The following is a 461,373-nucleotide window of genomic DNA, read 5'->3' on the forward strand; positions in this document are numbered from 1 at the left end:
TGTTAGTGATTTGATCGCATTAGGTGGTGGTTTATTGCCATCGGCGATGTTGCAGGAGGTTGAGGTTGTACGTTACCAGGTGATTGATGGTGAGAAGCGTCAAATCAAAACTTTAACTTTAAACCTAGAGAAAGCTATAGCAGGTGATGAGAAAAACAATATTGCTTTACAGTCTTATGATGCTTTGAGTATTAAGCGTGTTACGGATTGGGAGGACGCATCAAGTGTTGTGGTTGTTAAAGGCGAGGTGGCTTATCCGGGTACCTATGTTATTAAGCCGGGTGATACGTTGGAAAATTTATTGACTCGTGCCGGTGGTTTTACCGAATGGGCGGCCCCGCAAAATGTGGTGTTTACCCGAGAAAGCCTGAAAGATAAAGAACGTCAAGAAATGGATGCAATGGCTGACGAGTTGGAAAAAAATCTATTGTTTTCTATCAAGCAAAATAGTGGCACGGAAGGTACTAACGCCAACAGCGCTCAAGCACTTGTTGCTTTGGGGCAAAGCCTTGTACAAAAGGTAAAAGAAACGCCTGCTGTGGGACGTCTGGTTGTCGGTTTAAATCCTGAAGAGTTGGAACGTTATCATGCAACCTTGCAGTTAGAGTTGCGTAATGGTGATGAGTTATATATCCCTAAGCGCGCCAATGAAATTGTAGTCATGGGAGAGGTTTCTCGTCCTGCATCCTTGTTGTATCAAAAAAATCTTTCACTTCAAGATTATCTTAAGCAATCAGGGGGTATTACAAAGCGCGCCGATGACGAATCGATTTACGTTGTTCGCGGTGATGGTTCGATTGTACCCTATGAAGCTGGTGCCTTTAGTCTGATGTCGAACGATTTTGTCTTAAAGCCAGGGGACACCATTGTTGTGCCAATGGATGTTGAACGCATGAGTCCATTAGTGACCTGGACAGCGGTGACCAAAATTTTGTCTAACCTAGCAGTTACAGCGGCAACCTTGCAGACTTTGGGGGTGATTAATTGATGGCGGATAATCAACAGCTGCGAGCGAGTCCTTCAAACAATAAGATTGAACTGACTGCAGAAGAATTAAGAAAAATTTTGGATAAATCAACGTCTAATTATGTCGATGACGAAATTGACCTTGCTGAATTGTGGTCAGCAATTTGGTCCCGAAAATGGCTTGTTTTATTGATTACTTTTATAACCACTGTATCGGCGATTTTTATCAGTGTTCAGATGACACCAAAATATGAAGCCAGTGTTAAGTTAATGCCGGTGTCTTCTGATGGTGGTGCTTCTGGTTTAATGGCTAAATATGGTGGGCTTGCTAGTTTGGCTGGGATTTCATTGCCATCCGGCGGTGATGTTCCTGTAGCTGCTGAAGCTGTAGAAGTATTAAAATCGAAGCGCTTTATTGCTGAATTTATTGCAGAGAAAAACCTAAAGCCGGTTTTGTTTAATCAAAATTGGGATGCCGATAAGCAGCAATGGATTGATAAACCGTCAATAGTGTCATCTATCAAGGCTTCTATCTTTGGTGATATCGATAAGCAAACAGGCGTCTATTCCTACCAAGGTAAAGAAAAGTTATTGCCTGGTGAGCCTTCGATTTATGAGGCGGTAGATTTGTTTCTAACCAATATTTTAACCGTAAGTGAAGATTCAAAATCTGGTGTGTACAGCTTAACTGTCAAATGGTCCAATCCTGTTGAAGCTCGCGATTGGGCAAATGAATTGGTTCAGCGTGTGGATGAAGAGTTGCGTCAAAAAGCCTTGCAGGAAGCGCAGGCCAATATAGATTTTATGAACTCAAAACTTACTGATATTCAATTGCAGGATATTCGCAATATTGCCTTAAAAAGTATTGAAGAGAATCTAAAGAAGATCACTTTTGCACAAGTGCAAAAAAATTATGTATTTAAAGTGATTGATCCTGCAATAGTAGCTGAACAACCGGTAAGTCCAAAAAAGACTTTAATGGTGGCAGTGGCTATGGTGTTAGGATTGATGCTAGGGGTTTTCTTGGCGTTGATTTTGAATTGGCGCGCAGGCTCAAAAGCTTAATCCTTCTTAAGGATTGGGTTCAATGATATTTAGCGGTTGTTCCATCGATTTATATGGAACTATCAATTAATGGCTTTGATTGTGAGCAAGTAAACATCTTCTTTATAGGCTTTCCGAATCTAAATAGCCTTCATGGCAGAGTGAAATAATGAAAATACTGCATTAAATTTTGATTAAATTGTTTACATTGTTGAATTTTTTATAAATAATGGCAGCAGTGATGTTTTTTTTTGGTTTAAGTCGAGGGGAATGGCGATGAAATCACTTTCTAAATTATTTGCGGTAGCTTTGGTTGCTATGATGTTTTCTGGTGTAGTTAATGCAGGTCCGGCTGCAGGTGTTGTTTCGGGAAGTGCCGGAGGCACTGGTGGAGCTGGTGCGGCTGGAGCTGGTGCGGCTGGAGCTGGAGCTGGTGCGGCTGGTTCGGTAGCTGCGGCAACTGGTGCAGCTGTTGGTGGTATTTCTGCTACGGTTGCTGCGGCAACGGCAGCGATTGTTGCGGCAACAGCGGTTGCAGTTTCTGCAAGCAATGACACAACAACGACAGTAACATCAGCACCATAACTTAGGGTTATTGTTGGGTTTAATGATAAGCCGCCTTGATTGGCGGCTTTTTTATGGCGGCTATGAAACATACTCTATTATTTCTTTTGCTATTATTGGCAGCTGGTTGTTCTACCAATCAATCTGAAAAAAGCTATTTTGATAATTTTTATGAGACTTATTTGGCGATTAAAGAGCAGCAGAATCCACTGACTTGGCAACAAGGGCAGTCTTTGCCCTATGCTAGTATTCGAACCATGGTTAATGATGGTACGCCTGTATTGATGGTGTTGGGGTATCTCGTTGATAATCAACAGAAGTGGTATAGCAAGAATCGTTTTAGTTTCACCTCTGAAAATGGCCGCGTTGTGCAAGTATATAATGTGAGTTCGGAGATATCTTCTATTCGTCCATCACCGATCTGGCAAAATTTACAGCTTGCTTCAGTGAAGTTGAATCAAGTCATTACTATTCCTATGTTTATAGATTTCTTGTCATCTAAGCGCATTGATGTGAAAGCCAGTGTTCGCATTCAGGGTGATGGCTACGAAGAGCGTCAACTGTTTGGCAAATCTGTTAGATTGTTTAGGGTTTCGGAACAATTGACGATCCCGTCAATGAATTTCAGTTATACCAATTATTATTGGAAGGATGTTTCTACAGGTTTTATCTGGGAGTCCATTCAAAAATGGGGGCCCGATGTGCCAAAAATTCATTATCAAGTGATTAAACCATGGATCAATACCATACCAGAATTTATCGCGCCTTGAAGCTGTTATTCTTCGTTTCTATTTGTGCTGGTATTCCCTCGATCAGTAGTGCTTTTACTGTTCAAGTCGATGGGTGCGTTGCCGAGCCAAAAATATTTCAAGTGGATGCCAAAATTTCATTATTAGATGTTCTCAAAAATACAGAGCTGACATCTTGTGCCTATGTGCTTGGTACTAGTTGGAGTATGGCTTCCTTAGAGCAGCAGCAAGCACAGCAGAAACGGGCGTTATTGTCACAAATAGAGCATGAGATGTCAGAGGCAGATTCGGCCGCAACTATTGAATATTTACAAGCATTATTCGAGTTAATCGTCAAACAACCCGTTACAGGTAGGGTTCTTCCTTCTGATTTTGACTCATTTCATGTTGAGGCGATGCCGCAAAAAAACCGTGTCCTGACTCAAGAATCTACCATTTATTTTCCAAGCCAGCCTAAAAAAATCAACTTAGTTGGTTTTTCGCAGTCGCAAAGGACTTATGACTCTGATTTGAGTACTACCGATATTTATAATGAAATGGATATTTGTTCTGATTGTACGCATGGTTGGTTATGGTCGGTACAACCCGATGGGGAGGTAAAAAAACATAAAGTTGGCGTCTGGACGACAGGAAAAAATTATGTTGCACCGGGTGGCTGGTTGATATCCCCTTTATCAGGGGTTGATGATTCTTTTTATCAGCAGTTGACTTTATGGTTGGCTACTCAGGAAGTTTTACAATGAATTGGTTTCCCCTAAAAGGTAGCGTTAGCAATTTTTCACTTTCTGTAATGCTTTTGGGTGGAATACTGCTAAGCGATTTTTCAAACGCAAAATCTTTGAGAGTTACGCAAAATGCTAATGGGCCAACGGGCTTGGTTATGATGCCAACTGCTCGAATGTTTGATGAAGGTGAGTGGAGTATTCAATTTTCTGGTGACCATCCCTATACGCGTTATGTAGTTACCGCTCAGCCATTGCCATGGCTACAGGCGTTGTTTAAATATACCGATATCGCCACCAAACCTTATGGCCCAGCAAGTTTTTCCGGAAGTCAGACGTATAAAGATAAATCGACGGATATTAAAGTCCGTCTGGTAAAAGAAACCTATTTTTTGCCAGAGGTATCCTTAGGAATTAATGATATTGGTGGAACAGGTCTGTTTTCCGGTGAATACTTAACTGCCAGTAAACAAATTAAAAATATGGATTTCACCCTGGGAATGGGGTGGGGTTATCTGGGTAAGCGTGAGCACTTAAAAAATCCATTCACCTATCTATCAAGTTTTTTTGATTCCCGAGCATCGCTAACAGGAAATGCCGGTAACTTGACTAAGTTTAAACCGTTTTCAGGAAAAGGTGTTTCACTATTTGGTGGCGCGGAATACCATTTCGACAGTTTGCCGTTGGTCGCCAAGGTTGAGTACGATGCCAATAATTACCGAAATGAACCTGCAGGTGGAGACCTGAAACAGGACATTCCAATCAATTTTGATGTTGTTTATTCCCCAAGCAAACATGTTGATTTACATGCCGGAGTTGTTCGCGGCAATACTTTGATGCTGGGTCTTAGTTTACGCACTAATTTAACTTCAAAAGGCCCTGAAAAGTATTTTGATCCAAAGCCGGTTGAGGTTAATGATTCTACTGTCTATAAATCCACAAGAGATTGGAAGGATGTCGCTAATGAGATTTCACTATCATCCGGTTATGCTGTTGAGTCGATTGAGAAGGGAGACGGTTCAGTAATTGTGTCTGGGCAGCCTAAAGCATTTCAGGATAGTGCTATGGGAATTGGGCGTGTAGCCCGAGTGTTGGTCAATCAAGAAGAGCTTGAAGATGTTAATAGTATAGTTGTTAGTGATACAGCATTTGGGCAAGAAGTTGTGGCAGTCAAGCTCGATAAGGCAACTTTTGAAAAAGCTGCCAATCTTGAGATTGATCAGAGCGAAATCCTTGAAAAAACGGAGTTTTTACCGGGTAGTGAAAAGCAAAATTCAGACAGTGTGAAATCTATGTTGTTTGATTCTAAACAACATCGCTTTAACTACCAAATACTCCCTTTTTTCGCAGCAAGTTATGGTGGTCCAGATTCTTTTGTTTTGTATCAGTTGGGTCTCAGTCTCGATACGAATTATTTTTTGAACAAGAATCGCTGGGCCAGTGGCTCTGTTCAGCTTGGGTTAGCTGACAATTATAATCTCTACAAAGTTGATGGCTATTCAAAATTGCCGCCTGTTAGAACATATATTAAAGACTATCTAAAAACTTCCAAGTTGCGGATTCAGAATCTTCAATTTAATGATTTTGAGAAGTTGGGTGATAACTGGTTTGCAATTGGTTATGCCGGTTATTTGGAATCGATGTATGCAGGGGTTGGTGCCGAGGTGATGTATCGTCCGTTAGGTAATTGGGCGGTTGGGTTAGATTTAAACCATGTCAAACAGCGAGATTTCGATCAGCGATTCGGTTTGCGGGATTATTCAGTGACTACAGGGCACCTTACAGGTTATTACGAGAACAAGGACGATATCTTGTTTAAAGTCTCTGCAGGGCGCTATTTGGCTAAAGATGTCGGTGTTACGATTGATTTTAGTAGAAAGTTTAGAAGCGGCGCTCGCTTAGGTTTCTGGGCAACAAAAACAAATGTATCGGCTGAAGATTTTGGTGAAGGTAGTTTTGATAAAGGTTTTTATATGACCTTTCCAATGAATTTATTTACTTTCAAATCAACGCGAGATACCGCTAATTTTAGATGGCAGTTCTTAACTCGTGATGGTGGTCAGAAGTTAGTCAAAAAATATGAGTTATATGATATGACTGATACAAGAAGTCTTAAGTTTATGAAAAACTCATTTGATCATGTTCTTCGTTAATGGCTTAGAATACAAGCTTATGTTTAAACTAAATATAGTTGTTTCCTCGTTATAGTTTGGTTTTTTAAATCAATTAAAGAGTACATGAGGGGTGAAAAAATATGAAGAAAGTGTTGATAGCTGGTGTAATAGAGCAAGTGGCGACAAGCAGTAACGAATTGAACACAAATGAAGTAGAAAAAAATACTAGTGACTAATCTTAATATCCTTATTGTTGGCGGAGCAGGCTATGTTGGCTCACACATGGTGAAAATGCTTTGTAAAGCCGGGCATACAGTTACTGTGTTGGATAACCTTTCTACGGGGTTTCGTCAAACCGTTAAATATGGCAAGTTAATTGTTGGCGATCTTGCAGATATTCATTTGTTAGAAAATTTATTCGCTGAAAACAAGTTTGATGGCGTAATGCACTTTGCGGCGAATAGCTTAGTTGGCGAGTCTATGGTTAATCCTTCCAAATATTACCGCAACAATGTCAGTAATACGCTAAATCTACTGGATGTGATGGTTCGTCACAGTGTAAAACACTTTATCTTTTCATCAACAGCGGCTATTTTTGGTGAGCCTGATTATGTGCCAATAGATGAAACTCATCCAAAAAAACCAATTAATCCTTATGGTTTCAGTAAATTAATGATTGAGCGTATTTTAGAGGATTATGCTGATGCTTATGGTTTGAATTCGGTCAGTTTGCGTTACTTTAATGCATGTGGAGCGGATCCAGAAGGAGAGATTGGCGAGTGTCATGATCCTGAAACTCATTTGATTCCATTAACCTTGCAGGTAGCTTCAGGAAAAAGAGATTCGATTACAGTTTTTGGGCTTGATTACTCTACAGATGACGGAACATGTGTTCGTGATTATATTCACGTTAATGATTTGTGCTCAGCCCACGCTTTGGCGTTAGATTATATTTTATCGTGCAAAGCACAAGGTGCTTTAGCATTTAATTTGGGAAATGGGGCAGGATTTTCCGTGCAACAAGTTATAGAAGTTGTTAAAGCAGTTGTAGCACAGGATGGTTGCACCTTAACCATAAAAAATGGAGAGCGTAGGCTCGGTGATCCAGCAGTACTAGTCGCAGATTCAACTCAAGCTATGACGCAAATGGGATGGAAGCCTGAATATGTCGATTTAGAAACTATTGTTCGTCATGCATGGGCATGGGAAAAGAAACAAATCTAAAAGGGTAAAATGCTTTTGCAAATGTAGAGGGGGTGGCTTTTCTGTTGCAGTCGTTGTGCTATCACACCGCCTTGATTAAATGCACCGATGGAGATTAGTCGAGAAAGTTTGCTAAATTGATTACGCCAGAATGATGGCTTGTGGATTTCAAAAGGAAGATGTTGTGTTATTGTTTTCAATTCTTGTTCCTTAATCTATAAAAATGATTTTTCGTAATCTCAAAACAAAAAAATATCCGTTGGTTAGAGTTGTCGGTTTGTAACTGCTGGGCCGGATTGAACCTATGTGTTTCAATGGGGTGCTCTTTTAACATTTAAGCAGTTTCTAATTTGCAATTGGAATGCAGTGATCGATTGGCTCTGCATGATGGGATGATGTCGCTTTGATACGGTATCGACAGATTATGAATACAATTCTGTTATAACTTAGGGCTTTAAGGGCTGCATAAAGCGCTTTGTGTTGATAAAGAAAAAATGGTATCAAAGGAAGTCGAAAGTTGGTTTGCCACTGATAACGGGACTAGATTGGCGTTAAAAGGTGTGTTAAAAAAATCTGGCAACTAAGAAGATGCCTAAGAGAAGTCTGGGTATTATTTTTTATATTGTTATTTGGTGTGTTTTGAAAAAAGGGTTTCAAATTGAAAGGAATTATTCAAACTGGTGTTTCCAGAACTCGATTCTATCCGTTCACTCGCGGCCTATCGAAACAATTTGTTCCAAGTTGCGATAAACCGATGATCTATTATCCGCAAGCTGTTTTGATGTTGTCAGGTATTAAGGAAGTTTCGATTATCACCACTTCAGAAGAGAAGGCGCGCGCATTATGAATTTCATTCCTCAATCTATTCCTGACGTGATCTTAGTGCAACCCAAAGTTTGGGGCGATGATCGAGGCTATTTTGTTGAAACGTTTCGTCAGGATAAGTTTGAAGAAGCGATTGGCTATAAAGTGGACTTTTGTCAAGACAACGAATCCAAATCAATTAAAGGGGTGCTACGCGGATTGCATTATCAATTACCACCTTTTGCACAAAGCAAACTTGTACGGGTTATTGACGGCAGAGTGCTAGATGTGGCTGTTGATATCAGAATGGGTAGTCCGACATTCGGGCAACATGTCGCCGTAGAGCTTAGTGCGGAAAATAAACAACAGTTGTTTATTCCTCAAGGTTTTGCCCATGGTTTTGTGGTGCTGAGTGATTCCGCTATTTTTGCCTATAAAGTTGATAGCTACTACTCACCTGAGTGCGATCGAGGTTTAGCGTTCAATGACCCCACATTACAAATTGATTGGCAATTATCAGCAGACGAATTGAAGCTTTCTGAAAAAGACAAAAAACAACCGAATCTGTCCAATTTAGATGGCGGCTTTGAATATGGCAAATAAGGTTAAACTGGTTCTAGTCACGGGAAAAAATGGACAGTTAGGCAAATCCCTTCATGCTATTGCTACAAACAATCAAAAAGACTATTCCGAATACGCTTTTACTTATGTTGGGCGTGATGAGATGGATTTAAGTGATTCACAATCCATTGACGCTTTTTTCCAAAATCAAAGGTTTGATATAATCATCAATTGTGCTGCCTATACAGCGGTGGACAAAGCGGAGTCAGAGGTTGAGCTTGCCGATAAAATTAACCATCTTGCAGTGAAGCAACTTGCTGAAATAGCCAAGCAAAAAAACAGTTTTCTTATGCATATTAGTACCGACTATGTATTTGATGGAAAAAGTTGCCATCCATATGGCGAATCCGACCCAGTCGCCCCACAAGGTATTTATGGGGTCACCAAGTTAAATGGTGAACAGGCTATTCAAACGGTCAACCCCAAAGGGGCTATTCTTCGCACCAGTTGGGTTTACTCTGAGTTCGGAAGTAACTTTGTTAAAACCATGCTTCGCTTGGGAGCTGAACGTGACAGCCTTAATGTTATCTTTGATCAAGTTGGAAGTCCGACTTATGCGAGGGATTTAGCGAAGACGATTTTGCAAATGGTCAAGAAAGCGGAAATACTCGAACATAACTCGATCTATCATTATTCTAATGAAGGTGTCTGTAGCTGGTATGATTTCGCGAAAGCCATTTTTGAAATAAGTAAAGCCGATTGTCTAGTGACACCCATTGAAACTAAAGATTATCATACGCCTGCAAAACGCCCACATTATAGTCTAATGAATAAAGCCAAAATCAAAGCAGACTTTGGGATGGCAATCCCGTATTGGCGCGATTCGCTGATGCACTGCTTAACAGAATTAAAAAAGTAAGAAAAAAATGTCATCAACTACTTCTAAAACCATTCTTGTCACTGGTGGAGCCGGTTTTATTGGCTCTGCTGTGGTACGTCACCTGATCAATGACACATCACATTCCGTGGTAAATGTCGATAAACTTACCTATGCCGGTAATCTCGAATCGCTTAAATCAGTCAACGACAGTGTTCGCTATACTTTTGAACAAGTGGATATCTGTGATGCTTCCGAACTAAAACGTGTATTCAATGAACATCAACCGGATATTGTGATGCACCTGGCCGCCGAATCTCATGTTGACCGTTCGATTGACGGGCCGGGGGAATTCATTCAAACCAATATTGTTGGTACCTATACTTTGCTTGAACAGGCACGTGCCTATTGGTGTCAGCTTGCCGATGATAAAAAAACTGACTTTCGTTTCCATCATATCTCAACGGATGAAGTCTATGGTGATCTGCAGCATCCGGATGAAATCGAAGATGAATCATCAGAATTGCCTCTGTTTACTGAAACTACGGCATACGCTCCTAGCTCACCTTATTCCGCTTCAAAAGCATCATCAGATCACTTGGTAAGAGCTTGGTATAAGACATATGCATTGCCTGTGATAGTAACTAATTGTTCAAATAATTACGGGCCTTACCACTTTCCGGAAAAGTTAATCCCTTTAATTATCCTAAATGCACTTGATGGAAAAGAATTGCCCGTCTATGGTGTGGGTAATCAAATTCGTGATTGGTTATATGTTGAGGATCATGCAAGAGCGTTAGTATTGGTGGCTACAGAGGGAAAAATCGGCGAAACATACAATATTGGCGGTCATAACGAGAAAAGGAATATTGATGTGGTAAAAGCAATTTGCCATATTTTGGATGAATTGAGACCGAAGTCTAGTTCTTATGAAGCTCAGATTAAATTTGTTTCTGATCGTCCCGGGCATGATATGCGATATGCAATTGATGCCACGAAGATAAAACAAGAATTAGGCTGGACTCCTGAAGAGACTTTTGAGTCTGGTATCCGAAAAACCGTCAATTGGTATTTAGATAACATCGATTGGTGTCAGCGCGTACAGGATGGTTCATATCATCGTCAGCGTCTAGGCACAGTCCAATAAGAAAAAAGAAAAATTATGAAAGGTATTATTTTAGCTGGAGGCTCTGGCACACGACTTTATCCTATTACAAAAGGTGTGTCCAAACAGCTTTTGCCAATTTACGACAAACCGATGATTTATTATCCACTTTCGGTGCTGATGTTGGCTGGAATTCAAGATGTTTTGGTTATAACAACTCCCGACGACCAGGCTAGTTTTAAGAGAATGTTGGGCGATGGGGCTGAGTTTGGTATTAATTTGTCATACGCAGTTCAGCCTTCGCCAGATGGTTTAGCTCAAGCATTTATTATTGGTGAAGAGTTTATTGGAAAAGATAGTGTCTGTCTTGTGTTAGGGGATAATATTTTTTGGGGTCAGGGCTTTACTCCTATTGTGAAACGTGCAGCAGAAAGGCAATCTGGCGCTACCGTATTTGGTTATCAGGTGAAAGATCCTGAACGATTCGGTGTTGTTGAATTTGATTCAAATTATAAAGCTGTTTCGATTGAAGAAAAGCCTGTCAAACCAAAATCAAATTATGCTGTAACGGGGTTATATTTCTACGACAATGATGTCGTAGAAATGGCTAAGCAAGTCAAACCATCAGATCGCGGAGAGCTTGAAATTACCACTATCAACCAAATGTATTTGGATAGTGGGAAACTGAATGTAGAGCTTTTAGGCAGAGGCTTTGCGTGGTTAGATACTGGAACTCATGAAAGTTTGCTTGAGGCCGCCCTGTTTGTTGAAACTATAGAAAAGCGTCAAGGCTATAAAATTGCATGTTTAGAAGAGATTGCGTTGCGTAATGGGTGGCTCACAAAGGATGAGGTTGCAAGAACTGCTTCAGAGCTGTCTAAAAATAGCTATGGACAGTATTTATCAGACTTGTTGGTAAGCAAAGAATGAGTTTGATTAAGCTAATTGATTTACCTGCTTTCTGTGATGAGAGGGGAGGGCTAGTTGTTCTCGAAGAAGAAAATACTGTTCCGTTTGAAATTAAGCGAATTTATTATTTGTTTGATACAAAAAAGAATGTCTCTCGTGGTTTTCATGCACATAAAAACTTAAAACAATTAGTTGTATGTGTAAAAGGAAGCTGCCAATTTATTCTGGATGACGGTTTTTGTAGAGATTCAATTGTACTTAATAGCCCTAAGAACGGCTTGGTTGTAGAAGGATTGGTTTGGCGTGAAATGCATGATTTTAGTGATGATTGTGTGTTGTTAGTCTTGGCCAGTGAGAAGTATGACGAATCTGACTATATAAGAAATTATCAAGAGTTTCTGGAGTTGGTATATGAACAAGAGTAAAGAGTTGATTATTATTGGTGCAGGTGAAACGGCGATGCTTGCCTATGAGTATTTTACTCATGATAGTGATTACAATGTGATTGGCTTTGCTGTTGAAAGTGCATTTATCCAAGAAGATACACTTTATCAACTCCCTGTCTTCTCACTTGAAAAGTTGGAGGAAAATTTCAAACCAGAGTCTTGTGAATTGTTTGTTGCGATCAGCTCAGGCAAGTTAAATCGTATTCGAGCGGATATGTACCTAAGATATAAAGCCATGGGTTACAAGTTTGCAAGCTATATAAGTAGTAAAGCGTTTGTTTGGCATAATGTTGAAATTGGCGAAAATTGTTTTATTTTAGAAGATAACACTCTGCAGCCGTTTGTGCGTATTGGTCATAATGTAACTTTGTGGAGTGGTAACCACATTGGACATAGAACAGTCATTCACGATCATTGTTTTATCTCATCTCATTGTGTTATTTCAGGATTTTGTGAGATTGGTGAAAATAGCTTTTTAGGTGTGAACTGCACACTTGAAGACAATGTATCAATAGAATCGGATAACTTTATTGGAGCTGCGGCATTGATACAAAAAAATACAATTGCCAAAAGCTTCTATCAGGAACAACAAACCGAGTTGTCTAAAGTTAATACACATAGATTATTCAGGATTAAAGAGTCATGAAGTGGGAAAAAAAAGGGCTTATCTATAGCCCCAGAAAAAACCATGACTGGAATCAGAAGTATGCGATATTGCCCACGCCAGTTTATATAGAGAGTTCTAATGTCATAAGAATTTTCTTTGGCACAACGGATAATCAGAACTATGGGCGTATCTCCTATTTAGATGTTTGTGCAGATAATCCGTCTGAAGTTTTATATGAACACGACAGTTATATACTAGACTTGGGTGAACCTGGAACTTTTGACGATTGCGGTGTGGTTCCGTCCTGCATTATCAAAGAGGGTCAAGACAACTGTTTTAATTTATATACTGTAGGTTTTCAGCGAACAGTAAAAACTCCATATATGTTGTTTGCCGGATTGGCTCAGTCACAGGATTTGAGCAATTTTCAACGATACTGCCAAGCTCCAATATTGCCAAGGAGCTGCTCCCGTCATATTTCACAAGGTGCTCCATGCGTAATCTATGAAGATGGAATATACAAAATGTGGCATTGGTTTGCTACCAAGTGGATTGAGGTTGATGGTAAGCCTTTTATGGATTATCACATAGGGTATGCTGAATCATTAGATGCAAAATCATGGGAAATGAGAGACACGGCTTGTTTGAGCCCTATGGCTGAAAGGGGAGAGTTTGCGGTGGCTAGACCCTGGGTTTTCAAAATGAACAATAAATATCACATGTACTATTCGACACGATATAAAGAAAAACTCTACCGGATTGATTATGCAGTATCTGAAGATGGTATTGAATGGGAGAGAGTCGATACCCCTCCGTTTGATGTCTCTGAACATGGGTGGGATTCCGAAATGATTTGTTACCCAAGTATTATTGAAGCAAATGGTAAAACGTTTATGTTTTACAACGGCAATAATAATGGAGAAACGGGGTTTGGCTATGCTGAATTATTTGAAGAAGTTTCCAAATGAAGATAACGGTTGAGCAATATTGTTCTGAAAAGAAAAGTCTTTGGGATGATTTAATTCAATCTTCCAAGAATGGACATTTCATGTTTTATCGTGACTATATGGAGTATCATGCAGATCGCTTTGACGATTACTCTTTAATGTTTTTCGATGAAAAGAAAAGATTAATTGCCGTTATGCCTGCTAATATTAAAGGCGAAATTGTATATTCGCATCAGGGGCTAAGTTTTGGTGGTTTGATCTTATCTTTCAAAGCAACCGCTGAAATAGTCCATGACATATTTTTAGCGTTGATTGAGTTTTTGAAGTCTTCTAGTACAGCTGTTTCCTTAATCTATAAAAGAACTCCAGATTTTTATCACTTATATTCTGCCCAAGAGGATTTGTATTCATTATTTTTGTTTAATGCTGAGCTCATTAGACGAGATTTAAGTGTGTGTATTGATCTGCTTAACCCTATACCTTTTCAAGACATGAGAAAGAGAAAAGTTAAAAAGGCGAAGAAAAACAATATAGAAGTGCAATTAGATACAGATTTTGCCAGTTTCTGGAATGTTCTAAATGAGGTTTTAAAAAAACAGCATGGTGTTCAGCCAGTTCATAGTCTTGAAGAGATCAATCATCTTAAGTCTATATTCCCAGATAATATTAAGTGTTTTTCGGCGAGGCTAAATGGTGAGATTTTAGCTGGAACTGTTATTTATGAAACTCAGACAGTCGCGCACGCACAATACTTGGCCAGCAACGACAAAGGTAGGGAACTTGGCGCTTTGGATTTGGTAATTGATTTCTTAATCAAAGATGTCTACAAAGATAAGAAATATTTTGATTTTGGTATTTCAACAGAAAGTGATGGGCGATTCTTGAATAAAGGTCTCATTTCACAGAAAGAAGGGTTTGGGGCTCGAGGTCAAGTTCATGACTTTTATGAGATTAAGTTAGTATGATTCCATTTTTAGATTTACAAGGCGTTAATGCGCAATATAGAGAAGAACTCATTCAAGTCGCTACAAATGTAATTGACTCTGGTTGGTATGTGCAAGGTTCACAGGTAACCGCTTTTGAAAGCGAGTTTGCTGATTATTGTGGCACTAAACATTGTATTGGTGTTGCGAATGGTTTAGATGCATTGGTTTTGATTTTGAGAGCCTATAAAGAGCTTGGAAAGCTCAGAGATGGCGACGAGATCATTGTTCCTGCAAATACATATATTGCGAGCATTTTAGCCATCACCGAAAATAATCTGAAGCCAATTCTTGTTGAGCCCAATGTAGACACATTCAATCTTGATCCTGACTTGATTGAACAAGCGATTACCAAAGATACCAAGGTTATTTTAGCAGTTCATCTTTATGGGCAGCTTGCTGACATGGCTGCAATTAATGCAATTGCGGAAAAGTACAATTTATTGGTAATAGAGGATTCTGCGCAGGCACACGGCGCTGAACTTAATGGCCAAAAATCTGGAAATCTTGGCGATGCCTCTGGTTTTAGTTTTTATCCGGGAAAAAATTTAGGAGCCTTGGGGGACGCGGGGGCTGTAACAACAAATGATGATGAGTTAGCTGATGTTATTCGTACGTTAGGTAACTATGGCAGTCATAAAAAGTATGAAAATCTATATCAAGGGGTAAACAGCAGGTTAGATGAAATTCAGGCTGGATTCTTAAGAGTTAAGTTGAGACACCTAGATAATGAGATTGAGCAAAGACGTAAAGTTGCTGTTCAATATACCTCTAGTATTAAGAATCCATTAATTAAGCTGCCTATAAAAGCATTAGATGTGAAGGATTTGTCTAACCATGTTTTTCATTTATTTGTGATTCAAACCGATCGACGAGATGAGTTACAGCAGTTTTTGAGCGAGAATGGGGTTCAAACGTTGATTCATTATCCTATTCCGGCGCATCAGCAAAAAGCATATTTTGATCTATTTGACGTTGATCTTATTTCGACAGAAGAGTTAAGTCAGAAAATTCTGAGTTTACCAATTAGCCCGGTTATGACGAATGAACAAATAAACTCGGTTATTCGGGTAATAAATGACTTCAAATGACTCTTATTAAAACATCTGTACTAAGCTTTGCGGTAACACTATCAAAATTAGTTACGGCTTTGGTTATTAATAAGTTAGTAGCTGTTTATGCAGGGCCTTCAGGGTTAGCCGTTTTGGCACAGTTCCAAAATATTATTCAGGTTCTTAGTGTTCTTTCTCAATCGGCTTTAAATAATGGCGTAACAAAATTTACTGCTGAATATAAGGAGTCTCCTAAGTATTTAGGAAGATTTTTTGGTGTTTCCGCAACACTTAGCTTGATTAGCACCGTGCTTGTTAGTTTTTGCTGTTTTATATTTTCTGACTGGTTAGCTTCGTATTTACTGAAAGCAGTTGAGTTGTCCTATCTTTTCAAGATTTTATCTTTTAGCCTTATATTGATTGTTTCAAATAATTTAATTTTGTCTATTCTTAATGGATTAAATCAAATTAAACAGTGGGCTTTAATTCAAGTTAGTCAAAGTATTTTTTCATTATTGTTTGTTAGTGTTTTATCATTTGCTTTAGGGTTGGAAGGGATTTTAATCGCTCTGGTGACTTTTCAAGCGCTTGTTTTTATTGTGCTTGTGTTTTTTATGGTACGTAGCAAAGCTTTATTTCCCCAAACGGAAATGGTGTTTTGGGATATAAATATCTCAAAAAAGCTACTTGCATTTGCTTTGATTGCCGGTGTAAGCGCTGTAACAGCCCCCCTCATTCAGGTTTTAATTCGAGAGTATGTTTCATCTCATTCTGGTCTTGACGTTGCAGGGTATTGGCAAGCAGTTTGGTATCTTTCGAGTACATTTCTACTGGTTGTTACAACAACATTGAGTACTTATTTTTTGCCAAAGTTTTCTGCTTGTAAGGAAACTAATGCTCTACAAAAAGAATTGTATTCTGGTTTAGCATTATTTTTGCCTCTTTCAATTTTGGCAGCCGTGTCTGTTTACTTTTTAAGGGACTGGATTATTTGGATTTTATTTAGTGATGATTTTTTAGTCATTGGCGATTTTTTATTTTGGCAGCTAACGGGAGATGTTATTAGGGTTTCAGCCTGGTTTTTTGCATTTTTGATGTTGGCAAAGGCAAAAACTAAAGCATTGATTACAAGTGAAATAGTATTTAGTTGTTCACTGGTGTTACTTAGTATTCTGGGTTTTGATCTGGCTGGAATATACGGTTTAACTGTCGCTTTTGCTATCAATTATTTCTTGTATCTTGTATATGTTAGTTTTTATGTTCACAAGTATATTTTGAATGGAAGATCTCATGCCTAGTTCACCTTTAGTAAGCGTATTAATTCCGTCATATAATCATGGGGGCTTCATAAAAGAGGCTATCGTGAGTGTAATTAATCAAAGTTATAAAAACATAGAACTCATTATTATTGATGATGGTTCTTTAGATAACTCTGTAGATGTTATTAATGAAATGCTTGAGCAATGTGAGTCTAGGTTTGTAAATTTTCAACTAATCGCAAGAGCAAATAAGGGCCTTAGTGCGACTCTTAACGAAGGGCTAAATAGATCTAAAGGTAAGTATTTTACAAGCTTGGCATCTGATGATGTTTTTTTACCGAATAAAGTAGAGCAACAAGTAAATGTCATGGAGGCTAATCCCTATATTGATATGCTTTTTGGTGGAATGCAGGTTATAGATGATTCATCGTTAGTATTAAAAACCTATAATGTTCCTGAAAGGGTGTATGAGTTTAACGATTTTATATTGCAGGACTATTTTCTTCCTTCAGTCACTTTGATGTATAGACTGGATAGGGTTTTGTCCATAGGTGGCTATGAAGATAATATTGCTGTTGATGATTGGTATATGTGGTTAAAAGCTTCTAGTGCCGGACTCAAATTAAAGTCAGTTCCTCAAGTTTTTAGCCAGTACCGTAGACATGAAAATAACTTTTCTAAACAAGCTGAAGCGATGTGGCGCTCAAAGTTGTTAATATTAGCAAGTTATAAACAGCATCCTCTTTATGAGTTAGCAGTCTCTATTAGTAAGATAATTTACGCTGGAGAATTAATTAAGTTAAGTCGTCGCAAAGCACTTAAGGTTTTTTGGAATGCATTAAAAAAACATCCATCCCTTATCCGTCATCGACGTTTTTATGTTTTTTGGATTAAGTTCTTTCTACCTAAATCAAAATTAAGAGCATTGTAATTTTATGACGGTTGATAACTCTTTAAAGCACAATCATTCAAAAGTCTTGGTTTTGGGGGGCAACGGGTTCCTAGGAAAAAGTGTTGTTCATGCACTAAATCTGTCAGACACTGACTACCAAATTACTGTTGTCACTAGAAACAAGCAAAAGAATCTATCTGTCAACTACTTAGAATGTGATTTACTTGATGCAACAGTGGATTTTGTTGATTTGTTGTCAGGTTATGATGTTGTCATTAATTGCGTTGGTGAGTTGAAAGATGAAAGCTTAATGGAGGCTAAAAATTTTGGGTTGGTCGAAAAAGTTGTTGTTGCCCTTATTAAGCTTGATCGTCCTGCTCACTTAATTCACATAAGCAGCGTTGGGTGTTATGGCGCGGTAGAAAACTCAAATGGAAAAGTTTTGACTATCAAAGAAGATGCCATTGAAGAGCCTTCTAATCTTTATGAAAAAACCAAAAAGAAAGCAGATGATTATATTCGCGCGTTAGATATAGAAAATGGCTCTGTGAGTTACACTATACTGCGTCCAACTATCATTTATGGCCCGGGAATGCCCAATGAATCCTTGAGGAATTTAGGTAACTTTGTTCGTAGCAAAAAATTCTTTTTTATTGGAGACAAAAAAGCTATAGCTAATTACATTCATGTAGATGATGTTGCATTAGCGGTTAGTTTAGCAATAGAACATCCAATCGCTAAAGGTAGAGTCTACATTGTGTCTGATGATACAACGCAGTTAGAGTTGATTTGCTCTTTTGCAAATTATTTTGGTGTAAAGGTCCCGAGATTGGTTATTCCTAAATCAGTAGTAATATTTTGCTTAAGTGTGATTAATACATTGGGTGTACCGTTCCCTTTAAATAACTCACGAGTGGATTATTTGACATCTAAGGTATTTTTTTCTCACGAAAAAATATCAAAAGAACTAGGCTTTAAAGCTCAAAAAACAATTAAGAATGATTTAGGAAAAATATATAGTTAGCTTATTAAGCTTAAAGTTTTGCTTTCTTAGGAATTAGATTTTATGGCCTCTATTTGCATTGTTGTAGCAGTACCTTCAACTATCAATGCTTTCTTGATAAATCATATCCTTTATTTATCGAAAAATTTTGATGTAACGATAGTTGGAAATTCGATAGAAGAACAATTAGTCGGTATTCCAGATAATGTTAAGCTTCAATCAATTGCGATACAAAGAGATATAGCGATATTATCTGATTTAAAAGCATTATTTGCGTTATTTAAATTTTTGAGGAAGAAAAGGTTTGATTTAGTTTTGTCTGTGACTCCAAAGGCTGGACTGTTGGGTTCCTTGGCATCTTGTTTTTGCCGAGTTCCGATTCGTCTGCATTGGTTTACTGGGCAGGTATGGGTTACTCAAAAAGGTTTTAAGAGAACATTGTTAAAAACTCTTGATAAGTTGATTGCCGCTTGTACGACTCATCAATTAGTTGATAGCCAATCCCAGTTGAATTTTCTCGAAAGCGAATGTGTGGTTAAGCCAGGAAAAGCGATTACTCTTGGAGACGGATCTATCAGTGGGGTGAATATTTCTAGATTTGTATTCAATACTGAGCAACGTAAAGCTCTAAGAGAAAAGTTAAGTATTGGGCCGAAAGATAAAGTAATTCTTTTCTTGGGACGTTTGAATAGAGATAAAGGTGTTTATGATTTGATTTCCGCATTCAAGTCTCTTGATAAGCTTGTGAATATCCATTTGGTTTTAGTTGGGCCAGACGAGGGGAATATCGAATCTTCTGTGGATTTTTCGAGAAATAAAAACTTAAAAGTTCATTTTGTAGGTCATACTTCAACGCCGGAAAGTTGGTTGAGTGTCGCAGATGTTTTCTGTTTACCGAGTTATAGAGAAGGATTTGGTAGCAGTGTGATTGAAGCGGCCAGCGTTGGTTTGCCTAGTGTAGTTTCCAGGATTTACGGATTAACGGACGCTGTGGAGGAAAATGTGACAGGTTTGATGCATGAGGCTGGAGATGTTGACGATTTGCGGACTAAGCTTGAAGTATTGCTGCTAAATGATGATTTAAGAATTGAACTTGGAAGAAATGCATTACTCAGAGTTCAAAATAACTTTTCTCAAGACAGAATTTCGGGGCTTTTTTTGGATTATGTAAACTCATTATTTTTGGCTTATAAATGAATACTAAAAGAATTTTTGATTTGTGTCTGGTGTTGATAAGTTTGCCTGTAGTTTTGCCAGTGTTTGTTGGAATTGCTTTATTAATTAGAGTTAAGATCGGCTCACCTGTGTTTTTTATTCAAACCCGACCTGGTTTGAATGCTAAGCCATTTAAAATGATTAAGTTTAGAAGTATGAGTGATACCCGCGATGAGGCAGGGCAATTACTTCCTGATGATCAGCGATTGGGTAAATTTGGCCGTTTCTTGCGTTCTACTAGCCTCGATGAACTTCCAGAATTAATAAATGTATTGAAAGGCGAAATGAGCTTGGTAGGCCCTAGGCCTCTACTTATGGAATACATTGATTTATATACCGAAGAGCAGGCAAGGCGGCATGATGCATTGCCAGGAATAACTGGTTGGGCTCAAGTAAATGGTAGAAATACTATTTCCTGGGAGGATAAATTTAAATTGGATGTTTGGTATGTAGATAATAGAAACTTCTGGCTGGATTTGAAGATTCTTTTGATTACGATTAAGAAGGTTTTTGTTAGAGAAGGTGTATCTGCGCAGGGTGACGCGACTATGCCAAAATTCAAGGGTAGTAAGAAGTGAAAAGCTTAGCTGTTTTGGGTGCGGGTGGTCATGGCGGCGTTGTAGCAGAAATTGCGGAACTTAATGGTTGGCAAGTCGTTTTTTTTGATGATTGCTATCCCTCACAAAGATCAGTGCATGAACAATGGCCTGTATTAGGAGATTATAAAGCGCTCTGTGCTGACATAGATAAATATTCAGGTTGCTTTGTTGCGATTGGTAATAACAAAGTTCGTCTTGAAAAACTCAATGGGTTAAGTGTGCTTGGAGCAAGGATCCCTGTACTTGTTCACCCGAATTCGGTGATTAGCAAATATTCTTCTATTGAAGACGGTTCAGTTGTTATGGCAAACGCAGTAGTTAACCCTTTTGTACAAATAGGTAAGGGTTGCATTGTTAATACTGCCGCTACGATTGACCATGATTGTGTTATTTCTGATGGTGTTCATCTGAGTCCAGGGGTTCATCTTGCTGGTGCTGCACAAGTTGGCATGCATTCTTGGATTGGTATTGGAGCATCGGTTAGACATGATGTGCGGCTAGGTGATAGTGTAATTGTTGGGGCTGGTGCTGCAGTTGTTAAAGATATTCAGGATGAACAAACCGTTGTAGGCGTTCCTGCAAAGAATATTGAAAATTAATTTTTGGTTTAAATGATGTTAAATACGCAATTCTCTCCTTGGCCCTCTTATACTCAGGAAGAGGCTGATGCTGTCCAGAAGGTTTTATTATCAAATAAAGTTAACTATTGGACTGGAAATGAGTGCCGTGAGTTTGAAAAAGAATTTGCCGGTTGGTGTGGTACAGAATATGCCGTAGCTGTTGCTAATGGAACCGTTGCTTTAGACTTGGCGTTGATTGCTTTGAAGGTAGGTGTAGGTGATGAGGTCATCGTGACTTCACGTACTTTTTTGGCATCGGTATCATCGATAGTTAATTCTGGAGCGACCCCCATTTTTGCTGATGTGTCTGCCGATTCTCAAAATATTACTCCTGATTCAGTTCGAAAAGTTATTTCATCTAAAACCAAGGCTATTATTTGTGTTCATTTAGCAGGTTGGCCATGTGACATGGATGGTATGCTTGAGATTGCTAATGAGTTTGGTTTATATGTCATTGAAGATTGTGCTCAAGCTCATGGTGCAAAATATAAGGGAAGGTCTGTTGGTTCGATAGGGCATATTGGTGCTTGGAGTTTTTGCCAGGATAAAATCATGACCACTGGTGGAGAAGGTGGAATGGTCACGACAAATGATGAATCTTTATGGAAAAAAATGTGGGCTTACAAAGACCATGGGAAATCTTGGGAAGCGATTTATGAGCGTAAGCATCCTCCAGGTTTTCGATGGATACACGAGTCATTCGGAACAAATTGGCGAATGACTGAAATGCAGGCCGTATTGGGGCGTATCCAGCTTAAGAGAATGCCTGATTGGAATCAAAGGCGTCTTAGTTATGCAAACCAGATATGGCACACATCAAGTAAATTAAAAGGTCTACGCGTTCCTATTGTTCCACATGAGATCGAACATGCCGCTTATAAATGTTATGTTTTCGTTGACCCAGTGAATCTCAATGAAGGCTGGAATCGCGATAGAATAATGAACGAGATTGCACAACACGGTGTTCCTTGTTATTCAGGTTCGTGTTCTGAGGTTTACCTAGAAGCAGCATTTGATGAAACCGGTCTTAGACCTGAAAAACCGTTACCAAACGCAAAAGAGCTTGGCGAAACTTCTTTAATGTTTCTAGTACACCCAACTTTAACAAATCAAGAAATTGATAAAACCTGTGAGACTCTGACTATGGTTATGCAGAAAGCGCAAAAATCGTGATTTAATGGAGGTAAACTTTTTATGTTTTATTTATATACTGGTAATTTAATTTGATCTCTTGGTTACTCTCAGCCGCGCGCTGGCAAAAAAGACTGATTTCAGTAACAGTTGATGTTTTGGCATTATCGTTAATAAGCTTGATTGCGATTTGGCTTCGTTTGGGAAGTTTTGAGGTTGACTATGCTTACTATGCGTCAGCTGTTGTTTTATTGCCAGTAATCTTTATTCCAGTTTTTATTAAATTTGAACTCTATCGAGCCGTAGTAAGATATATAAGCTACCGTTTTATTATGACGGTCTTCCTTGCGGTATCTGTTGCATTTGTTCTTTGGTCAACACTGATTTTTTTATTGGATATGCCTTATCCGCGGTCGGCATTAATTATTGCTTGGTTTGTAGTTCTTGTATATACCAGCGGTTCGCGTTTAATTGCACGTTGGTTATTGCTCAATATTGCCGGAGTGAATGTTGAATCAGAGCCTGTTATTATTTTTGGTGCTGGCCAGTCTGGTCGCCAGTTAATGCAAGCATTATCAGGTGTAACCAATAAACGAGTCGTTGCTTTTATAGATGATAATTCACATCTGCATAATCAGAAAATTGGTTCACTAAAAGTATATAGCCGTGATGATTTAGTTCAATTAATTGAAAAATTTCAAGTCAAAGAGCTTTTACTGGCGATACCGAGTTTGAAAACAAGGCAGCGTAAAGAGTTATTGAATTGGTTGACGAGCTTTTCAGTTAAGATCTCCACCGTCCCGAGTTTTGATGAAATTATGAGTGGGAAGTTGTCATCCTCCGATGTGAGAGATGTCAATATAGATGATTTATTAGGACGAGAACCCGTATTGCCAAATGATACTCTTCTTCATCAATGCATTGAGAGTAAAAATATTTTGATTACTGGAGGTGGTGGATCCATCGGCTCAGAGTTGTGTCGTCAAATTATTGGTTTAAATCCCCGAAAAGTAGTAGTGTTCGAATTGAATGAGTTTTCTCTATATGCCATAGAACAAGAACTTAACGCATTGAAATTCGAGTTAAACCTAAGTGTGGAGCTTTTTTTTGTATTGGGGGATATTAAGCAGTCGGCCAAAATTAAAAAGGTTATAGAGTTTTATTCTATAGACACAATTTATCATGCCGCCGCCTACAAACATGTGCCTATTGTTGAGCATAATATTGCAGAAGGTATTGAAAATAATGCATTCGGGACATTTATTGTTGCAAAGGCTGCGGCTGAGCTGGGCGTTAAAAATTTTGTACTGATTTCTACCGATAAGGCTGTTAGGCCCACCAATTTTATGGGGGCTAGTAAAAGAATGGCCGAATTGGCATTACAAGCACTCCAGCAAGAGTATAGTGATGTTCGCTTTGTAATGGTTCGCTTTGGAAACGTTCTGGGTTCATCGGGTTCTGTTATCCCGCTTTTTAAGAAACAGATAGCTGAAGGTGGGCCAGTTACTGTTACCCATCCTGAGATTACACGTTTTTTTATGACAATTCCTGAAGCTGCTTCTTTAGTCATACAGGCTGGTTCCATGGGCAGTGGTGGAGATGTATTTGTTTTAGATATGGGGGAGCCTGTAAAAATTGCAGATTTAGCTAAAAAACTTATCAAACTTTCTGGATTCCAATCTTATGAAGACGATGGGATCGGTGAAATAGAGATTGTTTATACTGGATTGCGTCCAGGTGAGAAACTTTATGAGGAATTGCTAATTGGGGATAATGTGAGCGGAACTCAACATCCTAGAATTATGAGAGCCAATGAATATTCAATGAGTTTAAATGAGTTTGAATCAAAGTTAAATAATATTAGGCAGCTTCTACAGGAAGGTGGGTATGAAGGTTTGAGGGAAGCCGTTCAATCCATGGTAGAAGGTTTTAATCATTATTCTGAAATTGTAGATTATTTAAAGAAGGCTTAGCTACTTCAATATTGTCTTTTTCAATTTCGAATATATAAGTAATTAATAAAATTAAAATTATTGTTGATCAATGTTAAATAATTTTGATTATTAATTATACGTACTTGAGTGTTATCCTTTTGAAAGCCTTATGATTTTTCATAAGGCTTTTTGTTTTTTTACTTATGGAGAGATAACAATGAAAAGTATCAGATCGTTATTAACTGCTTTAGCGTTGAGTATATTAAGTTTTCAAGCCGCTGCTTCACCGGTGAATGTCAATACTGCCAGTGTGGAGGAGATTTCTTCGGCATTAAAAGGTATTGGTCCGGCCAAAGCTCAGGCGATTAGTGATTTTTGCCAGCAGAAAAAATGCACTACAGCCGAAGACTTGTTGCAAGTTAAAGGAATTGGTGAGAAAACCCTTGCCAAAATTTCTGCCGATTTACAGTTTGAATAAATATGTGATATTGATATGAAACGCATAATGATAAGCCTAGTCTTCGTACTAGGCTTTTTTGTTTCTGGCATAGCGAATTCCGCGCCTCAGCTGTTGTTATTGCAACAGTGGGAGGGTTTCAATCGCAGCCAGGATATCAAAGGTTGGCTGGTCAGTGAAAAGCTTGATGGTGTCAGAGCTTATTGGGATGGCAAAAACTTGCTTTCCAGGCAAGGTCATAAAATCAATGCTCCAGAATGGTTTATAGAAGGGCTGCCCGCTTTTGAATTGGATGGTGAGCTTTGGATTGGGCGTAACATGTTTGCAGAAACCTTTTCGATTGTCAGTCAATATGTGCCTGATAAGCGATGGCAGAAGGTTGGTTATTATATTTTTGAAGTACCAAATCAAGCAGGCTGCTTATTAGAGCGACTTCAAGTGCTTAGGGATTATTTACATGAACGCCCGCTTCATCATGTTCATCTTATCGAGCAAAAACCTGTTGCAAATAGAGAAGAACTGGAAGGTTTATTGGCCAGCATGAGTTCTCAAGGTGCGGAAGGCTTGGTGATCAGAAAAGCCGACGAACCTTATCAAACAGGACGCTCAAACACGGCGTTGAAATTAAAGCTTAAACAGGACGCAGAGTGTGAAGTGGTTGGTTATACCTCGGGCAAAGGTAAGTATATCAATCAGGTTGGGGCTTTAAAGTGTCGCTTACTGGCAGAACAAATCCAACGGTTATTTCCAGATTTAACGATCGATACCGTGATTAAAATCGGCAGTGGGCTAACGGATTGTTTGCGGGCGCAGCCGCCCGTAATTGGCAGTAGAATTCAATTTGAATATTCGGGCCTGACTAAAAACGGTTTGCCGCGCTTTCCGGTATTTAAGGGTGTGGATAAACGTTTATAGGCGAAAGCTAGATATAAAAAAGCCTGCAATTGCAGGCTTGGCATAAAGGCTCTTTACAGAGGATTAAGCTTTCATAAAGGCTTCAAAACGATCCAGTGCCTTAACCAGGTTTTCCATGCTGGTGGCAAAAGAAATACGCATATAACCATCGGCACCAAACGCCGAACCCGGTACCGCTGCGACCAGTTGCTCTTCTAATAACGCAGCAACAAAATCGGTATCGGTGTTGTAACCTTTGATTGTCATCGCTTCACGGATATCCATAAATGAATAGAAAGCACCGCTTGCCTTGATGCATTTGAAGCCCGGCAGATTGTTGATTCTTTCCACCACATATTCGTGGCGTTTTTTGAATTCAACCAGCATTACTTGAATGCAGTCTTGAGAACCGTTTAAGGCTTCGACCGATGCCGCCTGTGAAACTGAGCAAGGGTTTGAAGTACTTTGTGACTGAACCTTACGCATACCGGCGATTAGCTCGGCAGGGCCACCAGCATAACCGATACGCCAGCCTGTCATCGAATAGGCTTTAGATACGCCGTTCATCACCACTGTACGGTCATAGAGTTCTGGGGATACTTCTAAAATATTGGTGAAGCCGGTGTCATCCAGCATGATGTGTTCATACATATCATCAGAGGCGATCACAATATTTGGATACTTCGCTAACATGTCACCAATCGCTTTGAGCTCATCGGCGGTATAAACCGCACCGGTAGGATTGGACGGGCTGTTTAGCACCAGTAAACGGGTCTTGTCGCTAATGGCTGCTTCAATCTGTTCTGCCGTGACTTTAAAGCCTTGTTCGATACCGGCCTCGATAACTATCGGTTCGCCACCTGCCAATAACACCATATCCGGATAAGAGACCCAGTAGGGTGCTGGAATAATGACCTCGTCACCATCGTTTAGAAACGCCTGGCAAAGGTTGTAAAAACTCTGTTTACCTCCGGATGAAACCAGAATCTGGTTCATTTCATAATCGATGCCGTTATCACGTTTGAATTTGGCCTGAATTGCTTCTTTTAAATCTGCGGTACCGTCAACGGCCGTATAACGTGTTTCGCCGTTTTTAATGGCTTCAATGGCCGCGTTTTTAATATGGTCCGGAGTGTCAAAGTCTGGTTCACCGGCACCGAGGCTGATAATGTCTTTGCCTGCGCGCTTCAGTTCTTGAGCTTTTGCGGTGATTACGAGAGTAAGAGAAGGTTTAACACGATTGACACGGTCAGATAGGTTGGCCATTGAATGATTTTCTCCACGATGCTTGAACAGGTATAATAATAGGCTGCCTAATCAGTTTTTTATAGGTTTGCCGATAAAGGATGGCATTGGCATATCCCTAGTCCATCAATTAAAGCAAGTTTCGCTTCATTCTACTGGATTTTAAGGTTTTTTAGAATCAAAAAGTACAACAAAACGCTAAGGAAAAATCGTGTCGAAAGCATTTGAACTCGTTTCGCAATATCAGCCTAATGGAGACCAGCCGACCGCAATTGCCAAATTGGTGGAAGGAATTGAAAACGGGGAAGCTTATCAAACGCTTTTAGGGGTCACCGGTTCTGGTAAAACCTTCACGGTGGCGAATGTGGTCAAAACGATTCAGCGGCCTACCATTATCCTCGCCCACAATAAAACCTTGGCGGCTCAGCTTTATGGCGAGATGAAAGGCTTTTTTCCTAATAATGCAGTGGAATATTTTGTCTCCTATTACGATTACTATCAACCAGAAGCCTATGTACCGGCTTCGGATACCTATATCGCCAAGGATTCATCGGTCAATGAACAGATCGAGCAGCTGCGATTGTCCGCCACCAAAGCATTGCTGGAGCGTGAGGATGTGATTCTGATCGCCACGGTATCGGCGATTTACGGTTTGGGTGATCCGGAAATGTATTTGAAGATGATCCTTCAGGTGCGCTTGGGCGATACCATCAGTCAGCGAGATATTTTGGCTCGTTTGACTTCGATGCAATACACCCGCAATGATGTCGAACTGTGGCGCGGTACTTTTCGAGTGCGCGGTGATGTGATTGATATTTTCCCGGCGGAAGCCGAAGAGTATGCGGTACGTATCGAATTATTCGATGACGAGGTCGAAAATATCGGCTGGTTTGATCCTTTAACCGGCGAGATCATTGCCAAGGTGACTCGTGTCACGGTCTATCCTAAATCGCATTATGTAACACCTAGGGAACGCACCTTGCAGGTGGTCGAACAGGTTAAGGTGGATTTGAAAGAGCGTTTGGAACAGTTACGTTCGATGAATAAGCTGGTTGAGGCGCAGCGCCTTGAAGAGCGCACCAAGCTTGATATCGAAATGATGGTTGAGCTCGGATACTGCACCGGCATCGAGAACTATTCACGCTATCTCTCCGGGCGCAATGCCGGGGAAGCGCCACCGACCTTAATGGACTATTTGCCAAAAAATGCGTTGATGGTGATTGATGAAAGCCATGTCACCATTCCGCAAATCGGCGGCATGTACAAAGGCGACCGCTCGCGTAAAGAGAATCTGGTGACTTACGGTTTCCGCCTGCCATCGGCGTTGGATAACCGTCCGATGAAGTTCGAAGAGTTCGAGCGCGCTATGCCGCAGACGATTTTTGTGTCGGCAACCCCCGGTAATTATGAAGCCGAGCATTGCCCGGAGATGATCGAGCAGGTGGTGCGTCCGACCGGCTTGTTGGATCCCGAATTGGAAGTCCGTCCGGCAACCACCCAGGTCGATGACCTGCTTGGTGAAATTCGTTTACGCGCCGAAAAGAATGAGCGCATTCTGGTTACTACCTTGACCAAACGTATGGCGGAGAATTTGACCGAGTATCTGGAGGATCATCAAGTGCGTGTGCGCTATATGCACTCGGATATCGATACAGTGGAGCGCATTGAGATTATCCGTGATTTGCGTTTAGGCGAGTTCGATGTGCTGGTGGGGATTAACCTGTTGCGAGAAGGGTTGGATATTCCAGAAGTGTCCCTGGTGGCGATTTTGGATGCGGATAAGGAAGGTTTTTTACGTTCCGAGCGTTCATTGATTCAGACCATTGGCCGTGCGGCGCGAAATGTTGAAGGTAAAGCGATTCTTTATGCCGACAAAATCACCAAGTCGATGAAAAAGGCCATTGATGAAACCGAGCGCCGTCGTGCCAAACAGATGCAGTACAATTTGGATCACGGCATTACCCCGCAAGGTTTGAACAAAAAGGTCAGCGATATTCTTGAAGGTTCTCCTTATAGCAGCAAATCATCACGTAAACAGTCTGCGACAAAAGCCGCTGAGAAAACACAGCAATATACGTCAACACCGGAGATGACCCCGGCTCAGTTGGCAAGTCATATCAAGAAGTTGGAAAAACAGATGTATAAAGCGGCCAAGGATCTCGATTTTGAAGCCGCCGCGCAGCTTCGCGACGAGGTGAAAACCTTGAAAACTAATATGGTTGGCATTGGTGATTTAAGGTAGAATAGCTGCCTGCGTGTTTTACGGATTAAACAAAATAAAATACGTATTTTTTATAGGTTGCTATGACAGGGTCATATTTTGTTAAGTCATTGAACTTAAATAAAATTGTTAGCAGTTGACAATTAACTCTAAATTCAGAGATCGTACACTAAAAAAATCATTTAACTTTATGCTTTCATCCCCATCCCGTGTTTCCAGTATGCTTCGAGTTTCTCAAAAACCATTACATCTAAAGTTGATTATCGCGTTATTTGCGTTGTTGTTCAGTGCGCCGAATTACGCCCAGCAAAATTTAGCTAACGATAAGTCACCGGTGCAGGAATTGAAGCGACAGGCCGATATTTTTCAACTCGGCTTGCAGGCAATGGAACGGAATAACCGAGATGAAGCGCTAGCGTTATGGAGCCAATTGGCAGAGTCCGGTGAATTGATTCCCGAGTTAGCTCGCGCGGTGGAAAATAATATTGCCGTTGTGTTGATTCAGCAAAAGCGTTATGACGAAGCTAAGAAACGTTTGGATCGAGCATTAGAGTCGAATCCTCAAGTTGCGACAACCTTGGCTAACCTTAATCAAATCTACGCTTATGAAGCACAAAAGGCTTATAAACAAGTCTTTAAAGACAGCAAGGTAATCGAGCCAACAGCACAGCTGCTTTATTTTGATATTAAGAGCGCACAGTTACCTAATCAGCAAGTGGTGATCAAAGCGGAAAATGCAGATGGTATGCGTGTGGTGAAAAAGCAGGTGGAGCTGTGGCGTCAGGCTTGGGCCAGTCAGAATGTCGAGCGTTATTTGAGTTTCTATGATGATAAAGCCTTTATCCCCAAAAACGGTTGGTCGCTGGATTATTGGATCAAAAACCGTCATATTAGTCTAAAGCGTCCTGATTATATTAAGGTCTATGTCGATGAATTGACCTTGACTCCGATCAGTGATGATTTTATCCGCGCGCGTTTTTATCAGCGTTATGACTCGGATCGTTTTAAAGACGATGTCTACAAGGTCTTGTTATGGCAAAAACATAATAACCAGTGGAAAATCGTCCAAGAGGTAGTGATGTATGACGGCAAATAGTCGTTGTCATAATTGGTTATTAAAAGCCGCTTTAGCTGCATGCTTGGCGGTCAATGCGGTGCATGCAGACGAAGTGCTGCAAACCGAGCAGAAACTGATTAACGGTTTGCAATCGGTACAGCAACTGCAGCTGCAACAGGCCTTGACGACTTTTGAAGAGCTGGGCGAGCGCTTTCCCAAATATAAATTGGCACACCTGTTAAAAGCCGATTTACTGGCTGCAAAAGCCGGCAATTTGCAACTGATTGAACAGGTACGTCAGCAGAACCCGAAAAGTGTTGCCAGGCTCATCGACGAAGCCGAGGTGCGTTGGCAGTTTTCCAACAATAATCTCAAGCATACCGATGAGTTTAACGATTTTGTCTTAAAAAGCGCCGAGCAAAAACATATTATCCTGGTCAGTCTGCAAGAAAGTCGTTTGTATGTATACAAACGCGATGCCGGAAAAGGCATGCAGCGTATTGCCGATTATTACGTCACTATGGGGCGAAAAGGCAGCGGTAAAGAGCGCGAAGGCGATTTACGTACACCGATTGGTGTCTATCATATTGTCGATTTATTGCCAGGGTCTGACTTACCGGATTTATACGGAGTAGGTGCCTTGCCGCTGAATTACCCGAATATCTGGGATAAATCTAACGGTAAAACCGGTTCGGGGATCTGGTTGCATGGCGTGCCGAGTGATACCTATATTCGAGCACCTAGGGCGAGTCGCGGTTGTGTGGTATTGAATAACAAAGCGATGGAACGTCTATTGTCGGAATACGACATCCCTTTTGCCACACCGGTTGTTATTGTTGACCAGCCGGTCGATAAAACCTTGATGGCCTCGTCGCAATATCTGCTTACGCAAATCCAAGCTTGGTTGGCGGATAACCAACCGCAAGTGAATTGGCAGCAGGTCAGCGTGTTCCGCTACCCGAACGAAAAAGATCTGTTTTATGTGACGTTCCCCGATCCTGACAGTCAGCGTTTACATCATCAATTTTGGAAGCGCGATGGCGATGGGGACTGGATAGTTAAGGTGGAATCGGCTGATGAAATTAATAAGTTAGCGCAAAAATAGCCTAATTAACAGCCTCAATTTATGTACAAAAAAGCCGTCTAAAAACGGCTTTTTTAGTTTTAAGAACAATGTAAAAGAAGAGAGCTTAGTTCAGCTTCATACTCTCCACTGGCGCTGTAGCGGCCTGATTTGGCTTCTCATGATGTTGATGTGGGTGTTGCTCGGAGTGCTTGAGCGACTGTTCGATAATTCGCATTTTGCTTTTGTAGCTGTCGGCAATCTTTTTTCCCTGGATTTTCTGTTCTGTCCACAGCTCGACATCGCGCCACATTTTAAAAATCTCTTGTTGGCTCGGCATGGAACCCGCGGAACGCAGTTCCAAGGTGAGCACCGGGATATTCAGGTATTCTCCGGCATAACGCCCTAGTGAACCGGGGTAGGTACCCAGTTCACGATGGTGTAAAGCACCGATTTTATTGGGTATGGCATGATCAGGGCCGTCATAGTCAAGTAAGCCATAGGGAGCGTGAATGGAAATAATCGCATCCGGTTTAAACTCTTTGATGGTATTGACCAATAGCTGAGTTTCGGGCTCTGAGTTAGCGCTTTCACCTGGATAACGGCGCTTGTTTTTATAACGCTGCCAGCTCTTCAGTGCCAATTCATCCCAGTCGGGAGAGGGGAAGTTGCGGTTAATGTCGACGCCATTGGCGTTAACACGAGTCGCAGGCCCCTGAAAAAGTCCATCGGGATTGGCCAATGGAAAAAACATCCAGTTCTGGCGTGTTTCGTTCTGGTTTGCCTGCATATTCATCATCCATAAATAGGTCAGGCTAATCGCGGTATATTCATCGCCATGGATACCGCTGATAAACAGAATATTTCCGGTCGGCTTGTTGCTGTGTTGCTCTGCGGGAGTAAAGCGCTTGATTGGAATAGCGCGCTTTTCAATGCTTGCGATAGGACCGGCTTGCATATTCAACTCAAGGCAACCATCGTATTTAACGGTTCTTAAGGTGTGTGACCACTCTTTGCAAAATGATTCGATATTCTGTGAATTGGTGTCTGATGGAGTGCTGGCGAAACTGCTGGCGCTGAAAATCAAGCCAGCAACAAGAATCCACGATTTTTGGTTTAGCATTCTGTACGTTAATTTCTGTTAAATGGTTATTCGTATTTATTCAAAGGAATTATTCCTCTGCATCGCCTCTCAGGCTTAAAGCAGAGGCTTCATCCATCCCAATGCCCTCTGGCGGTGGTAGTTTACTATTAAGCTTGATATTAAGGCGTAAATCATTCGCAGAATCTGCATAGCGTAACGCATCCTGATAGGTGATCTGCTGACTTTCATAGAGGTCAAATAGAGCCTGGTCAAAGGTTTGCATGCCGATGGCGGAGGATTTCTGCATAATCTCTTTCAGTGCTCCGACATTTCCTTGCATAATCAGTTCAGAGACGCGTGGAGTGTTGATCAACACTTCGACCGCAGCAATACGTCCACCGCCGATCTTCGGAATCAAGCGTTGCGAAACAATGGCTTTCAGGTTCAATGACAAATCCATCAGGATATGGTTTTTCTGGATAGCCGGGAAAAAATTGACGATACGATCCAGTGTCTGGTTGGTATTGTTGGCGTGCAGTGTCGATACGCAAAGGTGGCCAGTCTCGGCGAAGGCAATCGCGTGTTCCATGGTTTCGTGTGAGCGAATCTCACCAATCAAAATAACATTAGGCGCCTGTCGTAAGGTGTTTTTCAAGGCGGCTTCATAGCTTTCGGTGTCCACACCGACTTCTCGCTGGGTGATAATGCTTTTCTTATGGCTATGGACGAATTCGATCGGGTCTTCAATCGTGATGATATGACCGTCCATGGTCTGGTTACGTACACCAATCAAACTGGCCAAGGTCGTCGACTTACCGGAGCCGGTTCCACCTACCATTAGCAGCAAGCCGTTTTTTTCTTTAATGAACTCTTTCATTACCGGCGGCAGGTTCAGCGTTTCGAACTCTGGAATATCGGTATGAACTGAGCGGATAACCATACCCGGTGTGCCGCGTTGCATAAAGATATTGACACGGTAACGCGCCGTGCCGGGGATATGATAGGCAAAGTTACATTCCTGAGTCTCGTGGAAAATGGCTCTTTGATCATCGTTCATCATCAGCTCAGTAAGCAACGTTGCCATTTCGGGATCGATGACGTCCTCAGTAATTGTCTCAAGGTGACCATCTTTCTTCATGGTAATCGGGCGACCGGCAGTGACGAATAAATCCGAGCCGCCACTTTGTGTGAAATGGAGAAGAATCTTATCGAATTCACTTAGGTTTTCAGGTTCTGCCATATCGAGCTCCTTTGACAATATCGCTACTGGTTAGGTGAATAGGTAAATCGATGAGTTGCTAGTTAAACTAAGCGAACAAACTCTTATTGACCGCCTTACTTCTGGCATCGTCTTTATAAATCACATTTTTGTCGACCAAGGCTTTGAGGTTCTGATCCATGGTCTGCATGCCCAATTGGTTGGAAGTTTGGATTACCGAATACATCTGAGGAATCTTCGCTTCACGAATCAGGTTTCGAATCGCCGAATTGACCAGCATGATTTCATGGGCGGCGACACGTCCACCGGTCGTTTTTTTCAATAAGGTTTGTGAAATAACGGCTTGCAGAGATTCCGACAACATAGAACGCACCATCTCTTTTTCCTCTGCAGGGAATACGTCAATGATTCGGTCGATGGTCTTTGCCGCCGAACTGGTATGCAAGGTTCCAAATACCAAGTGACCGGTTTCCGCGGCGGTCATCGCCAAACGTATGGTTTCCAAGTCTCGCATCTCACCAACGAGGATGACATCGGGGTCTTCACGAAGAGCGGAGCGTAAAGCGTTGTTGAAGCTTTTGGTGTCTCGGTGAACTTCACGCTGGTTAATCAGCGCGCGGTGGGATTTATGCACGAATTCGATAGGGTCTTCAACGGTAAGAATATGAGCCGGATCGCGTTTGTTGATATAGTCGACCATGGCGGCAAGCGTTGTCGATTTACCAGAACCGGTCGGGCCGGTTACCAATACCAGTCCACGAGGGAATTCGGCAATGTTCTTGAATACCGGGGGGGTATTGAGGTCTTCCAATGTGAGAATCTTGCTTGGAATGGTACGAAATACGGCGGCAATGCCTCGGTTTTGAAAAAAGACATTGGCACGAAAACGAGCGATTTTAGGCAGTTCAAAAGAAAAATCGGCTTCCAGGGTTTCTTCAAAGCCGCGACGTTGTTCGTCGCTCATAATGTCGTATACCATCTTTTGCAGCTGTTCGGCTTCAAAATCTGGCGCTTCGATACGTTGTACATCACCGTCGATTCGGATAATCGGAGGCTGACCGGTAGAGAGGTGCAAGTCAGAAGCACCTTGTTCAACACCAAATTCAAGTAGTTGGGTAATATCCATAATTCAGACCTTCAACAGCAAGATTAACGGGTAAGTGTTGAAATTCATTATAGAGAAGCTAGAGGCTAATGAGAATAAAAAACTCCTATGAGTTTGATAAAGCTTTTTGGTGAGAGGCTGAATACAGCTAAAAACGCTTGTGGTTAAGATGTGATTTAACGCTATGGTTAGGCACGGTTCAAAAACCGATTTTATGCACCAACGGTTCCAAGTTGGCTTTTTTGTAGGCTTTCCAGCGTTCGCGCCCCATTTCAATAAGGTATTCGGACTGATCGAGGATCTCGATGGTGCGTTGGTATTGTGGATAAAAATCCGCAAAATTTGGATGCATATTGATAAGCACATCTTCGCATTTTTTATCAATCTGTTCGCCGAACAGTTGAATAGGCGCTTTCATCTCTTGCGCAAAAGCATGGTGAATAAAGCTTTGCGGCGATTGGTTCCACAGGGTTAGGTCAAAGCGTTGCGCTTCTTGAATATCGGCAAAACGCACATCGGCACGACGTTGCTGTTTCCAGATGGTTTTTAACAGCTTAGCCAGAAACTGTTCGCGCTCTTTCGGCTCGCTACTATTAAGCACATAAAACACCACGTCTTGTGATGCTGTTGCGCTGGAGTGGGGCTGCGTCGTTTCGATGCTCATGGTTTTGCCTATTTTCAATCTATTTAAGCGTTAGCGCTATTGACCAAGAACTGAACCAGGGTCGGTACCGGGCGCCCGCTAGCGCCTTTATTGGCACCACTTGTCCAAGCCGTACCGGCGATATCCAAATGAGCCCAATCGACTTCTTTAGTGTAGCGTGCTAAAAATTGTGCTGCGGTAATGGTGCCGCCTTCGCGTCCACCGATATTGGCCATATCGGCAAAGTTGGATTTTAACTGTTCATCCCACTCTTCACCTAAAGGTAGCTGCCATAAACGATCATAGGTATATTGACCTGATGCAATCAACTCATCAACCAGCTCTTGATTATTACCCAATACTGCCGAAACATGGTTGCCCAGTGCGATAATACAAGCGCCGGTCAACGTCGCCATATCAATGACTTTTGCCGGTTTATAGGCTTGTTGCACATAAGTTAAGGCGTCACACAGAATCAAACGGCCTTCCGCATCGGTATTAAGGATCTCAATGGTCTGACCGGAAAGGGAGGTTACCACATCCCCCGGTTTGATCGCATTGCCGGCCGGCATGTTTTCTGTGGAGGGTATCACAGCAACGACATTGATTGCAGGTTTGAGCTCACCCAGTGCTTTAAAGACCCCCAGCACTGTTGCCGCACCGCCCATGTCATATTTCATCTCGTCCATTGAGGCGCCAGGTTTCAGGGAAATACCTCCGGTATCGAAAGTGACCCCTTTACCAACTAGAGCAATCGGTGCTTGCTCGGCATCCGCCCCCTGATATGACAAGCAGATCATTTTCGGTGGCGTTGGGGTGCCTTGCGCTACAGCCATAAATGACCCCATCCCCATCTCGATCATTTGTTCACGTTCGAGGATATTGACATCAAAACCGTAGTCTTTAGCCAATTGTTCGGCGGTTTCGGCCAGGTAAGCCGGGGTACAAAAGTTGCTTGGCATATTGGCAAGATCTTTCGTCAATGTCATGCCTTTTGCGGTAGCCTGCGCTTGTAGTGCCGCGTTGGCTTCATCACAACCGACAAAATTGACTTGCTGAAGTCTGCTTTCCAGCGGTTCAAATTTGCCACGGCTGGCGTGGCTATATTGATAAAGGCTTTGTTGAATAATCAAAGTGTTTTGTAAGGTACTCCAGCTCTTGTCGAAACCCTCTGGATGGATTTGTGCCATAAAATTGTCGATCTGCTCGGAGCCGTTTTGTTTAACGGCTTCGGCAGCGGCCTTGATTGCGGTTAGATAGCCTTTTACCGTCAGTTTATCGAGTTCACCTAAACCTACCAGAATCAGGCGAGACACCTTAATGCCCTGTGGTTTGATTAGAGTAAGTGTTTTTCCTAGGGCTCCTTTCAAATCGCCGCTATCCGTAAGTTCTTGCATTAGATTGGCTAGATCCGCTTGGTTTGATAGGCCTGTTGTATCGGCGGCAATATTGCCCTGTTTATCTACCGGTACGATCCAAGTATCGTCAGTTTGGCTTGCAGAAGAGAAAGAGAAACTTAGGTTTTTCATTGGGATGGAGTCCTTGCATTGATTGTTTTTTTTACCAAAGGTATGCGGCCAAAAGCACAGTTTTTATCAGCCAGGCCGTCTTTATATCCGGCTTGTGTTTCGCCTGAGAGATTCGCTGGGTATAATGGCAGCGGTCAACTTACAATTTGGCTTAATTTAATTCATCCTATTCTAATTGAGAGAGCCGGTTTTTGCGAATTCTCGATAAATATATTTACAAAGAACTTGGGCAGACATTTGCAGCGGTGTTGATTGTGCTATTGCTGATTACATTCGGCAGTGAAGCCACTCAATTGCTGACCCATGCCATTGAAGGCAAAATACCTTCTTCAGTGGTTTTTCAGGTGTTGCTGCTGAAAATCCCTCCGGCTTTGGAAATTATTCTGCCTTTGGTCGCTTTGCTTGCGGTCATGCTCGCTATCGGCCGATTGTATCAAGATCAGGAAATGGTGGTTTTGCAAAGCTGCGCCATTACCCCAAAGTATTTTCAACAACGCATCAGTCATTTTCTTATTCCGGTGGCGCTGTTCACGGCGTTGATTAGTCTTTATGTCACGCCTTGGGCTTATCAGCAGGAACGTGTGATCATCGCCGAGGCACAGACGGTTTCTCCGATGGCCGGTTTGGTGGCCGGTAAGTTCAACCCTTTACCCAATAATCAAGGCGTGCTCTATGCTAAAACCATTGAGGATGGACAAATGCGCAATGTTTGGCTGCAGCTGAGAAGTCCGCAGGTGGATATGGTGTTAAGTGCGCCTGTAGGGCGTTTTGAATGGCGTGATAACCGGGTTGTCCTGGTTTTAGAGAATGGCCAAAGTTACCGTGGTCTGCATGGTATTAATCTGACGGGCGCTTTTAATTCAGAGATGAATGTGCCGTCGGCCGAGGTGAGTATTCAGAAGTTTGCTCGTTACGAAGGCGTATTGCCGGCGTTGACGCCGATTGCATCAAGACCTGAATTATTGGAATCCTCTACAATCGCCTTATGGCATGCGTCAACCAATGAAGCGCAGGCATTGCTGCAATGGCGTTTGGTAACGCCGATAGGTGTTTTGATTTTAGGTTTAATCGGCTTGAAGCTGAGTAAAACCGGGCCACGAGAAGGGCGTTTTGCCAAGATATTTATCGCTTTGCTGGTTTACATTCTTTATAACCAGTTTTTGGTGATGGGGCGTGATGCCATTGGCAATGGTGGTTGGCCTGCCTGGCTGGGTTTGTGGCCGGTTGTGCTGGTTTTTGCCATGTTGGCATTAACCGATCACAGTGGTGAACATGCGTGGTGGCGTTTACGCCGTTTAAGACCGGGAAGCAGGCTCTGATGGTTTGCCTAGCGAAACTCAACGCACTAGCGGGTGGTTGTATATGAACCGAATTGAGCGTTATTTAGGAACGGCTGTCATCAGTTATACCTTATTGGTCATGCTGGTGATTCTGCTGATTTTCTCGTTCTTTGAATTTATGAATCAGCTCGGTAAGTTAACCGAAACCTACACCTTGGCAATGGGAGGGCTTTACACTTTGCTCAAGGTTCCGGTCTATGCTTATCAGATTTTTCCTATCGCGATTTTGATTGGCGCTTTAATGGGATTGGGGGCGCTGGCGAATCAGTCTGAGCTGACGATTTTACGCGTTACCGGCTGGTCGATTAAACGGATTTTATGGGCGGTGTTAAAAACAGCGCTGCTGTTATGGCTGGTAATTGCCTTGATTGGTGAGTTGGTTGCGCCATCGAGTGAAGCCTTGGCAAAAAAACTCCGTGCCGAGGCTTTAAACCAAAGTTTTTCGATTGGCTCGGCAAGCGGTCTCTGGATTAAGGACGAACAGCAATACATCCATGTCGGCCGTATTGTTTCCAGTGAGCAATTGAGCAATATCAGCATTTATCAATTAAGCGCCAACGCCGTTAGCGACAAGCCGTTGCCTGGCGAGATTGAGCAGGTGATGCGTGCTAAAAAGGCTGATTATATCGATGATGGCCAATGGCGTTTTACTCAGGTGCAGTTAATGCATTTTGATCAGCAAAGCAGTGATTTGCTGGATGCTAGTACACCGCTTTACAGTTTCCAGCAAGAGCTGTTGCCGCAATTGGCTAAGTCGTTTCCGTTGCAGCCCGAAGACTTGACCAACCTTGATATGGAAACCCGTTATCTAAGTAGTTTTGATCTGTTTTACTATATCCGTTTTCTGGAAGAAAATGGTTTGGAAGCAAGCGCCTATCGTTTGTCGTTCTGGCAGAAGCTGGCAATGCCTTTGGTGGTGCTGGCGATGATTGCGATAGTATTGCCGTTGATTTTCGGCTCTATGCGTCAGGTGAGTGTCGGTAAGCGCATTTTCCTTGGTGTATTAATCGGAATGGGCTTCCACCTGCTTAATCAGATGGTGGGCAATATCGCCGTGGTCTACCAGATGCCGATTGCCTTGGCGGCTTTTTTACCGGCGCTTTTGCTTTTGCTTGCGGCGCTTTGGTGGATGCGCCGTATTGATTAGTTCTTTGTCGTTGGTTAGAGCTGGCGGTTATTGCATCAGTCGCCACTCAGCTTATTGAGCTTTATGGATAATCGTTTCAATTTCAGCCACTTTTTCAGCCACCAGCTGAGGATTGCCTTTAGCCTCGATATTTAAACGCAAAAGGGGCTCTGTATTTGAGAGGCGGATATTCATGCGCCAATCGCTAAATTCCAAACTTAACCCGTCGGTCATATCCATTTGTGGATTTTGTGCGGCATAAAGCGCTTTCACTTCTTCTAAAATAGCCGGCGCATCCTTGACCTTGTAGTTCAGCTCGCCACTGCAAGGGTAAGCTTTCATACGTTCTTTGACCAGTTCATCAAGCGATTTATTGCTAAGGCTCATCAGTTCACTGACCAATAACCAAGGAATCATGCCGCTATCGCAATAGAAGAAATCTTTAAAATAGTGGTGTGCAGACATCTCGCCACCGTAGATCGCATCTTCTTTACGCATGCGCTCTTTAATAAAGGCGTGACCGGTTTTCGATTGAACCGCAATACCGCCGGAACGTTTGACTTGATCGATGGTGTTCCAGGTCAAGCGAGGATCGTGCACGATTTTGCTGCCAGGGTGTTTTTTTAGCAGCATCTCGGCAAGTAGGCCGACCAGATAATAGCCTTCGATAAACTCGCCCTGACTGTCGAATAGAAAACAGCGGTCAAAATCACCATCCCAGGCGACGCCGAAATCGGCGTGATTTTCCAGAATGGCTTGTTTGGTCGCCCCACGGTTTTCGATAATCATTGGATTGGGAACGCCGTTAGGGAAATCGCCGTCCGCCTGGTGGTGCAAGCGAATCACATCAAACGGAAGGTGCTTGGCCAGTTCGTCAAAAGTCGGTCCAGCAGAGCCGTTACCGGCGTTGACGACGATTTTAAACGGCTTGAGTTTACTGGTATCGATATAACCGAGTAGGTGTTCAACATAGGCGCTTTTGTCGGGTTTAGCGATTAAATTCCCTGGATTTGTCGCTTTGGTATCGAAATCCTGATTGATGACGCGCTGCTCAATTGCTTTTAAACCGGAATCGCCGCTTATCGGTTTAGAGCCTTTTGCCACCAGTTTCATGCCGTTATAACCTTTTGGGTTATGGCTGGCTGTGATCATAATGCCGCCGTCGGCTTGGTAGTGGCTGGTGGCAAAATAGACTTCTTCGGTGCCGCAAAGGCCTAGGTGCAGAATATCGACACCACTATCAATCAATCCTTGGCATAAAGCATCACTCAATTCAGGGCTTTCAAGTCGAATATCATGGCCGATGACAACGTTCGCCGGTTTAAATTCGGCAGCAAATGCACGTCCAATATCATAGGCCCGTTGGGCGTTTAGGTCTTGCGGCACTATGCCGCGAATATCGTAGGCTTTAAAGGCATTTAGGGTTGTCATGGTGTTTTGTATCTACTTTTGGCTTGATGAGCTGGTAACCAATCTTAACGACCGACACCGTAATAGCAGAAATGATTGTCTTCTATCCAGTAGCGGTTGTAGAGGTTGCGACCATCTAAAATAATCTTGCTGCGCATTGTATCATTTAACAGTGATAAATCCGGTGACCAGAAAGCTTTATATTCGGTTAGAACACATAGTGCATCACTGTTTTGAGTGGCCTGATACATTTCGTCACACAATTCTATGCGGGAGGTTTGTTCCTTATCAAGGTTTTCCTCAAGCCAGTGTTGCATTGAGTTTTTGGCAAAGGGGTCATAGAGCTTTAGGCGGCAGCCTTGGTTGATAAAAGCGCTAATCAGTTTGATGCTGGCAGCACTGGTGACTGAGGTGGTGTTGGGTTTATAGCCAAGTCCCCATAGGGTGATGGTTTTATCGGCCAGTTGACAGTCAAAATGGTGCCAAAGTTTGCGGAAAAGCAGCTCTTTTTGGTTTTCGTTGATATCGATCACCGATTGCAACAAGCTGTGCCCGCCATTCTGGTGTTCTTCTGGCAGCAAGCTTTTAATGCGTTGCAGGTCGCGCGTGAAGTTGTCGCCGCCAAAACCGATGCCGGGGTAAAGGTAAGAACGACCGATTCGTGTATCAGCCCCCAAGCCTAAACGCACCTCCTCAATATCCGCGCCAATTTTTTCCGCAATGGAAGAAAGTTCATTCATTAAAGAAATTCGCGTTGCCAATAAGGCGTTGGTGGCATATTTGGTTAATTCAGCAGATGCCGGAGACATGCTGATAATCACGTCTTTATTGCGATTGAAGGGGGCGAACAGTAAGGCGATTTGTTGTTTAACGTGATTGCTGTGTGAGCCGATAATGATTCTGTCAGGGCGAACAAAGGCCTGAATGGCGTGACCGTCCGCGGCGAAATCCGGGTTGATGGCATACTCCAAACAACAGATTTCGGCCAACTCTTTGGCTAGGCCGATAGTGAAGTTACTGCGGATGATCAAAGAGCTGTTTGCCAAGCAATTATCCTGTAATAGGCTGGCAATGCGGCGTGCATTTTGACAGTCATCCGGATGTAACGCCAAAATATGACATTCCGCTTGGGTGTCATGGCTGTCGCCAAAAACCAGGCGCTTGGCTTCGGTTTGCTGTTCCAGAAGTTTATTCAGGCCGGGTTCGGCATAGTCTTTTTTGCGTGCGCCAATCAAGGTGACTTTATTACCGGTCTCTGCTAGACAGCCTGCGGCGACCATTGCGCTAATGGTGTCTCCAAATACATTAATTCTCATTTTGCGTCTTCCATAGATTGGTGAGAATGCCTTGGGTAGAGGCATCCAAATCGGTTAAATCACGGTTTTCAATCTGTTGCAGAATTTGCAGTGCAATTTTTTTACCGAGTTCCACGCCCCATTGGTCGAACGGATTGATGTTCCAAATCACCGATTGGACAAAGACCTTGTGTTCATAAAGTGCTATCAGCATGCCTAGGTGTCTGGCATCCAAAGTATCCAATAAAATGGTGCTGGAGACTTGACCGCCCGGATAGTCTTTATGAGGGTTTTCGCCTTTTTGACCGATCATCAGCGCTCGGCTTTGAGCCAGACAGTTGGCGATATTGAGGTTGTGGTGGTAAACGGTACGTGGTTTTTGATCGGTAGGTTTGGCAAAGAGAATAAAATCCGCCATGACGCGCTCGGTTCCCTGGTGCATCAACTGATAAAAGGCATGTTGCGCATTGGGCCCGACTTCACCCCATAGAATCGGGCAGGTGCGGTAATTGACCTTTTCGCCGTCACGGGTGACATGTTTACCGTTACTTTCCATTTCCAGCTGCTCAAGATAGCTGGCCAAATACTTCATTCGTGAATCATAAGGCAGAATTGCTTGTCCCATCAGGCCTAATAAATTGATGTTCCAAATGCCGATCAAGCCCATTAAAACCGCAACGTTTTTTTCAAAAGGGGTGGTGCGAAAATGCTCATCCATTTCATGAGCGCCCTGCAAAAATGCGTAAAAACCGGACATGCCTTGCTGTAAGGCAATGGTAAGGCCGATAGTCGACCACATGGAAAAGCGACCACCGACCCAATCCCAGAACAATAGCTGGTGATCGGGCAAGAGCCCCCATTCATCCATTTTGGCTTGATTGGTAGAGAGGCCGATAAAGTGTTGTTTAATGCCTTGTTCGGATTGACTGAAGCTGGAAATCCATTCATGGGCTGTTCTGGCCAGGGATAATGTATCAATAGTGGTGAAGGATTTTGAGGCGATGACAAATAAAGTGGTTTCCGCATTCAGCGTTTTAAGCAAGCTTTGCAGTTGTTTACCATCCAAAGTGGAGACAAAATGAATATCAGGTGCATCAGCTAGCTTACTGTCATCAAGTGCATGGGTAATCATCAAGGGCCCTAAATCACTGCCACCGACACCAATATTGACCACATCGGTAAAGGGTTTGCCTGAGAAGCCGCGTAGCTGGTGAGAGTGGATACGTTTCACCAGGGTTTCCATTTTTTGCCATTCGGCTTTGACTTCGGCTTTTGGGTTGGTTAAATCACGCAAGAATACATGTCCGGCGGCACGGTCTTCGGTGATATTGATTTTCTCACCGGCAAATAACTTATCAATCCACTGTTTGAGATTTGCCTGTTCGGCAAGTTCAAGTAACGAATTGCGTTCCTCGGCGCTGATATTCTGTTTCGAGTAATCAAACAGCATCCCTGGTAATTTGGCATGAAATTGTTCAAAGCGCTGTGGGTTTTCAGTAAATAAACTCGCCAGATGGCGTTGTTTAGCTTCATTGCCGTATTCTGCAAGCGCTTGGTAAGCCGGCCACTGTTTCATTGAATTACCTCTTCTGTCTTTATCCGCTAGTCTCTTAGTCGCAATGCGTGCTTAGGGCGTGGTCTTGAATTCATCCAGCCAGGTTTTGAATTCAGCACCCAGCTCAGGATGCTGAAGAGCAAATTCTACGGTCGCTTTAAGGTAGCCGAGTTTGTCGCCGCAGTCATAGCTTTTGCTTTCTAGGCAGTAGGCATCGACATTGGAGATTTCCATTAATTGGGCAATGGCATCAGTCAGCTGAATCTCATTGCCGGCCCCTTTCGGCGTGACTTTAAGTAGGTTAAGGATTTGATTGTCGAGTACATAGCGACCGGTGACCGAAAGGTTGGAGGGCGCTTCTTCAATTGATGGTTTTTCGACAATAGCCGACATTTCACAGGAGTTTCCAGGTTCTAGATCGGTCCCCATGCAATCGGCGATACCATATTTGTAAACTTCCGATTTTGGCACAGGCTCCACCATAATTTGGCTGTGACCGGTTTTTTGATAGGCCTTGACCATGTTTTTCAGGTCATTGGTGCGATCACTCAAAATGACATCGGGTAATAACACAGCAAAAGGATCGTTACCGATAATGGGTGCCGCGCAAAGCACGGCATGGCCAAGCCCTAAAGCCTGTGGTTGACGAACCGAGATGATATTGGCTTCGGCAGGGAGGATATTGGCCACTTTCGCCAACAGGTCCTTTTTGTTTTTGAAGGCGAGTGTTTTTTCCAATTCAAAATTATGGTCAAAGTGATTTTCAATCGCACCTTTGGAGGAGTGGGTGACAAGAATGATGTCGGTAAAGCCCGCATTGACCGCTTCACGAACCACATATTGGATTAAAGGTTCATCGACCAGAGTGATCATCTCTTTGGGAATCGCTTTGGTGGCGGGTAAAAAACGCGTTCCCAGTCCGGCAACGGGAATCACCACTTTCTTTACGTTGGCTGACATCTTTGTGCTCCTTAAAATTTGTATTTATGGCAGATAATGACTGCGGCATTAGTATTGGTCAAGCTTTTCCTTGAAAAGTTCAGTTAAGTCTTTGTTGTCACTGTTTATGGCTTCGTTTTATTCTGCTTTTTAGGTTAATCTGTATCCAAAAGAGGCTCTTATGCATACGGGGTTTATGTCTTTGAATACAGAATGCTTTAAACCGGTTTATATTAAACGGGTGCAATTAAGCTTTAGTTATTAGCTAACAGCAATGCTTAGACCAATTAAGGGTTTTTTGTATTTAAGTGATTGAAAAACAATAGGTTAATAAGGTTGTTGATTGTTATTTTTGTCTGTGGGTTTTTAAAGTCCCAGCCTAAAAAAATATCTTATTGAACCAATATATTTGTGATTGTTTGAGTTTGGTGCAGTTGGGTGTGATTATTCGGCTTGTTATGGAAAAGCGCAATAAAGATAAAGCCTGCTAATTTTAAATATAAAAATCTGTTCAGTTTCAGAGTGTTATTTGTTGGAAAGGGATGGTTAAGGTCTTTAAAGTGTGTTAATTTCCAAAGAGTAGCGATATAAAGAGGACTTGTAATGATAGGTTGGTCTTTCTTAAAAAACTCTAAATTCTGGGTGTCTTTTTCGATTAACCTCTTTATTAGCTTGCTGATTGTCAGTGTCCTTCTTTTTATTTTGCAAATCTACAATAGTAATCAAGCCAATCAATCCGCACAGTTTAAAAATCATTTAATCGCTGAAAAAACCGTTCAAGAAATTGCTAGCAGCATGGATGCATTTTCCTATGATGTGCTTTTTTTGGCATCTTTGGCCGAAAATCATTTTATGCCGATTGAACAAAAGTTCGACCTTCCTTTTATTACCGATATTATGGCCAATTATCTGGTTTCCAGTCCTTTGGTCGACCAGGTGCGATTATTGTCATCTAATGGCATGGAATTAATACGAATCAATGAAAGCAAAGGTCAGGCTGAAATCGTGGCTCAGACAAGGCTGCAAGATAAAGCCAATCGTTATTATTTTACCGACGTCAAAGGTTTAACCAGTGGCAGTATTTCGGTTTCATATTTGGACTTAAATGTTGAAAACGGTCAGGTTGAGGTTCCTGTCAAGCCGATGATTCGATTGGCATCACCATTGCATGACTCTAGTGGTAACTTCATTGGTGCGGTGATTATTAATTTTAAGGCGAAAACGATGATCAGCCGTTTGGCTGCTTTTGGTGATGAGACTCATGATGTTTGGTTGGTTGATGATAAAGGGGATTGGTTGCTCGCACCTAAGGATCAGATGCCATGGGCCGGTCAGCTTGAACTGGGCGGTAATAATTTAAAAACCTATTTGCCCAAGCTTTATGCATTGTTATCTGACACCAGGATGGGTTCAAAACAGGCCAAGCAGCCAACTGGTTTTTACCGTTTGCAGAAGATTGCCATCAAACCCAATGCAATGATTGATCAACCGGTTATTTCTCGAGCGGACAATATCTTTTTAATTGTTCATACCCGTTTAAAATACGCTGGGTTGGCTGCGGTAGCGCATCGCGTCTTTTCTAACCCTTACAGTTTTGTGGTCTATTTTATTGGTCTATGGGCTGCCTTTATCTATAGCTACCAGAGCTTTCGTCGGCAAAGACTGAAAAGACGTAACCGTTTTCAAAAAAATATCATCACCGCGTTTTTTGACTCGGCGCCTGAGGCGATGTTGGTATTCAATGCTCAGGGGCAGGTTGTTTACGAAAATTTTAAGTTGACTGAATTGCTCTCAGAGCTTTCCGGTTCGTCAGAAAGTGGCTTGCAGCTTGAATCCGCCCAGTTACGGAAGGCGCTTTGGCATGATTATAGAAGTAATGCTTTGCCCAAAGAGTTTATTGAGGTTGTTTGTAAGGATAAGCGGCGCTATTTCAGACGCAAGGCGTCTTGGATTGGTGAAGATGATGAGGAGTTGTTAATTGGTGTTGTGGTTTCCGAGTTAACCGATATGAAGCAGGGTGGCATAGATATTCATCCATAACATGGATCTCGGCTTGGGTAAGCCTTTATATTGGAACAGGCTAAACGCCAGTTATGGGAGGCTCTCTATTTCCATCGAACTAGATTCGCGATTTCAATGATTATGGATCAGGTCTTTATTATCATCTCTGGCGTATTCGGCCTGTAAGGTGCAATGGCTGATGCCGCAATGTGTTTTTAAGTGCTTTTCCAGCGTTTCGAGCTGTCGAGTTACTTCACTTAACGGCAGGTCTTCACTGAAGTCGATATGAGCTTGCAGATAAATACTCGAGTCATCAAGCTGCCATAGGTGCAAATGATGCATATTCTCTATATTGTCGAACTGCTCAATTTGAGCCGCAATGCTTTCGCTTGACAGATGTGTCGGGCTAAAGAGCATCAATTTTTCAATCGTCGACTTAAGTAATGACCAAGAAGCTTTGATCAAATAAATCGATATCAGCATGGAGATTAAGGCATCCAGCCAATAAACCTGCCACCATAGCATGGCAAGTCCGCCGACCAACACGGCAAATGAGGTCATGATATCTGTCGCCAAGTGCAAATAGGCGGCTTTGATATTGCTGTTATGTTCGGAATCTTTAAATAACAGGCGGACGCTGATCCAGTTCAAGACGATACTTAAAGCGGCCAGACCTATTACCCAGTCACTGGCGATAGGTTCGGGATTGATTAATTTGTCGATGCCTTCAATAAATATCATCACTGCAATGGCCACTAATAAGGCGCCATTAAATAAAGCCGCCATCAGTTCAGCGCGTTTAAAGCCGAAGGTTCTTTTGCTGGTAGCGGGGCGTTTGGCAAGGCGGTTGGCCACATAGGCCAGTGCCAGAACAGCGACGTCACTGAGATTGTGCAAGGCGTCAGACAGAAGGGCTAAGCTGCCGGAAATAATGCCGCCGATAATCTGTGAAATAGCAATGAATAGGTTGATAAGAATTGTCAGAGCCAGACGGCTACCGGTCAATTGATGCTCATGATGGCTATGATGATGGTGCGTTTGCTGATGATGACTCATTAACGATTCCCAATAAACAGAGTAGCGTGCTTAAGGTTAAGCCAGTAACACGCCTTTTAAATCTATTGTGGGCTAAAAATGTACATCTTTACAAGTAACTTGTTGATGTAGTGAATAAACTATTTTCAATGACAAAAAAGTCGCAATTTTTTTGTAAAAAACGCTTGCACCGTTAAAATTATTCCCTATAATACGCACCCATAGAGAGCAACACGCCCTTTATGACTATTCCCCAATAGTTCAGTTGGTAGAACACCGGACTGTTAATCCGTATGTCCCTGGTTCGAGTCCAGGTTGGGGAGCCACATTCTAAAGCCTGATTTTTCAACCACTTACGTGAGTTTGAAGTCAGGCTTTTTTATTTTCTAAAGTCGCTTAAAGTAGTGACTGTAGATAATTTTGTAGTTAGGGCGCTCTGGGAGCGGTCTACATACTGTTTTAGGTGGTCATGCGAGAAGTGAGCGTAACGCTTCACCATCTTGTAGTCTGACCATCCGCCAAGTTCCTGAAGTATCTCTATCGGTGTTCCGCGTTGCACGTGCCAAGTTGCCCAAGTGTGCCGTAAATCGTGGAAGCGAAAATTATCCAATCCTGCGGCTTTTACAGCATTTTTAAAGGCATAGGTGTTTGCTCTACGGATACCTTTACCTTGATAGGTAAAAACGCGTTCTCGATGCTTTCCTATTTGACGTCGGATAATGCTGACGGCCATTTCAGAAAGTGGGACAACAAACGCCTTTTCACTTTTCAGAATGTCATCGCCTTCAATGAAAATAACTTTTTGAGATAAATCCACCTGATCCCAACGGAGCAGGGTGATATTGGATTCTCTCAATCCTGTTTCCAATGCAAAGGCGACCATGTCTGCCAAGTGAGAGGGTAGCAAGCGTAGTAGCTTGTTGGCTTCGGTTTCTGTTATCCAGCGAACACGCTTTTTAGGTTCCTTCAAGAGTTTGATATAAGGGGGCGAGCATTTCACCTCCCATTCTTTGTGTGCTTTGTTGAGTACGGCTCTCAGTTTTTGCAGATAGCGATTGACGGTTGCATTGGCGACACCATCCTTGAGTTTGTCTTGGATGATTTCATCAACGTGCATGCGTCTAATCTCGTCCACATACTTATCCCGAAAATACTTGTCAAAATATCGAAACATTCTGACTTCACTATCTCGGTCTTTGTTCTGTGTTTCCCGCATAAAGCGCACAACGGCTTCCTGCCATAGCATACGTGGCTTTTCACCTAAGAATTGAACGCGCCATAAGTCGGCTTTTAACAAGTCCATATATTCCTGTGCCTGTCTGCGGTTATCTGTTTTAGTTGAGCGCTGTACGACTGTGCCATCGGGTGAGATGAATCGAGTCCACCACACATTATTGCGAAGGTATAGTGACATAAATGAATCCTCATTAGTGTCAACAACTTACACACACTTCACTCAGGTATTAAGGATAGGTTTTTATGAGGGTATTGGCAAGAAATAGTGTAGAGAAGCATTAACAGTCTTTTGCCCTTTTTATGGGGTTATTTCAGGTTGTTTTATATCTCGAATGTATTTTGCAGGTGCTGTGTTACTAAGTGACGCACCCAAAAGATTGCACTTTCGCGAGGTGCGTTTGAGCTTGCCGCTCCCGCGGCAATGCTTCAAACCCACACGCTCATGCGCTTATTTTATTGGCAATGTTGTTAATTTAGTATCATAGTGATAATGACGTATATTTTTTGATTTAAGGGTAGATGAATGAGAAATGTAGGTGAGTTAGGCGAGAACTTGTTTAGAGCGTGGTGTTCTCAGTCAGGTTTAAGTCCTACGCGGCCGGATGTGGATAAGTATGGTTGGGATTTTATTGTTGAGTTTCCATTTCTATCTCCCTCATTTGAGATTGATGAGTCTGCCCCAGAATGTCGTGTGCAGATAAAATCAACAGATAGCCAAAAAAGGAGCTTGCCAGTCAAATTGTCGGTCTTGAAAAGAATGGCTACTCAGCTTATGCCATCCTTTTTTGTGTTTATTGAATTTGATAAAAGAAATGATGCTCAGCGAGTCTTTGTTGTGCATCTTGGTAAAGAGCAAATTTATGATACGTTGAAAAGAATTCATCTGCTTCAAGCAGAAGATCCTGATGTTAATCTGTCAAAAAAAACAAAAGTCATACATTATGACGAATCCCATCTGCTTGAGTATATAGATGGACAATGTTTAAAGGATGCGTTTCTTAGGGAAATTGGTGGTGATTATGGCAAATATGTTTCTGAGAAAAGTGCGTATCTTAAGGAGGTAGGTTTTGAAGAGGGTGGGGAGCAATTTAGTTTTTCGTTGCCCGCGGCACAGAGCTATTCTCTTTTTGAAATGTCGCTAGGCGTTACTAATAAAATTGAAGTGAAAAATGTAAAGCATTTTAAAACAAGGTTTGGAATAAAAACTGCCGTGCCAGAATTATGTTCAGATTTTGCTCACATCGAAATATTGGAAGTTAAACCTACTGGTGTAGGAGTGGTTAAATTTCGTGAAAAGAATTCGCTGACTCCGTTGGTGTTTAAAGCTGAGCTTTATACATCGGCGTTAATTGATACAGTATCGGATGATAAAAAAAAGGCTCGTATTGTGTGTGCTCTTTTTGAACTGGAGATATTTATATTCACTGGTTCGATGCAGTTTCATCCTAAGTTTCATGATTCACAAAGATTTCCCTTGGTAGAGTTCATAAAACTTTTTAAGTTGATGAAAATATTCAATGGCAATCAGGATTTTACAACGGAGTTGAGCTTTAAAAATGTTTTGGATATTAAGGGGGAGTCTTTTCTCGATAAGGTTTTTGATGAGCGGCTTGATGGGCTTGAAGCTTCTTTTTATTTAAAACGGATTCAGGATAAAGTTGAATCTGCTGACGAAGTGCAAATATCTTTTGCTGAATTGATTGCTATTGCAGGTCTAATTAAACAGATTCATGCACTAGTGTATAAAAAAGGTGCTGATTTACAGGTAAAGTTTCATATTGTGGGAGAGCTGGATAAAGATAAGAAGCATGTGATTTTCAAGTTGTTCAAATTTTCCATTGGAGATTGTTACTACGGAATGATGTTGGCTTTATTTGGTGAGATTAAAGAGATTTCTGATGAAAATAATGTGTCCAAAGTTGGAAATAAGCTATTGATGGATGTGAGTCGTTACAATGTAATTAATCAAGTCTTTTTAAGACAGGATGATTTTTCTAATGATGAAGAGTGGGCTTTGATTTTAAAAAAACAGGTTGAACATTACGATGATAAGTTTAATGTAATTCATCCACCATATGATGATTTATGGTCTTAATGCCGAGTAGGGATGAGTTGATTAAGTTTGAGTGGAGTGTTGTAATTTGCTGATAAGTAAGTAAAATTGCGACTGTTAATCCGTATGTCCCTGGTTCGAGTCCAGGTTGGGGAGCCAAATTCTTAAAAAGCCCTAGTCGAAAGACTGGGGCTTTTTTTTGCTTGAATTTTTAAGCTGATAGGGGAAGTTCGAACCAGAATGTTGATCCTTCTCCTTGGCGGCTTTGAAAGCCTACCTTTCCCCCCATTAATTCAACTAATTCTTTTGTCGTCGATAGTCCCAGCCCTGTTCCCTCAATGGAGCTTGTTTCGAAGTGCAGGCGATTAAAAGGAGTGAATACTTGGCTTTGCAGTTCTTTAGGAATGCCAAATCCAGTGTCGGTGATTGAAAACTGTATGGTCTTTTTATTAACCAGTTTGTAGTTCAGGGTCACTGTGCCGTTAGGTCTGTTGTATTTAATGGCGTTGGAGATGAAGTTAATAATTATCTGTTTAAAACGGGTTTTATCCGTGGTCATGTTTGCAACAGGGAGTTTTTTAAGATTGTCGATAATTGTGATATTTTTTTGAGAAGCGGCATTTTTTTGTATTGATAGACAAGTCTTTAATGCTGCTTCAATATTAATTTTTTCGGGCATTATGCAGATTTGTGGGTTTTCAGTTCGACAAAAATCAAGGGTTTTATCGATTAGGTTTTTCAAATGTCTTCCGCTTGTATCGATATCATCTAAATATTGTATTTGTTCTTTTGCGGAGCTGTTTTCCAGTTCGATCTTCAGTAGTTGGTTAAAACCGAGTATGGAGTTCAGCGGTGACTTTAAGTCATGAGCCATTGAGGAGATGAATTTGGATTTACTTGAATCTGAAAGCTTATAGCATTTTTTATCGAGATTGATTTTTTTGATTTGGTCGTTTTGTATTTGATTAAGTTTGATTGAACCCTTCGTTACTGATGCGATAAGGCCTAAAAGTGCTAATAATGTCAGGTTGTTGATAATCAGGGCTGAGTATATTTCAGAGCTGCTAGCGGAACGCATGTTGTTTGCCAGTTCGGCGATGGTGGTTGTTTGACAAAAAAAGATGACAACAGCGATGGTCAATATGAAAAGGCTGCTTACCGAATGTTTTAGAATCGAATTGACAATGCATCTATCTCTGAGGCAAAGAGGTTGGTCAATATAAGGCAGTTTTCGCCCCTGTTTATTAAGAGTAAGAATTACGCTAGCGGTTATGGAGATGAACGCTAAACCATAGTTAATGATTAGCTCATTGTTGTTCATTGCACTGGAGTAGTAAGTATATCCTGTGCAGAGTAAAGCAATGGTTGTAAGGTATAAAAAAACGGTTTTATGTGTGTTTAAAAACCAATATCCGATAAGAAAGGCTCCGGTGTTTACGATTGCTAGAGAGCCATTTAATTGGAATGAAATGTCCAGAATAAAGATTGTCGATACCAAAGCCAAGGTTACCAAAAAAAGGTAGTCTGATGCCTGTGTATTGAATGCGCTCTTAAGTGTCATTATTCATTACCGAAAATATGTGTATAAGATATCCTACTAATTTCCTTATTAATTACAAGGTTTATTTCGCAGGGCTGTGATTAAGTTAAATCATTTCAAAGCGAGTCTAAAATAACCTAAGGGTGTCCAAAATATGGTGGTTGCCATAATCAAAAATACAGGGTAAGAGCAGCTGTTTTTTAGCCTGTATTCCGCTTCATCTTATCCTGTGACTTGGTAAATCTTTGATTTTCTTCGCGGAGACTTAAGCTTTATCGGTGTTCTTTTTATGCAAAACAGGAATTGTTTCGACTTTCTTGTTGTCTCTAATCGGAGTAATATCTATTTAAATCAACCTTTTAATTAAATCTATTCTAGTTTTGGAGGTGGTTATGTCGATGGATCGGAAGTTTGTCATGACTGCATTGCTTTATGCGGTAGTGGGCTTGGCGTTGGGTATTTATATGGCGGCGTCTAAAGATAAAGGTCAGCTGGTTACTCATGCTCATATCATGTTGATCGGTTTTGTGGTGACTCTGAGTTATGCGTTGTTACATAAGTTATGGCTGACAAACTGTTATACCACTTTGGCTAAAGCACAGTTTTATGTGCATCAAATAGGCACAATTGTATTGTTAATTGGTTTGTTTCTATTTTTTGGTCAGATAGTACCATTGGAACAGGTTGATCCGATATTAGCGATAGCATCGATAACGGTATTTATCGGTATGGTCTTGATGTTGATTTTATTTATCAAGTCGAGCTAATCGGCACTAAATGGCGGTTTAAGTTGGTTGCTGACTATTGCAAATTATTAGGCTTTGCAAATAAAGTTCTTTTTTATGACTCGTTATCGGGTCTAGATGGTTTTTTAACGCAATAGGTTTGCAGGGGAGTACTGGTCTGTTAATGGGCGAACAGAGGTATCCCAGTCTTGTTTGGTAGACATTAGCTTGGGGAAGTTGTCTACCTGAATATCATAGCGAGTAAGTGACGCCATCAATTGTTTCGCTGTTTCTTCCAGCTCTTGTTTAGAGGGTAGGGAGTTTTTGCTGGCAATGATGATTCGGTTTCCTTCGCCGCCTTCTTCAGGTGGGATTTTGAAGTTATAGAATTTACCGAATTCTTTGTGATATGTTACCGATTCGTAATCATAAAGCTTGCTTGTTTCCCATGTGTTGGCGATTAGGATGCCATCATTACTCATTAGCTGTTTCACTTCTTGTAAGAACTCACGTGTCATCAAGTGTTCAGGAATATACTCGCCGGTAAAGGCGTCTAAAATGATTACGTCGTATTGTTTCTTTTGAAGGATAGAGCGTTTAACAAAAACACGACCGTCTCCTGCAACAGCATTCATGTTTGGCGTTTCTTGAAATTGAAAGTAATCTTTAGCTATCTCGATTACTGCTGGGTCAAGTTCAACTATATCAATTTTGGTATCGGGATAAAGTTCACTCAGTACATTTGGAATTGTCGCTCCTCCTAAACCCAAGATCAGTATTTTTTGAGGAGTTGGGTTGAGAAGAAATCCCCCGATGACCATTTTGCTATATGAGTAGACTAAGCGAGGGTCGTTTGGGTTTAGGGGTTGGCAAGATTGAATACTATCCCCTTTTATAAGGGCGAAAATCAAACAGCGTAGACCGTTACTTTCGGTGACGCTAATGTCTCCATAAAGGGATTTCTTTGTGTAAATAACGTCACTTTGTTGTGAACCATGTGCGAAAGAGCTCAAAAGCAATGAAATTATGCTTGTTATTAAAAGAAATTTAGACATGGAATTAATGCTCCGTCTCGACCTTTGGAATATGTAGATAAAATGCAACTAGTCCGCTGACACACAATATCGTAATAAGGCTAAAGATAATGGTGTCAATTTCAAACCATAAAACAAGATAAAAAGAAGTTAGTAGGGTTCCTAGAGCACTACCAAGTGTTGAAACAAAGTAAAGTTTTCCTGCAACCTGCCCGCTGCTATGAGTATGCGTTACCAGTAAACGAATGGAGTAAGGCGATATCATTCCTAAAATTACAGTTGGGATAAAAAATAGAAATAATGCTGTAGCAAGAGAGCCATAACGTGGATCGGTGATTTGTATAAAAACAAGCTCCATAATGATGTCACCGGCAAAAACTATCGGTAGCAGTGTCAGGGCGCCAAATAAGTAAAGTAGACTGAATTTTCGTAATGATGGCGAGTGAGTTGACCATTGTCCACCAAGTAAGTAGCCTGCTGAAAGAGCGACCATGAAGATAGTAATGATGCTACCCCAGACATAAATACTGCTTCCAAAATATGGAGCTAGAATTCTTCCGCCTAAAAGTTCGACAGACATAATGCAAAAGCCGCTAAGGAAGGTAAGGAAAAAAATAAATCTATTAATGAGGGTTTCTGATTTAAGAGTCATAAAATCTCAGTTAATGTCGCAGCGAAAGTACTTTTGAAGTGAGTCTATCATATTTTAATTGAATTTAATTTGGTTTAGAACCATCGCATTAAATCAATAATTTACGTTAATGTTATTAACGTTTTATGCCTGCTAGGCAAGGGTCTTTTAACAAGAGAGATTAAATCTTGAGTGAGTAGCTATCACCTTGATGCTGTGATGGCTTTGATTAGGAGTGTTTTATAGTTATTTACTTAAAGTAAATGGTACGACCGAGTGGACTCGAACCACCGACCCCCACCATGTCAAGGTGGTGCTCTAACCAACTGAGCTACGGTCGTATAATGGTACCAGAGGCCGGACTCGAACCGGCACGCTATTACTAGCAAGGGATTTTGAATCCCTCATGTCTACCAATTTCATCACTCTGGCACGATTTTAGAATAGCAAGCATCTCTGCTTGATGGCGCGAATTATAGAGTCTAAGCCACATCATGTCAAATAGAAAACCGCGCTTAATCCAGGAAAAGTTTCGACTTTGTCGATGGCCGCTTTCCGTGCGCGAATCATGCTGATAAATATTATTGATTGCAGAGCAAGTGAAAGTTGTTAACCATTTGATTTGTTAAGAAATATTAGCTTGTAATTATATTAGAAATAACTTATAGTTCGCGCTTTGAAGTATTTAGGCAAAGACGCCAATAGCTATGGGTAACTCTTTTAAAGCAACCAAGCGTGAAAAATCTTATGTAGTTAACGTGTTGTTAATTATGTCGGTGGCGGCTGCTTTGTTGGCTGTGGAAATTTTGTATGTGCGCCCTAGCATTAATCAAGCAAGTGGTGTGCTTGAGTGGTTGCTTCCGGTTGTATTGTCTTTGTCATTAATTATTTTCGCTCGCGTTTATCATCATCACGTTTCTTCTCAGCGAGAGCTAACCAAATTATTTAAAGCGGTAATTGATTCTTCCCTTGAGTTTACCTATGTCCGAGATGAGTCAGGCCGCTATAGCTATGTGTCACCGGCTGTAGAGCGTATTACCGGTTATTCACCGGATGAATTCTGTGAAAAGATTGATTTCATGTCGGATATCGTCCATTGGGAAGATGTGCTCAAATGGCAAAATTACCTTAAACAACAAGATGGCAAGTTTGATACCCGTGGTATTGAATTTCGCATTATCAGTAAATCCGGCCAGATTCGTTGGCTGGAACATTTCCGTGGCCCGATCAATAGCGATGATGGCAAGTACCTCGGTATGCGCGCCATTAATATCGATATTACCGAGCGTAAAACGGCAGAAATCGAAACCAGAAAAAAAGGCTTTTATGACGCCTTAACCGGACTGCCGAACCGTAAATATTTGACTCAGTATATTAATCGCAGTATCGAGCGCACCGAATTGAAGAATGCGGAATCCGAATTTGCGGTTATTTTTATCGATCTTAACCGTTTTCAGTTTGTGAATGATGCGCACGGCCATTCAATCGGAGATGCCTTGTTGGAAGCGGTGGCTAAGCGCTTTAAGACAAACTGTTTAGATAAAAACAAAGCGATGATCACCCGTTTTGGCGGTGATGAATTTGTGGTCGTCAGTCGTCGTAATACTTCGGATGAATCGATTAAAACCTGTGTGTCTTATATGAATGAGTTATTAGAGACGCCTTTTGAAATTGAAGGGCTGCATTTGAGCATTGCCGCCAGCGCCGGTGTGGCGGTTTACCCACGTGATGGAGTAAGTGCTGAAACCTTGATTAAAAATGCCGATGCAGCCATGTACAAGGCGAAAAAACAGGGCATCAATATGGCGCTGTTCTCCCACGAGATGACGCAGCATGCCACCGAAATGGTGGACTTGCATAATAAATTGAAGTCGGCCATTAGCCAAGGCATGATTCAACCGCATTATCAGCCATTGATTGATTTAAGCAGTAATGAAATTGTTGGTGTTGAGGTATTGGCTCGTTGGATCACCGAAGACGGTTCCATCGGGCCATCACCGGCAGTGTTTATTCCCTTATCTGAAGATAGTGGTTTGATTTGGGCGTTAAGCGAAACCATGATTGCGCAAGCGGCCAAGGCAATTCAGGGGTGGTTGGAGCAGGGGGTGAAAATCCGTTTTTCGGTTAATGTCTCGGCCAAACAGTTTGCTGAGGATGAATTCTGTGCTCAGATGATGGAGCAGTTTAGACGTTTGTCGGTAACCCCGCAGAGTGTCCAGATTGAGCTGACCGAAAGTGTGCTGATTCAAAATACCGAAAAGAGTCTGGAGAAAATCCAGATGTTGAAATCGGCCGGTTTCAAGATCGCATTGGATGATTTTGGTACCGGATATTCATCATTGCAGTATCTGACACAGTTTCCATTTGATACCTTGAAAGTTGACCGCGCTTTTGTCACCGATATTTTTCATGATGAGCGTAAATTCTCGGTGGCCAAGTCGATTATCAATCTGGCGCATGATTTAAAGCTAACGGTCGTTGCCGAGGGGATTGAAACCGAGGAGCAGCGTCGTGTGCTGGTTGAACTCGGCTGTGATATCGGTCAGGGCTTCTTGTTCAGTGAGCCGATGGCACAAGATCAACTTAGCGAGCAGTTGAAAGTCGTTAACAGCAAAAAAGCTTAATTTCCTGCAAGTTAGTCTCTATAGGTTGAATCAGCTTTATAGGTGCTTTTTATGAAGTTGTTTGTTTAGCTTTTTAGAAGATAACAGCTTGAAAATAAAGGCACAATCAGCGAGAATAGCGCCCCTTTAAAACTGCATGGAAATTGAAGCCCCAATCTCTTTTGAGAGGTTTGGAGGTTTTTAATGAGTTAAAACGCTGTGAAACGCCAAGATTTCTATTTTGACCTGCCCGAGCATCTGATTGCTCAACAACCCGCTGCCCAGCGCCGTGATAGCCGTTTATTGGTCATGGCTCAACAAGGCATTATTGATGCGAATTTTCCCGATTTATTGGATTTTCTAGAGCCGAATGATTTATTGGTATTCAATAACACCCGCGTCATTCCGGCGCGCTTATTCGGCCACAAAGCCAGTGGCGGCAAGGTTGAACTGCTGATCGAACGAGTGATTGACAGCAAAACCATCCTTACCCATATTCGCTCCAGTCGTTCGCCAAAGCCCGGCACGATTTTAAGCATCGAAAACGCCTTTGATGTCGAAGTCATTGGTCGTCAGGATGCGCTGTTTATTGTTAAGGTTGTCGACAATAATTGCTCGGCATTAGAACTAATCGAATCTCATGGTCATATGCCGTTGCCACCATATATCGAACGCCAGCAAGATCAAGAAACCGACAAAGAGCGTTACCAGACGGTCTATGGCGAAAAGCCGGGAGCGGTCGCTGCGCCGACCGCAGGTCTGCATTTTGATGAGCAGATTATGCAGGATATTAAAGCCAAGGGTGTCGATATCGGTTTTGTTACCTTGCATGTCGGTGCCGGAACTTTCAAGCCGGTACAGGTCGATGATATCAGTGAGCATGTCATGCACTCGGAGTACCTCGAAGTCAGTCCAGAGCTGGTTGCCCAAGTCAAGGCTGCGCGCGCTAAAGGCGGAAGGGTGATTGCGGTTGGCACTACCTCGGTACGCTGTCTGGAAAGTGCGGCAAGCTTCAGTGACGATGGTCATGTGGCGCCCTATCAAGGGGAAACGGATATTTTCATTACCCCGGGATACCAGTTTAAAGAAGTGGATGTATTATTGACCAACTTCCATTTGCCGGAATCGACATTGATTATGCTGGTGTCTGCTTTGGCCGGTTATGAGCGCACCATGAGCGCCTACAAGCATGCGGTCGAACAAGAGTATCGTTTCTTTAGTTATGGAGATGCGATGCTGGTCTTCCCTCCAAAATAGCTTTCACGAATTGACTGGTGGGCTGCAAATGCATTTTTCTGCGCTTCCGTCACTCATGTACTTGAATGTGCGTTGCGTGACGGTTCCCGAAAAAATACATTTTCGCCTGACTATTCAATCCGTGCTAGAACTATTTGTTTTTAACGAGTTTAAATTAAGAAAGAATTTATGGAATTTGAATTAGATAATACCGATGGTCGCGCGCGTCGTGGGCGCCTGAAGTTTGCCCGCGGTGTGGTGGAAACTCCCGCGTTTATGCCGGTGGGTACCTATGGCTCGGTAAAAGGCATGACACCGGAAGAGATTAAAGACACCGGTGCGCAGATTATTTTGGGCAATACCTTTCATTTGGCATTACGTCCCGGCACCGATATTATCGAGTTGCATGGCGATTTGCATGACTTCACGCATTGGGATGGCCCGATTCTGACCGATTCCGGCGGTTTTCAGGTATTCAGTCTTGGCAAAATGCGTAAGATCAAAGAAGAAGGCGTTACCTTCCGCAGCCCGGTAAACGGTGAAAAAATCTTTATGGGACCTGAAGAGTCAATGGAAATTCAGCGTAAGCTAGGCTCTGATATTGTCATGATTTTCGATGAGTGCACGCCTTATCCGGCAACGCATAAAGAGGCGCGTGAATCAATGGAGTTGTCGATGCGCTGGGCGAAACGTTCGAAAGATGCGCATGGCGATAATCCATCGGCCTTGTTTGGTATTGTGCAAGGCGGTATGTATGAAGACTTGCGCGTTCAATCTATTGAAGGTTTAAAAGAGATCGAATTTGATGGTTACGCAATCGGTGGTCTGTCTGTCGGTGAACCAAAAGATGAGATGATGGCGACCTTGGATTTCACCGAGCCGCATATGCCAAAAGACAAACCACGTTATTTAATGGGCGTCGGTAAACCGGAAGACTTGGTTGAGGCGGTGCGTCGCGGTATTGATATGTTTGACTGTGTCATGCCTACGCGAAATGCGCGAAACGGCTTCCTATTCAGTCGTCAGGGGGTGGTCAAGCTGCGTAACGCCAAACATAAAACATCGCTTGAGCCGATCGATAAAGAGTGTGGCTGCTATACCTGTCAGAACTATACTTTGAGTTATCTGCATCACCTTGATAAGTGCCGTGAGATTCAGGGCGCGCGTTTGAATACCATTCATAACCTGCATTATTATCAGGATTTGATGCAAGGTTTACGTGATGCGATTAGCGAGAATCGCTTGGAAGCTTTTGTTGAGGAGTTTTACGCAGGAATCGGTCAGCCTGTTCCGCCTTTAGCGGACTAAATTTTCAGCTTGATTAATGACTTGGCTAAGTTTTAAGTCAATTTTCGCATTTAGACGCATTTAGCTTAGATTTTTTGTTTTAGCTGTGCCAAAATACAGCGACACGTTTTTTATCTATTTTCAGGAGTAAATATATGAGCTTTTTTATTAGTGATGCCATGGCAGAAGGTAGTGCAGCGGCACAAGGTAGCGGTTGGGAAGGTTTAATCCCGCTAGTTCTGTTATTTGTGGTGTTCTACTTTTTGTTGATTCGTCCTCAGCAGAAAAAAGTAAAAGAGCATAAGGCACTGGTTGAAGCGCTGAAGAAAGGTGATGAAGTCGTCACTTACGGTGGTCTTGCCGGTGTGATTCGTGAAATCAACGATAACTTCTGTCATGTAGAAATTGCTGACAATGTTGTGGTTAAGGTTGAGCGTCAGAATATTGCGCGTTTGCTACCTAAGGGTACTCTAAAAGGCGAATAATCCGCGCTTTTACTTGAGGGGTAATAGGGCTACCTGTACGGGTGAGTGCCTATTGCCCCTTTTGTGATTTAAGAGATGGGCTTTTCGGCGTTTTATAGTGACGTTTTACACGGATCTAAATCACTGTTTTCAAGCCTGCTCCTCATTCCCAAAACCGGAATAAACTCATGTTTCAAACTCAACAAAAACTCATTGCAAATAATTACCCTGCATGGAAGTACCTGCTATTGGTAGTGATTACCATTGTCGGTCTAACCTATGCCATGCCAAACCTGTTTGGTGACGATCCGGCGGTGCAGATCTCCCCAGCCAAATCGGTAGAATTCAATCAAGGTACCCAGACCGAGGTCGCCTCGCTATTGGATCAAGCAGGCCTTAGTGTCAAATCATCCGTATTTGAAAACGGCCGCTTTCTGATTCGTTTTCACAACACCGAAGACCAGCTAAAAGCCAAGTCAATCCTGAAAGACAGCTTGGGGCGCAAAGCGGTTGTGGCCTTGAACCTGGCACCGGCGACTCCGGCTTGGCTGCAAGGTTTAAGTGCGCAGCCGATGTATTTGGGTCTGGATTTGCGCGGTGGGGTGCATTTCTTGATGGATGTCGATATGGAAGCGGCGATTGATAAAGCCTATCTTCGTTATATCGATGAAGTCAAGGGTACCCTGCGTGATGCGCGTATCCGTTATGTTTCGGTTGATGTCGCCGAGCAAAAACTTGAGGTGCAGTTCAAAGATGTCGCCACCTTAAGCGAAGCCATGCCGGTTCTAAGACAAGCCTATGAAAATCGTTTTATCATGACTATTGATGAGACCACCGCGGCACCGAAAGTCATGTTGTCTCTCTCGCAGGCAACCATCGATGAAACCAAAAAATATGCCTTGCAGCAAAACATCACCACCTTGCGTAACCGCATTAACGAGCTTGGTGTCGCCGAGCCGGTTATTCAACAACAGGGTGATCGACGCATTGTTGTCCAGTTACCGGGCGTTCAAGATACCGCGCGTGCCAAAGAGATCTTGGGTGCGACCGCAACCTTGGAATTCCGTTTGGTGGAAGAGCAAGGTGATCCTTACCGTGCCGAGAAAACCGGTTATGCGCCAAATGGTTCTTTGATTTATAAGTTCCGTGACGGGCGTCCGATTCTGCTTCAGCGCCGCATTATCGTCAGCGGTGAAAATGTTATCAATGCGCAGTCCGGTATAGATCCGCAGCAAGGTTCATCAATGGTGAGCGTGACTTTGGATGGTGCCGGTGGTCGTAAGATGCTGGCAACCACCAAGCAGAATGTCGGTAACCGTATGGCAGTGGTCTATATCGAAAATCGTGTCGATACGATTGAAGAAAACGGCCAGGAAGTGAAAAAACGTGTCACCACCAAGGATGTCATTAATGCGGCGGTTATCCGCGGTCAGTTTGCTAACCGCTTCCAGATTACCGGTCTAGATTCTCCGCAAGAAGCGCAGGATTTGGCATTGCTACTGCGTGCCGGTGCTTTGGCCGCGCCTATGGAGATTGTCGAAGAGCGTACAGTCGGTCCGAGCTTGGGGCAAGACAATATCAACCAAGGGTTTATCTCGGTGGTTGTCGGCTTCATTCTGGTACTGGTTGTCATGGCTTGGCGTTACAAGGTTTTCGGTATGGTTGCCAATGTGGCGCTATTGCTTAATTTGGTGATTATTGTCGCGGTCTTGTCTATGTTACAGGCCACCCTGACATTACCGGGTATTGCCGGGATTGTGCTTACCGTGGGGATGGCGGTCGATGCCAATGTGCTCATCTTCGAGCGTATACGTGAAGAGATGCGCAACAGCTCGATTCAGACTGCGATTTACGCCGGTTATGAAAAGGCCTTTGTGACCATTGCCGATGCCAATATCACCACTTTATTAGCGGCGATTGTTTTGTTCAGCTTCGGAACCGGGCCTATCAAAGGTTTCGCCATCACTTTATCGATTGGTATTATCACCTCGATGTTTACTGCAATTCTGGGTACTCGCGCCGTAATCAATCTGATTTACGGTAATAAGCGTGTCGAGAAACTATCGATTTAAGGGCTGAATAATGAGTAATACAGAACAAGTAACAAATATTAATTTTATGGGGCAGCGTCACATCGCGGTGGCGTTTTCAATTTTTATGATTGTCGCCTCGTTTGCGGGCCTGTGGATGAAGGGGCTTAACTTCGGTATCGATTTTACCGGCGGTACCATTATCGAGCTGTCTTATCCAAAGCCGGTCGATCTTAGAGAGTTGCGTGCCGATCTGACCGATGCGGGGTATGACGAAGCGGTCGCACAGCATTTCGGTTCAGCTGAAGATGTGTTGATCCGTATTGCTCCACGTGAAGGCATGAACTCCGCACAGCTGAGTAATCAGGTCATGGATGCGCTGGATAAAGCCAGTGATGAAGAAATTACCTTGCGTCGTGTCGAGTTCGTCGGACCTCAGGTCGGTGATGAATTGACCGAAGACGGTGCCTTGGCGGTGCTTTATGCGCTGTTCGGTATATTGATCTATGTGGCTTTGCGATTCGAGTGGCGTTTTTCATTGGGGTCGGTAGTCGCTTTGGTGCACGATGTCATTATTACTGTCGGGGTTTTCGCCTGGACGCAGATGCAGTTTGATTTGACGGTGTTGGCGGCCATTCTGGCGGTGATCGGTTATTCATTGAACGATACCATCGTTGTGTTTGACCGTGTCCGTGAGAACTTTAGAACCATGCGTGAAGGGTCGCCAATTGAGGTGACCAATGTCGCGGTTAACCAGATGTTGTCGCGTACCTTGATGACCTCTTTAACCACGCTTTTGGTGTTGTTGGCCTTGTTCTTCCTAGGCGGTGAAATCATCCATGGTTTCGCTACGGCATTGATTGTCGGGGTTGTCGTCGGGACTTTCTCTTCGACCTATGTCGCCAGCGCGACCGCGCTAATGTTGGGTGTTTCAAAAGAAGACTTGATGAAGGCGCCGAAAGAAGAGTCGGATAAAGAAGCGGAAGAGGCCGAGTTGCAGCGTATTTTCCTTGAACAGGAAGCCAAACGTGAGGCGAAGTTGGCAAAATCCGGTAAACCATTGGATGAAGACGAGCTTTAATTAAGGGTCAACGGTTTACGCCCAAGTGGCGGTTTTGATTTCGGGGCGTGTAATTAACGTTAATTAGCGCCCTTTGTTTTTTAAGTTAGAAGAAATTTATGTCGTTAGCATTAGAAACTGCAAAGCGTAGAACCTTTGCGATTATTTCCCACCCGGATGCGGGTAAAACGACAGTAACGGAAAAGTTGCTGTTATATGGTGGTGCCATTCAGATGGCCGGTGCGGTTAAAAGCCGTAAGACCGATCGTGGCGCCACCTCCGATTGGATGAAAATGGAGCAGGAACGTGGTATCTCGGTCGCATCCTCGGTCATGCAGTTCCCTTATAAGGGGGCGGTAATGAACCTGTTGGATACTCCCGGGCATGAAGACTTCTCCGAAGATACCTATCGTGTTTTGACCGCGGTGGACTCGGCACTAATGGTTATCGACGTCGCCAAAGGGGTCGAGGACCGAACCATTAAATTGATGGAAGTCTGTCGTTTGCGTACCACGCCGATTCTGACCTTTATCAACAAGCTTGACCGTGAAGGTAAAGAGCCGATTGATCTATTGGATGAAGTCGAAGACGTACTTAAGATCGGTTGTGCGCCGATGACATGGCCGATCGGTATGGGTAAACGCTTTAAAGGGATATATCACCTTTATAACGATACCGTGCGTATCTTTGCCACAGCGGAAGGTCAGCGTGCCAGTGAAGGTGAGCTGATTGAAGGTTTGGATAATCCACGATTGGATGAGATTCTGGGCGATCAGGCCGAGGAGCTGCGTGAAGAAGTCGAGCTGGTGCGTGGTGCCAGTAATGAATTCGATTTGGAGCTGTTTTTGGCGGGTGAATTAACCCCGGTGTTTTTCGGTTCGGCGGTCAATAACTTCGGTTTGCAGGAGTTGCTCGACGGTTTCGAGAAGTATGCTCCGGCACCAAAAGGTCGTGAAACGGAAACCCGTGAAGTGAAAGCCGATGAAGACAAGATGACCGGTTTTGTTTTCAAGATTCAAGCGAATATGGACCCGGCTCACCGTGACCGTGTGGCCTTTATGCGTATCGTTTCCGGTAAATATGAAGCCGGCATGAAACTTAAACATGTGCGTATCGGTAAGGACGTCAAAATCGCCAAGGCGATTACTTTTCTTGCCAATAAGCGTGATCAGGCGGAAGTGGCTTATCCGGGTGATAATATCGGTTTGCATAACCACGGTACCATTAAAATCGGTGATACCTTTACCCAGGGGGAAGAGCTCAAGTTCACCGGGATTCCTAACTTCGCGCCGGAATTGTTCCGTCGTGCGCAGTTAAAAGACCCGATGAAGATGAAAGCACTGCAAAAAGGGCTGACCCAGTTATCCGAAGAGGGGGCGACTCAGTTGTTCCGTCCGGTCAATAATAACGACCTGATTCTCGGCGCGGTAGGTGTGTTGCAGTTTGAAGTGGTAGCGCAACGTTTGAAAGATGAGTACAACGTGACCTGCTTGTTCGAGCCGGTCAATGTCAGTACCGCGCGTTGGGTGATAGGACCACAGGCGGAAATCGACAAATTCACCAAGAAAGTCACTGAAAACGTGGCTTATGACGCGGCCGATCAGTTGGTCTATATTGCGCCGACCCGTGTCAATCTGACCTTGACTGAAGAGCGCTGGCCTGAATTGCAGTTTGTTGCGACCCGTGAGCACTAACTGAGATTTGTAAGCCTTAAGCCTGCTAATAAAAAAGCCGGAACGATTTTTAGTCGCTCCGGCTTTTTTATAGCTTGCAGTAAGCTATAAGTGTCAGCAATGGGGGTTATTTGCCCGAATAGTTTGCCGCAATATAGTGTCCATCAAGTGTATAGAAGAGATAGAGTTTTTGTTTGCTTTTATCGGCAAGCTTGGTGTTGCTAAACATCACAACCCATTCCTTATTGTGGCCAAACATTTTCTGTCCAGCTTCACTGGCTTTAATTCCCTGCCATGAGGCATCAATTTTTCCTGCTTTGGCCAGTTGGTTGACCTTGGTTGCCGCCTTGTCGGTCACGGTTGATTCAGCGACCGCTTTAGCCGGATATTGATGGCTGCCATCCGGACCGTGAGAGTGGCCGCCACCGGCCAGTGCAGAGGTGGCGAGCATTAAACTCAATAGGCTTGTTAAGATTTTTGTTTTCATATTGGTTGTCCTTTATTAATCAATTGAATCATGTTTCGCAGGTGTGTCATGAGTGTGCGAGCCGTCATCGTGCGAATGCTCGGAACAGGCCTGCAGGCTTAATGTCAGCGCAAAGCCCAGCAATAGCAAAAATTTATACATATTGGTTATCCTTAATTAATCAATGCTATCGCGGTGAGAGTTATTGATGAGCTCGGCAGCGCGCTGTTGCTCCATTTCGATATGGTGATGAATATGGTTGTCATTACTAAAGCCGAATTCATCCGGTGTAGTGGTGTGCCAGTATCCATGGCTTTGCATCATAAACAAAAACAGGCCGGCAAAAATCAAACCGTAGTTGGCGATTTTATTAAAGGTGCCAAACACCAGTTTTTTGCGCAAAATGTTCATCACCACAAGCATCGCCGATAGCGCCAGGATTTGACCGATTTCAATACCAACGTTAAACGCGATGATATTGAGCAGTAGGTCCGATTCGCTTAAAGGCAACTGTTGCAGACGCGTGGATAATCCCAAGCCGTGAATCAAGCCCAGAGAAGTAATCATCAGTAACAGGTTAGGTGCTTTAACGCCTAGGTGTTTGTTAAAGCCGTCCAGATTGGCAAAAGCAATATAGACAATGCTTAAGGCGATAATGGCATCGATAAAGAAATAATTGATTTGAATGCCATTGAAGGTAGCGTAGATCAACGTCACGCTGTGTCCGAGTGTGAAGGCGGTAATGTATTTGACGATTTCCTTGAAACTGGTCAAAAGAAAGATAATGCCAAACACAAATAACAGGTGGTCATAGCCCGATAGCATGTGGGTAATACCGATAGACAGATAACTCCAGTTACCGCCATCGATAATGGCCTGTTTTTCAGCAGCCGACATACCATGAGCATAGGCTTGAGTGAAAAATTGGCTCAATAAAAGAGCCGTTATGGCGATTAGTAGCCATGTGGATTTTCTAATAGTAAATAACATGTTTTCCTCATTACATTTTCCCTTTAAAGGGTGTTTTAAAATTAAACGTTAAGTAATGAGAAAACCGGCGGCGCTCTGGGTTGCAGGGTGAAATGAGACCGTGTATTTATCGGGGTGACGAAGTCACTCACAACCTCTGGTTGAGAGGTTTTTTGAAGTCGTATTACTGGTGTCGTTGTCAGCAACAGATCAAGGTCGGCAACTTTTTTATAGACCGTTTTATGCTGATTTAATTTGCCAACCGGTTCAATGTCTATTGCTTGGTTTTGGTTATCGCTCAGATTGAGCTGATCTATGCCTGAATGGCCAAACCAGCCGTGATGGTGGCTTTCGACATCATGAATATGGACACCATGGTGGTGTTGTTCATCAATAAGGTGAGTGTGAACCGATATGGCTTGAGCCGCCAATAAGCAGGCGATTAAGCCAATAGCCAATAGTCTACTAAGATGGATTTTAAACTGATGGGACATTAATCGGTTCTATCGGAGTTTTTAGGTTGTTCTGTTGGTGTCAACGACAGGCTCAATAACGCCTGCCAAAGCTTATACTATAGCTTTAGCAGGTGTTATTGGCAATGGCAAATCGGTTATTTAGATTTCGCTGATTAGGAAGGTAACTCGGCGGTTCAAACGCTTGCCGTCTGCTGTACTGTTATCGGCAATTGGGCGCTCTTCACCATAACCGTAGGTGACGATGCGATCGCGATAAATACCGTTGTCCATCAGATAGAAAGCGACATTTTTGGCACGGTTTTCGGAAAGTTGCTGGTTAAAGCTATTGCTACCGTCCGAATCGGTATGACCTTCAATGTGTACGCGTGTATTCGGATAACGTCTCAAAGCATCGAGAACCGGCTGTAAACGCTGCAGTTCAGACGGGTCTAAGGTTGCTGAACCGGAACGGAAATTGACGTTTTTAACATTAACCTGTACATATTCTTGATTGCCGATTTTCACTGCGGATACATCGGTATTCGGATCGGATGCGGTATCACGGCTAACATCGCCGTAAACCTTGCGGGCGGTATAGCCGGCCAAGGCACCAACAGCGACCTTGGCGACATTATTGTCAACACCCGCGGCATTGGCCGCCATCACACCACCGATTGCGGCAAGAGCGGTAATCACATCGCGTTCTTGTTCACGCTCTTCAGCAGTTTTGTTCGGATTGTTTGTGCAAGCGCCAAGGCTTAAGGCTGAGACAGTAGCCGCAACAACTAGTAGTTTACTTTTCATAATTCGACTCCATTAATCGGTTGCGTAAACGCTTACGCTTAGGTTTTATTAAAGTGCAAAAATACGGTCCATGCAAGCAAGATTATTTATGACCCATGAGTTATTCAACAGTTATTCAACAGTTATTCAATTTGTTTCAAGCTTTCGAGGGGGATGGTTTAGTCGCGATAGGGCGATAAAGTTGTTATCAGAGCAGGACAATGGTCGCCAAACCTAAAAAGACAAAAAAGCCTAATGAGTCTGTCACGGTCGTCAACATCAGCCCGGAGGCTAAAGCGGGGTCAATTTTCATGCGTTGCAGAAATAGTGGAATCAAGGCTCCTGCCAGCGCGGCAGCAATCAGGTTGATCATTAAAGCAAAGGCGAAAATCAGGCTGAGGCTCCAGTCGCTAAACCAGAAAAATACCGCTGTACCGGTTAGTAACGCCCAAATTAAGCCGTTTAATAGACCCACAGTGGTTTCTTTGATCAATAGCGAGCGACTGTTGCTTCGTCCGAGTTTTCCGGTTGCCATGGCGCGAATCACAATGGTTGCGGTTTGTGTACCGGCAATACCTCCCATGCTGGCGATAATCGGCATAAGAATCGCCAAAGCGACAATCTTTTCAATGGAGGCGTCAAATAGGCCGATCACAATGGAGGCAAAAATGGCAGTTAACAGATTGATTCCGAGCCAGAAGGTACGGCGTTTGGCGGCACGAGCGGCTGGCGCAAAGATGTCTTCGTCCTCATCCAAACCGGCGCTGGCCATTTGCGCGTGCTCACCTTCCTCACGGATAATGTCCACCACGTCATCGATGGTGATTCGACCGAGGATAATATGGTTTTCATTGATGACTGCAGCGGAAATCAAATCGTTTTTTTCAAATAAATGGGCAACGTCTTTCTCGGGAGTGAAGGCGCGAATTGCCGGCAGGCTTTGATCGAGAATGTCGGCAACCAGCGTATCCTCATCATGAGTCAGTAAGTGCGTCAGTTTTAGGCTACCAATATATTTGCCGTCACGGTCGGCTACAAACAGTTCACTGGTGGATTCAGGAATGGCACCAAGCGTTCTCAAATAACGCAAAACAACATCCAGTGAAACATCGGCACGAATTGAAATAAAGTCGGTACTCATCAAACCACCGGCGGTATCTTCCGGATAGGTCAGGGCGGTTTCTACCGCATTTCGGTCATCTTCGTTTAAGGATGCCAGAAAGGTCTTTTGGTCGTGAATCGGTAAGGATTGGGCAATATCGGCGATATCATCGGTTTGCAGGTCTTCGGCAATCTCGACAATCTCATGCGGTTGCATGGTTTCCAGAAGATTGCTTTTTACCTCATCATTGGTATGGGTAAGGATTTCCCCTTGCTTATCCGAATCAATCTGTTGCCAGAGAACCTGACGGACTTTAATCGGCGATGATTCGAGGATTTCAGCAATTTCTTCGGCAACCAGGTGGCTGAGAAGATCTTGAATATGGTCAATATTATTGTTTTCTACAGCAATCAGCAGTTGATCGGCGAGTTTTGCTTTGTCGATGCTGTTATTGCCTGACATAACCGTCTCCTGAACTGATTAGAAATGATATTGCTGTTTTACAGTATTGATATTGATTAACTGGCTTTTATTGTAGCAGGAGAAAGGCTTTATGTAAGGTGAATTCAGGCGATATGCATCAGCTGTCATAAAATTTTCATGCAAATTGGGGACAAATAAAAACGCCCGATTGATCGGGCGTTCGGTTTCTCGTTCGAGTGGAACGATTGTTTTGCTTACAAAATTGTTGCTATTTTTGTATAGATTTTAAATTAGGCTTCAGCACTCATGCTTTTGACGCCACCCGATTTTTGACGGTGGCTGCCGATTTTTTCTTTGTGTTTGATAATTTGACGATCTAGCTTATCTACCAAGCCGTCAATCGAGGCATACATGTCTTCAGAATCATGTTGAGCAAATAGGTCTGAACCTGAAACATGGACTGTGGCTTCGGCTTTTTGACTTTGTTTCTCCACTGTCAAAATAACATGCACATTGGTTACGTGATCAAAATGTCGGGATAATTTACTTAATTTTTCTGTCACGTATGAACGAAGCGCTTCAGTAACATCGATATGGTGGCCAGTAATATTAATTTGCATAGTATCGCTCCTTTATTTATGTATCTGCGATCAATCTACCCAGAAATGACTGTTGTGATTTCAGTCGGAAAGTTGAATCCGGTTCTGGGCTCAATTTCAGTATACCACCATGAATTCAGTTGCCGTCAAGGTTTTTATTAGAATAAATAATGACCGAAGTTAAAAAAAATCAATAGTATTTTAATCGATTGAAAATAAAGGAAATGTCAGTTTTATGCTGAGGGCCTATATGCAGTTGTGCGACTGTAATCAGGTCTTCAAGGCTGACTTAGCTGAAGTCTTCACCAAGATAGACCCGACGCACGTCTTGATGGCCAAGAACTTCTTCTGGAGTGCCCGATGCAAGAATGGTTCCGGCATGCAAAATATAGGCTCGGTCACAAACGCCCAGTGTTTCACGGACATTATGATCGGTAATCAAAACGCCGATATCCTTGTCTTTAAGGTGGAGAATAATATGCTGAATATCTTTGACCGAAATCGGATCAACCCCGGCAAAGGGTTCATCTAATAAAATGAATTTCGGTTCCATCGCCAGGGCGCGGGCAATTTCCACACGACGACGTTCACCACCAGATAAAGCCTGTCCGGGCTGTTCGAGAATATGGCCAATTTGCAGGTCATCGACCAGGTTCTCAAAAATAGCGTTACGTTGATCGTCGTCCAGTTCCGGACGCATCTCCAAAATAGCCATAATGTTTTCGGTCACAGTCAATTTACGAAATACCGAAGCCTCTTGTGGCAGGTAGCCAATGCCAAGTTTGGCGCGCTCATGAATCGGCGTGTAAGAGATCTCTTTATCGTCGATGTAGATATGCCCTTGATCGATATTGACCAAGCCGGTCATCATATAGAAAGTGGTGGTTTTACCGGCACCATTCGGCCCTAATAAACCGATGACTTCACCGCTATGAACATCAATGTCCACCGAGGTGACCACTTGTCTTTTTTTATAGCTTTTGGCCAAGGAGCGTGCAAAAAAATGAGCCATGCTTACTCCTTGCTGGCCGGGTTTAAGGTAACGGAAATACGCTGTTTTTCTTCGGCGGTACTGTTGGCTTGCAGGGTTTGCTGTTGCATGTCGTAAACCAGTTTAGGTCCGGTAATCAAATGCTTTCCTGGTTGTTCAGCTTTGGCTTGGCCGGTCATGATGAGTGTTTGTTTGACGGCATCATAGTCGATTTGTTGTGCTTCACCAGTCATCCAGCTTTGTGCTTTTTCATCATAACGCTTAAAACGCGCCGGGTTGCCGGATGCCTTTACAGTGGTCAGCTCACCATCAGGGTGGTGAACGGTCACAGTATCTCCGTTAAGGGTTATTTTGCCTTGCTTGACAACGACATTGCCGCGATAGGTGCTGAGGCCGCTTTTCTCATTGCTTATCAAGCTATCCGCACTGATTTCAATCGGTTGTTTGCTTTCATCGGTTTGGGCTAAAGCATAAGGGGTTGCTAGCCAGGAGCAAACTAATAGCAGTAAATGTATCCCTTTGAATGCAAGGGTTGGAGAATGTTTGGCGGTGGCTGGTCTTGTCATATAAAGCCTAATCTATCAATTCATATTGAACCCGGTGGATTGCAAGCATCTTGTGAACGGTGCTTATTGTGTCCGCGGTTATTTGCTATCGGTTTTGTCAGTCTGGAGCGTCTGATGTACGTCATAAAGACCTTTGACATTGCTTAGTAAACGGTATTCTTTCGCTTCTATATCAATCTCTAAACCGGTCGCTGTGGTCACCCCGTTGCTTTGAATCAAGGTGACATCGGCATCGGTATAGAGTTGTTGTGTTTGTTGATTATAACTTAAACGCTCGGTTTGTAGTTGTTGTGCTTGATCGGTTTTATTATTGGTGCGATTCTGGGTGATAATGACCTGTTCTTCAAAGGTGATGAGCTGGTTATTTAAGCTAAAGCCTTTTTCAGATTGCAGCTGTGTGAGACTGTTGTCATCAAGCAACCAGAGTTTCGGTTTGGTAAAGTCCGCGCGTTTGTCGTCATTTTGATAAGTAAAGCGTTCGCTGTGAATGATGTTTTGTGCTTTTAGCGTGTTGCTTTGCAATTGCCAAATGGTGGTGTCTTGGGTTTGCCAGCTGTATGGTAATTGAGCAAGAGGGGCTTGAGTGTCGGTTGTCAGGCTACGCTCGGGTTTACTCAGCCACAGCGCCACTGCAGCTAGTAGAAGGGTGATAATAACTAGGCGTAAACGCGACAATGGCATATTGAACTCCTAGAAAGCAGAACTCAAATTAGGGTAGATCACGCAGGAAAAAGTCCATGTGTTGCTGCCATGAGCCTTGTGAGCGCATCAGGATTTCGCACACTTCACGAACACAGCCTTGACCACCTTCGAATTTTGAGATGTAGTCAACACGCGAGACTACTTCGGCATCGGCATTTTTCGGCGCCACGCCGAGGCCTACACGCAAAAGAATCGGTAAGTCTAAAATATCGTCACCGACATAGGCGATCTCATCCAGGGATAATCCCAACTCTTCAACCAATTTGCTGAAGGTTGGTAACTTGTCCGGTACGCCCTGATAGACATGTTTCACCTTTAGGTCTTGCATACGTTTGGCAACCAGTTGTGATTTTCGCCCGGTGATAATGCCAATATCGATATTCGATTTTTGCAATAACACCATGCCATGACCATCCCGGGTATGGAATGTTTTGGTTTCAACGCCTTCATCGTTGTAATAGAGGCGGTTATCGGTCAGAACACCGTCGACATCTAAAATCAATAATTTAATTTTTTTCGCTTTTTCGGCGATTTCAGGCGAGATTTGCATAGCAATTCCAATTTGGCTCAAACGTTTTCATGTTTTAACCTGCTTGCGTTTTGCTTGAGTTCATCAAGACCAAGCAGGTCAGGGCAGCTGAGTGCTACTTTAAGTCGCAATATTGCGGAAGTAAAGTAGAACTAAGAATGAGATAAAGGTACCGACCAACAGGGCGCCTTCTAGGCGGTTGATGTCAGCTCGTCCTTTACGCGGTAGAGCCATCATTAACATGGCTGCGGTAAGCAACAGCATAATCGGCATATCAATATAAAGAATATCGCTATTTAGCACTGACGGGGCGATTAACGCCGGCACGGCCAGAACCGCCATGATATTAAACAGGTTGGAACCGACGATGTTACCAATCATTAAATCGGCTTCATTTTTGCGCGCCGCTGCAATGGCCGCAGCAAGTTCCGGCAAGCTGGTACCTATAGCAATAATGGTCAGACCGATAACCACATCCGGCACCTCGAAGAATTGGGCGATATCCACCGCGCCGGAGACCATCATCTTGGCGCTGATCATTAAAATGATTAAACCGCCAAGTAGGAGGGAAATTGCTTTTTTCAGGCTCATTTCGGCAATGTCTTCGATTTCACTTTGGGTTTCGCTGGCCAGCGGATCGGTGATGCTCATTGTTTTGTTGGCGCGGATCATCCAAAACATGGTTGCCACTAGGGTGATAACTAGAATGATGCCGTCATGAAAGTCCAGGCTGCCGTCAAGTACCAGTGCGTAAGCGCCTAAAGAGATGATAAGTAATACCGGAAGTTCACGTTTGAGGATGGAAGATTTGACGACGATGGGGGCGATAATGGCGGTGACCCCAAGGACTAGGGCGATATTGGCGATATTGGAACCGACCGCATTACCTATCGCCAAACCAGGGCTGCCGTCTAGGGAAGCTAGGGTGGAAACGACTACTTCAGGCATTGATGTTCCGAATCCGAGGACCACCACCCCGATGACCAGCGGTGATATATCTAGGTGTTTTGCTGTGCTGGCCGCTCCATCAATAAAAACATCAGAGCTCCATACCAGTAGTGCTAGACCGATTAGTAACAGGGCGCTGGGAAGTAGCAGTGATGTAGCCATAAAATCTATCTTCCTTAATACGAAAATTTCTTAAAATATGTGTAAGTTGACATAAGGGATGCAAAAACGGCTTTGTCAATCTGCATCGAATCACCAAACACAATCAGCCATTATAACCAAAACACAGATTCAAATAAACTTTGTTTATAAGCTCGCTTTTCCTTGCCCTATTTTGTCCTGATATTTTAAATGGCCACCTGTTATGTCGCGCTTAAACCGGATTCTCGAACGGGGTTTTATGCCTTGTTTGAGTGTTTCGGCTGATTTTTTACATAGCCAGTTTGCTGAATAGGCGTTAAGATTTGCGTTTTACCCGGAGAGCATAGGTAAGAGATGGAATTTGAAAATATACAGATCGGTACGCTTGGTTGGCAGCATGAGAGTTGGCAGGGCGGTTTTTATCCCGAAGATATGCCGGAAGACTGGCAGTTGGATTTTTATGCTAATCAATTCCACTGTCTGTTGGTGCCAGAGCCGACTTGGTTGGCTTGGACGGATGATGACTTAGCCGACGTTTTGCAATCTCTGCCGGAAAAGTTTGCTTTATACCTTCAGGTAGTTAGCGAGGTCGATGATAGCAAGCTCAGGCAGATCAAGATGATTAAGGCGAAATTGGCGTCATTGCTCGCGGGTTTGGTGGTTTTTTCCGAGTTTGGCGATATCGCCAATCATTATGCCGCTATTCCGGTAACACTGGTTTCAAAAAAGCATGAATTATGCGGTTGGAATTGGAGTGCTGAAAACGATTATGTCTGTTCCGGTGCTGTGTGTGGCGTTTTGCCGGCGCTTAGCGAAGATGCCAAACAGCAGGCCGAATTAATCAAATCTTTTATGAGTTCGATTCCCAAGGATGCATTGGGTGCGCCGTTTATTGTCTGCGCAGGTGCCTCTGCAAAAGAGGATGTTAATATTGAACAGGTTGCCAATCTGAAGACGATTGCCGAATTACTCGGATACTAGTCCTATTTTTTGCGATTCGATTTGCCCGCGAAAATTGTCTTTAAAGGATATTTAGTTATAGTGGAATACCGTTTTTCCGCAAATGGATGCTTTAAGAAGTTGGTCTAGGTAAGATACACTAGGCGCCTATGGATTAAATGAACCGATTGATAGCGGTCTTAATGTAAGAAAATTACACTCTATGTCTGATACTTTAATTGAAATTAAAAACCTGAGTTTTTCACGAGGCAGTCGCAAGATATTCGATAATGTCAGTTTGAAAATTCCTCGTGGGCAGGTTACCGCGATTATGGGACCGAGTGGAACGGGAAAAACCACCTTGCTGAAATTGATTGCCGGTCAATTGCAGCCCGATAGCGGTCACATATTGGTTGAAGGTCAGGATGTCCACCAACTGTCACGCAAAAAACTGTATGCCTTGCGCCGTAAAATGGGCATGCTATTTCAAAGTGGTGCCTTATTAACCGATTTGTCAGTGTTCGATAATGTCGCTTTCCCGTTGCGTGAACACACAAAATTGCCGGAATCGGTCATCTATCCATTAGTTTTGATGAAATTGCAGGCGGTCGGGTTGCGTGGTGCCAAGGATTTGATGCCTGCCGAACTGTCCGGAGGAATGTCTCGTCGTGTCGCCTTGGCACGCGGTATTGCCTTGGATCCGGAAATGATTTTCTATGATGAGCCTTTTGTCGGTCAAGACCCGATTACGATGGGGGTTTTGGTTGAGTTAATCCGTAAGCTTAATGACAGCCTAGGTCTGACCAGTGTTGTGGTCTCTCACGATGTTGATGAAGTCTTGTCGATTGCCGATCATGTTTGTGTTTTATCCGAAGGGCGAATTGTCGCCGAAGGCAATAAACAGCAGCTGCTGGAAGAAACGACCGGATATGTGAATCAATTCATTCATGGCCTGCCGGATGGCCCGGTGCCGTTTCATTATTCTAAAGACGGTTATGCTGAGGATATGGCTGAGTCCGCCGCTAAATAAATTGTTGCTACTGAGCCGAAAAGGATTTTATTTTCTATGAGAGACATCCGTACAAATCCGCTATTGTTTGTCCAGAATATTGGTCAAAGAGCTATCTCGATAGTTAAATCATCGGGGCGCGCAGGCTTGTTTATTTGGGGGCTTTTGCCGGCACTGCCTTATTCTTTATGGCGTATCGACCTGTTGGTAAAACAGGTTTATGTCACAGGCGTTTTATCACTGCCGATTATTTTGACGGCCGGCTTGTTTGTAGGCATGGTTTTAAGCCTGCAGGGCTATAATATCTTGGTGGATTTTAATTCAGAGGAAGCGGTCGGTAGTATGACGGCTTTGTCACTGTTGCGAGAGTTGGGGCCGGTGGTTGCGGCACTGTTGTTTGCCGGTCGCGCCGGTTCAGCTTTAACTGCGGAGATCGGTTTGATGCGCTCGACCGAGCAGATTTCCGCATTGGAAATGATGGCGGTTGATCCGATTCGTTATATTTATGCACCGCGTTTTATGGCGGCTTTAATCGTACTGCCGCTATTGGCTATCTTATTTATTGCCATGGGTATTATCGGTGGTTATATGGTCGGTGTCGGTTGGCTGGGTATTGATGAAGGGGCTTTTTGGTCGCAGATGAATGCTCAAGTCGATTGGCGTGAAGATGTGATTAACGGCATTATCAAGGCGATTGCTTTTGGTTTGTTGATCGCAATGGTGTCGTTATTTCAGGGGCATGATGCGATGCCGACATCGGAAGGCGTCAGCAGTGCAACTACCCGAACCGTGGTGCACAGTTCTTTGGGCGTGTTAGGTTTAGACTTCTTGTTAACCGCTCTGATGTTTGATTAAGCGCTTGATTGAGCGCGAGTAACCGTAAATTTTGTAAACAATTATTTGAGGAATGCCGATGAGATCTCAGGCAAAAGTTGAAATTTGGGTGGGCTTGTTTGTATTGATGAGCATTGCCGCTTTGACAATGATCGCTTTTCAGGTGAGTAATTTCAGTAGCTGGAAAGAGCGACCAAGTTATCAAGTGAGCGCATTATTTGATAATATCGGCGGCCTTAAAGTACGTGCGCCGGTCAAAATCAGTGGCGTGGTTATCGGTCGTGTCACCGATATTGGGGTCGATCCGGTTTCCTTTAAGGCGCGTGTCACCATGAAAATTTTTAATGAATACAACGAGCTATCGTTGGATAGTTCGGCCTCCATTTTAACGTCAGGGTTATTGGGCGACCAATATGTTGGAATAGATATTGGAGGGGATGAAGAATATTTGGCTGAGGGCAGTCAGATTGAATTCACCCAATCGGCCTTGGTGCTGGAAAGCTTGATCAGCCAATTTCTGGTCAAGTTTAGTGAGGGCGGAAATTAAGCACCGGATGTAAGGAGAGTGTTATGTATCAGTTAATGTCAAAAATATCCTCATTATTGCTGCTGAGTTTTTTCGCGTTAATGAGCTTCCAGGTCAGCGCCAATGATGAGGTGAGCCAAAATGATCCGCAAAAGATGATTGAAGGTTTATCGAACCGAATCATTAGCGAGCTCAATACGAATCGTGAGCGTTATGAAAACAGTGCGGCGGAAATTAAGGTGTTTGCCACAGAATATGTTTTGCCGTTTATTGATACGCCTAAAATGGCGCGCTACGTTTTAGGTAAGCATTGGCGCAGTGCATCGCAAACGCAGCAAGAAGCGTTTGTGGAAGCTTTTACCAACACCTTGATCCGTTCTTATTCGCAAAGCCTGCTGAAGCTGAATGTGGAATCGGTTGCGGTTGATCCGGCTCGTGAAGAAAAGCCGGGGCGCGTTACCGTGGAATCAACCGTGGCGCAATCAGATGGCAATAAGTCACAGGTCATTTATCGTTTGTACCTCAACAAGAAAACCCAGAAGTGGATGCTTTATGATGTCACCGTTGAAGGTATCAGTATGCTGTTAAGCTATCGCAAGGCTTATGATTCGGATATCGCCAAAAAAGGTCTGGATGCGGTGATTAGCGAAATGAACGAAAAAAATGCCGACTTTAACGGTCAAGCATAACGATTAGAGTCGATTTATGGCTAAACAGAATACAGAAGGTTGGCATGAGCACAAAGCGTGCTTACGGTTGCCTGCAATTATCACTATTGATGCGATGGCGGAGCTGTTAAAAACTCAGTCATGGCAGAAGATAAAAGTTAAGCAGCTTGATTTCAGTCAGGTTGAAAAAGTCGACAGCGCTATCCTAGCGCTGGTTTTATTTTGGTATCAGCAGCTGGGTGAAGTCATCGAGTTGCTTGCTGTACCGGATGATTTGCAAGTGTTGATCGATCTATACGATTTGCATGATATCTGCACTATTTCATCTAAATCATAATTGCTGTTAAGCAATATTAAAGAACAAAAAAGAGTTAGGTTTTTCATGTCTACAGCGGTCAAGTTTGATCAAGTCGTCAAACACTACGGTGATTTGCAGGCGCTTAAGGGGATTTCTTTTGATGTCGAAGAGGGGGCGTTTTTTGGCTTGCTAGGCCCAAATGGCGCCGGTAAATCGACCTTAATCAATGCCATGTCCGGCTTGGTCGTGCCAACCTCCGGTTCGATTCAGGTGATGGGTCAAGATGTCATCAAGGATTACCGTCAGACCCGACGTGCTTTGGGATTGGTACCGCAGGAATTGATTGCCGATCCGTTTTTCAATATCAGGGAACTGCTTGAATTGCAGTCCGGCTATTTTGGTAAAAAAGGCCCGCAGCAACAAAAGTGGATCGATGAGTTGTTGGAGCGTTTGGCATTGGCCGATAAGGCAAAATCCAATACCAGTCAGTTATCCGGTGGCATGAAACGTCGCGTATTAATCGCTATGGCATTGGTGCATCAGCCTCAGGTGTTGGTGCTGGATGAGCCGACAGCCGGGGTTGATGTCGACTTGCGCCGTACTTTGTGGGACTTTACCAAAGAACTGCATCAAAAAGGCCATACCATTATTTTGACCACTCACTATCTGGAAGAAGCCGAGGCTTTGTGCGACAAGGTAGCGATTATGCGCCAAGGTGAAGTGCGTGCTCTGGACAATACCCGTAATCTATTATCGAAACACCCTTATCGTTATCTGCGTGTCAATGTGAGTAATCCGCATATCGATTTAATCGAGCCTTTAGCCGAACGTTTGGTGGAAAAAGAATCGAATGGTCTGGTTTTCCAGATCGCCAAAGACGCCTCCATGAGTGAAGCCTTGGCTTGGATGCAGCAGGCGGGGCTGGAAGTGACCGATGTCAGCAGTCGTGATGCCACCTTGGAAGAGGTGTTTATTGATTTAACCAGTTCTGCAGATGGAGGTGCCGACAATGCTTGATAATGCAAACGATAAGACAGGAACCTCAATGGAGCAGGCAGCGACGGTTAATTTCAGTGGTTTTAGTGCCTTGGTTGTCAAAGAAGTGCGCCGTTTCTATTCGGTTGCCGTACAGACGATTTTTGCACCGGTGGTATCTACGTTGCTGTATTTATTGGTTTTCGGTCAGGTGATCGATTCGGAAATCGAGATCTATTCGGGTTTGACCTATAGTCAGTTTTTGATTCCGGGGCTGGTGATGATGGCGATTTTGCAAAATGCGTTTTCCAATAGTTCATCGAGTCTGATCCAGTCGAAAATGCACGGCAATTTGACCTTTGTCTTATTAAGTCCGATATCGCCAATGGAGTTGTATTCGGCGTTTGTCGTCGCATCGATTATTCGTGGTCTCGCGGTTGGTATAGGTATCTTGCTGGTTGGTGGGATTTGGTTTGACCTAGTGTGGTTGCAGCCTCTATGGGTGCTGGTATTTGCCATCCTTAGTGCGGCAATGATGGGTGGGCTTGGTATGTTGGCCGGTATCGTTTCCGATAAGTACGATCATCTTGCCGCATTCCAGAACTTTATTATTATGCCTTTAACGTTTTTGAGTGGTGTTTTTTACTCAATCCATGCATTGCCTGAGTTCTGGCAGAGCGCATCGCATTTCAATCCGTTCTTTTATATGGTAGACGGATTCCGTTACGGTTTCTTTGCGCAATCCGATGTTTCGGTTTACCTGAGTTTGCTGGTGACTTCGCTGTTTGTCGTTTTGATAACTGCGATAAATCTGATTTTATTGAATAAAGGCGTTAAAATACGTCAATAATTTTGGGAGAGCACTATGTCGCCAGAGCAGATTAAGCAGATCATTGAAGCTAATTTGGCTGATTGCCAAGTAGAGATTAATGGTGCGGATTGCAACTTTTCAATTATTGTTACCAGTAGCGATTTTGAAGGCAAAAGCCTGTTGCAGCGTGAAAGAATGGTAACCTCCTTGTTCAAGGAACAGATTGAAAGCGGTGCTTTGCACGCTATGTCAGTAAAGACCAAAACACCTTAATCGTAACGACCTGAATTGAATCAGGAAAATTTTCAGCACAGCTGAACAGAAAAAGAATAAAGCCCACAGTCTATGGATAAACTTGTAATTGCTAACCAGGGCCAGCTTGCTGGAACGGTAGAGATTTCCGGTGCGAAAAATGCCGCACTGCCAATTTTAATGGGAAGCCTTTTGGCGGAATCACCGGTAAAGCTATCTAATGTTCCGCATTTAATGGATGTCACGACCACATTGCAGCTATTGGCGACAATGGGCGTTGATATTATGTTTGATGAAGAACTTAATATCGAAATTGATGCCTCCGAGGTCAGCAGTAAAGAAGCCCCGTATGACTTGGTAAAAACCATGCGCGCCTCTATTTTGGTATTAGGGCCTTTGCTGGGCCGTTTTGGTGAAGCTAAGGTTTCTTTGCCAGGCGGTTGTGCCATCGGTTCGCGTCCGGTCAATATCCATATTGAGGGTATGCAGAAAATGGGTGCGCAGATTGATGTCGAAAACGGTTATATCATCGCTAAAAGCGATGGCCGTTTAAAGGGTGCCGATATTACTATGAACCCGGTAACGGTAACCGGTACCGAAAATCTGTTGATGGCAGCGGTACTGGCTGAGGGTGAGACCATTTTGCGTAATTCGGCACGTGAGCCGGAAGTCACTGATTTGGCGGCTTTCTTAGTAAAGATGGGAGCTAAAATCAGTGGTATTGGAACCGACACTTTGATTATCGAAGGGGTTGATTCGCTTAAGGGTGTGGCCTATGAAGTGATTCCGGATCGAATCGAGGCCGGTACCTATTTGGCCGCCGCTGCGGTGACTAAAAGTAAATTGACCGTCAATAAGGTCAACCCGAGCCACTTAACGGCGGTTTTGGAAAAGTTTAGGGAAGCCGGTGCGGATATCGAGACATCGGCCACCAGTATTACCCTTGATATGCGTGATCGTGAATTACAGCCTGTGGATATCGTAACCGACCCTTATCCACAGTTTCCGACCGATATGCAGGCACAGTTTTTGGTGATGAATGCCTTGGCGGACGGTGAATCGAAAATTGAAGAGACGATTTTTGAAAACCGTTTTATGCACGTTTCCGAGCTGATGCGTATGGGAGCGGATATCCGCGTTGAAGGCAATACCGCTTATATTAAAGGGGTCAAGCAATTGCATGGCGCCCCTGTGATGGCGACCGATTTACGTGCCTCGGCCAGTTTGATTTTGGCAGGCTTGGTCGCCGATGGTGAAACCGTTGTTAACCGTGTTTACCATATCGATCGTGGCTATGAGTTGATTGAGGAAAAATTCCACAAGGTGGGTGCTCATATTCAGCGTTTGTCGAACTGATTTATCTGTTTGGCAAGCGCGTACCAATCCTCAAGTACAGAATAGAATTCCATTTTAAGAAAAGATTTTAATAAAGTTTTGATGTTATGAATGACCAGTTAACGATTGCGCTATCGAAAGGGCGTATTTATAAAGACACCTTACCTTTGCTGGAAGCGGCCGGTATCGAGCCGTTGGAAGATCCAAGCAAAAGCCGTAAATTGATTATTCCAACCAAGCAGGATAATGTGCGACTATTGATTGTTCGTGCTACCGATGCGCCGACTTATGTCGCGCATGGTGCTGCTGATATTGGGGTGGCCGGTAAAGATGTATTGATGGAAGCGCCAAGCGATAATCTGTTTGAGCTATTGGATTTGCATATTGCTAAGTGTAAATTGATGGTAGCCGGGCCGGAAAATGAAAAGCCGCATGGTCACCGCCTGAAGATCGCCACCAAGTACATTAAGTCCGCTCAGGCTTACTATGCTGAAAAAGGTGAGCAGGTCGATTTAATTAAGCTTTATGGTTCAATGGAAATTGCGCCATTGATCGATTTGGCCGATCGTATCGTTGACTTGGTCGACACCGGTAATACTTTGCGCGCTAATGGTTTGGTGCCGATGGAGCATATCGCCGATATCAGCTCGCGTTTGATTGTTAACCAACATGCGTATAAAACCAAATTTGATCAAATCAATAATATTATTCAACAGTTTAAAACAGTGATAGAGAAAGAAAATGCTTAATATTCGTCGTTTATCTGCCAATGCAGAAGGGTTTAGAGAAGAGTTAGATCGTTTGCTTGCTTGGGAAACGGTTTCGAATGATTCGGTTAATGATATTGTTAAAGAAGTAGTTAATAACGTTCGCCAAAATGGTGATGCAGCGTTGCTGGAATATACAGAACGTTTTGATCGTTTAAAGCTTAATACTGGTTCTGAGCTAGAAATTCCTAACGCACGTTTGCATGAGGCGTTGGAAATCATTCCTGCGGACCAGCGTACGGCGCTTGAGCTGTCTGCCAAGCGTGTACGTGACTATCACGAAAGACAGGTTCAGAACTCATGGACCTATGAAGAAGCGGACGGCACTATGCTGGGTCAGCAGGTTACTCCGTTAGACAGCGTGGGCCTTTATGTACCGGGCGGTAAAGCGGCATATCCTTCATCGGTAATTATGAATGCGATTCCTGCCAAGGTTGCCGGTGTTGAAAAACTGATTATGGTTGTTCCTACCCCGGACGGTGAGGTCAATAACATGGTATTGGCTGCTGCAGCCATTTGCGAAGTCGATGCGGTTTACACTCTGGGTGGTGCGCAAGCGGTTGCGGCCTTGGCTTATGGTACCGAAACGGTTCCAGCCGTCGATAAAATCGTCGGTCCGGGTAATATCTTTGTTGCTACAGCGAAACGTATGGTATTTGGTACTGTAGGCATCGATATGATTGCCGGCCCATCGGAGATTTTGGTTTACTGTGACGGTAAGACCGATCCGGATTGGATTGCTGTAGATCTGTTCTCACAGGCAGAGCACGATGAGGATGCACAATCTATTCTTGTTACTCAGGATGCGCAGTTTGCCGATAAGGTGCACCAGAGCATGACCAAGTTGATCGAGTCTATGCCGCGTAAGCCGATTATCGAAACCGCGTTAAAAGACCGTGGTGCGATTATTGTGGTAGATAACGAAGATCAGGCGATTGAGATGATTAATATCATTGCGCCTGAGCACTTGGAGTTATCCGTTGATGATCCAAAAGCGTTATTGCCGAAGATCCGTCATGCCGGTGCGATCTTTATGGGACGTTTCACAGCGGAAGCCTTAGGTGATTATTGTGCTGGTCCTAACCATGTATTGCCTACATCGCGTACCGCGCGTTTCTCATCTCCATTGGGTGTATACGATTTCCAGAAGCGTTCTAGTTTGATTATGTGTTCTGCTGAAGGCGCTAACGAACTTGGTAAGGTTGCCGGAGTTTTGGCGGATGGTGAAGGCCTTCAGGCTCACGCGGCATCAGCGCGTTATCGCGTTAAAGACTAATTAACTGTCTTGCTAAAGAAAACCACCGTAGCGCGAGCTTGGTGGTTTTTTTATGACTAAAATTTATAGAATGGCTGTTTTCATCACTGTCTTGAAGATTAACTAAGCCGGAGAAAATTATGCATATTGATGAGCTACAGAGTTATATCGCTGATTTATTATCGGTTGACCAGTATAAAGACTATGCACCCAATGGCTTGCAGGTCGAAGGGCGATCAGAGATTAAAAAAATTGTCACCGGTGTTACCGCGTGTCAGGCGTTGATTGATCGGGCGGTTGAGTTGCAGGCGGATGCTATTTTGGTCCATCACGGTTATTTTTGGAAAAATGAACCCGATGTGATTACCGGTTTTAAGCAGCAACGCATTAAAAAGCTACTGCTTAATGATATTAATTTACTCGGTTATCATTTGCCTTTAGACGGTCATGAAACCTTTGGCAATAATGCTCAGTTGGGTAAGCTTTGGGGGCTTGAAGATATTACCCCGACGCCGGGTTTGGTTCGTTTAGGTAAGTTGAGTGAGCCTATGTCCATTAATGCATTTAATGAGATGGTGGCAAAAACCCTGAATCGTCCCCCTTTGCATTTGCCTGGTGGTCCGAAAAAAGTGCAAAACATTGCATGGTGTAGTGGCGGCGCACAGGGGTATATTGAACAGGCTATCGCTTGGCAGGCAGATGTCTATATCAGTGGTGAAGTCTCTGAGCAGACTACGCATTTAGCCTTAGAATGCGGGATTCATTATCTGGCAGCCGGGCATCATGCCACCGAAAGAGTTGGTGTCAAAGCGCTTGGTGAGCACTTGGCGGAGCAATTTTTACTTGACGTCACCTTTGTAGATATTAATAATCCTGTATAAAATAAATTTATAGTTTAGTGGTTAACTTACTGAAAAATAAAAAAATACTCTCTATGCATAAATTTAACTTATGACCGTATGAGAATATACTGATTTAAGTTAGCTCTAAGCTTGGGTAAAATAACCAGAATTTGCTTACTACTTTATAGGAAGACAATCTTATGTCGACAGAAGAACAAAAAGCATCAAGTGTGAACCTACAGCGCCGTAAAATCCTTACGGGTGCGACGGGTGTCGTAGGTGCCGCCGGCGCGACATTTTTGGCCGTGCCTTTTGTTAGCTCATGGCAGCCGAGTGAAAAAGCTCGTGCCGCTGGTGCGCCAGTAGATGCCGATATTAGTCAGCTTCAGCCTGGACAAATGCTAACCGTAGAGTGGCGTGGTAAACCTGTATGGATTGTACGCCGCACACCAGCTATGTTGGAAGCCTTGCCTACATTTGATGACAATTTACGTGATCCGGCTTCAGATCAGTCTGAACAGCCTGAATATTGTAAAAACGAAGCGCGTGCTATCAATCAAGAATACTTGGTTGTAGTCGGGATTTGTACTCATTTGGGTTGCGCTCCGCTATATCGTCCGGCAATTGGTTCTCCAGATGTCGGAGCTGACTGGCAGGGTGGTTTCTTCTGTCCGTGTCACGGTTCACGTTTTGATTTAGCCGGACGTGTATTCCAATCGGTGCCAGCACCGACAAACTTGGAAATCCCGCCACATCATTATGTTTCAGACAGCGTAATTCGCGTTGGTGAAGATCCTAAAGAAGAGGGCGTTGCCTAATGTCATTAGATAATAATCAGACACAGCAAAAGCGTGGCACTCTACTTGAGTGGTTTGATGAACGCTATCCAATTACTGCAACTTGGAATGCGCATGTTGGTCAATATTATGCGCCAAAAAATTTCAATTTCTGGTATTTCTTCGGTTCTTTAGCGCTATTGGTTTTAGTTAACCAGTTTGTCACCGGTATTTGGCTGACAATGAGCTATAAGCCAAGTGCTGCGGAAGCGTTTAACTCCGTTGAATATATTATGCGTGATGTTGAATGGGGTTGGTTGATTCGCTATATGCATTCCACCGGCGCTTCGGCATTCTTTATCGTTATCTATTTGCACATGACCCGTGCGTTGCTCTACGGTTCTTATAAGGAGCCGCGCGAGTTGGTGTGGATCATCGGTATGTTGTTATTCCTGGTGTTGATGGCTGAAGCCTTTATGGGGTATTTATTGCCTTGGGGGCAGATGTCATATTGGGGTGCTCAGGTAATCATTTCGTTATTCGGTGCAATTCCGGTCATAGGACCTGATTTGGCATTGTGGATCCGTGGTGACTTCATTATTTCCGATGCGACATTGAACCGCTTCTTTGCTCTGCACGTTATCGCGCTACCATTAGTATTGTTGATTTTAGTCTTCATGCATATCGTTGCGTTACATCAGGTCGGTTCTAACAACCCTGACGGTATCGAGATCAAAAAGGTCAAGAACGAGCAAGGGCTGCCTAAGGACGGTATTCCGTTCCACCCTTACTATTCGGTGAAAGATACTTTTGGCGCGGTGTTCTTCATTCTGCTGTTTGCCATTGTTATGTTCTACGCTCCAGAAGGTGGCGGTTACTTTATCGAGGCGCCAAACTTTGAACCGGCTAACCCATTAAAAACTCCTGACCATATTGCACCTGTTTGGTACTTCACTCCTTACTATGCAATCTTGCGTGCGGTTCCGGATAAATTCCTTGGGGTTGTTGCAATGGGTGCGGCTATTGTGATTATGTTCGCTTTGCCGTGGCTGGATCGCTGTAAGGTTAAGTCAATCCGCTATCGTGGTATGTCTTACAAGATATTGCTAACAGTGTTTATTGTCAGCTTTATCGTTTTGGGTTGGTTGGGTACTCAGCCGGCAACTCCAGAGTTGACTAAACTGGCACAGATCTTTACAAGTTTGTATTTCTTGTTCTTCCTAGTGTTGCCGTTTACATCGAAGCATGAAAAAACCAAGCCAGTTCCAGAGAGGGTGCAATAGATGAAAAAGTTATTAGTTTTATTTAGCTTGTTTATATTGCAGTGGACAGGAACTGCACAAGCCGCCGGTGGTTATGCAATTGAGCTAACGCCTGCGGAGAACAATCTGCGTGATCAGCAGTCGTTGCAGCGCGGTGCAATTTTGTTCTCGAACTATTGTATGGCTTGTCACTCGGCAAAATACATGCGTTACAACCGAATTGCTCGTAACCTGGGTTGGAGTGACGAAGAGGTTGTCGACAAGATGGCTCACGGCCTGAACAAGGTTGTCGATAATGTTGAAAAACGTATGCCCGATGGTATCGCTTTAAAAGTATTGGGTGCGGATGCTCCGGACCTTTCATTGATGGGTCGACTAAGAGGTAGTGATTATGTTTACACCTTCTTGACCGGCTATTACGAAGATGAAAAGGGTAACTGGAATAACCATGTGTTAACGGGTACTGCTATGCCTAACGTTTTGGAAGGCATTAAGCGTCACAGCAGTGAAGAAGATTTTCAGCAGGTTGCTCGTGATTTGACTAACTTTATCGAGTATATCGGTGAACCCTCAAAAGTGGATCGCTGGGATCTTGCACCGAAAGTGATTGCATTCCTGTTGGTGTTGCTGTTGCTGACATACTTGTTGAAAAAAGAGTATTGGCGTGACATTAAAAAACACTAAACCGTGTTTTTAGCAGAGACGTCAAACTAGAAGCCCGCTTTTCAGCGGGTTTTTTTATGGCTGTAAATTAGGTTAGGTCATGGATTAATCGCTGATACGTAACAATTAATTGTCATAGCAGGGTTGTCTGTGTTAGAAATGCTAATAAATGCGCACAATCTTTTAACAATATTTACTTGCGAAGAGGTAAGTATGGCTGCAGAAATGGGATGGACTTCGGTGATTTTAAACTGGATGGCAATCGCCTTTATATTGGTGGTCGGTCTGGTTATCTTCTTATTGGTGGCTTTTTACTTTATCGACCGCTTTCAAAACGAGCATGCCATTCGCCATAATTACCCGGTTATCGGTCGTTTTCGCTATCTGCTTGAGTACCTTGGTAAGTTTTTGCGCCAATACCTTTTCGCTCCCGACCAAGACGAATGGCCTTTTAACAGAGCGCAGCGCAGTTGGGTCTACCGCGCTGCAAAAAACCTCTCAACCGTCGAAAGTTTTGGTTCTACCCGTAATATCAACCACTCCGGTAAGTTACTGTTTACCAATTGCGCCTTTCCTTTATTGGATAAGGATATGGTGAGTTCGCCACCAATGGTGATAGGGGAAAATTGTAAGAATCCTTATCGCGCCGAATCCTTTTTTAATATTTCCGGTATGAGTTATGGCGCCCTGTCAAAACCAGCGGTGACGGCTTTGAGTCATGGCGCTAAATTGGCCTGCTGTTGGTTGAATACCGGTGAAGGGGGGATTTCTCAGTATCATTTATCCGGCGGTTGCGATTTGGTTGCCCAGATAGGTACAGCCAAATACGGTTATCGTGACAAAAATGGCAATCTCAGTAATGAGAAACTGCGTGAGGCGGCCGCGCATGAACAGGTGAGAATGTTTGAGATAAAACTGAGTCAGGGAGCCAAGCCGGGTAAAGGTGGTATTTTACCGGCAGCCAAGGTCACTGAAGAGATTGCTATTATTCGTGGTATCGACCAAGGTGAGGATTCTATCAGCCCTAACCGTCACCCTGAAATTAAAGATAATGCCAGCTTGTTATTGATGGTTCATCAGATTAGAGAGGTGACCTGCAAGCCGGTCGGCATTAAATTTGTGATGGGAGACCATGAATGGATCGCCGAGCTATGCGAAACCATGATTGAAATGGGCAATGATTACATTCCGGATTTTATTACTCTGGACGGTGGTGAAGGCGGTACCGGTTCGGCTCCGGTTTCATTAATGGATGATGTGGGTTTGCCCTTAGCGGAATCACTGCCGATAGTGGTTGATGCTTTAAAGTACTATGGCTTGCGAGACCGAGTTAGGGTGATTGCTTCCGGCAAGTTGATCAATCCGACGATGGTCGCTTGGGCATTGGCAATGGGAGCTGACTTTATCAACTCGGCACGCGGTTTCATGTTCTCCTTGGGTTGTATTCAGGCGATGCAGTGTCATAAAGATACTTGTCCAACCGGAGTCACGACTCATAACCCGCGCCTGCAAAGCGGTTTGAATCCGCAGTTAAAAAGTCATCGTGTCGCCAACTATCATAACAATCTGGTTAAGGAAGTGGCCTCAATCGCTCACTCATGCGGAGTTTCTGAGCCGCGTCAGTTCAGCCGTCATCATGTGCGTAAAGTGCAAACTGTCGGGCGTTCAAAATCGATGGCGGAATTATTTCCCGATATTGAAGAAACCCATCCCCATAAATTTTTCAAAGGCATTAAAATTAACCACCAATAATCAAAAGTTAATTAAGCTGATGTAAAACGGCGTTCGGACAATTTATGGCAAAACAGAAAACCGCTTATGTATGCACCGATTGTGGTGCTGAATATTCTCAATGGCAGGGGCAGTGCCAGTCTTGTAAAGCTTGGAATACCTTAAAAGAGATTAAGTTAGGTGCGGCAAAGAAATCAGCCAAGGCTACTGTCGGTTACGCCGGAGCGGCAGATAACGAGGTCCAATCTTTAAATCAGGTTGACCTCGCGGAAGTACCGCGAATCAATACAGGTATGAGCGAATTGGACAGAGTCTTGGGCGGCGGTATCGTACCTGGTTCCGTTGTGCTGATTGGTGGTGATCCGGGAGTCGGTAAATCCTCTATTCTGTTACAAGTCATGTGTCAGCTCAGTACACAGATGAACGCCCTATATGTCACCGGTGAAGAATCGCTGCAGCAGGTTGCCAGTCGTGCCAATCGCATGCAGTTGCCTGATGATAAACTGCGCCTGTTTACCGAGACCGATGTTGAAGCCATTATTGATGCAGCGCACAAAGAATTACCCAAAGTCATGGTGGTGGATTCCATTCAGACCATGCAGTTAGCCGATGTTTCTAGTGCCGCGGGGGGCGTCTCGCAGGTAAGAGAGAGTGCTGCGTTTTTGACCCGCTTTGCCAAGCAGAACAATATCGCGGTGTTTTTGGTCGGTCATGTCACTAAATCCGGTGAGGTTGCCGGGCCAAGGGTGTTGGAGCATATTGTCGATACCGTTGTGTTTCTTGAGGGGCAGTCAGATAGCCGTTTTCGAACCCTGCGTGCGATTAAAAACCGTTTCGGTGCCGTCAATGAGCTGGGTGTTTTTGCCATGACCGAAAAGGGGATGAAGCAGATTAAAAACCCATCGGCTATTTTCCTTTCGCGCGCTGAGGACAGCGCGCCCGGTTCAGTGGTGATGGTCATTTGGGAAGGTTCGCGCCCATTGCTGGTGGAGATCCAGGCGCTGGTTGATGAATCGCCTTATGGGGCGCCGCGACGGGTCACGGTCGGTTTGGATCAGAATCGTTTGGCGATGCTGTTGGCGGTGATGCATCGTCATGCCGGGATCCAAGCGGCCGACCAAGATGTTTATGTCAATGTGGTCGGTGGCGTCAAGGTGGCCGAAACCAGCGCCGACTTGGCGTTATTGTCAGCCATTCTTTCCAGTATGAGAGGCACTGCCTTGCCGCAAGACTTGATTGTGTTTGGCGAAGTCGGTTTGTCCGGTGAGATTCGTCCTGTACCGAGTGGTCAGGAGCGTATTATTGAGGCGGCCAAACACGGTTTTAAAAAAGCAATTGTTCCTATCTCAAATGTGCCTAAAGGCGGGGTTGCCGGTATGCAAATAATCGGTGTAAAGAACCTGCAGCAAGCACTGGATGAGCTCTAGTGGTCATTCGGCTTGATTTGATAATATAAAATACTTATCCAGTCTTGAGCATTTTCAATTATCTTCTTGATAATCCGGCTGTTAAAATCTGCGCGTGAAGTTTTGGAGAACAAGATGAAATTAAAGGTTTTAACAGCGGCTTTGGTAATGGGGCTGGCAACTCAAGCGGTTCAGGCATCCGGATTTGCATTAATTGAACAGAGTGCGAGCGCTCAAGGTCTTTCATATGCGGGTGCGGCAGCCAATGCGGAAGATACCTCGGTAATGTGGTTTAATCCGGCAGGATTGACCGAAATCGAAAGTCAGCAAGCTATTTTGGGCGGCCACGTCATCGCCCCTAAAATGGCTTTTGAAAATAAAAACAGTAGCAATGGCGCTGCAGCCATTGGTGCAAATGATAATGGTGCCACGATTGGCTTTATTCCGAACCTTTATTGGAAAACAAGTTTTGACGATATCGATTTTGGCCTGGGTATCAATGTTCCGTTTGGCCAGCACATCTCTTATGATGAAGACTGGGTTGGTCGCTATCATGCGACAGAAACCGATCTGAAAACATTGAATATCAACCCTGCGATAGCTAAAAGAGTTAACGATAAACTCTCGGTTGGTTTTGGCCTGAATGCCCAATATGTGGACATAACTATGGAGCAAAAAATCAATCAATCCGCTATTAGCGTTTTATTACCAGATGGCAATGCAAAGGTAACGGGTTCAAATTGGGCTTTTGGTTATAACCTTGGTTTGAGTTATCAGGCTTCTGTACAAACAAGCCTTGCATTGGCATATCGTTCACAAATTACCCATGATGTAAATGGGAAAGTACGTTATCGTGACTTGCATGCAGCAGTTGCAGCAACTAATTATGACGCGGCGGCAACGGCGTCGGTGACTTTACCGGCAACCTTGACGGCCGCTTTAGATCACCAGCTGGATAATAAAACGCAAATTCTGGCCAGTGCGACTTGGACAGGCTGGAAGGCTTATGATGAGTTGGTGGTCGACTTTGCCAATGGCGCGGATGATTCCGAGTCGAATCAAAACTTCAAAGATTCAATGCGTTATGCATTGGGTATGGGGTATCAGATGAACGGTACAACCAAGTTGCGTGCCGGTATCGCCTATGATGAAAGCCCTGTGCCAAATGCTGCAAGCCGTTCTCCACGAACACCTGATATAGACCGTATTTGGTTATCAGTTGGTGTCGGTTACAAGTTGGCTGATGATATGAATTTGGATCTGGGCTATACCCATATTTTTGCCGATAAAGCGGCTGTTAACTATGCGCAAACGACAGCATTAGGTACCAATACTTTAAATGGCGAATATGATTTGGCGGTGGATATTTTCAGTGCACAATTGGTATGGAATTATTAAGCCGTTTTTTGATTAATGTCTCTTGTAGAAAGCCCCTTAATGGGGCTTTTTTATTATTCGGGCATAAAGTGTTTTCTAATCCAGTAATCCATGCTGACGTATTTACCGCCTCCCAGAAAGAATAATGACAGCAGCATAATAAAATAGGTTGCTGCCCATTCTATGCCGTTATTGCTGATAATAAAGTGGCCATATTCTGTGAGCCATTGATAGTTGCCATATTCCTGTAAAAGACTTTTTGCCATTTCCAAACGTTGCATGGCTTCGCCTGTGGCAGCAGTCGACCAGGGCGACATGGTGTCGTGAACCGCCTGCCAACCATGTTGCCAGTGCACGGTGACGGCGGCGACAATCATCGTAATCATTAGCGGGATCGTTGCCCAGCGGGTGGCGAGCCCTAAAAGTAGCAGAACCGAACCGGCTAATTCCGCTGTGGTTGCAAGACTAGCCATCAATAATGGCAACGGGTAATCCAATCCATTTGGGCCAAACCAGGCGACAATTTCATTAAAGTGGTTGAGTTTATTCGTGCCCGCTAACCAGAAGATGGGAAACAGATAAAGCCTTAAAGCGAGAGATGCCAATCCGCTTAACTGGCACGATTGATCCAGCAGTTGTTGCGGTAAAAGTAATGTGGATTTCCAGTCAATGGATTTCATGATTACGCGCTCCGTATTTAATGATCTAGACCTTAAGGCAGAGTGATTTATTTCATGACTGCAACTATCGGATAATAAAAATTGATGTGTATCGTGATTTTACTGACTACAATACAAGGTAGTTAGAGTTATAGAATATTGCTTATGTCATCGCAAAATGCCTTTTTACAAAACGCTATAGATTTTTATCAGCATCTGCCTATCGCTACCATCTTGTTTGCTCCAAGTGATGAGGGGGAGTGCCAGGTTGCGTGGCAGAATACTGCTGCAACTCAGATATTCACTTCACTAGAATTGGCCGATTACCCGTTACTAAAGCTGGAATTGCTCGACTGTCTGGCAAAAAATAAAGTCTGCAGTTTTCATTTTGAGTTTGATGAAACCGATGGTTTCGGCAGTTTTCAGTGTACCGCCATTCCGGATGGTGATCAGGTTCTGGTGCAGTGGATTAAACAGACAAAAACGCTGAATTCTTTTAATCAATCTACGAGTTCAACCGATGCGGAAAGATTGCTGAAATCACTTGATATCGGTTTGTTTGAATGGCATATCGATAATGACTTTATCGAATTGAATGCTAAAGCGGAACGTTTTTTAGGGCGCTGGAATTATGCCAAAGGAGCTAATTTCGCAGCACTGCTGGAGAGTATCGATAGTAATGATCAGCAAGCTGTTAAAGATGCGGTGGAAGAGCATTTAAGTAGTCGGTGGCCGTTAAATGTGACCTTTAGCACCACGAGTGAAGATGGGCATAGATTATGGCTTAATATGACCGGTTTTGCCGAATGGGAAGGTGATGAGCCGGTTCGCTTGTATGGCAGTCTGGTGGATGTGACCGATAATTTCAGTATGCGCCAGCAACTCAAGCATCGCGAGATGTTTATCGAGCAGTTGATCGATGCTCTACCTATCAGTATTTTTGTCAAGGATTCTTTGGGTTGTTACAAGTTCTTTAATAAATATGCCGAAACCCTGAGCGGGAAAATGAAAAGCCAAGTGATCGGTCGAACCGATTTTGAAATTTTTCCGCCGGAAGAGGCATTCAAACGCCATCAACACGACCAAAATATTCTCCAGCAAGGTTCTCTACAATTGCTTGAACGCTCTTATAACCTGGAGAATAAAGATATTTGGGTATTGGTTGGCTCAGCTCCTATGGAGGTTCGTCAGAACAGCGGCCAGCTGGAAAATTGGCTGCTTAATTTTGCGCTTGATATTACCGAGCGTAAGCACATGGAAGAAGATCTCAAAAAGGAGCGTAATAAAGCCGAGCAGGCCGCTAAGGCAAAGACCGATTTCCTTTCGGTGATGTCGCATGAAATTCGTACCCCGTTAAATTCGGTTATCGGTAATGCCGGTTTATTGCTCAGTGAAGATCTTGCCGAGGATATCGCCAAACCGATAGAGATGATTAAGCGTTCGGGGGAACATCTGCTTTATCTGATTAACGATATTCTCGATTTCAACCGTTTGGAAGCCGGTAAGGTCGAATTGGAAAAATCGCCTTTCCGTTTAAGGCAGCAGGTCGATACCATTATGGAAATGTCGATGACCAATGCCAAGCTGAAGAAACTGCAGCTCGTTTCAGATATTGCCGAGCCCTTGGCTGAATTCTATATTGGCGATGAAGGGAGGCTAAGACAGATTTTGCTGAACCTAGTGAGTAATGCGATCAAGTTCACCGAACAAGGGAGTGTGACAATCACTGTTGAAAATATCGAGCGTGGCGTGCGTTTCGAAATTACCGATACCGGAATCGGTATTGCCGAAAGTGCCATTCCCAAGTTGTTTTCCGAGTTTTCTCAAGCGGATAGTTCTACATCGCGTAAATTTGGCGGCAGTGGTCTTGGTTTATCGATTTGCAAAAAACTGGTCGAGGCTATGGGAGGCAACATTGGCGTGCAGAGTCAACTCAATAGTGGGACGACATTTTGGTTTGAACTACCGCTCTTGCCGGCGTCGGATAAAGATGTTGCCAGTAAGCAGGAGTCGACCGAAGATGTGGCGCCAAAGCGTGCCTTAAAGGTTTTGGTCGCAGAAGATAACGCAGCCAATCAATTCTTGATTAGAGCGGTTTTAGAAAAGTTCGGTCATCAGGTCAAGGTGGTGGAAAACGGCCTGTTAGCATATGAATCGGTGCAGCAGGATGATTACGATTTGGTTTTGATGGATATGCAGATGCCGGAAATGGATGGTCTGCAGTCCACCCAGAATATCCGTATGCTTGAAGGTTCGTTTGCCAATATTCCGATTATCGCCTTAACGGCGAATACTCATGAATCTGACTATGAAGCGGTAATGGCGGCAGGGATGAATGACTTTATTACTAAGCCGATTCATCTGCCTACTTTACAGAAAATTCTGGCTAAATGGAGCACGTAAAGAAGTGCCTGACAGGTTTAGGTACTATTGAGTTTTAAGCGATGCCTAAATAGCTTTGCCATTGATCAAATAGTTTTTTGTCGGTGGCGGCAACCGCTGAACGCTTGCCTACCTTGGCCACCAGTACCTGTTCATTATCCAGTGTGCAGCTGTGCCCACCGGCTTCATTAAGAATCAAAAAGCCGGAAGCGTAATCCCAGATGTTCTGGGCACCATGCAGATAAATTTGGCCGCGCCCGGTAGCAATCCAACACCAATCCAGTGCTACCGAACCGAAACTACGTTGTGAAGAATATGGGCATTCCACGGCGATTTTTGTCGCCATTTCAGCCGACAGACGCTTAAAGTCGATAATGCCACTGCATTGTTTTAGTGTTTGTTTCGCCGTTTGTGCCTTGAGACGCTTATCATTCAGAAAAGCGCCTTGAGAGAGGCGTGCGCTGAACATTTCATCACGGCTTGGATCATAGACTAGGCCGGCCACCACTTCGCCCTTAACCATCAAGGCAAGAGCCACCGCGTAAAAAGGCACGCCGATGGCGAAATTGCTGGTGCCATCAACCGGATCGAGAATCCAGCAGCCGTTTTCGCTGTTAATTGCCGCGTTTTGGCTGGCATCGTCCATTTCTTCGCCTAAAAAAGCGTATTGTGGCCAGTTCTGTTGCAGGAAATCTTCGGTTTTACGTTGCATTTCGGTATCGGCTTCGGTCAAAAGCGAACCGTCTGATTTGGTTTCAACACTGACTTTTTCAAAACGAGATAACACCTCCTGTTTGGCAAGCGTGGCAATACCGCTAAGCAGTTTTTTCCATTCGGAGTCTTCGGTAAAAGGGTGTTGAAAATCAGTCATTAGAGGCCTTTTTGCGTTTATTGTAATAAATGGAAAGTTTGACTTCTTCAATCGCACTGCTTGAGGTTTGTACCACTTCCAATACATATTCTTCAATTTTGATACAGGTTCCTGGAGACGGAAGCGATTCCAGCTCTTCCTGAATTAAACCGTTCAGGGTCTTAGGGCCATCGGTAGGCAGGGATAGATCGTATTCTTTATTGAGATCACGAATAAACTCGGAAGCATCAATGGTCATGCTGCCATCTTCATTTAAGGCCACGGTTTCTTCCATCGGTTTGGCCTTGGCATCGGTCGATAGTTTACCGACGATCTCTTCGAGTAAATCCTCCATCGTCAGCATGCCTTGCAGGTCTCCGTACTCATCTACAATCAAAGCCATTCGACGTTTCTGCTCATTAAATTTTCGCAACTGCACACTAAGCGCGGTCATTTCGGGAATGAAATAGGCCGGGCGTGTCAGTTTGACGATGTCTTTTAAGGTGACCTCGTCACGCATTAATACCGGCAAGGCTCGACGTAAATTGACAATGCCAATCAGGTCCTCGTCCAAGGAGCCGCGATACAGTGGTACACGTGTATAAGGCGAGCGTTGGATATCGCGAAGGATGTCCTCAATCGGCTGTTCGATATTGACAGCATACATGTCCTGTTTAGGGATCATAACGTCTTCTACCGTGACCTTTTCCAGTTGCAGGACACTGCTAAGCATGGAGCGATATTGGTCAGGTAGTTGGCTGGTCGCTTCGTTGATCAGGGTTTCCAGTTCGGCATGTGACAGGCCGCTGTCGTCAGTGTTGCGGATGTCGACACGGAACAGGCGCAAGAAACCGTTGGCAAAGAAGTTAACCAGCCAGACCAAAGGTGAAAGCAGTTTCAGCAGTGGTGTCAAGATAAAGGCTGCCGGATAAGCGATTTTTTCAGGATAGATCGCCGCCAGTGTTTTTGGCGCAACCTCGGCAAAGACCAAAATAACAAATGTCAGTAAACCGGCGGCTAGGGCAATACCACTCTCACCGATCAGCTTCATCGCGATAATGGTGGCGATGGAGGAGGCAAAAATATTGACGAAGTTATTGCCGAGCAGAATGACGCCTAATAGTCGATCTGGAGATTGCAGAAGGTTTTGCGCCAGTTGAGCGCCTTTGTGGCCTTGCTTAGCCTGATGTTTTAGGCGGTAGCGGTTTAATGCCATCATGCTGGTTTCTGAACTGGAAAATAGCGCAGAAAGAATAATCAATAAGATTAAGATGCCGAATAATATCGAAATGTCTAATGAATTCAATGTCTTTAAGGTTCTTTATGAGTGAACGCAAATTATACTTTTACGTCGTAATGAAATAAAGGCTGAATATCACTAATCGTCGATTTAGACAGCTTGGCTAGAGGTTTATTGGGGTGATAGTGCTTAGAGAATAAAGGATAGCACCAAGGTTGTACCGAGATAGCTCAAGATCAATAAGAAATAAGCCCAGATGGTAAAGCGTGCCGCTTTTTGCCCGCGCCAGCCGTATTTACTTTGGCCGAATAGGAAGACGCCATAGATTAACCAGGCAAGAATGGCGAAAAAGGTTTTGTGGATAAGGTGTTGTTCAAATAGGTTTTCAACAAAAAACACGCCGCTGATCAAGGCGAAGGTCAAGAATACAAAACCGATTTTAACCAGTTGTAATAGCGTGCTTTCCATTACCTGTAAAGGCGGCAGGGCTCGCATCAGTTTTCCGAGACGTTTGGCCTTGAAGTTGCGCTCTTGAATGCCGTAAAGAATTGCTTGTGCGGTGGCCAGCCCCATAATGCTATAGGCGGCAATGGAAATCAGTACATGGCTGCCCAGTTCAATCGGCAGTTGCAGCGGCTGCTGCATTGATAACGGCAATAGAGTCGTTAAAGCCGAGATAGGGTAGATAAAAATTCCCAAGGTCTCGGTAGGCTTATTGAGGTGGGTCATCAATAAAATGGCGCTGGCGAGAAATGCGACCAGCGATAAGCCGTTACCTAAATGAAAAAAGATATTGGATTCAACAACCAAGGTTGAATGCAGGGTAATGGCATGCAGAATCAGGGTTAAGGCAATAATTCTAATAACGCTTGGACGGATGTCCGCTGAATCAGGATTTTGCACTTTGCGCCAGACCAAAGCGCTGGCAAAAAAGTAGCCGATGCTGGCAGCGATTGCTGTTGTGCCGGTAAGTACCATTAAATATAAATCCTTTGAGCCGCTAAGCTGTTAAATCATGCTTCTGTCTGTATCGTAGCGATTAAAAAAATTTAGTCAATATGCGTTCGCTTAAGATGCTGCATAAGGCTCAAGCATTTTATCCGTTATTTTCGTTATAATAGGCAGATATTTGCAAGCGATGACTTAGCGATTTTATTCAAGGTTTGTTTGGACAAGGGTTTCAGGCAGCAGCTAAGTCGGTTTAGGAGTTTTCATGTTTGATAATTTATCGGATCGTTTAAATAAGACCTTTAAAGCGATACGAGGCCAAGGTCGATTAACGGAGTCCAATATTAAGGATGCATTGCGCGATGTGCGTCGTGCTCTGTTAGAGGCCGACGTGGCCTTGCCTGTGGTGAAGTCGTTTATTACCAAAGTGCAAGAGCGCGCCGTTGGTCAGGAAGTCTCCAGCAGCCTGAATCCTGGACAGGCCTTTATTAAGATTGTCCGCGAACAGTTGGCCGAGGTCATGGGGGCGGAAGCCGAACCGTTGAACTTCAATGTCGAGCCGCCGGCGGTGGTTATGGTTGCCGGTTTGCAGGGTGCAGGTAAGACCACCTCTATCGGTAAGCTGGCTAAATGGCTTAAGGAACGCGAAAAGAAAAAAGTCATGGTGGTTTCCGCCGATGTTTATCGTCCTGCGGCGATTAAGCAGTTGGAGACTTTGGCCGAACAGGTTGATGTGCTGTTCTATCCATCAACGGCCGAGCAAGACCCTGTAGATATCGCACGCAATGCACATGCCGAAGCGAAAAAACAATTTGTTGATGTATTGCTTTTGGATACCGCAGGGCGTTTGCATATCGATAATGAAATGATGCAGGAAGTACAACGCCTGCATAGTAGTATCAATCCTTGCGAAACGTTGTTTGTTGTGGATTCGATGACCGGTCAGGATGCGGCCAATACCGCTAAGGCATTTAATGATGCGTTGCCATTGACCGGTGTGATTCTTACCAAAACCGACGGTGATGCTCGCGGTGGTGCCGCTTTATCGATTCGTGAGATTACCGGTAAGCCGATCAAGTTTATCGGTGCGGGTGAAAAAACCGATGCCTTAGAACCGTTCCACCCGGATCGTATGGCCGGACGAATTCTGGGTATGGGCGATGTGTTGAGTTTGATCGAAGAGGCCGAAGCCAAAATCGATCAGAAAAAAGCGCAGAAATTTGCCCAGAAAGTGCAGAAGTCAGGACAGTTCGATTTGGAAGACTTTTTAGAGCAGCTCCAACAAATTAATAATATGGGCGGCGTTGGCGGCCTGATGGGCAAGTTGCCGGGGATGGACCAGTTAAAAGGTCAGGTCGACGGCGATAAGGCGGAAAAGGAATTTAAACGTCTGGAAGCGATTATCTATTCTATGACCAAGCAGGAGCGTCGCTTCCCTGCCGTCATCAAAGGTTCACGTAAACGTCGTATTGCCGCTGGTTCGGGAACTTCGGTGCCGGATGTGAATCGCTTATTGAAGCAGTTTACACAAATGCAGAAGATGATGAAAAAAATGAAAGGTGGCGGTATGAAAAACCTGATGCGCGGCTTGGCTGGTAAATTACCACCAGGTATGGGCGGCATGGGTGGATTACCGCCGGGTATGCGTTAAGCGAGCCTTTGTTTAACCCTCAAAAAAAGCCCCGAAAATCGGGGCTTTTTTGCTTTCCGCACAGGCTTTGGTTTAGTAGTGAATTAAAAGTGAGCTAAGTGTTTGCCTGTAAAGCATATTTTCTGGTTTACCATTGTTGTAAATAAGGTTTGTAAAAAGCCAATCTATCTTGTATAATTCCGTGCTTTCCTGCCAGTGGTGGGAATCATTAGAAGAAATTGTTGAGCGGAATTCCGTTCATCGCCTGATTAGCATATATAAGGAATATCAAAATGGTTGTTATCCGTCTAGCCCGTGGTGGTTCTAAAAAGCGTCCTTTCTACAAAATGGTTGTTGCAGACCAGCGTTTTAAGGCAACTGGTCGTTTCATTGAGCAGGTAGGTTTCTATAACCCAATTGCTCGTGGTCAAGAAGAGAAGCTTCGTGTTGATCAGGCGAGAGTAGATCACTGGGTTGCTCAAGGCGCTCAGATGAGTGACCGCGTAAAAAGCGTTCTAAAAAACGCTTAATAGCACACATTACTGACGATTAAAGGTCGTAAGATGTCTGAACAGCGTTTAATCGTCGGTCATATTAATGGTGTGTTTGGCGTTCACGGTTGGTTGAAGATTTTTTCCCATACCGACCCGCGCGAAAATATCCTAAGTTATTCGCCTTGGTGGATTAATTTCAAAGGCGAATGGCGCGAAGTCAAAATAGTTGACTCTAAGGTGCAGCAGGGTGGTAAGACCCTGGTGGCCAAAATTGAAAATGTCGATGATCGAGATGTCGCCCGTGAGTACATGGGGTGTGACATCGCTATTGAAGACTCTCAGTTGCAACGTGGTAACGGCGAGTTTTTCTGGGTCGATCTGATTGGCTGTCAAGTCGAGACGCAGCAAGGCGAGCTGCTCGGTGAGGTCAAGGATTTGATCGAAACCGGCGCGCATGATGTGTTGCGAGTGTCTGGCGAGCATAGTGTATTGATTCCATTTGTGATGGATGAGTTCATTATCAGTGTCGATACCGATAATAAAAAGATTGTTGTCGATTGGCAGTTGGATGAAGAGTCGTGAGATTTGATGTCATAACCCTGTTTCCGGACATGTTTTCAGCACTGACGGAATCAGGTGTTAGCCGTCGGGCTTTGCAGTCTGGACTGTATCAAATCAAAACTTGGAATCCTCGCACATTTACAACAGACAGGCATAAAACCGTGGATGACCGTCCTTATGGTGGTGGTCCGGGAATGGTGATGATGTATCAGCCTTTAAAGGATACATTGGATGCCATTGCAGCCGATGGTGGAGTCAAACCTCATGTGGTTTATCTTTCGCCGCAAGGTCAGCCTCTTACTCAAGCTAAGGTTGAGCAGTTAATGGGGCATGAACGGGTCACACTTTTGTGTGGACGTTACGAAGGAGTTGATGAGCGCCTGATTGAATCATCGGTGGATGAAGAGATCAGTATCGGAGATTTTGTTGTCAGTGGCGGCGAGCTACCGGCAATGATGTTGATGGATGCCATGGTGCGTTTGATTCCGGGGGCTTTGGGACATAACCAGTCGGCAGAGCAAGATTCCTTTTCAGACGGTCTGCTCGACTGTCCTCATTACACCCGACCTGAAGAGGTTGACGGTATGAAAGTACCGGCGGTGTTATTGGAAGGAAATCACGCCAAAATCGATGCTTGGCGACAAGCACAGAAGCAGGCGCGAACCGAGCAGCGTCGACCAGATATACTCTCTGGTAAAACAGAGTAATTAAAATTCGGATTCAACCTCTGGCTCGTTTGATTTAAACGGAGCGAATTGTTGGATAAAGACTCAAAGGCTCAAAAAGCCTTAGCCCATTTTCGGGCACATAATGGAGAAGCTTAAAATGAGCGATATCATTAAGCGTATTGAAGCTGAGCAGATGACTAAGGAAATCCCTACATTTGCTCCAGGTGACACTGTAATCGTACAGGTTAAGGTTGTTGAAGGTAAAAACGAACGTCTTCAGGCATATGAAGGTGTTGTAATTGCCAAGAAAAACCGTGGTATTAATTCTAACTTCATCGTGCGTAAGATCTCTCACGGCGTTGGTGTAGAGCGTACTTTCCAGACATACAGCCCACTAGTTGACAGCATTACTGTTAAGCGTCGTGGTGATGTGCGTCGAGCTAAGTTGTACTACCTACGTAACCTATCTGGTAAAGCAGCACGTATCAAAGAAAAGGTATAATTCATACCGTTTCTTTTTTGCTAAAACGCCCCGTTTATCGGGGCGTTTTTGTATCTAGGAAAAACTTCCCAAGTTGATTGATTGGCGTTTGCTAAGCGAATCGCTATACTGTTTATAATATTCACATTTCTAGTCACTTTTATTCTCATTCCTATTTATGGCTACTCAAAAAACATCAACTGACAAAAAAAACAAAGCACAGCTAGAGTTGCATCCGTCTATCAAACAGTTTTTAAGTCATTTGGCCTTGGCAGAAGGGTTGAGTCAAAATACTTTGGCGGCCTATAAAAGGGATTTGAGCCTGTTTCAGAGTTGGCTAAGTCAACAAAATACGCCGATTAATTCGGTAACCGCGGAAACCTTAGAAGGCTTTATGCTTGACCTGTTGCAACAGGGGCGCAAGGAAAACAGCAATGCGCGGCTGCTATCGGCATTGAAGCGTTTTTACCAGTGGGCGGTATTGATGGGTGTATTTGAGCTTGATCCGACACTGTTACTTAAAGCACCGAAAGTGGCGAAGAGTATCCCTAAGGTCATGAGTGAATCACAGGTGGAGGCATTGTTATATTCGCCCGATCAGCATACGCCCTTAGGCATAAGAGATCGTGCTATTTTGGAATTGATGTATGCCAGTGGTCTACGTGTTTCCGAAGTGGTGGAGCTGCCCTTTGAACAGCTGAACCTTTCTGCCGGGTTGGTGCAGGTGACAGGAAAAGGTAATAAAGAACGGATTGTTCCGATTGGTGAGGTCGCCATTGAGTGGTTGGAGCGCTATTTGCAGGAATCACGCCCTTCATTGGTACGTAATCGTTGGGTACCAACTCTCTTTGTTTCGCGGATAGGTCGCTCTATGACGCGTCAGACTCTATGGCATAGGGTGAAGAATTTGGCTTTTGATGCCGGTATTCAAACCCAGTTGTCACCGCACACTTTACGCCATGCCTTTGCCACCCACCTGTTAAATCACGGTGCCGATTTGAGGACCGTGCAGTTACTGCTCGGGCACAGTGACCTATCGACAACACAGATTTATACCCATGTCGCTAAAGAGCGTTTGAGTCAGTTGCATAAACAACACCATCCACGGGGTTAATATTAGCCTCTAGTGCGGTAAAATAATCGTACAGGTAACCGAATAAGAAAGAAGGGTATGACATTGAAAATGAAATCATCTTTAAGGCGCGTGCTTTGTGTGATGAGCTTTGCATCCATTGGGCTGTTGGCAGCACAAAATTCATGGGCAACACAAGGCGGTGCTGATTCCAAAGCAGTACCGCAAGAGATTGAACAGCGTTTGCAGGCGATGATCGGTGCTGATGCGCGTTTTGCCGAGGTCAAGCCAACGGCGATCGCAGGTTTGTTTCAGGTTCAACTTGGGATGACGGTCGTTTACCTTTCCGCAGACGGTAAATTGTTAATCAATGGCAATATGATTGATCTGGATAAAAACGTCAATTTGACCCAAGAGGTGGTGTTTCAATCTCGCCGTGAGGTAATGGAGAAAATGGATGAGTCGACCATGATTGTCTATCCGGGCGCTAAAACGCAGTCTCCTAAGACAATAACGGTGTTCACGGATATAGATTGTCCTTATTGTGCCAAATTGCATAAGGAGATCCCTGTATTGAATGCTGCCGGGATCACGGTCAGATTCTTGGCGTATCCGCGTTCAGGGCCTAATACCGAATCTTATTTTAAAGCGCAATCGGTTTGGTGTGCCAGCAATCAAACGGAAGTCCTAAATGATGCCATGATGGGAGTGGAGCCGGATAAAAAACAGTGTGCCGACCCTGTAGATGAGCATATGCAATTTGCCGCACAGTTAGAGGTTAATGGAACCCCAAATATTTTGCTTGAGAACGGTGATTTATTACCAGGCTATGTGCCGGCAAGAAAGTTGATCGGTATTGTTAGACAATAAGTCTACAGTTTTTTATTCCGACCAATAAAAAATCCCACCTTGGTGGGATTTTTTTTATCGCTGAGGTTTTAGAGTTCGCCCCATTTTTTGCGTTTTCCAGGGGCTCTGAAAAAGCGCCCGAGCAATAGGCCGAGCAATAGAACCCCTCCACCGGTCAAGAACCATTGGCGTTTCAGTGCATCGTCCGATTGGTCGATTTGCTCTTTCATAATGGCGTTGTCGGTTTCCAGCTGACTCAGACGAACTTTCATTTGCTGGTTTTGCTGATCGATCTCAACGGCATTACTGGAGATGCTGGTCAGGCGTTCTAGTTGTTTGCTTAGCTCAAATTTGTCCTGTTTAGTGGTCGACAATTCAGAATCGGTTTTCTCAAAACGCTCTTTAAGCGTTTTGAGTTCCTGTCGAAGAGAGGTGTATTTCTCTTCCAGATCAGTGGTTTTCCTGATTTGTTCTGCTAAGCGAGTTTTGGCAATCGGCTGGTTTTGTAAAACAATTGAAGGTAGCCAGCCGTTGTAGGTTGAACCACCACTTTTGTATTGTACGTTAGCCCAGCCTTCCTTATTCACTTCGAGAATTTTAACGGCTTCACCCGCTTGAAGCATACGGGTGATTTTAAACTTATAACCGGCCCCTCGGCGCAAAGGCACTTCAAGCGAGTCGGTGATATAGTTGGTATAGCCTTTTTCAGCAGCGTGAGCTAGATTGACTGAAGCCAGAGAGGTGAAACCTAGAAAACAGGTAAAACCTAAAATTGCCAGTTTGTTTGAATTAAGCTTACAGCTGCTGGATCTTCTCATATTGTGCCTCTAAGTTAGTTAGCGCAGTTTGATAATCACTAAGTTTCTTACGTTCAGTTTCCACTACTTGAGCCGGGGCCTTGGCAACAAAACCTTCGTTGCTCAGCTTGCCGCTCAGACGTTTGATTTCGCCTTGTAGCTTAGTAATCTCCTTATTCAAACGAGCCAATTCCGCTTCTTTGTCGATCAGGCCGGCCATTGGGATTAAAACTTTCATTTCTCCTACAAGGGCAACCGCAGACTCAGGCGCGTCAGCTTCGTTTTCAAGTACTGTAATGCTCTCTAACTTTGCCAGTGATTGCAAGTAAAGTTGGTTATTGCTTAGCCAGGTCTGATCTTGTTCGTTTAAACCGGCAAGTAACACAGGTAGTGCTTTGCTTGGCGCAATATCCATTTCCGAACGAATTTTACGCACTCCGACTATGAACTGCTTAACCCATTCCAGTTCGGCAACAGCAGCAGTGTCGATTTTGCGGCTATCAGCTTGAGGATAGGCCTGTAGCATAATGGTATCGGCATTTTTACCGGCTAGAGGTGCCACGGCCTGCCAGGCTTCTTCAGTGATAAATGGTACTATCGGATGCAGTAGGCGCAACATCGCTTCCAACACACGTACCAGTGTGCGGCGAGTGCCGCGTTTTGCCGCATCCGAACTGTTATCACTGTTTAATACCGGCTTGGCCAGTTCCAGATACCAGTCACAATATTCGTTCCATGTGAATTCATAAAGTGTATTGGCAGCCAAATCGAAGCGGTAACTATCAAAGTGCTTTGCCACTTCGGTTTCGACCTCTTGCAAGCGAGAGATTATCCAGCGATCCGCTAATGATAGTTCAATCGCCAGAGATTCATCAACACCGGTATCGTAACCTTCAGTATTCATCAATACATAGCGTGTCGCGTTCCATAGTTTGTTACAAAAGTTACGATAGCCTTCGGCTCGATTCAGGTCAAAGCGGATGTCTCGTCCGGTAGAGGCCAGTGATGCAAAAGTAAAGCGAATTGCATCGGTACCATAAGCCGGAATGCCGTCGGCAAACTGTTTGCGAGTGGCTTTCTCGATTTTGGCTGCTTTTTCCGGCTGCATCATGCCGTAGGTACGTTTAGATACCAAGTCTTCAAGCTCAATACCGTCAATCAGGTCAATCGGGTCCAGAACATTACCTTTTGACTTGGACATTTTCTGGCCTTCTCCATCGCGCACCAAGCCGTGTACATAAACGGTTTTAAATGGTACTTCGCCGGTAAACTTCAATGTCATCATAATCATTCGGGCAACCCAGAAGAAAATAATGTCAAAACCGGTAACCAGTGTCGAGGTAGGGTGGAATTTTGCCAGTTCAGGAGTCTGTTCCGGCCAGCCCAATGTCGAGAATGTCCATAAAGCCGAGCTGAACCAAGTATCCAGTACATCGTCATCCTGGCGTAGGCTTACCGATGCATCGATATTGTGTTTTTGGCGCACTTCATTTTCATCGCGACCTACATAGACATTGCCGTTGTCGTCATACCATGCTGGAATACGGTGACCCCACCAGATTTGACGTGAAATACACCAGTCTTGGATATTGTTCATCCATTCAAAATAAGTGTTTTCCCAGTTTTTCGGAACGAATTGGATATCGCCGTTTTTTACCGCATCAATCGCCGGTTTTGCGAGTTCTTCAACGGCTACATACCATTGATCGGTCAAAAATGGTTCTATAACAGAATGCGAACGGTCGCCACGAGGCACCATTAAAGTATGAGGCTTGATTGAATCCAATAAGCCCAGCTCTTCAAAGTCGGCAATAATCTGCTTGCGTGCTTCAAAGCGGTCTAGCCCTTGATATTTTTCCGGTGCGTTTTCATTGATTGCCGCATCGATGGTCAAAATATTCAATAATTCGAGGTTATGACGTTTACCCATCTCGTAATCGTTGAAGTCGTGAGCAGGAGTGATTTTTACACAGCCTGTTCCAAACTCTTTGTCTACATAGTCATCGGCGATAATCGGGATTTCGCGATTAACTAAAGGTAGGGTAATGGTCTGGCCAACCAAATGCTGATAGCGTTCGTCATCCGGGTGTACCGCAACCGCCTGATCACCCAGCATGGTTTCAGGGCGGGTGGTGGCGACAACGAGGTAACCTGAACCGTCAGTGAGAGGGTAACGCAGATGCCAAAGGTTGCCTTGCTCTTCCTCGGAAATAACTTCCAGATCAGAGACGGCTGTGTGCAGAACAGGATCCCAGTTCACCAAGCGTTTGCCACGATAAATCAGGTCCTCCTCATAAAGGCGAACAAAAACTTCTTTAACGGCATTCGATAGGCCTTCATCCATCGTGAAGCGTTCACGACTCCAGTCAGGTGATGCGCCCATACGGCGTAACTGTTTGGTGATAGTGCCGCCGGACTCTTCTTTCCATTCCCAGATCTTGTCTATGAATTTGTCTCGACCTAGATCGTGGCGACTTAAACCTTTCGCCGCCAATTGGCGTTCTACTACCATTTGTGTGGCAATACCTGCGTGGTCGGTACCCGGTTGCCACAGGGTATCTTTGCCTTGCATTCGGTTATAGCGAATCAAGGTATCCATAATGGTATCCTGGAAGGCATGACCCATATGCAAACTACCGGTGACGTTAGGTGGCGGGATCATAATGCTGTAAGGTTCAGCATCGTTGTTTTGAGGTTTGAAATAACCTTGGTTTTCCCAAGTTTGGTACCATTTAGTCTCAATATTATTAGGGTCGAAATGCTTTTCCATAAAACGCTTAATCTATTATTTTGAAGTGAATATTAATCGGGAGATTATAGCAATCCGAGGGGGGAATGTCTTAACTAACTGGAAGGCAGTCGAAAAAAACTGACAATATGGATTGTTGTTGATTGCTCAATTCAGATTTTTTTATCCTAGAGCGTGATAAATGAGGTTTTTCAGGCAAAAAAAACGGCAGGTTAACTGCCGTTAAATTGCTAGGAGGAATTTATTTGGGATAATGTCTCGGGTGTTTGTAAACATAGTTACTTGTGTCTCTCGCTAATTAAGTTTAACTGTTCAATAGTTGCAATACCGATGATCTGGATTGATTTTGCTGCGATTGCATCGCGATCGATGCGTCTTGCAGAATATTCAATCGAGTCTGGTCTGTCAGCGCTCTGGCATAGTTGGTGTCGTTAATCTGGCTTCGGGCGTTATTGGCGTTAATATTCTGGTTTTGGATGTCATTAACAGAGTTTGTCAGACCGTTTTGTTGGGCGCCAAATTGCGCTTGCGCCGTGCTGAGTTGTTCAATGGCTGTATCAAGCCCGTTTAGCGCATTTGTTGCGGTATCGGTAGTGCTGATGTTGCTGCCATCCAAGCCTAGGTTCTGCAGGGTCAGATTAGGTAATTCAATGTTACTGTTGCCGTTATCACCAAGCGCGATATTAATGTCGCTGTTGGAACCGTCGAGCAGGTTGATATCATTAAACTGGGTGTTTTCACTGATTTGTTGAATGTTTTCCAAGCCTTGCTGAAACTCAGTATTGAGCAGGTCTCTTTGTTGTGTGCTTAGGGTGCCGTTTAAGGCTTGAACACCAAGCTCACGCAAGCGTTGCAGTGATTCTGAAATCTGTTGGCTGGCGCCATCGGCGGTTTGCACTAGGTTTATACCGCTGTTGGCGTTTTGTACCGCAATATCCTGAGCGTTAACTTGGCTTGTTAGCCCAGTTACAACGGCTTGATCGGCAGCGCCATCAGCTGCTTGATTGAGGCGTTGTCCGCTGGTCAGTTGCTCATTGATTTTGTTCAGGTTGCTGACATAAAAGTTTTGGTTAATACCGGAGGTCGAGTCGATGGCCATGATAGAATCTCCTTGTTTTCCTTCTTGTGAGAGCAAAGCTTAAGAAGGAGTCGCATTTTAATAGCGCATGCTTTAGTGTGAAAGCTAATAGTGCGACAAGTATCTTATAGATTCATTCTACGCCTAATTATTTGATAAGGAAAGTGAAAATGTCTTGTTGTTCAGGAGGTTACTGTCAGTTTACGTTTCCGGAAGGCCCGCCTTTACTGGATAATCCGGTGACCAATTTGAATGCACGTTACCTGTTTTTACCCTATGGGACTCTGTTGCAAAAGGGCGAAACGGTAAGGATATGGCTGGAGTCCGGGCAGGCGAAAACAGTGTTGCTGGAAGATAAAATTGAGCTGCAGTTTACTGAAAATGGCCCCAATGCTGTAGAAGAAGTTGATTTTCAATTGCCATGGCAGTTGATCGCCTTCGATAGCGGTATGGATTATGATGATTTAATGCATTGGTCAAAGCATGATCTATTCAACCCCGAAGAAACTTCTGTTGTGGTGGTTTTCAATCATCCTATAGAAGTAAAGCCGACTTTAAAACAGCGATGGCTGCAATTTCTTTATAAAATGCGTAATCTATAATTTAGCGATATAAGAGGTGTCATGCTTTATTGCATGACAAAGCGTCCCAGATAGACATCTTCAAGAAGGTCTGGATAGATGCGGTGCTGTTCGAGCACTTTTTTTACTTCTGCAAGCACCTCTGCACGTAATTGATCGGGTCCGTCCGGTTTGCGCAATTTGCTGTAACGCTGCTGACGTAGAACTCGATCGATATCGTTTTTCAAAATAGGGCGTAAGTGCTCCATTTCTACCTCAACCACCTGGGGAATGTACGACATAAACTTAAAATCGACAGCGAGAAACTTGGCTTGCCCTTCTCCTTGGAAGTTGACAACCACCTTATCCATGGAAAAGTATTGCGGTACTCGTGTTTCCGGCTCTTCAAACTGCTTGTATTTAGGAGAATAGGATAAGCTGTTTTCTGAGGCTATTACAGGTTGTGCCGTTACACTGAATGCGCCCAATGTCAGCAGGGCGGTGAAAGATGCATGGGTAAAAAGGTTTTTAATTCGCATTGAAATCATAAAGTGATTGTTTCCTGTGTGATTCTGGCTAAGCACAAAATAAGCTTATGTTTCTACAAGCGAACCGTATTATAGCTATGGCTTGTTGCTTTGCTGTGCTTTGTGGGAAAAATTAGGAAAAATTGGCTTTCTCCAATAAAAAAGCCCCGCAGGAGCGGGGCTTTTTATTAAGTCGTTTGTGTAGACTTTAGCTTACTTTGTAAATTCTGGGTAAGCTTCCATTCCACATTCAGACTGGTCAATACCTTCGTATTCTTCTTCTTCAGTAACGCGGATACCCATTACTGCTTTGATGATACCCCATACAATCAAGCTTGTACCGAATACCCATGCGAAGATTACACCGATACCTGTTAGCTGAGCCATGATTGTTGCATCACCGTTAGTGAATGTCACAGCAATCAGACCGAAGATACCAACAACACCGTGAACAGAGATCGCACCTACAGGATCATCAATCTTGAACTTAGCGTCGATGATTAGGATTGCGATAACTACGATGATACCACCAGCTAGACCGATTAGAGCCGCTTCTAGAGCTGTTGGAGTTAGAGGTTCAGCAGTGATCGCTACTAGACCCGCTAGAGCACCGTTTAGCATCATTGTTAGATCCGCTTTACCGAACTTCATCTTAGAAGCGATAAGCGCACCGATTACACCAGCCGCGGCTGCCATTAGTGTGTTTACAAAGATCATTGCAACAGCGTTTGCTTCGTCAACGTTAGAGATCTTAAGCTCAGAACCACCGTTGAAACCGAACCAACCTAGCCATAGGATGAATGTACCTAAAGTCGCTAGAGGTAGGTTTGCACCAGGAATCGCTTTAGATTCACCGTTTGGACCATATTTACCTTTACGAGCACCTAGTAGAAGTACACCAGCAAGAGCTGCAGCAGCACCAGCCATGTGAACGATACCAGAACCAGCGAAGTCTAGGAAACCTAGTTCGTCTAGGAAACCACCACCCCATTTCCAGAAACCTTGCATTGGGTAGATGAAAGCTGTGAACACGATAGCGAAAGCGAAGAAAGACATAAGTTTCATGCGCTCAGCAACCGCACCCGATACAACCGACATGGCAGTAGCAACGAATACAACCTGGAAGAAGAAGTCAGACATACCTGAATAATAAGGCGCGTCATCACCACCAGCAACAACGTCTGCAACAGCGTTATCACCACCAAGTAGGAAGCTGATACCTGGGAAGAAGCTGTTTACGGCTTCACCTGGGTACATAATGTTATAACCAACCAGCATGTACATAATACATGCGATAGCGAAAAGACCGATGTTTTTAGCAAGAATTTCGGTAGTGTTTTTTGCGCGTACCAGACCCGCTTCTAGCATTGCGAAACCAGCTGCCATCCACATAACTAATGCACCTGACATTAGGAAGTAGAAGGTATCAAGCGCGTAACTAATTTGTAGTACTTGTTCCATTGTTAATTCCTTTTGTTAAAGAGCGATATCGCCAGTTTCTTCGGTGCGAATTCGAACAGTTTGCTCTAAAGGCATAACGAAGATTTTGCCATCTCCGATTTTGCCAGTTTTTGCAGAGCTGCTGATCGCTTCTACTACGCTATCAAGCTTGTCATCGCTAACAGCAATTTCTAAGCGGATTTTTGGTAGAAATTCAATCGCGTATTCTGCGCCGCGATAAATTTCTGTATGGCCCTTTTGACGGCCAAAACCTTTTGACTCTGTGACGGTCATACCTTGCACATCAATATCGTGAAGTGCTTCTCTGACATCGTCGAGCTTAAAAGGTTTGATAATTGCAACTACCAGTTTCATACTAACCTCTCGGATATTATTTAAAGAAATAAGTTCGACATAGTTAAAACATGGCATATGCCATAAAAATAAAAAATCATGAAAAACAATTAGATAAGTTAAAAAAGGCCGTCGATAATAGCTTTTTTTAACATCTTGCCAAGCAGTGAATATTATTTTTTGGTGCTTTATTGTTTTAATTTGGTGCACAACTGAAAGGATTGAGAAGGGTGGTGGCAAAGTTACCTAAGATTTTTATTGCATTGGCAATTCAATTATTGGTTCTGTTATTTATGGCTGTTTCTGTCTATGTCGCACCAATAGTGGTTGAGCCGCCTTACCCATATTGGCTTTTGGTCATCCTGCAAGGCTTGTTCTCCGCATTGTTGGTTACGCCGTTTGGTTTGCCCAAGTGGTGGCGGTTGATACAGTTTTTATTGCCTTTGGGTCTTTATGGTGCCATTTTGGTTCAATTTAATCCAATATGGGTATTAGTGATTTTTATTGCTGTCTGGCTGGTGTTTTCCAATGTATTTGGCGATAGAGTACCTTTATATTTAACCAATTCTTCGACACGCCAGGCTTTACTTAAATTTATTAAACCGCGGCAATCAATACATTTTCTCGATCTCGGCAGTGGTTTGGGGTCGAATGTGGCTTTTATGGCACAGCAAAAAGGTGTGCTGAATTCTCATGGGGTGGAAACCGCTCCTCTGCCTTATCTTTTCTCAAAACTCTATTGTTTTTTTCGTGGCGGTGAAATATTTGCCATGGATATCTGGAAGACGCAGTTATCCTATTATGATGTGGTCTATGCATTTTTATCGCCACAGCCCATGCCAGAGTTATGGTTGAAGGTGAAAGATGAAATGCGCCCGGGAACGGTGTTTATTAGTAATAGTTTCGCTGTACCGGATATTGAACCGAGTGAGGTCTGGCAGTTGAATGATGCTCGGCAAACCACGCTTTATATATACAATATCGATTAAATTGATTACCGTTTAGCTAAGCTAAATGGTTTACAAAGTTGAAACAAAGAAAATGCGGAGAATTTATGACCTATAGTTTGCAGCAAGCTTTGCAGTGGAGCCCTTTTGTTGAGCGTTTAACAAACCGTTATCCGGATATCGCAAACAAAGAGAGTTATGAAAGTGCGTGGCAGCAAGGTGAATTGTTCACTAGGGTTTATGACGCTGTTATCGGTTGTACTGATGAACAAGCTTTATTCAAGGCTTTACGCGTTCAGCGCAATACGATGATGGGGCGAATTGGCTTGCGTGACTTGCAAGGCATGGCAAGTCTTGATGAAACAATCAAAGCCACCTCTGAGTTGGCCGATGCTTTGGTTTCGGCAAGTCTGGATTGGTATTACCCTCGATATTGTCAGCGTTACGGTACACCTGTTGGCCGAGAATCAGGTGACGCGCAGCAGTTGATTGTTATCGGTATGGGGAAGCTCGGTGGACAAGAGCTGAACTTCTCCTCCGATATCGATTTGATTTTTGCCTTTCCCGAAGCGGGGGAGACCGAAGGTGCAGCGCGCTCCATTTCCAATGACCAGTTTTTTATTCGCTTGGGTCAGGCGGTGAATAAATCCCTGGTGGATATGACGGTTGATGGTTTTGTCTATCGTGTCGATATGCGTTTGCGTCCATTTGGTGATACCGGTCCCTTGGCGGTGAGCTTTTCCGGCTTGGAGAACTATTATGAAATTCATGGTCGTGCTTGGGAACGTTATGCCTTGGTCAAGGCGCGAGTCATTGCCGGAGATAAGGCCAAGGGCGCTGAATTGTTTAAAATTCTCAAGCCGTTTATCTATCGTCGTTATGTGGACTTCAGTGCGATGGATTCATTACGTGAATTGAAGTCGATGATTGCCGATCAGGTTGCAAAAAAAGGTATGCAACATAATCTCAAGCTTGGAGCAGGTGGTATTCGTGAAATTGAGTTTATCGTGCAATCGTTTCAGTTGGTGCACGGCGGACGTGAGATAACATTGCAAGGCAGTTCATTGTTGCCAATTTTGCATCAGTTGGTCGATAAGCAGTTTCTTGAGGCAGATGTCGCTAGCAGGCTTGAAGACGCTTACCGCTTTTTGCGTGCGGCGGAAAACCGTGTGCAGATGTGGAATGATCAGCAGGTTCATGATCTGCCAAAAGACCAAGGTCAGCAGCTGTTGTTGGCACAATCGTTGGGCTATCCAGAATTGGGTGAGTTCAATCGGGTGTTGGCTGAGTATCGTGATTATGTCCAGCAGCAGTTCAGTCAGGTTTTTGGTCAGGATGAATCGGAGCTGGCTGCAGGCGAAGATGGCGATTATAAAAAGATCTGGCAAAGCGATGATCAAAAAATCACCTTGTCGGCAGACACCGAAGTCGAGTGTTCACAGTCTTTGGCGGAATCAATGCAGAAGGTTTTGCATGACTTCAAGTTATCACGAGCCGTGCAAGCAATGAGTCGGGATGCGTTGGATCGTCTTGATGCGGTCATGCCATTGGTGCTAAAAGAGTTGCTGGCTAAGCGCGCTAACGAGCAGACCTTAAAGCGGGTTGTCGCCATTCTTGAGTCCATTGCCAAGCGTAGTGTCTATCTAATTCTGCTAAAGGAAAATCCGCAAGCGTTAAAGCATCTGGTGCAACTTTGTGAGTCGAGTGCCTGGATGGCCGATATGCTGGTTAAGTATCCTGCATTATTGGATCAATTGATTGATGAGAGGGATTTGTATTCTCCTTTGGCTTATGAGGACTTAAAGCTAGAGGCGTGTCAGTTGTTAACCGAAACCGGTTTGGATGAAGAACTCTTTATGGAGCGTTTGCGACAATGGAAGCATGCGCAAGTCTTCAAGGTGGCTGCCGCCGATGTCACCGGCAATGTGCCTGTCATGAAGGTGAGTGACTATCTTACCTGGATTGCTCAAGCGGTATTGGATGTTAGTGTCGAGTTTTGCTGGCAGTTTATGCAACAGCGTTCCGGTATTCCAGGGGGTGTTAGTGCCGATCACCCTCGCAACCCTTTTATGGTTTTGGGCTACGGTAAGCTTGGCGGTATCGAGTTGGGTTACGGCTCCGATTTGGATATGGTGTTTTTATATCAAGGCGTTGAGTCCGGAGCCATGACGACCGCTACGAATGGCAAGCAGCTGGATAATGCGATCTATTTTATTCGTATGGGGCAGAAGTTGATTTCGATATTAAGTACGGTGATGCCCTCGGGTCGTCTGTATGAGGTGGATTGTCGATTGCGTCCCAATGGTAATTCCGGCATGTTGGTCACTGATTTGCCTAGCTTTCAGGCATATATTGAAAATAAGGCGTGGAATTGGGAACATCAGGCCTTGGTTCGCGCTAGAGCGGTGGCAGGTGATGATCAGGCTGTTGAGGCGTTTGAACAGTTTCGTTTGGCGTTTTTGTGCCAGTCGCGTGACCCGGAAAAGGTCAGGAGTGAAGTGGTTGAGATGCGTCAGAAGATGCAGCAGTCGTTAGATAAAAGTGATGAGCAGTGGTTTGATTTGAAGCAGGGTGTCGGTGGTATTGTGGATATTGAGTTTATGATGCAGTATCTGGTCTTGGCTTATGCAAAAGAATATCCGAATTTAGCCCAGTATAGTGATAATGTGCGAATTTTAGAGCAGGTGTCGGCATCATCGTTGTTATCAAATGAGGATGTGCAGTCCTTGACCGATGCATATAAAGTCTATCGTTCGAAATATCACCGTTTGTCTTTGGCAAATGACAAAGCGATGGTCGAGCAGAGCTGTTATCGACAAGAGCGTGCCGCTGTTCACAGAGTCTGGCAGTCGCTAATGTTGGCTTGAAGGTATTGTTTGTGTTTAGCGGTTATGGTTTTAATTGATTGGTGGTTGAAAATTGCAGAGATAAAAAAACCCGCATTATGCGGGTTTTTTTAACGTCTTGGCTAACTGATTAGCAAGAGTAGTACATGTCAAACTCGATTGGGTGTGTTGTTGCACGTAGACGAGTAACTTCTTCCATCTTAAGGTCGATGTAAGAGTCGATTGTTTCGTCTGTGAATACGCCACCGGCTTTCAAGAATTCACGGTCTGCATCTAGTGCTGCCAGCGCTTCTTCTAGAGAGGCACAAAGTGTATCGTATTCTGCTTCTTCTTCTGGAGATAGGTCATATAGATCTTTCTCTGAAGGCTCGCCTGGATCGATCTTGTTCATGATCCCGTCAAGACCGGCCATCAAGCAAGCAGAGAATGCTAGGTATGGGTTGGCTGTTGGGTCAGGGAAACGTAGTTCTACACGACGCGAACGCTCTGAAGGAGCATAAGGGATACGGATAGAGGCTGAACGGTTCTTACCAGAGTAGGCAACCAGGATTGGTGCTTCAAAGCCAGGAACCAAACGCTTATAAGAGTTTGTGCCAGGGTTACAGAAAGCGTTAAGTGCACGTGCGTGCTTCATTAGACCGCCTAGGTACCAAAGTGCTTCTTGTGAAAGACCTGAGTAAACGTCACCGGCAAAGATGTTTTTACCGTCTTTAGATAGAGACTGATTGATGTGCATACCAGTACCGTTATCACCAACGATTGGCTTAGGCATAAATGTCGCAGTCTTGCCAAGTGCCTGGCAAGTGTTATGAACGGCATACTTAAGTACCTGAACTTCATCAGCTTTAGCTGTTAGTGTGTTACCAGCAACCGCTAGCTCACATTGACCCGCAGCAGCTACTTCGTGGTGGTGGGCTTCTAGTGTTAGGCCCATCGCTTCAGCCATCGCACAGATGTCAGCACGAACTTCGTGTAGCTGGTCAACAGGAGGAACTGGGAAGTAACCACCTTTAACCTTAGGGCGGTGACCCATGTTACCGCCTTCTACAACACGACCTGATTCCCATGCGGATTCACCAGAGTTCATTTTTACGAATGAACCTGACATGTCCTGGCCCCAAGTAACATCGTCGAAGATAAAGAATTCTGGTTCAGGACCAAAGAATGCTGTATCGGCAATACCTGTAGAGGCTAGGTAAGCTTCAGCGCGTTTTGCAATGCCACGAGGATCTTTTTCATAAGATTCCATTGTTGATGGCTCAACAATCTGCATACGGATGATGATTGTAGGATCGTTCGTGAATGGGTCTAGGTAGAAGCCTTCAGTTTGTGGCATAAGCAACATATCTGATTCGTTGATACCTTTCCATCCAGCGATAGATGAACCGTCAAAAGTTTCACCGTCAGTGAAGAAATCTTCGTCTATTCTTGATGCTGGGATAGTTACGTGTTGTTCTTTACCAAGTGTATCGGTAAAACGTAAGTCTGCCCACTTAACATCGTTGTCTTTGATCATGTCAAAAATAGCTTGTGGCATTGTGATAGTCCTTTATCAGCTAAAAGTAATTAAAATAAACACGGTGATAATAGCGTGAACCATGCCAAGATTTCAATTTTTTTAAAAAGAAATTAAACAGCTTTTGTATCAATGATTTGCATGGGGCGGGTAAGTGATTGAGATATAGATAAAAAGTGGAAATGTTTGCTTTTGGTGCAAAATTTAAAAATTACTGGTGCAAATGGAGTTTTTTTGAGCTTTTTGCGATAAGTAGAATCTATTATCAAATATTACAAAAATGTTACAGAAATGTGTCATAAACAATTTAAAATGCAATTTCCTTGTCATATTCGCCTGTTAATATTCATAACAATTTTAAATTGGCGACTATGGTTTCTGGAATAGAGCTTGCAAAAGCTAAAAATTGATTCAAGATACATGGTTGTGGAACCATTACAAGTTAGGTTGAAAATATGACGACTTCTGTACAGGGTAAGCTGGATGAAGCCTTAAGTGGTGAAGCTTTTGAAAAGCGCATTCGCCGCCGTAACCTAAAAGATGCTTTGGCACGCTATGGAATATCCTTTGGTGGTGTCGGTGTTATCTTTGCCGTGTTACTTATCATGTTCTTTCTGTTCTATGTGGTATTGCCGCTATTTACACCGGCAAGTATAGAAAAATCCCACAGTTTTGCTCTGCCTGGCGGCGAGCAGGAAAAAACTTTGTACTATGGTGTCGATGAATACAAAAGCTCGGCTATCCGTTTTACCGAATCGGGTAAGCTGGTTGGTTTTGACCTAGTCAACGGAGCCGAGAATTTCAATGAAAGCTTGCCGTTAAACGGTAATGACATCACCAGCTTCACTGTCGTCAACGAACTAACCCATCTGGTCGCCTTTGGTCTTTCTGACGGTAGTCTATTGTTTGCCAAATACGGCTATAACGTCACTTATCCTGATAACGTCAAAACCATTACGCCTAAGGTTGAGTATCCGTTTGGTGAAGAGTCGATCGAGTTGGCTGACGATGCCATCAGTAAGCTGTCCATCAAAGCCGGTGAATCGGAAATGCGTATCGCCTACCAGGTAGCCGGGCAACAGCGTGTTTACATTAAAGAATTCAGCAAAGTCGAATCGATGTTATCGGACTCGGTAACATTGGAAGAGAACAACTCTGGTGAATTTACACCGACATCAAAAGTTAAGTGGTTGAAGATGGATGTTAGTGGGCGCAATCTATATTTGATCGATGCAGATGGTGCCACCGATTTCTATGATATCCGTTATATTGACGAGCCGGCTTTGGTTCAACACGTCAATCTGTTAAAAAATGATGAAAAGCCGACTTTGATCCGTTTCTTGTTGGGTGACTACTCTTTGATGATCGGTACCAATAAAGGTAACGTCTATCAGTGGTTCCCGGTTCGTGATGACAACAATAACTTTGCTCTCCAGCAAATCCGTTCGTTTAAGGTCAGTGATGCCGCAGTGACTTCGATCGGTATTGAATTGGCACGTAAAGGTTTTGCCGTCACTGATAACCAAGGTGGCTTCCACCTTTATCACTCAACGGCAGAACGTCATCTCGGCTCTGAAACCTTTGCCGATAAGGGTGGCGATGCTAACGTAACCATGGCTCCGCGTGCAAATGGCGCTGTGGTAGAAAGCGGTAATCAGATTGTCTTTTTTGATATTGAAAACGAACATCCGGATGTGTCTTTCTCAAGTCTTTGGGGGAAGGTCTGGTATGAAGGCTATGAAGAGCCAAGTTATACTTGGCAGTCATCGTCAGCCAGCTCCGATTTTGAGCCTAAATTCTCTTTAACCCCATTAACGTTCGGTACCATTAAGGCGGCGCTGTATTCGATGTTGTTTGCCGTGCCTATCGCCATTCTTGCAGCGATCTATACCGCTTTCTTTATGGATAAAGCGACCCGTCAATGGGTTAAGCCATCGGTCGAATTGATCGAAGCGCTGCCTACGGTAATCCTCGGTTTCCTAGCCGGTCTTTGGTTGGCGCCTTATATGGAGGCGAATTTACCCGGTTTCTTCGCCATATTGATATTGGTGCCAATCGGTATTGTTCTGTTCGGTTACGCTTGGTCACGCCTGCCCGAGTCGATTCGTCTGACGGTGCCGGTTGGTAGACGAGCAGTATTGATGATTCCGGTAATCATTGTCTTGGGTTGGTTGGCATTGCAGTTAAGCAGCCCAATCGAAAATGCCTTCTTTGATGGCAATATGCGTCACTGGCTGACCGCCGAAGCCGGTATCGATTTTGATCAGCGTAATGCGATGGTTATCGGTTTTGCGATGGGCTTTGCGCTGATCCCGACGATCTTCTCGGTGACGGAGGATGCGATCTATAACGTACCGAGTTATCTGGTTAACGGTTCTTTGGCTCTTGGTGCGAGCGGTTGGCAGACCCTTGTCGGTGTTGTTTTGCCGACAGCAAGCCCGGGTATCTTCTCAGCGATTATGCTGGGCTTCGGTCGCGGTGTCGGTGAGACCATGATCGTCTTGATGGCTTCGGGTAATACACCGTTGATGGAAGTAAATATCTTTGAAGGTATGCGTACGCTGTCGGCTAACCTTGCTGTGGAAATGGCAGAGGCTGAAGTTGCCAGTTCACACTATAGAGTGTTGTTCCTTGCCGGTTTGGTACTGTTTATTTTCACCTTTATCTTCAACACCTTGGCCGAAGTTGTCCGACAGCGCATGCGCCGTAAATATGGTTCACTATAGGAGTCTGATTAATGAAAGCATGGATGAATAAAGGTGAACACTGGATCTGGTTGAGTTCGGCCATGGTCAGTATCAGCGTGGTATTGGTTTTCGGTTTGATCGCCATGATTACCTATAAGGGGGCGGTTCATTTCTGGCCGCATTCGGTATATGAATTTCAGGTTAATGAAAACGGTAAGGTAAACAAGGTCATCGGTGAGATTCGCGATTCCAAAACGCGAGAATTGATGAACCCTGAGACCGGTGCTGAAGAAGAGGTCAAGCAGTACTTGATCAAGGTCGGTAACCGTGATGTTTACGGTATCGATTTCCGCTGGATTAACGCCGATCAATTCGTTTCGCCGATGGATAAGTTGGCTGATGATGTCATCGTTATCGAGCGTTATGAGTACGGTAATGTGTTTGGTCATCTGGTAGAAGGTCAATTTGACGGACAGACGATTACCGAAGAAACGGAAGTCTTAGCGGAGCTTAGTAAGCGTGTAGAAGAAAGTGCCAGAACGCATGATGAGATTCGTTATATCGAAAAAATCCTGATTGGTGAAATCAACTATGAGATTCAGGAACTGCGCTACGAAGAGAAAAAATTACGCGCTGAAAACCTGTTTACCGATGCGGAAGCCGCGCGTTTGGATGCAGAGCGTGCCGAGTTGCAAAAAGCGTTTGAAGCCCACCAAAAAGATACTGCGGTGCTTTATAAGAAGTTGGCGAACTTCGGTCAGGTGACCGTGGAAATCAGCAACGGTCAGCGTATGACGGTACCTTTAAAGAAGATTGTCCATATCTGGCGACCTAACAATATGTCGACAATGGATAAGTTAGGCTTCTTTATGAACAGTTTGGGCAACTTCCTCGTCGATGACCCACGTGAGGCAAATACCGAAGGTGGGATTTTCCCGGCGATGATCGGTACCATCACCATGGTATTGTTAATGACGATTCTGGTTACGCCGATGGGAGTGATTGCCGCGATCTATATGCGTGAGTACGCCAAAGACGGTCCGATTTTGCGTTTGGTGCGAATCTCGATCAATAACCTGGCGGGGGTGCCATCGATTGTATTTGGTATTTTCGGTTTAGGTTTCTTTGTCTATATTCTTGGGGGCAGTATTGATGAACTGTTTTATGGTTATGCCTTGCCAAGCCCAACCTTCGGAACGCCGGGGCTATTGTGGGCATCATTGACTATGGCGCTATTGACGCTGCCGGTGGTGATTGTTTCTACCGAAGAAGGTCTGGCACGTATTCCACGTTCTTTGCGTGAGGGTGGTTTGGCCCTAGGGGCAACCAAAGCCGAAACCATTATGAAGATAGTTTTACCGATGGCGACACCGGCGATTATGACCGGTTTGATTTTGGCGATTGCGCGTGCTGCCGGTGAGGTGGCGCCGCTGATGTTGGTTGGTGTTGTTAAGCTGGCTCCTGAATTGCCGGTTGATGCGATCGCACCGTTTGTCCATCTTGATCGTAAGTTCATGCACCTAGGTTTCCATATCTACGATGTCGGTTTCCAGAGCCCGAACGTCGAAGCGTCTCAGCCTTTAGTTTATGCAACATCTTTACTATTGGTCATTATCATTGTTAGTTTGAACTTGGGAGCGATTTCGATTCGTAACCGACTTCGTGAAAAATATAAGTCGCTTGATAACTAATTTAAAATTTGCAAACACTTGCCTGACTTGTAAGCGGGCAGCAAAACTTTTTAGGTAACGGCATCGGCGGTTACCGACCTGAGGAAAATTTTATGAGTGAGCACAACCTGTCAATTTCTATGGATCGTGAAGATAGAGCTTTATCTTTGGATAATGAAAAGATTGCCATTGAGGTGAAGGACTGGAACCTGTTTTATGGTGAAAAACAGGCGCTAAACAGCATCAATATGGTCGTGCCGGAAAACCGTGTCACCGCGTTTATCGGTCCATCAGGTTGCGGTAAATCAACCTTGTTACGCTGTTTCAATCGTATGAACGATTTGATTGATATTGTCCGCGTTGAAGGTGATATGACTCTGCACGGTGATGACATGTATGCGAAAAACATGGATGTCGCCGCTTTACGTCGCCGCGTCGGTATGGTGTTCCAGAAGCCAAACCCGTTTCCAAAGTCAATTTATGAAAATGTCTGTTATGGTTTGAGATTACAAGGTATCACGGATAAAACCATATTGGACGAAACGGTTGAGTGGGCGTTGAAAGGTGCCGGACTCTGGGATGAGGTAAAAGACCGTTTGGATGAGAATGCGTTAGGTATGTCGGGCGGTCAGCAGCAGCGTTTATGTATTGCCCGTGCGATTGCCATCAAGCCGGAAGTGTTACTGCTTGATGAGCCGACTTCCGCACTTGACCCGATTTCGACTCTGGCGATTGAAGAGTTGATTTTCGAATTGAAAAAAGAATTCACGATTTTGATTGTTACCCACAATATGCAACAGGCGGCTCGTGTATCCGATTACACCGCCTTTATGTATATGGGTGACTTGATCGAATATACGGATACAGACAGCTTGTTCACCAATCCACAGGTCAAGCGAACTGAAGATTATATTACTGGGCGTTACGGTTAATTTATTAAGTTGGTCAAGCACCAAAAAGAGATAAACAGATGGAAAGAACAGAGTTTAAAACTCATATTTCAGCGCAATACAATCGCAACCTAGAGGACTTGTTCAACCATGTCCTGGCAATGGGTGGTCTGGTTGAGGGACAGCTTAATAATGCCATTGAAGCGATTAAGGGATCAAACTCAACCCTAGCTTCGGAGATTAAGCATTCGGACAAGTTCGTTAATAAGCACGAAGTTGAAATCGATAGTCTTTGTGCCCGTGTATTGGCTCGTCAGCAGCCTACCGCTTCGGATCTGCGTTTAATCGTTAGCGCTATCCGCATTGCCGTCGATTTGGAACGTATCGGTGATGAGAGTGTCAATGCCTCGCGTTTGGCGGCGAAAATGGCCGATGTGGAAGAGATCGCCATCGAAACTCTTCCTGGCTATAAAGCATTGCTGGAGATGATCACCATTGATCTGAATATTCTGAAAATGGTACTAACCTGTTTCTCTCAGCTGGACTTGGATCGTCTCGAAGAAGTGATTGCCGATGATGTTCGTATCACCGAAATCAAACAGGACTCTTTGCAAGAGATTCAGGACTCTCTGAATAGTCATCATGGTTTGGCGGAATACACCATGCAGATGATTTCTTCAATCCGTGCTGCAGAACGTATTTCCGCGCATATCGTTAATATTGCTGAGAGTGTTGTTTACCTGATTAACGGCAAAGACGTGCGCAGTATGAACAGTGATAAATTAACCGAGTTTTTATCTCGAATCGATAAGTAACTGTAACCAGACGGGTCTGACATGAGTAAGCAGAAGGTATTGGTAGTAGAAGACGAAGCGGCTATCCGTGATATGCTCAAATTCACCTTAAGCGCTTCGGATTATGAGGTGATTGAAGCATCCAATGCCGAAGACGGCTGGAAATTGGCTCTAGAGAGTGCTCCTGATCTGATTTTATTGGATTGGATGATGCCCGGCACCTCTGGGGTTCAATTGGCGAAACGATTGCGTCAGAACGATAAAACCCGTTCCATTGCAATGATTATGCTTACCGCTCGTGACGGGGAAGAGGATCAGGTTCAGGGGTTCGATGCCGGTGCCGATGATTATGTGATCAAGCCATTCTCACCCCGCGCTTTGGTTGCACGTATTCAAGCCTTGCTTAGACGTCAGTCCAATGACATTGTCGACAGTGATGTTCTCCATTCCGGTGCCATGGCGTTGGATATGGAATCTCATCGTTTTTTTGTCAATAATGAAGAGATTAAACTGGGGCCAACCGAGTTTAAGTTGATTCATTTCTTTATGACCCATCCTAATCGTGTTTATTCGCGTGCTCAACTGCTTGACCATGTCTGGGGTGTCAATGTGGTGGTTGAAGAGCGTACCGTTGATGTGCATATCCGCCGTCTGCGTAAATTGCTTGAACCGGTCGAGGTCGCCGACTACATTCAAACCATCCGTGGTTCCGGTTACCGCTTTTCGGTGAACTGATGCTGAGCAATGCTATCAAAAGTGAGTTAAGCTGGTTATTCAGCAGCTTTCTGGTAGTGTTCTTTTTTGCCTGGATTACCGGCCTTTGGCTTGCCAGTTTTAGCGCCTATTTCATCTATTACGTTTTCCGTCATCTGCTCAATATGTCGCGTTTCGAGCGTTGGATGGATCGCCGTTCGTCTACTTATAGTCCTCCTGACTCCGGTTTTTGGGAGGAATTGAGTTATCTGGTCAATAAAAAACAGCGCGCGCTGGAAAAACACGCCGATATAAACCTTTATAAATCCGAGCAGTTCAAAGCGGCGTCGATGTTGATTCCCGATGCGATTGTTTCGTTGGATAAACGCGACAATATCGAATGGTTCAATCCGATTTCCAAAACCATGTTAGGGATGCGCCACCAGGATATCGGCTGTAAAATTGAGTCGGTTATCCGTCAGCCTGAATTCATCCAGTATCTACGTCGAGGGCAATTCGATAAAGCCTTGACTTTGACGGCCATTCAGCATCAATCACGTACCTTTGAGGTACGGATTTTCAGTTATTTTGAAGACCATAAACTTGTTGTTGTCAGGGATATCACTGAGCTGTATCAATTAGCGCAAATCCGTCGTGATTTTATCGCCAACGCTTCTCATGAATTACGCACGCCTCTGACCGTATTGCGCGGTTATCTGGAAGTTATGCTCGATACCCCGGGCAGCCATCAAAATGCCTGGCAGGTGCCGTTGCAGCATATGGAAACCCAGGCACATCGAATGCAGGCTATTATTGAAGACCTGTTGGCTTTATCGACGATCGAGTCCGGTTCCATCAACCGCTCAAAATCAGTCGTATCGGTTGCAAGCTTATTACATCAGATTGAAAAGGATGCGCAGCGCCTCGGCGGTGTAAATCATAAGTTCAGCTTTGAGATTGACGATCATCTGACGTTGGAAGGTTATGAAGAATCGCTGAAAAGCCTGTTTATGAACCTTGTGTCGAACGCGGTACGTTATTCACCGGAAGGGGGGGATATCAAGGTACGTTGGTTCAAACATAACCAACAGGCGGTTTTTGAGGTGATTGATGAAGGTATCGGCATCGCCCAGGAGCATATTCCGCGTTTAACAGAACGTTTTTATCGGGTTGATGCCGACCGTTCGCGTGGCACGGGCGGAACCGGTCTCGGATTGGCAATCGTCAAGCATGTGCTGGAAAGGCATAACGGTCAATTGCAGATTGACAGTGTCGTGGGCAAGGGCAGTTGTTTTCGTTGTGTCTTTCCTTTGTCATCGAAATAACACGGTAAATTGTCCCGATTTCGATTAAAAACCTTTAATAAATCAATAGTCTTTTTCAGTTTTATCCATTCTTATAAAAACATTTAATTTCGTTAAATGTCATCAATTTGTCATATTAGTGTCAATTTAGTTTTATGAACCGTCTCTACAATAGGATCCCGTATTCAAGCTATTTACCTTTTTTAAAAATATTTGGAGTATAACCATGAAAAAAGCCAACCTTCTTATGGCAATGGGTCTAAGCGCAGTAATGGCAACATCAACTGCTTACGCGGTAGATGATCTACCTAACTACGAAAAAGTTTCGGGTGTTTCTGGAAGCGTTTCTTCTGTTGGTTCTGATACGCTAGCGAACCTAATGACGCTTTGGGCTGAAGAATTCAAGCGTGCCTACCCTAACGTAAACATCCAGATCCAGGCTGCGGGTTCATCTACTGCTCCTCCAGCGCTAACAGAAGGTACTTCTAACATCGGTCCTATGAGCCGTAAGATGAAGTCTAAAGAGATCGCGATGTTCGAATCAAAGCATGGTTATAAGCCAACAGCTATCGGTGTTGCTATCGATGCGCTAGCGGTTTATGTCAACAAAGACAACCCAATCAACGAATTGACGATCTCTCAGGTCGATGCAATCTTCTCTTCAACACGTAAGTGTGGTGCTAAAGAAGACGTTTCAACTTGGGGTCAGGTTGGTGCCGAAGGTACTCTTGCAAACAAGACTATCCAGATTTATGGTCGTAACTCGGTTTCTGGTACTTACGGTTACTTCAAGAAAAAAGCACTTTGTAAAGGTGACTACAAGTCTTCTGTAAATGAGCAGCCAGGTTCAGCGTCTGTTGTTCAGTCTGTGACAGCATCGCTTAACGGTATCGGTTACTCAGGTATCGGTTATAAGACAGCGGGTGTTAAGGCAATCGCTATTTCAAAGAAAGACAATGGTAAATATGTGGCACCAAGCAACGCGACAGCACTTGACGGTACTTACCCTCTAGCACGTGTACTTTATGTATATGTCAACAAGGCCCCTAACAAGCCGGTTGAGCCAGTAATGGGTGAATTCTTGAAGCTTGTTCTTTCTAAGCAAGGTCAGGAAGCGGTTGTTAAGGACGGTTATATCCCGGTTCCAGCTAATTTTGCAGCCAAGCAGCTGGCTAAACTTAAGTAATTTAAGTCAAGCTGAGAACAAAAAACCCGCCATTGGCGGGTTTTTTTATGTCTGCGATTTGTGAATTAAATCAAATCAATTTCGACATCGGTCACAGGGATCACGCTACAGGTCAGGATTTCGCCTTTACGTGGTTCATATACCGGTGATTGGATTTCTTCCACTTCGCCCGAAATCAATCTTACCGAGCAAGCGCCACAGTTACCGCCACGGCAACTATAGGGCATATCAAAGCCGTTTTCATCCAGTGCATCAAGCATTGAAAACTGACCGTCAAACTCGCATTCACCTTGTCCGATTACAGTGATTTTTGCCATGATAAATTTATTTCCTGTTCTCATTGAAAAATTCTATTGTAACAACTATAGCATAGGTACAATAAGCTGATTTTTCGATCAAGGTTCCATTCGGGAATCCTGTGAATAAATTTCCACTTAATTAATTAACTATTTGCTAAGAGGGCAGAATAGATGAACGGTGCTGCAATGAATATGAGCGCATGGCAGAAATTTCAAAATCGTTTTAAGGCGATTCGTGACAATAAGGTCTTTGAACTGTTTGTTATCGGTGTGATTATTTTTTCATCGTTGATGATTGGTGTTCGTACCTATCCTTTACCGAGTATGGCGGAAACCATTTTGTGGGGGCTGGATTATGCCGTTACTTTGTTTTTCGTGATTGAAATCAGTATTCGTATGGCCGCTGAGGAGCGGTTGCGTGACTTCTTTAAAAAGGGTTGGAATATCTTTGACTTTGTCATAGTCGTGGTCAGCTTGATTCCGTTGGATGATTCCGAATATGCATTGATTGCGCGTATGCTGCGTCTATTCAGGGTAATGCGTTTGATTTCATTTATTCCAGAACTGCGCGTTTTGGTGAGTGCTTTAATCACTTCCTTACCGCGTATGGGATATGTGGCCTTGTTGATGTTTATTATTTTCTATCTGTATGCGGTGATCGGCAATCTGATGTTCTCCACGATCAATCCAGTTCTATGGGGCGATTTGGGCATTTCTTTATTGACCCTGTTCCGTGTAGCGACGTTTGAGGACTGGACCGATGTGATGTATGAAACCATGACGGTCTATAAGTTAAGTTGGATGTATTTCATCTCGTTTATCTTTTTCTCGGCATTCGTTTTCTTGAATATGATGATCGGTATTGTGGTCGATGTGCTGGATGAAGAGCATAAAAAAATGGAGCTGGAAAAAACCGGCGAACAACAGCAGGAACAGCAAGCATTTGAAGCCGATTTAAAAGCTCAGGTCGATGAGCTTAACCGTAAACTCGATCTGCTTTTGGTGAATCAAAAACCGTAGTGTGAAAGCCTGTCAATCGACAAATAAAAAGCCCGTTATGAAAGTTTCATAACGGGCTTTTTTATTAATCAATGGTTAAGATTCAACCGGCAACGCCAAATATCATACCGACCCAAGTCGTGACTGCCATGGCAATACTTCCCCAGATCACCATGCGTATACCGCCTTTGAGTTTATTGGCGCCACCAATCCAGGCGGCAATCGCACCGAGTATTCCCAATAAAATCAGTGATGAAATAGCGGTTGTCCAACCGAGATTCTCATAAGGGAAAAACACCACCACCAATACAGGGACGATACCGCCGCCGATAAACGAGCACGCCGATGCGAATGCGGCTTGTAGCGGATTGGCGCTGTGAATTTCGGAAAGCCCCAATTCATCACGCATATGGGCATCCAAGGCATCATGTTCCATCAGTTCATGGGCTACTTGAAAGGCGGTTTGTTCACTAACGCCGCGCGCCATGTAGATTCCGGCCAGTTCGGCTTTTTCCTCTTCCCAGTTGTCTGCCAAAGCTTGGCGTTCAATCGCCAAGTCGGCTTTTTCGGTATCGGACTGGGAACTTACCGATACATATTCTCCGGCGGCCATTGATAAGGCGCCGGCGGCTAGGGCGGCGATGGCCACTAAGAGAATATAGTCACGTTCGGCACCGGCGGCATAGACACCGACAATCAAACTGACAACAGAAATAATCCCGTCATTCGCACCCAGTACCGCGGCTCTTAGCCAGCCCATACGGTGACTGAAATGCTGTTCTTCAATATGCTGATCAATTAAATCAATATCCCAACTTTCAGTTTGACTATCGTTCATCTACAGCTCCTTCATTTGGCGTTATCGGTTTGCTACAGGATTACCACACCAGTAACTTATAACCTTCTTCCTGCAACTCCATCAATGCTGCCGCGCCGACCTCGGCGTACTCGGCAAAAGGTCTCATATCTGCATGGTTCCAATGGATGGTATTCATAGTATTACCACAGGCGATCCAACGAACCTTATAGTCTTTGGCAAAGCTGGCAACACGCTCATAAGTCAGCGGTTCGACTTCGCGTTTGGGTTCATTGGCAAGTACATGCAGTCCTGGGCCAATCGCTACTACGGCGATATCGACATTGTCGCCATAACGTTTAATCATGGCTTGAATCGAATTGAGGATGGCTGTTTGATATCCCGGATCGGACTTGTTGAACATATAAACCGCCTTGTGTTCGGCCGGGTCGCCAGGAAAGCGATCCGATGGCGGGTCTTGCAACTCTGGTACCGGTTTTAATTGAAATCCGCTAGTGCTGTTTTCGGCGCTACAGGCGGTTTGCGAAAAGCCGATTAAGCTAAAACTCAATAGTATCGATAAAATTGCACGCATGTGAGAGGTTCCTTTGTCTTAGTGTTTTTTGCGGAAAATTTAGAGTTAAGCGCTGTGAATCACACCGCGGTGACTATGTTTTCATTGTATGACGAGTCTATAATAATAGCGATGCTAATTCTTACAAATTGGCTTATAGCAGTGGATTAGCCGATTTTATTAGAGTTTTAAGGGAAAGCAAATGTTGCAAACACAGATAGAACAGATAATAACAGACCGGTTCCAAATTGCGTTTATGCAGCTTGATAATGAAAGTCATATGCATTCCGGCCCGGCGAGCGAATCGCATTTTAAATTGACATTGGTCAGTGAGGATTTTATCGGTCAGAATAAGGTAAAGCGTCATCAGGCGGTTTATAAGGCTTTAGTGGAGTTGATGCCTCAGTTTCATGCCTTGGCTTTGCATACCTATACGCCGCAAGAGTGGCAGGAAAAGGGGGGGCATATTCCACTGTCACCAAAGTGCGCAGGTGGTTCCAAGCGCTGATCAGGACTGCGCTTGTTCCAAATCCCCATCCTCTTCGTAGTCCGGATTCAGGTGAGGGTAGGTCAAGTGCCAGATATGAGTGAACTTCTCTTCATTAAGACGTTTTTGCAGCAATAGAATCGCTTGAATGTACTGTTCGATATAGAGATATTTGCGTTTACGCACCGACTGACATAAATGGCGGTATTTTTGCGGTAGAAAGTGGCGAAAATGGTAGAGAAGGCCAAATTCCCCTTCAATTTCACCGATACGCCGCATGACTTCTTCTCTGGCGGCGAGTCGATAATTATTTTCCTGACCGTCATACATGCGGCCAATCCAATAAAGGATAGCGGCGGTCGATAAAAAAGCGATAATCGGACTATCAAACACAAAGCCGCCAATCAATGTCGCCGAAACCAATACAATCGCGCTGACCGGAACCGTCAACACCGAAATCCAAATATGATCCCCTTTAAGGTCATGAGCGATTTCGCGCATATTGAACTGATGCACATCGATCGAATGGAGGCGTCTCAGCATCTCTTCCGCAGTCGGTATATTCGGATCAATTTGTTCTTCGTAAAGCTGATTATCCATAGTCTTTATCAATTAGCTGTTGGTTTAAGCATTGGCTTTGGGTTTGCATTGCTGATTACAATCAACAGTATATCGCCGTTTCTCTTCCAATGCATAGGCTGTCAATTTTCCGCCCCATAAGCAACCTGTATCGGTGGCATGAACCTGATAAGCATCAACTGCACCAAGAGTCGACCAGTGGCCAAAAAATATCTCATAATCTTTATTGCGTCGATTATCGAAGACAAACCAAGGCTGATATTTCTCGTTACTGTCATTGGAGGCTTCAGGAGCCATTTTACGCTTGAATTCGAGTTTGCCGGAGGCATCACAATAACGCATACGAGCAAATGCATTAACGATATAGCGTAATCGATCCCAGCCTTGTAGACCATCGTGCCATTTTTTCGGTTCCGAGCCAAACATATGCTGACAAAGAAATTCCTGCCAATCATTGGCAGCAAGGTGCTGTTCGACTTCGGCGGCGTAGTTGAGCGCTTCTTCAATGCTCCATTGTGGCGGGATGCCGGCATGAACCATTACCGCGTGATAAAGCGGATGCTTTACCATTAGCGGTTGCAGGCGGAGCCAATCCATCAGCTCGTCGACATCATCGGCTTGCAGAATTTCGCTCAGGGTATCGGATTTGGAGACGAATTTATCCAAGCCGGCGTAGGCGGCAAGCAGATGGAAATCATGATTACCGAGCACCATGCTTGCCTGTTGGTTTTCACAGGCCTGTTTGACAAATCTCAAGCATTGCAAGGATTCCGGACCACGGTTGACAATGTCGCCGACAAACCATAGATAGTCTTGTCCGGGCTGATAGTCGACTTGTTTGAGCAGCTTTTTCAACGGTTGGTAACAGCCTTGCAAATCGCCAATCACATAAGTCGTCATATTCGAGCTGCTCCTTAGACTTGTGAGTTCAGTTGGTAATAAAGGTTGGCCAGTTTGACAAACTGCTCAACGCTAAGCGCTTCCGCTCGTGCACCGGGATCAACCTCACAGCGGACAATCTGCTCACTATCAAGCCATCCCTTGAGGTTATTGCGCAAAGTCTTACGTTTTTGGCTAAAGGCCTGCTTCACCAGCTCGGCAAATGCCTGTTCATTGTCGGCAATAAAAGGTTTTTGCTGATATGGCAGGAGACGGACAATCGCCGAATCCACTTTGGGTGGGGGAGTAAAGTTTTCCGGCCCAACGGTAAACAGGTACTCGCACTGGCAAGCGTATTGCATCATCACGCTTAAACGGCCATAGGTCTTGTTGCCAGGCGCGGCACAAATACGGTCAACCACTTCTTTTTGTAGCATAAAGTGCATATCGGTAATGTGCTCACTGTAGTTCAATAGGTGAAACATCAGTGGGCTGGAAATATTGTAGGGCAGGTTGCCGACTACACGTAGCGGCTGTTGCGGCAAAAACTCCAACAGTTGACCGTAATCAAAGGTCAACGCATCGGTATGATGCAGATTGAAAGCCGGCTTGCTGGCAAAACGAATTTTCAATGGCGCAATCAGGTCATTATCGATCTCGATAATATCCATTCGTTTGACCACATTGATCAGCGGTTCGGTCAAAGCCGCTTCACCCGGACCGATTTCAACCATGTGGTCATCGGCTTTGGGGCGAATCGATGCGACTATCTGGTCGATAATACGACCGTTATTTAAGAAGTTTTGGCCGAACTGTTTCTTATGCTTGTGGCCGGATTTTTTGGGTTTGTTTTGAGCCATGAGTTCGCCTGTTAGTCTGTGGTTGGGAGGTTTAGGCTGGGAATCATTTCCAGTGCGACATCAATCGCATATAAAAAACTGCCGGTATCGGCTTGTCCGCTACCGGCCAGATCCAAGGCAGTACCATGATCCACCGAGGTGCGCACAAAAGGCAGGCCTAGAGTGATATTGACCGCTTTACCAAAGCCCATGTGTTTTAAGACCGGTAAGCCCTGATCATGGTACATCGCCAAGACCGCATCGGCTTGCTGCATATATTTCGGGGTAAATAGCGTGTCTGCCGGTAAAGGGCCTTGTAAAGACATCTTACCGTTAAGTTTAGCCAATGTCGGTTCGATCACTTCGATTTCTTCACGCCCCATATGACCGTTTTCTCCAGCATGTGGGTTTAATCCGGTGACCAGAATGTTCGGGTTTTCAATGCCGAATTGCTGTTTCAACGATTGATGGGTGATATTCAACACATCGGTTAACAGTTTTTCGGTAATCGTTTTAGGGACATCTACCAGAGGAAGATGGGTGGTCGCCAAAGCCACGCGCAAGCCTGGAGTGGCAAGCATCATTACCACTTGATCGGTATTACTGTCTTCCGCCAATAGTTCGGTATGTCCGGTGAACGGCAGTCCGGCCTGATTGATGACACCCTTGTGTACCGGGCCTGTGACCATGGCGGCGAATTCGTTGTGCATACAGCCTTGAATCGCACGTTTCAGCATTTTGATGACATAATCCGCATTGGCGGGGTTCAGCTGTCCGGCCACAACCGGCTCGGCGGTGGCGATATCAAGCAGGAGCATTTCGCCGGCAACGCTGGCTTTTGCCGTTTTATCGGCTTGATAAGCATTGATGGTTAAGGGTAAACCAAGCATTTTGGCGCGCTGCTCAATCAGCTTTTTATCACCAATTACCACCAATTCCACCGGCCAATTCTGCTGCGCCAGTTGAATCACCAAGTCCGGGCCTATGCCGGCCGGCTCACCTGAGGTGATCACTAAGCGGGTGGTTGGATTGCTGTTTTGTTCTGTTGTGTTCATTTTGCGGTCTAAATAATTGTTTGCGATAGCTCGCGATTGATAAATGCTGTCTATTTTAAAACAAAAAGCGGCACTCAAGGTGCCGCTTAGTGGTTAAGACTAAATTAGCTGGTTATTTGATTTGTACATAAGCTTCGTCACGCAAACGTCTTAGCCATAGATCAAACATCTCATTCGCTTTACGGCTACGAATCGCTTGGATCGCTTCTTTACGTTCCTGATCGGAAGCATCGGTGGTTTTACGCACATCATCCAGATAAAGAATCATCCAGCCTTGATCGGTCGCCAAAGGCGGCAGGGCGTTTTTCGCACCCATCTTGGCAACATCGTTTTGGATGACCGGTGGAATTCTGTCCAAAGTACGCCAGCCCAAATCGCTTTCGGCATTCACTTCTTTGGGAATATCTGGGTAACGTTCAAACAGTTTTTGAAAATCTTGAATGCTGTCCATCGACTGAGTGATATCCAAAAGTTGCTGAGGTGTGTTCATGCGATCCACCTTGTCACTCAAGACAATAAAGCGATACAGATGATATTGGACCTGTTCGTTACCGGCACCAGAGCTTTGCTTATCCATCAGCTTGATTAGGTGAAAGCCACTCGGGCTTTCAATAATGGCACTGCTTTGACCTACCGATAGATCGACAATCGCATCGGCAAAGAAGGTCGGCACCTCTTGCTCGTTCATCCAGCCTAGATCACCACCTTGAAGCGCCCGGGCACCATCAGAATGGCGCACCGCCAATTGATTGAAGTCCTCGCCGTTTTCAATACGCTGTTTCAATTGCTTAGCTGTGTTTAGCGCTTGTTCGCGTTGCTGTGCCGTTGCCGACTCGGGCAGCGCGATTAGGATGTGACCCAAACGGATTTGCGTGTTGTTATTGGCCAATTTTTGGCGTTTAAGGTAGTTTTGAATCTCGTTTTCGGTGACTTGAGCTTGGCTTAAAATCTCACGTTCACGTAGCTTTTGAATCAGAATTTGTTTTTCGATACGCTCTCTGGCTTTTTCAAAACCGTTTGCCATCTCGATATTCAAGCGGTTTCTTAGCTCATACAGGCTTAACTTGTTCTCTTGCGCGATGGCTTGCAGCTGATTATTGATTTCATCGTCACTGACGTGAATACCGATCATTTTCGCGCGCTGTTCCTGCAAGATTTCGAAAATCAGGCTGTCCAGTACCTGACTTCGCAAAGCGGCGGTGTCTGAGATGGGAATATTCTGCGCTTTTAAGCTTTGCGCCTGTTCAAACATTTTGCTGTCGAGCTGACTTTTTAAAATGATTTGGTCATTGACCACGGCCACCACCTTATCGAGAAGCTGTTCGGCAGATGCTGTCGGGCTGGCGACAATGGTGGCAAAGGAGGCGCTCAGCGCCAACATTTGTAAAGTCTTTTTCAGTGAGTTTTGAATCAGTTTTGTCATGCGCAAGGCCATTAAAAGTTAAGTTTATTGGTTAAGTCTTGTTTGAATTTAGATTGACTTGAGCTCAATCCTTTCAATTCAAATTGGAACTGGATGCCGTCATTATACAAACCATTTTCCAATTGTGTGCGTTCTGCAATCATTTCTAGCGCCCAGCAACAGGAATCGTAGCGAATTCCGAGTTGGCTCGCGCTGTGACGATTGTCTTTCATATCGTAGCTGGTGTAAATGCCCAAATCCCAGCGATTATTTATACGGGTATAACCGCCAAAGGATAAAAACTCGCTTTCGTCTGCCTGGGTCTTGTTATACAGGCTGTGGTTGATCAGTACAGTGTGTTTGTCATTTTGCCATTTAAGACGGCTGTTGCTGCTCAGCAACGATTGAGAATCCTTATCCAGCTGCATGGTTGATGAGGCGGATAGGTTCTGTTTCTGCACACCGATATGAGCAAAGTAATCCGATACCTTATCGGTTTGCAGGCTGTTGCCGTTTAATCCGACTTTACGGTCTTGCAGATAATAAATCTGACCGATACCGATTTGTGCGATCTGTTCTCCGCTGACCTCATACAGTTTGCTGTTGATGGCCAGGCTTAGCTGGTTGCTATCGGCAATCCGGTCATAACCGCTGAAACGATTCAGGGCAAACAGGTTATTGAAGTCCAAGCTGCGTTCGGCGCTGTCAAACAAAGAGATATCGCTCTGATCGACGTAAGGGGTGTACAGGTACTGCAGTTCCGGTTCCAGCGTTTGGCTGTAGTTTTTGCCGAAAAGCTCTAGATCGCGATCGAAAATCAAATTACCGCGCAGGGCAAACTGCGGCACAAACCGGTTCAAGGTTTCTTTGCCAGTCGGGTTATTGCCGTTATCCTCCATCTGATATTGAGTCTGGTTGGCCACCAGTGTGGTGGTCAGCTTGCCGTAAGGCTTGCGAAGCTGATGCGTCAAACGGGGTGCCAAATGGATACGCAAAGCCTCGGGTTTAGTATGGTTACTGCTGCTGACAGCAAACTGGGTCGCGGTGGCATTGAAATCAAGACGGGTTTGTTGCCAGCTTTTGGAGTAGAGCAGACCGAATTCAGGCAGCTTCTCGTAGTTGTCCGAGCTGTTTTGCAGTTCAAGGTAGTTGAGTACCTGTAAATAGGTAGAGAGATTGCCTTGGCGGTAATTGATTTGAGCATGACGCTGTTTCAAGGTTGCGGTATTCAGAGTTTTATCGACCGGAATATCAGCATAGAAATTTTTATCGGAAACACTGTCCCAGGCAATGCTGCTGCTAAAGCCGTGACCCCATAATTGCTGCGAATCGAATCGCGCACGCCAGCGGTCTTCGTTGTCATAGCTGTCCTGAATCGCACTGAGTTGCAGGCTACCGGCAAATTGTTGGTTTTGTCGGCTATTTTGCGGATTACTCGATTGCTGTAAGAAACGGAATTCATTATCGACAACTAGGCCACGTTTACTCATCGGCATCACGCTAAGCGTATCGTCCATATTAGCGGCGATATTAAAGTAATAGGGTTGCTTGAAGTATTGTTCCGATTGCGTGCTGTTAATCGATTTATAACTACCGGTTTCGGGAAACAATAGACCGCTGGCGCGATCATCCAACGGGTAGTCGAAATAAGGTGTATAGAAAATCGGCACGCCTTTGAAATAGAGCACGGTATTGCGCCCGACTACGCGGCGGCTTTGATTATTGATCTCTAAACTGTCGAATTTGAAGTCCCAGTCTTTCGATTGATCTGTATTCAGCGGGCAGCTTGTCAAACTGGCTTGATCCAGAGAGGTGACTTCGTTTTTCTGATCGCTCTGGATGGATTTGGCCTCGCCATAGGCGCGGCTCGGTAATATTTGATATTCGGTGTTATCCAGTTGGGCCTGTTGTTTTTGGTTGTCGAGCAGGGCTTTTTCGGCTTTGATAATCAAATCATTCTGGTGTATTTCCACATGTCCCGACAACTTGGCCTGCTCGGTCGATTTATTGTAGAGAGCCTGATCGGTTTTAATCACCATGCCGGGCTGTTTGATGACCGCTTGGCCTTGCATCAGGTATTGGTCTTGGCTCGGTTGCGATAGCTGATCCGCCTCAAGCTGCTGTTGGCCTTGAGCGTCAGCGTTGCTCGGAATAGCCGGTTGCGGGCTGATTAATTGCGGTTGGCAGTCAAGTGTGGATTGCGCCCAGGAACTGTTGGTAAAAGTCAAAGAACCGAGTGACGCAACCAATAACGCATGGATAAAAAAGGGCGGTTTTTTGAATAAGCTTTCGCTCAAAGCGAAACAGGGTTTATGGGCGTTATGGCTGGGCGTGACGTGCATTTTCAGCGCAGAGTATGAAGATACTCTAGTTGAGAAGGTATTTTTCGGTTCTGTGTTTGACATCTACTAGATAATCATTAATTATTCGTAAAGTTCTTATTCTAACCGAGTATCACACGAATGGATGAAAGATTTGAGTTGATGTTGCAGTGGTTGCAACAGTTAAGCTTTTTTGACGGATGTGAATTGTCCAAACCGGTGCCGGCTTCAAGTGATGCCAGCTTCAGACGTTATTTTAGGGTCGAGTCACAGGGCGCGGATAAATCCGCTTGCGGCAGCTTTATTATTATGGATGCGCCGCCTGAGCATGAAAATTGTGAACCTTTTATCAAGGTCTCCGAACAGCTCAATAAAATGGGCTTAAATGTCCCTAAGGTTTTGGCAAAAGATCTGCATAAGGGGTTTCTGTTATTAGGTGACTTGGGTTCCATAACCTATTTAAACGCGCTGCATAATAGTGATGAAAGCCGTGCGGATGAGCTTTATCGTCAGGCTCTGCAGGCATTGGTGAAGTTACAGTCGCAGGCAAAAAATGTGGCTGCGCAGTTACCACCTTATGATGCGGTTTTATTGGATAATGAGATGAACCTGTTTAGCGATTGGCTATTGGCAGAGCATCTCCAAGCGCCTCTGGCTAAGAATCAGCAAGCCGACTGGCAGCAAACCAAAGCGCTATTGGCACAATCGGCATTACAGCAACCGAAAACCTATGTCCATCGTGATTATCACAGCCGTAACCTGATGGTTTGTCAGCAGGATAACCCGGGAATCCTCGATTTCCAGGATGCGGTCTATGGCCCTTTAACCTATGATGCGGTGTCTTTATTGCGTGACTGCTATATCGCCTGGCCTAAAGAACAGGTGACAGAATGGCAACGCTATTATTTTCTTGAGTTGGTTCAGGCCGGAATGTTGCAGCAACATGATTGGCAGGATTTTGTTAAGTCGATGGATTTGATGGGCATTCAGCGTCATTTGAAGGCCGCCGGTATTTTCGCGCGCCTATATCACAGAGACGGCAAAGACGGTTATTTGAACGATATTCCGCAGACCTTGCAGTATATCGTTGAGGTCGGTTCGCAATATAAAGAGTTGAGCTGGTTGGTGAAACTGGTGGAAAACACCATGTTACCGCACCCATTACTGCAGCAGGCATAGCGATTTATGAATTCAGCAACACCGATTAAAGCGATGATCCTTGCCGCAGGCCGCGGTAACCGTTTACGACCGATTACCGATACGCTGCCCAAACCGTTGGTACCTTTGTGTGGTAAACCCTTGATTGAATACCATATTGAAAAGCTGGCTCGAAGTGGCGTTGAGGAAATTATTATTAATCATGCCTGGTTGGGTGAACAGATCGAGCAAACCTTGGGCGATGGCTCGCGCTGGGGGGTGAAAATCCTTTATTCGGCCGAACCAGAAGGCGGTTTGGAAACGGCCGGTGGTATTATCAACGCCTTGCCTTTGTTAGGCGAAAATCCTTTTGTATTGATTAACGGTGATGTCTATTGTGATTTTGACTTCAGCGATTTAATTGCCAAGGCACAAACCTTGGCTGTTAAAGAGCAAGGCCAAAACACTGATTTACAGCTGGGTCACCTTTATCTGGTGCCTAGCCCTGAACATAATGCCAAGGGGGATTTCGGGCTGCCAGAAGGGCGGGCTCAAGGACCGGTTTCTGAGCAGGGTGATTATACTTTTTCCGGTTTAAGTGTCCTGCATCCGCAATTGTTTGCTGATATGCCTGTTAGTTTTATTGCGCTGGCACCGATTTTACGTCAGGCGATGCAACAGCAGTCCCTGACCGCTAGCTTGCAAACCGGTCTTTGGTCGGATATCGGTACTCTCGAACGTTTACAGGCGACTGAAGCCCTGCTTTGTCCAAATCGTTAAAAGTCTTTGATTACCTCTACCTGGATGACAACTTCTGACGGCACACGAATCAATAAATGGCTCAGTGAAATGGGCGTATGCTCGCGCCGACAGGCCGATCGTCTCATTGTTCAACAGCAGGTTCAAGTTAATGGCCAATCGGCTACTCTGGGGATGTTGATTGCGCAAAATGATGAGGTGAAAGTGGGGGGTGAATTGATTTCACAGCGCCCGGCAGCGCAATATATCCTTTATTACAAACCGGTCGGCGTGGTGTGTACTCATCAGCTTAGCGTCAAGGATAACTTAGAACAGGCGTTGAATTTCCCAGAGCGGGTTTTTGCCGTCGGTCGACTTGATAGAGCCTCCGAAGGTTTGTTGTTATTAAGCAATCAAGGTGAGATTGTTAATAAAATCATGCGTGCCGAGCATAAACAGCCCAAGAAGTATTATGTTTGGGTGGATAAGCCGGTGACAGCAGGCTTTATCGAGCAGATGTCGCAGGGGGTGGAGATTCTTGGTCAGACGACATTGGCCTGCGAAGTCGAATATATTGGCGAACGGCAGTTTGCCATTACTCTGGTGCAGGGGTTAAACCGCCAGATCAGACGTATGTGTCAAACTCTCGGTTATAAAGTTGAACGACTCCAACGGGTACAAATTATGCATCTGACAAGCGATGCCTTGCCACCGGGTAGTTATCGTCAGCTAACCGATATTGAAATTGCACAGTTATACGCAGCCATAGATTATTAGCTTGGCTGAACTGACGCTATTTCAAAAGAAGTTTTTCTGAAAAAGGCCTGAATGACAGGCCTTTAAGAATTTGTGCGTTATCGGGATTAACCTTCAATAACGACGATATTCTCCGCTTGTGGCCCTTTCTGGCTTTCAGCAATCGAAAACTGAACTTTCTGACCTTCTGCAAGAGTTTTGAAGCCTGTTCCTTCAATTTGACTAAAGTGTGCAAACACATCTGGGCCAGACTCTTGAGAGATAAATCCAAAGCCTTTTGTTTCGTTGAACCATTTAACAGTGCCGGTAGTGGTAGACATAACTAATCCTAAATTTCATAAGTAAAACATGTCTGAATAATCAGACGATAAATCAAGAAGACTGGCACAAAATACTTATGAAAACAGGCGCGTTGCGATCAAACCACGAGTCGGAAAACAGAAATATTTGTACTAACCTTGAAATTCATTATATACAGATTTGTTCGTAAGAAAAGCGAATTTCATAATCCCTTTTAAAATCGTTGTTTTTTTGCATATATTTGCACTTTAGACAGGTTTTTCTTAGCTAACTCATTGATACCGGAGCAGAAAAAGAATCGGTTTATGGATGGCTGTTCAGGCGATAAAAAAGCCCTGCTGGATAAAATATCCGGCAGGGCTTGGTTTGAGATGTTGTGGTAAGGATTTTAGGCTTGCTTTGTCAGCATCGAATTAACACGTTTATTGATCCAGTAGCCAAATAAAAGGCCCGTGACAAACATAATCAACGAATAGGTCACTGCAGGAATCATCATCACTTCACTGCCAATCAAGGTGCCGGCAACAAACAAAGCCAGTGTACCGTTTTGTAGGCCGACTTCAAAACCTATCGCAATTGATTGCTCACCATTCAGGCGGCTTAATTTGGCCAGTTGATACCCCAGCATCAGTACCGAGATATTCAATACCAAGGTTGCCAGCCCTGCCTGAGCGAAGAAGTCGAGCATATTGTCGCGATTCTTGGCGACAATCAGCAATACGATTAACGCCAAGAAAAATACCGAGAACCATTTGATTACGGTTTCAATTTTTTTCGCAACGGATTCCCAGCGGGATAAGACAAACATTCCCAAGGCGACCGGAATAATGGTAATGACCATTAATTGAACCATGGTCTTCAACACTGGCAAACTGAATTCCGTGGCATTGCCCATAAAGTAGTCCATGCTCAAGGCGGCAATCAACGGAATGGTAAACGGCGTGATAACACTGACAACCGCAGTTAAACTGATGGACAGAGAGACATCGCCTTTACTCAGGTAGGTAAACATATTTGAGGTCGCGCCACCCGGTGCCAAAGCGATAATCATCAGACCCACGGCGATTTCCGGCGGCAATTGGAATGCCAGAGCAATAATAAATGCCACAATCGGCAATAAAATCATCTGCCCGGTCAAACCTATGGCCATGGCTTTAGGGGCCTTGAATACATCCTTAAAATTTTGCAGACGCAGTGACAAACCCAAACCGAACATAATCAAAAACAGCGCGGCGGGTAGAATTACTTTAGTTAGCAGGTCTGGAGACATCAAAAATCCTCGATTAGCATCAGTTAAAAAACTTTCTCGGATTTTACGGATAAACTCTGTAAATACCAATTAAAGATTTGTATTGGCTCATTGCTTGTCTGTTGTTAGGTGGATGCCAATCATTGGAAAATTAATCAAACTGATCAATGGCACTCCTCAATGCGTTTATTGATTAGCTCTTGGTTATTGTCAAGATACTCAATGAGTTTTGTGGCTGGCATCGGTTTGGCAAAATAGTAGCCTTGTGCGATATCGCATCCCATTTCAATCAGTTTTTTGGCAGTCTTTGCATCTTCAATGCCTTCGGCAACAACCTTCATGTTCAAATGTTGGGCCATATGAATGGTGTCGGCGGTCAACGAAGCACTGCGTTTATCGGAGGTGATCTTTTCGATAAAAGTCTTATCGATTTTCAACTCGGTGAACGGCATGCGCTTGATATTCTCCAAAACTGCTGTGCCGGTACCGAAGTCATCAATCGATAACTTAAATTGTTTCAAACGCAGGCGAGCCAAGATATCCAAGCCGGTATGCAGGTGTTTGATCGCGCTGCTTTCGGTGATCTCGATAACGATGTTGTCAGGGGAGATGTCCGCTTGCTGAAAGCGGTTGGCAAGGGTATCGGGCAGGTCGAGATTGTCCAGGTCTAGTGCCGAGACATTGATTGACCAGTATAGAAAGGGATCGGCTGTATTGAAGTGTGTGTGGATATCGTTGATCAGCTGCGTTATGACGCAATCGAGTAAGAGTTCATTCAAGCCGTTGGCTTCAATGACATCGATAAAACCGTTGGGGTAAACCGGCTTTCGATCGCCATCAAGCAAACGACAAAGGACTTCCACGCCGGTGACTTTGTTGTTTGACAGGCATATTTGGGGTTGATAATGTAGCTCGATATGACCATTGCTTAAGGCGAAAACTACTTCGTCCAGCGGCATTTCGGTCTGAATGCTATCGTCAAGAAAGGACTGTGTCAGGTCGTGGCTTTGCTGGCGGACATGGTTTTGCAAGATGTGCTTGATGTCGCGTAGTAAAAACGGTTTTTGCAGACTGGGTAAGAGGTTAAGGCCATGGCTGGCGGCCAAATCGTAAGCGGTACTTAGCACGCCTTCATCGAAACCGCTCATAATGACAATTTTACCTTGAAAGCTTTGTGCCGCTAGAGTGCGGAGCAATTGAATGCCATCCCGATTAGGCATATTCAAATCGAGAAACAGTAAATCGATATCCGGGTTTTGCTGCAATGCCTCTTCAAAATATTCGGCATTATCAATATAGGCGCAGCCGATATTGAGCAATTCGGCGATATCGCTAATCAGTTCACCATATTTCGGTTCATCGTCAATAACAAGTACACGTATTTGCATCATCTAGTCCTCGTTAATGTCGTTAAGCGCTTGATGGACAGCTTCATAAAAGCTCTGAATCTGGTAAGGTTTGCGTAAAAACACCGCGTGATTAAAGAGTTGGTCACGTTCCTTGACCATTTGTTCGGAGAAGCCGCTGGTCAAAACGTATTTGATTTCCGGCATTTCGGCTTTCACCTTATGGTACAAATCTAGACCATCGAATTCGCCCGGCATAATAATGTCGGAAATGATGAGATCATAATGGTTGTCGAGAATCATCTCCCAAGCAGTTACCGCACTTTTGGTTGTATCACAGCTAAACCCTAAATTACTCAGCAGGGTTTCGGCAATTTCTCGTAGATCTTCCTCGTCATCAATAATCAAGACTTTCAAACCTTTACCATCAGGCAGATCAAATCTAGTCTGCTGGCGTTTTTGTGAAGTGGCTCGGGTATCACTTACCGGTAGATAGAGGTGAATGCTGGTGCCTTTATTGACTTCACTATAGATGCGCATATGGCCTTTGGACTGTTTGATAAAGCCATAGATCATCGCTAACCCCAAACCGGTTCCCTTGCCCTTTTCTTTGGTGGTGAAAAACGGTTCGAGAACCTTTTCAATATATTGCTTTTCGATGCCGGTACCATTATCGGTGATATCGATCAGCACATAATCACCAGCCGCCAACTTTTCAGTTTGGCTTTTGACATAGGTTTCATCGAGGTATACAGGGGTCGACGTAATCAATATATGACCGCCATCAGGCATTGCATCTCGGGCATTGACCACCAAATTAATCAAGGCATTAGTCAATTCATTGGGGTCTATATTGACCTGCGGCAATGACTCTGCAATTTGCAGTTCAATGCGAATTTTCTGCTTAATGCTGTGTTTGAGCATATCGATCGTGTCGGTCAATAAAGGAGCTAATTCAACGTTTTCACTGGCGAGTGCCTTTTTCCGGGAGATGGAAAGAAGCTTTTGGGTCAAGTCGGCGGCTGATAGAGAGGCTTTTTTGGCTTTGCCCAATTGCTTATAAGCTTTGCTTTCCGGGTCTACACTCAATTCAATCAGTTCAAGGTTGACCAGAATGATGCCTAACAGGTTATTAAAGTCATGCGCGATACCGCCACTGAGTTGGCCAATGGCTTCCAGTTTTTGTGATTGTCTGAGTTGCGATTCAAATGCCGTGCGTTGGGTGACATCATGAACCAGTGTAATGGCTTTGATCTGATTATCGAAATTAGCTGGATCGACAATGACTTCAAATAGTCGAGTGCTGCCATCAGGGTGCTGATAACTGAAAGGGGCATTTCGGGTGACATGAATGCGTTTTGGGTTTTGGTTGAATGTATGTCGATGATGGACGTGTTTTTCCTTGAAATCTTCCGGCATCAGTATTTCGACCGGGTGACCGAGCAACTGTTCACTGGTGAGACCAAAAATCTGTTCGGTCATTTTGTTGACGGTTTCAATTATGCCTTGATTATCGACAACCAGTAAGCCTTCGGGAATGGCGTCAATCAGTTTTTCAAAACGCGTATTGGAACTTTGCAGTTGTTTGCGTTGTTGTGAAAGATGGGTCAATGATTGTTGTAAACGTCGACCCGTGGCAAAGATATACAGGCCGATTATGCCAAGTAGGCTGGCTATCAGATGCGGCCAGTAGTTTTGCCACCAATTATTGGCGGAAAGTTCATTGATGTCGCGGTAACCGACAATGTACCAAGGTAAATCATTTGCATTGCTGGCCAAAAATGCGGCGTGAGGGTCATTGCTGCATTGAGCGGCACCACAGATTTTGCTGGATACATAGAAAAGTTCATTTTTGAAAAAACTGTGGTCTGTTTTCAGATTGATCAGTTTATTCCAGATATCGGGTTTTGTGACTTGCAGACTGGCTTCTGTTTGATTGAACATAAAGCCCCATAAATTCACAGGATGATTGGCATAAAGATAGTAACCGGCGTTGTTAACGATGAAAAACTTGGTTTGGGTTTGTTTGACCAAATCATCAATGCGATTGAGCAGATATTGCGCATTGATATTTACAATCAGGTAAGCGTTGATTTGATTATGATCGCTTATCGGCGTGATTAAACGTAAAGTGGGTTGCCAAGGTTGTTGAATCTCACCGTTTTCAATATTTAAATCCAACGATGATTGGTAGATTTGGCCAGGTCTGAGTAAGCGTGCTTGTTTGAAATAATAGCGTTCAGATTTGTCTTGCAGGTCTTTGCTATCAATGATTTCAAGCCGATTGCTTTTGCGGTCAACCCGAACGATTTCCTTACCCTGCAAATCCAACACCCTAATCTGCATATATTCGGGGTGATAAGTCGAAAATACTTTGTACTCATTATTCAGGTTGTCGAAGTTTTTTTCAGATCGATCTGCAATAAAGGTTTTCAGTATCTGCTGTTGACTGAGGGAAAAAATATCGGAAAAGGATTGCGCGATATCATTGATGATTGTCTGTTGAATATTGTCTATCAGGGTATGAACTTGTTGCATTTTTCGTTCGGCGCGCTGGTTCTTGTCGATATAAAATATCGACAGCATTAAGCCGATGAGTAGCAGCAACACGGCAAATAGCACCAAATTGGAATGCTTACTTTCTGAGGACATGGGCGTTCCCTAGTTTGTTCTGTATCAATCATCATATTCCTGTAAGGGAATAAGAAGAAATAAGTATTATTTAATGCCTTCTAACAGGTGTGTTTATAACCAATACATTTAGTAGGGTATTTATGCTGCGCTACTGAGTTTATAATGGGTCTCATGTTTATTTCAGTAGAAGGGTAATTGTCATGTTAATGGTGGTATCGCCAGCCAAGGCGTTGGATGAAACATCCAAGGTTCAAACCGATTTACATACGCAGTGTGCATTTTTAGATCAGGCTCAACAGCTGATTGATGAATTGCAGGCGCTTGGTCCGGTTGAGATCGGCCAGTTAATGCACATTAGCGATAAATTGGCGGAATTGAACTATCAACGTTTTCAGGATTGGCAGCAGCCGTTTACCGATGACAAGGCCAAGCAAGCTGCTTGGTTATTCAAGGGCGACGTTTATCAAGGGCTTGATGCATACAGTTTAGATGAAGCCGCTGTTGTCTATCTGCAAAACCATCTGCGCATTCTTTCGGGTTTGTATGGTCTGTTGAAACCTTGCGATGATATGTTGCCTTACCGTTTGGAAATGGGAACCAAGTTTGCCAACGCCAAAGGCAAAGACCTCTATGCGTTCTGGGGTAATCAAATCACCGACTTACTCAATCAACAACTGGCCGAATCCGGTTCGAATACTTTGGTAAATCTGGCTTCTAACGAGTATTTTAAAGCGGTTAAAGCCAAGCAAATCAACGGTCGTGTGATCACTCCGATCTTCAAAGACTGGAAAGGCGGTAAATATAAAATCATCAGTTTTTATGCTAAAAAAGCGCGCGGCCTAATGGCGCGTTATGCGGCCGACCATAAGTTGGAAAATGCCGAAGATCTGAAATATTTCGATTATGAAGGTTATGCCTTTGCTGCCGACTTATCATCGGAAACCGATTGGGTGTTTACCCGCAAGCAGGAAGATTAAGGTAGCCAAGGGACATTATGAAAGAGTTTTGGGATCAACGTTACAGTCATGAAGAATTCGCCTATGGTATGGAGCCGAATAGTTTCCTGGCGCAAAACTACTCACGCCTTCCAATGGGCAAGGTGCTTTGTTTGGCTGAAGGTGAGGGGCGTAACGGGGCATTTCTTGCCAGTAAAGGTTATCAGGTCACTGCAGTGGATCAATCTGAGGTGGGTTTGGCAAAAGCACAACGTTTATGTCAGCGTTTGTCGACCCAGATGAACACGATTGCAGCTGATCTAAACGAATATGATCTTGGCGAAAACAAGTGGGACGGGGTCGTCGCGATTTCGGCAATGGTGCCGCCCGCTATTCGTGAGAAGATGCATAAAGCTGTGGTCAAGGCGTTAAAAGCGGGCGGTGTATTGATTTTGGAAGCCTACACCTTGCGCCATACCCAGCTACCCGGAATCGGCGGACCGCCGGCAGAGCAGAAGCAGATGTTCATGTCGCTTGAGCAGTTGAAGCAAGAGTTTGCCGGTTTGCGAATACTGCATGGCTTGGAAACCGAACGAGAAATGAGTGAGGGCCAATACCATCAAGGATTAAGCGGTGTGGTACAGGTGATTGCTCAAAAACCGCACTAACGCCAATCAATTCTCTAACGGTTTTCTAGCTTGGTGAATCTCTTCCAAACGCCAAACAGGTTGCCTGATTTTTTGCAAATCCTGAAGCGCCAGTTGGTGGTCTGTGTTTATCATTTTCGATCGGTAACGGTAAATAAAAGCCGAAGCGCGCATCTTGGCAGCACAATGCAGCCAAATTTTTGTTCGGAATTCTGCTCGAAAGCGCTGACAAATAAAGCAAAATACTCTGCCGTGGAATGATCGAATTCCACCGGAATATGAATGTAAGCTAGGCCAGGCGTCGCCCATAAAACGGCTTTATTCTTAATGGCATTGACCGAATCCTCGAAGACGAGCTTGATGACGGTGACAACCGGCTTGTCGAGTCAGTGCGAACGGGTTGGTGGCCGGTTGCCCTGAAGAGTCGATGCGCACATTCAATTTGTGGTAATGGAGAATATCTGCCAAGCTGCGGTTTGCCGCGGTAATCCTCAATTGGGTTCGCGACACACTGAAAAGACAGCGAACCCCGGATTTAAAGGTATTGAGCCTGTGACAAGGCGCCACGGTTTGATCTGCTTAGAATGCGGTTAATTGCCAAGAGGCAAGATCACCAACTTGTTTTCCTTGAAGAGCGGAATCAACAGACGATTGCGTTTACTGTCCATCCCCATGTCCGCCGGAGAGGTTAGGCCCTCGATAATCATGCTGTAACGACCTTTGCGGTAACGGTATACCGAAGAGGTTTGCCAACTGGAGATGGCAAAGCCGCCATCGTTTAATTCAACAAAGCCATCCAGTCTTGCCGCTGGGGGCGCTGGCAGGGTTTGCGTGGAACCGTCTGCATTGATGCGCGACATTTTCGCTTCGGAAAAATAAACCGCGTGCAATACATTATGGGCGTAGAGCACGCCGTTTGGACGTCCCATTTTCGGGTCTTTGACTAAGGTTTCGATACTGCCATCAGCGTCAATTTTATAGATTGCATCCGTCAATGAACCGGTAAATCCGGGAGCTAAACCGGTATCGGAGACATAAACCGCATCCCCTTGCGCGGCTGTTACCCCATTTAAAAAGCTCGCGCCTTCGACTTCAATCGATTTGAGCGCTTTGCCGGTGGTGACATCGAATATTCTGATTTGATCTATATCCGCAACATAAAGCTTATTGCCGATAATGCTCATGCCTTTAGGCGCATCGAGTGCAATGTCTGGCTGGGCGCCATCAATCCATTTCAGCTCAATGATTTTGCCCTCTGGACTGACCTTGGAGATAAAGCCGTTATCGTCCTTAGCGAACGGGCTGCCGTTAATGTTATTGATTAGATAAACATCTTCGGCGGCAAAGTATTCGGCCGACTCGGGCGTGGCAAAACCGACATTTTCCATTGTGATTTTATCGGCTTTTGCTATTGAAGCGGCCAAAGGTAAGGTCGCCAACAGGGAGTAGCTGGCGAACTGTTTGGTTTTTTGCAATAGGTTGTCAAAGAAAATATTCATGGCAAATCTCCTTGATTGACACGGTGGATCGAATCTTAAAACACTTTTTATCGATCGGCCTTGATGGTTTTACAGGTCAAAAACCAATACCTTGTTTTCGTTAAATAGTGGAACCAGCAGGCGGTTACGTTTTGTATCGACACCCATATCGGCGGGTGCATTTAGAAACTCGGCAAAGGTTTCATAATCATTGTCGCGGTAGATATCAATTGAGGAACCTTCCCAGCTCGACATGGCGATGCCGCCGTCCGGCAACTTGACCAAACCATCAAGACGCGCCGCCAAGGGTTCGGGTAGTAAGCTTTGTGTGCCGTCGGCGCTGATTTTCATCATTTTGGCACTGCTGAAAAACACCACGTAGAGATTGCCGTTGTCATACAAAATGCCATTAGGACGCCCCATTTTCGGGTCTTTTAGAATCGTTTCGACCTTGCCGTCGGCTGAGACCTTATAGATGGCATCTGTGCCGGAGGACTTAAAACCGGGAGCCATGCCGGTATCGGTTACATAGAGCTCATTGCCAGCGCCTTCGGAGACGCCATTCAAAAAACTGCTGCCGCTCACCTTAATCGAGGGTAGCTGCTTGCCTTGCGGTAGCTGAAATACCCGGATCGTATCAATGTCGGCGACATAAAGCTTATTGTCGATAATACTCATGCCTTTGGGTGCATCCAGGTCGATATCGGCATCGGCGCCATCAATCCATTTCAGGTCAATGATCTTGCCATCAGGAGCCATTTTGGAGATAAAACCGTTATCGTCCTTAGCAAAAGGGCTGCCATTGATATTATTCACTAGATAGACATCTTCGGCGGCATAGTATTCAACCGATTCCGGCGTGGCAAAGCCGACGTTTTCAACGCTGATACGCGGGGCTGCCGAGGCATTATTTGCCAGACTGGTGACAAACAATAGAGCCAGTAAATATTTAAACGGTTTGATTGGATAACGAAATTGCATGACAAGGCTCCTGAGTTCAACCCGAAAATCAATGGGGTTTGAGTGTGGATAAGGCGATCACCGATGTTCGTAACAAGGTTTGTAAGAGACGATATTAAAATTAAATGTGTTATCCGACAAGTATTTTTTAGTATGAATTACAGCGCTGTTTTGAGTTCAGCTAATTTTTTGCCTTAGCCACAAAAAAGCCCGATTATCAGCTGATATCGGGCTTGAATCAGTATCGGGACTAATTACGGGGGTTATTGCAGGGTTTCTCTCTGCTCTGCGAACAAGGCATCAATATCTTCTTTTTTGAAGCGCATATGGAAATTACACATCTCATTGTGGATAACGATTTCACCTTGTTCTTCCAATACCTTGCGTACCTCGGCTTCGCCTAAACCGCGCAGCATGGTTTTAACGCGTTCTTCATCCTTCGGGCAGTCATAGCAGACTTCTTGTGCTTCAAACAGCTCCAGAGTCTCCTCGTGGAATAGACGGTGCAAGAGCTCATCAACCTGTAAACCGGTCAACTCCTCGGTGTTGACGGTCGTGGTCAAATGCACCACTCTGTCCCAGCCGTCGGCATCATGGCCGTCGGTTTCCGGCATTTTCTGAATCATCACGCCGCCAATGCCATTGCCATCGGCACCTAACCAGATCTTTGACGGCAGTTGCTCAGACTGGCTCAAGAAGGTTTCAAACGCTTCGGCAACGCTGTCGCCCTCACGCGGAACATAAGACTGGAAATGATGATCGGTTTGCGTGTTTTCCAGGGTCATCAGAATTTGACCATCGCCAAGCAGTTCATCCATCGTGCTTTGATCGGTGATTTCCTGATTGGTTTTGGCAACCCCGCGGATTTTCAGATCATGAGTGACATCGACCACCAGTAGCGAAATAGGGCCTTTACCTTGTACTTGCAGGGTAATACGACCTTTGTGTTTCATGCCGCTGGCCATCAATACAGATACTGCCGTCAATTCACCCAGCAGCTTGATAATGGCTGGTGGGTAATGGCGATCGGCAATCATCTCTTGCCAGGCATCTTTCAACAGGATGTGCTGACCACGGATATTGAGTTCTTTAAATAAAAAACGATGTACGAGGTTATTTGACATAAGAATTACTCATTAAAAGCCTGTGGTATCAGGCATCTATGGCAATGGCATTGGCAATCTCGTCGGAGACTTCCTTAGCCTGTAAATCGGCGTGATAGGATGAGCGCACCATCGGGCCTGCGGCGACATTGGTAAAGCCCATTTCATAACCGGCGGTTTCGACCTGCTTGAACTCATCCGGTGTCCAATATTTTTTCACGCCAAGGTGATAGCTGCTCGGTTGCAGGTATTGGCCGACGGTAAGCATCTCGACATTGTGGGCACGCAGGTCACGCATTACCTGAAGCAGTTCTTCCATGGTCTCGCCAAGGCCGACCATCAGGCCGGATTTAGTGACCACTTGTGGATTCATTTCCTTAAAGCGTTTCAGTAAGTCCAATGAGGCTTGATAATCCGCACCCGGGCGTGCTTCTTCATAGAGACGAGGTACCGTTTCCAGGTTGTGGTTCAGCACATCCGGGGCTTGTTGGCTCATGGTTTCCAAGGCAACACTTAAACGGCCACGAAAATCCGGTACCAGCGTTTCCACTTTCAGTTCCGGCATGGCTTTGCGCAGCTCACTGACCACATTGGTAAAGTGCTGAGCACCACCGTCACGGAGGTCGTCGCGGTCAACCGAAGTGATGACGACATATTTCAAACGCATCGCCTTGACGGTATCGGCCAGATGTTGCGGCTCGTTTTGATCGAGCGGTTTAGGGCGGCCATGAGTCACATCGCAAAACGGGCATTTACGGGTACAGATGTCACCCATAATCATAAAGGTCGCGGTACCGTGACCGAAGCATTCACCCAGGTTCGGGCAAGAGGCTTCCTCACAAACCGAGTGCAGGCCTTTTTCGCGCATAATGTTTTTCAATTCTTTAACGCGATGGATATCTTTGGCTTTTGGCAATTTGGCTTTGATCCAACGCGGCTTTTTCAGCTTTTCGGCATTGGGATCGGGACGATGCTTAAGGGATTTGGTTTTATATTGACCCTTTGGCATCGATTGGTTTTTTTCCTTCAAAGAAAGGTTACCAATCGAATCTAAGCCAATCTCTTGAATTTGTGGGGGATTAGACATAACTCACACACTCGGGTCGTTAAAAATGAATGGCCATATTATAAAGGATTTAGCCTGCGATTAGGGAGTAGGCTGAATAATTCTCTTGGCAAGCAGGTTTGCCAGGGTCTCACCGGCCTGGTTGAGTGTCGGCATTTTTTCGGCAGCGGTGAAATCGCTCAGCTGGGTCATTTTCATGCCTTGCAGGCCGCATGGGTTGACCCATTCAAACGGGGTTAAATCCATATCCAAATTCAATGCCAAGCCGTGATAACTTTTGTGTTTGCGGATCTTCAGCCCTAAAGAGGCGATTTTATCACCATTGACATAAACACCAGGAGCATCGGTTCGTGCTTGGGCTTCAATGGCAAAGCCGGATAGATAATCGATGATGCTCTGTTCCATTGCGCTGACTAAAGCACGCACGCCCAATTTATGGCGTTTTAAATCAACCAAAACATAAAGCACCAATTGTCCAGGAGCGTGATAGGTCACTTGACCACCGCGATCGGTCTGTACCACGGCGATATTATGTTGTTGGAACCGTTGCGCCTGTAGCAGGTGTTCGGCTTTGCCATTCAGGCCTTGGGTCAAAACCGGCGGATGCTCGACTATCCAAATCTGGTCATCGCTCGAATCATCGCGCTGATCGGTGTAATCGCGCATCGCTTGCCAAGTGGTTTGATAGTCTTGACGCCCGAGTTGTTTGATTTGCAGACTCATGGTGTATCTCGATGATGGATAGCTGGCTGACGCCGGGCAAGTAGGACTGTCCGGCGAGGTAAATCAGAGTGACCTTTAAAGTGACATGAGTACTTCGGGGTGTTTTTTCAAATCGCCGTAGATGCCGTGAATCTGTTCGATACAGGTGGCATAGATGGTGATGTTGACGGAAATAAAACGTTCCCCTTTAGACGGCACTATCTCAATGTTTTCTTTTGGCGTATTGGGTGCGTATTTACAGGCGATATCAAATACCAGCTCGATAAAGTCATCGCTTTTGCGACCCATAGCCTTCAGTTTGAAATCACAAGGAAACTCGATCAGAGTTTCATTATCGGGAGTATGTAAATCTTTAGTCATAGCGCTGTCTTATACATTACTTCGGTGAATCGGCTCAATTACGCCTGCTCGCCGAGTTGTTCAATTATATCCTGTTTATGCTGTTGATAGTGCTGACGCAATGTTTGCCATAAAGCTCCCGGTTTGCCGTCGCCAACAGGTTTGCCGTTGATAGAGGTAACCGGCAGAGCTTCTTTGGTCGAAGAGGTCAGCCAGATTTCATCGGCTTGTTCCAATTCATCTCGGGTCAACTCTTTTTCGATAAGCTCTATATGGTGTTGCTTGGCAATAGATTCAATGACCAGACGGGTAATTCCGGGCAAAATCTTTGCACTGGTCGGTGGCGTCAGCAGCTTGCCGTCCTTGACAATAAAAGCGTTGCTGGCGGTACCTTCGGCCACATAGCCGTCACGTGAAATCAAGATAGCATCATCCGCACCTTGCTGTTTAGCGGCGAGCTTAAGCATCACATTCGGCAATAGGGTTATCGCTTTAATATCACAACGTAACCAGCGGATATCCTCCAGAGTAACGACCTTGACGCCTTTTGCCAGCACGTCATCCGTTAAGCTTTTCAGCGGATTGGTGTAGGCATAGATTGTCGGTGATAAGCAGTCGGCAGGCATATGGTCGCGCTGCATCTGTACACCACGGGTCACCTGCAGGTAGATAAACTGATCTTGCCAGCTGTGTTTTTCAATTAAGGTGTTGAGAATGTCTGTCCATTGCGCATCGCTTAGAGGATTGGCAATGCCGGTGGCAGCCAGACTGTTTTTCAGACGTTGCAGGTGCTCGTCGAAATAAAACAGTGTTTTGTTGTAAACGGGTATGACTTCGTAAACCCCGTCACCAAATAAAAAACCACGATCTTGCGGTGAGATTTGCGCCTCGGCAAGCGGAATATAAAGCCCATTCAAATAGGCGATTTGCTGACTGATAATGTCCGACATAAATATCCTAAACGGCCCTAAGGCAACCGCGAATGCCGCATCAATTAAACTGCAAGGCTAATCGCGGTTCATTTATTTTGGTTAAATAAATGAGTTAATAAATAGTTTGAACTGGTCGACCAGTTTCTTGAAGAATGAACCTTCTTCAATGGAATCCAACGCCACCAGTGTCTGCTGGCTGATAACCTTGTCACCAAGAGTCACTTCCAAGCTACCTAGTTCTTGTCCGGCGGCAAGCGGCGCTTTGATTTCTGGGTTGATAGTGCTTTCAATGGTAATGTTCTTGTATTGACCTCGAGGAATGGTGATGAACAGGTCTTGTGCCAGACCAACACCCACTAAATCACGGTTTCCTTCCCAAACCTTAACGTCATTCAAGCGCGCTTGAGCTTTGTACAGGTTGTGTGTTTCAAAGAAACGGAAACCGTAGTTCAAAAGCTTCTGACTCTCGCGGATGCGCATTTTAGCACTGTCGGTACCCAATACCACACTGATTAAACGCATATCTTCACGTTTAGCCGAAGACACCAGACAATATCCGGCACTTTCGGTGTGGCCGGTTTTCAAACCGTCAACGGTCGGGTCTTGCCATAATAGCTTGTTACGGTTGTATTGGGTGATATTGTTAAAGGTGAATTTCTTTTCCGAGTACCACTTGTATTCATCAGGAAATTTGGTGATCAGCGCTTTGGTCAAAATCGCCAAATCCTGTGCCGTAGTGTAATGGTCAGGGTGCGGCAAACCGGTCGCATTGACATAGTTGGTACCTGTCATGCCAAGGTTTTGCGCGTATTTGTTCATTAACTGGGCAAACACTTCTTCGCTACCGGCGATATGTTCTGCGAGAGCGACACTGGCATCATTACCCGATTGGATCACCATGCCTTTCATCAAGTCGCGTACTGAAACCTGTTTGCCGACTTCGATAAACATTTTCGACCCCGGTGTTTTCCAGGCCTTTTTGCTGATGGTCACCATGTCATCCAAACTCATATTGCCGTTGGTTAACTCGTTGATCACCACATAGCCGGTCATGATTTTAGTCAGGCTTGCCGGTTCAACGCGCTCATCGGAACGCTTTTCCGCAATGATATGTCCGCTATTGAAATCAATCACAAGGTAGGCGTTGGCCGCCACATTTGGAGCAGATGGAATAACGTGAGGAATGGCGGGTTTCGGTGTTGGCAAGTTTGCTGCCTGAACACCGGCAACGAAGCTGACTAAAGAGAAAGCGAGTACGGCAAAGGTATTTTTTAGAGTAAGCATGACAGAGTCTGGAGTTCCTACTAATTTTTTGTGTGTGAATCATCTAAGCTGATGGTTATGATGCGAAAAACGGCATCGCCCTTAGCACTATTGATTTTAGCGCTTAATTTACCATATTCCAGCTTAAATCGGAATGTTTAAAGCCTAGCAGGGATTGTCAAAAAATCCCAGCTTAGAGGCTTAAGAAAGGCTTGCATTGCGTTGCCGGAAAATCAGTCGGTGAGCAGGCGTTTATGGGTGTGGATCGACATTAAAATGCCGAAACTGATCATCAGTGTGACCAAGGAACTACCGCCATAGCTGACCAGTGGCAGTGGCAGGCCGACCACTGGCAATAAGCCGCTGACCATCCCGATATTGACAAAAATATAGACAAACAGCGTCATGGTCAGGCTGGCGGCAATCAGACGGGTGAAATTATCCTGCGCTTGCGCCGCGATATACAAGCCGCGGGCAATGACAAAAGCATAAAGCGCAAGCAGCAAGACCACGCCTAAAAGCCCGAACTCTTCGGACAATACCGAGAAGATAAAATCAGTGGTACTTTCTGGCAAGAATTCCAAATGCGCCTGGGTACTGCCGAGAAAGCCTTTACCTTCAATGCCGCCGGAGCCGATGGCGATTTTCGATTGGATAATATGGTAACCGCTGCCCAGCGGGTCGGATTCCGGGTTTAAAAAAGTCAAAACGCGCTGTTTTTGATAGGCATGCATAAAGTGCCAGGCAATCGGTGCACTGGCGACAGCGCCGACAATCGCCGCGACAATGATTTTCCACGGCAGGCCGGCAAAAAACAATACAAACAGGCCGCTCATGGCAATCAGCAAAGAGGTCCCCAGATCCGGCTGAACCACAATCAAACTGGCGGTAAAACCGATCACCAAGGCGCCCATGCCCAAGCGCTGGTAACTTGGCGGGTATTGGCTGTGGGCGAAAAGCCAGGCAACGGTGATCGGTAACACCAATTTCATCAGCTCGGAAGGTTGAAACTTAACCGGTCCGAAATCGAGCCAGCGTTGTGCGCCTTTACCGATATCACCCACTAGTATTACCGCAACCAACATCAAAATGCCGATAAAAAACAGCCAGGGAGTGAATAGGTAAATCAGGTTAGGAGGAATCTGCGCGAAGATCAGCATCAGTGTCAAGGCGATACCGATACGTATCATATGACGACTAGTGACCGCCTCATCGCCGCCTGAAGCGCTGTATACCACGGCAATACTGGTGGCTAATAGCAGCAGCAAACCGAGCAGCAGCCAGCCATCGATATGCAAGGACTCAAGTAGACCTTTATTGCGGCGATATACCTGTTCTGGACCTGTATCTTCTAACTTCATTTGTCATCCGTTTGCGGTTGTTCGCGGGTTAAATACTTTTTAATCAAATTGACCGCCATCGGTGCTGCGGTGGCGCTACCGCTACCTGCATTTTCGGCAATCACGGCGACCGCTATTCTTGGGTTGTCCACCGGCGCGAAGCCGATAAACAATGAGTGGTCATGCAGACGTTTATCGATGGCATCGGCATCGTAATCGGCCTCGTTCAAACTGAATACCTGCGCGGTACCGGTTTTACCGGCCATTTTAAAGGGCAGGCCTTTACCGTGACGACGAGCCGTGCCCCGGGCGCCATGCATGACGTCTTCCATCGCTTGAATGACCTTATCCCAGTTGGCGATATTCTTGATTTCAACCTGTTCGGTCGGTTGGTTTTTCAGCTGGTCACGCAGCAAGTGCGGTTGGATGACCTTGCCGCGGTTGGCTAGCACGGCGGTCGCCTTCGCCAATTGCAGCGGTGTGGTCAAGTTAAAACCTTGTCCGATTGAAGAAATAATGGTTTCACCGCGGTACCAAGGTTTACCTTTGGTGGCCATTTTCCATTGCTGAGACGGCAGGATCCCCGTCGATTCACCGAAAATATCGATATCGGTTTTCTTGCCGAAACCGAATGGCGACATGGTGTCATGGATGGCATCGACCCCCATATCCAAACTGAGCTGATAGAAGTAGGTGTCACAAGATTGGACAATCGCGGTATTCATATCGACATGGCCGTGGCCGGTGCGTTTCCAGTCACGGTAGCGGTGCTCGGCAAAATCGAAATAGCCCGGATCCCAGATTTTCTTTTGCGGTGAAATATAGTTGTTTTCGATCGCACCCAACGCCACAAACGGCTTGATGGTCGAGCCGGGAGGGTATTGGCCATTGATGACACGGTTGATAAACGGTTTGTTCGGGTCATACAGCAAACGGCTGTAGTTTTCCTGATCGATACCATCGACAAACAGGTTCGGATCAAAGGTCGGCATACTGACAAATGCCAGTATCTCGCCGTTTTGCGGGTCGATCGCCACCAGGCCGCCACGTTTTTTGCCAAACAACTCTTCACCGAACTTTTGCAGTTCGATATCGATGGTCAGATGAATGTCTTCACCGGGCTGGGCAGGCAAGGTCTCTAATTTTCTGAGAATGCGGCCGCGAGCATTGGTTTCGATCTGTTGAATTCCCGGCGAACCGTGCAGACGGTCTTCATAGAAACGTTCAATGCCGGATTTACCGATAATTTGCGTGCCGCGATAGCGTTGTTCATCAAGGTTTTTCAGCTCTTTGCTATTGATGCGTCCGACATAGCCCAATGCATGCACGGCAGTGCTCTTGTTCGGATAGATGCGTTTCAAGCGGGCATCAAGGGTGACGCCGGGGTGTTTGTAATTGATGACGGCAAGACGTGCGGCCTGTTCTTCAGTAATGGAAAACGGCAATGTATAGCTGCGTGAACGGCTCCAGCGCTTGAATTTATTAAAATAGTCTTCGATTTTCTGTGCCGGGATATTATCGAGCAACACCATCAATTCGCGTTTGAAGGCGTCGATGTCCTCCATTTTCTCGCGCACCATTTTAATCGCATAAACCGGTTGGTTGTCGGCGAGCAGAATATGATTGCGGTCATAGATCTTGCCACGGGTCGGCGGCAAGGTCTCGACCGAGACACGGTTACCTTCGGCAAGTCCATGATAGCGGTCATAGTTGAGCCATTGCAGCTGCACCATGCGCCCGGCGAGAAAGGCGAACAGCAATAACACAAAACCGTAGGCAAAGTAGAGCCTGAAACGAAAGCGGCGCTTCGTTACATAGGTCTCTTCATCGCTGTTGAAATTGAGTCTTTCTGCCATGCGCCTGTACCGGTCAATGCAACTGTGAATTAAGAGTTAACGTGATTGTCTGCTGGTCAGCAGATTGAGCGTCATGGTCAAAAACGGCCAGATCAAAATACCGGCTGCGGGCATGGTCCAGTAAGCGATATAGCTACCACCGGATAATACCGGGCTGAAAAACAGGTAGTTGAGAATTTGGTAGACCATTAAATAGACACCGATAATGAATGCTTGCTGCCATTCCGGATAGGTGCGGAATTGAAGGCGGTGGCGGAGCATGGCGAACAGCATAATAATATAAAGCAAGGCGTGCGCGCCCAAAGTGGTTTGATGCAAGGCATCTGCCAACAGTCCAAGAATAAACGCGGATACCATATAGGTGGTGTCACTGGCTCTGCAGCTCCAGTAAAAAACCGCCAATAGCGCCATCGGAGGAATGAATCCAAGGTCGCTATTGAGCAGTACCATACTGTCGAAAATCAATCCGATAATAAAGGTCAGGATAATCAACCAGCGAACATGTGCCGATTTTAAACTTAAAAATCCTTCGGTCACGGTTTGGCTCCGGTGTCTGTTGCTGGGTTATTGATATTCAAGTCGAAATCCAAATCGAAATCTAGCGTGTCGCGCCAGTCCTGCATCTCTTCCTGAGAAACAATCAGCACCTTGTCGGATTGGTTGATTTTCGCTACCGGTACCGCGCTGACTTGAAAATAAGGGTTGTCACCCAAGGTTTCGATACTGGTGATTTTAGCGACCGGATAGCCGGCAGGAAAGATGCCGCCCAGTCCGGAGCTTTCGAGCATATCGCCGACTTTGATTTCCGAATTGACCGGAATGAAGTTCAGTTGCGCCGTGTCATGGCCGGTTCCGGCTAGAATGCCGCGCTGCCCGGTACGCTGGATCCTTACCGGAATCTGATGGTCCGGATCGGTCAAAAGCAACACTCTGGCGGTTACCGGTGTAATCTGTACGATTTGACCGATAATACCGTCGGCATCGATCACCGTCTGCTGCTGTTTGACGCCGTCCAAACGGCCTTTGTTCAAAGTGATAAATTGAGACAGCGGGTTTTTACTGTAGAAAATAGCGCTGGCGATCTGCACGTTTTGATTGGTGATTTTGCCGGTGGTACCCAATAGGGCTTCGAGACGCTGGACCTGCAGTTCCAGATTGATCATTTGCAACTGTTTGGCCTTGATCAATAGCAGTTCAGTTTTCAGTTGTTGGTTTTCACGCTTAAGTGCGTCGATCGATGAGAAATCGGTGGTGACAAGCTTATAGATGTCTTGTGGCACTGTGGCCATTTTTTCGATAGGACTAAGAGTGGTCAAGAGTACATTTCGTACATTGCCCATAATCTGACCATAGTGGTCAGCAGCCATCAGCGCAATAGCGAGAATGAATGCAAGGGTGAATTGCAGACCTTCCTGTTGTGCGGATGGGGTATTGAGGTTAATGACCAATCTCCTTTGATGAATCATGCCGACCTATGCGGCCGGCTGCTAAAAGAGTTAATTACTCAAATGAAAACAGGTCAACGCCTTTTTCGTCCATCAATTCCAGCGCACGTCCGCCGCCACGAGCCACACAAGTCAGTGGGTCGTCGGCGATAATTACCGGAATACCGGTCTCTTCGGAAAGTAGAGTGCTCAAGTTGCGCAATAGGGCACCACCACCTGTCAAAACAATACCGTGCTCGGCAATATCGGCACCCAACTCAGGTGGCGTGTTTTCCAAAGCGGTACGAACCGCACTGACAATTGCCGATAAAGGCTCTTGCAGGGCTTCCAATACTTCATTGCTGTTTAGTGTGAAACGACGAGGAACGGCTTCGGCAATATTCGAACCGTGGACTTCTAGGGTATCGGGGTTAACTTCGTGGTAAGCGGTACCGATAGTCTTTTTGATTTTCTCAGCAGTGGTTTCACCGATAATCATGCCGTAATTGCGGCGTACATATTTGATAATCGCATCATCAAAACGGTCACCACCGACCTTGACTGAATCCGACCAGACAATCCCGTTAAGAGATAGGGTCGCCACTTCGGTGGTACCACCACCGATATCAACCACCATTGAACCGGTCGGTTCGCTTACCGGCATGCCGGCACCGATCGCTGCGGCCATCGGTTCTTCGATTAGATAAACTTCACGAGCACCGGCGCCGGCCGCCGATTCACGAATCGCACGACGCTCAACCTGCGTTGAACCACAAGGTACGCACACCAAAACACGAGGGCTTGGCTGAAAGAATTTCGCTTCATGGACTTTTTTGATAAAGGCTTGAAGCATTTTTTCGGTGACTTCAAAGTCTGCGATAACGCCGTCTTTTAGTGGGCGTACGGTTTGAATATCCTGGTTCTCTTTACCTAACATTAATTTAGCGTTTTCACCCACGGCGACAATTGAACGGCTGTTGCTGCCACGTTTGTTGTTACGAATAGAAACAACCGAAGGTTCATTTAGAACCATGCCTTTGCCTCGAACATAAATTAGAGTGTTTGCTGTGCCTAAATCGATAGATAAATCGTTAGAAAAGAGTCCCATGAATTTGCGAAACATTAGTTGCAGTCCTTGATGTTAGACATTAAATATTCCAAGCATTTTAACTTATTATCCGGCCGAGTATAAGACTAATTTTCCCTGTTTTTACACAGTTTTTTTAATCGGTACATACGTTAAATTTCGAAGGCTTGGCGCTGCGATTTCAGAGCCTGAATGATTAACTTTGAAAGCGCTGCGAATTATCGATCATATAACTTGTTGTCAGTGTTAAAAAACAGTTGAGGCAACATTGAATTTGTCTTTAGCCAAAGCCCTAAATATGGTATTTTATACGGCTATAATTTCGCCAGGGTCGGATGGCTATCAACCTTTACCATCTGGCAATGGCATAAACTGCCGATTTTAGGAGTAACGAGTGTCTTTAGGAAAAACTGAAGTCGAATACATTTCTCGTTTAGCAGCCATCGAAGTCAAAGCTGATGAAGTCGATGAAGTCGCCGCTAAGTTATCAAATATCCTCGACCTGTTTGCACAGATGCAAGCAGCCGATACCGATCAGGTTGCGCCGATGGCTCATCCTTTGGATCAGGTGCAGCGTCTGCGTGTAGATGAAATCACCGAGCAGAACCAGCGTGACAAATTACAGTCAGTCGCCCCGGCGGTCGAAGATCACCTCTATTTGGTCCCTCAGGTTATCGAGTGATCGGTAAGCCGTTCACCGTTTCACCGTCCAGATAACTAAAAAGAATTTAAAGCTATGCATAATTTAACGATTAAACAAATGAGCGAAAAGCTGCATGCCGGAGAAATCACCAGCGTGCAACTGACTCAGCATTACTTGGACAGAATCGCCAAGTTTGATGCGGAACTGAATGCCTATGTCACGGTCACCCCGGAACTCGCCATGCAGATGGCACAAGAAGCCGATGAGCGTTTCAAAGCCGGTACGGCAGAGCTGCTGACCGGTATTCCGGTGGCACATAAAGATATTTTCTGTACCGACGGGATCAAAACATCCTGTTCTTCAAAGATGCTCGATAACTTTATCGCGCCTTACGATGCTCACGTGGTCAGCCAATTGAAAAAAGTCGGTATGCCGATTTTAGGCAAAACCAATATGGACGAGTTCGCGATGGGCTCGACATCGGAAAGCAGTTACTATGGCCCAACCAAAAACCCTTGGGATCACAAAGCGGTGCCGGGTGGCTCATCCGGTGGTGCAGCTGCGGTTATCGCGGCAGGTTTGGCGCCTATGGCGACCGGTACCGATACCGGTGGTTCGATTCGTCAACCGGCAGCTTTCTGCGGGATTACCGGTATCAAGCCGACTTACGGCATGGTGTCGCGTTTCGGGATTGTCGCCTATGCGTCCAGTTTCGATCAGGCCGGGCCTATGACCCGTTCTGCCGAAGATGCGGCATGGATGCTTAATGCGATGGCGGGCTTCGATGAGCGTGATTCGACCAGCCTGCAACAGGAAAAACCGGATTTTGCCGCCAGCCTAGGTGAATCATTGGTTGGCCTGAAAGTTGGTATTCCAGCAGAGTATTTCGGTGAAGGGCTTGATCCTGAAGTGGAAACCATCGTTAAAAACGCGATTGCCGAAATCGAAAAACTGGGTGCGAGCACCGTGCCGGTAAGCTTGCCTAACAAAGATTTAGCGGTACCGTCTTATTATGTATTGGCTCCGGCGGAGGCGTCGTCTAACCTGTCCCGTTTTGACGGGGTGCGTTTCGGTTACCGTTGTGAAAATCCAACAGATTTGCAAGACATGTATCAGCGTTCGCGTGGTGAAGGTTTCGGTGCCGAAGTCAAGCGCCGTATCATGGTCGGTGCCTATGCGTTGTCGGCCGGTTTCTATGATGCCTATTACCTGAAAGCGCAAAAGCTGCGTCGTATGGTGCGTGATGACTTCACCAAGGCGTTTGAGTCTTGTGATGTGATCATGGGGCCGGTTGCGCCAAGCACCGCTTTCAATATCGGTGAGAAATCCGATGATCAGGTCAGCATGTATCTATCCGATCTTTATACCATTCCGGTCAACCTTGCGGGTTTACCGGGTATTTCTGTTCCTGCCGGGTTTGCCGATAACGGTCGTCCGGTAGGGCTTCATATTGTGGGTCCTTACTTTAGTGAGGCAAAATTGCTGAATATCGGTCACCAGTATCAGCAGGTCACTGATTGGCACAAGCAGATGCCAGAACAGTATCAAGGGTAAGGAGAACACAATATGTCAGAGAATACATGGGAAGTGGTGATCGGTCTTGAGATTCACGCTCAGCTAACCACTAATACGAAAATCTTTTCCGGTTCTTCAATTGCTTATGGTGCCGAACCGAATACTCAGGCTTGCGCCATCGATCTGGCCATGCCGGGCATGTTGCCGGTATTGAACCAAGGGGTCATCGGTCGTTCAATCCAATTAGGCTTGGCGTTGGATGCGGAAATCGGCAAGCGTTCTGTTTTTGAACGTAAAAACTATTTCTATCCGGATTTGCCGAAAGGTTACCAAACCTCACAGTTGGAATACCCGATTGTTGGTAAAGGAACGCTGGTGATTGACGTTGATGGTGAGAAAAAAGCCATCGGTGTGACACGTGCTCACCTGGAAGAAGATGCCGGTAAATCCAACCACGGTGTGGTACCGGGTATGTCCGGTATCGATTTGAACCGTGCCGGTACGCCGCTATTGGAAATCGTTTCCGAGCCGGAGCTGTCTTCTGCCAAAGAAGCGGTCGCTTATGCCAAAAAAATGCACGAGTTGGTGCAGTATCTGGGAATCTGTGACGGTAATATGCAGGAAGGTTCTTTCCGCGTCGACTCCAACGTTTCGATCCGTCGTCCGGGTGCGCCTTTAGGTACACGTACCGAACTGAAGAACATCAACTCATTCCGTTTTATCGAGCGTGCGATTGAATTTGAAATCAACCGTCAGATCGAGTTGATTGAAAGCGGCGGAAAGGTGGTTCAGGAAACCCGTCTGTATGATGCGGAGAATGATACCACGCGTTCAATGCGTTCCAAGGAAGAAGCCAACGATTACCGTTATTTCCCTTGCCCGGATCTTTTGCCGGTAGTGATTACCGATGAAGATATCGAAGCGGTGCGCGCCGAAATGCCGGAACTTCCAGATGCTAAGCGTGAGCGTTTTGTTTCTCAGTTCGGCTTGACCGAATATGATGCCGAAGTACTGACTTCATCTCGTGCCATGGCGGAATTCTTTGAAGCAGTGGTGGCTAAGATCGGTGATAAGGAAGCTAAGCTTGCCGCCAACTGGATGACCGGTGGTATGGCCGGTGCGCTAAATAAGGACGGTTTGGCGGTTGAAGAATCACCAATCACTGCCGATATGTTGGCTGGGTTATTAACTCGACTAATGGATGACACCATTTCCGGTAAGATCGCCAAACAAGTCTTCGAGGCGATGTGGAAAGGTGAAGGTTGTGCCGATGAAATCATTGAAGCCAAAGGCCTGAAACAGATCACCGATGTCGCGGCGATCGAAGCCTTGGTTGATGAGGTGCTGGCCAGTAACCCATCTCAGGTTGAAGCCTATAAGGGCGGTCAGGAGAAGATGATGGGTTATTTTGTCGGTCAGGTGATGAAAGCTTCAGGTGGTCAGGCGAACCCAGGTCAGGTGAATAAACTGTTGAAACAAAAGCTGAGTTAATTCGGTATTTAGATAAGGTTCAAATAGGTTCGATTGAGGATTCAATAAAGCCGACTGAAAAGCCTTGAGATTTTGTGAAGAATCACAAAATAAAGCTTGAAAGGTTATAAAAAATCCTTATATTGAAATCATAATTGAAAGGGTTTGCCGGCAAATGACGGCTAAACCAGCTGCAATACTGATAAATCTTCTAAGGAGATCATATAAATGAAGCGTATCGGGTTATTTTTATTAACTAACATCGCGGTTATCGCGGTGGCGATGATTACCATGAACATCTTGGGTGTGGGTAGTTATATGCAAGGCACAAGCCTGAACCTAAACAACTTGTTTATGTTTGCGCTGATTTTCGGTTTTGCCGGTTCTTTCGTTTCTTTGGCGATGTCGAAGTGGATGGCGAAGATGTCTACCGGTGCTCAGGTGATTACCGTTGCACGTAATGCCGATGAGCAGTGGTTATTGGAAACAGTTCAGCGTCAAGCGGCTAAAGCCGGTATCAAAACACCGGAAGTGGCGGTTTACAACTCGCCTGAGCCAAACGCGTTCGCAACCGGTATGACAAAAAACAGCTCATTGGTAGCGGTTTCAACCGGTTTGATGCGCAGCATGACTCAGAATGAAGTCGAAGCGGTTCTTGGTCATGAAGTGGCTCACGTTGCCAACGGTGATATGGTCACCATGGCGTTGCTACAGGGTGTATTGAATACCTTTGTTATCTTCTTCGCGAAAATCGTCGCTTACGTGGTTGACCGCGTTATCCTTAAAAACGAGGAAGAAGGTCACAGCCTGGCGTTTATCGTGGTTGATATCGTGGCGCAGATTCTATTCGGTATCTTGGCAAGTATTGTTGCGATGTGGTTCTCACGTAAGCGTGAATTCCATGCCGACAACGGTGGTGCTTACCTAGCCGGTAAAGAAAACATGATTGCCGCATTGCGTCGTCTACAGACAATGCAGCCGGGTGAACTACCTGACCAAATGGCGGCATTCGGTATCTCGGCTAAGAAGTCGTCTTTCGGTGATCTATTCAAGTCTCACCCAGACCTACAAGATCGTATCGACGCGCTACAAGCGACACCTAATGAGCAGTTGAAAGTCGCTTAATTTAGCATTTAAAAATTTGCTTAAAAGAAAAGCCCTGTCAGTTTTTAACTGGCGGGGCTTTTTTATTACTCAAATAAATATAATTGAATAAGGTATTATTTAATTAAGTATTTTTAACCGATAATTTAATTGGAGTGATGCTTTATGCCAAGACGACTGACACAAACAAAGACTCAGACCCATCAGGCCATGAAAAACTCATCTTATGAAAGTGAGGTTATTAGTTGGTTAATGCAAGATGGCTGGCAGGTTTTTATTCCAATGTTAGATCATGGACACCGCACGGATATATTGATTTCAGATGGTCCTAACTATTATCGGATTCAAGTAAAAACCATTGAAGCAAGTGGAGAAGATCAAGTTTTGTTGAATCGCTGGAAAGAAAGTCACGTTGATGTAGTGGTTTGTTTTGCAAGAAATTCCAATTGGGGCTATGTAATGCCAGCATTCGCGGAGAATAAACGCCAGCTCAATCATGACGGGCATGAGCGTTTTCAAGAGAACAAAAATGATTTTCTGAAAGCTTTTCATAAACTGGCCTGAGAAGCCTTTTTGAATGACGGTAAATCCTAAATTTTAGCTATCAGGCTTCCCGTTACTTTATTTGCTTGCCCAAATAAAGTAACCAAACAAAAGTCACCCTGCTGACACAATCTATTTCCCTAAACTTGTTCGCTGAAAATCCTGAACTCGGCGAACAAGTTCGCCTCAAGCAGCAGGATTTTTTCACCGCGCCCTGCGTTAAGTGAAATGACGATTGCTTACAAAAGGGGATCCGTTGTTCACACGCTGTTTTGGTTTAACCTCTTTCTTTTTATCGTAGGTTTTGAGCTGGGGGGTGATTTTTTCCGTTTAAGAAATATTACTTTGACACCCTTAGTCCCTTTGGAATAAATAGTGCAGAGTTCTTAACGAAGTGAACGATTAAAAAATCCTGCTGTCCGAGCGTAGCGAGTTCAGGATTTTCAGTGAATGAGTTTTAGAACCTGCCTATTTATGGAGCAGGGTGTCTTTTTTTGCTTACTTTGTTGGACAAGCAACAAAGTAAGGTGAAGCCCATTAGAAAAGCTAAAAGGCTGTTAATAAGTTTTAAGGGGCTTCGCAATTACGTAGCTGTTTTTATGACTCAAAATTAAAAAGCCCTCGCAACTAGAGTAGTTGAAGGGCCATCTAATCAATGTTTAGTAAACGGATTTACTACTTAAAATTAGGTTTATATTCAAAAGCAGATGCCGCAGTTGAGTCTTCAAAAATATTCAGCGCTTGTTCTTTATTCAAGAACCCATTCACCAGGTTCATCGGAAACATGCCAATAAACGCATTGAATTCTTCGACATTCGAGTTAAAGATACGAATCGCGGCTCCGACATTCTCTTCCTGCTTGGTGACTTCATGCATCGCCTTTTTAAAGGTATCGTTGGCTTTTAGATCGGGGTAGGCTTCGGCGACAAAATTTAGACCGCCAAGAAAGGCTTTTACATTGTCATCGAACTGTTTGGCGCTATTGACATCAATGCTGTCGCCTCTTAGCTGTTGTGAATCGTTTTGCAGTTTGGAGGCTTGTCCTCGAAGTTCGGTCACAGCGGTTAGCACTTCTCCTTCATAGCCGGTGTATTGGTCAACCAACTTCAGCAGTTCAGGCAGAATCTTACCTTTCTGGCGTTCTTGGGTAATGACATTCGCCCAGCCGCGTTTTACCGATTCTTTCAATGAAACAATCTGGTTATAGATGGTGATAACCGAAATAATCAGCAGAACGATGATAAAGACGGTAATCATTGTTGGGCTAATATCCATGATGGACTCCTTATGGTTGATGCTCACGGCGCAGAGTGTTAGCCAGCGCCAGTATTTGGTTAAGATTGTCGAACTGTTCGTGTATCAAAATGTCTTTGGCAAACTCATCGGGCGTGGTGTAGTCATAGGGCGTGCTATTGTGTTGCATCAATTCCAGTTCACCATAAATACAGAGCTGGTTACCGGAAATCTGTACCAGCATATCGCTTAATATATCCTCATATTCAGCGAGTTTTTCCACCACCACCGGGGTTAATAATCGAGCCAATTGCATCTGGTTTTTGCCATAGGCTTTGAGTTTGCGGTTGAATTTATTATAAGCGGGTTTGAAGCGTTCTTGAAAGCGGGCGTCTTCAGGTTTGCTGTGGCAGATAACCACGCCATTATAATCGTAACTGGTTTCATCCAGACTCATGACAATGCCATAGCGGTGAAAATGTTCATCATGATAGTGTTTGTCATCATGGTCCTTTTCTCGTTCGACATAGTGGTAATGAAAAACAATAAAACCGTTATCCGATTGGTAGGCCTGCTTGATCTCATTTTTATGATTGCCCTGTTTAAACCCGCAGAATAGGCGTTTGAAATCGCCAATCGGCAGATTGATCAGGCTGAGTTGATTGTCAATCAGAATGCTTTTAAAAAAGGCGTCTTTGGCTAAGTTTTTTAAACGTCGATTGCGTTTGATGGCATAAAAAATCGCCAGTAGGGCAGCAGCGGCAGGGATGGCGGTTTTAATCCAGTTTGCACTTTGCAACCAGACAAGAACACTCGCTGTAGCAAAAATCGCGGCGACAATATAGAGCCAGAGATTATTGAATTTAAGTGGGCCGGGGTAGTCTTTGACCATTTGGATCGTATCCAACAGGTCTTGATTATGCCTTGCCAGAGAGATATCAGTTTTCAGCTGTTTGAGAAGATCGGCGAATTGTCGATTTTGACTGAATTGACCCATAAACTGCCTGCAGTGAATGCCTATTTGAAGTAAAGCTTAGTGATTATCCTAGCAGACAGTGTTGGGTTTGGAACGATTAATTATGCGACGCGTTGCTGTCCTTCGGCCTGAATGCGTTTAATCATATGATAAAGGCCTGTTGAACGGTTGGGTGATAGCTGTTGCAGCAGACCTATCTGGCCGAGGAAGTCTAATGGTGCGGTGGCGACTTCTTCTGGTGTGCGGCCATTATAGAATTTCAATAGCAATGCAATCAGTCCGGAGACGATCGCGGCATCGCTTTTCGCTTCCATAAACAGGCGACCGTCGTTTTCTTCGATATGAATCCACACTTGGGACTGGCAACCGTGAATTCGGTTTTCTTCGGTTTCAAAGCTGGCATCCATATTCTGCAAAGTCTTACCCATATCGATCAGATATTTATAGCGATCTTTCGGATTGGTGAAATGAGTGAAACGCTTGACCAGGTCTTCTTGAACCTGGGCGATGGTTTTTTGCGGTACTGTATAGTCCACGACAAAATCCTTTATAAATTCAATGCCCAATAGTTTACCAAATTCCTTGGTTATTTGAGATGGATTGCAGCAAAGTTGGCTAATAAAGGCGGTAATTGACAGGGACCTTAATGGTCCAATTTGAACGTTGGATTTCTTCTGGAAACGGTTTGAACTGGTTTTGCATGCGTAGCGTGAAAATCTCCAGCGCGGCTTGGTCAAGCAGGTGGTGTTTGGAGTCTTTGAGTATCTTCACAGAATCGATTGCGCCATTTGGCTGAATGACGATCTCAAGCAACACTTGTCCTTGCCAATGACGGCGTCGAGCCAGACGAGGGTAGGTGTCTTCGGCAAAACGCACAATCTGTTGACGAAGTTCTAATAGATAGCGTTGTTCGGCCTGCTCGATTTGATTGGTGGTCAGGCGTTTTACCGGTGTGGTATCGACCACGGTCGGTTTGATCTCTGTCAGGGGCGTGTCATCGGGCTGAAAGTGCTTTTCGGTAATGGTCGGCGGCTTTTCTTCTGGCTTTTGTTCGACGATTTTTTCTTCTTTTGGTTGAGTTTTATTTGCCTTTACCGCTTCGACAAGCGGTTTGCTCTCTTCTTTAATGGCTTGTGCTTTTTTTAGCGGTGTTTTTTCAGGTTTTTGTGCCGTCGGTTGTGGCTTGTTGGTTGTTTTTTCTTTTGTTTTCTCTATCCTTTTTTCAATGGGTTGCTTTTCAACCACAGGTTCAACCGGCTCCGGCTCAGAAACCGGCGGTTTGATTTCTGCTTGTTGCGGTTCTTGTTGCTCCGGTGTCTGTGGTGCGCTGATTTGAAACATTTTCAGGCTGATAGGCAAAGCCTTTCTGCTCTCTTGTGCGGCGGATTGTTGTGGGTCTTGCCAGCCGAAAAATAGCGCTCCCAGTAGGGCGCTATAAACAAGAGCGGCGATGACAAAAGATAGGCTGGTATGTTTCATTAAACGGTTTTATTGGATTTGATTGGCGGTTTCCGCCTTGGTGAGAATGCTTAGATTGTTCAACTGCTCGCCTTTAAGTAGGTCAATCACCGCTACAAAACTGCCGAATTGCGCTTGTTTATCGACTTCGAGGCTGACCGGCTGGGTTTTATCGAGGGTTTGGATAAATTCTTGCAGTTGGGTTTCGTTATAGGCGGTTTTGCCGATATAGACCTGGTTGTCCTTATCAACGACGATTTTCACCAATGGTGTATCGTTTGGTTGTTGATAGGGTTGGCTGTTGCTGGTTTCAGGTAAATCCACTTCCAAGCTGTCTTTGACAATAAAGCTTGCTGTCATCAGCACCACTGCCAGTAATACCAGCATCACATCAATAAGCGGAATCACATTGATGCCATCGAAACGTTTCATTTTATTGCGAATCATCACGGCCTCCGGGCTTATTTGGCTCGGTTTTGGGCATCGATATAGAGGGTGTTCAATACATCGACTTTGCGCATTAGTCCGTTGTAGGCCATAACGGTTGGAATGGCGATGGCAATGCCAGCGGCGGTCGCTTTTAAAGCTAATGCCAAGCCCATCATAATGGCGCCGGTTTCGATGCTTTGGTTTTGTCCCATATCGTAAAAGGTAATCAAAATGCCGACGACAGTACCCAGTAACCCGACAAAAGGAGCGTTTGAGCCGATAATCGAAAGCGTGGTCAGGTGTTTGGTGGTGGCGATATTGAGCACCGCATCGCTATGATATTGCTTCAAATCGATCTGCCGATAAAACATCAAGCGTTCAATGGTGATCCATAAGGCCAAGAACCCCATCAAGCCAAGCAGTCCGAAAATGGCGAGATCGAGATAGGTTTTTACAAATTCCATAGAGCGGGGTTCCTTCGTTTTATTGGTATAAGCCGTTTGCTGATGCTGAATATTTTGTTAGTTTTTAAGAAAAATACTGTTCAATAATAAAAAGCCAAATAATTATAAGCAATTTAAGCTAATTAATCGCCAGTACCCTTTTTATAAACTACTGATCTAACTGTGGGTAACAGTCAGCTAAATACCGCCACTTATTATAAGGGGAGGCATTTAGCTTGAGTGTTAATCTATTCTTAAGGTGTTGTATGTTTAACCACAAACCTTAAAACTTATGATTAAGCCCGACCGTTAAGGTCAGCGGTTTGTTTGGACGTGCCCCGTCTGGAGTGCGCGCAACAATTCGCTGCTCGTTAAAAATATTCTCAGCCTTGGCAAAAATCTCTGTTGATCTGGCAACAGGGTAGTGAGAAATCCAGTCAACTGTCAAGAGTGCATCGGTTTCATCAAATGCATTGCTGTTGCTGTTACAGCCCGTAACCGAACACATCTTATCGGTGTATTTGACCACCGCGTAGTTATCCCAGCCACTATTATGCTCGATACCTGCGCGTAAGCTAAGCGTATTTGCCGGAATGCTTTTCAGTTTGTCGCCGGCGTTCAAACCGCTGACCGCATTATTATCTTTAATGGTCGCTTCAGTAAAGGTGTAAGCCAGTTGCACAGGAACCTGATAGTTTTCTTGGTTATAGGTTTTGCCAGCTTGTACTTCCAGTCCGGCTACTTCGGCGTTGCCAGTAACAAAAGTGCCTGAAGTTGCTCCGTTGCTGCATGGAGAAGCGAGCGAACAGTTCTCTGTTTTATTAGAGAAATCACTGTAGAAGGCGATGGCCTCAACAAATAAATCATCACCTTTATAGCGAATTCCGGCTTCCCAGTTATGGCTGGTTTCTGGTTTTTCATTGGCTGATGCGCCACCGCCTAGTGGTGAAAAGCCATGGTGATAGCCAGCCAGAACCTGTAGGCTCTGTGTCATCTCATAGGTTAGGGATGCGCCCGGTAAAAAGATGCTGGTGTTATTGCTTTTGCGGGAGTCTACCGTGGTGCGGTTGGCATCGGCATATTGCACGCGTTGACTGTTAATGTCTTCGTAACGTAATGCCAAGTTCAGGTTCAATCGGTCATTCATTTGCCAATCATCGGCAATCCATAGGCTGGCCGCTTTTGCGGTTTCGATTCTGTTATTGCTACCTGTTGGCTGAGTGGTCGATTGATAGACTAGAGAGCCGTTTACCTGGTTATAGATGTCCGTGGGTTGGAATCGATCCATTTCATCTTCATGCAGTCTCGCGCCGATATTTAACAGATGGTCTTCAGCGATGATGTCCAGCGCTACTTGCATACCTTGGGACAGGTATGAGCGATTGTTGTGTTTGTAGTTCAAGTTGGTGGTATCGATGCTGCCGTCTAGAATTCCTTGGGCATTGGCATCGCCGCCATTGGCTGAGTCTATCAAGCTTGCTCCACCGCTGAGCTTGAACCAGTCGCGGTTGAAGGTGTTTTTGTAGATTGTGGCTGTAGAAAAAACATTAGGGCTCCAGGTCTTGCTATGTGTCAGCGATAAGCCCTGATGATCATTTTTCATTTGATCAATGCTGGAAAGTCCATAACGGCGATTGGCATCTTTGGCAAAATCCGCATCGGTTAAGCCCAGATAAGTTTCATTGGATGTTTCTGTCGAAGCTTGTGCTTTGAATAGCAGCTTTTGATTGTCGTCCTGCCAGCCAAGTTTGGCAACATAATCCGAGATGCTGAAGCCCGTATCATTATTGCTTCGGTCGATATCCTTAAAGCCGTTGTTGTTTCTTTGTACAGTTTCTAATTGCCATAACCAAGATTGATTGGTGCCACCATAATGGATATGAGTGTCGGTCGAGCCGTTCTGGTCAACGGTGGTGGTTAGCTCCCCACTTGTCTTTTCCGGAATGGGAGTGGAGATCAAGTTTACGATGCCTCCTGTTGTTTGCGGCCCATAGCGAAGCAGTGGGGCGCCCTTTAAAACTTCGATGGCAGACATTCTCATAGCGGTAGGAAAATAATAAGCAGCCGGGTTTGAGTATGGTGCTGGCGCGATAAGAATGCCATCTTCCATTAGGGTGATTTTTTCGCTGCGCTCGGAGCTAGCGCTGCGAATACCGATATTAGGTCTTAAGCCGGAACCGTCTTCTTCTTGAATATATACCCCCGGTACCGTTTTTAATGCTTGGTTAATATCTGTGACCACTTCTTCTTCAAGCTGATGTTGACTTACCACCGAGCCGGATCCCGGTAGCTGTTGTGCTTTTTCCTGGTCACCGATAATTTCGATAGCGCCGATGGTTTGTTTTTCCTCGCTTGAGGCATAGCAGGGGAGTGCCGCACTCAAGATTGCACTAGCAATTAATGAACGTCTGAACATGTTGATTCCTTATTTTCTGGGTTGCTAATAGTAATGAGGTTGCAAATGTTAATAGTAATGATAATGATTGTCAATAAGATTAAAAGCGAGAATGTGGGGAGGGTAGGGTCGGAGTTCAGTTTATGGAATCTGATAAATTAGTTTTGTGGATAACTCTGGTTTATCAAGGTGATTTGATGCTAGAATTGTCGCCCTAAATATTTAAAGCACATACGATATTAACAGCAATGAGGTATTAATATGAATCGTCGTGATCTTTTGAAATCTGCATTTGGTTTATCTGCAGGTTTGGTAGGAATGTCTGCATTAAAGCCTTTGTATGCATCAGACGGTCTAGCGTTTAAAGCGGACCCAATGTATGACGTGCCGGCGACAAAGGTCACAGACCGTTGTTATTACATTTTGGCTCAGGACCCTGAACCAAGCCCGGAAAATCATGCGTTCTTCAATAACCCAGGTTTTATCGTGACTAGCGAAGGTGTCGTGGTTGTCGATACCGGTAGCTCGGTACAAATCGGTGAAATGGTTCTGCGTCAGATCAAGAAAGTGACTGACAAGCCTGTTGTTGCTGTTATCAATACTCACTACCACGGTGACCATTTCTTGGGTAACCATGCGTTCATCGAAGCCAACCCGAAAGTTGAGATTCTTTCTCACCAGGCGACAATCGATAATATCAAAAACGGTGGCGGTGAATTCTGGCACGGTTTTATGCAGCGTAATTCAAACAACGGTATTTCCGGTACGGTTGTAACGCTACCTAATAAAGTCCTAAATGGCGGCGAAACACTGAAGTTCGGTGATACTACCGTGAAGATTCACCAGTTTGGCAAAGCGCATACAGAGTGTGACTTGATTGTAGAAGTGGTTGAGGACAAAACGATTTTCTTGGGAGATACAGCGATGCGTCGTGTTGCCAATATGGCAGACGGGTCTTTTGTCGGTACCATCGATACGATGAAAAAAGCGCGTGATCTTGGTGGTAAGAACTATATCCTTGGTCATGGTCCGCATGACGGCGTCTCGATTTGTGATGATATGCAGGCTTTCTGTGAAAATATCTATAACAGTGCAGCTAAGTACTATGATGAAGGGCTTTCTGATTTTGAAATGAAGCCTAAAATTATGGCGCAGCCATTTATGAAAGATGTGGCAAGCAGCTGGCCTGGTTATGAATCTACAGTCGGTAAGTTTATCGCGGTTGCGGTTCAGGAAGTAGAGCAGAACATGTTCTAATCAGATTTGTTCTGGACATAAAAAAGCCGAACTCAGAAATTTCTGGTTCGGCTTTTTTTATGGCTGCGATTTTTTAGCTAAGCAATCATCGCCAATGGCATTAAACGATAAAGTCCAGAATCGCATCCAGACCGCTAAAGTTAAGTGCTGTGGCAGCTTTTTCCTGTACCGCAGGCTTGGCTTTATAGGCAATCGATAGACCGGCTTCATTCATCATCAATAAATCGTTGGCGCCGTCTCCCACCGCAATGACTTGGTTGGGCTGGATATTCAATTGCTGACAAAGTTCGTTTAAGAAATCCGCTTTGGCTTGAGCGCCGACAATATCGCCAACCACGCTGCCGCTTAGTTGATGATTTTCTTTGGCCAATACATTGGCACGGGTAAAATCGATACCAAGTTGTTCTTTCAAACGGTCGGTAAAGAATGTAAAGCCACCGGAAACCAAGGCGAATTTAATTGATTGCTCTTTGAGTCCGCTAATCCAGGTTTCCGCACCAGGGTTTAAAAACAGGCGGTCATCAAATACTTTTTGTAAAGCGCTGGTATCCAGGCCTTTCAATAAAGCGACGCGCTGGGTTAGGGATTCTTCAAAATTCAGTTCGCCGCGCATGGCCGCTTCGGTAATGGCCGCTACTTGCGGTTTGACATTGATATAGTCAGCGATTTCATCAATACACTCAATGCCGATCAGGGTCGAGTCCATGTCACTAATCACCAACTTAACGTTACTTGTATCAAAGCCGTCAGGCAGTAAATTGATGTCTACCTTTATCTCGTTAGCCAGTTGGTTAAGCTCTTCACGCGTTGGCGCTTCATTGAGTTGAATGCGAAAGTGATTATTCACTTTGACAGGCTTGCCGGCATAGCCGTATACACGTTCAATGATTTTGGCCTGTTCAAAATTTAAGGTATTGCTATGAATAATGATTGTCGCCATGTCGGCTCCTATTAACTGTTTCGCCCGATGTTATTCGGCAGATTTTTTTAAATCGATAATTTGGGTTTTGGCCAAACGATCCTGCAATAGCTGTTGGCGAGGCATTAATAAGCCTATCCAGCCAATCAGACAGAACATCACCGCAAACAAAAAACGCAGGTTAGCTTGGTTGCGGCCGATAATACGGCCATCGGCACTGATTAATTGCAGTTTCCAGGTGCGCAAGCCGGGTGTTTGACCATTGTTTACCCAAAAATAGGTTAGGTAGACATAGGTGATGGCGATCAGGTAGATTTGATAGGCCAGTACCAGAAACGGTTTGTCATTGAAGTTTCCGCCTTGCCAAAGGACAAAAGGCACGCTTGCGGCGATCCAGATCGCGACCAGTAATAAAAGATCGTAAAGATTGGCAAAAAATATTTTCAATCCACTCATAAAGATTAACTTTTATAATTGAAACTGCTAAAAGCGCATATTGTACACGTTAAGTGTTTGATTGGGTTAGGCGCTTTTAAAAAATCCTAATTTCCGCAAACTTCCGAATTAAGGCCTTAGCAAGGAGACTGTTTTGAATTTAATGGCACAAACTTTAGGTTTGCCGACACTGATTGCCGGTTGGATCGGCCTGGCTTTTATGCTCGCCTGGTCGATTAAAACGGCACCTTGGTATAAGTTGCAGAATAAAACGGCTCAGCATGTATGGCTGGCGATGAGTGTAGTGATTTTCTCTTTGTGGCAACTCGAAGCCAGTATTCACCAAGGCGTTTCCCTGCATTTATTGTTAGTGACCTTGCTGACTATGATGTTTGGTGTTCAGTTTGCGTTTTTTGCCGTGTTGTTGGCGTTGCTTGGTGTGGTTTGGCAACAGCAGTTAGGTTGGCAGGCTTATGCGATCAATGCGCTATTGATGGGGATTATACCGATACTGGTTAGCTGGGGGTTGTATCGGTTGGGGGCGAAATTCTTGGCGGCGAACTTTTTTGTTTATTTACTCTATAACGGCTTTTTTACCGCGACTCTGTCGATGGTGGCGGTGATGGCGTTATCGGCACTGGTGTTATCGGTCAATGATATATTGAACGGAGCGCAATTGATCAAGGATTTCGTCATTTATATTCCGCTAATGGCGACACCGGAAGGAGTGTTGAGCACCTTTTTATTAATGATGTTGATATTTTTGAAGCCGGAATGGGTGATGACGTTTTATGAAGATAAGTATTTCAACAATAAGTCTTAGCAGGCTGTTTGAACCCTTGACTGGGATTGTTGAGAGTGAAATGAGTAAATGGTGGATATAAAAAACCGGCGCAGTCGAAACTGAACCGGTTTTTATTTAAAGCGTTATGAGATTATTTTTCCCAAGCTGCTTTTTGTACTGTTTCCGCTTGAGCTACTTCAGCGTTAGCTGTTTTGTAAGCTTCTTTAGCTAGCTTAAGTGCTTTTGCATCATCACCAGCTTTTTTCGCTTTGTCAGCTTCAGCAAGGTAGTGCTCAACATAAGGAAGTTTCATTTTCTTTTGCTTCCAAACGTCACCCATTGCTTTTGCTTTAGCGTGTGTTGCTACAGCAGCTTCAACGTAGTCGTCATAAGTAGTAGGGTTAGCAGTGTTTGATGTACATGCTCCCATGCTTAGGGCGGCTACTAGTGCTGTACCGATAAATAACTTTTTCATTCTATATCCTCCAGTTAAACGAGCTTTAGCTTTTAATAAGCTTTATTATAATTTTAGCGTCGCAAGTGATTGTATACGCTTTTAGTTCGATGTGTAAAGCCTAAACGCATCACTTTTTTTGCAGTTTTCGCATAGATGCATACGTTATTAAGTTTACCCCGCCCGTGTCAATCTTTATAATAGCGCCTAATAGAGAAAAAAATCGTTATTTCTCGACAGTTTTCGCTAGTTTGTTTTTTGTAACCTGTTGATAAGTAAGGGATTTAAATTTTTAGTGCGGTTTTAGTATTCAGTTTAGAAAAATAACTGATTAGCCTATAAGTTTTATATAAGGTAGAAATTTATGAGAATTTTGCAAGATGCATTAACTTTTGACGACGTTTTATTGGTGCCTGCGCATTCGACTGTGTTGCCAAAAGATGTATCGTTACAAACTAAATTGACAAAAGATATCACCTTGAATATTCCTTTTGTTTCTGCCGCGATGGATACCGTTACTGAAGCACGTCTTGCCATTTCAATGGCGCAAGAAGGTGGTATCGGGATTATCCATAAAAACATGACAATCACTGAGCAGGCTCATACGGTAAGTAAAGTTAAAAAGTATGAACATGGTGTGATTCTTGAGCCAGTAACCGTTCAGTTAAATGATTCTGTGGCAGATGTTGTAGAAAAGACGCGTGCTAACCGTGTATCCAGTGCTCCCGTTATGGATGGCGATGACCTGGTTGGTATTGTCACCAGTCGAGATATCCGTTTTGTTACCGATATGTCTCAGCCGATTTCTAAGATCATGACACCAAAAGACAAGTTGGTTACGGTTAAAGAGAAAGAAGATCCTGAAGTGGTTTTGGATCTATTGCACCATAACCGTATCGAGCGTGTCTTGGTGGTTAATGATGATTTTAAACTGCGCGGTATGATTACCGTTTCTGACATGATGAAATCATCTGATCACCCGAATGCGTGTAAAGATACTGAAGGTCGTCTGCGTGTTGGTGCCGCAGTAGGTACGGGTGCGGAAACTGAAGAGCGTGTCGAAGCGCTGGTTAAAGCTGGTGTAGATGTCATTATCGTTGATACGGCGCACGGTCATTCACAGGGTGTATTGGATCGTGTTGCTTGGGTTAAGCAGAACTATCCACAGCTTCAGGTTATCGGTGGTAATATCGCAACCGGTGAAGCGGCATTGGATTTGGTTAAAGCTGGCGCGGATGGCGTTAAGGTCGGTATCGGTCCTGGCTCTATTTGTACAACACGTATCGTTGCCGGTGTCGGTGTACCTCAGATTACCGCAATTTCTAACGTGGCTAAGGCTCTGGAAGGTACTGGTGTACCATTGATTGCTGACGGTGGTCTGCGCTTCTCAGGTGATGTGGCTAAGGCGCTGGTTGCCGGTGCTTCTGCTTGTATGATTGGGGGAATGTTTGCCGGTACTGAAGAATCTCCAGGTGAGATCGAGTACTACCAAGGACGTGCTTATAAATCTTACCGTGGTATGGGGTCTTTGGGTGCGATGGCGCAGCCAAGTGGTTCTTCTGACCGTTATTTCCAATCTTCAAATGCTGAAGACAAGTTGGTTCCGGAAGGGATTGAAGGACGCGTTGCCTATAAAGGCCCGTTAGCTCCGATCATTCACCAGCTATGTGGTGGTATCCGTTCAAGTATGGGTTACACAGGTTGTAAAGATATTCCTACAATGAATTCTAAGCCTTCATTTGTGCGTGTAACGGCTGCCGGTATGTCAGAAAGTCATGTTCACGATGTGACCATTACTAAAGAAGCGCCTAATTACCGCGTTTAATCATTTTTTATGCTCTTGATCAAAACCCGTGTTTTGATCAGTAAGGCTTTTGCGGTTCGAACCGCAAAAGCTTTTTGCATTTATAAGCACTCTTACATTTTTATATAACCGTTTTTATTTTTGGACTAGCTATGACACAAGCAAATATTCATGAACACCGCATACTGATTCTCGATTTCGGTTCTCAATACACACAGCTAATCGCGCGTCGTATCCGTGAAATTGGCGTTTATTGTGAAGTTGAGCCTTGGGATGTTGATGAACAGTTTGTTAAAGACTTCGGCGCGCGCGGCATTATCCTTTCCGGTGGGCCGGAAACGGTAACCGGTGACGAGGCGCCGAAAGCACCTCAAGCGGTATTTGAATTAGGTGTGCCGGTATTGGGTATTTGCTACGGCATGCAGACCATGGCTCAGCAGCTGGGCGGACAGGTAATCAATGCGCTGGAACACGAATACGGCTATGCACAGGTTCGTGCTCATGGTCATACCAAGTTCCTGATCGATATCGAAGATGAAGTAACGCCTGAAGGTTACGGTATGCTTGATGTTTGGATGTCTCATGGTGACCGTGTTGATGCGATGCCGGAAGGCTTTAAGCTGATGGCCAGTACTCCGAGTTGTCCAATCGCCGGTATGGCGAATGAAGAGAAAAATTTCTACGGTATTCAGTTCCACCCTGAAGTGACACACACTAAGCAAGGAAAGCGCATGCTTGAGCGTTTTGCCATTGATATGTGTGGTTGTGAAAAGCTGTGGACAACTGAAAATATTATCGAAGACAGCATTAAACGCGTGCGTGAGCAGGTGGGTACCGATCAGGTCATGCTTGGTTTGTCCGGTGGTGTCGATTCATCTGTGGTGGCGGCCTTGTTGCATAAGGCGATTGGTGATCAGCTGACTTGTGTGTTTGTTGACCATGGTCTGTTACGTTATAAGGAAGGCGATCAGGTTATGGCGATGTTTGCCGAAAACATGGGTATCCGTGTGATTCGTGCTGATGTTGAAGATCGTTTTATGAACGCTCTAGCCGGTCAAACCGATCCTGAAGCGAAGCGTAAAATCATCGGTCGTGAGTTCATCGAGGTGTTTGATGCCGAGTCTGCCAAGCTTCAGGGTGTTAAATGGTTAGCGCAGGGAACGATTTACCCAGATGTGATCGAATCGGCCGGTTCGAAAACAGGTAAGGCTAAAGTCATCAAGTCGCACCATAATGTGGGTGGTTTGCCGGAAGATATGGAGATGTCTTTGATCGAGCCGTTACGTGAACTGTTCAAGGATGAGGTTCGTAAGCTGGGTGTCGCTTTAGGATTGCCTTATAATATGGTGTATCGTCACCCGTTCCCGGGACCTGGTCTAGGTGTGCGTATCTTGGGTGAAGTGAAAAAAGAGTACGCCGATATTCTGCGTCTGGCGGATAATATCTTCATTGAAGAGCTGCATAAGTGGGACCTGTATGACAAAACTTCTCAGGCATTTGCGGTATTCTTGCCGGTGAAATCGGTCGGTGTGGTCGGTGATGCGCGTCGTTATGATTATGTTGTGGCGCTGCGTGCCGTTGAAACTATCGACTTTATGACGGCTCGCTGGGCGCATTTGCCTTATGAGTTCCTTGAGCATGTTTCTGGACGTATTATCAATGAGATTCCGCGTATTTCTCGTGTGACATACGATATCTCCTCGAAACCACCAGCAACCATCGAGTGGGAATAATTACTTCCTGAAATTTTCAATCTCGTTGTTGCTCTTTGCTCGTTTATTAGTCATAAACTTCACCAAGAGCGCCTAGACCTTGAAGAATTTCAGTTTGTAATTGGGATTTCGTCCTAAAATTGTTTATTTCTTTGTTGTGTACTCGTTTATAAATAAAAAATTTCGTGCACTACGCTGTGAATTAGAGCAATTTTAGTTAGAAATCACTGGTTATTTCTTGAAACCGGCATTAATGGCTTATTATTAATAAGGCTCTCCTTTGAGAGCCTTTTTTGTATCTGGAATTTATATGCAAGTACCTGAAGGTTTGACTGCGCAACAAATTGATGAGTTTTGGATGAATCATGCTCGTAAGCTGGCCGAAAAGGCTGAGCAGAGCGGTGAGGTGCCGGTAGGCGCGGTGGTGGTTTTAAATGGCGAGTTGATTAGCGAGGCCTATAATCAACCTATCCAAAACAACGATCCGACAGCCCATGCCGAAGTCTTGGCTTTACGTGCCGCAGGTAAGAAGTTGGGTAATTATCGTTTAATCGATACCACGCTTTATGTGACCTTAGAGCCTTGTCCGATGTGTGCTGGGGCAATGGTTCATGCAAGGGTCAAGCGAGTGGTGTTTGGAGCCTATGATGCAAAGACCGGTGCCGCCGGTTCGGTTTTTGATCTGTTGCAAGCGCCGCAGCTCAATCATGTTTTACAGGTCGATGGAGGCATTATGCAATTCGAATGTGCCGATCAATTGAGCGCCTTTTTCAAGAGACGGCGCAAAGAGATCAAGGCGCAAAAACGGCTTGGTCAAACTACCGGCTAGTTAAGTGCTTAAAAAGGATAGAAAACTCACTTGCCGAAGCGTTAAAACAATGCGAATATAGAAACAACCTTATTTCTAATAGCGGGAAAGAGCTTGTGTTTTCCGCTTTTGTACAGTTTTTTATATAGACTTTAATTAAAAAGACGTAGATAGCCTGGGCTACGAGGTATTTGCCTGATATGCAGAAAAATATTGACCCGGCCGAAGGGATTGTTACTTATAAAATCCTGCCTGGCGAATATTATGTGACCAAAGAGAATGAACGCATCGAAACGGTGCTGGGGTCATGTATCTCTGCATGTGTAAGAGATCCGATTGCCGGAGTCGGTGGCATGAATCACTTTATGTTACCGGTAGATAAAAACGCCAAAGGCTCAGCCGAGCTATCCGATGCGAACCGTTATGGTAACTACGCCATGGAAAACCTGGTCAATGCGCTGTTAAGAATGGGGGCTCGTCGCGAGCGTCTCGAATTTAAGCTATTTGGTGGCGGGCGTATCATGAGTTCAATGACAAATATCGGTTGGTACAATATTGGCTTTGCTTTCGATTACGTATACACTGAAGGTTTTAAGGTGGTCTCACAAGACATTGGTGATGTCTATCCCCGTAAGGTGATTTACTATCCACTGACTGGCCGCGTCAGGGTCAGAAGACTTAATGCTATGCATAATCAGACTCTGGCTGATCAAGAAAATCGCTATATTGATAATATTGGATCTAAACCTGTTGAAGGTGATGTAGAACTGTTCTGAGGATACTACTATGGATATGATGGAAACATTTCGCCAAACTTATTTGGAAGAGAGCTTTGAAGGCCTCGACGTTATGGAACAAGGTCTGCTAGATCTGCCTCCAGGTACGCCAGATAATGAAAAAATTAATGAAATTTTCCGTGCTGCACACTCTATTAAGGGTGGTAGTGGTACCTTCGGTTTTACCGAAATCGCCGGGTTTACTCATGTTTTAGAAACCCTGTTGGATGAAATGCGTGACGGTCGCCGTGATGTGACTCAGGAATCGATTGATGCGATGTTATCGGCGGTCGATGTTTTGCGCGATATGTTGACCAAGTTACAAGACCATGAACCGATTGATGAAGAGCGTGCCAGTGAAGTGCAACAGGTCATGGAAGCGATTTTGGGTGGTGGCGAAGCCCCTGTAGACACCCAAGTTGAAGATTCAGCAGAAGCCTCTGAAGTCGAGACCGATGGTGTTTGGCATATCTCTCTGTTACCTGAAGCGGAATTGCTTAAAACAGGAAATGAGCCGATTCGCATTTTCCGTGAGTTGGAGACTCTTGGTAACCTTGAAGTAACTGCCAATTTCGATAAATTGCCGAATCCCGCCACCTTTGATCCGGAATCACTATATATAAGCTGGGAATTGAAGCTAAGCGGAGAAGGCGTTAAAGAAGACGATATCCGCGAAGTCTTCGAATGGATTGATGGTGACGGTGCCGAAGTTATTATCAAAGCTCCTGAAGCGGTTGTAGCCGCCCAAGCCAGTGCCGTTGCAACAGCTGTTACTGAAGCCAAAGCCGAGGTGGCTCCTGTCGCAAAACCGGCTGCAGCCAAGCCAGCTGCGAAGCCGGCAGCGAAAGATACGAAAGCCGCACCTAAGCAAGAAGGTTCGATTCGTGTCGATTTAAGCAAAATCGATCAGATGGTTAACTTGGTGGGTGAATTGGTTATCACGCAGTCAATGCTCAGTCAGTTTGGCGAACAGGCCGAACAGAGCCTTGAGCATAACAAGGACGGCAGCGCCAATATGGACTGGGTGGATAAGCTTAAAGAAGGTTTGACCCATCTTGAGCGCCATACCCGTGAACTGCAAGAGTCGGTAATGAATATCCGTATGCTGCCGGTGAGTTTTGCCTTTAACCGTATGCCGCGTATTGTCCATGATGTCAGTCAGAAGTTGGGCAAGCAAATTGATCTGGTTATGGAAGGTGAAGGTACCGAGCTGGATAAAACCATGCTCGAGCAATTGACTGATCCGCTGGTGCATATCGTACGTAACTCGATTGACCATGGTATTGAAAGCCCGGATGTGCGTATTGCTGCCGGTAAGCCTGAAAAAGGTACGGTTAAAATGGCCGCCTTCCATCAGGGGGGGAATATCCTTATTCAAATTACCGATGACGGTGCTGGTATCGATTACCGTAAAATCGAAGCCAAAGCGATCGAAAAAGGTGTTATCACCGAAGATCACGCCCTGAATAAAGATGAAATCGTCGATCTGATTTTCCATGCCGGTTTCTCAACTGCGGAAGTGGTCAGTGATATTTCCGGTCGCGGTGTGGGTATGGATGTGGTACGTCGAAATATCCGCGGTCTGGGCGGTTCGGTTGATGTAAAAACCACTCCCGGAGAAGGATCGGTATTCACTATCCGTCTACCATTGACACTAGCGATTCTTGATGGTCAGCTATGTTCGGTAGGCAGCCAGACTTATGTCTTCCCGCTGGTGTCGATTATCGAATCCATTCAGGTTGATAAGTCATTGGTCAAAGGCATTGCCGGAGAAACCGAGCTGTATAAACTGCGTGATAGCTATATCCCGGTCATTCGTCTGCATAAGAAACTTGGTGTTGACGACGCTCAGCAAGATCTATCCGAAGGCTTGTTGGTTGTGGTTGAAGATGCGGGACAGCGTGCCGGTATTTTTGTCGATGATCTATTGGGTCAGCAACAGGTCGTTATCAAGAGTTTGGAAAGCAATTTTATGAAAATTGACGGCATTGCCGGTGCGACCATCTTAGGTGATGGTACCGTCTCTTTGATTTTGGATATTACCGAAACGGTGAATAGCCATAAAGGCGGTGTTGGGCAGATGAATGTTGCCTAACTCATAGCAGTTCAATCGACAAAGAATAATAACAAGGATATCGAGGTAAATTAATGTCACAACTGAGTACTGACTACACACTGGGCGCAAAAGAAGTTCAAGAGACCATTATGGTGTTGAATCTATCTGTAGCCCAGATTGAATTATCGATCACCGATGGTGATAACTCGGTCAATGCTCTGATTGATTCCTTTACCTTTATGTCTCAGCATATCGAAAAGATTCAGGCCACCGGGAACAAGATTGCCGAAATCAGTGCCGATAGTGAATCGGTGCAGGATCATCGCAGTTTGCTGTTAAGCCAAACGGGAGAGTTGTCTGAGAAAATGCAGCAAGCGATTATAGCGTTTCAGTTTTACGATAAATTAAGCCAACGTTTGGATCATGTTTCCAAAGGGTTGTCGGGTTTAGCTGAAATTGTCGCCCATGAAATGCATGTTAAGGATCAGGAGCAGTGGGAAAGCTTTAAAAACAGCGTGCGCAAGGGAACCACCATGCGTGAAGAAGAAGAGCTGTTTGAATTGATTTTTGATAAGAAAGTGCCTGCTGATGAGGCGATTGAAGTCATGAAATCGCGTATGAGAGATCGTATGCATGAAGAGAGCCAGGAAGAAGAGATCGAATTCTTTTAATGACTTTGCGACAAATATGAAGACCCGCCTTGGCGGGTTTTTTTATGTCTAGAGAAAAAAACTATTTTTTTAGCATTTTTTTCTTGAAAACCGATAATTGACCCTTATAAATCGGGCATCTGTTTAAAATTATTCACACTAACCAAATCATCGACATTAGGAGATTAATGTAATGAGTGCAAGAGAAACCCATGCGTTTCAAACGGAAGTCAATCAGCTATTAAAGCTAATGATTCATGCCCTATATTCCAATAAAGAGATTTTTTTGCGTGAGTTGGTGTCCAACGCATCCGATGCATTGGACAAATTGCGTTTCCAGTCGGTATCGAATGACAGTCTGAGCGAAGGTGAAGACGAGCTTGCGATCTCTTTGAGTTTTGACAAGGATAAGCGTACCGTCACCATCAGTGATAACGGTATCGGTATGACTCGCGATGAAGTGATTGCCAATATCGGGACTATCGCCAATTCGGGGACTAAAAAATTCCTTGAAAGCCTAAGCGGTGACCAAGCTAAAGATTCGCATCTGATCGGTCAATTCGGTGTCGGTTTCTATTCATCGTTTATTGTTGCCGACGAAGTTGAGTTGGTAACCCGTAAAGCCGGTGAAGATAAGGCGAATGGTTGCAAGTGGATTTCTAAAGGTGAGGGCGAGTTTACTCTTGAACAGGTTGAAAAAGAGACTAAGGGAACAAGCATCACTCTGCACCTGAAAGAAGATATGGATGAGTTCTTAGACCAGTACCGTCTCAAGAATATCATTACCACCTATTCGGATCACATCAATTTCCCGATCAAAATGCAGAAAACCGAATGGGATGAAGAAGCCAAAGAGAACAAAACCTTGGATGAGATGGAACAGGTCAATAAGGCGACAGCTATCTGGACTCAGGCCAAATCTGAACTGAGCGATGAAGATTACAAAAACTTCTATCAGACCATTTCTCATGACTTTGGTGAGCCGCTTGCTCATATGCACAATAAGGTGGAAGGGACGCTGGAATATACCTCTTTACTTTATCTGCCAAAGCAGCCGCCGTTTGATCTTTATGATCGCGATCGTCGTTACGGTTTGAAGCTTTATGTTAAGCGTGTCTTTATTATGGACGACGCCGAACACCTAATGCCGACTTACTTGCGTTTTGTGCGCGGGGTGATCGATTCGGCCGATCTGCCTTTGAACGTTTCGCGTGAAATTTTACAGAGCAATAAGGTAGTCGATAAGATTCGCTCAGCATCGGTCAAGCGTGTCTTGGATCATTTGGCGAAAATGGCGAAGGCGGATGATCAGGAAGATTTCAATACTTTCTGGGATAACTTTGGTCAAGTCTTGAAAGAAGGTGTAGTGGAAGATTTTGCCAATAAAGACAAGATTGCCAAACTACTACGCTTTACCTCGACACATGAAGAGTCGACCAAAGAGCAGCGCCAATCATTGGACAGCTATGTTTCTCGCATGCAGGAAGATCAGGAAGCTATCTACTATATCGTTGCCGATACTCTGGCTGCGGCAAAAGGTAGTCCGCATCTGGAAATGTTCCGTAAAAAAGGCATTGAGGTATTGCTACTGTCTGATCGTATCGATGAGTGGTTGGTGTCGCACCTTAACGAGTTTGACGGCAAACCGCTTAAATCAATTACCTCTGCGGATTTAAAAGAGTTTGACGATGAAGCGGAACAAGACGTTTCCGAAGAAGAGAAAAAAGCTCGTGAAGCTTTGACCGAAAAAGTCAAAAAAGTGCTTGAAGAGCAGGTTTCCGATGTGCGTATTACCCATCGTCTAACCGACTCTCCGGCTTGTGTGGTCAGTGCCGAAGGCGATATGTCTGCCCATATGGCACGCATGATGGAACAGATGGGGCAAGCCGTACCGAAACAAAAACCGGTCTTGGAGCTTAACCCGGAACACGCTTTGGTGAGCAAGTTGGAGTCGTTGGACAATGACGATAAAATCAAAGAGTGGTCGCTGTTCTTATTGGAGCAAGCTCAGTTGGCAGAAGGTGCTCAGCTGGAAGAGCCTGCCGCGTTCATTAAACGTATGAACAGCCTGTTAAGTGAAATGATGTAATCTCGCTACTGAATTAAATCATCATTTGGTAGTGCTGGAGGCATCTAGCGAAAAACAGCCCAAATCGACTTTTGCTCGGTTTGGGTTTTTTTATGTCCGCTAGAATGCAAATAGCTGAAAAATAAGTTAAATCAGCTTAAATTGAGGGGCGCTTTTATGGCACAATAACGCCTTTGTTTTATGCCCGTAAATTAAGGACAGCAGTTTGATTTCTACAGCCAATATCACCATGCAGTTTGGTGAAAAACCCCTTTTTGAAAATATCTCTATCAAATTTTCCGAAGGCAAGCGTTACGGTCTTATCGGTGCCAATGGGTGCGGTAAGTCGACCTTTATGAAAATTCTGGGGGGCGACTTGGAGCCGACTGCCGGTACGGTAAGCATCGGGGAAAATGAGCGTCTGGGTAAATTGAAACAGGATCAGTTTGCTTATGAACAGTTCAGCGTTGTTGATACCGTCATTATGGGACAGCCGGAGCTGTGGGAAGTCAAAAAAGAGCGCGACCGTATCTATGGTTTGGCGGAAATGTCAGAAGAAGAAGGGATGTTGGTTGCCGACCTGGAAGTTAAGTTCGGCGAGATGGACGGTTATACCGCTGAGTCTCGTGCCGGTGAATTGTTGTTAGGTCTGGATATTCCGGTAGAGCAGCATTATGGCCCGATGAGTGAAGTGGCTCCGGGTTGGAAGCTGCGTGTGTTATTGGCCCAAGCGTTGTTCTCAGACCCGGATGTATTATTGCTGGACGAGCCGACCAACAACTTGGATATCAATACTATCCGCTGGTTGGAAAACGTCCTTAATGAGCGTAAGAGTACGATGATTATCATCTCCCACGACCGTCACTTCTTAAACAGTGTTTGTACTCATATGGCCGATTTGGATTACGGTGAATTGCGTCTTTATCCAGGTAACTATGATGAATACATGACAGCATCGACCATGGCGCGTGAACGTCTATTGGCCGATAACGCCAAAAAGCAGGCGCAGATCAATGAATTGAAAACTTTTGTGAGCCGTTTCTCTGCAAACGCTTCCAAGGCGAAACAAGCGACTTCACGCGCCAAATTAATCGATAAGATTCAATTGGACGAAGTCAAACCGTCAAGCCGAGTCAATCCGTTTATCCGTTTTGAGCAGGATAAAAAACTGTTCCGTTTAGCACTGGAAATTGAAAACCTAGGTAAAACCTATCAAAACGAAGATGAGACCAATGAAGTCTTTAAAGACTTGAACCTGATGCTTGAAGTGGAAGACCGTCTAGCGGTGTTAGGGCCTAACGGTATCGGTAAAACGACTTTCTTGAAATGTTTGACCGGTGATACCGAATTGACTTCGGGCGAAGTGAAGTGGTCGGAAAACGTTAAGATCGGCTATTACGCACAGGATCATGCGCATGATTTTGCCGAAGACATTAGTCTGCTGGAATGGATGACACAATGGAAAAAGCCGGAAGAAGACGAGCAGGCCGTACGTGCGGTACTGGGACGTATGCTGTTCTCACAAAAAGATATTGATAAATCTGTCAAAGTGCTTTCCGGTGGTGAACAGGGGCGTATGTTGTTCGGTAAGCTGATGATGGAAAAACCGAATGTGCTGATTATGGATGAGCCGACCAACCACTTGGACATGGAATCGATTGAATCCTTGAACCAGGCGTTGGAGGATTATCCGGGAACGCTGATTTTTGTTTCTCACGACCGTGAATTCGTGTCATCGATTGCCACCCGTTTATTGGTAATGAAAGAAGACGGTATTGAGGATTTCCGAGGTGGTTATGAAGAGTATCTTGAAAAGCAGGATGCTTAATCACTGAACACATCGCTATAACCGCTAAGAGCCTGTATTGTTCATCAACGATACAGGCTTTTTTATTGGGTTCAGTGAGCTGTCGTCTTACAATGGATTAAAAGTATTTCTTTGCTGGTATTTGATAAAGGATAAAGCATGAATATAGTCGGTCTGCAATGGAATTCGGTTTGGCAAAACACTCAGGCCAATATCGATGAATTGGATAAATCCCTGCAAACGCTGCTTGAACAAGCGGACACTGCGCCCGATATTGTTCTGTTACCGGAAGTGTTTTTATCCGGATTTTCGATGCGGCCGGTCGAATTCGCCGAATCAATCGATGGCGATTCGATGCAACAATTGAAAGCTTTGGCGAGTAAATATCGGCTGGCGTTAATATTTGGTATGGCCACTAAACAGGTCAGCAACACCGGTTATGAGCACTTCAATTCGGCACTGATGATCGATAAACATGGTGAGCTGATTGAACATTATCGAAAACAAAAGCTGTTTGCCTATGCTAATGAACACCATGCCTATCAAGCCGGGAAACCGTCGCAGCCTTTTGTTTGGCAAGGAGCCCGTTGCGCCATGTTTATCTGTTATGATTTACGCTTTCCGGAGATTTTTAGAAATCTCGCGAAACAGGTCGATATTGTGTTTATTGTCGCCAGCTGGCCAGAATCGCGACAGTTGCACTGGGAAACTCTGTTGAAAGCCCGTGCGATTGAAAACCAATGCTTTATTATCGGGGTCAACAGAACCGGAATAGACGGTAACGGTTTGCATTATGCCGGTGGATCCATGGTGATTGATCCATTGGGTGAGATATTGGCATACGGAAGAAAACAGGACGAGATGATTCAAGCAGAGATCGATATTGCTCAAGTTTGTGAAGTGCGCAAGCAATTCCCGTTTTTAGATGATATGTAAAGCGGCTAGCCGTCTTTTTTGCGGCATGTTTTTATGCTAAATGGGAATGCGTTTGTTATTGCCTAAAGCCTTTAGGGCATCGTTTATCGATAGCTTCAGGTAGTGATAGTAAAAATCATAGGCGCCTGATAAAAGAGGCTGGATGATTTGATCACCATTGCCGTCAACAAAAATCATCACCGGCAGGCTGGTTAGGTTATAGAGATCTTTAAATTCTGCGACAGGCATGGCTTCGCCATAAAAATCGGTAATCGTTCTGTCAGTATTGACATGGATTTCGGCCATCAATACATAATTGTTGAGCTGTCCCGACATGAGAGCCGGGATAATCGCTTGGTCTTTTAGGTTTTCGGTTGATTTCAACCCTTCCGCGGCAAACAGGATGGCAATCGGCAGATTATCTTGCAGCGCCTGCTTTCCCAAGGTTTGCAGGTTTTCAACCAACGGCATCGCCGTTGGCGCGGGTGCTTGAGTCGCGGCTTGATTTGCATAGGCCATATCGCTGTAAATAATCAGGCTAAATGCCATAATCAGTTTCGATATTTGGCAGAGTAAACCCCTAATGCCGGAAGCAGTTTTGCTTTTAGCTCGATTAAATTCGCTGTGGCGTAAGGTGTCTAATGCGTGCAATTGAATGCTAGCCATCAACTTTGCCCTTGTTCAGTTTCATCCGTTTCTTTTTTGCAGGTCGATAACCCGAAAATAGTATAGGCTGGGCAGAAATTGGCAATGGCCGTAACTATTGGTACCAAGCCAATCAATCCCCACCAGGATTGCATATATACTCCAACAGCAATAATTACTGCCCCGACAAAAATACGCAGATTACGATCTACCGAACCGACATTGCATTGCATTTTTACTCTCCTCTGAGCCATAAAATCATGACATTTTTTCACTTAGCAGGGGTTTTATTTCTATTTGCTAAGAAGCTTAAGCAAGCTATAGATTTTATTGTATTTTTTATTCTGTCTATAGTAGATATGCTTAATGCTTCCATACTATGTTATCCATAATGGCGCTGTCAATGCTTTAAATGCATGGAATAACAAAAAAAGCCTATAAAATCAGGGGGTTCATGACTTTTTTGTGCCGGTTTAAGGATAAAACGTCGATTAATGATGATTTTTAATCAAACTGTCAAACAGTACCAGCTGGATTCGCTGTATGATTTTCAGCAAGTATTTTTAGGTTGAGAAGGGCTCAGCAGCAGTTTTAGGAGTAGATATGGTACGTATTGCAATTAACGGTTTTGGTCGTATGGGACGTTTAAGTTTTCGTCAGGCGTTTGATTGGCCAGATATAGAGTTTGTCCATATCAATGAAATCGCTACCGATGCAAACGGTTCGGCTCATCTGTTAAATTTTGATTCGGCGCATGGTCGCTGGCAGCATCAGGCGGAAACCGATGGCAATAACATTATCATTAATGGGCAGAAAATTGGTTATAGCACCTGTGAAAACATCGAAGATTTTGACTGGGGGGCTTTGGATGTGGATATTGTATTGGAGTGCACCGGCGAGTTTCGCAATAGAGAGCAAGTGCAAGCCTATTTTAATCAAGGGGTGAAACAGGTGATTGTCGCCGCGCCTTTTAAAGAGGGAGTCAAAAATATCGTTATGGGCATTAACGACGATATTTTTATCGCCGGTGAAGATAAGCTGATCACCGCGGCATCCTGTACCACTAACTGCATTGCTCCGGTAATCAAAGTATTGCATGAAAAAATCGGTATAGAACACGGTTCGATCACCACCATGCATGATCGAACCAATACCCAGAAAGTGGTAGATCACGGCCATAAGGATTTACGCCGTGCGCGTTCCAGTTTTGAATCGCTTATTCCAACGTCCACCGGTTCTGCGACCGCGATTGCCACCATTTTCCCTGAACTGAAAGGACGTTTGGACGGAATTGCAGTGCGTGTTCCGTTTATGAACGCCTCCTTGACGGACTTGGTGATGGAAATGAAACGTCCAACCAGTGTGGAAGAGGTTAACACTTTGTTTAAAGACGCATCAGAAAGCTATTTAAAAGACATTCTAGGCTATGAAGAGCGCCCTTTGGTATCGGTGGATTATGAGGGGGAGACTTGTTCTTCGGTAATCGATGCGTTATCGACCAGAGTGGTGAATAACACTCATGTCAAGGTGTTGGCTTGGTACGACAATGAAATCGGCTATGTTCAACGCATGATGGAATTGGCTTTGAAAGTCGGTTTGGCAAATCAAGCGATTGCTTAATTATTGTTAATAACATGAGCTGATTTTAAAAATAAAAAAACCCGCACTAGCGGGTTTTTTATATTGGGATCGAGCTGACTAAGCCACAATTTCCAATAATTCAACATCAAAAACCAATGCTGAATAAGGTGGAATACGACCACCAGAGCCTTGTGCACCGTAGGCTAGGTCTTGTGGAATGTATAAACGCCACTTAGAACCTGTAGGCATTAGCTGAAGCGCTTCTGTCCAACCGGCGATAACACGGTTGACCGGGAACTGAGCTGGCTGACCGCGTTCAACAGAACTGTCGAATACCGTGCCGTCAACCAAAGTGCCGTGGTAGTGAGTAGAAACGGTCGATTCAGCGCTTGGTTTTGCGCCATCACCTTCAACAAGGATTTCATACTGAAGCCCAGACTCTAAAACTACAACACCGTCTTTTTTCGCGTTTTCAGCTAGGAAACTCTCACCTTCAGCCGCAGCAACTTTTGCACGCTCGGCTTCTTTAGCCTGCATGATTTCCTGAATCTCAGTAAACGCTTTTTGGAACTGTTCCTGACTGATAGGGCTGGCTGTGCCGCCTAAAGAATCCAAAAGACCGGCAGATACCGCTTCAGGGTTCAATCCTTCAAACGGATCGCTGGCAAGTTGGTCACCCATTTGACGACCAATACCGTAGCTGACGATATCCGGAGTAGTGGTGTAGTTGTTAGACATGGTTGTATCCTAAACTTTGGTTAAATAGAAAGTCAGGAATTTTAACATAAAGCGGTATCGAGCTTAAATCAATCGGGATGGTTTATTGATTGGATAGATAATCGAACAGTTGCTTTTTTTGTTCTAAAGAAAGGTTCTCTACCGTATGGATATTGTTTTCCGGAATCTGTTCAGGATTCGGGTAGTGTGCTAAAGCTTTTTCCAGACTGGCTTCACGTATCAAATGCAAAATCGGGTAGGGCGAACGGTTGGTAAGGTTTTCAGCGTCATCGGGTTGTGTGCCGGCGAACTGATAGTGGGGATGAAAGCTGGCAATCTGGAATTCACCAATCGCATCATATTGTTCTAAAAGTCGGTCGGCCAAATCCAGAAAGTCGTTGTAGTCGTAGAAATCATCAAGCATATTAGCTACCACCAAAACAGTGGTCTCCAGCTCTGTTACCGGAGTGTTGCGGAGTGTTTCGATCTCTTCAGCGAGGTTTTCCAATAAGCAGTTGGGCGTTTCACAATCGCTAATTGAGATACGTACCTGATGGTTTTGAAACGGGTGTTTGGCGAACGGGCAAAGATTCAGGCCAATCACCACCTGTTGCAACCAGCTGCTGATCTGTTTTTCGATGTGTTGATGCTGCTCTGTTGTTAAATTGTTCATTAGAGTCCTAATAAAGGATAAAACTAGACGATTTTCTGATGCAGAGCCGAGCTGTGGATTAAGTTATCCAACTCGCCGTGCAGGTGTTTTTGTACATCTTCACTGCTGTTTTGTGTCGCATCGTAAACATAGATAAAGACTTCATCACCCGGTTGTAAAAACACGGTTTCACCAAATTCGGTATAGGTTGTCGCGCCAAGGCTAATCAGTACTTGTTTTGGGTAGTCAGCGTCTTTTAAAATGGCATTCAAGTCTTCCAGTGGACCGAAATCGGCTTGCTTGTTGAGTCGGTCAATCATCCAGTCGCTTAATTGCTGGTGAAAGTAGGAGTAGGTCAGCACCGAGCTGTCTTTGCCATAGGCGTGGTATTCGCCATCGCGTTTCAAAAACGAGGCGATGCGGAAATTATCCAACTCGCAGCCTGCGGCAAAACTATCCAAAGCGATAAACTCATTTGCCATGCCTTTGGTGTCTGCGCCCCAGTTTTTCTTTTCGCTGATTTTTTTAGCCCCGGGTTTGCGAATCGAGCAGTCATTGAAAGCGGCAAAGGCCTTAGGGGAAAGCGCTTGAACTTGATTGTTCTGGTAGGTGACATCAAACAAAACACAAACTTCCGGTTCGGCTTGAAGGTGAGCGTTTTCCGCTAGGTTTTGCGGATAACGAATCTGGCTTGCCGACCAAGGAAAAACGCCAATCTGCTCGTCATTGTTGGGAATGTAGTAGGGGAATAAACCTTTAGGAGCGTTACTGTGGGTCGTTTTGACATTAACAAAGTCCGGTGTTTCGCCTGCCTGTTCCAGATGCCCGGCAAAGTTGCCGGCAACGCCTAGACCGACCAGATTTTCCAGCGTCTGTTTAGATAAAGTAAATTGGGTCATGGAAGCTTTACCTTAATACATTAAGCTTTGGAATTTGCGACGGTATTGGGTGACCAGCTCCGGTGCTTTCGCTCCCAACATGTCAAACGCTTGCAGTAGTGCTTTACGCGCGGCACCTTCATTGAATTCACGATCAACCATAAACGCCTTGAGTAGTGCCTGCAGTGATTTTTCCGCATGACCGTGCAGCATCAGGTAACCTGCCAGGTGCATTAAGGCTTGAATGTCGTTTTGGTCTTCGGCCAGTTTCTGTTGAATCTGTTCAATATCCGGCGCGCCTGCTAAAATTTCTGAGAAGTGCATCAGACCGCTGAGCTCTTTGCCTTGCGGTGACTTTTTCGCTTCATCAGGCAGCTTTTCAAATAAATCCTGTCCCTTATCCAGGTGACCGGTTTGCAGATACATTTGCACCAAATCCAGATGGATACGGAAATTGTTAACATTGATTTTTGCCGCTTCGCCCAATAATTCAACCGCCTCATCAAAGGCGCCATTATGAAAGGCCGCTTTTGCTTGCATGCGCAGCTCTTCAGAAGGGTCGTTCTCTAAAAATCCTTCCACCCAAGTACGATAGGTTTCTTCACTTTGCAGCAAGGCTTTTTCATCGGCGATATCGCCCATTTTGATCATTTTCACAAACGGTGCCTGTGGATTGCCGAGCTTTTCACAAATCTCTTTTTCAATATCGGTATTGACCTTACCGACAATCAATTTTCCGGCAAATTCTTCAGCCAGTTTCTCAAAGATGGTGACAATTAAACGGCTTTGTTCATTTTGTGCCGACCAGAAAACCAGGGCAACCGGGTGAGTATTTGAGTTTTGAACCAGCATCTCTTGCACATTGGCAAGGCTGATATCGACAATCATCGCTTCTGACATGGGAAATCCTATTCAACTTGGCGTTGGGCTCTTTTTACGAAAGCGTTAAAAAACAAAAAACCGCTCTATGAGCGGTAATTGAAGTGAGCCCGGGCGTTTATTTCAATTATTGGCGCTATTCTAACGGTTTTTAAGCAGGCTTTTAAGTTCATAAATCATATCAAGCGCTTTTCTTGGCGTTAGCTCATCCGGTTCAAGCTGATTGATATGCTTCTCAATTTTTTCCAATACCGGATCGGGTTGACTGACAAACATGTCAAACTGTTGTATCGGCTCGTTAATCGCAGGCGCTTGCTCTGTCACAGTTGCTGCGCTATTGGCCGGTTGATCGTTATCGGTCTGGGCAAGCTGTGTTTGTGCGATGGTTTGGTTTTCCAGCTGGTTGAGATGCTGTTTTGCCAAGGCAATCACATCATGCGGTACGCCGGCCAGCGCAGCTACCTGTAAACCGTAGCTTTGCGATGCCGGACCGTCTTGTACCTGATGTAAAAAGACAATGCTGTCATGGTGTTCAATCGCATCCAAATGCACATTGATGGTATTGGCAAAGCGCTCCGTCAAGGTGGTCAGCTCAAAGTAGTGGGTGGCGAACAGACAGTAGCCTTTTACCGATTGCGCCATATGTTCGGCAATCGCCCAAGCCAGCGCCAAACCATCGAAGGTCGAAGTTCCGCGGCCGACCTCATCCATCAATATCAAAGATTGCTCGGTGGCGTGATGCAGAATGTTCGCGGTCTCGGTCATTTCCACCATAAAGGTCGAACGCCCGGAAGTTAGATCATCGGAGGCACCGATACGGGTAAAGATTCGATCGATTGGTCCGAGAACCGCTTTGTCGGCTGGCACATAACTGCCCATAAAGGCCATTAACGCAATCAATGCGGTTTGGCGCATATAGGTCGATTTCCCGCCCATATTAGGACCGGTAATAATATGCAGACGGCGCTCATTATCAAATAAAGCATCATTCGGAATAAACGGTTCCTTCGACAGTGCCTCGACGGTTAAATGGCGACCTTGTTCGATATGAATTCCTGGTTCATCGCTTAACACCGGACGGGTTAAATTGAGTTTTTCCGACTGAATCGCCAAATTGGTCAAGATGTCAATTTGTGCCAGAGCTGATGCTGATTGCTGTAATGCCGCCAGTTGCGTATTCAGGGTTTCCAGCAGCTCCTGATAGAGCCATTTTTCTCGTGCCAGTGCTTTTTCACCGGCACTGAGGATTTTGTCTTCAAAAGTCTTCAGTTCCGGGATGATATAGCGTTCCTGACCTTTTAAGGTCTGGCGGCGCACATATTCGGCCGGTACCTGATCGCTATGCAGTTTACTGATTTCGATATAGTAGCCGTGGACGCGGTTATAGCCGACCTTTAGACCTTGGATTCCGGTGCGTTCACGCTCGCGCTCTTCAAGCTGAAGCAGATAATCCCCAGCTTCATTTTTCAGGTTGCGTAGTTCATCGAGTTCGTCATCAAACCCTTCGGCAATCACACCGCCGTCACGAATCAGCATCGGCGGATTATCGATGATCGCGCGATCGAGAAGTTGCGCCAGGTCGGGAAAACGGCCCATCTGTTGTGCAAGCTCGCCGAGTTTCACCGAGTCTTGCAATTGCGCCAACAGTTGCTGCAAGTCGGGCAATACATTCAAGGTGCGCCCCAGGTGCAAACAGTCCCGTGGTCGAGCCGAACGCAAAGCGACACGGCTTAGAATGCGTTCCAGATCGCCAACATTTTTAAGAATGTCGCGCAAAGCATCGGCTTGATGGTGGTTGAGGATGGTTTCGATCGCATCCAGGCGCAGGTTGATCTGTTCAGCCTTGCGCAAAGGCTGGTTTAACCAGCGTTTAAGCAGGCGGCTTCCCATGGCCGTGGCGGTATCATCGAGAATGGCCGCCAGGGTGCTGTGTGGGTTGCCTGATAGGCTGCTGTCGATTTCCAGGTTACGCCGACTGATGGCATCCAAAATCAAGGTATCTTCAGTTTGGTAACTTTGCAGGCCGGCAATGTAGTTCAAATCACTTTGCAGCATGGTTTGTGCGTAATGCAAAATCGCTCCGCATGCGCTAATCGATGCCGGTTTGTCATTGCAACCATAGGCAAGCAGGTCTTGGGTTTGAAAGTGTGTGGTCAGACGCTTGCGGCAGCTTTCGATATCGAAGTGCCAAGGCGGGTAACGCACCACACCGGCTTGATTGAGAATGGTCTCGGGCAGCTGCTCCCGAAACTGATCGTCATCGGCAATCAATAGCTCTTTCGGTTTTAGACGTTCCAGCTCGGAGAGCAATTGATTCAGAGTGTCTAGCTGAGTGGTTTCAAAACGTCCACTGGAAACTTCCAGATAGGCGATAGCGAATTTTTGTACACCCTGAAAGCTGTGCTCACTGATACAGGCCAGCAGATTTTCCTGTTTGTCTTCAAGTAAGGCTTCTTCAACCAGTGTTCCCGGGGTGATAACGCGTACCACCTTGCGCTCTACCGGGCCTTTGGAGTTGGCCGGGTCACCAATCTGTTCGCAAATCGCTACAGATTCACCGAGCTTGACCAGCTTGGCCAGATAACCTTCGGCAGAGTGGTGTGGAATGCCGGCCATTGGAATCGGAGCGCCGCCGGATTTTCCTCGAGCAGTTAAGGTAATATCAAGTAACTCCGACGCCTTTTGCGCATCGGCATAAAATAGCTCGTAGAAATCCCCCATACGGTAGAACAATAAGTGATGCGGATGTTCTTCCTTGATGGCTAGGTACTGCTGCATCATAGGAGTGTGTTTGCTGGTTCTGGAAATGTCTGAAGGCGCTTTTGAGGTTGTCATGCTGGTTTGAAAATACCGTGTATTTAAGTTAAATCGTACTCAGTTGCAGCGTCATGGAAGCGAATTCTCGGCAAGCAACTGTTTGTTTAATTGAGTGTCTAAATTTGATTTATTCATCTTAACAAAAAATGGCATGCCTAGCGCTTTAAATCGGAGCGATGCATTTGGCTGCTATCAAAGCCGAAAACGGCTTAAAGACTCGCCTGCTAGCGTATTAAAATAAGGTAGCTATGCATAATAAAACCTTTCTGTTCTCAATAACCTAAATATGATAATCTTGTACCAATTTAAATGCGATTCTCTCTAGATTCCCGAGGCTGTGAATGAATAAGCGCTTTGTAGCACTTTTTTCAATCATTTTATTGGTTACGTTCCTGTTTATTTATGACGTCTATAAAAACGTTACGGAAACCTATCGCAGCATTTCCACCGAAGTCGAACAGCAGCAATTAAAGCGTAAGTATCTGACGGCTATGTATAACGCCTCAAGGGAGAGGTCTTTAGGCTTGTTGCAGATGCTTGCCGAAGAAGACCCTTTTGCCCTTGATCAGTACGATCGCAAGATTTCCGCCTATTCGCTAGATTTTATTATTGCCCGTCAGGAATTGTTTGAACTGCCATTAAGCGATGCCGAGCTCAAGTTGCTCAATGAACAGCGCGAAATGAGTCGCACCAATCAGCCGTTACAAGACGCGGTAGCCAAATTATTGATTAATAAACAGCGTGAGCAAGCGCTGGATTTGTTAAAGACGCGCGCGATTCCGAGTCAGACCAGAATATTGCATAAAATCGATGAAATCATTGAGTTGAGTAGTAATCAAACTCAAGGGTTGATTGATTCGGTGAATCAGAGCTTGGATCGTTCACAAACGCGTTTTGCCATTATCATATTGATTTTCCTTTTGCTGTTTCTTTCGGTCTTTGTCTATGCGTTTTACAGTTCGCGCAAGGAAAAAGAGCTGTTGCAATCCAATTTACAGATGGAACAGGAAATTGCTCAACAGCTACGCTCCACCAAAGACAAGCTGAGTCAATACACTAATGCGTTGTCGACCTTTACCGTAATGTTGACCCCAACCGGGGTGATCGAACTGGTCAATAACGCCGCTGCGGAATCGATGGGTAAAAACCAGGATGCCTGGCTGGGGCGTTATTTCCATGAGTGTAATTGGTGGGTCAGTGATAGTGTGCGCAAAGAGATTGCATCGGATGTTTTGGCTTGCGCCAACGGCAAGACGATCGACAAAGAGGTGGAGATTTGCTCTTATGCCGGCGAAATGCTGGCGTTGCGTTTTATTCTTAATCCGATTCGCGATTCCGAAGGTTGTATTATCTATCTGGTGGCCGAAGGTCAGGATATTACCGAGCGCAAGCGGGTTGAGAAAAAAATATCCTATCACGCCTCGCACGATGCATTGACCGGTTTGATCAACCGTTATGAGTTTGAGCATCGTTTGTCGCTATTATTGCAGCGTTCCGAAGATCATGAGTATCACTATGTCTTTTATATGGATTTGGATCAGTTCAAGATTGTTAACGATAGTTGTGGTCATAGCGCCGGTGACGAACTGATTCGCCAGATCCCTTCAATCATCAAACCCAGTATTCGCAAATCGGACATCTTGGCGCGTTTAGGGGGAGATGAATTCGGCATTATTATCGAAAATGCCGATTTGAGTATCGTACAGAAAATCGCCGAAGAGATTATCGAGGCGATTAGCCAATATCAGTTCGTCTGTGAGGGTAAGGCGTTTCGCATCGGTGTCAGTATCGGAATTGTCGAGGTAGATGAAACCATGGTGGTGCCTGATCTGGTAATGAAATGGACAGATTCGGCCTGTTATGTTGCCAAGGATAAGGGACGAAACTCTTATCATATTTATGTTTCCGGGGATGAAAAGTTAATTAGTCGTCAAAAAGAGATGGATTGGATCTCGCGTATTGAGATGGCTTTGCAGCAAGGCGACTTTGAACTTTATGCCCAGCCGATTGTCGAGGTGGTCAATGGTGAAGATAAGGCGATGAATTATGAGCTGCTGGTACGCATGCGTTCCGGCAATCAGGTGATACCTCCAGGGGCATTTTTACCGGCGGCTGAGCGCTACAATCGCGCTATGGATGTCGATTACTGGGTGTTCAGTGAAGCTTTGAAAGTGCTCTCCGAAAACAGTGATTTTCTCGAGGCCATTGGTTATTGCTCGATTAATATCTCTGCTCAATCGTTGGTTTCGCATGAATTTCTTCAGTTTGTCCTCAAGCGTCTTGATGAAGTCCCGGATTTGGCGGAAAAAATTACGATCGAAGTGACCGAAACCGCGGCGATTTCCAATTTGACACAGGCGCGCCATTTTATTGCTGAACTGCGCAAAGTCGGGGTGCGTTTTGCTTTGGATGATTTTGGTAGCGGCCTGTCATCGTTTGGTTATCTGAAAAACCTGCGCGTCGACTTTTTGAAAATAGATGGGATGTTTGTCAAAGACATTGCGGATGATCCAATCGATTATGCCATGGTCAAATCGATTCACGAGGTCGGTCATGTAATGGGGCTTAAAACCATTGCCGAATTTGTCGAAAATAAGCTGGTGTTACAGAAGCTTAAGAAAATCGGTGTTAATTATGCACAAGGTTACGGTATCGGTGTGCCGGAACCCTTATCGGTATTTATTGACGATGCGCGAAAATTAAAGCAAGCTAAATCATAATAAATAAAATAGCTATTACAGAGCTTATGAGGAGAAAGATATGAAATTCACCACATTGGTCACCGAAGTAGGACAGGCTTTGGTGAATGCAGATGCCATGGTGGTAACGGCCGAGTCTTGTACCGGAGGAATGATTGCTGAAGCCTTAACGTCAATCGCCGGTAGTACCGCCTGGTTTGATAGAACCTATGTCACCTACAGTTATGAATCGAAAAAAGAGATGCTCGGTGTCAAAGAGACCACCATCCAGAAAAAAGGTGCGATTAGTAAAGAGTGCGTCGAAGAGATGGCCATCGGTGCCTTGCAGCAATCACACGCTAAAATCAGTGTCGCCTGTAGTGGGATTGCCGGTCCCAGTGGCGGCTCGCCTGCCAAACCGGTTGGAACGGTATGGATTGCTTGGGCAATGCAGGGTCATGAAAAAGTGGTCAGCCAGAAATTTTTATTTGCCGGCGATCGCCAAACAATCAGAGAGCAAACCACCGAAGCGGCATTGATGGGGATTATGAAAATGTTAGAGCGATAAAAAAGCTCGATATGGTTATATATCCTGTTGTTTATTGCTAGGATTTGCGAATAAATTATGGGATAATTTGGGGTTTGAATTTACCGTAGCCATATTCGACAGCAAAGTTGATATTTAAGCTGAGGCGTTTAGGTTTAAACGGGTTGAGGCGGCGACAGAGCCTTTGTTAAGTCAGAAAATAGAATGCATGAATACTCTGCTAATCGCAGTTGACGCTATGCCATCTGACTAACAAGGGTTTTTTATTTGATAAGCTAGGGGCGGGGATTTCTCCGTTTGAGGTTTTTTAATATCGCTTAAAGTCGAAATGAAGACAGCGGTTATTCAAACCTTGAGGATACAAGCCGGTCAGATAAGACTGAAACAGGTTGGGCTTGAAAATACCTGCGGCATAAAACAAAGCGTCATATTAAAACCAAAAGGATGACACCACATGGATGAAAATAAGCAAAAAGCTCTCGCAGCAGCGTTAGGACAAATTGAAAAACAGTTTGGTAAAGGCTCTATTATGCGTATGGGCGATAACAGCGTTGCGCGTGATATCGAAGCGGTTTCAACCGGGTCTCTAGGTTTGGATATGGCATTGGGTATAGGTGGTTTGCCGAAAGGACGCATTGTAGAGATTTATGGTCCGGAATCTTCAGGTAAAACCACTTTGACATTGCATGCCATTGCCGAGATGCAAAAGGCTGGTGGTACTGCGGCCTTTATCGATGCGGAGCATGCTTTGGACCCGATTTATGCTGAAAAATTAGGTGTCGATATTGATAACCTTTTGGTGTCACAGCCGGATACCGGTGAGCAGGCATTGGAAATCACCGACTCACTGGTACGTTCCGGTGCGGTAGATATTGTCGTGGTTGACTCGGTTGCGGCCTTGACACCGAAAGCGGAAATCGAAGGCGATATGGGGGATTCTCATATGGGGCTTCAGGCGCGTTTGATGTCGCAAGCGTTGCGTAAACTGACCGCCAATATCAAACGTACCAATACATTGGTTATCTTCATTAACCAGATTCGTATGAAGATCGGTGTCATGTTCGGTAGCCCTGAAACCACAACGGGTGGTAATGCATTGAAGTTCTACGCCTCGGTTCGTTTGGATATCCGTCGTACCGGTGCGATTAAGAAGGGTGATGAAATCCTTGGTAACGAAACTCGTGTCAAGGTTGTTAAAAACAAGGTTTCACCACCATTCAAACAAGTCCAGTTCGATATCCTTTATGGTCAAGGGATTTCCCGCGAAGGTGAGATCATCGACTTGGGCGTACAAGAAAAGATTATGGAAAAATCCGGTTCTTGGTATAGCTATAACGACCAGAAAGTGGGGCAGGGTAAAGACAACGTGCGTCAGTTCCTAGTGGATAACCCGGACGTGGCTGAAGAGATCATGGATAAGATCAAAGCCAAGTTAATGCCGAATAAAGCGGCGAAAAAAGAAGACGCTGCTGTTGAGGCGGCAGAATCTTAATCAGCCAAGCGTTTTAGTCTGGTTATGAAAGATGCCGAAGCCTTTTTAAAGCAGCTCAATAATCAGGTCGAAGACACCGCTGGTTCGCAGGATTTAGATAATCAAGATGAAGCTGATCAAGGACTGCTGGCTTCAGAATTGGCCTATCAGGTAGAAGCCAAAGCGGTCGCCTTATTGGCCATGCGTGAGCACGGTGGCCGGGAATTGCGCCAAAAACTGCGCCAGAAATTTCCCGAAAGTGTGGAACTGCTGCAGCAATACGATGTGCAATGCGGTGATGTCGAACGCATTATTGGTTTGGTATTGGAAAAATGTCGGGTCAATAATTGGCAAAGTGATCAGCGTTATGTCGAGCAGGCGGTGCAAAGCTATCTTGGCAAAGGTCATGGGCCAATGAAAATTGCGCAAAAGTTGAAGCAGACCTGCGCCGACAGCGGCTTGATTGATGCCGAGCTCGATCTTGGCGATGAAGAATGGCTAATGCAAGCCAGAGCGGTATTGGAGAAAAAATACGGCGATACCGTCAAGCCGAGCTCACGCAATGAGCAGGGGCGGCGGATGCGTTTTTTACAAAGCCGCGGCTTTCCGCCAGGCTTGATTTGGAAAGCCTTTGATTAAGGTTTGCCGATTACGGATTTACTACACGTCACGGTTTGCCTGCGGCGTGATAAACAGATTATTTAAAAAGTTAAGGTTACTTTTACTATGACGAGTGCAGAACTCAGAAAAGCTTTTCTCGATTATTTCGTTAAGCATAACCACACCGAGGTTCACTCTAGCCCGGTTATTCCAGCTAATGATCCGACACTGCTGTTCACCAATGCGGGAATGGTACAGTTCAAGGAAACGTTTCTAGGGCAGGAAAACCGTGATTACAACCGTGCGACCAGCGTACAGCGCTGTATTCGTGCCGGTGGTAAACACAACGACTTGGAAAACGTTGGTTATACCGCTCGTCACCATACATTCTTCGAAATGTTGGGTAACTTTAGTTTTGGTGATTATTTCAAACGTGAAGCCATCAGCTTTGCTTGGAAATTCCTTACAGAAGAGCTGAACCTTCCGGAAGAAAAACTTTGGGTGACGGTTTTTGAAGAAGATCAGGAAGCCGAAGATATCTGGTTGAAAGAGATGGGGATCAGCGCCGAACGTTTCTCGCGTTGTGGCGCCAAGGATAACTTCTGGTCAATGGGTGACACAGGGCCGTGTGGTCCTTGTACCGAGATTTTCTTTGATCATGGTGCCGATGTCGCCGGTGGTCCTCCAGGCTCGCCGGACGAAGACGGAGATCGTTATATCGAAATCTGGAACCTGGTGTTCATGCAGTTCGACCGCTCGGCGGATGGTACCTTAACGCCTCTGCCAAAGCCGTCTGTAGATACTGGGATGGGCTTGGAACGTTTGGCCGCGGTCATGCAGAACGTACATAACAATTACGATATCGACCTGTTCCAGGCGATTGTCAAGAAAGCCGCTGAGTTGACCGGTGAAAAGGACCTGACAAACAGTTCGCTGCGAGTCATTGCCGACCATATCCGTTCTTGTTCATTTGTTATCGTTGACGGTGTTTTACCGTCAAACGAAGGTCGTGGTTATGTGCTGCGTCGCATTATCCGTCGTGCCATCCGTCACGGGTACAAGCTGGGTATGAATGATTTGTTTTTCTATAAGCTGGTTCCTGTTCTGGTCGAGCAGATGGGTGAGGCTTATCCTGAACTGGCAAAAGAGCAGGCCAATGTCGAACGCGCCCTAAAGCTTGAAGAGACTCGCTTTGCGGAAACCCTAGAAAACGGTATGAAATTGCTGGAAGAGTACATTGATGGCATGTCTGGCGATGTGATTGAAGGTGAAATCGCTTTCAAACTTTATGATACCTATGGTTTCCCGCTGGATTTAACCGCCGATGTGGCGCGTGAACGTAATTTGAGCGTTGATGAGGCCGGTTTTGAAAAGGCGATGGAAGCTCAACGTGAGCGTGCCCGTTCGGCAAGCAGTTTCAGTGCACAAGCTGTGGATAAAATTGATTTTGACGGTGAAACGCAATTTATCGGTTATGAATGCGATGATGCCGATACCAAAGTAGTGGCCATTTTTGTTGATGGCGCAGCGGTGGATTCGGCAGCGCAGGGTACAGATGCCACAGTCATTCTGGATAAGACTCCGTTTTATGCCGAGTCCGGTGGTCAGGTGGGTGATACCGGTAGTCTGACGGAAGGAATGCACAGTTTCCATATCGATAATTGTCAGAAGCAGGGCAAGTTGTTCTTGCATATCGGTAAGGTGACGGCTGGAACCATCTCTGTCGGTCAGGTGTTACATGCTCAAATTGATGTTGCCGGACGTCGTGCCTCAGAGCGAAACCACTCGGCAACTCACTTGTTGCATGCCGCTTTACGTGAAGTGTTGGGTACTCATGTACAACAGAAAGGTTCTTTGGTTTCTCCGGAGCGTCTGCGTTTCGACTTTGCCCACTTTGAGCCGATCAATGATGAGCAGTTATTGCAGATTGAAAAATTGGTTAACCAGAACGTGATGAAGAACACTCCGGTCGGTACCAATGAAATGGATATCGAAGCCGCCAAAGAAATGGGCGCGATGGCCTTATTCGGTGAAAAATACGGCGATATCGTCCGTGTTGTCGATATGGGGGAGTTCTCGGTTGAACTTTGTGGTGGAACGCACGTTAACCACACAGGTGAGATCGGTCCTTTCCGAATCGCAGCAGAAACCGGTATTGCATCGGGTGTGCGTCGTATTGAAGCTTTGACCGGTGATAACGCTTGGCAGGCGATCTACGACAGTGAAGAGAAATTACAGAATGTCGCTGTAACAGTGAAAAGTGATAAGCAGCAGGTTGAAGGCAAAGTCAATCAACTGGTTGCCGACTACAAAGAACTGGAAAAACAATTCAAGCAGCTGCAGTCTAAACTCGCCGCATCACAAGGTGATGATCTTGCCAGTGCCGCGGTAAAAGTAGGTGATGTAAACGTTTTGGCCGCACAACTAGAAGGCGCTGACGTCAACACCTTGCGTGAAACACTAGACAAACTGAAATCCAAATTGGCGCCTGCGGCGATCGTCTTGGCTGCCGTTGATGGCGAGAAAGTCAGTTTGGTTGCCGGTGTTTCCAAAGAAATCACCAATACGTTCAAAGCAGGCGAGCTGGTTAATCATGTCGCCCAGCAAGTTGGCGGTAAAGGTGGCGGGCGTCCAGATATGGCGCAAGCAGGTGGTAAAGATCCTAGCAAGTTGGCTGAAGCGCTTGATTCAGTTAAAGCTTGGGCTGAAGCCAAATAATTAAAAAAACGATTTATTTAGAAGAAAAATAACAATGGCCCTTATTGTTCAAAAATTTGGCGGTACCTCAGTCGGAAGTGTTGAGCGTATCCAAAATGTTGCCAGACAAGTTGCCGAAACCGTAGAGCAAGGTCACCAGGTTGTGGTGGTGGTTTCAGCGATGAGCGGTGAAACCAACCGTTTGACGGCTTTAGCACAGGAAATTCAAGAGCGCCCTAATAAGCGTGAAATGGATGTGTTGTTAACAACGGGTGAACAGGTAACGATTGCTCTTTTGAGTATGGCTTTACAGGCGCGTGGTACTGATGCGATCTCCTTCACCGGTTGGCAGGTTCCTATTCAAACCGATATGGTGCATTCCAAAGCGCGTATTGAGCATATTGAAGCGGAAAACATTAAAGATGAGCTGGCAAAAGACAAGGTCGTTGTCGTTGCCGGTTTCCAAGGTGTCACCATGCAGGGTGGAATCTCTACGCTAGGGCGTGGTGGTTCGGATACCACCGCGGTAGCTTTGGCGGCGGCGTTAAATGCCGATGAGTGCCAGATTTATACCGATGTTGACGGTGTTTACACAACCGATCCTCGAGTCGAGCCTAAAGCCAAACGCTTGGATCAGATTACCTATGACGAAATGCTGGAATTGGCAAGTCTTGGAGCGAAGGTATTACAGATCCGTTCGGTAGAATTTGCCAGCAAATACAATGTACCATTAAGAGTCTTGTCCTCATTGCAACCTGGAGGCGGAACCTTAATTACTAGCGAAGATAATTTTAAGGAAACAAATATGGAAAAGCCTCTCATTTCAGGGATTGCCTTTAGCCGAGATGAAGCCAAGTTGATGATTTTAGGTGTACCGGACAAACCAGGTGTTGCTTACCAGATCCTTGGACCGATTTCGGATGCCAATATCGAGATCGATATGATTATTCAAAACCAAGGTGTTGACGGAACTACCGACTTTACCTTTACGGTGAGTCGCGGTGATATGGCTGCTGCTCTGGATATCCTTAAAAGTACGGCCAATAAGCTTGGTGCGCGTGAAGTGCTGTCTGATGACACGATTGTCAAGCTATCGATGGTCGGTGTCGGAATGAAATCTCACTCAGGGATCGCCAGCACTATGTTCAAAGTATTGGCGGAAAACGATATCAATATCCAGATGATCGGTACCACTGAAATTAAGATTTCTGTGGTAATCGGTGAGTCTCATTTGGAGCTCGCGGTTCAAGAACTGCATGAAGCGTTTGAATTAGATAAATAATCTAACCCTTTCGCGGAACAAGAAGCCTCGTTTACCTCTATCGGTAAGCGGGGCTTTTTGGTTTTTCGCAAGAGTGCGCTACGGTCAGGTTAACAGTCAGCCGATCGCTAAGATAATGTTTCCTATTTAATTTCTCAAAGGGTAAAGATTGTTTATGACTTTTGCGCTAAATCACGGATCAATAAAAAGCTGATTAATAGGTCTTTAAAAATACAGAAAAAGTCTAAAAGTCGGTTTACAAGCGGCTTGGATACCTGTATTATACGCTCCAGAAATTGGAGACGTGGCCGAGAGGCTGAAGGCGCTCCCCTGCTAAGGGAGTATGGGGTTTGTAGCTCCATCGAGGGTTCGAATCCCTCCGTCTCCGCCATTTCTTTTTTAACAAATTTAGCGAATTAAAATTGTTAAAAAATATGTTGATTATAGATTGACTCTTAATAAATTCTCTCTATAATACGCACCAACAAAACAAAGCGCCCGTAGCTCAATTGGATAGAGTACTCGGCTACGAACCGAGCGGTTAGGGGTTCGACTCCCTTCGGGCGCGCCATATTTTAAAAGCCCCGTTAGCTATTAATTTAGCTAACGGGGCTTTTTTTGTCTAAATCAAAAGATTGCCACTGTTTTCGGTGAAGTCTTCTTGAACCTTTCCCCTCTAAACGCTTTTTGAAAATACGATCATTTAATATGTGACAGTATTTTGGGGTTGGTTCTATTATTACTAAATGGTTTTCAAATTTAGTTGCTTTTGCGATTAAGCGTGCAGCCATATACCACCTAAATCAGATGGTTCTGATGATGTTAAAGGTTATCGTCCTGGATTTAATAAAGATCGTCTTAGGTTTTGACTTCAAACACCAGACGTTGTGGTTGTTTAATCGCCATTGAGCGATTAAGTTAATGCTGGCAGCGGCAAAATAGCTTCCTATGTTGTGAGTAAGTCATAAAACCCTTTCAAAAATAAGGTCAAAGGGGATTGGATGTGGCTGTGGTCGTGGTAGTATAAGTACAAAGGATTATTGAGTAGCAGGGACTTAAAAGGTGTTTAGTGGTAACGAGAGTGACTTCTTCAGGCTTAAGATCTTTATAGATAAAATGGATGATGGGCTTATTATTGAGGATGAGAAAGCGGATATTACCCTCACTAATCAGGCCTTTTGCAATATATTCGACCTTTCAACTTCTGCTGAAGAGCTGATTGGCACTTCTTACGATGACTTTGCTCAAAATGTAAAGCACCTGTTCAAAGACCCGGAAGGTTTCGTAAAAGTCATTGCTGATGGTCTTAAACCAAAAGAGCCTGTCTGTGATCAGCTAGTTGAAATGACTAGCGGTAGGTACATAGAGATAGATTTTACCCCTGCTTATGATGGCGATAAGTTTCTCGGTGTGGTTTGGATGTTCAAAGACCTAACAAGACATTACAACAAGCAAATGGAGCTTAAAGCCATCAGTGATGAAATGTTAAAACAAAGTCTGACTGATCCGCTTACGGGTATTGGCAATAGAAGATTTTTGGATAACAAGCTTGCTGAACTTTATGGCTACGGGGATCCGCTCTGTATCGCAGTCATTGATATAGATAACTTCAAATCGATCAACGATTCCCAAGGGCATGAAGCAGGAGATTACATCCTTATTCATCTTGTCAACTACTTGATGTCATCCCTTCGCTTATCAGATTTAATTGGTCGAATGGGTGGGGATGAACTTATGATTGTCATGCCGAAAACGACTCTTGAAGATGCTGAAAAACGTATGATGGAAATACATTCCTCTTATAATCGTCCTCCCTCAAGTATCAGGCAAAAAGTGACATTCAGTGCTGGATTGGCTTGTACTGATAGACATGAAGATCTTAAATCAACTATAGCGAGTGCTGACCAAGCTCTGTACGAAGCCAAAAAATATGGTCGAAACAAGGTTGTGGTCTCTGTGCTATAACTTCGGACTGATTGCCGTACCAATACTGTTGTCAGCACTCTTAAGGTAGAGCGTCGTTTTGTGATTGACTACTGACAATGCTCTATTTACAAAGTCTTAAAATTACTATGATCGGTGTCTTATCTGTCAGGAGTTACCATAGCTTTTATCAATCAGGAAGGCTCTTCGCGCGACATTATTCTTAAGCCTTGTTTAATCAGTAGCTTAAACAGGTTTTTTTATTGCCCAAAATTCGGCTGAATTGATTGCGATTTAAAAACGAGCTGCAATCAATTCGTCCGAGTTTTTTAGTAGCTTTTCTGCCTGTTCCGCTGGCACAGCGGGACTGAAATAATAGCCTTGTATCAAATCGCATTGGATTAGACGCAGAAAGTTCAGTTGGCTTTTGCTTTCAACGCCTTCAGCAACGACGATTGAATTGAAGGCTCGGCCAAGCGCCTGTGTTGATTTGACTAGATGCTGATTACTTTCATCAATTTCGATATCCTCGATAAACTCTTTATCGATCTTAATTACATCAAATGGATAGCGTCTTAAATAGCTCAATGAAGAATAACCTGTGCCAAAATCATCCATCGCCAGAAGGCATCCCATTTGCTTTAATTCATCTATTCTGTGGCTTACCGCCGGATTCTCATTCATTAAGACACCTTCGGTAATTTCAATTTCTATCAGTTCGGCAGGCACTTGATGTTTGTCCAATTCCATTTTGATAAAGGGCAGTAATCCCGGATCATTGAACTGAACCGGTGATAAGTTGATCGCGACATTTATAGCTCTGCCAGAAATCTTCTGCCAACGTTTTGCCTGCTGGATGGCTTGGCTGAAACAGTATTTGCCAAGCTCAATGATTTGACCACTTTCTTCTGCGATAGGTATAAACTCGGCTGGGCTAATTTTACCGAGCTCGTTATTCTGCCAACGAAGCAGTGCCTCAAAGCTATGGATGCGCTTTTGGTTTACATCAACTTTAGGTTGGTAGTAGACCTCAAACTGTCGTTTATTGATGGCTTGGCTAATGGCCAAATTCAGTTTTAGGCGCCGTTTAATGGTTTCATTCATTTGGTTGTTGAAGAACCTGAGCTGACTGGGTCCGGCTTTGGCAGTTTCTTCAAGTGCTAAAGCCATATTAACCAAAATCTCTTCTGAATCTTGGCCGTCCTTTGGATAGGCGCAGCCGGCATAGCTGATAGGCATTGTCGCGAAATCAGTTAGTTGTCTACCTTGCTCTTTTAATTGTTGAATCAAGCCGTTGCTGATCGAATCTATCTGGCTTTGTTTATCCAGGTTACTGACAAAAAAGACAAAGGCGTTGTCAGACCAACGTGCAACCGTATCTATTTGGTTATTTTTGTTAAGCAGATTGGCGGTTTCAATTAGTAATTGGTTTACCTCGGCGGCACCTTTAATTTTTCGTAAGCGGTCAAGTTCATCAAGTTTACATATCAGGATTAGTATTGCGGTTTTATCTTTTTGTGCTTGATCTATGGCTACCTTTAGTCGGTCGTTGAAGAGATAACGGTTAGCAAGGCCTGTTAAAGGATCATAGTTGGTTTTGGTATAAAGCAGCTTTTTGAAGTACCCCAGTTTTCGATTGAGTAATAAGGTCCAGCTTAAGAGTAACACCAGCAGTATTAGAGATAAGAGTATGTAGGGGGTATATTGATTGAGGTCATAAGAATTGACAATATTGAGTTTAACCCAGCTATCATGAATTTGCATGCGTTGCTGAACTGAAATCGAATCAAGCGCTTGTTGCAGGATGCTTTGCAATAAAGGCCAATCCTTCCTGACTCCGATAGATAGAATTGAACCGGGCTTATTGAGGTGACCATGCACTTTAAGGTTGGTCATTATGTTTTGATTGATTATGTGGATGGCTACTGCGCGATTCCCTGCATAAGCATAAGACTGCCCGCTAGCAACGGCTTCGAGTGCTTGCGGTGTGTTGGTATATTCATGAATTAATACCTCGGGAAAATTTCTTTTGAAGTATTCAACATTGCCGAAGCCTTTTTCCAGTGCGAGGGTTTTGCCCGACAGCGACTGTTCATTTGTAATCAAAGGTGTTTTTTTGTTAGCGATGATTATGTGGGGGATTTCCAGATAAGGCTTTGTGAATAGGGCAAAGCTTTCACGGGACGGGCGTTTGGTGATATCTAGTAAAGCATCGATTCTGCCATGTTCTAGGTCTTTTAATAGGGAATCCCAATCTCCGGGGATTAATTTCAAAACACCACCGAGTTTTTCATTTAAGGTCCGGGCATATGCGGGGCTTATGCCTTGCGGGCGTTGTTTGTTGTCGGCAAAACTGATCGGCGCCCAGTTATTCATAAAACCAATTTTGATTTCCTGATGATCTTTTAGCCAGTTTCGTTCTGCATTGTTAAGTTGATTGACAAAGTCAGTGGAAGCTTTGTTATCGTCACTAGCATTAACAACTGTACTTATGAGGATAGTTATTAAGCCAATGGCTTTAGAGAATTTGAGGAAATATGTAAACATTTTAGACCGCAACGGCTTTTGAGCTTTAGGGTTAGTATATCCAATAAATTTGTTTTTACACCTTTTTAACGCGATGCGTGTATTGCGGTTTTATGAATGATAATCGGTTATAAATTGACTGGTTCAGATAGAGTCGTGACTAAAGCAATCTTGAATGCGAGTTGGCAATTTAGCGCTAGAGCTTTATACTTGCACAACTAAGTTATTTAACTTATTTTCAGCCAGTCTTATTTTAAAATCATTAAGTTACTATCTATTCATTGGAGGTTTTTTTGACCAAAGAAATCATGCAAAAGTCATGGACGCTATTGCCTTTAAGCTTGATGCTTTTGTTGCCCTTGATGGTTATAGTGACGATGAGTCTGGCGATGAATAGCAATGAGCGTGTTTATCAGAATATGCTCGCGCAAATTAATGAAAATTTCGTTGATGCCGAGAAAGAGCGTATTCGCAGTGACGTCAACAGAGCGGTGGATATTATTATCAATCGCCAAATTGAGCTGCAGAACCAGTTGCGTCAGCGATTGAAAATCAAAGCCGATAATGTACATGACCTGTTGGCCGAAATGTCGGCGATATTGCCAGAGCAGACTAAGCTAGAGCAAGAAAAGCACCTGATCAACTTATTAAGAACGGTGAAAAAATCTGCCGATAATGATGAGGTATGGCTGATTTCACGTAATGGTAAATTATTGCTCGCACCGGATTACTATTTCAACCTTGAAGGTGAACTGATCACCGGATTTACCGACACTTTGGGCAAACATTATATTGAAGAAGAATTGCAATTTTTGCAGCGTAATACACAGGGATTTTTATCCAGTCGTACCAAAAAAGAACTCAATGGCATTACTCACGATGATACCCGTTTAAGTTACATCAAACGCCTACCGTTTGCCGATTGGTATGTGGCCGTACGTTCCAATTTGAAATCCGCCTTGAATAATGAGTACAGTAATCTATTGCAGATATTTCACCAAGCCAGTGTCAATTCGCCGGATTACTTCTTTATTTTCGACAGTAATGGCAATGTGTTAATGAATTCTGTGCGTAATGATCTGGTCGGTAAAAACCTTTTTAAGGTTAATGAATATAAAGCCCAAGAGATTTTTAACCTGCTGCTTGAGGCGAGCCGTTCCCCTAAAGACGAGTTTATCGAGTACCGTTGGCCGAATAGCTTTTCAGGCCAGGCGGAACGAAAAATCAGTTTTGTTCAGCCGGTACCCAATTTGGATTGGATTGTAGGTAAAGGCTTTTATCCGGAATCCTTAACTTCGCAATTCGAAATGCAAAAGAAACGCCTGCAACATGAGTATCAGGTGCAAACCGACTTTTTTATTAGTATCAGTTGGTTGGGTGGTTTTTTAGCGTTTGTATTAGGTCTGCTCATCGCTTATTTTCTTGAACGAAGTCGCCGCAGTTGTTTGATAGAACAGCAAGGTGAAAATGGTGAGTTAAAAAAGCAGAATATTATGTTGGAAAACCAATTGCTGGTTAAGGATGAAGCGCTCAAACGCCTGCAATTGGATTTGCTCAATCACTCGATTATCGATCCGCAAACGCAAATCGCCAGTCGCTCGATTCTATTTATGCGTTTAAGGGATGAAGCGCAAAGATGCAGTCGTTTTCAACAGGGCTTTGCCGTTTGCCTATTCAGCATCGATGAGTTTTTTGCCCTGCAAAGTCAGTATCCTGAACATGTTATTGATAGCCTGCTGCAGGAAATGACGACGGTGGTGTTTAATCAGACGCGCGCGATTGATTTGCTCGGACGTTTCGATGAAGGACATTTTATGATTATTATGCCAAGTACCGACAGCAGGGAGTTGGAATATTTCATCAAACGTTTGCAACAATCGATATTGGACAAGGTCTTTGTTGATGATATCCAGATCAGTATCAGTTGTGGTGCCGCCGAATTTCTTGCCGACCAGCCGGTATCGGAGTTTATCAATCAGCTTGAGAAGGCTTTACAAAAAGCCAAACAGAAAGGTGAAAGCTGCTATCACATAAACGTATAGGTGGTGTTACATAGACAACCTGCCGGCATTGCTTACAATGTCGGTTGATCATATACTCTTTCCTATTAAACCTTAATTAGGGGTGTTCTGTTTTTTATGTCGCAAGCTACACAGGATAATCGATTGTTTTTCCGCTTTGATGTACGAGTGGGTTATTACATGGAGCCAGTCAGCGAGAATGGTTTGTGTATGCACATTGATCGACAATCGTTGATTAGTGACCATGATTATCAGTTGATTGTTAAGGAATCAGAATCACTGCATGAATTGCTCAATGATGAAACGCATAAAAACTCCGGTAGCTCGGTGGTGTTTATCGAATTGCACCAAAAGTTGCAGTTTATGGTGTTTTTGCTTGAAGCGATTATGCACGGCGAGCCGATTCAAGACAGTGATGCCCTTAATCACTGGGTGAGCTTGAATAATACTCTTAGCGCTCCGCATGCCAAAGAAGAAAGTCCGACCATTCTGCTTTTACAGGCTTTTTACCAGCGCGTTGATGACTACGTCAATGAACTGCTGGAAATCGTCCAGAGTTCGGAGCAGGGCAAGGTCTTTATGTATCATCAGCCGGCTCCAAAACGTTTTAAGACCGAAGACTATGTCGCCAATTTAGGCAAGGTTGCCAAGCAGGGTAACTGGTTGGCGATGGTGATCTCTTTGCTGGTGATAAAGCTTAACCACTACGAGCGTTTGCTGAAGCGTTTGAAGACCGCCTATGCGGAAATGGCGGACAGTGATAATTGGCCTTTGGAACGCATCAACTTGGGCGGCGGCGGTTTTGCCCTGCATAGCCATGAAGAGATGAATCCTGGGCAGCGGGTTTGTGTGCTATTTCAGCTTGATGATGAGTATGTTTTCGCCAAAGCGCGATGTGTTTATAATCAGCCGTCAACAGACGATTCAGAGGGTTGTCGGGTCGCTTTCGAGTTCGATGAACTGAGTGCCGAAGGGCAGGCTAAGATTATCCGCTTTATGACTCATAAAGAGCTGGAACTGGCGCACCCGGAAAATGAGTGACGTTTTTGGCACGGCGTTTTTAAATTATATTTGATGGTTTAGTCGGATTGATCATTGTCAGGTGATTTTGCGCATTGACCGCAAAGCATTCCTAAGTAAAATATTGTCATGCCTGAATTATCCCTAGAATCCTTGCCCGAAACCATTACCCGCAATCTGTCGCGAAATCTGTGTGTTTGCTACGATGTGCCTCGTCAAGAGGTCATTGAATGCATTTTGCAAGGAGCGAGCACTTGGGAAGAGGTTAGCGACAAAACCTATGCCTGCCAGGGCAGTGGTTGCTGCGAGCGCCAGGTAAAGCGTCTGGTTGAGCAAATCAATGAGCTTAAAGCTCAAAATTCAAGCGACTGATGTCTCAGTTTCCCCAATTATCACAGATCGATTGCGTGGTATCCGATCTGGACGGTACCTTGTTAAATGCCGATCATCAAATCAGTGAGAATGCGATTAAAAGCATTCAGGCTCTGGTTGAGCAGGGCGTGGTGTTTATGCTTGCCACCGGGCGTCATTACCAAGATGTACACGGCTTGATGCAAAAGCTCGGCGTGGAGATGTGTTTGATTACCTCGAATGGCGCTCGTGTACATAGCGACTGCGGTAAATTGTTGTATCACAATGCCATGCCGGCGCATCTGGTTGCCGAAGTGATCCGGCTCTCCCGTGGTTTTTGTGTTCATCGTAACCTTTACCAGAATGAAAACTGGTGGGTGGAGGAGCCACACGAAGAGTTACTGGCGATACACGCCTCATCAGGTTTTAGCTATCGATTCTGTGATTTTGACAGCTTGCTTTTAAACGATGTCGACAAGCTTTATTTCAATGCTGGGCACGATGAGTTATTAAAGTTGGAAAAGGCCTTGCAAAAAAGCTTGGGTGATCAGCTCTGCATTACATTTACATCGCCGGAGTACCTTGAAGTGATGAACTTGGGGGTCAGTAAGGCACAAGCTTTGGCACAACGTTTTATTGAGCGCGATATCTGTCCGACCAGAGTACTGGCTTTGGGAGATGGCATGAACGATATTGAAATGCTCAATTTGGTCGGTCATAGAGTGGTCATGGATAACGCCAGTGAGCGTGTCAAATCGATGGTCGATCATGCCATCGGCGGCTTTGCCAACCATAATGATGGTGTTGCACTCTGTCTGCAACGGTTATTAGCCAGTAAAGCCTGAAATCAATTAAGCGTTTTGCACCGAACGCTTACGCAAACGCCACTGCTTAAGTTGCAAAACCAAGATAGTCATAAACAGCAACAGACCTGCGCATACCGCGATAGATGCGGAGATGGAACTGTCCAGCTGGTAGGAAGCCAAATAGCCCAGCCATACCGCCGCCTGTGAATAGATCAGCGCTAGCCAAAGCATGCTTTTTAAGCTGTTTGCCAGTAAATAAGCGCTGCTGGCCGGAATCACCAATAAGGCGACCACCAGAATTGCGCCCACCGCATCAAATGAAGCAACCGCCGTCATCGATACCAATGTCATTAAAAAGTAATGCCAAAACACCACATTAATGCCTAATGAAAATGCCAAGCTAGGATGGAAGGCCACGGTTTCCAAACGTTTGAAACCGATTGATATGCTGATTAACACTACCGCAAAAACAATGGCGATACTCCAGAAGGCGCGTGGCCCGATATCATTGCTCATGCCATCGAGACCTCCAAAGCTGATGGTGTCAAACGGCACAAAAGCGATTTCACCATAGAGCACGCACTCCTGGTCCAAATCGATCTGATCGGCATAAAGTGAAATCAGAATCACGCCGACCGCAAAAAACAGCGTGAAAATAATGCCGATACTGGCATCACTTTGCAGGCGACCCACCTTATGAATGGTTTCGCTCAACCAGGCGGTGAGTATGCCGATGGCGACAGCCCCGCTTAACATGACCGGAAGCGAGCGGCTGTCTGTAGCGAGAAACGCCAGCACTATGCCAAGCAGGACGGAATGACTGATGGCATCGCCGATCAACGCCTGACGGCGCAGAATCAAAAAAGTGCCGACCAAAGCGTTAGCGGCGGCCACTAAGCTTGCGGTGGCGATAATCCATAGGTCATTGATACCGAACTGCATATTGAAAAGTGAAAAATTAAACGCATTCGATTCAAACATTGCTATCTCCTGCGCGATTTAGTTTTTGGCGGTGAGCATCATTATTTTTTGCCGATTCTTCTGCTTTGGGAATTGGATTGCCGTGCGGGTCCATCTCGATATAGGCGAGCTCTTCTGCCAGTTGTTGTTCCTGACTGGCAGTCAGAATGTGTTCGATGCGTTCCGCTTGCAGGTGGGCCTGCTCGGGTGTCAGAGCTGCTTGTTGATTCAGATAGCTCTCCCATAGACGGTGGCGTCTGGTTAGGGCGGTAGCATGTTTTAGGCCGCGCTCGGTAAGACGAAACCCCTTGCTTGAGGATTCAATCAGTTTTTCCTTACATAGACGCTGTAACCAGGTTTTCAGTTTGTGGGTGTCGATATTGCGCAACGACTGGATTTCAGCAAGATTGAAATCATGCTGTTTGAAATCACGGCGTTCCAACAGTTTATAAAGGGTGCGTAGAATATTCTCTTTGGCCACCTTGTGGCGTAAGGTTCTGAGTTGCAAGTAGCGTTTTAGCAGACCTTTTTGCGGCGCAAACAGCAAAGAGAGGATGAACAGCACCGATAAGCTCACTACCATCCAAGGCCCGGTCGGCATGGCCGGTGCCAGATAAGAGATTTGGGTGCTGATCAGCGCGCTTAAGGCACCGATAAATGCACTCAAAGCCAAAAGGCTGTTCAAGTTGAAGCTCCAGAAACGTGCGGCGGCAATAGGAGTGAGCAGTACTGCTGCCATCAGCACCACGCCGACTAATTGTAAGCCGACCACGACGGTCATGACAATCAATAGCGCGAGCAGGATTTCATAAAATTTGACCGATACACCTAGCGTACGAGCGTAGCTGGCATTAAAAGCGATCAGGCGCAATTTATTGAAAAACAGCGCGACACAAAGCAGGGTGAAGACGGCGACATAACCGAGTAAGGTGATATCGCTCGAAGTCATTGCCGCGGCTTGTCCAAACAGCAGTTTATCGAGCCCGCTTTTGTTGTCGATGTTCAAGCCTTGGATATAGGATAAAAGCATTAACCCGAGTGCAAAAAAGAACGACAGGGTAATCGCCAAAGCCGCATCGGGTTTGATTTTGGTGTTTTTCGGCAACCAGTCGATAATGAAAAAGCCTAAAAAGCTGCTGACCAGTGCACCGCTGAAAATCACTAGGGGCTCGCGCGTCTGAAATAGAATAAACGCCATCATCACTCCGGGAAGAGCGGCATGGGCCAGCGCATCGCCAATCAAAGAACGGCGTCGTAAAAAGGCGAAGGCGCCGATTACCGAGGCGCTCATACCCAGCAAAATGCTGCCAATCAGTACCCATAGCACATTGATGTCTTCAAACTGCCAGAACAGTTGCAGGTTGTACCAGAGGCTGGGGGGGTGCAGTAATTCAAAATCTTGCATAGCGTCTACTGTGTTTGTGTTTGGTTTTTACTAAGTCGCATTTGCATGGCCTTAGTCTTCATGCACTGAGCTGAGCTGTGTACGGTACATTTCTGTAGTCAAATCGTTTAGCAACGACAAGCGGCCACCATAGGTTTTGTTCAGATTGTCCTTGGTTAACACCTGGTCAATCGGGCCGGCATCAATCAGACGTGAATTGATGAGGATGACCCAGTCGAAATATTCACTGACCGTATTCAGGTCGTGATGCACGCAAACAATGGTTTTGCCTTGTCCTTTGAGTTCGTTGAATAATTCAATAATGGCTTTTTCGGTGGCGACATCAACCCCGGCAAATGGTTCATCCATTAAATACAGGCTTGCTTGCTGACATAGGGCGCGCGCCAAGAATACGCGCTGTTGTTGTCCACCGGATAATTGACTGATTTGACGTTCGCGGAAGTCCCACATCTGCAGGTTCTGTAAGGCTTTTTTGGCGATTTCCCGATCAATTTTCGAGGGTCTTTGCCAGAGTTTGAGTTGCCCTTGGCGTCCCATTAGCACCACATCCATTACGCTGATTGGAAAATCCCAATCGATTTCTTCTCGTTGCGGTACATAGGCTGTGGCCAGGCGCTTTTTGTCCAAGGGTTCACCGAAAAAACGCACATCGCCGTCAATGATTTTCTCCAATCCCATAATGCCTTTCAGCAGTGTCGACTTACCAGCGCCGTTAGGGCCGACTATAGCGATGCTTTTACCTTCCGGTATGCGGAAGCTGACATCGGTCAATACCGGCTTATAGTGATAGCGCATACTCAGGTTATTAACGCTTAAAGGAATGCGCATCGGATTATCGGAAATATCTTGAGTCTGTTGCATGATTTAAACCCTTAAATCTGAATATGGCATCGAAATTTGAAAACCGCTATTGCTTGCTGCCGATTAAAGCGGAAACGATGGTATTGACATTGTGTTCTACCATGCCGATGTAATTATCGGTGCTGGAGCCGGTTGGACCCATGGCATCGGAGTAAAGTTCGCCGCCAATCTGCAATGATTTGCCTTCCGCCTGCAGTCCCGCAACTAATGATTGGATAAACTTGGGCGATACCGAACTTTCGACAAACACAGCTTTGATGTTGCGTTGGCTAATCACGTCTTTCAATGCTTTGATATCCTGAAGGCCGAATTCGGCAGCGGTGCTAATACCTTGCAATCCCATCACTTCAATGTCATATGCCTTGCCGAAATAACCAAAAGCATCGTGAGCGGTAATCAAAATGCGCTGCTGCTCCGGTACACGGGCGACTTGTTTGACGACCCATTGGTGCAACCCGGTTAATTTTTGTTGATAACGATCACTGTTTTGTTGATACAGAGAGGCGTTTTTCGGGTCGTGTTTTTGCAATACCTCGAGCACGCGTTTGCCAGCCTCTTGCCAGAGTTGGACATCAAACCAGATGTGTGGGTCAGGGTAGTGGTCGCCATGGTGAATAATCGCTTTTGATGACAGTTTTTCGCTGATCGCATAGACCGGTTTCTTACGGGCAATTTTCTCAAAGATATCCTGCATTTTGCCTTCGAGGTGCAGTCCATTATAGAAAATAATATCGGCGCGCAGGATGCGGCGTAGGTCACCTTGGGTCGCTTTATAAAGATGAGGGTCCACTCCGGTTCCCATTAAGGCGGTGACTGTAACGCTATCGCCGCCTATGTTTTTTGCCAAATCGGCAATCATTCCGGTGGTGGCGACAATATTAATCGGCTGAGTGTTTTGCGCTTGAATCTGTCCAGGAAGCCATAGTAATAGCGCCAAAGTGAAAATGGATACTAGGCGATCAAGCTTTTGTGTAACTGATCTGCTGTTCATGTTTTTTCTGTCTCCAAGTCGGTTTGACCGATTTTATTTATCTCTGTCTAAATAAAAAGTTAGTCTTGGCTAAATAATTAACAAAAATCTTACCACGAAACCTGTTTGGACTCTAGTGTAAAACTACGAGTGCTTGAAAAATAGAAGGTTTATGTTGCTGATGAGCAAGTGGAAAGGTGGGGGGAATAAGTATTACAGGTTGGCTAATTTGCAAATTAGCCAAACTGTATTGCAGGAAGGTGGCGCTCTGGGGATTAAAAGCGAAAAACCTTTTTATTGTTTTTTTGCGGTTTCTTGCCTTTTTTCAGCTGCACCATCACCTCGGTATGGTGAGTGTGTGGGAACATGTCGATTAGGCTCGCTTTATGCAGTTGGTAGCCATGTTTTTCCAGTTCTTTAACATCACGGATCAAGGTGGCCGCATTGCATGACACATAGACGATGATATCGGCTTTTAATAACTGTAGCTGTTTGCTGATTTCAAATGCGCCCTGGCGACCCGGATCCAATAAAATTCGGTCGTAGCGCTGTTTACGGAACCACTCTGCTTTGCGGTTGTCCTCAAATAGATTGGCTTTGGCGAAACGACAATTATCCAGTTGGTTGTGTCGTGCGTTGTCAGCCGCGGTTTGTACCAATTCAATCACACCCTCGATACCGGTAACGGTTTGGCAGTGCTTGGCAATCGGTAGGGTGAAGTTGCCGACACCGCAAAACAGGTCTAATACCTTGTGTTCGGCTTTCAGCTCAAGCCAGTCTATCGCTTGTTCGACCATCTGTTGATTGATGTTCTGGTTGACTTGGACAAAACCGTCGGCCGGGAAGTTGAGTTGTAGTCCCATCAGTTCATAGTAGGGAGTTTGTGCCGGGTTTTCACTAAGGTCTTCAAGCGTTTTCTGGTTTTGGCTGATATGGCTGAATACACCGTTATCCGCTTCTACCAGAGTGATCTCTTTATAGCTTCGGCTGGCATGTGACAACCAGCTTTGACGGTTTTTTTGCAAGGTTTTATTGAGCGCCTCGGTTAAAACCGGGCACTGTTCAATGTCGATCAATTCATTGGAGTCGGCGCGTCGAAATCCAAGCCGGGCCTGCTTGTCGGTTTTGCTGATTGCCAAGCCTAGACGGGCGCGACGGCGATAATTTTGATCCTTACCGATGATGGCGGGGCTGAGTTTGCATTTTGAAAAATTCAATGCCTGTCTTAAACGGTTAATAAAGTTTTCGACCTTGTATTCGCGCTGCTTGTCCATTTTCAAGTGTTGCAATTGGCAACCGCCACACTGGGCAAAAACAGGGCAGAAAGGCTGTTGCCGGTCTTTGGAGGCGGACAGTAGAGTTGTTAGTTGCGCATCATTGTAGTTTTTGTGCTCTTCAATCAGGTTGATATCAACAATGTCGCCGGGAATAGCGTCTTTGATAAAGGTAATCTTACCATCTATGTGAGCAATGCCGCGACCGTCATCGCTGAGGGCTGTAACATTAATGTGTTCGAGCTGAGAAGAGTTATGGTTCATAGGTCTATCGTTTTCTATTGGATTGGGTTACAAGTATGTTTAGTCAATGCCGAGCAGTTTGTGGGTTTGCAGGCTGAGTTGCCATTTCGGGTGTTTCAGGCAGTATTCCAAGGCTGCTTTGACATTGGCTTGTTGTATTTTTGGATCGGCATCATCCATTGGTTGCAGATAGAAAAAATCAAACTCCAGGTCGGCGACTTGTTCCGGCATAAGTTGCGCTTGCGGATAGACCAGCTTTAACTCGTTTCCTTTGTCCAAGATAATCGGCGCATTCGCTTTCGGACTCATGCAAACCCAATCAATTCCCTTGGGGGCGTTCTTGGTGCCGTTGGTTTCAATAGCGATTTCAAAATTATGATGATGAAGTCTGTCAATTAAGGCACTATCAACTTGCAATAAGGGTTCGCCACCGGTAAGCACCACAAAAGGTTGGGTATTATTGTCGGGCCAGAATTTCATCAGGTGCTGGCAAAGTGCTTCGGCGTTAGCGAATTTACCGCCGTTTTGGCCGTCCGTACCGATAAAATCGGTATCACAAAATTGGCATACGGCATTGGCTCTGTCTGCTTCACGTCCGGTCCAAAGGTTGCATTTGCTAAAGCGGCAGAAAATTGCCGCGCGACCCGAATGGAAGCCTTCTCCTTGCAGTGAGTAGAATACTTCTTTGATCGAATAGCTCATGTTTGTCCTTTGTTTTTGTGCGTTGGTCTGTTGGTGTTGTCAAAAGCGCTGGTCAGCGCGGGCTGTTTTGCTCTTTTGCCGGATGCTTTATTTTATCTAAGATTTTGAGGTGAAAATCTTGTTTGATAAAGCGTTTCAGTGTGGATTTATTCCATCGGTTTGGTGTATTTTACTATGCTGGATAACGCTTGAAGTGATATAATTTTCTACTATTTGTAATTTTTTCAGAAGTTGGATTTAAGAGCTATGTCAGCAAAGACTTTATACGATAAATTGTGGGATGCGCATGTTGTGCGTCAAGAGGAAGATGGAACGGCGTTAATTTATATTGATCGCCAGCTATTACATGAAGTAACTTCACCACAGGCGTTTGAAGGTCTGCGACTAGCCAATCGTAAGCCATGGCGTATCGATACCAATTTGGCGACTCCCGACCATAATGTGCCGACTACCGATTTAACCGGCGGTGTGGCAAGTATTAAAGATCCGGTCTCCCGTATTCAGGTTGAGACTTTAGGGATGAATACACGTGAATTTGGTATTACTGAGTTTGCTATGGGCGATATTCGTCAGGGTATCGTTCACGTTGTCGGGCCGGAAGAGGGGGCGACCTTGCCGGGTATGACTGTGGTTTGTGGTGATTCACATACTGCGACACACGGTGCGCTGGGTGCGTTGGCGCATGGTATCGGTACTTCCGAGGTTGAGCATGTGTTAGCGACGCAGTGTTTGATCCAGAAAAAAATGAAAAACATGTTGGTCAAGGTTGACGGTCAGCTTAAGCCGGGTGTTGGTCCAAAAGATGTGGTCTTGGCGATTATCGGCAAGATCGGTACCGCCGGCGGTAACGGATGTGCGATTGAGTTTGGTGGTCAGGTTTTCCGCGATATGTCTATTGAGGGGCGTATGACGGTCTGTAATATGGCGATTGAAGCCGGTGCTCGTGTCGGTATGGTAGCGGTTGATGAAAAGACTATTGATTATGTGAAGGGGCGCCCCTTCGCACCAAAAGGTGAGCAGTGGGATCAGGCCGTAGCAGCTTGGCAGGACTTGAAATCAGATGATGATGCTAAGTTCGATATTGTTGTCGAAATGGATGGTTCCAGTATCGATCCGCAGGTCTCTTGGGGGACTTCACCTGAAATGGTGTTGGATGTTAACGGCATTGTGCCGAATCCAGCCAAGGAAGTGGATCCGGTCAAGGCAGCGGGTATTCAGCGCGCTTTAGATTATATGGGGTTGACAGCCGATATGCCGGTTAAGGATATTCCGGTCGATTATGTCTTTATCGGTTCTTGTACCAACTCTCGTATCGAAGATTTCCGTGCCGCGGCAGCCGTGTTGAAAGGCAAGAAGGTAGCCGACTCTGTGCAGCAGGCGCTGGTGGTGCCGGGTTCCGGTCTGGTGAAAAAGCAGGCTGAAGACGAAGGTTTGGATAAGATCTTTATCGAAGCCGGTTTTGAGTGGCGTAACCCGGGTTGTTCGATGTGTTTGGCAATGAATGCCGATAAGCTACCGAGCGGAAAGCATTGTGCATCGACTTCAAACCGTAACTTTGAAGGGCGTCAGGGGGCTGGCGGGCGTACTCATCTGGTGAGTCCGCAAATGGCCGCTGCGGCCGCTGTCGCGGGTCATTTTGTTGATGTTCGTGATTACCTATAACACAGTAGCGGAGAGATTAAGATGGATAAGTTTGTAAAATTCACCGCCATTGTGGCACCAATGGATCGCGCTAATGTCGATACCGATGCGATCATTCCAAAACAGTTTTTAAAGTCGATCAAACGTAGCGGTTTTGGCCCTAACTTGTTTGATGAATGGCGTTATGAAGATGTCGGTGAGCCGGATTCTGATAACTCGCAACGACCATTGCGTAAAGAGTTTGTATTGAATCAGCCACGTTACCAAGGAGCGAAAATCCTGTTGGCTCGTGAAAACTTCGGTTGCGGTTCGAGTCGTGAACATGCCCCTTGGGCGTTGAAAGATTACGGTTTCGATGTCGTAATCGCCCCAAGTTTTGCCGATATCTTTTTTAATAACTGTTTTAAAAACGGCATTTTACCAATTGTGCTGGATGATAAAACCGTTGACGATTTGTTTAAGGAAGTTGATAGCGAAGAAGGTTATCAGCTGACCGTTGATCTGCAGAACCAGAAGTTAGTTAAGGCCAATGGAGAAAGCGTTGCTTTTGAGGTTGACAGTTTCCGACGTCACTGCTTATTGAACGGTTTGGATGACATCGGTCTAACCTTGCAGCATGAAGCCGATATTAAGGCTTATGAAGAAAAGCGTAAGCAGCAGGCGCCGTGGCTATTCGCCAACTAAGCGGCTCGGCACGAAACAGAATTTATAAAAATTGAGTGATTAAAGAGTAGAAAAATGACAAAACAAGTATTGATTCTTCCTGGTGACGGTATCGGTCCGGAAATTACCGCTGAAGCGGTAAAGGTTTTAGAAGCGCTTAAGGCGTCTGACAATCTTGATATCGAGATGACAGAAGACCTGGTTGGCGGTGCGGCTTACGATGTCCACGGCGTACCACTGGCTGATGAAACCATGGATAAGGCGCAAGCGTCTGATGCGGTATTGCTGGGCGCTGTTGGTGGTTATAAGTGGGAGTCTTTAGATATTTCAGTGCGTCCTGAAAAAGGTCTTTTGCGTTTGCGTAAAGAGATGAACTTGTTCGCCAACCTTCGTCCAGCGGTACTTTTTCCACAGTTGGCCTCGGCTTCTACGTTGAAGCCTGAAGTGGTTGCCGGTCTGGATATTCTGATTGTGCGTGAATTGACCGGTGGTATCTATTTCGGTCAGCCACGTGGTATCCGCACCTTGGAAAACGGTGAGCGTCAAGGTTATAACACCTATGTCTATTCCGAGTCTGAAGTGAAGCGTATTGCACACGTTGCTTTCCAGGCAGCGATGAAGCGTAATAAAAAGCTGACTTCTGTAGATAAGGCTAACGTATTGGAAGTGACAGAAATGTGGCGTGAAGTGGTCGATGAAATCGCACCTCAGTACCCTGAAGTCGAAGTTAAGCATATGTATGTGGATAACGCGGCAATGCAGTTGGTCTTGAATCCTAAGCAGTTCGACGTCATGGTAACCGGAAATATGTTCGGTGATATTTTGTCTGATGAAGCTTCAATGTTGACCGGTTCGATCGGTATGTTGGCTTCAGCGTCATTGGATGAAAACAATAAGGGTATGTATGAACCTAGCCACGGTTCTGCACCGGACATCGCCGGACAGAATATCGCTAACCCATTGGCAACCATCCTCTCTGCAGCAATGATGTTACGTTATTCTCTGGGGCGTGAAGATTTGGCGGTTAAGATCGAAAACGCTATTTCTAAGGTGTTGGATCAAGGATTGCGTACCGGTGACATCTATTCAGACGGCATGACTAAAGTCAGTTGTAGTGAAATGGGGGATGCGGTAGTTGCAGCTTTGTAAAAGCTCAATTAAGCTAGTTGGAAGCTAACCCCTTTCAGCGGTAACCATCTTATGAGAAATTATTTTACCGTCACGATTAGTGATGTACATGGCTCACGCCACTATTCATTCAAGCATTTCTTTCGCAAGTTTGCTTGGGTGATACTGGGGGTTTTTGCGCTAATTTGGACGGTGGGAGCCTTTTCACTATGGTGGTTGGCGAACCAGGCAAATGAGCTTGAGGCAAGAAATCAGGCAACGATCGAACACTATAATGTGACCCTGAGTAAAACGCGTGCGGATTATGAAAGTCTTCTTACCGAAAAAAGTGTATTGGAAGACGATTTGGAGCAGAAAAACGCGCAACTCGAGTTTTTGGATCAGTCCTTGCAAGGTTTGGAGACTTTGGTAGGAATCGATTCGGAAGAGCCTGAAAACCTGCCTTATGATGAGCGTGTCAAACGTGTTCAGCTCAACACCTTGGGTAAAAATATTATGTTGAGTATTACGCCTAATGGTCATCCTGTGGCGGAATATAAAGGTATAACCAGTAAATACGGTTATCGCAAGCACCCGTTAACGCAAAAAAAGCATATGCATGGTGGGATTGATTATCGCTCTCGTACCGGTGATGAGGTTATTGCCACAGCGGATGGTATTGTGCAGTATTCCTCCTATAGTGAGGAGAGCGGTTTCGGTAATTTGGTGACCATTTTGCATGCCAATGGCTTCAAAACCCGATATGGGCATTTGAGTCAGCGTTCGGTCAAGGTTGGTCAAATGGTGCAAAAAGGGCAAAAGATTGGTGAGACCGGGACAACCGGACGCTCGTCGGGGCCGCATTTGCATTATGAAATTTGGTTTTTACACCATCGTTTGAATCCGCTGCCATTCGATAAATGGAAGCTGGAAACTTATGATGAACTTTTTGACAAGGTGAAAGGGGTACCATGGGCATCTTTAACTCGAAGCGTCGACACAACGGTAAAGAAGGTGGAAAAACAATTGTCTCGGAAGGTTGCTTTATCAGCGGTGAAATGACCGAACTGAAAGGCCCTTTGCATATAGATGGACGAGTCGAAGGTATTATCGATAGCGAGTTTGATGTCTCTATCGGTCGTACCGGGCAGATTAAAGGCTTGGTTAAAGCCAGATCGATTGTTTTAAGCGGCGTATTGGATGGCAAGGTTGCCTGTGAAAGGCTGGAAATTTTGCAGACCGGTAAATTAATCGGTGAGGTTATCAGCGGTGAGTTCACGGTTGAGACCGGCGGTAAGTTTATTGGTCAAAGTCATGAAATGACAGAAGGTGGTATGGTAGTTAGTCTGCCGGAAACCTTTGCACAATTGAGTCAGAAGAAAGACAAACCGTCTGTTCTGACCGAGAAAAAAGAAGAACATAAAGCCGAAGTGGAATAAGCTGCTCGGTAATTGAGAAATTGAAAATATTCGCGCTACAAAAGTAGTAAAGAATTAAGGGATTAATAATGACTAAGTTATATGATGTAGCCGTTGTTGGTGCAACCGGTGCTGTTGGTGAAACCATCTTAAAAGTTTTGGAAGAGCGCAATTTCCCTGTAGGAAACCTTTATCCATTGGCGAGTAGCCGTTCTGCCGGTAAGAAAATCGAATTCGCAGGTAAATGGGTAGAAGTGTTGGATTTGGAGACCTTTGATTTTTCCAAAGCGCAAATCGGCCTGTTCTCCCCGGGGGCTAGTATTTCTGCGGTTTATGCGCCCAAAGCGGCAGAAGCCGGTTGCGTGGTAATCGACAATACATCTCAGTTCCGTTATGAAGACGATATTCCATTGGTTGTACCAGAGGTTAACCCTGGTGCGGTAGCCGGTTATAAAAACCGCGGTATTATCGCCAACCCTAACTGCTCTACCATTCAGATGTTGGTGGCGTTAAAGCCAATCTATGATGCGGTGGGTATTAAGCGTATTAATGTGGCGACTTATCAAGCGGTTTCGGGTTCTGGAAAAGAGGCGATTGAAGAGCTAGCTAAGCAGACCGCAAATTTATTGAATATGAAACCGGTTGAAACCGAAGTTTATCCTAAGCAGATCGCGTTTAACTGTATTCCACAAATCGATGTGTTTATGGATAACGGTTACACCAAAGAAGAGATGAAAATGGTTTGGGAAACCAAAAAGATTATGGGTGACGACTCTATTCTGGTTAACCCGACTGCGGTACGTGTGCCGGTGTTCTTCGGTCACTCGGAAGCGGTGCATATCGAAACCGATAAGAAAATCACGGCAGCCGAAGCCAAGGCGCTGTTCGAGAAAGCCGATGGCGTTGTCTTGGTAGATGAGCATGTTGATGGTGGCTACCCGACAGCGGTAACAGACGCCGCGAATACCAACCCAGTATATGTCGGTCGTGTACGCGAAGACATTACTGTAGAAAACGGTCTGGATATTTGGGTGGTCGCAGATAACGTACGTAAAGGCGCGGCGACTAATACGGTACAGATTGCAGAAGTGCTGATTAAAGACTACTTGAAATAACGTTATATCAGGTGGAACAAACAGAACAAACCATAAAGGTCGCATTGGGCGTTGAGTATCAAGGTACTCATTATTGCGGCTGGCAACGCCAAAGTCATTGCTTGTCGGTGCAGCAGGAACTTGAGCAGGCGTTGACCCAGATTGCCGATCAGCCGATAGAGTTGTTTTGTGCCGGTCGTACTGATACAGGCGTTCATGCATTAGGTCAGGTAGTGCATTTTGAAACCACTGCTCAAAGACCTTTGAAAGCTTGGGTGCAAGGTGTCAATACCAAGTTGCCGGGTGAAATTCGTGTGGCATGGGCTCAGTTTCAAGAGCCGGAGTTTCATGCCCGTTTTAGCGCGGTTGCCCGTCAATACCGTTATGTGATCTTTAATCGTGATGTTCATTCTGCTGTTTTGCATAATCGTGTTACCTGGGAGCCGCATAGACTTGATGAGCAGGCGATGCATCGCGCTGCCCAAGCCTTGATAGGTGAGCAGGATTTCAGTGCGTTTCGCGCCTCTTCCTGTCAGGCCAGTCATGCGCGCCGCGAAGTCCAGTCGGTAAACGTCAGTCGTCATGGCGATATGGTGTTTATCGATATTCGCGCCAATGCCTTTTTGCATCATATGGTGCGTAATATCAGCGGCACCTTGATGGCGGTTGGCCGTGGTCTGAAGCCTGAGGTTTGGGTGGCTGAACTGCTAGAAGGTAAAGATCGGACTCGGGCGGCGCCGACGGCGCCGGCAAGTGGGCTTTATTTTGTTAATGCGATTTATCCTGATGAATGTAAGATTCAGCAGGTTGAATTAAACGAACTGCTGTGGAACTAAGCGGCGTATTATTTAGGACTGTGCTTTGAGCTGTCGTACTCGTGTAAAAATTTGTGGCATTACCCGATTGCAGGATGCGCAGGCAGCGATCTGTTCTGGTGCCGATGCCATCGGCTTGGTGTTCTATGAGCCAAGCCCTCGTAATGTCGCCATAGATCAGGCGGCGCAAATCAGCAAAGCGCTACCGGCATTTGTGACTAAAACAGCACTGTTTGTTGATGCCAGCGTTGAGTACGTCGAGCAGGTTTTGGCTCAGGTCGATATCGATCTATTGCAATTTCATGGCGATGAATCCGCCGAGTATTGTCGCCAGTTCAATCGGCCCTATATCAAAGCGGTACGTATGCGAGAGGACACCGATCTTGAACAGATTGCTGACGATTATAATGATACTTCGGGCCTGCTGTTGGATGCCTATATTCCGGGTATTCCAGGAGGTACGGGGGAGCAGTTCAATTGGCAGTGGGTGCCAAAGGATTTTAAAAAGCCCATTATTCTCGCCGGTGGTTTGAGTGCCGAGAATGTTGGTGAAGCCATCGAGACGGCCGCGCCTTACGCCGTGGATATCAGTGGCGGTGTTGAAGCGCAAAAAGGCATTAAAAGTGCCGATAAAATTCAAAAGTTTATGCAGGTTGTGCATTTGGCAAATCGTGACATGTTCACGGCTAAGCAAACAAGTTAAGCGATATTAAGCGGGTATTAAGATGACGATAGATTTTTCACAGTTTCCAGATAAAAATGGGCATTTCGGTCCTTATGGCGGAATCTTTGCGCCAGAAACCTTAATGGCGGCTTTGGAGCAGCTGAATCAAGAGTATGAGAGCGTAAAAAATGATCCGGCATTTTTGGATGAGATCGCTCAGGATTTACGCGATTATGTAGGTCGTCCAACGCCGTTGTATTACGCCAAACGCTGGTCGGACGAATTGGGCGGCGCAAAAATCTATTTGAAACGTGAAGACCTGAACCATACCGGGGCTCATAAGGTGAATAACACCATCGGTCAGGCATTGTTGGCCAAGCGCCTAGGTAAAAAACGTATTATCGCCGAAACCGGTGCCGGTCAGCATGGTGTGGCCAGTGCCACGGTTGCGGCGCGTCTGGGTTTGGAGTGCGTGGTTTATATGGGAGCGGACGATGTTGTGCGTCAGGCTCCGAATGTGGCGCGCATGAAGATGCTCGGTGCTACGGTGGTTCCGGTCGAATCCGGTTCACGTACTTTGAAAGATGCTTTGAATGAAGCGATGCGTGACTGGGTTACTAATGTCGACGATACCTTCTATATTATCGGTACCGTTGCCGGACCACACCCGTATCCTGCTATGGTACGTGATTTCCAGGCCGTGATTGGTGAAGAAGCACGTGAACAGATTCTAGAAAAAGAAAACAAGTTACCGGACGCGATTATTGCTTGTGTCGGTGGTGGTTCCAATGCTATCGGACTATTTCATAAGTTCTTGGCGGACGATTCGGTAAAAATCTACGGTGTTGAACCGGCAGGCCATGGTTTGGAAACCGGTGAACATGCCGCGCCTTTGTGCTGCGGTAAACCGGGAGTATTGCATGGTAACCGTACTTATCTGATGCAGGATGAGCACGGTCAAATTTTAGGCACGCACTCGATTTCGGCCGGATTGGATTATCCTGGGGTTGGTCCTGAGCACGCATGGTTAAAAGATATCGGGCGTGTTGATTATGTCGCTATCACCGATGAAGAAGCGCTTCAAGGCTTTAGGGATTTGACCCGTTTTGAAGGGATTATTCCCGCGCTGGAATCAAGTCATGCGATTGCCTATGCCAGCAAAATTGCGCCGACCATGTCGCAAGATCAGACAATTATTGTCAACTTGTCCGGGCGGGGCGATAAGGATATGAACACCATCGCACAAATTGAAGGTTTCGATTTTTAAGCGATTGCGAGTTTCAATTTCTTTGTTGGATGCCTCCTGCTAATGCTCATTTACTAAAGTAACTGTGCTTTATCAGAAAGCCACCGCCTAGAACTTGAAGCTCTCATAGCGCTTAAGATAGTAAGTAATATGTTACTTATGAGCTAAGAATTTTAGAGAATTTAGAAATTATGAGCAGAATACAACAGACTTTAGCGGATTTGAAAGCGGCCGGTAAAACCGCTTTGATTCCGTATATCACCGCCGGTGATCCGACGCCTAAGGCGACAGTGGATTTAATGCATCTTTTAGTCGAAAAGGGTGCCGATATGATCGAGCTGGGTGTGCCGTTTTCGGATCCGATGGCCGATGGTCCGGTGATTCAAAAAGCTGTCGAACGTGCTTTGGCGCATAATGTCAGCCTAGATGATGTTCTAGAGTATGTTCGCGTTTTTCGTGAAAAAGATACTCAGACACCGATTATCCTGATGGGCTATTTAAACCCGATCGAAGCCGAAGGTTATGAAGAGTTTGCCAATGCCGCCAGTTCGGTCGGTGTCGATGCCGTTTTAACGGTTGATATGCCACCTGAAGAGTCATCAGGTTATCTACAGTCGCTACAAGCCAAGGATTTGGATCGCGTCTTTTTGGTGTCGCCAACGACCCCTGATAGTCGTTTACAAGCGGTCAACGAGAAAGGCAGTGGTTTTGTTTATTATGTTTCGCTCAAAGGTGTGACCGGTTCTAAAGAACTCGATGTCGCTGATGTCGCCAAGCAGTTGGCGCGTTTGAAATCGACCATTAATCTACCGATGGGAATCGGCTTTGGTATCCGTAATGGTGAAACCGCTTATGAAATGGCCAAAATCGGTGATGCGGTGATTGTCGGCTCGGCACTGGTATCGTTGATTGAAGCGAATGAAGCCAAAGGGCTGTATGATATTCACCTGGCAATTGGTGAGAAAATGACCGAATTCCGTTCTGCTATCGATCGAGCAGACGCACAAGTATAGCCGCAAGGGCAGGAGAAATTATGAATTGGTTTGAAAAGATTCTACCAAGCATCAAGCAGGTAACTGAGCGTAAGAAATCAGTACCGGAAGGACTTTGGACTAAGTGCCCGAAGTGTGAAAGTACCTTATACCGCGCAGAGGTGAAGCGCAACCAAGAGGTCTGCCCGAAGTGCGATCATCATATGCGTTTAGGTGGTCGTCAGCGTTTGGAGACGTTTTTGGATGAAGGTTCATTTGTTGAAACCTCGGCAGATATTTCACCGGTTGACCGTTTGAAGTTTAAAGACCTGAAAAAATATAAAGATCGAATCGCCCAAGCGCAACGTGCCACAGGTGAAAAGGATTCGTTTATTACCGGCTCGGGTAGTATCAATGGTTTGCCGGTTATGGCGGCAGCGTTTGAATTCGGTTTTATGGGGGGGTCAATGGGATCGGTTGTCGGCGAGAAATTCGTTCGCGCAGTAGATCAGGCCATTGCCGACAAAACGCCGTTTATCTGTTTCTCCGCCAGTGGTGGTGCTCGTATGCAAGAAGCATTGTTCTCGCTAATGCAAATGGCTAAAACCAGTGCCGCTTTAGGGCGACTGCGAGCTGAAGGTCTACCGTTTATTTCAGTATTGACCGACCCGACAATGGGTGGGGTTTCCGCCAGTTTTGCGATGTTGGGTGATTTGAATGTTGCCGAACCTAAAGCGCTGATCGGTTTTGCCGGCCCTCGTGTTATTGAACAGACGGTGCGTGAGAAGTTGCCGGAAGGTTTTCAGCGCAGTGAGTTCTTGCTGGAACATGGTGCAATCGACCGTATTATCCATCGTCATGAACTGCGCAATGAATTGTCAGATATCTGCAAAATGCTGATGAATGTTCCTGCATAAGTCAGATTGTCGTGTTTGCAGTGATTGCCATACAAAATCGTTAGTTTCGAGTCTTATCCCTAATGAATACGCCGACTAGCCAATCCAGCCTGGAAACCTGGGTGGATTGGTTATTAAACCTGCATAACCAAGAAATTGACCTAGGTCTTGAACGCATAGCCAAGGTAGCTGAAAAGCTTAGCGTGCAAAAACCGACACCTTTTGTGATCACCGTTGCCGGTACTAATGGCAAGGGCTCGAGTGTGGCCATGTTGTCATCCATCTATGCACAAGCCGGTTTAACGGTCGGTACCTACACGTCACCACACATCCATTGTTTTAGCGAACGCATTAAAATCAACGGTCATCCTGTCAGCAAGCAGCAGATTGTTGATGCATTTGTCACTATTGAACAAGCCCGTGGTGAGATCAAATTAACCTATTTTGAGTTTTCTACCTTAGCGGCGTTGGTGATTTTCCAGCAAGCCGGCCTTGATTTGATTGTGTTGGAAGTCGGTCTTGGCGGGCGTTTGGATGCGGTCAATGTGGTCGATGCCGATATGGCGCTGGTTACTGCGATTGATATAGATCATATCGATTGGCTTGGTGATGATCGCGCTCAAATCGCGATTGAAAAAGCCGGTATTATGCGTGCTGAACGTATGGCGGTCTGTTCCGACCCGACTGTGCCGGCGACACTGATTGAGTATGCCGATAAGCTGGATGCCAAGTTGACTTTGTTGGCGCGCGATTATAACTATCAAGCATTATCTAAAGATAGTTGGTCGATGACATCTTCCGTTTCGCCACAGGCGCGGTCTTATTGCAGGCCCGCACTTAGCGGCGATTTTCAACTGCAAAATGCCGCTGGTGTGCTGGAAGTGGTCGCGCGTTTGCAAGATCGTTTTAAAGTTTCAGATGAACAGATCAATCAGGGATTGCAACAGGTCTCGCATGCCGGTCGAATGGAGTGGCGCGATCTAGACGGACAGGCTTGGTTGATAGATGTCGCACATAATCCGCAATCGGCTCAAGTCCTGGCGCGAAGTTTGCAGCAGATTGACGCTGAAAACACATCAATACAGCAAAGCGTGCCCAGAGTGGCGGTTTTTTCCGCTTTGGACGATAAGGATATGCTGCCGATGGTCGAAGCGGTCGCACCTTTTGTCGATTATTGGTTGCTAGCCGATTTGCAGATTCCCCGTGCCAGCAGCATCGTGAAGCTTGAGCAGATACTAATCAATGCTGGAGTTGCTTCGGAACAAGTGCAAGCCTGTAGTACAATAGATCAAGCAGTCAAATTGGCGGCACAAAAAAAGGATAATCAAGTTTTGGTGTGGGGATCCTTTTTTACTGTGGCACAGGCTTTACAAACTTGGCAAAATTTAGGCCGTGAGACGGCCTCTATCTCTCCTGTTTACTGAAAAGGTTAAAGGGTTTTAAAGACGATTCATGGATTTAATCAGTAAATATCGTTTGATCGGCGCTTCGATTTGGTTGGGTCTGCTGGTGATTATTGTTCCCAGCTGGTATAGCGATCCGGTAAATTTTCAGCCCGATGGTGCGGTGTTACAGCACAATAAGAGCACCTTACCGGTCATTGAACAGCCATTTCGATTGCCTGCCCAGGCTATTGAGCCAAGAACCGATGCCGAGCAACAGCGCGAGGCCATTAAGTTGGATATGGCCAGTGTTGCCGCTTCAGAAGAGAGTCAGCGCAAACAGCAGGCATTGGATAAATTAAGTGAAACGCTAGCCTCTTTAAACAAAGACGATGCGGAAAAAAGCGCTGCCAAGCAAGCACACGTTGAAAACAAAACGCCGGTCACAGCTAAAAGCATTGCGCCAAAAGAGGCGGCAAGCCCGCAATGGATATTACGTCTGTCAAGTTTTAGCGATATTAAAGATGCCAATGATCTTCTTGGCAAGCTCGATTTGTGGGGTTATGAAGCCAAAATCAAATATTTTGAAAAGAGCAAAGTCTATTCGGTGAGAACCGGTCCTTATTTTTCTCGTGCTAAAGCTGACAAAGATAAGGCTAAATTAGATAAAATGTTGCGAACTAATGGCGTGGTGGTCGAATCACGTTAGAAATTTATAGAATCGCTTAAAAAACATGGTTTTTTTAAGCGATTAGTAATCTTAAAACTAAAAGCATAAGCGATAGATTAATTAAGAGAGTGTGCGAAGATGTGCGGTATTGTTGGGATTGTATCGGGTACGGGAAATTACGTTAATCAGGAGATCTATGACTCCTTAACGATTTTACAGCACCGTGGTCAGGATGCAGCAGGGATTGTGACTTGTGAAAACGGACGTTTTTACCAGCGTAAAGATAATGGTTTGGTAAAAGACGTTTTTCGTACCAGACACATGCGTGACCTTTTGGGAACAACCGGTATCGGTCATGTTCGTTATCCGACAGCGGGTTCTTCATCAAGTGCCGAAGCCCAGCCGTTTTATGTGAACTCTCCATACGGTATTGCCATGGGGCATAACGGCAACCTGACCAATGCCGAACAATTAGCTGAAGAAATCTATCGCACAGATTTACGTCACCTAAACACCAATTCTGACTCCGAAGTTCTTTTGAATGTATTTGCGCATGAATTGATGCAACAGAAAAAGCTGGAAATCAATCATGCCGATGTATTCAAAGCGGTGGAAAACGTTCATAAGCGAGTTCGTGGTGGTTATGCTGCAGTAGGGATTATCGCCGGTTTCGGTCTGGTCGGGTTCCGTGACCCGTTCGGCTTGCGTCCGATTGTGGTCGGTAAACGTGTTACCGAGAAAGGTACGGATTATATGGTTGCCTCCGAATCGGTTGCTTTGAGCGGTCTTGGTTTCACTTTGGAAAAGGACTTGGCGCCAGGTGAAGCGGTCGTGATTACCGAAGACGGCCAAATCTCTTACCAGCAATGTGCTGAAAACCCGGTTTATTCGCCATGTATTTTCGAATACGTCTACTTTGCCCGTCCGGATTCGATGATGGACGATATCTCTGTGTATAAGTCTCGCCTGCGTATGGGTGAGAAGTTGGCTGAGAAGATTTTGCGTGAATGGCCGGATCACGATATTGACGTGGTCATGCCGATTCCGGATACCAGTCGTACTTCGGCGTTGGAGTTGGCGACCGCTTTGGGTAAACCATACCGTGAAGGCTTTATGAAAAACCGTTATATCGGTCGTACCTTCATTATGCCGGGACAGCAGTTGCGTAAGAAATCCGTGCGCCAAAAGCTAAATCCGATTGATTTGGAATTTGAAGGCAAGAACGTTTTATTGGTCGATGACTCGATTGTGCGTGGTACGACCTCCGGGCAAATCGTACAAATGGCACGTGAAGCCGGGGCAAGCAAGGTTTATTTCGCATCAGCGGCACCGGCCGTTCGTTACCCATATGTTTACGGTATTGATATGCCGTCTCCATCTGAGCTGGTGGCAAGCAATCGCACAACCGAAGAGGTCGCAGAAATCATTGGTTGTGATAAGTTGATCTATCAAGATTTGGAAGACCTGATTGATGCGGTAAGCGTGGGCAACGACAGTATCAAGCAGTTTGATACTTCATGTTTTAGCGGTGTTTACGCTACCGGTGACATTACACCTGAATATTTGGCATCTTTAGATACCAGCCGCAACGATGATGCTAAGGCTACTAAGCAGGTCACAGGACAGGAAGGCATGGGCTTGCACAACGGTTCTTAATGGACGTTGTTTGATGGCCTTAATGACAAGCCGGTAAATGAATTAGGTAATGCGATGAATGAATTTGATATAGAAACGCTGGCAGTTCGTGCCGGCTATGATCAAACGCCAGAGCAGGAAAACAGTGAAACGATTTTTCCGACTTCTAGCTTCCGTTATGAATCCGCGGCACAGGCGGCTGCGCGTTTCGGTGGTGATGAGCCGGGCAATATCTATTCGCGTTTCACCAATCCGACCGTGCGTACCTTTGAAAAGCGTTTGGCTTTAATGGAAGGGGGGGAGTCCTGTGTCGGAACCGCTTCGGGCATGTCCGCCATCCTGTCGACTTTTATGGGGCACTGCAAAGCCGGTGACCATATTGTTTCATCACAAAGTATTTTCGGTACAACCAAAGTTCTGTTTACCAAATATCTGGCCAAGTTTGGAGTCGATGTCAGCTTTGTCTCACAAACCGATATTAGCGAATGGCAAGCGGCGATTCAGGAGAATACGGTAGCGCTGTTTTTAGAAACACCATCCAATCCGTTGACCGATATTGCCGATATGCAGGCTTTAAGTCAACTTGCCAAAGCGAATGACTGTTTATTGATTGTGGATAACTGTTTCTGCACACCGGTGCTGCAGCGTCCGTTGGAACAGGGCGCGGATATTGTTATTCACTCAGCGACCAAGTTTATTGATGGTCAAGGCCGAGGTATTGGTGGTGCGGTTGTCGGTTCAGCCGAGCTGATTGAAGAGCCGGTTAGAGGTTTTATGCGGACCGCCGGGCCAACAATGAGTGCTTTCAATGCATGGATTTTCTTGAAAGGGTTGGAAACTTTGCCGGTGCGCATGAAAGCGCATTGTGAAAATGCCATGCAGTTGGCGCTGTGGTTAACCGAGCATCCGGCGGTGGAAAAAGTATTCTACCCTGGGCTGAAATCTCACCCGCAGTATGAATTGGCGCAAAAACAGCAGTCTGCCGGTGGTGGCTTGGTTACCTTTACCGTCAAGGGTGGTAAGGATAACGCTTGGCTGGTTATCGACAGTACACAGATGTTGTCGATTACCGCGAACCTCGGGGATGTGAAGACCAGTATTACCCATCCTGCGACAACAACACACAGTCGTGTCGAACCAGAAGCTCGTCTAAAAGCCGGGATTACCGATAATCTGGTACGAGTGTCGGTTGGCTTGGAATCGATTGAAGATATTAAAGCCGATTTGGCGCGAGGTTTGGATCAGCTGATTGCTTAAAGGCAGTGAGCGATAGGTGTTTTGTTAATGAAAAAGCCGCTCTTAAGGTTAACTTTGAGCGGCTTTATTGTGTGAGTGGTCAACAGCTTGCGAATGGCAAATTATTTAGGTAGGGAAAACTCACTCTCTTCCGATTGGCGGAAAATCACTACCGTTTTACCGATGCTTTGTACTAGTAAAGCCCCGGTTTGATCAATGATGTGGTCAACGATCTGTTTGCGGTCGTCACGATCACCGATGGCGATTTTGATTTTTAACAGTTCGTGATGTTCTAGGGTTTTATCCAGCTCTTTCATCAGGCTATCCGTCACGCCTTTGGCACCGATAATGATCATCGGGTTGATATGGTGAGCAATGCCTTTGAGAAATTTCTCTTGGGATTTGGATAATTTTTCAGGTTGGCTCATTGAAATTTCCAATATGAGTTATTAATAATAAAGTTGTTATATTGTAGTTGAAAACACCTTATGGCGAGAAGTAAATCCAGCTCAAGTTGGTTAAAAGAACATTTTGACGATTATTACGTTGCCAAAGCCAAGCAGGATGGTTGGCGTTCGCGTGCAATTTATAAGTTGCAGGAAATCGATGAAAAAGACGCACTGTTCAAACAAGGTATGTGTGTCGTTGATCTAGGGGCCGCTCCGGGTGGCTGGTCGCAGTGGACAACCCATAAGGTCGGTGGCAAAGGTGAAGTGTTTGCCTTGGATATTTTGCCGGTTGAACCTTTTGCCGGGGTGACCTTTATTCAAGGTGATTTCCGTGAAGATGAGGTGTACCAAAAATTGCTTGATGCGTTACAGGGTCGTGATGTCGATGTGGTGATGTCGGATATGGCACCGAATATGAGTGGCAATAAAGGGGTTGATATTCCTCGTGCCATGTATCTCGTGGAGTTGTGTGTGGAATTGGCCGATCAAGTATTGAAAAAGAATGGCGATCTGCTGATGAAGGTTTTCCAGGGTGAAGGTTATAACGAATTAATTAATGATTTGCGCGGTAAATACAGCAAGGTAATTACCCGGAAACCAAAGGCTTCGCGCCCTAGAAGTAAAGAGATTTACTTGCTCGCGCGAGGCAAAAAATCTTGATGTTTGCAGGCAACAGATAGTTGTTCCGATAAAATATTTTTATCGCAAAATATGGTAAAGTAATTTTGTTGGAAGAAAACGCTTAGAATTGCTGTCTTAAAAAGAGATAAGACTCAAAAAAATATCAAGAACATTATAGAGAACAATGCTGAGTTAACTAAGGTTACGCAATGAAAAATGATATGTTAAAAAATGTGCTAATTTGGACAGTCGTCGCAATGGTATTGATGTCTGTGTTCAACCATTTTGGCTCACAGGGTCAAGGTTCTTCGGGGCGTTTGGACTATTCTGATTTTATTGAAATGGTTCATCAAGGCCAGGTCAGTAGTGTCAATATCGAAGGCCAGACCATCCGTGGTGTCTATACCAATGGTGATGCATTCACTACCTATAACCCAGGCGATCCAGGTTTGATGGGTGATCTATTGGATAATCAAGTCAAGGTCAGTGCACAACCACCTGAGAAACAGAGTGTGTTGATGCAGATCTTTATTTCCTGGTTCCCGATGCTGCTGTTGATTGCGGTATGGATTTTCTTTATGCGATCTGTCGGTGGCGGCATGGGCGGTAAAGGCGGACCTATGTCTTTTGGTAAGAGTAAGGCTCGTATGCTGACGGATGATCAAAATAAGGTGACCTTGGATGATGTTGCCGGTGCCGATGAAGCCAAGCAAGAAGTTGGTGAAATTGTTGATTTCCTTAAGGATCCGTCAAAATACCAAAATCTGGGTGGGAATATCCCTCGCGGTGTCTTAATGGTCGGGCCTCCTGGTACGGGTAAGACTCTATTGGCGAAAGCGATTGCCGGTGAAGCCAAGGTGCCGTTCTTTACCATTTCAGGTTCTGATTTTGTTGAGATGTTTGTCGGTGTGGGGGCTTCACGTGTTCGTGATATGTTTGAACAGGCCAAAGCGCATGCCCCATGTATTATCTTTATCGATGAGATCGATGCGGTAGGTCGTAGCCGTGGTACCGGTATGGGCGGCGGTAACGATGAGCGTGAACAGACATTGAACCAGATGCTGGTGGAAATGGACGGTTTCGAAGGCAATGAAGGGATTATCGTTATTGCCGCGACTAACCGTGCCGACGTGCTTGACCCGGCGTTATTGCGTCCTGGTCGTTTCGACCGTCAGGTGACTGTAGGTCTGCCGGATATTCGTGGTCGTGAGCAGATTCTAAAAGTGCATATGCGTAAAGTGCCTTTGGCTGATGATGTTAATCCATCGTATATCGCTCGTGGTACGCCAGGATTCTCCGGTGCGGATTTGGCCAACTTGGTTAACGAGGCGGCATTGTTTGCGGCGCGTGAAAACTGCAAACTGGTTACTCAGAAGCACTTTGAAAAAGCCAAAGACAAGATTTTGATGGGTGTCGAGCGTAAGTCGATGGTGATGAATGAAAAAGAACGCCGTATGACAGCTTATCATGAAGCCGGGCACGCTATTGTCGGTTATCTGGTGCCTGAGCATGATCCTGTTTATAAGGTGTCGATTATGCCGCGTGGTCGTGCTCTTGGGGTGACTATGTATCTTCCTGAAGAGGACAGCTACAGTTATTCAAAACGTAAGCTCGAAAGTCAGTTGTCGAGTTTGTATGGCGGACGTATCGCTGAAGAACAGATTTACGGTCCTGATGCGGTAACCACGGGTGCCAGTAACGATATTGAACGTGCCACGGCGATTGCCCGCAATATGGTCACCAAATGGGGCTTGTCGGATAATCTGGGTCCTTTGATGTATGAAGAGGAAGATAAGGGTGGCTTTATGGGAACTTCCCGTAATGCCAATGTTTCCGGAGAGATTTCAAAGCAGATTGATGTTGAGATCCGCAATATTATCGACCGCAACTACAAACGCGCCCAACAGATTCTGTTGGATAATGCCGAGAAGCTTGAGATTATGACTGAGGCATTGATGCAATACGAAACCATTGATTCTCAGCAGATCAAGAATATTATGGAAGGCTTGCCGCCAGGAGAGCCGAAGGACTGGCAGGAACGCAAGCCGGATGATGAATCAAGTAGTGGTAGTTCCGCAGCGGAAGATGACGTTGAAGCGAAAACCGATGCGGATTCGGATAATAAAGATGATTTGGTTAAAGATGACCTAAGTGGTGATAAGGCTGAATCTGATAGTGGAGAGCCTAAACTGCATTAAGCCGTTTACCTCTCTAGCAAACCCCGAATGTTTCGGGGTTTTTTTTTGGAGTCATTATGTTCGATATAGCGCAAGCGTTACAAAAACTTGAATCCAGTCGTGCCGGCATGCCGTTGGTGATGGGGATTCTCAATGTTACCCCGGACTCGTTTTCCGATGGTGGTCAATTTGTTGTCATGGATGTCATCAAGCAGCAGGTTGAAGCTATGATTAAAGCCGGAGTCGATATTATTGATATTGGTGGTGAATCTACCCGTCCGGGAGCGGAAAAAGTATCGCTCGATATCGAGCTGCAAAGGGTGATGCCGGTCATCGAATGGATTAAGCAAAACCATGAAGTGGCTTTATCGATTGATACCTATAAGGCTGAGGTGATGAAGCAGGCTATTCAAGCCGGTGTCGATATCGTCAACGATGTCAATGCCCTGCAGGCCGAAGGCGCGTTGGAAGTGGTCGCAAATAGTGATGTTTCGGTTTGTCTGATGCATAAGCAGGGTACCCCGGATACGATGCAGAACAGTCCGCATTATGATGATGTGGTTGTTGAGGTGAGTGACTTTCTGATGCAGCGTGCCCAGGTCTGCGAGCAGGCCGGTATTGTCAAGCAGCGCATTATTCTCGACCCCGGATTTGGCTTTGGCAAGAATTTACAGCATAATACTCAGCTGTTTAATGATTTGGATCAGATGTTGCTGTTGGGCTATCCGCTTTTGGTGGGGGTTTCAAGAAAGCGCATGATAGGTCAGATACTCGCTTCAAATGAAGCCGATTTACCGGTTGAACAACGTATGGTTGGTAGTGTTTCTGCCGCGGTATTGGCCGGTCTGAAGGGCGCCCAAATTGTCAGGGTGCATGATGTCGAGCAGACTCTTCAGGCTTTACGTACGGTTTCGGCATTAATTTAATCCTATTTAAAGCTGTCAAATAGCCGTTGGGAATCTTTATGCAAAAAAAATATTTTGGTACAGATGGTATTCGTAACCGCGTTGGATCAGGTCTGATTCGTCCGGATCAGGTGCTAAAGCTGGGCTGGGCAACCGGTAAGATTATGCGTGAGCGCGGTATGTCAAAGGTCATGATCGGTAAGGATACCCGCATCTCCGGCTATATGTTTGAATCCGCACTGGAGGCCGGGTTTATTGCCGCAGGTATCGATGTTATGTTGCTGGGTCCTATGCCAACTCCCGCGGTGGCTTATCTGACACAAACCTTCAATGCCGATATGGGCGTGGTGATCAGTGCTTCACATAATCCGCATCATGATAACGGAATTAAGTTTTTCTCGGCGGCCGGTGTGAAAATCAGCGATGAGCTTGAACTGGCGATTGAAGCCGCTTTTGAAGAAGATATGGATGTTGTCGAGTCCGAAGAGCTGGGTAAGGCCAAGCGTATCGATGACGCTGCCGGTCGCTACATTGAATTTTGTAAAAGTACCTATGATGCCAAAATAAAGCTGGACGGATTTAACCTTGTCTTGGATTGTTCGCATGGCGCTACCTATCATATTGCTCCGCATGTATTTAAAGAGTTGGGGGCTAAAGTCATTACCATCGGTGCTCAGCCGGATGGCATGAATATCAACCAAGGGTGTGGGGCGACGCATCTGGATGCGTTGCAAGCGGCGGTGGTCGAGAATCAAGCCGATCTGGGGATTGCTTTCGATGGTGATGGCGATCGTGTGATGATGGTCAACTGCCGTGGTGAAGTGATCGATGGTGATTTGATTCTCTATATTCTGGCTACCCGGGCGCAGCGTCGAGTCGAAGGTGTGGTCGGTACGGTTATGAGTAATCTGGGTGTGGAAAACGCCTTTAGGGCGCAAGGAATCGATTTTGCCCGTTCTGCGGTCGGTGATCGCTACGTTAAAGAATTATTGACCGAGCGTGGCTGGGTATTTGGTGCCGAACAATCGGGTCATGTGTTGTGTTTGGATAAGATCTCAACCGGTGATGGTATCGTCGCTGCGTTGCAAGTGATGTCCGCTTTGGTTCAGTCGGCAAAAACCCTGACGGAGCTGCTGGATGATGTCGAGGTTTACCCACAAGTTTTATTGAATCAACGAGTTGATGATGCCAAGCGCATTATGCAAAGCAACGAATTACAATTGGCGATCGAGCAGGCTGAAGTTGAATTGGCGCAAAACGGACGAGTTTTGGTAAGAGCATCCGGTACCGAACCTTTGATCAGGGTAATGGTCGAAGGGCAGGATTTAAATGTCATCCAAAGCCTTGCAGAGCGCCTAATTCAGGTGGTTCAATCAGAAATTTCGTGAAAATGCAAGATTGTTTTTAAGTCAAGAAAACGCTAATATTGTAAAACTTTTGTGTTGGAGATTAGTAAATGAGAAAACCGTTTGTTGCAGGTAACTGGAAAATGCACGGCTCTAAGGCGATGATCTTAGACCTTGTTAATGGATTGAACAGTCAAGCTGATCAAATCGGAGATGTTGATGTAGCGGTTTGTCCACCCGCGATTTACATAGATTATGCTAATCAAGCACTTTCGACAAATAAAATTTCTTTGGGCGCGCAAAACATGGCAGAAGAAGCCGTTCAGGGTGCGTTTACCGGAGAGGTGTCAGCGGCAATGCTGAATGATATGGCGTGTCGTTATGTGATTTTGGGTCACTCAGAACGTCGAGCGATTTATGGCGAAACGGACGCGCAAATTGCAAACAAGGTTAAGGTCGCTTTAGAGGCAGGTTTGACACCGATTTTGTGTGTTGGTGAAACTTTGGAAGAGCGCGAGTCCGGCGTGATGGAACAGGTCATTGCAACCCAAATCAATGCCGTGCTGGATGCGGTCGGTATTGAAGGTTTCAATAATATCGTTATCGCCTATGAGCCGGTTTGGGCAATTGGTACTGGTGTGACAGCGTCACCACAGCAAGCGCAAGACGTTCATGCCTTTATTCGTGGCATGTTGGCGAAACTTGATGCGGCAGTGGCCGACAAGGTAATTATTCAATACGGCGGTAGTGTGAAACCTGACAATGCGAAAGAATTGTTTGGTCAAGCAGATATCGACGGTGGTTTGATTGGTGGTGCTTCATTGAGCGCCGATGACTTTATCGCTATTTGTAAAGCGGCAGGATAAAAACATGTTTGGAATTGTATTAACAATACATCTTATTATTGCAGTAGTTTTAGTGGCTCTTGTGTTGGTTCAACACGGTAAGGGTGCTGATGCTGGTGCAAACTTTGGTGGAGGCGGAACATCGCAATCCGTATTTGGAAGCGGTGGTTCAGCAACATTCTTATCAAGAATGACTGCAATCGTCGCAACCGCCTTCTTTATTACCAGTTTGGTGTTGGCTTACATTGCCAGCGAGCAAGCCAAAGGGTATCAGAGCGTTACCAATAAAGCGCCTGCTGCCATCGAAGTTGAAAAAGACTCAACAGCACCTGTGGTGCCAGAATAAGAATATTTAGCCGATGTGGTGAAATTGGTAGACACGCCATCTTGAGGGGGTGGTAGCGCAAGCTGTGGCGGTTCGAGTCCGCCCATCGGCACCATATTAACGACTGCCGTAGCGAGGTTCGCTGCGGCTTTGACTTGCTAGACGAGGCCTAAAACCCATGCTAGAAAACTATCTTCCAATCCTGGTATTTGTTGTACTGGGGATTTTATTTGGTGTAGGACCGATTTTAATCGGTTATCTACTTGGACCACAAAAGCCTGATCCAGAAAAAAACTCGCCTTATGAGTGTGGTTTTGAAGCGTTTGAAGATGCTCGAATGAAATTCGACGTGCGTTTCTATTTGGTGGCGATTTTGTTCATTATTTTCGATTTGGAAATTGCTTTCCTTTTCCCGTGGGCGATTGTGCTAGACGAAATCGGTACATTCGGTCTGTTGGCAATGGGTGTTTTCTTGTCACTGTTGGTAGTTGGCTTTATTTACGAATGGAAAAAAGGAGCGCTTGAATGGGAGTAGAAGGTGTTTTGAAAGAAGGTGTAGTTACTACATCTGCTGACAAACTCATTAACTGGGCGCGTACTGGTTCTTTATGGCCGATGACATTCGGTTTGGCTTGCTGTGCGGTAGAAATGATGCATGCCGGTGCTTCGCGTTACGATTTAGACCGTTTCGGTATTATTTTCCGTCCAAGTCCACGTCAATCTGATGTCATGGTGGTTGCTGGTACCCTGGTAAACAAAATGGCACCTGCTTTACGAAAGGTTTACGACCAGATGGCGGAACCTCGTTGGGTTATCTCAATGGGTTCATGTGCCAACGGTGGTGGTTATTACCATTATTCCTATTCAGTAGTTCGTGGTTGTGACCGCATTGTTCCGGTTGATGTTTATGTCCCGGGGTGTCCGCCAACTGCTGAAGCGCTGCTATACGGTATTGTCCAGTTGCAGAATAAGATTAAACGCACTAACACGATTGCTCGTTAAATAATTACAAAGTAGACCTACTATGAAACAGTCAGTATTGGATTTACAAAATAAGATTCAGCAGGTGTTGGGCTCACAACTGGTTGATACCAGCATTGCGCTAGATGAATTAACTATCGAAGTCGCACCAAAAGATGTCGTTACCGCTTTAACTGCATTGCGTGACGATTTAGGGTTTGAACAGTTAATCGATCTATGTGGTGTCGATTACCTTGACTACGGTCAGGCCAACTGGGAAACCATGAGCGCACCAAATAAAGGCTTTAGTCGTGGTGTGTTTGATTTCGCCGAAGATGAACAAGACGAAAATATCGATATGCCACGCCGTTTCGCCGTGGTTTATCACCTATTGTCTGTAGCGAATAATAATCGTGTGCGCGTTAAGGTGTTTGCTGAAGATTCTCAGATGCCAATCGTAGACAGCGTGATCGATGTGTGGAATGTTGCCAATTGGTTCGAACGTGAAGCGTTCGACATGATGGGGATTATTTTCAACGGTCACCCTGATCTGCGTCGCATTCTTACCGATTACGGTTTTGTCGGTCATCCGTTACGTAAAGACTTCCCGTTGACCGGGCATGTTGAAATGCGCTATGACTCGGAAAAAGGTCGTGTGGTGTATGAACCTGTCTCAATTGAGAATAGAGTCAATGTCCCACGCGTGATTCGTAAGTCATCACCAAGCAACGTCTAATAGGAATCAAAAATGCCTGAAATTCGTAACTATACACTTAACTTCGGTCCTCAGCACCCGTCGGCGCACGGGGTTCTGCGTTTGGTTCTGGAATTGGACGGTGAGACAGTTGTCCGTTCCGATCCGCATATCGGTCTTTTGCACCGTGGTACAGAAAAGCTAGCCGAATTCAAACCTTACAACCAGTCTATCGGTTACATGGACCGTTTGGACTATGTTTCGATGATGTCTAACGAACACGCTTATGTGATGGCGATTGAAAAGATGCTTGGTGTTGAAGTCCCCGAGCGCGCCCAGTACATCCGCGTTATGTTCGATGAAATTACACGTGTACTGAACCATTTGATGTGGTTGGGTGCTCACGCACTGGATATCGGTGCCATGACCGTATTCCTCTACGCGTTCCGTGAACGTGAAGACCTGATGGATTGTTATGAAGCGGTTTCCGGGGCGCGTATGCACGCGACTTATTACCGTCCGGGTGGGGTTTACCGTGATCTACCTGATACCATGGCGAAATACGAAAAATCGAAATGGACTAACGGTAAGAAACTGGATGAGTTGAACGAAACCCGTGAAGGTTCATTGCTTGATTTTATCGAAGCCTTTACCGAGCGTTTCCCAGGTTATATCGACGAGTACGAAACCCTATTGACCGACAACCGTATCTGGAAACAGCGTACTGTTGATATCGGTATTGTTTCACCTGAGCGCGCATTGCAGCTTGGTTTTACCGGTCCGATGCTACGTGGTTCGGGTATCGAATGGGATTTACGTAAAAAGCAGCCATACGAAGTCTATGACAAGATGGAGTTTGATATTCCTGTCGGTAAGACCGGTGATTGCTATGACCGTTACCTTGTACGTGTTGCCGAGATGCGAGAGTCAAACCGCATTATCAAGCAGTGTGTCGATTGGTTAAAAGCCAATCCAGGCGCGGTAATGTCAAGTGACCATAAGGTGGCGCCACCGACACGTGAAACAGCAAAATCGAATATGGAAGCCTTGATTCACCACTTCAAACTTTATACCGAAGGTTATGTAGTGCCTGAAAGTGAAGTCTATTCTGCGGTTGAGCACCCGAAAGGGGAGTTTGGTATCTATATGGTGTCAGACGGTGCCAACAAGCCTTACCGTATGAAAGTGCGTGCCCCAGGGTTCCCGCATCTTGCCTCATTAGATGAGATGGTTAAAGGGCATATGATTGCCGATGTGGTATCGATTATCGGTACTCAAGATATCGTATTTGGAGAAATCGACCGATGAGTTCAACAGTGACTAACACGGCCAACTTTATCCAAGGCGAGGTTAAGGCTCGTATTGATAAATGGATCGCCAACTATCCTGCAGACCAGAAAAAATCAGCAACCATGCCGGCCCTGCGCATCGTGCAAGAGTGCCATCACGGTTACTTAACCACTGACCTGATGGATCAGATTGCTGAATACCTGGAAATCACACCAATGGAAGTATATGAAGTAGCGACCTTCTACGGAAACTACGAGCATGAGCCTGTTGGTGAAATCAAATTATGTGTCTGTAACAGTATCTCCTGTATGTTGCGCGGTAGAGATGAAATTTTGGCGGCTATCGAGAAAAAGATCGGTATCAAGCCAGGTGAAATGACTGAAGACGGACGTTTCAGCGTGAAAATGGTTGAGTGTTTGGGGGCTTGTGGTGGTGCTCCAATGATGCAAGTTGGTAAGGTCTATCACGAGAATCTAACACCGGAAAATATCACTGACCTGCTAGAAGAGTGGAGTAAATAATGGTTGTTCAAAATGAAAATTGCTTTCGTTTAAATCACCTTGAAAACTCTTGGGACTTGGATACTTATGTCGCTAACGGCGGTTATGAAGTATGGAAAAAAGTAGTCGCAGGTGAGTTGGAACCAAACGAGATTATCGAAGAAGTAAAGGCTTCCAATATTCGTGGCCGTGGGGGCGCAGGCTTCCCAACCGGTTTGAAATGGAGCTTTATGAACCGTAATGCACCGGGGCAAAAATACATTGTCTGTAACTCCGATGAAGGTGAGCCGGGAACTTTCAAAGACCGCGATATCATGCGTTACAATCCGCATGCGTTGGTTGAAGGTATGGCGATTGCCGCTTATGTTATCGGTGCCAGCCGCGGTTATAACTATATCCGTGGTGAGTTCTGGGAGCCTTATCAGCGTTTCAATAACGCAATTAAACAAGCTCGTGAAGCAGGCTTTTTAGGTGACAATATCTTGGGTTCGGGTTGGGATTTCGACCTGTTCACTCACTTGGGTGCCGGTGCTTATATCTGTGGTGAAGAGACCGCTTTGATCGAGTCGATCGAAGGTAAGAAAGGTCAGCCTCGTTTCAAACCGCCATTCCCGGCGAGTTTCGGTTTGTATGGCAAGCCGACCACTATCAATAATACTGAAACCTTGGCCTCTATTCCGATGATTTTGGCTAAAGGCGGTAAGTGGTTCAACGATCTAGGTGTGGAAAACGCCGGTGGAACAAAGCTTTACTCTGTATCCGGCCATGTTAATGCGCCGGGTAACTTTGAGGTTCGAATGGGAACCCCATTTAAAGACCTGCTGGAATTAGCCGGTGGGATCTGGAAAGGTCGCCAATTCAAAGCGGTCATTCCTGGAGGTGCTTCGACAGCCATTATCCCGGCTGAAAAAGCGCTCGAAATGAATATGGACTATGACTCAATCGCCAAGGCAGGTTCTTTTCTGGGTGCCGGTTCGGTCATCATTATGGATGATCAGACCGACATCGTTAAGGTTATGCAGAACCTGAGCCATTTCTATTGGGATGAGTCATGTGGTCAATGTACTCCTTGTCGTGAAGGAACGGGTTGGCTATACCGTGTCTTGACTCGAATTGTTGAAGGGAAAGGTCGTCCAGAAGACATCGCCGCTCTGAAAGATGTATCCGGCAAAATCATGGGTAATGTTATCTGTGGTTTGGGTGATGCAGCGACAATCGCGTTAACCAGTGCGTTGGAACATTATGAACATGAATTCCAGCACTATATTGAACATGGCTGCAGTATTTTCGATCGCCAATAATTGATTGGCTGAGCATCGAAATACGAATAAATAAGTTAAACCTTAGGTTAAAGAATTATGGTAAAAGTTGAAATAAACGGTCAGGTTATCGAAGCACACGAAGGCGATATGCTTATCGATGTAGCCGATGACGCACAAATTGCCATTCCCCGTTTTTGTTACCACAAGAAGTTATCAATTGCGGCTAACTGCCGTATGTGTCTCGTGGAAGTAGAAGGTGCTTGGAAGCCACTGCCTGCTTGTGCTACACCTGTTACTGATGGGATGAAAGTCTTTACGAAATCGGCAAAGGCGATTGCGGCACAAAAATCCGTTATGGAGTTCCTATTGATTAATCACCCGCTGGATTGCCCGATTTGTGACCAGGGTGGTGAGTGTGAACTGCAAGACGTTTCTATGGATTACGGTGATGACGTGTCACGTTATGCGGAAGCTAAACGTGTGGTCAGTGACCGTAACGCCGGTTCATTGATTAAAACCGATATGACTCGCTGTATCCACTGTACTCGTTGTGTACGTTTCGGCCAGGAAGTGGCCGGAATGATGGAGCTGGGTGCGACTGGTCGAAGCGAATGGATGGAAATCGGTACTTATATCGAGAAATCGATCAGCTCGGAAATGTCCGGTAATATGATTGATTTGTGTCCAGTTGGTGCTTTGACATCGAAGCCATACCGTTATACGGCGCGTGCTTGGGAACTGAAAGCACATAATGCGATTGCCGCGCACGACAGTATCGGGTCTCACGTGATTATCCACTCTAAAGGTAACGACGTGAAACGTGTCGTACCTCGCGAGAATGAAGAAATCAACGAAGTTTGGTTATCTGACCGTGACCGTTTTGGTTATGAGGGCATCAATAGTGAAGAGCGTCTGACTCAGCCGATGATCAAGATCAAGGGCGAGTGGCAGGTAACCGATTGGGAAACGGCTCTAGCATTTGCCGTTGAAGGTTTGCAGAACGTATTGGCTGAATCCAAAGATATCGGTGTGCTGGCTTCGGCAAACTCAACCGTAGAAGAACTTCAGCTATTGCAAAAACTGGCACGTGGTCTAGGTATCGAAAACTTGGATACACGTCATCGCCAGATCGATTTCTCTGCCGATAAAGACGGTTTTGCAACACCGAATCTTGCCCATAGCCTGCCTGAAGTTGAAAAGCTAAATGCAATCATGCTGGTGGGGTCTTATGCACGTAAAGAATTACCTTTATTGAACCACCGTATCCGTAAAGCGGTTATGGCTGGTGCCAAGGCCTTTGCCGTGAACACTCAGGAATTGCCTTTCAACTATGCAATTAAGCAAGCCGACAGCAGCAACGGCATGGTTTTCGAGCTTGCGGGTATCGCCCGTGCAGCCGGTCAATTGACCGGTCGTGATGATCAAGCTTGGCTAAAAGACATTACCCCGACTGAAGCGCAGACTGCGTTTGCTCAAGCTTTGATTGATGCCGATAAAGCGGCGGTAATGGTTGGTCAGATCAGCCAGTTGCATGCTGACTTTGCAACGATTCAGCGCCTAGCTAAGTTGATCGCCGAATTGACCGATTCAAGTTACAGCCTATTGCCGATGGCGGCAAATGAAGTCGGTGCGCATCTGGTTAACTTCCTACCAAGTAACGGTAAGAACTCTGCACAGATGATTAATGACGGTATGCAAGCTTATATCAATCTGAATATTGAACCGGAAATGGATTGTGCCAATGGTGATGCCGCATTAAATGCGATGCAAGCCGCACAGTTTGTTATCAATATGACCGCTTTTGATAGTGAGACTCAGCGTGATTATGCCGATGTATTGCTACCAATTGCTACTTACGCTGAAACAGCGGGTACTTTTGTAAATGCCAATGGTGTTAAGCAGTCGTTCAAAATGGCGGTTGAGCCAAAAGGTGAGGCCAAAGCGGCATGGAAGGTATTGCGTGTAATGGGCAATATGTTTGATATCGACGGTTTCGATCAGGCTCACAGCAATCAGGTACTGGCTGAAGTACTGGATAACAGCTTGAATCTACAGGCTGTTGCTATGAACGATTGTGCTATGCCGAATAAAAATAATGATGGCCAGACGGCACTGCTTTCACCTTATGCGGTGGATCCGATTGTGCGTCGAGCACCATCTTTGCAAGCGACACCGGATGCTGATGTTGCCACTATGGTTAGAGGGAAATAGTGATGTTTGATGCTTTAACAGCTTTTTTATCGACCTTTCTCTATGATTGGCTTGCCATTCTGATCACCTTAGTGATTCAGGCAGTGGTCGTTATTTTGCCAATTATGCTGGTAGTGGCTTGGCTGACTTACGCTGAGCGTAAGGTAATCGGGTATATGCAGGTACGTATGGGGCCGAACCGTGTGGGTCCGATAGGCTTATTACAGCCTATTGCCGATGCGTTGAAGCTGATGACTAAAGAGGTTATCTTCCCGGCGCAGTCGAATAAGTTCCTGTTTATTATCGCGCCGATTCTGGCTATTGCGCCGGCACTTGCCGTTTGGGCGGTTATTCCGTTCTCTGACGGTGTGGTGGTTGCCGATATCAACGCCGGTATTCTTTATGTCTTGGCGGTATCATCAATCCTGGTATACGGAACAGTGGTCGCCGGTTGGGCTTCTAACTCGAAGTATGCATTCCTGGGGGCTTTGCGTGGTTCGGCGCAGAAAATTTCTTATGAAATCGCGATGGGCTTCGCCTTGGTAACCGTATTGATGATTGCCGGTACCATGAACCTGACTGAAATCGTTAAGGCTCAGCAGGGCGGTATCTGGCACTGGTATCTATTGCCTTTGTTGCCGATGTTCTTTGTTTATTTCATTTCCGGTCTGGCGGAAACCAACCGTACTCCATTCGATGTTATCGAAGGGGAAGCCGAAATCGTTGCCGGTTTCCACGTTGACTATTCAGGGATGACTTTCGGTGTCTTTATGTTGGCCGAATACGCGATGATGATTTTGATTTCATTTATGGCGTCGATTATGTTCCTGGGTGGTTGGTTATCACCGTTTGAAGGCATTCCTGTCTTGGAAAGCCTGTTTGCCTGGGTACCGCAATTGGGCTGGTTGGCATTAAAGGTTGCTTTATTACTATTCGTTTTCCTATGGTTGCGTGCTACTTTCCCACGTTACCGTTATGACCAGCTGATGCGTTTAGGATGGAAGGTCCTAATTCCGCTAACGATTGTTTGGGTATTCGTAGTCGGTGCCATGCAATATTTCAGCGTTGGTCCTTGGTTTAATTAATAGAGGCTGTCATGGGTAAATTTATAAAACATCAAATTAAAACCTGGGGACTGCTTGAGCTTTTCAAAGGGCTGTCGGTTACCTTGAAGTATCTGTTTAAACGCAAGATTACTGTGCGTTATCCAGAAGAAAAAACACCATTGTCACCTCGTTTCCGTGGTCACCACGCTTTGCGCCGCTATGAGAACGGTGAAGAGCGTTGTATCGCCTGTAAATTGTGTGAGGCGGTTTGTCCCGCTAACGCGATTACCATCGAATCGGAAGAGCGTGAAGACGGTACTCGACGTACCACTCAATACGATATTGATATGTTTAAGTGTATCTATTGCGGTTTCTGTGAAGAAGCTTGTCCGGTAGATGCCATTGTTGAAACCCGTGTATTTGAATATGAATTCCACGAGCGTGGTCCTCATATTCGCACCAAAGAAGATCTATTGGCCTTTGGTGATAAGCACGAAGAGCAAATCGCTGCCGATCGTGCAGTCGATGCTAAGTATCGTTAAGAGGAAGTAGTACGACATGACATTTGAACAGTTTGTATTCTATGTTCTGGCTGTAATTGCCTCTGTTTCCGGGTTAATGATGATTACCGTCAAAAACCCGGTTAAAGCGGCTTTATGGCTGGTATTAACATTTATCTCCACTGCTGGCGTGTGGATTATGGCGCAAGCCGAATTCCTCGGCTTGGTATTGATCCTGGTTTACGTCGGTGCGGTGATGGTGCTATTCCTTTTCGTGGTGATGATGCTCGACATCAATATGGCGGTGTTAAAGGAAGGTTTCACCAAGCATCTGCCATTAGGTGTAATGGCGGCTACCGCCATTTTCATCATTATGTATGTGGTGCTGGGGCCGGCTCACTTCGGTCTGGAAATTTACGCGCAGCCTGAAGCGGCGCCAGCGAATTTCAGTAATACCGAAGCTTTGGGTATCCCGCTTTATACCGAACATGCCTATGCCTTTATTTTGGCTGCAGTCTTGTTGTTATTGGGGATTGTTGCGGCAATCGCCTTGACGTTACGCCGTCGCCCAACAACTGAAGTACTGTACCAGGATGTTCCAAAACAGAACCGCACAACCAAAGCAGAGCGCCTACGTATGGTGAAAATGGATGCGGTTGTCGAAAAAAATATTGAAGCTAAAGAGGAGGATGACAAGTGATTGCATTATCGGATTACCTAATCTTTGGCGCAGTGCTATTTATGTTGAGTATGGCGGGGATTTTCCTGAACCGAAAAAACATCATCGTGTTATTAATGGCGATCGAATTGCTGTTGTTGGCGGTTAACACCAACCTGGTTGCGTTCTCGCATTATCTGAATGATGTTAACGGGCAGATTTTCGTGTTCTTTATTATGACGGTAGCGGCGGCTGAAGCGGCTATTGGTCTGGCAATTATTGTTCTTGTGTTCCGTAACCGTAAGAGCATCAATGTCGACGATCTTGGATCTTTGAAGGGGTAATTGTTGATGTTGCATACGATTCTAACTGTTATTTTGTTAGCACCGCTGGTCGGCTCTATGATTGCCGGTCTATTCGGCCGTCAAGTGGGTCGTGCCGGTGCACACTATTCAACCATTGCCGGTGTCGCGATTTCGACCGTCTTGTCGGCTTATGTATTTGTTGAGTTCGTTCTTAACGGTGCCTCGGCTTATAACGCCAGTCTGTATACCTGGATGGTTTCGGACGGCGTTAAGTTCGAAATCGGCTTTATGATTGATGAACTGTCGGCGACCATGATGCTGGTAGTGACTTTTGTATCGTTAATGGTTCATATCTATACCATCGGTTATATGGATCATGATGAAGACTATAGTCATGACAACCCTTATTATCAGCGATTCTTCTCATATATCTCGCTGTTTACCTTCTCAATGTTGTCGCTGGTTATGGCCAACAACTTCCTACAGCTGTTCTTCGGTTGGGAAGCGGTAGGTTTGGTTTCTTACCTATTGATCGGTTTTTATATGAAGCGTGAGTCGGCGATTCAAGCTAACTTAAAGGCGTTTTTGGTCAACCGTGTTGGTGATTTCGGTTTCATTCTTGGTATCGCGGTAGTCTTCGTTTACTTCAATACCATGGACTATAAAGAGTTCTTCGCGCAGTTGAGTTCACAACGTGATGTGATGATTGAAATCATTCCGGGTGTGGAATGGTCGATGATTACCGTAATGTTGGTATTGCTATTTATTGGTGCGATGGGTAAATCGGCGCAGATGCCGTTACACGTTTGGCTTCCGGAATCCATGGAAGGTCCGACACCGATTTCGGCCTTGATTCACGCGGCGACCATGGTTACCGCAGGTATCTTTATGGTGGCACGTCTTTCACCTGCGTTCGAACTGTCAGAAGCGGCCTTAAGTTTTGTCTTGATTGTGGGTGCCTTGACCGCGTTTATGATGGGGCTTTTAGGTCTCATCCAGAACGATATCAAGCGTGTGGTCGCTTACTCGACCCTTTCACAGCTGGGTTATATGACGGCGGCGATGGGGGCATCGGCTTATGCGGCGGGTATGTTCCACGTATTGACGCACGCGTTCTTTAAAGCCTTGTTGTTCTTGGCGGCCGGTTCGGTGATTATCGCCATGCACCATAAGCAGGATATCCGCGATATGGGTGGTATGCGTAAGTATATGCCGATTACCTATGCGGCGATGTTGATCGGTTCCTTGGCGCTAATCGGCTTCCCTGGTTTCTCAGGTTTCTTCTCGAAAGACAGTATTTTGCTGTCATTGAACGAATCCGATCGTTTCGGTGCCATGTTCGCCTATGTGCTATTGATGGCCGGTGTTTTTGTCACCGCTTTCTATAGCTTCCGTATGTTCTTCTTGGTATTCCACGGGGAAGAGAGTGAATACGTGCGTACTCACGACATCAAAGAATCGCCTTGGGTGGTTACTTTGCCGTTGATTCTATTGTCTATCCCTGCAGTAGTTATGGGGATTCCAATGATGGAAGGCATGTTCAACGGTTCTTACTTCGGTCAAGCAGTATTCATTTTGCCTGAGAACGACGTAATGATGTCGCTGTTCAACAACTACTACCATGGTGTAGTGGATATGATTGTTCATTCGTTTATGACGCTACCGGTTTGGTTGGCATTGTCTGGTGTGTTTATGGCTTGGCTGCTGTATGTCAAGTTGCCGAATGTGCCGGGCAAACTAAAAGCGATGTGTCCACGTGGTTATTACATGTTGGACAACGCTTACGGGTTTGACCGTTTGAATGAGATTGTCTTTGTCGAAGGTGGTAACAAGCTTGGTAAGTTCTTTACCCGTAAGATCGATATCAAAATGATCGACACAGGTATGGTAACCAATCTGTTTATGGCGGTTGCCAACTCAGCCACGGCATTAAAGCAAGGGCAGTCAGGTTATCTGTATCACTATGCCTTTGTGATGATATTCGGCTTGCTAGCGATGCTAGTGTGGACCATTTGGTAATTGAAGAATAAGAAGAGAAGGGAATAGACTCAATGCTATCAAGCTATCCTATTTTAAGTACGCTGGTATGGCTGCCGATTATCGGTGGTCTACTGGTCCTATTTGCGGGACGCAATAATCCGTTACGCGCAAAATGGTTATCTCTAGGTACCGCCTTTGCCACTTTTGTTCTTTCATTACCACTTTGGTTTGGTTTCGATACCACCACGGCGGCAATGCAATTTGAAGAGAAGTTTGCTTGGATTCCTATGTTTAACGTCAACTATCATTTAGGTGTTGACGGGCTTTCCATGCCACTTGTTTTGTTAACCACATTCACTCAGGTGTTGGTTATCGCCTCTGCTTGGGATGTGATTAAAGAGCGTGTTGAACAGTACATGGGGGCCTTCCTGATTATGGGCGGGATTATGGTCGGTGTTTTCGTTGCACTCGATTCGATCCTATTCTATGTATTCTGGGAAGCGCTATTGATTCCAATGTTTATCGTAATCGGTAAATGGGGTGGACCACGTCGTGTTTACGCGACCATGAAGTTCTTCCTGTATACCTTCTTCGGTTCGGTATTTATGCTGGTTTCATTTATCTACCTGTACTATCAATCAGGTAGTTTCGGCATCCTGGATTTCCAAACCATGCACATCGGTATGACGGCACAGATTCTGATCTTTATTGCGTTCCTATTGGCGTTCGCGGTAAAAATCCCGATGTTCCCGGTACACACTTGGTTGCCTGATGCGCACGTTGAAGCGCCTACAGCCGGTTCTGTGGTACTGGCTGCGATTATGCTGAAAATGGGTGGTTACGGTTTCGTACGTTTTTCACTGCCGATTACGCCTGATGCGTCGATGACGTTAGATTGGTTGGTTATTGTGTTGTCACTGATCGCGATCGTTTATATCGGTATGGTGGCAATGGTTCAAAGCGATATGAAAAAGCTGGTTGCTTATTCATCTATCTCGCACATGGGATTTGTAACCTTAGGTATGTTCCTGGTTTATGACATTATGCAAAACACCGGTACTATGCAAGGCGCGCAGATTGGTATGGAAGGGGCGATGATCCAGATGATCTCGCACGGTTTCATCTCCGGTGCGATGTTCTTGGCGATCGGTGTGCTTTACGACCGCATGCATACTCGTGAAATCTCGGCCTACGGCGGTGTCGTCAATAAGATGCCTTGGTTCGTTTTCTTTGCGGTGTTGTTTGCCATGGCAAACGTCGGTCTTCCGGGTACTTCAGGTTTCGTGGGTGAGTTTATGGTTATTATCAGCTCATTCAAAGCCAATATCTGGTACGGAACACTTGCGGCACTAACATTGATCATCGGTGCGGCTTATACGCTATGGATGGTTAAGCGCGTATTCTTCGGTGCGGTAACTAACGAAAATGTTGAAAAGTTATCCGATTTAAATAAACGTGAATTCGCCATTATGGCAATTCTAGCGGTAGCGGTTGTTGCAGTGGGTGTCTTCCCATCGCCATTGATCGAAGTGATGCATACTTCGGTAGAGAACCTGTTGGTTCAAGCAACAACGTCTAAGCTTTAAACGGATATAGGTGAGTAAATTAATATGAATTTTGTTATTCCTGCATTCGCCCCAGCCGTTCCAGAAATGGTGCTGCTGGCACTGATGTCATTTATCTTGGTTGCTGATACTTTCTGGTCTAAACGCTGGCAGGCGGCAACTTATATAGCCACTCAAGCAACCTTGTTGGTTGTGGGTTATCTGATCTTAATCAGCTTCTCATCCGAGCAAGTGATTACCTTTAACGGCAGCTTCGTACGCGACAGTTTTGCCGATGTGATGAAGCTGTTCACAATCCTGACCGCATTCGGTGTCTTGATGTTCTCTCGTGAATATCTAAAACAGCATGAGTTCTACAGTGGTGAGTTCTTCATCCTAGCGCTATTCGGTGTGTTGGGTATGTTCGTGATGATCTCTGCCCACAATATGATCACCATGTATATTGGTCTGGAAATTCTGGCTCTGGCATCTATTGCGATGATTGCTTTGCGTAAAGACTCTGGGTTTGCGGTAGAAGCGGCAATGAAATACTTTGTCTTGGGTGCATTGGCAACCGGTATGCTGCTATACGGTTTCTCGATGATTTACGGGGCAACCGGATCAATCACTTTCCCTGAAATCGCTAAGGTGATTGCAGCGGGTGAGTCGGATGCAACAGTTCTAGCCTTTGGTTTGGTGTTTGTGGTTATCGGTTTGGCATTCAAAATGGGTGCCGTGCCTTTCCATATGTGGGTACCGGACGTTTATCACGGTTCACCATCTGCGGTAACGTTATTTATCGGTTCTGTGCCTAAGTTGGCCTATTTTGCAATGGTTTACCGTATTCTTGAAGAAGGCCTGACAGGGCTTGTTCACGATTGGCAGCAGTTGATTATTATGGTTTCGGTCTTGTCATTGATTGTCGGTGCCATTGTTGCCATTGCCCAGGATAACTTAAAGCGTATGCTGGCCTATTCAGGTATCGGTCATATCGGTTTCATGCTATTGGGTGTGATTGCCGCGAGTCCGGAAGGCTATTCTGCAGCAATGTTCTATATGATCGTTTATGCGGTAACAGGTGTTGCCGGTTTCGGTATTATTGTTGCGCTATCTCGTAAGGGTCAGGAATTCGATAAGATCGCCGATTTTGCGGGGTTGAATGCTCGTAATCCATGGTTGGCGTTAATGATGTTGATCATTATGTTCTCTATGGCTGGTATTCCTCCGTTTATCGGTTTCTGGGCGAAGATTATCGTGCTTGAAGAAGTGGTTAAAGCCGGCTTCACATGGTTAGCGGTATTGGCGGTAGTCACAGCGGTTATCTCGGCCTACTACTACCTAAAAGTGGTCAAGGCGATGTATTTCGACAAGCCTGCTGATGAAGCAGCGTTGAAAACCACCACTTTCGAAGGTCATGTTGTGCTAAGCTTGACCGCCGTAGCGCTATTGGTAGTTGGTCTAATGCCAAGCTGGTTGATTGATCTAAGTTACCAGACCTTAACGGTACAGTAAGGATTCAGTCCTACAGTCAAGTTATACTTTAAAGCCCGTGCTAAGCGGGCTTTTTTACATTTAAGGAGTTTATAAAGATGGATATGAATCAAGCCGTATGGTTATTGTTGGCCACAGCAGTTATCTTGGCGAATATTCCATTTATTCTGTCAAACCGTCTGTTTATCTTTATCAAGGTTCCCCACAAGTCGATAGTGGTCGATTTGGTTGAATGGTTTGTCTATTTCTGTATTACCGGCCTGTTTGCCTATTTATTGGAAAAGAAGAGTATGGGGCATGTCGCTCCTCAAGATTGGGAGTTCTATGCGATCAATCTATTCCTGTTTATCATCTTCGCGTTTCCAGGTTTTATCTATAGATATAGCCTAAAACAACACCTTAGCAAGGGCAAAGCATAAAAAAAGCCAATTAAACAAATTAAAGACAAAATAGGGGTTGTAATCTCAGCTCAACCCCCTATAATACGCCCCATCGAAACGGAAACGTTACGAACTACAAATTGACGCGGGGTGGAGCAGCTTGGTAGCTCGTCGGGCTCATAACCCGAAGGTCGTTGGTTCAAATCCAGCCCCCGCTACCAAATTCGAAAGCCAGGTTTATCAAACACTTACGAGTGAATGAGGTCTGGCTTTTTTATTGCCCAAATTTCGCCATTGTGGGGGAAATTGTGGCAAGTCCAGTAGGGGAACGGTTTACAAACTGTTTTAGATGTTGGTGACTAAAGTGGGCATAACGTTTGACCATCTTATAGTCTGACCAACCACCAAGCTCTTGTAAGACTTCTAGAGGCGTTCCTCGTTGAACATGCCATGTCGCCCATGTATGGCGTAGATCATGCCAACGAAAGTCCTCTAATCCCAATTCAGCGCAAACGTTTTTAAACGCCTTAGTATTGGCTCTCCGAATCGGATTGCCCTTATAGGTGAATACTCGTGTAGAGTGCTTTCCTATTTGTCGTTTAATCACATCTACAGCGACATCCGATAGCGGCACAACAAAAGCCAATTCAGACTTTAAAATATCGTCACCTTCCACATAGATGATACGTTGCGAGAAATCTACTTGATCCCATCGTAAGAGGGTGATATTCGATTCTCTTAACCCTGTCTCAAGAGCTAGGGTTGCCATATCGGCTATATGTGAAGGTAACGCCTTAATCAGTCTGAGAGCTTCGGGTTCTGCCAACCATCGCACTCGCTTTTTGGGTTCTTTCAAGAGTTTTATATAAGGTGGGTCGCATTTCACTTCCCACTCTTTGTGTGCTTTGTTGAGTACAGCTCTTAACTTCTGAAGTAATCGATTGACGGTTGCATTACTGACGCCTTCATTCAAACGTTGTTGAATGATGTCATCAATGTGCATTCGTCTGATCTCATCGACATACAAATGACCAAAATAAGGATCAAGGTACTTGAAGATACTCACTTCATTAGTTGAGTCTTTATTTTGCTTTTCACGCATGAATCGAACTACGGCTTCTTTCCATGTCATGCGAGGTTTTTCACCGAGGTGATAGACTCGCCATAGATCATGTTTTAGCTTTGCTTCAAATTCTAGCGCTTGCTGTCTGTCTTCAGTCGCAGAAGAGCGTCGTACTCTTGTTCCGTCTGGTGCGGTGAATTCAACCCACCAGATGTTGTTTCTAAGGTAAATTGACATAATGATTCCTCATTGTTGTCAACAACTTGCACAACACTCTCAGGGGTAGAATATTGATTTCTGATGTATTGTTCAAGATCTTGTTGAATGAAAACCCATTTTCTTCCAATCTTGCCACATGGAATTTGTCCTGATTGAGCCAATCTTCTAACTGTTTCAGAGTTACAATGTAAGAATTCAGCAGCTTGATTGAGGTTCAAAGTGTTATTTAGTTCAATCATGTTTTTTCTCCATTATTTCGGTGGCAAATCTATTTTTTTATGAGGTTTAGGCGGCTCTTCTAGACGCCCCATAAATTGGTAAAGTTGTTTGAGAGCAAGCCAGTATGCATATAATGTCTTATCGCTTAAATCTCGGTTGTGGCGGTAGAAGTCAATGATTTGTTTCCTCCCTAATTCATAAACAGATCGGGTTTTATGATTGGCTTTGGCAAACTCAAAAACCCGACGAATTTTTTTAACTTGCTGCCTTCGATTCTTCTTACCACCATGAGATTTGTATCGTTTGGATAAGATTTCGATTTCATCGAAATGTGCAGTAGGTGATTTTCTGTTCAACCTTTACCTCCTAGATATGCAGCGACTACATCCTCTCGATGATGGCCAAGTTCTTGTGAGATTTGCATTCTTGCCTGATAATCAAGATCACGGGCTTCTTGCAGACTGATTTCGAGTTGTTTTGATAGGTAAGGAATCCAAGCATCTTCACGATCTTGAATCTTGATAGGGGCTTCGTGGCCAACAAGTTCACGATATCTTTCTTGAGCGTATGCGTGACGTTCACCGTGAAATCGCAAGTCAGTATCTTTAGATCGATATTCACTTTTGTTGAAGGATTTGTAGGTTCTTTCTTCAGGAATCATGCTGCGAGCGTTTTGCTGAATTTCTGCGGCTCGTCTTAGCACTTCTATTTGAATATCGTTACGTATTTCAATTTCACGTCTTTGACCGCCTTTGGTTCCGCTCTCAATCGTTACTTTTCCTTTTTCTTCAGCTTCATTGAGTGCGGATCTGGCATCAAGTTTTGACTATTCTTCAAATCGGAGTCCAAATCGACGCTGGAGTTCCATCATGGTCGCAGTACGATCATTGGACTTTTCGATCAGTTGTTGGTGTTTTTCTTCAGAAATGGATCTGTCTGTTTTAGCTACGGTCGAACGTCGATCACAAACGTCTGATGGCTTCACATGCATTTCTCTATCACGACGGGCTTCTTCTAAAACCCGGTTAATAGCAGAAACACAGTTTTTTTGGTATGAAGGTTCTTTTTTTTCATCTCGTAACTTTCTAGCATAATCCTCGATATGATCTCGACGGATATCTTCCATCTTCTTTATGCCACGATCTTCTTTTAAATAATCAACAAAACGATTCCACCGCCCCTTAATAGATTTATAAGATTCTCCAGATTCATAAGCTTCTGAAATTGCTCTACGGCCAGCTTCTTTCATATCTCGATGGCCCAGTCCAAAATTCCTAGATCCCATTGGTATTTCCCCAAAAAACAAGTTAAGTGTATAAGTCTCGCGAATTAATGGGTCGCGGCCGCCCCATACCTTTTTGACTGTTTTAATCGCCAGCCATAGCGCAATAAGTTGATGGGAAATCGAACCTGTTCCTGATGGGGTGCCATGCAAAAAAAAGCCTGTTGCTTTCATGCGAGGAAGTGCGCGGTTCTGAAGCTGTTTCTGCAAAATAGCCAGGTGTGCCAGGAGCAAATAAACAGATCCCTAAGAGCAGTGATTGAAGCAATTTCATGCAAAATCATTCAATCATGTGGTTGAGCTAAACCGCCTGGATTCAGGGGTTTGGTTGAGGGCCGGTAGGCCTGTCTCTTTCCGCTACGCTCCGCAAAAATAAAAATCCTACCGGATTTTTAAATGCGTCGCTTTCGCTGGAAAGAGACAGGCACGCAAAAGTTTTGTCGCAAGTCAAAAAAGGTTACGCATCCCCTCGCGGTAGATGCAGCACCATTTTTTCCAACGAGAAAACCAGCGTTGAGGCAAACGGAATTAAGGATGTAAGAAATCCTCAAAATAAGTTGATATAAGAAAAAGCTTCCAGGGAAAAGGAAGTGAAAATTGATTATCGAGCATGACTCCAGTTCCGAAGAACTTGCAGATCAAATGGAGCCGAAGGATCTGCTAAGGGTGCTTGACGAATCAAGCTAAGAGTTCAACTAAGTACGTAGTTGACACGTTTTGCATTTTTGATTCTAACAACTAAATTTATAAAAACAATAGGTTTTTGTAATAAATCAAATAATTTTATTATGCTATGTTTTTGACATGCTGACTGATGCCCTACGGTTTTAGGCTCAAGTCTGAACTAGTGCAATTTATCAATCACGGTTATTTAATGATGAAATTGAGTCTAGTAACCGTTTAGTGTTGTTTGGGCTTTGCATTAGGTAAAGTGTTTCCATCATTGAGTTGTAATAATTCTGACTCATTACAACAATCAGATCCTTTTTCGGTCTGGTGATCAGAATCGGATCCTGGCTTTCATGCATTTGATCAAGTGTTCTGGCTAGATCCTTTTCAAATTCTTTAAACGATATCGTTTTCATATCACTTACCTGGTACATAGTTCTAAAAACTCTTCCGGATTTGGCGCAACTCGTTTGCGACCGGCAAGATCTCGGCAGATCTTTAAGCCATACGAAATTTGCTCTAAAGTGAGTGCATTGGCCACCGTTCATATTCACAGATTAACCAGGAATCTGACGGTGGCCATTGCTCAAAATGAATTGGCCCAAATTCATAGAGTGCATCGAGCGTTTTAACAAGTCGTTTCGTATGGCTTTTTAGTTTGATGGTGCCAGGCATTACGTTCTTTAATCTTTCATTGAGTCTTTATTCTTCATGTACCAGTTGCCATATTTCCAAGCAAGAAAGAGTATTAACGCCCAAAGACCAAAAGCAATCAAAGTTAATATTGTTTGCGTTTCCATGACAGCCTCCAAAAATAATCAATAAGTTAAGTATAGCAAATCGGAAAATAAAGCTGCTGCAAAGAGTATCAATAACGTATTTTATGTCTAGTAAAAAAGTGGTGCTTCAGTTTTTCGATTAATTATCAATTAGATATTCAGTTTCATATTTTTGTATTAGCCACTCAACTGCTTCACCTGCTTCAAACTCTTCGGGGTTATATATCGCATATACTGTTCCTGCTGTATATAAATAAGTTCCGATAATTTTAGGTAAAAAAACCACTCCAAGGTTTTGGAGCTTAGTACATAGCTCACTTGAGCAGTTATTATAAGTGGGTCGTGAGAAAGGGAGGTGGCTATCATCCGTTATACCATCACGATTTAACTGTTCGATGGCAACTGTTGCGTTTTGAATTGTTAATTGTTCGATTGCTATCATAAAGTCTTCAATTGATATTTCAGGCATATTTTTTAACCTTAGGCTTGGAGGAGCTTTTTGGCTCTAGGATTTAGTTCTTGCAAGTTGATTTGGTAGGACTGATTTTTTGTAGCTTACTTTTTTATCATTACTATCATATTCTGTAGAGCTAGCCCAAACGCCAGCGGTAACCGAAGAAAAACTTAAAATATTGTTTGGGATTTGTTGACCACTGCAAATACCAAGTATTAGTAATAGGAATAGATGTTTAATCTCAAAATCCAAATCGAGTTCCTGTTGGGTAAGTGAATATTATTTAGATATTTATTCTTTGCGATTGTTATTAAAGTTTATCTGAGGAAAAGTTTGAGACATTAATGTATTCAACTGTTCTTTTAATTCTTCTAGGTTCTCGCCATTAAGTTTATTTTTTCGATGCTTTATTTGTTTTTTACAACTTAAGTATGTAAAAAATCCAATTTTTCGAGCTAAAGCGAGAATATCATTTTCTAAATCTTTTAATGCAAGACCGTGAAGGCTATCTGACATATGACTTGTTAATGAGTCCGCATCTTGTTCATTAGTATCTAATGTCGCCAAAACTGGTTTAGCTTGTCCTATGTATTCGTCAAGAAGTGATATCAAATCTTGTATGTTGGTGGAAGAGCTAATTTTGTAAGCCAATATAGGGGCATCTATAGCGATTAACTCCAAAGCTTTACTATATTGTTCTTGGTACGAACTAATATCTGAGTTTAGAAAGTTTGTTAAGTTTGATGCTGTTTGGGGGATTAATAATGATTTCAACTGTTCCTCAAAATGGTTACTTTGAGAAACTATTTCTTGGGGGAGTTGGAGTTTAAAATCACTTATCAATTGGTCATACAGTTTTTCAAATGTATTTTGCTTAAGGGCTGATACGCGATGCCAGATTTCTAGTAAATGATACAGAGCTAGTTTTTTATTTTGTTTGTTTTGTTTTATTGAACGAAATAAATAGCCCACGCTAAATAGAACAGCTGAAAACATTGCAAGAATATAAGTTGAATATTGACCAGATAATATATCGTTCATATTTTGTTTTTTTCTTGGACTGTGGATTTGACTTTATGGAAAGATAATACGGGTTTTATTATAATAATACTGATTATTTAGCATCTTAGCATGATTATTACTCATCATGTGCATTCATGAGTTGAATACGAGAAAGAGTACGCAATGAGGCAAAAAAGTATCTGGTTTTTTAGTGGTAATTCAATTCAAAGTTAAGCATTAATACTAGCTTTATATGCTAGACATTTGTAATGTCTAGCAAGTTAGTTGCTATTCAGTTTAAGCTTTAAGCTTAGAGGAAATTTTCGTAATGCAATACATAAAAAAAATAAAGCTTTTGAATTTTAAACGTTTTAAAGAGTTTGAAATTGAATTCAATGACAAAACCAACATTATTATTGGAGGTAATGAATCAGGAAAAAGTTCTATTATTCAAGCTATAGAACTCATTGCCAGTGGAAGTCGAAATAGGGTTGAGACCATTGGTATTGAATCTCTATTAAATCGTGATGCGATAGTTCAATTTTTTAGAAGTGACAAGTCTTTTGAACAGCTTCCTGAAATACATGTAGAGCTGTATTTAGGAGATGAAACAAATCCAGATTTGTATGGCCGAAATAATTCTGAAGGAATTGATGCCAGTGGGTTGCATATGGTTTGCTTACCAAATGAAGATTTAAGTGCTGAGATTAATCAAGTTCTTGCCGAAGATGGTAACTTCCCCTTTGAATTTTATGTTGTTAAGTTTTTTACTTTTAATGGTGAAGCTTACTCAGGATATCGCCGTTTCTTAAAATATTTAACAATTGATAATTCACAGATAAATACTGATTATGCCAACAAAGAATATACGAAAACAGTTTATGAATCATCAGTTGAAATGACTGAGCGAACAAAGTTAAGTAATAGATACCGCCAGGCTAAACAATCATTTGTTATTGATTACTTTCAAGAAATCAATGACGGTTTAGAAGGCGTTAAGTTCTCGGTTAAGTCGAATTCAAAATCAAACTTAAATACAGATATAGCTCTTTTGCAAGACTCTATCCCAATTGATGAAAGAGGGAAAGGTCATCAATGTTTTATAAAAACAGAGTTTGCTCTAACAAGGAGTAATGGCGAAGAGGCAATACATAGTTTGCTTTTGGAAGAGCCTGAAAACCATTTGAGCCACGTAAATATGAAGCGGCTGATTTCAAAAATATCACAATCGCATGAAAATCAGATAATTATTACAACTCATAATAGTTTGATTTCTACAAGGTTGGATTTACGTAATGCAATTTTGTTGAACAGTTCATCTGAACAGTTTTTAAAACTGGATGATATCGACGAAGATACGGCTAAATTTTTTATGAAGGCTCCAGACAATAATATCTTGGAATTTGTTCTGTCTTCCAAAGTCATTTTAGTGGAAGGAGATGCAGAATATATATTAATGGAGGCTTTATATAGTAAGGCGACAGGAAGAACTCTTGATGAAGATAATATTCATGTTATATCTGTCGGTGGTACGAGCTTTAAGCGGTACATGACGTTAGCAAGTCGTTTAAATATAAAAGTTGCTGTGATTCGAGACAATGATGGGGATTATCAAAAAAAGTGTGTAGATAATTATTCTGACTTTGTAGCTGAAAATATAATTGTATTTTCGGATGAAGATAATTCTCGTTATACATTTGAGGTTTGTTTGTATCAAGATAATGCTGCAATTTGCGACAAACTTATTGAGGGTAATCGTGTACAGAAAAGCGCTCTTGATTGGATGTTAGATAATAAAGCTGAGACTGCTTTTAAACTCACTGATAACTATTTTAATGAATTAGTAGTACCTGAGTACATTCAGAAGGCGATAGAGTGGATAAACGAGTAGTTTTTGCGGTTGCAGGTTCGGGTAAAACTTCAAGTATTATTCAACAACTGAATCTAGAGTCTCGTTGTTTAATTGTTACTTATACCGATAATAATACAAGTCATTTAAAAAAAAGGATCATTAAAAAGTTTGGATTGATTCCCAAAGGGGTAAAGGTATACAGTTACTTTACGTTTCTTTACTCGTTTTGTTTTAGGCCTATTTGTGGTTATCAACTTAAAACAAAAGGGCTGATTTTTCCAAACTCGCTCCCCAAACATATTCTGCAATCAAAGAAAGATTCAAGAAAGCACTATATTGATCCAAATTTGCGTTTATATGCCAATCGTTTGGCGAAACTGTTAATTGAATTTAATGTGGTTTCTGATGTAATAAAGCGAATTGAACATTTTTTTGATTTTGTATTTGTTGATGAGGTACAGGATTTCGCAGCTAATGACTTTAACTTTTTATGTGCTTTATCAGCCACAGATGTAGATATACAGCTTGTTGGTGATTTTTTTCAGCATACTTTTGATACTAGTAATGATGGAATGATTCAAAAAAATCTCCATAAATCATTTGAAGGCTACTGTAAACAATTCGAGAAAGCGGGTTATACCATTGACTTGACGTCACTTTCTCACAGTTATCGATGCAGTCCAAGTATTTGTTCATTCGTAACAGAAAATATTGGTATTAATATTGAATCTCATCGTAAAGATGCAGTGGAAGTTTGTTTGCTGGAAGATCAATTAGAAATTGATAAAATTTTTCTAGATAACTCAGTAGCTAAACTATTTTTTAATAAAAGCACTTCGTACAATGGTAATACTCATAATTGGGGAAGTACAAAAGGGCTTGATCACTTTAATGATGTTTGTGTTGTTTTGAATCCAAATACATTTAGAGCCTTTAAGAACAGCCAGCTTGAATCATTAGCATCAACTACCAAAAATAAGCTTTATGTTGCTTGTACTAGAGCAAATAGAAATCTATATTTTGTAAATCAATCCTCTTTAATAAAATATAAGATAGATTAATTTAAATAGTATTTTATTTAATGGAGTTTTATATCCTTGGCAAATCTAAATAAACTTTTTTCTGAACAACTTAATAAATCATTACACCTTGATAATGGTGGTGAAATAAAAATAAGTTTTTGCTCAAATGAAACAAAGGTAGTTTCTTTTATTGAGAGTTCAGAGGTAATTGTTGGTTGTGCGCCATGGTTTAATAACCAAAATATAATTAATGCTTTGCAAAATGTTAATAAAGGCTGTTGCATAATTCTTGATAAAAAACAATTTATGAAGCTACCTGATTATGAAGCAAGACGATACATTTCTAACCCAGTTAATTTTTGTATATCCACAGTTTTAAAAAATGGCTGCATTAAAGCTTTTTTTAAACGTGATCTAGATAGTGTCAACAATGATTCAACATTTAGGTTATTTGGTGTTAATGGTGATAATTACAGTTTAATGCACTATAAATATTTAATTCGTTGTGATATCGAGAAAAATGAGCACAACGAGGTTAATTTAAAACCTAAAGCTGTGATAACGGGTTCATTAAACTATACATATAACATGAATAATTCACGTGAACTATTTTTAGAAATCGATTCCGAAGAATTTGCCATTTCGTTTTATGAAGAATGGTGCGAATTGTTTTCATTGAGTGAATCGATTTTGAGCAAAAATAATGAGTTGACGCCAGAGTTTTTACAAAGTGGAGTTAAGTTTGAGGATATTGAAGATGCTAATGAAATTTGTCCTTATAAAGATTTAATTGATATGCACGAGAATATTGTTTTTAGTGAATGGTGTAGGTTGGAAAAAGAAATTTATAGACAAAGTGACTATAGAGATTAATTACTCTATGAAATATCCTGTATTTGCCTTAATTCGCTTAAAGTTGTTTTATGGATTGTTAATTTGTTGGGAGTGCTTATAAGTTATTGAATTTGTTAAGAATGGTGGCTAATAGTACTAGTTTAATCATAAGTAAATCAATATGTTATGTTTTATTGACTCTTTAGGAAGGAGAATGAATCGCCACTAATTTACTAGACACTTCATAGCCATTTTATAATGGTCAAAAAAGAGGTGTTAAATGAGCAGTAAACGCTACCCTGAAGAATTCAAAATTGAAGCCGTAAAACAGATAACCGAGCGAGGTTATCCTGTATCGGAAGTATCCAAAAGATTAGATGTTACAACCCATAGTCTTTATGCCTGGCTGAAGAAGTATGGACCTGACAAAGACAGTCATCAGGCCAAAGCAGATGAGCAAGCTGAATTAAAGCGCCTTCGTAAAGAACTGGCTCGTGTCACAGAAGAACGAGATCTTCTAAAAAAGGCGGCGGCATACTTCGCAAGAGAGTCCGATTGAGGTATGCCTTTATTCGACAGAATGCAAAAGGACAATCAATCCGACGATTATGTGAACTATTCAATGTTCATCCCAGTGGCTACTATGCTTGGCTAAATAAGCCCATTTCAACAAGCCAAAAGCGCAACCAAAGACAAACTGGACTGATAAAACAGTTCTGGCTGGAATCAGGTGGTATCTATGGTTATCGGAAGATATTTGCCGACATGCTTGAGCATGGCGAATCTATTGGTATCAACCGAGTACACAAGCTCATGCATGATTCCGGATTAAAAGCTCAGGTTGGTTATAGAAAGCCAAGACAGAAGTCTGGAACGGAAAACATCGTTGTGCCGAATCGACTGAACCGAGAGTTTAATTCGCCAGCGCCTAATCAATCATGGGCGACTGATATTACCTACATTCGAACGCATGAAGGCTGGTTGTATTTAGCGGTGGTGGTAGATCTGTTTTCTCGACGAATCATTGGTTGGTCGATGCAATCCAGAATAACCAAAGACTTGGTGTTGGATGCGTTATTGATGGCGGTGTGGAAACGTAGCCCCAAAGATAAAGTCATAGTGCACTCAGATCAAGGAAGTCAGTACACCAGTTATGACTGGAATCACTTTTTAAAGTTCCATAATTTAGAAGGCAGCATGAGCAGAAGAGGCAATTGTCATGATAATGCGGTTGCTGAGAGTTTCTTTCAATTATTGAAGCGAGAACGCATCAAGCGAAAGATATACAAAAACCGGGATGAAGCCCGACAAGACATTTTTGATTACATCGAAATGTTTTACAATCCTAAACGACGTCATTCATCGAACAATCAACTCTCACCGGTTGAATACGAGAAGCAGTACGAAATGAGGCTAAAAAGCGTCTAGGTTTTTAGTGGCGATTCATCTCTTAACGACTCCATAGTTTCTTAGGAAGATTTTTATCTTTTAAAATACAGTGAAATGAGAAAGTGTTTAGTTACATGAATTAGGAGTTATTTTATGGGATGTTGTTGCGGAACTAATAACAGTAGTTGTGCTACTCAACCTGATAGGCTCCAGTGTCCACTAAATCAAAAGCTATGCAAGCGAGTGTCCATTCTTACGGTTTTACACAACGTTATTAAGCCTTGGAAGTTATCTTTTGAAGGAAATGCCTATTATTTCTGCGATGATCCAGATTGTGACGTCGTATATTTTGATAATAAGGGTTCAGAGATAAGGCGTTCGGATGTTCGATCCATTGTAGGAGTTAAAACTGATAGCTCAAGTGCGCTGATCTGTTACTGCTTTGGAGTATCGAAGCAAGACTATTTGAATGACTCTACTATAAAAGACTTTGTGATCGAACAAACAAAACTCAAGAATTGTTCATGCGAGGTTCGAAATCCGTCTGGTAAATGCTGCCTTAAAGATTTTCCGAAATGAGTTTTTGTATTGTTGCTTAAAGTGGTTTGAAGTATGTTTGATTGGGGTTGAGTGTTGTTAAGCTGTTGATTTAATTAAAAATATTGGCTCATAACCCTAGTTAAATAATAATTAAATCAAATAGTTATGTTTTTCTTTGTGTTGAGTGGTTTTTTGATTATGAATGTCTGATATGGTTGATTGAGTATGAGATTTGCCACTTGATATGATGCGTTTCAGGTGGCAAACTCCTTCTCTAGGTATACAAGATCGTAGTGCTCTTATTGAAATTCGGATGCATTGAAGGTGGTTGTTGAGCCATCGTTAAAAATAACAGTCACTTGTCCAACCGCAGTTACTCGTGCTGTAGCTGGAATTGAAACCTTTTGACCTGTTGTTTGCGATGTGACTTCAATTGACATTGAAATAAGCCCTTGAGGCGAAACGCTATTGACAGTGATTGTTTGACCATTAATTGTTGCTGCTGATCCAGCAACTATAGCGTTTCGAGTTGCACTACTAGCCGAATTTGGTGTAACCGTTGATGAGGTTGGTTGTGATTGATTTGCCGCAGGTTCAGTTCCCGCAACAGCTACTTGAACTAGGCTGAATAGGGTAAGAGGCAAAACTAGCCATTTCATTTTCATTTCTAAATCTCCTAATTTTTTAATTTTGGGAACAGGCAAACGGCTTACCAGCTGAAGCTGTAACCTATGCTTCCGCCAAATTCAGTTTTACCAGTTGCAGTGCCGCCATCAGCTGCATCAACACCATTTACGTTGACAGCACTTAAAGTAACAGTCAATGGATACTCTTTCATAGGTACAAATGACAAGCCGCCGCTGACATAATTACCGTTATAGTCCAAAATTAAACCCACCTGACGATGCACAGCCAATGCTGCGGCACCGAAAATACCGATTTCACTATCTTTTGTGCCATTGTTTACGTTGGCAAAACGTTCATTGCCCACCCCAACGGTTAAGCTAAGAGTATATGGATTGAAGGGGTTGGATGATAGGGGTTGGACGTTTGTATAAGCTAGATAAACACTCGGATCCACTTGTTCAAGACCAGCTCCCCATCGTGCGATATTTTCAGCTCCAAACGAGACTCCTGAGGTCTTACCTACATTGTGACTAAATTTAATTGAACCGGAACCTTGCTCACCAAAACCGGAGTCTTGACCATTATTTGTAAGGCTGATTATGTTGAGTTGAAGCTCCATTGCCAGTTTTTCGGTATCTCCAAACCCGGCGCCAACACTTGCTGAACCGTCCAGTTTGTTGTTTATCGTTGTGGTTCCACCTACCGAAAAGTACATTTGGCCGCTGCTAGCGGCGAAGCCTGTTGGTACGCCAATTCCAATTCCAGGTGCCGATTTTGGGGCTGTTAAAAGAGCAGCAATCAATCGTTTTTGATCGTCTGACAACTCAAATTGAGCGGCACTAGCATTCCCTGTACTTGCAAGAACTCCAGCAGTTGCAAGTACAAGAGCAGACAGTTTCTTATTCATATCATCTCCTAATTGGTTTTATCGTTGATTTATAACTTAATGATTTGAATTCTATCAACAAAAAGTGGCGGTGTAGTTTTTTTTACAAAAAAGTGCAGTCTTGGATAACTGAGTATGCGAATCTGGAAAGGGAGGGAGTCTAAAGTGACTCTAACGCTAGGTTTTGAACTAAGAAATTGGGTACAAAGTTTTGGTTACCGTTTGATATACAAGGATACTCAGAAAATACTAAGTAGCGTTAAGTGGGATAAAGTTTGTCAAAAATAGTTGAGAGTGTATTTAAGTTGTTGAAATTATTGAAAATAGCGGCTCATAACCCGAAGGTCGTAGGTTCAAATCCTGCCCCCGCTACCAAACATATAAACCAGTGTTTTCAATGGTTTAGCGGATATTGAACACTGGTTTTTTTCGCTCAAATTTTGGCTTTGTGCCAATTTTGTGCCATTTATGACGTATTGTGCCAAGTAATCTACACTGAAGTGGGCATAGCGTTTAACCATCTTATAGTTGGTGGCCAATCACCTTTTATAGGATTCCTTGTTGAACAAAGGATGTCGGCGATTCCCCTCATAAGAAGATAACACTTGATTTTCTTTTTAGTTAGCCACCGGAGCTGATTCCGATGTATTTATCTACTAGCTCATTTAATACAGCAATGTCGAGCGGCTTTGTTAAATACTCATTAAAACCGGCCGCCAATCCCTTTTTTATATCATCTGGCATAGCATTGGCTGTAATTGCAAATACCGGGATATGTCTAATGTCTTGATTTTGCCTGATGATATTTAGAACTTGATAGCCATTCATGGAAGGCATGTTTATATCTAAGAGAATCAAGCTCGGTTTATTTTCAATCGCCAGTTCTATGCCGACTTCAGGAAGGTGAGCTGTATGTAACTTAATATAGTTTTTGGGTTTTAAAGCACGACTAACAAGTTTGATGTTGGCAGGATTGTCTTCAATGTACAAAACATGAAACTTTCTTTGCTCTGAAGCATGATCAATTCCTTCACCATTGGTGGAAATGTCAGAATTGGTTATCTCCTTATCGACTTTTGCATTTTCGGCTGGTAATTCAATCCAAAAAGTAGTGCCTTTGCCTAGTTCGGTTTCTACACCAATATTACCTTCCATCAAATCAATGATTTTTTGAGAAATGCTAAGGCCTATTCCGGTGCCCTCGATTTCACTTTTAGTCATGTTCAGCCGCTCAAATGGTTGGAATAGTAAAGGTATTTGTTCTTTTGAGATTCCTTCCCCGGTATCGATAACTTCAAACCTTATTGTATGTTGTGGTTTGTTTTCCTTGATTGTTAGGCTCACCTTGCCATTTTTTCTATTGTATTTAATTCCATTGGAAAGAAGGTTTAATAAGACCTGTTTGAGTCTGGTATAGTCAGCTCTAACAGCAAGATCCGTTGTTAACTGATAATCAATTTGAATATCGTGCTTTTGTGCAAAAGGTTTTATCAAAGAAAAGCATTCTGAGGTAAGCCCTTTGAGGTCGACTGCTTCGATGGACAAGTCAATCTTACCGGCCTCAATTTTAGATAAATCGAGAATATCATTGATTAAGTTCAAAAGATGATCTCCCGCCTTTTTTATTTCATTGACATTATCAAGATCATATTTATTCAAAGAGTCGCTTATCTCTAGGATTTGGCTAAATCCAATGATTGCATTAAGAGGGGTGCGTAATTCATGGCTCATACTTGAAAGGAAATCAGATTTTGCCTGATTTGCATTTTGAGCTTTCATTCTGTCTTGGATTTCTTGGTTAAGTTTTTCTACGGTATTCGAGAGCCGTTGTGTCCGCTCCTGAACTTTGGCTTCTAAGTTGTCTTTGGCTAACTCTAGCTGATGATTTACTTCATCCAGTTCTTTATACTGATTCTTAATGATGTTGTCGGCATGCCTAACCAGTAAATAAATAATTATGAAAAGCCCTAAATATTCAATCACAAGAAAAATAATATCTTTGTAAAGCTTATTAATTGACTTATCCACTAAATTCGTAACGTCTGAATAGAGTTCGAAAGCCGCAATGATTTCATTGTCTTCATTATGAATAGGTATATAGGTTTCAACGATTTTCCTATCAAACATTTCACCATAAGAAGTTTGAAAACTGTTTTTTAAAACCAGCTCGCTGCTGGTGTTCGACAGCTTGAACACTTCCTCAAGAGATGAGCTATGACTGGGTTTTTTGCCGATTTCGTCTGCAATTGAGGAGTATATGGTTGTAGTATTTTTAGCAAAAATCTTCACTTTTAAAATAGGATATTGCTTAGAAAATTTACTTAAAATACTGTCAATATTATGTTTTGCTTTATGGTTTCTCAGAAACTCTTGACTGGTATTACTTGAAGATAGCAGTTGTTTAATTTCAGGTTCGAGTAGTTTGCCCAAAAAACCTGACAATATGATATTTTCACGTTCACCGAGGTTTTCCAAATTAGACATATCACGGCTATAAACGCCGGTTCCAAAAATAATCGTAAATACAAGGAAAGCAATACCACCTGTCATTAAAAAATATTTTTTTAACTGGAAATGTTTTTTCATAATCTGTAGCTTCCCGATTAATTTTTTGCCTTAAATTTTTGCGCTCGTGGTTTATTGCATGCTTAAAAGCCGTCTGAATTCTTCTGGGTTAACGGGTTTACTGAAGTAGTAGCCTTGGACTTGATCACAGCCATAGCTTTTAACTATTTCCATAGCGGTTAGTGTTTCAACGCCTTCGGCAACAGTCGTTAGTCCTAGGCTATGTCCTAAGTCTATAGTCGAGCGAACAATTTGCTGGTCATTCTCATCTTGCTCGATATCAATAACAAACGATTTATCAATTTTCAACTCCTGAACAGGTAAGCGCTTGAGATAAGCCAGAGATGAAAACCCTGTTCCGAAATCATCTATGGATATTTTCACCCCGAGTTTGTTCAATTTATTCAATTGGTCAATGGAAAGAGATAGGTTTTCCATCATGACATTTTCGGTAATCTCCAACGTTAAAAACTCGTAATTCAGATTGAACTCTTCCATGAATTCTTTGACCTTCGAACATAGGCCAGTGCTTGCAAGGTCGCGGACTGATAGGTTAACAGAAACGGAAATCGGATAACCTTGTCTATGCCATTTACTGCATTCTGCGATGGATTTTTTGAGTATTTGTAATGACAGCCTATGAATCACGCCCATTCTTTCTGCGGTTTCGATAACTTTGTCTGGTGGTACATAGCCATGGTTTTTGTGAATGAAACGTAATAATGCTTCGGCACCACAAATGCTTCCAGTTTCGAGATTTATCTTAGGCTGAAAATTAATCTCGAATTGTTCTAGTTCGAGTGCTTCAAGCAGGTCATTAACCAATATGAGCCTGTCTTTGCTATAGACGTTTTGATTAGCATTGTAAAGAGAATAGCCGGTTCGTTTACGTTTGGAGGCGTACATGGCCATATCAGCGCATTGCAAAATCGTTTCGGCATTCAGGCCGTCGTGAGGAAAACCAGCTATCCCAATGCTTATACTGATGGAGACTTTTTCTCCATTCAAATTGAAAGGATGGGCGATATCTTCGATGATTTTTTCAGCTAAAAAGGCAGCCTCTTCCTTGTTTGTATCAGGTAATAGAATAGAAAACTCATCGCCGCCAAGTCTCGCTAAAGTATCCGATTTACGTATTAAGCGCTTAACCCTCTTTGAGACCTCAATCAGCAAAGAGTCCCCTGAGGCGTGTCCGAGCGTGTCGTTAATATCCTTGAAATAATCCAAATCCATGATGAACAGTGAAAAGGTTGAATGCTGTCTTTCCGAGGAAAGTAACTGATATTCGATACGTTGGTTTAATGAAAAACGATTTGGAAGGCCTGTCAAGTGGTCGTGAAGTGCTTGATGTTCCAGCTCGTTTTGTCTTGCGGAGACTTCATTATCCATTTCAACGAAAGCTTCAATGAGTCGGGCCATCTCTTTCGTTTTTGCCGGTTTTATTTTCGGTAAAGTCACTTCTAATGCGCGTGAGCGTAATGCCTGAGTGACTCTATCAATAGGTTTGAAAATGGCCCATTCCATCGATAATAGAATGAAACTGATGATGATTAGATATAAGCTGATGATCCCGTAAATCAAATAATTGAAAAATGCATCGCTTTTCGATAATTGATTATCTAGGTTTTGTTTTTCATCTCTTAATACCTTTTCAAGCTGGTTACAAAGGATTGTGATGTTGGTAATGAGTGGCAGAATATCATTTTGCATAATCATGGCATCTGATCGCCATTGATTATTTTCGGACAGGTTTCGCATCTGTAAAAAATTGTCGATCCAGTCTTCTGATATCTTGTGGATGGATTTTACTGTCGGTAAACCTTCAAAGCTGTCTTCTTCAGCATAAAACTTTTCAAGTTGATTGAGATTCTTTTTAAACAGTTCATACATATCGGCGAGACTGCTTCCCTGTTGTTGAAGTATTTCGGTGGTAAATGAAGCCAGGCGGTTAACCATGTAGATTCGGGTCTGGGAAATGGCTTCAGACCAAAGAGTACGAGTTTTCAATAAAAGAGGGTAAAGTTCTTCATTGGTCGGTTTGAGGCTTTCAGATTCGATTTCCAATATTAAAATCTCGAACCCCGATTTAATGTTGTCTTGTTGAACCTCCATGATATTGGCTGAAATATCCATTGCAGGGTACTGTTTGTTGATATCCAGTCGATACTCTATGAGGCGTTTTATCTCTTTGTTGAGTTTTTCGAAATTTAGCTTAATCGGATTTACGGTATTCGCTAAGTCAACATGATATGGATGTGTGGATTCATTGAGTTGGTTAAGCGAGTCGATGGATTCTGAGGTATAAATATCGATATTTTGAGTTAAGTGCTGGTTAAGGGGATCAAGAAGGAAGTGGTTGATGTCTCCATTAATGTGTAAAAGATAATCTCTGACCTCTTTGAGGTTGGCTTGTTCATTCAAAACACCTTCATACCCTCGATTAACAGTGTTTTTTGTATTCAGTGCCTTAAAGTAGGCTGCAGTGATTGCCGCAATAACCAAAAGGCCGATTACTATGTTGAGCAATACGTAACGTTTTCTTAGGCTGGGTAGTTTTTTTTGTGAAGTACTCATAAATCATCGTTGGGTAAGCTAAATCAAGTTTAGCGTATTTAAGTTATATTCTCTTTTGGATTCTTGTAATAGAGGGCTAAACATGAACGAATAATCTATGTTCGTGCTTACATTCTAGTACTTAATTAGAGTCTGCATTATAAAAACTCTAAATGTCTGTATTCATTTAATAATTTCATGGGAAGGCCTTATATCAAATGGGTATGGGCAAAACATCGCACTTTTGCCCATACCTTTTTTTAATCAAATCAGAACCAGAAACGCACCCCGGCAACGACGCTTGCTTCTTGTTCTTTGCCGCCTTCTGCTTTGACGTAATCTGCAGTTGTGCCAAAGAACTGGTTATAGGTTAGGCCGATATAAGGCGCAAATTTGCGCGTGATTTCGTAACGCAGACGCAACCCGATATTTAGCTTAGATAAGCCGGAGCCCATCCGCATTTGTTCGTTATCAAAGGAGTAGGCACTCAAGGCGATACTGGGTGTGAGTACCCATTTTTGAGTAAATAAAGCCTCATATTCGGATTCTAGGCGTAAACCCAAACCGTCAGAACTTGCCAGCAACAGAGCATTGGTTTCAAAGAAGTAAGGCGCTAAACCCTGTATACCGATTGCCGCCCAGGTCTGATTGGATTCCGGCGTGGTGTCATATGCCACGCCAAGCTGTAAATCCCAAAACTTTTCGACTGGAGTTGAGTACAACAGTTGGTTTTCAGACTCTATTTCTCCGTGTGCGCTTTCGCCTTCGGATTTAATGTATAGCTTATGCCAGTCTTTTCCGACCCAGGCCGTGGCAGCCCAGGCCGTAGGGTTGTTATCCTGGTTACTGACTTCTAGGTTATCCATTAAAAAATAAGCCAATAACGGATCCCTTTCTCCGCCCGCTTGCGCATTAACGGTCATGATGGTCATGGCAAAGATTGATTGAAAAAAAATTGTGGCCGGTTTTTTGATTAAGTATTTCATGATGTCTTTCCTTGAATTCTGTCGATTATCGAATTTGTACGCGTCTAAACATGCCCATCATGTGATACAGCATGTGACAGTGGAATGCCCAATCACCGCGTGCATCCATGGTGACTCTATAGCTGATTTTGGCACCGGGTTGAACCACTATCGTGTGCTTTCTAGGAATGTGGTTCTCATCCCCTGTTTCCAAATCGCTCCAGACGCCGTGTAAATGCATTGGGTGATTCATCATGGTGTCGTTAATAAAGGTGATACGGATTCGTTCACCGTATTGAAACTTTAACGGCGGCGCTTCATCAAAAGGAATGCCGTCAATTGACCACATGTAACGTTCCATGTTTCCTGTCAAGTGGAGAACAAGCTCTTTGGTGGGTTTTGGCTCGTGGCGGGTAGGGTACAGGTTTTTAAGGTCTGCATAGGTTAACACCTTGCGACCGTTGTTACGTAGCCCGACCCCAGGATCGTCCAAGCGATAGCTGGCACCGGTTGCACGCATATCAATCTGCGGACCTTCTTTTCTGGGAACCTCTATTTGTGGGAGGTTTGGGTTCATATTCATTGGCATCATAATGGAATCGAGATCTACATTCATGGCTTGTGCGCTGTGTGAATGAGCGGAGTGATCGACATCACTGACATCCATGCCCATTTGCATTTGTTCAGACGCTAAGGCGTGACGGTAATCGGGCGATGAATATGAGCTTTTCGACATGTCATGACCTGAATGATCGATGGCATTATTGTTCATCGTTTCCATGTTGTGGCCTGAGGAGTCCATGGGGTTATCACTCATCGATCCCATGTCGTGACCGGAGTGGTCGGTGGCAGTATCATTCATTGAGCCCATATCATGACCCGAATGATCCATGCCCTGCATATCGCTATGATCCATTCCCATATCGGTCATGGTTAGAATCGGTAACGGATCCATTTCTGGAGCCTCTGCTATTTGGCTGGTATCGGTTGTCAGGGAGCCAATAGCGTATCCGGTGCGATCTATAGACTGGGCAAAGATAGCATAGGCGGTTTGTTTGGCTTCAGGTTCGATAATGACATCGTAGGTTTCGGCGACACCAATCCTAAACTCATCGACTTGCACAGGTTGAATCAAATTACCGTCGGCGGCAATAACCGTCATTTTTAGGCCTGGAATGCGAACATCAAAAAACGTCATCGCTGCGGCATTGATAAAGCGTAAACGCACTTTTTTACCGGCTTCTATTTGAGCACGCCAATGGGCATTCGGGGATAAGCCATTCATCAAATAGGTATAGGTGGCACCGGACACATCAGATATATCGCGATCAGTCATTTTCATGGTATTCCACATCTTTCTGTTTTCCCACGCCTTAGAAAAACCGAATTGCGAGATTTCGTCAAAAAAATCGCCGACCGTTCTTTGCCCGATATTATAAAAATCCCCCATTTTTTTGAGATTGGCATAGATGGTTTCAGGAGCCGTGTCTGACCAATCGGAAAGTTGCACGACATAGTCATAGTCGGAATGGACAGGTTCGCTCTTTCTTGGCAGGACGACGATTGCACCGTACACACCGGTCTGTTCTTGGTATTCCGAGTGGCTGTGATACCAGTAGGTTCCGGTTTGTTGAAGGGTAAATTGGTAAGTGTAGGTTTCGCCTGGCTTGATGCCATCAAAACTGAAACCTGGCACACCATCCATATGGGTTGGCAGGATTATGCCATGCCAATGAATGGATGAGTCGACATCCAATTCGTTTTTGACCCTTAAGGTAACGGTGTCTCCCTCTCTAAACACTAATGTGGGTGCAGGCAAGGAACCATTGATCAGGGTGGCGATTCGCGTTTTTCCGGTAATATTGACACGTTTTTCGGCAATGGTTAAATCAAACTCGGTACCGCTTAATAGCGTTTGCTGAGAATAAAATTCCTCAGTGTTGCGGGAGATAAATTCATCTTCGGCCAAGGCATTGGGAATTCGTGCTCCCACTGCGGCGGCGGTAGTGGCTACAGCCATACCATGAACAAATTTACGTCGTGATAATTGAGTGTTATGAATAGTCGTCTTCATGACCTAACTCCTTAAAAGCAAAATATATGAAATTCAATTAATGGTCTTAAGGCGAAAAATTGGATTGTTGCTATTTGCTTAAAGTGGGTAAGCAGATAGTTTCAGTCTGGGTTTTAGCGCCTCTTAGGCGATAGGTGAAGGCGGCGGGGTTTCCGGTTCTGTGTAACGTGTATTGAAGTCAAAGCCACGCAAATCGGTGATTGATTCAATGGTGTTTTCATTTAATTCGACAAAACCTGGATGGTTGAGGTAGGCATTTGAAGCGTGCACTGACAGGCATTGGATATCGTTACAGGAATCCGCACAGCTGTTTTGAGTTGCTGTGGCACCGGTGTCGGAAAGAGTACATGTCATGCGGCTTTGCATCTCTGGTATGGAACCATGCAGCATTTGCATTTGAGTCTTTTGCGCCGCATTCATCATAGACATATCTAACCCAGCCCATGCCGAACCGGCAAAGCTTTGCAATAGATACAATATGATGAGAAGCTTCTTAAACATCGTTACACTCTAGAAAATGAATTTGAGCTACAAATTCATATTACTCCTTTGTATTAAAAAATCAACAAGTGTCAAAATCGTAATTTATCCATTGGTAAGTGTGATTTTTGGGTTGTTGAGTTATCTCTTTGATAGCAAGTTAATCGCCCCTTAAAGTAGCGATTAAGTCGATGTATATTTTTTCTATAATATTGTTTTATAAATACATTTGATTAAATACTCCTCTGGTTAGCGAGATAATGTACCTATGCTCTGATTATTTGGGGAGAGTGTTATGAGATATATCATCGTTTTATTTATAGGCAGTTTGTTTTTCGCAAACTTGTCGTTTGCGGGAACGAACACGCCGCCCTTCAAAAGGGGCGAGGTCGCGGTTTATGCGATACCTAGCCAACTTTCCTCGTTTGAGGTCAAAAAGCATTTACCGCTTTCCGGTATTTCCATATTAAACGTAGAGCCTGGTAAAGAGTTAGGGTTGATCCAACGCTTGCAGAAGTCCGGTAAACGTGCCGGTTTGAATCTTATCGCCAAGCGTTCGCTTTCCGATCCTTATTATCCTTTGCAGTGGCATCTTCAATCGGTTCAAGCAGAACAGGCTTGGCAGTTCACTACGGGTAATAATGTTGCCGTGGCAGTGCTAGACACGGGTTTAAAACCGGGGGGGAATGATGGTGTGCGGGTTTGCGAGCCTTTTATCGGTAAAGACATTGTGAGTAATGATAATGACCCGAACGATGGCGATGGTCACGGTACTCATGTGAGCGGCACCATTGCACAGAATAGTGATAACGCCACCGGTGTGGCAGGTTTGGCCTATGGTGCCTGTGTTGTGCCGGTTAAGGTGTTAAATGATAGTGGTTCCGGTAGCTTTGCCGACATTGCCGAAGGTATTTATTATGCGGTAGCTAACGGTGCCAAGGTAATTAATATGAGCCTGGGAACCAATGCTCGTTTTGCGCTAACAAACGACCCCATTATGGACCCAGCGCTAGATTATGCCTTTAGCAAAGGGGTCACCGTTGTTGCCGCATCCGGAAATGATGGGCACCGAAAAAATGTTAGCTATCCGGCAATCTATCCAACGACCATAGCGGTTGGCGCCACCGATTATCGTAATCAACTGACCCGTTATTCAAACCAGGGTCAAGGTTTGGATATGGTGGCACCTGGCGGAGATGTGAAGCGTGATGATAATGGTGACGGTTATGGCGATGGTGTGTTGCAGGAAATGAATGCCGGTACTTGGAATTATTATTTTTTAAACGGTACTTCCATGGCAAGTCCCCATGTGGCCGCTGCGGCGGCGTTATTATTGGCTAAAGAACCGAATTTATCGGTTACCCAGGTCAAGCAGCGGCTATTTGACTATGCTCAGGATCTAGGTAAGGGAGGGTATGACAGCCAGTATGGTCATGGTTTATTGCAGGTTTATAATTCATTAAGCAAAAGCTCGACAAATAACCCTCCTCCTGTAAGTGGGGATGATGCTGACGGTGATGGCTATACGGTAGCGGATGGCGATTGTGATGATACCGATGCCTCGATTCATCCCGGGGCAAACGATACACGAGGTAAAAAAGGTCGTGACGGCATCGATAACGATTGTAACGGTATTATCGATGGCTAGATTTTAAGCGTTGCTTGATTTGGCAGCTTGGGCTTTTCAAATAAAAAAGACGCCAACCGTATAGGTTAGGCGTCTTTTGGGTCTTGTGGAGTGCTTTTGATTTTAGTTAGCGACCATAATCATCGTCGATACGCACTATGTCATCTTCACCGGTGTATTCACCGACTTGGACTTCAATCATTACCAGATCAATTTGACCTTCATTCTCCAAGCGGTGAACCTGGCCCATTTTGATATAGGTTGATTCATTCGGACGCACCAGGAAGCGTTCCTTATCTACCGTGACGGTGGCGGTACCGGAGACAACAACCCAGTGTTCATTACGGTGAAAATGTTTTTGTAATGACAGTTTAGAGCCAGGTTTTACGGCAATGCGTTTTACCTTATAGCCTTCGGAATTGATCAAGACTTCATAGGTTCCCCAAGGTCGGTGTGCCAAGCGGTGTACTTCGGCCATTTCAGGCTGAGTCTTTTTAATCTCGGCAACCACGTTTTTTACCTTTTGCGAACTGCCTTTTTTGGAAATCAGCAAGGCATCAGCGGTATCGACCACCAGTAAATCATCGACATCAATCAACGCGATTTGACGGTCGCGTGTCACCAAAAGGTTGTGTTTGGAATCAACGCAAATCGGCTCCAAGGCTTGAGTGGAACGAGGCAACACCGCATTGTTCTGAGTGCTGTCTTTTAGCTCATCATAAAGGGCGTCGAAGCTGCCGACATCCGACCAACCCATATCACAAGGAATTACTTTGACCTTTTGAGATTTTTCCATCACGGCATAGTCGATACTGTCTTCAGGAATGGCTTGCATCGCTTCTAATGAAATATTAATTTCATCGCAATGTGGATGCGCCGGCAGGGCATTCAGACAGGCCTGGTAGATTTCCGGTGCATACTTTTGCAATTCACCAAGAAATACCCCCGGCTTTGAAACAGAACATGCCGGAGTTCCAGAAGTAGTTGCCTTGCTCAATATAGTTTTGGGCTGTCTCGGCATCAGGTTTTTCCTTGAAAGATAAAACATCATTGCCTGGGTTTTTATCAGCCTCAATATAACCAAACCCCGTTTCAGGATAGGTTGGTTTAATACCAAAAGTAACCAGGTAATTCTCTTCGGCTAGCGTTTTGGCTTGTTTTACCGCCTGCTGGTAGGCTTGCAGGTCTTTGACTAGATGATCCGAGGTGGTGACAAATACAATATCGTCTCTTTATCAAGGCTTAAACAGGCGAGTGTAATCGCCGGTGCGGTATTACGGCCTACAGGTTCAAGCAGGAATTTGTTGTCTTGCATTTCAATTTGGCTAAGTTGGTCAACCGCTAAAAAGTATTGTTCGCGGTTGGAAACAATCATAGCCGAATCGCACAGCGGTGCATTGCGTTGTAGCGTTTGCTGAAAGAGCGATTGGCCCTCAAAAAGTCTAACGAACTGTTTTGGAAGCATGGTGCGACTCAAAGGCCATAGACGTGTGCCTGAACCACCGCAAAGAACGATATTAATCATAGTGTTGTTTTCATTGTCTCATTGAGCATGTAAAAGCCGAATTCATCAGGCTTAAAGGATTCTTAAGTGTTGTTGAGGTAATGTAAGTGATTTTTGACTGATTTTCTAGTCAATCTGTTTAATTGATAATCTATTGGTTATATAAACAGGGAATAGATAACCTTTATATTGCTGAATGCAGAGAAAGCCTGCTTAAATAAGCCCATTCAACACTAAATTAGAATTGCAATTTTTCAACGCTATGTATAATAGGGATATTTGCATGAGTGCCTTATAAAACTGGCTATTAGCTTGATATATAAGGATGAATTAAACAGTATTTGGAAACCATATGACGGCTAGAATTTTTTCAATCGCAAACCAAAAAGGTGGTACTGGTAAAACCACATTAAGTATGAACTTTGCAGCAGGCTTAGCGCGAAGAGGTAGAGTCTTAGTTGTGGATGCCGATCCACAAGGTTCAGCCGGTCAGTGGAGCAGTTTGTCGAGTGATGATAAGCCGTTTCCTGTGTCAGTGATTGCCGTAGGTGGTTCTTTAGGCCGTGAAGTCGAACGTTTTGCCAAAGATTATGACTTTATTGTCATTGACTGTCCGCCCACTTTGGAAACCGGCATTATGCAAGCTGCGATGCAGGTTTCAGAAGCGATTTTAATTCCGGTTCTACCATCGCCGGTGGATTTATGGGCGAGTATTCGCATTGCAGATGCAATCGAACATGCCAGAATCCGTAATCGTAAATTAAAGCCGTATTTGGTGATCAACCAATTAGAACCACGAAGCGCCTTGTCTAATGCGATGAAAGAAGCATTGGATGAGTTTGATATTCCAGCCTTGCAGTCAGGTGTGCGCCGACGTGCAATATACCGTAATGCCGCTGTGGAAGGTTTAAGTGTATACTGTATGGGCAAACGCGGTGAAGATGCGGCAACAGAGATTGATCAAATTATTGAGGAGGTACTATGACTACCAGCACAACTAAAGGTTCAAAGCTAACAGAAAGCTTACGTCGAGCTAAAGATCAAAAAGCCAATACTGAAACGACAGCAGCCGAGGCAAGCGAAACCAAGTCGGCAGAGACAGCGGCGCAAAAGCCAGCAGCCAAAACCACCACTCGCAAAGCTCCGGCAAGAAAACCGGCGGCTAAAAAAGCGACACCAGCTCGAAAGCCAGCGGCTAAAAAACCGGCTGCCAAACCTGCACCAAAAAGTACAGCAACGAAAGAGCCTGCGGTAAAACGTCTAGAATCATCGAATCGTCGTTGGCCAGATTAATTCGCGTTAAACGGAATCGACTGCCATCTTATAAAACCGGGTTTCTTTTCGGGAACCTGGTTTTTTTATGTCCGAAATTCGACGCTTGTTCCCGTACACGACAACATTGGCGGTTTTTTTCTTGTCTTTGATAAAATAACCATTCATTTTTCGTCCAGTAAAGAGAAGACCCAAAAAGGATTTGTAATGATTAATAGACTGTTTTGTGCAAGTAAACCGCTGGATGAAGAAGCCGCACATAAGGTACTGGAACAACAACTGTCATTGCTGTCCTCAGAGGGGGCTTTGGGTCGTATTGAAGAGATTACCGTGAAACTGGCGGCACAGCAGGGCAAAACGAATCCTTCGCTGGAACAGGCTTGGTTGAGTATTTTTGCCAGTGATCACGGTTTTTTCGATGATAAGTGTCAAGACGATGAGCTTTTGCCAACAATGCAAAGAATCAACAGAATCTGCCATCAGAGTGCGGCAATAAGTCCGCTTATTAACACTTTGGGGTTAAAGTCTGAGTGGATTGATGTGGGAGTCGATGCTGAGCTGACGGATTGTCCCGATTGGTTAGACGAAAAAATCGCCCCTGCGACTCAAAGCCTATTTGGGCAAGCAGCCATGGATCGATCTCAGCTTTTGTCTGCAATGCAGGTTGGCATTGATGCGGTGGAAAGAGCGCATCAAGCGGGGGCGGATATTTTTATTGGTGGTGAAGTCGCTTCCGGTAATGAAATCAGTGCCTTAGCCATCGCATCGGTGCTTAGTGGTAAAACCGCCCTGGAGTTAATCTCAAGTAGTGGCGAATTTGTTTCTCGTGCTGAAAAACGCACCGCCAGTGAAATTGATGATGCGGTTGCTCTGCATCGAAAGGAATTACAATCTCCGCTTTATATTCTGCAGTATCTGGGTGGGTTCGAAATCGCCGCCTTAGCGGCTGCTTATATACGTTGTGCCCAATTGGGGATGACCATGCTGATTGATGGATTTGTCGCCACGGTTGCCTTATGGTTAGCAGATATGATCAGCCGTAATGATCAGCTGGTGGATTGTGACAGCGTGGAAACGCTCTATCGTCTTGGTAAATACTCGGTTCCGGAAACGATGTTTTGTTTGTGTGGTACCTGTCCTCGGCTGGTTGAATGGAGCTTTTTTGCGCAGCAGTCCGCTCATCCCGCACACGCTGAAGTCCTTGATATATTGGCGGCAGAGCCATTGTTAAGTTGGCAGATCAAGCAGGGAGAAGCCTTAGGCGCACTAATGGTTTTGCCGCTGTTGAAACAGGCATGTGCGATTAATAACGGTTCGAATTTTAAGTAATGCTCTACTAATGACGACAGATGTCTGCCGAGAGCATATATTTTTCCATTTCAATGGACGGTAACGGGCGGCTGAAGAAATAACCCTGCAGTAGATCGCAATGGTAACTGGAGAGGGCGTCAATGTGTTGTTGTGTTTCTACGCCTTCGGCAACAATTTTATAGCCCAAATCATGCCCTAAAGAGATAATCGCTTTGGCAATCGCCGCAGAGTTCTCATCTTTATCCATGGCCATGACAAACGATTTATCGATTTTTAACACCTGAATCGGCAAACTTTTTAAATAGGCCAAGGAGGAGTAACCGGTACCAAAGTCGTCAATGGCAATATCAATGCCGATATTGCGTAATGCCTTGAGGTTTTCAATGGACTTAAGTGGGTCATCCATTGCGGCCGATTCAGTGATTTCAAACTCAATCAGCTGCGGCGGCACCTGAAACTCATGTAAAGCCCGCTCGACAGAACCAACAAAGCCTTGGGTTTGCAGTTGTTTGGTTGAAATATTAATGGCAATTTTGATGCTCGGCAGTCCTTTCTCTTGCCAGCTTATCAGCTGGGCAAAAGCGCTCTTGATTACCCATAGACCGAGCTCGATAATTAAATCGTTATCTTCTGCAATGGGGATAAATTTTTCCGGTGAAATAAAGCCCAGTTCAGGATGGTTCCAACGCAGCAGGGCTTCGACACCACACAACCGATTGGATTCCTGAGTGATTTTAGGTTGATAATAGAGCTCCAACTTATTCTCGGCGACAGCCAGTTTCAGTTCCCGAGCTAAAATAAGTCTTTCTTCCACCGCTTTATTCATATCTTCGGTAAAGAATTCGTAGTCACCTCGGCCCAAGTCTTTAACGTGGTACATCGCGGTATCGGCATTTTTCAATAGTTCGGCGGCGGAAAGGCCATCATTCGGGTAGATGGCTATGCCGATGCTGGCTGAGGTTTGTGCTTTATGTTTTTTATCAATTTGAATCGGTTCTTCCAGTGCCGTAAGAATGTCTTGCGCAAGTTTTGCCGCAATAATGGGGTCTTCCAAAAATGGAATCACGGCAACAAACTCATCACCACCAAGTCTGGCAAGAATAGTGCAATGTTCAGCAGTCACTTCGGTTAGCAGTTGACCAATTTCAACCAGCAGTTGATCACCACCTTTATGTCCGTATGTATCGTTTATCGGTTTGAAGCGATCCAAGTCAAGGAACATCACCGCCAACTGCGCATTTTGATGTTCAGCATTATCAATCTCATGTTTTAGACGGTCATATAGGCTATAGCGATTCAGCAAGCCGGTTAAAGAATCATGGTGTGCCAGCTGATGAATCTGTTTTTCATACTCTTTTTTCAGGGTGATATCTTCACTGATCGACAGATAGTGACGAATTTCGTGGTTCTCATCAAAAATAGGTGAAATGGTCACATGTTCAAGGTACTGCTCGCCATTTTTTTTATTGTTATAGATTTCACCATGCCAGACCTGTCCGCTGGTAATGGTCTCCCAGAGGTTTTTATAGGTTGAATCGGGAGTCAGGTGAGAAGATAAAATACTGGTTTTTTTTCCTCTGATCTCGTCTGCCTGCCAGCCGGTTAACTGGCTAAAGCTTGGATTGGTGTATTCAATAATGGCATCGGTGTCGGTAATAATCACCGCATTCGGGCTTTGTTCTATAGCAACCGAGAGTTTTTTAATTTCATTATTGGTCTGTTGCAGCGACTGATTGATGTTAAACAACTCAAGACTTTTACGTTCCAGCAAGCGTTCAGCCGATTTGCGCGCTAAACGTTCACGGTTCATGCGGCGACTTAATTGAGCTTGTTGTTCAGCATTGAGTGTATTCATAAGTGTTCTGGGAGTCGTTTGTTTAATTTGGAAGAGGCTGTGGCCTAATTGTTTAAGCTTAAACCTTGAATGCAGCACAGTCGTTTACTGATCAGCATGCAAGTCTGTAGCGTGCTGTGGAAAATAATTAAATAGGGTTGTGTTGTCAGCTGGTAGTTAAATAATTACCAGATAGTTTGAGTGGTTTAACTGCGATTGTCGACCGTTTTTTACCAAAATAGCTTTTTTTTACCCAATTTTCTTACTGCGATATGAGCCGTTATTTTAATTGAATAAGGCGAATAAAGGTGAGTTTTGCCCGTTATTTTGCTACGGTGAAAAAATTATTGTGATTGACCTGAGTATGACTAAGTAGTTGAATAATAGATGATGTCACTGAGCCTTTTTAAACTTTGGACAAGGTAGATTGCAAGTTTTCTGCGGATGTTACGGCTGGATGTGATCTTTGGCAAGGAGGTTTATATGCGTTATTTCAAAGATGGAAGGAACCGCAAGGTTTTCGCGATTTCTCCAGACCAAGAATACTTGATTCACTTGGATTGGATTGAAATATCAGCCGAAGCCTATGAACAAGTCTTGCTCGAAGTCCAGCAAGCAGAACTCGAAGTGACCCATAGTGGTATTGAACCGAATCAAGCAAGAGTCGATCAAATCATGGAACGTTTGATCGAGATTGATGTCGAATCGATTCGCCCTTTAAGGGCAATTGCCACCCATACCGATGTATTACTGGATCATCAAAGACTTAAACGTCTGAATGAAGAGCGGCAAGCTTTGATTTTAGAGTTAGGGAATAAGCGCAATTTATAAAAACATCATCGATTGATCTTTATAACACTCGTATCTAATTCGATTATCCTATAAATGTATGACGACAACCTATTGATGTTATTAATTAGATTTTTGAATGAGTACTGTTATATTTCTAGAAAACTGCTCAAAGCTTCGTCAAGCACGTGATAAGTTAATCTGAATTACTCAAATTGAATGGACTCAATATAAGTAATTTGGATCGCTTTTTTAATTTGCAGACGGAGCTTAACCTAAACGATGTTTTGCCACTTTTGAAAAAAGCGAGCTTACCTGCAATGACTGTAGAACCGAAAAAAGCAAAAGTTTTGATTATTGATGATAAGGAGGTCAACTTAAAGCTGGTGCAAAAGCTTTTAATGGTGCATCAATATGAAGATATTTTGACAACCAGCAATCCTCTGGATGTCGACCAGATAATCACAGAGCATAGTGTCGACTTGTTTTTACTGGATATCAATATGCCCGTACGGGATGGGTTCGCTGTATTGGAAATTATCAAAAAACACTATGGCGAACGTTTGATGCCGCCGGTCATTATGGTGACCGCACAAATTGACAGCGCTATGATCAATAAGGCATTGGATCTTGGCGCAAGTGATTACATTACCAAGCCGTTCAACCAAAAAGAGTTGATCAGTCGTTGCCAGATTCATTTGGAAAATTGGTTGTTAAAACGCTCATTAATCGACTATGCCAATGAACTTGAGCAACGCGTGCAAGAACGCACCAAAGAGATCGAAAAAGCCCACCTGGAAGTGGTTTATCGACTAGGACGCGCTGCCGAATATAGAGATAACGAGACCGGAAACCATGTCAAACGAGTCAGTATGTTTGCCGAATTGCTGGCGCGAAAAGCCGGGTTGAGCGAAGAGCAATGCCGTTTGATTAAACTGGCGGCTCCAATGCATGATTTAGGCAAGATCGGTGTCTCGGATAATATCTTATTAAAGCCGGGAAAGTTGGATAATGACGAATATAGCTTGATGAAACAGCACGTCGAAATGGGGGCCGATATCCTAGCCAATTCGGAAGCACCTATTTTGCAATACGCTTATGAAATCGCCTTGACTCATCATGAACAATATAACGGTAAGGGGTATCCGAAAGGGCTTAGCGGAGATCAGATTCCGATTTCCGGTCGTATTGTTGCCATTGTTGATGTATTTGATGCCTTAACCTCGGAACGCCCTTACAAAAGAGCCTGGTCAATAGAGGAAACAATAGATTTATTGGTGGAAGAAAAGGGTAAGCATTTTGACCCTTATTTGGTTGACTGCTTTGTAGAATTATTGCCGGAGATTCGAGAAATCTCCGAGCAGCTAAAAGATGATATTGGATAACTGTCTAATCGGCAAAACAGGCGATATATGGATCCGGTCTTGATATCACCGCTAGAGATTGTTTTGCGGCTGTTTTATTGGCATTTCAATAATAAAGCAGCTGCCTTTAGGTGAGTTTTCTTCAAAGCGGATTCTGCCTTGCATCAACTCTACCAGGGTTTTGGTAATCGATAGACCGATTCCGGTTCCCTCAATGCTTCCCGTTTCCTGTCCAAGTCTATTAAAAGGTTCAAATAGATGTTTTTGAGCTTTTTTATCTATGCCTCTGCCACCGTCTAATACTTTGAAGATGATGATGTCGTCTTCTGTGTTGCATGCGAGTTCAACAAAACCACTGTCCTCATTGTATTTGACGGCATTACTAAGTAGGTTAACCAGTGATTGCTTCAAACGTACTCGATCGGTTTCGATAATGGATTGATCTGTGTTTTGCGCAAACCTCAATTCAATGTTTTTCTTTTTTGCTAAAGGTTGAATCAAGGAAAAACACTCATCTAATAAAGTATCGACGTCCAACTCTTGGATATTTAAATCAACTTTTCCGGATTCAATTTTTTCAAAATCGAGTATTTCATTGATTAAGTCAAGCAAGTGAATCGCCGCTTTATTGATTTCATCGACATACTCTTTTTGGTCATCAGCGAGTTCATCCAATGCCAGCAATTGCGAAAAACCGATTACCGCATTGAGCGGCGTGCGTAATTCATGGCTCATGCTGGAAAGAAATTCCGATTTGGCTTGATTGGCACGTAGCGCTTTTTGTTCCGCGGTAATTAATGAATTGGTGCGCAGTTTGATTTGTTCCTGCATATCGTTCATGGCTTGTGCCAGCGAAGCCAGTTCATCATTGCCTTGAATAATTTTTTTAGGAATCGGGGTGTCTTCACCGCGAGCAATAAATTGCGCAAATTGAATCAGACGATGCAGGGCGCGGGTAATTCTGCCTCCCATGCTAATAGCCACCAGTATCCCTACCATAATCGAGAACAGCACAAGACCGTAGCTAATCGCTTCAGCGTTAAAGAGTTCTTCGCTGAGCTGGCTGTTATCGAACAAAAATTGCACGCTACCGATAGTTTCGCTATCAATGCTGATGGGATAGGTGACCTGAATTAATTTTTCGTTTTCGGGAATCTTAATGCCGCGTTGGTATTCAAAATAGGGGGAATGGTCTTTTGCGGATTTAGCACCAGACAATGAGCTGTTGTCATTATCTTTGGCACTGGAGAGTAAGTTACCGGAAAGATCGAAAATACTGACTTGAATAATGTTCTCAAAAGAGGCAAAGTTTTGTGTGGCATCGTCCAATGTGGCCAGATCACCTACCAGCATCGGTGTCTTGACGATTTCCGATAACAGGTCCATCGAGCTTACAATCTGTTGAGCAACCAGTTTTTGCGATGAGCTCTTCAGATTGTGCATATTAAACAGGACAATCAGCAAGATGAATACCGCTTGGATTAGAATAAAAGAGAATATGAACTGGTGGCGAAATTTCATGGTTCTATTCTGTCATTAAGGATTTTGCAATCTCTCTGATCGCATCATATTCTTTGTCATCAGTGAGCTGTATCTCCTGCATGCTTAAATTGTCGAGAATACCTTGCGGTAGGCTTAGAAACGCCTCAGTCAGTTTTTCTTTTACCTCTTCAGGCATATCCGCTTTATAGGCAATCGGGTGGCTTGGATAACCTTTGGTGGTATAAAGCACCTTTAAAAAAGGTTTGTCGGAGCTGGATTTGAAGTTATTGAAAGTTCTTTCCACACCGCCGCCCAGATCACCAATTTTTCTGGCAACCCCTTTGTAGACCGAATCGTGTGAATTGACATATTTATAATGACCCAAAGCCTCTACATCGACATTGAATTTATGTTTCAGTTCATACTTCATTACCAGTGTCGCGGCAAACGCATTGGGAGAAGGAAACAAGAACTCGGCGCCTTTATTGATAGACGAGATATCATCATCCAATCGACTCACCAAAATACCGCGTATGTCGCCTTTTCGTCTTAAAGCGGCTTGATAACCCTGGCGTTTGTTGGCGACAACGTAATGGTAGGGGTTCATATAGGCGATATCATAACCGCCTTGATAGAGTACGTTTTCAAATTCAGGAATTGATTTTTCTGTTTTGAACTGAACTTTGTAACCGGTTTGTTCGGACAGGAATTTGGCCAATGGCTGCCATTTTTTGAAAAGCACCAAAGGGCTTTGCTGGGGCACAACACCGATTACGATATTTTGTGCATAACTGTGCGAGGAAACGAGCATCAGCACTGAGACCATCCCCGCCGGGAAGAGCATGCGAATCATTGTTCCGTTCTCCTGAGTACATTACCGTTTAAGTTAAAGCAGTTGCTCTGACCGAAGCTTAAATAAGTCCGCCAAATTGGGGTTTACTTTATTTACTTGCCCAGTGTGTTGTTAAGTAATAACAAGTAATTTTTTTATCTATTTAGCAAGTGTATCAGCCACTTATATGCCTGTAAAGCAATCTGAAAATCTGCTTGACCGGTCATGATTCTGAAGCGAAAGTGACTTGGTGTGTGCCGTAAACAGAGAATCCATCGTTAAGACTTTGTTCATTGTTGGTCTGGGTCTTAGAGCTTGAATTGGTAGTTTTTTTACTCTAAACTCCTGACTTATGAAAAGCGTAAAACTCATTATTGCGATGTCTTTGTTGATCAGCCACCTGTTTACCGGTGTCTCTCAGGCAATGACAAAGCCATTTAATCCAGCCGGTTCTTCCGATACAGTGGCAGCAAAGCTATTGGCTGAAGACGTTCACGCTTGTCATCACAATATGACGGCCAAGACAGCTATAGACAAATCTGCCCATGACTGCTGTGATTCACAAAGTACGCAAAATGCTTGCCCTATGTGCGGCGAAGATTGTGTCTGTGCCACTGGCTGTCACCATGTATTAAGCCAAAATATGTTATCGGTATCGCAGTCTTCATGGCAGGTTCTTAGCCTTGCTGTCGCTACCGCAGATACTTATACAGTATCGATTCGACCAATCTTTTTACCTCAAGAAGATATCCCGCCTAAAGGTTAATCTCTCTTTATCAGAGGCGATTCGACTTTTTCGTTGCATGAGACTTTCCTCAGCGTAGCGGTTGCTATCATTTATACAGCAAAACGATTCCGCCTTTTCCTGACATGCTGAAAAGTGTTGTTACGGGAATCTTAGAAATTTTCTATTTATCAAAATTTATACAAATTAAACAGTTATCGGCATAATTTAAATGATTGGTAACTGAACGATTTAAGCAAGACATATCGAGAGGCGATAGTTATGCATTTTTTTACACTTTTATCTGCTGGCAGTGTTAAGCGCTTGATTGCACTGCTATACCTGTTTGTAGCCTTATTGTTGGTAACGATTGGCCTGCAAACTGGGGCACAGGCGAATACGCAATCCGATTCATCAGCGAGTAGTTCGAGTGCGAACTATAAATATGTCTGTCCTATGCACCCGCAAATTGTCCGTGACCATGAGGGAACTTGTCCGATTTGCGGTATGGATCTGGTCAAGCAGTTGATAGAAGACTCTACCGAAAGTGCATCGGTCGCTCTATCAGCAGGGCAGTCGAATGGGATGAGCCAACAATTCGCTATCCGCACCGCAAGAGTTCAACAGCAAACCATTTGGAAATACATTCCTACTTTTGGCAGAGTGGTCGCAGATGAAACCAAAGGGGTTCATGTTCACCCTCGCGCCTCGGGCTGGATTAGTGATCTATCGGTCCGTAATGATGGTGACTATATCAATAAGGGTGCTTTGTTATACAAGATTTATTCACCGGAAATCGTCGCGGCGCAAGATGATTTTTTACAAGTCACTCAAAGCCGATTAGGCGCTCAAGCTAAATCGCTGTTGCAGTCGGCACGCCTACGTCTGCAATTATTGGGGTTGGATGAACAAACCATTCAAGCTATCGCCAAAAAACGCCAACCAATGCATCAGGTGCCTATTTATGCGCCACAATCAGGTTATGTCGGCGAGCTAAAAGTGCAAAATGGTATGTATGTCAGTCCTGCCACCGAGTTAATGAGCCTAACCAATTTGGATAGTGTCTGGATCGAGGCCGAAGTCTTGCCGTTACAACAGGCTTGGATCAAGAATAATTTAACCGCTGCAGTGAGCACAGATGTTTATCCGGGAAAGACTTGGGAAAGTTTTATCAGTCATATTTATCCGGATGCCAACCCTATTACCAAGGCCGTTAAGGTGCGTATCCCTCTGATGAATAAAGACAGCAACGGTAATCCACCTCTTAAATTGGACACTTTGGTGGACGTCGCCATTTATGGTGGTCCGCGACATAATGTGTTGGCAATACCGTTGCAAGCGGTGATTGATGACGGAAATACCCAGCGAGTTGTGGTGCAAAACCCCGCAGGCAAGTTTGATGTCAAACCTGTGGTGTTAGGTATGCAGAGTCAGGGTATTGTCGAGGTAATTTCAGGTCTGTCAGTTGGCGATAAAATCGTTATTTCCGGGCAATTTATGATTGATTCGGAGAGTCAGATTCAAACCAATCTGCGCCGTTTGATGTCAACGGACATGAGCGCCGACCAGGAAACGGATAATACTGGAACAAAAGGGTTTGAGTCGGTAGAAACGCAATCTTCCGAACTAATGGATATGTCTGATCACAGCAATCACAGCCCTACGGTGCAGGAGTAGGAAGCCTTATGATTAATTATATTATTCAAGCCTCCATTAATAATCGTATTCTGGTCTTGCTGGTAAGTTTGGCGATAGCTGTTGCCGGTTGGAAAGCGCTGGAAAAAACGCCGTTGGATGCGATTCCCGATCTGTCCGATGTTCAGGTGATTATCAAGACCCCTTATGCCGGTCAAAGCCCTCAACTGGTTGAGGACCAGGTCACCTATCCGATTTCGAGTTTAATGATGTCGGTACCGAAGGCGAAAACGGTGCGCGGCTATTCATTTTTCGGTGATTCCTATGTCTATGTGTTATTTGAAGACGGAACTGATCCATACTGGGCTCGCACACGTGTACTCGAGTATCTGAGTCAGGTGAAAAGCCAGCTGCCGGCAGACGTGCAGCCTATTTTAGGGCCTGATGCTTCCGGGGTCGGTTGGGTTTACCAATATGCGCTGGTTGATCGCAGCCAGCAAATGGATTTATCACAGCTGCGCACGCTACAGGACTGGTTCTTAAAGTATGAACTACAGTCTGTACCCGGTGTTTCCGAAGTCGCTTCAATCGGCGGCATGGTCAAGCAATATCAGGTTGTGGTCGATCCGAATAAGCTGCGCGCTTATGGTTTGACACTAAAGCAAGTGCAAGAGGCGGTTAGCCAAAGCGCTATCGAGATGGGGGCATCGGTTATAGAGATGTCCGAGGCCGAATATATGGTCGGGGTCAAAGGCTATGTCACCCAGCTGGAGGATTTGCAGCAGATTCCGTTGAACCGCCGTTCGGCAAATAATGTCCCGTTGTTATTGAAAGACATTGCCCGCGTCCAGTTGGGAGCCAAACCGCGTCGCGGTCTGGCTGAGCTCAATGGAGAAGGTGAAGTGGTCGGCGGTATCGTGGTGATGCGTTCCGGTGAAAACGCCCAGCAAGTGATCGATGATGTCAAAACCAAGTTGGACTCCTTAGGCTCCGGTTTGCCAGATGGTGTGGATATTGTCGAAGTCTATGACCGTTCCAACCTGATTCAACGGGCGGTCAATACGCTGAAAACAAAGCTGGTAGAAGAGATGATTGTGGTGGCCTTGGTATCACTGCTCTTTTTATTGCATTTGCGTTCCGCATTGGTGGCGATTGTCTCCTTGCCATTAGGCGTCTTGGGAGCTTTTATTATTATGCAGCAGATGGGGGTGACCGCCAATATCATGAGTTTAGGCGGGATTGCCATCGCCATTGGAACCATGGTGGATGCCGCCATAGTGATGATCGAAAACGTCCATAAACACCTGCAACGTTATCATCAGCAGCATGGTGAGTACGCCAGCGGTAAAACCCATTGGGATCTGGTCTTGAAAGCCTCTAAAGAGGTCGGTCAACCGTTGTTTTTATCCTTGTTGATTATCGCCTTGAGCTTTTTACCGATTTTCGCGCTACAGGAACAAGCCGGTCGCCTATTTACCCCGTTGGCTTTGACCAAAACCCTGGCTATGGCGGTGGCAGCCGGTTTGGCGATCAGCCTGGTACCGGTATTGATGGGCTATTTTATTCGTGGGCGTTTGCCTTATGAAGAGAAAAACCCCATCAATAAAAGCTTGGTGATGTTGTATCGCCCGTTGCTGGATAAAATGTTGAGCTGGCCAAAAACCACTATGGCGCTGATTTTTGCCGCGTTACTGAGCAGTTGGTTTCCGTGGAGCAATACTGGCACCGAGTTCATGCCGCAGTTGGAAGAGGGCGATCTACTCTATATGCCGACAACCCTGCCGGGGCTTTCGATCGGTAATGCACAGAGTTTATTGCAGCAGACCGATGCGATTATCAAAGGGTTTCCTGAGGTTGACACCGTATTCGGTAAAATCGGGCGTGCCGATAGCGCAACCGATCCGGCGCCTTTAACGATGATCGAAACCACTATCCAGTTGAAAGACAAGTCGCAATGGCGAGAAGGCATGACGTTGGAAAAATTGATTGCCGAACTTAACCAGGCAGTTGATTTCCCCGGCTTGACCAATGCATGGGTACAACCTATCAAAACCCGAATCGATATGCTCTCGACCGGGATTAAAACGCCGATTGGGATTAAGGTCAGCGGAGATGATTTGCAGCAGATCGAAAAGATCGGTAAACAGATTGAAGCCATAATCAATCCATTGCCGGGCACGCTTTCGGCTTATTCGGAACGCGCAGAAGGTGGACGTTATATTGATATATTGCCCGACCGTGAAGCGGCGGCTCGTTACGGCTTGAGTATGCAGCAGCTTGCCAATATTGTCAGTTCCGCAGTGGGCGGTAAGGTGTTGCAAAACACTATTGAAGGTCGTGAGCGCTACAGCATGAATTTGCGTTACCCGCAGTCATGGCGTGATTCGGTTGAAGCCTTACGTTTGCTGCCGATTGTCACCGGCAGTGGTGCTCATATCCAATTGGGTATGGTGGCCAAAGTCGTGTTACGCAATGGCCCGCCTATGATTAAATCGGAAAATGCCCGTTTGAACGGTTGGACCTTTGTCGATATTAAAGCCAATACCGATCTGGTGGGGTATATCGAAAATGCCCAGCAAAAGGTAACAGAGCAGCTGTCGTTACCGTCAGGCTATAGTATTCAATGGTCTGGACAGTATGAATACCTGCTTAAGGCGCAGCAAAAGCTGGCCGAGATCGTACCTTTGACATTACTGATTATTCTGGTGTTGTTATATCTGATTTTTAGAGACCTCACCGAATCCTTGATGATCCTCGCGGTCTTGCCATTTGCGTTAATGGGCTCGATTTGGCTTCTTTGGTGGTTGGATTTTCAATTTTCAATCGCGGTCGCGGTGGGAATGATTGCATTGGCTGGTGTGGCTGCCGAATTTGGTGTGGTGATGCAGATGTACCTGCGTGGCGCTATAGCCAAAGCCGAGCAGGAAAACCGACTCCATAGCGGTGCAGATCTGCGTGCGGCAATTATGGAAGGCGCGGTGCAGCGAGTCAGACCTAAGGCGATGACGGTCAGTGTGATTGTTATCGGTCTCCTGCCGATTATGCTCACTGACGGCACAGGTGCGGATGTGATGCAACGTATTGCGGCACCGATGATCGGAGGCATGATTTCGGCACCGGTCGTTTCCATGGCGATGATTCCGTTATTGACCTATTGGATCTATGCCAGAAGGTTAAAAAAACGCAAATCGAATGAATCTCTTATTCCTCAAGGTTCATTAACGGAGGAGGCTTGATTATGTTGATGAAGACACGACACAATAGTTCGTTAAAGGTTGCAGGCTTGTTGAATCAATTGAGTGCTGCCGTTGCCTTGACCTTTTTAGTCAGTACCACGGCAATAGGGCAGGGTTCGACAGCGCATCAAGGCGGATTGCAAACTATGGATATGGGTCTAAGCCCCTTGTTCAATTTGGCGCTGCAAAACAGTCCGGCGATTCTCCAAAGGCAGGCTGATCAACAGCAAGCCTATTATGGTTTGCAGCAGGCTGAGAGTGAATTGGGTGCTCAGGTTATGCTCAACTCGGAATTGAGCTATTCGGTAATGTCGGAAAAACGCTTTGCGCGCACCGCCAATCAGCTGGTAGCGACTTACTCCTTGTATCAACCTCATCAGCAAGATAACCGCGAGGCCGCCAAATATCAATTTTTGGCGCAACAGAAGGGTATCGTTGAACAACAGCAACAGGTGGTGATGCAGGTGGCGAGCCTTTATATTGATTATTGGCAACAACAGGAGAATCTGCGTTATCTGCAAAAAGAGAAATCGTCCATCAATAATATTATTAAACAGCTGCAGCAACGTTTTCAGGTCGGTCTGCAAGATTTGAACGATATTGCCGAGATACGCTCTCGTCTTGACTTTAATGAGGCAGAGTTGCTGAAGGCGCAAGCGGATTTGCAACGTACTAGAGCCGCCTTGCTCGCCCAGCTGGGGTTACAGTCGTTACGCGAGCTGAAAATTTATTTGGCGCAACATAAGCGCAGCGAGTTATTAACTCATGCTGCAGATCAGGGCGACAAAATTGCCTTGTTTGATGTGGATAAGCTGAAAGCCGAGTTGCTGGCGCTGAATAGTGCGCAGAGTGATATCAATAGTGATCAATTTTGGTGGCAACTGGTTCAGTCTCATCCTGCATTACAGGGATTAACGGCAAAAACCAACGCCTCTTATCAGCAAGAGAAGGCGATCGAAAACCTTTATGGGCCTCAGGTCGAAGCATTTGGTGCCTTGGTGTATAACGATTCGGATAAGAATTTTTATGATGATATGCGCGGCGCTCGTGCTGGTATACGTTTGAATGTGCCGCTTTATCTGTCCGGTAAAAGCGAATCAAGCATTGCTAAACAGCGTCAGCAGAGCCTGTCGATCAAGGCACAAAAACGCCAGGTCGCTTTGCGGTTACAATCTCAGGCCTATAATGCCTGGATAGGCATTCAAAGTGGCAAAAGCCGTTATCAGGCTTTGCAGCAGGCTTTGGTTTCCAGTCAACAAGCGTTGCAAGCCAGTGAGCAGGCTTTGAAAACCGGGCGCCGTAATGTCCTTGATTTATTGGATGCACAAAGACATCTGCATCGAATTCAGCGAGATTTACCGCAACTTAAGGCTCAAATTTGGCTAAACTATTATCAACTTCTCTGGTCGCTGGGGCGTTTAGCCTAAGGCGAACAAATTTACTATCAATATCAGCTGTGCCTTACTGTCTTATGGCAGGCACAAGCTCAATAACACAAGGAATGATGTATGTATTATCAGGTAGAGACAGATAAGTCTTTCGACCAGGCTGTAGAAGATCTACAGGCTGCAGTGACGAACAACCAATTCGGTGTGTTACACATCCATGACTTGGGTGGAACCATGCGTTCTAAGGGCGTTGATTTTAAAGAGGACTGCAAGGTTTTTGAGGTGTGTAACCCAGTAAAGGCGTCACAAGTATTGGCTATCGATATGCGTTTAAATATGGCGCTGCCTTGTCGTATTTCAGTGTTTACCGAGAAGGGGCAAACCAAGATCGGTATGATTGAACCGGTAAAAATGCTCGATATGCTGAATAATGACGAAGCGTTAAAAAGCATTGCCGCCGAAGTGGAAACCAAGACCAAGACCATGATTGACGAAGCGAAATAAATCTAACCTAAAGCCAACTATATTTTAGGTTTTTAGTGGCAAATATTACCTGTCAAAGCCCGGGTTACTCGGGCTTTTTTATGTCAATAAAAAACCGCCAGAGCAGAGCTGCTGGCGGTAACTGAACTAGCCTCTTGCAATCGAGGGCCAAGAGTCGTGTATTTATTATTGATAATTTTCTGGGCGTTTATTGACCCAGAGCTTAATGAGTTAAGGTTAAAGCAGCTTTTGCTAATGGTGAGTGCATCATTGCCGATGAGGTGCTGATACTCATCATTACCAAAGCTACTATAATCGCCACAGTGGATACTCTGTGTTTATGACTCATGTCTAACATCCTTGTGCTATGAGGCTATCAACTCGGATTAATCGCTGGATAGCCGTCATCAATTTCAATCAAATCATTAAAGGCATGCCAACTGGCGTAACCGAGTAGCGGCATAATGAGTAACATCGCTCCACCTAAACTGACCATACCAAGGGTTAGTAAGGCGCCGATGACTAGAGCCCATAAGGCCATGACGCCTTTGTTTTCCATGACCACTTCAAAACTCAGAATCATTGCCGAAATGGCTCCGATTTTGTTGTCTTTCAGCATCAATGGAATGGTGATGACACTCAGGCTGAATACCAGCAAAGATACCAATGAGGCGAGAATCATAAACATGGTGAGAAATTCCATACCTTGAGCCGAGGTCAAGAAACTCATCAGACCTTGTTCAGGGTTTACGATGAGCAACCCGTCCGAGACCGCAACGGCAGCAATCAGCGGAGTAATTCTTGCCCAAATGGCTGTGATAATACCCAGACATAAGGCAAAAAGAGCAATATTGCTAAGGTTGCTTCGCCAAGATGTGATGACATCGAAAAACTCAACGGGTTTGCCTTCTTCCAAGCGGTGGGCAACATAATATAAACCCGTCGCTAGAAAAGGCGATAACATGACAAAGAAGGTGGCGATTTTGAACATCATCACCGGTTCGTTTCTAAAGGCAAAATATACTGATGCGACCGAAACAGCCATAATCACACCGAAAAACAGTGAAATGCCTGGAGCTCGCGCCATGTCTTGCCAGCCTTGTGACAACCAGTGGAATACTTGCGAATATTGCACATCTTTTGATACGACATGCTCGCCGTTTTCCAAATAATGGTCGTGGGTGTGTAATGCAGCAGGTGAATGTAACATCTGACTACCCTCCAATAAATGCTAGATTTAGTGCTAGTTAAGTTGCTGTTTTGCATTGCAAAACAACTTTTGAATTTAATTTTTTTACAGTTTCAATATACGTCAGATTGACTCAGTCCGGTAATTGAATTTTTAAATCTGAGCGGATAATAGCTTTAAATATTAGATTTAACTTATGTATCAAAAGGTTATATTATTGGCGTACGGACAAAAAGGCCGAGCGCTTTCAATATATAAGACCGTAAATGGTCGGTTTGATTTCATTTTAGATGTAAGCTTTTCTTTGATTGAGTCGTATGGTTTGCTACATAAAAGGATTTGGGCTATAAAAAAATAAGTTAACCGCAAAATATATTTGATTACTTTAGGTTTGCTGAAGCGTTAGTATGAAATAACAGAAAACCTATGTATTCAGTAGGATAAATACTATTTTTGCATAAGTTGGCAACCAAAAAGGGGGGGCAATGCAGCGCAGCTCCTCTCAAGCAGATATACAAAAACCGTTTTCCTTAAAAAAAATGGCTGTATCAGAATGGCGTGAATGGGCTGCTCTGGATTTTGCTATTGTTTGTCTTGATTTCGATGCTCTATTACCTGAGCAGTGAGCATAACTGGAAAACCGAATTTGCCGCTTATAAGCATGCCAATGAAAACACCGATTTGGCCGAATTAATCCATCAAGCTGACGAGGCCGTTTATCAAGCCAAGGCCTCTGGACGTAATTGCATTTGCGTTTATGAAGCTTGAGCTGAGAATGATTAACTCATGCTATTTAATGGCGTGGTAAATTTTGAGTTGTCTTGGCAAATAGGTAAACTCAATCGGCGCGCAATCCGGTAGGCCGTTTTTAAAGGCAATTTGGCGCTCTCCTTGCACTAAAGGGCGCAAGTAATTCAGACCGGCTTCGCTGATATCCATACCATCTTCGCTTAGATATTCATCCGGCACCAACTTTTCTAGGTTAGCCACCTCTTGCAGTTCTACATTGGTAAAGTCGTAAGCAAAAGGGCTCTCATTGGTTTGACGAATCACAGGCAGTACGCCATGTAGATTTTCAACCGCTGCCAGTACCGCATGCTGGCCGGCATCATAGGCCATCTGCCAATCTATTGCCGATACCAAGTGGCTGGCCGATCTCTGGCAATAATCCGGAATCGCACAGTGAGTCTTGCTGTCAAGGTGGTCGCCCACCAGATGTGCCAATGTCGAACCGACACCGCCTAACTGAACATAGTCGCGTTCATGGGTATGTTCAATATTGGCGATCGATAAATAGTCGCCGTTCTTATCCATTAAACCTTCGGAAACGGCACATACACAATAACCATGTTGGCCAATCAAGTGATCGAGTTTTGCCAGAAAGGCTTCCTTGTCAAAAGCCCTTTCCGCCGGTAAAAGGATCAAGGGGACATCTTTAACGACATCCTTAACCAAGCCCGCTGCCAAGGTCAACCAACCGGTATTGCGTCCCATGGCCTCCATGACAAAAAACTTGGTTGAAGTTTCATGCATAGAGAGAATATCCATGGTCGCTTCAATAAAACTGGTTGCCAAATATTTAGCGGCACTGCCAAACCCTGGGCTACAGTGACTCAGATCCAGATCGTTATCGATGGTTTTCGCCACACCGACACAAATCACCTTGTGACCACGGGAAGAGCAGTAATCGGAAACTTTTTGTGCGGTAACCATCGAACCATTGCCACCGTTATAGAAGAAATAACCGATATCATAGGTTTTAAAAACCTCTAAAACGCGTTCGTATTGAGCGGGGTTATGATCCAGTGGATCCAAATCAAAACGGCAGGCTTTTAAGGCGGCTCCCGGTTGGCTTTTGAGCTTTTCCAGATCGTCATCACTCAGTTGCGCCAGATCAACCAGTTCTTCTTCCAATACGCCCTTTATACCGTTAATGGCACCGTAACAGCGACCAAAGGTTTCTGGATACTGTTTAACCGTTTCAATCACCGCCGCGGCACTGGCATTGATGACGGCGGTAACCCCGCCTGCCTGAGCGTATAAGACATTTTTTGCATGGGGCGCAGAGGTAATTAAACTCACGAAGAATTCCTTTTTAACGATATCGGTTAAGGGTTATGAGAAGCGTTTCAATATTGCTTGAAAATTAAGCGTCTAGACAAATTTTATCGTTTTGTAGCTTGATTGCCAGTTCTCCACGCAATAATTTTTGCAGAGTGCTACCAAGTAGATACTGACGCCAGCCGATCAGTTTAGTTTGATCCGGTTGACGTATTAGCGCCAAAAGCTCGTCTTTATTGATCAACTGGGTGGTGTTAAGTTTATAGTCTATCGACAACTGTTGGCTGTAGGCATACAAAACATCAAGAAGAATTTCTTCCTGCACGCTCGCTTTCGCCTGTTTCGGTGGCGCTTTGGGTAATTGCTCGCTATCCAGCGCAAATACCTCGTCAATCAGTGCAACCCATTGCTGGCCGAACTCCTTAACACTGGATGCTTTGATATTAGGCACCTTATAAAGCGCTTTTTCGGTTTTCGGCGGGCGTTTGGCAATCTGAATCAAACAGTCATCACTCAGAGGCCATTTTTTCGGGATATCATGCTCTTGTGCATAGCTCTCTCGCCATTGGGCTAAAACTTGGGCAATAGCCAGATGTTTGCCTTTAAGGTTGCGTGCCGCGCGGATTCGCTGAATGGCCTCTTCCGGGTTAATGTCGTAGAGGGAGCTGTCCAATAAAGCGAGACAATCTTCGGCAACAGCGGCTAATTGCTCCGTATCGAGTTGCTGACGATATTTCTCATACAACGGTGCCAGATAACGCACATCGTCTAATGCATAAGCAATCTGTTTTTCGGTAAGAGGGCGCTGGTGCCAGTTGGTACGGGTCTGACTTTTATCAAGCCTAATACCGAGTTCGCTTTCAATTACTCGGGAAAACCCCGCTATATCACCATGTTGTCTGAAAATGGCGGCGATTTGGGTGTCGAAAATCGCTTGCGGCATTATGCCTTCGAGTTGATACAAAACCTCAATATCCTGACGCGCTGCATGAAACACCTTGATGACATTCGGGTTCGCTAATAGCTCAACCAAGGCGTGTAACGGTTTGTCAGTTTGCGCCGTATCTACGATCGCCAAAGGATCGATAATCGCTGCTTGACCTAGGCAGTCTTGGATCTGTACCAGGCTTAATTGAGGATAATAGGTATCGACACGGACAAATTCGGTATCAATCGCCAGCCAACTGAGAGCTGAATTTGCTAGAATCTGCTGGCAGTAGTCGTTTAATTGCGCTTCGGTATCAATGGATAAGTAGGATGGTTTGCTCATAAGCGTAAAGTTTAAGAGCAACGTTAGAATAGAGCAAGTAAAGAGCAGGGATAAATTAGTGAAACCGCAAAAAATTCATATCTTAGGCATTGCAGGAACTTTTATGGGGGGAATTGCACAAATTGCCAAGGCGATGGGACACATTGTGACGGGTTCCGATAAGGCGATTTATCCCCCTATGAGTACTCAGCTCGAACAGGCCGGTATTGCCGTTGATGATGACCAGTCTATTGCGTTTTTGAATCAATCACCCGATTCGGTGGTCATCGGTAATGCGATGAGCCGGGGTCATACTCAGGTTGAAGCCACTTTGAACGCACAGCAGGTCTATACCTCTGGACCACAGTGGTTGGCGGAAAATATTCTTAAAGACCGCTGGGTAATTGCGGTCGCAGGAACTCACGGTAAAACTTCCACCGCTTCCATGGTGGCGTGGATTCTTCAATATGCGGATTTAAATCCCGGCTTTCTGATCGGCGGTGTGCCGGAAAACTTCGGTGTCTCGGCACGCTTGGGGGATTCACCGTTTTTTGTTGTCGAGGCCGATGAATATGACACGGCGTTTTTTGATAAGCGCTCCAAATTTGTCCACTACCACCCTCGGACCTGCGTCTTGAATAATCTGGAATTTGACCATGCCGATATCTTTGACTCCCTAGCGGATATTCAAAAACAGTTCCATCATCTTGTTAGAACGGTACCGGGTAATGGCTTGATTGTCATGCCCGACAACCAGTCCGCTTTGGATGAGGTTATCGCTAAGGGGTGTTGGACACCGGTCGAAAAACAAGGTCAGGAACACGCCGATAATGCATGGCATTATGAATTGATTACTGACGACGGTTCGGCGTTTAGCGTGTTTTATCAAAATGAAAAACTGGGCGATGTGCGTTGGCAGATGTCCGGTTTGCATAGCGTCAGCAATGCCCTTAGTGCCATTGCCGCCGCAGTGCATTGTGGGGTGCCGCCCAAGATGGCCGTGGAATCTTTAAGTGATTTTAAAGGGATTCGCCGTCGTATGACATTAGTGGGTGAGGTCAATGACATCAAGATCTATGATGATTTTGCCCATCATCCGACGGCAATCGCCACCACCTTGCAGGGGGCGCGTAAACAGCTCAATAATAGTAAACGAAGCGGGCGTCTGATTGCGGTTTTTGAACCGCGTTCCAATACCATGCGTATGGGAATTCATAAAGCCACCTTGCCGAAGTCGTTTATTGACGCCGATGCGGTGTACGCTTTTATTGATCCAGAGTGGAATTGGCAATTAGCGCAAGAACAGTTTGAAATGCCGGTTTTTGTGCAGCACAGTTATGACGATTTACTTGAAAAGCTGACAGCAGAATTACAGCCGGGTGACAATGTGGTGATTATGAGCAACGGCAGTTTTGGCGGTATTCACCAAAAACTGCTGGCCAGTTTGCAAAATTAGTCAGGGCTTGTATGTGGGCATTTGTTGAAATCGTCGTGCTCATCATTCTCGTTGGCGGGATCCTTTGGATGATTAAACCGCCGAAACCTAAATGAATCGATGATATCGGTCTGCTGAATCGGGGGGCAAGCCTGGCCATTTAATCTCTGTAATGAAACGGCATCCGATCTGAGATTTTTACCACCAAGTCAATCGCTAGGTAAAAGTGTTCTCAGCCGAGCTATGATTTTCCTACTGGCGACTCGCACAGGTGGGTTTGATTTCGTCCAGCTTGCTTCGCTTTATAAAGTGCTGAGTCAGCACAACGCATGATCTCATTGACATTAAGTTGTACGTCTTTGGATAAGACTTCAGCAATACCACAGCTCAAGGTATGTTTAATTTGTTGATTGCAGTAGTATGTCGGGTTGTTGGCAAACTGCAAACGAATCCGTTCTGCCAGTTCCCAGGCTTCCTCGATCGAGTTGAGTGCGACTAATATCGCAAACTCCTCTCCTCCAAACCTGATGGCGACATCTTCTGCACCACAGTTCTGTTTGATCAAGCAACCGAGTTCTTTCAAAACAACATCCCCGCCATCATGACCATAGTTGTCATTGATCTCCTTGAATGAATCCAGATCGATAACCAACATAAACAAAGGCAAGGAGCGGTCGTTGAGGTTGTTGTAATAGTCGGTATATCGCGATTGCAGTAATCTTCGATTGCCAAGTTCGGTTAACGGGTCCTGATGAGCCAGAGTTATCGCTTTTTTGTGCTCCGAATTTAGTTCAATGATCCAGCTCGATACCGCGACCATCAGAAAAATCGATTCGAGTAATGTCGCCATTTGTAGCCAGTCCAATGGCGAATTTCCCCAATTGAGGTTGGCTATGGTTGTGCTCATCAATGTGAGGATTAGCCCGGTTGAATAAATCAGCCAAGCGGCCATAAACCAAACGGCATAAGAGATGCGTTTGCGCCAGGCAATGAAGCCGACAACAGGCATTAATAAAGCGGTAGTGGCTAAAGCAGAATGAGATATATACAGGATGACGTTTTCCAGATAGCCAAACAGATAGGCAATCAATATCAGGCTGTAGAGTAATTGAATGGCGATAAACAGACGGTTGACCTTAGGAAGGGTTTGGCTTAGAAACAAAAATGACCGGCCAAATTGTAAGGCGGTGAAGCCGAATATCAAATAGGCGATATGGAAGCCTTGATTATGCCATTCTGGCGAATGTGGCCATAGATATTGAAAACCCAAACCGTTAACCATTAGCCAGCACAGGATGCTCGAAATCAGGAAAGCCGCATAAAACAAAGCCTTGATTTGCCTAAGTATGGCGGCTGCCATCAGGCTCAATAAAACCAACAATAGCATTGCACCATAAAACAGTCCGTATAACAGGTTTTCGCGTTGACTTAAGCGGTTGAAATCATCGCTGGTGTATAGGCTAAAGCGCAGATTCATCGTGTCATTGCCGATAAAGTAGGCTTTGAGAATGACCTCGGTTTTTGTATGAGCCGGAGTAGATAATCCGGCACTCAGGGTTCGATAGTTTATTTGCCGTTGTTGAAAGTCATGCCAGTCTGAATAGGTTTCATGCTGAAAAGTGCCCGAATCATTGCGGTAATAGATTTCCAGGTAATCTAAAAAACTGGTTTCTCCGCGAATCACCCAGTGAATGGCCTGATCTGTCGGATTGGTGGCGGTGAAGCGAAGCCAGTGTGCTTGATTTGTGATGCCTTGAAGGATGTCAGCTTGTTGAAAGGGCCTCCAACGGTTTTCTGGTAGCTTTGCCAGCTCCATATTGACTTGTGTACGTTGATAATCGGCTTCCAGCAGAACAGTGCCACCTAATTTTGATAGATTGATTTCGGTATTTTGAGAAGCGAACGCGGGTTGGAGCAAAACAAGAGAAAGAAACAGATAAAAATGACACAATAAAATGGACTTTACAGTGAGTTTTTTGCGAGGCATTAATCAAGCGTTCCTTAATACATATAGTCATTATTCATAGGATGTTTGGTGATTAACATCAACGGAACCGTGACGACAATCGATGTTACTAATGTAATACAAATGTGGGCGCTTGAGTAAATTTTTACAAATCAAGAGAATTGTAGACAAAGGCAATGTCCGGTTATGCGGGGATTAGGCTGTTTTACTGATGGCCGCCACTTTGCGCTCCCGTGGGGCAAGCAAGTAGTTTACGCGGCAAGTGATAAAAGCCTTTTGCTTGTCATAGGATCGCTTCTGTAAACGACTAAAATTTCAAAATCAGGTCACCAAACCCCCAGATCAATGTACCAATGATAAGAGTGATATGGGTAACCCAGACTTTTTTCTGATGCCATTTTGAAGGCGTTAAATCTTCAACTTCTTTTAAGCTGTTGTGGTCTTCTAAACGGTCATAAAGACGATTCAGTTCGCCATGCAGCAAGCTGTATTCGCTCATGGCGGCAAACAGCACAACCAAACTGCCGAACCGGGCAAACCAAAGAGGGTCCAATGTCAGTCCCAGAAAGGCGCCAAAAGCGCCGCTTATCCAGGCCAATAATATAAACAGGCTGTTTTTCTTTTCTAAAATCATAGGTGTTAATCTTACATGTATTGGTCAGCGTATTGGTGTTACCTTGGTCGCATCAACTCATGCTTATAGCAGTATTGAACAATGAAAGTCATTTGAGTCTTGTTAAAGTTGTCCTGATAAGCTTTTCTCGGCCATATTGTAACCCAGCTCAATCATTTCATCTGTGCGGTCGAACTCCAATATGCCGCAAGCGTCTCGAGAGACTTGGATCAAGTGGTCGGCAGGGTAGGCGGCAAGTTTTTGTCTGGCAATAGCGCTTTGCATTGAATCAAATGCCAGATTGGCAATTTCGTAGGCAGCCCATTCCGTTTGCACGGTATTGCTACGGTTTGACGCAGCACCTTGAAAAAAGTTGCGAAATTTTTGCAGGAAATCGACAGATTCTTGTTTGTCATTTGCGCTGATCTTAGTCGTTTTCTGGCTAGCTTTTCCCCCTAAATTGACGGCAATCGTCAAGTCGGTAGCATCCTGAAAGGTTGGTGCGATCGGTACAGGGTTAAGTACACCACCATCAATCAAATAGTTGCCGTGATATTGAAACGGGGTGAAAAATAGCGGTAATGAGATTGACGCACGTATGGCATCGAACAAATTCCCCGAGTTAAGCCAAACCTCTTTTTCCTCTTCGATATTGGTCGCGACGGCAGTGAAGTTAACTTCCAGGTCTTCGATATTGAGATCGCCGACCAGTTGTTTCAACGAATCAATCAGTTTATCGCCTTTGACCAAACCTCCTTTTTTCCAAGACAAATCAAGCAAACGCAGGATTTCAACCTTGCTGATATTGCGAGCCCATTGTTCAAATTCACTTAATTGACCGGCGGCATATACACCACCCACTAAGGCGCCTATCGAAGCGCCGGAAACCGATTTAATAGTGAACTGGTGCTCTTCCAGCCAGTGAATGACTCCGATATGGGCTAACCCTCTAGCGCCACCACTGCCTAGTACCAGTGAAACAGTTTTTTCTGAGTTGGGCATAACAACCTTTTCGTTATTGTGTTTCCGAGAGTTATAACAACTGGCTACCGTTGCTGTCGAATGTTTTTTGAATTGTTTTCATGCCAAAGGTGCGCGCAGTCATTGAGCACCAATGAAAATCAAACTTATCGAGATAAAGTAGATGCCCAGAATAAAAGCACTTTCAAAACCGATTTTGCCAATGCCATAGGTTTCTCGGCGGACCATGCCGACAAGTAAGGTGGCTGTCATCAGAATGCTGATTAGCCCCCAAGTCATTTGCACCGGATCCATGTCATGGTAGATCGAACCTTCTCGATAACCGATGTCGGCTGCGGCGACCACCAGTATATTAAAGCAGTTAGTGCCAAATATATTGCTTACCGCCAGTGTCAAAGCGCCAATGCGTATGGCGGCGATAGTGGTGACCAACTCGGGGGTGGACGTCGCCAGCGCGGTCAGGATACCCCCAATCAGCGTTTCTGACATTCCTGTCAGATCGGCGATGTTTTTTGCCGCCTCCATCAACACCCAGCCAGCAATCCCTGTCAAAATAGCCAGAATTGTAAAAGCGATCCAAACCCTGGTTAGGTTGCCATGCTGATGTTGCTCGGGCTCGTCTGCAACGGTCTGATGGGTTTGTCTTGGAAACCACATCGGTTTGGTTTGAGCGCGATGTACCTGATGCAAACCGAACAGATAAGCCAACACGATGATCGGGGTAATCGGGTGTATGGTAAAAAAAGTGCTATCAGGGGTAAACACGCTTATTAATGGCAGGCTCAGTAAAACTATAAGCAGTCCTGCCAACATGAGGTTCACCGGAGATGCCGCGGCATGTTCGAGATTGGCTTTACGATAAAAAATATCGGCAATCCCCAAAAATACCAGGTTGATCGCCATACTTCCCATCACATTGCTCATTGCCAAATCGGCACGAGAATCGACGGCAGCGCTCAAGGTGGCGGCAAAGTCGGGTAAGGAGGTCACTCCAGCGAGCAGTAAAACGCCAAATAAGGCTTCGCCTAATCCGGTTTGGTCGGCTAAAGCATCGGCCAAGCGCGTCAACTTGATGCCAACAATAATAATCAGCAATGTCGCTATGGTAAAAATCATAATGCTGAGATGTAACGAGTCGAACATAGTCACCCTGCATATATAGACTGAAGAACTTTTTAGAACCTAACAAGCGTCATTTTGAGTCTAACACTAATTGTCGACTTTGCCAGCTAATTCAATCGCCAGTTTATGGTTGACCAGCGGTTTTAGAGTAGAAAGTCTTGTATTGATAGGCGGTAATTGCGTTGATAATGGTTGATCAAAGCCTCAGACCATTGTTGTGCATTTTTAGGCATGCCTTTGCTTAGGTAGTGATGGACTTGCGCTAAAACGGCTTGTTTAAAGCTTGTGCTTGGCTGATTATCGAGCGCGAGATTATCGGCGCTAAAATGGAATTGGTAACCCGCAGAGACAGAAAATATCCATTCCAGTGCCTGAGGTTTCACCTCGACTTTCTCAAATTCGGCTTGGCGTTCTGCCGAACGGCCGTCCGGTTCATACCAGTAACCGAAGTCCTCTAACAGACGACGTTGTTTGCCGGCAACACACCAATGGGCGATTTCATGCAAGGCACTGGCGAAAAAACCGTGGGCAAAGATAATGCGATGATGTGGATATTCATCATTGGCAGGCAGATAGACAGGTTCATCCTGACAGCAGACTAGCTCGGTATTTTCGCTGTCGATAAAGGTTTGGTTGAACAATTTGACCAGTTGGTCTGGTGTATGAGAAGTATTGGTTTGAGTCATCAGAGAAATCGCCTCCCAAGGTTGGGAGGCTGAAATGAGATTTGTTTATAAGGTTGCCATGACTTTACGTGCTGCGGCAATCGTATTTTCGATATCTTCGTCGGTGTGCTGAGAAGAGACAAAACCGGCTTCAAAAGCTGACGGCGCTAAATAAACGCCTTCATCGAGCATACCGTGGTAGAACTTTTTAAAGCGTTCCATATCGCCTTTTGCCACCTGGGCAAAACGGCTGATGTTTTTTTCCTCACTAAAGAAGAAACCGAACATGCCGCCAACCTGGTTGGTGGTGAATGGGATCTTGGCATCATCGGCTGCCGCTTGCAGGCCTTCGACCAGCTTTGTGGTTTTGGCGCTCAAGTTGTCAAAGAAACCGTCTTCACTGATCAGTTTCAAGGTGGTTAGGCCAGCAGCCATTGCCAAAGGATTACCCGATAGAGTTCCTGCCTGATAAACTGGACCTAAAGGCGCAATATGAGACATGATCTCTTTTTTGCCGCCAAAGGCACCCACCGGCATACCTCCACCGATAACTTTACCGTAAGTTGTCAAATCAGGGGTGATATTGTAAACGCCTTGCGCACCTTGCAGGCCGACACGGAAGCCGCACATGACCTCATCAAAAATCAATACCGCACCGGATTCGTCACAGACCTCACGCAGTGTCTGTAAAAAACCGTCTTCCGGTGGAATGCAGTTCATATTCCCTGCAACCGGTTCAACGATGATACAGGCAATTTGATCACCGATTTCGGCAAATACTTTACGCACTTCGTCAGAGTCATTGTGTGTTAGCGTCAGAGTTTCTTCTGCCAAAGCGGCTGGAACACCCGGTGAAGACGGTACACCTAAAGTCAAAGCGCCTGAACCGGCTTTAACCAATAGCGAATCGGAGTGACCGTGATAGCATCCTTCAAACTTAACAATCTTGTCACGACCGGTATAACCGCGAGCCAGACGAATCGCGGTCATGGTCGCTTCGGTTCCCGAGCTGACCATTCGTACCATATCCATAGAGGGAATCAGGTCACAAACCAAATCCGCCATGGTGGTTTCGATTTGAGTTGGCGCACCAAAGCTCAAACCGCGTTCAGCCTGTTCTTGAACGACCTTAACCACTTCTGGATGGGCGTGCCCTAAAATAGCCGGTCCCCATGAAGCCACGTAATCGATGTATTGCTTATCGTCGGCATCGGTCAAATATGCGCCTTTGGCAGATTTAAAAAATACCGGGTCACCGCCAACACCTTTAAAGGCACGAACAGGGGAGTTCACCCCACCAGGGATGTGTTTTTGGGCGGCGGCAAATAGATCATGTGACTGGCTCATGAAAAGTCCTCTAGGGTTGAAATGGCAATGACCATTCGGTGTTAAGTATGGAAAAAAATCGCTCGCTATTATAGCGTGAATGGCCGCTGAATTTAAGCGGCCGTTGAATGAGATGGGATTATAACTGCGGACTCATCTTTTTTATGCGTTCGGTGACATCGGCAAAATGCACTTCACCAATCTGCTTGTAGACGATCTTACCATTAGGTGCAATCAAGAAGCTCGTCGGTGTTAAAAGGATATCGCCGAAAGCTTTGGCGATTTTGCCGTCTGTATCCATGACAAATGTGAATGGGTATGGGTTGGCGGCGATAAATTTCTCTACCTGTTCAACCGGATCGTAATCCATGGATACGGTCACCAGTTCAAAGCGGTCCCCAAGTGCCTGTTTCATTTTTGCCAAATCGGGCATCTCTTTGATGCAACTTGGGCAAGATGTCGCCCAGAAGTTAACCAAAACGGGTTTCATTGGTTTATTCAATTCGATGGTTTCACCCTGTTTGGTGGTGATGCTGATTTTGGGTGCCTGCCCCAAGCCATCAGAAAATACCGTTAAATAAAGGAGAGTGCCCAGCAGGCCAATTACGAAAAGGCCGAAAACTTTGCTGCCGATGTTTTGCATTGTATTTCTCTTATTTTGTTTTATTTAATGGTTGATATTATGCCATGAGAATAAAAAAGGGTCATATCGCTATGACCCTTTTCAGCTGTTTTCAAGACTTGCTCAATAATCTTACAAATCGCAAACCTTGATAAGCTAACGATGTGCTTATTTAGCCGTTAAAGTTTCCACGCCATTGGCTGTTCCGCAAAGGAAAATATCCGCAGGACGATTGGCAAACAAGCCGTTTGTTACTACACCGACAATGCTGTTTAGTTCAGTTTCCATTGCCTTTGGATCTGTAATCTCAAGGCCGTGGATATCAAGGATGACATTACCGTTGTCTGTGGTAAAACCATCACGCAATACCGGCTCACCACCGAAACGCTTAACGATTTCACGCGCCACATAGCTGCGAGACATTGGAATGACTTCAACCGGAAGCGGGAACTTACCTAAAACATCAACCTTTTTACTGTCATCAGCAATGCAGACAAATTTATCGGCGACCGCTAAAACGATTTTTTCACGTGTCAAAGCACCGCCGCCGCCTTTGATCAGGTTTAGACCGGCATCGGCTTCATCGGCACCATCGATATAAACCGACATCTCGGCAACACTGTTTAAATCCAAAACCGGAATGCCGTGAGATTTCAGGCGCTCGGCGGTTGCTTCGGAACTGGCAACGGCACCTTCGATCTGTCCCTTGATTTTAGCAAGCTCATCAATAAAGAAGTTTGCTGTAGAACCTGTACCCACACCGATAATTGTGTCTGGAACTACATATTCGATTGCGGCTTGTGCCACTTTTTGTTTCAGTTCATCTTGTGTCATCGAATGACCCCTTATTGTTATATTGAATTTGGTGTACTTATTATATTTCTAATGAGTTTTTTTAAGCTAACCGCCGATTTTAATCAATTAACATGGAATTGTATAGCCATATTTAATGTTGCCGAGCTGACGGTTTCTGCTTGAATATGCATAGAAAAACGCCCTCAGACCGAAAAGGTGATGAGGGCGTCAAACAAATAAAATCAAGCGACTTTATTTTTTCAATGTCGGCGATTCCGCAACCTCTGGTTTCTCAGGGTAAAGCGTTGGAGGCAATACGCCTTCTTTGCGCTCATAAGCGTCAACCAGCATACCTGATTGGGAAACATAGTACATGTCCGGGTAAACATGTACCGTTTTGAATGTCATTGGACGAATCTGGCGCGAGCTTTCCTGTAGCGGTTTGCCCAGTGCCATATACATGCCACAGCGTGTCATGTTTGGCTGTACCTTGCCTTGCAAAGCATATTTGTGGTCGACTTCACTGAGTTGCGAGCGAAGATCCAGTTCTTTAATGTATTCCTGTTTTTCCGCATCGCTTTTCAAGGTGCTGTAGTCAACACAAAGTTGAATGGTCGGCACCTTGGTCAAAGGCCCTGAACGGTCGATCGCCATTTTTCCAGCCGGAGTTGAGGTGCCAAAAGCCTGAGCTTGGCCAAGTGTCACTAGGCTGAAGCCGATAACGGTAAAAGTCGATTTTAGTAGTTGTTTCATAAGCTTTTGATCCATAGCTGTCAAATTAATGGCCGACAATTCTATCAATTTTTGCCAGCCAACGCACCTTAATGATGGTGATGTTCCATAGTGTGGTCATGGTCGTGATGATTTTGATTGTTCATCATCGCTTGCATCGTTTTAACCGGTATTTGCATCGATTGTTTCTCGCCATTGGAAAACTGCAGCGTTAAGTTGATGTGATTGCCGGCTTTAAAAGCGGTCTTAGGGTTGATCAACATAATATGGAAACCGCCAGGCTGTAATAAAACCGTGCCATGACTTGGAATGTTGATATCGCTGACTTTGCGCATACGCATCACGCCATTGTCATTACTGTGAGTGTGCAGCTCGACCAGTTCAGCGGCATCCGATTCGGCACCAATCAACTTGACGGCACTTGCATTGTGGTTGCTGATTTGCATAAATGCGGCACTTGCCGGGGCTTGTGGCGGCATTTCACGAGCATAAGCGTTTTCGATTTGAATGCCTGCGGCCATGGCAATATTTTGTAGGCCTGAAAGTGTTAGCAGGGCGGCGGTTGAAAACGCTGTAAATAGTCCACGGATTTTCATAGGGGCTCCTTTAAAAGTGGATCAATCAATAGGGGTGTTTGGGGTAGTGTTGATGGCATCAAGCATCGCTTGTTTAAACTCTGCCGGTGGGGTCGCATGCGCTAATTGATGTGACAACTTACCTTGCTTATCAATCAAATACGTAAAGGCGCTGTGGTCAACCGAGTAACGTTGTGGATTTTCCGGATTAGCCACTTTTGCATAGACCACGCCATAGTTCAGGGCAATCTTTTGCAAGTCATCGTTTTTGCCGGTAATGCCAATAATATCGGCATCAAAATAATCGACATATTCCTGTAGACGTTTAACGCTGTCGCGTTCCGGATCAACCGAGATAAACAGGATTTGAACCTGTTGTTTTTGTTCATCCGTAAGGGTTTGATAGGCCGAAGCCAGGCTGCTCAAATTGGTCGGGCAGACATCCGGACAAAAGGTATAGCCAAAATAGAGCATCACAACCTGATCTTTAAAGTCGCTCAGCTTAACCGGTCCTTGTTCGCTGTTGAGGCTAAAGTCACCGCCCTTGGGGGCGTCGCTGTCGATTAGCTTGGCGTTGTTGTCTGCACTGCAAAACAGTGGGCTAAATGGCTGAAAAAGCCATAAGCTGCCGAGCAGGATTCCAAGGCTAATCACCAGAATAATTACTTTAGCGTTCATCTTTGTGTCCGTTGGCTGGATTTATTCAGTAAAGGTTTTTTTACCAGTCAGTGAGTTTGAATAGGCTGAGTGTTAAAAAGTAGATGTTATTGTAGCGGTTTAATAGTACTTTGCGAATGCCATATTATGAAGAAAATATGGCCTTGACGGCCATATTTTTAGACAGGACTCTTGAGCTTAGAATTTAGCAGAAAGTTTCGCCCAGATATTTCTACCCGGTTCATAAACCTTATAGTCTGCACCGGTGGTGGCATCGGTACGGTTCAGATAGTTCTCATAAGCATGGTCAAACAGATTGTCCACACCAGCGCTTAAGCTCACCCTTTTATTGATCTGATAGTTAGCAAACAGGTCAAGCGTATTCCAGCCGGCGGTTTCCAATTCGTTGTATAGTTCGTTCACTTCAGTCTGATCCGCAGCAAAAGTCCAGCGCATACCGGCATTCCATTTTGCTTTGCTGTAGGTTGCGCTAACCGAACCGTTGACCGGTGCGATATTGCTCAGGTTACGGTTATCGGTATCGTTGCTACCACGTGTGAAACTAATGTTTGCTTCGATATTCAAGTTTTGATTGGCTTGCCAATTAGCGGAGGTTTCAATTCCGTAAAGGGTGGCATCCTTGTTGAAGTAACCGGTGCTCTCGCCAGTAAAGTTGTAATCGGCTTGTTCAGTGCCTAAATCTCTTAAGATATAGTCGTTGACCGAATCGTAGTAAGCGGAAACAGACCAGCTATAATTAGTCAAAAATCGGCTGATGCCAATATCCAATTGGTTATGCTGTTCAGGTTTTAGATCTGGGTTACCTACCCAGCTTTTAGTGTTACCCATTGAGCCTTTTGCGATAAACAGTTCTGTTGCATCACCGGCACGGTAAGTTTGACTTAGACCGATATAGCTTTGGTAACCACTGTCGTGCTTGTTATTTAAACGTAATACGCTATTTAAATAGGTCTGATCGTTTTCGGTTGCACCCGAATAAGTATTGTATGCGTTGTTGTAAAGTTGAACAGCGCTCATAGCACCAGCAGCGACATTGGCCAAATTGGCCTTGCTATTGGCGTTTTCATAACGCAAGCCAAAAGTGACTTTTTGTGTGGCATTTAATGCGTGTTTCGCTTCGGCAAAAACAGCTCGGGTTTCGCTTTCAACGCCAGGCCACATGTACCACTGGCTAACACCTGCATTAGTCAGGTCGGAGAATTTATCAATACCTTCCAGTTGCAGGCCATAATCGAACTGGGTTTGCCCCGCTACAGAGGTCAATTGCAATTTAGCGCCGCGAGTGGTCGCTTCCGTGGTATTGACCATCGCCGGATTGGTTTTTCCGACCATGATGTGATCGACATGTGATAGATAAATATCGGCCTCGACTTCGTCAATTGAATTGTTTAATTTATAACCGTTGTAGCTTAAACGAGTTGTATCGCCATCAGATAAAGGCGAGTTCATGCTCGCACCTTCATATAAAGCGTTATCGGTACGACTGTTTTCATAAGAGAGTTTCAGTTCATGCTGATCTGATGGGGTTAACCCGACATCAATGCGTGCCTGGTTTGTGTCGTAGCTGGATTCGATCTCGTTGCCATCGCCGTCAAAATAGTTATCTGCCGCTTTTTGTGATGCCTGCAGCACGATATAGCCATCATTGCCGCCAGCAGCTATTTCGCCATTAAGCTCGCGTTTTAAGCCGTTGCTGCCGGTACCCATCTCTATTTTTCCTTGATAGGCTTTATCATCACTGAATGTTGGTGTTGAGCGTTCAAGTAAAACCGTACCGCCGGTTCCGCCTGAACCATAAAGTACCGATTCAACGCCTTTTACCACGGTAATGTTATCAAAGCTGCTCAGCTCAGCATAAGACGTTGGGGGATCCATGCGGTTAGGGCAGGCGCCTTCGATTTTCGCGCCGTCTAGAATGACGTTTAACTGGCTCGCCGATTGACCACGAATAAATAGATCAACGCCATGACCACCCATGCGCGATGCTTCAATACCCGGCAATTGACGCAGTGTGCTACCGGTTTCGCTATTGCCGCCCGTTAGCGCTTCGGTGCTTTGATTGATCGTTTGTTCATCGGTTGCGGTTGAAGAAATCTCAACGGTAGAGAGTGCTGTGGCTTCGGCATGAACGGTTAAAGGGGATAGGGCAAGACTGCTTAATATCGCTAGGGTCAAAGGTTTTGGCTGGAACATTTGTTTCTCTTTTGTTTTTTAATATAAGTAATTGCTAATTTTGCGATATTGTATGGAGTTTTATTGACGAGAAAATGAAGACAAGTGTAACAATGCGGGGTGTAGCTTGTATGAATACTGAGGAAAAGATTGAGGAAGTTTTGATTAGATGATGTACATCAATTTTATGGCGTTGACTTGCTTTGTTCGGTGATAAAGCAAGGCGGTGCTATAATGGCGAAAATTTTTAGTTTATGGTCTAGGAATTGTCAGGTTTGGCTGTTAAGGTGTGCCGATAATTTCAGTGAGATTGAGTAGGAAAAGGAATGCCTGAAGAAATATTGCGCAGAGTGTTAACCGTACCTGTGTACGACGTAGCCGTTGAAACGCCGTTAGAGGTGGCGCCGTTACTTTCAAAACGCATGCAGAACCAAGTCTGGTTTAAGCGTGAAGATTTGCAGCCTGTGTTTTCTTTTAAGTTGCGCGGTGCCTATAACCGTATGCGCAACCTGACTGATGAACAAAAAGCCGCTGGTGTGATTGCCGCTTCTGCAGGAAACCATGCTCAAGGAGTGGCTTTGGCCGCCTCTAAAATGGGCATTGAAGCGACCATTGTTATGCCTAAAACCACACCGCCTATTAAGGTGAACGCGGTGATTCGTCTCGGTGGCAAGGTAGATTTGCAAGGTGATTCTTTTGATGAAGCCTCTATTTACGCAAAAAAACTCGCTGAAGATAAAAGTCTGACATTTATTCATCCTTATGATGATTTGGATGTGATTGCCGGACAAGGCACGATTGCTTTGGAGATGTTACGCCAGAAAAGTAAGCCGTTTGATGTGATATTCGTTTGTGTTGGCGGCGGCGGTTTGATCGCCGGTATTGCTGCGGTCATTAAACAAGTTAGCCCACATACCAGAATTATCGGTGTGGAAGCTGAAGAAGCAGCATGTTTAACCGAGGCTTTAAAGGCCGGTGAGCGTGTTAAGTTGGCTCAGGTAGGTCTGTTTGCCGATGGTGCGGCGGTAGCTCAGGTTGGTGAAGAACCTTTCAGAATCGCGCAGACTTGTGTCGATGAAATGGTCACGGTCAGTACCGATGAAATCTGCGCGGCGATTAAGGATATTTTTGAAGATACGCGCGCCATTGCCGAGCCGGCTGGGGCTTTGTCGGTTGCCGGTATGAAAAAGTTTGTTGAACAGTATGGCCTGACCGGTAAAGAAATGGCTTGTATTGTCAGTGGCGCGAATATGAACTTTGATCGTTTGCGTCATATTTCCGAAAGAACCGAGCTCGGTGAAAAACGTGAGGCCATTTTTGCGGTCACCATTGATGAAACGCCGGGAAGTTTCAAACAGTTCTGTGAATTGTTAGGTTCGCGTCGCGCCATTACCGAATTCAATTATCGCTATTCGGATGACCGCGATGCGGTTGTCTTTGTTGGGGTTCGTACCGAAGCCGGAAAGGCGGAAAAAGAAGCCATCATCAATGAGTTGCATAAGCACGACTATGCGGTGCAGGACATGAGCGAAAACGAGATGGCGAAATTGCACTTGCGTCATATGGTGGGTGGTCATGCTAATGGTATTGAAAACGAGCTGCTGTATCGTTTTGAATTTCCGGAAAGACCCGGCGCTTTGCTGAATTTCTTAATGCGTATGAGTAAAGAGTGGAATATCAGCCTGTTCCATTACCGTAATCATGGTGCGGCTTATGGGCGTGTTTTGGTCGGTGTTCAAGTGCCGCCTGAACAGCATGGCGATTTCCAGGATTATCTGAAAGGTTTGGGCTATCCGTATTTCAATGAGCAGGATAACCCGGGTTACAAACTATTCTTAAAACCTCAGGCTAAGAAATAAGCTCAAGTCTTTCTAGTTTGAGCGCATAAAAAGCCATTGTAAGAAAATTTCTTCAGTGGCTTTTTTATTATCTTTTGTAATATCTGTATCGCTTACGCCGGTTTTTGGTCATCGCTGCTTTGTTGTTGCTGGCGTTCTTGATGTTTACGTGCGATTTCATCCCAGTCGATATTGCCGCAAGCTTCACAAGGTTCGTCCAAGATTCTTAACTTAACCAGTAGCGCATGAATCTGGCAGCCGACACAGAAACCAAGAATTGCTTCCAGCCACATAAAACCGATACACACCCATACCAAGGTCATGGGTATCCAAAAAGGCATATAGTTGACGGTTTCCGGAAGTAGAGTCGAGCCATAGATGGCGTTGACCCAGCTAGCGAACACCTCAGGGTTGAAAAATACCAGACAGACGCTGATTAAAATGGCACCGATGGTCCAAGCAAAACGTTTTGGTAACAAAGGTTTCCAAACGGCAGGCTTATTGTACGCTAAAAAGGCCGAAATCCAGATGGTAGGGGACAGCCATGAAGTGGTCTTGAACATGCTGACAATCATTTCAAACAAAGCATAGAACAGCACAATGGTTTGCAATGAGTATTCATAGGTGCGCTTGATAGCTTCGACCTGGTAGATAATATTGCCGTCCCAATCGGTGTCATAGCTGTCTACTGCGGTATTACCGTCGACTAGCCAGGAGCTGGTAAAGCCGACATCGAATAGAGTTAATCCCATATAAAGCGGAATCAACAATAACATTCCGGCACGAATACGCACAGCCGTTTCGTTGATAAAAGGGGTAGCCTCGTTAATATCTCTAAACCAGAGATTTTTGAATATTTCGCGCATGTTCACTCCTGGAAGTTCTATCGCTTATTTATAGTAAAGACCGGCAGAGTATGGTATTTGTTTCGTATCGGGTCAATTCAGAATAATTGATTGCCCAATATAAATTAGTTTTATCTAATATAAGAGGTGCCTGTTATAAGGCTTTAAAATGAGAGGGTTTTTCGAGTTGACCCGCAACGAGAAGCTGCGGGTTTTATTAAGAAGTGTCTTATTGTGCGTTAAGCAGGTCTAATTGACGCTCTTGAAGTTTTTGATCTTCGTTGATGCGGCTTGCGGTAGGGCCAGATTGGTTTTTATATTTTGCATCGGCACGCTTGTTATAAGGTTTCTCTGCGGCGCTGGATAAGGTTTCAAAATTGATTGCACAGATATCCATTCCCGGGCGCAATGCCAATGGCAATTTGCCGCTATTGAAGATCTCCAATACGATTTGTCCCTGCCAGCCTGGATCAATACGGTGAGCGGTAACGTGTACCATCAAGCCCAAACGAGCCAGACTGGAACGGCCATCAAGCCAACCTACCAAATCATCAGGAATCGTCACAGACTCCATGGTCGCTGCTAAGGCGAGTTCGCCCGGGTGTAAAAAGAAGGCGTCATTTTCACCGATATGGATCTCATCACCCATCACCGTGTCCATTATGCGCTGCATCTCTTCCTTTTCACCGCTCAGGTCAATATAGGGTGCCGTGTGGTCATTGAATACACGAAAACGATTATCCAGACGTAAATCTACGCTGATACCTTTAATTTTGTCTTCTGATGGTTGTGGGTGAATCCCAATTTTGCCAACTTTTAGGTATTGGACAATGTCTTTATCGCTCAGTTTCATAGTGGTTTCGGAGGCTCCGCTAATGATAGGGTAAGGGTTTTGTTTTCCTGGTTTTTTATACGAACTTTACCGGGAAAATAGTTAAATTCGGGTAGTAACCAAAGTTCAATATCTGCTTTCGGGCTGACAAAATGGTATTTTACGGCATCCATATTATCTTCGCCAAAATCTAATGCAATCCTTGCGTTATTGTTTTTCGACTGCAGCTTCAGTTCGGTCTGAAAATTAGGGTCAATTAAAACAAAGTGATCCAGTGATTGTCGGTTGAGTTTGGCATGCCAGACGGCATAGCCAATTGATAGGGCATCGAACATCTTTTCTTTGACAGGCCATTGTTTGTTTTTTTGTGGGCAAACAACTGTGTCCTGATTGAGTTTCAGTTCGGTGATTTTTTGGGTTTTTGTGCCGTTTTTTTCGCTAAAACCGACTTTGCGATAACCTTGCCAAAGCAGCTGCTTTTCACTTTGTTTAAAGCTGACGGTTTCCAATGAAGAGTCAGTAAAAAACAAAGCGGCCAATCCTGATGGCTTGGCATCGCTGATTAAAAAGCAGTTCTCTTGCTTGCATTGCCATTGATGTTTGGCAATACCCAAATTCATGCCCATCGCTTCAACATGGAACTTGGCTTGAAAATCCTGGATGCTTTGCGCTGCGGCTTGATGTTGAAACAGCATCAGCGCGCTGAAAAGCAAACCGGGCATAAGGTTGCTGATGCTTGGTCGGATATTTGAGTGATGTGTTCTTGCCGAGGTGAATAAATCCATTACAGACTCCGTTGAACTGAAACCTTTGTTATTCACTATCAGCATAACTTAAATATCGGCGTTAAACTCGACAGGAGTCTGAAGACAGTTTTGATCGAGCCAAGCATGGTTATCCTTGAGGCTTAAGCGATCTTCAACAAACCACTGTACTACCTGAGGATAGGCGAGATGCTCCAGGCGATGTACTTTTTCGGCAAGACTGTCGGCGCTGTCATCGGCTCCGATTTCAAGCTTGGCCTGCAAAATCACCGGGCCGCCATCAAGTTCCGGGGTGACAAAATGAATACTTAAACCATGTTCTTTGTCGCCGGCTTCAATCGCTCTGGTATGGGTGTTGAGTCCGGTATATTTAGGCAGTAATGATGGGTGGATATTCAACATTCTGCCCAGGTAATGACGGGTAAAGTCCTGAGTCAGAATACGCATAAAACCAGCCAGTACAACCAAGTCAATTTGATGGCTGTCGATCAGTTTTTGCAGTTCTGCATCAAAGGCTTCACGGCTATCAAATTCGGTGTGGTCAATAACCTTTTGCTCGATATGGGCATCGGCGGCGCGTTTTAAACCGAACGCTTGCGGACGATTGCTGATAACGATGGCTATCTCGTACAGTTCGGCATGCTGTTGCTGATGATCAATAATCGCTTGAAGATTAGAACCGTTACCGGAAATCAAAACGGCGATACGTTTTTTACGATAGTCTGAAGAAGAGGATAATGTTGGCATAGTAAAACTAATAAACGCTAAATTAAATGTAAAAGGGCTTGCAGGTTATGGCCTGCAAGCCTATCAAATTAAGCTTGAACCAGTTTTACAGATGGTTTTTCTTGGTCAGACGATTCAATTTGACCAATGACTGATACCTGTTCACCAGCAGCCGTTAATAACTCGATGGCTGTATCCTTGTCGGCTTCATCGACAACGATGACCATTCCGATACCGCAGTTTAGGGTACGGTGCATTTCTTCATATTCGACATTACCTTGCTCCTGTAGCCAGTCGAATACCGCAGGGCGCTGCCAGCTATTGGTATTGATGGTTGCCGAGGTATTGTTTGGCATAACGCGCGGCAGGTTTTCCAACAGGCCGCCGCCGGTAATGTGTGACAAGGCGTGAATATCGATTTGCTTCATCAGCTCTAGCAGCGGCTTGACATAGATTTTTGTCGGGGCCATCAGGGCGTCGATCAAAGGTTGTCCATCCATGTCCATATTTAAGTCGGCATTGCTGACTTCAAGGATTTTACGAATCAAAGAGTAACCGTTAGAGTGAGGTCCTGTTGAAGAAAGCCCCAGCATAATATCGCCGGCTTTGACTTTAGTCCCGTCAATCAAGTCAGACTTTTCCACAATTCCGACACAGAAACCGGCTAGGTCATAATCGCCTTGTGGATACATACCAGGCATTTCAGCTGTTTCACCACCAATCAATGCACAACCTGATTGCAGGCACCCCTCACCGATTCCTTTGACCACATCGGTAGCGACATTCAAGTCCAGTTTACCGGTTGCATAGTAATCTAGGAAAAACAGTGGCTCAGCACCCTGTACGATTAGGTCGTTAACACACATTGCCACCAAGTCGATACCTACCTGATCGTGTTTACCACTATCAATCGCTAAGCGTAACTTGGTTCCAACGCCGTCAGTACCCGAAACCAAAAGCGGGTTTTTGTATTTGCCCATATCCAATTCGAACAAGGCACCAAAACCACCCAGGGACGCAGGCACTTCAGGACGAGTTGTCGCTTTGGCAATAGGTTTGATGGCATCGACAAGGGCATTACCGGCATCGATATCAACGCCAGCATCTTTATAGCTAATAGATTGTGTATTGGTTGTCATAATCTCTAAATTCTGTACAGGTTTAAGATAAGGGAGTCGGTCAGAGAGAACTATCCATTTTGTAGAAAACACAAAATTTTTGATAGAGGTTCAACTTTAGGGTATGGTCTGACTCCGTTCAGGTTGAATGAAACCTTGAAAAAAGCTGACCTTTTACGCAAAAGTCTACACTGACTTAAACAAAAAATATTATGATATTGTAACGAAATTTTAAGAGCCTTATATGAGAAGTTTTCAGCTATTCAGTGTAATTTTGTCATTCTTTCTGCTTGTACCCAGTTCACAAGCCAATTCTGCCGTGATTCCCACCGAATTTTTCACCGTTACTCTGCCTTATGGTGATAGTGTCGATACCGCGGCGAAAGTGCCTTTAGACGGCTATGCGCAGAAAGCCATGCCGGTTTTGCTGATGCGTTTGACCGGACGCAGTGAGTTGTTGGACTCCAAGCTAGGGCAAACCTACATTAATCAGGCTAAAAAATGGTTGGCGAGTTATTACATTAAGCCACGTCTAGAAGATGGTGTTGTGGTTGGGCAGAATATCGCATTACGTTTTGATGCCAATCGCTTAAAACAGGCTTTTCAGCAGCAGCATATCAAGTTGCTGAGCGCGGCGCAACGTCCGCCAACTTTGGTGATGGGGGCGTTTATCCAGCAAGGACGTCTACAAAAGTTAACCGAAGAAACCTTGCGTTATCGTATTGATGTCGATTTCAGGGATTATCCACAGGCTTTGAAACTGCCGATTAAGGTGCCGGATTCGGCCAACCATTGGATCTATCCAGTCGATGCCAGTAATAACTTGAGCAAGGTTCAAGAAGCGATGATTCGTGAGAGTCAGCAAAACCTGTTAAGTTTCAAGTTGCAAAGTAGCAATGGTCAATATCAATTGGACTGGCGTTTATTCGCCTTAAATGGCGATACCCTGAGTTCCGGGTCAAGCAAGGGAGCGGAAAGAAGCGTTCTTTATCAAATCATGTTTAATGATGCGATGCAGCAGTATGCCAAAATCACTGCGGTTGAAACCTTACAGAAAAACCATATCTGGTTGCAGGTCAATCAAATCGGTTTCGGAGAACAGCTCAAAATGCTGGAAAAAGACCTGTTGGCGCAACAGCCGTTAATCACTCATGTTATGTTAAAACAGGTGTCCGCAGGACAGCTGAATTTTGATATCGAGTATCAGGGTGAATACCAGTCGTTAATCAACTGGTTGCAAAGCTGGAGTAAAGTTGAAATCATCAATAGTGATCCGGCGGCGCAAAAAATCGAAGTGAACGCCAAGGTCGCCGCTTTTATTGAAGAGCCCGAAACCTCTCTGTCGATTGAACAAGACAGCGCCTCTCAGCAGTAGTCGTAGGTTTATCAAATTCGCGTAAATTATCACGCTTTAAGGAAATTACATGTTTGTGCAGATGCCTTTAAAAATTGGACTTCGTTCGGAAGCCTGTTTCGCCACCTTTGTTACGGAGCAGGAGTCGGTAGCGTTTGCATTGAATAACCTGCAGAAAAGTCTTAAAAGCGGGGGCGGCTCCTTTTATATGTTCGGCAATAGCGGCGTGGGTAAAACCCATTTATTGCAAGCGGCTTGTCGATTCATTACCGAGCACGATAAAACCAGCGTCTATTTACCTCTGAGCGATGATTCCTTGCCACTGATTCCCGATGTGTTGATCGGCTTGGAGCAGACCCCGCTGGTTTGTTTGGACGATGTCGATACCATTATCGGTAACAGTAAATGGGAGTTGGCTTTGGCTAACCTATTGGTCAAATCAAGCGTGCAAGGCCATAGCGTGATCCTCTCTGGTAAAAAATCGATCAGTGAGTGGTCTATAGCCACTCAGGAATTGATGAAAGCCCTGATTAATGTGCTACCGATTGAGATTGCACCTTTGACCGATAAGGATGAATTAATCAGTGCTTTAACGCGCCATAGTTCAAGGTTGGGATTCGAACTGACCAAAGAGGTGGGCAACTATTTGATCAAACAGTTCTCCAATGATTTGCAAGAGTTATTGGCTGTGCTGAAAATGCTTGAACAGGCCAGTCTGGTGGAAAAACACCGGCTGACCTTGCCATTTGTGAAAAAAATCCTCAACCAGAACGGCTGACAGAAAAACGCCGATTTTAGGTCTATAGCGAATAATCGAAAAAAATAAACAAACAATTAATAGCTGAAAGGCTTTGTGATTGATGAAAAGAAAGGGAAACGAAATGACTAAGCAAACTACATCAGATGTCCTGTCGAATTTACGAACACTTGTGTTGAGCGTTTTGTTGTTACTGGCTTTTGGAGCTCAGGCGGCGGATGAAGACATTAAATTTGTCGATTTACAAGGCAATGAAAGTACTCTGGCCGACTATAAAGGTAAGTGGGTAATTGTTAATCTTTGGGCAACCTGGTGTCCGCCTTGTCTGGTTGAGATTCCTGATTTGGTGATGTTTCAGGAAGAGAACAAAGAGCGTGCTGTGGTGTTGGGCGTAAACTACGAAAACATCGAAGCCGATAAGGTAAAAACCTTCGCTGAATCACAAATGATCAATTACCCGGTTGTTAAGTTCCCGGGGCGCGTAGACGGCCGTACTTCTCCATTTGGCGATGTTCGCGGACTGCCAACTACCTATATGGTAACGCCTGAAGGTAAGGTTGTTGCCGCGCGTACCGGAATGGTCGATCAAAAAATGCTGGAAGATTTTATTAGTAAGTTTGCGCAAATGACGGCAAAATAGTAAAGGTCGATTAACTGAAAAACTTGAGTTCATTAGGAGTGATGAATGAGTAAAAACCTAAATCCAATCAAAGCGATCAGTTTGAGTTGTTTGATGGCGCTAAGTGCTTTTCTGACGACCAACACCATGGCGGCCGAAAGTTTCTTTATGGAAACTTTTGGTAACTACCAGGAAGAGTTGGAGGTTGCTAAAGAGGACGGTAAGAAAGGGGTTTTTGTTTTTTATCATATGGACGAATGTCCGTTTTGCCATCGTATGAAAACGACGATTATGACCGAACCGGATGTGATCAAGCTTTTCCGTGATAACTTTCTGACCCTGCAACATGATATTGAAGGCAGTAATGAGATTACCGACTTCGATGGTCAAGTCGCCACCGCCCAAGAATTGGCGGAAAAGAAATACCGCGTTCGCGCCACACCGGTCATGATGATTTTCGGTTTGGATGGCAAGCCTGTATTGCGTTATACCGGGCCAACGCGCACTAAAGAAGAGTTTAAATGGTTAGCCGAATATGTGATTGATGGCAGTTATCAAACCATGTCATTCACCAAATACAAGCGCCAGCGTAAGCAAGCCAAATAATGCCTTTAAAATCAAGAGAGTCACTGATGCTAAACGGTTTTCAACGCCCATCTCTAAAGACGACCATCTTATTGTGCGCCGGTTTATTTAATTCACCTCTGCTTTTGGCGCAAAACGCTAGCGCTCCGGCCGAAGGTGAGATAGTTCAGGCAGCACAGCAATCCGCTCCGGTTTCATTACCTGTTTCATTACCTAACCCCTTAAGTCTAGAGGCCTTATTAGCTGACTATGCTCAGCTTTCGCCAAATATCAGGGCGCAACAGGCGATGCTAGAGATTAGCGAAGCTAACGGAAGCCTCAATGAATCGGTTAACAATTGGCAATTGGCGCTACAAGGACGTCTGGGGTATCGCGAGTTTAAAGAGCGCAGTGAGCCCAATCATCGTTTGGTATTGCATGTCGGTAAGGTGTTCTATGATTTTGGTCGTTTTGCGGCACAGGCACAAAGTGATGCCCTGATTTTGTCGCAACGCCAGCTTGAGTTACAACAGGTTGAGAATCTGCAGAAGTTGCAAGTGATTAAAGCTTATTTCAATGCGTTGTTATCCGATTTCCAATACCGCGTCGATAACGAGGCCATGGCCATCGAATATGTCGGTTTTGATAAGTTAAAAGAGCGTCATGCCATTGGTCAGGCCTCAGACGTCGACTTATTGGCCGGTGAGCAGCTTTATCAAAAAGCTTTGGTGAAACGTATGCAGTCGGAGCAGGCTCAGCTTAAAACCCGTGTCGAGTTGGCCAATACCATCGGTTTGCCGCAAGCGCGTCCGGATGAGCTGGTCTTTCCTAAACTTGACGCTTTCAAACAACGTCAGCTGGGCGATATGAGTCTAGCTGCTCTACAGCAACAGGTTTTAGAAAAGAATCCACAAATGCAAGCGTTGCAACAGGCCTACCAGGCTTTGCAGTTTGATTTGCAAAAGGCTCAAAACCTGGACTCGCCAACCTTGCGTGGCGATGCATGGGCGGGGCAGTTAGACAGTTATCCTCAGTTAAGAGAAGGCAGCTGGAAAGCACAGATCAGTATTGATGTGCCTTTGTATGATGGTGGTAATAGTCGTGCCGGGCAGAAGTTGATTCAGGCAAAAATGAATCAGATGCAAGCCAATATGCAACTGCTCGCTCAGCAACTGCGTGCCGAGGTTGCGGATGTTTATTTTCAAATCAAATTATTGGATGCGGAGCAGAAACAACATAAGTTATTTGGCGACTATGCCGATCTTTATCTCGATTTCAGTCGCGCTCTCTATGAAAACGAGTCGGCAACCGACTTAGGGGACTCTATGGTGCGTCTTTCAGAAGCTAATTACAATATGGTTGAATGGCAGTTCAAACAGGCTCTTTTATGGCTTGAACTGGATTATTTAGCCGGTAAAGCTCCAAATTTAAATTCAGCCGAAGTGATTGCGGCTCAATAGTTGTATGGGTAAAGGAACTGCTATGCAAAACTCTTCACAGCAAAACACATTGAATTATAGGCTTTCTTTTTTGGCGCTATCGGCACTGTTGCTCAGCAGTGTTTGGCAAACCGCCAGTGCCAATAACACGGTACGCATCGGCGCATTGGTAAGTGGACAGGTAAGTAAACTTTACGTTGATAACGGCCAGCAAGTCAAAAAAGGCGACAAGCTTGTCGATATCGACGCGCAACGTTATCAGGCAAAAAAGGCTTTATTGCAATCGCAGCTGAAAGTGGCTCAACTGCAATTTGACGATGCGCAGATCGAATATGATCAAGCGCTCGACCTGTATGACCGTACCGTGACTTCAAAACGTTCTTTCGATGCCGCCAAACTTCAATACGAATTAGCCAAGGCCGGCCTAGAAAAGGCTAAAGCGGAGTTACAGCACCATCTGGCTTGGCAGAAGTACGTTTATATCAAAGCGCCGATTGACGGCACTGTCACCAAGGTTTTTATTGCCCCGGGCACAACGGTATTTAAAGAAAATGAACCGTTAATTGAGTTGAAACCGTAAACTCGATTGCGAGGAGTGTTAGCGCTAATTTTTGATTTCGCTACAAATAGAGCTAAAATAATTAAAGACTTTCAGTTTTTACAGGATAACCTTAAGGGACAAGCATGTTAGCAACCCGCATCAAATATGCAATGAAATACTGGCGTTTGGCCATTCATCTGCTATTTAAAACCAAGCATTTCGGTGTCAATAACCTATGGTGGGCGCAACAGCCTTCAGCTATCGGCTGGCATTGGTATCAGATTTTATGGGGGGTATTGACCATCTTGCCTATCTTGCGCAATTACCAGTCTTTAAAGGTGCGCAGCTGCTTGGGTTGGTTACCGGAAGCGGATTGTCTGGCATTAGGTTTTAAAGGGAAAACGTCACCTTAATTCAGCGGCTGTAAAGGAGCAATAATAATGATTCAAATGGATTTAGAACAACGCCAATCGGCACGTTTTTCACGCCCGTTTGAAGTCACTAATAATGAAGATATTGCCTTTTCAGATCCGTTCGAAGGTAATGATGTCAATCTTACCGGTTTGAGTTTTTGGGTTGATGATGCCGATTTCTTCTTGCCAGGTCAGATTGTCAGTTTGCGTATCAAAAACAGTGATTCTGAGGAAATCTATTGCCTCGAAGGGGTTGAGGTTGTCCATCAGCGTCAGGTAGATAACCGCGTTCTTTGCGGTTGTCATATTACTCAGGTTACCAGCGATCAGCTACTTGCCCATCACCGTATTGTCATGACCGACCAAAACACCGCGTTGATTTCCATGCAAGCAACGGATTTAAGCGAATTTGATTTCCTTGAGGACGGTTCGCAAATGTCTTCTGATGAGGCCGATTACCAAGAAGCGAGTATGGCTTTGAATCTGGCGGTATCACAGCTTAAATCTAGCCGTCATTGGGGCTCTGAGCTTTTAAAAGATATCGAGGATACATTGCATTGCGCACAGAATTCTATGGTGGATGCCAGTGAAATCGAGCGTTTGCTGCAGCAGTTTTCCCACTATTATCAACATATGAGCGATACCACTATCGCACTGGGAATGCTAGCCAAGCTGTTAGCCCATACTCCGAATAATCCGGATGACAAGCAAGCCTGGCAACGTTTAATAGCGGATTTTGAATCACGTTTTTTAACCGAACAGCAACAAATTGCCTATGACTTCATGCATCAAGGTATGAGTGCTGAAGAGGCCTTACAGCTGGCCGAACGTTATTTGAATGAATCTTTTCAGCAGTAAGTCTGCGCGATCATCTTAAATCACTCTTCGACAAGCTGTTCACAGCGATAAAAACCTTCTTTACCGGCTAGTTGAGTGCTCAGCCAGGGAAGTGCCTGCTGTGCAGCTTTCATCAAGGTCCAAGGCGGGTTAATAACAATCATTCCGCTTGAATTCATGCCTTTATCTTCGTCTTTGCCGATACCCAGTTCAAAAAGCTGAATGTTTTTTACGCCGCTATCCTTAAACTGTTGTTCAAGCAAGTCGATCTGTTTGCGATTGACGACCGGATACCATAGCGCATAGGTGCCAGTACTGAATTTTTTATGAGCTTTGATAAAAGCATCCAGTGCGGTTTGGTAATCGGTTTTCACTTCATAGGGCGGATCCATCAGGATATAACCTCGACGCTCCTTTGGAGGTAACTGGCTGTTACAGCCATGAAACCCGTCTTTTTGAAAAACCTTAATCCGACGGTCGTTGGCAAAATTCTGACTTAGCGTCTTGAATTCTCGAGGATGCAGTTCAAATAAATTAAGACGATCATGTTCGCGCAGCAGATGCTGGGCAAACCAAGGTGAGCCTGGGTAATGGCTGAGTTCATCACTATTATTGAATTGCTGGATCAATTCAAGATATTGCTGCACCAGTTCAGGGGCTTGCTCGAATGCGTTGCGATCTTGGCTCAGGTGCCAAAGTTTGCCAATACCGTTTTGGTACTCTTTGTTTTTTTGCGCTTCGGAGGCAAATAAAGAAAAAGCGCCGACACCGCTATGGGTATCGAGATAAAACATCGGTTTGGGTTTGCTGGTTAGGTAATCAAGAATGTAAGCACTGATACTGTGTTTCAGCACATCGGCAAAATTACCGGCGTGAAATGAATGCAGGTAGCTGAGCATGGTTTCTCCCATCGAGACAGTTGGCAATGACCGATAGAGAGCAATGCGATTCGTAAAGCTCAGCTAAAGACAATGTTTGGCTGTAGTATTAACGTTTATTCTTTTTGTGACGTTTACGGCGTGCTTTTTTCGCTTCTTCGCGGAGGCGTTTCTTTTCTTCTTTTTGTTCACGCTGTTTTTCTACAATCAGTAGTTCTTGTTGCATCATCTGCGGGGTTTCTAAAGTTAAGGCGCCCAGCGTATTATCACGATACTCCATTACCAATAAGCGCGAGACTTTTTCCAAGTCGACCATGCCGCCAGAGCGTAGACAGCCACGTTTTCTACCAATCTCGTCAAGCAGTTCTATGTCAGTTGCCGGTAGCTCATCGAGTTGAAAACGTTTTTTCAAGGCTTCAGGGTAGGCATGCAACAGGTATTCTGCGGCATAGCTGGCAATATCCGGCAACTCAAAAGCGGTTTCTTTAATGCCGCCGGTAATCGCCAAACGGTAGCCGCTGTTTTCATTTTCGATATTCGGCCAGAGCATTCCCGGTGTATCAATCAGGGTGATGTTGTCTTCTAACTTGATGCGTTGTTGGTGTTTGGTGACCGCCGGTTCGTTACCGGTTTTGGCGATGGTCTTGCCGGTAATGTGGTTAATCAAAGTGGATTTACCGACATTGGGAATGCCGATGATCAGCGCATGAATGGTTTTTACCGTTCCGATTTTTTCAGCCGCTAAGGATTTGATTAAATCAATCAGCTGTTGGCGTTTGTCGGATTGACCGGCGCTAAAAGCCAGAGTCCTAACCGATGATTCGGCTTCTAAATAGGTTTGCCATTCGGCGGTTTTGTCAGCATCGGCCAGATCGCATTTACTGAGAATCTTAATGGTCGGCTTATCTTTGCGAATCTCTTCGATCAGCGGATTTGTACTGCTGTAGGGGATACGTGCATCAAGAACTTCGATAAAAACATCGACCTGATTGAAAATCTCGCGCACTTCTTTCTGAGCTTTGTGCATATGTCCCGGAAACCACTGAATTGCCATTATTTGCCATTAACCACTTTGTCAAAATCTTGTACGAGATTATAACTATTCAGAATAGAGTTTATCCATTTTTACGAGAAAATTTCCAAATTAACTATTGCTGTTTATGTGTTAGATGGCTCTGTTGTAAGGAAGGGTTATCCTGTCAAGATTGAGTGTTTGAGAGAGGGGAGAAGTATTGTACAAGTTTTGTATAAATATATTTATTAATATGTATAATATAATTTCGAAAAAAATATAAAAGGTTTAGATCATGGGCAATATTTCAATTAAAAATAAAATGATGATGATTCCTGTGATGGTAATCATTTTATTAATAGGGCTTTACTGGTTGGTTAACTCCGGTCTTAATAATTTAGATGATAGAACTTATAAAGCGAGTTCGGCAAACAGTGTCATCAAGCATCTTGCTGAAGCGAGAATTTCTGAAAAAAACTACATTCAGCGTAAAGATGAGAAATACTTAGAAGAGCTTGAAAGAAATATTCAAAAAGGTATTGATATTACTAGTGAGTTGGAAAAGCGTTTTGATGACCCAAGCAATCTTCAATTAACTGCTAACCTAAATGGTGCCTTAGTAAATTATCAGCAGGCCTTCGTTGAATATACTCATGTCCGAGAAAAATCTTTAGACGCTGAAAAGCAGATGACTATTTCAGCGCGAGAGGTTGAAAGTTTGGCAAATATTGCACGGGAGATCCAAAAACAGCAGCGTGAAGAGTTGATGCAGGCTGAACCAATTAACATGTCGGCACTGGCGGATAAAATAAACAAGGCTTCCCTTACTAACAGAATTATTAAGAACCTGAAAGAAATTAGGATTAATGAGAAGAATTATATTCGTCGAAAAGATGAGAAATACATTGCTAATGTAAACCAGCGTTTAGCTGAGATTAACCAGATAATTGGTGATTTACGTAATGATTTTAAGCGAGCTGAAAATAAGGCAAAAATGGACAGGTTACAAAATGCGCTACAAAGCTATGCCTCCGAGTTTGTTAAGTTTACTGAGTTGCGTGAACAGTCTATTGTTTTGATGGCAGAGTTAACTGAACAAGCTCGTCAAGCAGAAGAGGTGGCGACAATAATCAGATCTGAGCAAAAACAACAGCAGTTGGAATTTTTTTCAAGTTTAGACAAAACCTTTTTAATCGCATTCTTTGTTATTGGTTTGATGGTTTTGGCATTAAGTACTTATATTAGTCGTGCGATTATTAAACCTATTGTTCATTTAGCAGAGGTTATGCATGAAGTGGTGAACCGAGGTCAGTTTAATTTACGCAGCGAAATTGATCAACAGGACGAAATTGGTCAAATGTCTAAGGCTTTTGATGAACTCTTGAACTCTTCTCAGAAAGCCATAGATGAAGCAAATAGTGTTTTGGAAGCCGTTGCTGAGGGGGATTTTGAAAAACGTATGCTGTTATCGTTAAACGGCGATTTACAAAAATTGCAAAAGGGTGTTAACACCAGTGCGGGCAAAGTCGGCTTTATGATGGATGAACTTGGAAAGGTGATGGATGCCCTATATAACGGTAATTTCAATATAGAAATGCACGAAGATGTTACCGGTGAGTTTAGAGATAAGACTGAGCAAGCACTGCATTCAATTAATCATACAGTAAACGGCATTATTGACGTTATGAATGCAATGAAATCGGGTGATTTTGATCAACGAATTACGGTTGAAGCCCGTGGTGATCTTTTAAAGCTTAAAGATGGTGTAAATCAGTCGCTTACAGAACTTAACGGTGCGATTAAGGATATTAGCGCAATTATGGTGGCTCAGGCTAAAGGCGACTTAACCAAGAAAATTGAAAATCACTATAGTGGAGATTTAGCCGTATTAAGTGATGCGATAAACCAGACAGCGACACAATTAGTGCGAGTAGTAGCGGATGCGGTAAATACCGCCAATACGGTTGCTCACTCCGCCCAAGAGGTGACTAACGGAGCATTAGATCTAAGTCAGCGCGTCCAAGAACAGGCTGCATCATTAGAAGAAACCTCCGCTGCCATGGAGGAGATGAGTGCTACTGTTCTGAATAACACCGAAAATGCCAATAAGGCTGCCGAGCTTTCTCAGCAAGTTGAGTCGAAAGCAAAAACCGGTGTGCAGGTCATGCAAAAAACCATCAATGCCATGGCGCAAATCCAGGAATCTAGCCATAAAATATCTGAAATCGTCACCTTGATTGACGGTATCGCTTTTCAAACAAATTTACTGGCCTTGAATGCAGCTGTGGAAGCCGCTAGAGCCGGTGAACATGGGAGAGGTTTTGCTGTTGTTGCAGGAGAAGTAAGGGCTTTGGCGCAAAAGTCTGCTGAAGCGGCGAAAGATATTAAAGCTTTAATTGAAGAGAGTGTATCCAGAATAGATGAAGGTACAGGTTTGGCCTCAGAATCAGGAGAAATGTTGGATAACATTAATGCTTCTATTATTTCAGTATCAGACATGATTACACATATAGCGAGTGCTTCTGAACAACAGGCTGAAGGAATTGGTCAAGTGCATAAAGCAATTGCAGATATTGATCAGGTAACTCAGCAAAACGCTGCTTTGGTCGAAGAAACATCGGCTGCCGCCGAAAGTATGACTGATAGTGCAGACAGTTTAAGTAAGGATATGTCCTTCTTTGAAACGGGCAGGCAAATTGAACTTCAAGCTGATACGCTGATGACAACACGGGCACAGCTTGAATATAAAGCAAACTGAGTCAGTTAAAAAGCCGCTTTAAAGCGGCTTTTTAATGGCATATTAAGGCTTCCATTCCAATAACTTGGGGAATCTTTCAATCGCTTCTTTTACAAAAGGGGTATCGCATCCGGTTCTTATGATTTTCATATCGGTATTACCGGCAATAAAGGTGCTGCGTTTTTGCACCGCATTACTCAACGCCTGAGGTGATTTGTCCGGGTACATGCCTTTCAGTTCCAGTGCGGTCAATTGGTTGACGGCGGCGAAGTTTTCCAAGAATTGATTAAACTCCTGTTTCGATGGACTATGGCAGTGGTCGATAACCGCTCGGGCTACGGAAAACTCTTCATAGATCTTAAGAATATTGTCATTGGCTTGAGCCATAGGGCTTAGTATAGCTAGTGCTAACCCGGTGATTAAGAATCGGTTTAATTTTGTTTGTATCATAAGATTCACAACTTAATTCATTTAACGAAAAATACGTGTTAAAAAGCGTATAAATAGAAAAATCGCAACGGCCATCCAGATATAGACAAACCAGCGAAACAGTTCATAGAAAGAACGGAATTGATCCTCTAAGTGTGACAGGCTTTCGACCGTCAATTGACCGTTTTCCGCATTAGATAGGGCGATTAAGGCAACCACTAAAAAGCAGGCGGCAAGCATCGCGCCGAGATAGAGAAATATCTTTTGAAAAATATCCATTAATGGCATTCCTCATTACTTGGAATCAATTGAACGTTTTACCTTAGTGTGAAAGGCTTTATTACTGGAGGACTATACTAACATTGTTATAGAAAACTGTCAGAGGGTAACTATTGCAAAACCGTGAATAACGGTCTTGCAAAAAGAGTGGGGCTGGGGATTATTTTAGTAGGCAGTGTTTGGCGTAGTCACCGGTTTCGTCCATGGTCCATTCACCTTTTGGCTTTTCTTTCAGGTCGGCACACCATTCATCGCTGCCCACTTCTGCTCCACAAGCTGTTAAAAAAAGAGTAATTGCGCTGATGGCGAATAAGGCTTTAAGTTGTTTCATGTTTTTCTCCATTGATTCATCACGGGCGTCACCGGCTTATGTTTGCATGAGGTTGCGCCGTCAGAATTCTATTTTATGCAAAATCAGTAAGCTTGCGTCATAAAGTTTTATAGAATTGATAAAAAGCCAAATTCCAGTTAATAAAAAAGCGGCTAAGATCTCTATCTTGAGCCGCTTTCATTAGCAATGATAGCTTTCTATCTAGGCTGGATTATGCCATTTTCGCTTTTAACCAATCGATAAAGCCTTCTTGTGCAATATCTTGCGGTTTTTCATCGCGACGGTGCTTGTACTCAAACTCGCCTTTATCCAATCCACGTTCACCAATAACGATACGATGCGGAATCCCCATCAGCTCCATATCGTTAAACATAACCCCTGGACGTTCCTGGCGATCATCAAACAAGACTTCGATACCTGCAGTAGTCAGTTCGTTATAAAGCGCTTCGGCGGCTTCTTTGACGCGTGGAGATTTATGCATTTGCATCGGTACGATACAAACGCTGAAAGGCGCGATCGCTTCCGGCCAGATAATACCTTTATCGTCATGGTTTTGTTCAATCGCTGCGGCAACCACGCGGGTTACCCCAATGCCGTAACAGCCCATTTCAAGCACTTGAGAGCGGCTGTTTTCGTTTTGTACATTGGCGTTTAGTGCTTTTGAGTATTTATTACCCAATTGGAAAATATGACCGACTTCGATACCGCGGCGGATTTCGATTTTACCTTTACCGCATGGGCTTGGATCACCTTTAACGACATTGCGGATATCGGCAATTAGCGTTGCTTTGGCGTCACGGTCCCAGTTGGCGCCGGTGTAGTGAACCTGCTCGATATTGGCACCACAAACGAAGTCCGCCATATTCGCAGCGGTGCGGTCAACGATTACCGGGATATTTAAGCCAACCGGGCCAATTGAACCGGCTCCACATCCAGCGGTCGCTTTGATTTCTTCATCGCTCGCGAGTTCAAAAGGTTCGGCAACCAAGTCAAGTTTTTCGGCTTTGATTTCATTGAGTGTATGATCACCACGAATAACCAGCGCGACAATCGGTGCGTCTTCGGTCGCCCCTTTGACCAATAGCGTTTTAGCAATGGTTTTCGCTTTTACCTGTAAGCAGTTGCTGACTTCTTCAATGCTGAAAGCTTTTGGTGTATCCACCTTGGTCAATTCGGCTGTGGCAGCAGGGCGTTCGCCTCTTGGTGCCAGCGCTTCGGCCAATTCGACGTTAGCGGCAAAATCACTTTCGGTTGAGAAGGCGATGTCATCTTCACCGGAATCGGCCAATACGTGGAATTCGTGCGAACCGTCACCACCGATGGAACCTGTATCAGCCTGTACCGGACGGAAATCTAAGCCGATACGGCTGAAAATGCGGTTATAGGCATCGTACATTTCATCATAGGTTTGTTGCAGGCTGTCACGGTCCAGGTGGAAAGAGTAAGCGTCTTTCATAATGAATTCACGAGAACGCATAACACCAAAACGCGGACGAATTTCATCGCGGAACTTGGTTTGAATCTGATAGAAATTGATCGGCAGTTGCTTATAGCTGCGAATTTCATTGCGCACCAGATCTGTGATGATTTCTTCGTGGGTTGGCCCCAAGGCAAAACCGCGCTGATGACGGTCTTCAAAACGTAACAGTTCTGGACCATAATCTTGCAGACGCCCCGATTCTTGCCACAGTTCCAGCGGTTGAACTACCGGCATCAACACTTCTTGTGCGCCTGAGCGGTTCATCTCTTCACGCACAATTTGCTCAACCTTGCGCAATACGCGCACACCAAGCGGTAACCAGTTGTAAAGACCGCCGGCAAGCGAGCGGATTAAACCGGCTCGTAGCATTAGCTGATGACTGATAACCACCGCATCGGCAGGGGTTTCACGGGTTGTAGCAATAAGTAGGTTTGAGGTTTTCATAATCTAAAAAGACCTTTAAAAATCGGAGCGAAACATTCGGCGTATTCTAGCACGTCTGTCTTGTGCTCAGGAAGGGGATTTAGCGGTTGATAAAAGGATTGGACAAGGATAAAGACAAACAACTGAATGCTTGCGCTGCCTAGATGAATGCCAGGAGCTCGTTGATACAGAAAAACAAGCTGAAAATTAGACCCAGAACCGGGATTGCCGTCGGCACGATTAAAATCCCCTCCGGTTTAGGTTGTTGCAACTTAATACGCACTAAGGCGCCATTAACCAAAGCGAAAACGACTAGCATGACTATGGAGGTGATTTGCGCTAAACCGGCTAAAGAGCCGCTGATTGCCATAAGCAACGCAATACTCGAAGCTAGCAGTGTGGCGGTGACAGGTGTCTGGGTTTTAGGCGAGATATAGGCCAAAAATTGCGGCAGTTGTCGGTTGTTTGCCAAACCATAGAGTACGCGAGCGGCCATTATCACTTGGATTAGCGCGCCGTTTAAGATGGAGACCATGCCGATAAAAAGAATGATGTTGTTATTGCTATTGGTTTGTTGGGCATAAAGTTCAGCCAGAGGCGCAGAGCTCTGTGAAAGGCCTTCTGGGGTCATCAGGTAGATGGCCGCTATCATGACCATGATATAAAGGATGCTGGTAATCGTCAGGGTAAGAATAATCGCATTGGGCAGAGTGCGTTTGACGTCACGGGTTTCTTCGGCAACCACGACCATATCTTCAAAACCGATAAAGGTGTAAAAAGCCAATAAGGCGCCGGCATAAACCAGCCCCCAAGCCATAATGTCATTGGGGATTAACAGGCTCCAATCGGGGTTGATGGCAATCAGTTCGGGCACACTGACCCAAATCACCAATAAGAGGCCGAATACTTCGATAAGGGTAATCACCGCGGCCACTGTGACCGATTGGGCAATCCCCCAAGCTGCAAGCAAAGCAATGCAGAGCATTACCAATATCAGGGTCGGTAGACGTTCGACAGCAATAAAGAAATCCAAATAGTGATGAAACGCATTGATTAAAGCGGAGGTTGAGGTCAGTCCCGCCATAATTACCAATATGCCGACCGCTGTCGATAAGGACTTACTGTTGAAACCGTGAAAAACGTAGCTCGCGCTACCGGCTGCTTTAGGTATCCGCGCTGAGATTTCCGCAAAGGATAAGGCGGTGATAAAGGCGATTACCGCCGCCACTAGAAAAGAGGCGACTGAATAATAACCGGAAACTGCAGCCAATTCCCCAATTAAAGCATAGATTCCAGCACCGATGGTGGTGCCCAAACCATACAGCAGTAATTGGGGCAATCCTAGAACGCGTTTTAGAGTTGTGGTCTGCTTCGGCTGTTCCGACAAGCTTCACTCCTTGCGAAGTATAGTTTATCAAGCTTTGTTACCAAGCCATAATTAAGAGCGGTGGTTCGCGCTTGATCTGAAAAGGTCTTTGATCGTTTGCCAATGAAAATGGGCAATCAGGGTATAAAGTACCGTGCCGATAATCACGCCTAATAACATGTTTCCGAAATAGAAGGGTTTCCATATTAATGGAAAGACTTCATCAAACCATTGTGGCGAACCGATAGCGATATGCGCGGATGCTTCGAAAAGATCCGGTGTGCCCAGTATCCAAGTTCCGAAAACGTAGCCACCGTACCAGATCGGCCACATGGTCAAAGGGTTGGTGATCCAAGCCAGTGCGGTCGCTAATGGGATATTGGAGCGCAAATAATAGGCGAGTACCGAACCCAGTACCATCTGAAACGGAACCGGTAGCATCATACAAAAAGAACCGATAAAGCCTGCGCGAGCGAAGGATTGGCGATCACCAGCCCAATAAACACGATCTTGAAAACGCGGAAAATAACGGTTCAAAAAGGTCGAGCGCTTGGTCGCTCTGCCGATTTGATGCATTTTTAGTTTAAGAAATCTAATCATCAGCTAATTATAGCGCTTTTTGTCAATTTAATACTGACTAAAGACTGCGTAACTGGCTGTGATTGCAGATGAATTTTGCATTTAGGCGAAGCTGCTCAAATCATTCGCCGATCAAGGCTGAAAAATTTAGTTTCGGGCATTAAGGTGCATGGCACTGTTATGCCCAAGACCGGTTATGGTGTTTGCAACGTTTAGAACTTGAACCCTTTGAACAAATTTTCTTTGAGCTGTTTTTCCAAGTCTTTGACGACTTCTTCTTTTTTCTGCTCAATTTGTTGTTTGGTTTTCTGTTCAAGAATCGAGTTTAAATCCAGTGCGATTTTCGGACTGGTCAGATCCCCGTTCAGCTTGACCGGAATTGTCAGGCCGTTTAAGTCTTGTAAAGCTTCACCGCCTTGACCTTTATCAGAGCCGACAATTTTGGTTTTTACCAGGTAGTTTAGGGTTTGAGGTGGGATATTGATGGTTCCCGAACCTTCGATGCGCATAAACGGTGCAAGTGCCGAAAGCTGTTCAGTATTGACCACGCCGTTTTTAATGGTGAACTTACCGATAAGAGAGCTAAAGTCGGTTTGCTGCACCTCATTGGTTGCAGGTGCCGGTTGTCCGGAGATTTTCGCCTTGGCATTACGAATGCTTTGTGCCAGGTTAAAACCTTTGACAGCCCCATCTTTCAAATCCAAATCCAATGAACCATTGAGTGCTTTTTTAAAGTCATTAATCGAGTCACCCGAAGTCGTTAGGTTGGCGTTAACCGAACCTTTACCGGAAAGCTTGTCGGTATCGGCCACCGCGATCAATACCTCACCAATAGGCAGATTGGCGGTATTTGTGGTGATTTGATATTTGGGTGTGTTGGTGCGCACATCCAATTGCGAACTGGCGTTGATCTGCGTATTAAATGCCTGCGCACGAATCGGTTTGGCGGTGATCAAACCGTTTTTGGCTGCAGTTACCAGTACCACATCGGTGGCTTTGATCTTATCGTATTGCAGTTGTTTGACATTGAGTTCACCGGCGATGCTTAATGAACGCAACATTTCGGTCGGCAGTTCTATTTTTGCATTCGGGTCAGCCGTAGGAGTTTGTTTTTCTTGCTTGGTTTTTGGCGCTAAATAAGCATCAACGATAATTTTATCCAAACCGAGTTTGAAATTGATATCCGGTTTGGCAAAGTTAGCGACCGATAGCTGACCGTTTAAGGTGCTGTCATCCAATTTAACTTGCAGTTTAGTAAGCTTAACGGATTGCGGTTTAGTTGAGTAATCCAGCGTCATTTGGCTGGCAAAACGAGTTAAACTGTTTTTGTTCTGCATGGTTGGTAAGCTGATGCCAAGCTGAGTCAGTAGGGTACGCAGATTGGTTTCAGCCAGATTGACATCGGCATGCACTGTGGGTTCTGAGGTTAATTGTGCGATCTTAATCTCGCCTGTGCCGTTTACTTGCATGGCTTGCAGCTTCAATTCACCGATTTTGGCGGTCTGTTTTTGCATGTCAATAGCGGCTTGGGCAGACAGGTTAAGGGGAGCCTTATCAAGCTTTTCACCGTTTAGGTTTGATTGCAGATTAAGTTTTTCAATCTTGAATTGCTGCGTTTTAAGATTGCCGTTTACCGGGCCCATTGTCAGGGCACCGCTGGATTGAGTTATAGGCATTGTATTATCCAGTGAGATATCGTAGTCCAGTGTCGCTTTAGCGATAGACAGAGCATCTTCTTTAAGGCTAAATTCAGGTAGTGCGGCTTTTAAAGTCAACTGCTGGATAATGAAATCTTTGCCTGACATCCGGTTTTCCAACTGTAAATTACGCAAGCCATATTCGCCGTTTTTGCCCAGCATTGCCTCAATGGAAGCGCTGAGTTGGTTATCGATTCGAGGCTGTTGGATTTTGCTGGTGACGGCAATATTGATAGTAAAGTATTCACCTAAGGTAATCGCGCCGGTATTAAGGCTTAAACCGGTCAGTTCAATTTTTTGCAGTGTTTGTCGGTCATCCCAGAGCAGGTAGCCGTCTTCGATATTAATGCCGCCAATATTAAGTTGGGCCAACGCCGAAAGAGGGTCCCCTTTTTGTTCATCGCTTGGTGAAACCTTCTCATCGTCTTTGGCAGCGATCAAATCGTCCCAATTGGTTTTTCCCTCTTTATTTTTTTGCAGGTTGATACGCAAGCCCTGTAGTGTCAGGGTGTCGACTTGTAGCGAGCTTGAAAGCAAGGGTAGTAAAGCGGCACCGACCTGAACCTTATCGACTTCGACAAAAGCCGTTTCAGAAAATCCTTCGGCATTGCTGAGTTTGGCTTGTTCCAAATCGATACTCAGCTTAGGGAAAATCGACAAACTCATATTGGCGACACTGAAGTCGCGACCGGTTTGTTGTTTGACTGCATTGGTGATTTCATCGCGATAGTCATTCGGATCGACAAGGGTGATGATGGCGATAACGGTGATAATCAGTGCGGCAAATACGCCGGCAATAATTTTAAGAATCAGGCTAGCAGCATTCATGGTGTTTTCCCCGCTTTGTTATTTGGTGAGGCGTTTTGGTTTCCTATAGATGCATGATAAAGGGAGCTGTGCCATTAGGACAATAGGTGATGCCGAATTTCTTGGCGAGTTTGGCAGTAAATAGAGGGTGCTTGCTTATCAAGGCCGGTTTGTTAGGCGGCTCTACAGTGGATTCCCATAATAAAAGTTAACGGTATTTATTAACGATACTTTTCTTTACAGGCTGCGACCGCATCCCAGTAAGCTTTGTTTTTATGTGCTGGGTTTTGTGTGTTGTCCCACAAATAACTTTGTTTATCGATGCATTTTTTCAAATCCGATTTGAAGCAGCCGCTTAAAGCAATGCTGCTACTGAAAAGCAGCGATAAAATCAGAGTCGATTTAATCAAAGAGGTGAAAATCTGTTGAGTATGCATGGTCACAATAGGCTCATTTAATGGGCTTACTTGGCAATGTAAACGCTGATTAAAGGCTTGTCAAATTCGGATTTATTATAGATGGCGGCTAACGACACCATGAATAAGGCTCAATTATTTAGGCCGATTTTTTCTCGGTGAGATGGAATGAAAACCTGAAAATAGCGCATAACAAGATTAAATATTCCATAAATCAATGATCTAAATTAGGAATACTAAGGGCTTTTGAGTATCATAACGGCATATTTGATAAGGAATTATGCTTTGTGGGAAAACCACAAGGCAAATCAGTGCAAAGGGCGAGCTGGACTAGCGATATGGATAATCAACAATCTCAGATTTGGACACAGCGTTATACCGATTATTTACAAGACAAGGACTCCCGCCCGGCGCGCATCGTCTATCAAAGAGATCGTGCCAGAGTCATTCACTCGGCGTCTTTTAGACGTTTACAAGCAAAAACGCAGATTTTCGGTTTAAGTGAATCGGATTTTTACCGTACCCGTTTAACGCACTCTATGGAAGTGGCTCAAATCGGTTCAGGCCTGGTCGAGCAGTTGATTACAGTCGGTATTGATGACAGTGGCAATGAAAAACCTTATGTCGAGTGGTTGCCGTCGTTTTATTTGATCGAGGCAATTTGTCTGGCTCATGATTTAGGTCATCCGCCTTATGGTCATGGTGGTGAGGTGGCTTTGAATTATATGATGCGCCATCATGGCGGCTTTGAAGGCAATGCGCAGACCTTAAGAATCCTCGCCAAGCTTGGCGAATATACCCCGGAACATGGTTTGGATCTGTCGCGCCGTACCGCTTTGGGGGTGATGAAATACCCGGCTATTTACAATAATGTCATCGCGGTGAATACCGATTATCAGGCTCAACTTAAAGAGATGCAGGTCGATGATTTCCGTACATTGAAAATGAATCGCTGGTCACCGCCAAAAAGCATTTATCTGGAAGAAAAACAGATTTTCGATTGGGTATTGCAGCCTTTTTCTGCGGCCGATCGCGAGCGTTTTACCCAGTTGGCGGAATGCCAGAGTTGCCATCAACAAACACAGTATAAGGCGCTGGATACGACAATTATGGAGTTGGCCGATGATATCGCCTATGGTATTCATGATCTGGAAGACGCGGTGGAAATGAAAATGGTTTCGCGAGACCTCTGGCAGGCCGAAGTGATGGAAGATGCCGAGTTCCAGAAGTACCAGCTTTGGGATGATGAGATGACTGAGCGTTTGTTTAGTAATTCCTCCCGTGGCCGTAAACACGCGGTGAGTAAAATGGTTGGCATTATGGTCGAAGGCATTTATATGGATGAGAACGGTGAATTCGAGCATCCGCTGTTACGTTATCAGGCGCGCTTAAAAGAGGGCGAAGCAGCGGTATTGGATCTATTGAAACGTTTTGTGTTTAAAAACGTCATCACCATTCCTGAAGTGAAGCAGATGGAATATAAAGGCCAATTGATTGTGCTTGAGTTGTTCAAGTCGCTTAGAGCCAACCCGAGTGCGCTACTGCCGACCAGTTCTTACAATAAATACCTGCAGGCGGAAACCGAACAGGCCCAGCAACGCGTGATTTCAGATTATATTGCGGGGATGACCAACACCTATGCGTCACGTCTCTACGCCAAGCTATTCACTCCGACTCAGGGATCGATCTTCGACCGCTTATAAGACGGGCATTTTATTTATCAATATTGTCCGGCATTTTCGGCAGGTAATACTTTTTTGCCTTAAAAGGGCGAATGTTTTTCGGATCGATTGCAAAAATCTGCTTATGGGGTAAAGCGTGGTTTTCTGATTCTGGTGTTTTGCCTAAATGGCTAATTGCCCAATCGATATGTTCGTCAACCAGGTCATTAATGATTGTTTTTTTGCTTATTAAGGCTTGAATAATGGCGCTTTTTTCATGGTTAGACGCCTTGATATTGCCTAGCGCCACGGCCAGATTGCGGCACCACTGCGGATAACCGATACGGCGAATGGGGGAGCCGGCGAAATTTTGCAAAAACTGATTTTCATCCCACTGCCACAACTCCAGTAGTGTGGCTTTATCCAATCGGTTTTGTTGGGCTCTAAAGACATCTTCGTTGGTATCGGCGGTGAACTTGTTCCATGGGCAAACCAACTGGCAGTCATCGCAGCCATAGATGCGATTACCCATCAATGCCCGTAACTCAAGCGGAATAGCGCCTTTATATTCAATCGTCAAGTAGGAAATACAGCGCCTTGAATCGACTATGCCGTTGTCGATAATGGCCTGAGTAGGACATTCGACAATACAGGCATTACAAGGGCCGCATCCTTGCGGATGAGTCTTTTCGCTCAAATCGGTCGAGATTGTCAGATTGGTATAAAGTTCGCCAAGGAAAAACCATGAACCGGCTCGGGGATGGATGATCAGACTGTTTTTACCGATAAAACCCAGCCCGGCTTTATGGGCGATAGAGCGTTCTAAAACCGGCGCACTGTCACAAAAAGCACGGTATTGGAATCCATTGAAATGTTGGCCGATTTTGTCAGCCAATTGCTGCAAACGTTTACGCATCAGTTTATGGTAGTCTTTTTGCAAAGCATAACGCGAGATATAGGCTTTATCGGTTTGCTGGATCTGGCGTGCGGCATGCTCGGCAGAGCAGTCAAAATAATTCAAACGCACACTGAGGATGCTGAGAGTGCCCGGTTCCAATTCCTCCGGGCGGGAGCGCTTAATCCCGTGACGAGACATATATTCCATGTCACCGTGATAATCCTGTGCAAGCCAGTCAAAATAGCCTTTTTCATAGTCGGATAAATCAATGTCGCAGACACTGATATCAGCAAATCCCAGTTGCGCGGCCCAACCTTTGATTTGGGCAAACTGTTCACTGGATAAAACTAAGGTTGGTTGTGCTGAAACGGTATCGGTCATTTTCTATGCTAAATTATCGGTTTGACTGGTTTCATTGTATTATAAGCGCCGCCTTAAATAGCTAAACGATAAAATTGTTTAGCGTGAAAAAAGCGGGAAACGGTTTTTTGGAGAACATAATGTCAGTAATAAACGATGCCAAAGCATTTCAATTTGAACTAGCCGACGAGCTGGCAAGCATTGAATTTGCCGGGCAGCTGGCTGAGGCCTGTGAGCAGGGAGAAGCCTTTGCTGATGGGCTTGTGGTCTATCTTTACGGTGACTTGGGAGCCGGTAAGTCGTTCTTTTCACGAGCTTTTATCCAACACTTCATGCCTGGGCAAAAAGTCAAAAGTCCTACCTATACCCTTATTGAAAGTTATAATTTTTCTACAAATAGTATACATCATCTTGATTTATATAGACTTTGCGATCCAGAAGAGTTAGAGTACTTAGCTGTTAGGGACTTGTTTAGCGAAAATTTCATCGCTTTGGTCGAATGGCCACAAAAAGGTGAGCCGCTTTTGCCTGCCGCAGACTTGGCTATTGAGTTGATCCATCAGGATCAAGGTCGTAAGGTGAAAATGCTTGCGCAAAGCCCTAAAGCAGAAGTATTGCTAGAATCAATCAAGGCTCGTTTGGCCTAGTTTTCGCTAGCCATAGTAGAGCAGAGCACAATCTTTTATGGGTTTGAATAATTGGGTGGCGGTCAGTTATGAATCAATTCGGTAAGCACTTATCCAAGCTGGGTTTTACATTGTTTATATTGCTCTGGGCAGAAGTGGCTTTTGCCAGCGCTGAACTTTCCAGTATGCGTGTCGGCCAGACTGACGATAAAACCCGTGTCGTATTCGACCTGAAGGATTCCAAAGACTATAAAGTCTTTCAATTGAATAACCCGTCTCGAATTGTTGTCGATTTTTTTGACACCGATAACGCCCTGAGTTTCAAAAACAAAATTCTTACCGATAAACGCCTGTTTAAAATTCGTGTCGCCGATAAAGAAAAACGCGTTCGAGTGGTACTCGATTTGCATAAAAACCCACACTATCAAGTGTTTATGTTGGCTGGTAACGAATCTAAAGGCCAGCGTTTGGTTGTCGATCTATTAGCCAAACCATTGGCTACAAAAATAGAAAAAGCGTCTCCAGCCAAAGCACAAGTTGCCAGCACAAACAAGGATTCAAATATCAGTCAGGCCAAAGCAAATCAGCGAGACAATAAAGTCGCTGACAAGCCTAAGCAGGCTAATAACGCACAGTTAGCGCAACAACCAACGAGTAAGCCCTCATCGGCAAATGCCGTTTCAGCACATAAATCAGCACAACTGGAAAAGATTATTCAGCAGGCGATGAGTGACAAAACCGAGCCGGCGCTGATTGTTGAATCGTTTGCCGACCAGATCGAAGTGAACAAAAAACCGGCGACGACCAAGACAGAACAGAAACCAACTCAAGCTCAGCATAGCCTATTGCCACAAGCCAATCATAAACAGCCTCTTGTTGCCTTGGCTCCGAAAACATCCGAGAAAACTCTGCCGGCATCCAAAGCCACAGAAAGCCTTTTAGATCAAGAAAGTGCGGTTTTGCAAAAACCGGCCGATTTGGTTATTGCGATTGATGCCGGCCACGGCGGTAAGGATACCGGTGCCATCGGCCATAATCGAGTGTATGAAAAGCATGCGACTTTGGCGATGGCGAAGCAGTTAAAAGCCTATATTGATAAACAGCCGGGCATGAAAGCGATTTTGACTCGAGAAAAAGATGAGTTCATTCGCTTATCCGAGCGCGTTAAGATCGCCAAACAGAAACAAGCCGATATTTTCATCTCCATTCACGCCGATGCCTTTCATGACAGTTCGGTAAGAGGGGGGTCGGTTTATGTGCTTTCCGAGCGCGGTGCGAGCAGTACCATGGCGCGCTTATTGGCAAAAAGTGAAAACTCCGCTATTGACGATATCCACCTCAACGGCATGGACGATGATCTGGCCTTTGCCTTAAGTGATTTGTCGCGTGAAGCGAATATTCGTGCCAGTCATAAGTTGGCGAAGGTGGTGTTGGGTGAAATGCATAAAACCATCAAAATGCACAAGCATTCGGTGCAATCGGCCGGTTTTGCGGTACTTAAATCGATTGATATGCCGTCTTTGCTAATCGAGACCGCGTTTATCTCCAACCCTCATGAGGCGCGTAACCTGATGAGTAGAGGTTTCCAGCGTAAAATGGCGGCGTCAATTGTCGATGGTCTGGTGAAATACCGGGACGAGCTTTATCCGCAGCAGCGCTGGGGAGACACTTTATATGTGCATTACAAGGTGCAATATGGCGATACCTTATCGCAAATCGCGGCAAACTATAATGTCACCACCAAACAGCTTAAGCATGTCAATAATATCAAGAATGCCAATCAGCTTTATGTCGGTAAAAAATTAAAGATTCCAGTCTCTAAAGAAGTGCTTGCGGGTCTCTAAGAAAAGGTTCGCCGTTCTTTTGGGTTACTGTCGATGGAGTGAGAAATCGGTAAAACCTTGTTCGGTGATAATACCGTCTAAAGGTACATCCCAAGGTTCTTTCGGCAGCTGCTCTACCTGTTGAAAACTGTGCGCCCAGCCAATCAATTTGGTTTGATTCTCGCGGCTGTTTTGTAGTTTAAAGGCAAAGCTGCGGTCGTAATAACCACCACCCATGCCCATGCGGTTGCCTTGTTTGTCAAAGCCCACCAAAGGCATAAATACCCAATCCATCTGCTCACCATTCAGGTGTTCATTCAGAGCAACATCGGGTTCGGCAATATCGAAACGGTTACGAACCATCTTGCTGTCTGGCTTGTAACGGGCAAAGCCCATATGCCAATCGGGCTGGGTTTCCAATACCGGTAAATAGATATGATGTTCGCTTTGTTGCCACAGATATTGAATCGCCGTATCCGTTTCCAGTTCACCATCCTGTGCCAGAAATAGGGCAATATTCTGCGGTGTTTGAAAGGCCGGGTTCTGACTGAGCAAGTCGCTTAGATGCTGTAAAGCCTGTTTAGCGTGGTGTTGCTGGATGCTTGAGGGTAATTGACGTCTTTGATCTCTTAGGGTCTTACGAAGCAGGCCTGAATTCATGAATTGACTCTTTGCTTAACGAATTAATGAATGCACTAAGATTATACGAAACCTGTATAACAAGTTGCGAATTAATCTAACTGTATTTGGTGGGAAGGAGATCGATGATGCAACAATAAAGGAAAGAGAGCACAAAGCCGACGAACTAAAATCCCTGGAACCGTGAAGTCCAGGTGGCGGTCTTCTCAGGAACTTAGGCTTCTCGGGCTAGAAAACTAGCGAGATGCTCACCATTACAAGAGTCTGACCCCAATATTGTAATTATCGGAACGGGGTTTATGTCCGCCAACCTTGTGCCTGTGTGTATTATAACAAACTGGATAGTCAGAATCTGCCTTGAAACAGAACTTTTCTATCAGTTATTTTGATTTGTTGTTAAAAGTAAAATTAATCTTTAAAATCATTTGGTTATGATTGTTATAAGGTGCGAATAATTGCTTAAGAAAGATTTGAAAATAGCGCTGTATTTGTGTTTGCTGGAATGGTAGAAAATGGTGGTTTTGACTATCACCAATAGATTGACAGTGATAGTCGATTGAATTAACGGCGATTTTCGTTAAGCCTTTACAGGGAACTGAGGGGATCTTAAGCGCTGTCTTTTTCCGATTCGCTGGCGACTTGCGTCATCATCTGCTGAATTTGCCCTTCAAGACGCTCGGTGTAGGCAAGAGTGTCTTCTTTTAGGGTCAAGTAATCAAAGCAGATGTTCAATGCCGTCATCAATACTTTGTTTTTATCTTTCATGGTCGGCAGTTGCTCGAGCTTGTCTTCAAGCATGGTAGCCGCTTCAATGAGTTTTTCGCGCTCATGGTCTTCACAATCGAATTCAAAAGTAGAGTCCATTAAAGTGAGTGTTAGCACAGAGATACTCCTAGGTTATGCGCTTAAATAGGTTCTGCCTGTTTGTATTGAATTGTTTTTGTGACAAACATCAGATGACAGTTTCTGTAAATGGCTTAGAATTCTATTTGCCCGGCTGTTTAACCGGTAAAACGAAGCTAACAAGGTCAGAATCTGCCTAGTGGATTGTGATATTATTCACCAATAAATAGGCTTACACAAGTCATAGTTTGACTTAGCGCAAAGAGAGTATTAAATGAATTTTGAAAAGGTCAATGAGGCGGTTGCCCCATTTCCAGAATTAGAATCACCGGCGTTTATTCAAGGCATGTTGATCGGTTTATTGTGTGGTGACAACGATATACAAGAATCGGTTTGGATTAAAAAACTGCTTGAAGAAGCGCAAGTCAAATCGGTTAAAGAATCGTTTTTAATGGTGCTTGACGAGATGTTTCAGGATACCAATAAAGGTTTAAACGGTTCCGGCTTTGAATTGGAGCTTTGCATTCCTGACGATAACGAAGCCTTGGTGTTTCGTGCCGCCATGCTTGGTCAACTTTGTGAAGGTGTGCTTTACGGTTTGGGATTAGTCGGCGCATTAAACGAAGCAGAAAATGAGATTCCGGAAAATGTTCGTGAGCTGGTCGATGATCTGGGGCAGATTGCCCGTATTGATGTGGCGTCATTAAATGAAATGAAATCGATCGGTGATAACGAAGAATCCGACTTTATGGAATTGATCGAATTTGTCCGTATTGCGATTTTGACCATTAATGAAGAGTTAAACCCAACTCAGGCGGCGCCGATAATGGATGCCATGCCGGAAAACGATACATTGCATTAATGACACTAAATTCACTTCAATAAAGCCTAAACTATGATGCCATCTAGCGAGTTTTATCAGCATAACCGACAACGTCTTATCGAATCGATGCCTGCCAATAGCGTGGCGATTGTCGCCTCCGGTGAAGAGCAGATTCGTAACCGTGATGTCGAATATGAATTTCGTGCCGAGAGTGATTTCTTTTATCTCACCGGTTTTACCGAGCCCGATTCGGTTCTGTTTCTCGTAAAACAAGACAAGCAAGCGAAGGCCGTACTATTTTTGCGAGAAAAGGATAAGCAGCAGGAAATCTGGCAGGGAAGACGTTTGGGGGTTGAGCAGGCTTGCGAAACCCTTAAGGTGGACAGCGCTTATGGTATTGATGAGTTGGATGAGGAAGGCATGCCTTTGCTACAAGGTAAAACCAGCGTTTGGCTGAGTTTTTCTCATTTGGCGGGTTGGAACGATTGGCTCAATCAAGCCATCAGTGAGGCCAAGTCGAAGGTTCGACAGGGCATTGCCGCTCCGGGCTCAATTCAGGATCTGGACGCGTTACTGCATGAACAGCGTCTATTGAAGAGTGAGGAAGAGATCGAGCGCCTGCGTCAGGCTGCACAAATTTCTGTGCAGGGGCATTTGAGTGCGATGCAGTCGGTTTTAACGGCGGATTATGAGTACCAGGTACAAGCCGAATTAGAGGCGGCCTTTAAGCGCAACGGTTCGCCGCGAGTGGCGTTCAATTCAATTGTCGCCTCGGCCGATAATGCCTGCATTTTGCACTACACCGAAAATAGTGCCATCTTGGATAAAAAGGCATTGGTTTTGGTTGATGCCGGTGCCGAGTTTCAAGGCTATGCCGGTGATATCACCACGACCTTTCCTGCCAGTGGCGAATTTAGTAAGGCGCAAGCCGCTTTATACTCTTTGGTATTGGCAGCGCAACAGGCGGCTATTGCAGTGATCGCTCCCGGAGTGAATTACGATGCGATGCACCAAGCCAGCGTTAAGGTGTTGACTAAAGGGTTGGTCGATTTAGGCATCTTAAAGGGGGATGTTGAAAAGCTTATTAAAGAAGAAGCCTATAAAGCCTTCTTTATGCATGGTACTGGTCATTGGCTCGGGCTTGATGTGCATGATGTCGGCCAATATAAAGTCGATGGCCAGTCGCGTAAGCTTGAACCAGGTATGGTGATCACCGTTGAACCGGGGTTGTATGTTTCTGATGAGCATGAGGATATTGATGCTAAATGGCATAATATCGGCATCCGTATCGAAGATGATGTGTTGGTGACGAAAAACGGCTATGAGGTCTTAACCGAAGGTTTGCCAAGAACGGTTGAAGAAATCGAAAGCTGGATGCAAAGCCATGCGATTATGCAAAATCATCAAGTCAATACACCGCTTTAAAGGCAAGGTATCAATAGACTGAATTATGACGCAAAGCGACTCTTTTAATAACCCAACCGAATCGACTCAATCGGCACAACCGGCTGATCTGCGTGCTGATATCCATGCCGATATTTTGGTTGTCGGCGGTGGACCGGTCGGTACGCTATTGTCGATTGCTCTGGCGCAACAAGACTATCAGGTTGTGATGGTCGAGCGTTTTTTGCCTGAGTTCGCCAAACAAGCCGGCAATGAAAAGGCCCAAACCGAGCCGCGTAACGCATTTGACGGACGTGTACTGGCTTTATCAAAAGGTTCCAGCGATTTTCTACAACAAGTTTCGGTCTGGTCCGAACTAGAGCCTTTAACCACCGCGATCGAGCATGTTCATGTTTCCCAGCAGGGTTATATGGGGTTAACGACGTTGCATGCTGACGATCTGTCGGTGCCAGCTCTTGGTTACAGTGTTCAGTCGCAAGATCTGGGCAAGGTACTATGGCAAAAGGCCGTTGCGCAAAAGAATCTGCAAATCATCAGTCCTGCCGAATTGGTGAGTTTCGTTGATGACGGCGATGCAATCAGTGCCAATATCCAACCCCTTGATGACTCGAATCAACTGCTTACGATCAGCGCTAAATTGATTATCGGGGCGGATGGCACCGAATCCAAAGTTCGCCAGCAGTTAGGCTTGCCAATGCAACAGAAGTCGTATCATGCCTATGCGGTGCTCGCGCAAATCGAAACCGAACAGCATCCAAACGGTTGGTCGTTTGAGCGTTTTACCGAGCAGGGTCCAGTGGCTTTATTGCCGATGTTTGGTCATGCTCATAAAGCGGTAATGGTTTGCCCGGAAGAGCAGCTTGCGGAAATTCAAGCGTTGGACGATCAACAGTATATCGAGCGTTTTGCCGAGAAAATGGGCGAGCGTCTTGGGTGTTTCACCAAAGTCAGTCCTCGTATCGCTTATCCTTTAACCGAATCCTATGCTCCGAGAATGACCAAAGGGCGCGCCTTATTGATGGGTAATGCTTCCCATACCCAACATCCTGTCGCCGCACAAGGTTTGAATTTGGGGATTCGAGATATAGAACAATTTTTACAGGTGTTGCAAGGCAAGCAGATGACTCAAGACCCTGGTGATCTATCGCTATTGGCAAACTATGCCGCTTCGCGTGAGGACGATCATAAAAAAGTGATGGGCATGACCGATAGTCTGATTCAACTTTTTCAGCATGGCTCACCGCTGGTCGGGCATTTACGAGGCCTGGGTTTAATGGCACTGCAGGCGATGCCTGGATTGAAACGTCGTTTTGCCAAATTCTCTATGTACGGGAGACGTAACTAGTGGTTCATAAAGTGGTCAATAAGCTGAATGAAAATAATCGTTATGATGTGATTATTGTCGGCGGCGGCATGGTCGGAGCCGCAACCGCTTTAGGTTTGGCGCAAATGGGGTTTAATGTCCTGGTGGTTGAAAAAAATGTTCCATCAGTTGAATGGACTGAGCAACAACCCTATCAGTTACGTGTCAGCGCCTTAACGCGAGCCTCGGAAAATATTCTTAAAAATCTCGGAGCCTGGCAGGGGATTGCAAAGCGCCGTTATCATGCCTTTACCTCTATGCGCGTCTGGGATGAAGTGAATCCTGGCGAGGTGATTTTCAGTGCCGCGGAAATGGATGAACCCAATCTTGGCTATACCGTGGAAAACGATGTGATTCAGGCGGCTTTATGGGAGCAGTTGCAAGCACATGACAAGATCAGTTTGTGTCTTAATGAGTCCTTAGCTGATGTTAAGCTTTATGCCGATTATGCGGAGGTGATAATCGGCGAGACAACTTGGCAAACGCCATTATTGATTGGTGCCGACGGCGCCTTTTCCAAGGTTCGCGAACTTGCCGGTATTGCGGTCGAAGAGCACAGTTATCAGCAGTGTGCGGTGGTCGGTTGTGTGAAAACCGAACTTTCCCATGAAGATGCCTGTTGGCAACGCTATACCGCAAACGGTCCTTTTGCGTATTTGGCGATGTCGGACAATGTCAGTTCTATCGCCTGGTATCTGCCGGAAGATAAAAAACAGTGGGCGTTAGAGTTGGATGACAAAGCATTCGCCAATGAGTTGGAAAAGGCGTCAGGTTTTCGCTTAGGTCAGGTGTTGGAAGTTTCACAGCGAGGTGCCTTTCCTCTAGTGCGTCGACATGCCAAACATTACGTCTTGCCCCATCTGGCTTTGGTGGGCGATGCCGCCCATACCATTCATCCACAGGCAGGTCAGGGAGTTAATTTAGGTCTGTTGGATGCTGCCGCGTTGGTGGAAACCTTAAGTCAAGCGCGTCAACAAGGTAAGTCGTGGGGGCGTCAGTCGGTATTGCGTAAATACGAACGTTGGCGTCGTGGCGACAATGCGATAGTACAACGTTCTATGGAAGGTTTTGATTGGCTGTTTAAGCAAGACAGCGAAATCAAACAACAGATAAGAAAGCCTTTTTTATCCTTGGCAAACCGTATGACCTGGGTGAAGAACTGGTTGATGGGGCAGGCGTTGAATGGCCGCGAAGCCTTGCCGAACTTGGCGAAACGAGATTAAAACATTTTCAGTTAAAGCTCTGAATATAACTATAGGGGAGACAGTTTGATGAGAATCAATGCCTTATTGGGAGTGGCGGGGGTTAACCCGACAGAGAATCGTCAAGCGCGTCGAATCGGACGAGCGTTTGAATATCTTGTCCTGATAGCGTTGTTTGTTGTCTTTGCCCAACTATTGATGCTCTACAGTCATCAACTCGATGATGCCAATTGGCTGACCAATCTTGTCTGGCTGGTGTTTTTTCTTGAGCTGGTGGTCAACCTTTATTTTGTCAATAATCGTGTGCTCTATCTTAAGGAGAACTGGCTCAATATAGCGATTGTGGTTGCCGCATTTCCTTGGTGGGAGTGGGGCAGCGATTGGGCGACCATTATCCGTTCTTTGAGGTTAGTGTTGTTTATCCGTTTCTTTACCGGTTTCTTTAGCGATCTGGTACAGATCATGGGGCGCAACCGCTTCGGTCAGATATTGGTGGTGTTTGCCTTTATTATTATTGCAGCGGGTGGGCTCTTTGCATTTTTGGAAGACCGAACTTTCCATGAAGGTATCTGGTACGCCTTGGTAACCATTACCACCGTTGGTTATGGTGATGTGGTGCCGGTCAGTGACGAGGGGCGTATTTTCGGTATGGTGCTGATTTTATTCGGCGTCGTCTTTTTCTCGCTGGTCACGGCGAATATTTCCGCTTTTTTGATTGGTTCAGAACAGCGCCAGTTGGAGCGCGATATCCTTAATTATATGAAGCAGACCGATCAGCGTTTGGCAGCACAACAAGAAAGAAATCAAAAGCATGTCGAGCATATCGTCAAACACATGAGTGATGAGATTTCAGAATTGAAAAAAGAGATTAAGGCTTTAAAGAACGATTTGAACCGTTAGTGGGAGGTTGTCTTGAGCTGTTGATTTTGCCAATTAATCTCTGTTTGATGTTTGTCGTTGTCTTTTTATTGAGCAACCTCCAATGCTTAATCCACAAGGTTTTGTAGTCATTTTGAGCTATCGTCAAAAAAAAACCAATCGGTCCGCCAAGTTGTTTGACATTTCATAAGTAAACGCCTATATTCATAAACCATAATTAGAATTTATATTGATCTATAAAGGAAATAGCGGATGGCAGACAGACGTCTTCAGGTATTCCATACTGTTGCTAAAGTAATGAGTTTTACCAAGGCTGCGGAAACGCTTCATATGACTCAGCCAGCGGTGACATTCCAAGTCAAGCAGCTTGAAGATTTCTTCAATACTCGTCTATTTGATCGTACCCATAACAAGATTACATTGACCGATGCGGGCAAGGTTGTTTACGACTATGCCGATCAGATTCTTGAACACTATGAGAAGATGAATAGTGAGGTACGAGAATTAACGGGTGAGGTAACAGGTTCTTTGGTAATCGGTGCGAGTACCACCATTGCCGAATATATGTTGCCTAGTCTGCTGGGCGCTTTCAAGAAACAGTTCGAAGACGTCAATATCCGTTTGCAGGTAGGTAATACTGAAGCAATCGTATCTATGGTCGAAAACAACATGATCGATTTGGGGCTTGTTGAAGCACCGGTGCAAAACAAAAACCTTGAGGTGGATGTTTGTCGTATTGATGAAATGCAGTTAATTTGTCCGTTGGATCACCCTTTGGCGAAACGCGATAAGGTAACGGTTGAAGAGTTCCGTAAGTACGCTTATATCTCACGTGAAGAGGGCTCCGGTTCTCGTCAGGTAATCGATGCTTATATTCGTGAGCAAGGTTTCAGCTATAGTGATTTGAATGTGGTTATGGAGTTAGGTAGTCCTGAAGCGGTTAAGATGGCGGTTGAATCCGATGTCGGTATCGCTGTGGTATCTCGTACCACGCTTGCTAAAGAGTTGCGTTTGGGTACGCTCAAAGCAATTCCTCTGGATCCACCTATTTTACGTCCGTTCTCCCATGTTCGTCAGAAACACAAGTTCCGTCATCGTGCGGTAGGTGAGTTGCTTGATTTTGCAGTCGATTACTGTAAAGAGCGTGCCGTGGAACTTGGCTTTAGGTTACCGACTGACGATGAGCAATCTCTAGGTCGTAAAGCGAATTAAACCAACTGTTTGATCGGTTTCAGAAAAGGCGGGTAATCAATGGATTACTCGCCTTTTTTTATGCTCTATTATCGTAAAATTTTAGACCAATAAAAAAGCCGCTTGTCCTCATGGATCCAAGCGGCCTAATCAGCTAAGGCTAGTGAGCTTAGCTGTTATCGCTGGTGAATTGAATCAACTCAATGGTGAAACGCAGTGTTTGGTTTGGTCCAATTGCTTGACCGGCACCACGCTCGCCATAGGCCAGTTCAGATGGGATTACCACTTCCCATTTGTCACCAGGTTTCATCATTTTCAGTACTTCGCCCCAGCCCTTGATGACATTGCCCATCTGGAACTTAAGCGGGGTACCGCGCTGGTACGAGCTATCGAATACCTTACCGTCGATAAAGGTTCCTTCGTAGTGGGCGAAGATGGTATCGTTTTCAGTTGGTGATTCGCCTTTACCTGATTTGATGATCTTGTATTGAATGCCGTTATCCAGCGTTTTTACGCCGTCTTGTTTGCCGTGCTCGGCCATAAATTGCTTACCGGCGGCAAGATTGGCTTCTGCTTGCTGTTTACGCATCGCTTCTTGCTTCTGCATCATGGTCTTTTTGACTTCGGCAATTGCTTTCATCATCTCTTCTTCGGATAGACGAGATGGTTTGTTACTCAATGCATCCTTTACACCCAGGCTAAATGCTTCGGCATCAATGGTCAGGCCTTGTTGAGTCAGATTTTTTGCCATGTCCGTACCCAGTGTATAGCTGGCTTTCTGCTCATTTGTTGTCAGTTCGGCAGCAAATGCATTTTGTGAGATTAATAAGCCAATAGCAAGAATCAGCGGCTTTTTCATAAAGTAACCTTCTTATTTTGTTTGGAGGGATTGATGCTAACTCAATATCGAGTTATTTGAAATACTCAAACGTTAACCAAGTATGAAGACCATATCCTGCTTAACGTTTGATTATGGAAAAGGGCTTTATAGGTTATCCAGATACTTTTCGGCATCCAGCGCAGCCATGCAGCCTACACCGGCCGAGGTGATCGCCTGCTTGTAGGTTTGGTCCATGACGTCACCAGCGGCGAACACGCCTGGAATCGAAGTTTGCGTTGCATTACCCTGAAGACCGCTTTGTACTTTGATGTAACCGTGGTCCATCTCCAGTTGACCTTCGAACATGGCTGTATTCGGGGTATGGCCGATGGCGATAAAGACGCCGGCAAGATCAATCTGTTTGATTTCGCCGGAATCTGTGTTTTTGATCTTGATACCGGTTACGCCCATATTGTCACCGACCACTTCTTCTAGGGTCGAGTTGAATTCGATCTTGATATTGCCGTTGGCCGCTTTTTCATGCAGGTGGTCGGCCAAGATCTTTTCCGAGGAGAATTTGTCGCGGCGGTGCACAATGGTCACCTCATCAGCGATATTCGATAGATAAAGCGCTTCTTCAACCGCCGTGTTACCACCACCGATCACCGCAACTTTCTGCTTACGGTAGAAGAAACCGTCGCAAGTCGCGCAGGCGGAAACCCCTTTACCTTTGAAGGCTTCTTCCGATTCCAGGCCAAGATATTTGGCCGATGCACCGGTGGCGATAATCAGCGCATCACAAGTGTACTCCCCTGAATCACCGATTAACTTAAACGGTTTTTCACTGAGTTCAGCGGTATGGATGTGGTCAAACAGGATTTCTGTACCGAAGCGTTCGGCGTGCTTTTGCATGCGAACCATCAGATCCGGACCGGTCAGGCCTTCAGGGTCTCCAGGCCAGTTGTCGACTTCGGTAGTTGTGGTTAACTGACCACCTTGCTGCATTCCGGTGATAATCACCGGTTCAAGGTTTGCTCGTGCTGCGTAAACGGCTGCGGTATAGCCGGCAGGGCCGGAACCCAAAATAAGTAGCTTGCAATGTTTAGTGGCCATAAAGTTATCCTTTAAAGTTGTCTATGTGATATTCAATTTCTGTGTACTATAACAGAGAGGCAGTTGAGGTCTCAAACCCGTTTTACAGCCTGCTAAATGGCTTGGTGCTTATAGTCCAACTCTGTTTGTTAACTGTGCTAAAATTTTAGCAGTTTTGGAAATTTAAGTTCGCTTAAATTGTGGCGGCAATCGTGACTGATAGCTTGAGTTGAATTAACTCGCTATTCATTGCACAGATAAGTTGCGTTAAGCTATGCCTAATGCTGGTTTAGGGCTGTTTTTGCCTATAAACAATACTAATAGAGTTGCGATTTGATTTGATCAGATATCGCAGCATCTTTCAGATTTCAATAAAAGGGCTTCGTTGTAATCAATGTCTTTTAAACCCAATCGTTCACAAAGCAATGCGATTAGTGCCGAGAGCAGTCAAGATGACAGCGGCGTATCAAAAATGAAACGTTGTGCTTGGATCATAAAAGACGGAGTCGTACTCAGCTGCATCGGCTTGGCCTTTTTCCTCTTTTTAGTTCTATTCAGTTATTCCAATACCGACCCTGGCTTTGATTCGGTCGGTGACGGCTATGCCATCAATAATTACGGCGGTAAAACCGGAGCCTGGTTGGCGTCAATGCTGCTGTATGTCTTCGGTGTATTCGGTTTTCTGATTCCATTCGGTATTTTATTGGCCGGTTGGATTACCTTAAAGCTGCGCAATGGTAATGAAACCGACTATTTACGTTTTGTCGTCAGTCTGCTCGGTTTATTGTTATTGATTTCTTCCGGTGCCGGTTTGGCAAACCTGTTTATGCAACCGGATGCACTGGTGCCTTTACCTTATTCAGCCGGTGGCGTTTTGGGGTATGAATTGAGTAATGGGCTAGTCGCTTCTATTGATCTGTTGGGCGCGACGCTTTTATTGTTGGTGTTGTTCGCGGTTTCCATCAGTATGTTAAGCAGTTGTTCTTGGTTAACGATTATTGAGTTTACCGGTGAGCAGGCTTATCGGTTCTGGAAGTTTGTCGAGCAAAAATTCAATGACGTTGTTGCCAACCGCAGCGACAGTGATGAAGAGAAGCCGCGAGTTCAGATCAACGATAAATTTGCCGCATCCGGCGATGGCGTTGCCGCACGCAACAAGTGGTTGCATAAAGCGTTAGCGGTGAAGCAGGGTTTGACTGATAAAGTCATGGCTAAAAGCCGACGTAATGTTTCGCCTGCTGATGAGCATATGGAAAAAACCATAGATAGTTCGGCATTTAAATTAGAACCGGATAGCGCGCCGAAATTAACCGAAGAAAACGACACCGTTGCGCCACAATTGGCAAACCAGCCAATGACTGATGAACCAAGCAGCGACTCTTCTCAGTTGGCTGACAGTAATGAACCGGTTTCTTTGCAATCAAATATAGCCGCTGAAGACAGTGATATTGCCCCAGCAGTAGTCGCATTAGAGCCGCAATCTCAACCGGTGTCCCAAGTCAAAGTCGGTCAGAAACAGCAAGCCAGCAATGCGGTCATTCAGCAAAAAGCCGAGTTACCTAAACTGGAATTGCTTGATCCGCCGCCATCTTATGATGAAGGTTTTTCCAAAGAGGAATTGACCCAGCTTTCCGGTTTATTGGAACAGCGTTTGATGGAATTCGGCGTTGCCGTACAAGTCGAGTCGGTGCAGCCGGGCCCTGTGGTCACGCGTTTTGAAATCTTACCGGCTCCAGGAGTTAAGGTCAGTCAAATCAATAACCTGGCCAAAGACTTGGCGCGAGTCTTGTCGGTCAAATCGGTACGTGTGGTTGATGTTATTCCCGGTAAGGCAGTAGTCGGCATCGAAATTCCGAACGAGCAGCGTGAAATCGTCAGTTTCCGAGAAGTACTCTCCTCGGAAGAGTTCCAGCAAGCTTCATCACCGCTTACCGTGGCTTTAGGTAAGGATATTTCCGGTAAACCGGTCGTCGCCGATATTGCCAAGATGCCGCACCTGTTGGTGGCCGGTACCACCGGAGCCGGTAAATCGGTCGGGGTCAACAGTATGATCTTGAGCCTGCTCTATAAAAGCACTGCGGAACAAGTACGCTTGATTATGGTCGACCCGAAGATGCTCGAATTATCGGTGTATGAAGACATTCCACACCTGTTGACCCCGGTGGTCACCGATATGAGTGATGCGGCCAATGCTTTACGCTGGTGTGTATTCGAGATGGATCGCCGTTATCAATTGATGGCGAAAATGGGTGTACGTAATATCGCCGGTTTCAACCAAAAAGTGCAAGCGGCCATAGATAAGGGACAGCCGATTATCGATCCGCTTTACCAGCAGAAAATGAGCTTTGCCGGTGAAATGGGCGAAATGCCACCAACGCTGGAGCCTTTACCTTATATTGTTGTCGTGGTCGATGAGTTTGCCGACATGATTATGGTGGTCGGTAAAGAGGTGGAGCAGTTGATTGCCCGTATTGCGCAAAAAGCGCGTGCCGCAGGTATCCATTTGATTCTGGCAACACAGCGTCCGTCGGTGAATGTTATTACCGGCCTGATCAAGGCCAATATTCCAACTCGTATCTCGTTTATGGTAAATACCAAGATCGACTCGCGTACCATTCTCGATCAAGGCGGTGCCGAGCAGTTATTGGGGATGGGGGATATGCTCTTTATGCCGCCGGGTTCCGGTTCGCCTAAACGTGTTCACGGTGCCTTTATGACCGATGAAGAAGTGCATAGTGTTGCCGAATTCATCAAGCAGCAAGGGCAGCCACAATATCTTGAAGCGATTACTCAGGCCAATCACGGCAATGATGGTGGTGCCGGTGGTTCGGATGACGCCGAGCAAGACGCGCTGTATGATGAAGCGGTCGAGTTTGTTGTCCAGGGGCGCCGTGTATCGATTTCATCGATTCAGCGTCGTTTCAAGATCGGTTATAACCGTGCCGCGCGTATTGTTGAGGCAATGGAATCCGCCGGTGTTGTCTCCACTGCCGGAGCCAATGGTAACCGTGAAGTCTTGGCTCCTAAACCACAAGAATAATGAAATGAATCTAAAGGAATTTTCAGTGCAGGTCGCGCTTTGCCCCTTATCTATTTTGAATCGTATGTTCTCTAGTTACCGTTTGCTTTTTATTGTCTCGCTATTGCTGGTTGGCAATGCGCAGGCCGCCAAAGGCCAGTTATTACAGGATTACGTTAATAACTTGGTGACTTTTAAGGCCGACTTTATCCAGACTCAGCCGGATGAATCGACCTTTACCGAAAACCGCTCTCAAGGTCAGATGGAGTTGAGTCGTCCGGGGCGTTTGATTTGGCAGTATCAGCAACCGAGTGAACAGAAAATTGTTGTCGACAGCGAAAACCTTTGGGTTTATGACTTGGATCTAGACCAGGTCTCGGTGCGCCCGATTAAAGATATCAAAAATGAGATTCCACTAAGTTGGTTGCTTTATAACGAGCCGATTGAGCAGAAGTACGACATTATCGAATCGAGCAGCCGTAACGGTATGAACTGGTTCAATTTGACGCCAAAGTCGCCAACCTTTTTTCAGAGTATCGATGTCGGTATGAAAAACGGCGAGATGGTCGAGGTCTGGATGTATCAAGGCATCGATAATATCACCAAGGTGAAATTCAAAAATATCGAGTCCAATAAGGTCATTCCGTTGCAACGTTTTCAGTTTGAAGTGCCTGCTGGCATCGATTTGATTGGTCAGCCGAAATAGTCATGTCTGTTTATCAGCCCTTATCGGATCGGTTACGCCCGCAGACGCTTGAAGAGTATGTCGGCCAGACGCATCTGCTGGGAACGAATCGAGCCTTAAGTAAAATGCTGGCTTCGCAGCGTTTGCATTCGATGGTCTTTTGGGGGCCGCCGGGAGTCGGTAAAACCACGTTGGCGCGTTTGATTGCCAAACAGTCAGGTTTACAGTTTATCAGTTTGTCGGCAGTGCTCGATGGGGTCAAGGAAGTACGTGCCGCGGTCGAACAGGCGAAACTGCATCGCCAGCAGTTTCAGCAGGGCACACTATTGTTTGTCGATGAAGTGCACCGTTTTAACAAGGCTCAGCAGGATGCGTTTTTACCGTTTGTCGAAGACGGCACCTTTATCTTTATCGGCGCCACCACCGAGAACCCGTCCTTTGAATTGAATAATGCGCTGTTATCCCGTGCCAAAGTCTATGTGCTGCGCATGCTTGATGAAGACGAGTTGGCACAGGTGTTACAGAGAGCGATTGTCCTGCTTGAGCAGGATTTAAGCAGCGGTACCGAGGTTAAGGTAGAGATCGATAACGCCGCTCAGCAGATGCTGATTGATGCCGCCGACGGTGACGCCAGACGCTTGCTGAACAGTCTTGAACAGGCGATGGATTTTGCCGAATACGAGGTGATCAGTGAAGAGCTAGGTCGAGTCATTTTGACGATGGAGCATTGCAAGGAAGTGCTTCATCAAGGTGTACGTCGATTCGACAAGGGCGGTGAAGCCTTTTATGATCAAATCTCCGCTTTGCATAAATCGATCCGCGGTTCCGATGCCAATGCCGCTTTATACTGGTTGGTGAGAATGCTTGATGGTGGTGCCGACCCGCGTTATCTGGCGCGCCGCCTGATTCGCATGGCGAGTGAAGAGATCGGTAATGCCGATCCGAAGGCTTTACAGGTTGCCGTCAATGCGGCCGAGGCTTACGAACGTCTCGGTTCGCCGGAAGGTGATTTGGCTTTGGCGCATGCCGCCAGCTATCTGGCGGTGGCACCCAAATCGAATGCGGTTTATATGGCTTATAAATCGGTATTGGCCGATATTCGCGAACACGGTTCGCATGAAGTGCCCTTGCACTTGCGCAATGCGCCGACCAAGCTGATGGCGGAGCTTAATTATGGTGAAGGTTATCGATATGCACACGATGAGCCGGAAGCCTTTGCCGCCGGTGAGTGTTACTTTCCCGAAGAGATGGCGGAAAAAGATTATTACCAGCCGAATGAGCGTGGTTTGGAAATTAAGATTGCCGCGAAAATGCGCCACTTGCAACAGTTAAATCAGCAAGCGATTTATAAAAGGCGTAAATAGAACAGTTTAAAAGCTTTTATTTGCCAGTTATCAATGGCATTAACTTGGATCAATAAAGGATAAGGAAACCATGAATCTGTGGATTGCTATCGCTTTGGGTGGGGCTTTGGGGGCGACCGCGCGTTTTGCCATGTCGCATCAGGTTTATCAATGGTTGGGGCGTGATTTCGCCTGGGGTACCTTGTCGGTCAATGTGTTGGGTTCTTTTCTAATGGGGTTGCTCAGCGTGATTATTATCGATAAATTGGCGTTGACCACCGAATGGCGTTCATTTCTTCTGGTCGGCTTTCTTGGTGCCTTTACCACCTTCTCCACCTTTTCTTATGAGACCATGCAATACATTCAAGTGGGCGAGCTGAGCAAGGCGATGTTGAATATACTTGTCAGCGTTGTCGTTTGTCTGGTTGCGGTCTGGCTGGGGCTTTTGGCCGGAAAACAGTTTTAACGCAAAGTTTATTATTTTAAGCACTCACCGCTATTAAGGATGACGCCATGACACAATCCGCTTTGTTACGCACACCTTTATATGACCTGCATCAGGAACTGGGAGCAAAACTGGTTGAGTTCGCCGGTTATGAAATGCCAGTACAGTATCCTTTAGGGGTGAAAAAAGAGCATCTGCATACCCGTTCAGCGGCAGGCTTGTTCGATGTTTCACATATGGGGCAAGTCAAACTCAGCGGTGCCAAGGCCGCGCAGGCATTGGAAAAACTGGTACCGGTTGATATTGTCGATCTGCCGCAGATGCGTCAGCGTTATGCATTATTCACCAATGAAGAGGGCGGCGTGCTCGATGATTTGATGGTCACCAATGCGGGGGATTTCCTGTTTTTAGTGGTCAATGCGGCCTGTAAAGAACAGGACATCGCGCATTTGCAAAACCACCTTGAAGACGAATGCAATATAGAAGTGCTTAGTGATCGAGCTTTGTTGGCATTGCAAGGGCCGCAGGCGGCGCGCATTATGGCGCAATTGGCACCGGAGTCGGCGCAGATGGTGTTTATGACGGCTAAATGGCTGCAGCTTGATGGCATTGAATGTTTCGTCACCCGCTCCGGTTACAGTGGTGAGGACGGTTTTGAAATCTCGGTGCCTGCCAAACAGGCCGAACATCTAGCCAGAGTGTTGCTCACCGATGACGATGTGCAAATGATCGGTCTCGGGGCGCGTGATTCATTACGCTTGGAGGCCGGGTTATGCCTATATGGTCACGAGTTATCCACAGAAATCACACCGGTTGAGGCGAGCCTGAATTGGGCTTTATCGAAAGCGCGCCGTGCCGATGGCATTCGCCCGGGAGGTTATTTGGGCGATAAAACCATTATGCAGCAACTGGCACAGGGAGTAAGTCGCAAAAGAGTCGGCATTCAAGCGCTGGGTAAAATGCCGGTACGTGACCCGGCGGAGTTGTTCGATGCCGGTAATAACCTTATCGGTTTTGTCAGTAGCGGTGGTTTCGGCCCGAGTGTCAATGCGCCGATTGCGATCGGGTTTGTCAGCACAGAGTTGGCCGTAAACGGTACCCGTTTATTTGCCAAGGTGCGCAATAAACTGGTCGAGGTAGAGGTGGTCGGTTTACCGTTTATTCAAGCCAATTATTATCGCGGCAACTAAAAACAGAAAAAATTACAAATGGCGTTAAAGCGCTTACAAATGCCAATGCAATCGGTTTAAAATAAGCAACATTACAGGGTGAGTACTCATCATTTCAAATGATGACAAAACCATACAGATTGCGTTTAAGGAGAGCAACCTCATGAGTCAGATTAAATACAGCGCAGAGCACGAATGGGTGCAGGACAATGGCGATGGCACCGTGCTAATCGGAATTACCGATTTCGCTCAACAGCAATTGGGTGATTTGGTGTTTGTTGAGTTACCGGAAGTCGGTGACAGCATCAGCAAAGGAGAGGAGATCTCCGTTATCGAATCGGTTAAGGCGGCGAGTGATTTATTTGCACCGGTTGACGGTACCATTGTCGAGGTCAATGAATCTCTCGATGACGAGCCCGAACTGATTAACGAAGATGCGATGGCCAACTGGATTATCAAAGTCGAGTTGTCCGATGCCAGTGATTTGGATGACTTGATGGACGAGGATGCTTATCAAGCTCTAACCGAAGAAGAAGCTTAAATAAAAAGGCGCTTGCAGGCAAAACCTCAAGCGCTTTTTTTGTATCCGGTTTTTATTAACTTGCGATCAGTCATAAAACAAGCCAAATGACAACGCCGAAAATAAGATTCGACATTGCGGAGAATTTTTATGCTATTTAATCTGTTTGAGTTAAATAACCAATCATTAAAGGAATTACAGCAGAGTGAGTCCTTTATCCAGCGCCATCTGGGGCCGGATGAAAGTGAGCAGCAAGCGATGCTGCAACAACTTGGCTATGATTCCATTGATGAAATGCTTGCAGCGATCGTGCCGCGGGCGATTCGTCGTGAAGACGAGATGGCATTAGCGGCAGGGCTGACCGAACATCAGTCGCTGGCTGAACTCAAGCAGATTGCGGATAAAAACCTTTGCTATAAGACCTATCTGGGCATGGGCTATTACAATACTTTGACCCCTCCTGTGATTCAACGCAATATCTTAGAAAACCCCGCTTGGTATACCGCCTATACGCCTTATCAGGCCGAGATTTCTCAAGGCCGCCTTGAGGCAATGCTCAATTTCCAGACCATGGTGTCAGATCTTACCGGGATGGAGCTTGCCAATGCTTCCATGCTTGATGAAGCGACCGCTTGCGCTGAAGCCATGACCTTGTGTCAGCGCATGAGCAAATCCAAAGGTAAGGTGTTTTTTGTCGCCGAAGACTGTCATCCGCAAAATATCGATGTTGTCAAAACTCGAGCCGAGCCGATGGGCATCGAAGTGGTCATCGGCAATCCGGCCGATGATATTGCTGACTATGATCTGTTCGGTATCTTATTGCAGTATCCGAATACCTATGGCGATGTCATTGATTACCGGGCGTTGATCGATCAGGTGCACGCTAAAAAAGCATTGGTGGTCATGGCGGCCGATCTATTGGCCTTGACCATTATGAAACCACCCGGCGAGATGGGCGCGGATGTCGCCGTCGGCAATACCCAACGTTTTGGAGTGCCTTTAGGTTATGGTGGGCCACATGCCGCTTATATGGCGACCAAGGATCAATTCAAGCGTTCCATGCCGGGGCGTTTGATAGGCGTGTCGCTGGATAGCCGTGGTAAACCGGCATTACGTCTTGCTCTGCAAACGCGAGAACAGCATATTCGCCGTGAAAAGGCGACCAGTAATATCTGTACTGCCCAGGCGTTATTGGCGGTTATGGCGAGTATGTATGCGGTCTATCACGGCGCTGAAGGTTTGACTAAGATTGCCTATCGCGTCAATCGCTATACTCAGGTTCTGGTTAAAGGCTTGCAGAGTCTCGGTTTTGAAATCACCAACCCGTGTTATTTCGATACGGTGAAAATCCATACCCCGAATCAGGCGCAGGAAATTTATCAGCGCGCTTTAGATCATCAAATCAATTTACGCATGATTGATAATGATCATCTCGGTTTATCGATTGATGAAAGCACTACGATTGAAGATATCGAATCGCTATGGCTGGTGTTTGTCGGCAGTGATGGCATCACCTTTCTTGCCGAAGATATTCTGCCGCAATGTGAAAGCTGCATTATCAATGGCGATTTGTACCGTAGCAGCGAATTCCTGCAACAGGATGTCTTTAAGCAGCACCGCTCGGAAACTGAGTTGATGCGTTATATGCGCAAGCTTGCCGATAAGGATTTAGCGCTTGATAGGGCAATGATTCCTCTAGGTTCCTGTACTATGAAATTAAACGCCGCCGCCGAATTGATGCCGATTTCCTGGCCGCAGTTTGCCGGACTACACCCGTTTGTTCCATTAGAGCAAGCCAAGGGGTATCAACAGCTTTGCCAGGAATTGGAGCAGATGCTCTGCGCTGCCACCGGATATGATGAAGTCTCATTGCAGCCCAATTCCGGCGCGCAGGGTGAATATGCCGGTCTATTGGCGATACGCGCCTACCACCAATCCAAGGGGGAGCAGCGTAATATCTGCCTGATCCCGGCATCGGCACATGGCACCAATCCTGCCTCGGCACAGATGGTAGGCATGGACGTCGTTGTCGTGAAAACCTCGGCTAAAGGAGAAATCGATCTTGAAGATCTACAAGCCAAGCTGGATAAGTATGCCGATCAGGTCGCCGCGATTATGATTACCTATCCGTCCACTCATGGCGTATTTGAACCTTCGGTGAAGACGGTTTGTGAGATGGTGCATCAAACCGGAGGACAGGTATATATCGATGGCGCCAATATGAATGCGATGGTCGGCCTTGCCGCGCCGGGGCATTTTGGTGGAGATGTCTCCCATCTCAACCTTCATAAAACCTTTGCCATTCCACATGGTGGGGGAGGACCGGGAGTAGGACCGATTGGTGTCAAAGCCCATCTGGCACCGTTCTTACCGGGCTATTCGGTTGTGCAGGACGATAGTGCGCCTCAGTATGTGGGCGCGGTATCTGCGGCGCCGTGGGGAAGTGCCGGGATTCTGCCGATCAGTTGGAGTTATATCCGCATGATGGGGCGAGAAGGTGTGTACCAAGCAACAGCAATTGCTATTTTAAATGCCAATTACATCGCCAGCCGTCTGGCCGATCACTATCCGATTTTATATAGCGATGACAATGGTCGTGTCGCTCATGAATGTATTGTCGATATTCGCGCCATTAAAGAGGAATCGGGTATCAGTGTAGAGGATATCGCCAAGCGTCTCATCGATTACGGTTTTCATGCGCCGACCATGTCTTTTCCGGTCGCCGGAACCTTGATGATTGAACCGACCGAATCGGAATCGCAATATGAGCTGGATCGTTTCTGTGATGCGATGATTGCCATTAAAAAAGAGATCAACGATGTCATTGCCGGTGTTTTGGATCGAGAAGACAATCCTCTAAAAAATGCGCCACACACCGCAGACATGTTAATGACCGATGACTGGCAGCACGCCTATAGTCGTGAATTGGCCGCTTATCCCTTAGAGAGTTTGCGCAGTGATAAATACTGGTGCCCGGTCGGCCGGGTCGATAATGTCTATGGCGACCGTAATCTGATCTGCTCTTGTCCTTCAATCAGCGATTATATGTACGAGGAGGCCGAATCATGAAGCAGTCAATTGTAATCAGCGTATTGGGTGATGATAAGCCGGGCTTGGTGGAAAGCTTGTCGCAATTGATAGTCGAGCATCAGGGGGAATGGGTGGAAAGCCGAATGGCCAGTCTGGCCGGTAAGTTTGCCGGGATTTTGAGTGTCAGTCTACCAAAAGAGAATATCGAGTCATTCAAAACGGCTTTGCAAAACTCTGAAAAGCTCTGTTTGAAAGTGATGTTTGAGGACTCTCTGGCCAGTAATCATGGCATTGCCTCAAAAACCTATCATATAGAACTATTGGGGCAGGACCAGCCGGGTATTATTCATAAGATATCTTCGGTGCTGGCGCGTTTGAATGCCAGTGTCGATGAACTCTATACCGAAGTGGTGGAGGCTTCAATGTCGGGTGAGCAACTGTTTAAAGCCAATATCGAACTACAGGTGCCTGCTGATGTCAGTGCCGCATTGATACAGCAGGAGTTAGAGCATTTGGCGAATGAATTGATTGTCGATATCGCGTTGCAGCCTAGCGAAAACTGACCGCTCTGCCCAATCATCAAAACTCTCTTTGCGATTGCTTGGGGATTGGCGCAATTGCGCTGAAAATAAATGCTAAAATACGCAACAATTTCATGCCGGCTTGTAGTTGCAATCTTCTATAAGCCAGATAAAGCTTAAAGTAAAATTTTATAAGGATGACAGCAAGAAAAACTCTTGCTAGAAAACTGGAATACAACAATGTTAGACGCCAAACTCTTAAGAACAGACTTACAGACCGTTGCCGAAAAACTGAAAACGCGTGGTTTCACTCTTGATACTGCGCAAATTGAAGAACTGGAAGCGCAGCGTAAAGAGTTGCAGACCAATGCTCAGAACCTGCAAGCGGAACGTAATGCCAAATCCAAAGGGATCGGTAAAGCCAAGGCGCAGGGCGAAGATATCGCACCGCTGTTGGCTGAGGTGGAAAGCCTGAAAAGTCAGTTGGAAGAAGCGGAGCAGGCGGCTAATGAAGTACAAGGTAAAATCGAAGAGCTTTATGCGCATATTCCGAATCTGCCGCATGAATCGGTACCGGTTGGTCAGTGTGAAGACGATAACGTCGAGTTGCGTAAGTGGGGAACACCTAGAACGTTCGATTTCGAGGTGAAAGACCATGTTGAGTTAAGTGAAGCGCGTGGTTGGTATGACAATGATGCCGCCGTCAAGGTAACCTCATCGCGTTTTTCCGTTTTGAAAGGCTCTATGGCCAAATTGCAGCGCGCGCTTACCCAGTTTATGCTCGATACTCATGCCGAAAACGGCTACGAAGAGGTCTATGTGCCTTATATCGTCAATCAGGATAGTTTGCGCGGTACCGGGCAGCTGCCTAAATTTGAGGAAGATCTTTATAAATTGGGCAAGCATGAAGAGCATGATACCAATGATCGTGACCTATATCTTATCCCGACAGCCGAGGTTCCGATTACCAACCTGGTACGTGACGAGATTATCGATGAAGACTGCTTGCCGATTAAAATGGCAGGGCATACGCCATGTTTTCGTTCCGAAGCGGGTTCTTACGGCCGTGATACACGTGGTTTGATTCGTCAGCACCAGTTTGAAAAAGTCGAAATGGTACAAGTGGTTCACCCTGACCAGTCTTATCAGGCGTTGGAAGATCTAACCGGTCATGCCGAAATGATTTTGCAAAAACTGGAATTGCCATATCGTGTAATGACTTTGTGTTCCGGCGATATCGGTTTCTCGGCGGCCAAAACTTATGACTTGGAAGTCTGGCTACCGGGCCAGCAAGCTTACCGCGAAATTTCTTCATGTTCAAACTTCGAGGATTTTCAGGCTCGTCGTTTAATGGCGCGTTTCCGGGCTAAAGAGGGTAAACCGCAATTGGTGCATACTTTGAATGGTTCCGGTCTGGCAGTAGGGCGTACTTTGGTCGCTGTGCTGGAAAACTATCAGAATGCCGACGGTACCATTACCGTACCAACGGCACTGCGTCCATATCTGGGTGGCGCAGAGGTTTTATAAGCCAGCTTTCATGGCAATAAAAAAGCCCGCATTAAACGGGCTTTTTTTTTCGCTAATTTATATATTGAGCTGCTGTCGAACTTTATCGAGTGTTATGAAAAATCAAAAAAGCAGTGCTCTAAATCGACAACTTTGTTGTCTTTGATTTCAATGCCTTCCGAGCGCAACAATTCAATCTTTTTTGCTTCTCCTAAGGCAAACTTGCCAATACGACCATCGCTGTTAATGACCCTGTGACAGGGAACGCTGATTAAGTCAGGATTAGCGGCCATTGCACTGCCTACTGCTTGATAGGCTTTAGTATTCAAAGCATTCGCCAACGCTTTATAGGTAGTGACTTTGCCTTTCGGAATTTTTTTTAAAAGCTGCCAGCACTGCTGGTTAAAACTTAAATCTTTGTTTTTCATCTATTTTATATATTTCGATTAAACCATGGCCAAATTTTATAATAAATTTTGTAAAAAAAGCGTTTAAAACGCCTTGCAAAATCTCCATAGCCCTATATAATACGCCACATCAAACAAAGGTGGACTGGCTGAGTGGTTGAAGGCGGCGGTCTTGAAAACCGTTGTAGGTTTGTAGCCTACCTGGGGTTCGAATCCCTAGTCCACCGCCATATTTCAAAAGAACCCGCGATCATGCGGGTTTTTTTATGTCTCCGAAAACGTAATATCAATAAGTTACGTGTATTTTTCCTGTTTTATTGTCCTTGTTGTACTTTGACAGCTTAAAGTTTTATGAGTAAATTGATGTATAAAGTTAATTACCAATTCTTGGTATCTTTCTAGACAAGGAATATTCCTTAATGCATATATCAAAATCAGCCCTAATCGGCTTCCTGTTGGGCATATCTCTTTTTACTTCTGCAATTATTTTAAATACTAATAATTTTTTTATGTTCTTCAGTTTGTCTAGCCTTCTGATTGTTTTGGGAGGGACCCTTGCATCAGCGATGATGTCCTATGAAGGGCGAAATGTATTATTGGCATTGAAAGAATTAGGTTATACGCTAATCGCATCAAAGGTAAATCCTAATACTTTATATAAGGATGTTGGAACCTTGATCGATTGGTCAAAAATTGCCAGGCAAGAAGGAATTGTAAGGCTCGAGAACACTATTATGATTCCAGAGCATGAATTGAATTTTCTGAAACAGTCATACCTTTACTTGGTCAATGGCTACTCGGGGGATAAGTTGAAGAATCTAATGTTGCATCAGCAACAATACATTTATGAACGAAATCTTGTCCAAGCGAAAGTGTTGCTTACCATGGCTTCTTCGGCACCAGCTTTTGGAATGGTAGGTACTTTGGTTGGGTTGATTATTATGCTCAATAGCATGGAAGGCGATTATTCTCAGATGGGTACTGGGTTAGCGGTAGCTTTGCTTACAACCTTGTACGGCGTTTTATTGGCCCAATTACTGTTTAAGCCTGCGGCAAGGAAAGTTGAGCAAAAACAAGATTTGGAATTTTATCGAAATCAGATTCTTATCGAAGGTCTTACGCTTTTATCGGAAGGAGCGTCCCCTCTTATTATTGAAGATGCGATGAATGCATATATCGAACCGAGATACCAATTTAATAGAACAGAACGATGAGACATAAAAGTACAGTCACATTTCAAAACAAACAGGCAGAAGAGACAAAAAACCAAGGTTTTTTTCAGCCTGTTTCTCCTGTAAAAAAGAAAAAATTAACTGAAGAAAATGACGACTGGCTTATTACTTACTCCGATGCAGTGACATTATTGTTGGCTTTTTTTGTATTAATCCTGTCAGTTTCTGAAATTAGCCAAGAAAAATTCGAATATATCACCCAAGGAATTAATAAAGAACTATTGGAGAGGGAAAATTATAAATCGCCATTAAATGACCTTCATGAAAGTCTTTTTTTTGTTTTCAGCAGTAATAATATTAATCCTGATGAGGCTTTAACTAAGGGTGATAACTTCCTTAAAATCGAATTACCAAGTGAATTACTCTTTTCAAGTGCATCAAGTGAACTAAGTGAAAAATCAAAAACGCTGCTATCCAATATAGCTGATCGAATAAAGTTATTTCCTCTGGATAACTTTCGCGTCGAAATAGAAGGCCATTCAGATGATGAACCCATTCACACGACTCGATTTCCATCTAATTGGGAATTGTCTTCGAGTCGTGCTATTTCCGTACTGAAAGTCTTTATTCTCCGAGGTGTAGACAATAATAAACTTAAGGCTGTTGGTTATGCGGATACAAGACCAAAGGTTCCTAACAGAGATGTAAATGAGAACCCTATACTTGAAAATCAGAAAATTAACCGAAGAGTTGAGATTATGATAGTTAAAGAGTTTAACCAGAAAGGGGATATGAACTTCTATTTATGAATTGGAATTTTCAAAACAGACACATATTAGATCAAATCAATCCGGGGTATGCTAAGAAGTTAGGTTGAGACTGTGTGAATGCATAAATACAAAGAGGGATAAATATGTTTATATTGAAAACATTTTTTTCAGTCTGTGTAATGCAGTAGATAGATTTTGCGATTTCAACGGCTGTAGAACCTTTATGTGATTTGTCGAGGGATTATTCTGCGATCACTATCTGATTGCGGCCGTTATGTTTTGCCTGGTAAAGTGCTTTATCCGCTTTTTCGCAGAACTCTTCTATGCTACCGTGTGCGGCGGCAATACCTATACTGGCCGTAATATTGAATTGATTATCGGAGTTTGGGGATTCGATTACGGCATGACGAATATCTTCTAAAATGCGTTTTGCGATTTTCTCGGCACTTTTAATATCGGCATCAATCAATAACATGGCAAATTCCTCACCGCCGATACGGGCAACAATATCCTGTTGGCGGCGATGTGAGGAAAGCATATTGGCGAATTTAATCAGGGCGGCGTCACCGGCGGAATGGCCATAACGATCATTTATCTGTTTGAAATTGTCAATATCGAACATTAAAAAGCTGCTGTGGGATTGTTCCCTGTTTGCCTGACTGAGTACCGTTTTAGCCTGTTCAAGAAAACCGCGACGATTTCTGACTTGGGTGAGTTGGTCAATCAAAGCCTGTTGAGCCAATAGTTGATTACTTTTGTGAAGTTGTTGGGATAGTTTGCGGAACTTAAAAATAATCAGTGCGGCGATGAGCAACAGCAGAGCGCTGCCCAGTGCGATATTTATTGCCAAGGTGTAGTTCGGTTTGAAGTCCGCCTCAAAAAGAAAACCTTTCAGGCCGGCATCTGCCTGAGTCATATTCAATTGTTGGTAACTGTTGGCGATAAACTGCCATCGACCAGGATTCATATGGCCTACCTGAACCAGTTCGGGCATAATCAGTTTTTTCAGCGTTTGCGCCTCAAAGCGCAGGTGGTCAAGCGTTTTCTGCGGTGCATATTGATTATGGATGAGTTGCACCGTCTCTTCTATATTATCCAGTGCGTATTCCCATCCTTTTAAGGTGGCGGCTTTGAAATGTTCCACCAATTCGGGCTGGTTTTTGGCAAAGGTTTGGCTGGTAATGAGTACGTCGCTATAAAAGTTGATGCCGTATTCACGCGGATTGATAAGGTTGTATTCAATGCCTCGCTGTTTTAGGTAATAGGGTTCGTTGGAGATATAGCCGTCATAGGCGTCCGCTTTGTTGTCGATTAGGTCTTCAATTCGGTAGCTGGTATTGCGAATATCAAGCTGGTCGATATCAATCCCTTCATGCTTGAGCATAGTGAGTAGTTCAGCGCTCTCAGGGGGCGGCATAATCAATAGACGTTTATTTGCCAAATCAATCGGGCTACGGATATTGGACGATTTGAGCGATATCCAGACGATTGGCGAGGTTTGCATAATTGCGGCGACCGCCACCACCGGTTTACCTTCCATGCGGTCAATCACCACTCCTGAACCGGTAATGGCGAAATCCACCTTACCTTCAAGGACATCGTCAATCGGTTTTAGCGAGTTCGGACCGCCTTCAATCAGTTCGACATCCAATGCATAATTAGCGTAATAGCCTTTTTCTAAAGCCATGTAGTAACCGGCGAATTGAAACTGGTGTAGCCAGCGTAGTTGTACCTTGATGGATTCTGCCGCTTGTGTGTTTGGTAAGAAAAATGCAGTGGCAATAATCATTAAAACAAAACGTCGAACGGAACTAGGCATATTAGGTCTTTGAAATTTGCATCATGTATACTCAGTCATTTAACCATAACTATTGGAAATAGTCAGTATATATGGACTGAGTTTAACTTAGAGGGCTATTACGTATCAATAATGGATGCAAACTCGAATGGGGTGACGATGCTCTCCTGAATTTTGAAACTTACCTTATTGACTTATCTAGTAATTTTTTATGTTATTCTCTTTCTAAAAGAGTATTTTGGACTGAGATTTTATTTCTATTGGCTGGCTTAAAGGTGGTGGATGTGTTTAAAAAACTGGCAATATTTTTATCATTATTGTTCTCGCTTACGGGGTGTTCGCAGAATGAATACAGTCAATTAAAAATTTCAGCAACCACTTGGGTCGGCTATTCGCCACTTTTTTATGCGAAAGAGAAAGGCTGGTTGGACGATTTGAATATCAAATTACTCCATGTTGTTTCCCTTAGTGAAAATATGTATTTATTTGAGGCTGGCAATGCTGATGCTTATGTGGGCACTCAGTATGAGTACAGTCTGTTGATTGAAAAAGATCCTTCACTAATGCCTGTTATGTTGTTTGACCGTTCTTATGGCGGAGATATCATTTTGAGTAATGTCTCGTTGGCGGAATTGCAAAACACGTCAGAAACCATTGATGCTTATTTGGAGATGGATTCAATTAATAGCACTTTATTGAAGGATTTCATTCCTCACTATGGGCTTGAAGGTAAAAAAATCCAGTATATCAACCGGGATCAAGCCACCTTGTCGTCTTTAAAGGCCGGGGAGTTATCACGCCCGAGTTTATTGGTGACCTATACGCCCTATGACATCCAGCTGGAAAAACAGGGATTTGCAGAGGTCGCTTCCACTAAAGATGGCTTGAATCTTTTGGTGGTGGATGCGTTGTTTACACGTGAATCTTCTCTGAATAAACACCGTAAACAATTTGAAGAGCTAAAAAAGTTGGTTAACAAGGCCACAGAAGCGCTCAAACAAAATCCACAAGAATTCTATACAACAATCAAGCCTTATATGCTAGAACTCAGTTATGAGGAGTTTGTGCAATCCCTTGATAGTATTGTTTGGATCAACAGTGGCATAAGTCCTGAACTTGAAGAACGTATTCAGGAACTAGGCTTTCCAATTAGAGGGTTGATTTAAGTGCGCTTGAGCATCAAACATTTCATGATAATCAACTTATTGACCATATTGGTCATCCTCTATGCAATTTTCGCAGATTATTATCAAGAGCAGAAAAGCCATACCGCTGAGGTTATTCTGGGCAGTTTAAAAGATGATATGTCGGAAATCAGTTATTTGCTGTCTAAGCAGATAGTAGACAAGAAAATGGTTCGAACCACTCGTTCTTTGCTGGATAGGGCAGTGTCAAACAATGACTTTATTAAGGCGATTATGATTCTAGATGACCAGAAGGTTTTACTGACGACTGACCCAAGATACCGAAAAGTTCCAGATAAAAAAAATGTATTTCTTGATCCAGATTTGAGCGCAGAAAATATATTGCTGGACCATGTCGGGTTTGAGGGGACTATTAGATTTTATAAAGGAAAAGATCTACAGAAACTAACGCTGGTATTTTTATTTGATCATCAAGAGGCGGCGGCTTTCTTAAATCAAAACAGTTTAAAATTTTTGCTGTATTTTGGCTTGTTGCCCGGTTTGATTATCCTTGTGATGTGGTTATTGATGATTCGCTACATTATCAAACCGTTGGAACGTTTACGTCAATATGCCTATTACCAGAGTGAAACACCAAGTGTTTTCAATCTCAAAGAGCTTGAATATATTCGCAGCTCAATGGCTCAGACTTTTTCACGTTTAGATAGTGAACAAAAAGAACTTTTTAACTTAGCTAGAACTGATTCTTTGAGTGGGTTGGCAAATCGTCATGCTTTAAATGAGAATCTAAAATGTTTGATTGCTGATGCTGCTCGAAAAAATTATGAATTTGCGTATTTGTTTTTGGATTTAGACAACTTTAAAGCGGTGAATGATGCTCTTGGTCATAATGTTGGTGATGAGTTATTGCAACAGGTCGCAGGAGTAATCTCAGAGGTGCTTCGAACCAATGATTTTGTGGCTCGTGTTGGTGGCGATGAGTTTGTCATAGTTTTGCATGACTACGAGTCTTTAAGCGAGATTTCAAATATATTGGAAAGAATTCAAAGTCGTTTAAATGTTCCGTGGATCATTCAGGGACACCCAATAAAGATTACCAGTAGTATCGGTATAGCGCTTTATCCAAAGGACGCTCAAGATATGATTGGGTTAATGAAATCTTCAGATATTGCTATGTATGAAGCCAAGAAGCGAGGCCGCAATCAGCATTATTTTTATACTGAAGAGTTAAATGTTACGGTGCAAAAAAATATAGCACTGGATAAAGCAATGCGGCAAGCTCTGGAAGACCATGAATATCATTTGTATTACCAACCTAAAGTGAATCTGCTGAATGGAGATATCATCGGCCTAGAAGCGCTGATCAGATGGTTTAGTCCTACTAAAGGAATGATAATGCCTGATCAATTCATTCCTTTGGCGGAGGAAAATGGTTTTATTTTAGAGTTGGGAAAATGGGTGTTACAAGAAGCTTTTCGTCAACAGAAAATATGGCAGCAACAAGGAATGGATCTGCATGTGTCAGTCAATGTAGCCACAAAGCAACTTTTGGATAATCAATTCGAGTCTTTATTAGAACATCTTGTTAAAGAAACAGGTGTTGATCCAAATAAGATTCACTTGGAAATCACTGAATATTTATTTATGGACCAAAACGACAAAAACCTAAATCTAATGAAGCGCTTGCGTAGTAAAGGCTTTTCAATCTCTCTGGATGATTTTGGTACGGGTTATTCCTCCTTGTCTTATTTGAAGACATTTCCTATTAGTGAACTCAAAATAGATAAAGCTTTTGTTCGGGACTATAATACGCCAGATGGCGCTGTTTTCTTAGAGACCATTGTAAAGATGGGACAGACTCTGAAATTGCAAGTGATTGCAGAAGGGGTGGAGACTGAAGCGCAGGCAAGGTATCTTAAAAAGATTGGTTGTGAATGTTATCAAGGATATTTATGCTCTAAACCTTTACCAGTAAAAGAACTAGATACTTTTTACCTTAAGCATAAGTCTTGTATGTTAGAAGATTAAGGTTTATTTATACCATTCATTTTTTAATGAGTATTAAAAGGCTTGCAGAGCGCAGTCAATATTGTTTGCGATATTCAATGTTGTTCTCGTGGGTAGATAATCAAACAATCTTTTTTATCAATTCCGCTAGAACATCAAAGTCAATGGGTTTGGTGATGTACTCGGAAAACCCTGAAGCTTTGCCTTTAGTAATATCATTAGGCATGGCGTTGGCAGTGACTGCGAAAACAGTAATATCCTTTGTAATGTCGTCTTTTTTGAGTTGCTTTAGCACCTCATACCCATCCATTCCCGGCAAATTGATATCCAATAAAACAAGATCGGGTTTGTGTGTTAAAGCCAGCTGAATGCCTAGTTCCGGCCGTTGTGCAGTTAGTAATTGGAGTTTCGTCTCTTTTTCAATAAAAGACTTCATTAAACTGATATTTGAAGGGTTGTCTTCAATATAGAGAACGGTCTTTTCCAGTCCTATTTTGTAGTCGTTGTGAGCGTTGCTTTGAGTATGTTCGGGTTGATAGTCAAGGGTTTTTTCAAGAGGTAATTCGATCCAAAAGCAACTGCCTTGATTCAAAGTGCTGGTAACGCCTATTTCGCCGCCCATAATACTGATTAGTTTTTTACTCAGGGATAGGCCAATTCCTGTTCCTTGTATCGCTAGATTTTCACGACCTAAGCGGTCGAACGGTTTAAATAAAAGCGGAATTTGGTTTTTATCGATTCCCATGCCGTTATCTATGACATTGAGGCGTATGTGTTCAGCTTTAATGTCTGCTCTAAAGACAACAGTACCATTGTCATGGTTATACTTAATCGCATTCGAGAGCAGGTTAATAAGTACCTGTTTGAGTCGGCTTAAATCGGCTCTGACGTAAACTCCATCCAGGTTGTGACATTCAATTTGAATGTTCTTTTTGCTGGCCAGAGTCTTTAAGAATGCAATGCTGCTGTCGACGGCAGAGCTTAGTTTGACAGGCTTGATAGAAATACTTAATTTACCGGCATCAATAGCGCTTAAGTCCAAGATGTCATTTATAATGGTTAAAAGATGTTTGCCGGCGTTATGAATGGTTTGAATATCTTCTTTATGTTGCGGTGAAGTTTCTGGATCACGTTCGAGTAATTGACTAAATCCGATAATTGCATTCAAAGGCGTTCTCAGTTCATGAGACATATTGGCAAGAAACTCTGATTTCGAACGACTTGCTTCAAGAGCTTGATCCCGCATTTCGACCAGTTCTTTTTCCAATGCTTTTTTGTCAGAGATGTTTTCAATCAGTCCAAAAACCTTGGTCAACTGACCGGCTTCATAAAGAGCAATACCTTCAACTCGTACCCAAAGCTTGTTTTCTTTAAATGTGATAATTTCAAGCTCTTCGCTAAAGCTTTCGCCCTTGCTAATGGCATTGCGAATCGCAGTATCAATCGTTTTTGCGTTTTCACCATATTTGAAGAAGCTTATAAATCGATCAGTATCCATTTGCATGTCCTGCGGAGTTTCAAGAATCTGACTGCAGGTATCGTTCCAATTGGTTTTACTTTGATCTTTTAGGTCGATTTCCCATAAGCCGACATTGATCGAATCAATAACCTCTTTTACTTTAACGGCTTCAGTGGTTAAAAAAGCGAATTTAGTATGGTATCTGTAGAGAATGGCAACCGCTAAGAAAAAGCTTATTAAGATGACTAGCCGGCTAAACCATAAAAACTGCTGCGCTTCCGAATATTCCTTTTCGACGGCTAACTTAATTTCTACTAAGCGTTCATTAATTCGGTTTTTGAGAAAGTTAAAGGATTCCAAAGCGAAAGTATCGTCGACCTTAACTAGTTTATCGATTTGCTCACTGGTACGGTTTTTATTAATCAAACGTTTGACGGTTTGGTATTGAGAATAATACTCCTCTATGGTCGCGTGAATATTTGATAAGTGGAGTATGTCAGTGTCGACCTTAAGTTCATATTGAAGCAGTCTCAATGAATTCTCTAGGTTGGTATAGTTCTGTTCAATTTTTGCTCCGTAGGTATCCAGGTCTTGACGAATCACCAGGTTTTTAAAGTTGTGAATAAAGCCGCCATAGCCCATTGCGCCTTGAATGTCTATCATCAGGCGGTCTAGCTGATTACTGCGTTCGGCATAACTTAACCAGGATTTTTCAACTTCATTAAATTTTCTTTCGCTTTGAATACTGAAAATTGCAGCAATCAATAACAAGACTATAGCTAATGCCAAAGGAAGGAATTGATATTGTTTTAGTGAGGGAATCATGCCGTGTTCTTTAAGTTGACTTGGTTTGTATTTTAACAGTAAAGATTACCTTTGAGATCAACGTTTAACGGCGTTTTTGATTTTTGAATTACAAAGCGAGAGCGCTGGAACGTGCTTGGTGCTTACCGGCGTTTAATGGTAAATTTGGAGAAGGTGTTTTGCGGGTCATCGTTAATCGTCATGCTGAGCTCAAGCGGTTCGTCAAAGAAATGGATGCAGCCAGACAGCAAGCCTTTAACAAAGTGATGCAGTTTCATCTCCGAGCTGTAGATCAGGGTGATTTGGTCGTCTTCACGCTCAATACCAAAACGTGGAAACTGTGCATTCGGATAGATTTTCTTCAACTCGGTAAAATGCATGATATTGAGTTGTTCGACGAAATCGAACACATTGTCATTAAAGATAGGGCTTTCTTTATCATCATAGATTTCTCTAAACTGCGTCACTAGGCTGGTAAAGGCATAAAAACCGTATTTGTACCAGAGTGAGTTCATTTCAATATCGGTCTTTGCAGACAGGTGTTGCAACATTTCTACCAGTACAGCAGGGTTGTAGGTTTCTCCGGCGCAAAAACCACCGTCATTGGGGAATTCACCTTGTAACAGAATGTAATCCAGTGTTTCGTAACCAAATTCATTTTCAACGAATTCGTTAAAGGTTGTAAAAATAACGCCTCTCAAAATGACTCTCTTTTTATTGGATATTAAACGCAGTAGGCTAAATCAAGTTACTAATGATACTGACCGTAAATTGATATTTTATGCTAAATACATGCGGAGTTTACGCTAAAAGGGTGATTTAGATTTAGATAGGTTTATTGAAACTTGTCCGTGGACATAAAAAATCCCGCATAAAACGGGATTTGGATTTTAATTTAAGGTGTTGATTATTTCGCTTTATAGCTATACGGCTGAGGGTTTTGCGCTTTATCGAGTAAAACCTGCAATGCCTTTTGCATACTGATTATTTGCTGTTGCAAAATCGACTGCTGTTCTTTCAGAGCCTGCAGTTCTTGGCTGACAGTAGCGGATGATTTTTGTTGCGCTTTACCTAAGCGGCCTTCAATCGCTTCCAGAGTCTTGCTTTGTTTACGAATCAGCCAGCTGATTCCATTAAGTTTTTTCACCTGTTCCGCAGTCAGTCCCGAACCGGCGATAGTCGCGCTATCCGGGTCTACAGTGGTTTGTTTATCGCTACTTTGCATCTGTTGTTGTAGAGCCTGCTGTTGAGCACTGACTTTTTCAACCAGTTCACGAAGTTTGGCCAACTCTTGTTTGCTCACCGCATTCTGCATTGCTGTATGGCTATGACGGGCAATCGCCTCATCAATAACCGGTTTTACCGCTTCGGCAATGGCTTGGTTGTCCAGCGTCTCAGCAACGCTTGGCATCGCTTGAGAAGAGATTATTTCATCAGCCATGGTTTTCTCTTCAACTGCTGTATTTTGCGGTTCGGTTGTTGTTGACGCCTCTAGCGCTGTCTCGCTGTTTTCGGTGACAGTATCCGTGACACTGGTGATTGTTGTTTCGTTCTTGTCTACCGCTTTTTTTTCAGCCTCCGTCATCTTTTCAGGGGGTGTTGCGGTTGGCGCCATGGTTACTGTGTTTAGCATGCTCACCTGTTGTCCCAGGGTTTCCACCACCGCGGCAAGTTCATCAATTTTAAGCGTGATTTTTTTGGTTAAGAGAGTGGTTTCAGTGGTGATGATATCAAGCACCTCGCCTTTAAACTGTGCCTGCTGTTTTTGCATCGCATACATCTGATAGCTGACTACGCCGATGGCGATCGCACTCATGACAATGGCTGCGCCCATCATGACCGCAAAGCTGGTTTTAGCGGCTTGAAAGTCTTTGGCGGCATTACGGACAGATTGGCGCCAATTAAAATTGGATTCATTCAATTCCAGCGCTTGCGCTTTAAGTTGTTCGGCTTGTTTGATTGAGGTCTGCGCAGCCTTATGACTCTGCTCAGCTGCCGCTTGTGCTGTTTTAGACGCTTCTAAAACAAGCAGGTTGGCATCTGCGCTGGCATTGTCAGAGGTTTTTTGCGCCTGTTTGACTTGTTGATTAACTTTTTCCACCGAAGATTCTAGTTCCTGGGTGGACTCTTCAAGTTGTTCAACTTCTTGTAAAAGGTCGTCAACAATTTCACTCATTGGTTTGGCCTATGTTTCGCATAAATTTAATCAGCTGGGTTAATCTGTCTACTTAATCGGCTTTCAATTCAGCAATTCGTGTTTTGATGCTGTCATTGACCGATTTCAGTTGCTGGTTCTTTTCTTGGATTTGACTAATCTGTTGAGCGATGTCATCAGCACTGACATCTTTTTCTAAACAATTCAAATCCACACTGTATCCTGCTTTTTTTGCCGCTTCAAATGCGCGTTCCGCGGCGGCAAAGGTTGCCTCTATGGCTTTTTGCGTCTGTTCGGCTGAGGCTTGTGCCTGCTTTGAGGTTTCCAAAGCCAAGTTATTAGCTTGACGAGCGGTCTGCTTGACCTGTTGGGCAATTTCTTGAATGGATTGATCGATATCAATCGATTCTTCCATTGCCGAGACCGATTGCGCCGTCTGCTCAATAATCGCCAAATCCTCATCGCTAGCAGTGTTGTCGCTGTTTGCCTCGGTCGCAATAGCATTTGTTGCAGCAGGTGTTTCTGCGTCAGCACTATTGTCATTAACACCATCAAGCTCATCAATATTATCCATTTCAGATGCCGCTTCATCCGTTGGCGTTTCGACTTCGCTGGCCGCTTCGACTTCATCTAGCTCTGGAAGCTCATTCATGTCGTCCATGTCATCGATATCGGCCATCATTGCCGCTTCATCGGTGAAATCACCAGTTTGGTCGCTGTCATCAATGATTGAACCGGCATCGCTGGCTTCTGCGATATCCGCCGCCAGGTTTTCATCGAGCTCAAGGTCTTCAGTTTCGGTTATGCCGGTTTCTGCTGCGTCGCTAGCGATATCCTCAACGGTGGTTTCGGCAGATGCGCTGTCATCAGTCATTGCCGCCATCATCGCATCCAAGTCGTCATCGGCGGATTCAACGGTTTCAGCGCTTGATTGAGTTTCATTTTCCGCTAAATCCATATTGTCTAAATCCAAATCAGCTGCATCAGGCATGTCAGCAATATCAGTCTGGTCATCGGCGGCGTCAGCGCTTGCAGGTTCTGTATCGTCTGATTCACTATCCAGACCAGTCGTTTCGTTTGTTGTTGCGTTTGTTTTATCGTCCGATGCACTCATCGCGGCCTCAAGTTCGGCAAGGTTTGCCAAATCATCCAGATTGTCCGCATCAGGAACAATTTCATCCACATCGGCCGCAGTTTCTTCTGGGTCTGTGGCGCTTTCGGCTTCACTCAGCAGGGCATCAATATCATCCATTTCTTCGATATCAACACTGGCGGATTCTTCAGCGGGCGCTTCGGAAGCGACATCATTAACTTCAGCCTGTGTTTCTACTTCATCGCCCATTTCTGCCATCAAGGCGTCCAAATCGTCCATATCCAACTCATCAATCGCGCTGTCGTTTTGCTTTTGATCGTTTTCAGAGGTGGTTTCAGCGCTTTGTGAGAGGTCTATCGAGACTTCATCGCCCATGTCATCAGGCAGTTGAATGTCCTCAGCCGGTAAATCGGCAATGGCATTAAGCAGTTCGTCGGCATCGAGAGATGCATCATCCAGCGTTTCGCTCAAGTCTTCTGAGGCATCGTTCATCATTGCCAGCATTTCTTCGGTGGCTTGGTCATCTTTTTCTTGGTCGATCTCTGCCATGACGCTAAATCCTGTTTAGGTTTTGCAGGCTTTACATGCCTTGTAAAGCCAAGAGTTACAATTCAATAGTGGTTCGAAAGCATAAACTGTGCCACTGGTTCGGTATGGTCTATTCGCCGAATTTTCCGGCCTGTAAGAGGTTTATCGGCCGTTTTTCATTAAATAAAGCTGTCAGGTTTTTTGAATTTATACGGATAACGTTAGCATAAACTCAGCAGGGCAGTAAAATGTTTGCCGCTCTTTGCGAGTTGGGTGGGTGATGCTCAGTTCACTGGCGTGCAGCATTAAGCGAGAGCTTTTCATTAGACTGGTGGAATCGGCATAGAGGTTGTCGCCCAGAATTGGATGGCCGAGCATTTTCATATGCAGACGCAGTTGATGTGAGCGGCCGGTTATCGGGGTAAGTTCGATTAAGCAGCGCTCTGCATCTTGTTGCTTGAGTTGCCAAAGCGTCGATGCGTGTTTGCCATGAATGCAATCGATCATTTGCAAAGGTCTGTTCTCCCAGTCGCAACGCATCGGCAGTTGAATTTTACCGGATTTTACCGAAGGCATTCCGGCACAGACCGCATGGTAGCGTTTCTCGGTTTGGCGATCTTGAAACTGGCGGCTCAGGTGGCGGTGAGCATCGCTATTTCTTGCTAGCACCATAATGCCGGAAGTGTCCATATCCAAGCGGTGGACGATTTTCAGTTCGCCGAAAATCGGCTCCAAGTGATAACCGAGGCATTCATATTTATCCTCGCCGCGCCCGGGCACAGACAGTAGTCCGCTGGGTTTGTTGACGACAACGATATCGTCATCGCTGTAGATGATCCAGTTATCTTCATAACGGAACCTTGCAGGGGGTAAAGAGTGCATTTTGATGGCGTGCCTTGTAAACTAAGCGCATATTTTATCTTAATCGTGGCTTTAAATGAGGGCTTTCACGGTTTGAGACAAGTTTATAAATAAGGGTATAGTGAATCAATGAGTAAGGTATCTGTATTATTTGTCTGTCTGGGCAATATTTGCCGTTCGCCTACAGCGCATGCGGTATTTCGTAAATTGGTGATTGATCAAGGTCTGCAACAGCATATCGATATCGATTCAGCCGGTACAGCGGCTTATCATATCGGTAAGCATCCGGATACACGTTCTATGCAAGTGGCGAGAAACCGTGGTATTGAGATGTTGGATCTTCGCGCCCGACAAGTGGATATGGGGGATTTCTATCAGTACGATTATATTCTGGCGATGGATGATTCCAATTACCATAACCTAAGGGAGTTGGCGCTTCCCGAGCATTACGACAAGATCCAGATGTTTTTAGAGTTTGCCTCAGATGAGTTCTCGGAAACGGAGGTGCCTGATCCTTACTATGGTGGCGATCAAGGTTTTGAACATGTTTTTGATTTGGTTGAATCCGCCTCTGAAGGCTTATTGACCCATATTCGTCAGCATCATCTGTAATCCATTGTTAAATGTCACAGATAAAAAAAGCCCCGCTTAAATAATTTTAAGCGGGGCTTTTTTATTGAGCTGTTTAAAACTTAAGTTTTATTCAGCTGGTGATCCACCATCAGAGTTTGAGCTCTCCGCTGGTTTACGGCCACGGTTTGAACGTGAACGTGTATTAGGACGGCGAGGGCGACGCGCACGACGGCGTTGACGCGGCTTATCTTCATCCTGATTGGCAGACTCATCACTGTTTTCCGAGGCAGTTTCATTATCTGCAACCGTTTCAGCTTGAGCTGCTGTTTCGTTTTCAGAGTCAGAAACTACAGGCTCATGAGCGGCTTGTTCAGACGCGTTTTCTTTAGTCTGCGCAACCTTAGCCGGTTCGTTTGTAGCGTCGTTGTCAGCGGCTTCAACTTTGGTATCGGCTTGGCTTTCAACATGGGGTTCAGTTTTGGCCGACTCATCGGAAGATTTCACCTCGGCTGTTTGTTCAACATTTACCGCAGTGTTTTCAACTACCGCTTCATTTGTCTCGACGTTTGTTTCAATGTTGTTATCGACTGGCGCTTGATTATCTTTGTTTTCAGCGTGTTCCGTGCCGGGAGCCGGCGAGTCGATCGACATGGTCGCGGCATTAGCCGGTGCACGACGGCGACTGTTGTAACGGCTGCTACGCCCTCCGCGACGACGGCCGCCACGTTCTTCACGAGGTTTACGTTCTTTTTTCGCTTCGCTTGCCGGTGCATTGCTTTCGGCAGCGTTATCCGCTTGTTGCTCTTGAGGTTGATTGTTATCTAGCTCGTTCGCAGCGGTATTGTTAACGTTTGTATCGCGATCACGACGGTTGCGACGACGACGACGGCCACCACGTTCATTTGGAGTGCTGTCGTTTTGCGCTTTATTGTCTTGATGCTTATCTAGATTGCGGTCTTGATTCTTGTCATGAGCGCGATTCTGTGACTTGTTGTCATCGTTGTCTTGATTGTTATTGCGGTTGTTGCGACGGTTACGACGACGGCCATCATTACGGTTCTCTCCATTGTTGCGGCGGCGCCCGTTATTACGACGATTGCTGTCGTTGCGACCACGTGTTTTCTTTTTGGTCTCTTCTTCGTCATCTTTACTGAATAAAGCGCGCCAAACACGAGCAAATAGTCCCGGTTTTGCCGGTTCTGCTTTAGGTGCCGGTGGTGGAGCTGTCGGCTGAATATTCTGTACAGCCGGCTCTTCTTTAACCTTTGGTTTAACCGGTTCTGCCACTTGTTCCAAGTCTTCGCTGATAATCTCTTTGACTTCATAACTGGCTGCACTACTGGTTTCTTCACCAATACGGGTACGCTCCATCATATACTGCGGAGTTTCCAAGTGTTCATTTGGAACGATCAGGATATGTAGGCTATAGCGGTCTTCGATTTTAGTAATCTGGTTACGTTTTTCATTCAATAGGAAAGTCGCCACATCAACTGGTAACTGAACCGTTACGCGTTTGGTGTTTTCTTTCATGCTCTCTTCTTCAAGTAGACGCAATACTGAAAGACCCAGTGACTCGACACCACGGATTACGCCGACACCGTGACAGCGAGGGCAGACGATCTGTGTCGATTCTTCGATAGAAGGGCGCAGACGCTGGCGTGACATTTCCAGTAGGCCGAAACGTGAGATCTTGCCGATTTGCACACGGGCGCGGTCCGTTTTCACCGCTTCGCGCATTTTGTTTTCCACTTCTCGCTGGTGACGGTTCGAGTGCATATCGATAAAGTCGATCACCACTAGACCACCCAAGTCACGCAGGCGTAACTGACGGGCGATCTCGCAAGCCGCTTCCATATTGGTGTTAAAGGCGGTCTCTTCGATATCACCACCTTTGGTTGCACGGCTTGAGTTGATGTCGATCGCAGTCAAAGCTTCGGTGATGTCGATGACGATTGAGCCACCAGACGGTAGGGTCACTTCACGCTGATAAGCCGATTCGATTTGCGATTCGATCTGGAAACGGGTGAATAATGGAATCTTGTCCTGATAAGGCTTAACTTTATAAACCTGTTGCGGCATAACGTGCTGAATGAAATCACGCGCCTTATGATAGACATCCATATTATCAATAATGATTTCACCGATGTCCTGACGTAGGTAGTCACGAATCGCCAAAATGACGATATCCGATTCCTGGTGGATTAGGAAAGGCGCTTCACGCTGTTCAGAAGCCGATTGAATCGCCTCCCAAAGCTGAATCAGGTAGTTAACACCCCATTGCAGTTCTTCGGTGCTTTTACCGACACCGGCAGTACGGATAATCAATCCCATACCTTCAGGCGTGTCTAGGTCGCGAAGATTATCGCGAATATCGCTACGGTCATCACCTTCAATACGACGAGAGATACCACCGGCTTTAGGGTTGTTCGGCATCATTACCACATAAGGGCCGGCGAGAGTGATTTGCGTGGTCAGGGCGGCCCCTTTGTTACCACGCTCTTCTTTTTGCACCTGAACGATGATCTCTTGACCTTCTTTAAGCACATCTTTAATGCTTAAACGGCCTGAATCCGGTTTTTTGTCAGGGTAGTATTCTTCGGCGACTTCTTTAAAAGGTAGGAAACCGTGTCTTTCAGCGCCGTAATCAACAAAGGCTGCTTCCAGGCTTGGCTCGATTCGGGTAATTTTACCCTTATAGATATTGGCTTTTTTCTTTTGGTGTTGTGGGGTTTCCACATCTAAATCGTAAAGGGTTTGACCGTCTACAAGGGCAATGCGAGTCTCTTCGACTTGGGTCGCATTTATGAGCATTCTTTTCATGCTTGTCTCTTTATGGTTTAAGCTGAACCTTAAGCCTAAGACCGATGCGGGGCAGACGAGAAGCTGCTAAGACGGAGATTGTTAGGGCGGTTTGTTATCACAAATTATCTACCTATCTTTATGTTGTTCAATGACGTGAGGTCATTGTGATAGGTGGCTGTTTTTGGTTAGGCCGTATGCATAACCGGTTGCGTTGTCGCATTCATCTTGTTTTGTGTAACACTGTTATCGAGCAGAATGAGTTTTGTTATTTGAATTTTTTCATTCTGCTCTAGCCGGGTACTTCTAGAATCTGTGGCCTTGCTTCACTCGTGTCACTTAGTTGGTGTCTTACTGCAAGGACAGTAAATCAGAACAACTGTGGTCTGTTTATTGCCCATTTAGTGCTGCACTAACTAAATGTTGCCGTATAACATGAATTTATAGCTTTTTAGGAAAAGCCCGCTTTCGTTAGCGGTTAAACAGCGGTTATACGTATTGTAATCGTCATCTGTATCTTAGGATTATGGCTCAGGGTTTTTAACTAAAAATACAGTCTTTCTAATAAGTTATAGAGTCTGTAGATTAAAAATTCCTGCACATATTCGCGTGCTACGAGTACATTACTTATTTTTATAAGCACGGCAAATATATCACTCATTTTCTATGCATGCAATGACAAGATGGTGATATAAGGGTAAACTGTGCGCAATTTTATTTTTATAGGGTTATAACTGCTCATTCACAACGGGAGATAACCTTGCTATGTTTTTGTTAAATCAGATAAAAGTGTGCCGTTTTAAGGTGAGGTGCAGGGCTGATGCATGGCGTAGATTAAAAGCGGTCAATCAAGGATAAATATGTCAGCAAAAGTGCAGTGGGTTGAAGTTGGTGAGGAAGATGCCGGGCAGCGTTTGGATAATTTTCTGATGCGTCAGCTGCGTAAAGCCCCGAAAAGTCTGATTTACCGCATTATCCGTAAAGGCGAGGTGCGTATCAATAAAGGCCGAGCCCAAGTCAGCACGCGTTTGCAAAATGGTGACGTGGTGCGCATTCCGCCGGTGAAGGTGCCGCCCAAGGTTGAAATTGCTGATTCGCAAATTCCTCAGTCTGAGCTGAAACGCATCGAAGCCAATATTATTTATGAAGATAAGGACCTGTTGGTTGTCAATAAGCCCAGCGGAGTTGCCGTTCATGGTGGTGGCGGTATTTTATTCGGACTGATTGAAGTGTTGCGCGCCTTGCGTCCGTTGGCAAAACGTTTGGAGCTGGTGCATCGTATTGATCGAGATACATCCGGTTGTCTGTTGGTGGCGAAAAAAGCCTCGGTGTTAAAACACCTGCATCAACAGATGCGTGACAACCAATTCGATAAGCGTTATTTGGCAATTGTCACCAATCATTGGCCGCAGGGCGTTAAAAAAGTCGATTTGCCGTTACGTAAAGATCACCTGCCTGATGGTGGTTGGCATGTTAAGGTAGCGCAAAACGGTAAAAGAGCGGTGAGTTTCTTTAAGGTGGAAAAACGCCTCAAGGATGCCGATTTGGTGTCGGTCAAGCTGCAAACCGGGCGTACCCACCAAATTCGCGTACACGCCTTGTCGCAAGGTTGCGCTTTATTGGGTGACGATAAATACGGTAACCGCGATATCAATAAAAAATATCGCCCGTTGGGGATGAAACGTTTAGCGTTGCACGCCCAGTTTTTAGGTTTTACCCATCCGGTGAGCGGTGAAAAGATGTTGTTCGAAGCGCCTTTGTGGCCGGATTTTAATAAAATTATCAAGGCGCTGAGTTGATTCGTTATTGTTGGTGTTCGGCGTGAGTAGAAAGTTAAAAAAGGAATTTATTATGAGTAGTGCTGTAGCCCCTAAAAAATATAAAGCAATTATTTTTGATTGGGATGGCACCTTAATGAATTCCGAAGCGCGAATTGTCGATGCGATACAAATGGCGGCTCGTGAGTGCGGTTTAGAGGTTTTGCCATATGATGTTTCCAAGCAGATTATCGGGTTGAGTCTGGAAAACGCGATTTTAGGTTTGTATCCAACGCTTGATCAGGCAATGGTGGTCGCGATGTCGGAGGCTTATACCCAATCGTTCCTGGAGCAAAGTGATGTCGAAATGGTACCGTTTGATGGCGCCGAGGTGTTGTTGCTGAATTTAAAACAGTCGGGTTTGATCACCGCTATCGCCACTGGTAAAAGTCGCAAGGGCTTGAATGCAGTGCTTGAAGAAACCGGTTTTGGAGTCTATTTTGATATGACTCGAACTCCGGTTGAGTCGGCCTCCAAGCCGGATCCTTTGATGTTGCAGCAGATTTTACAAGAGTTCGATCTCGATGTTTGCGATGCGGTAATGGTGGGAGATACCAGTTTCGATATGGAGATGGCGCAGAATATCGGTATGGATCGAGTCGCGCTGACCCATGGTGTGCATCAAACCGAAGTGTTGCAAGCCTATGAACCGGTGGCGGTGTTGCATTCATTGCAAGAGCTGAATAACTGGTTGCTCGCGCACTGATTCGATTTTGTATAGGGTCTGGCGTCTAAAGTGCTCTAGGTAACGCGTAACCCATTTGATAGAAAATATCGGTCAAAGCCATTAAAGGCAGGCCGATTAGTGCATTTGGGTCACGACTTTCAATTTTCTCAAATAGGGTGATTCCCAAACCTTCCGATTTAAAGCTGCCGGCACAATCCAGCGGCTGTTCCCGATCAATATAATTTTCGATAACCTCTAAACTTAGCTCGCGAAAGTGTACGATGGTGGTGTCTAGGTATTCATAACTGTTTCCCGTTGCAGTGTTCTCCACGACTAGGCCGGTATAAAAAATCACCGCTTGGCCACTAAAGTCTTGCAGCTGTCTAATGGCGTCGGTCCGGTCTTTGGGTTTGCCAACCGGTTTGCCATTGAAGCTGGCGCTCTGGTCCGAGGTGATAATGATGTGTTCACTGTATTGGTTTTGAAAAACCTTGGCCTTACCTTTGGCAAGACGTATTACCATTTTTTGTACCGATTCCCTGCTGTGCGGGGTTTCGTCTATTTCCGGTTTGTCTTGGATAAAGTCCAATTGCAGTTTATCAAGCAGTTGTTTGCGATAGATTGAGGTCGAGCCTAAAACAATGGCCGGTAAAGGCGCTGAGGTGGATTTCAGTTCGCTATTGTTTGGGCTGGGTGTTGGTGTCATAGTCAATCTCGTGTTGTGCGATGGTTAAGGTGTTTTTGTGGAATATTTAACGCATCTTACCACTATTTACCCGAATTTACGGATAAGCGAAACGCTGGGCAAAAGTACGCTTTTTAAAATCAAAAAATCTATTGTGGTGAATCGTGTTGCACACTATTTATAATTGCTTGTTTTTAAATAAAAAAGCTAAAATATGGCGATTGAATTGCGGGTTTGTCGAGACGGAAAATTGCCAGCAGAAACAATCCGCAATTTTTTTAGTTAATTTACGGAGTTTTTTTTGACTTCAAGACACGATACGAGTATGATTCGCGCCTATGTTTAATAAGCTACCTGAACTCATTGACCCGATTTACTCGGTAAATCACAATAAGCGATTTACTGGAAGCGTCAATCAGAGCCGCCTTAAACGTTTGGTTGAAGCGGTTGTCGATGCTGATCGTGAGGTCGAAGTTCAGTTAGATTTTTTTTATGATAAAGCGCTGAAGTTTCCAGCCTTTATTATGAAGCTTAATACCAGTTTGAATTTGCAATGTCAGCGCTCGTTACAAGCATTTGACTTGCCTGTGAATACCGAAGTTAAAGGGGTGTTTACGGAGTCGCTGGCATTAACTGAAGATTTGCCGACGGACGTCGAAGTCTACGAATTGGATGGTGAGAAGGTTTCACCGTTCGATTGGATTGAAGAAGAGCTTTTGTTGTGTGTGCCTTTGGCGCCTATTGATGAAAGCAGCAGTGCACCGGCTTATAAAGCGGAGTCACCGGAAGCAAATAAGAAATCGCAGGGTTTGATCGATGATGAAGCCCAGAAGCCTAACCCTTTTGCTGCATTGCAAGGGTTAAAAAAATAGATTAAGTTGTAATTTTAGGAGATTGCCATGGCAGTTCAAAAAAGTCGTAAAACACCTTCAAGACGTGGTATGCGTCGTTCACATGACGCTTTAAACGCGCCAGCAACGACTGTTGATGAAACAACAGGTGAAGTACACCGTCGTCACCACGTAACTGCAGACGGTTACTACAAAGGCAAAAAAGTCGTTCAAGATAAGGCGTAATTTATCTTGGCTATTAATATTGCCGTTGATGCAATGGGCGGTGATCACGGTCTTCCGGTCACCGTTCCGGCATCATTAGATGCTTTAAAACTTTACTCTGATATTCATATCACTTTAGTCGGTCGAGAATCCGAGATTCGTGAAGAGCTGGCTAAGTATCAATATGATTCCTCACGTATCACCGTTCAGCATGCTGAACAGGTGGTTGAGATGGATGACCTTCCTTCCAAGGCTTTGCGTAACAAACGCCAGTCTTCAATGCGTATCGCCCTAAATCTGGTTAAGGATGAGCAAGCTCAAGCCTGTGTCAGTGCTGGTAACACCGGTGCTTTGATGGCGGTAGCCAAGTTTGTTTTAAAAACCATTCCTGGAATTGATCGTCCGGCTATTTGTACCTCTATGCCGACAATGAAAGGCCATGTTCATGTTTTGGACTTGGGTGCCAATGTCGGTTGTGATGGCGAAGCCTTGATGCAGTTCGCCCTGATGGGATCGGTGTTGACTCGCGCGGTAGACGACAACCCGGCACCACGTGTTGGTTTGTTGAATATCGGCGAAGAAGAGATTAAAGGTCATCAACGAATCAAAGATGCCCACGCCTTGTTAACTCAAACGTCAATTAACTATATCGGTTATATTGAGGGCGATGATATTTATAAGGGTGATGTGGATGTTGTGGCTTGTGACGGTTTTGACGGTAATGTCGCCCTGAAATCAAGTGAAGGCGTTGCCAAAATGATCGCTTTCTATCTCAAGCAGTCATTTAGTAAAAATCTATTGACCAAGCTCGTTGCGCTGATTGCCTATCCGGTTTTGAAATCTTTTAAAGACAAGGTTGATCCACGCCGTTACAATGGTGCATCCTTGTTGGGGTTACGTAAGATCGTTATTAAGAGTCACGGCGGCGCGGATCAGTTTTCATTTTTGAATGCGATCTCTGAAGCGCGTCTTGAAGTGGCGAAAAACGTACCCGATTTGATTTCGGCGGAAGTGTCCCAGCTTTTGCAGGAACTAAAACCGCTAAAGTCTGCCGATGACGCAGCTCAGGTCGAACAGGTAAAAACTGCTAAGTCAGTCTGACTTGGCGGTGTTTAATTACTCGATAGCAGTAGTTAACCCCTAACTCACAGCTTTAATGCAGCATGATAAAAGCGCACTGCGCTGATCGGCTACAAACTGATAAGAATATAGTATGAGCGAAAAAATCTATAGCCGTATTATCGGTACGGGCGGTTATTTACCGGAAAAAATTCTCACTAATGCGGATCTGGAAAAGATGGTCGATACCAGTGACGAATGGATTCGTGAGCGTACCGGTATTCAACAGCGCCATATCGCTGCCGATGGGCAGACTACTTGTGATCTAGCCGAGGTCGCTTCTCAACGCGCGCTGGAAATGGCGGGAATTGATGCTCAATCGATTGATCTGATTATTGTTGCTACGACCACTCCTGATAAAATTTTCCCAAGTACTGCGTGCCTATTGCAGCAGCGCTTGAATATCCACGGCTGCCCGGCATTTGACGTGCAAGCGGTTTGTTCCGGTTTTGTCTATGCATTAAGTGTTGCCGACCAGTTTATTAAAACCGGTATGTCGAAACGCGCTTTAGTGGTCGGTGCAGAGACCCTGTCTCGTATTACCAACTGGGAAGACCGTAATACTTGCGTATTATTTGGTGACGGCGCCGGTGCGGTGATTTTGGAAGCTTCAAACGAAGCCGGTATCCTATCGACGCATATTCATGCCGATGGCGAATATGAAGAGTTGTTGCATGTGCCGTCAGGGCCTTCGAAAAAGCCGCAGACCGACGAGATTGCGGAAAGAACCATGTCGATGAAAGGCAATGAGGTCTTCAAGGTTGCAGTGAATACCTTGAGCCGTATCGCGACGGAGACTTTGGCTGCCAATAATATGCAAAAGGAAGATATCGATTGGCTGGTACCGCACCAAGCCAATATGCGTATTATTAATGCGACCGCTAAAAAATTGAAATTGCGTGATGACCAAACCGTGGTTACAGTACACAAGCACGCAAATACCTCAAGCGCATCGGTACCGATGGCGTTGGATGAGGCGATCCGAGACGGCCGCATTCAGCGCGGCCAGACGCTCCTGCTGGAAGCGTTTGGCGGTGGCTTCACTTGGGGCTCAGCCTTGATTAAATATTAAATTACTTTTCTAAAAACCCTCAAAACGAGGGTTTTGTACTTTTATAGTCGGATAAACTTACAGGAATTACGCTATGTCATATGCTTTTGTTTTCCCGGGACAGGGTTCACAATCGGTTGGAATGTTGGCAGAGTTGGCCGAAAGCCACGCTACCGTTACTCAAGTGTTTGAAGAGGCTTCACAAGCACTGGGTTATGATCTTTGGGATGTGGTGCAAAACGATGCTGAAGGTAAATTAAACCAGACCGATGTCACGCAGCCTGCGATGTTGGCTTCCGGGATTGCCGTATATGAAACACTTAAGTCTCAGGTGGAAACTGCACCGGCCTTTATGGCAGGGCACTCATTGGGTGAATATACCGCGTTGGTGGCAAGTGGCGCTATGAGCTTGGCTCAAGGTGTGCAGTTGGTAGAGTTGCGTGGTCGTTTAATGCAAGATGCAGTGCCTTCAGGTCAAGGTGCGATGGCGGCAATATTGGGTTTGGAAGACGCTCAGGTTGTGGCTGTCTGCGAACAGGCTGAAGGTGTGGTTGAAGCGGTTAACTTCAACTCTCCGGGGCAAGTGGTGATTGCCGGTAATAAGCCTGCGGTTGATGCGGCGATGTCACTGGCGACTGAAGCCGGGTCTTCGCGTGTGGTGCCGCTGCCGGTATCGGTACCGTCGCACTGTTCCTTAATGAAACCGGCTGCGGATGAGTTGGCGAAGACTCTAGCGGATATGGATTTGCAGATGCCACTAGTACCGGTATTGCATAACGTCAATTTCAGTCAGGCGGCTTCAACCGATGAAATTAAAGCGTTACTGGTTCAGCAGCTTTACCGTCCGGTACAGTGGGTGGAAACGGTAAATGCCATGAAAGCGCAAGGTGTGGAAGGTTTGTACGAATTAGGTCCTGGCAAAGTTTTGATGGGCTTGAACCGTCGCATTGACCGTAAAATGGGGATGCAGGCGGTATTCGACAATGCCTCTCTGGAAAAAGCCTTGGCAAGTTTGTAAGCAAATTATTAGAATAAGCAAAAAATTAATACAGATTTAGGCGCTTGCTGTGCTGAATCAGATAATCTAAAACGACACTTTATATAAAGAAGAATCAGGGTGGAAATGATGTTAACAGGTAAAATCGCTTTTGTTACCGGTGCGAGCCGTGGGATTGGTAAAGCCATTGCCTTGGATTTGGCGGCAAACGGTGCCACAGTTATTGGTACAGCGACTTCGGAAGGTGGTGCGCAAGCGATTAGCGACTATTTAAAAGAAGCCGGTGCAACAGGTTGTGGAAAGTGCCTGAATGTGACCGAACCGGAAATGATTACTGAAGTTCTGGCAGAAATCACTAAGGAGTATGGCACACCGACAATTTTGGTGAATAATGCCGGTATCACTCGCGACAATCTATTGATGCGTATGAAAGACGATGAGTGGGATGATATTATCCAAACCAACCTTAATTCGGTATACCGAATGAGTAAGGCGTGTTTGCGCGGCATGATGAAAGCCAAAGGCGGTCGTATTATCAATATCGCTTCTGTAGTCGGTGTGATGGGAAATGCCGGTCAAACTAACTATGCGGCCGCAAAAGCCGGTATTATCGGTTTCAGCAAGTCTTTGGCTCGTGAAGTCGGTGCGCGTAATATTACCGTTAACACCATTGCGCCTGGATTTATCGAAACCGATATGACCAAAGCCTTGCCTGAAGAGCAGCGTGAAGCCTTGGCAGCACAGATTCCATTGCAGAGTTTGGGGCAGCCGGAAGATATCGCTCGTTCGGTAACTTTCCTGGCTGGTGATGGCGGAGCTTATATCACCGGTCAGACGCTGAATGTTAATGGCGGAATGTATATGGTTTAAAAGTCAAAAAAAGGCTTTTAAATCAATAAAGTAGATTTTATTAACTGGAATTTGGATTTTGGTTTTCTGATTCACCTATTTTAGGGCTTGAAAAACTTGCTCTTTAGAGGGAAAATACCCGAATTGAATTTCAATAACATTTTTTAAACAGACATATATTTATATTGGAGAATTCCATGAGCAGTATTGAAGAACGCGTAAAGAAAATCGTAGTAGAGCAACTAGGTGTTGAAGAAGATCAAGTAACAGCTGATGCCTCATTTGTTGATGATTTAGGTGCGGATTCTCTAGATACAGTTGAACTAGTAATGGCTTTGGAAGAAGAGTTTGATTGCGAAATTCCTGATGAAGAAGCAGAGAAAATCTCTACTCTAGCTCAAGCTACAGCTTACGTAGAAGCTAACCTATAATAAGTTTTACTGCTTGCAGTGAGATTTCGAAAAAGCCGTGTTAAAGCGGCTTTTTTTATGTATAAAGAATTTGTGAAGCAGAGATCATATCTGTTGAGAACCGAAAAGCTTTCCCCTTAGCTATCGGTTCTATTTGGTAAGAGGATGAAATTTTGTCTAAGCGTCGTGTCGTGATTACAGGTTTAGGTGTTCTTTCCGCCATCGGTTTGGATGTTGAAGAGAACTGGGCAAGTCTAATGGCTGGTAAAAGTGGAATAGACTATTTCACTAAATTTGATACCGAAGCTTATGCGGTCAAGTTTGGTGGTGAGTTGAAAGGCTTTGATGTGACTCAATACATCAGCCCGAAAGAAGCCAAGAAAATGGATCCTTTTATTCATTACGGTATTGCAGCCGGTGCTCAGGCGATTCGCGACTCAGGACTGCAAGTGACTGATGAGAACGCACCGCGAATCGGTGTGTCGATGGGCTCCGGGATTGGTGGTATCGGTTCTATCGAAACACAACACAACACCATGTTAAAAGGTGGCCCACGTCGTGTGTCGCCATTTTTTGTGCCGAGCTCAATTATCAATATGATCTCTGGTAACCTGTCGATTATGTTCGGCCTAAAAGGACCGAATATGGCGATTGGCACCGCTTGTGCCACCGGTACCCATAGTATTGGTGATGCGGCACGTATGATCGAATATGGCGATGTCGATGTCATGGTGGCCGGTGGTGCCGAATACGCCACCACCGAAATGGGGCTGGCCGGTTTCGCCGCCGCTCGTGCCTTGTCTACCCGTAACGATAACCCGCAAGCGGCCAGTCGTCCTTGGGATAAAGATCGTGACGGCTTTGTCTTGAGTGACGGTGCCGGCGCGGTCGTTTTGGAAGAGTACGAGCACGCCAAAGCGCGCGGTGCGAATATCTACGCTGAAGTGATCGGTTTTGGCATGAGCGGCGACGCTTATCACATGACTTTGCCGGCTCAGGGCGGTGAAGGTGCGGCACGTTGTATGCAGACCGCGTTGCAAAATGCCGCCATTGATGCGGATAAGATTGATTATATCAATGCGCACGGGACTTCAACGCCTGCCGGTGATGTCTGCGAAACCTCGGCGGTGAAGTCGGTGTTTGGCGAGCACGCTTATAACTTGGCGATGAGCTCGACCAAATCGATGACCGGTCACGCTTTGGGTGCGGCTGGTGCAATGGAAGCGGTGTTTACCGCATTGGCGATTAAAAACCAGATGTTACCGCCGACCATCAATCTGGAAAACCCGGAAGAGGGTTGTGATCTGGATTATGTCGCCGACGGTGCGCGTGCGGCGAAAATCGATTATGCCTTGTCGAACTCTTTCGGTTTTGGCGGTACCAACGCGACTATAGTGTTAGCAAAAGTTTAATTTCAGGGTTTGCTGCAAAAAGCGCTACAGGGTCTCTCTGTGGCGCTTTTGTCGTTTAATAAACAAGCAAAAAACAATCAACTCAAGTAAACTGTACGCATTGAATCAAGGCGTATTGTGTCACTCCACATGACAATCAAAGTATGACAACCTTAATTTCCTCACCAGCCCATCAAGCCAGTAGCCAAGTCGAAACGGTTGCTCTGGATAATCTTCGTGTTAGTGATTTCGATTTGAGTGCTCTGCATGAAATCAACCGCGCGCGCTATCCGTTTTTATTGGAAAGCGTCGCCAAAGGCGAGTTGGGGCGTTTCGATATTTTGATGGCGTTTCCACAGCACACCCTACAGCTGGATAACCCAGCCGAAGCGACGGACTTTGTTAAAGAGGTTGAACAACAGTTCATCGAATCCATCAATCCACAACATCAGTGTGAATATGATTTACCGTTTATTGGCGGTTGGTATGCTTATTTCAGTTATGACTATGCACAGATTGTCGAGCCGGTTTTGGAACTACCGCAATCGGAGTTTCCGCTTGCTTATTTGAGTCGTATTCCGGCTGCGGTGATTATCGACCATGAAAACGGTAAACTGTTGCTGGTCGCCGAAACCGGTTTCGCGCAGCTATTGCCTAAAATGCAAGCCGATATCGAAGCGCTGCTGCTTAGCCAGGCCGACAACAAGCAAAGCCCGCAGCAGAGCGCCGAGCATATCGAAGTCAGCGCTGAGCAGGAAGAGCCGGAAAGCAAATACCTGCAAGGTGTCGAAGCCATTAAAAACTATATTCTTTCCGGCGATATCTTTCAGGTCAATCTGTCGCGTTTATGGCAGGTGGCATTGGCGCAAAACACGGATTATCTTCAGGTTTATCGCGCCTTACGGGATTCCAATCCGGCACCTTTTGCGGCTTTATGCTGTATGAGCGATGCTCAAGGCAAACCTTGGCAGGTGATCAGCTCCTCACCGGAGCGTTTGGTCAAATATAAAAATGGCTGGGTCGAAACCCGACCGATTGCCGGTACACGAAAAAGGGGCGATGATTTAGTCAAAGACAAGGCGTTGATCGAAGAGTTGATCCAACACCCGAAAGAACGCGCCGAGCATATCATGTTGATTGATCTGGAGCGCAATGATCTGGGGCGCATCAGCGAGCCGGGAACGGTCGAGGTGAATGAGTTGATGGTGGTCGAAACCTATCAGCATGTGCATCATATCGTTTCCAATGTTCGTGGTCGTCTAAGAGAAGGCTTCTCACCATTGGATATTGTCCATGCGCTGTTTCCCGGCGGCACCATTACCGGTTGTCCGAAGATTCGCTGTATGCAGATTATCGCCGAGCTTGAACAGATGCCGCGCGAAGCCTATACCGGTTCTTTAGGTTATATCAATATCGACGGTTCAATGGATTTGAACATCCTGATTCGTACCATGATGCAGTTTGAGCAGGATAATAAACCGATTGTGCAGTTCAGAGCCGGAGCCGGAATTGTCGCCGATTCCGAAGCGCAGTTTGAGCTGGTGGAAAGTCGCCATAAAGCCAAGGGCTTGGTGATGGCTTTGCAAAAAGGGTAACGGTAACCGATGAGCGCAAGCAAGCCAAACCTATGGATTGACGGTGTCTTACAAAGCCAACTTGATCTTGATGATCGGGCCATTCAGTATGGTGACGGTTTCTTTACCACGGTTGCGGTATTTGAACAGCAGGTTTTGAATTGGTCAGCGCATCAACAGCGTATACATAACGGTTTTAGTAAGCTGAAAATCACCGCGATTGATTTGACTTTGATTGAAAAATGGTTGGCCGAAGCTTTGCAATATTATTTTTCCCAAAACCACGCTAGTAATGCGGTGGCCAAAATACTCATTAGTCGCGGACGAGGAGGCATCGGTTATCAACTGCCTGAAGCGCAAAAGCCTCGCTGTCTGATTTATATCAAACCCGCACCACAAGCGTTATTGCAAAAAAACGGCGCGATTAATGCCATGCTCTGCGAAACGCAAGCCTCCATTCAGCCGTTTGCCGGAATCAAGCATTTAAACCGTCTGGAAAATGTTATGGCGCGCTCTGAACTCTTAAACGCGGCGCACTGTGCCGAAGGGCTGATGCTAAACGCCGATCAAAAAGCGGTTTGCGGTACTCAATCGAATCTGTTTTTTATCGCATCAGCTAAAGACAGAGAACAGAAAATCATTTGCACGCCTAGACTCTGTCAAAGTGGAGTGCTCGGCACGACTCGACAAAGTCTGATTGCATTATTGAAAGAGCATGGTTGGCAGATTAATGAATCGGATTTTGCCTTGGCTTCAATCACCCAGGCGATAGAACTGTTCTTTTGTAATGCGGTGCGAGGTATCCAGTCTGTGGATAAGTTGTGTTTGGATGAGGTTGATATCGAGTTTGAGACAACAGAGACGACAAATTTACAAAAACTATGGAATGACTGGCAATATAGTCATGCATTACCCATTAGTCGGTTCAATCAAGAGAAACAATAAAACGGCATTTTAATGACTCAGCATAATAGCGATCATCATTCACATCAGCACTCAGGTCAACATCCGCAACAGCATCATGCGACGACGAAATCACGGTTTTCCCTTGGACGTTTTTTACTTTTATTGGTCACCCTATTGGCCTTGATTTTTGTCGTTATCATTTATGCCAAATTTCAGCAGTTTGTCAGTCAACCGATCGGTCAGGACAGCCAGACTAAGCAAAGCCAAGTTATCGAAATCAAACCGGGCAGCTCTTTACACAAGGTTGCCAATCAACTGCAACAGCAGGGCTTGATCAGCGATGCCAGAATGTTGGTCTGGTATATGCGTTATTTGAATAAGTCTCATGTGGTTAAGGCGGGTGAGTTTGAAATCAACCCTCAGTGGACAGTCGACGAACTGATTCGTGAACTGGAAAACCCGACCATCAAACATTATCCGGTGACATTGATTGCCGGGCAGACCATTGCACAGAACTTAGCGGCTATTGCCGAGCTGGAAAAAATCAAACGTGAATTGGATTTCAGTGATATAGAATCTTTGCAGGCATTGTTTTCTGTCGATAAAAAGGTTGATACAAAATACCCTTATGCCAATATCGAAGGCATGTTGTTGCCGGAAACCTATTATTACTTGTCCGGTGACAGTGATAAAACCATTATTTTGCGAGCCAAAAAAGCCGCGCAGGATTATCTCGCCAATGCTTGGCAGAATCGTGCCAAAAACCTGCCTTATAAAACACCTTATGAAGCGTTGATTATGGCATCGATTGTCGAAAAAGAGACCGGTTATGCACCGGAGCGCGCCTTAATCGCCGGGGTGTTCGTTAATCGTTTAAAACGCGGTATGCGCCTTCAGACCGATCCTACCGTGATTTACGGTATTGGTGCCAACTATGACGGTAATATTCGTAAACGCGATTTGCGCACCAAAACGCCTTACAATACCTATACAATAACCGGACTGCCGCCGACCCCAATTGCCTTACCTAGCAAAGAAGCGATTGATGCGGTGATGCACCCGCAAGCGACCAAGGCGTTGTATTTTGTCGCCAAAGGGGAAGGCAAACACCATTTCTCCAATACGTTGGTGGAACACAATAGAGCGGTAAACAAATATCTTTTAAATAAATAGATACTTAACAGACATTATTCACTTTAATTAAGTTTTAAGGACATTCATGGCAGGCCAATTTATCACTCTGGAAGGCACCGAAGGTGCTGGAAAATCAACCAATCTTCTGTTTATGCAGGAGTGGTTGGCGAAAAAGGGCGTTGATGTATTGGTGACTCGAGAACCGGGCGGCACCGAAATCGGTGAAGCGATTCGTGAAGTCTTATTGAATAAAGACTTTACCGCGATGCATGAGCAGACCGAACTGTTATTGATGTTTGCCGCCAGAGCGCAGCACCTGCAAGAGAAAATCTTACCGGCATTGGCCGAGGGTAAATGGGTCATTTCCGATCGTTTTACCGATGCAACCTACGCTTATCAAGGCGGTGCGCGAGGTATGGACTTCAGTGAAATCGCTACCATCGAAACTTGGGTGCAACGTGGCTTTCAACCGGATACCACGTTTATTTTTGATTTGCCGATAGAGATTGGTATGGCGCGTGTCGCCGCGCGGGGCGGGCAAACGGATCGTTTTGAGCAGGAAAAGCAGGCGTTTTTTGAAAAGGTGCGTCAAAGTTATCTGCAGCGTGCCGCTGCTGCACCAGAGCGTTATAAAGTTTTGGACGCTTCGCAAAACCTGCAACAGGTGCAAGCCGATATCAGTGCGCGACTCGAACAGATGCTTGCCAATGGCAGCTAACATTAGCAGATAACATTAAGTTTATTTCAAGCAAAAGAGAGGTTAGCTAAGTGCTGACAAGTGAAAACCTATATCCTTGGTTACAGCCGGTCTGGCAGCGTTGGCAGCAGATGCAGACGCGCTTGGGTCATGCTTATCTGCTTTCCGGGCCAAAAGGTATTGGGGTGGAGCAGTTTGTCGAACTCGCAGTGATGTCGTTGATGTGTCAAAACGGTTCCCAGGCTTGTGGAAACTGTGCCAATTGTCATCTGCTGGAAACACATCAGCATCCGGATTATTTTGTGCTGCGTCGGCTTGAAGAGAAAAAAGAGATTACCGTCGATCAGGTACGTGAGTTGATTTATAAACTCAACGAGACCTCTCACCAAGGTGGCTATAAAATTACCTGGGTTGATGGGGTCGAGTATCTTAATCAATCGGCCTTTAATGCGATTTTGAAAAACCTCGAAGAACCGGCGGCCAATACCCTGTTTATCCTTACCACTCATCAAATAGAGCGTTTACCGGCAACGATTAAAAGTCGTTGTCAGCTGATCGGTTTGCAGGCGCCGGCTTTAGCCGATGCCCAAAACTGGATTCATCAGCAAGCCCCGCAAGCCGATGCGGCTTTGATTAAACGTGCCTTGCGGCTGAATTGGGGCACTCCGGTGAATGCGTTGCAGTGGATTGAAAACTCCCGTTTTGAACAGGATAATCAGTGGAAAAACGATCTCAAACAGTTACAAAGCGGGCGTAAACTGCCTTCGCAGGTGATCGGCGATTGGCTCAAATGGCCGGAACCGGAAAGCGTATTCGATTATTTCTATCAGTGGACGGTCGGGGCGATTCGTTCGGTGATGTATCAAAGCGATGCACCGACGGATGACAGCCAGCAGGCCAATGTGCAGAATTGGCTGCGTTTCCAGCAAGCGGTATTGACCGCTCAGCAGTATTGGCAAGGTAATGCCAATAAAGAGCTTTTGCTGGAAAGTCTGTGTATGGAATGGTTGCAGATTCAACAGAGTCAGGCACCGCTTCAGAGTGTATTTAAATCAAAAATTCAAAGGGGACAGTTAGCGTGATTATCGATTCACATTGCCATCTAAATATTTTGCCAGAAGACAAAGTGGGCAGCGTTGAAGAGGTATTGGCCAATGCCAAAGAGCTGGGTGTGGAAAAAGTCTTGTGCGTGGCGATTAATCCAGAGCAGTGGCATGAAGTAATCGCCTTGGCGGAAAAGCACCCGCAAGTTTATGCCTCAATCGGCGTTCACCCTTGCGAAGACAAAGAAGTGGTCGTCACCGATGAGCAGTTGATCGAAGCGGCCTCTCACCCGAAAGTTTTGGCGATCGGCGAAGTCGGGCTGGATTATTTTCATTTTGAAAACGAGCCGGATATGAGTTGGCAGCACGAACGTTTCAAGCAGCATATTCGCATCGCCAAACAGTTGGATAAGCCGTTGATTATCCATACACGTAACTCTACTCCGGATTGTTTGAGCATTTTGGAACAAGAAGGTGCCGATGAAGTGGGCGGCATTATGCACTGTTTTGTCGAGGATATGGCTACCGCCGAACGTGCCATGGCGATTAATTTCTATATTTCGTTTTCCGGTATCGTCACCTTCAAGAATGCCAAAGAACTCAAAGAAGTGGCGGCACAGATGCCTTTAGATCGAATTTTGGTGGAGACCGATTCACCTTATCTGGCACCGGTGCCTTATCGTGGTAAAACCAATCAGCCTGGCTATACCCACTACGTGGTGCAGGAGATTGCCGATTTGAAGGCCTTGCCTTTCGAGTCGGTGGCGCAAGCCACCACCGATAATTTTAATCGCCTTTTCAAACAAGCAAGTTAAGGCGGTACAAAATGCGTGGTTATGCACAGGAAATGCCAAAACAAAAGGTCAAAGTAACGGCTTTAAGTGAGCACTCCTATACTTGGCAACGTATTTTCAATTTGGTTAAGCGCCATAAACCGGCGTTAATCAAAGCGCATATTATTGCGCTTCTGGCAATGCTCGCCACGGTGCCTTTACCGTTGCTATTGCCCATTCTGGTGGATGAGGTATTACTGAATCAACCCGGATTTATCGTTAATACCTTAAATAACTGGGTATCGCCTAGCTGGCACGGTCCTGTCTATTATATTGTTGCCATTACCATTGTAACCGTCGTACTGCGTTTTGCCGGACTGCTGTTTGGAGTCTGGCAGATGCAGCAGTTCACCGTGATTGCCAAAGAGGTCACCTTTCAAATTCGCCGCGATCTATTGGCCAAGGTGCAACATGTTGCTATGGCGCAGTATGAAACCATGGGTAGCGGTAGTGTTTCAGCGACTATGGTGAACGATGTTAATACCATCGATACTTTTCTTGGTACAACCGTTAGCAAATTGTTGATTGCGCTGTTCAGTCTGGTTGGGGTGACCGCGGTATTGCTTTGGCTTAACTGGCAGTTGGCGCTGTTTATTCTGTTTATGAACCCGCTGGTAATCTATTTCACCATGCGCATGGGGCGTAAGGTCAAAACGCTGAAAAAAGATGAAAACTCGGCTTTAGATATTTTTCAGCAATCCTTAACCGAGACGCTTGATGCGCTGCAGCAGGTGCGCGCCGCCAATCAGGACAGATCGTTTTTCGATCGCATTCGCGGCAATGCGTTGGACATTAAAAAGACCTCGGAGGCCTTTACCTGGAAAAGTGATGCGGCCAGTCGTTTCTCGTTTATGATTTTTTTGGTCGGTTTCGATATTTTCCGCGGTGCCAGTATGCTGATGGTGGTGTTTTCCGATCTGTCCATCGGGCAGATGATGGCGGTATTCGGTTATCTTTGGTTTATGATGGGGCCGGTTCAGGAGGTCTTGGCGATTCAGTACGGTTACAGTGCCGCGAGCGGCGCTTTGCAACGTATCAACGAGGTATTGGATTTACAACAAGAGCCGCGTTATCAAGAAAAGCATAATCCGTTTATCGGTGCTGACCCGGTATCGGTTTCCGTCAAAGATTTGTGTTTTAAATATCCGGGTAAAAACGATACCGTCTTGCAAAACCTCAACTTTACCATTGCACCGGGGGAGAAGTTGGCACTGGTGGGTGCCAGCGGCGGCGGCAAAACCACGCTGGTGCAATTGCTGCTCGGGTTTTATGAAGCCAGTAGTGGACAGGTGCTCTATGACAATGTGCCGATAGAGCAGATAGGTCAATCCGTAGTTCGCGAACATGTCGCCACCGTACTGCAGCATCCGGCACTGTTCAACCAAACCATCCGTTTTAATCTGACGCTTGGCCAGGAGATTGATGATGACAAGCTCTGGCAGGCATTAGAACTGGCTCAGCTGGCGGATAAGATTAAAGAGTTGGATAAGCAGCTCGATGCAGTTGTCGGGCGCAGTGGTATCAAGCTTTCCGGTGGTCAGCGTCAACGTCTGGCAATTGCGCGCATGATTCTACAAGATCCGAAAGTGGTGATTATGGATGAGGCCACCTCGGCATTGGATATGGAAACCGAACGCCAGTTGTATCAAGATCTGGCACCGTTTTTAGAAAACCGTACCACCTTGATTGTCGCGCATCGTTTAAGCTCGATTCGTCAGGCCGATCGCATTATGGTATTTGAAGACGGTCATATTATCGAATCCGGCAGTCATGATGAGTTAATACAGCAGGAGGGGACTTATCACAAGCTGTATCGCTAACAGCGTGGTGAGAAATGGCAGGCAATAAAAAAGCCGGAGAGAATTATCATTCCGGCCTTTTTGTTTGCAGCGGAATTTTCAATTATTTCAGCTTGCAATCCAACTGATAGGCCACCTTCATGGTGTTTTCCAATAAGGTCGCGATAGTCATCGGACCAACGCCGCCCGGAACCGGTGTGATCCAGCTGGCTTTTTCTTTGGCTACATCATATTCAACGTCACCACAAAGCTTGCCATCGTCCATACGGTTGATACCGACATCAATGACAATTGCGCCGTCTTTAATCCAGTCACCTTTGACCATGTTCGGAATCCCGACACCGACCACGACTAAGTCCGCGCGGCCAACCTGTTCCGCCAAATCTTTGGTCGCACTGTGACAAATCGTTACGGTAGCGCGTTCATTTAACAGTTCCAACATCATCGGTACACCAACGATATTCGACGCGCCGACCACAACCGCATTCAAACCACGCAATGGAATCCCTGTTTTTGCCAACATGGTCATAACACCGTGTGGCGTGCAAGGCATTAGTTGCGGCATACGTGTCGCCAAACGACCGACATTGTATGGGTGGAAGCCATCGACATCTTTGCAAGGGTGAATACGTTCGATGATTTCTTCCGGGTTGATATGGTCCGGAACCGGTAACTGCACAATAATACCGTGTACATCATCATCCGCATTTAGCTTATCGATTAATGCCAACACTTCCTCTTGTGAAGTCGAAGCCGGTAAGACTTCAGAGACATCTTTAAAACCGGCTTTTTCACAAGCCAGTTTTTTATTGCGCACATAAACTTGAGAAGCCGGGTCTTCACCAACCATAATCACCGCAAGGCCAGGGCGCTTATTTCCCTGGGCAACTTGACGTTCCACTTCGTCTTTAATTGAGTTGCGTAACTCTTCTGCAATCGCTTTACCGTCAAGAATTTTTGCGGTCATCGCTGGCTCCTTAAAATCATTTAGCTGAATATGAGAAAAATAATGTCGATTATTTTAACCGATTTCTTAAATTTCAGAAAAAAAAGCCATTATTTAAAAGGTTTTTTTATAGAGTCGAAAATGCCGGCAAAATCGCAATCTATATTGAATCAAATAATGAATCAAATACTTAGCAAAAGCCCGCTGGAGCGGGCGTAAAATATATGCGAAAAAAACCATTTTTTTTATAAATAGCAGTTGACAGTTTTCGGGGGCGTCTATACAATACGCCCCATCTTACGGAGTGTAGCGCAGCTTGGTAGCGCACCTGTTTTGGGTACAGGTGGTCGGGGGTTCAAATCCCTCCACTCCGACCATATTCTGATTATGGTGAAGACAAATCTGTTGTTTTCACCATAATGAGTCAAAAGGTTCGATAGAGCGCCCATAGCACAACTGGATAGTGCATCGCCCTTCTAAGGCGAGGGTTTCAGGTTCGAATCCTGATGGGCGTGCCATTTTTGGTTCGTTTATCAATATCTACCATGGCGGATGTAGCTCAGTTGGTAGAGCCCAGGATTGTGATTCCTGTTGTCGCGGGTTCGATCCCCGTCATTCGCCCCATTTTCTTTATGTTTTTATCTCAATTCTTAGATAAGGGCATTTCTGTTCGGAGTGTAGCGCAGCTTGGTAGCGCACCTGTTTTGGGTACAGGTGGTCGGGGGTTCAAATCCCTCCACTCCGACCATTATCCTCATATTTATTATTCTTCAATATCTTTTTGCTTAATCCTGGTTCGACGATCTGTTTCTATAACTTTATTTTGAAGTTCTTTTCATTGATGTCTGAGGTTCAATTTAATCAAGTGACAATGCTTGTTTGATGGCTTTCAGGATATAGACCTCTATCATTCGTTCCATTTGCTTTATACTGTCTTTATAAGAGCTCTCCTCTTATAGGTTTATTTTTATTAAAGCCACTCTACAAATATTTGCTAAATTTATTACGCCATCATTCAAGCTATTCCAATGATTATCGGTGAGCTTAACCCGAATAAATTTATTGGAATCTTATTTTAATTTAAGGTGAATCAATGATCGATTTTGAAAAGTTTGAAGCGCAATTCGGTATGAATAAAGACGATTTTTTGATGTTTTTGGATGAGTTTGAACAAAGATTGACAGATGATCTGCCCGAACTTGAATCTTTATTGGCTCAGCTTGATTTTCCCAAAGTGTCTGCTGCGGCACATAAGCTAAAAACCCCAGCGGCAACCTTAGGTTTAACTAACTTGAACAGCTTGTTTTTAGCCATGGAGACAAATGCGAAGTCTGAGCCGGATATTGATTTTCTAAAAGAAAATATGAAAAAAATAGAAGAGGAATCCGCCTTGTTCCGTAAGGAGTTGAATGATTTCAAAAGCTAAGCGGGTGTTGCTGAGCCAAATCATATCTTGACACTGTGACAATCGCTAAATGGATTTTAGTTTGATCGATCTGCGCGTTGTATTATGCAAATTGATTTTTGATCTTTATTATTTCTTCTAACTCAGATTCAAACACCGATACCACTTTGGGATCGAAATGTTTTCCACTCAGATCCTTTATTAGTTCAATAGCGGCCTCAACCGTCCATTTTTGCATATAAGGTCTAGACGAAGTTAAAGAATCAAATACATCGGCAACGGCAACGATGCGACCTACCATGGGGATTTCATCACCAGCAAGCCCGTTTGGGTATCCCGAACCATCCCATTTTTCATGATGCGTCAAGGCGATCTCTTTGGCCATTGTCATCAAGTCACTGTCATTACCATCCAGTATTTGAGCACCTAATAAAGTGTGTTGCTTCATCACTTCCCACTCTTGAGCGTCAAGTTTCCCGGGTTTGCTTAGAATGCTATCGGGAATATTGATTTTCCCTATATCATGCATTGAGCTAGCATTTAAAATCAATTCACATTGATAGTCATCAAACCCCAGATTTTTAGCAAGGAGGGCGGAAATATTGCTTATACGAAGAATGTGGTTACCGTTTTCCTTTTCGTTGAACTCCGCCGCCCAACCTACACGTTGGATAATCTGCAAGCGTTCTTCATGTAGCTGTCGGGTGCGTTGCAGTACCATTTTTTCGAGATCTACTTTTTGCATGTACAGCGATTTATGAGCGAGTTGTATTTCAATTAGATTTTTCACTCGCACCAGTAGTTCATCGACTTTAAATGGCTTGGTAACGAAATCTCGAGCTCCAGCTTCTAGGGCTTTGACTAAAAACTGTTCGGTGTTTTGTGCGGTCAAAATCACAATAGGAGGAAGTAAAGGGTCATTCAATGCCTTTAGTTGTGCCATTACTTGATAGCCATCGCAATGTGGCATATTAAGGTCAAGTAAAATCAGGTCTGGGCGGTTGGTTTGATAGATGGCAGATACATTTCTGGGGTCGGTTTCTGTCAGTATCGATGTATAGCCGTTGTTGCTTAATATACGCTCCAGTAGTTTTAAATTGATTGGTTCATCATCTACTGCAAGAATTACCGCATTTTTAAACTCAGTGTCATTCATTGAATTTTCCGATTGTTTTCTGTTTGTGATGCTTTGCTTGAAAACATTAAATCACATTCACGATAAATAATCTTAACAGTGATTTAGCACCATTAGATGTATATGAATGGAACCTTACTTGAAAAATGATGATCCGTTCAGCACAAATTCTAGCGTGTATAAGTGGGCAGGTTTTATTTGTCGCTTTTATTGAATACTGAGTGAATCGGTCATGTCTAAGTGTTTCTAGCTCGGCATTTGGCCTCTATAAAGTCAATTTGAGATCTGCGCTACAAAAAAATGTGGCACGCTTATTTCTTTCTGATATATTGAGTTAAAAAATAATTCGGGAAAAATGATTAAAAGTCAGTGGTTAACTGGTTGTTATTCCAGTTTATTTAGTACTTTTGCCTATTTTTACCTGCCTGTATGGTTTTTATTGTCAGCTTTAAACCATGCGCTTTTAGAGGAGAGGTTTAATGAGTTCTGCCAAGGAATATATCCTGCCTGATGATTTGGTAATACTTTCAACATCTGATTTACAAGGCAATATTATCGACTACAACGCCGGCTTTCGCGAAGCCTCGGGGTACACAGATAAAGAAATTGCCGGTAAGCCACATAATATCCTCAGGCATGAAGATATGCCTAAAGAAGCTTTTCAAGATTTTTGGAATACCATACAGGCCGGCATGCCTTGGCGAGGACTGGTCAAAAATAAGCGCAAAAACGGTGATTATTACTGGGTAATGGCTAATGCTACCCCAATTATTGAAAACAAAAAAATCACCGGTTATCTTTCTGTTCGTTATCCTGCAACCGATGCTGAAAAACAATTCGCTACCAAGCTTTATGCGAATATCAAGGCAGGTAAAGCCTCATTTCCTTGGACTCAAAAAGAGTCTAAAATCAAAAAAATTGCAGCACCTCTAACAGGGGCTGTTGTTGCCGGTCTGGCTGCCTTTGGGTTGTTCATGAACACCCCTATGGACTCCGCAGCGACTGGCTTTTTTGTACTTAGCATTTTAACGATGCTATTTACCTTGGTGACCTTGTCTAAAACGAATTCAATCAATGAAAATCTGTTGAAAGGCATTGAAAATATCGCCAACGGCAAACTTCAGCAAATTGTTGAAGATAAATCTGAGCTTGGTTTTATGTTGAATATGATCAGAACCAGGGTGGCTGAGGCTGAAGCCAAAAACTATGACGCGGCAAAAGAGTCCGCCATTCTAACCACAGCGATGAGTAGCGCCAGTACTAACCTGATGGTTGCGGACGCAGACTTTAATATCACCAGTATCAACCAATCGTTAGCGGAAATGTTTAAACGCAATGAGCAGCGTATCCAGCAGGCGTTACCTGATTTCGATGCAAATGCCGTTGTCGGTTCCAATATGGATGTTTTCCATAAGGACCCGGCGCACCAAAGAAAGATGGTTGCTGCATTACGTGAGCCATGGAATGGCGATCTGTTCGTTTCGGACTTGATTCTTGAATTGACCGTGGTGCCGATCGTTCACAATAACAAAAATGACGGCTATGTGGTCGAATGGTTGGATAAGACGGATGAAATCAACAATATCAAAGATATCACTCGAGTGCTGCATCATATTGAGGAAGGCGATTTCAACTACCGTGTTGATGTACAGCCTGGCGATTTAGAGGAGTTGGGTAACGCCATCAATAGCACTATGACCACATTGGGCGGTGTCATGACGGCAATGAGCGATGTGATGTCCGCCCAAGCATCCGGGGATCTTACCCAAGAGCTGCCTAAGGGGGTTTTCAAAGGACAGGTGCATAACCTAAAAAATGCGATGAACTTTTCATCCAATAAAATGAAAGAAGTTGTAGGTATGACCGTTAATGTCTCCAATCAAGTCAATACTACAGCGATTGAAGTTGCTCAAGGTTCAAGTGATTTGAGTCGTCGAGTTCAGCAACAGGCCGCTGCTTTAGAAGAGACCTCTGCCACAATGGAGGAAATCAACTCTCAAGTACAAAGCAGTAGTGCTAATGCGCAAGAAGCGCATAAACTCTCCAGTGATGTTCAGAGCAAGGCTGAAAGTGGTGTAACTGTGATGCAAAGAACGATTGAAGCCATGAACGCAATAGATGAATCAAGCAATAAAATCTCCGAGATTGTGACTTTAATCGACAGTATCGCTTTTCAGACTAATTTGTTGGCATTGAACGCGGCGGTTGAAGCGGCGAGGGCTGGAGAGCACGGTAGAGGTTTTGCCGTGGTCGCTGGTGAAGTACGAAGCCTGGCGCAAAAATCGGCCGATGCCGCTAAAGACATCAAGGTGTTGATTGAAGAAACTGTGCAGCGAGTTTCTCAAGGTTCTTCATTGGCTAGCCAATCCGGTGATATGCTGGATGAAATTAACCAGGCAATCTTGTCTGTCACAAATATGGTTTCTCAGATTGCCGCAGCTTCAAAAGAACAGGCAGAAGGGGTTGATCAGGTAAACAAAGCGATTACGCAAATTGATGATGTGACCCAACAAAATGCCGCTTTGGTAGAGCAGACCAACGCTTCTGCAGAAGACTTGAAAAATCAGGCCGAGATTTTGCAAGAAGAAATGTCTTATTTCAAACTGGGAGAGACGAAGACGCTTGATGAGAAAAAGTATTCTTTAAAGAAAAAGTAATGTTCTGATTACTTGTTCTGTTGATTGGAAAGGTTATGCAAAATTTAAACATCCTTCTGTTTGAAGATGACGAGCTTTTACAACGCCTTCAGGTGAAGCTATTCGATTCAATGGGACATAGCACGACAGGGGTTGAAGATTGTCAAAAGGGTTTGGAGGTGTTAAAAAAACAGACCTTCGACATTATTTTCATGGATATTAATATGCCAGGCATCAACGGCATCGAATGTACGCGGAAAATTCAGGCTTTGGGAATTGACACACCGATTGTTGCTTTAAGCGGGCATGACAGGGAGAGTACTCAGGAAGAGTGTTTTGCAGCCGGAATGTGTGCTTTCCTAGAAAAGCCGACCAATAAAGTAAATTTTAATGCCTTGATTTCTGAGTTGCTGGGGTAGATTTTATAAAACTTCATTTTAAACAGTATAAGCCGTGTTTAACGGTTTTTTTACATGCTTTTTATCAAATTATCCAACGGATATTAGTGCACTCTGTTTATAGGGGGCCTACCTAATCATAACCTTGTCTTTTAAGGTAAAATACACGCTACAGTGATGCACGTTTTTTTCATATTGATGTCTCACTACTTTAAAAACATAAAGTATTTATATGTCTGAATTTGATGATATTTTTCAACAGTTGAAACTTAAATTTATCGAGTCTTTACCAAAAAGGTTATCTTCGCTTGAAGAGTCTTTCAAGGGTTTGGATCTTTCCGCTTTCGATCAAGCTTTATTGATGAGCTTCTACAACACCGTTCATAGCTTAAAAGGCACGGCGGGTACTTTCGGTTTTAAGGCTTTAGCTGAAATGGCTGAAAAGATTGAGGTTCAGATACAACCGTTTGTTGATGATAAAAAAGTGCCAGATAATGATCTGTGGCAAACATTGGCTAGTGATCTGAATACCTTAACGCATATTATCCAACAATTTGATCCAGTCGATTTTCCGGTTGATACCCCTTTTATCAAACAAGTTGAAGGTTCAAATGAAAGCTTATTAGTATATTTTTTCATAGAAAATGACATTTATTCATCAGTAAACAACCTGCAGCTAGAAAAGCAAGGTTATCTGGTCAAGGTATTTAATTCACAAGAAGATGTTTGTTCCATTCTGAAAACGTCTGAAACTCCTGATGCCATAGTGCTTTTCAGTTCGTTGACTATTGAAGACAATAATTTGCATCTTGGCGTACTAAAAGATTGCCGCGCTGTTTTAAAGAATGAACAGTTACCGATTATTCTTGTTGCTCCGCAAGATAGCCTAGAAGAACGTTTGGTTTCCTACCGCAACGGAATCAGCCGGTACTTGTTGTTAAGCTCAATTGAAAAAGACAATCAGCTACTTGTCAGATCATTAAATGAGCTTCTGCAAACAGTACCGCAGGAACCTTACAAAGTCATGCTGGTTGATGATGATGAGCTTTTATTAAAAGTTCAGTCAACGATTTTAGAGTCGGCAGGCATGAATGTACTAGCTATGAGTAATCCTTTTGAGGCGGTTGACAGTATAGAGGTGTTTAAACCTGATGTCTTGATTTTGGATGTCTATATGCCAGAAATCAGCGGGCTTGAAATTGCGGCAATATTGCGTGATAAAGAGACGCTTTTGAATTTGCCTATCCTGTTTTTATCTACAGAAACCGATGTGCAAAAACACGCTAAAGCCTTGGCTCTTGGTGGAGACGATTTTCTGGTTAAGCCTGTGGAGGTCAACTGTTTCGTTTCTGCGATAGCCGCTCGTGCCAAGCGAGCCAGAAAAATGGAGGAGATGCATTCTCGTCTGACAAACGAACTTTATGAGAGACAACGAGAACAGCTGGCATTGAACCAGCATGCCATTGTCAGTATTGCAGACAAACATGGAAATATTATCAGTGTTAATGACAAGTTCTGCGAAATCAGCGGTTATAGCAGGTCTGAACTTTTAGGCAATAATCACCGTATTGTCAAATCAGGCCAGCATCCCCCCGAGTTTTATAGAGAAATGTGGCGTACCATCTCAAGTGGAGAGGTTTGGCAGGGACAGGTTTGCAACCGTAAAAAGGATGGTAGCCTGTATTGGGTTGAGTCAACTATAACCCCCTTTATGGATGAAAAAGGCAGGCCTTATCAATATGCCTCCATCAGAACGGATGTGACACAACAGCGTTTAGCCGAAAAAGCGGTTGAGTTGGCTAAGGAACGTCTTAGACGCGGTCAGGCTTATGCCAATATCGGTACATGGGAATGGAATATTGTTACAGGAGAGCTCTTCTGGACGGAACGAATTGCCCCTTTGTTTGGTTATCCAGAAGGGGATTTGGAAACCTCTTACGAGAACTTTGTTGCGGCTTTGCATCCGGAAGACCGACAAGCCGTAATCGATGCGGTGAATGCCACCATAGAACATGATGAACCTTATGATTTCGAGCATCGTGTAATCTGGCCTGATGGCACCGTTCGCTGGCTACAGGAACGCGGTGCGGTGATGCGCAGTGATAATGGCTCTGCTATCAGTATGTTGGGGGTTGTTCAGGATATCGATGACCGCAAACGCGCGGAATTGAAGCTCGCGGAACGTGAGCAGTTATTGCTTGAGGCGCAAAACCTGGCATCGATCGGAAACTGGAGTGCCGATATGAAAACGGGGGAATTGTTTTGGTCAGATGAAATATACAAAATTTTCGGTTATGAGCCAAGAAGTATCACGCCCAGTGTCGAGCTTTTCCATTCAGCGGTCCATAAGGATGATGTCGAGCTTGTCAGGGAAAGTGAGCGGAAGGCTGTCGCAACGGGACGTCATGATGTTGTGCACCGAATAGTCAGACCTGATGGCTCCATTCGTTATGTCCATGAACTCGTCGAAATGAAAGTCGATAGTCACGGGCAGCCTCTGAGCATGACTGGAACCGTTCAGGACGTCACTCAGCTTAAACAGGCAGAGCAGGAATTACAAATTTTCAGACGCGTTTTCGAATCCTCTGATCAAGCCGTCTGGGTTGCGGATGCTGGGGGTTATTTAATTTATGCCAATGCGGCGCATGAAAAGCTATTTGGTTATTCGAAGCAAGAAAGTGTTGGCATGCATTATAGCGAGTTTCTCTCAAAAGAAGCTTTTCAATGGGTATCTGATGCGATTGTTGAGGCTCTAAATGGTGGTAAAAACTGGACAGGGCAGTTACCGGTAATCAGAAAAGATGGTGAGGAGTTAATCACATTTTCCAATTTTGGCCATATTGTCGGTGAGGATGGTAAAACTCAGTATTTGTTCGACATTATGAGTGACTATACCAAGGAACTCAATCGCCAAGAACAGCTGGCAAAAGCCAAAGAGGAAGCGGAAAGGGCAAGCAAAGCCAAATCGGAATTTCTGTCTTCAATGAGTCATGAACTGCGCACACCGATGAACGCCATTTTAGGTTTTGGCCAATTATTGGAATATGACGATAGCCTAAATAGCGGGCAAAAAGACAATGTCAAAGAGATTATCGATGCCGGTAAACACCTGCTAGAGCTGATTAATGAAATATTGGACTTGTCGAAAATTGAAGCCGGTCATGTCAATCTTGTCCTGGAACCTGTGAGACTTTGTTCGGTATTGGATGAAAGCCTTTCATTATTGGTGCCAATGGCTGTTAAACAAGGTATCCGGGTGCAGCACACTTGCAGTAAAAACGTGACTTTAAGAGCCGATAAAACACGCTTGAAACAGGTGTTGCTGAACTTGATCTCCAACGCGATTAAATACAATAAGAAAAACGGTTCGGTCACCATTTCAGTTTATATCGAACACAAGGTGGCTATTCAGATTATCGATACCGGTATTGGTATTGCTGAAGATAAACTTTCGGATTTATTCCAGCCCTTCAAGCGTATTGCGGATAATCAAGCAGAAATAGAGGGAACCGGTATCGGTCTGACAATCACCAAAAGCCTGGTCGAGATGATGGGGGGTGAACTTGAGGTTTCCAGTGAAGTCAATGTAGGAAGCACATTCACCATCTTCTTACCGATAGAAAAAGAGCTGCAGCCAGAGTCTAGTTCGCATAATGAGCAGAGTGGGGCGGGTGAAAATGCTTCTATCGCTGATGACCAATCACAAAGACATCAAATACTATACATTGAGGATAATATCTCCAATATCAAGTTGGTTTCTCAAATCCTTTCCGGTTTACCGGATATTTCATTATTGACGGCTGAGGATCCTGTAATGGGTATCGATTTGGCGAAACAACATTGTCCAGATTTGATTTTGCTGGATATTAACATGCCTAATATGGATGGCTATGAAGTGATTAAGGTTTTGAAATCTGAACCGTCGTTACAATCGGTTCCGGTTGTTGCGGTAACCGCTAATGCGATGTTGCACGATATAAAAAAAGGCGAGGCGGCAGGATTCGATGATTACGTCGTTAAACCGTTTGAAATTGAAGGCTTCATAGAAACTGTCAAAACGCAGCTAGAGGGGTAATTGATGAAATCTGTTCACGATAGTAATGATTGCCATACTGCCAAGATAATGGTGGTGGATGATGAACCTGTAAACCTCAAGTTGGTCGATAGAATTTTACGATCTCAAGGCTATGGATCCATTGTTTTGGAGAGCGATCCTAGGAATGTACTTGCCCTATATAAGTCAGAAATGCCTGACTTGATTTTGCTTGATATCAATATGCCTTACCTGGATGGTTATCAGGTCATGGAGCAATTGAAAGCGTTGAATGATCCTTTGCTTCCGCCGATTGTCATTCTGACCGCGCAGAGTAGCGAAGAATTTCTATTGAAAGCATTGCAACTAGGAGCTCAGGACTTTTTGGTCAAGCCTTTCAATGTCAATGAAATGGTAATGAGGGTACGTAACTTTCTACAGAGTCAGCTTGCGCATAAGGCCTTATACAATCAAAAGGCCTTATTGGAGGCTGTGGTGCAGGAGCGAACCGAAGAGTTGCATCATACGCGTTTGCAAGTCGTGCAAAGGCTGGGTAAGGCTGCCGAGTATCGCGACGAAGAGACTGGCTATCATATTTTGCGAATGAGTCATATGTGCGCCCATCTGGCGAAATCAATTGGATGGGACGATTATCAATGTGACTTGGTTCTTAATGCCAGTCCCATGCACGATATTGGAAAAATAGGGATTCCTGATTCAGTGTTATTGAAACCGGGTAAACTGGATGCCGAAGAATGGAAAATCATGCAGTCCCATACCACGATCGGTGCAAGAATGTTAGAAGGTGATGACAGTGATTTAATAAAGATGGCTCGTGAAATCGCATTGACCCATCATGAAAAGTGGGATGGTAGCGGTTACCCAAATGGTCTGGCTGGAGATTCGATTCCGCTAGTTGGTCGAATCGCTGCAATTGCCGATGTCTTTGACGCTTTGACTTCTGAAAGACCATATAAAAAAGCTTGGTCTGTCGAAGATGCGGTGAGTTTAATCAAGGAATCAAGTGGCAAACACTTTGATCCTGAGTTGGTGGAAGTTTTTGAACAAGTGCTGCCAGAGATGCTGCAGATTAAAAACCAGTTTCAAGAAAAAGAGATATTGTGATGCAAGAGGCTGCCATTCCTGAAAACGAGAAGGCACGTTTAGAAGCCCTGTATAAGCTTGAAATTCTCGATACCGAGCAAGAAGAACGTTTTGATCGAATTACCCGTTTAGTCAAGACGATGTTTGATGCTCCCATAGCATTAATTACTTTGGTGGATGAAAACCGCCAGTGGTTCAAGTCCCGCCAAGGCTTTTCGGTTTGTGAGACCGATAGAAGGGTTTCTTTCTGCGCGCATGCTATTTTAGAAGAGAATGTTTTTGTCGTTGAAAATGCGTTGGAAGATACGCGTTTTGCAGACAACCCATTGGTCTTAGATCCGCCACATATCCGTTTTTATGCGGGAGCTCAACTTGTCACCCGAGACGGCTTTGTCATTGGTACCTTGTGCATTATTGATACCAAACCTCGAACGTTTGATGCACAACAGCAAAAATCGTTGCAAGAATTCGCCAGTTTGGTGATGACCGAAATCGAATATTCCGATAATCGAATTTTTGTCCACGAAATGGAGCGTTCCAAAAAACTGACAGAGATTGTCTCAAGAGCTCAGTTGAATTTTATTCTGCAGGATGACCGCCAAAAAGCCTTTGATGGGTTACTCAACGATATTTTGACTTTGACAGAGAGTGAATATGGATTTATTGGCGAGGTCTTATATAGACAGGATAACGAGCCTTACTTAAAAACCTATGCCATAACCAATATTTCCTGGAATGAGAATACTCGTACGTTTTATGAGAAAAATGCACCAGTAGGGATGGAATTTTATAACCTACATTCCTTGTTTGGTGTCGCCTTGACAACCGGAGAACCGGTTATTTCCAATAATCCATATCAAGACCCACGGCGTGGTGGCTTACCTGAAGGGCATCCTGATCTTAACGCCTTCTTGGGGGTGCCAATTCATTACGATGGTAAATTGGTGGCGATGATCGGTATTGCGAATCGTCTTGATGGCTACGATGAAAAATTAATCGATTTTTTGAATCCTTTGCTTGTGACCATAGGGCAATTAGTCTCATCGGCCAAGATCAAACAACAGTTTATTCAGGGTAAAGAAGAGTTAGTGCTTTTATCCGAGGTGGTCAACCAAACCACTAACGCTGTAGTAATTACTGATTTGGATGGAAAAATAACCTGGGTAAACCCGAGTTTCAAAAGACTTACAGGGTATGAGAACGAAGAATTGATCGGGAAAAAACCGGGAGATATTCTGCAAGGGCCAGAAACCGATCCGTCTGTTGTCGAGCAAATAAGAGAGGCTTTGTCGGCGTCTACGGGTTTTGATGTAGAGTTATTGAATTACAGCAAGAGCCAAACGCCTTATTGGGTGCATATCCAATGTAATCAACTTAGAGACGCTCAGGGAAAGCATACGGGTTATATCGCGGTTCAATCGAATGTCACAGAGTCAAAAAAATATGAACAAGCGCTATTGGAAAGTGAGACACGTCTTCGCGGTCTGTTTGAATTGTCTTCCATGGGGATTGCTCTGAACGATTACGATACCGGTGCATTTATCGAATTCAATAATGCCTTGCTGCAACAGACCGGCTATAGCAGAGAAGAGTTTAACGCACTGAGCTATTGGGAGCTGACCCCTAAAGAATATCAAGAGTCTGAAGCTATACAGTTGAAAAACTTAGAACTCACAGGGCGCTACGGCCCTTATGAAAAAGAATATATTCGTAAAGACGGCAGCCGTTTCCCGGTGGTGTTAAACGGTATGCTGATCGAAGGTCCTAGTGGGCGTAAATTGATTTGGTCTTTTATCGAAGATGTGTCCGAAAGCAGAAAGAACCAAAGAGAATTGAATCAATTCAAAACCACTCTGGATCAGACATTGGATTGCGTATTTATGTTCGATGCCGATCAGTTAAAGTTCTTTTATGTCAATCAGGGGGCGATTCAGCAACTGGGTTACAGCAAAGAAGAGCTTCTGGCAAAACATGCATACGATATTAAATCGGAATTCGATAAGAAACAGTTTAAGCAGAAGATCATGCCTTTGTTAAATGGAGAGAGCCCTTCAATCAGGTTTGAGACCATTTATCAGCATAAGGATGGCAAGCTTATTGATGTTGAAGTGTTCTTACAATATATCTCACCGAAAAACGAGCAGCCAAGATTTGTTGCCATTGTTAGAGATATTTCCGAGCGTAAGCGAATTGAGCGCATGAAAAGTGAATTTGTTTCCATGGTCAGTCACGAATTAAGAACGCCATTGACCTCGATATCCGGAGCTTTGGGATTGGTGGTCGATGGTAGGTTTGGCAATTTGGACAAAGATGTCCTGCAAATGTTGTTGATCGCCTATAAAAATACCGGGCGTTTGTCGCATTTGATAGATGATTTACTGGATATGGAAAAGCTTTCCGTCGGTAAGCTAAAGCTTGCCATGCAACGCGAATCTGTGGCGGATATGATTCAGCATTCGGTAGATGCTCACAAAACTTATGGTGTCGAAAAAAATGTCAGTATTGAAGTTCAATCGATTGATGCAGACCTTGAAGTTGAAGTAGACAGCATTCGTTTTGAGCAGGTGATGGCGAATTTACTGTCAAATGCGATAAAGTTCTCTCCGAATGATTCTTTGGTTACCGTTTCAGTCGAGGTATTGAATGGTTACGTCAGAACCCGTGTGACCGATAATGGCTGTGGTATTCCTGAAAGCTTCCATGACAAGATTTTCGATAAATTTTCTCAAGCGGATTCATCCGATACCCGAAAAAAAGGTGGAACAGGCCTTGGGTTGGCTATTACCAGAGAATTGGTAGAGCGCATGCAAGGGCATATAGGCTTTAATTCGGTTGAAGGTGAGGGTGCGGAATTCTGGTTTGAATTTCCGCTATATCGAAGTGTGTGACAGAGTATAAATGATCCATGCAGACTTTAATCCAATAAAAAAGTTGAAGCGTCTGCTTGATAGAGGGTTGAAATGAAAGATTTTAAAAAAATTCTTTATATTGAAGACGATCTGGATATCCAGATGGTTGCCAGTATGACACTGGAAAAAATCGGCGGTTTTGAGGTGACCGCTTTTTCTTCTGGGCATGCGGCACTTGAGAATTTAGGTGATTTTTGTCCGGATATCCTGTTACTAGATGTAAGGATGCCGGAAATGGACGGTCCTTCAACACTAAAGGCATTACGGGAAAATTTTGATTACCTTTCTGATGTCCCTGTCGTGTTTATGACAGCTAAGGTCCAACCTGACGAGATCAAGTTTTTGCAATCTTTGGGGGCGAAAGGTGTGATCAAAAAACCTTTTGATCCGATCACTTTGTCGGACGAACTGTTGAAAATTGTCAAAAGCTAGTTGGCAAAAAACTGACTTGTTCGACAATAAAGGCACCTTTATTTTATCTAGAATTATTCAAATTCAAATACAAGCCAGCTACCAATAGTTTGAGTTTATGCCCATTTAGTTTTGTTTCGTCTGCAGTCTAGGCGAGGGGTTTAGTAATTGTTCACAATATTTATGTGTCTGAACTGCAAACAAGAGTTAGCGAAGATGCATTTGTGGTTGAAGGCAATGTCAAAGCTAAAGCCGAAATCCTTTAGGTTGACCCTAAGAAAGCCGGCCAGCGCTTACAGTTTGTTATTGATTAGTTCATGGGAGCGATAAATTGAGTTCAACCGTTATTGGTGATGATGGAAAACCGCGCTGCAGTTGGTGTTCTGCGGCCTCAGAGTTCGTTGAATATCATGATAAAGAATGGGGCTACCCTGTCGATAATGATATCCGACTATTTGAAAAATTGTGCCTTGAAAGCTTTCAGTCAGGGTTAAGTTGGCGCACGATTCTCGCCAAGCGGGATAATTTTCGTTCAGCGTTTCACGGCTTTGATTTTAACGAAATAGCGCGATTTACAGAAAAGGATGTTGAGCGCTTATTGACAGATAAAGGCATTGTTCGTCACCGTGGAAAAATAGAAGCGGTTATCAACAATGCCAAGTGCGCACAAAAATTTGGTCGCCGAAGCTGGGTCTCTGGCGGCGTTTTTCTGGAGTTATGAACCCCGCGAAGAAGAGTTGGCCAAGCCTCAAACCGTTTCAACCTCAGAGGCATCGAAAGCGTTATCAAAGGCGTTAAAGAAAAAGGGCTGGAAATTTGTCGGTCCTACAACCCTATACGCCTTTATGCAGGCTATGGGGTTGATCAATGACCATGCGGAAGGCTGTGTTTTTAGGGCTGAGGTAACAAAGGCCCGTGAGAAATTCAATAAGCCTCAAATGCGTTAACACTGAGATGCTATTGGCGGTGGGGCATCAAAAGCGACATCAACCCGGATATCAGTGTTAGCCAAAGGCAACCAAGGTTGCTTTTGGCTGTAGAAATTTCATATTCAAAATTCGCTTAAATGTTTTTGCTTATAAAAAAGCCCGCGATACGGGCCTTTTTAATTTAGCGTTTTTTAAATCACTATACCGACATAAAAGGGTAGTCGTTGTAGCCTTTCGCTCCCGGTGTATAGAAGGTATCGGGATCGGCCTGATTGAGCTCTGCATTGGCTGCAATGCGCTCCGGCAGATCGGGATTGGCGATAAAAGGCACACCAAAGGCGACCGCCGCTGAATTACCGGTGGCGATTTCCGCTTCGGCTTCTTCAGCACTGTAACCCATATTGGTAATCAGATTGCCCTGGTAGACTTTTTGCGCGACCGATAAAACGTCTTCGGTTTGCTCGCCATAAAAATCGCTGCGCATAATATGCAGATAAGCCAGGTCATACTGGTTTAGCCTTTCACACAAATACTGCGTCAAGCCACATGGGTCACTGTCTCGCATCGAGTTGAAGCTATTGATTGGTGAAATTCGGATACCGATACGCTGTTCATCGATAACACTCATACAAGCATCGAGGATTTCAAATAATAAACGAGAGCGGTTTTCCAAGCTGCCGCCGTATTCGTCTTCGCGTTTGTTTGAACCGTCTCTGAGGAATTCATCAATCAGATAACCGTTGGCGGCGTGGATTTCGATGCCGTCAAAACCGGCTTTGACGGCATTGATCGCCGCTTGTTTAAAGCCTGCCACAATTGCCGGGATTTCCGCTGTCTGCAAAGCACGTGGAAGGGTATAAGCCTGTTTTCCATTTGGGGTATGCACATCGGCATTGGTGATGGCTATTGCGCTAGGAGCAACAGGTGTGCGGCCATTGTTTAAATCCGGGTGACATGCGCGTCCGCCGTGCCAGACCTGCACAAAAATGCGCCCGCCTTTATCGTGAACGGCTTGAGTGACTTTCTGCCAACCTTCAATCTGTGCTTCTGAATAGATTCCCGGTTCTTTCCAAAATGCACTGCAGCCTTCCATTGCCATCGTCGCTTCGGCAATTAACAGGCCGGCACTGGCTCTTTGCGCATAGTGCTCCACCATCAATTCATTAGGAATATGGTCTTGCTCGGTTCTTGCTCGTGTTAACGGTGCCATAACGAAACGATTCGGTAATTCTACAGCACCGAGTTTTAGTGGCGTGAATAGATTTGGAAATTGATCAGACATATTGTGCTTCCCATTAGATATACAGATAAATAACTGCTCATTTAGTTTTCAATAAATTCGCTTGAACAGTTTGTGTTTGCGTTAACTATAGCAAATCGTAAGGTATATCAATGTTCGAGTCTAAGGAAAACTGAGTTAAGCAATGTGCAACAAAACGCACTTCAAAATTGCAAAAAAATCCGTGTCTTTAGTATGTGCAGTACCCAAGTTTTCAATACGATTGCCGGTAATGCATATAACAGTAATAACCCCGTATCCGGTTCTATGCCAAGCCAGTTGAGGCCGTCTAACGCCGGTAAAGAAAATCCGATGGCAACCGCCAAACTTAATTTGGTTGTCATTCCCCAAATACCGAATAAAAATCCATTTAAATTTTCTGAACGTTGCGAAACTTGTCGGCTAATATCGGTTTGTATTGATGCTGGAATGGCAATATCGACGACCAGGCTGAGACCGGTTAAAACACAGATAATCAGATAAAGGGTTTCATTGGCCTCGTCTAAAGCAAACACCGCTAAAAAACTCATGGCGGACAGAGCAATCGATAAACGCCAAATTTTGATGTTACCAAAACGTCTGGCCAAATAAAGCCAAACTGGTAGGGCGAGTAACCCGGTTAAAAAATAAACCAACAGAAATACGCCGACTTGATCTTTGAGCTGCAGATATTGGTCGACAAAAATTATAAACAGCGTCGCAGGAATGGCATTGGCTAGGTTATTTAAAAAATAAGGTTTGAAAATCTTTAAGGCAAAAGAGTGATGGCAACGGATTATTTGCCACTGCTGAAAAAAACTATGCGCTTTGTGGTCGGTAGGGGGGCTAGGCTGAAGTTTTGCTCTTTGCGTTATCAAAAGCAGTAATGAGAACATGAAAATGGCCACCAGAATAAGCCAGAAACTGTTGTAAAAGCGTTGTTCTGTGACCTCTGTCTGTAACAAGAAAGGCAGTAGCAGCATAGCCATAACGCCAATGATGGAAAGGCTTTCTCTGGCGCTTATCAATGGATTTTGTCGGTTTTCAATATTACGGCCTGTTGCAGAATTGTCTGCAGGAGAGATTTCTGCGGCAAGTGCAAGGTAGGGAATTTGTACCAGTGTCCAAAAAAAATAACTGATGAAACTCAGGGCAAAGATTAAAATCCAGGAAGGGTTACTCTCACTAATCAAGGTAGGTTGAAACAGGAATAATAAGCTGATCAACAACAAAATGCTGGCGATGAAGATCTGTTTGATTCGATCAAACTTTACCCTGAATTTGTCACTCCAGTAACCAATTAATGGGTCTGTAAACACATCCAGTATTCTCGCTAACAATAGCGCCGAGCCAATCGCGGTTAAACTCAATGAGAATTGTTGATTATAAAAAGAGGGCAGGTAGATATAAACCGGCAAGCCAAGCATGGCAATAGGCATTGCCAGTAAAGCATAGGAAAAATGGTTTGCTATGGGTCGCATCGATCTATCTCTATGCTCAAGCAACGGTGAGTTTGCGTTTTACCAATCTAATCAGGCTACCCAATAGAGGCAGTTTCTCGTAGAAGTACTCTGCCGCGTCCCAAAAATCGATATGCTTGGTTATCAATCCGGTTTCATCCAGTTGAATAAGGCTATTGCCAATAATGGTTTCCAGCTGATTGGCGTTTGGTGAAAGCTTAAAACTGAATTGCCAGTAAGCACTACCCTGGTTCTCGTCAAAATAAACGTTGATAATTTTGAATTCAGGCTCATAACACTGACTGAACATATGGAGGAAGATTCGCTCACAGTGTTGCGCATCAAATACATGGTTAAAGGGGTCCTTAAACTCTATTTGAGGATGCCATCTAGGCGTTAAATCCTCAGCCAGATTATTGATAGACAAATTTTCAAAGCATGCCAAATAATCCTCAAGTGATTGTTTTAAAAGATTATTGTTTATGGGGTTGTCTGTTGCGGTCTTCATCTTTCAAAGCCTTTTGGGTGATCGCTAAAGTCCAACTTTTAGGGAGTCGTTTAAGGGTTCCCAGCAAGCTGGAAAGTGAAAATGGAAAGCGGGTTTCAAATTTATTATGGTTGAACACCTTGGCAATCTTTGCTGCAGCTTGTTCGGCATCCATCAATCCCAGCATGACAAAATCGTTTTTTGCGGTCAATCTGGTCTTCACAAAACCGTGGTTAATGACCTGTAATTGGATATTGTGTGCTTTGAGTTCGGGTTGCAGTGATTCAGCCAGATTCATTAAAGCCGCTTTGGGAGCGGAGTAGGCCCCTCCATAGGGCAAGCCGAAATCAGCTGCAAGACTGATATTCCATATCCAGCGGCCGTGACCTTGATTCAAAAAGCACTCTTTTAAGGCTATTAACATGCGAACTGCACCCAGATAGTTTATATCGTTGGTTTTTTCAAATTCTGTCATTTGCCATTCAGACATTTTCATCGGAGTATAGGTGCCAGCGTTATAAAAAGCGATATCGACCACCTCTAAAAAGGCAATGGCTTCTTTAACTGCGCTTTCGATCTGTTGATTTTTCGTTACGTCTAGGTTTAGTAATTTAAGTTGAGAGTGATGTTTTTTTTGCAGCTTCAGTAGCGATAGTGAAGATTCTGCGCCACGCGATGAAACCACCAATTTATGGCCTTGATCAAGCAAAATCTGAGTCAGCTCAAAACCGATTCCCTGTGAGCCACCAATCAACCAGATTCGATGAAGCTTATGTTCGCTATGCATTTTGACCTCGATAGTTGTTAAAACTTATACAGAGATTGTATTTAATTGTACAGCATGGCTTGACTAATTGTATAGTTATTGTATAAATTGTATGTAAAACCTATACAGAAAGTCTGTTAGCGATTGACAGCAAAAGGCTCATCGAGTCACTGGAACGAATATGAAATCTTCAATAAATCAAGATAACTCAATGCACAAGACGAATCAGACTATAAAGGGTTCCAATCAGCCTAAACGTATCGCTGTCATTGGTAGTGGTATCAGTTCCTTAAGTGCGGCTTGGTTTTTGGGTCAAGAGCATGAGGTTGTCTTGTTTGAAAAGGATAGCCGTCTTGGCGGTCATACCAATACGGTCGATGTATATGAAAAAGTCGGTAAAGCCTTGTCTATAGATACAGGGTTTATTGTATTTAACCGCCCAAACTACCCGAATTTAACCAAGATGTTTAAGTATTTAGGCGTTACTACTCAGAATACAGATATGAGTTTTTCGGTATCGATTGATAAAGGGAATAACTCAAAGCTTGAATATTCAGGTACCGATTTGAACGGTTTGTTCGCCCAGAGGAGCAATATTTTATCCTGGCAACATTGGTCGATGATTGGTGAAATTCTGAGGTTTAATCGCTTGGCCAAATCTCAACTCAAAGCTAACAGCTGTTCGAATATGTGCTTGAGCGATTACCTGGACAAGTTTAACTTTTCCACAAAAATGCGGGAGCATTATTTATTACCTATGGCAGCCGCTATCTGGTCATGCCCTGTGGAGACGATGTTGAGGTTTCCGACAAGAAGTTTTTTACAGTTTTTTGAGAATCATGGACTGCTCAACATCGAGGACCGCCCTCAGTGGGAAACGGTAACTAATGGTTCCAAGACCTATATTGATAAAATCCTTGCACAGGGAAATTTTGAATGTCGCCTCAATACGGCAGTAGTGAGTATTGAGCAAGAAAACGATCAAGTTGTATTACACACCAATAAAGGTCAATTATTGGTATTTGACGAAGTGATCCTGGGCTGCCATGCCGATCAAGCCTGGCGAATGATGGATGCCAATCTTCGTCAAACATTCAGTCCTTTGGCAAATTTTCGATACCAAGAAAATATCGCCTACCTGCATTGCGATAGTTCATTGATGCCTGAAAAAAAACGCGCCTGGTCAAGCTGGAACTATCTGCGCGATATGCAAAAACAGGAATCATCGGTCGCGGTTTCTTATTGGATGAATTTGCTGCAACAACTTGATACTTCGATAGATTACTTTGTCACCCTTAATCCATCGGTAGTTCCGCAGCAGGATAAAACCATTAAAAAAATCGTTTATGAACATCCGGTATTTGATGAAGCCGCTGTGAATTCGCAGAGCGAATTGTGCCAGTTACAAGGGCAACACCATATTTGGTTGTGCGGCAGTTATTTTGGCTATGGTTTTCATGAAGACGGCCTAAGCAGTTCTGTGGCACTGATGCGTCTATGGGGTATTGATTTGCCTTGGGAAAGAGCTGTCGGATTTGATCAGGAATCATCGGCCAATAACGCCGATCTGACCAATCAATACGAATTTGAGTCAAAAGCGAGCTAGAACGGTTAAACCAAGCGGAGAATTATAAATGCCAAGTACCTTATATATAGGACAGGTAATGCACCAACGTTTCTTCCCATTTGAATACCGGTTCAACTATGGAGTGTTTAGCCTGCGTGTCGATATTGATGAGATTGAATCAGAGACTGACTCATTGGCAATTCTCAGTTTTGATAGATTCAATCTGTTAAGTCTTTATCGTCGTGACTTTGGAGCACGATCAGAACAGTCGTGGCGTAGTTGGTTTGAACAACTGCTTTTGTACTATGGTGTCCATAATAAATTTGCACGCATCGAGTTGGTTTGTATGCCTCGATGTTTGGGTTATCAATTTAATCCTTTGGCAATGTGGTACGGCTACGATGAACAGGGGCAACTGATTGCTGTGGTGGCCGAAGTCAGTAACACTTTTGGCCAATGGCATCATTATGTTTTAAGTGATCAGGGACGACCATTGAACGAGAAAATATGTGCCGGAGCCGACAAAGAGTTTCATGTTTCACCATTTTTGAATATGAATTGCCATTATCGTTTTCGGTTACGAAAGCCCGATCTCAATTATCAGTTAGGAATCTATGAGACTCAGAATCAACGGCCGGTTTTAAATGCGATTCAGGTCGCTAAAGAACAGGATTTGGTTAACAGCAATCTGCTCAAGGCATTTTTAAAATTGCCATTCAATAGTTTTAAAGTGATTGTCATGATTCATTGGTGGGCGATGAAAATTTGGTTCAAAGGAGGCAAGTTTCATACGACACCGAAATATCTGGCTAATACTCAATACAGCCATACGGAGATGACGTTATGTTAAGAAATAATGCAGCGCTAAAATCTTCCTCTTTTGCCAAACTGGCCTTTTTAGAAAAATTACTGCCTGCTTCTTTATTGCAGCGTTTTATTATTAATTTGCCTTTTAAAAACATCGAGAAGGGTGTTTTAGTGATCAGTCTGGCAGAGAAAAGTTATCGTTTTGAGGGTGCCAGCCTAGGCGCGCATGCCGAGTTGATAATTGTTCATCCGGTGCGTGCATATTGGTTGATAAAAACCCAAGGTGAACTTGGTTTTGCCCAAGCATATTATGAAGGTGCCATTGATACCAGTTCTCTGTACCAATTGATGGATCTCGCTTTTGAAAATCAAACCGTTTTTGAACCGTTATTGGCACAAGGTAAACTGTCTTTTCTGAAGTTACTTGAGCACAGAAAAAACCATAATTCTATGGTCAATAGTCGAAGCAATATTTCCTATCACTACGATTTGGGTAACGACTTCTACAGTCTTTGGTTAGATAAAACCATGTCCTATTCGAGTGGTATCTTTGCGCACAAAGATGATTCGTTGTTTGAGGCGCAACAACAAAAATACGGCAAAATTCTCAATGATCTATGTATTGGTGAAGACAGCACTGTATTGGAGATTGGTTGTGGTTGGGGCGGTTTTATGGAGATGGCTTTGGAAAAAGGTGCCAAGGTAACTGGTTTGACCCTATCGGAAGAGCAAAAGAAATACGCCCAACACCGTTTGCAGCAGCAATTTTTGGCAAACCGTTTTGATATAAAGCTACAAGATTACCGTTTGGAGCAACAGCAATACGATTTCATCGTCAGTATAGAAATGTTCGAAGCGGTAGGTAAAGAGTATTGGCAGCAATATTTTGCCACCTTAAAGCGCTGTTTGAAACCGGGAGGAAAGGTTGCTATTCAGGTCATTACCATTAGCGATGCTGTCGTTGAAACTTATCAAAACTCGGTTGATTTCATTCAAGCCTATATTTTTCCGGGCGGATTATTACCGAGTGTTGAGCAGCTTTATCTATTGAGTACTGAGAACGGTTTTAGCGTTGAGCAAAACTTTGATTTCGGTGCCGATTACGCCAGAACCTGTCAAATCTGGAAGCACGACTTCAATAACCATGCCGAAATACTTACTGAAAAAGGCTATGATCAAGCCTTTCAACGATTATGGAACTATTATTTGGATTATTGCACCATAGGATTTGAAAAAGGCCATATTTCGGTCAATCAGCTCGTGCTCAGTAGACATGGCGATTCATAAGACGATATGTGGAGGCTTTTATGAAAATTCAATCAATAAAAGTTTTATTGGCTTTGGCTACTATGACGCTTTTGCAAGGATGTTCCAGTATGAATGTGGATATGTATCAAAACGAGAAACCTCAATTGGATCTATTTAGCTACTTTGATGGCTATACTAAGGCTTATGGTCAGTTTCAGAATCGTTCGGGTCAACTGATACGTCGCTTCGAGGTCGATATACAAGGCTCCATTAATAAGCAGGCGGAACAACTCAAGCTGGATGAAAGCTTTGTATATCATGATGGCGAAAAGCAAACCCGTGTTTGGTATATCGACAGAGCAGGGGACAAGCGTTACAGCGGAAAGGCCGACGATGTGATTGGCCAAGCGAACGGCAAAGTAGCTGGTAACGCTTTTCGTTGGCAATACACCTTGGATTTGCCTTATAAGAATGGAACCATTCATGTCCAATTTGATGATTGGATGTATTTGCATAATGACAAAATAATGCTGAATCGGGCGGAAGTCACTAAGTGGGGATTCAAAGTCGGTGAAGTCACATTGGTCTTCATTAAGCAAGAGTAGATTCAGAGGGATGCTTTATGTACATCAAAGCAGGCTTTTTTAATGTCATTAGCGCCATCTTAATGAGTTTATTTTTGAATATCTCTTATGCTAGTGATGCATGGCAAAAAGCAGAGCCAGGTGCACAAAAAAACGAAAAATGGCAAATGGTTTCCCAAGCGACAGCAACATGGTTGTGGGTAGACATTTATCAGGCAAGCTTATTTTTGCCTGAGTATGCCAATGCCGGAAAGTTGTTCAAGCAGCAGTTATTGAATGATTCGATTGCTGTTAAGTTAAGGCTTTGTTATCAACGTGATTTGACTGCTTCACAAATCATAACCGCAGCGGAAAAAATATTACCGCAAAACCTAACTGAACAGGTATCAACCGAGGTTGAAAGGTTACATCGGAGTTATCGTGATGTAGGCAGTGGGGATTGTTATGCCTTAGAGCACTTCAATAATGGCATTACCCAGTTGAGTCTGAACTCCGAGCCATTGTTTGAAACCGAAGCTAAAGGGTTCAAGCAGGCTTATTTCGGTATCTGGTTGGGAGCAGAGTCATTATCGCAAGATTTAAAGCAGAGTTTGCTTGAAGTGTTTTAATAACAGAAGCCTTATTTACAGGGTATTGGCGTTGCATAATTGATTTTGTATAAGTTTATGTATAACATAATTGCAAATTTTTAAGGAAGTTCAGTCATGAGTCATGACAAGGCACTTTATCCAATCAGGGAAATAGCAAGGTTGACCGGTGTCAGTCCGATTACCTTGCGTGCATGGGAGCGTCGTTATGACCTAATTGAACCGGTTCGCACCGATAGCGGTCATCGACTCTATAATCAAGCGCATATTGATTATATCAATGAAGCCGTTGAGCTGACTAAACAAGGTGTTGCGATTAGTAAAGTGAAAGCCATTTTGGCTGAGCGTGAGCAGCAGAGACTTAGTACCTTAGACCGAGATGAGAACAGCTTTGTAGATGAGTTGATCAACGCGAGTCGTGCCTGTAATGACAGCAAAATCAAAGAGTTACTTTTTCAGTTATATGCAGAATTCTGGCATGAACAGATTCAGCAGGTTCTTTTTAAGGTCACTTTTGCTTTGACTGAAGAGCAAAGTGCGGTCAGATTGCTCTGGCAAAACAGTGTCTTACCATTATTGTTCAGTAGAGTTTACCAAGCGAATAAACAAGCCAGATTGAGTCAATCTAATAAGATCATGCTTATCGGAGCCGGACAAGCAGACTTAGACGGTCAGTTGATTCAGGCGATTATCAGCAATGAGGTGGTTGCCATAGGTGCCAAACCCGTCATAGGTAGAAGGCTTAAATCAAGCCCAAGCACAGATAAGCTATTGTTAAACGAATTAAAAGCGCTACATTGCGGGATTGTGCTTGTCTATGCTGTAACCGATGCAAGCAACCAGCTTTCTGAATGGCTAAAATGGGCGAAAAATCACCAGTCTATTGAGGTACTGTTTGTCAGCGAAGAGCAAATAGAATTGACCAATCAACCGGTTAACTTTGCAACCTTTAGGTTCGCAGACGGGATTGTTTTGAACTAGGCATGAACGGTGGTTTAAGCGTTTTTCAGCGTGGCTAGTTCAGCCTCCAGTAAGGCAATTTTGCTCTCAGCCTGAGCCAATTTTTCCTTTAGCACGACTTCTTCGCTGACATCTTTTTGAATACCGATAAAGTACTCCAGTTCATCAACTTCATCAAAGAAGGGGGTGATACTCAGCTCATTCCAGAAAGCGCTGCCATCTTTGCGGTAGTTTTTAATAATGGTTCTGAGAGGTTCTTTTTTATCAATGGCTTGTCTAATCTGTTCGACCGCTTGTTGTTTGCGGTCATCTCCTTGCAGAAAACGGCAATCTTGATAAAGGATCTCGTCCGCACTGTAGCCGGTCAGCTTCTCAAAAGCAGGATTGACATAAATCAAAATGGTGTCATCCCCTTCTTTTTCAGAGACGACTACACCATCCTGAGCATTTTCAACAAGTTGCAGTAATAGATTATTTCTCAGTTTAGGATCTTTCATTCTTGCCTTAGTTGCAGGATTGCCGTAGCTCTATTAAACGCAATCTAGTAAATCGGGTCAAGCTTTGCTATACGCTTTTTTTCGGGGTAAAGATTTACAGGTTAGGGCTGTAAATCTGTTTGATATGGGTTTCGATTGAAGCGCGGTTTAAAAACTCGATAAAGGCTAGCGCGACTGTCGAAAGCTGTGTGTTATTGTGAACAGCGTAGTACCAGTGTTTTTCGATTGGAAAATCACTAACATTCAAACGTATTAAGTGGCCGGTATGCTCTTCCAGACGGAAGGCATCGGTTGATAGAATACCGACACCCAGCCCGGCCATAATCGATTGCTTAATCGATTCATAACTGCTCAGTTCCATATAAGGTTCTAAGGTCAGACCGGCATCGGCAAAGACTTCATCAATCGCCTTGCGCACACTGGTTTCGGTTGTAGGCAGAATCAGATTTTGCTTTAACAAACTTTTTAAACTCAGTTTGGCGTGATCGTGCAGTCTTGAGTTCGGGTGGGCAACAACCGCTAGGGTGTGGTTGGCAAAAGGCTCAAATTTCGCATCGATATTTTCGATGACTCGACCGCTTATCACCAGTTCATGTTCTTGGTTTTGCAAGCTTTTGTGGGTGTCGGCCTTGCTTAAAATAGACAGCTTAGGTTTTACCTTAGGGTGTTCTTTTAAGAATTCGGCAATAATAAACGGTAGGAAGTATTTGCTTGCCGACACTCCGGCAATGACCAGGTCACCTTCAAGATTGTCGGTTTGAGCGGTGCGTAAGCGGGTGTTGAAGTCTTCGAAATCTTCCAACAGTATCTGAAATTGTTGATAGGTGGTTTCACCAATCGGGGTGAGGTAGACCTTGCGACCGACCACTTCAATTAAGGGGTCTCCAATCGATTCGGCGAGTTTTTTCAATTGGCTGGATACCGCCGGTTGAGATATGCTCAGTTCTTTAGCGGCTTTGGTAAAGCTTTTGTGACGGGCTACCGTGGCAAACAGACGAATTTGATTAAAGGTTATATTGAGCATAATTTTTCACTATCCAAGCGCTCTAGAGCGAATGTTATGTACTTATTTGGCGTTAATGGAAGTCATTCTACTAACTCTAGTGATTGAGTAAAGAAAAATAAATTAAAACCAGTTTTGATTGGAAAGGGCATTATGGTTTGCCCGAGAGTGTTTGTGGGGTTGTCCTTGCTGACCGAGTTCATAAGCGGCCTTAAGTGCTTTGGCGATGTCAGGGTTGGCTTTCAGGTCCAATTGATGGTCTTCGGCAATGACTTGTAGAAAAGCATCGGCGCCTACTTGAAGGTAAGTCTCCAGAAATTGTTCCACGCGCATTGGCAGCTCGGTAATGGTCGATGCAATGCGTGACTGGAAGCCAATGACTTCAATCTCACTGGATTCCAACATTTCGAATTTATAGGAGATAACGTCCAAGTTATTCAACTTCGCAATACGGTTTGGCAGCTGTTGCAAAAACAGGTCGAAATCGGCAAATGACGCCGGTAAATCGATATCGGCTTGGTAGCAAAAGGTTTCGCCACGAAAATCGAATTTTGCCTGAACCTTAATAGTGGATTTCATCTGCCGTTCCTTTTTCTTGCCAAGTCTTAGTGCGTCAATTTCATAAATACCTGTGGCAACTGCTCCGGCAGTTTTTCCACATCGTCAATCACTGTATAGTGGCTATCGAAGATGGTTTCAACATACTCGTCAGCATTGGGATCCAAAGTGATGCAGTAAGAGTAAATGCCTTTGCCCTTTAGCTCTTCCACCGCTTTATGGGTGTCGTGAATCAGCATCTTCGGGTCTTTGGCATCGATATCCGCCGGTTCGCCGTCGGTCAAGATCAGCATCAGTTTTTTCTCCGCTTCCTGCGCTTCAAGATAGTGTGCCGCATGACGCATGGCGGCTCCCATGCGTGTCGAATAAGACGCTTCCATCGCGGCAATACGAGCCTTAACCTCATCGGTATAGCGCTCCGAATAGCCTTTGATGTGTTGGTAACGTACGTCATGGCGGGTATCCGAACTGAAACCGGCAATGGCGAATTTATCACCGAGCTTATCCACTGTCCAAGACATAATCGCCAAGGCTTCCTGGGATAATTCAAGCAAGGTCTGGCTACCGCCTTCAACACGTTCATTCAACGATTGAGAGGTATCCACCAGCAACATCACCGCGATATTTCGACTGTCGGTGGTGTGGCTGTAGTTGATACGCGGATCTGGTGCCTGGCCGCTCTTGAAATCGATAATCGAACGCAATGCGACATCCAAATCAAGCTCTTCGCCTTCTTCTTGGAAGCGGATGCGTTTCTTGTTCTGCGGTTTGAGCATCTCGATCATCTTTTTCAGGCGTTTGGCGAGGCCATCGTGCTTATCCATCAAGCTATCGATTTTTGCGACATTACCACTTGGGTGCAGGCGCTCGTAAACCGTCGCCCAATCAGGTCGATAGCTTTCCGACAGGTAATCCCACTCGTCATAGTGACGGGGTGGCAGGCTGTTACCGTCATCGACCACTCGGTCTTCCGGCTCATACTCATTGGTATCGATCTCATCCGGCTCATCGTACTCTTCATAATAGAACCAGATACAACGGTTATCATCGCGGTAGGAGACTTCGGTATTGTCGAAGAAAATATCCGGTAAACTGTCCGAGCTCTGCTTACGGGTTTTGACATAGAAATCAATTCCCAATTCGAGCATATCGGCCGAGGTCGAGTTTTCACCTTTCTCTTGCATGACGGCATGAAAACGCTGACGAAAATCTTCCAGTAACGGGTTTTCCGGATCGAAGTTTTCATCGAGCAACGCTCGGGATAAACGGGTCGCACGATAACGTAGACATGACTGTTTTGAATCGTCACAAGCACCTTTTTCAGGGTAAGGGTGCAGATCCAAAAACAGTTTTTTCAGACCCGGATAACGTTGAATCGCCAGATACTCGACACGACAGTCTTCAAAAATCGAGACAAACAGTTGCATGTGTGGCGCATAGTTATCGGCCATTAGCTGACCGGACCAAGTCTTATGCGCCATCATATGCGCCAGAGTGGCACGGTAACGATCTAGTCCACTCACGCCATTGTCTTCGGTATAGACGTCCGGTACGGCAATAATATGATCGTCCAGATAAGGCACCGGTTTACGCAATTGGTCAAAAGCGGTCGCAAACGTCTGGAATGGTAAATCCACTTCCCACATACACTCTTTCAGCATATTCAAATGACGTTCGACATCCTTGAAGGTGGTGCCTTTGCGTTCACGAGTGATAATGCTGCGTGCATCTTGTGACTCAAGCTGGAAATAGGCAATCTGTTCTTCCGGAGCATTCAGGTAATTGCGCGCACCATAATCAATAAAGTTGCGGATACCATTCAGACACAGCTTAGAGATCAGTTGTGGCATGGATTCCAATAAAGGTACCATTCCCGGGCTTTCATGGATAGAGTGATGGCCATGAATGACGGTCTGGGTTTTATCGATATATTCTTCAAGAATATCGAAATAAGTTTGTAATTCCTCAACCGTATCGATACGGCGACAAATACTGCTTAAAGAATTTAAAAACGGAATTAACGCCTTTTTATTCGGGCTGCGCGCCAATTGATAAGAATAATCAGCGACCATTTTCATGGTTCCACGCCCGATATGACGTGCGATTTCCGGCATGATTTCAAGATAAATCAATACCGGCTCAACGCCCATACCGATTTTACAGATGAAATTGGCGCCATCCATATAGGCCTTAACGCCTTCCGGTGACAAGGTGTTATGGGCATCAATAATACAAGCAGGGAAGACCTCTTTGGCCTGCGGGAATCCGCAAGTGAATTTCTGCTGATATTCGGCTAATAATTCTTCATTCATAATTAAACTCTTGCGTTTAAGATGAGAGTTTTAAAAAGCTTTAACTTCTTAATTCTTGTAAATAGGTAATTGCTTCTTTGAAAATGTTGTTTTTGAGTGCTGTGCAAAGCCAGCTAAGGGAGTGTGCATTAAGCACACGACCGAAGCCAATGCCGCACAGAGCTTAAAAACGGCAGAATTCAAAAAAAGTAATTTAGCCGAAGATTAGGGTGATGGCGTTATCTAGCGTTTCGCGAATATCCGCATCATCGGTAATCGGACGCACCAATGCCATCTTACAAGCTTCAACCGGGTCGATGCCTTTGTTGATCAATGTCGCGGCATAAACCATCAAACGAGTAGAGATACCTTCATCCAAACCATGACCTTTCAGGTTACGAGCGGTTTCACCGATCTGCACCAGTTTCTTCGCGGTTTCTTCGTTAACACCACCTTCTTTTTGCAGGATATGAGCTTCGGTTTGTGCATCGGCGTAATCAAAATCAAGTGCACAGAAGCGTTGTTTGGTGGATTGCTTAAGGTCTTTCATTAGCGACTGATAACCTGGGTTATAGGAGATAACCAATTGGAAATCAGGATGCGCTTTGATCAGTTCCCCTTTTTTATCCAAAGACAATTCACGACGATGGTCGGTTAAGGCGTGGATAACAACCATCGTGTCTTGACGTGCTTCAACAATCTCATCCAAATAACAGATAGCGCCGTAACGAGCGGCCATAGTCAAAGGACCATCAACCCAGCGGGTACCGTTGGCATCCAATAGGTAACGACCGACTAAATCCGAAGCGGTAATATCTTCGTTACAAGACACGGTGATGATCGGCTTGCCCAGTTTCCATGCCATATGTTCAACAAAGCGAGACTTACCGCAACCTGTCGGGCCTTTTACCATGACCGGTAGACGAGCGTCATAAGCGGCTTGATAAAGTTCAACTTCGTTTGACTGCGCATCGTAAAAAGGTTCGTTATCGATTTTATATTGTGAAATATCCATGGTCTGTCCCTTTGTCCTGTGAAGCAAGGTGGTTTGGAAAAAATGTCATTAAAAGTAAATTCAATTTAAGTTCTGCTTTTTAAGCGGCATGGCTTAAGACAAAACTGAAATGGTATTTACCTTAAACAAAGTAAGGTTTGGGAAGGGGAGTAAAAACCCCGCCAAAAAAAGCGGGGTTTTTCTAGGTATCAATATAAGAATTGATAGTCAAAGTTGCCTAATGGGTGATGAGAGCGAGGCGGTAAAAGGAACCGGAGCAGAATGTATGTTGATACATGAGCAACGGAAGCGATTTGCCAACAAAGCTATCGTGCCAATTAGGCGGCTTTGGCATCAATTACTTGTGTACACCTAGTTTCTCGCGCCACTCTGGGAAGATCTTGTCCGCATCGTGTGGGAAAGACTCGAATGCGCGAGCAAATTCTGGGTGCTCTTTCGCGTATTCGATTGGGTCTGCACCAGTCTTCCAGCAGTCGTATGCCTGACCTAGAGATAGACCACCAGCCGCTGGGCTGTCGATGTGACCGAATGAACCACCACCACAAGTGTTGATTACGTTACCGTGACCTAGGTTCTCGAAGAAACCAGGTAGACGTAGCGCGTTCATACCACCAGAGATGATTGGCGTAGTCGGCTTCATACCGTGCCACTTCTGGTAGAAGTAAGTACCTTGACACTCATCACGCTCAAGCATGTAAGCTAGTACGCGCTCATCACCGTGGCCTTCCATCTTACCGTAACCCATAGTACCAGTGTGGATACCAGAAGCACCCATCAAACGAGCAAGCTTCATGTAACATAGTGGATCCATACCCATAGGTGACTTATAAGAAGTCAAAGCACCGTGACCTGCGCGGTGGAAGTGTAGGTAAGTATCTGGGAATGCACGACGACATGTTGTTACACCAGCAGGACCGGTTACGAAACCGTCAACAAGGAAAGCAACGTGCTTTTCGTTACCGTACTTAGCGAACTGTTCCAGGATGTAGTCACCACGCTTGATCATTTCACCGTGGAAGTCAGCTGTCACGTTCGCAGAGAACAATTTAGCCTGACCAGTCGCTTGCTGCGCGCGATCCATAGTTTCAGCAACCATAGGAATAACAGTTTCCATTGGGCAGAAATCCTGGTTAGCTTGAGGCTCATCGTTCTTGATGAAATCACCACCTAGCCAGAAGTCATAACAAGCTTTCGCAAATGGCTCAGGACGTAGACCTAGTTTAGGCTTGATGATAGTACCAGCGATGTAACCACCGTCTTTTTCTGGACGGCCTAGCACTTTCCATAGGTCAGAAATGTCAGTAGCTGGACCGTCGAAACGCTTGATCATTTTCTCAGGAACGTAGAAGTCCAACATACGTAGACCAACGTGATCACCCATACCCTGGTTGTTACCTAGGATCAAAGACCACATGTGAGAAACGTTGTAGTGACCATCGATCAAGTTAGGATCGAATAGGTCAACAGGGTAAGCGATCTTCATCAGACCACCTTTGTCACCAAAGGCCGCTTCGTCGATTTCATAAACCAGTGCGTCAACACCACGTGTGAAATCATCAGTAGTAGAAACTTCTACGTTAGTACCTGTTGAAGATTCCGCTGCAACGTGAGCAGCAACTTCTAGAAATCCGTAACCAGTAGCTGGTTTTAGGCGGTATGCAACAAGTAGGTGGTTATCATCAGCGATAAGCTTGTCTTCTTGTAGCGCTAAGTCAGCGTAACGATTCGACTGATCCATTATTTAATCCTTTCGGTTATTAATCATAAGTGTTCTATGAGGAGAACATAGAGTTCTGAAATTTCAGATGGGCGTAGTTTATTTGGGTTTTTGATATAAGTAAAATTCTATCTTTATATTAAGATAATAACCAAATGGTTATGCTAGAATATAGGCCATCGTTTTTAGGGAGTTAGGCGGATACATTTATGCAAATCACTTTGCGCCAATTAAAAGTGTTTATTAAGGTGTCGGAATTGCTCAGTTACACCAAGGCTGCCGAGCAGCTATATATGAGTCAGCCGGCGGTTTCCAAGCAGGTCAAGCATCTTGAAGAGCAAGTCGGCATGGCTCTGTTCGAGCAGGTCGGTAAAAAGATATTCCTGACCGAAGCCGGACAGGAGTTGAAAAAGTATGCCGAGGCGATACTTAACCAAGTGGCTGAAGCCAAAGCGCATTTGATTGAGATGCGCGGAGGCTATAGTGGTAGCTTAAAGGTCGCGGTTGCCACCACCGCCAGTTCTTTTGCCATTGATATGCTCGGCCAGTTCCGACAGCTGTACCCTGAGGTGGATATCGAATTCGAGGTGAGCAACCGTCAAACGCTGCTGCAAAACCTGGAAAACAATCTGGTCGATTTTGTCATTATGGGGGTTCCGCCTGAAAACCATCAATTCCAGGCGGAACCTTTTATGGATAACCCTTTGGTTTTTATTGCGCCAAACAATCATAAGCTGGTCGGTCGCAAGGTGAACATTGAAGAGCTTAGTAAAGAGCCCTTGGTGGTTCGAGAAGAAGGTTCGGGAACCCGTCAGGCGATGGAGAAGTTTTTTCAGAGCAAGCATTGCAGCTTCAATATCGGTACTTTGTTTAATTCCAACGATTCAATCAAAAGTGCGGTGATTTCCGGGCTGGGAGTGGGGCTGGTTTCAGTGCATACCATTCAGTCTGAACTGGAATACAATAAATTGGTTATACTGGATGTGGAAGGTGCGCCGATCAAACGCTCTTGGTATCTGGTGCAACACAAAGATAAGCGTCTATCTTTGATTGCTGAAACTTTTCAGAAGTTTATTTTGGAAAATGCCGTTTTAAAATAAAGAAATACGCTAAATCCATTTAAAACCGACTGCCAAGCCCATTACAATAGTGGTTATAAGTGAATAGTTGGGTTTTGTTATGACCACTCTGGTTTGGCTGCAAAGAGAGTTACGCATTGATGAGTTACCGGCTTTACAGTCGGCGTTGGAAAACGATGGCTCGGTCATCGTCGCGTATTTTCATGATGATAGGTTTCAGGTTGGGCAAGCCAATAGCGCTTGGCTGGCACAGAGTTTACTGACGCTTAAACAAGACTATGAAAGACGCGGCGGTGAGCTTTGGCTGGTGGCAGGGGATTTTTCTTCCTCTTTAGATGAACTGATTGAGCGGTTTGCTATCAAGCAGATCAACTACTCCTATCAGGTAGGCGAGCCTTTTGTTGCCATGCAGCAGATTGCCTTGCAGGTCTGTCAGAAACACCAAATAGCCTTGCAACCGTTTTATTCCGAGTTTCTGTTTCAGCCCGAGCAAATGCTCAATTTGCAAAATAAACCCTATCTGGTCTTCACACCTTTTTATAAGTCGCTGAGTAAAAAGCGATTCCAGATCACCCCTTTGTCAGCGACCCAAAAAGATCTGTCGGCAACGGCCAACATTGCGGTGCCGAAAAATCATGCGGTCTTGCCTGAATCCTTACAGCGTTTGTTGGATCAGCCGTGGGCGCAAAAAGTGATGGCGCATTGGTCGGTTGGGGAAAAACAGGCATGGCAGCATGCCGAGCAATTTATTGCCAATCACTTAGAAAGCTATCTTGAAGAACGTGATTTTCCTTCGATTGCGGCGACCAGTTGTTTATCGGCGCCTTTACATTTTGGTGAATTAACCCTAAAGAGCCTCTATTTTTATATGCTGGTGCGCATTGAAAACGGTCAATTAAACGAAGAGTTTGCGATGGGTTGGTTTAGGCAGTTGGTCTGGAAGGAGTTTGCCAGACATCTGCTTTATTGGTTTCCACAGTTGCAAACCGAACCGTTTCAAACCAAATACGCGCAAATGCAGTGGGATCAGCGGGCCGATATTATGATGCGCTGGCAGCAAGGCTTAACCGGTATTCCGATTATCGATGCGGGTATGCGTGAGCTTTGGCAAACGGGCGTGATGCATAATAGGGTGCGTATGCTGGTTGCCTCTTTATTGACCAAAAACCTAAATCAGCATTGGTTGGCCGGTAAACAATGGTTTGATGATACCCTGGTCGATGCCGATCCGGCCAATAATATTATGGGGTGGCAGTGGGTCGCTGGTTGCGGTGTTGATGCCGCACCTTATTACCGCTTATTCAACCCGGTGACACAAAGCCTCAAGTTCGATGCTAAAGGGCGCTATCTGCGTAAATGGTTGCCGGAATTGGCGGCCTTGAGTGATAAGGCGATTCATGAACCTTGGAATCATGCCATGGAGTGTCAGATGAAAGGCATAACCTTGGGAGAGCAATATCCTCACCCGATGGTCGACTTGCAGCAGAGTCGCAAACAGCATTTAGAGCGCGTTGAGCTGCTCAAGCAAATCAACGCAACTTCTTAAATCCGCAGACAAGTGTTGTTTATTAACGGTAAGCGGTGATTTTGGAACGCAATGCCAAATCCGCCGGGTAAGGATGGAAAAACACTTGGGTTTCGAGGTATTCGGAACCGTAATGTTTTAAAAATTGCTCCAATACCTTGATTACTGCAATCAACGGAACGATGCCTTGCATAAATTCTTCCACCGTTTCATGGTAGTGGGTTTTTTCCGCCTCGGTAATCTCGTTTTTGAAATAACCGTAGATATGGTCAAGTGTATTGCGCATGTGGCCTTTTTTTGTGCGGTAGGATAACAGTGCAAACAGATCCTCTTGATATTGAGCAAGGCATTCATCCAAATTGTGTTTGCGCGTCGTCGCCACCAAAGCACCTAGGCGGCGATAGATTTCTTCATTTTTGGAAAGTAGCAGATATTTGTGGTCGCGATGAAATGCCTGCAACTTGGCAACGCTTGGCTCCTTATTAAGGAATTCGCGCCAGCGAGCCGAAGTAAAAGCTTGTAGCATAAAATTCTCTCTTAGCCAGGCATCGCTCAAACGTCCTTCTTCCTCGACGGCCAAATGCGGCATGGCGGTCACCAAGTCATTGGTGAATAGTCCGGCGCGCATCGGGTCTTTTGAGCCGTGCCATTCTCCACTGGGCTGATAGACCTTGATGCGCTCCAAACCACAGCTTGGTGAACGAGACTTTACAATCGCACCATCCAGTTGCTTGTCGACAAATTTGGGGATGATTTTATCGTTATAGGCTTGCAGGCCTTCTGTATAGTCTGTGTTCGATTTGGGGGCGACCACATGCACTTCATTGCCTATGCCAACCAGGCGCACCGTTTCTCGTGGCGTGCCGATTACCGCCGCTTCCGGGCAGAAAGGATAGAAGTCGGCGTATTTGGCCAGTTGTTTATTGACAAAATCATCCTGAGCATGGCCGCCGTTATAGCGACACTCTGTACCGCGTAAGCAGTCGGAAACAGCGATTTTAATACGAGGAAATTCCATAGCGACTCCAGAAAATAAAATATGCAAAGCCGATTTATAATTATCTAAGTTTAACGCTTAAATGTATTGGGCCTGAATGTTATTGTATATGACTATCGATAAACTTAAACCGTCGTTGTTCGTTGTTATGGTTTTTGATGTGGTTGTGTGCGGTAAATGCTTTGAATAGAGGGTTGAGTTATGAGTAAGAGTGATTCAGAAGTGAATTTGGCAATGGACTTAGCGAAAAAGGTGGTTGTCCATACTGCTGACATGCCTTGGCAGGGTAGCCCATCTGACGGTGTTTTGCGTAAGCCTTTGGAGCGAGAAAACCAAGAAAGCGGGCGCACGACCAGTATTGTTCAATTCATGCCGGGAGCGTCATTCAGACCACATGCTCATCCTCTTGGAGAAGAAATCTTGGTATTGGAAGGCGTGTTCAGTGATGAAAGCGGCGATTTTCCTGCGGGTACCTATTTCAGAAATCCGCCTGGTACATCGCATCAACCTTTTTCAGAGCAAGGCTGTACCTTATTGGTCAAGCTTGATCAGTTCGATCCTGAAGACCAAGAGCCGGTAAAGGTCCAAACCGACTTTAACCCTGTCAGTCCCGGTATTGGCAATCTGCGGGTAATGGGGTTGCATCAATTTAAAACGGAAAGTTGTGCGCTGGTGTTTTGGCCTGCAGGTGAGGTTTTTCAAGCGCATCGCCACTGGGGCGGTGAAGAGATTTTCGTTATCTATGGTGAGCTGATCGATGAGCACGGTCGTTATCCGCAAGGAACCTGGTTGAGAAGTCCACATTTGAGTGAGCATTTTCCCTATGTCGAGCAGGACACTTTGATTTGGGTAAAAACCGGGCATTTGTAATGTTCCAATAAGGTGCGGGTTTTGTTTTTATCTGGTTCGATATTATTCTTTTTTTTATGTTTTCTATTCTTTACTCCTAATTATTTCCTATAAAAAGGCAATTCCTGAAAGTTGGCATTATCGGTGCTAATGGGTTATTACGGTTTTATTAATTAGTAATAATTGGAGCAGGAAATGAAGTCTAAGTTTGTATCAAAGACATTTAGTGTGATTGCTGGTTTAGCAATGAGTGCCATGACATGGCAAGCGAATGCCGCGGAACCTTTGAAGATCGGTTACAGCGATTGGCCTGGATGGGTTGCTTGGGAAGTGGCAATCCAGAAAGATTGGTTTAAAGAAGCCGGTGTGGATGTCAAATTCGAATGGTTCGACTATGTCGCTTCTATGGATGCTTATGCGGCAGGTCAGTTGGATGCGGTTGGTATGACCAATGGTGATGCATTGGTAACCGGCTCTACTGGTGCGCCAAGCACAATGATCTTAATCAACGACTACTCTAACGGTAACGATATGGTCGTTGGTCAGCCTGGTATTGAATCAATCAAAGATTTAAAAGGTAAAAAAGTCGGTGTTGAGGTCGGTTTCGTTGGACACCTTTTACTGCTTACCGGTCTGGAAGCCAACGGCATGTCTGAATCAGACGTGACTTTGGTGAATGTTCCAACGAATGAAAGCCCTCAAGTATTGGCTTCAGGTGAAGTGGATGCGATTGTGGCATGGCAGCCAAGTTCTGGGCAAGCACTTAAATTGGTACCAGGTTCTAAAGCGATTTTCACATCAGCTGACAAACCGGGGATTATCTTCGACGGTCTTTCTGTAAACCCTGCAAGCTTGGCTGAGCGTCGTGATGATTGGAAGAAAGTGGTTGATGTTTGGTACAAAGCTATCGACTTTATCAATGATCCTAAAACAACAGATGAAGCGGTTGAGATCATGGCTTCCCGTGTCGGTCTGACCGCGGCTGAGTATAAGCCATTCCTTAAGGGAACTAAGCTACTGACTTTGGAAGAAGCGAAAGCGGCTTATACCAAAGCGGATACGCTTGAATCAATCTACGGTTCTTCAAAGGTCTCTGACGATTTCAACGTTGCTAACAAAGTTTACGATGCTCCACAAGATATCGAATCATACTTTGACGGGTCTTTGACCAACGCAATGTAAACCTTATATAAACTTTCCTCGTTTATAGTCTTTCAGCCTTCTTTTGAAGGCTGTTTTTTTGTCCAGACCTAATTCGAATTAAAGCCAGTTGTTGCTGACAAAGGAGTTGTTTGTGTTATCTCGACTGTTTCGACATAAAGATGCGCTATGGCCTACGCTTGCAGTGATAGGTTATATCCTGCTGACTTATCTATCAGGCTGGATGTTGGCGTTGACTGATAATCCATGGCTGGCGCTTTTGGCTGTGCCCTTATTGGCACATGCTATGGTCATCGCCGCTTATATGGTTCACGAAGCTGCGCACATGGCGGTCTTCAAGGACAAAAAACATAACCGTTGGTTCGCCGAGTGTATGCTCTGGATTTGCGGTATGAACTATTCCAGTTTTGACGACATCGCCCATAAACATAACCGCCATCATTCCGATCGAGCCGATATCGTGTCATTTGATTTTCGTCCCAAGCTGGCCAATCACCCTAAATTTCTGCGATTGTTGCAGATCTTGGAATGGTTTTATATTCCAGCACTGGAATTGATGATGCATGCTTTGGTGGTTATTTTGCCGTTTATCAAACCAGATCGTAAGCAACGCCGAACCAGAGTCATCGTTGTCAGCTTGGTACGCGTGTCGTTGTTCAGCTATTTGATTTATTTGTCCTTAGCGGTGTTATGGGTCTATCCGTTGGCGTATCTGCTGTTTTTAACGGTCATGCGTTTTATGGATGTGCATCAGCACACCTATGAGCTTTATGAAACGCTGGATCAAAAACGCGGTCCGGAAGCGCGTCTGCGCGATAGGGCTTTTGAAAGCCATAATACCTATTCCAATTTGCTCTCGGTGTCCTATCCGTGGCTAAACCTATTGGTGCTTAACTTTTGTTATCACAATGTGCATCACGATAAACAGCTCGAGCCTTGGTATCGTCTGCCAAAACTGCACCAACAGTTATACGGTGACAATACCGAGCAGTTATTGACCTTTAGGCATCTTGTGAAAAGTTTTCATAAATACCGTATACCGAGAATGCTCAATGCCGACCCGATTGATCTGAATGTCAAAAAAGATGAAGGCGAGAGTTTTATCGGTGTCGATGGCGTTTCGTTTTTGACGGCGCATTAACAAACAGGGTGGAATTATGACTAAGGTGAAAAAATTCTGGCCGATTCTGACCGGAACACATTTATATGAAAAGACGCTTTCTACCCGTAATGTCGGGCATGGCGAGCTGATCAAAGCGCCGATTCTGGCGTATTTGATCGAAACCTCTCAGGGGCGCATTTTGTTTGATGTCGGTTGTGACTATAAAAAAATCAATCAGCCGGATTTAAGAAAACATTATTACGAACACGACGGCTTTGAGTTCGGCCCGCCGCAAATGGAAGAAGCGCAGCGCCTGCCGAATAAACTGGAGATTTTGGGCTTGCAACCGACCGATATTGATATGGTGTTTTGCAGTCATCTGCATTTCGATCATGCCGGTGGCCTATGTGAGTTTTGTGGTGCTGAGGTGCATGTTCACGCCAAAGAGTTGGCGGCGGCCAAGGAGCCGGCGGATGACGCTTATTTTGCCGATGACTTCGAGTTACCGTTAAACTGGAAGCTGCAAACAAAAGAGTACTCTCTTGTCGAAGGGGTGGATGCCATTGAAACTCCGGGGCATACCGCTGGACATATGTCATTGTTGATTGAACTGCCAAAAGGCTCGCCAATCCTGTTGGCCGGTGATGCCGCCGATTTACAAGAGAATATTGATAAAGAAATCGCTCCGGGATTATGTTGGCAGGATAATGAATCTTTGGCGATAGCCAGTATTCAAAAACTCAAACAGATAGCCGAGAAAAAACATGCCGATTTATGGCCGAACCATGACTGGGAGTTTTTTCAAAGACACGATATTTTCCCGCGTTATTTTCGGTGAGAACAACTATGCAGCTACGCACCTTTAAAACTCTTTGGGGTAACCAACTCAGTATTCAAGATGCCTGTGAACAGGCGCGCTTGGCGAGCTTCGATGGTATAGAAGGCCAAGCACCCAGATATCAAGAGCACCGTCTGTTATGGTTGGATGCCTTGTCTTACAACCATTGTCAGTATATTGCCGAGATTGTCACAGGTGGCGACTATGTGCCCGACAGACAGTGGACGATGCAGCAGCATCTGGATGACCTTGCCGAGCAACTGGATAATGCGGCTTTATTGAAACCCATATTCGCCACCGCTATCACCGGTTGTGACGCTTGGAGTCTAGAGCAGAATATCGAGTTCTTCGCAAAAGCGATGGATTTGGCCAGAGAGCGCAATATGACATTGAGTTTTGAAACCCATCGCAGTCGCAGTTTATTTACTCCATGGGTTACCGAAGCGATTGTCAAAGCCTTGCCGGAGATTAAACTCACTTTGGATATCAGTCACTGGTGTGTGGTTTGTGAAAGATTGATGGATAGCGAAATCCAGACCTTGCAGGCGATTGTCGATAATGTGCATCACATCCATGCCAGAGTCGGCTATGATCAAGGGCCACAGGTACCTGACCCCAGAGCGCCGGAATATGAAGACGCTTTGGCTTCTCATGAAAGAATCTGGCAGATGGTGTGGACCGAACAACTCAATAACAATCATGCTATCAGTACCTTAACCCCTGAGTTTGGCCCGGATGGCTATTGTCATCTGCAACCCTATACTCAGCAACCGGTAGTCGATATCTGGGAAGTGAATCGCTGGATGAATATTCACCAGCAACAACACTTCAAAGCTTTTATGGATGTCAATTTATGACGAATTTACAGGGCAGGTCAATGATGACAATCTATCTTTTGCTTTGTTCTGGGCTGTCAGGAGAAATGAATTAATGCAATCTATCGCAGTTTGGACTTTATTGGGCGCGTCCATCTTATGGGGCATGACCTGGCTACCGTTGAAATATCTACATCAGTTAGGTTTTGACGGCATTCTTATTACGCTTTGGGTGTATCTATTGATGTTTGCCTTGGCGATGCCTTTCGTCTGGCGTTACCGAGCTTATATCACTCCACACTGGAAGCCTCTGCTTGGAGTGATGTTGCTTGGTGGTGGAGCGCAACTGGCATTCAATACCTCAATGATATACGGCGATGTGATTCGTGCCATGGTATTGTTTTATCTGATTCCGCTCTGGGGTGTTTTAGGCGGTCGAATCTTTCTTGGCGAGCTCATTACACCGATTCGAGCGCTGGGCATGGTGCTTTCGGTATTTGGCGCCTTTTTGGTGGTTGGCGGGTTTGATGCGTTTGAATCACCACCTACCTGGATCGATGCCTTGGCTATCGCTTCGGGCTTTTTGTTTGCCATGAACAATATCACCTTTAGGGCTTCTACGGAAACGCCGGTAATGCTCAAGGTACCGTTTATGTTTTTAGGTGCGGTGCTATTTTCCACATTGGTGGTTATCGCCATGCAGGAACCTTTAATGCCGAGCGTTTCTGTGGATGCGTGGTGGATCTTGTTCGCCTATGCCGCGATTTGGATGATGCTGGCAAATTTGGCAACCCAGTGGGCGGTCACCAAAATGGAGTCGGGTAAGTCATCGATTATTCTGATTCTTGAATTGGTTACCGCCGTGGTTTCCGCGAGTTTGATTTTGGGAGAGACCATGAGTTTTTGGGAGATGGTCGGAGGCGGCTTTATTCTCTTGGCAGCCATGTTGGAAACCGTACCGCAAAATACGGGCAAAGAACGCACCAAAATGAATAATTTGGGTGCGCTATAAGCTTGATTTTGCGGGGGGCATTTTGAAATCTTGCTAAAATAGTCATAACCTTCTGTTTTAAAAGAAAAATTAAGCCTTCGGGCTTTTTTTTGTTTATATGGTATTACGAATTTTATAAAAAGTAATAATTTTAATGGGGTGTTTATGCAGTGGCATCTAATGACTTGGCCGGAAGTGGCAGAGTTCAGCCAAACGGATTCCGCCGCGGCATTATTGCCGGTTGGGGCAACCGAGCAGCACGGTCCGCATTTAGGCTGTGGTATGGATAGCGAGATTGCCGACCAATTAGCCAAAGTGGTTGGCGAGCTTACCGATATCGCGGTATTACCGACCTTGCCTTATGGTTGCTCGATAGGTCATTCCAAGCGTTGGCCAGGTACTATCGCCTTGCAGCCGAAAACACTGATCGATGTGGTTAAAGAAATTGGCGACTGGGTAGCCTATAGCGGCTTTAAACGTCTGTTTATCTTAAATAGTCATGTCTCCAATTTCGCGCCATTGCGTTGCGCCTTGGAAATGCTGCGTGCCGAGCACGACGATTTGAAGGTGGCGATTATCAATTCAGCCACGATCAGTGAACGGGTTCGCGCGCGCCATTTTGAAGATGCCGATGACTGGCACGCCAATGAAGCCGAAACATCGTTAATGATGGCGCTTACCCCTGAAATTGTGCGCGAAGATTTATTAACCGAAGCGGATGATCCGGACAGAACCGAGCAATGCGTGTTTTCACATCCGGTCAATCGCACCAGTTTGAACGGGGTGACCGGAAAACCGAGTTTGGCCAGTAAAGCCAAGGGAGAAGAGTTATTTCAATGGATGAGCGAAGATTTGCTCGCCAAAATCAACCAAGGGCTTAAGGAACAGGCGCCTTTGGATTATTCCTATCACCAATCATTAATCGACGACGCTGCCAACGAAGGTCGCAAACGTTAATCAAGTCAATAACTACGCGGATCGAATCAAGGAGATTTCAATGAACAGCGAAGTAGATGTTAAACAGCTTAAAGAAGAGTGGAAATCAAACGGGGTGAAATACTGCCTTGGTGCCTATGTCGACATTCACGGTATCCCGAAGGGTAAGGTAGTGCCGATCGATCACCTTGAGCATATGGTAGAAGGTTCAGAACTTTATACCGGTTATGCATTGGATGGATTGGGACAAAAACCGAATGAAGATGAGATCGCTTCGGTTCCGGATTTAAATAGCGCGATTCAACTGCCTTGGCAGCCGGAAATGATATGGATGGCAGCCGATAACACCTTGCATGGCGAACCTTATGAAATCAATACCCGTGTTGCCTTGAAAAAAGTGCTTAAAGAAGCCGAAGAGATGGGCTTTGGCTTTAACTTGGGTATCGAGTGTGAGCTATTCGTTCTAAAAGAAGAAGAGGATGGCAGTCTTTCGGTGCCAGACCCGGATGATAGACTAATCAAGCCTTGTTATGACGTGCGTAGCTTTATGAACCGTTTCGAATGGCTTGATAAAATGGCGACCACGATTAATGAACTTGGTTGGGATCTGTATTCATTCGACCATGAAGATGCCAATGGCCAGTATGAATTCGACTTCCAGTACAGCGATGCGTTGACCATGTGTGACCGTTTTATTTTCTTCCGCTATATGGCCAAGCATTACGCCAAAGAAGAAGGGCTGTTGGCGACCTTTATGCCTAAACCTTATGCCGATAAGACCGGTAACGGTGCGCACTTCAATATGTCTCTGTTCGATAAGGAAACCGGTGAGAACGTCTTCAAATGTGATCCCAAAGACGACCCTCGCGGTTTAGGGCTGACCGAGCTGGGCTATCAGTTTATCGCCGGTGTCATCAAACATGGTCCGGCTTTATGTGCGGTGTTCTCGCCTACGGTCAACAGTTACAAACGTCTGGTGCGTCAGGGAGATATGAAGACCTTCTCATGGGCGCCTGTATTCAATTCATTCGGTTCGAACAACCGTACCAACTCGATTCGTGTACCGATGGGTGGCGGACGTTTCGAATCACGTAATGCTGATGGTGCAGTCAACCCTTATCTGGCGGCAACGCTAGTATTAGCGGCGGGGCTAGAAGGTATCCGTGAAAAGCTCGATCCGGGTCATGCTCAGGAAGATAATCTGTATGAATTAAGCGAACAAGAGCGTGCCGAACGCGGTATTGAGTTTCTGCCGCAAAACCTGCTTGAAGCGGTGGAAGCGTTTGCCGCCGACCCGTTTGTGGAAGAGGCGTTAGGGAAAGAGTTGCGGGATGAATTCATTACCTATAAAAAACGTGAATGGCGTGAATATCACGAAACGATTTCCGCTTGGGAAATCAAACGTTATAGCCACCTGTTCTAATCCATTTTAGAAACACGTTCATCTTATTTCAACGCCTCTTGTCCTAAGAGGTGTTGGGATGCCTGTCTGGCGCCATATCGTTGATTATTTTTTTGAAAAATAGGCACTTTTCCTAGTGCGCTTTGATATTATTCTAACTAAGCTTATCTGAAAATTTTCTTGTCTGCCGTATCTTGAAAACACTAGAAAGTCGGCTTTTGATGAATTCATTGAGTTTCATCGGTATTAATATTTCGGTTGGCTTATCACAATCTGTAAAGCACCATCGATTAAACAATACAGCTATTCAACGACGCATAGTTTCTCAAAACCTTAATTTTATTAAAACTCTCAGGCTAGAGGGATTTTTTGATGCATAAAGACGTTGTTCCAATTCTTAATCAGTATTACCAACAAGTGGCGGATATTATTCTGGCGCGACAGAATCCCATTACCGGGTTATTGCCTGCCAGTACGGCGATTACCGCACATGGGGATTACACCGATGCCTGGGTTCGAGATAACGTCTATAGCATTTTGGCCGCTTGGGGGCTGGCGTTGGCTTATCGCAAGGTCGACGATACCCAAGGTCGGGCGTTCCAGTTGGAGCAGAGTGTCGTCAAGCTGATGCGTGGTTTGCTGATTTCGATGATGAAGCAATCACCTAAAGTCGAAGCCTTCAAATATTCTCAAGATCCGATGCAGGCATTGCATGCCAAATACGCCACCGCAACGGGTGATCCGGTTGTAGGGGATGATGAATGGGGGCATTTGCAGATTGATGCCACCAGTATTTTTCTATTGATGCTGGCGCAGATGACCGCTTCCGGTTTGCGTATTATCTTTAGCTTGGATGAAGTGCGTTTCATTCAGAACCTGGTGCATTACATCGGTCGGGCTTATCGTACCCCTGATTATGGTATCTGGGAGAGGGGCAATAAGATCAATCACGGTATCGCCGAGGTCAACAGCAGTTCGGTCGGTATGGCAAAAGCCGCTCTGGAGGCGATGGACGGCTTCAACTGTTTTGGCGCCGAAGGTGGAATAGGCAGTATCATTCATGCCATTCCGGATGAAATCGCTCGTGCCCGTATCACCTTGGAAAGCGCCTTACCATCCGAATCGCTTTCCAAAGAAGTCGATGCGGCGACCTTGAGTGTGATCGGTTTCCCGGCATTTGCCGTTGAGGACGAAGACATTGTCAATCAAACCCTTGAAGAGGTGATTGGCAAACTCTCAGGCAATTACGGTTGTAAACGTTTTTTGCGTGATGGTCATCAGGCAGCCAATGAAGATGCCAAGCGTCTTTATTATGAACCTGAGGAGATGAAACAGTTCGAGCACATCGAATGCGAATGGCCGCTGTTTTTCACCTATTTATTCCTTCATTTCCTGTTTACGGGTCAAGCCGAACAGGCCAGCTTCTATCGCGATAAACTGGAGAGTTTACTGGTCGAACGCAATGGTCAGAAGTTGCTGCCGGAACTTTATGTGGTGCCACTCGATAAGATTGAAGCGGAGCGTGAAAACCCCGGTTCGCAAATTCGTGAACCGAATGAAAACGTACCTTTGGTCTGGGCACAAAGCCTGTTTATCCTTGGTTCATTGGTACAGGACGGCTTGCTTGGTACCGCCGATATCGACCCTTTAGGACGACATAGAAATATCGGTAAAAAATTCGGTAAACAGGTTCAGTTCTGCCTGATTGCTGAAGATGAGCAGGTGCAAAACAAACTCCATGAGTATGGCTTGGTTACCGAAACCCTACAACAGCTTCATCCTATTCAAATTCAGCAAGCCAGTTCGCTTGCCGACGCTTTTGAATGGTTGGGCTGTTGTGATAGCTTGGGTTTGACCGGCAGGCCACATCGTAATCCACGTGGTTTGACCACTTCTTGTGTGTATGAATACGCAGGCAATCAATTTATTTTCCAACCTCAGTTTTTGAACCGCCATGATTTTTACCTGACACAGGATAATCTCATGTTGGTGCGGCGCCTCAAAATGGAAATGGGTTATATCCACCGTCAATGGAATTTACCTGGACGCCCCTTGGTTGTGATGGTGGTCAACCAATCCATGTTAAGTAAGGGAGGGAGCAAGGCATTGTTGGAGTTCATGGAGGAATGTCGTCTAGGACAGTTTGGTGATGTTCCCGTTAAGCTCGGTTTATTGAAAACCTTCTTGCCGACTTCCGCAAAACGTAGTTTGCATTATCTGCCTAGGCCTCCTGGCGAGAATCAAGCGTTTGTTGAACAGCAGAAACCTTGTTTGATTCTGCCTGTCAATGAAGCGAACCATAACACCGATCTGGATATTGTCAGTATGGAAAAATGGAAAGATGATGCGCTCATCGCCAAACTCATCCACAGTGATAACCTCAGGGAGCAATTTTTCATTTTGCAAATTCTGTTGATCAGACATGGTGCCGACTTCGATTTGGGGCTGAAAAATGCGGATGGCAAGCAGTGCGCTATCAAGCAATTGCTGGAGGAGCTCTATCTCTACGCTGGCGAGCAAAATGATTGGAGTATCTTGCGTCGTGCTGCCGCTTGCCTTGGCAAGCATGACATCAACTTGGAAGGTGCCGTCACTGAAATTCTAGTACGTAAAATCGCACTCAGTGTATCACGTCAATACAGTAAACCATCGACTATTCGCCAGCCGATGGGGGCTGACGAAATACTCAATATTATCAAAGAGTTCAATGGCGATGACCAAAGAGCCCAGATCCTGACTCAGGAACTCATTTTGAACCTGGGTTTGATGATACGATCAAGCGAAGAATTTTTCCATAATCTGACGATGATTCGGACCGGTCAGTTGTTACAACTGCTCGCGGGTCATATTCGATATATTGAGGAGGGTACCAGCGCGGATGATGCCTTGGAACTGTTAATGAATAAGGCGCCGCATGAAATCGCACAAGCTTTGCACTATGTGCTGGAACACCATGCCGATGTGCAGGAGGAGCTTTATCAGCAGGAATTGATGACATTCGATAATAGCGATGACGAGCTGTCCTTGCCTAAATTCGAATCGAATATGGATCCTGAACTCGGTAATGCCCAAGACTGGCATCATTGGCGAAAAATCAACGGCAGTATCGGTAGGCACCCCGATGGCTTCTATGAAGGGGTCTGGGATATTGTCAATCAAACTGCGGGCTTGGTTATCGGTGATCAGTGGAACCCTAAGCGTCGCCTCGATCATGCGCTGTGTTCGAATATGACGCGTGGTGAGAAACTCTTTCAGGACATGGTCGATCACTTGTTAAACAAAACACCGATTCCTGAGGTGAGCAGACTTTATTACGAAGCGCTGATGGTGTTGGGCTTGATAATGCGAGCGAATCCTAAGTTACGTACAGAGGATTCGATGTTTATCGATGTCATCTTGGGACATGCTGTACGCTTACATTGGTTATCGCAAGCGGGCAATGAAATCATTGATTATCAGGATAATCGAGCCCAAGCTTGGCAGGAATTTTATTATTTGGCGCCGCATGATGTTGCCAATGCGGTGGTGGATGCTTTTTGTTTCTTGCATAAATCGAAGTAAGGGTAATGCATCCATTTACAAATTAGCAATCATTATGGGAGTGGTTTATGTCTCGAGTATTGGCTGGCGATGTCGGTGGCACCAAAACGGTTTTGGCGATTTATAAGGCAGAGAAAGGCGAGCTTGCAGAGATTTGCAAAGCCATTTATCCAAGTGGTAAACATTCATGTTTTGAAGACCTGATTGCAGAATTCCTTGGCGAAGATTCTTCTATTGATTGCGCCGCGTTTGGGATTGCCGGACCTATCAAAAACCAATGTTGCGTTACCACGAATTTACCTTGGACAATCGATGCGAAAACTATCCAGCAAACCTTCAATATCGAAAAAGTGCATCTGCTTAATGATTTGGAATCCGCCGCTTACGGCATTTTGCAACTGGATAGCTTTCATGAGCTGAACCCTAATGCTATAGAGCAATCAGGGCATATTGCGGTGATTGCCGCCGGTACAGGTTTGGGGGAGGCCATTCTATTTTTTGATGGTGAACAACACCACGCCATGCCGACCGAAGGCGGCCATTGTGAGTTTGCACCACAAAATGAATTTGAAGACCATTTGCTGCTATTCTTACGCCAACGTTTTCAAGGTCATGTCAGTATCGAGCGTCTTTTGTCCGGAGACGGTTTTGGTAATATTTATGACTTTTTGAAAAGCATTGAGTTTGCCAAATCCGATATGGAATTGGAGAAACGTATGCAATCTGAAGATCGCAATGCGCTGATCAGTCAAACGGCTCTGGAAGATCATGATTTACTCTGTTCTCAAGCATTGAAAATGTTTTGCCGTATCTATGGCGCCGAAGCCGGTAACCTTGCCTTGAAAACCCTGCCTTTAGGAGGTGTTTATATTGCTGGAGGCATTGCCCCAAAAATCAAACAAGCGATGAAGGACGGCTTGTTTATGGAAGGTTTTCTGGATAAGGGCCGAATGCGTCACGCGATTGAACAAATTCCAGTCAGGATTGTCGATAACCCGGAAGCGCCCTTATTAGGCGCGGCCTATTTTGCTAGCCAGAGAATCAAATAATTTATGCTCGGCTATTGGTTTGAAAGAGAATGCGCCGTTTGCCGTAGAATTCAGTTGACCCTAGTTAAACAGCGTCATTTTCTACGAATTAACTAGCCGATCGCTTAGACATCCAATTACGCCAACCTCCGGTTGAACTGATATCTTCAGCGCCTTCAATACCGTAAGGTTCACAGATAAAACCGACCACTTCCTTGCCGTCAATCAACTCGATTTTGCCTAAGCCGAGCGGTGAAGGAATCAATGCCAAAAACGAACCTAAATGCGCTTTGGGCATCGACCAGACTTCAACCTCAATGCTTTGTCCGTCTTGATCGGTTTTAATCAATCCCGGTTTAAGAATAGGGCGGCTTGCTAACTCAAAAAAACGATATTTTTCAGCGGTTTTGGTGGTTTGCAAAAGCTTGGCATTGCGTTCAAGCAATTGGCCATTCAGCGGAAAACCACTCAAATGTGCGCCGACCACGGCCAATTCGATATGCTGGCTATTGGTAAAATGGCTGCTATTGCTCTGAGGTAAAGGCAGCTCTTTTGCGCCTGCCGTTTGCACAAAATGCGGTTGCAGGCTGTCGACCAGTTGCAATAGCTTGGCATCACTGCCTGCAGGGGCAAACAAGGTCACGCCGGTGGGAAGGTGGTCTTGTCTGAATCCGGTCGGCATCGCGACAGCGGCATAATCCAATAGATTCATAAAGTTGGTATAGGTTCCTAAGATCGAGTTTAGTCCAATAGGATTGTTTTTAATCTGCTCGATGGAATAGATGGTCGGAGTGGTCGGTGTCATCATGCAATCAATGCCAGACTCATTCCAGATAATTTCAGCCTTGCGTTGCGCGTTTTGCAGCGCATAACTGCCTTTATAGGCATCGGCGGCGGAAAGGTTTCGCGCTCCGGCAACGATATTCGCTACCGTCGGATCCATAATCTCTTCGTTTTGTTCGAAGAAGGCTTCAATCGCGACATAACGCTCGGCAACCCAGGCACCGCCATAAAGCAGCTTGGCGGTTTCAATCCAGATAGCGAAAGGCACTTCTTTGGTCTGGTAACCCAAAGCTTCGATTTTAGCTTGGCTTGACAAGAAATTTTGCTCGGCATCCTTATCACCGGCAAAAAACAGCGAGGCCTTGTCGGGAATGCCGATAATCGGTTTGACTGCCCAAGCCGGCGCATTGAGACTGTCCAGTTCTCGACTGAATTCATCTTCGGCATCAAACTGTGCACTGACCTGCATGACGCTATAAGCATCCTGCGCATTCAGGGCGAAAATGCTCACCACATCTTGAGAGCGCACAGCCGGCACCACGCCTTTTGTACTCAATAGCCCTTTGGAGGGTTTTAGACCCACCAGATTATTGAAGGTGGCAGGTACTCGGCCGGAACCTGCTGTATCGGTGCCGAGCGAGAAAGTGCATAGGTTCAATGCCAAAGAGATTGCCGAACCGGAACTGGAACCACCGGAAATCATTTTGAAATCGAAACTATTATGACAAACCCCGTAAGGAGAACGTGTACCGACCAATCCGGTGGCGAACTGATCCATATTCGATTTCGCTAAAGGAATCGCACCGGCCTCGATCAATAATTCCACCACAGTCGCGGACTCTTCTGGAATGTAACTGTATTCTTTACAAGCCGCGGTAGTAGGAATACCTGCTAAATCGATATTGTCCTTGATGACAAACGGCACGCCCCATAAAGGCAAACTGTTCGGCTCGCTGCTTTCCAAGCGGCTGATATAGGGCTCCAATTCAGCCTCATTGAGCAGGTGAATAAACACATTGTAATGCTCATAGTGGGTGGCTTTTTCACGCAGCATCGCCATCAGACCACGCGGCGTTAAACCGCCGGTTTGGTAGAGCTTTTGTAGCGATTCAAGGCTAAGGTTTAATTCATGCATGGGTGTCTTCCTTTAATACCATCAGTGCCTGACCGGTTTGAATCAGGTCGCCTTCATTCACTAAAATTTCGCTTACTGTGCCGCTGAATTCGGCATTGACAGGGATTTCGATTTTCATGGTTTCCAAAATGGCGATCACCTGGTCCTCTTCGACGCGGTCTCCTGGTTTGACTTGCAGTTTCCAGACACTGCCGGTAATCGGCGAATTGGCCGCGGCAAACCCTTCTGGAATCTGTAAAGGTGCATCGGCTTGCAATTCTTCTTGTTCGGTGTCCGATTCGAAGTTCGCCAATCCTGATTCTTCCCAGTACAAACGCTCGGCTTCGAATGCGGCCTGCTGAGTGTCTTGGAATTCGCCAATGCTGTCGTCGTTTTCGGCAAGGAACTGCTGATAAGCATTCAATGACAGTTCGGTCTCTTCGATTTCAATGTCAAAACGTCCCAGAGGGAAATCGAGACGTGCCTGTTTCAGTTCTTCTTCACTGACCGGATAGAATTTAATCTGATCGAAGAAATCCAATAACCAAGGTTTGTCGGAACTGAAGTTCTGTGTTTGGAAATAGGCGTTCCACATCTGGATGGTGCGACCCACAAACTGATAACCGCCCGGGCCTTCCATACCGTAAACGCACATATAGGCACCACCGATACCGACGGCGTTTTCCGGTGTCCAGGTTCGTGCCGGGTTGTATTTGGTGGTGACCAGACGGTGACGAGGGTCAAGCGGGGTTGCAACCGGAGCGCCCAGATAGACATCACCCAAGCCCATCACCAGATAGTTGGCGTTAAAGACAATCTTTTTGACATCTTCAATGCTGTCCAAGCCGTTAATTCGGCGGATAAACTCGATATTGCTCGGACACCATGGGGCATTAGGACGGACCGTGGTCATGTATTTTTCAATTGCCAAACGTGTGCTCGGATCATCCCAAGATAACGGCAGATGAACAATGCGACTTTTTACCGTCAGGTCCTTACCGGAACCGACTTCGCTTTCCAGCGCAATCAATTTTTCCAGTAAATCTTGTTGTGAGATTTGTCTTGGGTCGTAATGCACCTGCAACGAACGGATACCTGGTGTCAGGTCCTTCAAAAACGCCCATTTTTGCGCCGGGTTGTCGTTATCACGCAAATCACGCAGCTTTTCGAACAACACCTGAATACGGAAACGCAACGCCAGATCCAGTTCCATCGCTCCATATTCGATGAGAAGGTGAGAGTCGCCGGAACGGCGGTATTTAACGCCGATTTCATGTTGCGTATGGTCCTGTTCAAAAGCAATGCAGGATTGTTCGGTTGAACTGTCTAAAAACTCTAGAGTAGGCGTGACCTTGTCATTTAGTGAGAGAATTGCCGCTTCTTGGGCTTTTAACGCTCTTTCCGCTTCCGCTGTACTAACCGCCTTGAACTTGACCTTGTCGCCCGGGCGCAGTTGCCCCATTTTCCATTGTTCGGCTTCGATAATGGTGGCTGGGCAGACAAACCCCCCTAAGCTTGGACCGTCTTGCGCGAGAATCACCGGCATATCACCGGTGAAATCGATTGCACCGATGGCATAGGGATTGTCGTGGATATTGGAAGGGTGTAGGCCGGCTTCACCACCACTGTTGCGAGCCCATTGCGGTTTCGGGCCAATCAATCGAATCCCGGTACGGCTTGAGTTGTAATGTACTTTCCATTCGGCAGAGAAGAAGTTTTCGATATCGTCTTCGGTAAAGAAGTCCGGGCAGCCTTGCGGACCGTAAATGACTGCGATTTCATACAGGTTGCCTAAAGTTGGAATAGCGTTGTCAGGTAGTTTAATCAGTTCATCCTGTGTATCTAGATTCTGTACACGCAACACATCACCAATACGTAACAGGCGACCACCGTGACCACCGAAGCCGCCTAAAGAGAAGGTGGTTTTACTGCCCATATAATCGGGCACATCAAAGCCGCCTAATACTGCCAGATAGGCGCGTTGACCGATATCTTTAATGACTTTTGATTTCAGTTGTTGACCGGCTTTGACCTTAATCGCCCGGTTTTGGGCAATCGGCTCTTTATCCAGGGTGGCTTTAATATCGGCACCGGTAATACAGATCATTGTATCGGTATCGAATTTCATACTGATACCCGATACCGTCATTTCAATGGTCGCGGCATCTTCCGGGTTGTTTAGGCAACGGTTCGCCAAACGATGGGAAAGCGCATCCATAGGCCCTGATGGTGGCACACCGATATCCCAATAGCCGACTCGCCCCGGATAGCTCACCAGCATAGAGTGAGTTCCCGGATTAGTGACCTCAATCGTATTTGGGGTGTGTTTAAAACCGTTCAAGAACTGGGTGAACAGCTGAGCACCGACTTTAAAGGTATCATTATGGCTAAGCGCTTCAAGATAAGCGACATTGGTTTCAAAGCCGTGAATCTGCGTTTCATGCAATGCGTCTTGCAAAGCGCTGATCGTGCTTTCACGGCTCTCGCCTTTAACAATGATTTTCGCCATCATCGGATCATAAAACGAACTGACCTCGATGCCGCGACCACACCAAGTATCGACACGGCAGTTGCTTGGCATTTGCCAGCCGGTGATTTTTCCGGCACTTGGCTGGAAGTTTTTAAATGGATCTTCAGCATAAACACGCACTTCAATGGCGTGACCTTGCGGCGCTGGAATCTGTTCGGCGGATAAAGGCAGTTTCGAATCGTAGGCGACTTTGATCATCCACTCGACCAAATCGACATTGCGCACCGTTTCGGTAATACCGTGTTCCACCTGCAATCGGGTATTCACCTCAAGGAAATAGAACTCATTGCTGTCGGCATCATAGACATATTCGACGGTACCGGCCGATTTATAATTGACCAGTTTACATAACTCGATCGCATAATCTTCCATCTGCTGGACTTGCTCACGGCTGATGCCCGGTGCGGGAGTTTCTTCAACCACTTTCTGGTTACGGCGTTGTAAAGAACAGTCACGTTCTCCGAAAGACACGACATTACCTTGACCGTCACCGAAAATCTGAATTTCGATATGGCGTGCATGGACAACGAATTTTTCCAGGAACAAACCGGCTTGACCGAAAGAGTTCTGGCTCAAACGTTTGACCTGTTCAAACGCATTATTCAAATCCTCGGCATTGTCACATTTTTGCATACCGATACCGCCACCACCGGCGGTACTTTTGAGCATGACCGGATAACCGATGCGCTCTGCTTCGCTTAAAGCCTGTTCAACAGAATCCAGTAGACCCGAACCCGGCAGTAAAGGCACCTTGGCTTTGATTGCAAGTTCGCGAGCGGTGTGTTTCAGGCCGAAATCTCGAATCTGTTCATTGGTCGGGCCGATAAAGGTGATACCGGCGGCTTCACAATCCGAGGCAAAAGTGGTGTTTTCGCTTAAAAAACCGTAACCCGGGTGGACCGCATCGACGCCAAGCCTTTTTGCTTCGGCAAGAATAAACGGGACATTCAGATAGGTTTCCGAGGCGGTATTACCCTTAAGAAAGATGACTTCATCGGCTTGCTGAACATGTAATGACGCACGATCCGCATCTGAGGCGAGGGCGACCGAAGCGATATTCATCTTTTTCAGCGTGCGCATAATACGGGTGGCGATGGCGCCGCGGTTGGCAATGAGTACTTTCTTAAACATTGTATGTCCTTTTCTCAGATCGTTCTGAGCGCGTTTAGTCTACGACCCAGGTCGTCCTGGGATATTGTTGTTTTTATATTGTTTAAAAATTTGTTTGCTGCAAATCAATCAAGGATTTGCGTTTTATCTATGAGAGCGTAATGAGAACCAAAATTTGAGTCCTTATATCTAATCTCAAAAACGTCAGCAGTGACTTAAGTGTTAGGTTTAGCGCCATTAAATTTCTGATGGCGTTGTAAAAACGTGATGAGAAGTTCAAGAGCAAGGCGGACGGAGCGCAGAAACCGCAGTGTATGTTTGAATACATGAGGATTTCTCAACTTACCCCTTCGGGCGTCGAGTTCTGCGTTTTGAGCACCGCCTAACGCAGCTCTTGAGCTTCACAATAGTTTTTTACTCCCAGATAACCATTTCTACTGGTGTCGGGTTATATCCGTTGCACGGGTTGTTGAGCTGTGGGCAGTTCGACACCAAAATCAAGGTATCCATATGCGCCTGCATTTCCACATAACGGCCTGGAGCGGAGATACCGTCATCAAAATCCAGATGGCCGTCTGGGGTGACCGGCACATTCATAAAGAAGTTGATATTGCTCGATAGATCGTCTTTGCTCATTTTTTTGTCGTGGTTGCAAGAACAGCTACCCAGCGCCATGAGAAAAGAGTCACGGCAAGAGTGCATATGACGTTTTTCAATGGCGTAACGCACGGTATTACTTTCCGCCGAGCAAGCGCCACCAATGGTATCGTGGCGACCACAGGTATCATCGACGATGGTTAGCATCGGATTACCCAAGTTAGAGCGCAATACGCTGCCTGTGGTCAGATAGATATTACCTTGCTCACGAATGGTATCGGTCGCTGAATAGCGTTCATCGTGGTCAGTGGCGTTATAAAACAGGGTGTCGACCGCTTCATTTCCTTCCAGATCAACAATACGGAAGAATTGCCCGGCTTTGACTTCATGCATCCAAGGTTTGCCAGCCTCGACCACTTCACGGTAAACGATACGGCTTTCGTCAAATTTTTCAGTCATTAGGATTCTCCCCATAAAATACTTTGGTGTTGTAGTAGGCGCGTTCGTTTTCGCCTCGGTGTATGCGGCATGGATCATCTTGAGCGACAGGCAGTGCTTTAAATACACTTAACTCAATCGGTTTTGGCTTATATTCCGCGTTTGGATCCATGGCGTGCTGCACACTTGATAGTGAGACAATACAGTCCATTTCAAAACGTAAATCGACATAGTCACCGGCTTTTGAGTTGTTTTCGATAAAAGTCATGGCACCGTCATCTTCGACACGGACTTTGGAAAACCAGTTGATATTGGGCACGATATCGCTACTGTTCAATCCCCATTTGGACAACTCGTTAATCAGTCCGTCATAGGCATTTTTGTAATAGTCGTTATGCGCTTGCTGATAGGTTTTTACGCCGTATTTACGTTCCACCATCGCAGCGTTGCTGATACCACCGATGGTATCGTGCCAGCCACAACTGTCGGCGATGACCGAGCACATAACGCGTCCCATATCGCTGAAACACATATTCGGTGTTGTCAAAAAGGCGGTTTTCTGTGCCTTCAAGGTATCCGGCATATTGAAACGTTCGTTTTTGACTTCGATATTGTTCATTAACATGGCGATATTGGCGCCGCCTTCAATATCCGTCAGACGAAGCACCGTACCGCGGCGAATCACGCCAGACCAGTGGGCGCCACCGGGAAAGCTCTCTTTCCAGATAAGGCCGTTATATTCGCTAACTTCAGCCATGGTTATTCTCCTGTAGTTGATTGACTGTCCTTATCAGGACTGCTTGAAGTATAAATAGGGGGCAACGCAGAGTGCGTCAGGTATAGGTTTGAGTTCTTCACGCCACGAAACGCCTGCATCTCATCGCTGATGCGTTTAAGCTCCTGAGCAGGGCCTTGCATCAGGTTCACCTCTAGGGTGTGCTGATCCATCAGTTGAATCTGCGTGCTGGAAATGATTTCGGCGACATGTTGGTGTTTGAGCTGATTCAGCTTTTGCTGTAATCCTGGCACCGTATGGTTGTAAACCAAGGTGAAAGTACCGGCCATAATGTCATTGGTGAAATTCTGTTTGAATGAGGCCGATTCTTTGCGAATCAAATCCGCCAGTAAGGCCGAGCGGTTTTTAAAGCCACGTGCAGCGGTGAGCTGTTCCAAATCTTCCAATACATTGGCTGG

General features: G+C 44.7%; 420 protein-coding genes and 12 tRNA genes (2 of these 432 running past the window's edge). 254 read left to right on the plus strand and 178 right to left on the minus strand.

The annotated features are described in order from the left end of the window. Window positions 1-988: the 3' portion of an SLBB domain-containing protein gene (locus FE785_RS02310; RefSeq protein ID WP_138564018.1), read on the plus strand. The gene continues 1,592 nt to the left of window position 1, outside the view; the window shows 988 of its 2,580 coding nt (coding positions 1,593-2,580); its start codon lies beyond the left edge, outside the window; the stop codon is at window positions 986-988. Further along, on the plus strand, window positions 988-2,031 hold the full coding sequence (locus tag FE785_RS02315; protein WP_138564020.1) for a Wzz/FepE/Etk N-terminal domain-containing protein: 1,044 nt from the start codon (window positions 988-990) through the stop codon (window positions 2,029-2,031). The genes FE785_RS02310 and FE785_RS02315 overlap by 1 nt, the downstream gene beginning before the upstream one ends. A 182-nt stretch (window positions 2,032-2,213) precedes the next feature. Here FE785_RS02315 and FE785_RS02320 read toward each other — a convergent pair whose 3' ends face one another. After that, complete coding sequence (locus tag FE785_RS02320) at window positions 2,214-2,666, minus strand: hypothetical protein (protein WP_138564022.1); 453 nt, start codon at window positions 2,664-2,666, stop codon at window positions 2,214-2,216. Here FE785_RS02320 and FE785_RS02325 point away from each other — a divergent pair. The 24 genes from FE785_RS02325 to FE785_RS02440 all read left to right on the plus strand — a co-directional run bounded on the left by FE785_RS02325 (window position 2,649) and on the right by FE785_RS02440 (window position 25,678). Beyond that, window positions 2,649-3,344 (plus strand): YjbF family lipoprotein, encoded by a 696-nt coding sequence (locus tag FE785_RS02325; protein ID WP_138564024.1) that lies wholly within the window; start codon window positions 2,649-2,651, stop codon window positions 3,342-3,344. The two genes, FE785_RS02320 and FE785_RS02325, sit on opposite strands and share 18 nt — an antisense overlap. Next, a complete protein-coding gene (locus FE785_RS02330) occupies window positions 3,308-4,066 on the plus strand; it encodes a capsule biosynthesis GfcC family protein (RefSeq protein ID WP_138564026.1) in 759 nt (252 codons plus the stop codon). The genes FE785_RS02325 and FE785_RS02330 overlap by 37 nt, the downstream gene beginning before the upstream one ends. Beyond that, entirely contained in the window at window positions 4,063-6,198 is a 2,136-nt protein-coding gene (locus FE785_RS02335) for a YjbH domain-containing protein (protein WP_168188893.1), read from the plus strand. The genes FE785_RS02330 and FE785_RS02335 overlap by 4 nt, the downstream gene beginning before the upstream one ends. 189 nt (window positions 6,199-6,387) lie before the next feature. Next, window positions 6,388-7,383: a UDP-glucose 4-epimerase GalE gene (galE, locus tag FE785_RS02340; protein WP_275115353.1), complete on the plus strand. Its 996-nt coding sequence runs from the start codon at window positions 6,388-6,390 to the stop codon at window positions 7,381-7,383. A 637-nt stretch (window positions 7,384-8,020) separates the two neighbouring features. Further along, window positions 8,021-8,209, plus strand: coding sequence for a sugar phosphate nucleotidyltransferase (locus tag FE785_RS02345; protein WP_138564030.1), 189 nt, complete (start codon window positions 8,021-8,023; stop codon window positions 8,207-8,209). After that, window positions 8,206-8,769, plus strand: coding sequence for a dTDP-4-dehydrorhamnose 3,5-epimerase (gene rfbC / locus FE785_RS02350; protein WP_138564032.1), 564 nt, complete (start codon window positions 8,206-8,208; stop codon window positions 8,767-8,769). The genes FE785_RS02345 and rfbC overlap by 4 nt, the downstream gene beginning before the upstream one ends. Beyond that, entirely contained in the window at window positions 8,759-9,646 is an 888-nt protein-coding gene (gene rfbD, locus FE785_RS02355; protein WP_138564034.1) for a dTDP-4-dehydrorhamnose reductase, read from the plus strand. Before rfbC ends, rfbD begins: the two co-directional genes overlap by 11 nt. Window positions 9,647-9,653: 7 nt before the next feature. Next, window positions 9,654-10,751 (plus strand): dTDP-glucose 4,6-dehydratase, encoded by a 1,098-nt coding sequence (gene rfbB / locus FE785_RS02360; protein ID WP_138564036.1) that lies wholly within the window; start codon window positions 9,654-9,656, stop codon window positions 10,749-10,751. Between the two features lie 15 nt (window positions 10,752-10,766). Beyond that, complete coding sequence (gene rfbA, locus FE785_RS02365; protein ID WP_138564038.1) at window positions 10,767-11,639, plus strand: glucose-1-phosphate thymidylyltransferase RfbA; 873 nt, start codon at window positions 10,767-10,769, stop codon at window positions 11,637-11,639. Further along, complete coding sequence (locus FE785_RS02370; RefSeq protein ID WP_138564040.1) at window positions 11,636-12,043, plus strand: sugar 3,4-ketoisomerase; 408 nt, start codon at window positions 11,636-11,638, stop codon at window positions 12,041-12,043. The genes rfbA and FE785_RS02370 overlap by 4 nt, the downstream gene beginning before the upstream one ends. Further along, a complete protein-coding gene (locus FE785_RS02375; protein WP_138564042.1) occupies window positions 12,030-12,710 on the plus strand; it encodes an acetyltransferase in 681 nt (226 codons plus the stop codon). Before FE785_RS02370 ends, FE785_RS02375 begins: the two co-directional genes overlap by 14 nt. After that, window positions 12,707-13,639: a glycoside hydrolase family protein gene (locus FE785_RS02380; protein WP_138564044.1), complete on the plus strand. Its 933-nt coding sequence runs from the start codon at window positions 12,707-12,709 to the stop codon at window positions 13,637-13,639. Before FE785_RS02375 ends, FE785_RS02380 begins: the two co-directional genes overlap by 4 nt. After that, entirely contained in the window at window positions 13,636-14,583 is a 948-nt protein-coding gene (locus tag FE785_RS02385) for a GNAT family N-acetyltransferase (protein ID WP_202978316.1), read from the plus strand. The genes FE785_RS02380 and FE785_RS02385 overlap by 4 nt, the downstream gene beginning before the upstream one ends. Then, window positions 14,580-15,692, plus strand: a complete 1,113-nt coding sequence (locus tag FE785_RS02390; protein WP_138564046.1) for a DegT/DnrJ/EryC1/StrS family aminotransferase — start codon at window positions 14,580-14,582, stop codon at window positions 15,690-15,692. Before FE785_RS02385 ends, FE785_RS02390 begins: the two co-directional genes overlap by 4 nt. Further along, window positions 15,689-16,951 carry an O-antigen translocase gene (locus tag FE785_RS02395; RefSeq protein WP_138564048.1) on the plus strand — a complete coding sequence of 421 codons (1,263 nt, stop codon included), beginning with the start codon at window positions 15,689-15,691 and terminating at the stop codon, window positions 16,949-16,951. The genes FE785_RS02390 and FE785_RS02395 overlap by 4 nt, the downstream gene beginning before the upstream one ends. Then, on the plus strand, window positions 16,944-17,843 hold the full coding sequence (locus FE785_RS02400) for a glycosyltransferase family 2 protein (protein ID WP_168188894.1): 900 nt from the start codon (window positions 16,944-16,946) through the stop codon (window positions 17,841-17,843). Before FE785_RS02395 ends, FE785_RS02400 begins: the two co-directional genes overlap by 8 nt. Before the next feature lie 4 nt (window positions 17,844-17,847). Continuing rightward, on the plus strand, window positions 17,848-18,828 hold the full coding sequence (locus tag FE785_RS02405) for an NAD-dependent epimerase/dehydratase family protein (RefSeq protein ID WP_138564052.1): 981 nt from the start codon (window positions 17,848-17,850) through the stop codon (window positions 18,826-18,828). Window positions 18,829-18,870: 42 nt separating this feature from the next. Further along, window positions 18,871-20,004, plus strand: coding sequence for a glycosyltransferase family 4 protein (locus FE785_RS02410; RefSeq protein ID WP_138564054.1), 1,134 nt, complete (start codon window positions 18,871-18,873; stop codon window positions 20,002-20,004). Then, window positions 20,001-20,600, plus strand: coding sequence for a sugar transferase (locus FE785_RS02415; RefSeq protein ID WP_138564056.1), 600 nt, complete (start codon window positions 20,001-20,003; stop codon window positions 20,598-20,600). The genes FE785_RS02410 and FE785_RS02415 overlap by 4 nt, the downstream gene beginning before the upstream one ends. Then, entirely contained in the window at window positions 20,597-21,220 is a 624-nt protein-coding gene (locus tag FE785_RS02420; RefSeq protein WP_138564058.1) for an acetyltransferase, read from the plus strand. Before FE785_RS02415 ends, FE785_RS02420 begins: the two co-directional genes overlap by 4 nt. Window positions 21,221-21,232: 12 nt before the next feature. Further along, window positions 21,233-22,414, plus strand: a complete 1,182-nt coding sequence (locus FE785_RS02425; protein ID WP_238696314.1) for a DegT/DnrJ/EryC1/StrS family aminotransferase — start codon at window positions 21,233-21,235, stop codon at window positions 22,412-22,414. 50 nt (window positions 22,415-22,464) lie between these two features. Further along, the gene (locus FE785_RS02430; protein WP_138564060.1) at window positions 22,465-24,345 is read left to right on the plus strand and encodes a polysaccharide biosynthesis protein; all 1,881 of its coding nucleotides are present in this window, start codon (window positions 22,465-22,467) and stop codon (window positions 24,343-24,345) included. Window positions 24,346-24,523: 178 nt separating this feature from the next. Beyond that, window positions 24,524-24,784: a ComEA family DNA-binding protein gene (locus tag FE785_RS02435; RefSeq protein ID WP_138564062.1), complete on the plus strand. Its 261-nt coding sequence runs from the start codon at window positions 24,524-24,526 to the stop codon at window positions 24,782-24,784. A gap of 27 nt (window positions 24,785-24,811) precedes the next feature. Next, the gene (locus FE785_RS02440) at window positions 24,812-25,678 is read left to right on the plus strand and encodes a DNA ligase (RefSeq protein ID WP_138564064.1); all 867 of its coding nucleotides are present in this window, start codon (window positions 24,812-24,814) and stop codon (window positions 25,676-25,678) included. 63 nt (window positions 25,679-25,741) lie between these two features. Here the strand turns inward: FE785_RS02440 and FE785_RS02445 are convergent, their stop codons facing one another. After that, on the minus strand, window positions 25,742-26,923 hold the full coding sequence (locus tag FE785_RS02445) for a pyridoxal phosphate-dependent aminotransferase (RefSeq protein WP_138564066.1): 1,182 nt from the start codon (window positions 26,921-26,923) through the stop codon (window positions 25,742-25,744). A gap of 190 nt (window positions 26,924-27,113) precedes the next feature. Between FE785_RS02445 and uvrB the strand changes: the two genes are divergently transcribed. The 3 genes from uvrB (at window position 27,114) to FE785_RS02460 (ending at window position 31,285) form a co-directional block, all read left to right on the plus strand. Next, window positions 27,114-29,144 (plus strand): excinuclease ABC subunit UvrB, encoded by a 2,031-nt coding sequence (uvrB, locus tag FE785_RS02450; RefSeq protein WP_138564068.1) that lies wholly within the window; start codon window positions 27,114-27,116, stop codon window positions 29,142-29,144. Window positions 29,145-29,343: 199 nt separating this feature from the next. After that, window positions 29,344-30,219, plus strand: coding sequence for a nuclear transport factor 2 family protein (locus FE785_RS02455; protein WP_168188895.1), 876 nt, complete (start codon window positions 29,344-29,346; stop codon window positions 30,217-30,219). Further along, window positions 30,206-31,285 carry a L,D-transpeptidase family protein gene (locus tag FE785_RS02460; protein WP_138564073.1) on the plus strand — a complete coding sequence of 360 codons (1,080 nt, stop codon included), beginning with the start codon at window positions 30,206-30,208 and terminating at the stop codon, window positions 31,283-31,285. Before FE785_RS02455 ends, FE785_RS02460 begins: the two co-directional genes overlap by 14 nt. 85 nt (window positions 31,286-31,370) lie before the next feature. Here the strand turns inward: FE785_RS02460 and FE785_RS02465 are convergent, their stop codons facing one another. The 5 genes from FE785_RS02465 to FE785_RS02485 all read right to left on the minus strand — a co-directional run bounded on the left by FE785_RS02465 (window position 31,371) and on the right by FE785_RS02485 (window position 36,823). After that, window positions 31,371-32,366: a M14 family zinc carboxypeptidase gene (locus FE785_RS02465; protein ID WP_138564075.1), complete on the minus strand. Its 996-nt coding sequence runs from the start codon at window positions 32,364-32,366 to the stop codon at window positions 31,371-31,373. A gap of 49 nt (window positions 32,367-32,415) precedes the next feature. After that, on the minus strand, window positions 32,416-33,567 hold the full coding sequence (locus tag FE785_RS02470; protein ID WP_138564077.1) for a PilT/PilU family type 4a pilus ATPase: 1,152 nt from the start codon (window positions 33,565-33,567) through the stop codon (window positions 32,416-32,418). A 67-nt stretch (window positions 33,568-33,634) separates the two neighbouring features. Continuing rightward, complete coding sequence (locus FE785_RS02475; protein ID WP_138564079.1) at window positions 33,635-34,672, minus strand: type IV pilus twitching motility protein PilT; 1,038 nt, start codon at window positions 34,670-34,672, stop codon at window positions 33,635-33,637. 178 nt (window positions 34,673-34,850) lie between these two features. Further along, window positions 34,851-35,315, minus strand: a complete 465-nt coding sequence (locus tag FE785_RS02480; RefSeq protein ID WP_138564081.1) for a DNA polymerase III subunit chi — start codon at window positions 35,313-35,315, stop codon at window positions 34,851-34,853. A gap of 23 nt (window positions 35,316-35,338) precedes the next feature. Beyond that, the gene (locus FE785_RS02485; RefSeq protein ID WP_138564083.1) at window positions 35,339-36,823 is read right to left on the minus strand and encodes a leucyl aminopeptidase; all 1,485 of its coding nucleotides are present in this window, start codon (window positions 36,821-36,823) and stop codon (window positions 35,339-35,341) included. A 191-nt stretch (window positions 36,824-37,014) separates the two neighbouring features. On the opposite strand from FE785_RS02485, the gene lptF reads away from it, so the two are divergent. Together lptF and lptG are read left to right on the plus strand one after the other, a co-directional pair. Further along, on the plus strand, window positions 37,015-38,142 hold the full coding sequence (lptF, locus tag FE785_RS02490) for an LPS export ABC transporter permease LptF (protein ID WP_138564085.1): 1,128 nt from the start codon (window positions 37,015-37,017) through the stop codon (window positions 38,140-38,142). A gap of 43 nt (window positions 38,143-38,185) precedes the next feature. After that, entirely contained in the window at window positions 38,186-39,310 is a 1,125-nt protein-coding gene (lptG, locus tag FE785_RS02495; RefSeq protein ID WP_138564087.1) for an LPS export ABC transporter permease LptG, read from the plus strand. A 51-nt stretch (window positions 39,311-39,361) separates the two neighbouring features. Here the strand turns inward: lptG and FE785_RS02500 are convergent, their stop codons facing one another. Genes FE785_RS02500 through galU form a run of 4 tightly spaced genes read right to left on the minus strand, consistent with a single transcriptional unit; the run spans window position 39,362 to window position 44,509 of the window. Then, a complete protein-coding gene (locus tag FE785_RS02500; protein WP_138564089.1) occupies window positions 39,362-40,720 on the minus strand; it encodes a phosphohexomutase domain-containing protein in 1,359 nt (452 codons plus the stop codon). A 44-nt stretch (window positions 40,721-40,764) separates the two neighbouring features. After that, entirely contained in the window at window positions 40,765-42,015 is a 1,251-nt protein-coding gene (locus tag FE785_RS02505) for a nucleotide sugar dehydrogenase (protein WP_168188896.1), read from the minus strand. After that, a complete protein-coding gene (gene pgi, locus FE785_RS02510; RefSeq protein WP_138564093.1) occupies window positions 42,005-43,570 on the minus strand; it encodes a glucose-6-phosphate isomerase in 1,566 nt (521 codons plus the stop codon). The genes FE785_RS02505 and pgi overlap by 11 nt, the downstream gene beginning before the upstream one ends. 51 nt (window positions 43,571-43,621) lie before the next feature. Next, window positions 43,622-44,509: a UTP--glucose-1-phosphate uridylyltransferase GalU gene (galU, locus tag FE785_RS02515; protein WP_138564095.1), complete on the minus strand. Its 888-nt coding sequence runs from the start codon at window positions 44,507-44,509 to the stop codon at window positions 43,622-43,624. A gap of 774 nt (window positions 44,510-45,283) precedes the next feature. On the opposite strand from galU, the gene FE785_RS02520 reads away from it, so the two are divergent. Further along, entirely contained in the window at window positions 45,284-46,528 is a 1,245-nt protein-coding gene (locus tag FE785_RS02520) for a cache domain-containing protein (RefSeq protein ID WP_238696315.1), read from the plus strand. 93 nt (window positions 46,529-46,621) lie between these two features. Here the strand turns inward: FE785_RS02520 and FE785_RS02525 are convergent, their stop codons facing one another. Next, window positions 46,622-47,545, minus strand: coding sequence for a cation diffusion facilitator family transporter (locus FE785_RS02525; RefSeq protein ID WP_138564099.1), 924 nt, complete (start codon window positions 47,543-47,545; stop codon window positions 46,622-46,624). A 229-nt stretch (window positions 47,546-47,774) separates the two neighbouring features. Between FE785_RS02525 and FE785_RS02530 the strand changes: the two genes are divergently transcribed. Then, window positions 47,775-47,850: transfer RNA gene (locus FE785_RS02530), tRNA-Asn, on the plus strand. Between the two features lie 53 nt (window positions 47,851-47,903). On the opposite strand, the gene FE785_RS02535 is transcribed toward FE785_RS02530, so the two are convergent. Further along, window positions 47,904-48,938: a tyrosine-type recombinase/integrase gene (locus tag FE785_RS02535; RefSeq protein WP_138564101.1), complete on the minus strand. Its 1,035-nt coding sequence runs from the start codon at window positions 48,936-48,938 to the stop codon at window positions 47,904-47,906. A gap of 345 nt (window positions 48,939-49,283) precedes the next feature. Here FE785_RS02535 and FE785_RS02540 point away from each other — a divergent pair, with 345 nt between their 5' ends. After that, on the plus strand, window positions 49,284-50,855 hold the full coding sequence (locus FE785_RS02540; protein WP_138564103.1) for a hypothetical protein: 1,572 nt from the start codon (window positions 49,284-49,286) through the stop codon (window positions 50,853-50,855). Between the two features lie 169 nt (window positions 50,856-51,024). On the opposite strand, the gene FE785_RS02545 is transcribed toward FE785_RS02540, so the two are convergent. Further along, entirely contained in the window at window positions 51,025-52,374 is a 1,350-nt protein-coding gene (locus FE785_RS02545; RefSeq protein WP_138564105.1) for a sensor histidine kinase, read from the minus strand. A 371-nt stretch (window positions 52,375-52,745) separates the two neighbouring features. Here FE785_RS02545 and FE785_RS02550 point away from each other — a divergent pair, with 371 nt between their 5' ends. Next, window positions 52,746-53,120, plus strand: coding sequence for a hypothetical protein (locus FE785_RS02550; RefSeq protein WP_202978317.1), 375 nt, complete (start codon window positions 52,746-52,748; stop codon window positions 53,118-53,120). 104 nt (window positions 53,121-53,224) lie between these two features. Here the strand turns inward: FE785_RS02550 and FE785_RS02555 are convergent, their stop codons facing one another. The 4 genes from FE785_RS02555 to FE785_RS02570 form a co-directional block, all read right to left on the minus strand. After that, window positions 53,225-54,133: a spermidine synthase gene (locus FE785_RS02555; protein ID WP_138564107.1), complete on the minus strand. Its 909-nt coding sequence runs from the start codon at window positions 54,131-54,133 to the stop codon at window positions 53,225-53,227. A gap of 4 nt (window positions 54,134-54,137) precedes the next feature. Continuing rightward, window positions 54,138-54,692 (minus strand): fused MFS/spermidine synthase, encoded by a 555-nt coding sequence (locus FE785_RS02560; RefSeq protein ID WP_202978318.1) that lies wholly within the window; start codon window positions 54,690-54,692, stop codon window positions 54,138-54,140. A 315-nt stretch (window positions 54,693-55,007) separates the two neighbouring features. Beyond that, window positions 55,008-55,084 (minus strand) — tRNA-Val (locus FE785_RS02565). 4 nt (window positions 55,085-55,088) lie between these two features. After that, window positions 55,089-55,175: transfer RNA gene (locus FE785_RS02570), tRNA-Leu, on the minus strand. A gap of 275 nt (window positions 55,176-55,450) precedes the next feature. Between FE785_RS02570 and FE785_RS02575 the strand changes: the two genes are divergently transcribed. The 7 genes from FE785_RS02575 (at window position 55,451) to FE785_RS02605 (ending at window position 65,117) form a co-directional block, all read left to right on the plus strand. Continuing rightward, the gene (locus FE785_RS02575) at window positions 55,451-57,367 is read left to right on the plus strand and encodes a putative bifunctional diguanylate cyclase/phosphodiesterase (protein WP_138564111.1); all 1,917 of its coding nucleotides are present in this window, start codon (window positions 55,451-55,453) and stop codon (window positions 57,365-57,367) included. A 198-nt stretch (window positions 57,368-57,565) separates the two neighbouring features. Further along, window positions 57,566-58,603, plus strand: coding sequence for a tRNA preQ1(34) S-adenosylmethionine ribosyltransferase-isomerase QueA (queA, locus tag FE785_RS02580; protein WP_138564113.1), 1,038 nt, complete (start codon window positions 57,566-57,568; stop codon window positions 58,601-58,603). A gap of 168 nt (window positions 58,604-58,771) precedes the next feature. Then, on the plus strand, window positions 58,772-59,890 hold the full coding sequence (gene tgt, locus FE785_RS02585; protein ID WP_138564115.1) for a tRNA guanosine(34) transglycosylase Tgt: 1,119 nt from the start codon (window positions 58,772-58,774) through the stop codon (window positions 59,888-59,890). Between the two features lie 134 nt (window positions 59,891-60,024). Continuing rightward, a complete protein-coding gene (gene yajC / locus FE785_RS02590) occupies window positions 60,025-60,354 on the plus strand; it encodes a preprotein translocase subunit YajC (RefSeq protein WP_138564117.1) in 330 nt (109 codons plus the stop codon). A gap of 167 nt (window positions 60,355-60,521) precedes the next feature. Continuing rightward, window positions 60,522-62,405, plus strand: coding sequence for a protein translocase subunit SecD (gene secD / locus FE785_RS02595; RefSeq protein WP_138564119.1), 1,884 nt, complete (start codon window positions 60,522-60,524; stop codon window positions 62,403-62,405). A gap of 10 nt (window positions 62,406-62,415) precedes the next feature. After that, window positions 62,416-63,444 carry a protein translocase subunit SecF gene (secF, locus tag FE785_RS02600; RefSeq protein WP_138564121.1) on the plus strand — a complete coding sequence of 343 codons (1,029 nt, stop codon included), beginning with the start codon at window positions 62,416-62,418 and terminating at the stop codon, window positions 63,442-63,444. A gap of 98 nt (window positions 63,445-63,542) precedes the next feature. Next, window positions 63,543-65,117, plus strand: coding sequence for a peptide chain release factor 3 (locus FE785_RS02605; RefSeq protein WP_138564123.1), 1,575 nt, complete (start codon window positions 63,543-63,545; stop codon window positions 65,115-65,117). Window positions 65,118-65,223: 106 nt separating this feature from the next. On the opposite strand, the gene FE785_RS02610 is transcribed toward FE785_RS02605, so the two are convergent. The 12 genes from FE785_RS02610 to FE785_RS02660 form a co-directional block, all read right to left on the minus strand. Next, window positions 65,224-65,583: a DUF6488 family protein gene (locus FE785_RS02610; RefSeq protein WP_138564125.1), complete on the minus strand. Its 360-nt coding sequence runs from the start codon at window positions 65,581-65,583 to the stop codon at window positions 65,224-65,226. Between the two features lie 15 nt (window positions 65,584-65,598). Further along, on the minus strand, window positions 65,599-65,724 hold the full coding sequence (locus FE785_RS10915) for a hypothetical protein (protein WP_275115354.1): 126 nt from the start codon (window positions 65,722-65,724) through the stop codon (window positions 65,599-65,601). Window positions 65,725-65,739: 15 nt separating this feature from the next. Beyond that, on the minus strand, window positions 65,740-66,552 hold the full coding sequence (locus FE785_RS02615; protein WP_138564127.1) for a HupE/UreJ family protein: 813 nt from the start codon (window positions 66,550-66,552) through the stop codon (window positions 65,740-65,742). 41 nt (window positions 66,553-66,593) lie between these two features. Beyond that, on the minus strand, window positions 66,594-67,025 hold the full coding sequence (locus FE785_RS02620) for a hypothetical protein (protein WP_138564129.1): 432 nt from the start codon (window positions 67,023-67,025) through the stop codon (window positions 66,594-66,596). A 120-nt stretch (window positions 67,026-67,145) separates the two neighbouring features. Then, window positions 67,146-67,790: an OmpA family protein gene (locus tag FE785_RS02625; RefSeq protein WP_138564131.1), complete on the minus strand. Its 645-nt coding sequence runs from the start codon at window positions 67,788-67,790 to the stop codon at window positions 67,146-67,148. 187 nt (window positions 67,791-67,977) lie between these two features. Further along, a complete protein-coding gene (gene mgtE, locus FE785_RS02630; protein ID WP_138564133.1) occupies window positions 67,978-69,333 on the minus strand; it encodes a magnesium transporter in 1,356 nt (451 codons plus the stop codon). Window positions 69,334-69,584: 251 nt separating this feature from the next. Continuing rightward, window positions 69,585-69,914 (minus strand): ribosome hibernation-promoting factor, HPF/YfiA family, encoded by a 330-nt coding sequence (hpf, locus tag FE785_RS02635; RefSeq protein WP_138564135.1) that lies wholly within the window; start codon window positions 69,912-69,914, stop codon window positions 69,585-69,587. Between the two features lie 268 nt (window positions 69,915-70,182). Next, window positions 70,183-70,905, minus strand: coding sequence for an LPS export ABC transporter ATP-binding protein (gene lptB / locus FE785_RS02640; protein ID WP_138564137.1), 723 nt, complete (start codon window positions 70,903-70,905; stop codon window positions 70,183-70,185). A 2-nt stretch (window positions 70,906-70,907) separates the two neighbouring features. Next, window positions 70,908-71,450: a lipopolysaccharide transport periplasmic protein LptA gene (lptA, locus tag FE785_RS02645; protein WP_138564139.1), complete on the minus strand. Its 543-nt coding sequence runs from the start codon at window positions 71,448-71,450 to the stop codon at window positions 70,908-70,910. A 78-nt stretch (window positions 71,451-71,528) separates the two neighbouring features. Further along, the gene (lptC, locus tag FE785_RS02650) at window positions 71,529-72,131 is read right to left on the minus strand and encodes an LPS export ABC transporter periplasmic protein LptC (protein ID WP_138564141.1); all 603 of its coding nucleotides are present in this window, start codon (window positions 72,129-72,131) and stop codon (window positions 71,529-71,531) included. Between the two features lie 28 nt (window positions 72,132-72,159). Continuing rightward, on the minus strand, window positions 72,160-72,702 hold the full coding sequence (locus FE785_RS02655; RefSeq protein WP_138564143.1) for a KdsC family phosphatase: 543 nt from the start codon (window positions 72,700-72,702) through the stop codon (window positions 72,160-72,162). Window positions 72,703-72,801: 99 nt separating this feature from the next. Beyond that, a complete protein-coding gene (locus FE785_RS02660) occupies window positions 72,802-73,791 on the minus strand; it encodes a calcium/sodium antiporter (RefSeq protein WP_138564145.1) in 990 nt (329 codons plus the stop codon). A gap of 333 nt (window positions 73,792-74,124) precedes the next feature. Here FE785_RS02660 and FE785_RS02665 point away from each other — a divergent pair, with 333 nt between their 5' ends. The 19 genes from FE785_RS02665 (at window position 74,125) to FE785_RS02755 (ending at window position 91,517) form a co-directional block, all read left to right on the plus strand. Continuing rightward, a complete protein-coding gene (locus FE785_RS02665; protein WP_138564147.1) occupies window positions 74,125-74,751 on the plus strand; it encodes a DUF72 domain-containing protein in 627 nt (208 codons plus the stop codon). A gap of 181 nt (window positions 74,752-74,932) precedes the next feature. Then, window positions 74,933-75,739 (plus strand): ABC transporter ATP-binding protein, encoded by an 807-nt coding sequence (locus FE785_RS02670; RefSeq protein WP_138564149.1) that lies wholly within the window; start codon window positions 74,933-74,935, stop codon window positions 75,737-75,739. Window positions 75,740-75,775: 36 nt separating this feature from the next. Continuing rightward, window positions 75,776-76,573, plus strand: coding sequence for a lipid asymmetry maintenance ABC transporter permease subunit MlaE (gene mlaE, locus FE785_RS02675; RefSeq protein ID WP_138564151.1), 798 nt, complete (start codon window positions 75,776-75,778; stop codon window positions 76,571-76,573). 58 nt (window positions 76,574-76,631) lie between these two features. Further along, the gene (mlaD, locus tag FE785_RS02680) at window positions 76,632-77,099 is read left to right on the plus strand and encodes an outer membrane lipid asymmetry maintenance protein MlaD (RefSeq protein WP_138564153.1); all 468 of its coding nucleotides are present in this window, start codon (window positions 76,632-76,634) and stop codon (window positions 77,097-77,099) included. A gap of 23 nt (window positions 77,100-77,122) precedes the next feature. Further along, window positions 77,123-77,767, plus strand: coding sequence for an MlaC/ttg2D family ABC transporter substrate-binding protein (locus tag FE785_RS02685; protein ID WP_238696316.1), 645 nt, complete (start codon window positions 77,123-77,125; stop codon window positions 77,765-77,767). Window positions 77,768-77,783: 16 nt separating this feature from the next. Further along, the gene (locus FE785_RS02690) at window positions 77,784-78,083 is read left to right on the plus strand and encodes an STAS domain-containing protein (protein ID WP_138564155.1); all 300 of its coding nucleotides are present in this window, start codon (window positions 77,784-77,786) and stop codon (window positions 78,081-78,083) included. 45 nt (window positions 78,084-78,128) lie between these two features. Continuing rightward, window positions 78,129-79,061, plus strand: coding sequence for an ABC transporter ATP-binding protein (locus FE785_RS02695; RefSeq protein ID WP_138564157.1), 933 nt, complete (start codon window positions 78,129-78,131; stop codon window positions 79,059-79,061). Beyond that, window positions 79,054-79,869 carry an ABC transporter permease gene (locus FE785_RS02700; protein ID WP_238696317.1) on the plus strand — a complete coding sequence of 272 codons (816 nt, stop codon included), beginning with the start codon at window positions 79,054-79,056 and terminating at the stop codon, window positions 79,867-79,869. Before FE785_RS02695 ends, FE785_RS02700 begins: the two co-directional genes overlap by 8 nt. A 15-nt stretch (window positions 79,870-79,884) precedes the next feature. After that, the gene (locus FE785_RS02705; protein WP_138564159.1) at window positions 79,885-80,103 is read left to right on the plus strand and encodes a BolA family protein; all 219 of its coding nucleotides are present in this window, start codon (window positions 79,885-79,887) and stop codon (window positions 80,101-80,103) included. 72 nt (window positions 80,104-80,175) lie between these two features. Next, window positions 80,176-81,438: a UDP-N-acetylglucosamine 1-carboxyvinyltransferase gene (gene murA, locus FE785_RS02710; RefSeq protein WP_138564161.1), complete on the plus strand. Its 1,263-nt coding sequence runs from the start codon at window positions 80,176-80,178 to the stop codon at window positions 81,436-81,438. Window positions 81,439-81,524: 86 nt separating this feature from the next. Beyond that, on the plus strand, window positions 81,525-82,166 hold the full coding sequence (gene hisG / locus FE785_RS02715) for an ATP phosphoribosyltransferase (RefSeq protein ID WP_138564163.1): 642 nt from the start codon (window positions 81,525-81,527) through the stop codon (window positions 82,164-82,166). Continuing rightward, window positions 82,159-83,460 carry a histidinol dehydrogenase gene (gene hisD, locus FE785_RS02720; RefSeq protein WP_138564165.1) on the plus strand — a complete coding sequence of 434 codons (1,302 nt, stop codon included), beginning with the start codon at window positions 82,159-82,161 and terminating at the stop codon, window positions 83,458-83,460. Before hisG ends, hisD begins: the two co-directional genes overlap by 8 nt. Before the next feature lie 119 nt (window positions 83,461-83,579). Continuing rightward, on the plus strand, window positions 83,580-84,320 hold the full coding sequence (locus FE785_RS02725; RefSeq protein WP_138564167.1) for a Nif3-like dinuclear metal center hexameric protein: 741 nt from the start codon (window positions 83,580-83,582) through the stop codon (window positions 84,318-84,320). 161 nt (window positions 84,321-84,481) lie between these two features. Then, window positions 84,482-85,099 (plus strand): ubiquinol-cytochrome c reductase iron-sulfur subunit, encoded by a 618-nt coding sequence (gene petA, locus FE785_RS02730; RefSeq protein ID WP_138564169.1) that lies wholly within the window; start codon window positions 84,482-84,484, stop codon window positions 85,097-85,099. Next, the gene (locus FE785_RS02735) at window positions 85,099-86,340 is read left to right on the plus strand and encodes a cytochrome b (RefSeq protein ID WP_138564171.1); all 1,242 of its coding nucleotides are present in this window, start codon (window positions 85,099-85,101) and stop codon (window positions 86,338-86,340) included. The genes petA and FE785_RS02735 overlap by 1 nt, the downstream gene beginning before the upstream one ends. Further along, window positions 86,341-87,003: a cytochrome c1 gene (locus FE785_RS02740; RefSeq protein ID WP_138564173.1), complete on the plus strand. Its 663-nt coding sequence runs from the start codon at window positions 86,341-86,343 to the stop codon at window positions 87,001-87,003. Between the two features lie 192 nt (window positions 87,004-87,195). Then, on the plus strand, window positions 87,196-88,734 hold the full coding sequence (locus FE785_RS02745; RefSeq protein WP_138564175.1) for an FMN-binding glutamate synthase family protein: 1,539 nt from the start codon (window positions 87,196-87,198) through the stop codon (window positions 88,732-88,734). 44 nt (window positions 88,735-88,778) lie between these two features. After that, window positions 88,779-90,140, plus strand: a complete 1,362-nt coding sequence (gene radA / locus FE785_RS02750; RefSeq protein ID WP_138564177.1) for a DNA repair protein RadA — start codon at window positions 88,779-88,781, stop codon at window positions 90,138-90,140. A gap of 114 nt (window positions 90,141-90,254) precedes the next feature. Then, window positions 90,255-91,517 (plus strand): OmpP1/FadL family transporter, encoded by a 1,263-nt coding sequence (locus FE785_RS02755; RefSeq protein ID WP_138564179.1) that lies wholly within the window; start codon window positions 90,255-90,257, stop codon window positions 91,515-91,517. Window positions 91,518-91,570: 53 nt separating this feature from the next. On the opposite strand, the gene FE785_RS02760 is transcribed toward FE785_RS02755, so the two are convergent. After that, on the minus strand, window positions 91,571-92,176 hold the full coding sequence (locus tag FE785_RS02760) for an HvfX family Cu-binding RiPP maturation protein (protein ID WP_138564181.1): 606 nt from the start codon (window positions 92,174-92,176) through the stop codon (window positions 91,571-91,573). A 144-nt stretch (window positions 92,177-92,320) separates the two neighbouring features. On the opposite strand from FE785_RS02760, the gene FE785_RS02765 reads away from it, so the two are divergent. Continuing rightward, a complete protein-coding gene (locus FE785_RS02765; RefSeq protein WP_138564183.1) occupies window positions 92,321-94,558 on the plus strand; it encodes a PAS domain-containing hybrid sensor histidine kinase/response regulator in 2,238 nt (745 codons plus the stop codon). A gap of 34 nt (window positions 94,559-94,592) precedes the next feature. Here the strand turns inward: FE785_RS02765 and FE785_RS02770 are convergent, their stop codons facing one another. The 3 genes from FE785_RS02770 to FE785_RS02780 form a co-directional block, all read right to left on the minus strand. Continuing rightward, complete coding sequence (locus tag FE785_RS02770) at window positions 94,593-95,408, minus strand: inositol monophosphatase family protein (RefSeq protein WP_138564185.1); 816 nt, start codon at window positions 95,406-95,408, stop codon at window positions 94,593-94,595. Beyond that, the gene (locus FE785_RS02775) at window positions 95,401-96,693 is read right to left on the minus strand and encodes an HlyC/CorC family transporter (protein WP_138564187.1); all 1,293 of its coding nucleotides are present in this window, start codon (window positions 96,691-96,693) and stop codon (window positions 95,401-95,403) included. Before FE785_RS02775 ends, FE785_RS02770 begins: the two co-directional genes overlap by 8 nt. A 123-nt stretch (window positions 96,694-96,816) precedes the next feature. After that, entirely contained in the window at window positions 96,817-97,605 is a 789-nt protein-coding gene (locus tag FE785_RS02780; protein WP_138564189.1) for a cytochrome C assembly family protein, read from the minus strand. 235 nt (window positions 97,606-97,840) lie between these two features. Between FE785_RS02780 and ffh the strand changes: the two genes are divergently transcribed. The 7 genes from ffh to FE785_RS02815 all read left to right on the plus strand — a co-directional run bounded on the left by ffh (window position 97,841) and on the right by FE785_RS02815 (window position 103,351). Then, complete coding sequence (gene ffh / locus FE785_RS02785) at window positions 97,841-99,226, plus strand: signal recognition particle protein (RefSeq protein ID WP_138564191.1); 1,386 nt, start codon at window positions 97,841-97,843, stop codon at window positions 99,224-99,226. A 272-nt stretch (window positions 99,227-99,498) separates the two neighbouring features. Next, a complete protein-coding gene (rpsP, locus tag FE785_RS02790; protein ID WP_138564193.1) occupies window positions 99,499-99,735 on the plus strand; it encodes a 30S ribosomal protein S16 in 237 nt (78 codons plus the stop codon). A 33-nt stretch (window positions 99,736-99,768) separates the two neighbouring features. Next, window positions 99,769-100,281, plus strand: a complete 513-nt coding sequence (rimM, locus tag FE785_RS02795) for a ribosome maturation factor RimM (RefSeq protein WP_138564195.1) — start codon at window positions 99,769-99,771, stop codon at window positions 100,279-100,281. Then, window positions 100,278-100,967 carry a tRNA (guanosine(37)-N1)-methyltransferase TrmD gene (trmD, locus tag FE785_RS02800; RefSeq protein ID WP_138564197.1) on the plus strand — a complete coding sequence of 230 codons (690 nt, stop codon included), beginning with the start codon at window positions 100,278-100,280 and terminating at the stop codon, window positions 100,965-100,967. Before rimM ends, trmD begins: the two co-directional genes overlap by 4 nt. A 118-nt stretch (window positions 100,968-101,085) precedes the next feature. After that, the gene (rplS, locus tag FE785_RS02805; RefSeq protein WP_138564199.1) at window positions 101,086-101,430 is read left to right on the plus strand and encodes a 50S ribosomal protein L19; all 345 of its coding nucleotides are present in this window, start codon (window positions 101,086-101,088) and stop codon (window positions 101,428-101,430) included. A gap of 157 nt (window positions 101,431-101,587) precedes the next feature. After that, window positions 101,588-102,523, plus strand: a complete 936-nt coding sequence (xerD, locus tag FE785_RS02810) for a site-specific tyrosine recombinase XerD (protein WP_138564201.1) — start codon at window positions 101,588-101,590, stop codon at window positions 102,521-102,523. A gap of 102 nt (window positions 102,524-102,625) precedes the next feature. Further along, window positions 102,626-103,351: a DsbC family protein gene (locus FE785_RS02815; protein WP_168188897.1), complete on the plus strand. Its 726-nt coding sequence runs from the start codon at window positions 102,626-102,628 to the stop codon at window positions 103,349-103,351. Between the two features lie 68 nt (window positions 103,352-103,419). Here the strand turns inward: FE785_RS02815 and FE785_RS02820 are convergent, their stop codons facing one another. From FE785_RS02820 to FE785_RS02830, 3 genes are all read right to left on the minus strand, one after another. After that, window positions 103,420-104,148 (minus strand): TIGR04211 family SH3 domain-containing protein, encoded by a 729-nt coding sequence (locus FE785_RS02820; protein ID WP_138564205.1) that lies wholly within the window; start codon window positions 104,146-104,148, stop codon window positions 103,420-103,422. Continuing rightward, window positions 104,126-106,897, minus strand: coding sequence for a valine--tRNA ligase (locus FE785_RS02825; RefSeq protein ID WP_138564207.1), 2,772 nt, complete (start codon window positions 106,895-106,897; stop codon window positions 104,126-104,128). The genes FE785_RS02820 and FE785_RS02825 overlap by 23 nt, the downstream gene beginning before the upstream one ends. 283 nt (window positions 106,898-107,180) lie before the next feature. Then, window positions 107,181-107,975, minus strand: coding sequence for a flagellin N-terminal helical domain-containing protein (locus FE785_RS02830; protein ID WP_138564209.1), 795 nt, complete (start codon window positions 107,973-107,975; stop codon window positions 107,181-107,183). Between the two features lie 149 nt (window positions 107,976-108,124). Here FE785_RS02830 and FE785_RS02835 point away from each other — a divergent pair, with 149 nt between their 5' ends. Beyond that, window positions 108,125-108,556, plus strand: coding sequence for a hypothetical protein (locus tag FE785_RS02835; RefSeq protein ID WP_138564211.1), 432 nt, complete (start codon window positions 108,125-108,127; stop codon window positions 108,554-108,556). A 26-nt stretch (window positions 108,557-108,582) separates the two neighbouring features. On the opposite strand, the gene FE785_RS02840 is transcribed toward FE785_RS02835, so the two are convergent. The 3 genes from FE785_RS02840 to FE785_RS02850 all read right to left on the minus strand — a co-directional run bounded on the left by FE785_RS02840 (window position 108,583) and on the right by FE785_RS02850 (window position 110,856). Further along, window positions 108,583-109,062 carry a flagellar basal body-associated FliL family protein gene (locus FE785_RS02840; protein WP_138564213.1) on the minus strand — a complete coding sequence of 160 codons (480 nt, stop codon included), beginning with the start codon at window positions 109,060-109,062 and terminating at the stop codon, window positions 108,583-108,585. Window positions 109,063-109,254: 192 nt separating this feature from the next. Next, the gene (locus FE785_RS02845; RefSeq protein ID WP_138564215.1) at window positions 109,255-110,502 is read right to left on the minus strand and encodes an ammonium transporter; all 1,248 of its coding nucleotides are present in this window, start codon (window positions 110,500-110,502) and stop codon (window positions 109,255-109,257) included. Window positions 110,503-110,517: 15 nt separating this feature from the next. Continuing rightward, entirely contained in the window at window positions 110,518-110,856 is a 339-nt protein-coding gene (locus FE785_RS02850; protein WP_138564217.1) for a P-II family nitrogen regulator, read from the minus strand. A 212-nt stretch (window positions 110,857-111,068) separates the two neighbouring features. On the opposite strand from FE785_RS02850, the gene FE785_RS02855 reads away from it, so the two are divergent. Together FE785_RS02855 and glnE are read left to right on the plus strand one after the other, a co-directional pair. Continuing rightward, window positions 111,069-111,824 (plus strand): hypothetical protein, encoded by a 756-nt coding sequence (locus FE785_RS02855; protein WP_138564219.1) that lies wholly within the window; start codon window positions 111,069-111,071, stop codon window positions 111,822-111,824. A gap of 65 nt (window positions 111,825-111,889) precedes the next feature. After that, on the plus strand, window positions 111,890-114,649 hold the full coding sequence (glnE, locus tag FE785_RS02860; protein WP_138564221.1) for a bifunctional [glutamate--ammonia ligase]-adenylyl-L-tyrosine phosphorylase/[glutamate--ammonia-ligase] adenylyltransferase: 2,760 nt from the start codon (window positions 111,890-111,892) through the stop codon (window positions 114,647-114,649). A 109-nt stretch (window positions 114,650-114,758) separates the two neighbouring features. Here the strand turns inward: glnE and glnA are convergent, their stop codons facing one another. Further along, window positions 114,759-116,165, minus strand: coding sequence for a type I glutamate--ammonia ligase (gene glnA, locus FE785_RS02865; protein ID WP_138564223.1), 1,407 nt, complete (start codon window positions 116,163-116,165; stop codon window positions 114,759-114,761). A 434-nt stretch (window positions 116,166-116,599) separates the two neighbouring features. On the opposite strand from glnA, the gene FE785_RS02870 reads away from it, so the two are divergent. From FE785_RS02870 to FE785_RS02900, 7 genes are all read left to right on the plus strand, one after another. Next, the gene (locus FE785_RS02870; RefSeq protein ID WP_138564225.1) at window positions 116,600-118,870 is read left to right on the plus strand and encodes an ABC transporter permease subunit; all 2,271 of its coding nucleotides are present in this window, start codon (window positions 116,600-116,602) and stop codon (window positions 118,868-118,870) included. A gap of 11 nt (window positions 118,871-118,881) precedes the next feature. Next, the gene (gene pstA / locus FE785_RS02875; RefSeq protein WP_138564227.1) at window positions 118,882-120,522 is read left to right on the plus strand and encodes a phosphate ABC transporter permease PstA; all 1,641 of its coding nucleotides are present in this window, start codon (window positions 118,882-118,884) and stop codon (window positions 120,520-120,522) included. A 92-nt stretch (window positions 120,523-120,614) separates the two neighbouring features. Then, the gene (gene pstB / locus FE785_RS02880; protein ID WP_138564229.1) at window positions 120,615-121,433 is read left to right on the plus strand and encodes a phosphate ABC transporter ATP-binding protein PstB; all 819 of its coding nucleotides are present in this window, start codon (window positions 120,615-120,617) and stop codon (window positions 121,431-121,433) included. A gap of 38 nt (window positions 121,434-121,471) precedes the next feature. Further along, on the plus strand, window positions 121,472-122,206 hold the full coding sequence (phoU, locus tag FE785_RS02885; RefSeq protein ID WP_138564231.1) for a phosphate signaling complex protein PhoU: 735 nt from the start codon (window positions 121,472-121,474) through the stop codon (window positions 122,204-122,206). 21 nt (window positions 122,207-122,227) lie between these two features. After that, the gene (gene phoB / locus FE785_RS02890) at window positions 122,228-122,920 is read left to right on the plus strand and encodes a phosphate regulon transcriptional regulator PhoB (protein ID WP_138564233.1); all 693 of its coding nucleotides are present in this window, start codon (window positions 122,228-122,230) and stop codon (window positions 122,918-122,920) included. Further along, the gene (gene phoR / locus FE785_RS02895; protein WP_138564235.1) at window positions 122,920-124,203 is read left to right on the plus strand and encodes a phosphate regulon sensor histidine kinase PhoR; all 1,284 of its coding nucleotides are present in this window, start codon (window positions 122,920-122,922) and stop codon (window positions 124,201-124,203) included. The genes phoB and phoR overlap by 1 nt, the downstream gene beginning before the upstream one ends. 205 nt (window positions 124,204-124,408) lie before the next feature. Next, window positions 124,409-125,368 carry a PstS family phosphate ABC transporter substrate-binding protein gene (locus FE785_RS02900; protein WP_138564237.1) on the plus strand — a complete coding sequence of 320 codons (960 nt, stop codon included), beginning with the start codon at window positions 124,409-124,411 and terminating at the stop codon, window positions 125,366-125,368. A gap of 65 nt (window positions 125,369-125,433) precedes the next feature. On the opposite strand, the gene FE785_RS02905 is transcribed toward FE785_RS02900, so the two are convergent. Continuing rightward, window positions 125,434-125,685, minus strand: coding sequence for a 2Fe-2S iron-sulfur cluster-binding protein (locus FE785_RS02905; RefSeq protein ID WP_138564239.1), 252 nt, complete (start codon window positions 125,683-125,685; stop codon window positions 125,434-125,436). 153 nt (window positions 125,686-125,838) lie between these two features. Between FE785_RS02905 and FE785_RS02910 the strand changes: the two genes are divergently transcribed. Continuing rightward, window positions 125,839-126,687, plus strand: a complete 849-nt coding sequence (locus FE785_RS02910) for an ion transporter (RefSeq protein WP_238696321.1) — start codon at window positions 125,839-125,841, stop codon at window positions 126,685-126,687. An 82-nt stretch (window positions 126,688-126,769) separates the two neighbouring features. On the opposite strand, the gene FE785_RS02915 is transcribed toward FE785_RS02910, so the two are convergent. Together FE785_RS02915 and FE785_RS02920 are read right to left on the minus strand one after the other, a co-directional pair. Continuing rightward, entirely contained in the window at window positions 126,770-127,504 is a 735-nt protein-coding gene (locus FE785_RS02915) for a VIT1/CCC1 transporter family protein (protein ID WP_138564241.1), read from the minus strand. A gap of 40 nt (window positions 127,505-127,544) precedes the next feature. After that, a complete protein-coding gene (locus FE785_RS02920; protein ID WP_138564243.1) occupies window positions 127,545-128,057 on the minus strand; it encodes a DsrE family protein in 513 nt (170 codons plus the stop codon). A 181-nt stretch (window positions 128,058-128,238) separates the two neighbouring features. Here FE785_RS02920 and FE785_RS02925 point away from each other — a divergent pair, with 181 nt between their 5' ends. Further along, entirely contained in the window at window positions 128,239-128,544 is a 306-nt protein-coding gene (locus FE785_RS02925) for a BolA family protein (protein WP_138564245.1), read from the plus strand. On the opposite strand, the gene FE785_RS02930 is transcribed toward FE785_RS02925, so the two are convergent. From FE785_RS02930 to FE785_RS02955, 6 genes are all read right to left on the minus strand, one after another. Then, complete coding sequence (locus FE785_RS02930; protein WP_138564247.1) at window positions 128,545-129,123, minus strand: hypothetical protein; 579 nt, start codon at window positions 129,121-129,123, stop codon at window positions 128,545-128,547. It lies immediately after the preceding gene. A gap of 24 nt (window positions 129,124-129,147) precedes the next feature. Next, a complete protein-coding gene (locus tag FE785_RS02935) occupies window positions 129,148-130,002 on the minus strand; it encodes a symmetrical bis(5'-nucleosyl)-tetraphosphatase (RefSeq protein WP_138564249.1) in 855 nt (284 codons plus the stop codon). Between the two features lie 14 nt (window positions 130,003-130,016). Next, window positions 130,017-130,841, minus strand: coding sequence for a 16S rRNA (adenine(1518)-N(6)/adenine(1519)-N(6))-dimethyltransferase RsmA (rsmA, locus tag FE785_RS02940; protein WP_138564251.1), 825 nt, complete (start codon window positions 130,839-130,841; stop codon window positions 130,017-130,019). 11 nt (window positions 130,842-130,852) lie between these two features. Continuing rightward, window positions 130,853-131,875 (minus strand): 4-hydroxythreonine-4-phosphate dehydrogenase PdxA, encoded by a 1,023-nt coding sequence (gene pdxA, locus FE785_RS02945; protein ID WP_138564253.1) that lies wholly within the window; start codon window positions 131,873-131,875, stop codon window positions 130,853-130,855. Window positions 131,876-131,987: 112 nt separating this feature from the next. After that, the gene (locus FE785_RS02950; protein ID WP_168188898.1) at window positions 131,988-133,298 is read right to left on the minus strand and encodes a peptidylprolyl isomerase; all 1,311 of its coding nucleotides are present in this window, start codon (window positions 133,296-133,298) and stop codon (window positions 131,988-131,990) included. An 11-nt stretch (window positions 133,299-133,309) separates the two neighbouring features. Further along, entirely contained in the window at window positions 133,310-135,682 is a 2,373-nt protein-coding gene (locus FE785_RS02955) for an LPS-assembly protein LptD (RefSeq protein WP_138564257.1), read from the minus strand. 57 nt (window positions 135,683-135,739) lie between these two features. On the opposite strand from FE785_RS02955, the gene FE785_RS02960 reads away from it, so the two are divergent. The 3 genes from FE785_RS02960 to FE785_RS02970 are packed head-to-tail and all read left to right on the plus strand — an operon-like array spanning window position 135,740 to window position 138,250. After that, window positions 135,740-136,777 (plus strand): aminoglycoside phosphotransferase family protein, encoded by a 1,038-nt coding sequence (locus FE785_RS02960; protein WP_138564259.1) that lies wholly within the window; start codon window positions 135,740-135,742, stop codon window positions 136,775-136,777. 6 nt (window positions 136,778-136,783) lie between these two features. Next, complete coding sequence (gene murU / locus FE785_RS02965; RefSeq protein ID WP_238696324.1) at window positions 136,784-137,515, plus strand: N-acetylmuramate alpha-1-phosphate uridylyltransferase MurU; 732 nt, start codon at window positions 136,784-136,786, stop codon at window positions 137,513-137,515. 6 nt (window positions 137,516-137,521) lie between these two features. Next, entirely contained in the window at window positions 137,522-138,250 is a 729-nt protein-coding gene (locus tag FE785_RS02970) for a pseudouridine synthase (RefSeq protein ID WP_202978319.1), read from the plus strand. Between the two features lie 86 nt (window positions 138,251-138,336). Here FE785_RS02970 and FE785_RS02975 read toward each other — a convergent pair whose 3' ends face one another. The 4 genes from FE785_RS02975 to FE785_RS02990 all read right to left on the minus strand — a co-directional run bounded on the left by FE785_RS02975 (window position 138,337) and on the right by FE785_RS02990 (window position 143,776). Then, window positions 138,337-138,549, minus strand: coding sequence for a cold-shock protein (locus FE785_RS02975; RefSeq protein ID WP_138564261.1), 213 nt, complete (start codon window positions 138,547-138,549; stop codon window positions 138,337-138,339). Between the two features lie 368 nt (window positions 138,550-138,917). Next, entirely contained in the window at window positions 138,918-139,799 is an 882-nt protein-coding gene (locus tag FE785_RS02980) for a bile acid:sodium symporter family protein (RefSeq protein ID WP_138564263.1), read from the minus strand. Between the two features lie 143 nt (window positions 139,800-139,942). After that, the gene (locus tag FE785_RS02985) at window positions 139,943-141,169 is read right to left on the minus strand and encodes an EAL domain-containing response regulator (protein ID WP_138564265.1); all 1,227 of its coding nucleotides are present in this window, start codon (window positions 141,167-141,169) and stop codon (window positions 139,943-139,945) included. Continuing rightward, a complete protein-coding gene (locus FE785_RS02990; RefSeq protein ID WP_138564267.1) occupies window positions 141,170-143,776 on the minus strand; it encodes an ATP-binding protein in 2,607 nt (868 codons plus the stop codon). 182 nt (window positions 143,777-143,958) lie between these two features. On the opposite strand from FE785_RS02990, the gene yaaA reads away from it, so the two are divergent. Further along, window positions 143,959-144,735, plus strand: coding sequence for a peroxide stress protein YaaA (gene yaaA, locus FE785_RS02995; protein WP_138564269.1), 777 nt, complete (start codon window positions 143,959-143,961; stop codon window positions 144,733-144,735). Window positions 144,736-144,752: 17 nt separating this feature from the next. Then, window positions 144,753-145,361, plus strand: a complete 609-nt coding sequence (locus tag FE785_RS03000) for a class I SAM-dependent methyltransferase (protein ID WP_138564271.1) — start codon at window positions 144,753-144,755, stop codon at window positions 145,359-145,361. Between the two features lie 303 nt (window positions 145,362-145,664). Here FE785_RS03000 and FE785_RS03005 read toward each other — a convergent pair whose 3' ends face one another. The 14 genes from FE785_RS03005 to FE785_RS03070 form a co-directional block, all read right to left on the minus strand. Then, the gene (locus FE785_RS03005) at window positions 145,665-145,907 is read right to left on the minus strand and encodes a hypothetical protein (RefSeq protein ID WP_168188899.1); all 243 of its coding nucleotides are present in this window, start codon (window positions 145,905-145,907) and stop codon (window positions 145,665-145,667) included. 23 nt (window positions 145,908-145,930) lie between these two features. Then, on the minus strand, window positions 145,931-146,839 hold the full coding sequence (locus tag FE785_RS03010) for a hypothetical protein (protein WP_138564275.1): 909 nt from the start codon (window positions 146,837-146,839) through the stop codon (window positions 145,931-145,933). A 69-nt stretch (window positions 146,840-146,908) separates the two neighbouring features. Continuing rightward, complete coding sequence (locus FE785_RS03015) at window positions 146,909-147,799, minus strand: NHL repeat-containing protein (RefSeq protein ID WP_138564277.1); 891 nt, start codon at window positions 147,797-147,799, stop codon at window positions 146,909-146,911. Between the two features lie 242 nt (window positions 147,800-148,041). Then, on the minus strand, window positions 148,042-148,902 hold the full coding sequence (gene hslO / locus FE785_RS03020; protein ID WP_138564279.1) for an Hsp33 family molecular chaperone HslO: 861 nt from the start codon (window positions 148,900-148,902) through the stop codon (window positions 148,042-148,044). 28 nt (window positions 148,903-148,930) lie between these two features. After that, window positions 148,931-149,968: a lipoyl synthase gene (lipA, locus tag FE785_RS03025; protein WP_138564281.1), complete on the minus strand. Its 1,038-nt coding sequence runs from the start codon at window positions 149,966-149,968 to the stop codon at window positions 148,931-148,933. Between the two features lie 60 nt (window positions 149,969-150,028). Further along, window positions 150,029-150,670: a lipoyl(octanoyl) transferase LipB gene (gene lipB / locus FE785_RS03030; protein ID WP_138564283.1), complete on the minus strand. Its 642-nt coding sequence runs from the start codon at window positions 150,668-150,670 to the stop codon at window positions 150,029-150,031. Between the two features lie 75 nt (window positions 150,671-150,745). Next, on the minus strand, window positions 150,746-151,030 hold the full coding sequence (locus tag FE785_RS03035; RefSeq protein WP_138564285.1) for a YbeD family protein: 285 nt from the start codon (window positions 151,028-151,030) through the stop codon (window positions 150,746-150,748). Between the two features lie 38 nt (window positions 151,031-151,068). Next, window positions 151,069-151,959, minus strand: a complete 891-nt coding sequence (locus FE785_RS03040; RefSeq protein WP_138564287.1) for a D-amino acid aminotransferase — start codon at window positions 151,957-151,959, stop codon at window positions 151,069-151,071. An 81-nt stretch (window positions 151,960-152,040) separates the two neighbouring features. After that, window positions 152,041-153,225: a D-alanyl-D-alanine carboxypeptidase family protein gene (locus FE785_RS03045; RefSeq protein ID WP_138564289.1), complete on the minus strand. Its 1,185-nt coding sequence runs from the start codon at window positions 153,223-153,225 to the stop codon at window positions 152,041-152,043. A gap of 212 nt (window positions 153,226-153,437) precedes the next feature. After that, window positions 153,438-154,565 (minus strand): rod shape-determining protein RodA, encoded by a 1,128-nt coding sequence (rodA, locus tag FE785_RS03050; RefSeq protein ID WP_138564291.1) that lies wholly within the window; start codon window positions 154,563-154,565, stop codon window positions 153,438-153,440. Further along, window positions 154,562-156,400, minus strand: coding sequence for a penicillin-binding protein 2 (gene mrdA / locus FE785_RS03055; protein WP_138564293.1), 1,839 nt, complete (start codon window positions 156,398-156,400; stop codon window positions 154,562-154,564). The genes rodA and mrdA overlap by 4 nt, the downstream gene beginning before the upstream one ends. Window positions 156,401-156,436: 36 nt before the next feature. Next, window positions 156,437-156,937 (minus strand): rod shape-determining protein MreD, encoded by a 501-nt coding sequence (gene mreD, locus FE785_RS03060; protein ID WP_138564295.1) that lies wholly within the window; start codon window positions 156,935-156,937, stop codon window positions 156,437-156,439. Next, window positions 156,934-157,866, minus strand: a complete 933-nt coding sequence (gene mreC, locus FE785_RS03065; RefSeq protein WP_238696326.1) for a rod shape-determining protein MreC — start codon at window positions 157,864-157,866, stop codon at window positions 156,934-156,936. Before mreC ends, mreD begins: the two co-directional genes overlap by 4 nt. A 34-nt stretch (window positions 157,867-157,900) precedes the next feature. Next, entirely contained in the window at window positions 157,901-158,947 is a 1,047-nt protein-coding gene (locus FE785_RS03070; protein WP_138564297.1) for a rod shape-determining protein, read from the minus strand. Window positions 158,948-159,305: 358 nt separating this feature from the next. Between FE785_RS03070 and gatC the strand changes: the two genes are divergently transcribed. The 5 genes from gatC to FE785_RS03095 all read left to right on the plus strand — a co-directional run bounded on the left by gatC (window position 159,306) and on the right by FE785_RS03095 (window position 164,207). Next, window positions 159,306-159,593, plus strand: coding sequence for an Asp-tRNA(Asn)/Glu-tRNA(Gln) amidotransferase subunit GatC (gatC, locus tag FE785_RS03075; protein ID WP_138564299.1), 288 nt, complete (start codon window positions 159,306-159,308; stop codon window positions 159,591-159,593). Window positions 159,594-159,647: 54 nt separating this feature from the next. After that, window positions 159,648-161,108: an Asp-tRNA(Asn)/Glu-tRNA(Gln) amidotransferase subunit GatA gene (gatA, locus tag FE785_RS03080; protein WP_138564301.1), complete on the plus strand. Its 1,461-nt coding sequence runs from the start codon at window positions 159,648-159,650 to the stop codon at window positions 161,106-161,108. Between the two features lie 12 nt (window positions 161,109-161,120). Then, complete coding sequence (gene gatB / locus FE785_RS03085; RefSeq protein WP_138564303.1) at window positions 161,121-162,560, plus strand: Asp-tRNA(Asn)/Glu-tRNA(Gln) amidotransferase subunit GatB; 1,440 nt, start codon at window positions 161,121-161,123, stop codon at window positions 162,558-162,560. A 207-nt stretch (window positions 162,561-162,767) separates the two neighbouring features. Beyond that, window positions 162,768-163,664: a protease HtpX gene (htpX, locus tag FE785_RS03090; protein ID WP_138564305.1), complete on the plus strand. Its 897-nt coding sequence runs from the start codon at window positions 162,768-162,770 to the stop codon at window positions 163,662-163,664. Window positions 163,665-163,808: 144 nt separating this feature from the next. Further along, window positions 163,809-164,207, plus strand: coding sequence for a PDDEXK-like family protein (locus FE785_RS03095; protein ID WP_138564307.1), 399 nt, complete (start codon window positions 163,809-163,811; stop codon window positions 164,205-164,207). A gap of 654 nt (window positions 164,208-164,861) precedes the next feature. Here the strand turns inward: FE785_RS03095 and FE785_RS03100 are convergent. From FE785_RS03100 to FE785_RS03130, 7 genes are all read right to left on the minus strand, one after another. Further along, the gene (locus FE785_RS03100; RefSeq protein ID WP_138564309.1) at window positions 164,862-165,461 is read right to left on the minus strand and encodes a LemA family protein; all 600 of its coding nucleotides are present in this window, start codon (window positions 165,459-165,461) and stop codon (window positions 164,862-164,864) included. A 10-nt stretch (window positions 165,462-165,471) separates the two neighbouring features. Further along, window positions 165,472-166,416 carry a hypothetical protein gene (locus tag FE785_RS03105; protein WP_138564311.1) on the minus strand — a complete coding sequence of 315 codons (945 nt, stop codon included), beginning with the start codon at window positions 166,414-166,416 and terminating at the stop codon, window positions 165,472-165,474. Between the two features lie 80 nt (window positions 166,417-166,496). After that, on the minus strand, window positions 166,497-166,931 hold the full coding sequence (locus tag FE785_RS03110) for a SufE family protein (protein ID WP_138564313.1): 435 nt from the start codon (window positions 166,929-166,931) through the stop codon (window positions 166,497-166,499). Between the two features lie 79 nt (window positions 166,932-167,010). After that, window positions 167,011-167,874 carry an energy transducer TonB gene (locus FE785_RS03115; protein ID WP_138564315.1) on the minus strand — a complete coding sequence of 288 codons (864 nt, stop codon included), beginning with the start codon at window positions 167,872-167,874 and terminating at the stop codon, window positions 167,011-167,013. Between the two features lie 9 nt (window positions 167,875-167,883). Continuing rightward, window positions 167,884-168,300 (minus strand): biopolymer transporter ExbD, encoded by a 417-nt coding sequence (locus FE785_RS03120; protein WP_138564317.1) that lies wholly within the window; start codon window positions 168,298-168,300, stop codon window positions 167,884-167,886. Window positions 168,301-168,314: 14 nt separating this feature from the next. Next, window positions 168,315-168,746 carry a TonB-system energizer ExbB gene (gene exbB / locus FE785_RS03125; RefSeq protein WP_138564319.1) on the minus strand — a complete coding sequence of 144 codons (432 nt, stop codon included), beginning with the start codon at window positions 168,744-168,746 and terminating at the stop codon, window positions 168,315-168,317. Between the two features lie 262 nt (window positions 168,747-169,008). Further along, the gene (locus tag FE785_RS03130; RefSeq protein ID WP_138564321.1) at window positions 169,009-171,141 is read right to left on the minus strand and encodes a TonB-dependent receptor family protein; all 2,133 of its coding nucleotides are present in this window, start codon (window positions 171,139-171,141) and stop codon (window positions 169,009-169,011) included. 240 nt (window positions 171,142-171,381) lie between these two features. On the opposite strand from FE785_RS03130, the gene FE785_RS03135 reads away from it, so the two are divergent. Then, complete coding sequence (locus FE785_RS03135; protein ID WP_138564322.1) at window positions 171,382-172,377, plus strand: MBL fold metallo-hydrolase; 996 nt, start codon at window positions 171,382-171,384, stop codon at window positions 172,375-172,377. 100 nt (window positions 172,378-172,477) lie between these two features. Here FE785_RS03135 and serB read toward each other — a convergent pair whose 3' ends face one another. Both serB and FE785_RS03145 read right to left on the minus strand, forming a co-directional pair. Further along, window positions 172,478-173,317, minus strand: coding sequence for a phosphoserine phosphatase SerB (gene serB, locus FE785_RS03140; RefSeq protein ID WP_138564324.1), 840 nt, complete (start codon window positions 173,315-173,317; stop codon window positions 172,478-172,480). A gap of 30 nt (window positions 173,318-173,347) precedes the next feature. Next, complete coding sequence (locus FE785_RS03145) at window positions 173,348-173,752, minus strand: RDD family protein (RefSeq protein WP_138564326.1); 405 nt, start codon at window positions 173,750-173,752, stop codon at window positions 173,348-173,350. Between the two features lie 142 nt (window positions 173,753-173,894). Between FE785_RS03145 and FE785_RS03150 the strand changes: the two genes are divergently transcribed. Then, window positions 173,895-174,554: an energy-coupling factor ABC transporter permease gene (locus FE785_RS03150; protein ID WP_238696430.1), complete on the plus strand. Its 660-nt coding sequence runs from the start codon at window positions 173,895-173,897 to the stop codon at window positions 174,552-174,554. A gap of 112 nt (window positions 174,555-174,666) precedes the next feature. Here the strand turns inward: FE785_RS03150 and FE785_RS03155 are convergent, their stop codons facing one another. Next, window positions 174,667-174,990: a hypothetical protein gene (locus FE785_RS03155; RefSeq protein WP_138564330.1), complete on the minus strand. Its 324-nt coding sequence runs from the start codon at window positions 174,988-174,990 to the stop codon at window positions 174,667-174,669. A gap of 343 nt (window positions 174,991-175,333) precedes the next feature. On the opposite strand from FE785_RS03155, the gene guaB reads away from it, so the two are divergent. The 9 genes from guaB (at window position 175,334) to FE785_RS03200 (ending at window position 187,586) form a co-directional block, all read left to right on the plus strand. Continuing rightward, a complete protein-coding gene (gene guaB, locus FE785_RS03160) occupies window positions 175,334-176,794 on the plus strand; it encodes an IMP dehydrogenase (protein WP_138564332.1) in 1,461 nt (486 codons plus the stop codon). A gap of 131 nt (window positions 176,795-176,925) precedes the next feature. Continuing rightward, window positions 176,926-178,506, plus strand: coding sequence for a glutamine-hydrolyzing GMP synthase (gene guaA, locus FE785_RS03165; protein WP_138564334.1), 1,581 nt, complete (start codon window positions 176,926-176,928; stop codon window positions 178,504-178,506). 289 nt (window positions 178,507-178,795) lie between these two features. Further along, window positions 178,796-179,314, plus strand: coding sequence for a tRNA adenosine(34) deaminase TadA (tadA, locus tag FE785_RS03170; protein ID WP_138564336.1), 519 nt, complete (start codon window positions 178,796-178,798; stop codon window positions 179,312-179,314). A gap of 179 nt (window positions 179,315-179,493) precedes the next feature. Beyond that, window positions 179,494-180,069 carry a chemoreceptor glutamine deamidase CheD gene (gene cheD, locus FE785_RS03175; protein ID WP_138564338.1) on the plus strand — a complete coding sequence of 192 codons (576 nt, stop codon included), beginning with the start codon at window positions 179,494-179,496 and terminating at the stop codon, window positions 180,067-180,069. Window positions 180,070-180,079: 10 nt separating this feature from the next. Beyond that, window positions 180,080-182,164, plus strand: a complete 2,085-nt coding sequence (locus tag FE785_RS03180) for a chemotaxis protein CheA (protein WP_138564340.1) — start codon at window positions 180,080-180,082, stop codon at window positions 182,162-182,164. Window positions 182,165-182,217: 53 nt separating this feature from the next. Then, entirely contained in the window at window positions 182,218-182,796 is a 579-nt protein-coding gene (locus FE785_RS03185; protein WP_138564342.1) for a hypothetical protein, read from the plus strand. Window positions 182,797-182,968: 172 nt separating this feature from the next. Then, window positions 182,969-184,864, plus strand: coding sequence for a molecular chaperone HtpG (htpG, locus tag FE785_RS03190; RefSeq protein WP_138564344.1), 1,896 nt, complete (start codon window positions 182,969-182,971; stop codon window positions 184,862-184,864). 205 nt (window positions 184,865-185,069) lie between these two features. Then, complete coding sequence (locus FE785_RS03195) at window positions 185,070-186,671, plus strand: ABC-F family ATPase (RefSeq protein WP_138564346.1); 1,602 nt, start codon at window positions 185,070-185,072, stop codon at window positions 186,669-186,671. 138 nt (window positions 186,672-186,809) lie between these two features. Continuing rightward, a complete protein-coding gene (locus FE785_RS03200; RefSeq protein ID WP_138564348.1) occupies window positions 186,810-187,586 on the plus strand; it encodes a nitrilase-related carbon-nitrogen hydrolase in 777 nt (258 codons plus the stop codon). Window positions 187,587-187,622: 36 nt separating this feature from the next. Here the strand turns inward: FE785_RS03200 and FE785_RS03205 are convergent, their stop codons facing one another. Further along, on the minus strand, window positions 187,623-188,114 hold the full coding sequence (locus FE785_RS03205; protein WP_138564350.1) for a thioredoxin domain-containing protein: 492 nt from the start codon (window positions 188,112-188,114) through the stop codon (window positions 187,623-187,625). Window positions 188,115-188,230: 116 nt separating this feature from the next. Next, window positions 188,231-188,443: a YgaP family membrane protein gene (locus FE785_RS03210; protein WP_138564352.1), complete on the minus strand. Its 213-nt coding sequence runs from the start codon at window positions 188,441-188,443 to the stop codon at window positions 188,231-188,233. 370 nt (window positions 188,444-188,813) lie between these two features. Here FE785_RS03210 and FE785_RS03215 point away from each other — a divergent pair, with 370 nt between their 5' ends. Continuing rightward, window positions 188,814-189,830 carry an ArsJ-associated glyceraldehyde-3-phosphate dehydrogenase gene (locus tag FE785_RS03215; RefSeq protein ID WP_138564354.1) on the plus strand — a complete coding sequence of 339 codons (1,017 nt, stop codon included), beginning with the start codon at window positions 188,814-188,816 and terminating at the stop codon, window positions 189,828-189,830. Window positions 189,831-189,908: 78 nt separating this feature from the next. Here FE785_RS03215 and FE785_RS03220 read toward each other — a convergent pair whose 3' ends face one another. From FE785_RS03220 to mutS, 5 genes are all read right to left on the minus strand, one after another. Beyond that, window positions 189,909-190,529, minus strand: a complete 621-nt coding sequence (locus FE785_RS03220) for a BamJ family beta-barrel-assembly machinery protein (protein WP_138564356.1) — start codon at window positions 190,527-190,529, stop codon at window positions 189,909-189,911. Window positions 190,530-190,611: 82 nt separating this feature from the next. After that, window positions 190,612-191,181 carry a DUF1415 domain-containing protein gene (locus FE785_RS03225; protein WP_138564358.1) on the minus strand — a complete coding sequence of 190 codons (570 nt, stop codon included), beginning with the start codon at window positions 191,179-191,181 and terminating at the stop codon, window positions 190,612-190,614. A gap of 23 nt (window positions 191,182-191,204) precedes the next feature. Continuing rightward, entirely contained in the window at window positions 191,205-192,059 is an 855-nt protein-coding gene (locus FE785_RS03230) for a DUF5718 family protein (protein WP_138564360.1), read from the minus strand. Window positions 192,060-192,071: 12 nt separating this feature from the next. Further along, window positions 192,072-192,938 carry a tetratricopeptide repeat protein gene (locus tag FE785_RS03235; protein ID WP_138564362.1) on the minus strand — a complete coding sequence of 289 codons (867 nt, stop codon included), beginning with the start codon at window positions 192,936-192,938 and terminating at the stop codon, window positions 192,072-192,074. A 120-nt stretch (window positions 192,939-193,058) separates the two neighbouring features. Next, a complete protein-coding gene (mutS, locus tag FE785_RS03240) occupies window positions 193,059-195,752 on the minus strand; it encodes a DNA mismatch repair protein MutS (protein WP_138564364.1) in 2,694 nt (897 codons plus the stop codon). Window positions 195,753-196,075: 323 nt separating this feature from the next. Here mutS and FE785_RS03245 point away from each other — a divergent pair, with 323 nt between their 5' ends. From FE785_RS03245 to FE785_RS03280, 8 genes are all read left to right on the plus strand, one after another. Beyond that, on the plus strand, window positions 196,076-198,454 hold the full coding sequence (locus FE785_RS03245; protein ID WP_138564366.1) for an EAL domain-containing protein: 2,379 nt from the start codon (window positions 196,076-196,078) through the stop codon (window positions 198,452-198,454). 40 nt (window positions 198,455-198,494) lie between these two features. Further along, complete coding sequence (locus FE785_RS03250; RefSeq protein ID WP_138564368.1) at window positions 198,495-198,980, plus strand: CinA family protein; 486 nt, start codon at window positions 198,495-198,497, stop codon at window positions 198,978-198,980. A gap of 433 nt (window positions 198,981-199,413) precedes the next feature. Then, entirely contained in the window at window positions 199,414-200,451 is a 1,038-nt protein-coding gene (gene recA / locus FE785_RS03255; protein WP_138564370.1) for a recombinase RecA, read from the plus strand. Window positions 200,452-200,475: 24 nt separating this feature from the next. Continuing rightward, window positions 200,476-201,069, plus strand: coding sequence for a regulatory protein RecX (locus FE785_RS03260; RefSeq protein WP_138564372.1), 594 nt, complete (start codon window positions 200,476-200,478; stop codon window positions 201,067-201,069). An 87-nt stretch (window positions 201,070-201,156) separates the two neighbouring features. Then, entirely contained in the window at window positions 201,157-203,748 is a 2,592-nt protein-coding gene (gene alaS, locus FE785_RS03265; RefSeq protein ID WP_138564374.1) for an alanine--tRNA ligase, read from the plus strand. A gap of 34 nt (window positions 203,749-203,782) precedes the next feature. Further along, window positions 203,783-205,009, plus strand: coding sequence for an aspartate kinase (locus FE785_RS03270; RefSeq protein WP_138564376.1), 1,227 nt, complete (start codon window positions 203,783-203,785; stop codon window positions 205,007-205,009). 277 nt (window positions 205,010-205,286) lie between these two features. Continuing rightward, window positions 205,287-205,379 (plus strand) — tRNA-Ser (locus FE785_RS03275). Window positions 205,380-205,482: 103 nt separating this feature from the next. Then, window positions 205,483-205,559 (plus strand) — tRNA-Arg (locus FE785_RS03280). 28 nt (window positions 205,560-205,587) lie between these two features. Here FE785_RS03280 and FE785_RS03285 read toward each other — a convergent pair. Continuing rightward, the gene (locus tag FE785_RS03285) at window positions 205,588-205,779 is read right to left on the minus strand and encodes a hypothetical protein (RefSeq protein ID WP_138564378.1); all 192 of its coding nucleotides are present in this window, start codon (window positions 205,777-205,779) and stop codon (window positions 205,588-205,590) included. Between the two features lie 271 nt (window positions 205,780-206,050). Here FE785_RS03285 and FE785_RS03290 point away from each other — a divergent pair, with 271 nt between their 5' ends. Further along, on the plus strand, window positions 206,051-206,953 hold the full coding sequence (locus tag FE785_RS03290) for a sensor domain-containing diguanylate cyclase (protein ID WP_138564380.1): 903 nt from the start codon (window positions 206,051-206,053) through the stop codon (window positions 206,951-206,953). A gap of 252 nt (window positions 206,954-207,205) precedes the next feature. Here the strand turns inward: FE785_RS03290 and FE785_RS03295 are convergent, their stop codons facing one another. Continuing rightward, a complete protein-coding gene (locus FE785_RS03295; RefSeq protein WP_138564382.1) occupies window positions 207,206-209,458 on the minus strand; it encodes an EAL domain-containing protein in 2,253 nt (750 codons plus the stop codon). A gap of 272 nt (window positions 209,459-209,730) precedes the next feature. Here FE785_RS03295 and FE785_RS03300 point away from each other — a divergent pair, with 272 nt between their 5' ends. The 4 genes from FE785_RS03300 (at window position 209,731) to FE785_RS03315 (ending at window position 213,674) form a co-directional block, all read left to right on the plus strand. After that, a complete protein-coding gene (locus tag FE785_RS03300) occupies window positions 209,731-211,479 on the plus strand; it encodes a sensor domain-containing diguanylate cyclase (protein ID WP_138564384.1) in 1,749 nt (582 codons plus the stop codon). A 96-nt stretch (window positions 211,480-211,575) separates the two neighbouring features. Next, window positions 211,576-212,499: a PilZ domain-containing protein gene (locus tag FE785_RS03305; RefSeq protein ID WP_138564386.1), complete on the plus strand. Its 924-nt coding sequence runs from the start codon at window positions 211,576-211,578 to the stop codon at window positions 212,497-212,499. A 108-nt stretch (window positions 212,500-212,607) separates the two neighbouring features. Continuing rightward, the gene (locus tag FE785_RS03310; RefSeq protein WP_138564388.1) at window positions 212,608-212,850 is read left to right on the plus strand and encodes a (2Fe-2S)-binding protein; all 243 of its coding nucleotides are present in this window, start codon (window positions 212,608-212,610) and stop codon (window positions 212,848-212,850) included. Continuing rightward, complete coding sequence (locus tag FE785_RS03315; RefSeq protein WP_138564390.1) at window positions 212,850-213,674, plus strand: HAD family hydrolase; 825 nt, start codon at window positions 212,850-212,852, stop codon at window positions 213,672-213,674. Before FE785_RS03310 ends, FE785_RS03315 begins: the two co-directional genes overlap by 1 nt. A 6-nt stretch (window positions 213,675-213,680) precedes the next feature. Here the strand turns inward: FE785_RS03315 and FE785_RS03320 are convergent, their stop codons facing one another. The 6 genes from FE785_RS03320 to queE form a co-directional block, all read right to left on the minus strand. Further along, window positions 213,681-214,616 carry a metal ABC transporter permease gene (locus FE785_RS03320; RefSeq protein ID WP_238696328.1) on the minus strand — a complete coding sequence of 312 codons (936 nt, stop codon included), beginning with the start codon at window positions 214,614-214,616 and terminating at the stop codon, window positions 213,681-213,683. After that, complete coding sequence (locus FE785_RS03325) at window positions 214,609-216,000, minus strand: metal ABC transporter permease (RefSeq protein ID WP_138564392.1); 1,392 nt, start codon at window positions 215,998-216,000, stop codon at window positions 214,609-214,611. Before FE785_RS03325 ends, FE785_RS03320 begins: the two co-directional genes overlap by 8 nt. Before the next feature lie 51 nt (window positions 216,001-216,051). Beyond that, entirely contained in the window at window positions 216,052-216,861 is an 810-nt protein-coding gene (locus FE785_RS03330; protein ID WP_238696330.1) for a metal ABC transporter ATP-binding protein, read from the minus strand. Between the two features lie 46 nt (window positions 216,862-216,907). Further along, window positions 216,908-217,852 (minus strand): metal ABC transporter solute-binding protein, Zn/Mn family, encoded by a 945-nt coding sequence (locus tag FE785_RS03335; protein ID WP_138564394.1) that lies wholly within the window; start codon window positions 217,850-217,852, stop codon window positions 216,908-216,910. A gap of 254 nt (window positions 217,853-218,106) precedes the next feature. Continuing rightward, entirely contained in the window at window positions 218,107-219,369 is a 1,263-nt protein-coding gene (gene rlmD, locus FE785_RS03340) for a 23S rRNA (uracil(1939)-C(5))-methyltransferase RlmD (RefSeq protein ID WP_138564396.1), read from the minus strand. A 39-nt stretch (window positions 219,370-219,408) separates the two neighbouring features. After that, entirely contained in the window at window positions 219,409-220,050 is a 642-nt protein-coding gene (queE, locus tag FE785_RS03345; protein ID WP_138564398.1) for a 7-carboxy-7-deazaguanine synthase, read from the minus strand. A gap of 246 nt (window positions 220,051-220,296) precedes the next feature. Here queE and leuC point away from each other — a divergent pair, with 246 nt between their 5' ends. From leuC to FE785_RS03420, 15 genes are all read left to right on the plus strand, one after another. After that, entirely contained in the window at window positions 220,297-221,712 is a 1,416-nt protein-coding gene (leuC, locus tag FE785_RS03350) for a 3-isopropylmalate dehydratase large subunit (RefSeq protein ID WP_138564400.1), read from the plus strand. Window positions 221,713-221,733: 21 nt separating this feature from the next. Further along, window positions 221,734-222,375 (plus strand): 3-isopropylmalate dehydratase small subunit, encoded by a 642-nt coding sequence (gene leuD / locus FE785_RS03355; protein WP_202978320.1) that lies wholly within the window; start codon window positions 221,734-221,736, stop codon window positions 222,373-222,375. A gap of 54 nt (window positions 222,376-222,429) precedes the next feature. Continuing rightward, on the plus strand, window positions 222,430-223,503 hold the full coding sequence (leuB, locus tag FE785_RS03360; RefSeq protein WP_138564404.1) for a 3-isopropylmalate dehydrogenase: 1,074 nt from the start codon (window positions 222,430-222,432) through the stop codon (window positions 223,501-223,503). Window positions 223,504-223,554: 51 nt separating this feature from the next. Next, on the plus strand, window positions 223,555-224,523 hold the full coding sequence (locus FE785_RS03365; RefSeq protein ID WP_138564406.1) for a M23 family metallopeptidase: 969 nt from the start codon (window positions 223,555-223,557) through the stop codon (window positions 224,521-224,523). Further along, complete coding sequence (locus FE785_RS03370) at window positions 224,520-224,900, plus strand: polymer-forming cytoskeletal protein (protein WP_238696332.1); 381 nt, start codon at window positions 224,520-224,522, stop codon at window positions 224,898-224,900. Before FE785_RS03365 ends, FE785_RS03370 begins: the two co-directional genes overlap by 4 nt. A 68-nt stretch (window positions 224,901-224,968) precedes the next feature. Then, on the plus strand, window positions 224,969-225,994 hold the full coding sequence (locus FE785_RS03375) for an aspartate-semialdehyde dehydrogenase (protein ID WP_138564410.1): 1,026 nt from the start codon (window positions 224,969-224,971) through the stop codon (window positions 225,992-225,994). Window positions 225,995-226,005: 11 nt separating this feature from the next. Continuing rightward, window positions 226,006-226,809 (plus strand): tRNA pseudouridine(38-40) synthase TruA, encoded by an 804-nt coding sequence (truA, locus tag FE785_RS03380; protein WP_238696338.1) that lies wholly within the window; start codon window positions 226,006-226,008, stop codon window positions 226,807-226,809. A gap of 25 nt (window positions 226,810-226,834) precedes the next feature. Then, complete coding sequence (locus FE785_RS03385) at window positions 226,835-227,491, plus strand: phosphoribosylanthranilate isomerase (protein WP_138564412.1); 657 nt, start codon at window positions 226,835-226,837, stop codon at window positions 227,489-227,491. Between the two features lie 22 nt (window positions 227,492-227,513). Continuing rightward, window positions 227,514-228,719: a tryptophan synthase subunit beta gene (trpB, locus tag FE785_RS03390; RefSeq protein ID WP_138564414.1), complete on the plus strand. Its 1,206-nt coding sequence runs from the start codon at window positions 227,514-227,516 to the stop codon at window positions 228,717-228,719. Window positions 228,720-228,889: 170 nt separating this feature from the next. Then, complete coding sequence (gene trpA, locus FE785_RS03395; protein WP_138564416.1) at window positions 228,890-229,711, plus strand: tryptophan synthase subunit alpha; 822 nt, start codon at window positions 228,890-228,892, stop codon at window positions 229,709-229,711. A 20-nt stretch (window positions 229,712-229,731) separates the two neighbouring features. Next, complete coding sequence (gene accD, locus FE785_RS03400) at window positions 229,732-230,586, plus strand: acetyl-CoA carboxylase, carboxyltransferase subunit beta (protein ID WP_138564418.1); 855 nt, start codon at window positions 229,732-229,734, stop codon at window positions 230,584-230,586. A 62-nt stretch (window positions 230,587-230,648) separates the two neighbouring features. Then, the gene (gene folC / locus FE785_RS03405; RefSeq protein WP_138564420.1) at window positions 230,649-231,989 is read left to right on the plus strand and encodes a bifunctional tetrahydrofolate synthase/dihydrofolate synthase; all 1,341 of its coding nucleotides are present in this window, start codon (window positions 230,649-230,651) and stop codon (window positions 231,987-231,989) included. Between the two features lie 28 nt (window positions 231,990-232,017). Next, window positions 232,018-232,656: an SPOR domain-containing protein gene (locus FE785_RS03410; protein ID WP_138564422.1), complete on the plus strand. Its 639-nt coding sequence runs from the start codon at window positions 232,018-232,020 to the stop codon at window positions 232,654-232,656. Window positions 232,657-232,755: 99 nt separating this feature from the next. Beyond that, window positions 232,756-234,273, plus strand: a complete 1,518-nt coding sequence (purF, locus tag FE785_RS03415; RefSeq protein ID WP_138564424.1) for an amidophosphoribosyltransferase — start codon at window positions 232,756-232,758, stop codon at window positions 234,271-234,273. 54 nt (window positions 234,274-234,327) lie between these two features. After that, window positions 234,328-235,509: an O-succinylhomoserine sulfhydrylase gene (locus FE785_RS03420; RefSeq protein WP_138564426.1), complete on the plus strand. Its 1,182-nt coding sequence runs from the start codon at window positions 234,328-234,330 to the stop codon at window positions 235,507-235,509. A gap of 101 nt (window positions 235,510-235,610) precedes the next feature. Here the strand turns inward: FE785_RS03420 and yhbY are convergent, their stop codons facing one another. Beyond that, window positions 235,611-235,916: a ribosome assembly RNA-binding protein YhbY gene (gene yhbY, locus FE785_RS03425; protein WP_138564428.1), complete on the minus strand. Its 306-nt coding sequence runs from the start codon at window positions 235,914-235,916 to the stop codon at window positions 235,611-235,613. Window positions 235,917-235,976: 60 nt separating this feature from the next. Between yhbY and rlmE the strand changes: the two genes are divergently transcribed. The 23 genes from rlmE (at window position 235,977) to FE785_RS03540 (ending at window position 257,177) form a co-directional block, all read left to right on the plus strand. Continuing rightward, the gene (rlmE, locus tag FE785_RS03430) at window positions 235,977-236,597 is read left to right on the plus strand and encodes a 23S rRNA (uridine(2552)-2'-O)-methyltransferase RlmE (protein WP_138564430.1); all 621 of its coding nucleotides are present in this window, start codon (window positions 235,977-235,979) and stop codon (window positions 236,595-236,597) included. Window positions 236,598-236,767: 170 nt separating this feature from the next. Further along, window positions 236,768-238,756, plus strand: coding sequence for an ATP-dependent zinc metalloprotease FtsH (gene ftsH / locus FE785_RS03435; RefSeq protein WP_238696345.1), 1,989 nt, complete (start codon window positions 236,768-236,770; stop codon window positions 238,754-238,756). 56 nt (window positions 238,757-238,812) lie between these two features. Then, on the plus strand, window positions 238,813-239,661 hold the full coding sequence (gene folP / locus FE785_RS03440; RefSeq protein ID WP_138564432.1) for a dihydropteroate synthase: 849 nt from the start codon (window positions 238,813-238,815) through the stop codon (window positions 239,659-239,661). A 38-nt stretch (window positions 239,662-239,699) separates the two neighbouring features. Then, window positions 239,700-241,028 carry a phosphoglucosamine mutase gene (glmM, locus tag FE785_RS03445; RefSeq protein WP_168188901.1) on the plus strand — a complete coding sequence of 443 codons (1,329 nt, stop codon included), beginning with the start codon at window positions 239,700-239,702 and terminating at the stop codon, window positions 241,026-241,028. 68 nt (window positions 241,029-241,096) lie between these two features. Further along, window positions 241,097-241,852, plus strand: coding sequence for a triose-phosphate isomerase (tpiA, locus tag FE785_RS03450; protein ID WP_138564434.1), 756 nt, complete (start codon window positions 241,097-241,099; stop codon window positions 241,850-241,852). A 4-nt stretch (window positions 241,853-241,856) separates the two neighbouring features. Beyond that, window positions 241,857-242,177, plus strand: a complete 321-nt coding sequence (gene secG / locus FE785_RS03455; protein WP_138564436.1) for a preprotein translocase subunit SecG — start codon at window positions 241,857-241,859, stop codon at window positions 242,175-242,177. Between the two features lie 9 nt (window positions 242,178-242,186). Then, window positions 242,187-242,271: transfer RNA gene (locus FE785_RS03460), tRNA-Leu, on the plus strand. A 63-nt stretch (window positions 242,272-242,334) separates the two neighbouring features. Further along, window positions 242,335-242,691 carry an NADH-quinone oxidoreductase subunit A gene (locus FE785_RS03465; RefSeq protein WP_138564438.1) on the plus strand — a complete coding sequence of 119 codons (357 nt, stop codon included), beginning with the start codon at window positions 242,335-242,337 and terminating at the stop codon, window positions 242,689-242,691. Next, on the plus strand, window positions 242,682-243,158 hold the full coding sequence (locus FE785_RS03470) for a NuoB/complex I 20 kDa subunit family protein (protein ID WP_029407874.1): 477 nt from the start codon (window positions 242,682-242,684) through the stop codon (window positions 243,156-243,158). The genes FE785_RS03465 and FE785_RS03470 overlap by 10 nt, the downstream gene beginning before the upstream one ends. A gap of 22 nt (window positions 243,159-243,180) precedes the next feature. Then, a complete protein-coding gene (locus FE785_RS03475; protein WP_138564439.1) occupies window positions 243,181-243,852 on the plus strand; it encodes an NADH-quinone oxidoreductase subunit C in 672 nt (223 codons plus the stop codon). 12 nt (window positions 243,853-243,864) lie between these two features. Next, window positions 243,865-245,118: an NADH-quinone oxidoreductase subunit D gene (locus tag FE785_RS03480; protein WP_138564440.1), complete on the plus strand. Its 1,254-nt coding sequence runs from the start codon at window positions 243,865-243,867 to the stop codon at window positions 245,116-245,118. Beyond that, complete coding sequence (locus tag FE785_RS03485; protein ID WP_138564441.1) at window positions 245,115-245,621, plus strand: NADH-quinone oxidoreductase subunit NuoE family protein; 507 nt, start codon at window positions 245,115-245,117, stop codon at window positions 245,619-245,621. Before FE785_RS03480 ends, FE785_RS03485 begins: the two co-directional genes overlap by 4 nt. Beyond that, window positions 245,621-246,901 carry an NADH-quinone oxidoreductase subunit NuoF gene (gene nuoF, locus FE785_RS03490; protein WP_138564442.1) on the plus strand — a complete coding sequence of 427 codons (1,281 nt, stop codon included), beginning with the start codon at window positions 245,621-245,623 and terminating at the stop codon, window positions 246,899-246,901. The genes FE785_RS03485 and nuoF overlap by 1 nt, the downstream gene beginning before the upstream one ends. A gap of 57 nt (window positions 246,902-246,958) precedes the next feature. Beyond that, window positions 246,959-249,073, plus strand: a complete 2,115-nt coding sequence (nuoG, locus tag FE785_RS03495; protein ID WP_138564443.1) for an NADH-quinone oxidoreductase subunit NuoG — start codon at window positions 246,959-246,961, stop codon at window positions 249,071-249,073. 2 nt (window positions 249,074-249,075) lie between these two features. Further along, on the plus strand, window positions 249,076-250,137 hold the full coding sequence (nuoH, locus tag FE785_RS03500) for an NADH-quinone oxidoreductase subunit NuoH (protein WP_138564444.1): 1,062 nt from the start codon (window positions 249,076-249,078) through the stop codon (window positions 250,135-250,137). A gap of 11 nt (window positions 250,138-250,148) precedes the next feature. Beyond that, window positions 250,149-250,640 (plus strand): NADH-quinone oxidoreductase subunit NuoI, encoded by a 492-nt coding sequence (gene nuoI, locus FE785_RS03505; RefSeq protein WP_138564445.1) that lies wholly within the window; start codon window positions 250,149-250,151, stop codon window positions 250,638-250,640. Between the two features lie 16 nt (window positions 250,641-250,656). Then, window positions 250,657-251,298 carry an NADH-quinone oxidoreductase subunit J gene (locus FE785_RS03510; protein ID WP_138564446.1) on the plus strand — a complete coding sequence of 214 codons (642 nt, stop codon included), beginning with the start codon at window positions 250,657-250,659 and terminating at the stop codon, window positions 251,296-251,298. Beyond that, a complete protein-coding gene (nuoK, locus tag FE785_RS03515; protein WP_138564447.1) occupies window positions 251,295-251,600 on the plus strand; it encodes an NADH-quinone oxidoreductase subunit NuoK in 306 nt (101 codons plus the stop codon). The genes FE785_RS03510 and nuoK overlap by 4 nt, the downstream gene beginning before the upstream one ends. A gap of 6 nt (window positions 251,601-251,606) precedes the next feature. After that, a complete protein-coding gene (nuoL, locus tag FE785_RS03520; protein WP_138564448.1) occupies window positions 251,607-253,580 on the plus strand; it encodes an NADH-quinone oxidoreductase subunit L in 1,974 nt (657 codons plus the stop codon). Between the two features lie 32 nt (window positions 253,581-253,612). Then, the gene (locus FE785_RS03525; protein WP_138564449.1) at window positions 253,613-255,127 is read left to right on the plus strand and encodes an NADH-quinone oxidoreductase subunit M; all 1,515 of its coding nucleotides are present in this window, start codon (window positions 253,613-253,615) and stop codon (window positions 255,125-255,127) included. Between the two features lie 24 nt (window positions 255,128-255,151). Beyond that, window positions 255,152-256,597: an NADH-quinone oxidoreductase subunit NuoN gene (gene nuoN, locus FE785_RS03530; protein WP_138564450.1), complete on the plus strand. Its 1,446-nt coding sequence runs from the start codon at window positions 255,152-255,154 to the stop codon at window positions 256,595-256,597. Between the two features lie 77 nt (window positions 256,598-256,674). Beyond that, window positions 256,675-256,995 (plus strand): DUF2818 family protein, encoded by a 321-nt coding sequence (locus tag FE785_RS03535; protein WP_138564451.1) that lies wholly within the window; start codon window positions 256,675-256,677, stop codon window positions 256,993-256,995. Between the two features lie 105 nt (window positions 256,996-257,100). After that, window positions 257,101-257,177 (plus strand) — tRNA-Met (locus FE785_RS03540). A gap of 53 nt (window positions 257,178-257,230) precedes the next feature. On the opposite strand, the gene FE785_RS03545 is transcribed toward FE785_RS03540, so the two are convergent. From FE785_RS03545 to FE785_RS03585, 9 genes are all read right to left on the minus strand, one after another. After that, on the minus strand, window positions 257,231-258,088 hold the full coding sequence (locus FE785_RS03545; protein WP_238696351.1) for a tyrosine-type recombinase/integrase: 858 nt from the start codon (window positions 258,086-258,088) through the stop codon (window positions 257,231-257,233). Between the two features lie 62 nt (window positions 258,089-258,150). Continuing rightward, window positions 258,151-258,477: a helix-turn-helix domain-containing protein gene (locus FE785_RS03550; RefSeq protein ID WP_138564453.1), complete on the minus strand. Its 327-nt coding sequence runs from the start codon at window positions 258,475-258,477 to the stop codon at window positions 258,151-258,153. Between the two features lie 12 nt (window positions 258,478-258,489). Continuing rightward, the gene (locus tag FE785_RS03555) at window positions 258,490-258,813 is read right to left on the minus strand and encodes a hypothetical protein (protein WP_138564454.1); all 324 of its coding nucleotides are present in this window, start codon (window positions 258,811-258,813) and stop codon (window positions 258,490-258,492) included. Beyond that, window positions 258,810-259,118: a hypothetical protein gene (locus FE785_RS10970; RefSeq protein WP_338065100.1), complete on the minus strand. Its 309-nt coding sequence runs from the start codon at window positions 259,116-259,118 to the stop codon at window positions 258,810-258,812. The genes FE785_RS03555 and FE785_RS10970 overlap by 4 nt, the downstream gene beginning before the upstream one ends. Before the next feature lie 165 nt (window positions 259,119-259,283). Further along, entirely contained in the window at window positions 259,284-259,973 is a 690-nt protein-coding gene (locus FE785_RS10975; protein ID WP_138564456.1) for a site-specific integrase, read from the minus strand. Between the two features lie 623 nt (window positions 259,974-260,596). Further along, window positions 260,597-260,824 carry a type II toxin-antitoxin system Phd/YefM family antitoxin gene (locus FE785_RS10805; RefSeq protein WP_168188902.1) on the minus strand — a complete coding sequence of 76 codons (228 nt, stop codon included), beginning with the start codon at window positions 260,822-260,824 and terminating at the stop codon, window positions 260,597-260,599. Between the two features lie 502 nt (window positions 260,825-261,326). After that, on the minus strand, window positions 261,327-261,656 hold the full coding sequence (locus tag FE785_RS03575; RefSeq protein ID WP_138564458.1) for a hypothetical protein: 330 nt from the start codon (window positions 261,654-261,656) through the stop codon (window positions 261,327-261,329). A 36-nt stretch (window positions 261,657-261,692) separates the two neighbouring features. Continuing rightward, the gene (locus FE785_RS03580) at window positions 261,693-261,893 is read right to left on the minus strand and encodes a hypothetical protein (RefSeq protein ID WP_138564459.1); all 201 of its coding nucleotides are present in this window, start codon (window positions 261,891-261,893) and stop codon (window positions 261,693-261,695) included. A gap of 39 nt (window positions 261,894-261,932) precedes the next feature. Beyond that, a complete protein-coding gene (locus tag FE785_RS03585; protein ID WP_138564460.1) occupies window positions 261,933-262,682 on the minus strand; it encodes a hypothetical protein in 750 nt (249 codons plus the stop codon). A 289-nt stretch (window positions 262,683-262,971) separates the two neighbouring features. Here FE785_RS03585 and FE785_RS03590 point away from each other — a divergent pair, with 289 nt between their 5' ends. From FE785_RS03590 to FE785_RS11015, 5 genes are all read left to right on the plus strand, one after another. After that, entirely contained in the window at window positions 262,972-264,534 is a 1,563-nt protein-coding gene (locus tag FE785_RS03590; RefSeq protein ID WP_138564461.1) for an ATP-dependent nuclease, read from the plus strand. Then, complete coding sequence (locus tag FE785_RS03595; RefSeq protein WP_138564462.1) at window positions 264,519-265,556, plus strand: DEAD/DEAH box helicase; 1,038 nt, start codon at window positions 264,519-264,521, stop codon at window positions 265,554-265,556. Before FE785_RS03590 ends, FE785_RS03595 begins: the two co-directional genes overlap by 16 nt. A gap of 36 nt (window positions 265,557-265,592) precedes the next feature. Next, window positions 265,593-266,390 (plus strand): phospholipase D-like domain-containing protein, encoded by a 798-nt coding sequence (locus FE785_RS03600; RefSeq protein ID WP_138564463.1) that lies wholly within the window; start codon window positions 265,593-265,595, stop codon window positions 266,388-266,390. A 241-nt stretch (window positions 266,391-266,631) separates the two neighbouring features. Continuing rightward, window positions 266,632-267,779, plus strand: a protein-coding gene (locus FE785_RS03605) for an IS3 family transposase (protein ID WP_138564464.1) whose coding sequence is annotated in 2 segments (ribosomal slippage) — window positions 266,632-266,881 and window positions 266,881-267,779 — 1,149 coding nt in all. Because the reading frame shifts where the segments join, the coding sequence is not laid out codon by codon here. A gap of 114 nt (window positions 267,780-267,893) precedes the next feature. Then, window positions 267,894-268,319, plus strand: a complete 426-nt coding sequence (locus tag FE785_RS11015) for a putative iron-sulfur cluster-binding metallochaperone (RefSeq protein ID WP_420856745.1) — start codon at window positions 267,894-267,896, stop codon at window positions 268,317-268,319. Window positions 268,320-268,579: 260 nt separating this feature from the next. Here the strand turns inward: FE785_RS11015 and FE785_RS03610 are convergent, their stop codons facing one another. The 7 genes from FE785_RS03610 to FE785_RS03640 all read right to left on the minus strand — a co-directional run bounded on the left by FE785_RS03610 (window position 268,580) and on the right by FE785_RS03640 (window position 278,451). Beyond that, a complete protein-coding gene (locus FE785_RS03610) occupies window positions 268,580-268,945 on the minus strand; it encodes a hypothetical protein (RefSeq protein ID WP_138564465.1) in 366 nt (121 codons plus the stop codon). A 44-nt stretch (window positions 268,946-268,989) separates the two neighbouring features. Then, entirely contained in the window at window positions 268,990-269,814 is an 825-nt protein-coding gene (locus FE785_RS03615; protein ID WP_138564466.1) for a hypothetical protein, read from the minus strand. 600 nt (window positions 269,815-270,414) lie between these two features. Further along, the gene (locus tag FE785_RS03620; protein WP_138564467.1) at window positions 270,415-272,379 is read right to left on the minus strand and encodes an ATP-binding protein; all 1,965 of its coding nucleotides are present in this window, start codon (window positions 272,377-272,379) and stop codon (window positions 270,415-270,417) included. A gap of 51 nt (window positions 272,380-272,430) precedes the next feature. Continuing rightward, window positions 272,431-274,932: a putative bifunctional diguanylate cyclase/phosphodiesterase gene (locus tag FE785_RS03625; RefSeq protein WP_138564468.1), complete on the minus strand. Its 2,502-nt coding sequence runs from the start codon at window positions 274,930-274,932 to the stop codon at window positions 272,431-272,433. Window positions 274,933-275,180: 248 nt separating this feature from the next. Beyond that, window positions 275,181-275,897, minus strand: coding sequence for a copper resistance protein B (locus FE785_RS03630; RefSeq protein WP_238696352.1), 717 nt, complete (start codon window positions 275,895-275,897; stop codon window positions 275,181-275,183). A gap of 25 nt (window positions 275,898-275,922) precedes the next feature. Next, entirely contained in the window at window positions 275,923-277,950 is a 2,028-nt protein-coding gene (locus FE785_RS03635) for a copper resistance system multicopper oxidase (RefSeq protein WP_138564469.1), read from the minus strand. A gap of 123 nt (window positions 277,951-278,073) precedes the next feature. Then, on the minus strand, window positions 278,074-278,451 hold the full coding sequence (locus FE785_RS03640; RefSeq protein WP_138564470.1) for a hypothetical protein: 378 nt from the start codon (window positions 278,449-278,451) through the stop codon (window positions 278,074-278,076). Between the two features lie 274 nt (window positions 278,452-278,725). On the opposite strand from FE785_RS03640, the gene FE785_RS03645 reads away from it, so the two are divergent. Next, window positions 278,726-280,078: a S8 family serine peptidase gene (locus FE785_RS03645; RefSeq protein ID WP_138564471.1), complete on the plus strand. Its 1,353-nt coding sequence runs from the start codon at window positions 278,726-278,728 to the stop codon at window positions 280,076-280,078. 106 nt (window positions 280,079-280,184) lie between these two features. On the opposite strand, the gene FE785_RS10920 is transcribed toward FE785_RS03645, so the two are convergent. Genes FE785_RS10920 through FE785_RS10930 form a run of 3 tightly spaced genes read right to left on the minus strand, consistent with a single transcriptional unit; the run spans window position 280,185 to window position 281,582 of the window. After that, window positions 280,185-281,078 (minus strand): cupin domain-containing protein, encoded by an 894-nt coding sequence (locus FE785_RS10920; protein WP_275115355.1) that lies wholly within the window; start codon window positions 281,076-281,078, stop codon window positions 280,185-280,187. Next, window positions 280,987-281,280: a sugar phosphate nucleotidyltransferase gene (locus tag FE785_RS10925; RefSeq protein WP_338065107.1), complete on the minus strand. Its 294-nt coding sequence runs from the start codon at window positions 281,278-281,280 to the stop codon at window positions 280,987-280,989. Before FE785_RS10925 ends, FE785_RS10920 begins: the two co-directional genes overlap by 92 nt. After that, a complete protein-coding gene (locus tag FE785_RS10930; protein ID WP_275115356.1) occupies window positions 281,250-281,582 on the minus strand; it encodes a sugar phosphate nucleotidyltransferase in 333 nt (110 codons plus the stop codon). Before FE785_RS10930 ends, FE785_RS10925 begins: the two co-directional genes overlap by 31 nt. A gap of 331 nt (window positions 281,583-281,913) precedes the next feature. On the opposite strand from FE785_RS10930, the gene parA reads away from it, so the two are divergent. From parA to FE785_RS03665, 3 genes are all read left to right on the plus strand, one after another. Continuing rightward, a complete protein-coding gene (gene parA / locus FE785_RS03655; RefSeq protein WP_138564472.1) occupies window positions 281,914-282,546 on the plus strand; it encodes a ParA family partition ATPase in 633 nt (210 codons plus the stop codon). Beyond that, a complete protein-coding gene (locus tag FE785_RS03660; protein WP_138564473.1) occupies window positions 282,543-282,854 on the plus strand; it encodes a hypothetical protein in 312 nt (103 codons plus the stop codon). Before parA ends, FE785_RS03660 begins: the two co-directional genes overlap by 4 nt. A 186-nt stretch (window positions 282,855-283,040) precedes the next feature. Next, window positions 283,041-284,162 carry a nicotinate-nucleotide--dimethylbenzimidazole phosphoribosyltransferase gene (locus FE785_RS03665; protein ID WP_138564474.1) on the plus strand — a complete coding sequence of 374 codons (1,122 nt, stop codon included), beginning with the start codon at window positions 283,041-283,043 and terminating at the stop codon, window positions 284,160-284,162. A gap of 7 nt (window positions 284,163-284,169) precedes the next feature. Here the strand turns inward: FE785_RS03665 and FE785_RS03670 are convergent, their stop codons facing one another. Continuing rightward, window positions 284,170-285,999, minus strand: coding sequence for a putative bifunctional diguanylate cyclase/phosphodiesterase (locus FE785_RS03670; protein WP_138564475.1), 1,830 nt, complete (start codon window positions 285,997-285,999; stop codon window positions 284,170-284,172). Window positions 286,000-286,461: 462 nt separating this feature from the next. Here FE785_RS03670 and FE785_RS03675 point away from each other — a divergent pair, with 462 nt between their 5' ends. Together FE785_RS03675 and FE785_RS03680 are read left to right on the plus strand one after the other, a co-directional pair. Then, complete coding sequence (locus FE785_RS03675) at window positions 286,462-286,809, plus strand: hypothetical protein (RefSeq protein WP_138564476.1); 348 nt, start codon at window positions 286,462-286,464, stop codon at window positions 286,807-286,809. A 278-nt stretch (window positions 286,810-287,087) separates the two neighbouring features. Further along, window positions 287,088-288,152, plus strand: a complete 1,065-nt coding sequence (locus FE785_RS03680) for an HD domain-containing phosphohydrolase (RefSeq protein ID WP_138564477.1) — start codon at window positions 287,088-287,090, stop codon at window positions 288,150-288,152. A 51-nt stretch (window positions 288,153-288,203) separates the two neighbouring features. Here the strand turns inward: FE785_RS03680 and FE785_RS03685 are convergent, their stop codons facing one another. Continuing rightward, window positions 288,204-289,652, minus strand: a complete 1,449-nt coding sequence (locus tag FE785_RS03685) for an ATP-binding protein (protein WP_138564478.1) — start codon at window positions 289,650-289,652, stop codon at window positions 288,204-288,206. A gap of 4 nt (window positions 289,653-289,656) precedes the next feature. Continuing rightward, window positions 289,657-290,466, minus strand: coding sequence for a phosphate/phosphite/phosphonate ABC transporter substrate-binding protein (locus FE785_RS03690; protein WP_138564479.1), 810 nt, complete (start codon window positions 290,464-290,466; stop codon window positions 289,657-289,659). Window positions 290,467-290,797: 331 nt separating this feature from the next. Here FE785_RS03690 and FE785_RS03695 point away from each other — a divergent pair, with 331 nt between their 5' ends. The 5 genes from FE785_RS03695 (at window position 290,798) to FE785_RS03715 (ending at window position 297,932) form a co-directional block, all read left to right on the plus strand. Continuing rightward, window positions 290,798-291,211, plus strand: coding sequence for a hypothetical protein (locus FE785_RS03695; RefSeq protein WP_138564480.1), 414 nt, complete (start codon window positions 290,798-290,800; stop codon window positions 291,209-291,211). A gap of 240 nt (window positions 291,212-291,451) precedes the next feature. After that, window positions 291,452-292,846 (plus strand): efflux RND transporter periplasmic adaptor subunit, encoded by a 1,395-nt coding sequence (locus FE785_RS03700; RefSeq protein ID WP_138564481.1) that lies wholly within the window; start codon window positions 291,452-291,454, stop codon window positions 292,844-292,846. Between the two features lie 8 nt (window positions 292,847-292,854). Then, window positions 292,855-296,040, plus strand: a complete 3,186-nt coding sequence (locus tag FE785_RS03705; protein WP_138564482.1) for an efflux RND transporter permease subunit — start codon at window positions 292,855-292,857, stop codon at window positions 296,038-296,040. Between the two features lie 2 nt (window positions 296,041-296,042). Then, window positions 296,043-297,467, plus strand: a complete 1,425-nt coding sequence (locus FE785_RS03710) for a TolC family protein (protein ID WP_138564483.1) — start codon at window positions 296,043-296,045, stop codon at window positions 297,465-297,467. Between the two features lie 81 nt (window positions 297,468-297,548). Continuing rightward, complete coding sequence (locus FE785_RS03715) at window positions 297,549-297,932, plus strand: DUF302 domain-containing protein (protein ID WP_138564484.1); 384 nt, start codon at window positions 297,549-297,551, stop codon at window positions 297,930-297,932. A gap of 355 nt (window positions 297,933-298,287) precedes the next feature. Here FE785_RS03715 and FE785_RS03720 read toward each other — a convergent pair whose 3' ends face one another. Then, window positions 298,288-299,121, minus strand: coding sequence for a DUF2189 domain-containing protein (locus tag FE785_RS03720; protein ID WP_138564485.1), 834 nt, complete (start codon window positions 299,119-299,121; stop codon window positions 298,288-298,290). Window positions 299,122-299,658: 537 nt separating this feature from the next. Here FE785_RS03720 and FE785_RS03725 point away from each other — a divergent pair. Beyond that, window positions 299,659-299,868 (plus strand): GGDEF domain-containing protein, encoded by a 210-nt coding sequence (locus FE785_RS03725; protein ID WP_138564486.1) that lies wholly within the window; start codon window positions 299,659-299,661, stop codon window positions 299,866-299,868. A gap of 21 nt (window positions 299,869-299,889) precedes the next feature. Here FE785_RS03725 and FE785_RS03730 read toward each other — a convergent pair whose 3' ends face one another. Further along, window positions 299,890-301,182, minus strand: a complete 1,293-nt coding sequence (locus tag FE785_RS03730; protein ID WP_238696354.1) for a 6-phosphofructokinase — start codon at window positions 301,180-301,182, stop codon at window positions 299,890-299,892. Window positions 301,183-301,246: 64 nt separating this feature from the next. Then, a complete protein-coding gene (locus FE785_RS03735) occupies window positions 301,247-302,431 on the minus strand; it encodes a ribonuclease D (protein WP_138564487.1) in 1,185 nt (394 codons plus the stop codon). A 58-nt stretch (window positions 302,432-302,489) separates the two neighbouring features. Here FE785_RS03735 and mpl point away from each other — a divergent pair, with 58 nt between their 5' ends. Next, the gene (mpl, locus tag FE785_RS03740; protein WP_138564488.1) at window positions 302,490-303,866 is read left to right on the plus strand and encodes a UDP-N-acetylmuramate:L-alanyl-gamma-D-glutamyl-meso-diaminopimelate ligase; all 1,377 of its coding nucleotides are present in this window, start codon (window positions 302,490-302,492) and stop codon (window positions 303,864-303,866) included. A 220-nt stretch (window positions 303,867-304,086) separates the two neighbouring features. On the opposite strand, the gene FE785_RS03745 is transcribed toward mpl, so the two are convergent. From FE785_RS03745 to FE785_RS03800, 12 genes are all read right to left on the minus strand, one after another. Beyond that, a complete protein-coding gene (locus FE785_RS03745) occupies window positions 304,087-305,832 on the minus strand; it encodes a sensor domain-containing diguanylate cyclase (protein ID WP_138564489.1) in 1,746 nt (581 codons plus the stop codon). A 286-nt stretch (window positions 305,833-306,118) separates the two neighbouring features. Further along, window positions 306,119-306,445 carry a hypothetical protein gene (locus FE785_RS03750; protein WP_138564490.1) on the minus strand — a complete coding sequence of 109 codons (327 nt, stop codon included), beginning with the start codon at window positions 306,443-306,445 and terminating at the stop codon, window positions 306,119-306,121. 102 nt (window positions 306,446-306,547) lie between these two features. Next, complete coding sequence (locus tag FE785_RS03755; RefSeq protein WP_138564491.1) at window positions 306,548-307,426, minus strand: patatin-like phospholipase family protein; 879 nt, start codon at window positions 307,424-307,426, stop codon at window positions 306,548-306,550. Between the two features lie 99 nt (window positions 307,427-307,525). Continuing rightward, complete coding sequence (locus FE785_RS03760) at window positions 307,526-308,548, minus strand: sodium:calcium antiporter (RefSeq protein ID WP_138564492.1); 1,023 nt, start codon at window positions 308,546-308,548, stop codon at window positions 307,526-307,528. A 122-nt stretch (window positions 308,549-308,670) separates the two neighbouring features. Further along, the gene (locus FE785_RS03765) at window positions 308,671-309,213 is read right to left on the minus strand and encodes an elongation factor P hydroxylase (RefSeq protein WP_138564493.1); all 543 of its coding nucleotides are present in this window, start codon (window positions 309,211-309,213) and stop codon (window positions 308,671-308,673) included. Between the two features lie 45 nt (window positions 309,214-309,258). Then, entirely contained in the window at window positions 309,259-310,539 is a 1,281-nt protein-coding gene (hemL, locus tag FE785_RS03770) for a glutamate-1-semialdehyde 2,1-aminomutase (RefSeq protein ID WP_138564494.1), read from the minus strand. A gap of 118 nt (window positions 310,540-310,657) precedes the next feature. Next, on the minus strand, window positions 310,658-311,161 hold the full coding sequence (locus tag FE785_RS03775; protein ID WP_138564495.1) for a TlpA family protein disulfide reductase: 504 nt from the start codon (window positions 311,159-311,161) through the stop codon (window positions 310,658-310,660). Window positions 311,162-311,308: 147 nt separating this feature from the next. Then, window positions 311,309-311,974: a ribose-5-phosphate isomerase RpiA gene (rpiA, locus tag FE785_RS03780; RefSeq protein ID WP_138564496.1), complete on the minus strand. Its 666-nt coding sequence runs from the start codon at window positions 311,972-311,974 to the stop codon at window positions 311,309-311,311. Between the two features lie 213 nt (window positions 311,975-312,187). After that, the gene (locus FE785_RS03785) at window positions 312,188-312,688 is read right to left on the minus strand and encodes a hypothetical protein (RefSeq protein WP_138564497.1); all 501 of its coding nucleotides are present in this window, start codon (window positions 312,686-312,688) and stop codon (window positions 312,188-312,190) included. A gap of 68 nt (window positions 312,689-312,756) precedes the next feature. Continuing rightward, entirely contained in the window at window positions 312,757-313,263 is a 507-nt protein-coding gene (locus FE785_RS03790) for a copper chaperone PCu(A)C (RefSeq protein ID WP_138564498.1), read from the minus strand. Between the two features lie 21 nt (window positions 313,264-313,284). Continuing rightward, the gene (locus FE785_RS03795) at window positions 313,285-313,920 is read right to left on the minus strand and encodes an SCO family protein (RefSeq protein WP_138564499.1); all 636 of its coding nucleotides are present in this window, start codon (window positions 313,918-313,920) and stop codon (window positions 313,285-313,287) included. A gap of 177 nt (window positions 313,921-314,097) precedes the next feature. Further along, window positions 314,098-316,113 carry a TonB-dependent receptor domain-containing protein gene (locus tag FE785_RS03800; protein WP_138564500.1) on the minus strand — a complete coding sequence of 672 codons (2,016 nt, stop codon included), beginning with the start codon at window positions 316,111-316,113 and terminating at the stop codon, window positions 314,098-314,100. A 305-nt stretch (window positions 316,114-316,418) separates the two neighbouring features. Here FE785_RS03800 and ilvA point away from each other — a divergent pair, with 305 nt between their 5' ends. Beyond that, window positions 316,419-317,951, plus strand: a complete 1,533-nt coding sequence (gene ilvA / locus FE785_RS03805) for a threonine ammonia-lyase, biosynthetic (RefSeq protein ID WP_138564501.1) — start codon at window positions 316,419-316,421, stop codon at window positions 317,949-317,951. Window positions 317,952-318,043: 92 nt separating this feature from the next. Here ilvA and FE785_RS03810 read toward each other — a convergent pair whose 3' ends face one another. The 5 genes from FE785_RS03810 to purM all read right to left on the minus strand — a co-directional run bounded on the left by FE785_RS03810 (window position 318,044) and on the right by purM (window position 322,236). Continuing rightward, window positions 318,044-318,796, minus strand: coding sequence for a DUF4395 family protein (locus tag FE785_RS03810; RefSeq protein WP_138564502.1), 753 nt, complete (start codon window positions 318,794-318,796; stop codon window positions 318,044-318,046). Between the two features lie 208 nt (window positions 318,797-319,004). Then, complete coding sequence (gene dcd, locus FE785_RS03815) at window positions 319,005-319,628, minus strand: dCTP deaminase (RefSeq protein WP_138564503.1); 624 nt, start codon at window positions 319,626-319,628, stop codon at window positions 319,005-319,007. Then, entirely contained in the window at window positions 319,625-320,392 is a 768-nt protein-coding gene (locus FE785_RS03820; protein WP_168188904.1) for a DUF3108 domain-containing protein, read from the minus strand. The genes dcd and FE785_RS03820 overlap by 4 nt, the downstream gene beginning before the upstream one ends. Before the next feature lie 48 nt (window positions 320,393-320,440). Further along, window positions 320,441-321,118, minus strand: a complete 678-nt coding sequence (purN, locus tag FE785_RS03825) for a phosphoribosylglycinamide formyltransferase (RefSeq protein WP_138564505.1) — start codon at window positions 321,116-321,118, stop codon at window positions 320,441-320,443. A 68-nt stretch (window positions 321,119-321,186) separates the two neighbouring features. Next, complete coding sequence (gene purM, locus FE785_RS03830) at window positions 321,187-322,236, minus strand: phosphoribosylformylglycinamidine cyclo-ligase (protein ID WP_138564506.1); 1,050 nt, start codon at window positions 322,234-322,236, stop codon at window positions 321,187-321,189. Between the two features lie 223 nt (window positions 322,237-322,459). Between purM and FE785_RS03835 the strand changes: the two genes are divergently transcribed. The 8 genes from FE785_RS03835 to FE785_RS03870 all read left to right on the plus strand — a co-directional run bounded on the left by FE785_RS03835 (window position 322,460) and on the right by FE785_RS03870 (window position 328,760). Beyond that, window positions 322,460-323,590, plus strand: coding sequence for a DUF2066 domain-containing protein (locus FE785_RS03835; protein WP_138564507.1), 1,131 nt, complete (start codon window positions 322,460-322,462; stop codon window positions 323,588-323,590). A 49-nt stretch (window positions 323,591-323,639) separates the two neighbouring features. Then, window positions 323,640-324,347: a DnaA regulatory inactivator Hda gene (hda, locus tag FE785_RS03840; protein WP_138564508.1), complete on the plus strand. Its 708-nt coding sequence runs from the start codon at window positions 323,640-323,642 to the stop codon at window positions 324,345-324,347. Between the two features lie 103 nt (window positions 324,348-324,450). Next, window positions 324,451-324,966 (plus strand): TlpA family protein disulfide reductase, encoded by a 516-nt coding sequence (locus tag FE785_RS03845; protein ID WP_138564509.1) that lies wholly within the window; start codon window positions 324,451-324,453, stop codon window positions 324,964-324,966. Window positions 324,967-325,011: 45 nt separating this feature from the next. Beyond that, window positions 325,012-325,551: a thioredoxin family protein gene (locus FE785_RS03850; protein WP_138564510.1), complete on the plus strand. Its 540-nt coding sequence runs from the start codon at window positions 325,012-325,014 to the stop codon at window positions 325,549-325,551. Window positions 325,552-325,577: 26 nt separating this feature from the next. Next, window positions 325,578-326,969 (plus strand): TolC family protein, encoded by a 1,392-nt coding sequence (locus FE785_RS03855; protein ID WP_168188905.1) that lies wholly within the window; start codon window positions 325,578-325,580, stop codon window positions 326,967-326,969. Window positions 326,970-326,991: 22 nt separating this feature from the next. Continuing rightward, on the plus strand, window positions 326,992-327,528 hold the full coding sequence (locus tag FE785_RS03860) for an efflux RND transporter periplasmic adaptor subunit (protein ID WP_202978321.1): 537 nt from the start codon (window positions 326,992-326,994) through the stop codon (window positions 327,526-327,528). A 104-nt stretch (window positions 327,529-327,632) separates the two neighbouring features. Beyond that, window positions 327,633-327,902: a hypothetical protein gene (locus tag FE785_RS03865; RefSeq protein ID WP_138564513.1), complete on the plus strand. Its 270-nt coding sequence runs from the start codon at window positions 327,633-327,635 to the stop codon at window positions 327,900-327,902. Window positions 327,903-327,929: 27 nt separating this feature from the next. Continuing rightward, window positions 327,930-328,760: a PilZ domain-containing protein gene (locus FE785_RS03870; protein WP_138564514.1), complete on the plus strand. Its 831-nt coding sequence runs from the start codon at window positions 327,930-327,932 to the stop codon at window positions 328,758-328,760. Window positions 328,761-328,780: 20 nt separating this feature from the next. Here FE785_RS03870 and FE785_RS03875 read toward each other — a convergent pair whose 3' ends face one another. Both FE785_RS03875 and ylqF read right to left on the minus strand, forming a co-directional pair. Beyond that, window positions 328,781-329,638, minus strand: a complete 858-nt coding sequence (locus FE785_RS03875) for a 23S rRNA (adenine(2030)-N(6))-methyltransferase RlmJ (protein WP_138564515.1) — start codon at window positions 329,636-329,638, stop codon at window positions 328,781-328,783. Window positions 329,639-329,726: 88 nt separating this feature from the next. Next, on the minus strand, window positions 329,727-330,671 hold the full coding sequence (gene ylqF / locus FE785_RS03880; RefSeq protein ID WP_138564516.1) for a ribosome biogenesis GTPase YlqF: 945 nt from the start codon (window positions 330,669-330,671) through the stop codon (window positions 329,727-329,729). Between the two features lie 253 nt (window positions 330,672-330,924). On the opposite strand from ylqF, the gene FE785_RS03885 reads away from it, so the two are divergent. Then, window positions 330,925-333,387 carry a methyl-accepting chemotaxis protein gene (locus FE785_RS03885; protein ID WP_138564517.1) on the plus strand — a complete coding sequence of 821 codons (2,463 nt, stop codon included), beginning with the start codon at window positions 330,925-330,927 and terminating at the stop codon, window positions 333,385-333,387. Window positions 333,388-333,429: 42 nt separating this feature from the next. On the opposite strand, the gene FE785_RS03890 is transcribed toward FE785_RS03885, so the two are convergent. From FE785_RS03890 to FE785_RS03925, 8 genes are all read right to left on the minus strand, one after another. Further along, complete coding sequence (locus FE785_RS03890; RefSeq protein WP_138564518.1) at window positions 333,430-333,753, minus strand: hypothetical protein; 324 nt, start codon at window positions 333,751-333,753, stop codon at window positions 333,430-333,432. Window positions 333,754-333,837: 84 nt separating this feature from the next. After that, window positions 333,838-334,074 carry a hypothetical protein gene (locus tag FE785_RS03895; protein WP_138564519.1) on the minus strand — a complete coding sequence of 79 codons (237 nt, stop codon included), beginning with the start codon at window positions 334,072-334,074 and terminating at the stop codon, window positions 333,838-333,840. Window positions 334,075-334,234: 160 nt separating this feature from the next. Continuing rightward, the gene (locus FE785_RS03900; RefSeq protein WP_138564520.1) at window positions 334,235-334,405 is read right to left on the minus strand and encodes a DUF3012 domain-containing protein; all 171 of its coding nucleotides are present in this window, start codon (window positions 334,403-334,405) and stop codon (window positions 334,235-334,237) included. A 211-nt stretch (window positions 334,406-334,616) separates the two neighbouring features. Then, window positions 334,617-336,329: a proline--tRNA ligase gene (locus tag FE785_RS03905; protein WP_138564521.1), complete on the minus strand. Its 1,713-nt coding sequence runs from the start codon at window positions 336,327-336,329 to the stop codon at window positions 334,617-334,619. A gap of 139 nt (window positions 336,330-336,468) precedes the next feature. Continuing rightward, a complete protein-coding gene (locus FE785_RS03910; protein WP_138564522.1) occupies window positions 336,469-337,695 on the minus strand; it encodes an APC family permease in 1,227 nt (408 codons plus the stop codon). A 51-nt stretch (window positions 337,696-337,746) separates the two neighbouring features. After that, window positions 337,747-338,274, minus strand: coding sequence for a DUF2062 domain-containing protein (locus FE785_RS03915; RefSeq protein WP_138564523.1), 528 nt, complete (start codon window positions 338,272-338,274; stop codon window positions 337,747-337,749). Between the two features lie 191 nt (window positions 338,275-338,465). Further along, on the minus strand, window positions 338,466-340,778 hold the full coding sequence (locus tag FE785_RS03920) for an AsmA family protein (RefSeq protein WP_138564524.1): 2,313 nt from the start codon (window positions 340,776-340,778) through the stop codon (window positions 338,466-338,468). Window positions 340,779-340,978: 200 nt separating this feature from the next. Beyond that, complete coding sequence (locus tag FE785_RS03925; RefSeq protein WP_138564525.1) at window positions 340,979-341,200, minus strand: hypothetical protein; 222 nt, start codon at window positions 341,198-341,200, stop codon at window positions 340,979-340,981. Window positions 341,201-341,511: 311 nt separating this feature from the next. On the opposite strand from FE785_RS03925, the gene FE785_RS03930 reads away from it, so the two are divergent. Then, the gene (locus FE785_RS03930) at window positions 341,512-342,876 is read left to right on the plus strand and encodes an anti-phage deoxyguanosine triphosphatase (RefSeq protein ID WP_138564526.1); all 1,365 of its coding nucleotides are present in this window, start codon (window positions 341,512-341,514) and stop codon (window positions 342,874-342,876) included. Window positions 342,877-342,886: 10 nt separating this feature from the next. Here FE785_RS03930 and queG read toward each other — a convergent pair whose 3' ends face one another. After that, window positions 342,887-344,113, minus strand: a complete 1,227-nt coding sequence (gene queG / locus FE785_RS03935) for a tRNA epoxyqueuosine(34) reductase QueG (protein ID WP_138564527.1) — start codon at window positions 344,111-344,113, stop codon at window positions 342,887-342,889. Window positions 344,114-344,232: 119 nt separating this feature from the next. Between queG and tsaE the strand changes: the two genes are divergently transcribed. Then, the gene (gene tsaE, locus FE785_RS03940; RefSeq protein ID WP_138565776.1) at window positions 344,233-344,739 is read left to right on the plus strand and encodes a tRNA (adenosine(37)-N6)-threonylcarbamoyltransferase complex ATPase subunit type 1 TsaE; all 507 of its coding nucleotides are present in this window, start codon (window positions 344,233-344,235) and stop codon (window positions 344,737-344,739) included. Window positions 344,740-344,807: 68 nt separating this feature from the next. Beyond that, window positions 344,808-346,562, plus strand: coding sequence for an N-acetylmuramoyl-L-alanine amidase (locus tag FE785_RS03945; protein WP_138564528.1), 1,755 nt, complete (start codon window positions 344,808-344,810; stop codon window positions 346,560-346,562). 24 nt (window positions 346,563-346,586) lie between these two features. Here FE785_RS03945 and FE785_RS03950 read toward each other — a convergent pair whose 3' ends face one another. Then, a complete protein-coding gene (locus FE785_RS03950; protein ID WP_138564529.1) occupies window positions 346,587-347,201 on the minus strand; it encodes a 5-formyltetrahydrofolate cyclo-ligase in 615 nt (204 codons plus the stop codon). Between the two features lie 585 nt (window positions 347,202-347,786). Beyond that, window positions 347,787-348,062, minus strand: coding sequence for a cell division protein ZapA (locus FE785_RS03955; protein WP_138564530.1), 276 nt, complete (start codon window positions 348,060-348,062; stop codon window positions 347,787-347,789). Window positions 348,063-348,297: 235 nt separating this feature from the next. On the opposite strand from FE785_RS03955, the gene FE785_RS03960 reads away from it, so the two are divergent. From FE785_RS03960 to FE785_RS03985, 6 genes are all read left to right on the plus strand, one after another. Beyond that, window positions 348,298-348,885, plus strand: coding sequence for a UPF0149 family protein (locus FE785_RS03960; RefSeq protein WP_138564531.1), 588 nt, complete (start codon window positions 348,298-348,300; stop codon window positions 348,883-348,885). 33 nt (window positions 348,886-348,918) lie between these two features. Continuing rightward, complete coding sequence (locus FE785_RS03965; RefSeq protein WP_138564532.1) at window positions 348,919-350,271, plus strand: aminopeptidase P N-terminal domain-containing protein; 1,353 nt, start codon at window positions 348,919-348,921, stop codon at window positions 350,269-350,271. A 25-nt stretch (window positions 350,272-350,296) separates the two neighbouring features. Continuing rightward, entirely contained in the window at window positions 350,297-351,595 is a 1,299-nt protein-coding gene (locus tag FE785_RS03970) for an FAD-dependent monooxygenase (RefSeq protein ID WP_138564533.1), read from the plus strand. Beyond that, window positions 351,595-352,836 carry a UbiH/UbiF/VisC/COQ6 family ubiquinone biosynthesis hydroxylase gene (locus tag FE785_RS03975; RefSeq protein ID WP_238696355.1) on the plus strand — a complete coding sequence of 414 codons (1,242 nt, stop codon included), beginning with the start codon at window positions 351,595-351,597 and terminating at the stop codon, window positions 352,834-352,836. The genes FE785_RS03970 and FE785_RS03975 overlap by 1 nt, the downstream gene beginning before the upstream one ends. Before the next feature lie 48 nt (window positions 352,837-352,884). Further along, the gene (locus FE785_RS03980) at window positions 352,885-353,715 is read left to right on the plus strand and encodes a potassium channel family protein (protein ID WP_238696356.1); all 831 of its coding nucleotides are present in this window, start codon (window positions 352,885-352,887) and stop codon (window positions 353,713-353,715) included. A gap of 231 nt (window positions 353,716-353,946) precedes the next feature. Beyond that, window positions 353,947-354,906 (plus strand): LysR family transcriptional regulator, encoded by a 960-nt coding sequence (locus FE785_RS03985; protein WP_138564535.1) that lies wholly within the window; start codon window positions 353,947-353,949, stop codon window positions 354,904-354,906. 148 nt (window positions 354,907-355,054) lie between these two features. On the opposite strand, the gene FE785_RS03990 is transcribed toward FE785_RS03985, so the two are convergent. Next, on the minus strand, window positions 355,055-355,744 hold the full coding sequence (locus tag FE785_RS03990; protein ID WP_138564536.1) for a BamJ family beta-barrel-assembly machinery protein: 690 nt from the start codon (window positions 355,742-355,744) through the stop codon (window positions 355,055-355,057). A 126-nt stretch (window positions 355,745-355,870) separates the two neighbouring features. Then, window positions 355,871-356,818: a thioredoxin-disulfide reductase gene (gene trxB / locus FE785_RS03995; RefSeq protein WP_138564537.1), complete on the minus strand. Its 948-nt coding sequence runs from the start codon at window positions 356,816-356,818 to the stop codon at window positions 355,871-355,873. A 373-nt stretch (window positions 356,819-357,191) separates the two neighbouring features. Between trxB and FE785_RS04000 the strand changes: the two genes are divergently transcribed. The 9 genes from FE785_RS04000 to serS all read left to right on the plus strand — a co-directional run bounded on the left by FE785_RS04000 (window position 357,192) and on the right by serS (window position 369,056). Next, window positions 357,192-359,837, plus strand: coding sequence for a DNA translocase FtsK (locus FE785_RS04000; protein WP_138564538.1), 2,646 nt, complete (start codon window positions 357,192-357,194; stop codon window positions 359,835-359,837). 4 nt (window positions 359,838-359,841) lie between these two features. Continuing rightward, on the plus strand, window positions 359,842-360,522 hold the full coding sequence (lolA, locus tag FE785_RS04005; RefSeq protein WP_238696357.1) for an outer membrane lipoprotein periplasmic chaperone LolA: 681 nt from the start codon (window positions 359,842-359,844) through the stop codon (window positions 360,520-360,522). Between the two features lie 2 nt (window positions 360,523-360,524). Continuing rightward, complete coding sequence (locus FE785_RS04010) at window positions 360,525-361,865, plus strand: replication-associated recombination protein A (RefSeq protein ID WP_138564539.1); 1,341 nt, start codon at window positions 360,525-360,527, stop codon at window positions 361,863-361,865. 70 nt (window positions 361,866-361,935) lie between these two features. After that, window positions 361,936-362,310, plus strand: a complete 375-nt coding sequence (crcB, locus tag FE785_RS04015; protein WP_138564540.1) for a fluoride efflux transporter CrcB — start codon at window positions 361,936-361,938, stop codon at window positions 362,308-362,310. A gap of 47 nt (window positions 362,311-362,357) precedes the next feature. Continuing rightward, the gene (gene gcvT, locus FE785_RS04020) at window positions 362,358-363,479 is read left to right on the plus strand and encodes a glycine cleavage system aminomethyltransferase GcvT (protein WP_138564541.1); all 1,122 of its coding nucleotides are present in this window, start codon (window positions 362,358-362,360) and stop codon (window positions 363,477-363,479) included. 142 nt (window positions 363,480-363,621) lie between these two features. Next, window positions 363,622-363,999 (plus strand): glycine cleavage system protein GcvH, encoded by a 378-nt coding sequence (gcvH, locus tag FE785_RS04025; protein ID WP_138564542.1) that lies wholly within the window; start codon window positions 363,622-363,624, stop codon window positions 363,997-363,999. Between the two features lie 129 nt (window positions 364,000-364,128). After that, the gene (gene gcvP / locus FE785_RS04030; RefSeq protein ID WP_138564543.1) at window positions 364,129-367,047 is read left to right on the plus strand and encodes an aminomethyl-transferring glycine dehydrogenase; all 2,919 of its coding nucleotides are present in this window, start codon (window positions 364,129-364,131) and stop codon (window positions 367,045-367,047) included. Next, window positions 367,044-367,571, plus strand: a complete 528-nt coding sequence (locus tag FE785_RS04035; RefSeq protein ID WP_138564544.1) for a glycine cleavage system transcriptional repressor — start codon at window positions 367,044-367,046, stop codon at window positions 367,569-367,571. Before gcvP ends, FE785_RS04035 begins: the two co-directional genes overlap by 4 nt. A gap of 198 nt (window positions 367,572-367,769) precedes the next feature. Then, window positions 367,770-369,056, plus strand: coding sequence for a serine--tRNA ligase (serS, locus tag FE785_RS04040; protein WP_138564545.1), 1,287 nt, complete (start codon window positions 367,770-367,772; stop codon window positions 369,054-369,056). A 92-nt stretch (window positions 369,057-369,148) separates the two neighbouring features. On the opposite strand, the gene FE785_RS04045 is transcribed toward serS, so the two are convergent. Then, on the minus strand, window positions 369,149-369,463 hold the full coding sequence (locus FE785_RS04045; protein WP_138564546.1) for an MGMT family protein: 315 nt from the start codon (window positions 369,461-369,463) through the stop codon (window positions 369,149-369,151). Window positions 369,464-369,581: 118 nt separating this feature from the next. On the opposite strand from FE785_RS04045, the gene FE785_RS04050 reads away from it, so the two are divergent. From FE785_RS04050 to FE785_RS04060, 3 genes are all read left to right on the plus strand, one after another. Then, a tRNA-Ser gene (locus FE785_RS04050) sits at window positions 369,582-369,672 on the plus strand. A gap of 189 nt (window positions 369,673-369,861) precedes the next feature. Next, a complete protein-coding gene (locus FE785_RS04055; protein WP_138564547.1) occupies window positions 369,862-370,656 on the plus strand; it encodes a motility protein A in 795 nt (264 codons plus the stop codon). Continuing rightward, the gene (locus FE785_RS04060; protein ID WP_138564548.1) at window positions 370,653-371,423 is read left to right on the plus strand and encodes an OmpA/MotB family protein; all 771 of its coding nucleotides are present in this window, start codon (window positions 370,653-370,655) and stop codon (window positions 371,421-371,423) included. The genes FE785_RS04055 and FE785_RS04060 overlap by 4 nt, the downstream gene beginning before the upstream one ends. A 202-nt stretch (window positions 371,424-371,625) precedes the next feature. Here the strand turns inward: FE785_RS04060 and FE785_RS04065 are convergent, their stop codons facing one another. Continuing rightward, window positions 371,626-373,203 (minus strand): GGDEF domain-containing protein, encoded by a 1,578-nt coding sequence (locus FE785_RS04065; RefSeq protein WP_138564549.1) that lies wholly within the window; start codon window positions 373,201-373,203, stop codon window positions 371,626-371,628. 263 nt (window positions 373,204-373,466) lie between these two features. On the opposite strand from FE785_RS04065, the gene FE785_RS04070 reads away from it, so the two are divergent. Then, a complete protein-coding gene (locus FE785_RS04070) occupies window positions 373,467-374,348 on the plus strand; it encodes an ABC transporter substrate-binding protein (protein ID WP_168188906.1) in 882 nt (293 codons plus the stop codon). After that, window positions 374,349-376,355 (plus strand): putative bifunctional diguanylate cyclase/phosphodiesterase, encoded by a 2,007-nt coding sequence (locus FE785_RS04075; RefSeq protein ID WP_168188907.1) that lies wholly within the window; start codon window positions 374,349-374,351, stop codon window positions 376,353-376,355. A 100-nt stretch (window positions 376,356-376,455) separates the two neighbouring features. Here FE785_RS04075 and FE785_RS04080 read toward each other — a convergent pair whose 3' ends face one another. The 5 genes from FE785_RS04080 to FE785_RS04100 all read right to left on the minus strand — a co-directional run bounded on the left by FE785_RS04080 (window position 376,456) and on the right by FE785_RS04100 (window position 383,255). Continuing rightward, complete coding sequence (locus FE785_RS04080) at window positions 376,456-378,618, minus strand: PAS domain-containing hybrid sensor histidine kinase/response regulator (protein WP_138564552.1); 2,163 nt, start codon at window positions 378,616-378,618, stop codon at window positions 376,456-376,458. Between the two features lie 122 nt (window positions 378,619-378,740). Beyond that, window positions 378,741-379,298 (minus strand): heme NO-binding domain-containing protein, encoded by a 558-nt coding sequence (locus FE785_RS04085; RefSeq protein ID WP_168188908.1) that lies wholly within the window; start codon window positions 379,296-379,298, stop codon window positions 378,741-378,743. 206 nt (window positions 379,299-379,504) lie between these two features. Then, on the minus strand, window positions 379,505-380,773 hold the full coding sequence (locus FE785_RS04090) for a hypothetical protein (protein WP_138564554.1): 1,269 nt from the start codon (window positions 380,771-380,773) through the stop codon (window positions 379,505-379,507). 52 nt (window positions 380,774-380,825) lie between these two features. Then, complete coding sequence (locus FE785_RS04095) at window positions 380,826-382,394, minus strand: midas domain-containing protein (RefSeq protein ID WP_138564555.1); 1,569 nt, start codon at window positions 382,392-382,394, stop codon at window positions 380,826-380,828. A gap of 186 nt (window positions 382,395-382,580) precedes the next feature. Beyond that, window positions 382,581-383,255, minus strand: a complete 675-nt coding sequence (locus tag FE785_RS04100; protein ID WP_138564556.1) for an RluA family pseudouridine synthase — start codon at window positions 383,253-383,255, stop codon at window positions 382,581-382,583. 108 nt (window positions 383,256-383,363) lie between these two features. On the opposite strand from FE785_RS04100, the gene FE785_RS04105 reads away from it, so the two are divergent. Further along, window positions 383,364-383,846 carry a low molecular weight protein-tyrosine-phosphatase gene (locus tag FE785_RS04105; RefSeq protein WP_138564557.1) on the plus strand — a complete coding sequence of 161 codons (483 nt, stop codon included), beginning with the start codon at window positions 383,364-383,366 and terminating at the stop codon, window positions 383,844-383,846. A gap of 87 nt (window positions 383,847-383,933) precedes the next feature. On the opposite strand, the gene rne is transcribed toward FE785_RS04105, so the two are convergent. Continuing rightward, window positions 383,934-386,627 (minus strand): ribonuclease E, encoded by a 2,694-nt coding sequence (rne, locus tag FE785_RS04110; protein WP_138564558.1) that lies wholly within the window; start codon window positions 386,625-386,627, stop codon window positions 383,934-383,936. Between the two features lie 839 nt (window positions 386,628-387,466). Here rne and FE785_RS04115 point away from each other — a divergent pair. After that, a complete protein-coding gene (locus tag FE785_RS04115; RefSeq protein WP_138564559.1) occupies window positions 387,467-388,405 on the plus strand; it encodes an RluA family pseudouridine synthase in 939 nt (312 codons plus the stop codon). 52 nt (window positions 388,406-388,457) lie between these two features. After that, entirely contained in the window at window positions 388,458-389,129 is a 672-nt protein-coding gene (locus FE785_RS04120; RefSeq protein ID WP_138564560.1) for an HAD-IA family hydrolase, read from the plus strand. A gap of 25 nt (window positions 389,130-389,154) precedes the next feature. Here FE785_RS04120 and FE785_RS04125 read toward each other — a convergent pair whose 3' ends face one another. Further along, window positions 389,155-389,796, minus strand: coding sequence for a Maf family protein (locus FE785_RS04125; RefSeq protein WP_138564561.1), 642 nt, complete (start codon window positions 389,794-389,796; stop codon window positions 389,155-389,157). A 317-nt stretch (window positions 389,797-390,113) separates the two neighbouring features. Here FE785_RS04125 and FE785_RS04130 point away from each other — a divergent pair, with 317 nt between their 5' ends. The 15 genes from FE785_RS04130 to FE785_RS04200 all read left to right on the plus strand — a co-directional run bounded on the left by FE785_RS04130 (window position 390,114) and on the right by FE785_RS04200 (window position 404,654). Next, window positions 390,114-390,647, plus strand: a complete 534-nt coding sequence (locus tag FE785_RS04130; protein ID WP_138564562.1) for a YceD family protein — start codon at window positions 390,114-390,116, stop codon at window positions 390,645-390,647. A 27-nt stretch (window positions 390,648-390,674) separates the two neighbouring features. Beyond that, on the plus strand, window positions 390,675-390,851 hold the full coding sequence (gene rpmF / locus FE785_RS04135) for a 50S ribosomal protein L32 (RefSeq protein WP_138564563.1): 177 nt from the start codon (window positions 390,675-390,677) through the stop codon (window positions 390,849-390,851). Window positions 390,852-390,857: 6 nt separating this feature from the next. Then, window positions 390,858-391,931, plus strand: a complete 1,074-nt coding sequence (plsX, locus tag FE785_RS04140; RefSeq protein WP_138564564.1) for a phosphate acyltransferase PlsX — start codon at window positions 390,858-390,860, stop codon at window positions 391,929-391,931. A gap of 112 nt (window positions 391,932-392,043) precedes the next feature. After that, on the plus strand, window positions 392,044-393,021 hold the full coding sequence (locus FE785_RS04145; RefSeq protein WP_138564565.1) for a beta-ketoacyl-ACP synthase III: 978 nt from the start codon (window positions 392,044-392,046) through the stop codon (window positions 393,019-393,021). 73 nt (window positions 393,022-393,094) lie between these two features. Continuing rightward, window positions 393,095-394,018 (plus strand): ACP S-malonyltransferase, encoded by a 924-nt coding sequence (fabD, locus tag FE785_RS04150; protein WP_138564566.1) that lies wholly within the window; start codon window positions 393,095-393,097, stop codon window positions 394,016-394,018. A 108-nt stretch (window positions 394,019-394,126) separates the two neighbouring features. Beyond that, window positions 394,127-394,867 carry a 3-oxoacyl-ACP reductase FabG gene (gene fabG, locus FE785_RS04155; RefSeq protein WP_138565779.1) on the plus strand — a complete coding sequence of 247 codons (741 nt, stop codon included), beginning with the start codon at window positions 394,127-394,129 and terminating at the stop codon, window positions 394,865-394,867. A gap of 176 nt (window positions 394,868-395,043) precedes the next feature. Beyond that, window positions 395,044-395,277, plus strand: a complete 234-nt coding sequence (acpP, locus tag FE785_RS04160; protein WP_138564567.1) for an acyl carrier protein — start codon at window positions 395,044-395,046, stop codon at window positions 395,275-395,277. A 152-nt stretch (window positions 395,278-395,429) separates the two neighbouring features. Further along, the gene (gene fabF / locus FE785_RS04165; RefSeq protein WP_138564568.1) at window positions 395,430-396,668 is read left to right on the plus strand and encodes a beta-ketoacyl-ACP synthase II; all 1,239 of its coding nucleotides are present in this window, start codon (window positions 395,430-395,432) and stop codon (window positions 396,666-396,668) included. Window positions 396,669-396,811: 143 nt separating this feature from the next. Then, window positions 396,812-398,242: an aminodeoxychorismate synthase component I gene (locus FE785_RS04170; protein WP_138564569.1), complete on the plus strand. Its 1,431-nt coding sequence runs from the start codon at window positions 396,812-396,814 to the stop codon at window positions 398,240-398,242. 9 nt (window positions 398,243-398,251) lie between these two features. Continuing rightward, window positions 398,252-399,166 (plus strand): aminodeoxychorismate lyase, encoded by a 915-nt coding sequence (gene pabC, locus FE785_RS04175; RefSeq protein ID WP_138564570.1) that lies wholly within the window; start codon window positions 398,252-398,254, stop codon window positions 399,164-399,166. A gap of 12 nt (window positions 399,167-399,178) precedes the next feature. Next, window positions 399,179-400,300 carry an endolytic transglycosylase MltG gene (gene mltG / locus FE785_RS04180; protein ID WP_168188909.1) on the plus strand — a complete coding sequence of 374 codons (1,122 nt, stop codon included), beginning with the start codon at window positions 399,179-399,181 and terminating at the stop codon, window positions 400,298-400,300. Between the two features lie 46 nt (window positions 400,301-400,346). Continuing rightward, window positions 400,347-400,979, plus strand: coding sequence for a dTMP kinase (tmk, locus tag FE785_RS04185; protein ID WP_138564571.1), 633 nt, complete (start codon window positions 400,347-400,349; stop codon window positions 400,977-400,979). A gap of 50 nt (window positions 400,980-401,029) precedes the next feature. Next, window positions 401,030-402,040 (plus strand): DNA polymerase III subunit delta', encoded by a 1,011-nt coding sequence (holB, locus tag FE785_RS04190; RefSeq protein ID WP_238696358.1) that lies wholly within the window; start codon window positions 401,030-401,032, stop codon window positions 402,038-402,040. Then, window positions 402,037-402,816, plus strand: a complete 780-nt coding sequence (locus FE785_RS04195) for a TatD family hydrolase (RefSeq protein WP_138564572.1) — start codon at window positions 402,037-402,039, stop codon at window positions 402,814-402,816. The genes holB and FE785_RS04195 overlap by 4 nt, the downstream gene beginning before the upstream one ends. Before the next feature lie 32 nt (window positions 402,817-402,848). Then, on the plus strand, window positions 402,849-404,654 hold the full coding sequence (locus FE785_RS04200) for an ABC transporter ATP-binding protein (protein WP_420856751.1): 1,806 nt from the start codon (window positions 402,849-402,851) through the stop codon (window positions 404,652-404,654). A gap of 82 nt (window positions 404,655-404,736) precedes the next feature. On the opposite strand, the gene folD is transcribed toward FE785_RS04200, so the two are convergent. After that, window positions 404,737-405,600 carry a bifunctional methylenetetrahydrofolate dehydrogenase/methenyltetrahydrofolate cyclohydrolase FolD gene (gene folD, locus FE785_RS04205; RefSeq protein WP_138564574.1) on the minus strand — a complete coding sequence of 288 codons (864 nt, stop codon included), beginning with the start codon at window positions 405,598-405,600 and terminating at the stop codon, window positions 404,737-404,739. 279 nt (window positions 405,601-405,879) lie between these two features. Between folD and FE785_RS04210 the strand changes: the two genes are divergently transcribed. The 5 genes from FE785_RS04210 (at window position 405,880) to FE785_RS04230 (ending at window position 407,005) form a co-directional block, all read left to right on the plus strand. Then, window positions 405,880-405,956 (plus strand) — tRNA-Pro (locus FE785_RS04210). A 64-nt stretch (window positions 405,957-406,020) separates the two neighbouring features. After that, window positions 406,021-406,097: transfer RNA gene (locus tag FE785_RS04215), tRNA-Arg, on the plus strand. A gap of 30 nt (window positions 406,098-406,127) precedes the next feature. Continuing rightward, window positions 406,128-406,203: transfer RNA gene (locus tag FE785_RS04220), tRNA-His, on the plus strand. A 47-nt stretch (window positions 406,204-406,250) separates the two neighbouring features. Then, window positions 406,251-406,327 (plus strand) — tRNA-Pro (locus tag FE785_RS04225). 345 nt (window positions 406,328-406,672) lie between these two features. After that, on the plus strand, window positions 406,673-407,005 hold the full coding sequence (locus FE785_RS04230; protein ID WP_138564575.1) for an Hpt domain-containing protein: 333 nt from the start codon (window positions 406,673-406,675) through the stop codon (window positions 407,003-407,005). A gap of 82 nt (window positions 407,006-407,087) precedes the next feature. On the opposite strand, the gene FE785_RS04235 is transcribed toward FE785_RS04230, so the two are convergent. Next, entirely contained in the window at window positions 407,088-408,140 is a 1,053-nt protein-coding gene (locus tag FE785_RS04235) for a response regulator (protein WP_138564576.1), read from the minus strand. A 458-nt stretch (window positions 408,141-408,598) separates the two neighbouring features. Here FE785_RS04235 and FE785_RS04240 point away from each other — a divergent pair, with 458 nt between their 5' ends. The 8 genes from FE785_RS04240 to FE785_RS11020 all read left to right on the plus strand — a co-directional run bounded on the left by FE785_RS04240 (window position 408,599) and on the right by FE785_RS11020 (window position 420,557). Further along, window positions 408,599-410,776 (plus strand): methyl-accepting chemotaxis protein, encoded by a 2,178-nt coding sequence (locus FE785_RS04240; RefSeq protein ID WP_138564577.1) that lies wholly within the window; start codon window positions 408,599-408,601, stop codon window positions 410,774-410,776. Between the two features lie 35 nt (window positions 410,777-410,811). Beyond that, on the plus strand, window positions 410,812-411,174 hold the full coding sequence (locus tag FE785_RS04245) for a response regulator (RefSeq protein ID WP_138564578.1): 363 nt from the start codon (window positions 410,812-410,814) through the stop codon (window positions 411,172-411,174). A gap of 211 nt (window positions 411,175-411,385) precedes the next feature. Continuing rightward, a complete protein-coding gene (locus tag FE785_RS04250; RefSeq protein WP_138564579.1) occupies window positions 411,386-415,228 on the plus strand; it encodes a PAS domain-containing protein in 3,843 nt (1,280 codons plus the stop codon). 3 nt (window positions 415,229-415,231) lie between these two features. Further along, window positions 415,232-416,311: an HD domain-containing phosphohydrolase gene (locus tag FE785_RS04255; RefSeq protein ID WP_138564580.1), complete on the plus strand. Its 1,080-nt coding sequence runs from the start codon at window positions 415,232-415,234 to the stop codon at window positions 416,309-416,311. Then, on the plus strand, window positions 416,311-419,178 hold the full coding sequence (locus FE785_RS04260) for a PAS domain S-box protein (RefSeq protein ID WP_138564581.1): 2,868 nt from the start codon (window positions 416,311-416,313) through the stop codon (window positions 419,176-419,178). Before FE785_RS04255 ends, FE785_RS04260 begins: the two co-directional genes overlap by 1 nt. A gap of 72 nt (window positions 419,179-419,250) precedes the next feature. Beyond that, entirely contained in the window at window positions 419,251-419,631 is a 381-nt protein-coding gene (locus tag FE785_RS04265) for a response regulator (protein WP_138564582.1), read from the plus strand. 310 nt (window positions 419,632-419,941) lie between these two features. Then, window positions 419,942-420,331 carry a DNA-3-methyladenine glycosylase I gene (locus FE785_RS10935; protein WP_275115357.1) on the plus strand — a complete coding sequence of 130 codons (390 nt, stop codon included), beginning with the start codon at window positions 419,942-419,944 and terminating at the stop codon, window positions 420,329-420,331. Further along, entirely contained in the window at window positions 420,264-420,557 is a 294-nt protein-coding gene (locus tag FE785_RS11020; protein WP_275115358.1) for a DNA-3-methyladenine glycosylase I, read from the plus strand. The genes FE785_RS10935 and FE785_RS11020 overlap by 68 nt, the downstream gene beginning before the upstream one ends. A gap of 181 nt (window positions 420,558-420,738) precedes the next feature. On the opposite strand, the gene FE785_RS04275 is transcribed toward FE785_RS11020, so the two are convergent. From FE785_RS04275 to FE785_RS04290, 4 genes are all read right to left on the minus strand, one after another. After that, window positions 420,739-421,821, minus strand: a complete 1,083-nt coding sequence (locus FE785_RS04275; protein WP_138564583.1) for an alkene reductase — start codon at window positions 421,819-421,821, stop codon at window positions 420,739-420,741. Window positions 421,822-421,982: 161 nt separating this feature from the next. Beyond that, entirely contained in the window at window positions 421,983-423,278 is a 1,296-nt protein-coding gene (locus FE785_RS04280) for an MFS transporter (protein ID WP_138564584.1), read from the minus strand. A gap of 16 nt (window positions 423,279-423,294) precedes the next feature. Further along, window positions 423,295-423,765, minus strand: a complete 471-nt coding sequence (locus FE785_RS04285; protein WP_138564585.1) for a nuclear transport factor 2-like protein — start codon at window positions 423,763-423,765, stop codon at window positions 423,295-423,297. Further along, window positions 423,731-424,531: an SDR family NAD(P)-dependent oxidoreductase gene (locus tag FE785_RS04290; protein ID WP_138564586.1), complete on the minus strand. Its 801-nt coding sequence runs from the start codon at window positions 424,529-424,531 to the stop codon at window positions 423,731-423,733. Before FE785_RS04290 ends, FE785_RS04285 begins: the two co-directional genes overlap by 35 nt. Before the next feature lie 160 nt (window positions 424,532-424,691). On the opposite strand from FE785_RS04290, the gene FE785_RS04295 reads away from it, so the two are divergent. The 6 genes from FE785_RS04295 to FE785_RS04320 all read left to right on the plus strand — a co-directional run bounded on the left by FE785_RS04295 (window position 424,692) and on the right by FE785_RS04320 (window position 430,284). Beyond that, on the plus strand, window positions 424,692-426,116 hold the full coding sequence (locus tag FE785_RS04295; protein WP_238696367.1) for an NAD(P)/FAD-dependent oxidoreductase: 1,425 nt from the start codon (window positions 424,692-424,694) through the stop codon (window positions 426,114-426,116). A 28-nt stretch (window positions 426,117-426,144) separates the two neighbouring features. Beyond that, window positions 426,145-426,927 (plus strand): DUF1365 domain-containing protein, encoded by a 783-nt coding sequence (locus tag FE785_RS04300; RefSeq protein WP_138564588.1) that lies wholly within the window; start codon window positions 426,145-426,147, stop codon window positions 426,925-426,927. Next, window positions 426,921-428,171 (plus strand): SAM-dependent methyltransferase, encoded by a 1,251-nt coding sequence (locus tag FE785_RS04305; RefSeq protein WP_138564589.1) that lies wholly within the window; start codon window positions 426,921-426,923, stop codon window positions 428,169-428,171. The genes FE785_RS04300 and FE785_RS04305 overlap by 7 nt, the downstream gene beginning before the upstream one ends. Before the next feature lie 20 nt (window positions 428,172-428,191). Next, window positions 428,192-428,737 carry a DUF3833 domain-containing protein gene (locus FE785_RS04310; RefSeq protein ID WP_138564590.1) on the plus strand — a complete coding sequence of 182 codons (546 nt, stop codon included), beginning with the start codon at window positions 428,192-428,194 and terminating at the stop codon, window positions 428,735-428,737. Window positions 428,738-428,754: 17 nt separating this feature from the next. Beyond that, window positions 428,755-429,324, plus strand: coding sequence for a chalcone isomerase family protein (locus FE785_RS04315; protein ID WP_138564591.1), 570 nt, complete (start codon window positions 428,755-428,757; stop codon window positions 429,322-429,324). Window positions 429,325-429,420: 96 nt separating this feature from the next. Then, a complete protein-coding gene (locus FE785_RS04320; RefSeq protein ID WP_138564592.1) occupies window positions 429,421-430,284 on the plus strand; it encodes a MerR family transcriptional regulator in 864 nt (287 codons plus the stop codon). 14 nt (window positions 430,285-430,298) lie between these two features. Here FE785_RS04320 and FE785_RS04325 read toward each other — a convergent pair whose 3' ends face one another. The 6 genes from FE785_RS04325 to FE785_RS04350 form a co-directional block, all read right to left on the minus strand. Continuing rightward, a complete protein-coding gene (locus FE785_RS04325; RefSeq protein ID WP_202978322.1) occupies window positions 430,299-430,760 on the minus strand; it encodes a PAS domain-containing protein in 462 nt (153 codons plus the stop codon). Window positions 430,761-430,854: 94 nt separating this feature from the next. Then, window positions 430,855-431,784: a LysR family transcriptional regulator gene (locus FE785_RS04330; protein ID WP_138564593.1), complete on the minus strand. Its 930-nt coding sequence runs from the start codon at window positions 431,782-431,784 to the stop codon at window positions 430,855-430,857. Window positions 431,785-431,886: 102 nt separating this feature from the next. After that, on the minus strand, window positions 431,887-432,342 hold the full coding sequence (locus tag FE785_RS04335) for a hypothetical protein (RefSeq protein WP_138564594.1): 456 nt from the start codon (window positions 432,340-432,342) through the stop codon (window positions 431,887-431,889). A 26-nt stretch (window positions 432,343-432,368) separates the two neighbouring features. Beyond that, window positions 432,369-434,633, minus strand: a complete 2,265-nt coding sequence (locus FE785_RS04340; RefSeq protein WP_138564595.1) for a nitric oxide reductase activation protein NorD — start codon at window positions 434,631-434,633, stop codon at window positions 432,369-432,371. 193 nt (window positions 434,634-434,826) lie between these two features. Continuing rightward, entirely contained in the window at window positions 434,827-435,627 is an 801-nt protein-coding gene (locus FE785_RS04345; protein WP_138564596.1) for a CbbQ/NirQ/NorQ/GpvN family protein, read from the minus strand. A 337-nt stretch (window positions 435,628-435,964) separates the two neighbouring features. Further along, on the minus strand, window positions 435,965-437,365 hold the full coding sequence (locus FE785_RS04350) for a ribulose-bisphosphate carboxylase (RefSeq protein WP_138564597.1): 1,401 nt from the start codon (window positions 437,363-437,365) through the stop codon (window positions 435,965-435,967). Window positions 437,366-437,553: 188 nt separating this feature from the next. On the opposite strand from FE785_RS04350, the gene FE785_RS04355 reads away from it, so the two are divergent. Together FE785_RS04355 and FE785_RS04360 are read left to right on the plus strand one after the other, a co-directional pair. Then, on the plus strand, window positions 437,554-438,444 hold the full coding sequence (locus FE785_RS04355; RefSeq protein WP_138564598.1) for a LysR family transcriptional regulator: 891 nt from the start codon (window positions 437,554-437,556) through the stop codon (window positions 438,442-438,444). Between the two features lie 79 nt (window positions 438,445-438,523). Continuing rightward, on the plus strand, window positions 438,524-439,969 hold the full coding sequence (locus FE785_RS04360) for a cryptochrome/photolyase family protein (protein WP_138564599.1): 1,446 nt from the start codon (window positions 438,524-438,526) through the stop codon (window positions 439,967-439,969). A gap of 22 nt (window positions 439,970-439,991) precedes the next feature. Here the strand turns inward: FE785_RS04360 and FE785_RS04365 are convergent, their stop codons facing one another. Further along, window positions 439,992-440,966, minus strand: a complete 975-nt coding sequence (locus FE785_RS04365; RefSeq protein WP_138564600.1) for a YbgA family protein — start codon at window positions 440,964-440,966, stop codon at window positions 439,992-439,994. A 180-nt stretch (window positions 440,967-441,146) separates the two neighbouring features. Here FE785_RS04365 and FE785_RS04370 point away from each other — a divergent pair, with 180 nt between their 5' ends. The 10 genes from FE785_RS04370 to glk all read left to right on the plus strand — a co-directional run bounded on the left by FE785_RS04370 (window position 441,147) and on the right by glk (window position 453,628). Next, entirely contained in the window at window positions 441,147-441,815 is a 669-nt protein-coding gene (locus FE785_RS04370; protein WP_138564601.1) for a cupin domain-containing protein, read from the plus strand. Window positions 441,816-441,989: 174 nt separating this feature from the next. After that, window positions 441,990-442,976 carry an ABC transporter substrate-binding protein gene (locus FE785_RS04375; protein ID WP_238696369.1) on the plus strand — a complete coding sequence of 329 codons (987 nt, stop codon included), beginning with the start codon at window positions 441,990-441,992 and terminating at the stop codon, window positions 442,974-442,976. A 112-nt stretch (window positions 442,977-443,088) separates the two neighbouring features. Then, entirely contained in the window at window positions 443,089-444,096 is a 1,008-nt protein-coding gene (locus FE785_RS04380) for a fatty acid desaturase (protein ID WP_238696371.1), read from the plus strand. Between the two features lie 16 nt (window positions 444,097-444,112). Next, window positions 444,113-444,895, plus strand: a complete 783-nt coding sequence (locus FE785_RS04385; protein ID WP_138564602.1) for an N-acyl homoserine lactonase family protein — start codon at window positions 444,113-444,115, stop codon at window positions 444,893-444,895. Window positions 444,896-444,903: 8 nt separating this feature from the next. Continuing rightward, window positions 444,904-445,752 carry a sugar phosphate isomerase/epimerase family protein gene (locus FE785_RS04390; protein WP_138564603.1) on the plus strand — a complete coding sequence of 283 codons (849 nt, stop codon included), beginning with the start codon at window positions 444,904-444,906 and terminating at the stop codon, window positions 445,750-445,752. 73 nt (window positions 445,753-445,825) lie between these two features. Beyond that, window positions 445,826-446,722, plus strand: coding sequence for a DMT family transporter (locus FE785_RS04395; RefSeq protein ID WP_138564604.1), 897 nt, complete (start codon window positions 445,826-445,828; stop codon window positions 446,720-446,722). 144 nt (window positions 446,723-446,866) lie between these two features. Beyond that, complete coding sequence (locus FE785_RS04400) at window positions 446,867-447,658, plus strand: creatininase family protein (RefSeq protein ID WP_202978323.1); 792 nt, start codon at window positions 446,867-446,869, stop codon at window positions 447,656-447,658. A gap of 40 nt (window positions 447,659-447,698) precedes the next feature. Next, window positions 447,699-449,060, plus strand: coding sequence for a type III glutamate--ammonia ligase (gene glnT, locus FE785_RS04405; protein WP_138564605.1), 1,362 nt, complete (start codon window positions 447,699-447,701; stop codon window positions 449,058-449,060). A gap of 351 nt (window positions 449,061-449,411) precedes the next feature. Continuing rightward, window positions 449,412-452,600, plus strand: coding sequence for a phosphorylase b kinase regulatory subunit alpha/beta (locus FE785_RS04410; protein WP_138564606.1), 3,189 nt, complete (start codon window positions 449,412-449,414; stop codon window positions 452,598-452,600). Window positions 452,601-452,647: 47 nt separating this feature from the next. Further along, on the plus strand, window positions 452,648-453,628 hold the full coding sequence (glk, locus tag FE785_RS04415; RefSeq protein ID WP_138564607.1) for a glucokinase: 981 nt from the start codon (window positions 452,648-452,650) through the stop codon (window positions 453,626-453,628). An 88-nt stretch (window positions 453,629-453,716) separates the two neighbouring features. On the opposite strand, the gene atzF is transcribed toward glk, so the two are convergent. From atzF to FE785_RS04440, 5 genes are all read right to left on the minus strand, one after another. Then, on the minus strand, window positions 453,717-455,525 hold the full coding sequence (gene atzF / locus FE785_RS04420; RefSeq protein ID WP_138564608.1) for an allophanate hydrolase: 1,809 nt from the start codon (window positions 455,523-455,525) through the stop codon (window positions 453,717-453,719). Next, window positions 455,518-459,165: an urea carboxylase gene (gene uca / locus FE785_RS04425; RefSeq protein WP_138564609.1), complete on the minus strand. Its 3,648-nt coding sequence runs from the start codon at window positions 459,163-459,165 to the stop codon at window positions 455,518-455,520. Before uca ends, atzF begins: the two co-directional genes overlap by 8 nt. Window positions 459,166-459,558: 393 nt before the next feature. After that, the gene (locus FE785_RS04430; RefSeq protein WP_138564610.1) at window positions 459,559-460,200 is read right to left on the minus strand and encodes an urea amidolyase associated protein UAAP2; all 642 of its coding nucleotides are present in this window, start codon (window positions 460,198-460,200) and stop codon (window positions 459,559-459,561) included. After that, the gene (locus FE785_RS04435; protein WP_138564611.1) at window positions 460,193-460,936 is read right to left on the minus strand and encodes an urea amidolyase associated protein UAAP1; all 744 of its coding nucleotides are present in this window, start codon (window positions 460,934-460,936) and stop codon (window positions 460,193-460,195) included. The genes FE785_RS04430 and FE785_RS04435 overlap by 8 nt, the downstream gene beginning before the upstream one ends. 2 nt (window positions 460,937-460,938) lie before the next feature. Further along, window positions 460,939-461,373: the 3' portion of a CopG family ribbon-helix-helix protein gene (locus FE785_RS04440; RefSeq protein ID WP_138564612.1), read on the minus strand. The gene runs 39 nt beyond the window's last position; only the last 435 of its 474 coding nucleotides appear in the window; the start codon falls outside the window, past its right edge; it ends in the stop codon at window positions 460,939-460,941.

This window comes from Thiomicrorhabdus sediminis (assembly GCF_005885815.1).
GTDB lineage: Bacteria > Pseudomonadota > Gammaproteobacteria > Thiomicrospirales > Thiomicrospiraceae > Thiomicrorhabdus > Thiomicrorhabdus sediminis.

Bases quoted from the DNA above. Each gene is read 5' to 3' on its own strand.
- rfbD (WP_138564034.1), top strand. From the start codon at position 8,759: ATGGCAAATAAGGTTAAACTGGTTCTAGTCACGGGAAAAAATGGACAG.
- FE785_RS02930 (WP_138564247.1), bottom strand. From the start codon at position 129,123: ATGGATAATCAGCTTTACGAAGAACAAATTGATCCGAATATACCGACT.
- FE785_RS03905 (WP_138564521.1), bottom strand. From the start codon at position 336,329: ATGAAAACCTCAAACCTACTTATTGCTACAACCCGTGAAACCCCTGCC.
- murA (WP_138564161.1), top strand. From the start codon at position 80,176: ATGGATAAACTTGTAATTGCTAACCAGGGCCAGCTTGCTGGAACGGTA.
- FE785_RS10915 (WP_275115354.1), bottom strand. From the start codon at position 65,724: ATGTATAAATTTTTGCTATTGCTGGGCTTTGCGCTGACATTAAGCCTG.
- FE785_RS02425 (WP_238696314.1), top strand. From the start codon at position 21,233: ATGATGTTAAATACGCAATTCTCTCCTTGGCCCTCTTATACTCAGGAA.
- FE785_RS03960 (WP_138564531.1), top strand. From the start codon at position 348,298: ATGAATTTTGAAAAGGTCAATGAGGCGGTTGCCCCATTTCCAGAATTA.
- FE785_RS03210 (WP_138564352.1), bottom strand. From the start codon at position 188,443: ATGCAATGCAATGTCGGTTCGGTAGATCGTAATCTGCGTATTTTTGTC.
- FE785_RS02745 (WP_138564175.1), top strand. From the start codon at position 87,196: ATGGCTGCAGAAATGGGATGGACTTCGGTGATTTTAAACTGGATGGCA.
- serB (WP_138564324.1), bottom strand. From the start codon at position 173,317: ATGGCGACAATCATTATTCATAGCAATACCTTAAATTTTGAACAGGCC.
- FE785_RS04315 (WP_138564591.1), top strand. From the start codon at position 428,755: ATGTACATCAAAGCAGGCTTTTTTAATGTCATTAGCGCCATCTTAATG.
- tgt (WP_138564115.1), top strand. From the start codon at position 58,772: ATGGAATTTGAATTAGATAATACCGATGGTCGCGCGCGTCGTGGGCGC.
- FE785_RS02825 (WP_138564207.1), bottom strand. From the start codon at position 106,897: ATGGAAAAGCATTTCGACCCTAATAATATTGAGACTAAATGGTACCAA.
- FE785_RS02385 (WP_202978316.1), top strand. From the start codon at position 13,636: ATGAAGATAACGGTTGAGCAATATTGTTCTGAAAAGAAAAGTCTTTGG.
- FE785_RS02550 (WP_202978317.1), top strand. From the start codon at position 52,746: ATGTCGATGGATCGGAAGTTTGTCATGACTGCATTGCTTTATGCGGTA.
- FE785_RS03860 (WP_202978321.1), top strand. From the start codon at position 326,992: ATGCAAAACTCTTCACAGCAAAACACATTGAATTATAGGCTTTCTTTT.
- crcB (WP_138564540.1), top strand. From the start codon at position 361,936: ATGAATCTGTGGATTGCTATCGCTTTGGGTGGGGCTTTGGGGGCGACC.
- FE785_RS03785 (WP_138564497.1), bottom strand. From the start codon at position 312,688: ATGAAACAACTACTAAAATCGACTTTTACCGTTATCGGCTTCAGCCTA.
- nuoG (WP_138564443.1), top strand. From the start codon at position 246,959: ATGGTAAAAGTTGAAATAAACGGTCAGGTTATCGAAGCACACGAAGGC.
- ylqF (WP_138564516.1), bottom strand. From the start codon at position 330,671: ATGGCAATTCAGTGGTTTCCGGGACATATGCACAAAGCTCAGAAAGAA.
- FE785_RS03120 (WP_138564317.1), bottom strand. From the start codon at position 168,300: ATGATTCGCAATAAAATGAAACGTTTCGATGGCATCAATGTGATTCCG.
- FE785_RS03870 (WP_138564514.1), top strand. From the start codon at position 327,930: ATGATTCAAATGGATTTAGAACAACGCCAATCGGCACGTTTTTCACGC.
- FE785_RS04010 (WP_138564539.1), top strand. From the start codon at position 360,525: ATGTCTGTTTATCAGCCCTTATCGGATCGGTTACGCCCGCAGACGCTT.
- hpf (WP_138564135.1), bottom strand. From the start codon at position 69,914: ATGCAAATTAATATTACTGGCCACCATATCGATGTTACTGAAGCGCTT.
- FE785_RS03480 (WP_138564440.1), top strand. From the start codon at position 243,865: ATGCCTGAAATTCGTAACTATACACTTAACTTCGGTCCTCAGCACCCG.
- FE785_RS02845 (WP_138564215.1), bottom strand. From the start codon at position 110,502: ATGGAACAAGTACTACAAATTAGTTACGCGCTTGATACCTTCTACTTC.
- FE785_RS03135 (WP_138564322.1), top strand. From the start codon at position 171,382: ATGAATCGTCGTGATCTTTTGAAATCTGCATTTGGTTTATCTGCAGGT.
- nuoH (WP_138564444.1), top strand. From the start codon at position 249,076: ATGTTTGATGCTTTAACAGCTTTTTTATCGACCTTTCTCTATGATTGG.
- FE785_RS03965 (WP_138564532.1), top strand. From the start codon at position 348,919: ATGATGCCATCTAGCGAGTTTTATCAGCATAACCGACAACGTCTTATC.
- FE785_RS03885 (WP_138564517.1), top strand. From the start codon at position 330,925: ATGGGCAATATTTCAATTAAAAATAAAATGATGATGATTCCTGTGATG.
- FE785_RS04130 (WP_138564562.1), top strand. From the start codon at position 390,114: ATGTTTAATAAGCTACCTGAACTCATTGACCCGATTTACTCGGTAAAT.
- FE785_RS02830 (WP_138564209.1), bottom strand. From the start codon at position 107,975: ATGGCCATCGACTCGACCTCCGGTATTAACCAAAACTTTTATGTCAGC.
- rfbB (WP_138564036.1), top strand. From the start codon at position 9,654: ATGTCATCAACTACTTCTAAAACCATTCTTGTCACTGGTGGAGCCGGT.
- FE785_RS02695 (WP_138564157.1), top strand. From the start codon at position 78,129: ATGTCTACAGCGGTCAAGTTTGATCAAGTCGTCAAACACTACGGTGAT.
- FE785_RS02905 (WP_138564239.1), bottom strand. From the start codon at position 125,685: ATGGCAAAAATCACTGTAATCGGACAAGGTGAATGCGAGTTTGACGGT.
- FE785_RS03750 (WP_138564490.1), bottom strand. From the start codon at position 306,445: ATGATTTTAGAAAAGAAAAACAGCCTGTTTATATTATTGGCCTGGATA.
- FE785_RS02325 (WP_138564024.1), top strand. From the start codon at position 2,649: ATGGCGGCTATGAAACATACTCTATTATTTCTTTTGCTATTATTGGCA.
- FE785_RS03720 (WP_138564485.1), bottom strand. From the start codon at position 299,121: ATGTTACATTCACCTGCTGCATTACACACCCACGACCATTATTTGGAA.
- FE785_RS02900 (WP_138564237.1), top strand. From the start codon at position 124,409: ATGAAAAAAGCCAACCTTCTTATGGCAATGGGTCTAAGCGCAGTAATG.
- FE785_RS04095 (WP_138564555.1), bottom strand. From the start codon at position 382,394: ATGGCAGAGATCGACCAAGAAAAAGATGACCAAGCCACCGAAGAAATG.
- htpG (WP_138564344.1), top strand. From the start codon at position 182,969: ATGAGTGCAAGAGAAACCCATGCGTTTCAAACGGAAGTCAATCAGCTA.
- FE785_RS03485 (WP_138564441.1), top strand. From the start codon at position 245,115: ATGAGTTCAACAGTGACTAACACGGCCAACTTTATCCAAGGCGAGGTT.
- mrdA (WP_138564293.1), bottom strand. From the start codon at position 156,400: ATGGCAGAAAGACTCAATTTCAACAGCGATGAAGAGACCTATGTAACG.
- FE785_RS02655 (WP_138564143.1), bottom strand. From the start codon at position 72,702: ATGCAAATCTCGCCTGAAATCGCCGAAAAAGCGAAAAAAATTAAATTA.
- FE785_RS03660 (WP_138564473.1), top strand. From the start codon at position 282,543: ATGACTACCAGCACAACTAAAGGTTCAAAGCTAACAGAAAGCTTACGT.
- FE785_RS03645 (WP_138564471.1), top strand. From the start codon at position 278,726: ATGAGATATATCATCGTTTTATTTATAGGCAGTTTGTTTTTCGCAAAC.
- FE785_RS02330 (WP_138564026.1), top strand. From the start codon at position 3,308: ATGGATCAATACCATACCAGAATTTATCGCGCCTTGAAGCTGTTATTC.
- FE785_RS03700 (WP_138564481.1), top strand. From the start codon at position 291,452: ATGCATTTTTTTACACTTTTATCTGCTGGCAGTGTTAAGCGCTTGATT.
- FE785_RS03185 (WP_138564342.1), top strand. From the start codon at position 182,218: ATGTCACAACTGAGTACTGACTACACACTGGGCGCAAAAGAAGTTCAA.
- purM (WP_138564506.1), bottom strand. From the start codon at position 322,236: ATGACAACCAATACACAATCTATTAGCTATAAAGATGCTGGCGTTGAT.
- mlaE (WP_138564151.1), top strand. From the start codon at position 75,776: ATGAGAGACATCCGTACAAATCCGCTATTGTTTGTCCAGAATATTGGT.
- hisD (WP_138564165.1), top strand. From the start codon at position 82,159: ATGCTTAATATTCGTCGTTTATCTGCCAATGCAGAAGGGTTTAGAGAA.
- lptC (WP_138564141.1), bottom strand. From the start codon at position 72,131: ATGCCATTGTCGCGTTTACGCCTAGTTATTATCACCCTTCTACTAGCT.
- FE785_RS04060 (WP_138564548.1), top strand. From the start codon at position 370,653: ATGAGACATAAAAGTACAGTCACATTTCAAAACAAACAGGCAGAAGAG.
- FE785_RS02395 (WP_138564048.1), top strand. From the start codon at position 15,689: ATGACTCTTATTAAAACATCTGTACTAAGCTTTGCGGTAACACTATCA.
- FE785_RS02835 (WP_138564211.1), top strand. From the start codon at position 108,125: ATGTCTTGTTGTTCAGGAGGTTACTGTCAGTTTACGTTTCCGGAAGGC.
- FE785_RS03985 (WP_138564535.1), top strand. From the start codon at position 353,947: ATGGCAGACAGACGTCTTCAGGTATTCCATACTGTTGCTAAAGTAATG.
- FE785_RS03235 (WP_138564362.1), bottom strand. From the start codon at position 192,938: ATGTCAGAAGCGATGATTGTCGATATCAGCCTTGCCAATGTGCAAGAG.
- FE785_RS02740 (WP_138564173.1), top strand. From the start codon at position 86,341: ATGAAAAAGTTATTAGTTTTATTTAGCTTGTTTATATTGCAGTGGACA.
- FE785_RS03820 (WP_168188904.1), bottom strand. From the start codon at position 320,392: ATGGATTTATTCACCTCGGCAAGAACACATCACTCAAATATCCGACCA.
- FE785_RS03335 (WP_138564394.1), bottom strand. From the start codon at position 217,852: ATGAACAGCAGATCAGTTACACAAAAGCTTGATCGCCTAGTATCCATT.
- FE785_RS04360 (WP_138564599.1), top strand. From the start codon at position 438,524: ATGACCACTCTGGTTTGGCTGCAAAGAGAGTTACGCATTGATGAGTTA.
- FE785_RS03550 (WP_138564453.1), bottom strand. From the start codon at position 258,477: ATGATTGAACTAAATAACACTTTGAACCTCAATCAAGCTGCTGAATTC.
- secF (WP_138564121.1), top strand. From the start codon at position 62,416: ATGAGTAATACAGAACAAGTAACAAATATTAATTTTATGGGGCAGCGT.
- FE785_RS02925 (WP_138564245.1), top strand. From the start codon at position 128,239: ATGTTGCAAACACAGATAGAACAGATAATAACAGACCGGTTCCAAATT.
- FE785_RS04100 (WP_138564556.1), bottom strand. From the start codon at position 383,255: ATGCACTCTTTACCCCCTGCAAGGTTCCGTTATGAAGATAACTGGATC.
- FE785_RS02405 (WP_138564052.1), top strand. From the start codon at position 17,848: ATGACGGTTGATAACTCTTTAAAGCACAATCATTCAAAAGTCTTGGTT.
- rodA (WP_138564291.1), bottom strand. From the start codon at position 154,565: ATGAAGTTAGAAGATACAGGTCCAGAACAGGTATATCGCCGCAATAAA.
- FE785_RS04065 (WP_138564549.1), bottom strand. From the start codon at position 373,203: ATGCCTAGTTCCGTTCGACGTTTTGTTTTAATGATTATTGCCACTGCA.
- FE785_RS03845 (WP_138564509.1), top strand. From the start codon at position 324,451: ATGACTAAGCAAACTACATCAGATGTCCTGTCGAATTTACGAACACTT.
- FE785_RS04375 (WP_238696369.1), top strand. From the start codon at position 441,990: ATGAAGTCTAAGTTTGTATCAAAGACATTTAGTGTGATTGCTGGTTTA.
- FE785_RS02560 (WP_202978318.1), bottom strand. From the start codon at position 54,692: ATGTCTGTCGAACTTTTAGGCGGAAGAATTCTAGCTCCATATTTTGGA.
- FE785_RS02545 (WP_138564105.1), bottom strand. From the start codon at position 52,374: ATGACACTTAAGAGCGCATTCAATACACAGGCATCAGACTACCTTTTT.
- mgtE (WP_138564133.1), bottom strand. From the start codon at position 69,333: ATGTCAGGCAATAACAGCATCGACAAAGCAAAACTCGCCGATCAACTG.
- FE785_RS03145 (WP_138564326.1), bottom strand. From the start codon at position 173,752: ATGAGTGGATTGAAAATATTTTTTGCCAATCTTTACGATCTTTTATTA.
- trpB (WP_138564414.1), top strand. From the start codon at position 227,514: ATGACGATAGATTTTTCACAGTTTCCAGATAAAAATGGGCATTTCGGT.
- FE785_RS02435 (WP_138564062.1), top strand. From the start codon at position 24,524: ATGAAAAGTATCAGATCGTTATTAACTGCTTTAGCGTTGAGTATATTA.
- FE785_RS03950 (WP_138564529.1), bottom strand. From the start codon at position 347,201: ATGAATTCAGGCCTGCTTCGTAAGACCCTAAGAGATCAAAGACGTCAA.
- rlmD (WP_138564396.1), bottom strand. From the start codon at position 219,369: ATGAACCATAACTCTTCTCAGCTCGAACACATTAATGTTACAGCCCTC.
- tadA (WP_138564336.1), top strand. From the start codon at position 178,796: ATGCAAGTACCTGAAGGTTTGACTGCGCAACAAATTGATGAGTTTTGG.
- FE785_RS03790 (WP_138564498.1), bottom strand. From the start codon at position 313,263: ATGAAAATCCGTGGACTATTTACAGCGTTTTCAACCGCCGCCCTGCTA.
- FE785_RS02525 (WP_138564099.1), bottom strand. From the start codon at position 47,545: ATGAGTCATCATCAGCAAACGCACCATCATCATAGCCATCATGAGCAT.
- FE785_RS04290 (WP_138564586.1), bottom strand. From the start codon at position 424,531: ATGCATAGCGAACATAAGCTTCATCGAATCTGGTTGATTGGTGGCTCA.
- FE785_RS02370 (WP_138564040.1), top strand. From the start codon at position 11,636: ATGAGTTTGATTAAGCTAATTGATTTACCTGCTTTCTGTGATGAGAGG.
- FE785_RS03775 (WP_138564495.1), bottom strand. From the start codon at position 311,161: ATGCAAAACATCGGCAGCAAAGTTTTCGGCCTTTTCGTAATTGGCCTG.
- FE785_RS03000 (WP_138564271.1), top strand. From the start codon at position 144,753: ATGAAAGAGTTTTGGGATCAACGTTACAGTCATGAAGAATTCGCCTAT.
- FE785_RS03015 (WP_138564277.1), bottom strand. From the start codon at position 147,799: ATGCAATTTCGTTATCCAATCAAACCGTTTAAATATTTACTGGCTCTA.
- FE785_RS02910 (WP_238696321.1), top strand. From the start codon at position 125,839: ATGAACGGTGCTGCAATGAATATGAGCGCATGGCAGAAATTTCAAAAT.
- FE785_RS03070 (WP_138564297.1), bottom strand. From the start codon at position 158,947: ATGTTTCGCAAATTCATGGGACTCTTTTCTAACGATTTATCTATCGAT.
- FE785_RS03585 (WP_138564460.1), bottom strand. From the start codon at position 262,682: ATGAACGATATATTATCTGGTCAATATTCAACTTATATTCTTGCAATG.
- secG (WP_138564436.1), top strand. From the start codon at position 241,857: ATGTTTGGAATTGTATTAACAATACATCTTATTATTGCAGTAGTTTTA.
- FE785_RS04330 (WP_138564593.1), bottom strand. From the start codon at position 431,784: ATGCTCAATATAACCTTTAATCAAATTCGTCTGTTTGCCACGGTAGCC.
- nuoL (WP_138564448.1), top strand. From the start codon at position 251,607: ATGTTGCATACGATTCTAACTGTTATTTTGTTAGCACCGCTGGTCGGC.
- FE785_RS03575 (WP_138564458.1), bottom strand. From the start codon at position 261,656: ATGCCTGAAATATCAATTGAAGACTTTATGATAGCAATCGAACAATTA.
- lptG (WP_138564087.1), top strand. From the start codon at position 38,186: ATGAACCGAATTGAGCGTTATTTAGGAACGGCTGTCATCAGTTATACC.
- FE785_RS04390 (WP_138564603.1), top strand. From the start codon at position 444,904: ATGCAGCTACGCACCTTTAAAACTCTTTGGGGTAACCAACTCAGTATT.
- FE785_RS04280 (WP_138564584.1), bottom strand. From the start codon at position 423,278: ATGCGACCCATAGCAAACCATTTTTCCTATGCTTTACTGGCAATGCCT.
- rfbC (WP_138564032.1), top strand. From the start codon at position 8,206: ATGAATTTCATTCCTCAATCTATTCCTGACGTGATCTTAGTGCAACCC.
- tpiA (WP_138564434.1), top strand. From the start codon at position 241,097: ATGAGAAAACCGTTTGTTGCAGGTAACTGGAAAATGCACGGCTCTAAG.
- FE785_RS03895 (WP_138564519.1), bottom strand. From the start codon at position 334,074: ATGGATATTTTTCAAAAGATATTTCTCTATCTCGGCGCGATGCTTGCC.
- FE785_RS04285 (WP_138564585.1), bottom strand. From the start codon at position 423,765: ATGAAGACCGCAACAGACAACCCCATAAACAATAATCTTTTAAAACAA.
- FE785_RS02960 (WP_138564259.1), top strand. From the start codon at position 135,740: ATGGATGAAAGATTTGAGTTGATGTTGCAGTGGTTGCAACAGTTAAGC.
- FE785_RS03510 (WP_138564446.1), top strand. From the start codon at position 250,657: ATGACATTTGAACAGTTTGTATTCTATGTTCTGGCTGTAATTGCCTCT.
- FE785_RS03525 (WP_138564449.1), top strand. From the start codon at position 253,613: ATGCTATCAAGCTATCCTATTTTAAGTACGCTGGTATGGCTGCCGATT.
- FE785_RS03470 (WP_029407874.1), top strand. From the start codon at position 242,682: ATGGGAGTAGAAGGTGTTTTGAAAGAAGGTGTAGTTACTACATCTGCT.
- FE785_RS03695 (WP_138564480.1), top strand. From the start codon at position 290,798: ATGAAAAGCGTAAAACTCATTATTGCGATGTCTTTGTTGATCAGCCAC.
- FE785_RS02725 (WP_138564167.1), top strand. From the start codon at position 83,580: ATGCATATTGATGAGCTACAGAGTTATATCGCTGATTTATTATCGGTT.
- cheD (WP_138564338.1), top strand. From the start codon at position 179,494: ATGCAGAAAAATATTGACCCGGCCGAAGGGATTGTTACTTATAAAATC.
- FE785_RS04120 (WP_138564560.1), top strand. From the start codon at position 388,458: ATGAGTAGTGCTGTAGCCCCTAAAAAATATAAAGCAATTATTTTTGAT.
- FE785_RS02455 (WP_168188895.1), top strand. From the start codon at position 29,344: ATGCTTCGAGTTTCTCAAAAACCATTACATCTAAAGTTGATTATCGCG.
- FE785_RS02870 (WP_138564225.1), top strand. From the start codon at position 116,600: ATGACGACTTCTGTACAGGGTAAGCTGGATGAAGCCTTAAGTGGTGAA.
- hisG (WP_138564163.1), top strand. From the start codon at position 81,525: ATGAATGACCAGTTAACGATTGCGCTATCGAAAGGGCGTATTTATAAA.
- fabG (WP_138565779.1), top strand. From the start codon at position 394,127: ATGTTAACAGGTAAAATCGCTTTTGTTACCGGTGCGAGCCGTGGGATT.
- FE785_RS02540 (WP_138564103.1), top strand. From the start codon at position 49,284: ATGAGAAATGTAGGTGAGTTAGGCGAGAACTTGTTTAGAGCGTGGTGT.
- FE785_RS10930 (WP_275115356.1), bottom strand. From the start codon at position 281,582: ATGATTAATATCGTTCTTTGCGGTGGTTCAGGCACACGTCTATGGCCT.
- nuoN (WP_138564450.1), top strand. From the start codon at position 255,152: ATGAATTTTGTTATTCCTGCATTCGCCCCAGCCGTTCCAGAAATGGTG.
- FE785_RS04345 (WP_138564596.1), bottom strand. From the start codon at position 435,627: ATGGATATTTCACAATATAAAATCGATAACGAACCTTTTTACGATGCG.
- FE785_RS04395 (WP_138564604.1), top strand. From the start codon at position 445,826: ATGCAATCTATCGCAGTTTGGACTTTATTGGGCGCGTCCATCTTATGG.
- phoR (WP_138564235.1), top strand. From the start codon at position 122,920: ATGCTGAGCAATGCTATCAAAAGTGAGTTAAGCTGGTTATTCAGCAGC.
- recA (WP_138564370.1), top strand. From the start codon at position 199,414: ATGGATGAAAATAAGCAAAAAGCTCTCGCAGCAGCGTTAGGACAAATT.
- lolA (WP_238696357.1), top strand. From the start codon at position 359,842: ATGAATCTAAAGGAATTTTCAGTGCAGGTCGCGCTTTGCCCCTTATCT.
- FE785_RS04235 (WP_138564576.1), bottom strand. From the start codon at position 408,140: ATGAATGACACTGAGTTTAAAAATGCGGTAATTCTTGCAGTAGATGAT.
- rfbA (WP_138564038.1), top strand. From the start codon at position 10,767: ATGAAAGGTATTATTTTAGCTGGAGGCTCTGGCACACGACTTTATCCT.
- tmk (WP_138564571.1), top strand. From the start codon at position 400,347: ATGGCAGGCCAATTTATCACTCTGGAAGGCACCGAAGGTGCTGGAAAA.
- FE785_RS03795 (WP_138564499.1), bottom strand. From the start codon at position 313,920: ATGAACGCTAAAGTAATTATTCTGGTGATTAGCCTTGGAATCCTGCTC.
- leuC (WP_138564400.1), top strand. From the start codon at position 220,297: ATGTCAGCAAAGACTTTATACGATAAATTGTGGGATGCGCATGTTGTG.
- FE785_RS03810 (WP_138564502.1), bottom strand. From the start codon at position 318,796: ATGCGCGAAATATTCAAAAATCTCTGGTTTAGAGATATTAACGAGGCT.
- yhbY (WP_138564428.1), bottom strand. From the start codon at position 235,916: ATGAGCCAACCTGAAAAATTATCCAAATCCCAAGAGAAATTTCTCAAA.
- FE785_RS02480 (WP_138564081.1), bottom strand. From the start codon at position 35,315: ATGAGCATCGAAACGACGCAGCCCCACTCCAGCGCAACAGCATCACAA.
- queG (WP_138564527.1), bottom strand. From the start codon at position 344,113: ATGACCGATACCGTTTCAGCACAACCAACCTTAGTTTTATCCAGTGAA.
- FE785_RS11015 (WP_420856745.1), top strand. From the start codon at position 267,894: ATGGGATGTTGTTGCGGAACTAATAACAGTAGTTGTGCTACTCAACCT.
- FE785_RS02555 (WP_138564107.1), bottom strand. From the start codon at position 54,133: ATGTCTAAATTTCTTTTAATAACAAGCATAATTTCATTGCTTTTGAGC.
- FE785_RS04035 (WP_138564544.1), top strand. From the start codon at position 367,044: ATGAAGCAGTCAATTGTAATCAGCGTATTGGGTGATGATAAGCCGGGC.
- leuD (WP_202978320.1), top strand. From the start codon at position 221,734: ATGGATAAGTTTGTAAAATTCACCGCCATTGTGGCACCAATGGATCGC.
- FE785_RS03040 (WP_138564287.1), bottom strand. From the start codon at position 151,959: ATGTCGGACATTATCAGTCAGCAAATCGCCTATTTGAATGGGCTTTAT.
- phoB (WP_138564233.1), top strand. From the start codon at position 122,228: ATGAGTAAGCAGAAGGTATTGGTAGTAGAAGACGAAGCGGCTATCCGT.
- FE785_RS02850 (WP_138564217.1), bottom strand. From the start codon at position 110,856: ATGAAACTGGTAGTTGCAATTATCAAACCTTTTAAGCTCGACGATGTC.
- FE785_RS03920 (WP_138564524.1), bottom strand. From the start codon at position 340,778: ATGAATGCTGCTAGCCTGATTCTTAAAATTATTGCCGGCGTATTTGCC.
- FE785_RS03690 (WP_138564479.1), bottom strand. From the start codon at position 290,466: ATGATTCGCATGCTCTTCCCGGCGGGGATGGTCTCAGTGCTGATGCTC.
- FE785_RS03220 (WP_138564356.1), bottom strand. From the start codon at position 190,529: ATGTCTAACAACTACACCACTACTCCGGATATCGTCAGCTACGGTATT.
- FE785_RS02475 (WP_138564079.1), bottom strand. From the start codon at position 34,672: ATGGATATTACCCAACTACTTGAATTTGGTGTTGAACAAGGTGCTTCT.
- FE785_RS03900 (WP_138564520.1), bottom strand. From the start codon at position 334,405: ATGAAACAACTTAAAGCCTTATTCGCCATCAGCGCAATTACTCTTTTT.
- mltG (WP_168188909.1), top strand. From the start codon at position 399,179: ATGACTCAGCATAATAGCGATCATCATTCACATCAGCACTCAGGTCAA.
- pabC (WP_138564570.1), top strand. From the start codon at position 398,252: ATGAGCGCAAGCAAGCCAAACCTATGGATTGACGGTGTCTTACAAAGC.
- lptB (WP_138564137.1), bottom strand. From the start codon at position 70,905: ATGGCTCATTTTTTTGCACGCTCCTTGGCCAAAAGCTATAAAAAAAGA.
- FE785_RS04365 (WP_138564600.1), bottom strand. From the start codon at position 440,966: ATGGAATTTCCTCGTATTAAAATCGCTGTTTCCGACTGCTTACGCGGT.
- murU (WP_238696324.1), top strand. From the start codon at position 136,784: ATGAATTCAGCAACACCGATTAAAGCGATGATCCTTGCCGCAGGCCGC.
- FE785_RS03465 (WP_138564438.1), top strand. From the start codon at position 242,335: ATGCTAGAAAACTATCTTCCAATCCTGGTATTTGTTGTACTGGGGATT.
- FE785_RS02390 (WP_138564046.1), top strand. From the start codon at position 14,580: ATGATTCCATTTTTAGATTTACAAGGCGTTAATGCGCAATATAGAGAA.
- FE785_RS03665 (WP_138564474.1), top strand. From the start codon at position 283,041: ATGATTAATAGACTGTTTTGTGCAAGTAAACCGCTGGATGAAGAAGCC.
- FE785_RS03735 (WP_138564487.1), bottom strand. From the start codon at position 302,431: ATGAGCAAACCATCCTACTTATCCATTGATACCGAAGCGCAATTAAAC.
- FE785_RS03205 (WP_138564350.1), bottom strand. From the start codon at position 188,114: ATGGCATTTAGCCTGATTATTTACAGCGATATGGCCTATGCAAATCAA.
- FE785_RS02535 (WP_138564101.1), bottom strand. From the start codon at position 48,938: ATGTCACTATACCTTCGCAATAATGTGTGGTGGACTCGATTCATCTCA.
- FE785_RS03545 (WP_238696351.1), bottom strand. From the start codon at position 258,088: ATGACATGGAAAGAAGCCGTAGTTCGATTCATGCGTGAAAAGCAAAAT.
- FE785_RS03745 (WP_138564489.1), bottom strand. From the start codon at position 305,832: ATGCCTCGCAAAAAACTCACTGTAAAGTCCATTTTATTGTGTCATTTT.
- xerD (WP_138564201.1), top strand. From the start codon at position 101,588: ATGGCTACTCAAAAAACATCAACTGACAAAAAAAACAAAGCACAGCTA.
- FE785_RS03980 (WP_238696356.1), top strand. From the start codon at position 352,885: ATGAGAATCAATGCCTTATTGGGAGTGGCGGGGGTTAACCCGACAGAG.
- petA (WP_138564169.1), top strand. From the start codon at position 84,482: ATGTCGACAGAAGAACAAAAAGCATCAAGTGTGAACCTACAGCGCCGT.
- FE785_RS03930 (WP_138564526.1), top strand. From the start codon at position 341,512: ATGGATAATCAACAATCTCAGATTTGGACACAGCGTTATACCGATTAT.
- FE785_RS02505 (WP_168188896.1), bottom strand. From the start codon at position 42,015: ATGAGAATTAATGTATTTGGAGACACCATTAGCGCAATGGTCGCCGCA.
- folP (WP_138564432.1), top strand. From the start codon at position 238,813: ATGTTCGATATAGCGCAAGCGTTACAAAAACTTGAATCCAGTCGTGCC.
- FE785_RS03285 (WP_138564378.1), bottom strand. From the start codon at position 205,779: ATGGCTGCACGCTTAATCGCAAAAGCAACTAAATTTGAAAACCATTTA.
- FE785_RS02410 (WP_138564054.1), top strand. From the start codon at position 18,871: ATGGCCTCTATTTGCATTGTTGTAGCAGTACCTTCAACTATCAATGCT.
- fabD (WP_138564566.1), top strand. From the start codon at position 393,095: ATGTCATATGCTTTTGTTTTCCCGGGACAGGGTTCACAATCGGTTGGA.
- FE785_RS02470 (WP_138564077.1), bottom strand. From the start codon at position 33,567: ATGGCAGAACCTGAAAACCTAAGTGAATTCGATAAGATTCTTCTCCAT.
- FE785_RS02780 (WP_138564189.1), bottom strand. From the start codon at position 97,605: ATGGTACTTACCGGCACAACAGCAATCGCTGCCAGCATCGGCTACTTT.
- pdxA (WP_138564253.1), bottom strand. From the start codon at position 131,875: ATGAACACAACAGAACAAAACAGCAATCCAACCACCCGCTTAGTGATC.
- FE785_RS02605 (WP_138564123.1), top strand. From the start codon at position 63,543: ATGTCGTTAGCATTAGAAACTGCAAAGCGTAGAACCTTTGCGATTATT.
- FE785_RS03365 (WP_138564406.1), top strand. From the start codon at position 223,555: ATGAGAAATTATTTTACCGTCACGATTAGTGATGTACATGGCTCACGC.
- FE785_RS02820 (WP_138564205.1), bottom strand. From the start codon at position 104,148: ATGAGAAGATCCAGCAGCTGTAAGCTTAATTCAAACAAACTGGCAATT.
- FE785_RS03115 (WP_138564315.1), bottom strand. From the start codon at position 167,874: ATGAAACATACCAGCCTATCTTTTGTCATCGCCGCTCTTGTTTATAGC.
- FE785_RS03225 (WP_138564358.1), bottom strand. From the start codon at position 191,181: ATGAACAATTTAACAACAGAGCAGCATCAACACATCGAAAAACAGATC.
- alaS (WP_138564374.1), top strand. From the start codon at position 201,157: ATGACGAGTGCAGAACTCAGAAAAGCTTTTCTCGATTATTTCGTTAAG.
- ftsH (WP_238696345.1), top strand. From the start codon at position 236,768: ATGAAAAATGATATGTTAAAAAATGTGCTAATTTGGACAGTCGTCGCA.
- FE785_RS03410 (WP_138564422.1), top strand. From the start codon at position 232,018: ATGGATTTAATCAGTAAATATCGTTTGATCGGCGCTTCGATTTGGTTG.
- parA (WP_138564472.1), top strand. From the start codon at position 281,914: ATGACGGCTAGAATTTTTTCAATCGCAAACCAAAAAGGTGGTACTGGT.
- FE785_RS02335 (WP_168188893.1), top strand. From the start codon at position 4,063: ATGAATTGGTTTCCCCTAAAAGGTAGCGTTAGCAATTTTTCACTTTCT.
- FE785_RS02460 (WP_138564073.1), top strand. From the start codon at position 30,206: ATGACGGCAAATAGTCGTTGTCATAATTGGTTATTAAAAGCCGCTTTA.
- FE785_RS02445 (WP_138564066.1), bottom strand. From the start codon at position 26,923: ATGGCCAACCTATCTGACCGTGTCAATCGTGTTAAACCTTCTCTTACT.
- queE (WP_138564398.1), bottom strand. From the start codon at position 220,050: ATGAGCTATTCGATCAAAGAAGTATTCTACTCACTGCAAGGAGAAGGC.
- FE785_RS02400 (WP_168188894.1), top strand. From the start codon at position 16,944: ATGCCTAGTTCACCTTTAGTAAGCGTATTAATTCCGTCATATAATCAT.
- FE785_RS02685 (WP_238696316.1), top strand. From the start codon at position 77,123: ATGTATCAGTTAATGTCAAAAATATCCTCATTATTGCTGCTGAGTTTT.
- FE785_RS04300 (WP_138564588.1), top strand. From the start codon at position 426,145: ATGCCAAGTACCTTATATATAGGACAGGTAATGCACCAACGTTTCTTC.
- rplS (WP_138564199.1), top strand. From the start codon at position 101,086: ATGAGCGATATCATTAAGCGTATTGAAGCTGAGCAGATGACTAAGGAA.
- rpiA (WP_138564496.1), bottom strand. From the start codon at position 311,974: ATGACACAAGATGAACTGAAACAAAAAGTGGCACAAGCCGCAATCGAA.
- ilvA (WP_138564501.1), top strand. From the start codon at position 316,419: ATGCCTGAAGAAATATTGCGCAGAGTGTTAACCGTACCTGTGTACGAC.
- FE785_RS04385 (WP_138564602.1), top strand. From the start codon at position 444,113: ATGACTAAGGTGAAAAAATTCTGGCCGATTCTGACCGGAACACATTTA.
- rlmE (WP_138564430.1), top strand. From the start codon at position 235,977: ATGGCGAGAAGTAAATCCAGCTCAAGTTGGTTAAAAGAACATTTTGAC.
- FE785_RS02950 (WP_168188898.1), bottom strand. From the start codon at position 133,298: ATGACAAAACTGATTCAAAACTCACTGAAAAAGACTTTACAAATGTTG.
- FE785_RS02500 (WP_138564089.1), bottom strand. From the start codon at position 40,720: ATGACAACCCTAAATGCCTTTAAAGCCTACGATATTCGCGGCATAGTG.
- FE785_RS02610 (WP_138564125.1), bottom strand. From the start codon at position 65,583: ATGAAAACAAAAATCTTAACAAGCCTATTGAGTTTAATGCTCGCCACC.
- FE785_RS03620 (WP_138564467.1), bottom strand. From the start codon at position 272,379: ATGAAAAAACATTTCCAGTTAAAAAAATATTTTTTAATGACAGGTGGT.
- FE785_RS04240 (WP_138564577.1), top strand. From the start codon at position 408,599: ATGAGTTCTGCCAAGGAATATATCCTGCCTGATGATTTGGTAATACTT.
- mlaD (WP_138564153.1), top strand. From the start codon at position 76,632: ATGAGATCTCAGGCAAAAGTTGAAATTTGGGTGGGCTTGTTTGTATTG.
- FE785_RS02415 (WP_138564056.1), top strand. From the start codon at position 20,001: ATGAATACTAAAAGAATTTTTGATTTGTGTCTGGTGTTGATAAGTTTG.
- FE785_RS03155 (WP_138564330.1), bottom strand. From the start codon at position 174,990: ATGAAAAAGTTATTTATCGGTACAGCACTAGTAGCCGCCCTAAGCATG.
- FE785_RS02990 (WP_138564267.1), bottom strand. From the start codon at position 143,776: ATGTCCTCAGAAAGTAAGCATTCCAATTTGGTGCTATTTGCCGTGTTG.
- FE785_RS02625 (WP_138564131.1), bottom strand. From the start codon at position 67,790: ATGAAAAGTAAACTACTAGTTGTTGCGGCTACTGTCTCAGCCTTAAGC.
- FE785_RS02760 (WP_138564181.1), bottom strand. From the start codon at position 92,176: ATGAAATCCATTGACTGGAAATCCACATTACTTTTACCGCAACAACTG.
- FE785_RS02375 (WP_138564042.1), top strand. From the start codon at position 12,030: ATGAACAAGAGTAAAGAGTTGATTATTATTGGTGCAGGTGAAACGGCG.
- galU (WP_138564095.1), bottom strand. From the start codon at position 44,509: ATGTCAGCCAACGTAAAGAAAGTGGTGATTCCCGTTGCCGGACTGGGA.
- FE785_RS03095 (WP_138564307.1), top strand. From the start codon at position 163,809: ATGCCAAGACGACTGACACAAACAAAGACTCAGACCCATCAGGCCATG.
- FE785_RS02955 (WP_138564257.1), bottom strand. From the start codon at position 135,682: ATGTCAAACACAGAACCGAAAAATACCTTCTCAACTAGAGTATCTTCA.
- glnE (WP_138564221.1), top strand. From the start codon at position 111,890: ATGACCTATAGTTTGCAGCAAGCTTTGCAGTGGAGCCCTTTTGTTGAG.
- FE785_RS03915 (WP_138564523.1), bottom strand. From the start codon at position 338,274: ATGATTAGATTTCTTAAACTAAAAATGCATCAAATCGGCAGAGCGACC.
- mutS (WP_138564364.1), bottom strand. From the start codon at position 195,752: ATGACAACCTCAAAAGCGCCTTCAGACATTTCCAGAACCAGCAAACAC.
- htpX (WP_138564305.1), top strand. From the start codon at position 162,768: ATGAAGCGTATCGGGTTATTTTTATTAACTAACATCGCGGTTATCGCG.
- FE785_RS02440 (WP_138564064.1), top strand. From the start codon at position 24,812: ATGATAAGCCTAGTCTTCGTACTAGGCTTTTTTGTTTCTGGCATAGCG.
- FE785_RS03890 (WP_138564518.1), bottom strand. From the start codon at position 333,753: ATGGCTCAAGCCAATGACAATATTCTTAAGATCTATGAAGAGTTTTCC.
- FE785_RS04340 (WP_138564595.1), bottom strand. From the start codon at position 434,633: ATGAATGAAGAATTATTAGCCGAATATCAGCAGAAATTCACTTGCGGA.
- FE785_RS02690 (WP_138564155.1), top strand. From the start codon at position 77,784: ATGGCTAAACAGAATACAGAAGGTTGGCATGAGCACAAAGCGTGCTTA.
- FE785_RS02755 (WP_138564179.1), top strand. From the start codon at position 90,255: ATGAAATTAAAGGTTTTAACAGCGGCTTTGGTAATGGGGCTGGCAACT.
- FE785_RS03215 (WP_138564354.1), top strand. From the start codon at position 188,814: ATGGTACGTATTGCAATTAACGGTTTTGGTCGTATGGGACGTTTAAGT.
- gatA (WP_138564301.1), top strand. From the start codon at position 159,648: ATGCATAATTTAACGATTAAACAAATGAGCGAAAAGCTGCATGCCGGA.
- FE785_RS03835 (WP_138564507.1), top strand. From the start codon at position 322,460: ATGAGAAGTTTTCAGCTATTCAGTGTAATTTTGTCATTCTTTCTGCTT.
- FE785_RS03615 (WP_138564466.1), bottom strand. From the start codon at position 269,814: ATGAATAAGAAACTGTCTGCTCTTGTACTTGCAACTGCTGGAGTTCTT.
- FE785_RS04090 (WP_138564554.1), bottom strand. From the start codon at position 380,773: ATGAGTGAAATTGTTGACGACCTTTTACAAGAAGTTGAACAACTTGAA.
- guaB (WP_138564332.1), top strand. From the start codon at position 175,334: ATGAGAATTTTGCAAGATGCATTAACTTTTGACGACGTTTTATTGGTG.
- FE785_RS03640 (WP_138564470.1), bottom strand. From the start codon at position 278,451: ATGTTTAAGAAGCTTCTCATCATATTGTATCTATTGCAAAGCTTTGCC.
- FE785_RS02980 (WP_138564263.1), bottom strand. From the start codon at position 139,799: ATGTCTCCAGACCTGCTAACTAAAGTAATTCTACCCGCCGCGCTGTTT.
- glnA (WP_138564223.1), bottom strand. From the start codon at position 116,165: ATGCCACAAGCTATTTTTGACATGATCAAAGACAACGATGTTAAGTGG.
- radA (WP_138564177.1), top strand. From the start codon at position 88,779: ATGGCAAAACAGAAAACCGCTTATGTATGCACCGATTGTGGTGCTGAA.
- folD (WP_138564574.1), bottom strand. From the start codon at position 405,600: ATGACCGCAAAAATTCTTGACGGTAAAGCGATTGCAGAAGAGTTACGC.
- ffh (WP_138564191.1), top strand. From the start codon at position 97,841: ATGTTTGATAATTTATCGGATCGTTTAAATAAGACCTTTAAAGCGATA.
- FE785_RS03855 (WP_168188905.1), top strand. From the start codon at position 325,578: ATGCTAAACGGTTTTCAACGCCCATCTCTAAAGACGACCATCTTATTG.
- FE785_RS04435 (WP_138564611.1), bottom strand. From the start codon at position 460,936: ATGGCTGAAGTTAGCGAATATAACGGCCTTATCTGGAAAGAGAGCTTT.
- FE785_RS02985 (WP_138564265.1), bottom strand. From the start codon at position 141,169: ATGATGCAAATACGTGTACTTGTTATTGACGATGAACCGAAATATGGT.
- tsaE (WP_138565776.1), top strand. From the start codon at position 344,233: ATGTCAGTAATAAACGATGCCAAAGCATTTCAATTTGAACTAGCCGAC.
- glnT (WP_138564605.1), top strand. From the start codon at position 447,699: ATGAACAGCGAAGTAGATGTTAAACAGCTTAAAGAAGAGTGGAAATCA.
- FE785_RS04325 (WP_202978322.1), bottom strand. From the start codon at position 430,760: ATGAAAGATCCTAAACTGAGAAATAATCTATTACTGCAACTTGTTGAA.
- FE785_RS03420 (WP_138564426.1), top strand. From the start codon at position 234,328: ATGAATGAATTTGATATAGAAACGCTGGCAGTTCGTGCCGGCTATGAT.
- FE785_RS04045 (WP_138564546.1), bottom strand. From the start codon at position 369,463: ATGAAAAACAAAGATTTAAGTTTTAACCAGCAGTGCTGGCAGCTTTTA.
- FE785_RS04230 (WP_138564575.1), top strand. From the start codon at position 406,673: ATGATCGATTTTGAAAAGTTTGAAGCGCAATTCGGTATGAATAAAGAC.
- FE785_RS02975 (WP_138564261.1), bottom strand. From the start codon at position 138,549: ATGTCTACCACTACCGGCACTGTTAAATGGTTCAACGAAACAAAAGGC.
- FE785_RS03535 (WP_138564451.1), top strand. From the start codon at position 256,675: ATGGATATGAATCAAGCCGTATGGTTATTGTTGGCCACAGCAGTTATC.
- FE785_RS03705 (WP_138564482.1), top strand. From the start codon at position 292,855: ATGATTAATTATATTATTCAAGCCTCCATTAATAATCGTATTCTGGTC.
- phoU (WP_138564231.1), top strand. From the start codon at position 121,472: ATGGAAAGAACAGAGTTTAAAACTCATATTTCAGCGCAATACAATCGC.
- nuoF (WP_138564442.1), top strand. From the start codon at position 245,621: ATGGTTGTTCAAAATGAAAATTGCTTTCGTTTAAATCACCTTGAAAAC.
- FE785_RS03200 (WP_138564348.1), top strand. From the start codon at position 186,810: ATGAATATAGTCGGTCTGCAATGGAATTCGGTTTGGCAAAACACTCAG.
- FE785_RS03755 (WP_138564491.1), bottom strand. From the start codon at position 307,426: ATGCCCAACTCAGAAAAAACTGTTTCACTGGTACTAGGCAGTGGTGGC.
- FE785_RS02770 (WP_138564185.1), bottom strand. From the start codon at position 95,408: ATGACTGATTTTCAACACCCTTTTACCGAAGACTCCGAATGGAAAAAA.
- FE785_RS04000 (WP_138564538.1), top strand. From the start codon at position 357,192: ATGTCTTTTAAACCCAATCGTTCACAAAGCAATGCGATTAGTGCCGAG.
- FE785_RS04350 (WP_138564597.1), bottom strand. From the start codon at position 437,365: ATGGATCAGTCGAATCGTTACGCTGACTTAGCGCTACAAGAAGACAAG.
- FE785_RS03710 (WP_138564483.1), top strand. From the start codon at position 296,043: ATGTTGATGAAGACACGACACAATAGTTCGTTAAAGGTTGCAGGCTTG.
- FE785_RS04265 (WP_138564582.1), top strand. From the start codon at position 419,251: ATGAAAGATTTTAAAAAAATTCTTTATATTGAAGACGATCTGGATATC.
- FE785_RS04105 (WP_138564557.1), top strand. From the start codon at position 383,364: ATGAGTAAGGTATCTGTATTATTTGTCTGTCTGGGCAATATTTGCCGT.
- FE785_RS03990 (WP_138564536.1), bottom strand. From the start codon at position 355,744: ATGAAAAAGCCGCTGATTCTTGCTATTGGCTTATTAATCTCACAAAAT.
- FE785_RS04080 (WP_138564552.1), bottom strand. From the start codon at position 378,618: ATGATTCCCTCACTAAAACAATATCAATTCCTTCCTTTGGCATTAGCT.
- FE785_RS03715 (WP_138564484.1), top strand. From the start codon at position 297,549: ATGTATTATCAGGTAGAGACAGATAAGTCTTTCGACCAGGCTGTAGAA.
- FE785_RS03625 (WP_138564468.1), bottom strand. From the start codon at position 274,932: ATGAGTACTTCACAAAAAAAACTACCCAGCCTAAGAAAACGTTACGTA.
- FE785_RS02465 (WP_138564075.1), bottom strand. From the start codon at position 32,366: ATGCTAAACCAAAAATCGTGGATTCTTGTTGCTGGCTTGATTTTCAGC.
- FE785_RS03875 (WP_138564515.1), bottom strand. From the start codon at position 329,638: ATGCTCAGCTACCTGCATTCATTTCACGCCGGTAATTTTGCCGATGTG.
- atzF (WP_138564608.1), bottom strand. From the start codon at position 455,525: ATGCATGAATTAAACCTTAGCCTTGAATCGCTACAAAAGCTCTACCAA.
- FE785_RS03260 (WP_138564372.1), top strand. From the start codon at position 200,476: ATGAAAGATGCCGAAGCCTTTTTAAAGCAGCTCAATAATCAGGTCGAA.
- FE785_RS04295 (WP_238696367.1), top strand. From the start codon at position 424,692: ATGAAATCTTCAATAAATCAAGATAACTCAATGCACAAGACGAATCAG.
- folC (WP_138564420.1), top strand. From the start codon at position 230,649: ATGAATACGCCGACTAGCCAATCCAGCCTGGAAACCTGGGTGGATTGG.
- FE785_RS03800 (WP_138564500.1), bottom strand. From the start codon at position 316,113: ATGTTCCAGCCAAAACCTTTGACCCTAGCGATATTAAGCAGTCTTGCC.
- FE785_RS03475 (WP_138564439.1), top strand. From the start codon at position 243,181: ATGAAACAGTCAGTATTGGATTTACAAAATAAGATTCAGCAGGTGTTG.
- FE785_RS03245 (WP_138564366.1), top strand. From the start codon at position 196,076: ATGAATAAGCGCTTTGTAGCACTTTTTTCAATCATTTTATTGGTTACG.
- FE785_RS10920 (WP_275115355.1), bottom strand. From the start codon at position 281,078: ATGCCGAGACAGCCCAAAACTATATTGAGCAAGGCAACTACTTCTGGA.
- FE785_RS03045 (WP_138564289.1), bottom strand. From the start codon at position 153,225: ATGCTTACTCTAAAAAATACCTTTGCCGTACTCGCTTTCTCTTTAGTC.
- FE785_RS03375 (WP_138564410.1), top strand. From the start codon at position 224,969: ATGACTAAGTTATATGATGTAGCCGTTGTTGGTGCAACCGGTGCTGTT.
- rne (WP_138564558.1), bottom strand. From the start codon at position 386,627: ATGAAAAGAATGCTCATAAATGCGACCCAAGTCGAAGAGACTCGCATT.
- FE785_RS02815 (WP_168188897.1), top strand. From the start codon at position 102,626: ATGAGCTTTGCATCCATTGGGCTGTTGGCAGCACAAAATTCATGGGCA.
- FE785_RS10805 (WP_168188902.1), bottom strand. From the start codon at position 260,824: ATGAAAACGATATCGTTTAAAGAATTTGAAAAGGATCTAGCCAGAACA.
- guaA (WP_138564334.1), top strand. From the start codon at position 176,926: ATGACACAAGCAAATATTCATGAACACCGCATACTGATTCTCGATTTC.
- FE785_RS02765 (WP_138564183.1), top strand. From the start codon at position 92,321: ATGTCATCGCAAAATGCCTTTTTACAAAACGCTATAGATTTTTATCAG.
- FE785_RS04115 (WP_138564559.1), top strand. From the start codon at position 387,467: ATGTCAGCAAAAGTGCAGTGGGTTGAAGTTGGTGAGGAAGATGCCGGG.
- yaaA (WP_138564269.1), top strand. From the start codon at position 143,959: ATGTTAATGGTGGTATCGCCAGCCAAGGCGTTGGATGAAACATCCAAG.
- FE785_RS03105 (WP_138564311.1), bottom strand. From the start codon at position 166,416: ATGGGTCAATTCAGTCAAAATCGACAATTCGCCGATCTTCTCAAACAG.
- FE785_RS02380 (WP_138564044.1), top strand. From the start codon at position 12,707: ATGAAGTGGGAAAAAAAAGGGCTTATCTATAGCCCCAGAAAAAACCAT.
- nuoI (WP_138564445.1), top strand. From the start codon at position 250,149: ATGGGTAAATTTATAAAACATCAAATTAAAACCTGGGGACTGCTTGAG.
- pstA (WP_138564227.1), top strand. From the start codon at position 118,882: ATGAAAGCATGGATGAATAAAGGTGAACACTGGATCTGGTTGAGTTCG.
- hda (WP_138564508.1), top strand. From the start codon at position 323,640: ATGTTTGTGCAGATGCCTTTAAAAATTGGACTTCGTTCGGAAGCCTGT.
- FE785_RS03315 (WP_138564390.1), top strand. From the start codon at position 212,850: ATGTCTCAGTTTCCCCAATTATCACAGATCGATTGCGTGGTATCCGAT.
- accD (WP_138564418.1), top strand. From the start codon at position 229,732: ATGAATTGGTTTGAAAAGATTCTACCAAGCATCAAGCAGGTAACTGAG.
- FE785_RS03970 (WP_138564533.1), top strand. From the start codon at position 350,297: ATGACGCAAAGCGACTCTTTTAATAACCCAACCGAATCGACTCAATCG.
- FE785_RS03270 (WP_138564376.1), top strand. From the start codon at position 203,783: ATGGCCCTTATTGTTCAAAAATTTGGCGGTACCTCAGTCGGAAGTGTT.
- FE785_RS04310 (WP_138564590.1), top strand. From the start codon at position 428,192: ATGAAAATTCAATCAATAAAAGTTTTATTGGCTTTGGCTACTATGACG.
- pgi (WP_138564093.1), bottom strand. From the start codon at position 43,570: ATGAAACAGTGGCCGGCTTACCAAGCGCTTGCAGAATACGGCAATGAA.
- FE785_RS04400 (WP_202978323.1), top strand. From the start codon at position 446,867: ATGCAGTGGCATCTAATGACTTGGCCGGAAGTGGCAGAGTTCAGCCAA.
- hslO (WP_138564279.1), bottom strand. From the start codon at position 148,902: ATGTCAAATAACCTCGTACATCGTTTTTTATTTAAAGAACTCAATATC.
- FE785_RS03010 (WP_138564275.1), bottom strand. From the start codon at position 146,839: ATGAATATTTTCTTTGACAACCTATTGCAAAAAACCAAACAGTTCGCC.
- FE785_RS03150 (WP_238696430.1), top strand. From the start codon at position 173,895: ATGGCACAAACTTTAGGTTTGCCGACACTGATTGCCGGTTGGATCGGC.
- FE785_RS04275 (WP_138564583.1), bottom strand. From the start codon at position 421,821: ATGTCTGATCAATTTCCAAATCTATTCACGCCACTAAAACTCGGTGCT.
- FE785_RS04320 (WP_138564592.1), top strand. From the start codon at position 429,421: ATGAGTCATGACAAGGCACTTTATCCAATCAGGGAAATAGCAAGGTTG.
- FE785_RS02665 (WP_138564147.1), top strand. From the start codon at position 74,125: ATGGAATTTGAAAATATACAGATCGGTACGCTTGGTTGGCAGCATGAG.
- FE785_RS04255 (WP_138564580.1), top strand. From the start codon at position 415,232: ATGAAATCTGTTCACGATAGTAATGATTGCCATACTGCCAAGATAATG.
- lipA (WP_138564281.1), bottom strand. From the start codon at position 149,968: ATGTCTAATCCCCCACAAATTCAAGAGATTGGCTTAGATTCGATTGGT.
- trpA (WP_138564416.1), top strand. From the start codon at position 228,890: ATGAGCAGAATACAACAGACTTTAGCGGATTTGAAAGCGGCCGGTAAA.
- lipB (WP_138564283.1), bottom strand. From the start codon at position 150,670: ATGAGTCTGCAAATCAAACAACTCGGGCGTCAAGACTATCAAACCACT.
- FE785_RS02615 (WP_138564127.1), bottom strand. From the start codon at position 66,552: ATGTTATTTACTATTAGAAAATCCACATGGCTACTAATCGCCATAACG.
- FE785_RS03250 (WP_138564368.1), top strand. From the start codon at position 198,495: ATGAAATTCACCACATTGGTCACCGAAGTAGGACAGGCTTTGGTGAAT.
- FE785_RS03590 (WP_138564461.1), top strand. From the start codon at position 262,972: ATGCAATACATAAAAAAAATAAAGCTTTTGAATTTTAAACGTTTTAAA.
- FE785_RS02660 (WP_138564145.1), bottom strand. From the start codon at position 73,791: ATGGCTACATCACTGCTACTTCCCAGCGCCCTGTTACTAATCGGTCTA.
- FE785_RS04170 (WP_138564569.1), top strand. From the start codon at position 396,812: ATGACAACCTTAATTTCCTCACCAGCCCATCAAGCCAGTAGCCAAGTC.
- FE785_RS02320 (WP_138564022.1), bottom strand. From the start codon at position 2,666: ATGTTTCATAGCCGCCATAAAAAAGCCGCCAATCAAGGCGGCTTATCA.
- FE785_RS04055 (WP_138564547.1), top strand. From the start codon at position 369,862: ATGCATATATCAAAATCAGCCCTAATCGGCTTCCTGTTGGGCATATCT.
- FE785_RS04370 (WP_138564601.1), top strand. From the start codon at position 441,147: ATGAGTAAGAGTGATTCAGAAGTGAATTTGGCAATGGACTTAGCGAAA.
- FE785_RS02735 (WP_138564171.1), top strand. From the start codon at position 85,099: ATGTCATTAGATAATAATCAGACACAGCAAAAGCGTGGCACTCTACTT.
- exbB (WP_138564319.1), bottom strand. From the start codon at position 168,746: ATGGAATTTGTAAAAACCTATCTCGATCTCGCCATTTTCGGACTGCTT.
- FE785_RS03760 (WP_138564492.1), bottom strand. From the start codon at position 308,548: ATGTTCGACTCGTTACATCTCAGCATTATGATTTTTACCATAGCGACA.
- FE785_RS04145 (WP_138564565.1), top strand. From the start codon at position 392,044: ATGAGCGAAAAAATCTATAGCCGTATTATCGGTACGGGCGGTTATTTA.
- FE785_RS03370 (WP_238696332.1), top strand. From the start codon at position 224,520: ATGACCGAACTGAAAGGCCCTTTGCATATAGATGGACGAGTCGAAGGT.
- leuB (WP_138564404.1), top strand. From the start codon at position 222,430: ATGACAAAACAAGTATTGATTCTTCCTGGTGACGGTATCGGTCCGGAA.
- FE785_RS03680 (WP_138564477.1), top strand. From the start codon at position 287,088: ATGACTGTAGAACCGAAAAAAGCAAAAGTTTTGATTATTGATGATAAG.
- FE785_RS03320 (WP_238696328.1), bottom strand. From the start codon at position 214,616: ATGTTTGAATCGAATGCGTTTAATTTTTCACTTTTCAATATGCAGTTC.
- FE785_RS02700 (WP_238696317.1), top strand. From the start codon at position 79,054: ATGCTTGATAATGCAAACGATAAGACAGGAACCTCAATGGAGCAGGCA.
- FE785_RS04305 (WP_138564589.1), top strand. From the start codon at position 426,921: ATGTTAAGAAATAATGCAGCGCTAAAATCTTCCTCTTTTGCCAAACTG.
- trxB (WP_138564537.1), bottom strand. From the start codon at position 356,818: ATGGCCACTAAACATTGCAAGCTACTTATTTTGGGTTCCGGCCCTGCC.
- FE785_RS03295 (WP_138564382.1), bottom strand. From the start codon at position 209,458: ATGTTTACATATTTCCTCAAATTCTCTAAAGCCATTGGCTTAATAACT.
- FE785_RS03670 (WP_138564475.1), bottom strand. From the start codon at position 285,999: ATGAATACACTCAATGCTGAACAACAAGCTCAATTAAGTCGCCGCATG.
- FE785_RS04335 (WP_138564594.1), bottom strand. From the start codon at position 432,342: ATGAAATCCACTATTAAGGTTCAGGCAAAATTCGATTTTCGTGGCGAA.
- glmM (WP_168188901.1), top strand. From the start codon at position 239,700: ATGCAAAAAAAATATTTTGGTACAGATGGTATTCGTAACCGCGTTGGA.
- lptA (WP_138564139.1), bottom strand. From the start codon at position 71,450: ATGACAAGACCAGCCACCGCCAAACATTCTCCAACCCTTGCATTCAAA.
- gatB (WP_138564303.1), top strand. From the start codon at position 161,121: ATGTCAGAGAATACATGGGAAGTGGTGATCGGTCTTGAGATTCACGCT.
- FE785_RS03305 (WP_138564386.1), top strand. From the start codon at position 211,576: ATGTCGCAAGCTACACAGGATAATCGATTGTTTTTCCGCTTTGATGTA.
- acpP (WP_138564567.1), top strand. From the start codon at position 395,044: ATGAGCAGTATTGAAGAACGCGTAAAGAAAATCGTAGTAGAGCAACTA.
- yajC (WP_138564117.1), top strand. From the start codon at position 60,025: ATGAGCTTTTTTATTAGTGATGCCATGGCAGAAGGTAGTGCAGCGGCA.
- FE785_RS03850 (WP_138564510.1), top strand. From the start codon at position 325,012: ATGAGTAAAAACCTAAATCCAATCAAAGCGATCAGTTTGAGTTGTTTG.
- dcd (WP_138564503.1), bottom strand. From the start codon at position 319,628: ATGAAACTGAGCGATAAAGACATTGTCCAATACCTAAAAGTTGGCAAA.
- uca (WP_138564609.1), bottom strand. From the start codon at position 459,165: ATGTTTAAGAAAGTACTCATTGCCAACCGCGGCGCCATCGCCACCCGT.
- purN (WP_138564505.1), bottom strand. From the start codon at position 321,118: ATGCCAACATTATCCTCTTCTTCAGACTATCGTAAAAAACGTATCGCC.
- FE785_RS02575 (WP_138564111.1), top strand. From the start codon at position 55,451: ATGGGTAACTCTTTTAAAGCAACCAAGCGTGAAAAATCTTATGTAGTT.
- rpmF (WP_138564563.1), top strand. From the start codon at position 390,675: ATGGCAGTTCAAAAAAGTCGTAAAACACCTTCAAGACGTGGTATGCGT.
- pstB (WP_138564229.1), top strand. From the start codon at position 120,615: ATGAGTGAGCACAACCTGTCAATTTCTATGGATCGTGAAGATAGAGCT.
- FE785_RS03635 (WP_138564469.1), bottom strand. From the start codon at position 277,950: ATGAAGACGACTATTCATAACACTCAATTATCACGACGTAAATTTGTT.
- FE785_RS03675 (WP_138564476.1), top strand. From the start codon at position 286,462: ATGCGTTATTTCAAAGATGGAAGGAACCGCAAGGTTTTCGCGATTTCT.
- FE785_RS03630 (WP_238696352.1), bottom strand. From the start codon at position 275,897: ATGAAATACTTAATCAAAAAACCGGCCACAATTTTTTTTCAATCAATC.
- hemL (WP_138564494.1), bottom strand. From the start codon at position 310,539: ATGAGCCAGTCACATGATCTATTTGCCGCCGCCCAAAAACACATCCCT.
- FE785_RS02705 (WP_138564159.1), top strand. From the start codon at position 79,885: ATGTCGCCAGAGCAGATTAAGCAGATCATTGAAGCTAATTTGGCTGAT.
- FE785_RS02520 (WP_238696315.1), top strand. From the start codon at position 45,284: ATGGATGCATTTTCCTATGATGTGCTTTTTTTGGCATCTTTGGCCGAA.
- rimM (WP_138564195.1), top strand. From the start codon at position 99,769: ATGTCTGAACAGCGTTTAATCGTCGGTCATATTAATGGTGTGTTTGGC.
- mreC (WP_238696326.1), bottom strand. From the start codon at position 157,866: ATGATTCATCAAAGGAGATTGGTCATTAACCTCAATACCCCATCCGCA.
- FE785_RS03180 (WP_138564340.1), top strand. From the start codon at position 180,080: ATGGATATGATGGAAACATTTCGCCAAACTTATTTGGAAGAGAGCTTT.
- gcvH (WP_138564542.1), top strand. From the start codon at position 363,622: ATGAGTCAGATTAAATACAGCGCAGAGCACGAATGGGTGCAGGACAAT.
- secD (WP_138564119.1), top strand. From the start codon at position 60,522: ATGTTTCAAACTCAACAAAAACTCATTGCAAATAATTACCCTGCATGG.
- FE785_RS04260 (WP_138564581.1), top strand. From the start codon at position 416,311: ATGCAAGAGGCTGCCATTCCTGAAAACGAGAAGGCACGTTTAGAAGCC.
- FE785_RS03035 (WP_138564285.1), bottom strand. From the start codon at position 151,030: ATGACTAAAGATTTACATACTCCCGATAATGAAACTCTGATCGAGTTT.
- rsmA (WP_138564251.1), bottom strand. From the start codon at position 130,841: ATGGCTCAAAACAAACCCAAAAAATCCGGCCACAAGCATAAGAAACAG.
- FE785_RS03610 (WP_138564465.1), bottom strand. From the start codon at position 268,945: ATGAAAATGAAATGGCTAGTTTTGCCTCTTACCCTATTCAGCCTAGTT.
- FE785_RS03685 (WP_138564478.1), bottom strand. From the start codon at position 289,652: ATGAAATTTCGCCACCAGTTCATATTCTCTTTTATTCTAATCCAAGCG.
- FE785_RS02620 (WP_138564129.1), bottom strand. From the start codon at position 67,025: ATGTCCCATCAGTTTAAAATCCATCTTAGTAGACTATTGGCTATTGGC.
- gcvP (WP_138564543.1), top strand. From the start codon at position 364,129: ATGCTATTTAATCTGTTTGAGTTAAATAACCAATCATTAAAGGAATTA.
- FE785_RS02920 (WP_138564243.1), bottom strand. From the start codon at position 128,057: ATGCGTGCAATTTTATCGATACTATTGAGTTTTAGCTTAATCGGCTTT.
- FE785_RS03865 (WP_138564513.1), top strand. From the start codon at position 327,633: ATGTTAGCAACCCGCATCAAATATGCAATGAAATACTGGCGTTTGGCC.
- FE785_RS02915 (WP_138564241.1), bottom strand. From the start codon at position 127,504: ATGAACGATAGTCAAACTGAAAGTTGGGATATTGATTTAATTGATCAG.
- FE785_RS04200 (WP_420856751.1), top strand. From the start codon at position 402,849: ATGCCAAAACAAAAGGTCAAAGTAACGGCTTTAAGTGAGCACTCCTAT.
- glk (WP_138564607.1), top strand. From the start codon at position 452,648: ATGTCTCGAGTATTGGCTGGCGATGTCGGTGGCACCAAAACGGTTTTG.
- FE785_RS02485 (WP_138564083.1), bottom strand. From the start codon at position 36,823: ATGAAAAACCTAAGTTTCTCTTTCTCTTCTGCAAGCCAAACTGACGAT.
- FE785_RS02670 (WP_138564149.1), top strand. From the start codon at position 74,933: ATGTCTGATACTTTAATTGAAATTAAAAACCTGAGTTTTTCACGAGGC.
- FE785_RS03945 (WP_138564528.1), top strand. From the start codon at position 344,808: ATGAATCAATTCGGTAAGCACTTATCCAAGCTGGGTTTTACATTGTTT.
- gcvT (WP_138564541.1), top strand. From the start codon at position 362,358: ATGACACAATCCGCTTTGTTACGCACACCTTTATATGACCTGCATCAG.
- FE785_RS03130 (WP_138564321.1), bottom strand. From the start codon at position 171,141: ATGTTCAGACGTTCATTAATTGCTAGTGCAATCTTGAGTGCGGCACTC.
- FE785_RS03325 (WP_138564392.1), bottom strand. From the start codon at position 216,000: ATGCAAGATTTTGAATTACTGCACCCCCCCAGCCTCTGGTACAACCTG.
- FE785_RS11020 (WP_275115358.1), top strand. From the start codon at position 420,264: ATGCCAAGTGCGCACAAAAATTTGGTCGCCGAAGCTGGGTCTCTGGCG.
- FE785_RS03765 (WP_138564493.1), bottom strand. From the start codon at position 309,213: ATGACTCAAACCAATACTTCTCATACACCAGACCAACTGGTCAAATTG.
- FE785_RS10970 (WP_338065100.1), bottom strand. From the start codon at position 259,118: ATGATTCCTGAAGAAAGAACCTACAAATCCTTCAACAAAAGTGAATAT.
- FE785_RS02315 (WP_138564020.1), top strand. From the start codon at position 988: ATGGCGGATAATCAACAGCTGCGAGCGAGTCCTTCAAACAATAAGATT.
- FE785_RS04125 (WP_138564561.1), bottom strand. From the start codon at position 389,796: ATGACACCAACACCCAGCCCAAACAATAGCGAACTGAAATCCACCTCA.
- FE785_RS04410 (WP_138564606.1), top strand. From the start codon at position 449,412: ATGCATAAAGACGTTGTTCCAATTCTTAATCAGTATTACCAACAAGTG.
- FE785_RS02935 (WP_138564249.1), bottom strand. From the start codon at position 130,002: ATGACGACTTATGTGATTGGCGATTTGCAAGGCTGTTACCAACCGTTG.
- FE785_RS03100 (WP_138564309.1), bottom strand. From the start codon at position 165,461: ATGGATATTAGCCCAACAATGATTACCGTCTTTATCATCGTTCTGCTG.
- FE785_RS04245 (WP_138564578.1), top strand. From the start codon at position 410,812: ATGCAAAATTTAAACATCCTTCTGTTTGAAGATGACGAGCTTTTACAA.
- FE785_RS03230 (WP_138564360.1), bottom strand. From the start codon at position 192,059: ATGACCCAATTTACTTTATCTAAACAGACGCTGGAAAATCTGGTCGGT.
- FE785_RS02840 (WP_138564213.1), bottom strand. From the start codon at position 109,062: ATGATTTCAATGCGAATTAAAAACCTTTTTACCCATGCATCTTTCACC.
- FE785_RS04250 (WP_138564579.1), top strand. From the start codon at position 411,386: ATGTCTGAATTTGATGATATTTTTCAACAGTTGAAACTTAAATTTATC.
- serS (WP_138564545.1), top strand. From the start codon at position 367,770: ATGTTAGACGCCAAACTCTTAAGAACAGACTTACAGACCGTTGCCGAA.
- FE785_RS04430 (WP_138564610.1), bottom strand. From the start codon at position 460,200: ATGACTGAAAAATTTGACGAAAGCCGTATCGTTTACCGTGAAGTGGTC.
- purF (WP_138564424.1), top strand. From the start codon at position 232,756: ATGTGCGGTATTGTTGGGATTGTATCGGGTACGGGAAATTACGTTAAT.
- FE785_RS03330 (WP_238696330.1), bottom strand. From the start codon at position 216,861: ATGCAACAGACTCAAGATATTTCCGATAATCCGATGCGCATTCCTTTA.
- FE785_RS03310 (WP_138564388.1), top strand. From the start codon at position 212,608: ATGCCTGAATTATCCCTAGAATCCTTGCCCGAAACCATTACCCGCAAT.
- FE785_RS04355 (WP_138564598.1), top strand. From the start codon at position 437,554: ATGCAAATCACTTTGCGCCAATTAAAAGTGTTTATTAAGGTGTCGGAA.
- rpsP (WP_138564193.1), top strand. From the start codon at position 99,499: ATGGTTGTTATCCGTCTAGCCCGTGGTGGTTCTAAAAAGCGTCCTTTC.